The organism is Achromobacter sp. NCFB-sbj8-Ac1-l (assembly GCF_052695805.1).
This window is the reverse complement of the sequence record NZ_CP199812.1, coordinates 844483-1300229: the sequence shown is the minus strand read 5'-3', so window position 1 is coordinate 1300229 and position 455747 is coordinate 844483. Positions and strand designations below refer to the sequence as shown.

397 protein-coding genes, 10 tRNA genes, 2 pseudogenes and 1 riboswitch (1 of these 410 running past the window's edge) are annotated in these 455747 nt (G+C 66.0%); of the genes and pseudogenes, 200 read left to right on the top strand and 209 right to left on the bottom strand.

The window, feature by feature from the left end; translation table 11 throughout:
• Nucleotides 1-254: 254 nt before the first annotated feature.
• On the top strand, nucleotides 255-1391 hold the full coding sequence (locus ACUDP5_RS06045; protein ID WP_263910390.1) for a C45 family peptidase: 1137 nt from the start codon (nucleotides 255-257) through the stop codon (nucleotides 1389-1391).
• A 35-nt stretch (nucleotides 1392-1426) separates the two neighbouring features.
• Nucleotides 1427-2989 (top strand): ABC transporter substrate-binding protein, encoded by a 1563-nt coding sequence (locus tag ACUDP5_RS06040; protein WP_263910388.1) that lies wholly within the window; start codon nucleotides 1427-1429, stop codon nucleotides 2987-2989.
• 349 nt (nucleotides 2990-3338) lie between these two features.
• Here the strand turns inward: ACUDP5_RS06040 and ACUDP5_RS06035 are convergent, their stop codons facing one another.
• The 7 genes from ACUDP5_RS06035 to ACUDP5_RS06005 form a co-directional block, all read right to left on the bottom strand.
• On the bottom strand, nucleotides 3339-4898 hold the full coding sequence (locus ACUDP5_RS06035; RefSeq protein WP_445658376.1) for an ABC transporter substrate-binding protein: 1560 nt from the start codon (nucleotides 4896-4898) through the stop codon (nucleotides 3339-3341).
• Between the two features lie 206 nt (nucleotides 4899-5104).
• Nucleotides 5105-5725: a GntR family transcriptional regulator gene (locus ACUDP5_RS06030; RefSeq protein ID WP_263910386.1), complete on the bottom strand. Its 621-nt coding sequence runs from the start codon at nucleotides 5723-5725 to the stop codon at nucleotides 5105-5107.
• Between the two features lie 93 nt (nucleotides 5726-5818).
• Entirely contained in the window at nucleotides 5819-7474 is a 1656-nt protein-coding gene (locus ACUDP5_RS06025; RefSeq protein WP_445658375.1) for an ABC transporter ATP-binding protein, read from the bottom strand.
• Nucleotides 7471-8292 carry an ABC transporter permease gene (locus ACUDP5_RS06020; RefSeq protein WP_263910382.1) on the bottom strand — a complete coding sequence of 274 codons (822 nt, stop codon included), beginning with the start codon at nucleotides 8290-8292 and terminating at the stop codon, nucleotides 7471-7473. Before ACUDP5_RS06020 ends, ACUDP5_RS06025 begins: the two co-directional genes overlap by 4 nt.
• Nucleotides 8289-9233, bottom strand: a complete 945-nt coding sequence (locus ACUDP5_RS06015; protein ID WP_263910380.1) for an ABC transporter permease — start codon at nucleotides 9231-9233, stop codon at nucleotides 8289-8291. Before ACUDP5_RS06015 ends, ACUDP5_RS06020 begins: the two co-directional genes overlap by 4 nt.
• A 61-nt stretch (nucleotides 9234-9294) precedes the next feature.
• The gene (locus ACUDP5_RS06010) at nucleotides 9295-10155 is read right to left on the bottom strand and encodes an alpha/beta hydrolase (protein ID WP_263910378.1); all 861 of its coding nucleotides are present in this window, start codon (nucleotides 10153-10155) and stop codon (nucleotides 9295-9297) included.
• Nucleotides 10156-10772: 617 nt separating this feature from the next.
• The gene (locus ACUDP5_RS06005; protein ID WP_076415591.1) at nucleotides 10773-11198 is read right to left on the bottom strand and encodes an Lrp/AsnC family transcriptional regulator; all 426 of its coding nucleotides are present in this window, start codon (nucleotides 11196-11198) and stop codon (nucleotides 10773-10775) included.
• Nucleotides 11199-11484: 286 nt separating this feature from the next.
• On the opposite strand from ACUDP5_RS06005, the gene ACUDP5_RS06000 reads away from it, so the two are divergent.
• Nucleotides 11485-13698: a TonB-dependent receptor family protein gene (locus ACUDP5_RS06000; RefSeq protein WP_445658374.1), complete on the top strand. Its 2214-nt coding sequence runs from the start codon at nucleotides 11485-11487 to the stop codon at nucleotides 13696-13698.
• A 105-nt stretch (nucleotides 13699-13803) separates the two neighbouring features.
• Here ACUDP5_RS06000 and ACUDP5_RS05995 read toward each other — a convergent pair whose 3' ends face one another.
• Entirely contained in the window at nucleotides 13804-14715 is a 912-nt protein-coding gene (locus ACUDP5_RS05995; protein WP_263910375.1) for a DUF808 domain-containing protein, read from the bottom strand.
• Nucleotides 14716-14793: 78 nt separating this feature from the next.
• Nucleotides 14794-15147 carry a gamma-glutamylcyclotransferase family protein gene (locus ACUDP5_RS05990; protein WP_263910374.1) on the bottom strand — a complete coding sequence of 118 codons (354 nt, stop codon included), beginning with the start codon at nucleotides 15145-15147 and terminating at the stop codon, nucleotides 14794-14796.
• A gap of 205 nt (nucleotides 15148-15352) precedes the next feature.
• Between ACUDP5_RS05990 and ACUDP5_RS05985 the strand changes: the two genes are divergently transcribed.
• From ACUDP5_RS05985 to ACUDP5_RS05965, 5 genes are all read left to right on the top strand, one after another.
• Nucleotides 15353-15994: an STN domain-containing protein gene (locus tag ACUDP5_RS05985; RefSeq protein ID WP_263910373.1), complete on the top strand. Its 642-nt coding sequence runs from the start codon at nucleotides 15353-15355 to the stop codon at nucleotides 15992-15994.
• Complete coding sequence (locus ACUDP5_RS05980; protein ID WP_445658373.1) at nucleotides 15991-16506, top strand: RNA polymerase sigma factor; 516 nt, start codon at nucleotides 15991-15993, stop codon at nucleotides 16504-16506. The genes ACUDP5_RS05985 and ACUDP5_RS05980 overlap by 4 nt, the downstream gene beginning before the upstream one ends.
• 106 nt (nucleotides 16507-16612) lie before the next feature.
• A complete protein-coding gene (locus tag ACUDP5_RS05975; protein ID WP_263910371.1) occupies nucleotides 16613-17587 on the top strand; it encodes a DUF4880 domain-containing protein in 975 nt (324 codons plus the stop codon).
• Between the two features lie 157 nt (nucleotides 17588-17744).
• Nucleotides 17745-30122: a filamentous haemagglutinin family protein gene (locus ACUDP5_RS05970; RefSeq protein ID WP_445658372.1), complete on the top strand. Its 12378-nt coding sequence runs from the start codon at nucleotides 17745-17747 to the stop codon at nucleotides 30120-30122.
• A 143-nt stretch (nucleotides 30123-30265) separates the two neighbouring features.
• Nucleotides 30266-30436, top strand: a complete 171-nt coding sequence (locus ACUDP5_RS05965; protein WP_263910369.1) for a hypothetical protein — start codon at nucleotides 30266-30268, stop codon at nucleotides 30434-30436.
• 217 nt (nucleotides 30437-30653) lie between these two features.
• Here the strand turns inward: ACUDP5_RS05965 and ACUDP5_RS05960 are convergent, their stop codons facing one another.
• Nucleotides 30654-30911, bottom strand: coding sequence for a hypothetical protein (locus ACUDP5_RS05960; RefSeq protein ID WP_445658371.1), 258 nt, complete (start codon nucleotides 30909-30911; stop codon nucleotides 30654-30656).
• A gap of 42 nt (nucleotides 30912-30953) precedes the next feature.
• Complete coding sequence (locus ACUDP5_RS05955) at nucleotides 30954-31157, bottom strand: cold-shock protein (protein ID WP_025137012.1); 204 nt, start codon at nucleotides 31155-31157, stop codon at nucleotides 30954-30956.
• A 480-nt stretch (nucleotides 31158-31637) separates the two neighbouring features.
• Between ACUDP5_RS05955 and ACUDP5_RS05950 the strand changes: the two genes are divergently transcribed.
• Nucleotides 31638-32087 (top strand): hypothetical protein, encoded by a 450-nt coding sequence (locus tag ACUDP5_RS05950; RefSeq protein ID WP_263910366.1) that lies wholly within the window; start codon nucleotides 31638-31640, stop codon nucleotides 32085-32087.
• 61 nt (nucleotides 32088-32148) lie between these two features.
• On the opposite strand, the gene ACUDP5_RS05945 is transcribed toward ACUDP5_RS05950, so the two are convergent.
• The 3 genes from ACUDP5_RS05945 to ACUDP5_RS05935 are packed head-to-tail and all read right to left on the bottom strand — an operon-like array spanning nucleotide 32149 to nucleotide 35289.
• Entirely contained in the window at nucleotides 32149-33402 is a 1254-nt protein-coding gene (locus ACUDP5_RS05945; RefSeq protein ID WP_445658370.1) for an amidohydrolase family protein, read from the bottom strand.
• Between the two features lie 13 nt (nucleotides 33403-33415).
• Nucleotides 33416-33934, bottom strand: a complete 519-nt coding sequence (locus tag ACUDP5_RS05940) for a GAF domain-containing protein (RefSeq protein WP_445658369.1) — start codon at nucleotides 33932-33934, stop codon at nucleotides 33416-33418.
• Nucleotides 33931-35289: an MFS transporter gene (locus ACUDP5_RS05935; RefSeq protein WP_445658368.1), complete on the bottom strand. Its 1359-nt coding sequence runs from the start codon at nucleotides 35287-35289 to the stop codon at nucleotides 33931-33933. The genes ACUDP5_RS05940 and ACUDP5_RS05935 overlap by 4 nt, the downstream gene beginning before the upstream one ends.
• 123 nt (nucleotides 35290-35412) lie before the next feature.
• On the opposite strand from ACUDP5_RS05935, the gene ACUDP5_RS05930 reads away from it, so the two are divergent.
• The 3 genes from ACUDP5_RS05930 (at nucleotide 35413) to ACUDP5_RS05920 (ending at nucleotide 37197) form a co-directional block, all read left to right on the top strand.
• Nucleotides 35413-36339: a LysR family transcriptional regulator gene (locus ACUDP5_RS05930; RefSeq protein ID WP_025137004.1), complete on the top strand. Its 927-nt coding sequence runs from the start codon at nucleotides 35413-35415 to the stop codon at nucleotides 36337-36339.
• 96 nt (nucleotides 36340-36435) lie between these two features.
• Nucleotides 36436-36711, top strand: coding sequence for a helix-turn-helix domain-containing protein (locus ACUDP5_RS05925; RefSeq protein ID WP_025137003.1), 276 nt, complete (start codon nucleotides 36436-36438; stop codon nucleotides 36709-36711).
• An 87-nt stretch (nucleotides 36712-36798) separates the two neighbouring features.
• The gene (locus ACUDP5_RS05920) at nucleotides 36799-37197 is read left to right on the top strand and encodes a GCN5 family acetyltransferase (protein ID WP_263910361.1); all 399 of its coding nucleotides are present in this window, start codon (nucleotides 36799-36801) and stop codon (nucleotides 37195-37197) included.
• 41 nt (nucleotides 37198-37238) lie between these two features.
• Here the strand turns inward: ACUDP5_RS05920 and ACUDP5_RS05915 are convergent, their stop codons facing one another.
• Complete coding sequence (locus ACUDP5_RS05915) at nucleotides 37239-37979, bottom strand: SDR family oxidoreductase (protein WP_183006732.1); 741 nt, start codon at nucleotides 37977-37979, stop codon at nucleotides 37239-37241.
• A 25-nt stretch (nucleotides 37980-38004) separates the two neighbouring features.
• Entirely contained in the window at nucleotides 38005-39345 is a 1341-nt protein-coding gene (locus tag ACUDP5_RS05910; protein WP_263910359.1) for a CitMHS family transporter, read from the bottom strand.
• A gap of 277 nt (nucleotides 39346-39622) precedes the next feature.
• On the opposite strand from ACUDP5_RS05910, the gene ACUDP5_RS05905 reads away from it, so the two are divergent.
• The 3 genes from ACUDP5_RS05905 to ACUDP5_RS05895 are packed head-to-tail and all read left to right on the top strand — an operon-like array spanning nucleotide 39623 to nucleotide 42860.
• Complete coding sequence (locus ACUDP5_RS05905; RefSeq protein ID WP_445658367.1) at nucleotides 39623-40402, top strand: response regulator; 780 nt, start codon at nucleotides 39623-39625, stop codon at nucleotides 40400-40402.
• Between the two features lie 3 nt (nucleotides 40403-40405).
• Complete coding sequence (locus tag ACUDP5_RS05900; RefSeq protein ID WP_445658366.1) at nucleotides 40406-41800, top strand: sensor histidine kinase N-terminal domain-containing protein; 1395 nt, start codon at nucleotides 40406-40408, stop codon at nucleotides 41798-41800.
• Complete coding sequence (locus ACUDP5_RS05895) at nucleotides 41790-42860, top strand: ABC transporter substrate-binding protein (protein ID WP_445658365.1); 1071 nt, start codon at nucleotides 41790-41792, stop codon at nucleotides 42858-42860. Before ACUDP5_RS05900 ends, ACUDP5_RS05895 begins: the two co-directional genes overlap by 11 nt.
• Nucleotides 42861-42868: 8 nt before the next feature.
• On the opposite strand, the gene ACUDP5_RS05890 is transcribed toward ACUDP5_RS05895, so the two are convergent.
• From ACUDP5_RS05890 to ACUDP5_RS05870, 5 genes are all read right to left on the bottom strand, one after another.
• Complete coding sequence (locus ACUDP5_RS05890) at nucleotides 42869-43492, bottom strand: response regulator transcription factor (protein ID WP_263910353.1); 624 nt, start codon at nucleotides 43490-43492, stop codon at nucleotides 42869-42871.
• The gene (locus ACUDP5_RS05885) at nucleotides 43489-44568 is read right to left on the bottom strand and encodes a sensor histidine kinase (RefSeq protein WP_445658364.1); all 1080 of its coding nucleotides are present in this window, start codon (nucleotides 44566-44568) and stop codon (nucleotides 43489-43491) included. Before ACUDP5_RS05885 ends, ACUDP5_RS05890 begins: the two co-directional genes overlap by 4 nt.
• Before the next feature lie 471 nt (nucleotides 44569-45039).
• Nucleotides 45040-45231 carry a hypothetical protein gene (locus ACUDP5_RS05880; RefSeq protein ID WP_025136995.1) on the bottom strand — a complete coding sequence of 64 codons (192 nt, stop codon included), beginning with the start codon at nucleotides 45229-45231 and terminating at the stop codon, nucleotides 45040-45042.
• 18 nt (nucleotides 45232-45249) lie between these two features.
• Entirely contained in the window at nucleotides 45250-48024 is a 2775-nt protein-coding gene (gene mgtA / locus ACUDP5_RS05875; RefSeq protein ID WP_263910351.1) for a magnesium-translocating P-type ATPase, read from the bottom strand.
• A 117-nt stretch (nucleotides 48025-48141) separates the two neighbouring features.
• Entirely contained in the window at nucleotides 48142-48489 is a 348-nt protein-coding gene (locus ACUDP5_RS05870; RefSeq protein ID WP_263910350.1) for a hypothetical protein, read from the bottom strand.
• Between the two features lie 390 nt (nucleotides 48490-48879).
• Here ACUDP5_RS05870 and ACUDP5_RS05865 point away from each other — a divergent pair, with 390 nt between their 5' ends.
• A complete protein-coding gene (locus ACUDP5_RS05865; protein WP_445658363.1) occupies nucleotides 48880-50409 on the top strand; it encodes an NCS1 family nucleobase:cation symporter-1 in 1530 nt (509 codons plus the stop codon).
• Nucleotides 50360-50524: pseudogene (locus ACUDP5_RS05860) on the top strand (hypothetical protein); the annotation flags it as partial. The gene ACUDP5_RS05865 and the pseudogene ACUDP5_RS05860, both read left to right, overlap by 50 nt.
• 59 nt (nucleotides 50525-50583) lie before the next feature.
• On the opposite strand, the gene ACUDP5_RS05855 reads toward ACUDP5_RS05860, so the two are convergent.
• Nucleotides 50584-51639 (bottom strand): hypothetical protein, encoded by a 1056-nt coding sequence (locus ACUDP5_RS05855; RefSeq protein ID WP_445658362.1) that lies wholly within the window; start codon nucleotides 51637-51639, stop codon nucleotides 50584-50586.
• 183 nt (nucleotides 51640-51822) lie between these two features.
• Here ACUDP5_RS05855 and ACUDP5_RS05850 point away from each other — a divergent pair, with 183 nt between their 5' ends.
• Together ACUDP5_RS05850 and ACUDP5_RS05845 are read left to right on the top strand one after the other, a co-directional pair.
• Entirely contained in the window at nucleotides 51823-52593 is a 771-nt protein-coding gene (locus ACUDP5_RS05850; RefSeq protein WP_445658361.1) for a DUF4262 domain-containing protein, read from the top strand.
• A gap of 7 nt (nucleotides 52594-52600) precedes the next feature.
• Nucleotides 52601-53419 (top strand): hypothetical protein, encoded by an 819-nt coding sequence (locus tag ACUDP5_RS05845; protein WP_445658360.1) that lies wholly within the window; start codon nucleotides 52601-52603, stop codon nucleotides 53417-53419.
• Between the two features lie 33 nt (nucleotides 53420-53452).
• On the opposite strand, the gene ACUDP5_RS05840 is transcribed toward ACUDP5_RS05845, so the two are convergent.
• From ACUDP5_RS05840 to ACUDP5_RS05820, 5 genes are all read right to left on the bottom strand, one after another.
• Entirely contained in the window at nucleotides 53453-55900 is a 2448-nt protein-coding gene (locus tag ACUDP5_RS05840) for a TonB-dependent siderophore receptor (protein ID WP_445658359.1), read from the bottom strand.
• An 88-nt stretch (nucleotides 55901-55988) separates the two neighbouring features.
• Entirely contained in the window at nucleotides 55989-56939 is a 951-nt protein-coding gene (locus tag ACUDP5_RS05835) for a FecR domain-containing protein (protein WP_445658358.1), read from the bottom strand.
• A gap of 7 nt (nucleotides 56940-56946) precedes the next feature.
• Nucleotides 56947-57474, bottom strand: coding sequence for a sigma-70 family RNA polymerase sigma factor (locus ACUDP5_RS05830; RefSeq protein ID WP_445658357.1), 528 nt, complete (start codon nucleotides 57472-57474; stop codon nucleotides 56947-56949).
• Nucleotides 57475-57936: 462 nt separating this feature from the next.
• Nucleotides 57937-58665: a DUF4377 domain-containing protein gene (locus tag ACUDP5_RS05825; protein ID WP_445658356.1), complete on the bottom strand. Its 729-nt coding sequence runs from the start codon at nucleotides 58663-58665 to the stop codon at nucleotides 57937-57939.
• Nucleotides 58666-59051: 386 nt separating this feature from the next.
• Entirely contained in the window at nucleotides 59052-65090 is a 6039-nt protein-coding gene (locus ACUDP5_RS05820) for a DUF3320 domain-containing protein (protein ID WP_445658355.1), read from the bottom strand.
• A gap of 286 nt (nucleotides 65091-65376) precedes the next feature.
• Between ACUDP5_RS05820 and ACUDP5_RS05815 the strand changes: the two are divergent.
• Nucleotides 65377-66146 (top strand): annotated as a pseudogene (locus ACUDP5_RS05815) (substrate-binding domain-containing protein).
• A gap of 134 nt (nucleotides 66147-66280) precedes the next feature.
• Nucleotides 66281-67213, top strand: a complete 933-nt coding sequence (locus ACUDP5_RS05810; protein ID WP_445658354.1) for a hypothetical protein — start codon at nucleotides 66281-66283, stop codon at nucleotides 67211-67213.
• A gap of 34 nt (nucleotides 67214-67247) precedes the next feature.
• Here ACUDP5_RS05810 and ACUDP5_RS05805 read toward each other — a convergent pair whose 3' ends face one another.
• From ACUDP5_RS05805 to ACUDP5_RS05775, 7 genes are all read right to left on the bottom strand, one after another.
• Nucleotides 67248-68801 (bottom strand): AAA family ATPase, encoded by a 1554-nt coding sequence (locus ACUDP5_RS05805; RefSeq protein ID WP_263910331.1) that lies wholly within the window; start codon nucleotides 68799-68801, stop codon nucleotides 67248-67250.
• A 9-nt stretch (nucleotides 68802-68810) separates the two neighbouring features.
• On the bottom strand, nucleotides 68811-69404 hold the full coding sequence (locus tag ACUDP5_RS05800; protein ID WP_445658353.1) for a hypothetical protein: 594 nt from the start codon (nucleotides 69402-69404) through the stop codon (nucleotides 68811-68813).
• Nucleotides 69405-69587 (bottom strand): hypothetical protein, encoded by a 183-nt coding sequence (locus tag ACUDP5_RS05795; protein WP_263910328.1) that lies wholly within the window; start codon nucleotides 69585-69587, stop codon nucleotides 69405-69407.
• A 10-nt stretch (nucleotides 69588-69597) separates the two neighbouring features.
• Nucleotides 69598-71109, bottom strand: coding sequence for a hypothetical protein (locus tag ACUDP5_RS05790; RefSeq protein ID WP_445658352.1), 1512 nt, complete (start codon nucleotides 71107-71109; stop codon nucleotides 69598-69600).
• A 213-nt stretch (nucleotides 71110-71322) separates the two neighbouring features.
• Entirely contained in the window at nucleotides 71323-71811 is a 489-nt protein-coding gene (locus ACUDP5_RS05785) for a hypothetical protein (protein ID WP_263910325.1), read from the bottom strand.
• A 107-nt stretch (nucleotides 71812-71918) separates the two neighbouring features.
• On the bottom strand, nucleotides 71919-72533 hold the full coding sequence (locus ACUDP5_RS05780) for a hypothetical protein (protein ID WP_445658351.1): 615 nt from the start codon (nucleotides 72531-72533) through the stop codon (nucleotides 71919-71921).
• Nucleotides 72534-72719: 186 nt separating this feature from the next.
• Nucleotides 72720-73319 (bottom strand): nitroreductase family protein, encoded by a 600-nt coding sequence (locus tag ACUDP5_RS05775; RefSeq protein WP_175190910.1) that lies wholly within the window; start codon nucleotides 73317-73319, stop codon nucleotides 72720-72722.
• Nucleotides 73320-73358: 39 nt separating this feature from the next.
• Here ACUDP5_RS05775 and ACUDP5_RS05770 point away from each other — a divergent pair, with 39 nt between their 5' ends.
• The gene (locus ACUDP5_RS05770; protein ID WP_445658350.1) at nucleotides 73359-73889 is read left to right on the top strand and encodes a hypothetical protein; all 531 of its coding nucleotides are present in this window, start codon (nucleotides 73359-73361) and stop codon (nucleotides 73887-73889) included.
• 1116 nt (nucleotides 73890-75005) lie between these two features.
• Here ACUDP5_RS05770 and ACUDP5_RS05765 read toward each other — a convergent pair.
• The 22 genes from ACUDP5_RS05765 to ACUDP5_RS05660 all read right to left on the bottom strand — a co-directional run bounded on the left by ACUDP5_RS05765 (nucleotide 75006) and on the right by ACUDP5_RS05660 (nucleotide 94140).
• The gene (locus ACUDP5_RS05765; protein WP_445658349.1) at nucleotides 75006-75356 is read right to left on the bottom strand and encodes a single-stranded DNA-binding protein; all 351 of its coding nucleotides are present in this window, start codon (nucleotides 75354-75356) and stop codon (nucleotides 75006-75008) included.
• A gap of 351 nt (nucleotides 75357-75707) precedes the next feature.
• Entirely contained in the window at nucleotides 75708-77510 is a 1803-nt protein-coding gene (locus tag ACUDP5_RS05760; protein WP_445658348.1) for a DUF927 domain-containing protein, read from the bottom strand.
• On the bottom strand, nucleotides 77507-78463 hold the full coding sequence (locus ACUDP5_RS05755) for a DUF7146 domain-containing protein (RefSeq protein WP_445658347.1): 957 nt from the start codon (nucleotides 78461-78463) through the stop codon (nucleotides 77507-77509). The genes ACUDP5_RS05760 and ACUDP5_RS05755 overlap by 4 nt, the downstream gene beginning before the upstream one ends.
• Nucleotides 78460-78708: a hypothetical protein gene (locus ACUDP5_RS05750; RefSeq protein ID WP_445658346.1), complete on the bottom strand. Its 249-nt coding sequence runs from the start codon at nucleotides 78706-78708 to the stop codon at nucleotides 78460-78462. The genes ACUDP5_RS05755 and ACUDP5_RS05750 overlap by 4 nt, the downstream gene beginning before the upstream one ends.
• On the bottom strand, nucleotides 78705-79037 hold the full coding sequence (locus tag ACUDP5_RS05745; RefSeq protein WP_445658345.1) for a hypothetical protein: 333 nt from the start codon (nucleotides 79035-79037) through the stop codon (nucleotides 78705-78707). The genes ACUDP5_RS05750 and ACUDP5_RS05745 overlap by 4 nt, the downstream gene beginning before the upstream one ends.
• The gene (locus ACUDP5_RS05740) at nucleotides 79030-79293 is read right to left on the bottom strand and encodes a hypothetical protein (RefSeq protein ID WP_445658344.1); all 264 of its coding nucleotides are present in this window, start codon (nucleotides 79291-79293) and stop codon (nucleotides 79030-79032) included. The genes ACUDP5_RS05745 and ACUDP5_RS05740 overlap by 8 nt, the downstream gene beginning before the upstream one ends.
• Nucleotides 79294-79554: 261 nt before the next feature.
• Complete coding sequence (locus tag ACUDP5_RS05735; RefSeq protein WP_445658343.1) at nucleotides 79555-79794, bottom strand: helix-turn-helix domain-containing protein; 240 nt, start codon at nucleotides 79792-79794, stop codon at nucleotides 79555-79557.
• Complete coding sequence (locus tag ACUDP5_RS05730) at nucleotides 79784-80473, bottom strand: Rha family transcriptional regulator (RefSeq protein WP_445658342.1); 690 nt, start codon at nucleotides 80471-80473, stop codon at nucleotides 79784-79786. Before ACUDP5_RS05730 ends, ACUDP5_RS05735 begins: the two co-directional genes overlap by 11 nt.
• 3 nt (nucleotides 80474-80476) lie before the next feature.
• The gene (locus ACUDP5_RS05725) at nucleotides 80477-80764 is read right to left on the bottom strand and encodes a helix-turn-helix transcriptional regulator (RefSeq protein ID WP_445658341.1); all 288 of its coding nucleotides are present in this window, start codon (nucleotides 80762-80764) and stop codon (nucleotides 80477-80479) included.
• A gap of 164 nt (nucleotides 80765-80928) precedes the next feature.
• The gene (locus ACUDP5_RS05720; RefSeq protein ID WP_445658340.1) at nucleotides 80929-81816 is read right to left on the bottom strand and encodes a hypothetical protein; all 888 of its coding nucleotides are present in this window, start codon (nucleotides 81814-81816) and stop codon (nucleotides 80929-80931) included.
• Between the two features lie 471 nt (nucleotides 81817-82287).
• Entirely contained in the window at nucleotides 82288-82530 is a 243-nt protein-coding gene (locus ACUDP5_RS05715) for a helix-turn-helix domain-containing protein (RefSeq protein ID WP_445658339.1), read from the bottom strand.
• Nucleotides 82523-83212, bottom strand: coding sequence for a Rha family transcriptional regulator (locus tag ACUDP5_RS05710; protein ID WP_445658338.1), 690 nt, complete (start codon nucleotides 83210-83212; stop codon nucleotides 82523-82525). Before ACUDP5_RS05710 ends, ACUDP5_RS05715 begins: the two co-directional genes overlap by 8 nt.
• Before the next feature lie 391 nt (nucleotides 83213-83603).
• Nucleotides 83604-84641, bottom strand: coding sequence for a hypothetical protein (locus ACUDP5_RS05705; RefSeq protein WP_445658337.1), 1038 nt, complete (start codon nucleotides 84639-84641; stop codon nucleotides 83604-83606).
• Nucleotides 84642-85229: 588 nt separating this feature from the next.
• On the bottom strand, nucleotides 85230-86528 hold the full coding sequence (locus ACUDP5_RS05700) for a tyrosine-type recombinase/integrase (protein WP_445658336.1): 1299 nt from the start codon (nucleotides 86526-86528) through the stop codon (nucleotides 85230-85232).
• A 194-nt stretch (nucleotides 86529-86722) separates the two neighbouring features.
• A tRNA-Leu gene (locus tag ACUDP5_RS05695) sits at nucleotides 86723-86807 on the bottom strand.
• Nucleotides 86808-86910: 103 nt separating this feature from the next.
• Entirely contained in the window at nucleotides 86911-87900 is a 990-nt protein-coding gene (locus ACUDP5_RS05690; protein WP_445658335.1) for a Bug family tripartite tricarboxylate transporter substrate binding protein, read from the bottom strand.
• A gap of 121 nt (nucleotides 87901-88021) precedes the next feature.
• Nucleotides 88022-89203, bottom strand: coding sequence for an alpha-hydroxy acid oxidase (locus tag ACUDP5_RS05685; RefSeq protein ID WP_445658334.1), 1182 nt, complete (start codon nucleotides 89201-89203; stop codon nucleotides 88022-88024).
• Nucleotides 89200-90597: a 2-oxoadipate dioxygenase/decarboxylase HglS gene (gene hglS / locus ACUDP5_RS05680; RefSeq protein ID WP_445658333.1), complete on the bottom strand. Its 1398-nt coding sequence runs from the start codon at nucleotides 90595-90597 to the stop codon at nucleotides 89200-89202. Before hglS ends, ACUDP5_RS05685 begins: the two co-directional genes overlap by 4 nt.
• 81 nt (nucleotides 90598-90678) lie before the next feature.
• The gene (locus tag ACUDP5_RS05675; protein ID WP_263910312.1) at nucleotides 90679-91620 is read right to left on the bottom strand and encodes a LysR substrate-binding domain-containing protein; all 942 of its coding nucleotides are present in this window, start codon (nucleotides 91618-91620) and stop codon (nucleotides 90679-90681) included.
• Nucleotides 91621-91772: 152 nt separating this feature from the next.
• Entirely contained in the window at nucleotides 91773-92264 is a 492-nt protein-coding gene (secG, locus tag ACUDP5_RS05670) for a preprotein translocase subunit SecG (protein ID WP_263910311.1), read from the bottom strand.
• Nucleotides 92265-92285: 21 nt separating this feature from the next.
• A complete protein-coding gene (gene tpiA, locus ACUDP5_RS05665) occupies nucleotides 92286-93032 on the bottom strand; it encodes a triose-phosphate isomerase (protein WP_263910310.1) in 747 nt (248 codons plus the stop codon).
• A 130-nt stretch (nucleotides 93033-93162) separates the two neighbouring features.
• Nucleotides 93163-94140 carry an NAD(P)H-quinone oxidoreductase gene (locus ACUDP5_RS05660; RefSeq protein ID WP_445658332.1) on the bottom strand — a complete coding sequence of 326 codons (978 nt, stop codon included), beginning with the start codon at nucleotides 94138-94140 and terminating at the stop codon, nucleotides 93163-93165.
• Between the two features lie 121 nt (nucleotides 94141-94261).
• Here ACUDP5_RS05660 and ACUDP5_RS05655 point away from each other — a divergent pair.
• From ACUDP5_RS05655 to ACUDP5_RS05645, 3 genes are all read left to right on the top strand, one after another.
• Nucleotides 94262-94351: transfer RNA gene (locus ACUDP5_RS05655), tRNA-Ser, on the top strand.
• Nucleotides 94352-94607: 256 nt separating this feature from the next.
• A complete protein-coding gene (locus ACUDP5_RS05650) occupies nucleotides 94608-96029 on the top strand; it encodes a DUF1254 domain-containing protein (protein ID WP_445658331.1) in 1422 nt (473 codons plus the stop codon).
• 84 nt (nucleotides 96030-96113) lie between these two features.
• Nucleotides 96114-96857, top strand: a complete 744-nt coding sequence (locus ACUDP5_RS05645) for a 2'-5' RNA ligase family protein (RefSeq protein WP_445658330.1) — start codon at nucleotides 96114-96116, stop codon at nucleotides 96855-96857.
• A 2-nt stretch (nucleotides 96858-96859) separates the two neighbouring features.
• Here the strand turns inward: ACUDP5_RS05645 and ACUDP5_RS05640 are convergent, their stop codons facing one another.
• The 6 genes from ACUDP5_RS05640 to ACUDP5_RS05615 form a co-directional block, all read right to left on the bottom strand.
• Complete coding sequence (locus ACUDP5_RS05640) at nucleotides 96860-97492, bottom strand: PqiC family protein (RefSeq protein ID WP_445658329.1); 633 nt, start codon at nucleotides 97490-97492, stop codon at nucleotides 96860-96862.
• Nucleotides 97489-99150, bottom strand: a complete 1662-nt coding sequence (locus tag ACUDP5_RS05635) for an MlaD family protein (protein ID WP_263910305.1) — start codon at nucleotides 99148-99150, stop codon at nucleotides 97489-97491. The genes ACUDP5_RS05640 and ACUDP5_RS05635 overlap by 4 nt, the downstream gene beginning before the upstream one ends.
• Entirely contained in the window at nucleotides 99147-99779 is a 633-nt protein-coding gene (locus tag ACUDP5_RS05630) for a paraquat-inducible protein A (protein WP_445658328.1), read from the bottom strand. The genes ACUDP5_RS05635 and ACUDP5_RS05630 overlap by 4 nt, the downstream gene beginning before the upstream one ends.
• Nucleotides 99776-100408, bottom strand: a complete 633-nt coding sequence (locus tag ACUDP5_RS05625; RefSeq protein WP_445658327.1) for a paraquat-inducible protein A — start codon at nucleotides 100406-100408, stop codon at nucleotides 99776-99778. The genes ACUDP5_RS05630 and ACUDP5_RS05625 overlap by 4 nt, the downstream gene beginning before the upstream one ends.
• A gap of 202 nt (nucleotides 100409-100610) precedes the next feature.
• Complete coding sequence (locus ACUDP5_RS05620) at nucleotides 100611-101594, bottom strand: AraC family transcriptional regulator ligand-binding domain-containing protein (RefSeq protein WP_445658326.1); 984 nt, start codon at nucleotides 101592-101594, stop codon at nucleotides 100611-100613.
• A 290-nt stretch (nucleotides 101595-101884) separates the two neighbouring features.
• Nucleotides 101885-102475, bottom strand: a complete 591-nt coding sequence (locus ACUDP5_RS05615) for a lipid-binding SYLF domain-containing protein (protein WP_445658325.1) — start codon at nucleotides 102473-102475, stop codon at nucleotides 101885-101887.
• A 271-nt stretch (nucleotides 102476-102746) separates the two neighbouring features.
• Here ACUDP5_RS05615 and ACUDP5_RS05610 point away from each other — a divergent pair, with 271 nt between their 5' ends.
• Nucleotides 102747-103562 (top strand): EAL domain-containing protein, encoded by an 816-nt coding sequence (locus ACUDP5_RS05610; RefSeq protein ID WP_445658324.1) that lies wholly within the window; start codon nucleotides 102747-102749, stop codon nucleotides 103560-103562.
• A gap of 176 nt (nucleotides 103563-103738) precedes the next feature.
• Nucleotides 103739-104371 (top strand): class I SAM-dependent methyltransferase, encoded by a 633-nt coding sequence (locus ACUDP5_RS05605; RefSeq protein WP_445658323.1) that lies wholly within the window; start codon nucleotides 103739-103741, stop codon nucleotides 104369-104371.
• On the opposite strand, the gene ACUDP5_RS05600 is transcribed toward ACUDP5_RS05605, so the two are convergent.
• From ACUDP5_RS05600 to ACUDP5_RS05585, 4 genes are all read right to left on the bottom strand, one after another.
• Nucleotides 104338-105273, bottom strand: a complete 936-nt coding sequence (locus tag ACUDP5_RS05600; RefSeq protein ID WP_445658322.1) for a hydroxymethylglutaryl-CoA lyase — start codon at nucleotides 105271-105273, stop codon at nucleotides 104338-104340. The two genes, ACUDP5_RS05605 and ACUDP5_RS05600, sit on opposite strands and share 34 nt — an antisense overlap.
• Before the next feature lie 29 nt (nucleotides 105274-105302).
• A complete protein-coding gene (locus ACUDP5_RS05595; protein ID WP_445658321.1) occupies nucleotides 105303-106262 on the bottom strand; it encodes a Bug family tripartite tricarboxylate transporter substrate binding protein in 960 nt (319 codons plus the stop codon).
• A 72-nt stretch (nucleotides 106263-106334) separates the two neighbouring features.
• Entirely contained in the window at nucleotides 106335-107528 is a 1194-nt protein-coding gene (locus ACUDP5_RS05590) for a CaiB/BaiF CoA transferase family protein (protein ID WP_445659135.1), read from the bottom strand.
• A gap of 205 nt (nucleotides 107529-107733) precedes the next feature.
• Nucleotides 107734-108654, bottom strand: coding sequence for a LysR family transcriptional regulator (locus tag ACUDP5_RS05585; protein ID WP_263910295.1), 921 nt, complete (start codon nucleotides 108652-108654; stop codon nucleotides 107734-107736).
• Nucleotides 108655-108934: 280 nt separating this feature from the next.
• On the opposite strand from ACUDP5_RS05585, the gene ACUDP5_RS05580 reads away from it, so the two are divergent.
• From ACUDP5_RS05580 to ACUDP5_RS05570, 3 genes are all read left to right on the top strand, one after another.
• Nucleotides 108935-109909: an RDD family protein gene (locus tag ACUDP5_RS05580; RefSeq protein WP_445658320.1), complete on the top strand. Its 975-nt coding sequence runs from the start codon at nucleotides 108935-108937 to the stop codon at nucleotides 109907-109909.
• A 59-nt stretch (nucleotides 109910-109968) separates the two neighbouring features.
• Nucleotides 109969-111504, top strand: a complete 1536-nt coding sequence (locus ACUDP5_RS05575; protein WP_445658319.1) for a tetratricopeptide repeat protein — start codon at nucleotides 109969-109971, stop codon at nucleotides 111502-111504.
• Between the two features lie 157 nt (nucleotides 111505-111661).
• The gene (locus tag ACUDP5_RS05570) at nucleotides 111662-113380 is read left to right on the top strand and encodes a thiamine pyrophosphate-dependent enzyme (RefSeq protein WP_263910290.1); all 1719 of its coding nucleotides are present in this window, start codon (nucleotides 111662-111664) and stop codon (nucleotides 113378-113380) included.
• Between the two features lie 10 nt (nucleotides 113381-113390).
• On the opposite strand, the gene ACUDP5_RS05565 is transcribed toward ACUDP5_RS05570, so the two are convergent.
• Nucleotides 113391-114314, bottom strand: a complete 924-nt coding sequence (locus ACUDP5_RS05565) for a LysR family transcriptional regulator (protein ID WP_445658318.1) — start codon at nucleotides 114312-114314, stop codon at nucleotides 113391-113393.
• An 80-nt stretch (nucleotides 114315-114394) separates the two neighbouring features.
• On the opposite strand from ACUDP5_RS05565, the gene ACUDP5_RS05560 reads away from it, so the two are divergent.
• Entirely contained in the window at nucleotides 114395-115318 is a 924-nt protein-coding gene (locus ACUDP5_RS05560; protein ID WP_445658317.1) for a carbon-nitrogen hydrolase family protein, read from the top strand.
• A gap of 511 nt (nucleotides 115319-115829) precedes the next feature.
• Nucleotides 115830-116390, top strand: a complete 561-nt coding sequence (locus tag ACUDP5_RS05555; protein WP_445659134.1) for a PIN domain-containing protein — start codon at nucleotides 115830-115832, stop codon at nucleotides 116388-116390.
• 31 nt (nucleotides 116391-116421) lie between these two features.
• Here ACUDP5_RS05555 and ACUDP5_RS05550 read toward each other — a convergent pair whose 3' ends face one another.
• The 4 genes from ACUDP5_RS05550 to rpsO form a co-directional block, all read right to left on the bottom strand.
• Entirely contained in the window at nucleotides 116422-117639 is a 1218-nt protein-coding gene (locus ACUDP5_RS05550) for a threonine ammonia-lyase (protein ID WP_175190891.1), read from the bottom strand.
• 15 nt (nucleotides 117640-117654) lie between these two features.
• Nucleotides 117655-118389, bottom strand: coding sequence for a hypothetical protein (locus ACUDP5_RS05545; protein WP_445658316.1), 735 nt, complete (start codon nucleotides 118387-118389; stop codon nucleotides 117655-117657).
• Nucleotides 118390-118596: 207 nt separating this feature from the next.
• Nucleotides 118597-120759 (bottom strand): polyribonucleotide nucleotidyltransferase, encoded by a 2163-nt coding sequence (gene pnp, locus ACUDP5_RS05540; RefSeq protein ID WP_263910284.1) that lies wholly within the window; start codon nucleotides 120757-120759, stop codon nucleotides 118597-118599.
• Nucleotides 120760-120849: 90 nt separating this feature from the next.
• Entirely contained in the window at nucleotides 120850-121119 is a 270-nt protein-coding gene (gene rpsO, locus ACUDP5_RS05535) for a 30S ribosomal protein S15 (protein WP_006223612.1), read from the bottom strand.
• Between the two features lie 273 nt (nucleotides 121120-121392).
• Here rpsO and ACUDP5_RS05530 point away from each other — a divergent pair, with 273 nt between their 5' ends.
• Nucleotides 121393-121911 carry a hypothetical protein gene (locus ACUDP5_RS05530; protein WP_445658315.1) on the top strand — a complete coding sequence of 173 codons (519 nt, stop codon included), beginning with the start codon at nucleotides 121393-121395 and terminating at the stop codon, nucleotides 121909-121911.
• A gap of 69 nt (nucleotides 121912-121980) precedes the next feature.
• Here the strand turns inward: ACUDP5_RS05530 and pssA are convergent, their stop codons facing one another.
• The 4 genes from pssA to ACUDP5_RS05510 all read right to left on the bottom strand — a co-directional run bounded on the left by pssA (nucleotide 121981) and on the right by ACUDP5_RS05510 (nucleotide 126244).
• Nucleotides 121981-122754, bottom strand: a complete 774-nt coding sequence (pssA, locus tag ACUDP5_RS05525) for a CDP-diacylglycerol--serine O-phosphatidyltransferase (protein WP_025136926.1) — start codon at nucleotides 122752-122754, stop codon at nucleotides 121981-121983.
• Between the two features lie 181 nt (nucleotides 122755-122935).
• Nucleotides 122936-123952, bottom strand: coding sequence for a ketol-acid reductoisomerase (ilvC, locus tag ACUDP5_RS05520; RefSeq protein WP_263910280.1), 1017 nt, complete (start codon nucleotides 123950-123952; stop codon nucleotides 122936-122938).
• A 74-nt stretch (nucleotides 123953-124026) separates the two neighbouring features.
• A complete protein-coding gene (gene ilvN / locus ACUDP5_RS05515; protein WP_006217868.1) occupies nucleotides 124027-124518 on the bottom strand; it encodes an acetolactate synthase small subunit in 492 nt (163 codons plus the stop codon).
• 10 nt (nucleotides 124519-124528) lie between these two features.
• Complete coding sequence (locus ACUDP5_RS05510; protein WP_025136924.1) at nucleotides 124529-126244, bottom strand: acetolactate synthase 3 catalytic subunit; 1716 nt, start codon at nucleotides 126242-126244, stop codon at nucleotides 124529-124531.
• Nucleotides 126245-126853: 609 nt separating this feature from the next.
• Between ACUDP5_RS05510 and ACUDP5_RS05505 the strand changes: the two genes are divergently transcribed.
• Entirely contained in the window at nucleotides 126854-129076 is a 2223-nt protein-coding gene (locus tag ACUDP5_RS05505) for an FUSC family membrane protein (RefSeq protein WP_263910279.1), read from the top strand.
• 74 nt (nucleotides 129077-129150) lie between these two features.
• Here the strand turns inward: ACUDP5_RS05505 and yaaA are convergent, their stop codons facing one another.
• From yaaA to ACUDP5_RS05490, 3 genes are all read right to left on the bottom strand, one after another.
• Nucleotides 129151-129921: a peroxide stress protein YaaA gene (gene yaaA / locus ACUDP5_RS05500; RefSeq protein ID WP_445658314.1), complete on the bottom strand. Its 771-nt coding sequence runs from the start codon at nucleotides 129919-129921 to the stop codon at nucleotides 129151-129153.
• A gap of 13 nt (nucleotides 129922-129934) precedes the next feature.
• Nucleotides 129935-130717 carry a 3-hydroxybutyrate dehydrogenase gene (locus ACUDP5_RS05495; protein WP_445658313.1) on the bottom strand — a complete coding sequence of 261 codons (783 nt, stop codon included), beginning with the start codon at nucleotides 130715-130717 and terminating at the stop codon, nucleotides 129935-129937.
• Between the two features lie 149 nt (nucleotides 130718-130866).
• Nucleotides 130867-132153, bottom strand: coding sequence for a cation:proton antiporter domain-containing protein (locus ACUDP5_RS05490; RefSeq protein ID WP_445658312.1), 1287 nt, complete (start codon nucleotides 132151-132153; stop codon nucleotides 130867-130869).
• Between the two features lie 250 nt (nucleotides 132154-132403).
• Between ACUDP5_RS05490 and ACUDP5_RS05485 the strand changes: the two genes are divergently transcribed.
• Nucleotides 132404-132494: transfer RNA gene (locus tag ACUDP5_RS05485), tRNA-Ser, on the top strand.
• Between the two features lie 75 nt (nucleotides 132495-132569).
• Here the strand turns inward: ACUDP5_RS05485 and ACUDP5_RS05480 are convergent.
• The 4 genes from ACUDP5_RS05480 to ACUDP5_RS05465 all read right to left on the bottom strand — a co-directional run bounded on the left by ACUDP5_RS05480 (nucleotide 132570) and on the right by ACUDP5_RS05465 (nucleotide 137730).
• Nucleotides 132570-134198, bottom strand: coding sequence for a methyl-accepting chemotaxis protein (locus ACUDP5_RS05480; RefSeq protein ID WP_445658311.1), 1629 nt, complete (start codon nucleotides 134196-134198; stop codon nucleotides 132570-132572).
• A 384-nt stretch (nucleotides 134199-134582) separates the two neighbouring features.
• Nucleotides 134583-135560, bottom strand: a complete 978-nt coding sequence (locus ACUDP5_RS05475; RefSeq protein WP_263910273.1) for a Bug family tripartite tricarboxylate transporter substrate binding protein — start codon at nucleotides 135558-135560, stop codon at nucleotides 134583-134585.
• Nucleotides 135561-135679: 119 nt separating this feature from the next.
• On the bottom strand, nucleotides 135680-136588 hold the full coding sequence (locus ACUDP5_RS05470; RefSeq protein ID WP_445658310.1) for a dihydrodipicolinate synthase family protein: 909 nt from the start codon (nucleotides 136586-136588) through the stop codon (nucleotides 135680-135682).
• A gap of 14 nt (nucleotides 136589-136602) precedes the next feature.
• Nucleotides 136603-137730 carry a mandelate racemase/muconate lactonizing enzyme family protein gene (locus ACUDP5_RS05465; RefSeq protein WP_445658309.1) on the bottom strand — a complete coding sequence of 376 codons (1128 nt, stop codon included), beginning with the start codon at nucleotides 137728-137730 and terminating at the stop codon, nucleotides 136603-136605.
• 157 nt (nucleotides 137731-137887) lie between these two features.
• Between ACUDP5_RS05465 and ACUDP5_RS05460 the strand changes: the two genes are divergently transcribed.
• Nucleotides 137888-138751, top strand: a complete 864-nt coding sequence (locus ACUDP5_RS05460) for a LysR family transcriptional regulator (RefSeq protein ID WP_263910271.1) — start codon at nucleotides 137888-137890, stop codon at nucleotides 138749-138751.
• Here the strand turns inward: ACUDP5_RS05460 and ACUDP5_RS05455 are convergent.
• Together ACUDP5_RS05455 and ACUDP5_RS05450 are read right to left on the bottom strand one after the other, a co-directional pair.
• Nucleotides 138748-139947 (bottom strand): amidohydrolase family protein, encoded by a 1200-nt coding sequence (locus ACUDP5_RS05455; protein ID WP_263910270.1) that lies wholly within the window; start codon nucleotides 139945-139947, stop codon nucleotides 138748-138750. The genes ACUDP5_RS05460 and ACUDP5_RS05455 overlap by 4 nt on opposite strands.
• Before the next feature lie 55 nt (nucleotides 139948-140002).
• Nucleotides 140003-140203: a hypothetical protein gene (locus tag ACUDP5_RS05450; RefSeq protein WP_263910269.1), complete on the bottom strand. Its 201-nt coding sequence runs from the start codon at nucleotides 140201-140203 to the stop codon at nucleotides 140003-140005.
• A gap of 190 nt (nucleotides 140204-140393) precedes the next feature.
• Between ACUDP5_RS05450 and ACUDP5_RS05445 the strand changes: the two genes are divergently transcribed.
• Together ACUDP5_RS05445 and ACUDP5_RS05440 are read left to right on the top strand one after the other, a co-directional pair.
• A complete protein-coding gene (locus tag ACUDP5_RS05445) occupies nucleotides 140394-140897 on the top strand; it encodes an ASCH domain-containing protein (RefSeq protein ID WP_263910268.1) in 504 nt (167 codons plus the stop codon).
• A 305-nt stretch (nucleotides 140898-141202) separates the two neighbouring features.
• Nucleotides 141203-141544 (top strand): virulence factor, encoded by a 342-nt coding sequence (locus tag ACUDP5_RS05440; protein WP_025136912.1) that lies wholly within the window; start codon nucleotides 141203-141205, stop codon nucleotides 141542-141544.
• A 280-nt stretch (nucleotides 141545-141824) separates the two neighbouring features.
• Here ACUDP5_RS05440 and ACUDP5_RS05435 read toward each other — a convergent pair whose 3' ends face one another.
• From ACUDP5_RS05435 to ACUDP5_RS05420, 4 genes are all read right to left on the bottom strand, one after another.
• Complete coding sequence (locus ACUDP5_RS05435) at nucleotides 141825-142073, bottom strand: hypothetical protein (RefSeq protein ID WP_082380555.1); 249 nt, start codon at nucleotides 142071-142073, stop codon at nucleotides 141825-141827.
• 294 nt (nucleotides 142074-142367) lie between these two features.
• Nucleotides 142368-143714 (bottom strand): serine--tRNA ligase, encoded by a 1347-nt coding sequence (gene serS, locus ACUDP5_RS05430; RefSeq protein WP_263910267.1) that lies wholly within the window; start codon nucleotides 143712-143714, stop codon nucleotides 142368-142370.
• Between the two features lie 42 nt (nucleotides 143715-143756).
• Complete coding sequence (locus ACUDP5_RS05425; RefSeq protein WP_263910266.1) at nucleotides 143757-145097, bottom strand: replication-associated recombination protein A; 1341 nt, start codon at nucleotides 145095-145097, stop codon at nucleotides 143757-143759.
• Between the two features lie 159 nt (nucleotides 145098-145256).
• Complete coding sequence (locus ACUDP5_RS05420; RefSeq protein ID WP_445658308.1) at nucleotides 145257-146048, bottom strand: deaminated glutathione amidase; 792 nt, start codon at nucleotides 146046-146048, stop codon at nucleotides 145257-145259.
• Between the two features lie 186 nt (nucleotides 146049-146234).
• Here ACUDP5_RS05420 and ACUDP5_RS05415 point away from each other — a divergent pair, with 186 nt between their 5' ends.
• From ACUDP5_RS05415 to ACUDP5_RS05375, 9 genes are all read left to right on the top strand, one after another.
• On the top strand, nucleotides 146235-147503 hold the full coding sequence (locus tag ACUDP5_RS05415) for an amino acid deaminase (RefSeq protein WP_445658307.1): 1269 nt from the start codon (nucleotides 146235-146237) through the stop codon (nucleotides 147501-147503).
• A 117-nt stretch (nucleotides 147504-147620) separates the two neighbouring features.
• Nucleotides 147621-149180, top strand: a complete 1560-nt coding sequence (locus ACUDP5_RS05410; RefSeq protein WP_445658306.1) for an ABC transporter substrate-binding protein — start codon at nucleotides 147621-147623, stop codon at nucleotides 149178-149180.
• Nucleotides 149181-149274: 94 nt separating this feature from the next.
• Nucleotides 149275-150216 (top strand): ABC transporter permease, encoded by a 942-nt coding sequence (locus tag ACUDP5_RS05405; RefSeq protein ID WP_025136906.1) that lies wholly within the window; start codon nucleotides 149275-149277, stop codon nucleotides 150214-150216.
• Nucleotide 150217: 1 nt separating this feature from the next.
• On the top strand, nucleotides 150218-151087 hold the full coding sequence (locus ACUDP5_RS05400) for an ABC transporter permease (RefSeq protein ID WP_025136905.1): 870 nt from the start codon (nucleotides 150218-150220) through the stop codon (nucleotides 151085-151087).
• 2 nt (nucleotides 151088-151089) lie between these two features.
• Complete coding sequence (locus ACUDP5_RS05395) at nucleotides 151090-152097, top strand: ABC transporter ATP-binding protein (protein WP_263910262.1); 1008 nt, start codon at nucleotides 151090-151092, stop codon at nucleotides 152095-152097.
• Complete coding sequence (locus ACUDP5_RS05390) at nucleotides 152094-153095, top strand: ABC transporter ATP-binding protein (protein ID WP_263910261.1); 1002 nt, start codon at nucleotides 152094-152096, stop codon at nucleotides 153093-153095. Before ACUDP5_RS05395 ends, ACUDP5_RS05390 begins: the two co-directional genes overlap by 4 nt.
• A gap of 37 nt (nucleotides 153096-153132) precedes the next feature.
• Nucleotides 153133-154005 carry a MurR/RpiR family transcriptional regulator gene (locus tag ACUDP5_RS05385; protein WP_445658305.1) on the top strand — a complete coding sequence of 291 codons (873 nt, stop codon included), beginning with the start codon at nucleotides 153133-153135 and terminating at the stop codon, nucleotides 154003-154005.
• A 14-nt stretch (nucleotides 154006-154019) separates the two neighbouring features.
• The gene (locus ACUDP5_RS05380; RefSeq protein WP_263910259.1) at nucleotides 154020-155507 is read left to right on the top strand and encodes a D-aminoacylase; all 1488 of its coding nucleotides are present in this window, start codon (nucleotides 154020-154022) and stop codon (nucleotides 155505-155507) included.
• Nucleotides 155504-155917: a RidA family protein gene (locus tag ACUDP5_RS05375; RefSeq protein WP_445658304.1), complete on the top strand. Its 414-nt coding sequence runs from the start codon at nucleotides 155504-155506 to the stop codon at nucleotides 155915-155917. The genes ACUDP5_RS05380 and ACUDP5_RS05375 overlap by 4 nt, the downstream gene beginning before the upstream one ends.
• A gap of 232 nt (nucleotides 155918-156149) precedes the next feature.
• Here ACUDP5_RS05375 and ACUDP5_RS05370 read toward each other — a convergent pair whose 3' ends face one another.
• From ACUDP5_RS05370 to ACUDP5_RS05360, 3 genes are all read right to left on the bottom strand, one after another.
• Nucleotides 156150-157136 (bottom strand): IS110 family transposase, encoded by a 987-nt coding sequence (locus ACUDP5_RS05370; protein ID WP_445659133.1) that lies wholly within the window; start codon nucleotides 157134-157136, stop codon nucleotides 156150-156152.
• A 387-nt stretch (nucleotides 157137-157523) separates the two neighbouring features.
• Complete coding sequence (gene lolA / locus ACUDP5_RS05365) at nucleotides 157524-158159, bottom strand: outer membrane lipoprotein chaperone LolA (RefSeq protein WP_445659132.1); 636 nt, start codon at nucleotides 158157-158159, stop codon at nucleotides 157524-157526.
• Nucleotides 158159-160537, bottom strand: coding sequence for a DNA translocase FtsK (locus ACUDP5_RS05360; protein WP_445658303.1), 2379 nt, complete (start codon nucleotides 160535-160537; stop codon nucleotides 158159-158161). The genes lolA and ACUDP5_RS05360 overlap by 1 nt, the downstream gene beginning before the upstream one ends.
• Nucleotides 160538-160579: 42 nt before the next feature.
• Between ACUDP5_RS05360 and trxB the strand changes: the two genes are divergently transcribed.
• From trxB to ACUDP5_RS05335, 5 genes are read left to right on the top strand one after another with little or no spacing between them, the layout of a single operon-like run.
• Entirely contained in the window at nucleotides 160580-161539 is a 960-nt protein-coding gene (gene trxB / locus ACUDP5_RS05355; protein ID WP_263914642.1) for a thioredoxin-disulfide reductase, read from the top strand.
• Complete coding sequence (locus tag ACUDP5_RS05350) at nucleotides 161526-162212, top strand: Smr/MutS family protein (RefSeq protein ID WP_175190870.1); 687 nt, start codon at nucleotides 161526-161528, stop codon at nucleotides 162210-162212. Before trxB ends, ACUDP5_RS05350 begins: the two co-directional genes overlap by 14 nt.
• Nucleotides 162209-162538: an SMR family transporter gene (locus ACUDP5_RS05345; RefSeq protein ID WP_263914643.1), complete on the top strand. Its 330-nt coding sequence runs from the start codon at nucleotides 162209-162211 to the stop codon at nucleotides 162536-162538. The genes ACUDP5_RS05350 and ACUDP5_RS05345 overlap by 4 nt, the downstream gene beginning before the upstream one ends.
• Before the next feature lie 35 nt (nucleotides 162539-162573).
• The gene (locus ACUDP5_RS05340) at nucleotides 162574-163179 is read left to right on the top strand and encodes a hypothetical protein (RefSeq protein WP_445658302.1); all 606 of its coding nucleotides are present in this window, start codon (nucleotides 162574-162576) and stop codon (nucleotides 163177-163179) included.
• Nucleotides 163163-164323: a hypothetical protein gene (locus ACUDP5_RS05335; RefSeq protein ID WP_445658301.1), complete on the top strand. Its 1161-nt coding sequence runs from the start codon at nucleotides 163163-163165 to the stop codon at nucleotides 164321-164323. Before ACUDP5_RS05340 ends, ACUDP5_RS05335 begins: the two co-directional genes overlap by 17 nt.
• On the opposite strand, the gene ACUDP5_RS05330 is transcribed toward ACUDP5_RS05335, so the two are convergent.
• Together ACUDP5_RS05330 and ACUDP5_RS05325 are read right to left on the bottom strand one after the other, a co-directional pair.
• Nucleotides 164320-166407 carry a cation acetate symporter gene (locus ACUDP5_RS05330; protein ID WP_263914646.1) on the bottom strand — a complete coding sequence of 696 codons (2088 nt, stop codon included), beginning with the start codon at nucleotides 166405-166407 and terminating at the stop codon, nucleotides 164320-164322. The genes ACUDP5_RS05335 and ACUDP5_RS05330 overlap by 4 nt on opposite strands.
• Nucleotides 166407-166685, bottom strand: a complete 279-nt coding sequence (locus tag ACUDP5_RS05325) for a DUF4212 domain-containing protein (RefSeq protein ID WP_263914647.1) — start codon at nucleotides 166683-166685, stop codon at nucleotides 166407-166409. Before ACUDP5_RS05325 ends, ACUDP5_RS05330 begins: the two co-directional genes overlap by 1 nt.
• A 773-nt stretch (nucleotides 166686-167458) precedes the next feature.
• Here ACUDP5_RS05325 and kdpF point away from each other — a divergent pair.
• From kdpF to ACUDP5_RS05280, 9 genes are all read left to right on the top strand, one after another.
• Nucleotides 167459-167548, top strand: coding sequence for a K(+)-transporting ATPase subunit F (gene kdpF / locus ACUDP5_RS05320; RefSeq protein ID WP_042884659.1), 90 nt, complete (start codon nucleotides 167459-167461; stop codon nucleotides 167546-167548).
• Complete coding sequence (kdpA, locus tag ACUDP5_RS05315) at nucleotides 167548-169344, top strand: potassium-transporting ATPase subunit KdpA (protein ID WP_445658300.1); 1797 nt, start codon at nucleotides 167548-167550, stop codon at nucleotides 169342-169344. Before kdpF ends, kdpA begins: the two co-directional genes overlap by 1 nt.
• A 22-nt stretch (nucleotides 169345-169366) precedes the next feature.
• A complete protein-coding gene (gene kdpB, locus ACUDP5_RS05310; protein WP_445658299.1) occupies nucleotides 169367-171526 on the top strand; it encodes a potassium-transporting ATPase subunit KdpB in 2160 nt (719 codons plus the stop codon).
• Nucleotides 171527-171556: 30 nt separating this feature from the next.
• Nucleotides 171557-172165 carry a potassium-transporting ATPase subunit KdpC gene (gene kdpC / locus ACUDP5_RS05305; protein ID WP_263914649.1) on the top strand — a complete coding sequence of 203 codons (609 nt, stop codon included), beginning with the start codon at nucleotides 171557-171559 and terminating at the stop codon, nucleotides 172163-172165.
• A 51-nt stretch (nucleotides 172166-172216) separates the two neighbouring features.
• A complete protein-coding gene (locus tag ACUDP5_RS05300; RefSeq protein ID WP_263914650.1) occupies nucleotides 172217-175003 on the top strand; it encodes a sensor histidine kinase KdpD in 2787 nt (928 codons plus the stop codon).
• 9 nt (nucleotides 175004-175012) lie between these two features.
• Nucleotides 175013-175705 (top strand): two-component system response regulator KdpE, encoded by a 693-nt coding sequence (gene kdpE / locus ACUDP5_RS05295; protein ID WP_263914651.1) that lies wholly within the window; start codon nucleotides 175013-175015, stop codon nucleotides 175703-175705.
• Nucleotides 175706-175807: 102 nt separating this feature from the next.
• Nucleotides 175808-176569: a TorF family putative porin gene (locus ACUDP5_RS05290; protein WP_263914652.1), complete on the top strand. Its 762-nt coding sequence runs from the start codon at nucleotides 175808-175810 to the stop codon at nucleotides 176567-176569.
• Nucleotides 176570-176711: 142 nt separating this feature from the next.
• A complete protein-coding gene (locus tag ACUDP5_RS05285) occupies nucleotides 176712-177035 on the top strand; it encodes a hypothetical protein (protein WP_445658298.1) in 324 nt (107 codons plus the stop codon).
• A 3-nt stretch (nucleotides 177036-177038) separates the two neighbouring features.
• Nucleotides 177039-177941 (top strand): 4-hydroxy-tetrahydrodipicolinate synthase family protein, encoded by a 903-nt coding sequence (locus ACUDP5_RS05280; RefSeq protein WP_445658297.1) that lies wholly within the window; start codon nucleotides 177039-177041, stop codon nucleotides 177939-177941.
• On the opposite strand, the gene ACUDP5_RS05275 is transcribed toward ACUDP5_RS05280, so the two are convergent.
• The 4 genes from ACUDP5_RS05275 to icd form a co-directional block, all read right to left on the bottom strand.
• Complete coding sequence (locus tag ACUDP5_RS05275) at nucleotides 177919-179463, bottom strand: methyl-accepting chemotaxis protein (protein WP_263914655.1); 1545 nt, start codon at nucleotides 179461-179463, stop codon at nucleotides 177919-177921. The genes ACUDP5_RS05280 and ACUDP5_RS05275 overlap by 23 nt on opposite strands.
• Nucleotides 179464-179697: 234 nt before the next feature.
• Nucleotides 179698-180969 (bottom strand): O-antigen ligase family protein, encoded by a 1272-nt coding sequence (locus ACUDP5_RS05270; RefSeq protein WP_445658296.1) that lies wholly within the window; start codon nucleotides 180967-180969, stop codon nucleotides 179698-179700.
• A gap of 144 nt (nucleotides 180970-181113) precedes the next feature.
• The gene (locus ACUDP5_RS05265) at nucleotides 181114-182091 is read right to left on the bottom strand and encodes a glycosyltransferase family 9 protein (RefSeq protein WP_445658295.1); all 978 of its coding nucleotides are present in this window, start codon (nucleotides 182089-182091) and stop codon (nucleotides 181114-181116) included.
• A gap of 222 nt (nucleotides 182092-182313) precedes the next feature.
• The gene (gene icd / locus ACUDP5_RS05260) at nucleotides 182314-183570 is read right to left on the bottom strand and encodes an NADP-dependent isocitrate dehydrogenase (RefSeq protein ID WP_263914658.1); all 1257 of its coding nucleotides are present in this window, start codon (nucleotides 183568-183570) and stop codon (nucleotides 182314-182316) included.
• A 203-nt stretch (nucleotides 183571-183773) separates the two neighbouring features.
• Here icd and ACUDP5_RS05255 point away from each other — a divergent pair, with 203 nt between their 5' ends.
• Nucleotides 183774-184199: a DUF1841 family protein gene (locus ACUDP5_RS05255; RefSeq protein WP_025136878.1), complete on the top strand. Its 426-nt coding sequence runs from the start codon at nucleotides 183774-183776 to the stop codon at nucleotides 184197-184199.
• A gap of 76 nt (nucleotides 184200-184275) precedes the next feature.
• Here the strand turns inward: ACUDP5_RS05255 and ACUDP5_RS05250 are convergent, their stop codons facing one another.
• Together ACUDP5_RS05250 and ACUDP5_RS05245 are read right to left on the bottom strand one after the other, a co-directional pair.
• Entirely contained in the window at nucleotides 184276-184638 is a 363-nt protein-coding gene (locus ACUDP5_RS05250; RefSeq protein ID WP_263914659.1) for a c-type cytochrome, read from the bottom strand.
• A 12-nt stretch (nucleotides 184639-184650) separates the two neighbouring features.
• On the bottom strand, nucleotides 184651-185004 hold the full coding sequence (locus ACUDP5_RS05245; protein WP_025136876.1) for a c-type cytochrome: 354 nt from the start codon (nucleotides 185002-185004) through the stop codon (nucleotides 184651-184653).
• Between the two features lie 178 nt (nucleotides 185005-185182).
• On the opposite strand from ACUDP5_RS05245, the gene ACUDP5_RS05240 reads away from it, so the two are divergent.
• Together ACUDP5_RS05240 and ACUDP5_RS05235 are read left to right on the top strand one after the other, a co-directional pair.
• On the top strand, nucleotides 185183-186064 hold the full coding sequence (locus ACUDP5_RS05240) for an AAA family ATPase (RefSeq protein WP_263914660.1): 882 nt from the start codon (nucleotides 185183-185185) through the stop codon (nucleotides 186062-186064).
• A gap of 25 nt (nucleotides 186065-186089) precedes the next feature.
• On the top strand, nucleotides 186090-187262 hold the full coding sequence (locus tag ACUDP5_RS05235) for a hypothetical protein (RefSeq protein WP_263914661.1): 1173 nt from the start codon (nucleotides 186090-186092) through the stop codon (nucleotides 187260-187262).
• A gap of 1 nt (nucleotide 187263) precedes the next feature.
• On the opposite strand, the gene ACUDP5_RS05230 is transcribed toward ACUDP5_RS05235, so the two are convergent.
• The 3 genes from ACUDP5_RS05230 to ACUDP5_RS05220 form a co-directional block, all read right to left on the bottom strand.
• A complete protein-coding gene (locus ACUDP5_RS05230; protein ID WP_263914662.1) occupies nucleotides 187264-187821 on the bottom strand; it encodes a GNAT family N-acetyltransferase in 558 nt (185 codons plus the stop codon).
• A gap of 93 nt (nucleotides 187822-187914) precedes the next feature.
• Nucleotides 187915-188295, bottom strand: coding sequence for a hypothetical protein (locus tag ACUDP5_RS05225; protein WP_263914663.1), 381 nt, complete (start codon nucleotides 188293-188295; stop codon nucleotides 187915-187917).
• Between the two features lie 294 nt (nucleotides 188296-188589).
• On the bottom strand, nucleotides 188590-189189 hold the full coding sequence (locus ACUDP5_RS05220; protein ID WP_445659131.1) for a GNAT family N-acetyltransferase: 600 nt from the start codon (nucleotides 189187-189189) through the stop codon (nucleotides 188590-188592).
• Nucleotides 189190-189317: 128 nt separating this feature from the next.
• Between ACUDP5_RS05220 and ACUDP5_RS05215 the strand changes: the two genes are divergently transcribed.
• Both ACUDP5_RS05215 and ACUDP5_RS05210 read left to right on the top strand, forming a co-directional pair.
• On the top strand, nucleotides 189318-192071 hold the full coding sequence (locus tag ACUDP5_RS05215) for a M16 family metallopeptidase (protein ID WP_445658294.1): 2754 nt from the start codon (nucleotides 189318-189320) through the stop codon (nucleotides 192069-192071).
• Nucleotides 192072-192364: 293 nt separating this feature from the next.
• A complete protein-coding gene (locus ACUDP5_RS05210) occupies nucleotides 192365-192754 on the top strand; it encodes a DUF4148 domain-containing protein (protein ID WP_263914666.1) in 390 nt (129 codons plus the stop codon).
• A 328-nt stretch (nucleotides 192755-193082) separates the two neighbouring features.
• On the opposite strand, the gene dnaJ is transcribed toward ACUDP5_RS05210, so the two are convergent.
• The 7 genes from dnaJ to hrcA form a co-directional block, all read right to left on the bottom strand.
• Nucleotides 193083-194210 (bottom strand): molecular chaperone DnaJ, encoded by a 1128-nt coding sequence (gene dnaJ / locus ACUDP5_RS05205; protein WP_263914667.1) that lies wholly within the window; start codon nucleotides 194208-194210, stop codon nucleotides 193083-193085.
• Between the two features lie 109 nt (nucleotides 194211-194319).
• The gene (gene dnaK, locus ACUDP5_RS05200; RefSeq protein WP_263914668.1) at nucleotides 194320-196245 is read right to left on the bottom strand and encodes a molecular chaperone DnaK; all 1926 of its coding nucleotides are present in this window, start codon (nucleotides 196243-196245) and stop codon (nucleotides 194320-194322) included.
• Between the two features lie 81 nt (nucleotides 196246-196326).
• The gene (locus tag ACUDP5_RS05195; protein ID WP_263914669.1) at nucleotides 196327-196731 is read right to left on the bottom strand and encodes a thioredoxin family protein; all 405 of its coding nucleotides are present in this window, start codon (nucleotides 196729-196731) and stop codon (nucleotides 196327-196329) included.
• Between the two features lie 14 nt (nucleotides 196732-196745).
• The gene (gene grpE / locus ACUDP5_RS05190) at nucleotides 196746-197303 is read right to left on the bottom strand and encodes a nucleotide exchange factor GrpE (protein ID WP_263914670.1); all 558 of its coding nucleotides are present in this window, start codon (nucleotides 197301-197303) and stop codon (nucleotides 196746-196748) included.
• Between the two features lie 105 nt (nucleotides 197304-197408).
• Complete coding sequence (locus ACUDP5_RS05185; protein ID WP_263914671.1) at nucleotides 197409-197642, bottom strand: hypothetical protein; 234 nt, start codon at nucleotides 197640-197642, stop codon at nucleotides 197409-197411.
• A 12-nt stretch (nucleotides 197643-197654) separates the two neighbouring features.
• Complete coding sequence (gene hemH, locus ACUDP5_RS05180; protein ID WP_263914672.1) at nucleotides 197655-198746, bottom strand: ferrochelatase; 1092 nt, start codon at nucleotides 198744-198746, stop codon at nucleotides 197655-197657.
• A 45-nt stretch (nucleotides 198747-198791) separates the two neighbouring features.
• Nucleotides 198792-199796: a heat-inducible transcriptional repressor HrcA gene (hrcA, locus tag ACUDP5_RS05175; protein ID WP_445658293.1), complete on the bottom strand. Its 1005-nt coding sequence runs from the start codon at nucleotides 199794-199796 to the stop codon at nucleotides 198792-198794.
• 143 nt (nucleotides 199797-199939) lie between these two features.
• Here hrcA and ACUDP5_RS05170 point away from each other — a divergent pair, with 143 nt between their 5' ends.
• Both ACUDP5_RS05170 and recN read left to right on the top strand, forming a co-directional pair.
• Nucleotides 199940-200839: an NAD kinase gene (locus tag ACUDP5_RS05170; protein ID WP_263914674.1), complete on the top strand. Its 900-nt coding sequence runs from the start codon at nucleotides 199940-199942 to the stop codon at nucleotides 200837-200839.
• 13 nt (nucleotides 200840-200852) lie between these two features.
• A complete protein-coding gene (gene recN / locus ACUDP5_RS05165; RefSeq protein ID WP_263914675.1) occupies nucleotides 200853-202514 on the top strand; it encodes a DNA repair protein RecN in 1662 nt (553 codons plus the stop codon).
• 164 nt (nucleotides 202515-202678) lie between these two features.
• On the opposite strand, the gene fur is transcribed toward recN, so the two are convergent.
• On the bottom strand, nucleotides 202679-203098 hold the full coding sequence (gene fur, locus ACUDP5_RS05160; protein WP_263914676.1) for a ferric iron uptake transcriptional regulator: 420 nt from the start codon (nucleotides 203096-203098) through the stop codon (nucleotides 202679-202681).
• Between the two features lie 156 nt (nucleotides 203099-203254).
• On the opposite strand from fur, the gene ACUDP5_RS05155 reads away from it, so the two are divergent.
• Nucleotides 203255-203791 carry an outer membrane protein assembly factor BamE gene (locus ACUDP5_RS05155; protein ID WP_263914677.1) on the top strand — a complete coding sequence of 179 codons (537 nt, stop codon included), beginning with the start codon at nucleotides 203255-203257 and terminating at the stop codon, nucleotides 203789-203791.
• Nucleotides 203792-203809: 18 nt separating this feature from the next.
• Nucleotides 203810-204601, top strand: a complete 792-nt coding sequence (gene dapB / locus ACUDP5_RS05150; protein WP_263914678.1) for a 4-hydroxy-tetrahydrodipicolinate reductase — start codon at nucleotides 203810-203812, stop codon at nucleotides 204599-204601.
• Between the two features lie 133 nt (nucleotides 204602-204734).
• On the opposite strand, the gene murB is transcribed toward dapB, so the two are convergent.
• Nucleotides 204735-205772 carry a UDP-N-acetylmuramate dehydrogenase gene (murB, locus tag ACUDP5_RS05145; protein WP_445658292.1) on the bottom strand — a complete coding sequence of 346 codons (1038 nt, stop codon included), beginning with the start codon at nucleotides 205770-205772 and terminating at the stop codon, nucleotides 204735-204737.
• Between the two features lie 299 nt (nucleotides 205773-206071).
• On the opposite strand from murB, the gene ACUDP5_RS05140 reads away from it, so the two are divergent.
• The 9 genes from ACUDP5_RS05140 (at nucleotide 206072) to ACUDP5_RS05100 (ending at nucleotide 214002) form a co-directional block, all read left to right on the top strand.
• A tRNA-Gly gene (locus ACUDP5_RS05140) sits at nucleotides 206072-206147 on the top strand.
• A gap of 280 nt (nucleotides 206148-206427) precedes the next feature.
• On the top strand, nucleotides 206428-206859 hold the full coding sequence (locus ACUDP5_RS05135) for a hypothetical protein (protein WP_445658291.1): 432 nt from the start codon (nucleotides 206428-206430) through the stop codon (nucleotides 206857-206859).
• 25 nt (nucleotides 206860-206884) lie between these two features.
• Nucleotides 206885-207271: a hypothetical protein gene (locus ACUDP5_RS05130; protein ID WP_445658290.1), complete on the top strand. Its 387-nt coding sequence runs from the start codon at nucleotides 206885-206887 to the stop codon at nucleotides 207269-207271.
• A gap of 179 nt (nucleotides 207272-207450) precedes the next feature.
• A complete protein-coding gene (locus tag ACUDP5_RS05125) occupies nucleotides 207451-209526 on the top strand; it encodes a DUF4034 domain-containing protein (RefSeq protein ID WP_445658289.1) in 2076 nt (691 codons plus the stop codon).
• Nucleotides 209519-211468, top strand: a complete 1950-nt coding sequence (locus tag ACUDP5_RS05120) for a M48 family metalloprotease (protein ID WP_445658288.1) — start codon at nucleotides 209519-209521, stop codon at nucleotides 211466-211468. The genes ACUDP5_RS05125 and ACUDP5_RS05120 overlap by 8 nt, the downstream gene beginning before the upstream one ends.
• A 146-nt stretch (nucleotides 211469-211614) precedes the next feature.
• Nucleotides 211615-212634 carry an ankyrin repeat domain-containing protein gene (locus ACUDP5_RS05115; RefSeq protein WP_445658287.1) on the top strand — a complete coding sequence of 340 codons (1020 nt, stop codon included), beginning with the start codon at nucleotides 211615-211617 and terminating at the stop codon, nucleotides 212632-212634.
• Nucleotides 212635-212644: 10 nt separating this feature from the next.
• Nucleotides 212645-213136, top strand: a complete 492-nt coding sequence (locus ACUDP5_RS05110; protein ID WP_445658286.1) for a hypothetical protein — start codon at nucleotides 212645-212647, stop codon at nucleotides 213134-213136.
• The gene (locus ACUDP5_RS05105) at nucleotides 213133-213465 is read left to right on the top strand and encodes an immunity protein Imm33 domain-containing protein (RefSeq protein WP_445658285.1); all 333 of its coding nucleotides are present in this window, start codon (nucleotides 213133-213135) and stop codon (nucleotides 213463-213465) included. Before ACUDP5_RS05110 ends, ACUDP5_RS05105 begins: the two co-directional genes overlap by 4 nt.
• 63 nt (nucleotides 213466-213528) lie before the next feature.
• Nucleotides 213529-214002 carry a hypothetical protein gene (locus tag ACUDP5_RS05100; RefSeq protein WP_263914684.1) on the top strand — a complete coding sequence of 158 codons (474 nt, stop codon included), beginning with the start codon at nucleotides 213529-213531 and terminating at the stop codon, nucleotides 214000-214002.
• 90 nt (nucleotides 214003-214092) lie between these two features.
• Here the strand turns inward: ACUDP5_RS05100 and ACUDP5_RS05095 are convergent, their stop codons facing one another.
• Nucleotides 214093-214710 (bottom strand): FMN-dependent NADH-azoreductase, encoded by a 618-nt coding sequence (locus ACUDP5_RS05095; RefSeq protein ID WP_445658284.1) that lies wholly within the window; start codon nucleotides 214708-214710, stop codon nucleotides 214093-214095.
• Nucleotides 214707-215153, bottom strand: coding sequence for a GNAT family N-acetyltransferase (locus tag ACUDP5_RS05090; protein ID WP_445658283.1), 447 nt, complete (start codon nucleotides 215151-215153; stop codon nucleotides 214707-214709). The genes ACUDP5_RS05095 and ACUDP5_RS05090 overlap by 4 nt, the downstream gene beginning before the upstream one ends.
• A 130-nt stretch (nucleotides 215154-215283) precedes the next feature.
• On the opposite strand from ACUDP5_RS05090, the gene pdxR reads away from it, so the two are divergent.
• Nucleotides 215284-216699 carry a MocR-like pyridoxine biosynthesis transcription factor PdxR gene (gene pdxR / locus ACUDP5_RS05085; RefSeq protein WP_445658282.1) on the top strand — a complete coding sequence of 472 codons (1416 nt, stop codon included), beginning with the start codon at nucleotides 215284-215286 and terminating at the stop codon, nucleotides 216697-216699.
• 63 nt (nucleotides 216700-216762) lie between these two features.
• On the opposite strand, the gene ACUDP5_RS05080 is transcribed toward pdxR, so the two are convergent.
• Complete coding sequence (locus tag ACUDP5_RS05080; protein ID WP_263914688.1) at nucleotides 216763-217242, bottom strand: carboxymuconolactone decarboxylase family protein; 480 nt, start codon at nucleotides 217240-217242, stop codon at nucleotides 216763-216765.
• Between the two features lie 188 nt (nucleotides 217243-217430).
• Here ACUDP5_RS05080 and ACUDP5_RS05075 point away from each other — a divergent pair.
• The 5 genes from ACUDP5_RS05075 to ACUDP5_RS05055 all read left to right on the top strand — a co-directional run bounded on the left by ACUDP5_RS05075 (nucleotide 217431) and on the right by ACUDP5_RS05055 (nucleotide 218981).
• Nucleotides 217431-217506: transfer RNA gene (locus ACUDP5_RS05075), tRNA-Gly, on the top strand.
• Between the two features lie 187 nt (nucleotides 217507-217693).
• Nucleotides 217694-217769 (top strand) — tRNA-Gly (locus ACUDP5_RS05070).
• 56 nt (nucleotides 217770-217825) lie between these two features.
• Nucleotides 217826-217899: transfer RNA gene (locus ACUDP5_RS05065), tRNA-Cys, on the top strand.
• 110 nt (nucleotides 217900-218009) lie between these two features.
• Nucleotides 218010-218354: a hypothetical protein gene (locus tag ACUDP5_RS05060; RefSeq protein WP_263914689.1), complete on the top strand. Its 345-nt coding sequence runs from the start codon at nucleotides 218010-218012 to the stop codon at nucleotides 218352-218354.
• A 3-nt stretch (nucleotides 218355-218357) separates the two neighbouring features.
• On the top strand, nucleotides 218358-218981 hold the full coding sequence (locus ACUDP5_RS05055) for a DUF2946 family protein (protein ID WP_263914690.1): 624 nt from the start codon (nucleotides 218358-218360) through the stop codon (nucleotides 218979-218981).
• A gap of 35 nt (nucleotides 218982-219016) precedes the next feature.
• On the opposite strand, the gene ACUDP5_RS05050 is transcribed toward ACUDP5_RS05055, so the two are convergent.
• Together ACUDP5_RS05050 and ACUDP5_RS05045 are read right to left on the bottom strand one after the other, a co-directional pair.
• Complete coding sequence (locus ACUDP5_RS05050) at nucleotides 219017-219469, bottom strand: nuclear transport factor 2 family protein (protein WP_263914691.1); 453 nt, start codon at nucleotides 219467-219469, stop codon at nucleotides 219017-219019.
• Nucleotides 219470-219571: 102 nt separating this feature from the next.
• Nucleotides 219572-219973: a DoxX family protein gene (locus tag ACUDP5_RS05045; RefSeq protein WP_263914692.1), complete on the bottom strand. Its 402-nt coding sequence runs from the start codon at nucleotides 219971-219973 to the stop codon at nucleotides 219572-219574.
• Nucleotides 219974-220107: 134 nt separating this feature from the next.
• Between ACUDP5_RS05045 and ACUDP5_RS05040 the strand changes: the two genes are divergently transcribed.
• The 5 genes from ACUDP5_RS05040 (at nucleotide 220108) to ACUDP5_RS05020 (ending at nucleotide 224349) form a co-directional block, all read left to right on the top strand.
• Nucleotides 220108-221040, top strand: coding sequence for a LysR family transcriptional regulator (locus tag ACUDP5_RS05040; protein ID WP_263914693.1), 933 nt, complete (start codon nucleotides 220108-220110; stop codon nucleotides 221038-221040).
• A 10-nt stretch (nucleotides 221041-221050) separates the two neighbouring features.
• Complete coding sequence (locus tag ACUDP5_RS05035; protein WP_006393199.1) at nucleotides 221051-221632, top strand: NUDIX hydrolase; 582 nt, start codon at nucleotides 221051-221053, stop codon at nucleotides 221630-221632.
• The gene (gene aat / locus ACUDP5_RS05030; RefSeq protein WP_445658281.1) at nucleotides 221629-222423 is read left to right on the top strand and encodes a leucyl/phenylalanyl-tRNA--protein transferase; all 795 of its coding nucleotides are present in this window, start codon (nucleotides 221629-221631) and stop codon (nucleotides 222421-222423) included. The genes ACUDP5_RS05035 and aat overlap by 4 nt, the downstream gene beginning before the upstream one ends.
• Nucleotides 222424-222501: 78 nt before the next feature.
• Complete coding sequence (locus ACUDP5_RS05025) at nucleotides 222502-223257, top strand: arginyltransferase (protein WP_445658280.1); 756 nt, start codon at nucleotides 222502-222504, stop codon at nucleotides 223255-223257.
• A gap of 51 nt (nucleotides 223258-223308) precedes the next feature.
• On the top strand, nucleotides 223309-224349 hold the full coding sequence (locus ACUDP5_RS05020) for a quinone-dependent dihydroorotate dehydrogenase (protein ID WP_445658279.1): 1041 nt from the start codon (nucleotides 223309-223311) through the stop codon (nucleotides 224347-224349).
• A gap of 184 nt (nucleotides 224350-224533) precedes the next feature.
• Here ACUDP5_RS05020 and phaP read toward each other — a convergent pair whose 3' ends face one another.
• Nucleotides 224534-225112, bottom strand: a complete 579-nt coding sequence (gene phaP, locus ACUDP5_RS05015) for a TIGR01841 family phasin (protein WP_175190832.1) — start codon at nucleotides 225110-225112, stop codon at nucleotides 224534-224536.
• A 382-nt stretch (nucleotides 225113-225494) separates the two neighbouring features.
• On the opposite strand from phaP, the gene ACUDP5_RS05010 reads away from it, so the two are divergent.
• On the top strand, nucleotides 225495-226472 hold the full coding sequence (locus ACUDP5_RS05010) for a tripartite tricarboxylate transporter substrate binding protein BugD (protein WP_263914697.1): 978 nt from the start codon (nucleotides 225495-225497) through the stop codon (nucleotides 226470-226472).
• A 128-nt stretch (nucleotides 226473-226600) separates the two neighbouring features.
• On the opposite strand, the gene ACUDP5_RS05005 is transcribed toward ACUDP5_RS05010, so the two are convergent.
• The 3 genes from ACUDP5_RS05005 to ACUDP5_RS04995 form a co-directional block, all read right to left on the bottom strand.
• Nucleotides 226601-227464: an IclR family transcriptional regulator gene (locus ACUDP5_RS05005; RefSeq protein ID WP_263914698.1), complete on the bottom strand. Its 864-nt coding sequence runs from the start codon at nucleotides 227462-227464 to the stop codon at nucleotides 226601-226603.
• 159 nt (nucleotides 227465-227623) lie between these two features.
• Entirely contained in the window at nucleotides 227624-228436 is an 813-nt protein-coding gene (locus tag ACUDP5_RS05000; RefSeq protein ID WP_263914699.1) for a molybdopterin-binding protein, read from the bottom strand.
• A 46-nt stretch (nucleotides 228437-228482) separates the two neighbouring features.
• Complete coding sequence (locus ACUDP5_RS04995; protein WP_445658278.1) at nucleotides 228483-229286, bottom strand: EI24 domain-containing protein; 804 nt, start codon at nucleotides 229284-229286, stop codon at nucleotides 228483-228485.
• A gap of 63 nt (nucleotides 229287-229349) precedes the next feature.
• Between ACUDP5_RS04995 and ACUDP5_RS04990 the strand changes: the two genes are divergently transcribed.
• The gene (locus ACUDP5_RS04990; protein ID WP_445658277.1) at nucleotides 229350-229733 is read left to right on the top strand and encodes a thioredoxin family protein; all 384 of its coding nucleotides are present in this window, start codon (nucleotides 229350-229352) and stop codon (nucleotides 229731-229733) included.
• A gap of 92 nt (nucleotides 229734-229825) precedes the next feature.
• Here ACUDP5_RS04990 and ACUDP5_RS04985 read toward each other — a convergent pair whose 3' ends face one another.
• From ACUDP5_RS04985 to ACUDP5_RS04975, 3 genes are all read right to left on the bottom strand, one after another.
• Nucleotides 229826-231319 carry a DEAD/DEAH box helicase gene (locus tag ACUDP5_RS04985; RefSeq protein WP_445658276.1) on the bottom strand — a complete coding sequence of 498 codons (1494 nt, stop codon included), beginning with the start codon at nucleotides 231317-231319 and terminating at the stop codon, nucleotides 229826-229828.
• A gap of 372 nt (nucleotides 231320-231691) precedes the next feature.
• A complete protein-coding gene (locus ACUDP5_RS04980) occupies nucleotides 231692-232027 on the bottom strand; it encodes an AzlD domain-containing protein (RefSeq protein ID WP_263914703.1) in 336 nt (111 codons plus the stop codon).
• Nucleotides 232024-232773, bottom strand: coding sequence for an AzlC family ABC transporter permease (locus ACUDP5_RS04975; protein WP_263914704.1), 750 nt, complete (start codon nucleotides 232771-232773; stop codon nucleotides 232024-232026). Before ACUDP5_RS04975 ends, ACUDP5_RS04980 begins: the two co-directional genes overlap by 4 nt.
• A 183-nt stretch (nucleotides 232774-232956) precedes the next feature.
• On the opposite strand from ACUDP5_RS04975, the gene ACUDP5_RS04970 reads away from it, so the two are divergent.
• From ACUDP5_RS04970 to ACUDP5_RS04955, 4 genes are all read left to right on the top strand, one after another.
• Nucleotides 232957-233877: a branched-chain amino acid transaminase gene (locus tag ACUDP5_RS04970; protein ID WP_263914705.1), complete on the top strand. Its 921-nt coding sequence runs from the start codon at nucleotides 232957-232959 to the stop codon at nucleotides 233875-233877.
• 77 nt (nucleotides 233878-233954) lie between these two features.
• Entirely contained in the window at nucleotides 233955-234173 is a 219-nt protein-coding gene (locus tag ACUDP5_RS04965; protein WP_025136835.1) for a zinc-finger domain-containing protein, read from the top strand.
• Between the two features lie 35 nt (nucleotides 234174-234208).
• The gene (locus tag ACUDP5_RS04960; protein WP_006393176.1) at nucleotides 234209-234631 is read left to right on the top strand and encodes a YybH family protein; all 423 of its coding nucleotides are present in this window, start codon (nucleotides 234209-234211) and stop codon (nucleotides 234629-234631) included.
• A 14-nt stretch (nucleotides 234632-234645) separates the two neighbouring features.
• Complete coding sequence (locus ACUDP5_RS04955; RefSeq protein WP_263914706.1) at nucleotides 234646-235746, top strand: alpha/beta fold hydrolase; 1101 nt, start codon at nucleotides 234646-234648, stop codon at nucleotides 235744-235746.
• 47 nt (nucleotides 235747-235793) lie between these two features.
• Here the strand turns inward: ACUDP5_RS04955 and ACUDP5_RS04950 are convergent, their stop codons facing one another.
• A complete protein-coding gene (locus tag ACUDP5_RS04950) occupies nucleotides 235794-237302 on the bottom strand; it encodes a M48 family metalloprotease (RefSeq protein WP_445658275.1) in 1509 nt (502 codons plus the stop codon).
• A gap of 72 nt (nucleotides 237303-237374) precedes the next feature.
• Here ACUDP5_RS04950 and galU point away from each other — a divergent pair, with 72 nt between their 5' ends.
• Nucleotides 237375-238226, top strand: coding sequence for a UTP--glucose-1-phosphate uridylyltransferase GalU (gene galU / locus ACUDP5_RS04945; protein ID WP_263914708.1), 852 nt, complete (start codon nucleotides 237375-237377; stop codon nucleotides 238224-238226).
• Between the two features lie 57 nt (nucleotides 238227-238283).
• Here the strand turns inward: galU and ACUDP5_RS04940 are convergent, their stop codons facing one another.
• The 5 genes from ACUDP5_RS04940 to ACUDP5_RS04920 all read right to left on the bottom strand — a co-directional run bounded on the left by ACUDP5_RS04940 (nucleotide 238284) and on the right by ACUDP5_RS04920 (nucleotide 245414).
• Nucleotides 238284-239159: a cytochrome c oxidase assembly protein gene (locus ACUDP5_RS04940; RefSeq protein ID WP_263914709.1), complete on the bottom strand. Its 876-nt coding sequence runs from the start codon at nucleotides 239157-239159 to the stop codon at nucleotides 238284-238286.
• Between the two features lie 87 nt (nucleotides 239160-239246).
• The gene (locus ACUDP5_RS04935; protein ID WP_445658274.1) at nucleotides 239247-240353 is read right to left on the bottom strand and encodes a porin; all 1107 of its coding nucleotides are present in this window, start codon (nucleotides 240351-240353) and stop codon (nucleotides 239247-239249) included.
• A gap of 57 nt (nucleotides 240354-240410) precedes the next feature.
• The gene (gene mgtA / locus ACUDP5_RS04930) at nucleotides 240411-243212 is read right to left on the bottom strand and encodes a magnesium-translocating P-type ATPase (RefSeq protein ID WP_445658273.1); all 2802 of its coding nucleotides are present in this window, start codon (nucleotides 243210-243212) and stop codon (nucleotides 240411-240413) included.
• Between the two features lie 421 nt (nucleotides 243213-243633).
• The gene (locus tag ACUDP5_RS04925; protein ID WP_445658272.1) at nucleotides 243634-243966 is read right to left on the bottom strand and encodes a hypothetical protein; all 333 of its coding nucleotides are present in this window, start codon (nucleotides 243964-243966) and stop codon (nucleotides 243634-243636) included.
• Between the two features lie 443 nt (nucleotides 243967-244409).
• The gene (locus ACUDP5_RS04920) at nucleotides 244410-245414 is read right to left on the bottom strand and encodes a sodium:calcium antiporter (RefSeq protein WP_263914713.1); all 1005 of its coding nucleotides are present in this window, start codon (nucleotides 245412-245414) and stop codon (nucleotides 244410-244412) included.
• Between the two features lie 79 nt (nucleotides 245415-245493).
• A riboswitch (yybP-ykoY riboswitch) is annotated at nucleotides 245494-245656 on the bottom strand.
• Nucleotides 245657-245791: 135 nt separating this feature from the next.
• On the opposite strand from ACUDP5_RS04920, the gene ACUDP5_RS04915 reads away from it, so the two are divergent.
• Nucleotides 245792-247135: an aminopeptidase P N-terminal domain-containing protein gene (locus ACUDP5_RS04915; RefSeq protein WP_445658271.1), complete on the top strand. Its 1344-nt coding sequence runs from the start codon at nucleotides 245792-245794 to the stop codon at nucleotides 247133-247135.
• Between the two features lie 24 nt (nucleotides 247136-247159).
• Here the strand turns inward: ACUDP5_RS04915 and ACUDP5_RS04910 are convergent, their stop codons facing one another.
• Nucleotides 247160-247624 (bottom strand): hypothetical protein, encoded by a 465-nt coding sequence (locus ACUDP5_RS04910; protein WP_263914715.1) that lies wholly within the window; start codon nucleotides 247622-247624, stop codon nucleotides 247160-247162.
• A gap of 80 nt (nucleotides 247625-247704) precedes the next feature.
• Here ACUDP5_RS04910 and ACUDP5_RS04905 point away from each other — a divergent pair, with 80 nt between their 5' ends.
• The 6 genes from ACUDP5_RS04905 to ruvA all read left to right on the top strand — a co-directional run bounded on the left by ACUDP5_RS04905 (nucleotide 247705) and on the right by ruvA (nucleotide 253160).
• Nucleotides 247705-248874: a UbiH/UbiF/VisC/COQ6 family ubiquinone biosynthesis hydroxylase gene (locus ACUDP5_RS04905; RefSeq protein WP_445658270.1), complete on the top strand. Its 1170-nt coding sequence runs from the start codon at nucleotides 247705-247707 to the stop codon at nucleotides 248872-248874.
• A gap of 81 nt (nucleotides 248875-248955) precedes the next feature.
• Nucleotides 248956-249978 carry a tRNA dihydrouridine synthase DusB gene (gene dusB / locus ACUDP5_RS04900; RefSeq protein ID WP_445658269.1) on the top strand — a complete coding sequence of 341 codons (1023 nt, stop codon included), beginning with the start codon at nucleotides 248956-248958 and terminating at the stop codon, nucleotides 249976-249978.
• Between the two features lie 36 nt (nucleotides 249979-250014).
• Entirely contained in the window at nucleotides 250015-250254 is a 240-nt protein-coding gene (locus tag ACUDP5_RS04895; RefSeq protein WP_006217670.1) for a helix-turn-helix domain-containing protein, read from the top strand.
• Between the two features lie 99 nt (nucleotides 250255-250353).
• Nucleotides 250354-251943: a bifunctional phosphoribosylaminoimidazolecarboxamide formyltransferase/IMP cyclohydrolase gene (gene purH / locus ACUDP5_RS04890; RefSeq protein WP_263914718.1), complete on the top strand. Its 1590-nt coding sequence runs from the start codon at nucleotides 250354-250356 to the stop codon at nucleotides 251941-251943.
• Nucleotides 251943-252491: a crossover junction endodeoxyribonuclease RuvC gene (ruvC, locus tag ACUDP5_RS04885; protein WP_263914719.1), complete on the top strand. Its 549-nt coding sequence runs from the start codon at nucleotides 251943-251945 to the stop codon at nucleotides 252489-252491. The genes purH and ruvC overlap by 1 nt, the downstream gene beginning before the upstream one ends.
• A 96-nt stretch (nucleotides 252492-252587) precedes the next feature.
• A complete protein-coding gene (ruvA, locus tag ACUDP5_RS04880) occupies nucleotides 252588-253160 on the top strand; it encodes a Holliday junction branch migration protein RuvA (protein WP_025136819.1) in 573 nt (190 codons plus the stop codon).
• Nucleotides 253161-253185: 25 nt separating this feature from the next.
• Here ruvA and ACUDP5_RS04875 read toward each other — a convergent pair whose 3' ends face one another.
• The 5 genes from ACUDP5_RS04875 to ACUDP5_RS04855 form a co-directional block, all read right to left on the bottom strand.
• Nucleotides 253186-254106 (bottom strand): complex I NDUFA9 subunit family protein, encoded by a 921-nt coding sequence (locus ACUDP5_RS04875; RefSeq protein WP_445658268.1) that lies wholly within the window; start codon nucleotides 254104-254106, stop codon nucleotides 253186-253188.
• A 114-nt stretch (nucleotides 254107-254220) separates the two neighbouring features.
• Entirely contained in the window at nucleotides 254221-255186 is a 966-nt protein-coding gene (locus ACUDP5_RS04870; protein ID WP_263914721.1) for a threo-3-hydroxy-L-aspartate ammonia-lyase, read from the bottom strand.
• Between the two features lie 93 nt (nucleotides 255187-255279).
• On the bottom strand, nucleotides 255280-256353 hold the full coding sequence (gene ruvB, locus ACUDP5_RS04865) for a Holliday junction branch migration DNA helicase RuvB (RefSeq protein ID WP_263914722.1): 1074 nt from the start codon (nucleotides 256351-256353) through the stop codon (nucleotides 255280-255282).
• 85 nt (nucleotides 256354-256438) lie between these two features.
• Nucleotides 256439-257989, bottom strand: a complete 1551-nt coding sequence (locus tag ACUDP5_RS04860) for a sensor histidine kinase (RefSeq protein ID WP_445658267.1) — start codon at nucleotides 257987-257989, stop codon at nucleotides 256439-256441.
• Nucleotides 257989-258690 (bottom strand): response regulator, encoded by a 702-nt coding sequence (locus ACUDP5_RS04855; RefSeq protein WP_263914724.1) that lies wholly within the window; start codon nucleotides 258688-258690, stop codon nucleotides 257989-257991. The genes ACUDP5_RS04860 and ACUDP5_RS04855 overlap by 1 nt, the downstream gene beginning before the upstream one ends.
• Before the next feature lie 254 nt (nucleotides 258691-258944).
• On the opposite strand from ACUDP5_RS04855, the gene ACUDP5_RS04850 reads away from it, so the two are divergent.
• Nucleotides 258945-260213: a fimbrial protein gene (locus ACUDP5_RS04850; protein WP_445658266.1), complete on the top strand. Its 1269-nt coding sequence runs from the start codon at nucleotides 258945-258947 to the stop codon at nucleotides 260211-260213.
• A gap of 94 nt (nucleotides 260214-260307) precedes the next feature.
• Nucleotides 260308-262137 carry a DNA helicase RecQ gene (recQ, locus tag ACUDP5_RS04845; protein ID WP_445658265.1) on the top strand — a complete coding sequence of 610 codons (1830 nt, stop codon included), beginning with the start codon at nucleotides 260308-260310 and terminating at the stop codon, nucleotides 262135-262137.
• An 85-nt stretch (nucleotides 262138-262222) separates the two neighbouring features.
• On the opposite strand, the gene ACUDP5_RS04840 is transcribed toward recQ, so the two are convergent.
• Together ACUDP5_RS04840 and ACUDP5_RS04835 are read right to left on the bottom strand one after the other, a co-directional pair.
• Nucleotides 262223-263278, bottom strand: a complete 1056-nt coding sequence (locus tag ACUDP5_RS04840; protein WP_263914727.1) for a cytochrome d ubiquinol oxidase subunit II — start codon at nucleotides 263276-263278, stop codon at nucleotides 262223-262225.
• Complete coding sequence (locus tag ACUDP5_RS04835) at nucleotides 263275-264618, bottom strand: cytochrome ubiquinol oxidase subunit I (RefSeq protein WP_263914728.1); 1344 nt, start codon at nucleotides 264616-264618, stop codon at nucleotides 263275-263277. The genes ACUDP5_RS04840 and ACUDP5_RS04835 overlap by 4 nt, the downstream gene beginning before the upstream one ends.
• A gap of 137 nt (nucleotides 264619-264755) precedes the next feature.
• Between ACUDP5_RS04835 and ACUDP5_RS04830 the strand changes: the two genes are divergently transcribed.
• The 4 genes from ACUDP5_RS04830 (at nucleotide 264756) to minE (ending at nucleotide 268992) form a co-directional block, all read left to right on the top strand.
• Nucleotides 264756-266522 carry a glutamine--tRNA ligase/YqeY domain fusion protein gene (locus tag ACUDP5_RS04830; protein WP_445658264.1) on the top strand — a complete coding sequence of 589 codons (1767 nt, stop codon included), beginning with the start codon at nucleotides 264756-264758 and terminating at the stop codon, nucleotides 266520-266522.
• Between the two features lie 273 nt (nucleotides 266523-266795).
• On the top strand, nucleotides 266796-267683 hold the full coding sequence (minC, locus tag ACUDP5_RS04825) for a septum site-determining protein MinC (RefSeq protein WP_445658263.1): 888 nt from the start codon (nucleotides 266796-266798) through the stop codon (nucleotides 267681-267683).
• A 232-nt stretch (nucleotides 267684-267915) separates the two neighbouring features.
• Nucleotides 267916-268731, top strand: coding sequence for a septum site-determining protein MinD (gene minD, locus ACUDP5_RS04820; RefSeq protein ID WP_263914731.1), 816 nt, complete (start codon nucleotides 267916-267918; stop codon nucleotides 268729-268731).
• Nucleotides 268732-268734: 3 nt separating this feature from the next.
• Nucleotides 268735-268992, top strand: a complete 258-nt coding sequence (gene minE / locus ACUDP5_RS04815) for a cell division topological specificity factor MinE (RefSeq protein WP_025136804.1) — start codon at nucleotides 268735-268737, stop codon at nucleotides 268990-268992.
• A 180-nt stretch (nucleotides 268993-269172) separates the two neighbouring features.
• Here the strand turns inward: minE and ACUDP5_RS04810 are convergent, their stop codons facing one another.
• The 4 genes from ACUDP5_RS04810 to ACUDP5_RS04795 all read right to left on the bottom strand — a co-directional run bounded on the left by ACUDP5_RS04810 (nucleotide 269173) and on the right by ACUDP5_RS04795 (nucleotide 272941).
• Nucleotides 269173-269397: a glycine zipper 2TM domain-containing protein gene (locus tag ACUDP5_RS04810; RefSeq protein ID WP_263914732.1), complete on the bottom strand. Its 225-nt coding sequence runs from the start codon at nucleotides 269395-269397 to the stop codon at nucleotides 269173-269175.
• 189 nt (nucleotides 269398-269586) lie between these two features.
• Nucleotides 269587-270120 (bottom strand): isochorismatase family protein, encoded by a 534-nt coding sequence (locus ACUDP5_RS04805; RefSeq protein WP_263914733.1) that lies wholly within the window; start codon nucleotides 270118-270120, stop codon nucleotides 269587-269589.
• Nucleotides 270121-270253: 133 nt separating this feature from the next.
• The gene (gene ettA / locus ACUDP5_RS04800) at nucleotides 270254-271927 is read right to left on the bottom strand and encodes an energy-dependent translational throttle protein EttA (RefSeq protein ID WP_025136800.1); all 1674 of its coding nucleotides are present in this window, start codon (nucleotides 271925-271927) and stop codon (nucleotides 270254-270256) included.
• 66 nt (nucleotides 271928-271993) lie between these two features.
• The gene (locus ACUDP5_RS04795; RefSeq protein WP_445658262.1) at nucleotides 271994-272941 is read right to left on the bottom strand and encodes a DMT family transporter; all 948 of its coding nucleotides are present in this window, start codon (nucleotides 272939-272941) and stop codon (nucleotides 271994-271996) included.
• A gap of 99 nt (nucleotides 272942-273040) precedes the next feature.
• On the opposite strand from ACUDP5_RS04795, the gene ACUDP5_RS04790 reads away from it, so the two are divergent.
• From ACUDP5_RS04790 to ACUDP5_RS04780, 3 genes are all read left to right on the top strand, one after another.
• Complete coding sequence (locus ACUDP5_RS04790) at nucleotides 273041-273826, top strand: helix-turn-helix transcriptional regulator (protein ID WP_263914735.1); 786 nt, start codon at nucleotides 273041-273043, stop codon at nucleotides 273824-273826.
• A 246-nt stretch (nucleotides 273827-274072) separates the two neighbouring features.
• Entirely contained in the window at nucleotides 274073-274603 is a 531-nt protein-coding gene (locus ACUDP5_RS04785) for a hypothetical protein (RefSeq protein ID WP_445658261.1), read from the top strand.
• Nucleotides 274604-275160: 557 nt separating this feature from the next.
• Nucleotides 275161-276492 (top strand): IS110 family transposase, encoded by a 1332-nt coding sequence (locus ACUDP5_RS04780; RefSeq protein WP_445658260.1) that lies wholly within the window; start codon nucleotides 275161-275163, stop codon nucleotides 276490-276492.
• Nucleotides 276493-276675: 183 nt separating this feature from the next.
• Here ACUDP5_RS04780 and ACUDP5_RS04775 read toward each other — a convergent pair whose 3' ends face one another.
• The 6 genes from ACUDP5_RS04775 to ACUDP5_RS04750 all read right to left on the bottom strand — a co-directional run bounded on the left by ACUDP5_RS04775 (nucleotide 276676) and on the right by ACUDP5_RS04750 (nucleotide 283040).
• Nucleotides 276676-277665, bottom strand: a complete 990-nt coding sequence (locus ACUDP5_RS04775; RefSeq protein WP_445658259.1) for an ABC transporter ATP-binding protein — start codon at nucleotides 277663-277665, stop codon at nucleotides 276676-276678.
• Nucleotides 277662-278663 carry an ABC transporter ATP-binding protein gene (locus ACUDP5_RS04770; RefSeq protein WP_263915728.1) on the bottom strand — a complete coding sequence of 334 codons (1002 nt, stop codon included), beginning with the start codon at nucleotides 278661-278663 and terminating at the stop codon, nucleotides 277662-277664. The genes ACUDP5_RS04775 and ACUDP5_RS04770 overlap by 4 nt, the downstream gene beginning before the upstream one ends.
• A gap of 157 nt (nucleotides 278664-278820) precedes the next feature.
• Complete coding sequence (locus tag ACUDP5_RS04765) at nucleotides 278821-279735, bottom strand: ABC transporter permease (RefSeq protein ID WP_445658258.1); 915 nt, start codon at nucleotides 279733-279735, stop codon at nucleotides 278821-278823.
• On the bottom strand, nucleotides 279735-280724 hold the full coding sequence (locus tag ACUDP5_RS04760; RefSeq protein WP_025136793.1) for an ABC transporter permease: 990 nt from the start codon (nucleotides 280722-280724) through the stop codon (nucleotides 279735-279737). The genes ACUDP5_RS04765 and ACUDP5_RS04760 overlap by 1 nt, the downstream gene beginning before the upstream one ends.
• 63 nt (nucleotides 280725-280787) lie before the next feature.
• Entirely contained in the window at nucleotides 280788-282359 is a 1572-nt protein-coding gene (locus ACUDP5_RS04755) for an ABC transporter substrate-binding protein (RefSeq protein ID WP_263915726.1), read from the bottom strand.
• Nucleotides 282360-282548: 189 nt separating this feature from the next.
• The gene (locus ACUDP5_RS04750; protein ID WP_025136791.1) at nucleotides 282549-283040 is read right to left on the bottom strand and encodes a MarR family winged helix-turn-helix transcriptional regulator; all 492 of its coding nucleotides are present in this window, start codon (nucleotides 283038-283040) and stop codon (nucleotides 282549-282551) included.
• 370 nt (nucleotides 283041-283410) lie between these two features.
• Here ACUDP5_RS04750 and ACUDP5_RS04745 point away from each other — a divergent pair, with 370 nt between their 5' ends.
• The 14 genes from ACUDP5_RS04745 to ACUDP5_RS04680 all read left to right on the top strand — a co-directional run bounded on the left by ACUDP5_RS04745 (nucleotide 283411) and on the right by ACUDP5_RS04680 (nucleotide 300796).
• Nucleotides 283411-285639, top strand: coding sequence for a thiamine pyrophosphate-dependent enzyme (locus ACUDP5_RS04745; RefSeq protein WP_445658257.1), 2229 nt, complete (start codon nucleotides 283411-283413; stop codon nucleotides 285637-285639).
• 11 nt (nucleotides 285640-285650) lie between these two features.
• Nucleotides 285651-287207 (top strand): indolepyruvate oxidoreductase subunit beta family protein, encoded by a 1557-nt coding sequence (locus ACUDP5_RS04740; RefSeq protein ID WP_445658256.1) that lies wholly within the window; start codon nucleotides 285651-285653, stop codon nucleotides 287205-287207.
• A gap of 24 nt (nucleotides 287208-287231) precedes the next feature.
• Entirely contained in the window at nucleotides 287232-288209 is a 978-nt protein-coding gene (locus ACUDP5_RS04735) for a PDR/VanB family oxidoreductase (RefSeq protein WP_445658255.1), read from the top strand.
• A gap of 24 nt (nucleotides 288210-288233) precedes the next feature.
• Nucleotides 288234-289553, top strand: coding sequence for an aromatic ring-hydroxylating dioxygenase subunit alpha (locus ACUDP5_RS04730; RefSeq protein ID WP_263915722.1), 1320 nt, complete (start codon nucleotides 288234-288236; stop codon nucleotides 289551-289553).
• Nucleotides 289550-290041, top strand: a complete 492-nt coding sequence (locus ACUDP5_RS04725; protein ID WP_263915721.1) for an aromatic-ring-hydroxylating dioxygenase subunit beta — start codon at nucleotides 289550-289552, stop codon at nucleotides 290039-290041. The genes ACUDP5_RS04730 and ACUDP5_RS04725 overlap by 4 nt, the downstream gene beginning before the upstream one ends.
• 9 nt (nucleotides 290042-290050) lie before the next feature.
• Nucleotides 290051-291682 carry an AMP-binding protein gene (locus ACUDP5_RS04720; RefSeq protein ID WP_445658254.1) on the top strand — a complete coding sequence of 544 codons (1632 nt, stop codon included), beginning with the start codon at nucleotides 290051-290053 and terminating at the stop codon, nucleotides 291680-291682.
• The gene (locus tag ACUDP5_RS04715) at nucleotides 291679-292854 is read left to right on the top strand and encodes a thiolase family protein (RefSeq protein ID WP_263915719.1); all 1176 of its coding nucleotides are present in this window, start codon (nucleotides 291679-291681) and stop codon (nucleotides 292852-292854) included. The genes ACUDP5_RS04720 and ACUDP5_RS04715 overlap by 4 nt, the downstream gene beginning before the upstream one ends.
• Complete coding sequence (locus ACUDP5_RS04710; RefSeq protein ID WP_445658253.1) at nucleotides 292851-294092, top strand: SDR family NAD(P)-dependent oxidoreductase; 1242 nt, start codon at nucleotides 292851-292853, stop codon at nucleotides 294090-294092. Before ACUDP5_RS04715 ends, ACUDP5_RS04710 begins: the two co-directional genes overlap by 4 nt.
• Nucleotides 294093-294137: 45 nt before the next feature.
• Nucleotides 294138-294923, top strand: coding sequence for a cyclase family protein (locus ACUDP5_RS04705; RefSeq protein WP_445658252.1), 786 nt, complete (start codon nucleotides 294138-294140; stop codon nucleotides 294921-294923).
• Between the two features lie 22 nt (nucleotides 294924-294945).
• The gene (locus ACUDP5_RS04700) at nucleotides 294946-295674 is read left to right on the top strand and encodes an SDR family NAD(P)-dependent oxidoreductase (RefSeq protein WP_175190790.1); all 729 of its coding nucleotides are present in this window, start codon (nucleotides 294946-294948) and stop codon (nucleotides 295672-295674) included.
• Nucleotides 295675-295859: 185 nt separating this feature from the next.
• Entirely contained in the window at nucleotides 295860-297008 is a 1149-nt protein-coding gene (locus ACUDP5_RS04695) for an ABC transporter substrate-binding protein (RefSeq protein ID WP_263915715.1), read from the top strand.
• A 217-nt stretch (nucleotides 297009-297225) separates the two neighbouring features.
• Nucleotides 297226-298266, top strand: coding sequence for a branched-chain amino acid ABC transporter permease (locus tag ACUDP5_RS04690; protein ID WP_445658251.1), 1041 nt, complete (start codon nucleotides 297226-297228; stop codon nucleotides 298264-298266).
• Entirely contained in the window at nucleotides 298263-300059 is a 1797-nt protein-coding gene (locus tag ACUDP5_RS04685) for a branched-chain amino acid ABC transporter ATP-binding protein/permease (RefSeq protein WP_263915713.1), read from the top strand. The genes ACUDP5_RS04690 and ACUDP5_RS04685 overlap by 4 nt, the downstream gene beginning before the upstream one ends.
• The gene (locus tag ACUDP5_RS04680) at nucleotides 300056-300796 is read left to right on the top strand and encodes an ABC transporter ATP-binding protein (protein WP_445658250.1); all 741 of its coding nucleotides are present in this window, start codon (nucleotides 300056-300058) and stop codon (nucleotides 300794-300796) included. Before ACUDP5_RS04685 ends, ACUDP5_RS04680 begins: the two co-directional genes overlap by 4 nt.
• A gap of 54 nt (nucleotides 300797-300850) precedes the next feature.
• Here the strand turns inward: ACUDP5_RS04680 and ACUDP5_RS04675 are convergent, their stop codons facing one another.
• On the bottom strand, nucleotides 300851-301786 hold the full coding sequence (locus tag ACUDP5_RS04675; protein WP_263915711.1) for a glycosyltransferase family 2 protein: 936 nt from the start codon (nucleotides 301784-301786) through the stop codon (nucleotides 300851-300853).
• Between the two features lie 223 nt (nucleotides 301787-302009).
• Here ACUDP5_RS04675 and ACUDP5_RS04670 point away from each other — a divergent pair, with 223 nt between their 5' ends.
• Both ACUDP5_RS04670 and ACUDP5_RS04665 read left to right on the top strand, forming a co-directional pair.
• Nucleotides 302010-302972, top strand: coding sequence for a LysR family transcriptional regulator (locus tag ACUDP5_RS04670; RefSeq protein ID WP_263915710.1), 963 nt, complete (start codon nucleotides 302010-302012; stop codon nucleotides 302970-302972).
• Nucleotides 302973-304015: 1043 nt separating this feature from the next.
• Complete coding sequence (locus ACUDP5_RS04665) at nucleotides 304016-304144, top strand: hypothetical protein (RefSeq protein ID WP_006226408.1); 129 nt, start codon at nucleotides 304016-304018, stop codon at nucleotides 304142-304144.
• A gap of 207 nt (nucleotides 304145-304351) precedes the next feature.
• Here ACUDP5_RS04665 and ACUDP5_RS04660 read toward each other — a convergent pair whose 3' ends face one another.
• The 3 genes from ACUDP5_RS04660 to ACUDP5_RS04650 are packed head-to-tail and all read right to left on the bottom strand — an operon-like array spanning nucleotide 304352 to nucleotide 306734.
• Nucleotides 304352-305275, bottom strand: a complete 924-nt coding sequence (locus tag ACUDP5_RS04660) for a sugar kinase (RefSeq protein ID WP_445658249.1) — start codon at nucleotides 305273-305275, stop codon at nucleotides 304352-304354.
• A complete protein-coding gene (locus ACUDP5_RS04655) occupies nucleotides 305268-305912 on the bottom strand; it encodes a bifunctional 4-hydroxy-2-oxoglutarate aldolase/2-dehydro-3-deoxy-phosphogluconate aldolase (RefSeq protein WP_263913972.1) in 645 nt (214 codons plus the stop codon). The genes ACUDP5_RS04660 and ACUDP5_RS04655 overlap by 8 nt, the downstream gene beginning before the upstream one ends.
• A 24-nt stretch (nucleotides 305913-305936) precedes the next feature.
• Entirely contained in the window at nucleotides 305937-306734 is a 798-nt protein-coding gene (locus ACUDP5_RS04650) for an IclR family transcriptional regulator (protein ID WP_445658248.1), read from the bottom strand.
• Nucleotides 306735-306964: 230 nt separating this feature from the next.
• On the opposite strand from ACUDP5_RS04650, the gene uvrA reads away from it, so the two are divergent.
• The 6 genes from uvrA (at nucleotide 306965) to ACUDP5_RS04620 (ending at nucleotide 318749) form a co-directional block, all read left to right on the top strand.
• Nucleotides 306965-312730, top strand: coding sequence for an excinuclease ABC subunit UvrA (uvrA, locus tag ACUDP5_RS04645; protein WP_445658247.1), 5766 nt, complete (start codon nucleotides 306965-306967; stop codon nucleotides 312728-312730).
• Nucleotides 312731-312738: 8 nt separating this feature from the next.
• Entirely contained in the window at nucleotides 312739-313875 is a 1137-nt protein-coding gene (locus ACUDP5_RS04640) for an aminodeoxychorismate synthase component I (RefSeq protein ID WP_445658246.1), read from the top strand.
• A gap of 67 nt (nucleotides 313876-313942) precedes the next feature.
• The gene (locus ACUDP5_RS04635) at nucleotides 313943-314575 is read left to right on the top strand and encodes an aminotransferase class IV family protein (RefSeq protein WP_445658245.1); all 633 of its coding nucleotides are present in this window, start codon (nucleotides 313943-313945) and stop codon (nucleotides 314573-314575) included.
• Between the two features lie 100 nt (nucleotides 314576-314675).
• Nucleotides 314676-315197 carry a sigma-70 family RNA polymerase sigma factor gene (locus ACUDP5_RS04630; RefSeq protein ID WP_263913965.1) on the top strand — a complete coding sequence of 174 codons (522 nt, stop codon included), beginning with the start codon at nucleotides 314676-314678 and terminating at the stop codon, nucleotides 315195-315197.
• Nucleotides 315194-316174: a FecR domain-containing protein gene (locus tag ACUDP5_RS04625; protein ID WP_445658244.1), complete on the top strand. Its 981-nt coding sequence runs from the start codon at nucleotides 315194-315196 to the stop codon at nucleotides 316172-316174. The genes ACUDP5_RS04630 and ACUDP5_RS04625 overlap by 4 nt, the downstream gene beginning before the upstream one ends.
• Nucleotides 316175-316355: 181 nt before the next feature.
• The gene (locus ACUDP5_RS04620) at nucleotides 316356-318749 is read left to right on the top strand and encodes a TonB-dependent siderophore receptor (protein WP_445658243.1); all 2394 of its coding nucleotides are present in this window, start codon (nucleotides 316356-316358) and stop codon (nucleotides 318747-318749) included.
• A gap of 86 nt (nucleotides 318750-318835) precedes the next feature.
• Here the strand turns inward: ACUDP5_RS04620 and ACUDP5_RS04615 are convergent, their stop codons facing one another.
• Nucleotides 318836-319738, bottom strand: a complete 903-nt coding sequence (locus tag ACUDP5_RS04615; RefSeq protein WP_445658242.1) for a LysR family transcriptional regulator — start codon at nucleotides 319736-319738, stop codon at nucleotides 318836-318838.
• Nucleotides 319739-319895: 157 nt separating this feature from the next.
• Here ACUDP5_RS04615 and ACUDP5_RS04610 point away from each other — a divergent pair, with 157 nt between their 5' ends.
• The 3 genes from ACUDP5_RS04610 to ACUDP5_RS04600 all read left to right on the top strand — a co-directional run bounded on the left by ACUDP5_RS04610 (nucleotide 319896) and on the right by ACUDP5_RS04600 (nucleotide 322041).
• Nucleotides 319896-321131: an aromatic ring-hydroxylating dioxygenase subunit alpha gene (locus ACUDP5_RS04610; RefSeq protein ID WP_445658241.1), complete on the top strand. Its 1236-nt coding sequence runs from the start codon at nucleotides 319896-319898 to the stop codon at nucleotides 321129-321131.
• A 2-nt stretch (nucleotides 321132-321133) separates the two neighbouring features.
• Nucleotides 321134-321607: an aromatic-ring-hydroxylating dioxygenase subunit beta gene (locus ACUDP5_RS04605; RefSeq protein WP_445658240.1), complete on the top strand. Its 474-nt coding sequence runs from the start codon at nucleotides 321134-321136 to the stop codon at nucleotides 321605-321607.
• 122 nt (nucleotides 321608-321729) lie between these two features.
• Nucleotides 321730-322041 (top strand): non-heme iron oxygenase ferredoxin subunit, encoded by a 312-nt coding sequence (locus ACUDP5_RS04600; RefSeq protein WP_263913957.1) that lies wholly within the window; start codon nucleotides 321730-321732, stop codon nucleotides 322039-322041.
• A 53-nt stretch (nucleotides 322042-322094) separates the two neighbouring features.
• Here the strand turns inward: ACUDP5_RS04600 and ACUDP5_RS04595 are convergent, their stop codons facing one another.
• From ACUDP5_RS04595 to ACUDP5_RS04580, 4 genes are all read right to left on the bottom strand, one after another.
• On the bottom strand, nucleotides 322095-322925 hold the full coding sequence (locus tag ACUDP5_RS04595; RefSeq protein WP_445659130.1) for a tRNA threonylcarbamoyladenosine dehydratase: 831 nt from the start codon (nucleotides 322923-322925) through the stop codon (nucleotides 322095-322097).
• Nucleotides 322926-323560: 635 nt separating this feature from the next.
• The gene (locus ACUDP5_RS04590; RefSeq protein ID WP_263913954.1) at nucleotides 323561-324982 is read right to left on the bottom strand and encodes an efflux transporter outer membrane subunit; all 1422 of its coding nucleotides are present in this window, start codon (nucleotides 324980-324982) and stop codon (nucleotides 323561-323563) included.
• A gap of 5 nt (nucleotides 324983-324987) precedes the next feature.
• The gene (locus ACUDP5_RS04585) at nucleotides 324988-326946 is read right to left on the bottom strand and encodes a MacB family efflux pump subunit (protein WP_445658239.1); all 1959 of its coding nucleotides are present in this window, start codon (nucleotides 326944-326946) and stop codon (nucleotides 324988-324990) included.
• Between the two features lies 1 nt (nucleotide 326947).
• Nucleotides 326948-328129 carry an efflux RND transporter periplasmic adaptor subunit gene (locus tag ACUDP5_RS04580; RefSeq protein ID WP_263913950.1) on the bottom strand — a complete coding sequence of 394 codons (1182 nt, stop codon included), beginning with the start codon at nucleotides 328127-328129 and terminating at the stop codon, nucleotides 326948-326950.
• 417 nt (nucleotides 328130-328546) lie between these two features.
• On the opposite strand from ACUDP5_RS04580, the gene ACUDP5_RS04575 reads away from it, so the two are divergent.
• The 6 genes from ACUDP5_RS04575 (at nucleotide 328547) to purU (ending at nucleotide 333775) form a co-directional block, all read left to right on the top strand.
• Nucleotides 328547-329755: an MFS transporter gene (locus tag ACUDP5_RS04575; RefSeq protein WP_445658238.1), complete on the top strand. Its 1209-nt coding sequence runs from the start codon at nucleotides 328547-328549 to the stop codon at nucleotides 329753-329755.
• Nucleotides 329756-329757: 2 nt separating this feature from the next.
• Entirely contained in the window at nucleotides 329758-330420 is a 663-nt protein-coding gene (locus ACUDP5_RS04570; RefSeq protein WP_263913949.1) for a gamma-glutamylcyclotransferase, read from the top strand.
• A 127-nt stretch (nucleotides 330421-330547) separates the two neighbouring features.
• Nucleotides 330548-331177: a pyridoxamine 5'-phosphate oxidase gene (gene pdxH, locus ACUDP5_RS04565; RefSeq protein ID WP_445658237.1), complete on the top strand. Its 630-nt coding sequence runs from the start codon at nucleotides 330548-330550 to the stop codon at nucleotides 331175-331177.
• Nucleotides 331178-331222: 45 nt separating this feature from the next.
• Nucleotides 331223-331744, top strand: coding sequence for a flavin reductase family protein (locus ACUDP5_RS04560; protein ID WP_263913947.1), 522 nt, complete (start codon nucleotides 331223-331225; stop codon nucleotides 331742-331744).
• Nucleotides 331741-332844: an NAD(P)/FAD-dependent oxidoreductase gene (locus ACUDP5_RS04555; protein WP_263913946.1), complete on the top strand. Its 1104-nt coding sequence runs from the start codon at nucleotides 331741-331743 to the stop codon at nucleotides 332842-332844. The genes ACUDP5_RS04560 and ACUDP5_RS04555 overlap by 4 nt, the downstream gene beginning before the upstream one ends.
• Nucleotides 332845-332920: 76 nt before the next feature.
• Entirely contained in the window at nucleotides 332921-333775 is an 855-nt protein-coding gene (gene purU, locus ACUDP5_RS04550) for a formyltetrahydrofolate deformylase (RefSeq protein ID WP_025136752.1), read from the top strand.
• Here purU and ACUDP5_RS04545 read toward each other — a convergent pair.
• Nucleotides 333772-334665, bottom strand: coding sequence for a LysR family transcriptional regulator (locus tag ACUDP5_RS04545; protein WP_445658236.1), 894 nt, complete (start codon nucleotides 334663-334665; stop codon nucleotides 333772-333774). The two genes, purU and ACUDP5_RS04545, sit on opposite strands and share 4 nt — an antisense overlap.
• Nucleotides 334666-334810: 145 nt before the next feature.
• Between ACUDP5_RS04545 and ACUDP5_RS04540 the strand changes: the two genes are divergently transcribed.
• From ACUDP5_RS04540 to ACUDP5_RS04525, 4 genes are all read left to right on the top strand, one after another.
• Nucleotides 334811-336514: an acyl-CoA dehydrogenase family protein gene (locus ACUDP5_RS04540; protein WP_445658235.1), complete on the top strand. Its 1704-nt coding sequence runs from the start codon at nucleotides 334811-334813 to the stop codon at nucleotides 336512-336514.
• A 127-nt stretch (nucleotides 336515-336641) separates the two neighbouring features.
• Nucleotides 336642-337622, top strand: a complete 981-nt coding sequence (locus ACUDP5_RS04535; protein WP_445658234.1) for a Bug family tripartite tricarboxylate transporter substrate binding protein — start codon at nucleotides 336642-336644, stop codon at nucleotides 337620-337622.
• A gap of 12 nt (nucleotides 337623-337634) precedes the next feature.
• Complete coding sequence (locus tag ACUDP5_RS04530; RefSeq protein ID WP_445658233.1) at nucleotides 337635-338756, top strand: CaiB/BaiF CoA transferase family protein; 1122 nt, start codon at nucleotides 337635-337637, stop codon at nucleotides 338754-338756.
• Between the two features lie 269 nt (nucleotides 338757-339025).
• On the top strand, nucleotides 339026-340432 hold the full coding sequence (locus tag ACUDP5_RS04525; protein ID WP_263913940.1) for an APC family permease: 1407 nt from the start codon (nucleotides 339026-339028) through the stop codon (nucleotides 340430-340432).
• A gap of 84 nt (nucleotides 340433-340516) precedes the next feature.
• Here ACUDP5_RS04525 and ggt read toward each other — a convergent pair whose 3' ends face one another.
• Nucleotides 340517-342271: a gamma-glutamyltransferase gene (gene ggt, locus ACUDP5_RS04520; RefSeq protein WP_445658232.1), complete on the bottom strand. Its 1755-nt coding sequence runs from the start codon at nucleotides 342269-342271 to the stop codon at nucleotides 340517-340519.
• A 135-nt stretch (nucleotides 342272-342406) separates the two neighbouring features.
• Between ggt and ACUDP5_RS04515 the strand changes: the two genes are divergently transcribed.
• Nucleotides 342407-343297: a LysR substrate-binding domain-containing protein gene (locus ACUDP5_RS04515; protein WP_263913978.1), complete on the top strand. Its 891-nt coding sequence runs from the start codon at nucleotides 342407-342409 to the stop codon at nucleotides 343295-343297.
• A 97-nt stretch (nucleotides 343298-343394) separates the two neighbouring features.
• Here ACUDP5_RS04515 and ACUDP5_RS04510 read toward each other — a convergent pair whose 3' ends face one another.
• Nucleotides 343395-344387 (bottom strand): tripartite tricarboxylate transporter substrate binding protein BugE, encoded by a 993-nt coding sequence (locus ACUDP5_RS04510; RefSeq protein ID WP_263913938.1) that lies wholly within the window; start codon nucleotides 344385-344387, stop codon nucleotides 343395-343397.
• A 246-nt stretch (nucleotides 344388-344633) separates the two neighbouring features.
• Between ACUDP5_RS04510 and ACUDP5_RS04505 the strand changes: the two genes are divergently transcribed.
• Entirely contained in the window at nucleotides 344634-345533 is a 900-nt protein-coding gene (locus tag ACUDP5_RS04505) for an AEC family transporter (RefSeq protein WP_445658231.1), read from the top strand.
• Nucleotides 345534-346071: 538 nt separating this feature from the next.
• Here ACUDP5_RS04505 and fumC read toward each other — a convergent pair.
• Nucleotides 346072-347463, bottom strand: a complete 1392-nt coding sequence (fumC, locus tag ACUDP5_RS04500) for a class II fumarate hydratase (protein ID WP_445658230.1) — start codon at nucleotides 347461-347463, stop codon at nucleotides 346072-346074.
• Between the two features lie 171 nt (nucleotides 347464-347634).
• On the opposite strand from fumC, the gene tsaE reads away from it, so the two are divergent.
• The 4 genes from tsaE (at nucleotide 347635) to ACUDP5_RS04480 (ending at nucleotide 350949) form a co-directional block, all read left to right on the top strand.
• Nucleotides 347635-348174 (top strand): tRNA (adenosine(37)-N6)-threonylcarbamoyltransferase complex ATPase subunit type 1 TsaE, encoded by a 540-nt coding sequence (gene tsaE / locus ACUDP5_RS04495; protein WP_263913934.1) that lies wholly within the window; start codon nucleotides 347635-347637, stop codon nucleotides 348172-348174.
• Nucleotides 348102-349481 carry an N-acetylmuramoyl-L-alanine amidase gene (locus ACUDP5_RS04490; RefSeq protein WP_263913933.1) on the top strand — a complete coding sequence of 460 codons (1380 nt, stop codon included), beginning with the start codon at nucleotides 348102-348104 and terminating at the stop codon, nucleotides 349479-349481. Before tsaE ends, ACUDP5_RS04490 begins: the two co-directional genes overlap by 73 nt.
• A 419-nt stretch (nucleotides 349482-349900) precedes the next feature.
• Nucleotides 349901-350362 (top strand): mobile mystery protein A, encoded by a 462-nt coding sequence (locus tag ACUDP5_RS04485; RefSeq protein WP_263913932.1) that lies wholly within the window; start codon nucleotides 349901-349903, stop codon nucleotides 350360-350362.
• Complete coding sequence (locus ACUDP5_RS04480; protein ID WP_263913931.1) at nucleotides 350353-350949, top strand: mobile mystery protein B; 597 nt, start codon at nucleotides 350353-350355, stop codon at nucleotides 350947-350949. Before ACUDP5_RS04485 ends, ACUDP5_RS04480 begins: the two co-directional genes overlap by 10 nt.
• Nucleotides 350950-350996: 47 nt before the next feature.
• Here ACUDP5_RS04480 and ACUDP5_RS04475 read toward each other — a convergent pair whose 3' ends face one another.
• On the bottom strand, nucleotides 350997-351635 hold the full coding sequence (locus tag ACUDP5_RS04475) for a VTT domain-containing protein (protein WP_445658229.1): 639 nt from the start codon (nucleotides 351633-351635) through the stop codon (nucleotides 350997-350999).
• A 122-nt stretch (nucleotides 351636-351757) separates the two neighbouring features.
• On the opposite strand from ACUDP5_RS04475, the gene mutL reads away from it, so the two are divergent.
• The gene (gene mutL, locus ACUDP5_RS04470) at nucleotides 351758-353755 is read left to right on the top strand and encodes a DNA mismatch repair endonuclease MutL (protein ID WP_263913928.1); all 1998 of its coding nucleotides are present in this window, start codon (nucleotides 351758-351760) and stop codon (nucleotides 353753-353755) included.
• A gap of 3 nt (nucleotides 353756-353758) precedes the next feature.
• Nucleotides 353759-354730: a tRNA (adenosine(37)-N6)-dimethylallyltransferase MiaA gene (miaA, locus tag ACUDP5_RS04465; RefSeq protein WP_445658228.1), complete on the top strand. Its 972-nt coding sequence runs from the start codon at nucleotides 353759-353761 to the stop codon at nucleotides 354728-354730.
• A 19-nt stretch (nucleotides 354731-354749) separates the two neighbouring features.
• Here miaA and ACUDP5_RS04460 read toward each other — a convergent pair whose 3' ends face one another.
• A complete protein-coding gene (locus ACUDP5_RS04460; RefSeq protein ID WP_445658227.1) occupies nucleotides 354750-356261 on the bottom strand; it encodes an amidase in 1512 nt (503 codons plus the stop codon).
• A gap of 105 nt (nucleotides 356262-356366) precedes the next feature.
• On the opposite strand from ACUDP5_RS04460, the gene ACUDP5_RS04455 reads away from it, so the two are divergent.
• Nucleotides 356367-356939 (top strand): TetR/AcrR family transcriptional regulator, encoded by a 573-nt coding sequence (locus ACUDP5_RS04455; protein WP_445658226.1) that lies wholly within the window; start codon nucleotides 356367-356369, stop codon nucleotides 356937-356939.
• Between the two features lie 72 nt (nucleotides 356940-357011).
• Here the strand turns inward: ACUDP5_RS04455 and purM are convergent, their stop codons facing one another.
• A complete protein-coding gene (gene purM / locus ACUDP5_RS04450; protein ID WP_445658225.1) occupies nucleotides 357012-358061 on the bottom strand; it encodes a phosphoribosylformylglycinamidine cyclo-ligase in 1050 nt (349 codons plus the stop codon).
• Between the two features lie 305 nt (nucleotides 358062-358366).
• On the opposite strand from purM, the gene hda reads away from it, so the two are divergent.
• Genes hda through ACUDP5_RS04430 form a run of 4 tightly spaced genes read left to right on the top strand, consistent with a single transcriptional unit; the run spans nucleotide 358367 to nucleotide 361627 of the window.
• A complete protein-coding gene (gene hda, locus ACUDP5_RS04445; protein WP_263913922.1) occupies nucleotides 358367-359068 on the top strand; it encodes a DnaA regulatory inactivator Hda in 702 nt (233 codons plus the stop codon).
• A complete protein-coding gene (locus tag ACUDP5_RS04440) occupies nucleotides 359065-359763 on the top strand; it encodes an HAD family hydrolase (protein ID WP_025136727.1) in 699 nt (232 codons plus the stop codon). Before hda ends, ACUDP5_RS04440 begins: the two co-directional genes overlap by 4 nt.
• Entirely contained in the window at nucleotides 359764-361140 is a 1377-nt protein-coding gene (gene pcnB / locus ACUDP5_RS04435; RefSeq protein WP_263913920.1) for a polynucleotide adenylyltransferase PcnB, read from the top strand. It abuts the gene before it with no gap.
• A 4-nt stretch (nucleotides 361141-361144) separates the two neighbouring features.
• On the top strand, nucleotides 361145-361627 hold the full coding sequence (locus ACUDP5_RS04430; protein ID WP_445658224.1) for a 2-amino-4-hydroxy-6-hydroxymethyldihydropteridine diphosphokinase: 483 nt from the start codon (nucleotides 361145-361147) through the stop codon (nucleotides 361625-361627).
• A gap of 87 nt (nucleotides 361628-361714) precedes the next feature.
• On the opposite strand, the gene ACUDP5_RS04425 is transcribed toward ACUDP5_RS04430, so the two are convergent.
• Genes ACUDP5_RS04425 through ACUDP5_RS04410 form a run of 4 tightly spaced genes read right to left on the bottom strand, consistent with a single transcriptional unit; the run spans nucleotide 361715 to nucleotide 365469 of the window.
• Nucleotides 361715-362611, bottom strand: a complete 897-nt coding sequence (locus ACUDP5_RS04425) for a sugar kinase (RefSeq protein ID WP_263913918.1) — start codon at nucleotides 362609-362611, stop codon at nucleotides 361715-361717.
• Nucleotides 362612-362618: 7 nt separating this feature from the next.
• On the bottom strand, nucleotides 362619-363452 hold the full coding sequence (locus ACUDP5_RS04420; protein WP_445658223.1) for an HpcH/HpaI aldolase/citrate lyase family protein: 834 nt from the start codon (nucleotides 363450-363452) through the stop codon (nucleotides 362619-362621).
• On the bottom strand, nucleotides 363449-364642 hold the full coding sequence (locus ACUDP5_RS04415; RefSeq protein WP_445658222.1) for a CaiB/BaiF CoA transferase family protein: 1194 nt from the start codon (nucleotides 364640-364642) through the stop codon (nucleotides 363449-363451). Before ACUDP5_RS04415 ends, ACUDP5_RS04420 begins: the two co-directional genes overlap by 4 nt.
• On the bottom strand, nucleotides 364639-365469 hold the full coding sequence (locus tag ACUDP5_RS04410) for an FAS1-like dehydratase domain-containing protein (RefSeq protein ID WP_263913915.1): 831 nt from the start codon (nucleotides 365467-365469) through the stop codon (nucleotides 364639-364641). The genes ACUDP5_RS04415 and ACUDP5_RS04410 overlap by 4 nt, the downstream gene beginning before the upstream one ends.
• A gap of 134 nt (nucleotides 365470-365603) precedes the next feature.
• Between ACUDP5_RS04410 and ACUDP5_RS04405 the strand changes: the two genes are divergently transcribed.
• Nucleotides 365604-366509, top strand: a complete 906-nt coding sequence (locus tag ACUDP5_RS04405) for a LysR family transcriptional regulator (protein ID WP_445658221.1) — start codon at nucleotides 365604-365606, stop codon at nucleotides 366507-366509.
• 71 nt (nucleotides 366510-366580) lie between these two features.
• Here ACUDP5_RS04405 and paaG read toward each other — a convergent pair whose 3' ends face one another.
• From paaG to ACUDP5_RS04390, 3 genes are read right to left on the bottom strand one after another with little or no spacing between them, the layout of a single operon-like run.
• Nucleotides 366581-367438, bottom strand: a complete 858-nt coding sequence (gene paaG, locus ACUDP5_RS04400; protein WP_445658220.1) for a 2-(1,2-epoxy-1,2-dihydrophenyl)acetyl-CoA isomerase PaaG — start codon at nucleotides 367436-367438, stop codon at nucleotides 366581-366583.
• Nucleotides 367435-368547 (bottom strand): acyl-CoA dehydrogenase family protein, encoded by a 1113-nt coding sequence (locus tag ACUDP5_RS04395; protein WP_445658219.1) that lies wholly within the window; start codon nucleotides 368545-368547, stop codon nucleotides 367435-367437. Before ACUDP5_RS04395 ends, paaG begins: the two co-directional genes overlap by 4 nt.
• A 31-nt stretch (nucleotides 368548-368578) precedes the next feature.
• Entirely contained in the window at nucleotides 368579-369769 is a 1191-nt protein-coding gene (locus tag ACUDP5_RS04390; protein ID WP_445658218.1) for an acyl-CoA dehydrogenase family protein, read from the bottom strand.
• 218 nt (nucleotides 369770-369987) lie between these two features.
• Between ACUDP5_RS04390 and ACUDP5_RS04385 the strand changes: the two genes are divergently transcribed.
• The 4 genes from ACUDP5_RS04385 to ACUDP5_RS04370 all read left to right on the top strand — a co-directional run bounded on the left by ACUDP5_RS04385 (nucleotide 369988) and on the right by ACUDP5_RS04370 (nucleotide 373696).
• Nucleotides 369988-370389 (top strand): Zn-ribbon domain-containing OB-fold protein, encoded by a 402-nt coding sequence (locus tag ACUDP5_RS04385; protein ID WP_445658217.1) that lies wholly within the window; start codon nucleotides 369988-369990, stop codon nucleotides 370387-370389.
• The gene (locus ACUDP5_RS04380; RefSeq protein ID WP_263913909.1) at nucleotides 370386-371558 is read left to right on the top strand and encodes a thiolase; all 1173 of its coding nucleotides are present in this window, start codon (nucleotides 370386-370388) and stop codon (nucleotides 371556-371558) included. Before ACUDP5_RS04385 ends, ACUDP5_RS04380 begins: the two co-directional genes overlap by 4 nt.
• A gap of 160 nt (nucleotides 371559-371718) precedes the next feature.
• The gene (locus ACUDP5_RS04375) at nucleotides 371719-372696 is read left to right on the top strand and encodes a tripartite tricarboxylate transporter substrate binding protein (RefSeq protein ID WP_263913908.1); all 978 of its coding nucleotides are present in this window, start codon (nucleotides 371719-371721) and stop codon (nucleotides 372694-372696) included.
• A gap of 34 nt (nucleotides 372697-372730) precedes the next feature.
• Complete coding sequence (locus tag ACUDP5_RS04370) at nucleotides 372731-373696, top strand: nitronate monooxygenase family protein (RefSeq protein ID WP_263913907.1); 966 nt, start codon at nucleotides 372731-372733, stop codon at nucleotides 373694-373696.
• Nucleotides 373697-374658: 962 nt separating this feature from the next.
• Here ACUDP5_RS04370 and ACUDP5_RS04365 read toward each other — a convergent pair.
• Both ACUDP5_RS04365 and ACUDP5_RS04360 read right to left on the bottom strand, forming a co-directional pair.
• Nucleotides 374659-375642 (bottom strand): Bug family tripartite tricarboxylate transporter substrate binding protein, encoded by a 984-nt coding sequence (locus tag ACUDP5_RS04365; RefSeq protein ID WP_445659129.1) that lies wholly within the window; start codon nucleotides 375640-375642, stop codon nucleotides 374659-374661.
• Between the two features lie 337 nt (nucleotides 375643-375979).
• Nucleotides 375980-376879, bottom strand: coding sequence for a LysR substrate-binding domain-containing protein (locus tag ACUDP5_RS04360; protein ID WP_445658216.1), 900 nt, complete (start codon nucleotides 376877-376879; stop codon nucleotides 375980-375982).
• Between the two features lie 148 nt (nucleotides 376880-377027).
• On the opposite strand from ACUDP5_RS04360, the gene ACUDP5_RS04355 reads away from it, so the two are divergent.
• Genes ACUDP5_RS04355 through ACUDP5_RS04345 form a run of 3 tightly spaced genes read left to right on the top strand, consistent with a single transcriptional unit; the run spans nucleotide 377028 to nucleotide 380036 of the window.
• Nucleotides 377028-377942, top strand: coding sequence for an SDR family NAD(P)-dependent oxidoreductase (locus tag ACUDP5_RS04355; protein ID WP_263913903.1), 915 nt, complete (start codon nucleotides 377028-377030; stop codon nucleotides 377940-377942).
• A 7-nt stretch (nucleotides 377943-377949) separates the two neighbouring features.
• Nucleotides 377950-378810 (top strand): MaoC/PaaZ C-terminal domain-containing protein, encoded by an 861-nt coding sequence (locus ACUDP5_RS04350; RefSeq protein ID WP_263913902.1) that lies wholly within the window; start codon nucleotides 377950-377952, stop codon nucleotides 378808-378810.
• Nucleotides 378807-380036: a CoA transferase gene (locus ACUDP5_RS04345; RefSeq protein WP_263913901.1), complete on the top strand. Its 1230-nt coding sequence runs from the start codon at nucleotides 378807-378809 to the stop codon at nucleotides 380034-380036. The genes ACUDP5_RS04350 and ACUDP5_RS04345 overlap by 4 nt, the downstream gene beginning before the upstream one ends.
• 43 nt (nucleotides 380037-380079) lie before the next feature.
• On the opposite strand, the gene ACUDP5_RS04340 is transcribed toward ACUDP5_RS04345, so the two are convergent.
• The 4 genes from ACUDP5_RS04340 to ACUDP5_RS04325 all read right to left on the bottom strand — a co-directional run bounded on the left by ACUDP5_RS04340 (nucleotide 380080) and on the right by ACUDP5_RS04325 (nucleotide 385071).
• Complete coding sequence (locus tag ACUDP5_RS04340) at nucleotides 380080-382365, bottom strand: hypothetical protein (protein WP_445658215.1); 2286 nt, start codon at nucleotides 382363-382365, stop codon at nucleotides 380080-380082.
• Nucleotides 382366-382387: 22 nt separating this feature from the next.
• A tRNA-Trp gene (locus ACUDP5_RS04335) sits at nucleotides 382388-382459 on the bottom strand.
• An 80-nt stretch (nucleotides 382460-382539) separates the two neighbouring features.
• Nucleotides 382540-384063, bottom strand: a complete 1524-nt coding sequence (locus ACUDP5_RS04330) for a fumarate hydratase (RefSeq protein WP_263913899.1) — start codon at nucleotides 384061-384063, stop codon at nucleotides 382540-382542.
• A gap of 240 nt (nucleotides 384064-384303) precedes the next feature.
• The gene (locus ACUDP5_RS04325) at nucleotides 384304-385071 is read right to left on the bottom strand and encodes a crotonase/enoyl-CoA hydratase family protein (protein ID WP_263913898.1); all 768 of its coding nucleotides are present in this window, start codon (nucleotides 385069-385071) and stop codon (nucleotides 384304-384306) included.
• Between the two features lie 305 nt (nucleotides 385072-385376).
• On the opposite strand from ACUDP5_RS04325, the gene glyQ reads away from it, so the two are divergent.
• Genes glyQ through def form a run of 8 tightly spaced genes read left to right on the top strand, consistent with a single transcriptional unit; the run spans nucleotide 385377 to nucleotide 392867 of the window.
• Nucleotides 385377-386288 carry a glycine--tRNA ligase subunit alpha gene (gene glyQ, locus ACUDP5_RS04320; RefSeq protein WP_025136700.1) on the top strand — a complete coding sequence of 304 codons (912 nt, stop codon included), beginning with the start codon at nucleotides 385377-385379 and terminating at the stop codon, nucleotides 386286-386288.
• Nucleotides 386289-388427 carry a glycine--tRNA ligase subunit beta gene (glyS, locus tag ACUDP5_RS04315; protein WP_445658214.1) on the top strand — a complete coding sequence of 713 codons (2139 nt, stop codon included), beginning with the start codon at nucleotides 386289-386291 and terminating at the stop codon, nucleotides 388425-388427.
• A complete protein-coding gene (gmhB, locus tag ACUDP5_RS04310) occupies nucleotides 388424-388963 on the top strand; it encodes a D-glycero-beta-D-manno-heptose 1,7-bisphosphate 7-phosphatase (protein WP_445658213.1) in 540 nt (179 codons plus the stop codon). Before glyS ends, gmhB begins: the two co-directional genes overlap by 4 nt.
• Nucleotides 388963-389691, top strand: a complete 729-nt coding sequence (locus ACUDP5_RS04305) for a lysophospholipid acyltransferase family protein (RefSeq protein WP_263913896.1) — start codon at nucleotides 388963-388965, stop codon at nucleotides 389689-389691. Before gmhB ends, ACUDP5_RS04305 begins: the two co-directional genes overlap by 1 nt.
• A complete protein-coding gene (locus ACUDP5_RS04300; RefSeq protein ID WP_445658212.1) occupies nucleotides 389678-390721 on the top strand; it encodes a M48 family metallopeptidase in 1044 nt (347 codons plus the stop codon). Before ACUDP5_RS04305 ends, ACUDP5_RS04300 begins: the two co-directional genes overlap by 14 nt.
• A 44-nt stretch (nucleotides 390722-390765) precedes the next feature.
• On the top strand, nucleotides 390766-391908 hold the full coding sequence (locus ACUDP5_RS04295) for a 2-aminoethylphosphonate--pyruvate transaminase (protein ID WP_445658211.1): 1143 nt from the start codon (nucleotides 390766-390768) through the stop codon (nucleotides 391906-391908).
• 11 nt (nucleotides 391909-391919) lie between these two features.
• Nucleotides 391920-392315, top strand: a complete 396-nt coding sequence (gene gloA, locus ACUDP5_RS04290) for a lactoylglutathione lyase (protein WP_263913893.1) — start codon at nucleotides 391920-391922, stop codon at nucleotides 392313-392315.
• 18 nt (nucleotides 392316-392333) lie between these two features.
• Complete coding sequence (gene def / locus ACUDP5_RS04285) at nucleotides 392334-392867, top strand: peptide deformylase (RefSeq protein WP_445658210.1); 534 nt, start codon at nucleotides 392334-392336, stop codon at nucleotides 392865-392867.
• Here the strand turns inward: def and ACUDP5_RS04280 are convergent.
• On the bottom strand, nucleotides 392855-395212 hold the full coding sequence (locus ACUDP5_RS04280) for an acyl-CoA dehydrogenase (RefSeq protein WP_445658209.1): 2358 nt from the start codon (nucleotides 395210-395212) through the stop codon (nucleotides 392855-392857). The two genes, def and ACUDP5_RS04280, sit on opposite strands and share 13 nt — an antisense overlap.
• Nucleotides 395213-395361: 149 nt before the next feature.
• Between ACUDP5_RS04280 and ACUDP5_RS04275 the strand changes: the two genes are divergently transcribed.
• Nucleotides 395362-396591, top strand: a complete 1230-nt coding sequence (locus ACUDP5_RS04275; RefSeq protein WP_263913890.1) for a spore maturation protein — start codon at nucleotides 395362-395364, stop codon at nucleotides 396589-396591.
• Nucleotides 396592-396636: 45 nt separating this feature from the next.
• Here the strand turns inward: ACUDP5_RS04275 and pyk are convergent, their stop codons facing one another.
• A complete protein-coding gene (gene pyk, locus ACUDP5_RS04270; protein WP_263913889.1) occupies nucleotides 396637-398079 on the bottom strand; it encodes a pyruvate kinase in 1443 nt (480 codons plus the stop codon).
• A 103-nt stretch (nucleotides 398080-398182) separates the two neighbouring features.
• Here pyk and ACUDP5_RS04265 point away from each other — a divergent pair, with 103 nt between their 5' ends.
• Nucleotides 398183-399325, top strand: a complete 1143-nt coding sequence (locus ACUDP5_RS04265; protein ID WP_263913888.1) for a glycerate kinase — start codon at nucleotides 398183-398185, stop codon at nucleotides 399323-399325.
• A 66-nt stretch (nucleotides 399326-399391) separates the two neighbouring features.
• Here the strand turns inward: ACUDP5_RS04265 and rsmA are convergent, their stop codons facing one another.
• Genes rsmA through ACUDP5_RS04250 form a run of 3 tightly spaced genes read right to left on the bottom strand, consistent with a single transcriptional unit; the run spans nucleotide 399392 to nucleotide 404179 of the window.
• Nucleotides 399392-400183: a 16S rRNA (adenine(1518)-N(6)/adenine(1519)-N(6))-dimethyltransferase RsmA gene (gene rsmA, locus ACUDP5_RS04260; RefSeq protein ID WP_263913887.1), complete on the bottom strand. Its 792-nt coding sequence runs from the start codon at nucleotides 400181-400183 to the stop codon at nucleotides 399392-399394.
• A 19-nt stretch (nucleotides 400184-400202) separates the two neighbouring features.
• Nucleotides 400203-401777, bottom strand: a complete 1575-nt coding sequence (locus ACUDP5_RS04255; RefSeq protein ID WP_263913886.1) for a peptidylprolyl isomerase — start codon at nucleotides 401775-401777, stop codon at nucleotides 400203-400205.
• Complete coding sequence (locus ACUDP5_RS04250; RefSeq protein WP_445659128.1) at nucleotides 401774-404179, bottom strand: LPS-assembly protein LptD; 2406 nt, start codon at nucleotides 404177-404179, stop codon at nucleotides 401774-401776. The genes ACUDP5_RS04255 and ACUDP5_RS04250 overlap by 4 nt, the downstream gene beginning before the upstream one ends.
• Nucleotides 404180-404347: 168 nt before the next feature.
• Between ACUDP5_RS04250 and ACUDP5_RS04245 the strand changes: the two genes are divergently transcribed.
• From ACUDP5_RS04245 to ACUDP5_RS04235, 3 genes are all read left to right on the top strand, one after another.
• Nucleotides 404348-405388: an aminoglycoside phosphotransferase family protein gene (locus tag ACUDP5_RS04245; protein WP_445658208.1), complete on the top strand. Its 1041-nt coding sequence runs from the start codon at nucleotides 404348-404350 to the stop codon at nucleotides 405386-405388.
• Complete coding sequence (gene murU, locus ACUDP5_RS04240; protein WP_445658207.1) at nucleotides 405388-406074, top strand: N-acetylmuramate alpha-1-phosphate uridylyltransferase MurU; 687 nt, start codon at nucleotides 405388-405390, stop codon at nucleotides 406072-406074. The genes ACUDP5_RS04245 and murU overlap by 1 nt, the downstream gene beginning before the upstream one ends.
• 157 nt (nucleotides 406075-406231) lie before the next feature.
• Nucleotides 406232-406930: a DUF6776 family protein gene (locus ACUDP5_RS04235; RefSeq protein ID WP_263913883.1), complete on the top strand. Its 699-nt coding sequence runs from the start codon at nucleotides 406232-406234 to the stop codon at nucleotides 406928-406930.
• Between the two features lie 75 nt (nucleotides 406931-407005).
• On the opposite strand, the gene ACUDP5_RS04230 is transcribed toward ACUDP5_RS04235, so the two are convergent.
• From ACUDP5_RS04230 to ACUDP5_RS04220, 3 genes are all read right to left on the bottom strand, one after another.
• Nucleotides 407006-407332 (bottom strand): 4a-hydroxytetrahydrobiopterin dehydratase, encoded by a 327-nt coding sequence (locus tag ACUDP5_RS04230; RefSeq protein ID WP_263913882.1) that lies wholly within the window; start codon nucleotides 407330-407332, stop codon nucleotides 407006-407008.
• 91 nt (nucleotides 407333-407423) lie between these two features.
• Nucleotides 407424-408071, bottom strand: coding sequence for an OmpA family protein (locus ACUDP5_RS04225; RefSeq protein WP_263913881.1), 648 nt, complete (start codon nucleotides 408069-408071; stop codon nucleotides 407424-407426).
• A 156-nt stretch (nucleotides 408072-408227) separates the two neighbouring features.
• The gene (locus ACUDP5_RS04220; RefSeq protein ID WP_263913880.1) at nucleotides 408228-408896 is read right to left on the bottom strand and encodes an HAD family hydrolase; all 669 of its coding nucleotides are present in this window, start codon (nucleotides 408894-408896) and stop codon (nucleotides 408228-408230) included.
• 286 nt (nucleotides 408897-409182) lie between these two features.
• Here ACUDP5_RS04220 and ACUDP5_RS04215 point away from each other — a divergent pair, with 286 nt between their 5' ends.
• Nucleotides 409183-409806 carry an FMN-dependent NADH-azoreductase gene (locus ACUDP5_RS04215; RefSeq protein ID WP_263913879.1) on the top strand — a complete coding sequence of 208 codons (624 nt, stop codon included), beginning with the start codon at nucleotides 409183-409185 and terminating at the stop codon, nucleotides 409804-409806.
• Between the two features lie 144 nt (nucleotides 409807-409950).
• Here the strand turns inward: ACUDP5_RS04215 and ACUDP5_RS04210 are convergent.
• Nucleotides 409951-410026: transfer RNA gene (locus ACUDP5_RS04210), tRNA-Lys, on the bottom strand.
• A gap of 192 nt (nucleotides 410027-410218) precedes the next feature.
• A complete protein-coding gene (locus tag ACUDP5_RS04205) occupies nucleotides 410219-410965 on the bottom strand; it encodes a 3-oxoacyl-ACP reductase family protein (protein ID WP_445658206.1) in 747 nt (248 codons plus the stop codon).
• Between the two features lie 117 nt (nucleotides 410966-411082).
• Here ACUDP5_RS04205 and ACUDP5_RS04200 point away from each other — a divergent pair, with 117 nt between their 5' ends.
• Together ACUDP5_RS04200 and ACUDP5_RS04195 are read left to right on the top strand one after the other, a co-directional pair.
• Entirely contained in the window at nucleotides 411083-411727 is a 645-nt protein-coding gene (locus tag ACUDP5_RS04200) for a TetR/AcrR family transcriptional regulator (RefSeq protein WP_263913976.1), read from the top strand.
• 11 nt (nucleotides 411728-411738) lie between these two features.
• Nucleotides 411739-413334, top strand: a complete 1596-nt coding sequence (locus ACUDP5_RS04195) for a diguanylate cyclase (protein ID WP_445658205.1) — start codon at nucleotides 411739-411741, stop codon at nucleotides 413332-413334.
• A gap of 62 nt (nucleotides 413335-413396) precedes the next feature.
• Here the strand turns inward: ACUDP5_RS04195 and ACUDP5_RS04190 are convergent, their stop codons facing one another.
• Nucleotides 413397-415478, bottom strand: a complete 2082-nt coding sequence (locus ACUDP5_RS04190) for an AsmA family protein (RefSeq protein ID WP_445658204.1) — start codon at nucleotides 415476-415478, stop codon at nucleotides 413397-413399.
• Nucleotides 415479-415774: 296 nt separating this feature from the next.
• Here ACUDP5_RS04190 and ACUDP5_RS04185 point away from each other — a divergent pair, with 296 nt between their 5' ends.
• Complete coding sequence (locus tag ACUDP5_RS04185) at nucleotides 415775-417679, top strand: LTA synthase family protein (protein ID WP_445658203.1); 1905 nt, start codon at nucleotides 415775-415777, stop codon at nucleotides 417677-417679.
• Here ACUDP5_RS04185 and ACUDP5_RS04180 read toward each other — a convergent pair.
• Nucleotides 417663-418268, bottom strand: a complete 606-nt coding sequence (locus ACUDP5_RS04180) for a DNA-3-methyladenine glycosylase I (protein ID WP_445658202.1) — start codon at nucleotides 418266-418268, stop codon at nucleotides 417663-417665. The two genes, ACUDP5_RS04185 and ACUDP5_RS04180, sit on opposite strands and share 17 nt — an antisense overlap.
• Before the next feature lie 217 nt (nucleotides 418269-418485).
• Here ACUDP5_RS04180 and ACUDP5_RS04175 point away from each other — a divergent pair, with 217 nt between their 5' ends.
• Entirely contained in the window at nucleotides 418486-418959 is a 474-nt protein-coding gene (locus ACUDP5_RS04175) for a YkgJ family cysteine cluster protein (RefSeq protein ID WP_263913873.1), read from the top strand.
• A gap of 66 nt (nucleotides 418960-419025) precedes the next feature.
• Here ACUDP5_RS04175 and ACUDP5_RS04170 read toward each other — a convergent pair whose 3' ends face one another.
• Together ACUDP5_RS04170 and ACUDP5_RS04165 are read right to left on the bottom strand one after the other, a co-directional pair.
• On the bottom strand, nucleotides 419026-419913 hold the full coding sequence (locus ACUDP5_RS04170; RefSeq protein ID WP_263913872.1) for an alpha/beta fold hydrolase: 888 nt from the start codon (nucleotides 419911-419913) through the stop codon (nucleotides 419026-419028).
• A gap of 366 nt (nucleotides 419914-420279) precedes the next feature.
• Nucleotides 420280-421062, bottom strand: coding sequence for a helix-turn-helix domain-containing protein (locus tag ACUDP5_RS04165; RefSeq protein ID WP_263913871.1), 783 nt, complete (start codon nucleotides 421060-421062; stop codon nucleotides 420280-420282).
• 107 nt (nucleotides 421063-421169) lie between these two features.
• Here ACUDP5_RS04165 and ACUDP5_RS04160 point away from each other — a divergent pair, with 107 nt between their 5' ends.
• From ACUDP5_RS04160 to ACUDP5_RS04135, 6 genes are all read left to right on the top strand, one after another.
• Nucleotides 421170-421610 (top strand): Fur family transcriptional regulator, encoded by a 441-nt coding sequence (locus tag ACUDP5_RS04160; RefSeq protein ID WP_263913870.1) that lies wholly within the window; start codon nucleotides 421170-421172, stop codon nucleotides 421608-421610.
• Nucleotides 421607-422026: a hypothetical protein gene (locus ACUDP5_RS04155; protein WP_445658201.1), complete on the top strand. Its 420-nt coding sequence runs from the start codon at nucleotides 421607-421609 to the stop codon at nucleotides 422024-422026. Before ACUDP5_RS04160 ends, ACUDP5_RS04155 begins: the two co-directional genes overlap by 4 nt.
• A 404-nt stretch (nucleotides 422027-422430) precedes the next feature.
• On the top strand, nucleotides 422431-423342 hold the full coding sequence (locus ACUDP5_RS04150; protein WP_263913868.1) for a LysR family transcriptional regulator: 912 nt from the start codon (nucleotides 422431-422433) through the stop codon (nucleotides 423340-423342).
• Between the two features lie 151 nt (nucleotides 423343-423493).
• Nucleotides 423494-425110: a methyl-accepting chemotaxis protein gene (locus ACUDP5_RS04145; protein WP_263913867.1), complete on the top strand. Its 1617-nt coding sequence runs from the start codon at nucleotides 423494-423496 to the stop codon at nucleotides 425108-425110.
• A 150-nt stretch (nucleotides 425111-425260) separates the two neighbouring features.
• Nucleotides 425261-425548, top strand: coding sequence for an MSHA biogenesis protein MshH (locus ACUDP5_RS04140; RefSeq protein ID WP_263913866.1), 288 nt, complete (start codon nucleotides 425261-425263; stop codon nucleotides 425546-425548).
• A gap of 110 nt (nucleotides 425549-425658) precedes the next feature.
• A complete protein-coding gene (locus ACUDP5_RS04135) occupies nucleotides 425659-426090 on the top strand; it encodes a RidA family protein (protein WP_263913865.1) in 432 nt (143 codons plus the stop codon).
• 7 nt (nucleotides 426091-426097) lie between these two features.
• Here the strand turns inward: ACUDP5_RS04135 and ACUDP5_RS04130 are convergent, their stop codons facing one another.
• The 9 genes from ACUDP5_RS04130 to mnmD all read right to left on the bottom strand — a co-directional run bounded on the left by ACUDP5_RS04130 (nucleotide 426098) and on the right by mnmD (nucleotide 439012).
• Entirely contained in the window at nucleotides 426098-426946 is an 849-nt protein-coding gene (locus ACUDP5_RS04130; protein WP_263913864.1) for a pirin family protein, read from the bottom strand.
• Between the two features lie 218 nt (nucleotides 426947-427164).
• Nucleotides 427165-428460, bottom strand: coding sequence for a hypothetical protein (locus tag ACUDP5_RS04125; RefSeq protein WP_445658200.1), 1296 nt, complete (start codon nucleotides 428458-428460; stop codon nucleotides 427165-427167).
• Nucleotides 428461-428580: 120 nt separating this feature from the next.
• The gene (locus ACUDP5_RS04120) at nucleotides 428581-431436 is read right to left on the bottom strand and encodes an autotransporter outer membrane beta-barrel domain-containing protein (RefSeq protein WP_445658199.1); all 2856 of its coding nucleotides are present in this window, start codon (nucleotides 431434-431436) and stop codon (nucleotides 428581-428583) included.
• A gap of 307 nt (nucleotides 431437-431743) precedes the next feature.
• Nucleotides 431744-431819, bottom strand: a tRNA-Lys gene (locus tag ACUDP5_RS04115).
• Nucleotides 431820-431921: 102 nt separating this feature from the next.
• Entirely contained in the window at nucleotides 431922-432719 is a 798-nt protein-coding gene (locus ACUDP5_RS04110; protein WP_199164342.1) for a MetQ/NlpA family ABC transporter substrate-binding protein, read from the bottom strand.
• Between the two features lie 50 nt (nucleotides 432720-432769).
• A complete protein-coding gene (locus tag ACUDP5_RS04105; protein ID WP_025136656.1) occupies nucleotides 432770-433423 on the bottom strand; it encodes a methionine ABC transporter permease in 654 nt (217 codons plus the stop codon).
• The gene (locus ACUDP5_RS04100; protein WP_025136655.1) at nucleotides 433380-434468 is read right to left on the bottom strand and encodes a methionine ABC transporter ATP-binding protein; all 1089 of its coding nucleotides are present in this window, start codon (nucleotides 434466-434468) and stop codon (nucleotides 433380-433382) included. Before ACUDP5_RS04100 ends, ACUDP5_RS04105 begins: the two co-directional genes overlap by 44 nt.
• A 173-nt stretch (nucleotides 434469-434641) precedes the next feature.
• Nucleotides 434642-436867, bottom strand: a complete 2226-nt coding sequence (locus ACUDP5_RS04095) for a TIM-barrel domain-containing protein (RefSeq protein WP_263913861.1) — start codon at nucleotides 436865-436867, stop codon at nucleotides 434642-434644.
• Between the two features lie 270 nt (nucleotides 436868-437137).
• Entirely contained in the window at nucleotides 437138-439012 is a 1875-nt protein-coding gene (mnmD, locus tag ACUDP5_RS04090; protein WP_445658198.1) for a tRNA (5-methylaminomethyl-2-thiouridine)(34)-methyltransferase MnmD, read from the bottom strand.
• Nucleotides 439013-439153: 141 nt separating this feature from the next.
• On the opposite strand from mnmD, the gene ACUDP5_RS04085 reads away from it, so the two are divergent.
• Complete coding sequence (locus ACUDP5_RS04085; RefSeq protein ID WP_263913859.1) at nucleotides 439154-440029, top strand: inositol monophosphatase family protein; 876 nt, start codon at nucleotides 439154-439156, stop codon at nucleotides 440027-440029.
• Nucleotides 440030-440056: 27 nt separating this feature from the next.
• On the opposite strand, the gene ACUDP5_RS04080 is transcribed toward ACUDP5_RS04085, so the two are convergent.
• A complete protein-coding gene (locus ACUDP5_RS04080) occupies nucleotides 440057-441763 on the bottom strand; it encodes an AMP-binding protein (protein ID WP_445658197.1) in 1707 nt (568 codons plus the stop codon).
• Between the two features lie 76 nt (nucleotides 441764-441839).
• Here ACUDP5_RS04080 and ACUDP5_RS04075 point away from each other — a divergent pair, with 76 nt between their 5' ends.
• Nucleotides 441840-443036 (top strand): M20 aminoacylase family protein, encoded by a 1197-nt coding sequence (locus ACUDP5_RS04075; RefSeq protein WP_263913857.1) that lies wholly within the window; start codon nucleotides 441840-441842, stop codon nucleotides 443034-443036.
• A gap of 20 nt (nucleotides 443037-443056) precedes the next feature.
• Here the strand turns inward: ACUDP5_RS04075 and ACUDP5_RS04070 are convergent, their stop codons facing one another.
• A complete protein-coding gene (locus ACUDP5_RS04070; protein WP_263913856.1) occupies nucleotides 443057-443953 on the bottom strand; it encodes a LysR family transcriptional regulator in 897 nt (298 codons plus the stop codon).
• 148 nt (nucleotides 443954-444101) lie between these two features.
• On the opposite strand from ACUDP5_RS04070, the gene ACUDP5_RS04065 reads away from it, so the two are divergent.
• From ACUDP5_RS04065 to pagP, 4 genes are all read left to right on the top strand, one after another.
• Nucleotides 444102-445184, top strand: a complete 1083-nt coding sequence (locus ACUDP5_RS04065) for a YeiH family protein (protein ID WP_263913855.1) — start codon at nucleotides 444102-444104, stop codon at nucleotides 445182-445184.
• A 97-nt stretch (nucleotides 445185-445281) separates the two neighbouring features.
• Nucleotides 445282-445692 carry an acyl-CoA thioesterase gene (locus ACUDP5_RS04060; RefSeq protein ID WP_263913854.1) on the top strand — a complete coding sequence of 137 codons (411 nt, stop codon included), beginning with the start codon at nucleotides 445282-445284 and terminating at the stop codon, nucleotides 445690-445692.
• Nucleotides 445693-445702: 10 nt separating this feature from the next.
• Nucleotides 445703-447175 carry a magnesium transporter gene (mgtE, locus tag ACUDP5_RS04055; RefSeq protein WP_263913853.1) on the top strand — a complete coding sequence of 491 codons (1473 nt, stop codon included), beginning with the start codon at nucleotides 445703-445705 and terminating at the stop codon, nucleotides 447173-447175.
• 133 nt (nucleotides 447176-447308) lie between these two features.
• The gene (pagP, locus tag ACUDP5_RS04050; protein ID WP_263913852.1) at nucleotides 447309-447863 is read left to right on the top strand and encodes a lipid IV(A) palmitoyltransferase PagP; all 555 of its coding nucleotides are present in this window, start codon (nucleotides 447309-447311) and stop codon (nucleotides 447861-447863) included.
• A 71-nt stretch (nucleotides 447864-447934) separates the two neighbouring features.
• On the opposite strand, the gene ACUDP5_RS04045 is transcribed toward pagP, so the two are convergent.
• The 3 genes from ACUDP5_RS04045 to ACUDP5_RS04035 form a co-directional block, all read right to left on the bottom strand.
• Entirely contained in the window at nucleotides 447935-448546 is a 612-nt protein-coding gene (locus ACUDP5_RS04045; protein WP_175190696.1) for a gamma-glutamylcyclotransferase, read from the bottom strand.
• Between the two features lie 195 nt (nucleotides 448547-448741).
• On the bottom strand, nucleotides 448742-449200 hold the full coding sequence (locus ACUDP5_RS04040) for an Lrp/AsnC family transcriptional regulator (RefSeq protein ID WP_025136643.1): 459 nt from the start codon (nucleotides 449198-449200) through the stop codon (nucleotides 448742-448744).
• 84 nt (nucleotides 449201-449284) lie between these two features.
• Nucleotides 449285-450064 (bottom strand): SDR family oxidoreductase, encoded by a 780-nt coding sequence (locus ACUDP5_RS04035; RefSeq protein ID WP_445658196.1) that lies wholly within the window; start codon nucleotides 450062-450064, stop codon nucleotides 449285-449287.
• Between the two features lie 164 nt (nucleotides 450065-450228).
• On the opposite strand from ACUDP5_RS04035, the gene ACUDP5_RS04030 reads away from it, so the two are divergent.
• A complete protein-coding gene (locus ACUDP5_RS04030) occupies nucleotides 450229-450765 on the top strand; it encodes a cysteine dioxygenase family protein (RefSeq protein ID WP_445658195.1) in 537 nt (178 codons plus the stop codon).
• A gap of 99 nt (nucleotides 450766-450864) precedes the next feature.
• Here the strand turns inward: ACUDP5_RS04030 and ACUDP5_RS04025 are convergent, their stop codons facing one another.
• The 5 genes from ACUDP5_RS04025 to secA all read right to left on the bottom strand — a co-directional run.
• On the bottom strand, nucleotides 450865-452559 hold the full coding sequence (locus ACUDP5_RS04025) for a thiamine pyrophosphate-binding protein (protein WP_445658194.1): 1695 nt from the start codon (nucleotides 452557-452559) through the stop codon (nucleotides 450865-450867).
• A gap of 58 nt (nucleotides 452560-452617) precedes the next feature.
• Nucleotides 452618-453610, bottom strand: coding sequence for a tripartite tricarboxylate transporter substrate binding protein (locus ACUDP5_RS04020; RefSeq protein ID WP_445658193.1), 993 nt, complete (start codon nucleotides 453608-453610; stop codon nucleotides 452618-452620).
• A complete protein-coding gene (locus ACUDP5_RS04015) occupies nucleotides 453607-454350 on the bottom strand; it encodes a GntR family transcriptional regulator (protein ID WP_263913847.1) in 744 nt (247 codons plus the stop codon). Before ACUDP5_RS04015 ends, ACUDP5_RS04020 begins: the two co-directional genes overlap by 4 nt.
• A 181-nt stretch (nucleotides 454351-454531) precedes the next feature.
• On the bottom strand, nucleotides 454532-455251 hold the full coding sequence (locus ACUDP5_RS04010) for a VOC family protein (protein WP_263913846.1): 720 nt from the start codon (nucleotides 455249-455251) through the stop codon (nucleotides 454532-454534).
• Between the two features lie 13 nt (nucleotides 455252-455264).
• On the bottom strand, nucleotides 455265-455747 hold the end of the coding sequence (secA, locus tag ACUDP5_RS04005; protein ID WP_263913845.1) for a preprotein translocase subunit SecA. Its footprint extends 2253 nt past the window's final position; 483 of the gene's 2736 nt are visible here — the last part of the coding sequence; the start codon falls outside the window, past its right edge; its stop codon occupies nucleotides 455265-455267.

Sequence of the window (455747 nt, the reverse complement as noted above, 5' to 3'; positions counted from 1 at the left end):
AGCCTGGCCGCATGGAATGCCTTTCTCGCTCAGTGCCCGCGGGTCGACGTCTCCCGGCTCGGCGTCTCCCGGCTCGGCGTCTCCCGGCTCGGCGTTCCCAGCCAGGCGTCCCCAGCCAGGCGCCCCCGGCTAGGCGCCCCCGGCTAGGCGCCCCCGGGCAAACCCTGGGTATTTTTGGCGCCAAAATAAGCTAATATTTTTTCATCCTCCCCTTCCCCCCCGACTGCACGGCGCCCTCGCGCCGCTATCCGTTCATGACCCAGATCACCCAATTTCCGTTCGTATCGGTTTCCGGTACCCCCGAAGCCCGTGGCCGCGCTTACGGCCAGCAGGCTGCCGACCGCGTGCGCAAAAGCGCCGCCATGTACGGCCAGACCCTGGTCGACCTGGGCTATGACGCCATGGCGCGCACCCAGCTGATCACCAGCTTTGCCCGCGAAATCGAGAACTTCGCGCCGCACTACCTGGAAGAAATGCGCGGCATCGCCGCCGGCGCCAACGTGCCGTTCGAAGACATCGTGATGGTCAACGCCCGCACCGAAGTCATCGCCAAGGCCCGCGCCGAAAAGAAAAAGGCCGCCGAACTCGAACCCGGCGATGGCTGCACCGGCGCCCTCATCCTGCCCACGCGCTCGGCCAATGGCCGCCTGATCCACGGCCAGAACTGGGACTGGCGCGCCGAATGCGTCGACACCGCCATCGTGCTGCGGGTGCGCAACGACAACGGCCCCGACATCCTCACCTTCGTCGAAGCCGGCGGCCTGGCCCGCAGCGGCCTGAACAGCGCCGGCGTGTCCATCACCGCCAACTACCTGGAATCCGACCGCGACTTCCGCCAGCTTGGCGTGCCGCTGTCGCTGATCCGCCGCAAAGTGCTCGAACAGGAACACTTCGCCCTGGCCATCAAGGCCGTCAGCACCACGCCCAAGTCCTGCTCGAACAACATCATGATCGGCATGGCCGCCGGCTTCGGCGTCGACTACGAATGCACCACCGATGAGGCCTTCCCCATCTACCCCGGCAGCGACGACCTGATCGTGCACGCCAACCACTGGGTCAGCGAAGTCGCCCTGGGCAAGCTGCGCGACACCGGCCGCGCCAGCACCCCGGAAAGCGCCTACCGCGACTGGCGCGTGCGCCGCCTCTTGAACGAAAAAGACAAGCTCACCCGCGAAGACCTCAAGCGCGCCCTGTTCGACGACTTCGGCGCCCCGTACTCGGTCTGCCGCCCGCCGCGCCCTGGCAGCCACGACAACCTGTCCGCCACCGTGTCCATGGTCATTATGGAGCCGGCCGCCGGCCTGATGGAAGTCGCCCCGCTGCCCGCGCTGAACCGCACGTTCACCCGCTACAGCCTCACCGCCGAACCCGAACTGCTGGCCGCCGCTTGATCCCAGGCCGCGCGCGCAACCCTGGAAACCAATCAATGAAAACAAAACTCTTGAACACCGCGGTTGCGCTGGCGCTGGCTGCGTTGGCCGGATCGGCCTGGGCCCAGGCCCAGCCGCCGCTGCGCATCTCGTTCACCGCCGACATCCGCTCGACCGAGCCCGGCGTCAATCGCGACAGCAACAGCGATGCCGTCGTCCTGCACATCGTCGAAGGCCTGGTGGCCTACGGCGAAGACGCCGAAGTGCGCCCCCTCCTGGCTGAATCCATCGACATCAGCCCCGACGGCAAGACCTACACCTTCAAGCTGCGCCAGGGCGTCAAGTTCCACAACGGCGCCCCCCTCACCTCCGCCGACGTCCTCTGGACCTGGCAGCACTACACTGCCGCCAACTCCGGCTGGCGCTGTTCCAGCGAATTCGATGGCCGCGGCACCGTCAAGGTCACCGGCATCGAAGCCCCCGACGCCCAGACCGTCGTCTACCACCTGGAAAAACCCAGCAGCCTGTTCCTGGCCTCGCTCGCGCGCGCCGACTGCGGCGGCACCGGCATCCTGCAAAAGGCCTCCGTCAAGCCCGACGGCACCTGGGACAAGCCCATCGGCACCGGCCCCTTCGAACTCGCCGAATGGAAGCGCGGCGAATACATCCGCCTCACCAAATTCGCCGACTACGCCAACCGCGGCGGCAAGCTCGACGGCTACACCGGCTCCAAGCGCCCCCTGGTCGACGAAGTGCGCTTCATGATCGTGCCCGACGACTCCACCGCCAAGGCCGCCCTGCAACGCGGCAACATCGACATCATCGAAGACGTCTCCAACAACGACGTCCCCGTCCTGCAGGCCACGCCCAACGTCAAGGTCGCCTACGCGCCCGTCATGAGCATGACCGCGCTGCTGCTGCAAACCAAGGACCCGCTGCTGTCCAACCCCAAGATGCGCCAGGCCCTGGCCCACGCCATCGACTACGAACAACTGGCCGCCGCCGTCACCGAAGGCCTGGCCAAGCCCAACAACTCCATCGTCCCCCTGGTCTCGCCCTACCACGACGCCACCCAGAAAGAAGGCTGGAAATACGACGTCGCCCTGTCCCAGAAGCTGCTGAAAGAAGCCGGCTACAAGGGCCAGGAAATCGAGCTGATGACCACCAAGCGCTACCCCCAGTCCTACAACTCCGCCGTCATCATCCAGGCCATGCTCCAGGCCGCCGGCATCAACGCCAAGCTGTCCGTCGCCGAATGGGCCACCCAGCTCGACCGCTACAACGCCGGCACCTACCAGATGATGACCTTCCCCTACTCCGCCCGCCTGGACGCCGCCCTGAACTACGAAATGGTCACCGGCGACAAAACCAAACAGCCGCGCAAAGTCTGGGACAACCCCGACGCCCAGAAACTCCTGGACGCCGCCTCGGTCGACACCGACCACGCCAAACGCCAGAGCTCGTTCGACCACCTGCACAAACTGTTCCTGACCGACGTCCCCAGCATCCCTCTCTACAACGGCCTGGACATCGGCGCCTACCGCACGGACGTCAAGGGCTACACCCCCTGGGCCGTGAAGAAACCACGCGCCTGGGAAGTGGAACGCGTGGCGAAGTAAAGCCGCACAGCAAAATGCAAAGCGGCCGCGAAAGCGGCCTCTTTGCATTGCGGAACCAGGAAAACAAATACGCCAGGCAAACAACTCGCCCCAGCGCCCGCCAAGGTACAGACAGTAGAGCCTGACGCGTCGGTGGCCTGCGGTGTGCGGGGCGTGTAGATTGCGCCCGAGGGAATCGGAAGGCAGTCGCCGAAGGCGACAACGACGATGACAACGGGGCAGTCCGGAGCGAAGGCTCCGGACCGCAATCGTAGCCCCGCACACCGCAGGCCACCGACGCGCCAGGCGGCCCCAGCAGCACTCCCGCCGCCAGCAACCGCCCCCAAAACCAACCTACAAAAAAACCTACTTATTTACCCACAATCTTGGTCTCCCAAGCCCGAGGCTTCCCTTCCCAAACCGAAAACCCTTCCACGCGTTTATTAGTCGCCCAAGCATCCGCCCCGTTATAAAGCACCAACAACGGCGTCTGCTCCAACATCAACGTATGCAACTGGTCAAACAGCTTCTGCCGCTTGGCCGGATCAGATTCAAGAAAGCTCTCGTCAATCAGCTTCTGCGCCGCAGGATCATCCCAGACCTTGCGCGGCTGCTTCGACTTATCCCCCGCAAACTGCTCAAAGCTCAACGAAGGATCGATCCGCGAAGAAAAAGTGAAAGAACTGATCTGGTACTTGCCCGTGTTGTAGCGATCCAGCTGCGTCGCCCATTCAAGCACCTCGATCTGCGCATTGATCCCCACCGACTGCATCATCGCCTGCGCAATCACCGCCACCTGATAGCTCGGCACGTGCGCCCGCTTGTTCGCATAGATCACAATCGGCTCGCCCTTGTACCCCGCTTCCTTCAGCAACTGCTGCGCCCGCGCCGGATCGTACTTGTAGGTACGCTTCTCGGCCTCCTGGTAATACGCCGACCCCGCATACACCGCCGAATTGTTCAACTGACCCAACCCTTCGGAAGCCGCCGCCACCACCTGCGGAATATCCAGCGCCGCCGCAATCGCCTGGCGCAGCTTCACATTCTTGAGCACCGGATCCTGCGTCTGGAACAGCAGCGTATGCTTGGTGGCGTCGTGCGGGCTCATCACCGACACCGTCGGGCTCTTCTTCAGCTCGGCCACATCCGTGATCGTGATCTGGCTCGCATCGATCGCCCCCGACACCAGGCCCGCCTTCGCCGTGGACGGGTCCGGCACCACCAGGAACTTCACATCGTCAGCCAGCGGGCGCTTTGCCCCCACATAGCCGTCCGGCTTGTCGCCCGTCGACGGCGACACGTAATCCTTGAACGCCGACAGCAGCACGTATTCGCCGCGCTTCCATTCCTTGAACTGATACGGGCCCGTGCCCACCGGCTTGTTCCACGAACCGTCGGCGTTGACCGAATCCTTGCTGAGAATCGCCGTCATGCCGCAATCGGTGCGGGCCAGCGAATCCAGGAACACCGCCGACTTGCGGTCGATCTTCATGATCACCGTCAGCGCGTCCGGCGCCGACACTTCCGTCACCTTCAGGCCGTTGCGGCCGTCGAAATCGCTGCGGCAGCGCCAGTCGGTCTTGGCGTCCATGTAGCGTTCCCAGCTCCAGAGGACGTCGGCCGACGTCAACGTCGCGCCGTTGTGGAACTTCACGCCCTCGCGCAGCTTGAAGGTGTAGGTCAGGCCGTCTTCGGACAGGTCGACCGATTTCGCCAGCAACGGCGCCACCGTGCCGTTCTCCCGGTAGCCGACCAGGCCTTCCACCACGTTCAGCACCACGCCGTCGGTAGTGTTGTCGCGGTTGACGCCCGGATTGGTCGAGCGGATGTCGGCCGGCTGGGCAATCGTCAGGGTGGCGGCGTGGGCCGTGCCTGCAGCGGCCAGGGCCAGGCTGAGCGCAAGCGCTCGGGAAACAGAATGGTGGTGCATTGCGGAAACTCCCCCGGGGACATACGGCGCCTGATTCATAACTATATTGGCGCCAAAAATAGCTGCCTATTATGAAGGCTCAGCCCCCATCCGGCATCAGGGGTATCCCTGCACAACGCATAGATCGGACACACGGAAACGACTTGCGGCGGCCCCCCCCCAGACAGGATGGCCGCCGCAAAGCCGGACGCATTGCCCGGAATCGGTCAGGAAATGTCTTGCCCGACGTGCTGGGCGATGATCTTCTGCAGCCGCTTGACGTCGCGCGCCTCCAGCGCCTCGACCATGTCGAAGTGCTCGCGAGCCGAGATTTCGATGCGCGAACGCGTCACCCACTCCTTGGCCGGCGCCGCCGGGCCGCGGGCGCGGGTTTCCTGGATCAGGGCCGCCAGTTCGCGGTTCGAGCACATGTCGTACATCCCGGCGTGAAACGCCAGGTTGACCTCGTACTGCTCCAGCAGCGTGCCGTCTTGCAGCAGCTTGGCAAAACGCTCGGCCAGCGTGCGCAGGGCGCGCACCTTGGCCGCCGTGACGTTGGGCATCAGGTCAGCCGCCGCGCCGGTTTCCAGCAGCACGCGGATATCGCGGATCTGCACGTGCTGGTCTGGGTCCATCGCGTAGACGTGGTAGCCACGGTTCGGGATGTGCGAAATCAGCCGCTTGGCAGCCAATTGGTCAAGCGCCCGCCGAACGTCCAGACGCTTGGCGTCGTAGCGTTCCTGCAGGTCGATCTGTTTCAGCCACGCCCCGGGACCAAAGATGCCCGACTGAATATCATGGGCAATACGGTCAACCAGGCCCGGCTGTGTCGCCGCCGCTTTCGGCATGGACCACTCCCGTGAATCAAATCCAAACCGCGTATTTTATGCATAAGTCCGCGCCGCACCGGTAGCCCCGGCGGCCGGCGCGGATCCGTCCCTTCAAGCCGTGGCCCGTGATGGCTCCTGCCCGTCCAGGCGCCAGCGCAGGCGCACGCCGCCGGTATCGGTGGATTCCAGCGCCGGAATCGCCGACAGCAGGCTGCGGGTGTATTCCTCGCGCGGATGGTCAAAGACCTCGTCGCGGGTGCCCTGCTCGACGATGCCGCCGTCGCGCATGACCACCACCCGGTCGGCCACCTGCTCGACCACGCCCAGGTCGTGGCTGATGAACAGGCACGAAAAGCCGTGGCGTTCCTGCAGATCGGCAAACAGGTCCAGCACCTGGGCGCGCACCGTCACGTCCAGCGCCGACACCGGTTCGTCGGCAATCACGAAGGCCGGCCGCCGCACGATCGCCCGGGCGATGGCCACGCGCTGGCGCTGGCCGCCGGACAGCTCATGCGGATAGCGCTTGGCGTATTCCGAGCCCAGGCCCACTTCGGCCAGCACCTCGTCCACGCGGCGGCGTTTTTCGGTCGACGGCATGTCGGTCAGCATGCGCAGGCCTTCGCCCACCAGCTGGCCGATGGTCATGCGCGGGTCCAGCGACGAATACGGGTCCTGGAACACCATCTGGCAGTTCAGACGGTAGTCGCGCCAGGCGCCCGACCGGCGGCTGACCGGCTGATCGCGGAACAGGATCTGGCCGGACGTGGGCGACAGCAGGCCCGCGATGGCGCGGCCCAGCGTGGTCTTTCCCGAACCCGACCCGCCTACCACGGCCACCACTTCGCGCGGTTTGACGTGCAGGTCGATGCCGCCCAACGCGCGCTTGGCGCCGGTACGCGAGAACAGCCGCTGGTGGCCGGCGTAATCCACCACCAGGTTCCTGACCTCGACGATGGGGGCTTCCTTGGTGATCGGCCGGGCCGGCAGGCGGCGCGGCATCGCGTCCAGCAGCTTGCGGGTGTAGGGATGCTGCGGCCGTTCGAGAATGCCGGCGGTGGTGCCGGTTTCCAGCACCTTGCCGTGCTGCATCACCACCATGCGCTCGGTATAGCGCGCGACCATCGGCAGGTCGTGGCTGATCATCAGCACGGCCGTGTTGTGCTCGCGCGTCAGGTCCACCATCAGTTCCAGCACGTCGCGCTGCACCACGGCGTCCAGCGCGGTGGTGGGCTCGTCGGCGATCAAGAGCGCCGGCTCCAGCAGCATCACCGAGGCCAGCATCATGCGCTGGCGCATGCCGCCCGAAAACTCGTGCGGCCAGGCCTGCATGGCGGCCTTGGGGTCGCGGATGCCCACGCGCCGCAGCATCTCGAGGATGCGTTCGCGACGCTGTGCGGTCGACAGGTCGCGCCGGTGCAGCTTCAGGCCTTCGTCCAGCTGGCGCCCGATGGGCATGGACGGGTTGAGCGAGGTCATGGGTTCCTGGAACACCATGCCGATGCGCGCGCCGCGCAGCTTGCGCAACTGGGCCGCGCTGGCCTGGGTCACTTCCACGCCTTCGAAGCGGATCGAGCCGCCGGCCACCACCAGCGGCGGCGGGGTCAGCCCCATGATGGCGCGGGCGGCCTGGGTCTTGCCGCTGCCGGATTCGCCGACGATGCCGACCATTTCGCCCGGCGCCACCTCGAAGGACACGCCGCCGACGATTTCCCGGCCGCCGCGGCCGACGGTCAGGGACAGATTCGATACGGTTACCAGTGCGCTCATTGCACGCCCCTCATGCGGGGATCGAAACGGTCTCGCACCGCGTCGCCCAGCAGGTTGATCCCCAGCAGCGCGAGGGCGATGGCCAAGCCGGGAAGAATGGAAAGATAGGACGCCTGCGCCATGAACGGCCGGGCGGCTGCGAGCATGTTGCCCCAGGTGGGCGCGGGCGGCGGTACCCCCAGGCCCAGGAACGACAGCGCGCTTTCGGCCAGGATGACCCAGCCGAACATCGAGGTGGCCAGCACCGTCAGCGGCGCCACGCAATTGGGCAGCACGTGGCGGAACATGGTGTAGAGCTCGGAATTGCCCAGCACGCGGGACGATTCGATGAACTCTTTTTCACGCAGCGACAGCACGGTGCCGCGCACGATGCGCGTGACCGACGGCGTGTAGGCCAGCCCCAGCGCCAGGATGATGCCGTACTTGTTGGCCCCCACCACGGCCAACAGGCCCAGCGCCAGCAGCAGGCCCGGGAAGGCCAGCAAGGCGTTATTGAAGGCCATGATGATGCGGTCCGTCCAGCCGCGCACGAAGCCGGTCAGGGTGCCGATGGCGGTGCCCGCGATGATGGCGAAGCTGACGGTCAGGAAGCTGATCCAGACGCTGCTGGAGGCCCCGGCCAACAGGCGCGACAGCTCGTCGCGGCCGAATTCGTCGGTGCCCAGCAGGAAGTCGCCGCCAGGCGGCTTGAGGCGGGCCACGAAGTTGATCTTGAGCGGATCGTGGGGCGTCCAGAAGGCGCCCATGATGGCCGCGACGATCATCGCCGCCACGATCACGCCGCCTATCAGCGCGTTAGCTGCAATTCGCTTTTTCATTCGGCGGTCACTCTCGGGTCGAAGATGGGATAGCAAAGGTCGATCAGCAGGTTCACGATCACGTAGACCACGCCGACGAACAACAGGCAGCCCTGGATGACGGGGTAGTCGCGGGCAAAGATCGAATCCACCAGCAGCCGGCCCAGGCCGGGAATGGTGAATACGGTTTCGACCACGGCAATGCCGCCCAGCAGGTTGCCCAGCACCAGGCCGATCAGCGTCCAGGTCGGGCCGAAGGCGTTGCGAAACGCGTGGCGCATCAGCACGGCGGATTCGGACAGGCCCTTGGCGCGTGCGTGGGTGATGTAGTCCAGCCGCAGCACTTCCAGGGTGCTGGCGCGCGCCATGCGCATCAGCACGCCGATTTCGTGCAGGAACAGCGTCAGGATGGGCATGGCCAGGTACAGCAGGCCGGCCTTCCAGTCTTCGCCGATGGACACGTAGCCCACCACGGGCAGCCATTGCAGCTTGAGACCAAAGAAGATCAGCAGCAGCAGGCCCAGCCAGAAGGTGGGAATGGACACCAGCAGCGTGGCGGTGCCGACCAGGATCAGGTCGGGCGCCTTGTTCTGCTTCCAGGCGGCGATCATGCCGGCCGGCACGGCCACCAGGGCGGCGAACAGCACGGCCACCAGCACCACCCGGCCGCTGATCAGGAAGCGGTCCCACACCAGCGGCAGCACGGGCTGGCCGGTGTTGATGGACGAGCCCAGGTCACCATGCAGCATGTTGCCGAACCAGATGCCGAACTGGGTGGTCCAGCTTTGGTCCAGGCCCAGGCGGGCGCGCAGGTCGGCCAGGGCGGCCGGCGTGGCCAGGTCACCCAGCAGCAGTTGCGCCGGATCGCCCGGAATGAGGCGGATCATGACGAATACGGCCACGGCCACGATCAGCAGCGTGGGGATGGCCATGACGATACGGGATAGTGCGAAACGCAGCATGCCCCTCTCCTATCGCGGCTGACGGGCGCTGGTGCACCCGCCGCGCGTCTTGTTTTCGGTGTTATTCATGTCGCAGCTTGCGCAGCTCGGCGGCCAGGAAGTCCTGCACCTGGCCGACGCACTTCAGGCCGTCGTGCGGCACGTTGTCGACCACGTCCAGCACGGCCTTGACGCCGGCCGCCTCGAACGAGCGGCGCAAGGATTCGAGGCGCTCGGGACGAGTGGCGCCGGCCGAGTTGGCGCCGGGCATGAAGAACTTGCCGCCTTCGCGGTGGGTGATTTCCCAGGTTTCGAGGTCAGCCTTGCCGACGATCATGTGGACGGCGACCTGGCGCAGGGCGTCCACATCGACGGCCTTGCCGAAGCGGGCTTCGGCGTCGCGCACGCCGACCCACCAGTCCTGGCTGGGGTCGAGCAGGGTGACCGAGCCGGGCGCGCCGATGGAGACGGCCCACAGGGTTTCGGGGTGGAGCAAGGCGTAGCGGTTGACGAACTGGCCGCCGCCGGAATAACCGAACAGGGCGAAGCGCGAGAAGTCGCAGCCGAATTTTTCGCCGACTTCGGCGACCATGTCCTGCAGGACGTGGTCGTAGCGGATGTCGCCTTCGCGCAGTTGCTTGAAGCCGTCGCGGTTGCCGTCGCCCAGGGGGCTGACGGGAAAGAGCGGGCACAGGACGATGCAGTCGTTCCAGCGGGCGAATTCGGCGAAGGCGTCGCGGTATTCGACGAAGGCGCGGCCGGTGCCGTGCATGATGACGACCAGTTGCATGGGGTGCTTGGCCTGGTCGATGTGCGGGGGCACGTACATGCAGTACGAGAAGCGCGGGTCGATGCGGGCCGAGAAGACGGTGCTGTGGCCGAGGTCGTAGATGGCGCGGGCGCGGGCGGCTTCGGGGGTGAGGGTGGGTGCTGCGGTGGGCATTGCTTGATCCTTGAATCCTGGGAGGGATGGGTCCCTAGGGGTGCTGGCTTGGGGTGTTTGTTTGCATAAATTGGCGCCAATTTTAGGGGTGGGGGTGGGGAGGGACAAGCGGGGGGAATCCCTAACGGGGTGGGGGGTCGCCTGGCGGCGGGGCTTGTTCCTGGGTTTTTGCTGGTGCAGATTCGTGTTCTTCTGCCGCGTGGCGGGCAGGCGCACAGGGAGGGCGGGGCTACGATTGCGGTCCGGAGCCTTCGCTCCGGACTGCCCCTTCGTCATTCTCGTCCGCCTTCGGCTCCCTTCGAATTCCCTCGGGCGCATCTACACGCCCCGCCCTCCCTGTGCGCCTGCCCGCCACGCTGTGGTGATGCGGGTTTGAGGCGGTGTTGGGGTGGGGAGTGTGCTTGGCGTTCTGGTGGGGAACGGGGGTGGGGTGGAAGGTCTTGCGGGGTCGCCCAAAGCCGGCCGCGCGGGCGGCCTTTTTGGGCGTTGGGTGGGTGGTGCGTCGGGGGGATTTAGGCCGGTTTTTTTTGGGGGGGGCCGGGGGTGTGGTCTGCCGTCAGGGGGGCTGTGTTGGGGGCTGCTGTGTTGATTGAGGGGTGCACCCTGCCCTGTTTTTTTTAGTCCAGCTTGTAGCTCTTCAGGTGGATGCTGGTTTCCGTGGCGGAGATGGCCTTGATCAGGCGGACGCGGTCCAGGACGCGGGACATTTCTTCGATGTTGGCCACGCGTAGTTCGGCCAGCAGGTCCCAGCGGCCGTTGGTGTCGTGCAGGGCGACGACGGCGGGGTCGCCTAGCAGGATGCTGACGACGCGGCGGGTTTCGTTGCCGTCTACGGCGATGTTCATCCAGGCGCCGATCTGGTCGGGTTCGGATTCGGGGCGCAGGCGGACGGTGTAGCCGACGATGATGCCCTCGTCTTCCATGCGGGCGATGCGGTTGTTGATGGTGCCCCGTGATACGTCGAGCTTTTTGGCCAGGGTTGCCACGGTTGCGCGCGCATCGGCGCGCAACAGTCCCAGCAATTGCTGATCTAGTGTGTCCATGATGGTTCCCGCGTCAAAAAATTGGCGCCAATTTCACATCTTATACGGATTCGGCTGGGCACAGGTGCGCGGGTGCGTTTGGCCAGCCGGAGGGTCGTGGGGTGTTTTTGCCACGGCCCCAATTTACCGCGTTTGGATTGGCGCCAATTCTTGCTATATTTTCGGCCGATCTGAGGGGCGTCATCTGGGGCCTCCCTGCGCGTTGCAGTTTTTCCGTCTCCGTTCATAAAAGATTCTCAATTTAATTACCGCTCTCATTAACTGGTGAGCGATTCCTGGAAACTTCATGTCGATCCCCTTTCCTCCGCGGCGCCTGGCGCTCGCGTTGGCCTTGCTGGCCGTGGCGGCCAGTGGCCATGCACAAACCGCGCCGTCGAACTCGACCGCCACGACGGCAGGCGGCAACGCCGCGGCGCCGGCCGCCTCGTCATCCGGCGCGGGTGATGGCAGTACGCTGGGCGCGATCAGCGTGGTGGGCGATTGGCTGGAGAATCCCAGCGACGAGAAGGTGCTGGAACATGGAGGGGCGCGCACGATCATCGATCGGGCGGCGTTCCAGGATACGGGCGCGACGAATGTGCGCGATGTGCTGCGCCGGATTCCGGGCGTGCAGGTGCAGGAAAGCAATGGCACGGGCGGCAGCGATGTGTCACTGAACGTGGGGGTGCGCGGCCTGACGTCGCGCCTGTCGCCGCGGTCGACGATCCTGATGGACGGCATTCCGCTGGCGGTGGCGCCTTATGGGCAGCCACAGTTGTCGATGGCGCCGGTGGCGCTGGGCAATCTGTCGGCGGTGGACGTGGTGCGCGGCGCGGGATCGGTGCGCTACGGCCCGCAGAACGTGGGCGGGATCATCAACTTCGTGACGCGCGCGATTCCGCAGGATTTCACGGCGGATGCGTCGGTCGAGACCGACATGTACAGCCGCGGCGGCGTGAAGACGACGCCCAGCGCGTTCATCGGCGGCACCAACGACCGCGGCCTGGGCGGCGCCCTGCTCTATTCGGGCACGCACGGCAATGGCTTTCGTGACAGCAACGATCGCGTCGATATCGATGATGTGATGCTCAAGGGCATGTACCGCATCGGCGCGGACGACAGCATCTCGGCGGCGCTGCACCACTACGAGGGCCGCGCCGGCATGCCGGGCGGCCTGACGACCAGGCAGTATTCCGAAGACCCTTTCCAGTCGACGCGGCCGTACGACAGCTTCACGGGCCGGCGCACCGATGCGTCGTTCCGCTACAACCACGACGATGGCGTGAACAAGTTCGAATTGCTGACGTACTACACGGACAGTTTCCGTGGCAGCAGCATCGAGACCGAAGGCACCGGCGCCAATGCCGGCCAGCGCCGCCTGACGTTCAACCCGCGCAACTACCATACGTTTGCGATCGCGCCGCGCTATTCGCGCCTGTTCCGTGGGTCTGACGTGACGCAGGAAATCAGCGTGGGCTACCGCTACCTGAAGGAAGCCAGCGACGAACGCGCGTCGCGCACGGCGTTCTACAAGCCGGACGGCCCGTTCGATCCGCTGAGCGCGCCGAATCCGCAGTACCAGTTCCGCACCGGCGGCACGACCGCGCACGCGGTCTATATCGACGACACCATCAATGTCGGCAACTGGACCATCACGCCGGGCGTGCGCTATGAGTTCATCGATTCGTTCCTGAACGACAAGTCCAACCCGGCCGCCACCAAGTCCACCCGCATCAAGTCGGAAGAGCCGCTGCCCTCGCTGTCGATGGTCTACCACGTGAGCGAGCAATGGAGCGTATTCGCCAATGCCGGCCAGTCGTTCGGGCCGTTGCAGTACTTCCAGATCGCCTCGACCACGAATGGCCTGCATCCTGAAAAGGCCACCACGTATGAGGTGGGCACGCATTTCAACGGCGGCGGCTGGAAGGGTGAGCTGACGCTGTTCAACATCAATTTCGACGACGAATTGCAGTTGCGCGGCGGCACCAACGGCGGTTCGGACGCCTGGACCAACCTGGGCGCCACGCGCCACCGCGGCCTGGAAACGGGGCTGTCGTATGACCTGGGCGAATTGGGCGCCGCGCTGTCGGGCATGTCGCTGTACGGCACTTACACGTATACGCAGGCCACCTACAAGGCCGGCGTGTTCGAGGGCCGCGACCTGCCGTTCTATTCGCGCAACGTGGCATCGCTGGGCGCGCGCTACACGCGCAACCAGTGGACGTTCAATGTGGATACGTTCCTGCAATCCAGACAGCGCTCGCCCGGGTCACCCGATGCCGGCGCCACGTACCAGACGGCGGAAAGCGCCAACGGCGCCTATGGCGACATCCCCGGGTATGGCACGGTGCACGTGCGTGCCGCCTACGATTTCGGCAAGACGATGCACAACCTGAACCTCGCGCTGGGCGTGAAGAACCTGTTCGACAAGCGCTACTTCACCCGTTCCACCGACAACAACGCGGGCAAGTACGTGGGCATGCCGCGCACGGTGTACCTGCAAGCCTCGCTGGCGTACTGATTGAAGATCGATTGACGACGCAGGCGTCGCGCGGCCGGCAAAGCCACGGGCGTTGAGGGCGAGCGCGCGCCCGTCATGCGGTACCGCCCGCCCGGGCCCGGCGCCTTATTTCCGGAACAGGCGCTTGGCCAGGCTGACCGCGCCCAGCACCACGGCCCCGACCACGATGCCGAACAGGGCGCTGAGCAAGGTCGACACCAACAGCGGCACGACGCCGCTGCCCGTGGCGGCGGCGACATGCTCGATGGCGGCGCCCAACGGCGCGATGCCGTGGGTGATGATGCCGCCGCCCACCATGAACATCGCGGCGGTGCCCACCACGGAAAGGGTCTTCATCAGGTAGGGCGCGCCTGCCACGATGCGCTTGCCCAGCCAGGCCGCGGCCTGCGAGCGCTTGGTGCTGAGATACAGCCCCAGGTCGTCCAGCCTGACGATGCCCGCGACCAGGCCGTAGACCCCGACCGTCATGACCAGGGCGATGCCCGCCACCACGATGGTCTGGCGCACCATGTCCGCATCGGCCACGGCGCCCAGCGTGATGGCGATGATTTCCGCCGACAGGATGAAGTCGGTGCGCACCGCGCCTTTGATCTTGTCGCGCTCGAACGCGACCATATCCACTGAGGCGTCCTGCAAGGCTTCGGCGCGGGCGACGTGGTTGTCGTCGACGGTGTCGCCATGCGGCAGGAACTTATGCGCCAGCTTTTCCACGCCCTCGAAGCACAGGAAAGCCCCGCCCAGCATCAGCAGCGGGCTGACCGCCCAAGGCGCGAAGGCGCTGATGGCCAGGGCCGCGGGCACCAGGATCAATTTGTTCAGGAGCGAGCCCTTGGCCACCGCCCACACCACGGGCAATTCGCGGTTGACCGGCACGCCGGAAACCTGTTGCGCGTTCAGCGCCAGGTCGTCGCCCAGCACGCCGGCGGTTTTCTTGGCCGCCACCTTGGTCATGACGGAAACGTCGTCCAGGATGGTGGCGATGTCGTCGAACAGGGCGAAGAAGCTGCTGCCGGCCATGTAGGGCCCCTGAAGTGGAGATGTCCGAGTGTACAGGCGCCGAGCCGCGGCAAGCCGCGTCGGCGCGCCGTGCCCGGGTCAGGCCTTGATGTACACCCAGGCGTGCACGCCGGACTTCAGCAGCACCGACACGCGCTTGTAGTCGGATACCTCGTAGCGATCGGCGGCTTCGAGTTCCTGTTGGGTGATCTCGAACACCATGCCGGCCACCTCGTCCTTGGGGTCATAGCTGGCATACACGATGGGGTGCCGGGCCAGGCCGCTGGTCTTGATGACCTCGGGGTCGGTGATCTCGACCCAGCGCTGCACGTAGCCCGTCATGGCGTCCGGCTTGCCGGTGAGTTCGCGGCCGAAGTTCGCCCGTTGCACGGCCTTGTCCTGCAGGGTTCCGTACGAAAACAGCAGAACCGCGGTTTGATTCGATTCAGGCACCTTCGTGTCCTTCAGGAAATGATGTAAACGCGACTTTACACCAGCCGCCGGGTGTCATCGCAGTGCAACCAAAGGGTCACATTCGGCCCCTACCATGTCGGCTTCCCCACCGCCTCGCGGCGGCCAGCGTCCGATTTCCCGCGCGTATGCCTTCCATTGCCGTCCCCGACAACCCGCGTTGCCCGTCGCCAATGTGCGCGCTGGCTTGAAACGCCTGCAGGCGATGATGACATCGATGGCCGCCGGCGCGGCCCTGGCCGCGTCGGCCGCGGCGGCCGAGGGCGTGCGCACGTATCCTTTCGACTGGCCACGCCAGCCCCTGCACAACGCCTTGCAGCAATACAGCCAACTCACAGGCGACTCGGTGCTCTACGACAGCGCGCAAACCGCGGACCAGACCGCCCCGGCCATCGCCGGCCGCTACAGCGCGCACGACGCGCTGGCCCGGCTCCTGTCGGAAACGGACCTGCAGGCGCGCTACACGGCGCCTCGGGCGCTGCTGTTGATGCCCCGCGTGCGAACGCCGCCGGCGCCTGCCCCGCAAACGTCGCAGACGGCCCGCCAGCAGTATTACGGCCGGCTGCAGCGCCGCGTGCTGGATGCCCTGTGCGCCCGCCCTGATCTGCACATCGGCGACTATCGCGTGGCCTTGCGCGTGCCGCTGGACGGGACCCACGTCATTCGCGGGGCCCAGGCCTACGCCACCGGGCGGCCCGATATGGGGCCACGGTTGCAGGACGCCCTGGAAGGCCTGCCCATCGGCGCGCCGCCCGCCGGCTTCGGCCTGCCCGCCACCCTGCTGATCACCCCCGAGGCGGCCCGCCGCTACGGCGGCTGCCGGCGATGAGCGGCGCCGGCCTGGCCAATCTGCGCCGCCTGGTCGCCGAGCGCTATGAAGCGCTGCGGCGGCAGGTGGCGCGACGCCTGGGCGGGGCCTCCGACCTGGCCGGCGACGCGCTGCACGACGCCTACCTGCGCCTGTCGGCGCGCGACGACCTGGATGAGGTGCGGCATCCGCAGACCTATCTGGTCAATACCGCGGTGCACGTCGCCATCGACCGCATCCGCCAGGACGTACGCCTGTTGAGCGAAAGCGAAGTCAGCGAGTTCTTCGATGTGCAGGACGACGCCCCCGGGCCGGCCGGCATCGCCGAATCGCGCTCGGACATGGACCACATGTTCAAGGCGCTGGACGCCCTGACGCCGCGCCAGCGCGACATCCTGATCGCGGCGCGGGTCGCGGGCCTGTCGCGGCCCGACCTGGCCAAGCGCTGGGGCATCTCGGTGCGGCTGGTGGGCCGCGAATTGCAGACGGCACACGAACACTGTGTCAGGGCCATGGCGCGCGGGCAGGAATAAATGAAAGAAAGTGTATTTTTTTGGCGTTCCGGGTTCCGTTTGCCCAACGCCGGATCGTCTAAGTATGAAAGCGGCGGATAACGGCCGCGCGCAGCCAGCGATACCCATGAGCCCCCAACCGTCCTCCGGCCCCCTGCCCGACTCCGCCCTGGCGCGCGAGGCCCATGCCTGGGCACGCACATTGGCGACCGGCGCCCCCACCACCGAGGACGGCGCGGCGTTCCAGGCCTGGCGAGCGCAAAGCCCGGCGCACGAGCGCGCCTGGGCCGAAGCGGCCCGCGCCTGGCGCGAACTGGGCCAGGTCGCGCAGGCCTATGCGGCGGCGCACCCCGCGCCACGCCGTCCCCATCTCGCTGACCCGCGTCGGCGCTGGCTGCTGGCCGGTGGCGCAACCGCCTTCGCCAGCCTGGCGGTCGCCGGCGTGCTGCGCCCGCCCTGGGGCCTATGGCCATCATGGTCCGAATTCAATTCCGACTACCGCACCGCCACGGGCGAACAGCGCAGCGTCGCCCTGGATGGCCAGCAGGTCACCCTGGCGCTGAACACGCAGACCAGCGTCAACGTCTCGACCCGCGGCGGCCTGCCGGAAATCGAACTGGTCGCGGGCGAAGCCGCCATCCACGCGGCGCGCAGCCAGCCGTGCACGGTGCTGGCCGGCGCCGCCCGCATGACCCTTGCCAGCGGCGACATCGAAGTACGGCGCCTGGCGCAGGGCGAGGTGCAATTGCGCTGCAACGCCGGCCAAATCAACGTGCAGCACCAGGATGCCAATCTGGTGCTGCGGGCCGGCCAGCAGCTGCGCTACACGGCCGACGCCATGCAGCCCCCGACCACCATCGCCCAGGACGCCTCGGACTGGCGCGCGGGCATCGTCAGCTTCCACGACCTGCCGCTGAAGCAGGCGATCGACGAAATCAACCGCTACCGCCCGGGACGCGTGGTGTTGATGAACGACGCGCTGGCCCGCCATCGCCTGAGCGCGCGCTACGAGGTCAAGGACCTGGACCAGGCCATCACACAGATCCAGCAGTTGTATGGCGCCAGCGTGCGGCGCGTGGGCGACGTGGTGTTTCTGAGCTGACCGCAGCCGCCGCCCCTGAAAGCCGCCGAGACGCGTTTGTCATAAAAAATTCACGCGGTTTCCTGTGCCGACTGCGCGGGGGTCATTCGACTAGATGAGTAAGCGGGCACGGTGACCATGTCACTGGCGCCCTTCATCGACATTCCTGAATCACGCCATGTCCTCGTCTACGTCCGCCCAGCCTGCCGCCCGCTCCGCCTCGTCCGCCCGTTCGTCCGCTTCGTTATTGCGCCGCACGGCGCGCCGTCGTCCTGGTTGGCGCCTGCGTCCGCTGTCGCACGCGATGGCGGTGCTGGCGCTGGCTGGCGGCTGGAGCGGCACGGCCCAGGCCCAGGCACGCGCCTTCAGCCCCGGCTGGTTCGCCGACAAGAACGCGATGCAGTCGACGGCGCAGCGCACGGGCCGCATGCCCGACGGCAGCATGGCGGGCATCGGCACCGGCGCGCGTCAGCAGGCCCAAGCGCGCCAACAGTTGCAGAAGTCGCTGGACAACCTGAACCGCACCGCCGCCGCCGTCGCCGCGCAACAGGCGGCGCTAGCGGCGGCCCGTACGACCGCCGCGGCCAATGCCGCAGGCGTACCCGACGGCCTGGTCGAAGGCGGCCTGTGGGAAGCCCGCGGCGCCCTGGCCAAATGGGAAGGCGCGAGAACCGCCCGGGCCCGTGAGGAAGGCGGTCGCCAGATCATCACCATCGAACAGACCCAGTCCCGCGCCATCTTGAACTGGGATACGTTCAACGTGGGCCGCAACACCACCGTGCAGTTCCAGCAGAACGCGACCGACGCGGTACTGAACCGCGTGGTCGGCGCATCCGCCATGCCCAGCGAGATCCACGGTGCGATCAAGGCCGACGGCACCGTGCTGGTGGTGAACCAGAACGGCGTCATCTTTACGGGCACCAGCCAGGTCAATGTGCGCAATCTGGTGGCGGCCGCGGCCACCATCACGGACACGCAGTTTCGCGACAAGGGCATCTATACCGACACCGACGGCACCCTGCCCGCCTTCAAGGATGCGATCGGGCAGGTGCAGGTGCTGGCCGGCGCACGGATCGACACCGCGGCCTCCAATACCGCCACGCGCGGCGGCGGCTACGTGCTGCTGTTGGGCAGCGAAGTGCACAACGGCGGCACGATCACCACCCCGGGCGGGCAAGCGGCGCTGGCCGCGGGCGACGACTTCTACATCCGCAAAGGCTACGGCACCGACGGCAACCTCAAGTCCACCACCACCGGCAACGAAGTCAGCGCCACGCTCAAGCCCGGCAGCACCGCCGGACGGGTCGCCAACACGGGCCTCGTCAGCGCCCCCACCGGCGACATCACCCTGACCGGCAGCCAGGTGCGCCAGGACGGCGTGCTGATCGCCACCACCGACATCGGCACGCGCGGCGCCATTCACCTGTTGAACCGCGCCGGCGATGCCACCGGCAGCGTCACGCTGGGCGCGGGCAGCGTCACGGCGGTCGTCCTGGAAGCCTCCGCCGTCACCGGCCTGGACAGCCAACGCGCCGCCGCGATCAAGACGCTGGACGGCACGCCCGACAACAAGACCGGCGCGGCCTTCGACAACCTGAGCCCCATCGCCGACCGTCGCGACCTGTCCCGCATCGAAGTCGTGACGGGCAATCTCGCCACCTTCGAGAACGGTTCGACCACCTTGGCCACCGGCGGCCAGATCGCCGTGTCGGCCAGGAAGCGGACCGTGCTGGACGGCGGCGCCCAATTGGACGTGGCGGGTGCCATCGGCGTACAGGTATCGATGGAATCGAACACCCTGCAGATCAACGTGCAGGGCAACGAACAGCGCGATGCGCCGATCAATCGCGACAGCAAGCTGCTCAACAGCAACGACGTCTGGATCGACCGGCGCACGCTGGTCAAGGTGGCCAGCGGCACCAACGGCTATGCCGGCGACCGCTGGTACACCAGCGGCGGCCTGCTGGAAGTGGGCGGCTACCTGGCCACCAGCGGCCACACCGCGGCCGAATGGCTGGCGCAGGGCGGCACCGCCACTTTCGCCGGAGGCGAACTGGTGACGCGCGCCGGCTCGAACATCAACCTGTCCGGCGGCACGCTGGACGTGCAGGACGGCTATATCCGCCAAAGCTGGCTGCGCGGCAGCGACGGCCGCCTGTACGAAGTGTCGCGCGCCCCCGGCGACCTGCTGTACACCGGCCTGTACAAGGGCTTTGAGCAGGAACATGCGCGCTGGGGCGAGACGGCCACACGCGTCTTCTACAACCCGCTCCTCGCCCCGCGTGAACGCTTTGAAAACGGCTACACCGTGGGCCGTGACGCGGGCACGCTGGTGGTGGCGACCACCCGGGCCCAACTGGCCGGCGACCTGACCGGCGAGGTCTACCAGGGCGCCCGGCAGACCGATACGCCGCAGGGGGACCTGGAAGGCGATTACCCGTCGCAAAACGCCCTGGCGCGCCGCGCGCAATTGCTGGTCGGCAGCTATACGCCGTTGTACGACGCCGCGGCCGGCGCGCTGAACTGGGGCCTGACGGGCCTGGCCACGAATGTCGTGGTGGGTGCCGGCCCGACCGGCGCCGACGAGATCCGGCTGGACACCGCCTGGCTCAACGCCATTGGCCTGGGCTACCTGCGGCTGGCCGGCAAGGAACGCGTCGCGGTGGACCAGGCCGTGACGATGGCGCCCGGCGCGGGCGTGGTGCTGTATGCGCCCCAAGTCGACATCAATGCCAGCATCTCGGCCGCGGGCGGCAAGATCCAGGCGGGCAACATGCTGCGTCAGCTCAGCGGCAACGGCCGGGTGGAAGATACCCCCGTCATCGCAACGGCCGGCAAGTCCGTCGGCATCACGCTCGCCACGGGCGCGGCCCTGGACGTCGGCGGTCTGTGGAGCAACCTGAGCCTGGACCCCGCCGCCTCGCCCGGCATCGCCTACCGCAACGGCGGTTCGGTCGCCCTGCGCAGCACCGGCGACGTGTCGCTGGCGCCAGGCAGCGCGGTGGATGCCAGCGGTGGCGCCGCCATGCTGGCCACAGGCAAGACGCGCAACGGTCGCGGCGGCGACATCCTGCTGGAGGCCGGGTCGGGCGGGGCCGCGGGCGTGCTGCAGCAACAGGCGACATTGCAGGGCTACGGCGTGGACGGCGGCGGCAAGCTGACATTGCAGGCTTACCAGGTGCGCGTCGTGCGCCCGGACGCACGGAACGAGCCGGCGCCGACCGGCGTATCGGTGCTGGTGGCTGACGACTTCTCGCAAGGCTTCTCGCAATATGACGTGATCGGCACGCATGGGCTGGCGGTCACCGCCGGCACGCAGTTGCGCGTGCAGATGCCTGTACAGCGCTATGCCTGGGGCGCCCGCGCCGCGCAGCACAAGGCCCAGGCCCTGCAGACATGGACCCCGGCGCTCTATCAGGAAGACCCCGTCAAGAGCGTACTGACGCAACGCCGCGGGGCCAGTCTGCTGCTGCAGGCGGGCACGCTGCTCAGTTCGCCGAATGACGTGGCCGCCACCTCGCTGGTGGTCCAAGATCGTGCACGCATCGAGGTCGACCCGGGCCAGCGCATCAACCTGGCCGGCATCGGCCAGGTCACGTTGAACGGAACATTCAATGCCTGGAGCGGCCGCATCACGGTCTCGACGGCCGGCGGTACACAAATGGAGGACCTGGCGGCGCAAGGCTCCGGCCGGTCCATCTGGGTGGGCGAACACGCCGTGCTGGACGTGGCCGCTCGCGCGGCCACCGCGTTCAATCGCAACGGGCAGGTGTACGGCAAGGTCCAGGACGGCGGGGTCATCACGCTGGGCAGCATGGTGGACGTGGCCAAGGGCAGCGTGGCTGCGCCCGCCGTCTTTGTCGTGCTGCGACCCGGCAGCCTGCTGGACGCCTCGGGCAGCGCCGCCACCCTGCTGGCCAATGGCGAGCCCACCGCCGTGGCCAGCGCCGGCGGCGCCATCGCGATCAGCTCGGGCAACGGCCTGTACCTGGATGGCCGGATGGTGGCCCGTGCCGGCGGAGCCGGTGCGGCGGGCGGTTCATTGAGCGTGGCCCTGGACAACCCCGCCTACAAGAGCGGCGCCATCGGCAACCGCATCAAGGGCGCGCGCAGTCTCGTCCTGTCGCAGGACGCCGCCCCCGATGCGCTGGCCGCCTACGGTGACGCTGCCTTGGCGGCCGACCACCTGGTCTATGGACGCGCTGCGTTGGGCGCGTCGCAAGTGGAGCAAGGCGGCTTCGGCACGCTGAACCTGCTGGCAAACGGACAGCTCGGCTTCGCGGATGATGTCGCACTGCGCCTGGGCCAGAGCCTGCGGCTGATCGCGGGGTCGTTCGGCATGACGGCCGACTCCCGCCCGACCGCCAACGTACGGCTGGCTGCCCCCTACGTCCTGCTGGCAGGCGCGACCGACACGAACGCCAAGGAAGGCTACGAGCGTCCCTCCGGCACGCTGCCGCCCGCCACCCGGACCAGCGAATCGGTGCTGCGGGTGGAGGCCGGGCTGATCGACATCCGCGATAACGTGCGGCTCGATGCGCTGTCGACCCATCGTTCGCCGTCGGGTCAGGGGGTCAGCCATACCGGTACGGGCTTTCCCATGGCTGAACTGTACAGCCGGGGTGATATCCGCATCCTGGGTGGACTGGGAACGCTGGACAGGACCAACCAGGTCTACACCACCCAGCTCAGCACGCCCGGCAGCCTGACGCTTACCGCCGCGCAGATCTACCCGGAAACGGGCGCCATCACCCGCATCATCGCGGGTGCGGGTGGCACGCGCGACGGCAAGCCCGGCTATGAAGAAGGCAGCCGCATCATCATCGGGCGCAGCACCCCTGACCTGCCCGACATGCCCTACAGTGCCTTCGGCGCGCTGATGCTGGCCGCGGACAGCATCGAACAAGGCGGCGTGGTGCGTGCCCCGATGGGTTTGCTGGAAATCGGCCTGGCAGACGAACGTTTCGGCGTCAGCTCGCGCGTTACCCTGCTGCCCGGCAGCGTCACCTCGGTAAGCGGCCGCGGTCTGGTCATGCCCTATGGCGGCACGGTGGACGGCGTCAGCTACAAGTACGCGGGGCAGGACATCGTGCTGACCGGCGCGGGCGCCGCCACCATCGACGCCCAGCTCACCCGAGGCATCGCCCTGGGCGCCGAGAACGTGCGCATCCTGGACGGTGCGGGCGTGGACGTTTCCGGCGGCGGCCAGCTGCTGGGGGCCGGCTTCGTCTCGGGCCGCGGCGGCTCTACCGACGCCCGCTTCAGCCCGCTGGTGCAGGTCAATGCGCAGGGCGGCGGCTTCACGCTGCCGAGCCTGTCCACCAACCCCGTTTATGCGTTGGTGCCCGGCACGCAGCCCCAGGTCGCGCCCACGGCCCCGGACGCCGGCCAGAGCCAGCCGCAGATCGGCCAGCAGATGACCATCGGCGCGGGCGTACCCGGCCTGCCCGCGGGCACCTACACGCTGATGCCTGCCACCTATGCGCTGATGCCCGGCGCCTTCCGCGTGGAAATCAATGGGGCGGCCCAAGGCCAGACCGGCAGCGGTGCACAGGCCCTGCGAAACGGCTCCTGGTCTATCGCGGGTCGCCTCGGCAACAGCGCCGCCGGCACCGCCGACGCCATCGCGAAACAACTGCTGGTCACCTCCGGCCCGGTCCTGCGCCAGTACTCGCAGTACAACGAAATGGACTACGCCACCTTCGTGGCCGCCGAGTCCTCCCGGCGCGGCATGCCTCGAGCCGTCCTGCCCGCCGACGCCCGGACCCTCAAGATCGGCCTGGCAAAGGCCATCCCCGGACAGGAGTTCTATTTCGCGGGCAAGGCCGATTTCTCGGCCGCTGCCGGCGGCTACGGCGGCACCCTTGCCGTGGTCTCCAAGGACAGCACGCGAGATCGGGTCGAAGTGACTGCCCCCGGCGCCGGACGCACGCCGGGATTCGTCGGCATCTCGCTGGATGCCGGGCAGCTCAATGCCATCGGCGCGCCGCGCATGGTGCTGGGCGCGGTGCCCAGCGTGGACTATGTGTACGACAGCAATCTGGTCAACATGGGCTACGCCGGAACCCACTTCGGCGGCCTTGCCCTGCGCAGCGGCGCCACGCTGCGGGCCGCGGAAGTGTTCCTGGTCACCAGCGACCCGGATGCCGGCATCGTCATCGAACGCGGCGCCGGCATCAACACCATCGGCCAGGGCCGCGCCCCCTTCGATTCATTCACTGGATATACGTACGGTCCCGGCCCCAGCAGCATGCTGGCGGTGTCCAACGGCTGGCTCAACGTCCTGCCCCCGGCCGCCGACCAGCCGCCTGCCGGCTCAGGCCCCATCCGCATCGGCGTCTGCGGCGCATCGGGCTGCACGGGTGAAGCACTGCTCTACACGGAAGGCACGCTGGCCGCCGCCACCAACAAGGCCTTCGAGCTGGACAGTTCGGCCAGCTACGGCGCCCGCTACCTGACCCTGGCGGTCGGCGCCATCAACGCGGGCAGCGAAGCGGCATTGGCCGCCGCCGCGGCGCGCGGTGGGCTGGCCAGCGGCCTGACCCTGGACCAGGCGCTGCTGAACCGCCTGATGGCCGGCGACACCCGCTACGGCGCGCCGGCGCTGGAGATGCTGACGTTGGCGGTGGCCGATTCGTTCAACTTCTTCGACAGCGTCTCGCTGGACACGACCGACCCGGCCACGGGCAAATCGCGCCTGCAGACGTTGGCGCTGACGACCCCCGCGATCTACGGCTACGGCCAGGCGGCCGACGTCGCCACGATCCGCGCGGGCAACCTGATCTGGAACGGTTCCGTGCTGCCGCCGGTGGGCGTGATCGCCAACGGCGCCGGTACGGGCAGCGGCCGCCTGCACATCGAGGCAGAGCGCATCGAACTGGGCTACGGCCCCTACACCCAGCCGCGGCGCGAACTGGACAACGCCCGGCTGACGCTGGGCTTTGCCGACGTCACCCTGCGTGCCACCGACCGCATCACCGCCAACCACCAGGGCAGCCTGAACGTCTACCAGGCCCGCGGCGCCTACGACGCCGCCACCGGCTGGCAATACCATGGCGGCTCGATCACCCTGGAAACCCCCTTGCTGACCGGCGAGTCCGCCTCGGTCAATCGCATCAAGGCCGGCAACGCCATCACCTTGAATCCGCTTGCCGGCACGCCTGCGCCACGCGGCCTGGGCGCGGACCTGACGCTGGATGCGGGTACGGTGAACATCAATGGCCGCATCGCGCTGCCCACCGGCAAAATTGCCCTGCGCGCCGATCACGCCCTGAAGCTGAACGCGGGCGCCGACCTGGACCTGGCCGGTCGATCGGTCCTGTTCGACGACGTGGTGAAGTACAGCTGGGGCGGCGACGTCACGCTGGAAAGCCGCCACGGCGACATCACTCAGGCAGCCGGCAGCCGCATCGACCTGTCGGCCCACTACAACCGCGCCGGCCGCCTGACGGCCATCGCGCTGGATAACAACGCCGGCCGCGTGGACCTGCAAGGCAGCATCCTGGGATCCGCCTCGGGCGACTACGACGCAGGCGGCACGCGGGTGCCCTACGCCTACGGCGCCGTCGACATCCGCGCCCAGCAGGTGGACTTTTCCGCGTTGAACCAGCGGCTGAACGCAGGCCAGGTCTACGGGGCACGCAGCTTCCAGGTCAAGCGCGGCAACCTCGTCATCGGCGACGAGGTGCGTGCCCGCGAGGTCAACATCTCCGTCGACGCGGGCAGCCTCACGGTCGCCGGCCGCATCGACGCCAGCGGCGCCGGGGTCGGCAGCATCCGGCTGGCGGCGCGCGACGGCCTGCGCCTGGCCGGCAGCGCGGTGCTGGATACGCATGGGACGACGCTGCGCGTGGACACCTATGGCAAGATCATCGATGCCCCCAACCGCGCCATCGTCGAGCTCAGTTCGGGCACGGGCACGCTGCAACTGGACGGCGGCGCCCGCATCGACCTGCGCGCGGGCACCGAGTCCGCCCGCAACGACGGCCTGCCGCGCGGCACGCTGGAGCTGAACGCGCCGCGCCTGGGCGGCAGCATCGGCGGCGACATCGATATCGATGCGCGCGGGCCGCTGGACATTCGCGGCGCGCGCAGCATCGCCGTCAACGGCGTATGGGTCTACGCCGACGCGCCCGTCGGCACCGAGAACAACGCGGGCGGCAAGCCCTACCAGATCATCGACCAGGGTTACCTGAACCGCCTGAACGGTGACAGCCGCGACTTCATCGACAACGCGCTGGCCAATCGCAACCTGGTGGACAACAAGCTGGCCGGCCTGCGCCCCTACGCCGACGCCCTGCACTTGCGACCCGGCGTGGAGATCCGCAGCGCCACGCCCGACGGCGACCTGGTGGTGCAGGGCGACCTGGACCTGTCGGGCATGCGCTACGCCAGCCTCAACCCGAACACCCGGTTGAATCCGGCCGTCTACGGCTCGGGCGAAGTCGGCAACCTGGTCATCCGCGCCGGCGGCGATCTGCAGATTCACGGCAGCATCAACGACGGCTTCGCGCCGCCGCCCGACATCAAGCAGGATGCCGACGGCTGGCGACTGCTGCCCGGCTATGACTTCCTGGGCGGCGACATGGTCACGCCGCATGCCGGCGTGACGCTGGCGGCCGGCACGCTGTTTCCCGGCGGCTCGGTGCTGAACTACGACGTGCCGCTGCAGGGCGGCACCTATCCGCCGGGCACCGTCCTGCCCGTCACGGCGCCGCTCGCCCAGCCGTTGACGCTGCCCGCCGGCACCGTGCTGTCATCCGCCATCCTCAACCCGGATGGCAGCCTGGCCTATGCCGCCGGTACCGTGCTGCCGCAAGCGCTGACGCTGGCCGCGGACATGAAGCTGGCGGCGGGCTGGCGCGTGATGGCCGCTGTCTTCCTGGGGCCGGTCACCTGGCCCGCCGGCATCGCCCTGCCCAACCTGCCCGAAGCCTATTTCCACGCCAACCAGGTCCGGCTGGCAAGCGATGTGACCCTGCCGCGCGGCGGGCTGATCCCGTCCGGCACCAAGGTGCAATTGCTGGCCGGCGTGGACTATGTCGACCTGCGCCCGGCCGTCAACGGCGTGCAGGGCCAGGCCTGGGCCATCGCGCCCATGCTGCCCGAAGGCACGCAGTCGTGGTCCCTGCGGCTGGCGGGCGGCGCCGATCTGAACGGCGCCGATACGCGCACCACCCAGTACGGCAGCGCGCGCGGCAATCTGGTGCTGGCCGACAGCCACTACGGCCAATATGGCTACGACGCGCCCGGAAACTACCGCTGGAGCCAGCAGGCCGCCGATGAATTTGGCATGCCGGAGCTGTTCGATACCGTGATGGACGATCAGTTCGTCAGGGATGTGATCGGTATGGATTCCGCGTCGGAACTCTGCAAGACCGCGCCCGAATACTGCATCCCCAACGATCCCCGCAACTACATTGGCAAGCCTGCCACGGCCCGCTTCAGCGTGCTGCGCACCGGCACCGGCGACCTGGACCTCGTAGCCGGTGGCGACCTCCGCATGCATTCCCTCTATGGCGTCTACACCGCGGGCACGTCCACAACGGCACTGCGTCCCAACGACCCATACAATGCGCCGCGCCACGCCGGCCCCAGCGGCCGCGTGCTGGCCGACGACAATGGCGCCTTCGATCCCTACGTCAATGGCGGCCCGCAAAGCGTCTACCGCGCCTGGTATCCCGACGGCGGCGGCAATCTCACGATCCGCGCCGGCGCCAACCTGATCGGCGATACCTTGGCCCGTCCCCAATCCGGCTATCGACGGCCACTGGACACCGCGCTTGGCTACAACGGCTCGGACGTCGGCAACTGGCTCTGGCGCCAAGGATCCGGCACGGCTGCCATCGGCCAGGCGCAACCCACCGCATGGTGGATCAACTTCGGCACCTTTGCCTCCATCAACGGCGGCCAGCCTGGAGACGAACTGATCGGCTTCACCGGTTTCGGCACGCTGGGCGGGGGCAACCTCAGCGTCGATGTCGGCGGCAGCGCGGGTCTGCAACTCTCGCACGGCGTGAGCTACAGCGAACGCCAGATCAACGGCCGTAGCCAATCCCTGGTGCTGGCGGTCGGCAGCACGGGGCGTGTGCTGGCGGACGGCAGTCTGGCCCTGACAGGCGGCGGCGACATCGATCTGCGCGTCGGAGGCCAGCTGAATCCGGCACTGCCCAACATGTTCGAATCGGCCGGCGCGGTCACCAACCTGCGCGGCCGGACTTTGCTGCAGGCTGCCTCGTTCGGCCGCCTGGACCCGCTCTACAACATCCGGGCGACGCGCGATGTACGCGCCCTGGACCGCTTCCAGGCCGCCGATGCCACCCCTTCCGGCGCCCTGGTGCTGAATGTGGGTGACAGCGCGTTCCGCGTCGACAGCCTGGGCGATCTGGCCATCGGCGCCGCGGACGATCCTGGACGCGCCTTGGCGCCGGTGCTCATGCCCTATCTGCAGGCCGACGGCACGCCCGGCATCCACGGCTCGCAATCCTGGTTCTCGCTCTGGACCGCCAACAGCGCCGTGGACATGTTCTCGGCGGGCGGCAACGTCTCCCCGATCTACACACGGGCGGCGGGCAACGACCTGGCGGTGACCTACCCATCGCAACTCTCGGCCGTCGCGGCCAATGGCAACATCTACTACAAGACCCCCTTCCTGCTGGCCCCCGGCCCCGGCGCCCGCCTGGACTTGCTGGCCGGCCAGTCCATCTACGGCGGCGACGCCCCCCTGGGACGCAGCAGCGCCGCGGCGGACTCGGTGGCCTCGATCTTCAAGCCCGCGTTCGTCGGCATGGTGCAAAGCGCCACCAGCAGCGCCATCCTGTGGGGCCCCACGACGCTGTCGCGGGATGGCACCTATGGAGACCGGGTGCTGTTCGCCTTCGGCCCCGACTCCGCCGCGACCACCGGCCCGACGGAACCGTCGCGCTTCTACGCCGTCGAGGGCGACCTGGTCGGCGTCACCAGCGGCCGCCACATCCGCTTCGGCGACCCGGGCAGCCTGACGGGCAAGCAGTGGTATTCCGGCGGCGGCGCCGTGCGCATGCTGGCCGGACGCGATATCGTCGGCAGCGGCAGCCCCGCCGGCTCGATGGACTGGACCATGTATCCCGTCACATTCGTCTACAACAACAATCTGTTCATCCACGGCGATCCGCGCGACGTCTCCCTGGTGCGAGCCGGCCGCGACGTCATCCAAAGCAACTTCACGGTAGCGGGTCCCGGCACGCTGGAAATCAGCGCCGGCCGGCATATCCTGATGGAAGACAAGGCCGCCGCCACCAGCCTGGGCCCCCTGGCGCCGGGCGACCTGCGCCCGGGCGCCAGTATCGCCCTGCAAGCCGGCCTGGGGGCCCAGGGCGCCGACTACGCCGGCTTCCTGCGCCGCTACCTGGACGCCGGCCACGCCGCCGACCCGGCCCGTCCGCTGACCGACCAGGGCTTGCCCTTCAAGACCTACGAAAGCGAATTGCTGCTGTGGCTCACGCAGACCTACGGTTTCGCCGGCAGCACGGCTGACGCGCGCGCCTTCTTCGACGCCCTGGCGCCCGAACAGCAGCGTGTGTTCGCCCGCCAGGTCTACTTCGCCGAACTGCGTGCTGGCGGCCGCGAATACAACGACAAGGGCAGCCCGCGCCCGGGCAGCTATCTGCGTGGCCGCCAGGCGATCGCCACGCTGTTCCCGCACGCAGGCACCTATGACGGCAGCATCACCATGTACGGCGGTGCCGGCGTGCAGACCCGCAACGGCGGCGACATCCAGGTGCTCACGCCGGGTGGGGCACAGGTGTACGGCATCGAAGGGACGGCGCCGCCAGCCACCGCGGGCGTGGTCACGCAGGGCCGTGGCGGCATCGAGCTCTATGCCCGCGACAGCATCCTGCTGGGCCAGAGCCGCGTCATGACCACCTTTGGCGGCAGCATCCTGGCGTGGTCGGCGCAAGGCGACATCAACGCCGGCCGCGGTTCGAAGACCACCGTGGTCTACACCCCGCCGTTCCGGCGCTATGACGGCGTGGGCAACATCAGCCTGGCGCCGGCCGCGCCCGCCACCGGCGCCGGCATCGCCACGCTGGCGCCGCTGGCCGAAGTGCCGGCCGGCGACGTCGACCTGTACGCGCCGCTGGGCACGATCGATGCGGGCGAGGCCGGCATTCGCGTGTCGGGCAACGTCAACATCGCGGCGCAGACCGTGCTGAACGCCGCCAACATCAAGGCCAAGGGAGAAAGCACCGGCATGCCCGTCGCGTCGGCGGTCAACACCGGCGCGCTGACCTCGGCCAGCAGCGCCGCGACCTCCGCCGTCAATGCAGCACAGGACTCGGCCCAGCGCAGCCAGAACCAGGCGCGTCAGAACCAGCCGTCCATCATCAACGTGCAGATCCTCGGCTACGGTGCCGAACCGGCGGCCGGCGCGACGCCCCCGCCGCCGGCCGGTGCCTCGCAAGAGGTGTCGTCCTATCGGCCCAACAACATGGTGCAGGTGGTGGGCGACGGGGCGCTGACTCCCGCCCAGTTGGCCAGGCTGAGCCAGGAGGAACGGCAGGCGTTCGGCCTGTAGCGCCGAACCCGGCCGCGCGGATCGCAACCTCCGCGCGGCCGGGCCCCGGATTGTTTGTTGCAAATGAAGGGTAGGGAATGCCGCGGCAAGGGACTACCGTGGGTTGGTGGCATCTCGCCGCACCAACCCAAGAGGTACGCACCATGACTTTCCCTACCCGCTACCAGGCTTCGTCCAGCCAACCGGACCAGAACCAGACCCCCAACAAGCAGCAAGAGCAGCAAACCCAGCAACAGAAAGAAGACGCTGCACGCAAGCAAGCGCAGGTCGACAAGGACAAGGCCCCCGCTTCGTCCAACGCGCAAAGCACCTGAATGTCTCTGCGGCCCGCTTTACCGGTCCGCCCGTTTTGCCCTGTAGTCTGACGGGCTCATCGCCCGCAGCGCCCGATGCCTTTGCGCCGACACACTAGTCGCCCTGGCGTTGGCACCGCTGAAAAACAAGAAGGCCGCCCGGTTGCCCTGGGCGGCCATGTTGTTTGGATTGCCGCAATGCGCATACGCCGGGGTGGCGCAGCGCCGGCGCTAACGTTCATGCCGGTCTGGCATGCGCGTCGACCACGGTGCGGCCATGATTGATCGCAGCATCCACTGCCATGCCCGGGCTGGACACGAAGCCGCCCGATGCGAACAGCGGCACGACATAGGGTTCGCCGAGACGATCCTGGTCAGCAGCGAGTTCCACGGCCACGGTTGCGGTGAATGCGGGCCGGCTGGAGCCGCCCACCGAAATGCGGGATACCGCGGCGGTCAGCCGGTAGCCCTTGTAAACCATGTTGTTGTGAAGCATAAGCCTCCCGTCATTGATCAAAAGGCCCCACGGGGCCTTCATTCACAAGGTGCGGATTTGCGTGGCGTGGGGGCCTTTGGCGCCCTGAGCCGTGACGTAACTGACGCGCTGGTTTTCAAGCAGCACCTTGTGGCCGTCGCTCACGATTTCCGAGAAGTGGGCAAACAAATCCTTGCCGCCGTTCTCGGGCATGATGAAGCCAAAGCCTTTGGCATCGTTGAACCATTTGACGATTCCGGTTTCCATAATCCCTTCCTTTAAATAGCGGACAGCGCCCGCGAGAGTGAGCCTGTCAAGGAAAGGACTGCGAACAATGAAGCGCCCCGCAGGGGGGAGCAAGACCGGACGATAATCACGATGCTCGAAAAGCTTCAAGTCCACTATGGGTGCAGGGGCACCTAATGTCAATCAGCGTTTCCAATTACCACCCTTATTAAATCTGCACGCAACTATTGCCGGGTTTACATTGAAAAATGGCCTTATATCCCGCAGAAATTACGCTATTGGGGCGTTAAACCCGCTTTATGCGTAACACCCTGGGCATTTTCATACGGTCGACCGGTAAAGCGCGTATCCTGCAAAGAATGGTGCTTGAACGCGCGTCCCTCGCCGCATCGCCATGCACAGGAGCACGGCCATGAACAAGCAGCCGCAGCAGCACTCGCACGATCCGCAGTTTTCGACGCCCTTCCCTCGCCCCGTCCGCGCGCTATCGGCTGCGCTGACATGAGCGCCTTCAGGCGTTCTGTCGCGCGCTTCGCCAACGCCTGCGTCAAGCTGCTGCCCACCGCTTCGAGCCCGCCGCCTGGCGGCTCGCCACGCAGCGCGTCGCACACGGATTCCCGGCCCACTCACGCGGCCATCTCATCGCCGTGGCGCATCTACCGCATCTACGCGCGTCCCGACCATCTGCTGATCCGCAACGAACACGGACAGATCCTGGATCTGGGCGTCATGAAGGGCAGCGAGCCCAATCTGGCCTATCGCCTGAATGCCAGGAACCTGCAGGGCCAGGGCTTTGCCACGCGCACCTTGCTGCTCGACGATATCGCGCGCCGCATCGAAGCCGGCGAAATCGGCCGCGAACTGCTTACCCTGCCGGAATGCACCATGCCGCTGGGCGCCGACCTGGATCGCGGTACGCATACCGACGTCTCGATGAAACTGGCGCGCTAGTCGGGCGCGCCCCTGCGTCAACACGCCGGCAGCCCCCTCAGGGCGTCGGGCCTCTGCCGGATCAGGCGGCCAGGCGCAGGTCGTCGAACTGCACCTTGCCGCCCTGCACCACCAGCGGAATCCGCTCACCCTGGCCCAAGAGGCAGGACACGTCGCGCAGCGGATCGCCATCGACCACCAGGAGGTCAGCGATGGCCCCCGGCGCGATGCAGCCCAGCTTGCCCTGCATGCCCAGCACCTCGGCCCCCACCCGCGTAGCGCTGGCGATCACCGCCTGCGGTCCCAGCACCTCGGCGCGCAGACGGAATTCATCGCTCTGCAGGCGCTGCGACGGCCCCAGCAGATCGCTGCCGTAGCCCATCTTCACGCCCGCGTCGCGGTAGATCTCCAGCGAGCGCAGCCCCGCATCACGCACCTGCGAGATCTTGGCCACGCTTTCCGGCGGCAGGCCGAAGTCGCCGCCCTCGCTGGCCAGCGCTTCGTACGTCACCAGTGTCGGCACCACGAAAGCCTGGCTTTGCGCCATCAGCCGGGCCGTCTCGGCATCGACCAGATTGCCGTGCTCGATGGTGCGCACGCCGCAACGCACCGCGCGGGCGATGGCTTCAGCCGTGTAGGCATGGGCCAGCACATAGGTCTGGCGGCCGTGCGCCTCGGCCACGATGGCGCGGATCTCGTCTTCGGAATAGCCCCAGGCGCCCACCGGGTCGGTCGGTGAGGCCACGCCGCCCGACGCCATGATCTTGATCTGGTCCGCGCCCATCTGCAGTTCCTGGCGCACGGCCCGGCGCACTGCGTCCACGCCGTCCGCCACCCGCGCCAACGCGCCGACCCGCACGCAGCACGGACACGGCGAATCATCGTTCAGGAAATCGCTGCGGGTCCGCATGTCGCCGTGGCCGCCGGTCTGGCTCAGTGCACGGCCGGACACGAACAGCCGCGGCCCCTGCACCAGCCCCAGTTCGACCGCCTGCTTGAACGCGTGGCCGGCGCCACCGGCGTCGCGCACCGTCGTGAAGCCGCGCCGCAACATGCCTCGCAGGATGGGCGCCGACCGGAACGTCACCAGCACGTTGGGCATGTGCACCTGCTGCGCCAGGTTCAGTTCCACCGCGATCACATGCACGTGCAGGTCGATCAGGCCGGGCATCAGGGTCTTGCCCTTCAGGTCGATCACGTGCGCCGAGGCGGCCTGCAAGGGCCGGTCGGACACTTCCTTGATCAGGCCGTCTTCGACCAGCACATCGTGGTCGCCCTGCAATTGGCCATGGGCCGGGTCCAGCAGCGCGGCATTCTTGAACAATAAGGTTTGCATGATGCTCCCGCAATCAAAGGGTCAACAGGGCCGGCAGGACCGCCGGCAGCGCCAGCTGCGCGTACGGGCGGCATGCGGCGGCATCGGCCGGGCCGTACCAGTGGGCCGCGTGCAGCAGGTTCAGCGATCCGAGCGTGCGGCCACGCCAGCGGATCGGCATGTTCAGCACGCTCTGGCAGCCCAGGGAATCGATCAGCGCGTGGTCCGAAAACACCTGGCGCAAGTCGTCCAGCGTGTGTCCGATATAGGCGTCGCCGCGATCCAGCACCGCCTCGGTCCACGGCCCCGGCGCCACGGTCTTGCTGCCGCCGGCCGGGTAAGCGTCGGGCAGGTTCGAATACAGCCGGGTGGCCAGCGCCGTGTCGGGGTCGTAGGCCAGGATGGTGAACAACCGATGGCCAATCTGCACGGCCAGCGCACGGTCGACGGCGGCGAATACCGCCTGCGGCTGATCGGTGGCGGCATGGGCGCTTGCCACCGCGTCCAGTTCGGGCGCCACCGGTGCCGGCGGGCTTGTGCGGATCGTCTTCATTGCGTTTCTCCTGCGGCGATTTCCTCGAGCGAGCGGCCTCGGGTCGGCACGCCCATCAACACGACCACGGCGGCGCCCAGCAGCAGCACGACGGTCGTGACGCCGAACACCCCCATGAAGCCGAAATTCGGATACAGGTAGCCCACCAGGATCGGCGACACGATCGCCCCGACCCGCCCGATGGCCGATGCCAGGCCCGCGCCAGTCGTACGGACCGCGGTCGGGAAGACCTCGGCGGTGTAGGCGTACACGCCTGCATAGGTGCCATTCATGAAGAACGACATGCAGATGCCGGCCAGCATGATCTGCTCGTTGCTGCTGGAAAACGCCAGGCCCAGCGCGCTGGCCCCGCCCAGCAGCATGTAGGTGGCGATGGTGGCCTGGCGCCCGATCTTCTCGTTGAACCAGGCGGCGCTGAAGTAGCCCGGCACCTGCGCACAATAGATCGCCAGCGAATACGAGAAGCTCTTGGTGATGCTCATGCCCGTTTCGACGAGCAGGCCCGGGATCCAGACGAAGAATGAGTAATAGCTGAACGTGATCGACAGCCACATGATCCACGTCATGATGGTGATGCGGGCCTGGCGCCCGGCCAGGAGCAACCTGAAGTTCTCGCGCAGCGTGCCGCTCTTGCTGCTGGCCACGGCGGGTTCGGGCTGCGCAACGGCCAGCGCATGGCCCCGGCGTACGAAATCGGCCTCGATCCTGTCCAGGATGCGCGAGGCTTCGTCCGTGCGGCCCCGGCTTTCCAGCCAGCGCGGCGACTCGGGCAACGCCCGGCGCCACCACAGCAGCATCACCACCGGCAGCGCCGTGATGACCAGCACCATGCGCCAGCCTTCGTCGTGCGCGGGCACGATGAAATACCCCAGCAACGCCGCCGCCACGAACCCGAACGAGAAAAATCCCGCCAGCGAACCCGTGAAACTGCCGCGGAATCGCCGGGCCACGAATTCGGCCAGGTACGGCGCGATGATGGCGCTCTCGGCCCCGGTGCCGATCCCTGCGACGATGCGCGCGGCAAAGAACGGCGGCCAGCTGTTCACGAAGGCGCTGACCAGCGAGGCCGCGCAATACAGCGCCAGCGCCCAGATCATCACGGTGCGGCGCCCGATCAGGTCGCCCAGGGTACCGGCCAGCAAGGCGCCGAAGAAGAAGCCGATATAGGTGCTGCTGCCCAGCAGGCCGATCTGCACGCTGGACAGTTCCCAGGTCTTGCGCAGCACAGGCAGGATGAACGCCAGCACCGCGGCATCCATGGCATCGAACATGTAACCCAGCCCGCCCATCAGCAGCAGGTGTCTATGGAAATGCGCGAACGGCAGACGCTCGATGCGTCCCGAAATCATGGACATGCGGTTCCCCTTGGTCGACGGCTTGGGCCGTACTGGATGAGAGAACGCATGATAGGCACGCGGGGTTTTATCGCACCAATTTATAGTTATGATGCCCCGCATCACCAATGTGAATGACCTGCCATGACCTTCCGTACGCTCGACCTGAACCTGCTCAAGGTGTTTGAAGCCCTGATGACGGAAGGCAGCGTCACGCGCGCCGCCAATGCGTTGTTCATGACCCAGCCGGCCGTCAGCAACGCGCTGGCCCGCCTGCGCGACGGGCTGCAGGACCCGCTGTTCGTGCGGTCCGGCAATGGCGTCATGCCGACCCAGCGCGCCGCCGTGCTGTGGGCCGAGCTGGGCGAAGCCCTGGGCCGCATGCGCGGCGCCCTGGACGCGCAGGCCTTCGACCCGGCCTTGGCCTCGGTGGAATTCAGCCTGTCGATGTCCGACTACACCGCCGGCGTCGTCATGCCGCGCCTGTGCAACCATCTGGCGCAGGTCGCCCCGCTGGCGCGCGTGCGCACAATGCCCAATACCGTGCTGAACATCGCCGACCAGCTGGAAGACAACCGCGTAGACTGCGTGCTGAGCGTCTACGTGAACGAAGCCCAGCACGCCAACCACATCCGCTCACGCTCGTTGTGGCGGGTGGACTATGCCTGCTTCATGCGCGCCGGCCACCCGCTGGCCGCCATGAAACGCCTGAGCACCCGCGCCTTCCTGGCGGCGCGCCACGTCGACGTCAGCCTGGCCGGCACCGCCCTGCCGTCCTATGACATCTACCTGGCCGCGCGCGGCCTGTCACGCAACGTGGTGGCCACCGTCAACCACTATGGTGTTGCCTACGAGATGGTGCGCCATTCCGACATGCTGGCCGTGCTGCCGCGCAACCTGGGCGCACAATCGCCGCACGCGCCCTACCTGCACACCATGCCGCTGCCCCTGCACGCCCCGCCGCGGATCCTGAGCCTGTTCTGGCATCAACGCAACGACACCGTGCCGGCGCAGCGCTGGTTGAGACAGACGCTGGTGGACATGTTTGCGAGTGGGGAAAATGCGACGTAAATACACCGGACATCGTCCTGTAAGACTTGCACCGCCTTGCGCCTGCCGGTAGGTCCACGTAAATATGAAGCCAGGCTTCTACCGGAACGTCATGGCATGCGAAAGAACTCTCCGACTATTCCTGTGGGACACATTCCCGCCGACGGTACGATTCCGCACGAAGTCGTCATGCTGATGAGTGGCAACGGCTGGAGCATCGCACGTGCCTGGCGCGAATACCTGGGAGTGACCCAAACCGACATGGCGATTCGTCTGGGCATAAGACAACCCAGCTACGCCGCGATGGAAGCACCGGGTGCCAACCCCAGACGAAGCACGCGCGAGCGGATCGCTGCTGCGCTGGGTATCCAGTTCGATCAAATCGACGTGTAACACAGACAAATGCACGGCTCGGTAACGAGGCAACGCTGAAGCGCCGATTACACTCGTCATCCCGCGATCTTTACGCCCAGCCCCACCATGACGTCCCAGCCCGCCTATCCCGCTGCCATCGACCCCGACCTGGTCGGCGAATACCCCGCCCTGACCCATTCGGGCGGCGGCTATTTCTATGACGACGTGCTGGAGTACCGGGTGTGGGTGCATCCCCATGCCGGTGGCGAAGACCTGCACGAGGGCGATGATTATTACTACGCCTTCGCCACCTTCGAGGAAGCCGCCGAATGCGCGGATGAAACGCCGGGCGCCGAGCATCCGCTGGTGCTGGTACGGCAACGGGAATGCATCGGCGAACCGACGCCGGGTGTGTTCGAGCACATCACCGTCGAACGCGTCACCGAATGGCGCGTGGAATGGCTGGCGGACTGCAAGCGCACCGCCACCTCGATCCCCGACTTCCTGCGAAGCCGGGGCCAATAAGGCCCGCGGGCGCCGCAAGGCGCCAAGCGCGGTGCAAAGCCCTAGCTCATGTACACGCCGCCATTGATGGCGTAGTTGGCGCCGGTCACGAATGCCGCCTCGTCCGAGGCCAGCCAGGCGCACAGCCCGGCCAGGTCCTTGGCCGTGCCCAGCCGGCCGACCGGCACGCTTTCGATGATGCGGTCCAGCAACGCGGGCGGAAACGCCTTGACGGTGTCGTCGGCGATGAAGCCGGGCGACACCAGGTTGACCGTCACGCCGCGCGCAGCCACTTCCTGCGCCAGCGACCGGGTGAAGCCGATGACGGCGCCCTTGGCGGTGGCGTAGTTGATCTGGCCGATCTGGCCTTTCTCGGCGGCAACCGAACCGATGTTGATGATGCGGCCCCAACCCCGGTCGGCCATGCTGTCGACCACCTGCTTGGTGCTGTTGAACAGCGTATCCAGATTGCTGCGCAGCACCGCCGACCAGTCGGCGTGGCTCATCTGGCGAAAGCGCATGTCCAGCATGGCGCCGGCGTTGTTGACCAGCACGTCGATGTCGCCGACCTCGCGGCGCACCTTGGCGAAGGCGGCCTCGGTCGAGGCCCAGTCGGTGGCGTCGCCTTCGGACGCGATGAAGTCGTAGCCCAGCGACTTCTGTTCCTTCAGCCAGTGGTCCTTGCGAGACGAGCGCGGCCCGCAGCCGGCCACCACGCGGTGCCCCGCGTGGTGCAGCGCCTGGCAGATCGCGGTGCCGGTGTGGCCCATCCCGCTGGTGACGTAAGCAATGCGCAAAGCCATGAACGACCTCCTTTGACGAAACGGATCAGGCGACGGCGCCGACCAGGGGGAACAGACCGAATGCCAGGGCAGCAGCCAGCATCACCAGGCAGACCATGGTGGCCCACTTGAGCGAATAGCGCTGATGGTCGCCGAATTCCACGCCGGCCAGGCCGACCAGCAGATAAGTGGAAGGCACCAGCGGGCTGAGCAAGTGCACGGGCTGGCCTATCAGGGACGCGCGCGCCATTTCCACCGGGCTGATGCCATAGCCCTGGGCGGCTTCGCTCAGGATGGGCAGCACGCCAAAATAGAAGGCATCGTTGGACATGAAGAAGGTGAACGGCAGGCTGACCAGCGCGGTGATGCCGGCCAGGTAGGGGCCGAGCGCGTCGGGAATCACGGCCAGCAGGCTGCGTGACATGGCTTCGACCATGCCGGTGCCCGACAGAATGCCGGTGAAGATGCCCGCCGCGAAAATCAGCGACACCACCGACAGCACGTTGCCGGCATGCTGTGCCACGCGGCGGCGCTGCTCGGCCAGGTTGGGGTAGTTGATGATGAGCGCCACGGCGAAGGCGATCATGAACAGCACGGGCAGCGGCAGCACGCCCAGCACCAGGCTGACCATCAGCGCCAGGGTCAGGCCGGCGTTGACCCACAGGAGCTTGGGGCGGCGCAGGTCGTGGTCGACTTCGATCTCGGGCAAATTCTTGGGGCCGTCTTCGTCGTAGCCGGCATGCAGCGAGGCACCGTCGGGCAACGACAGCACGCCCAGGCGGCGTCGCTCGCGCAGGCCCAGGAAGAAGGCCAGGATCAGGATGGCGACGATGGCCACGCCCATGACCGGCACCAGCGGCACGAAGATGTCGCCGGCGTCCACGTGCAGGGCGCTGGCGGCGCGCGCGGTGGGGCCGCCCCACGGCGTCAGGTTCATGACGCCGCTGGCGAGCATGGCCAGGCAGGTCATGGACAGGGCGTTCATCTTCAGGCGCCGGTACAGCGGCAGCATGGAGGCGACGACGATCATGTAGGTGGTCGAACCATCGCCGTCCAGCGAGATGACGAGCGCGAGGACGGTGGTGCCGACGACGATCTTCAGGGGGTCGCCTTTGACGGCGCGCAGGATGCGGCCGACGATGGGGTCGAACAGGCCGGCATCGATCATGACACCGAAGTACAGGATGGCGAACATCAGCATGACGCCGGTGGGCGCGATCTTGCGGATGCCGTCGAGCATCATTTTGTCGATGCCGGCGCCGAAGCCGCCGAGCAGGGCAAAGATGATGGGGACGAGAATCAGGGCAACCAGGGGCGACAGGCGCTTGGTCATGATCAGCGTCATGAACGTGATCACCATGCCGAAGCCGAGCAGGGTCAGAAGCATGAGGGGGGTATCTCCGACTAGTCGTTGTTATGTGCGGCCTTGGCTTGCAGGGCGCTGGGGCGCAAGACTAGGAAGAAAAGCTGTCTGGAACCTGTCGGAAATATTGGGGTCGGGGCCGGTTGGGGGTTGTTGCTGGTGGGAGCGGTGGGTATGTAGGCCGTCCGGGGTGGTGCTCGGTGCTGGGGGTGTGAGTTTGGGGATTTTTGTGACAGATTGAACGTTGGCTGGTGACTGGTCGGGTGGGGGTCGGCGGTGGGGCGCATGCGACAATTTGGAGATGCGGATACTCGTTATTGAAGATGATGAAGATTTGGCCGACGCGCTCGTGCGACGATTGCGGCGGCTGGGGCATGCCGTGGATTTTCAGAGTGATGGCTTGAGTGCCGATGGCGTGTTGCAGTACGAGACCTTTGATCTGGTGATTCTGGATATCGGGCTGCCGCGGATGTCGGGGTTTGATGTGTTGCATCGGTTGCGGGATCGGGGCAGCAAGACGCCGGTGTTGGCGTTGACGGCGCGGATCGATATTGAAGATCGGGTGCACGCGCTGGATACGGGAGCTGATGATTACCTGGCCAAGCCGTTTGATTTTCGTGAGCTGGAAGCGCGGTGCCGGGCGTTGTTGCGGCGGCCCAGTGCGCAGGCGGCGGGGGTGTTGCGGTTTGGGGAACTGGTGATCGATAGCGCGGCGCGGCATGTCAGTCTGACGGGGCAGCGGATTGAATTGCCCAAGCGTGAATACAGCCTGCTTGAGATTTTGCTGGCGGGCATGAACCGGGCGGTGAGCAAGTCCGAGATCGCGAACAAGCTGTTTGCGTTCGATGACGAGGCGGCGCCGAATGCGATCGAGGTCTATATCGCGCGGCTGCGCAAGAAGCTGGAAGGGTCGCCATTGCGGATCGAGACGCAGCGGGGCACGGGGTATCTGCTGACGGCCGTCGGCGATGCCGGGGCTGCGGCGGACAGGACCGGCGCGGCAGACGGGGGCCGGTCCGATGCCGCGCTGCCCGGCGCGGCGAAGGTCTCTGCACCGCCCTCTGATTCTTCGCGGGACTGATCCGTGCACCCCCGGCGCATTTCCGTTCGCCGCCGTTTGCTGGCGATGCTGCTGGCGCTGTTCGTGGCGGGGCTGGGCGCGCTGTATCTGCTGGTGCGCGGCTATGCGCAGCAGACGGCTGACACGACGTATGACCAGTTGCTGCGGGCGTCGGTGCTGTCGATGGCCGACAGCCTGCAATTGGCGCAGGGCGACTGGCAGATGGATATGCCGTATGCGGCGCTGGCGCTGCTGGAACAGGCGCCGCGCGACCGGGTGTTCTATCGGGTGGCGGCGGCCAATGGCGCCTTGATTTCGGGGTATGCCGATCTGCCGGCGCCGCCGGCGCGCGGTGCGGACCCGGCTGATACGCCGCAGTTGTATGCGGCCAGCTATCAGGGCCAGCCGGTGCGCGTGGCCTGGATGGAACGCAAGGTGGCCGGCCCGCGCGCCACGGAAGCCGCGCGGATCCAGGTGGCGCAGACGCGCGAGGCCCGCGACGCATTGGCCGACAGTATCCTGTGGCAAGGCACGTTGGCGCTGATCGGCTTTACCGCCGCGGCGTTGGCGCTGGCCTATTGGGGGCTGCACCGTTCGCTGTCGCCCATCCAGCGCATCGAACGCGAGCTGGCCGGACGCAGCGCGTCGGACCTGCATCCCATCGCGGCGCCGGTGCCCGAAGAACTCGACACGCTGGTGCATTCGCTGGACGGGTTCATGGCGCGCCTGTCGGAAAACCTGGATACGCTGCGCCTGTTCATCGCCGAGGCGGCGCATCAATTGCGCACGCCGCTGGCGGCGCTGCATGCGCAGATGGAGGTGGCGCTGGACGAGGAAGACCCGGCCGAGCAGCGCCGCAGCCTGCTGGCCGTGCTGCGCAATGCCGAAAAGCTGTCGCGGCTGGTCAACCAGTTGCTCAGCGATGCCAGCGTCATTCACCGCAGCAACCTGCGCAAGTTCGAACCCGTGGACCTGGCCGACCTGCTCAGCCAGGCGGTGTACGACACGGTGCCGCAAGCGGATCCGCAGCCTGACGTCCGGCTGCACTTGCCGGATACGCCTGCGCGGGTGCCCGGTGACAGCCTGATGCTGCGCGAGGCCTTCAAGAACCTGGTCGACAACGCCCTGCGCCATGGCGCATCGACGGACGGACACATCGACATCCGGCTGGAACCTGACGACGGACACTGGCGCATCACCGTCTCCGACGGCGGGCCCGGCATCGCGCCCGCCTTGGCGCACAGCGCCTTCGAACGTTTTTCGCGTGGGCCCAATCCGCGCACGCCGGGCGCGGGCCTGGGGCTGTCGATCGTCAAGCGCGTGGTCGACATTCACCAGGGCAGGCTCAGCCTGAGCAACCGGCCCGAAGGCGGCCTGCAAGCCCGGATCATCCTACCGGTCAAACGCCATGACGCTTAGACTTTCTATCCTTGCCCGCCTGGCCACCGCCTGCACCGCGCTGCTGTGGGCAGCCGCTGGACATGCCGCGGAAACCAGTGGCGACGGCCTGGCGCTTGGCCCGGCCGCCAGCAAGCAGGTGCTGGTGGTGCATGCATCCAACAGCGTGCAGGTGTTTCGCGGGGTGCTGGAGGACTTCAGCCGGCTCAACCCGGGCGTGCGGCTGGAATACACGGAACTGTCGACCCAGGCGCTGTACAGCGACACCGTGGCACGGGCGTCCCGGACGCCCGATGCCAAGGCCGGCCCCGATCTCATCATCAGCAGCGCCATGGACCTGCAGACCAAGCTGGTCAATGACGGCTACGCCCAAGCCCACGTATCGCCCGAGACCCGCGCCCTGCCCGCCTGGGCCAACTGGCGCGACGAGGTCTTCAGCATCGGCACCGACGCCATCGTGATGGTCTACGACACCCGCACGCTGGACGCCGCCCGTGCGCCCCGCACCCGCCGCGAGCTGCTGGCGCTGCTGCAAGCCCCCGACCAGCCGCTGGCCGGCCGGATCTCGACCTACGACGTGGAAGGCAGCGGCATCGGCTACCTGGCGGCCACGCAGGATGCACGCCTGGACAGTCTGGCCGGCGCCCTGCTGGCCGCGTTCGGCCGCAACCGCGTGGCCGTGCATGCGTCCACCGAAGACGCACTGGACAAGCTGCAGCGTGGCGAGATCACGCTGGCGCACAACCTGCTGGAATCCTATACCCGCCACCGCATCGCCCAGGGCGCGCCGCTGGCCGTGGTCTATCCCCAGGACTACACCCTGATGCTGTCACGTTCGGCCATCATCCCGCGGCAGGCGCCGCGTGCGGACCTGGGCGCCCGCTTCCTGGACTACCTGCTGTCGCCGCGCGGGCAGGAGATGATCGCCCGCCAATCCGGCATGCGGCCGGTGGGCGCGTCGGTGATTCCGGCGGCCGGGGTGCGACCGGTGGGCCTGGGCGTGGGCTTGCTGGTGTATCTGGATCCGCTGAAAAAACGCCATTTCCTGGACGTCTGGCGAGCCGCCGCACAGCCACAGTAGCGGCCTGATCAACCGCCCAACTGCCCCCCCGCCCGCACCAGGTCGGCCAGCGTGCGCACCTGCATCTTGCGCATCACCCGTCCCCGCCGCACCTTCACGGTGATCTCGCTGACATTCAGCTCGGCCGCGATCTGCTTGTTCAGCATGCCGCGCACCACTCGTACCATCACGGCCTTCTCGCCCTCGGTCAGGGTGTCCCAGCGCGCCCGCACCTCTTGGGAACCCGTCAGGTTCGCCAATTGGGCGCGGTCCTGCTCGATCGCCGCGTGGATCGTGTCCAGCAGGTCCTGGTCGCGAAAAGGCTTGGTCAGGAAGTCCACGGCCCCCAGCTTCATCGCCGCCACCGACATCGGAATGTCGCCGTGGCCAGTGATCATCACCACGGGCAGGCGCCGCCGGGCCTGCTGCATGCGGCGCAGCAGGTCCATGCCGCTCTGGCCCGGCAGCCGCACATCCAGCACCAGGCAACCCGGGCCGGCATCCGCGCCGCTGTCCAGGAATTCCTGCACCGAGCCGTAGCCGCGCACCGGCAGGCCAACCGAGTGCATCAGATCCTCCAGCGAGTCGCGCAGGGAGGCGTCGTCGTCGACGATATGGACGGTGGCCGGTTCAAGCCGTGTGGATGCATTCATGGTGATTCTTCCTCGGCAGCCGCCGGCAGCGTGAAACAGAACACCGCGCCGCCGCGCGCGGCGGGCTCGGCCCACAGCCGGCCGCCATGGCCTTCGATGATGCCGCGGCTGATGGTCAGGCCCAGGCCGGTGCCGTCCGGTTTGGTGGTCCAGAACGTGTCGAACAGACGCTCGCGGGCCTGCGGGCTCAGGCCCGGCCCGCTGTCGGTCACCGAACACTGCACCAGGCCGGGTGCCTGCAGCGTCAGACGCAGGGTCAGATGGCGCGCGCCCACCGGCGTCTCCTGCATCGCCTCGACGGCGTTGAGCACCAGGTTGACCACCACCTGCCCCAGTTGCACGCGGTCGCCCAGCACGGCGGGTACGCGTTCCTGGATACGGGTCGACAGGGCCACTTCGTGGCTGGCCAGTTCGCCGCCAGCCAGCTCCAGCACATCGCCGATCACGTCGGCCAGGTCCAGCCGCTCGCGCTGCGGCGTAGCGTTGCGCGCATCGCGGCGAATGCGTGCAACCACCTCGCTGGCGCGGGACACGTCATCGGTCATGCGCTGCAAGGCTCGCAAGGCGCGTTCGATATTGGGGGGATCATGCTCCAGCCAGCGCTGGCAGGCACTGCCGCTCGTGGCGATGGCCGCCAGCGGCTGGTTGATCTCGTGGGCGATCGACGCGGTCAGTTCGCCCAGGCTGTGAATGCGGGCCATGCGTGCCAGTTGGGTGCGGGCCTCGAAGGCTGCGTCTTCTGCTGCGGCCCGCTTCAACGCCAGGTACGCGGTCACGCCAATGGCCGCGATACTGATCAATGCGTTGATCACCCCCAGTTCGCGCAGCGCCCCGCCGTTGGGCGTCAGATACAGGCTCAGCAGGGTCAACACCGCACACGCCACCGCCACCAATGTCACGCCCCGCCGGGGCAGGAAGCTGAACGCGGCCAGGATCACGGCCACGTAGAACACCGCCACGGCGATTTCCAGGCGGGTGAACGTGTCGGCCAGGAACACCAGCGCCATCAGCACGACAAGCAGCGCAACACCGGCGCCGGGGCGCTGCTTCAAATACCTGGCCGGCTTCTGGAACATGGTGCGACAACCCTGGTGGAAGGAAAGCTGCGCCAGCGGCAAGCCGCCGCGCGCCGCGACACGCCATTGTAGAGACTGCCGAGGCCCTGGCCCCCCTCTGGAAAGCGGGCGTATACCAAGGTATATGCCGGCCAAACCCATCCCGTCTCGCGTCGCGCCAGGCCAATTCCTATAATTTCCAGGCCCCCGGGGCGGCACGGCCGTGCCGCTGCGGCCCTTCCTTCAACGCTCATCGGCAGCCTCCCATGAAACTCTCCATCAAGACGCTCTGGATCGCACGTGGCGCCGTGCTCGTCGGTATCTGGATCGCGCTGGGCGTGATCCAGATGCTGCACGGCGGCGCCTGAGCAGCACGGCCCGCTCCTCGGGTTTAGCGCTGCCCGTCTTCTCCGGCGCCACCACCGTTCATCCGCTCCAACGAAAAGGGCAAGACCGACATACCGGTCTTGCCCTTTTCAACGCCTCACCGTATCAGGGCAGCAGGCACAGGATGCCGCCCACGCCCAACGTCCAGACCAGCAGCATCGGCACCAGCAGCCGCAGGGGAATCAGCGGGCCGTCCGGGATATCGGGCAGGTCGCCCCCGCGGCGCGCCATGCGTTCGGATTCGTACTCATGCATGTCGCGCGAGAACTTGCGCATTTCCTCGAATGCCTTTTCCATGAGGATTCTCCCGGCATGTCAGTACCACCGGCCGTAGCGGCGGATGTAGAACGTCTTGACCTGCTGCGTCAGCACCACGTAGCTCAGGATCGTCAGCGCCAGCCAGCCGAAGTACGCGGGCGGCAGGGCCACGAAGCCAATCGACTCGGCAATCGGTGAAAACGGCAGCCAGCACGCCAGCCCGATGGCAATCGTGGTCGACAGCAACACCGGCAACGACGCCGTGCTTTGCAGGAACGGAATCTTGCGCGTGCGCAGCATGTGCACCACGAACGTCTGCGACACCAGGCCTTCGATGAACCAGCCCGAATTCATGATGGTCTGGCCGCCGTCGCCGCCATGCAGCGCATACGCCGCCCCGGCGCCGAACACCGTCCACATCAGGAAATAGGTCGTGATATCGAACACCGACGACGTCGGGCCCAGCCACAGCATGAAGCGCTGGATATTGCCCGCTTCCCATTTGCGCGGCTTCTTCAGGAACTCTTCGTCCATGCGGTCCCACGGCAGCGTCAGCTGCGAGATGTCGTAGACGAGGTTCTGGATCAGCAATTGCAGCGACAGCATCGGTTCCCAAGGCAGCCAGGCCGACGCCACCAGCACCGAGAACACGTTGCCGAAGTTCGAGCTGGCCGTCATGTTCAGGTACTTGAGAATGTTGCCGAAGGTCTCGCGGCCCTTGATGACGCCTTGCTCCAGCACCATCAGGTCTTTTTCCAGCAGCACGATGTCGGCCGTTTCCTTGGCGATGTCGGCACCGCTGTCCACCGAAATGCCCACGTCGGCGTCGCGCAGGGCCGGCGCGTCGTTGATGCCGTCGCCCAGGAAGCCCACGGTATGGCCGTTGGCCTGCAAGGCCTTGACCACCCGCGACTTCTGCAGCGGAGTCAGCTTCGCGAACAGCACGGCTTTCTCGACCCGGCGGCACAGCGCCACGTCGTCCATCTGCTCGATATCGCTGCCCAGCATCACGCGGCCATCGCGCTCGGTGCCCAGGTCCAGGCCGACATCGCGGCACACCTTGGCGGCCACGATGGGGTTGTCGCCCGTCAGCACCTTCACCGCCACGCCGTAGTCGTTCAGCGCGCGGATCGCGGCCTGCGCCGAATCCTTGGGTGGGTCCAGGAACGTCAGGAAGCCCCGCACCACCAGCCCGCTTTCGTCGGCGGTCTGGAACTGCGTGCGGCCCGTGTCTTCCAGCCGCCGCGAAGCCACCACCAGCACCCGGAAGCCATCGCGGTTGTAGGCCTCGGCGCTGCGCAGCAGGCGCTTGCGCAGGGCCGCGTCCAGCGGCTGCTCGCGGCCATTGCAGACCACCCCGGTGCTCACCGCCAGCATTTCCTCGACCGCGCCCTTGGTGATCATCTCCAGGCTGCCGTCGGCGCCACGCACCACCACCGACAGGCGCCGCCGCACAAAGTCGAACGGAATCTCGTCGACCTTGCCGTAGGCGTCGCTGCGTTCCCAACCGCGCAGGTCCAGGGCGCGCGCCAGGATGGCGCGGTCCATCAGGTTGCGCTGGCCGCTCTGGTTCACGCTGTTCAGCCAACCCAGGCGCAGCACCTCGTCATCGATCTCGCCGTCGACATTGAAGTGATGTTCGAGAATGATGCGGTCCTGCGTCAGCGTGCCGGTCTTGTCCGTGCACAGCACGTCCATCGCGCCGAAGTTCTGCACCGAGTTCAGGCGCTTGACCACGACCTTGCGCCGCGCCATCGCCACCGCCCCCTTGGCCAGGTTGGCCGAGACGATCATCGGCAGCATCTCCGGCGTCAGGCCGACGGCCACTGCCAGCGCGAACGTCAGCGCCGTGACCCAGTCGCCCTTGGTGACGCCGTTGATGACGAACACGATCGGCACCATCACCAGCATGAACTTGATCAGCAGCCACGACACGCTGTTCACGCCGCGGTCAAAGCTGGTCTCGACCCGCTTGGTCGACACCACGTTCCTGGCCAGCGAGCCAAAGTAGGTGTTCACGCCCGTGCCCACGACCACCGCCGTGGCCGTGCCGCTGACCACGTTGGTGCCCATGAAGCAGATGTTGGCCAGGTCCAGCAGCTCGGCGTTTTCACCCGCCTTCGCATCGGCGCGCTTGGCGCTGACGCTGCCCAGCGTGTCGTACTTTTCCACCGGCAGGGCTTCGCCGGTCAGGATGGCCTGGCTGATGAACAGGTCGCGCGACTGCAGCAGGCGGATGTCCGCCGGAATCATGTCGCCCGCTTGCAGCTCGACGATGTCGCCGGGCACCAGCTCGTTCATGGGCACCTCGCGCCGCACCGGCTCGCTGGCCTGGCTGTCGCGCCGCAATACCGTGGCGGTGCTGCGCACCATGGACTTGAGCTTTTCCGCGGCACGGCCCGAGCGGTATTCCTGGATGAAGCGCAGCAGGCCGCTGATCGTCACCATCGTCAACATGATGATGATGCCGGTCCAGTCCCGGTCGGCCGGATTGGCGAACTGGATATCGGTCAGGTACGACACCGCCGCCAGGCCCAGCAGCACCAGCACGAACGGATTGCGGAATGCGCGCAGCAGTTGCAGCCAGGCAGGCGCCGGCTTGTCGTGCGCCACTTCGTTCATGCCGTCGACGGCGCGCCGCACCATGACGTCGGCGTCGGCCAGGCCGGACCGCTGCGTCTGCAGCGCCTGCAGGCTGTCCTGCACCGACAGGCCGGCATGGCGCGCCACCGGCATCGTTCGGCGCTTGTCCGCCGCCGCATCCGGCGTGCGGTTCTTTTCGCTGCGCGGCCCGCCCGGGGCCGGCAGCGTCGCTTCTTGGACTTGCTTCATGTTCGCTGCTCCTGCCCGCGATCGTCATCGGCCGGGGACGCCAACGCGCGTGCGCAAGCGTCCCCGGTCCATGACGAGCACAGGCTCGATGGATAGGGAAAATCGAAATTGGCGGGATCAGAGGTGCGTCGGTGCCACCACCGGCGCAGGCTGCGCCCGGGCCGCCGGCGACACGCCCACGCGCAGCGTCTGCACGCCCATGTCGCGGCACAGATCGCTGAGCCAGGTGATCAAGGGCCAGGGGTTGCCGGTGTCGCTACGCAGGCTGATGGCGGTGCAGGCCTGGTCGCCGTCGGCCGAATAGCGGACGTCGGCCACGCTTTCGTCGCGTTGGCGCAGTTCCTCGTACAACCGCTTGCGGATCGAGGCCAGCACGGCGGGGCTGCCGTAGAACGTCAGGGTGATGAAAGCCGGCGCGGTCGGCGTCCGGCGTACAGAGGTCGGGGATTGGGTATGAAACAGCATGCGCGTCTCCTGAAATCAGGGAGATCCGCCCGAAGGCGTTGGGGTGGCGCATGCGTGGCGCGGCGGCTCCGTTATCCGGATGCGCGCGGCGGCTGGCAAGAAGTGTCGAGCAGACCTGTCATGCCCGGCATGCGCCGTCGGTTCGGGTACTTCCGTCGTCTTCCACGGCGGGCTCCTTTAGGTTTGCGACAAGCGGCAGTGTAGGGGCGGCCTCGCGTTCCAAACAGGCCGGCGGGCATATACCTTGGTATCGATTTCTCGCGCCTGCCAGGCGCCGAGGCCCGCCGCACCCTGGGGAAGACCCTGAAACCAGTATCAGACGCGTCCTAGCCGGCGACCCACGCCACGGACGGTAGTGTCTTGCCTTGCGCATCACAAAGGCATTCCGCCATGGATTCGAACCCGCTCTCCGCCCCCCGCCCCTCTCCCCAGCGCCCCGCCGATTCCGGCGCTGCGCCCCAACCCGGCCCGCACCCACTCAGCCCGCGGCTGCATAACGCCGACCTCGCGCCCGCCAGGATCGAAGGCAGGCGCTGGGGGGCCTACAGCCTCTTCGCGCTCTGGACCAACGACGTGCACAACATGGCCAACTACACCTTCGCCATCGGTCTGTTCGCCATGGGCATGTCCGCCGGCCAGATCCTCGCCGCCATGGCCCTGGGCGCCACCCTCGTGTACCTGCTGATGAACCTGTCCGGCTACATGGGTCAGCGCACCGGCGTGCCTTTTCCGGTCATCAGCCGGGTCAGCTTCGGCATCCGCGGGGCGCAGTTGCCCGCCATCATTCGCGCCGTCATCGCCATCGCCTGGTTCGGCATCCAGACCTACCTGGCGTCGCTGGTGCTGCACGTGCTGCTGGTTGCGGTAGCGCCTGATCTGACTCGCTTCGACCATGGCGGCCTGCTGGGCTTGTCCGGCCTGGGCTGGGTGTGCTTTCTGGCCATCTGGCTGGTGCAGCTGGCCATCCTGGCCTACGGCATGGAAATGGTGCGCAAATTCGAAGGCTGCGCCGGGCCCGTGATCCTGGTCACCGTGCTGGCGCTGGCGATCTGGATGGTGTCGCGGGTGGACGGCCACATCGCGTGGTCCACCGGCGCCGCCCCGACCGGGCTCGCCGCCTGGAACAGCGTGTTCTCGGCAGCGGCCCTGTGGCTGGCCATCTACGGCACCCTGCTGCTGAACTTCTGCGACTTTGCCCGCTCGGCGCCCAGCGCCCAGAGCATCCGGCGAGGCAACTTCTGGGGCCTGCCCGTCAACATCCTGGTCTTCGCCGCGATCAGCGTCCTGCTTGCGGGCGCCCAGTTCAGCATCGATGGCCGCGTCATCACCAGCCCTGCCGACATCGTTGCCGCCATTCCCGACAAGGTGTTCCTGGTGCTGGGCTGCCTGGCCCTGTTGATCGTGACGCTGGCCGTGAACATCATGGCGAACTTCGTCGCCCCGGCCTTCGTGTTGACCAACCTGGCGCCGCGCTACCTGACCTTTCACCGTGCCGGCCTCATCAGCGCCACGCTGGCGGTGTTGATCCTGCCCTGGAAGATCTACGGCAATCCCGTCGTGATCGTGTACTTCCTGTCGGGCTTGGGCGCCCTGCTGGGTCCGCTCTACGGCATCATCATGGCCGACTACTGGTTGATTCGGAAAACGCGCGTGCACGTGTCCGACCTGTACACCGAGGCCGCCACCGGCACCTATTTCTACGTCCGGGGCGTCAACCCCCGCGCCTTGATCGCCCTGGCGCCGTCGGCCACGCTGGCCATCGTCATCGCGCTGGCGCCCGGCCTGGAACCCGTCGCGCCCTATTCCTGGTTCCTGGGGGCTGCGGTAAGCGGCGGGTTGTACTGGCTGATTTCCGATCGCCGGCGCATCCATGTGCACGACGCGGGCGAGCATCTGGCGGTGGATAGCGGCAGGCACTGAGCCCCCTTCGCGACACGCCCCCCCGGACCGGACGCGCATCCAGCATGTTGCCCGTTCCGGGAGCCTGCGGGACTTCCTGCTGCAAACCGACAATCGCGTCCTCGCCGAAGCCAGCCCCGTGGATCGCATCTGGGGAGTCGGTCTGGCACACGAAGACGAGCATGCCGGCCCCCGTCAAGCCAGATACGACGCGACTTCCTGGGGCGTCAGGTACCGTTTGAATGTCATCGACGGCTGCTGCGCGTCGTGGATCGCGCCATTGAAGCCCGACCAATTTCGCTTCATGCCTTCGTCCGTTTCCAGCGCAATCAGCACCCGCTTGCCGGCCTTGGGTGCGTTATCGCGCAGCGCGGCTTCGCCCCAGGCCAGGCGCATGATGTTCTGCAGCGTCCCGCCCGCATAGGCATCGACCTGCAACCACTGAAAGTCCGCCGTATCGCGATCGGCATCCGGCTCGCGCGGGGCGATTTCACGCTGCACGCCCAGCGCCTGGGCATGTTCGCCGATCAAGATCTGCAGCAGCGTAAAGGCATGGAAGTTGTTGTTGATGCCATGCGCCTTGGCCACGAAGCCGGTTGCAGAGGCCGGCAACACCACCACCAGTTCATCGTCGTAGCTGATCCGCGAGGCCAGCCACAGAAAATGCAACTGCTCGAACGGCAGGCTGTCGTTCAGCGTGGTCATCGCATACAGCCGCTGCATCAGCGCATCATCGTCGATCAACGCCTGATGATTGCCCCGGTCGCGCATCACCATCGCCATCATCGGCAGTACCAACGTGTCCACTGACTCCACCAGCGCATCGACCTGCCACCGCTGATCGTCCGGCACCGCCTCAAGCCGCGCCTGCGCGTCGCGCCAGGCCTGGCGGTCAGCCTCTTCGACCTCGTCGTCGTCCTCTTCCACCTCCTGCGCGCAGTACGGCTGCAGGGTGTCCAGCCATGGGCGCAGCAGGGCCAGCAACGTCGGAAACAGCAGCGTCGGATCGGCGCCATCTTCCACCAACGACCCGCACATCAACGCCAGGGCCGAGGCACGGCCGGGATGCAGGCCCGGCAGCAGGTCGGCGCAGAACCGCAAGGCGGCGTCGGCCTGCGCCGGCTCCTGGATGTCGCCGTAGAACGCGCTGACTTCCGGACGCTTGAAGAACGTCTCCAGGGAATCCAGATCGGCGGGTCCGAGAACCGGGGTACGCAGGGCGTCGGCGAGAGCGGTGTAGGAGGGGGTCATGGATGGGGATCGTTTGGTTTCAGCGGTCGGACTGCGACGAGCCACCCAGTTTACCGGCAGGCGTATTGCATGCCAGGCGCTCGAACGTCGAACAAATACCAAAAATCAGATTTATCTAATGTTCGGCCCGTTTTCCGATGACTGCGATCCGTCGCTGATTCAATCACCTACGGAACTCAAGTCATGCCCCAGCAAGACATCGCCGTACAGCCCGCCGCCGGCAGCACGCCAGGCGTCAGCGCCACCCTATCGATCCCCGCTCTACAACGCCTGTCCGTACGCTTCAACGGGACGGCGCGCGACTATTTCGGCGTCTGGATCGTCAATATGCTGCTGAACATCGTCACAGCCACGCCCCGAACGGTCCAGGCGCCGCCACTACAATGGCCCCTCGCCCGTACGCCCTTCGGAGCCCGCATGCCCATCCCCGACATCGCCACCGCCCTGGACGCCCCCGCCCACGCTCTGGACGCCGACGAGCAACGCTTCGTCGACCAGATCCGCGAACACGGCTGGTTTCGCACCGAGATCTACGCTGAAGATGACCAGCCCGGCTTCTCGTTCACGACCGGATTCTGGGTCGGTCACGGATTCCCGGAGGTCATCGTCTTTTCCCTGCCGCCGGAAGTCACCCACGACGTGCTGTGGAATCTGTACCGCATGATCGAAGCCGGCAACCCACCGCCCATCGGCGTACCCACCGACACCCTGTTTCGCGGCTTTAAGGCCCTGCTGGTTCCGGTCGACCGATCACACTACCGAGACCACCTGGGCTGGAACCGCTGGTTCCACGGCGGCGACGACTTTCCTTGCGTTCAACTGTTCTGGCCGGACAAGGCCGGTGTGTTTCCCGGGCAGGCCGGTGCGCAGCAAGCGTTCAAGGCGTTGCAGCCTGACCTGTCGGAACACGGTTGGGCCTGGTCCGCGGCCACGCCCAACCCACCTCAAGAATGACCTGACCATGGCCACGATCACTCACACCCAGGCCCTGAGCAAGCTGGCCGCCGACACCTTGGTCCAGACGCTGGACGAAGACCTGGCCCGGCTCATGACGCGCCTCATGGCCTACGCCAGGCACGATGCCGCATTGGCAGCCAACCCAGGCGCCCGCGCCCTGCCGCAGGTATTGCGCCGCTGGAACTGCGTGCTGCAGGCAAGCGACGAGACGGTATTGCCCTTGTACCGCCACAAGACCGCTGTCGCGCTGGCCATCCTGCTGCACAAATACGGGATCGCCGACGCCACCCTCAACGCGCAGGCCGACGCCGCTATCGACGCGCTGAACGATGCCGTTGCGCTCAGCGATGACTTCCACCGCAAGACGCCGGCGATCAAGCAGGCGTTCCTGCATACGCCGCCGACTCCGCTCAAGCGCGCCCCCGGGCAACCCGACAGCCTGACCTTCTACCGGGCCGGCGATGTCGTGTCGTATCAATTGGACGGCCGCTACCACGCCGCCTACGTCCATCGCTGCGCCAACACCAACAGCAGCCCGATCATCGAGTTCTACGACGCGGTCTTCGACCACGTGCCGTCAATGGATGAACTGAACGGCCTGCCCGCCAAAGGCCACCGCTACAACGATGGCGCCTTGCACATTGAACGCATGTCGGTATCGGGCATGAAATTCATGCCCGATCCGGCGGGGCAGTTCGTGCTGGTCAAGGCCTGCGTGGAAACCCCACCGGATAACAGCCAGCTGCAAGAGAGTGTGGGGCTGTATGTCGTGTCGGATGTTTTCGATATGCAGGAACGCGTTGACGGATTATTCAAAGGGTGAAGCCCGTGTCCAGTCCTTGAATGACATCGACCGTCAATACCGATAATTCACCCCCAGCATCGCACTGAACGGCGCTCCGTAGTAATTGCTGTAGACGTTGGTGCTGGCGTAGTACTTCTTGTCCAGCACATTGTTCAGATTCAGCGTCGCCGACCATTGGCGGTTGAACTGATACCGGGCCATCAGATCCAGCAGTGCATAGGCGCCTTGCGACGACTCGGCCTGGCTGCCGCCGGGCCCGCGCATGGAATAGCCGCTCTGGCTTTCCCAGCGCACACCGCCGCCCACCGTCAGGGCGCTCCAGTCGCCGGGCAGGCGGTAGGTGGTGTAGAGCTTGGCGATGTGACGCGGCAATCCGACCTGCGTGATGAAGCCCTGGGGCAACCGGCGGTCGACATAGGCGTACGACAGCTGCATTTGCCAACCCGGAGTCAGCTCACCGCTGATTTCAGCCTCGACGCCACGCATCACGGCGCCATTGGCGGCGACGAACGCGCTGTCGCCATTGGGCGCCAGGCGGTCGCCGTCCAGCATGGCGTAGTTGTCCTGCCGCGTCCGGAACAGGGCCAGCGATCCGTTCAGGCGGCCGTCCATCAGCGCCGTCTTCAGACCCACCTCATAGGTGTCGCCTTTGATGGGCGCCAGCACACTGCCCGACACCGTCTGCGCCTGCTGCGGCAAAAAGATGCTGGTGTAGCTGGCGTAGGCGGACAGGTCTCGGGTCAGGTCGTACACGACCCCGGCATACGGCGTGTAAACGCCCTGCTCGCGCATGTTGTCCGGGTGGGAAGAACCGTCGGTGTAGGTGTAGGAAGCCCGCTGGTCCCACCAGGTCACGCGCGATCCCAGCACCAGCGACAAGGCGTCGGTCGGACGCAAACGCATGGCGCCGTAGATCGACGATTGCTTCTCGGTGTAGTAGCGCTTGCCGGTCGATTGCCAATCCGGCTCGGGCATGTTGCCGCTCCATGCCCGGATGTCCGGGATCCTGGGGTCATAGCCCGGCGCCTGCCAGAGCGGATAGCTGTCGTAGTCCCCCCGGGTGCGGGATGCGTTGAAACCCACGACCAGGTCATGCTGGCGGCCCAGGGCGTTGAAGGCGCCGGACAGGCTGGCGTCGACGGCATTCTGGGTTTTGGGGATGGGCCATTTGGCGACCCAGACCGATGCGCCCTGCCCCGTCTGCGGGTTCGCCCAGCCGTTGCTGCTGAACCAGCCATAAGTGCGATCATTGTCGTCGCCGGTGCGTGACAGGGTGACCGACCCTTTCCACAGCGGTGAAAACTCATGGTCCAACGTGGCGAAGACGTTGTAGCGCGTGCGTTCCTGGCGGCTCCAGTTGGTCGCTGAATTGAACCGTTGCGCAAAGTCGGTCTTCGAGCCGTCCGCGTATACCGCCGGAAAGCCGAAGTATGAGCACGCCGTGCACTTCTTGCGCTGGTATTCCGCGCCCAGCGTCAGCAGCGTGTACTCGGCCAGGTCGGCTTCGACCACGCCGTAGAGCAGTTGCGAATCCTGCTTGACGCGGTCGATGAACGAGCCGCCTTCCTGCCAGGCGCCCACCAGCCGCCCGCGCAGTTTTCCGGCCTCATCCAGCGGGCTGCCCAGGTCGAATTCGGTGCGCTTGTAATCCCACGAGCCCACCGCGACACCCGCTCCGGCCTCGAATTCCCGCGTGGGCCGTTTACGCACCAGGTTGATGGTCGCCGCGGGATTGCCCGCGCCGCTCAGCAAGCCCGTTGAACCGCGCACGACCTCGATGCGGTCATACAGCGCTGTGTCCAGCCCCAAGGCATTGAAATCCTTGTGCGTCGGCACGCCATCCACCTGCATGTTGGTGATTTCCATGCCACGCGCATACAGGCCCTTTTCGTTGTCGTCGGCGGAGCCTTTCTTCTTGAAGGTCAGCCCGGGCGTGTTGACAATGGCGTCTTCCAGGGTGTTCAGGCCCTGATCCGTCAAGCGTTGACGTGTCATGACCGACACGGACTGCGGCGTTTCACGCAAGGTCATCGGCAACCGGGTGGCGGTGTTGGACACGCCGACGGTGTACGAGTCGGTGCCTTCGCTGGGAGTGGGCTCGCGCGAGCCCAGGACTTGCACCGGCGCCAGCGTCTGCGTGCCGGCAACGCGCAGGCCGTAGCTGTTGGCGCCTTGGCTGATTGCCTCCAGGCCGGTGCCGGCCAGCATCGCGGCCAGGCCCGAGGCGACGCTGTAACCGCCTTGCAGACCCGCGCTTTGCTTGCCCTGGGTCAGTTGCGCGTCGAATGACAACACCACCCCCGCCTGGGCGGCGAAGCGGCTCAGGGCCAGGCCCAGCGGCCCGGGCGGGATGTCATAGTGGCGGGCGACCTCGATGCCGGGCGTGGCTTGCGCCTGCGCCGAAGGTGCGGCGCTGACCGCCACGAGGGCAACAAGGACCGCCCCCGCCAGCGGCGTGAAAGCAAAGAAGCGGCGATAGGAAGCAGTGGTAGAGGGCATGAACAAAGGTTTTCCGTGACTTGAATCCGACGTGATCCCTGCTAAGTCGGACGAGCACGAAAAAAGGACAATGCCCCCGGAAAATAAATCAGCTGCGCGGCAAGACGCGGACGTAGTATCGGGTGAAACGCGAGATCCGCACGGGCAGCGCCCGTTCCACGGCGGCCAGCGCCCCGTCGGTGTCGTCGATGGGAAAAGCGCCCGATACGCGCAGCGACGCCACGGCGTCATCGCACCGCAGGCTGCCCGGGCGATAGCGGTCCAGCTCCTGGATGAAATCGCTCAGCCGCCAGTTATCCACGACCAGCACGCCGCGCGTCCAGGCATCGGGCTCGCCGATGACGGCGCCCGCGTGCTGGGCGCCCTTGCCGTCCAGCGCGCCACGCTCGCCGGCCTGCAGCACCACCTCATCCCCGCCCCCAGCCGATTGCAGTGCCACGGCGTGGCGCAGCACGACGACCTGCGTCCGTGCCTCCTGCCGCTTGACGAGGAAGCGGGTACCCAACGGGCGCACGGCGCCATGCACCGTGGTGACGCGCAGGGGCGGCAGGCCCTGCGCGGCATGTTCAGTGTCGATCAGGATCTCGCCTGCGTGGACGACGATCTGGCGGCGACTGCCGTCGATCTTGACGTCCACCGCGCTGGCGCTGTCCAGCCACAGCAAGGTGCCGTCTGCCAGACGCAGTTCGCGGCGTTCGCCCGTGCCTGTGCGGTAATCGGCCAGCATCCCTTCCACGGGCAAGGCGCGCCAGGCCAGCAGGCCGCCGGCGCCGAACAAGGCGACTGCACCCAGGCTGTTGCGCAGCACGGCGCGGCGCCGGGCAAAGTGGTGGTCGACGCGGCTCAGCGTGTCAGCCGCCAACCGTGCGGGCGCGGCCCCGAGCGTGCCACGCAGGCGTTCGACCTGGCGCCAGATGCGCGCGTGCTCGGGGTCGGCCGCCAACCAGCGGCCATGCGCGGCCACGTCAGCGGGGGTGACGTCGTCCGCACATAACCGCGCATACCATTGCGCTGCGGTCGTGATTGTCTTGTCCGCCATGGCGCGCCTACTGCCTGGCCAGCGCGTACACGAGGCAATGCTCGGTCGCGCGGGCCATGTATTTCTTGACGGAACTGACCGTGACGCCCAGGGTGGACGCGATCTCGGCGTAGCTGGCGCCTTCCAGCTGAGACATCAGGAAGGCCCTTCGCACCTTGTCGCCCAGGCCATGCAGCATGGCGTCGATCTCGCGGATGGTTTCCAGCAGGATGGCCTGCGTCTCGGGAGAAATGGCGCTGGCTTCGGGCTGCTGCGCCAGCGTTTCCAGCCAGGCGCGTTCCAGCACCTGGCGGCGGATGTGGTCCACCAGGGTGCGCTGGGCCACCGTGGCCAGGAAACTGCGCGGCTGGCGGATGCCCTGCAGCTGCGCCATGGACGCGGGCGAGGCCAGCAGCCGCATGAACGTGTCCTGCGCCAGGTCGGCGGCTTCCGCGGGGACGCTCAGGCGCCGCAGCAGCCACCCGCGCAGCCAGCCATGATGATCGCGATAGAGCCTGCCAAGCTCGCGGTGCTCCAGGGATTCCGTGGACGACATGGCCGTAGCGTGAACGCTTCAAGATTTTTGGGAATGGGAATTGTAATCATTATTGATGGTGATGGACAATCTCATTCCTCGGCACTCTGATCATTGCATTGACCATCGTAAATAGCCGATTTATCTCAAGAAACCTACTTTTTGAGGGCGCATCTGCCCACAAAGCTACGCGCCTCCGACGCCATTCCCAGCATTATCGCGAGCCGTCTGACGATGTGGGGCCGCGCCATACGTGCTCAACAGGTCGGCCAACACATCAAGGCCGCCGATCTATGCGCACGTATGAACATCTCCGAAGCGACACTGCGACGAATCGGACGCGGCGCCCGGGGGGGCAAGCGCCTCGACGTACCTGACCGCACTATGGGTATTGGGCGGTTTCGAGGCCGCGGCGCCTGCCCAGGATGCCCGCTACTGGCAGCCTGTCGACCCGCGTGCGCGAGCCACGCGGCCGGCCCCGCTTCACTTCTTCCTACCCGACGCGTCCTGCTCGACCACCATGTCCAGCACATACACCTTGGAAGGCGCATCGGCGGGCGGGTTCTTCCAGTCGTAGCGCTTGACGCGCAGCACGGTGCGCACGCCGTCGCGATGGTCATAGCCTTCGACCGACTGGTACAGCGGATGCCATTCCTCCTGCGGCGGCAATTGCACGCCCGCATCGTTGTAGCGACGTTCCCGCACCATCAGGCACTGGTAGTTGGGAATCATCGGGTGGTTGCACTGCGCACGCTTGGCGGCCACTTCCAGGAAGAGGGTTTCGCCGGCGCTGCCGTACAGGGTTTCCGGGGTGGGCTCGCCCACGAACTTGAGCACGCTGCCGTCCTGGGCCAGCAGCGTCAGGCTGGGCTCCGACGCCTCGCCAGCCAGCGTGGCGCGCAAGTCGCCCTTCAAGCGACGGCCGATTTCGGCGTCCAGCTGCATCAGGCTTTGCTCGCACGCCTTCATGGTGGATGCCAGGTTGGCCACGTGCAGCACGCCGTCTTTATAGGTGTAGCCGCCGAACTGGCCGTTGCAGCCCCCGCGGATGTTCATGGCATCGGCCGAGAACGACAGGCGCAGCGGCTGTTCGATGCCCTTTTGCAGCGCGGCGATGGGCGTGCCCGATGCGTCGGTCGCGGCCGCCAGGCGCCAGTAGTACGCCGGCAGGCTCAACGAAGTCGCGGACGAAGTAGCGGCGGAGGTGGGCATATTGGACGATCCTTGGCCAGGGTTGGAAACCGGTGCGCAAGCCTGAAGCAGCGCGGCGCAAGCAGACGCCAGGAGGATTATTTTTTTCATGGGTCGTTCCTTTCAGCCGGATGGCACTGAAGAAAAGCGGGATTCTACGTCCGCAGTATGGACGAAATGGCCGCGGCCCGCCTTGGCGAGTATCAAAACCTTGCCGCAAAACTGAATGCGCGCTGACCGAAACGGGCTGGCGAATGGCCCCTCTGCCCTGCTGAAATCCCCGACCGGCCCCGGGCTGCCGGCCGCCTGGCCACCCGGGATTCGCAATTACAGTCTGACACGCACACATCGGGATTTCGTACGAATGCGTCGCAACGATCCGCCCGATTGCGCAAAGGATTGCAGCCTCAACCCCCCCGCAGTATCCCCGCCGCATCGCCGATGCGCCCTTGCGCGGCCAGCATCGACACCGCCTGGCCGATCCGGATTTCCGCGTCCATCAAGGTCCGGGACAAGCCCAGCAGCCGGCACACGGACCTGATCACATCCGCCTTGGGCGCATTGCCGGTCATGGCCATCACCTGCAGCACGCCGTTGGCCAATTCCTGCAGGCACACCTCGTCGATCCGGCGACGCGAGGCCTCGTCGTCACCCGCGCCGCGAAAACCGGTCCAGGCGTCGGGTTGCACGCCGGTGGGCCAGTAGTAGGTCACATCGCCCTCGCGGGTTTCGGCCACATCGGCGGGCGTCAGGCTACGCAGGCGTTCCACGATGCGCACACCCGTGCGTTCCAGGCCCCAGGCGCGAGCCACCCGGCGGTGCAGCACGGTTTCGGGGATCGGGCCCTCGGTGTCGATGACCTGGCGCAGCGCATCGGTCAACCGCGCGTTGTTGGCCCGCGTGTAGAACGCGTCCGCTTCCCCCGGCGGCACATCGGCCACCTGGTAAGGCGCGATATCGCCCACCCGGTCGATCAACGGTGCCGCGCCGGTCGACGCGCCGGACAGCGACGTCGACGTTGACGCCCCCGACCATTGCGCCGCGCCTTCTTCCGTCGTGATCACGAATTCCGCACCCTCGACAGACGCGTCGTCGTCGGGCGGCGCGTCGTCGGCGGCGGCCTGATCCACGTCCCGCTCCAGTTCCGCCTCCAGGCGCGCCAGCAGTTTTTCCACTTCGCGCTCGGGATTGATCCACCAGTCCGTGGACCAGACCCGGTGCAGGCGCCACCCCAACCCTTCCAGCACCACCTGCCGCAGGCGGTCGCGGTCGCGCGCGGTGGCGCCGGAATGATAGGCGCGGCCATCGCATTCGATGCCCAGCAGGTAACGGCCCGGGGCGCGCGGATCGACCACGCCCATGTCGATGCGGTAGCCGGAGCAGCCCACCTGCGGATGCACCACCCAGCCGCGTTCGCGCAGCACCTTGATGACCTGGGTCTCGAACGGACTGTCGGGCTCGCGGCCCGTGGGCAGCGATTGCTCGACCAGCGCGCGCGGGCCCTTCAATGCAAATTCCAGGTAGTGCTTCAAATCGCGCACGCCGGCCGCACGCACCCGCGACAGGTCGATCTGCTCGGGCAACAGCGTGCTGTAGATCACCACGCCTTCGCGGGCCCGCGAAATGGCGACGTTCAGGCGGCGGTGGCCGCCTTCGCCGTTGAGCGGGCCGAAATTCATGGTCATCTTGCCGGCCGCATCGGGGCCGTACGTGATCGAGAAATAGATCACGTCACGCTCGTCGCCCTGCACGTTCTCCAGGTTCTTGATGAAGAGCGGTTCGCGCGACTGCGCCGAAATGGCCTTGTCCAATTCCGCGTTGGCGCGGCGGCGGGCATCCAGCAACGTTTCGATCAATGATTGCTGCGGCTGGTTGAAGGTGACCACACCCAGCGTCTGGCGGCGGCGCGCCTTGTCCAGGTAATGCTGTTCGATGCCCCGGACAATGGCTTCGGCCTCGGCCCGGTTGGTGCGGCTGCCGCCGCGGTCGTAGACCCCGGACACGCGTTCCAGCCGCACGGCCACGTCATCGGTGACGGGCGACGGAAAGGTGATCAGCTGCGAGTCGTAGTAGGTGACGTTGCTGAAGGTGATCAGGCTTTCGTGCTTGCTGCGATAGTGCCACTGCAGCCGCAGGCGGTTCATGTCGGCGCCCAGGCATTCGTCCAGGATGCTTTCCAGGTCTTCCACCTGGCCGTCGTCGACGGCGCCGTCTTCCTCGTTGGTGGACTTGCTGAAGAAGCTGGTGGGCGGCAACTGCCTGGTATCGCCCACCACCACCAATTGCTGGCCGCGGGCAATGGCGCCCACCGAATCCCACACGGGAATCTGCGAGGCCTCGTCGAACACCACCACGTCGAACTGCGAATGGCCGGCGTCCAGGTACTGCGCCACCGACAGCGGCGACATCAGCAGGCAGGGTTTCAGCTTGGGCAGCAGCGACGGCAGGCGCTGCATCAATTGGCGCACCGGCACGTGGCGGGTCTTTTTCTGCAGCTCGCGGCGCAGCAGGCCCAGTTCGCTGTCGGGGCTGACCAGGATGCCATTGCCCGCAGGCACCTTGCCCGCCAGCCGCGCGCCGATATAGGCCGACGTCAGCTGCTGGAAGCGGTCGTCGGCCTGGCGGAATTCCCGGATCTTGCGCTCGTGATCGGCGCTGGAGAACGACCGCAGCACCGGCGAGCCGTCAATGGTCTTCTTGACCCACCAGTTGCGATAGCTGAACTCGAAATGGGACTCGACCTGCGCCAAGGGCACGCGGCCTAGCTCCAGCGACGCCACCAGGCCCTGCAATTGCAGCGCGATGGCCTGTCCGCGGGCCTGGCGCCACACGCACCAGGGCATCAGGTATTGCTTGTTGTGGCGCCAACCGGCCAGCACGGCCTGAATGCGCTCGAGCGCGCCGTTGTCGTCGCCATGGCCTTGCAGCGGCTCGACGGGTTGAGCTTGCGACTGCACCGCGGCCAACGCGTCCTGCAGGACGCGCCAGGCATTGCGCGCGTCCAGCAAGCGCCTGCCCAATGCGGCGGCGGGCTGCAAAAAGGCGCGATTCTCGCCCACCAACGGCTGCAGCCGCGTTCGCAGGTCGGTTGCCGCAGACGGGTCGCCCGCCATGAGCGTGACCGCCTCGGCGAAACGTTCAGCCCATTGTTCATGCCGCCGGACCTGTTCCCAGTCCGTGGCCAGGCCAGCGTAGTCGTCCTGCAGCAGGCGCTGTGCGTCGGCCTGCAAGGCCGCCAGCGCCTGGTCTTCGGCATTGACCTGCGCCAGTGGGTCCAGCACGGCGTTGATGGCGCCGTCGTCCGGACGCTGGCCGTCGACGCGCAGCAACGCCAGGCGCTTGCGGATGCCGCGCTTGGCAAATGCCGACTTGGGCCACCAGGTGGCGCAGGCGGCCTGCCATTGCGCCTTCAACCCCTTCGCATCCAGGTCCGCCAACGACGCATTCCATTGCGCGCCCACCTGCGCCCACTGCGCGTTACGCGCCAGCCCATGGCGAGCCAGGGCCTGCACCCGCTGTCGGGCGGCCGGGTCGTGCGCCTGGGCGGCCAGGCCCGCCGGCACCTGTGGCGCGGCCAACAGCACGTCGATCAACGCATCCAACCGCGCATACGCGTCCAGGCTCAGGCCCGCGGCCGGCAGGCCCAGGCCATCGCCCGCGGCGCCGATGCAGGACTTGAACGCGTCCACCGCCTGGTCCAGCGCCTGGGCCGAGGCCAGCAGCGCATCCTGCCAGCTGGGGCTCCAGTCGGCCATGCCGATGTGGGCCAGCGGGTGGCCATGCAACGCGCCCAGCTCGCCGGACAAGGTCGCCATGCGCCGCGCGGCCTCGCGCAGTTGCGCCAGGTCGTCGTAGCCATGGGCCTGGGCGTCAGGCCAGTACATGGGCGACGGCTCCTGCCCGGCATGCTGGATGCTGGTGCCGATGGCGTCATACACCGTCAAGCCATTGGGATGCCGGAAGTGCAATGCGTCCACCAGGCCATTGAGGTCCTGGCGCAGCACCGCCAGCCGTTCGGCCTCGCGCTCCCAGTCTTCGCTGGTGCGTTGGCCGCCCAGTTCCAGCGCCTTGCCCAACTGCTGCAACACTTCGGATTTACGCGCCTTGGACGAATGCAGTTCCAGACAGAACGGCCCCAGGCCGATGCTGGACAGGCGGCGGTGCACCACTTCCAGCGCCGCCATCTTTTCCGAGACGAACAGCACGGTCTTGCCGCTGGCGAGCAGGTGCGCGATCAGGTTGGTGATGGTCTGGCTCTTGCCGGTGCCCGGTGGGCCTTCCAGCACCAGGTCGCGGCCGGCATCGACCGCGCAGATCGCCTTCAGCTGCGACGAATCCGACAGTAGCGGCGTCATCAGGTCCTGCGGACGATAGCTTTCGTCCAACCGGTCGAAGCGCGGGTCCCAGGGCGTCTGTGCAAAGGCCTGGCCGGGATGGTCGATCAGATGCTGCACCACGCGGTTGGCCTTGAGCTGTGCGCTGCGGTCCTGCAAATCCTTCCACATCAGGTACTTGGTGAACGAGAAGATGCCCAGGTGCACCTGTTCCAGCACTTCCCAGCCGGCAATCTCGCGCACCGCCAGGCGAAACGCCTGCAACACGCGGGCCACATCCACGCCCTTGTCATCGGCCGGCAACGCATCCAGGCCGGGTATGCGCAGTTCGTAGTTGTTGCGCAGCATCTGCAGCAACGTGGGGTTGATGATGGTCTCGTCGTCGTGACGAACCAGCCGGAAACCGCTGCGCACGGATTGACGCTGCAGCGACACCGGCACCAGGATCAGCGGCGCCAGGTGCGCGCTTTCCGCGCCCGGACCCTCGGTCCAGCGCAGCATGCCCATCGCCAGGTACAGGGTGTTGGCGCCGCCCTCTTCCAGGCCCGTGCGCGCCGCGCCGAAGATCGTCAGCAGATTGGCATCCAGCGCCTCTCGCGGCACCCGCGCGATCAATTCCTGGTTGCCCAACGCTTCCAGCGCGATGTCGTCCAGCGGCGCACGGCCGCCGCGATCCACGTGCACCTGCGCCACGCGCGGGTCGCTGCCTTCCATCAGCGCCGTCGGCAACGGCCGGATGCGAAACTCGCTGCCATCGGCAATGGCGTCTTCCAGGCGTGCCAGGTCGGGCGCCACCAGCGGCAGCGTGGACTTGGTGTTCTTGAAATTCAGCAGCCGGTTGCGCAGCGTCAGGTCCAGCAGGCGCGATTTCCACTTGGCCAGGCGGCCCTCGGGGGTGTCGTCGGCAGGCTCGAGATTGATGACGAATTCGGGGTCCAGCGGCGGCAGCTCGGGCGTGGGCTCGATGGCGGCGGGCGGTTCGGCGGCCTCGGCCTCGCCCGGCACCGCCCCGACGACCCGCGACGGCAGCGGCTTGATCTGCAGTTCGCGCGCGCGATGCACATCGATGGCGTAGCGAAAGGTGTCCTCTTCGCGCAGGTGCGCCGCGCCCTGCTCCAGCGCCCGCCGCAGCGACGGCCGAAAATTCGGATGCTGGGCGATGCCGGTGGTCTCGAAGACCAGGAATTCACCGCTGTCCACGCGCTTGCGCACCGCCTGCACATCGTCGGTCAAGGGGTCTGCAAAGCACGCCGGGTGCAGCCAGACACCGACCCAGGCGTGCCCTTCCTTCATCAGGATCACCGGACGCAGGCCTGCCTGTTCCAGGCATGACGAGAACAGCATGGCCAGGTCCAGGCACGTGGCGACCCGGGCTTCCAGAATGCGGTCTGGCGTACGGATCTTCTGGCCGTCCACGCCGAACGACGCCGGCGGCTCGGCGTAATGCAGGCTTTCGGCGGCCAGCGTGCTGTAGATGGCCGACACCTGCTTCCAGACGACGTCACGGCTCTTGGACTGATAGCCGTTCAGGGTCAGCTCGGCATGCTGGCTGCGCAGCAGCCGGGCGGCCTTGCCGATCAGCACATCCACGGCCGGATTGTTCGGCATCGAAAAGGCGGCCAGCAATTCCGGCAAGGCGCGCATGCCGGCCCATTGGTCATAGGCCAGCACGGCAACGGGCTGCGAGGCACGGCCCAACTCCTGAACACCGGCCGCTTGCCCGCCTGCCTGCACCACCACGTCGATGCTGGCGCGCTGCGATTCCTGCAGATCCGCCAGGTAGGCATGGTCCGGCGTCAGGTCGAGCGGCGAGATACGACGGATTTCGCCGGGCACCAGCACGTCAAAGCGCAGCCGCACGGGCTGCGCAAAGGCCGGATTGCAGCGGACATGCACCTCAAGATTCTCGAAGGTGTCCTGCGAACGGTTGGTCAAACGCAAGGACCGCACGATCGGCACGGCGTTCTGGATCGAGGCGTAGCCCAGGGTCGGATCGGCCTCGATATCGACGACGATCGCGTCGCGGGCAAGCGGCTCCGGACCGGGCGGCGACACGGCATGCGCCGCGCCCTCCTGGACGGTCGGGGGTTCCAGGTCTTGTCGCTTATCCATCGCTATCTCTTGGTTTGATTCTGCCCCGGAAATATAGACCGAAATGCCAGGATGGCCGGGCTTGAGTCCGATTTTTTTAGGGGCAGAACCCAGGCTTTTGCAAGAGATCATGTCGCACTTGGATTCAATCTGCGAAAGAGGCATGCATCACGCATGGAATATTCGGGCGTGCAGCAACGTCCATACCGGTGAAGGACCCCGCGCCGCACCGGCGCCCTGTCCATTCCCCCACCCGCCGGCCGCGCGCAGTCCGGGCGCAGGCCGGCATCGCCGGAGCCTTCCCGATATGAAGTCGAACAAGCTGCTGGCCAGCGCCGTCATGGCGCTGGCATCCCTGGCCGCCCACCCTGTCTGGGCCGCGCAAGACCTGAATGTCTACGGTCCTGGCGGCCCCGCCCCCGCCATGAAAGAAGCCGCCCAGGCCTTCGGCAAACAGCACGGCATCCAGGTCAACGTCACCGCCGGCCCTACCCCGCCTGGGCGGACGAGGCCAAGCAGAATGCCGACGTGCTCTTCAGCGGCGCCGAAAACATGATGAGCGGCTTCGCCAGTACCCTGCCCGGTGTGTTCGACCTGCGTGAAGCGCGCACGCTGTACCTGCGGCCGTCGGCCATCCTCGTGCGTCCGGGCAACCCCAAAGGCATCCAGGGCTTCAAAGACCTGCTCAAGCCCGGCATCAAGGTCATGGCCGTCTCGGGTGCTGGCCAGACCGGTCTGTGGGAAGACGTGGCCGGCCGCCTGGGCGACATCGATACCGTGCGCGCCTTCCGCGCCAACCTCGTCTTGCCCGAAGCCGGCAACAGCGCCCAGGCTCGCAGCCAATGGACCGACGAGCCAGGCATCGATGCCTGGCTGATCTGGAACATCTGGCAAGTCTCGAACCCCGCGCTGGCCGACGTGGTACCCGTGGAAGAGCCCTACCGCATCTACCGCGATGCCGGCGCCGTCGTCACGCACCACGGCAAGGCCAACCCGCAGGCACAGGCCTTCGTGGACTTCCTGGCATCGGCCGATGGCCGCGCCATCTTCAAGAAGTGGGGCTGGAAGACGGACTGACAATGCGTGCACGCGAAGCGGAAATCAGCCGGGTCGGCGCGGCTTTCCTGACAATTTGCTGAGCACATTTACCGCTGGCTTGCAGCCGCCGTTCAGCGATAATCAGGCAACTCAACAACCGTCTGGCTTCACCGATGCGCCTGCGTTCCGCCTTGCTGCTCTGCCCGCTGATCTACGCCCTGCACGCGCCCGCGTCGCTGGCGGACACCCGGGTGCAATCCCTGGACCAGGTGCCCGGCGCCATCAAGACCCAGGACGCGCGCAAACTGTACGACGCCCAGATGAGCGGCGCGCCCCAGCCAGACGGCCTGGGCGCGCAACTGCCGGCGGGGTTCACCGAAGCCTTTCTGTTGCAGCAGCTGGCGCCCGGCCAGAATCCAAAGCGGCTGCTGGTGGCCGGCGCCAAGGCCTGGCCGCAACGCTCCGGCTCGTTCGTCGCCCTGGTCTGCCTGGCCGCCACGGCCGAGCGCGCCGACCGACTCAAGAAATTCGGCGGCGGCGGCTGCGACAATCTTTCTCGCGATGAAGACAAGAACGAGGTCTGGCTCGGCGTGTTCGAGTCGGTCGCGGGCAGCGCGCCCAAACTGATCGCGCGCACCGAGGGCCCCGTCACCACGCAGACCGACTGGCGCGACACCGACATCGACCTGCCCATGGATCTGGATATGGCCGACGCCGGCACCCCGCGACTGGCGCCGCCCCAAAGCTGGAAACGCTTTGACCTGGCGCCCTACAAGATCGCCCCCGACACCGTGGCCTTCGGCCTGCGCGCCGGCTGGAACGAAGGCTATTCCGGCGGCGGCGCCGACTTCGAAGCCCTGTACCTGTTCCGCATCGACGGCACGACCCTGCGCACCGTGTTCGCCCAGCCCATGTCGTTCAGCAAGTCCATCGCAGGCGACTGGAACCCCGACGGCACCCGCGAACACGACGTTTCCGACGCCAGCAATTCACTGGTGATGCTGCCCGGCAAGACCGACGGCTACTTCGACATCCAGCTGCGCCAGCAAGGCGGCAAATGGAAGCGGACGTTCAAGTGGTCGACCGAGAAAGCGGCGTACGAATAAGCCACCCGCGCAACAGCACGGGTGGCCAGGAAGGTCAGCCCAGCACCTGACGCCGCGGCCGGCCTTGCGTGGCCGCCATGCCGATGGGATGCCCCGATGCGGGCACTGCCCGCTCGCGACCCCATGCACGGATGCTCTCGATCTGCTCAGGCGCGGTCTTGGACAAGGGCACGACATTGCGGAAACTCTGGCGGAACAAGTCCGGCGTCACGGCCGCGTCGCCATTCAGGTAGGCTTCCTTGACCACTTCTCGCACGGCGGCTTCCAGGTCCGAGCCAGCAAAACCATCCGAGGCCTCGACCAGTTCGTCCATCAGTTCAGACGGCTGCTCTTGTTTGAGGCCCCGCTTGACGTAGATATCGATGATTTCGCGGCGCTCGACCGGCGTCGGCAGGTCCACGAAGAAAAGCTCATCGAAACGCCCCCGGCGCAGCAGCTCGGGCGGCAGCTTGGACACGTCGTTGGCCGTGGCCACCACGAACACCCGGGCTCGCGCCTCTTGCAGCCAGTACAGGAATTGGCCCACCAGACGGGTCGATGTACCGCCGTCGCCCGCGCCACCGGTGGCGCCCGCCAGGCCTTTCTCGATCTCGTCGATCCACAGGATGCACGGAGACACGTGGTCTGCGGTGGCCAGCGCGTCTTTCAGGCGCGACTCACTCTGGCCCAGGTATTGCCCGTGTATGGTGGACAGGTCCAGGCGATACAGCGGCAGGCTCCAGCTGGCTGCGATGGCCTTGGCCGACAGCGACTTGCCGCAACCCGGTACGCCCACCAGCAGCACGCCCCGCGGCGGCCGTATGCCGCGTTCACGCAGGTCTGCGGTGAGCAACGGACGTTCTTTGTCCAACCAGGCTTTCAAGCCGCCCAGGCCGCCCACGCTAAGCTCGGTGCCACGCACCGACACCCGCTCGATGCCACTGATGTCGGCAAAAATGCGATCCTTTGCGTGCATCAACTCGACCATGTCGGCCTTGGTGATACGGCCATTGGCCAGCAGCGTCGCAATGATGTTCTCGGCTTCGATACGCGAAATCCCGGCCAGGATGGCGGCCGCGCGGCGCTCATCGTCGGCATCCCACTCGATCGGAAAATGGCCGCGATACGCATCCAGGTTTTCCCGGATGATCGCCTGCATTTCGTCTTCGCTGGGCGCCGACAGCGTCAATGCCATGCCGGCCCGCTGCAACTGACCCCAGACCGGTTTGGTGGTGATCACCACCACCACGCCGCTATGTTCGGCAGCGAGCATCACCACGTCCAGCAGATGGCGGGCCGAGGCCGTGTCGTCTTCGATATCGGACACTTCTGTCAGCACACAAGACAGGTTCTGGCGCTGCGCGAACTGCTGGCTGGCGAAATCCACGGCCCCTGTCACCGAACGATCTTCGTTGACCGAACGCCCGCCAACCAGTTCGCGCGTCCCTTGGGACAAGGTATGCACGTAGACCGGCGCATTCAACGGGGCGACCACTTCGCGCAACAGATCCAGCACACGGCTGCGCTCGGCGCTGCGGATCGAAATGAAAGGGATGCGGGCCTTGAGATAACGAGTCAGCGTGGCCTTGAATTCAGTGGTGTCGCTCATGGATATCGCTCAGGTAAGAATGTTTCGGCGCCGCAGGCCCGAGGGCGCGGCCACAGGGGCCACCGCGGACGGCGGCGGGGTTGAAGACGCCGCAACCCCGCGGCCAAAGCCCGCGGCACCGTTGCCGACGGACAACACCGGGTCGGACAACGCGTCGTAACGCAGCAGCGTGTTGTTGCGCAGCAGCACCGCCAAGCGACCGCTGCGGTCTGCCTTGGCACTGTTCTCCAGGGAGTCCTGGGCGCGCTGGGCAAACTTTTTCACCTCATCCGCCAGGTGGGTACGCAAGGTTTCCGGAAAGGACGCCAACTGCGCCAGCCGATGCAGAAAGTGCAGCGCGTAACGCGCGTTCAGAATGGCGTGCACGACCTGGTTTTCGTCCGCACCCACCCGCAAGTCACGAGTCAGATGCTCGGAACAGCGCGTCAAGCGGGCATTGAATTCGGCGACGAGGCGCTGCGAAAACAGCGTTGCCACGCCACCGCTCCAGGAAAGCTCGCCTTGGCGCATGCTGTCCAGGCAAGCCTCGTCCTGGGTCCCTTCGGCCAGGCGGTCCAGGCAGGCGCTCCACTGCGCGTAGGTACGCGGAATCTCCCCGCTCATCTATCGGACGCGGCGGATGAAGGGCGAGGCCGGCAACAAGTCCCAGGCCGGCAACGCGCCGGCCAGCGCGTCGCAATGTTCCGGCGGAGCAGGCGCGGGTTGAGGGGCCACGGCAGTTTCGGTCTTGGATTCGTTCTGGGGCGACACGGCGGCTGGCAAGGAGCCCTGGATCTGACGGGTCATCAACGCGTCCTCAAGGTTGAATCATGACGCGGCGCACCGAGTCATGCGAAGAAAGAATGTGCTGCTCGGGGCTGATGCCCTCGAGGCAGGCCGTCACGTGCGTGGCAACGCCGTCGCGTTCCGCGATTTCGCGCCGCACTTCGACCACTTCGGCCAGGCATGCCTTCAGCGCGTCGGCGGTCTGCAGGCGCAGGGTCAAAAAATTGGCCTTGGCGGCCTTGCGCGCCGTCTGAAACTGATGTCGCCCATTGAAAAACAACAACAGGAAGAACGCGCCCAGCGCCGGCATGAGCCAGCCCGACGAGATCCCCTTGACGATCAGGAAGAGTCCGCAGGCCAGGAAGATCCAGTTGATGATGGGCAGCTTCATCCCGGCCAGATGGCGGGCCTCCCGGGCAGCGATTTCTTGCTGCAGGTTTTCCAGCAATTCAGCTTCGTTGTCGCCATTCTGGCTCACTCCCTGCCAGCCCTCAATGTCCAGCGTCACATCCGCCGGCACGGCCATGCGAGCCTTGGCCGTCACATCGGCATGGGCGTCCAGGATCCAATTTCGTGAATGCGCTACCGCGAAACGCTGCGTGGCGCGGGTCACATGCGACACCTCGGGATGCATCGCCGCATTGGTCAGCAGCTGCGTGAAGTCCACGGCCTCGTCCAGCACGGTGGCTTGCAGGTCGTAGCGCTTTTGGGCGGCACGGCGATCGCCGCCCTCCTCGATGATCAACCGGCACATTTCGTCCTGTCGACGCAGCGGTAGTTCCTCGTCGTCGAAGCTGGTCACCAGCTTGCTCAGCAGGTCATCCACCGCCGCCAGCACGCTGGCCGCAGGGCTGATTTCTCCCTGGAACATGGACTGGAAATGCCCCAGCACCCACTCGTGCATCGCCACGCCATTGATCGCCTGGTTCAGGATCGGCCACGTCGGGCAAAAGCGCTGCAGGTTGGGATAGCGGGCCGCGTGATCCTTGGTGGGCGCCTTCGACAGCAGGGCCTTGCCCCATTGCACACGCTGCGCCTCGACAAAACCCGCCTGCTCGGACAGCTCTGCGATCCAGGAGGAAATCCGCTTGCCGCAATGCAAGGTGACGTCAACACCGAACACGCCGTTGGCCAGAGCATCCACCATCACCACAGTCTGGCGATTCAGTTTGTAGGGATTCTGCAAGCCGAAATAGCGATCCAGCCAAGTCCGGTTGACCTCATTGCGGCCCGCGCGACGGGCGATCAGCGCAAAGAACAGCGACGTCTTTTCATCGTCGCGGCGAATGGCCTCGGCCAAGGCCCGCTGCGCCAGATCCCGGTTATCGCCCAACCAGGCCGACAACGCCACCAATGCAGGCGCCAGCCAGTAGCGCGGGGCGGAAATCATCAGTTCCTCGGTCGCGCTACGCAGCGTTTCCTTGCGCACCAACTGGATGTCGGAGGCCTGCAGGATGCCGGTCGCCTGCCGGCGCACGATCCCGTAGTACTCGAACGTAGTGTCCAGTTCCTGGCGCACCTTTACCTGGCGCGTCTCGGCCAACGACAGTTCCTTGGCCTTCAGGTCTGATTCGACGAAATCGGCGAAGGCCTGTTCCAGGCGCGACAGCTCCGAACGCGTCTGGTTCAGTTCTGTCGTCATGAAGCCGACCTGATTCGATACCTGGGCGATGTTGTCGTTCAGGTTGCGCAGTGAATTGAAGATCCCGCTCAGGTCCGCTGTTTTTATCGTATTCGTTGACATAGGATGGAACGATCAGCCTTCGATAATGGCGGTCTGTCCCAACGCACTGACCGCGATCAGCTTGTCGGTATAAACCTCGATGAATGCATATTGGCCACCGCGCGCCAGCGAGCGCGCGCGCTCCATGCCGTTCGGCGCGGCCTGGCCTCGCTTGTAATGCTGGACGATGCTGCCGGAGCAATCCAGGGTATGGACCTCGTATGGGTCCCCCAGAAAGCACTTCGCCAGGATTCCGACCGGCAACGCGTCGATCTGGATATCCGGCAGCTCGTTGCGGATGGCTTCCATCAGCGCCTCGGTCGCCGCCCGACTGTGTACGTGGCCACCGGCATCCAATTGGGTCATGGCTTCGACGTAGGCCGTCGAACGCTTCTGGCGCAAGCGCGCCTGCAGTTCGGGACCGGCCAGCCGAGCACGAGCGGCAGCAGGACTCGTATCGACCCGCAGGTCAGTGGCCAATCCGGGTTGCGGGGGCTTTACCCCCAGGATGAAACGCGCCATGGCAATCGACAAAACCGTCGCTGGATTTGTCCCTGAAATCGTAAAGAGCTGAATCTTATACCGATCTCCATGCCATCCTGATTAATTGCTGCTTGGTCGAATGAAAATCACGCCGCATCCACATAATTGGGCTTGCCCCCCAGGAACGGCAGCAAATCCTCCGGCTTGTCCACCGAGGCCAGCGGAATGAAATACACCTCGTCCGCCACGTCCTGGCGCTGCACCGGAATGATCTGCAGATAATCCGGCGTCAGTGCGATCAGTTCGATCTTGTCGTTTTCATAATTGGACTCGAAGCGACTGCCATTCTGTTCCAGCACGAACCGCTCGGGATAAAAGCGTGCCGATCCGCGCAGGCTTTCAGCGCCCTTGAATATGGTCTTGCGAATCATGCGCTTGAGCACCCACCTGGGCGTGGGCTGCCCATTGCCCATGCCCTTGATGATGCGGCGCGTCTTGGCCGCTGCGATGAAGCTCAGCGCCATCAGCAGCATCACGCTGGCGAACACCGCCGTATGGGCACCGACCTTGCCGGTCGTCAGCTTTTCAATGCCGACGATCACGATGGAGGCCAGGAAAGACCCGTGGCGCACCCAGGTCCAGGTGCGCGTGGCGTCCTTGATGACGTCCACGGCGCGCTGGCGCTGGGCCAATAAATGGGATTCCAGCGCCTCCAGCGGCAGGTCGTAGTCGGCTTGGCTGATGGGTACGGCGTCGGTCATACGGAAGAACCTTTCTTGGCGCGGGAAAAAAGAAGGATTATGCCTTCTTGACGCCTGGCTACCGCCCCCCCCGGACAGACGATTTCGCGGCTCCAGGCCTGACAAATAAAAACCCGCATAGCCCAGGCAGGGCCACGCGGGTTTCAGCGTCGTAGCCGGGCGGCCAGCGCCCGGCAAGCAGCGGGATCAGCCAAATACGCGGAAGCGCTCGGCGTCGTCCATGAAGGCCTTTTCGCCGAAGCCGTTCTCGTTCGAACCGAACGGCATCTGCGCACGCAGCTTCCAGTAGGCCGGCACATTCCACTCACGCGCCACGGCGGCGTCGATCAGCGGGTTGTAGTGCTGCAGGCTGGCGCCGACGCCGGCGTTGGCCAGCGCGGTCCAGGCCGACAGCTGGGCCATTCCGCCCGCTTGTTCCGACCACACCGGGAAATTGTCGGCGTACAGCGCAAACTTCTCTTGCAGGCCGCGCACGACGTCCTGGTCTTCGAAGAACAGCACGGTGCCCACGCCGGCGGCAAAGCTCTTGAGCTTGGCTTCCGTCTTGTCGAAGCCTTCGGCCGGCGCCACCTTGCGCACTTCTTCAATGGCCAGGTTCCAGAGCTTTTCGCTTTCGGCGCCAAACAGGATCACCGCGCGCGAGCTTTGCGAGTTGAACGAAGACGGGCTGTGCTTGATCGCGTCCTGGATCAAGGTCGTCAGTTCCTCTTTCGAGGCAGTCAGGTTGCGGCCCAGCGAATACTGCGTGCGGCGCTTCTTCAGTGCGTCGATATATGCGTTGCTCATGAGGATATGCCTTTCGACTAGTAGATAGAGGGGTTGCGAGTGAACAAATTCTACTGGCCGCAGAAGACGCCGACCACCCGCAAAGCGCACTTTTTCCCGGAACAAACTGTTCCAGTTTTAGAGCGAATGGCCGGAAGACGCATTTTCGACGCACCAGTGCATCGGCCGGGGGACATGCCGGCAGCCCGCAAGCGACGCCGCAGGCCGGGTGGCCGGCGTGAAATGGTGGCAGACTGCACTTTTGCGCCCCCAGGGATCCGACCGATGCTCAAAGACCGCACCTTTCAGACAGGACTGGCCTTGTTTGCCGTCGTCGCCGGCACGCTGATCTATTTGCTGTGGCCCAAAAGCAGCGGCTACCCATCGATTGGCGGCGGCGGCTACGACTTGTCCGGCTTTGTCTACACGCTGGCGTTGCTGGCGTTCAGTGGCCTGTGGACGCTGGTGACCGTGATGGTGGGCATGAGCCGGCGCGACGCCCTGGCGGCCAAACGGTGGAACGGATGGGCCGCAGTCGGCGCCGCGACCTTCGTCGTGGCGGCCGTGGCATTTGGGCACAATCTGCGGTAGAAAGGCCTCACCACAACCGCGCAACATTAGAACGAGCGCCTGACCGTTAAAGCAAAAAGCCCGCCGAAACTTACGTTTCAGCGGGCTTTATTTGAGACCTGCTCGGCTACCGTCTTCAAGACGGCGACCTGCACGAGAATTCTTGGTGCGACGGCGAGACCCGAACTTCATAGCATGATTCCTAGCGCTATCACCAAAAAGTACCTAAAACGGTACCAAAAAATGAAGGCTTGGCCGATATGCACAGATACGACGCTAGACAATTGACGCGGATGGCTCACTTTTGAGCCGGTCGAGGTCAGCATGCTGGCGGCTCCGCGCAGTTCGAGGCGATGGGTGCAGCATTTGCACCCCGGCCAATGCCGCCCCAGGCGCGATACTTCCAAGCCTGCCTTCACCCTCCAGCTATGTGAAACGGTGCCCCAAATCCAGACATGCCCCAGTTCAGGACTAGCGGTCCCGTACATTCCGGCAAGTCCCTCCATTGCGGGTTAACAATTCGAGCGCAGGTTAACAATTTTTTTGTTAACCATACCTGGGGCAGTTTTCGCGCATATCGTTGTGGCGCAAGGCTTTGCGGCAAACACGACTGGCCCATGGCAGACCTCATTTGATTAACAAAAATCAAAAGGGGGAAATTTTCTGCGCGTGAGGGAACAGGTGGTTTCCAAGACCAAGCCGCCCCAGACTTTGACCGCCCCCCCGGGGGTGACCCTGGTCGTCTCGCCAATTGTGGATGCGCGTACTTTCGGGAACGGTCGGTCTAGGAGGCCATGCACACCATAAATTCAGGCCCCCCGGGTGCCATAGCTCTCCGCTGGTAGCCCGAACGTTCAATTTCATTTTTCGCGGGCATAGAAAAAAGACGGAACGGGCCGTCCCGGTGCCGTTTTGGCCCAGGGATTGATCCCCCCCCCTCCCCCTGGCTAGCCCTCCGACATGGCATCAGGGATGGGCGCGGCGGCCCGTCAGGGAACGATCAGATGCACAGCAAAGGACTAGCCGTACCTTGTCTTTGCTCGCCCTCTGTACCAGCAAGGCCGTATAGGCTGGGCATCGGAAACGACACGGGCCGCGCCGGGGGAGGCTCGGCCGTAAGGCAATACGCCGGGATGCTCAATGCCCGTCGTCGCTGGGCGGTTCGTCGCCTGCTGCCTGCCTGCGCTTCCTAACGTGGTATGCCGTCAGCACTGCATGGGCCTGCATATCCAGGCCAGGCCGGACCACACCGTCCCGGTCAGTCCAGACCTTCACCGTCAAGGGGCCGGACAGCGACACGCTCTCCCCGTCACCCAGGGCCATCAATGCCTGGCCCGCCGCATCTGAAAACGTGATGACGTTGACGAACAAAACTTCGCCATCGCCACCCGCTGCCCGGACCTTTGCAGTCACATACGGGCTGCCGTTCTTGCCCATACCCTTCTTGGGCTGGCCGTAGACCTTCCCGGCTATCAATGCATCAATCATGGTTCACCTCGGTTTGTACGCCTGGTGGCGATCCGCAATGCGCGCCCCAGGTCAGGTTTTATCAGGTTCGGCTTTGCAGGCTGTCGCGGCCGTAGTGGTGGAGGGTGGTATTGCCACCGCTCCGGCCACGCCATCAAAGCAGATTCTTGGACGCTCAGGTGGGCCTTTGGCCGGATTGTGTTTTCCCTTGCCATTTTTCCGGGGCAACATGGGCAACAGAGGCAACGCCCTTTATCCATGCGGGTTTCGCTGTTGCCCAGCCCCTGGCAACGCGGGCAACAGAGGCAACGCGAAGCCTGGAATAGTGCGGGAGATTTCGCCCCCGGCGAGTATCGAAAGGCAGGGGGCTGCTCATGAAGGCCTTCCGTCGTCCAGCTTGGCCGGATCAATGTGGTAAAGGCGCGGGGTGCCCGTAGGCGTGCGAGTGGTCTTTGACCGCCTGCCCGTATCGGCATCGGCCAGTGCCCCCACCTGATCCAATGCTGTCAGCACACGCATCAAGTCGTAGCCCTTGGTGGCGTCGCGCAAGCCCCCCGACGTGAACAGGTAGAGCCGCCGCCCCATGTCATCTTTCCACCATCCAGCCCGGTCGCGCACCAAGGGGGCGTCGTAATCGTCCAGGCCGGAGAAGCGGCTGTCGCTGTGCCGGTCAATGAAGTCTTCCACCGTGCGCAGGATCGTCACGTGCTCGGCGTTCTGGCCTGCCGTACCCCGACCTCCCCGCCACAACCTAAACGCCGCCAGTGCCGCCCGGATAGCGGTATCCGGCGTCCAGGGCAAGATGCCCGCCTTGATGGCTATTTCTCCGGCCAAGGCGCTGACCGCGAGCATCCGCGCCGCTCGGCCTTCCTGTCCGTCCAATTGCCCAACCCTGCGCTCGATCACCGCCAGCGCCTCGGCTTCGTCCAGTCCGCCACGCCTGTCCTCGATCAACGCCCCCACGAATGCACGTCCGGCGTGCCCGTAGTGCTTGGCGGCGGCGTCGCGCACGGCCTGGGACAAGCTCGCCCCCGATGTGTGTCCGTGCAGGTCGTCAAAGATACCGAACTTGCCCGCAACGGGGATATCCAGCATACGCACGGACTGCCCGGCCTTGGCCTCAAAGCCACCCGCCGCCATACGGCTGGAAATGGTCATTTCGCCCGTAGAGCATGAGTAAACTCGCCAGCGCGCCACCTTGCGGGCGTCACCGTAGACCGTGGCACGGCCTTTGCCCTGGCCGTTGCCCAGCGCATAGATGGCCTCATACAGTTCCTTGGGGCTGATTTCGCCAATCTCATCCAGCGCCAGTAGCGTACTGGTGTGCATCTTGGCTGCGCCTTCCAAGCCATTGGCCGTAGCCCGCCAGGTACGCCGGAAATCCGGCCCGCCCCACGCAGAGATGGCCGCCATCAAGGCCGTGGTCTTGCCGGTGCTGCTATCGCCGTAGAAGTGCAGGCCGCCCCCGTCGATGTTCAAGCATTCCAGCAGGGGGCCTGCCAGCGCCGCGCAAATAGCCAGGGCGATGGCAGGATTGCCCACGGCCTTGGCTGCTACCTCCCTTTGCCAGCCTTCCATGGTGCCCGCCGTGCCGTAGGGGGCGTGACGGCCCACCGCTTGGAACCATATGTCATCGGCCCCGATCACCTCATCCGGCAGAACAAACACGCCGTCATGCCAGCCCGTGACTGTGGCGGCTCGCAATCTCTCCTTGGGCTGCTGGCTGGCAATGTAGTGGATGATGCGTGCGCGCTGCTTCAAATCGAACACCAATCCGTCGGACAGCAGCACCTGGCGCGCTTCGCTGCCGTCGCCCGCCAGCATCGCCATGGGCATGGCCCATTTCTTCCAGCGCCCAGTTGCGGACAGGAAACGCAGCAGGCGGCCATGCTCGCCGTCTTCGCGGTCCGTCGTGATGGCATCCACGTGCAGCGGAGCCGATACCCAATCGTCCGTAAGCGTCGGGGGCGCTTCGTTGTTCTCCTTGATGCCGTGGTAATAGACGCCCGGGCGGTGCTTCCTGCCGTGGCGCGTGGTCCATTCGTCGTAGACGTTCCAGCAAGGCCGGTCGGACTTACCGGGAAAAGGATCGGCAGGGGCGCGCTCATCCAGCGCGACGCTGGAACCGACACGGGTATCCACCGCGTCCAAGGGTTCAAGTTGGATTTCCGTCATACCGGTTGCCTCATTCGATCCCTCAACACGTCCGCCCAGTCCTGGCCCACTCTTTCAGGGATATAGACACGGGCGGTCAGCCCCTTGCCTGCCGCGTGCATGGCGAGCCGTTGCGCCGCGTCCTGGCCGGTGTTGCTGGCGTCGTTGTCCCCCATGACATAAAGGTTCTGGACCTCGCCGGGCCACTCGAACGATTGCAGGCCGTGAGCCGACACAGCCGCCCAGCACCCAATGCCGTGCATAGCCATGACCGCCAGCGCCGTTTCGATGCCTTCGGCCACCGCCAGCCCGGGCCGCCCGTCGGGGCGTGTCTGTGGCCTGCCCAGGCGGATAGCCGCCCCCGACATCGGCCCGGATGTTCCGGTCAGTTTCTTGACCGTCGGTACATCTGCCTTGCGCCCGTCCCAGGTCAGGTATGTGCGATGGACTGCCACCACTTCCCCAGTGGGCCGCGCCACCGCCGCCAGCATGGCCGGGAACAGACCCATCAACTTGCCATCTTCCCAATATGCCAAAGCAGGCTCAAAGCGCAGCGACGGCGTATCAGGAATGGGCAGGCCGCGCCCCGCCAAGTACAGCGCCACCGGATCGCCCGCCGTGATAGGTGCCGCCCCCTCGAATAGATCGCGGTTCTTGATGGCGTGGGCCTCCCACTGCCTGGCCTGCTCGGCCTCACGCTCAATCTTGGCCAGCCTGATGCGTTCGCGGTGCGCAGCCGATTCAGCGGGTGACATACGCTCACGGGCTACCCAGGTGCCCATTGCGCCGCTCTTCCAGTTCCACCAAATGCCCGACGGGTTGTCGCTGTCACCGAAGTAGCGATACGCGCCACTGCGCTTGCCGCCTCTGTCGCCATCGACCTTGACGCGCATCAGCTTGCCCTCTGTCACAGTGTCGATGCGCAGGCCGCCCAATGCCGCCGCGTTGCTGAATTGCGAGTAGTGGAGGCTCACTCTTTCTCCCCCCGTTTGATGCCAAGGCAGTCGCGAAGCCGATACCAAGCCGCGTGGTGCTCCACAATGTCTTTAGCCACCTCAATCAGATGCAGCAACGTCACATCCTCCGCTGACGCAGCATCACGTATGGCAATCAGCATCGCTTGAAGCTTGTCTTTTTGATCCTCCATGCAGTCAAGATGCAGGCCCACCATGTACCGGTCATACGGCGGGCGGGATTGGGCTGTGGCGTGCGCGGTCATTGCGCCACCTCTGCCCCGGTCAAGCACAGCGCCTTACGCAGATTGGTCAAGGGGGTTTGATCTTCGTGCAGCTTGTAGGCGGCCCATATGAGAGATTCGAGCACTTCGTTTTGTGGAAGCATCATGCTGATAGCTCGCAGGATCCCGCCTATCCGCTTCTTCTCGCTCTCAATCCGCTCCAGGCACATTTCCGCCTGCAAAAAGTTGGGCTTGCCGAAATCGGGATGATTGGAGGTGAAGATGCCCGTAGGCGTGTAGCCCGGGATGCTCACGCTTTGGTGAGCATCGCGATCTTGGGGAGATACAAGCTTGATGCCTGGATTAGCCACGGTGCGCCCCCGCGATAAAACCGGCCAGCCCTTCCGCAAAGCCATCATCGAAGCCCTGGCACAAGGTCAGGTAATCAGGCATTTCAGGGCGGCCCAGCGCCAGCAGGAACGAGGCGCGCTGCTGGTCGCGGAATACGGCCAAGGTGTGCCCATGCTGCGAAAACCAGTCAGCGGCGCGTTTCTTGCCCATGTCATGGGCGGATTGGTAGTCGGGGGGCGTGTTTTGCGCAGACGTGCGCGGGGAATGGTTAGCCATGGCGGCCTCCTATCGAGTCGTAAGACCCACGCCCCGCTCTCAAACGGGGTGGGCGGGCACAAGACCGGGTTGAGAGACCGGCTCGATAGGACACCGGCGTGCGCAAGCGCACCCCAGCCAAGGCCCGCCCATTGAAGGCGCACAAAGGCATACGGACGTAAAAATACCGCCTGGCGGCGGTGGTCCGCCCATCGAATTTCCGGCTCTCACCCCGGGCCGTCGTTGTTGCGACGGCAAGGCCAGTATACGGCAAGGGCGCGCTCATGCTCCACCCCCATGCAGCGAATACAGGGCCACCCCGTCATGCCGGTACCCCTCATCGTCCCAGATGCTTACGCGCTCGGTGCTGATATTGTGACCCTGGCGGCGCAGTTCGATGATGCGCGTGGGGGCCTGGTAGCAACCCATCTTGCGCAGTTCGTAGGACGTGTGGGGGCGTAGGGCCAGGGCTTGCAAGATGCGGATGCGCTGGGCCGCGCCGCTGGTGGACTTATCGCGCATGGCCGCCTCCCAGCAAGGTCACGCCAAAACGGTCTAGGGCTTGCTTTGCGTGCGCATACCCTTCCCGATGGTCCGCCGCGCCCTGCATCGCCGTGCTGGCTACAAACTGCGCCGCGATGAGCATGGACCGGCGCGGCACATCCAAGCGCCCCCGTTCGCCCGGGCCGATGCCAACGGCCTTGTTAATGAGGCGGTTGACGTTCATATGAACGAACCGTTCATGCGGCGACTGCCCTGCGAGCGCATGGATTTCATCGTGGAGCGCATGGTACGTCGGCAGGTATTCCGTGTGGGTCAGGTCTTGCGCCTGGCGAGCCTCCCGGAAAGCCTTCACCAAGCGAACCTTGAGCGCCCGCACGGTAGCCGTGTTGCGGCTGTAGGTCAGCAGCAAGTACGCCTGATCCTCATTCAGCATGGCGTACTTCTCCGGCTGACCGCGCCCCCGTATTTCTCCGGCTTGAAACCGGAGTATTCCCAGCTCGCGGAAGTCGTCGGTGTAGCTGCTCAGCAGCTCGCGCACATGCTGATGTGTGTTGCCCAGGTGTTGCGCCAGCAGGCGGCTATAGATGCGCGGTTCGCCCTTGACGGGGTGCAACGTCAGCGCGGTATCATGCGTGCTGGTCGTCGGGGTCGCGCTCTTGCAGGAGTCGCGGCCCTTTTCTTTGGTCGTCGTCGCCATGGTTCAGCCCTCCACCTTGTGGGCGGCCTGCCATGCGTACGGATCCGCAAGCCAAACGCGCACGTCGTCCACCGGCCAGGCGCTGACGCGAGGCGACAACTTCACGGGTCTAGGGAAACGGCCTTGCGCGGCCCAGGCCCACAGTGTGGACACGGCAATGCCCAGCACGCCGGACACGACGGGGGCGCGGGCATAGCCCACGGCGGGCAGTGTGGCGCTATAGGTTTCGGTGGCGTGTACCGACTTGCTAGACGGTGCGGTACGAACCGGTTTGGGTTTGGCGGTGTGCATCTTTGCTGCGCTCCATGTCGTTGAACATAGGGCAGCTTGCCCGCGATGAAAATGGCTCGGTAGTTGGTTGAGCCAGCAGACTGCCCGGCTTGCTGGTGCATCGGACGGTCTGCTGGCTTAGGGATCAGTATGCTAGCTGGGGGCGCTGTCAGCTAGCAGACCGACTATGACGAAGCGGCGGCCTTGCCCCATTCACGGCACCAATCCTCAACGGTTCGCGTATTCACCAGATGGGCGCACTTCGTCAGCATATCGCGGGCAAACGCGGCTTGGGTGGGGTAGCTTTCTGGCTTTGCCTGCCAGGCCTCCCAACACTCGCGGACAAGGGCTTTGTCCAGTTGCTTGGGGTCCTTCCTCAATCGCGCCAGCGCCCCTGCTCTCGCTTGCGCTTTCAGCACTGACTCAACCGAATCATTTCGGCTTTCGTCCCACTCGTCGTCCAGCTCCCAACCTTCGAACATGCCAAAATACCGCAGCCCTTCTTGTGCCTCGTATAGGCAGTCTTGGTTGATCTCAAGATCATCATGCACCTCTTGCCAGAGGACATCGTTTAACCGGTTTAGAACAAACGCGGCCATGATGAGTGGGCGGCTAACTATGGCAGCAGCGGGGAGATGTCTTTGGTATGCAAAGCGCTGAGGGTCGTCTTGATCCATCATGCCAAGAAGGTCAAACAGGCCGCCGGCGGTTCCTGACCTGCGCTCGGTGCCTGCGAACAACTCTTCTCGCAAGAAAGCAAAGGCTTCGTCTTGGGATAGATCCGTCGGCATTTTGCCTTCGCTCTGCCGCAATTTGACGATCTCACCAAACATTACCGCTTCATCTGCCATCCACGCATCCATAGACTGCCCAATGTGCTGTCCAATTTCTTCGTCGGATGTGAGGGCGAGTTGCTCGGCCAATTCGGCGATCCGTCCTACGGTGACGCCCGCGGCACCGGTCTGGATCTTGGTGCTCAGGTGATAGACCTGGCGCACCCAAGCGTGGCCTTTAGGGATGCGAATGTGCCAAACCACGTCGCCGGAAGCGTCAAAAGAAAACGCTTTGTTCATATTGCGCCGTCCTATGCGCCGTCCAAGGAATAGGAGCCAGCGCCAAGCCGGTGGACGTTCCGGCTTTTCGGGGATCAGCCTAGGCGCTGGCGAAGATGAATCTAGATGACGAAAGATGATACTGGACAAAAACCCAGGATGGTCAGTGTATGGCTTGTCGGCCGGTGGACTTCAAGTTTTATCAAGCCGCGCTGTCCCTCGCCGGGCGGGTGCTAAGTCCTGCTAACTGGCCCGGCTGTCCAGCGGCGACGCCGCTCCTTGGCGGGCAGAAAGCAGGGCTGAGAAAACCGGCGTCTGAGAGAACCGGCAGGCCGAAGCCTCCCCGCAATCCCCCGCCCAAAATAGGGAGCGCAACAGCATACGGACGAAAAAGCACCGCCTGGCGGCGGCAGTCCGCCTTGGAGCATTCGGGTTTCTCAGATCCGGCTACCGTTGGTGCTGTAGCGCAATTTATATACGGCATGGGGGCGCTCATGCTCCACCCCCATGCAGCGAATAGAGGGCCACGCCCTCATGCCCGTACCCATCATCGTCCCAGATACTGACGCGCTCTGTTCTGATGTTGTAGCCCTTACGGCGCAGTTCAAGGATGCGCGTATTGGGTTGGTAGCAGCCCAGTTTGCGCAGTTCGTAGGACGTGTGGGGGCGCATTGCCAGGGCTTCCAGAATGCGGCGTTGCTGGGCCGCTCCAGACGTGGATTTGTCGTTACGCATGGCGGCCACCTCCAAGCAAGGTCACGCCAAATCGCTCAAGGGCGTCTCTGGCCTGAGCGTACCGTTCATGGTGGTCTGTTGCGCCGTGCATCGCCGTACTGGCCACGTACTGAGCCGCGATGAGCATTGACTGGCGCGGCATATTCAAGCGCCCCCGTTCACCTGCGCCGATGCCGATAGCCTTGTTCACCAGCTTGTTGACGTTCATGTGAACGAATCGTTCGTTCGGGGACCGTCCGGCCAGTGCGTGGATTTCGTTATGCAGCGCGTGGTAGGTGGGCAGGTATTCGACTTGCGCCAGGTCTTGCGCCTGGCGGGCCTCGCGGAATGCCAGCACCAGGCGGACCTTGAGCGCCCGCACTTTTGCTGTGTTGCGGCTGTAAGTCAGCAGCAAGTACGCTTGATCCTCGTTCAGCATGGCGTACTTCCCCGACTGGCCGCGCCCCTGTATTTCTCCGATTTGAGATCGGAGTATTCCCAGCTCGCGGAAATCGTCGGCATAGGCCGTCAGCAGCTTGGACACGCTCTCATGCCGATTGCCCAGGTGCTGCGCCAGCACGCGGCTATCAATGCGGTGCTCACCCTTGACCGGGTGCAAGGTCAGCGCAGTATCATCCGGCTTGGTCGTCGGGGTCGCGCTCTTGCAGGAGTCGCGGCCCTTTTCTTTGGTCGCCATCGCCATGGTTCAGCCCTCCACCTTGTTGGCACCCTGCCAGTCAACAGAATCGACCAGCCATGCGCGCACGTCGGCCATCCGGCACGCGCTCACACGCGACGACAGCTTGACGGGCTTGGGGAAGCGGCCTTGCGCGGTCCCGGCCCATATGGCGGGCTTAGCTACCCCGCAGACTGCCGACGCGATGGGCAGGAGCAAATAGCCCGTGGCGGGCCATGCGGCGGTATATGTTCCGGTCGTGCGTACCGGCTTGTTAGACGGGGTAGTACGGCCTGGTTTGAAATTGACGGCTTGCATCGCTGAATGGCCTCATGTGGTTGGACATGGGGACATTCCAGCGCGGCCAGGGACGCATGAGACCAAACTTGGTTTTGGCAAAGCCAAATTGGTTTCGAGTCTAGGTTTTATGCGGGTTTCCGGGGAGCAGCTCCCAAGCGTCCTTTAACTTGTCTCGGATGGTTTGATCGGAAATTGACAGTCCCGCCTTCTGAACATCCGTCAAGATGTCAGATACGGCGGATCTGGCCTTGTTCGTTGGGTCGTGCTTGTAGCCTTCTTTCGCCATGGCAGCAATCAGCGTTAGTAGGGTGTCGCGTTCGCGGGACGAGAGGGGCTTTTCTTCCTCTTTGGAAGTGCCGCCGAATGATTGCTCAAAATCTCGCAATGCAGCCGTCCTGACCACGATCACCGAATCATCAGGCAACCCCCCAGAAGGATAAAAATTGTCGCAATAGTCCTTTTGCTTCCTCTCATCCTTGTACTTCTTTCGCTTCGTCTCAAAATCAGTCCGCAACTTACTGGCTTCTTTTTTTCCAATTTCGTCTTGAGCAATGCGGCTCTCCAGCGCTATGCCACCAGCTTTCGACCCGCCCACGTACTCGTTATCATCAAAATCTGCTTGGATTTGGCATATGGACTCCGGTCCTCGCCAGATAAACGCGCCATCTAAGGTCTCAGCGGTTATTGACGGCCCTCCAGTGAGGCGTAGGTATTCATGTTCAACATCAAGCCGTTCACCACCGAACATAGGCAAATCCCATACATTCCACACCGAGACAATCTTCTCGCGATCCAAGGTAATCCATCGCGAATCATCCACCCGCAATGAGAGGATTAACGGCACTTCTTCGCCTGAGTCATCCTGGCTAGCTGCGAGCCCCTTTTGAGCGAATGCCTTCGGCACCGGAATCCAATCGAGCCCGTCAGGAACCTTATTGTCTGCAACAGCAGCAACGACGTCAGCGAGGCTGTGCGTAACAATCCTGCCCCGCGTAACTGTCGCTCCATTCGGCAGATAGACAGACAAGGTGAGGTGCCCGTCCAACGCTAGCCGTAAAATGTCCGGTTCCGTAACGGGTTCGCCTAAAGAGATGGAAAGGTATTGGGCCGCATCCGCTACCGATACCCATTCTTTGAGTTGGAATAGTCTGCTCATTCTCGCGCTGTCCTATGCGCCGCCCAAGGAGTAGAAGCCAGCACCAAACCGGTGAACGTTCCGGCCTTTTGGGAGATCAGCCTAGGCACTGGCAAAGATGACTCTAGATGACGGAAGATGATACTGGACACATAGACAGGGCCCTAATGCGGAGTGCCTCGACAGAATGACCTATGCCGCGCATGTCCTTGGCGAGGTGACCCGAAATTATTACCCCCTCACGTCCGAGGACTACGAAAAATCGCGCGCCAGAAAAGGCTAGAACCGCATAAACAAAGGCATTTGGGGAAATATTATTATTACCCCCCCTTAGAAATTCTTCTGACTAGCGAGCGTCCGGGGATCGAATCACCCTTACCGCCAGCCGTCAGCTAGGGGCCCCCGGGCGTTGGCTGTGCGGAGGGAACAGCCGTCACATCAGACGGCTTGAGCCACTGGGGGTGACATGACTACCGGATTTGTTGCCTCTGTTGCCTCTTCGCTAGAGTAGGGGCAACACAGCATACCCGCGCCAATGCTTGCTGTTGCCCCTGTTGCCTCTGTTGCCCCAAGCCGATAACTCTCTCTTGCCCATTTTTCCCCTTGCGACTACGCCGTGCGCGTCAGGGGAATCACGTTATCAGCGCCCTCAATCGCGGCCAGCTCGTCCAGATAGTCAGCCCACCGCTGCATGGCCTCACGTCGCTCATCATCGAACTGCGTCCGGTCATAGGCGGCCTGTATCTGATCCCGTTTGGCGTGCGCAAGCTGGGCCTCGAGTACGTCGAAGTCGATGCGCAGCCGTTCCCGCGCCACGGTGCGCAGCATGGCCCGAAAGCCGTGCGGGGTATGCGCCCCCGCAAAGCCCATCAGACGCAAGGCCCGCGACAGCGCATCGCGGTTCAGGTGCGGATTACGCATCTTGCCCACGGCGGGGAACACGTACTCAGCGCCCCCTGAAAACTGCTGCATGTCCTTGAGCATGTCCACCGCCTGGCGCGGCAAGCTCACGATATGTTCATGCCCGGTTTTCATGCGGCGGCGGCCATCTTCTTCCAGGGCGGCGATATGCCACTCAGCCCGGTCAAGGTCAATCTCCGACCATCGAGCGCTGGCGATCACGCCGGGCCGAAGCGCAGTCCAAGCAGCCAGCAACAAGGCCGACCGCACCACCGCACCCTCGTAGCCCCGAATAGCTCGGACCAGCGGGCCTATGCCCTGCTCCCGCGTGACCGCCGGGACGTGCCCGCCACGATGGGACGGCAGCACTCCACGCAGTCTCAATACCCGGTCGTCGTCGCGGATGCCTTCAAGGATGCAGTGGTCCACCACGCCATTTAGGTACTGGACGGCCTTTTTAGCCAGGCTGGGGGCGGTTGCAGCAATCTGGCGCAACGGCTCGGTAACGTCCTTGGAGCGAAGGTCGCGCATATCCAGGCGGCCTATCTTGGGCTGTAAGTACGTGCGCACGACATAGACCGCCTTGCGGTAGCTTTCCGCCGCCCAGCCCGCTTTGCGAACTTCTAGCCACGCTTCGGACAGCACAGCGAACGAATGGCGCTGAGCATCCTCGGCGGCGGCAATGGCGGCCTGTTCGGCATCGGACCGATTGGCGGCCTTGGCCCGGGCCTCGGCGCGCACGCCAACGATGGGCTTTCCCGTGCGTGCGGCAAGGTGTACATCCGCCGCCTTGCCATGAGCCTGCGCAACAGACAGATCGGGATAGGTGCCGATCACGACCTTGCTGCGCTTGCCATCGGCGGTCTGGTACCGGACAAGCCATTGCTTTCCGCCCCCAGGCAGCACCAGCAAGAACAAGCCCTTCCCGCTGGCCAGGGTGTAGGAATCGGCCTTGGGCCGTGCCTTGTCCGCCGCGACGGCGGTTAACTGTTTGGTGAGCTTAGGCATGGTCTATGGCGATGGTACTTTTTGGTCTCAAACCGAGACCACCTTTGGTACTTTTCAAAAAAGTACCAAAAACGGTACCAAAAGACCATAGATTCAGCGATACGACCCTAGACTCATAGGCAATAAAAAACCCGCGTCTCTCTAGGAGAATCGCGGGTCTGATGTACTTCCATGTACTACCTGATAATGCATTTTGGTGCCGACGGCGAGACTCGAACTCGCACAGCTTTCGCCACTACCCCCTCAAGATAGCGTGTCTACCAATTTCACCACGTCGGCAAATCTGACCAGAAAAGACGTGCTTTCCTGGAAAGTCGAACATTCTAACACGCAAATCGGCAATCTTGGCAACCGGGCCTGATTTGGCCCGGTACGCCGGGGATCAGTTGATCTGCAGGTTCGTTGCCTTGACCACCTCGCCCCACTTCTTCGTTTCGCTTTCCATGAAGGCCTTGAAGGCCTGCGGCGTGTTGGGTGGCGGGGGCATCAGGAAGCCGTTGGTCTGGTAGTTGGCGGCCAGGGCGGTGTCGGACGTCAGCGCCTTGTTGATGGCGGCGTTCACTTTCTGGACGATGTCGGGCGGGGTGCCAGCGGGCGCGAACAGGCCGAACCAGGCGGCCACGTCGAAGCCCGGCACGCCGGATTCGGCGATGGTGGGGATCTCGGGCGCAAACGGCACGCGGCTGGCGGTGGTGACGGCCAGGCCGGTCAGTTTGCCGGCGCGCACGTGCGGCAACAGCGGCGGCAGGTTGTCGAAGATCGAATCCACCTGTCCACCCAGCAGGTCGGCCACGGCAGGGCCGCTGCCGCGATAAGGCACATGCAGGATGTCGATGCCGGCCTTCATCTTGAACAGCTCGCAGCCCAGGTGCGCGGACGAACCGTTGCCGGGGGACGCGCAGGTCAGCTTGCCGGGGTTCTTCTTGGCGTAGGCGATGTATTCCTGCACCGACTTGACCGGCACGTTGGCGTTCACGGCCAGGATGTTGGGCACCACGTTCAAGAGCGCGACGGCGTCCAGGTCCTTGAGCGCGTCGTACGACATTTTCGAATACAGCGACTGGTTGATCGCGGTGGAAATCGAGCCGACGAACAGGGTGTAGCCATCGGCCGGCGCACGGGCGACGGCTTCGGCACCGATGTTGCTGTTGGCGCCCGGCTTGTTCTCCACCACGAAGGTCTGGCCGAATTCCTTGCCGAGTACGTCCGCGATCATGCGGGCGCTGATGTCGGTGGTGCCGCCCGGGGCGTAGCCCACGACCAGCCGGACGGGCTTGGTGGGGTAGTTGCCTGCCTGGGCGTGAACCGGCCCGGTCAAGGCGCATGCCAGCACGGCGGCAATGCCGGCCAGCTTGGAATGGATTTTCTTCATGTCTCCTCCTGTGGATGAAAAGGGATCGACGCGCACGCAGCGGCGCGCCTTTTTTTGTTTTTCGGGACCACCCTGCCCCAGCGACGAGGCAAGCGCCTTGCGTACAACGCCTCGTCTGGCGTCAAGCCTGGGTCGGGCAGGCCACGCGCATCGGCGCAATCAGGTCGGGCGTGACGTCCGCCAGCGTGCGGCAGCCAAGCAGCGCCATGTTGGTCGAGATTTCGCTGCGGAATATCTCGGCCACCTTGCGGATGCCGGCATCGCCGCCGACCGCCGCGCCGAACAGCTGCGGCCGACCGGTGAAGACCAGCGTCGCGCCCAGGGCCACTGCCTTGAGCACGTCGGTGCCGCGGCGAAAGCCGCCGTCGACCATGACCGGAAAGCCCGCGGGCACGGCTGCGACGACGTCGGGCAGCGCCTGCAAGGGCGAAATGCAGCCGTCCAGCTGGCGTCCACCGTGGTTGGACACGATCACCGCGTCGACGCCGACCTCGTGCGCCAGGCGGGCGTCATCGGCGTGCATCACGCCTTTCAGGATCAGCTTGCCCGGCCAGTTCTGGCGGATCCAGCGAATGTGGTCCCACGACAGTTTGTCGCGTTCGCCGCGAAAACCGTTGGGCGGGTCCTGGGTGATGGGCGGGCCGATGTCTTCGTACAGGTTCGAGAACCGGGGCACGCCGCTGCCCAGCAGCGTGCGCACGAAGACGTTCAGGCTCCAGCGCGGATGCAGCATGCCGTCCAGCACCACGCTCGGGCTGAGCTTGAAAGGCACCGTGAAGGCCAGCTTCTGCAGGTTCTCGCGGTTGGCGCCCACGCAGGTATCGATGGTCACCACCAGCACGGGAATCTCGGCGCGGCGCAGGCGGTCCAGCAGCTTGCCGATGCGGTCGATGTTGCCCGGTAGATAGGCCTGGTACCAGCAACGCTTGCCGGTGGCTTCCTGCAGCCGCTCCAGCGGCACGCTGGAGGCACCGCTGATGATGAAGGGAATCTGCGCGTCCTGGGCGGCGCGGGCCAGCGCCAGATCGCACTCGTGCATGACGATGGCCGAGAACCCGGTGGGCGCAAACCCCACGGGCATGGCATAGCGTTCGCCGAACAGGTCGACCTGGCTGCTGCGCTGGTCCACCACGCGCAAGCCGCGCGGGCGAAAACCGATATCGTGCGGGGCGCGTACGCTCTCGTGCAGCGACGAGCCGTCTTCGGTGCCGCCGCAGACGTAGCCTTCGACGCAGCGCGGCATGATGCGCCGCGCCTCGCGTTCGAAGTCCCGCACTGACAGGCAGCGATCCAATCGGCTCATGCGGCCACCGGCGTACCGGCGTGCGCACCCAGCGCTTGCAGGCAAGCGGCCAGCGAGCGGTCCTGGGTGTCCTGGTACAGCGCCAGTTCGTCCTGCACCGCGGCGCCCAGCGCCTGCTCGAACGCCGCCTGGCTGGCATTCTGCGCGTATTCGGCCTGGGCCTTGTCACCCAGGTTCGACTGGAAGATGCCTGCGGCGCTGACCGGCAGGAAGTCTTCGTACACCAGCGGTTCGAAGCGGATGTAACCCTGCTCGATGAGCGTGTTCAGGTCGCTGCCCGGCGTGGCGCCTTGTTTGCCGGTCAGGAAGTAGCGGAAATAGGCCAGGCCCTGGTCATGCAGTTGCGCGTAGTCGTCCGGGAACGTCGCAAAGCAGTCCTGCAGGTTCTGCATGTAGGCGTCGGCATTGCTCTCGTTGGGCGCGCCGCTGATGCGGCTGCGCGCCAGGTCCAGCAATTGGTCGTACAGGGCCCGGCCCTTGCGGGTCAGGGCCACGCCGCGCTGCTCGATCTCGCCGAAACGGGCAGTGTGGCTGCCTACGGCCGCCTTGCCGTCGGCGCCGGCAAACCAGACGGATTCCTCCAGCGCCTTGAAGCTGGTCTGGCGCAGCAGGATCGGGCACTTGCGCGGCGGCGGGCCTTCGATGACGGCCTTGGCCGACACGCCGCGGCGCGGCATTTCGGCCTGGGCTTCGTCGATGTCCAGCGTGCGTGGGGTCAGGTGATTGATGTGCGGGCCCTTGAAGGCCACCACGTCGGCGATCAGGCGGTGCAGGCCATGCAGGTCGCGGTAGTCGTCCAGGCTGACGGTGGCTTCGCTGTGCCAGCGGAAGGTGTGCAAGGCTTCGGCGACGAATTCGCGGGCGTCGGCGTCGTTCAGGCCGCCCTGCGCTTCGAACTGGCCGGCCAGTTCCAGCGCACGGGCCGTGAAGATCTGGCGCGCGGCCAGGATGCGGGCGGCCTTGTCGCGCAAGGCCGCGTCGTCGATCAGCTCCAGGCGCAGCAGAGACGTGAAGACACGGAAGGGGCTGGTCTGCAGCGCCGCTTCATGCGTGGCACGAAACGCCGTGGAATGCACCGGCACACCCGCCGGCGACAGGTCGTAGTAGCCCACCGGCTGCATGCCCATCACGGCAAACACGCGGCGCATGTTGGACAGTTCTTCGGCCGTCCCCACGCGGATGGCGCCGTGGCGCTCGATGTCCAGGCGCTCGATCTCGCCGGTGCGCGCCAGTTGCGCGGCCAGTTCGGGCTGCTCGGCCAGGGTCTTGGCGTTGACGTCCGCCACTAGGTCCAGCAGGGTGTCGTACAGGGGCACTTCCGACTTGTACATGTCGGACATGGCGCGGGAGAACCAGGCGCGGATCTGATCCGGATTGACGAAATTCTGACTCATGGCGGGCTCGGCACATCGATAAACAAGGATGGCCCGCATGAAATCATGCCCGGCGAGGGCAATCAAATGAAAAAAATCGGTTTAATCAGTCCGTTTTTTCATGGATCGTGCGCGCCGGGCGTCGGCCGCGCGCTTTTGCGCGGCCTCGTCTTCCACCCAGGCCACGAACTGCTTGATCTTCGGCACCTCGGCCGAATGCTCGGAATAGGCCACGAAGTAGGCGCCATCACTGGGCTGCACATAGCCCCAGGGAATCACCAGCTTGCCCGCCTGCAGCTCTTCTTCGGCCAACAGCCGGGGCGTCAGGGCGATGCCGCAGCCGCCTTCGGCGGCACGCACGCACATATAGAACGTGTCGAAACGCGGGCCATGATAGCTGCGGTCTGACTGGAATTGCTGGTGCGAGAAATAGTCGTGCCAGGCTTCCGGGCGCGAGGCGCATTGGATCAGCACCTGATTGCTCAGCGCGTCCAGGCTGGCCACCTTGTTGCCGGCCAGGAAGCCGGGGGCACAGACGGGCACGACTTCAGCCCCGAACAGCTCGTGGCACTCGGCCCCAGGCAAGGTGCCGTGGCCGAAAAAGAACGAAATATCGATCTTGGCCTGCATCAGGTCAAACGGCCGGGTTTCGCTGCGCACCTTCAGCTGGATGTCCGGATGCGCGGCCATGAAGCGCTGCAGCCGCGGGATCAGCCAGCGCGAACCAAAGGTCGGCTGGGTGCCGATGGTCAGTACCTGGGTTTCGCTGCCGTAGGTCAGGATGTAGCGCGAGGACATGTCGACCTGGTTCAGGATGGCCCTGACCTCGGACTGGTACAACGCCCCTGCCGGGGTCAGCTGCAAGCGCCGGCGCACCCGCAGGAACAGCGGGTTGCGCAGCAGCGCTTCGAGTTGCGCGATCTGCTTGCTGATCGCGCTCTGGGTCATGTGCAATTCTTCGGCGGCGCGCGTGACGCTCATGTGCCGCGCCACCGCCTCGAAACATTGCAGCGCCATCATCGATGGCATCAAACGCTTTTCCATGGGGCCGATCCGGATATGCCTGGCGCGGCAGGCTGGCTGGGGAAATTGCCAGCCACCGCCCCTGGCGCATTATCGCAGGCGGCGCGGCTGCCCAGGGTTGCCGCGCCCATGAAAAAAGCCGGCTTGCGCCGGCTTTTTTGCATGCGAAGGGCTTACTTCGCAGGCGTTTCGGCGGGCTTGTCGCCGGCAGCGGGGGCCGACGGCACCGACGCATCGGGCTTCGCGGCCGGCGCCGAACCCGGAACCGACGAAGCGCCCGGCACGGACGAGGCGCCCGGCACCGAAGCGCCACCCGGCACGGACGACGCACCCGGCGTGGCGGGCGCCGCGCCCGGCACTTGCGGCACCGAACGGTCGGCCGGGAAGCTTTGCATCACGCCGCTGTCGACCGCGGAAGCCCCGGTGCCCTTGTGGCTGACATAGGCCAGGCCGGCGGTGGACGCGAAGAAGACCACGGCGGCCCACTTGGTGGCACGCGACAGGAAGTTGGCCGCGCCGGTGGCGCCGAACAGGCTGCCCGACGAGCCGCTACCGAAAGCGGACCCCATGTCGGCGCCTTTGCCCTGCTGCAGCAGGACCAGCACGATGATAGCCAGCGCCGAGATCACTTGGACGGCCAGCAGAAGTTTGAGCATCAAGGGCATTACAGACTCCGGAACGGAAACTTAGATGGCGGCGATTCGCAAAAATTCTTCGGCCACGAGCGACGCGCCGCCGACCAGGGCTCCGTCGATATCAGTCATGGCGAACAAACTGGCGGCATTGGCAGCTTTGACGCTGCCGCCGTACAAAACCTGTACCTGGGCCGCGCCCAGCGCGGCCAGGGCGGCGCGGATGGCGCCGTGGACTTCCTGCGCCTGCTCGGGGCTGGCGGTGCGGCCGGTGCCGATGGCCCAGACGGGCTCGTAGGCCAGCACCATGCGCGAGACGGCCTCGGCGCCCAGGGCCAGCACCGGCTTGAGCTGGCGCTCGATGACGGCCAGCGTGTTGCCGGCTTCGCGGTCGGCCAGGGACTCGCCCACGCAGACCACCGGGGTCAGCCCGGCGGCCAGGGCGGCGCGGGCCTTGTCGGCGACGACCTGGTCGGTTTCACCGTGCAGTACGCGGCGCTCGGAGTGGCCGGCCAGCGCATAGCGGCAGCCGAATTCCTTGAGCATGGGGCCGGAGACTTCGCCGGTATAGGCGCCCTTGTCGTGCGCGCTGACGTCTTGCGCGCCCCAGGACACGGCGCTGCCGGTCAGGGCCGACGCGGCCTGGGCCAGATACGGAAACGGAACGCAGACGCCGATTTCGCAATGGCTCGCGGCATCCGCGGCGCGCAGCTCGGTCAGCAACGCAGCGTTCTCAGCCAGGTTGCCGTGCATCTTCCAGTTGCCCAGCACGAGGCGGGCGCGGTTTTCGACTGAAGTCATGGCGCAAATGTCAGAGTGGATGAACCCGGCGGAAAAAAGCACCCGCCCACGGGCTGGCCTGGAAATAATTCCAGGCGAAACCCGAGATTGTATCCTGTTGCGCGGCGCTGCGCCGGACGCCGCGCGTTTCTTACACCGTCAGGATGATTTTGCCGATATTCTCGCCGCCTTCCATCATGGCGTGGGCCTGGGCGGCCTGGGCCAGCGGGAAGGTGGCGTGGACGATGGGCTTGATGGCGCCCTGCTCCAGCAGGGGCCAGGCGTGCTGGCGCAGCGCCTGGGCGATGGCGCCCTTGAAATCCACCGATCGGGGACGCAACGTCGACCCCGTGATGGTCAGGCGGCGGCGCATCACCTGGCTGGTGTCCACGCTGGCCTGGGCCCCGCCCAGCTGGGCGATGATGACGATGCGGCCGTCGTCGGCCAGGCACTGCATGTCGCGGGCGATATAGTCGCCGGCCACCATGTCCAGGATCACGTCGACGCCCTGGCCGCCGGTGGCATCCTTCACTTCCTTGACGAAGTCCTGGGTCTTGTAATTGATGCCCAACGTGGCGCCCAGGGCCTCGACGGCGCGGGCCCGGTCGTCGCTGCCCACCGTGGCATAGACCTTGTGGCCCAGCGCGCGCGCCAGCTGGATGGCCGTGGTGCCGATGCCGCTGGCGCCGCCGTGCACCAGCAGGGCCTCGCCGGCCGACAGGCGACCACGGTCGAACACGTTGCTCCAGACGGTGAAGTAGGTTTCCGGCAGGCCGGCGGCTTCGATGTCGGACAGGCCCTTGGGAATGGGCAGGCACTGGGCGGCGGGCGCGACACAGTATTCGGCGTAGCCGCCACCGGCGACCAGGGCGCAGACCTTGTCGCCCACCGAGAAACCGCTGCCGGCGAGGTCGCCGCCGACGATTTCGCCGGCCACTTCCAGGCCCGGCAGATCGGACGCGCCAGGGGGCGGCGCGTAGTTGCCCTTGCGCTGGAACACGTCGGGGCGGTTGACGCCGGCGGCGCTGACCTTGATCAGGACTTCGCCCTGGCCGGGTTGCGGCATGGGGCGTTCTACGGGGACCAGCACCTCGGGGCCGCCCGGGCGGGAGATTTCTACAGCGTGCATCGCGTGCCTCCTTTGCGGCAAATAGATTATTATTGCGCCCTTTACGGCAGGTCGCGTTTTCAGCAGGCGGAGTGTTTGCCTGGCGGCCGGATCGCCGTTGCCGCAGTACATTGCAATACCAGGAAGCGTGGCAGAGTGGTCGATTGCACCGGTCTTGAAAACCGGCAAGGGGTTAAACCCTTCGTGGGTTCGAATCCCACCGCTTCCGCCAACCCCTATTCCCCCCCGATCAGCCACCGGCTCAGGCACTCGCTTCGAGCCAGAAGGCTTGCGCCTGCCCCCTCCCCCCTCGATGCCCGCCGATGCTCGCGCCAGGGTGGGCCAGCGTCTTTGGCGTCAGATGGCAAGCCCCGGACGGGACCCCACTCCTATGATGCAAGGCGAGGACGCGAACGACGGAGCCGCGGCGCACGCCACGATCTGCTTCGCCGCAACGCGTCGATTGTCAGCAATCAGTGGGAGAACCTATGAAGATTACCCGTCGTTCCGTCTTGTTGGCGGGATCGAGCTTGCTTGCCAGCACGGCAATGGCTCGCACAGCGCTCGCCGGTCAGCGGGCGCTTTCCAGCCCCGGCCCCGCGGCAAACGATGCGGATCTGGCGATCGACGCTTACATCTTCGGCTACCCCTTGGTGACGATGGAGATGACGCGCCGGATCATCACCAATGTCGCCGAACCTGGCGGGGTGCGGGGCCCGATGGGGCAGATCATCAAGGCGCGCAGCTATCCCGACGCCTCATTCCGGGACGTCACCGCACCGAACGCCGATACGCTGTACACCAACGCCTTCTTTGACGTGGGCAGCGAACCCTGGGTGCTCAGCATCCCTGACATGAAAGACCGTTATTCCCTGATGCCGATGCTCGACGGCTGGACGACGGTGTTCGAGGTTCCGGGCAAACGCACGACCGGCAGCGGGGCGCAGACCTACGCAATCACCGGCCCTGGCTGGAAAGGCACCCTGCCCGAGGGGGTCAAGGAATACAAATCGCCCACCAGCATCGTATGGATGCTCGGCCGCATCTATTGCACCGGCACGCCCGAAGACTATGCCGCCGTCCATGCCTTGCAGGATGCGTTCAAGCTCGTCCCCCTGAGTGCGTACGGCAAGCCATACACCCCGCCGGCAGGCAAGGTCGACCCGACCCTGGACATGGTTACCGCGGTGCGCGACCAGGTCAATCAGATGGACGCGCTGTCGTACTTCACGCTGCTGTGCGAACTGATGAAGACGAATCCGCCGTCCCAGGCCGATGCGCCGCACGTCGCCAGGTTCAAGCGCCTGGGCATCGTCCCGGGCCAGGACTTCGACCGAAGCCAACAGGCGGCGGACGTCTTCAGCGGCGTTCCGAAGGCCGGCGTCGACAGGATCATGCAGCATTACCAGACCCTCAACAACGACAACGGCTGGTCATTCACGACGCACACGGGCACCTACGGCACCGACTATCTGATGCGGGCGCTCATCACCGCTATCGGGCTTGGCGCAAACCGGCCCCAGGACGCGATCTACCCGATCTCGAAGAATGATGCAGAGGGTCGTCCCTACAACGGCTCGAACCGCTATGTCATGCGGTTCCCCAAAGGCCATTTGCCGCCTGTGGAAGGATTCTGGTCGTTGACGATGTATGACGACGGCTACTTCTTCGTGGACAACCCGCTCGACCGGTATTCGATCAGTCCGCGCCAGAACCTGCGGGTCAATGCGGATGGATCGACCGATCTCTATATACAGAAGGATTCGCCGGGCAAGGACAAGGAGTCGAATTGGCTGCCCGCCCCTGCCGGGGATTTCATCCTGATGCTCAGAACCTATTGGCCACGCGCAACCGCCCCATCCATCCTCGACGGGACCTGGGCCATTCCGGCCGTGCACAAGGTCAGTTGAGCCGCACGCGTACGCGCCACACCGACACAGCGGGCCGGCGTATCGCCGGCCCTCGGCAGACAACAACCTCTCGGGATTCACAAGATGAGACATGCGCTCCGTCGCCGCCAATGGCTCAACCAGGCCTGCGCCATCGGCCTGGCAACCTTGGTCAGCTGGAACATCGGGCTGCCGCAGGCGGCCGCCGCCCCAGGCAACGTCACGGCAATCGACATACTCCTGGAACCCGATGCGACCATGCTCGAAAAGGCCGAGACAACCAACGCACGGCTGCTCAGGGCTTATCCCCAGGGGTTCGCGCTGGACGATACCCATCGCCCGCACATCACGGTCATCCAGCGTTTCGTCCGCACGGCCGATCTGGACAAGGTCTATGCAGCAGCCAATGACGTGCTTGCGCAATCGAAAGTAAGACAGATGCGGCTCGAGGCGTTCCGGTATTTTTACCTGCCAAGCGGGGCGACCGGCCTGGCGGCCATTGTCGCCCGCCCCACCCCGGCGCTGTTGGCGTTGCAGGCCGACCTGCTTGCCTCCGTGGCGCCCTACACGGCCGAGACGGGTGACTCGACGGCGTTCGTGACAACCCCCGAAGATCCTGTCATCGATCCCGTCCTGATTGCCTACGTGTCGACCTATGATTCGATCGCGGCGGGTAGAAAATACAGCCCGCATGTCACGACAGGCGTGGCCCTGAAGGCAGATCTCGACAAGATGCTGGCCGAGCCGTTCGAGGCATTTTCGTTCGCGCCTGCCGGCGCCGCGGTCTACCAGCTAGGACAATTCGGCACGGCCTCCAAAAAGCTCAAGCAGCTTGATTTTCCCAAGTAGGCTCAAGATCGCGCCAGCGCAGGCTCGCAACGCGGCTGGCGCGACGTTGACCACGACATGGCGTCCCGGCCGATCTGGTCGGCCAACGCAGCGATCACCCGTTGCTGCGCTTGCACCAACGCGGGGTAACCGGCAGCGGCCGGTTCTTCAAAACGCCCCTGGCATACCCGCTTGTCGGCGCCAGGCTCTCGCGCATCCCCCAGGGTCCAGCCCGCCTCAAGCTGCACGCGCTTTCCCGGCCACGCATCCAATCGGCGGATCTGCAGTTTCACCCTGATCACCGGCACACTGCCTGGCCAGGACAAGCCCGCGACGTCCTGGGTGCCCAGGCGGTCGACCAATCTTGCCGACAACGCAGTGCGTACTTCCTCGTCCAATGGCCCCAGCCATCGTTCGTCGTCCAGGATGGCGAGTGCGCCGCTGTCATCCTGCCGCACCACAAGTTGCGGCTGATTCAAGTATTCCGGCAACGACACCGGCATCACGTCGATGACGAAGCGTGCCGGCGCGCGGTCGGTCTGGATGGCTTCCTGAGGATGCAGCAACGTGTAGTGGCGGACAGGCGCCGAAGTGCTGCAAGCGCCCAGGCCGAGGGTCAGGGCAAGCAGGCTGATACGCATCGATCGGTTCATCATCGGGAAGTCTCCATCTTGCTGCGGGACGGCGCTGCGGCAGCCTCGGCCGCGGCATTCTCGGGGCGGCCTCGCACCAGCGATTCCGGGTATCGGCTCAGCAGGTCGGTCAACGTGCGAACCGAGCGTGCCGCGCGCTGGACCTCTTGAAGGGCCTGGCCCAGGCTCTGTCTCAGGGACGCATCTTCGGCAAGCATTCCCTGCGCGGCGCCGATGGTCTGCTGCGCCTGGCGCAGCGTCTGCGTGGCCTGCGGCAGGACCTGACCGTTCACCTGCAGCAGCACTTTATTCAGGTTGGCAAAGGACGCGTCCAGATTGCGCGCGATGCTGTCCAACGGCATCTTGTCGATCTTGCCCACGATGCTGGCGAACCGCTCCTGCAATTGGTCGAAGCTGCCGCTGACGGTCGGCAGCATCATGGGACGCCGCTCAGGATCAAAGGCCACCTTCGGTGTATTGGGTATGAAATCCAGGGCGATATACAGTTGGCCCGTCAGCAGATTGCCGGTCCTGGCCTGGGCCCTCAGGCCGTGGGCCACCATTTCCTGCACCATGCGCACCAGCCGATCTTCCTCGCTTCCATCAACGTCCGGCATTTTTTCCAGGATTTCGCTCAGTCGCTGCGGATAGATCACGATGCCGACCTTGGACTGGAAGCGACGCCTGACGGCGTCGTAATCCGGCTTGATGGAAATGACCTTGCCAATGTCCATGCCGTCGAACTGCACCGCGGCGCCAATGGCCAGGCCGCGCAGAGATTGCTCGAAGACCAGATAGGCGGCCTGCGACGGGCCGTCGGGGGGAGCCAGGGCGGCCTGCTGATCCTTGGCCAACTCGTACGCCGTATCCTCGGCTGCCGGCTCGCCGGAGGCGCCGGGCGAGGTGCCGAAAGACACGCCGCCAGCGAGAATGGTGGCGATCGACTGCGTCTGCAGCTTGAACCCGTCCGCGCCCAGCGAGACGTCCACCCCGCTGGCATTCCAGAAGCGCGTGGCCGTAGTGACAAACCGGTCGTAGGGCGCATTGACGAAAAGCCGCAAGGCGACCGCCTTGCCATCTTCGCCCAACTGGTATGACGCAACGCGGCCCACCTGAATGCGCCGGTAATACACAGGCGACCCCACGTCCAACGAGCCGAGATCTTCGGTGTGCAAGACGAAGGACCGGCCGGGCGTATCCCCGATGACGGTGGGAGGACTTTCCAGGCCCGTGAAATCCGTGGCGGATTCGCTCGACTGGCCTCGGTCGACACCGATGTATGCCCCCGACAGCAACGTATCCACGCCGGAAACCCCATCGATACCGATGCGCGGGCGCACCACCCAAAAGCGCGAATCGACCCGCGCCAGGCTCGTCGCATCCTTATCGAGCGCCACCGTGGCCACCACGTGGGAGCCGTCTTCGCTCAGGCCGATGGCGGTCACCGTGCCGACATTGACGTCCTTGTACTTGACGAGCGTCTTGCCTTCTTCCAGGCCGGCCGCCGTCCGAAACGTGATGCTGATGACCGGACCTTGCGTCATCCAGGTCTGCACCAGCATGGAAAGCCCGATCAAGGCCGCGATGACCGGCACCAGCCAGACGAGCGAGAGCCGCCATCTTTTACGCGGAATCACCGCAGGAGCGCCAGGCACGGGAAGCTCCCTGGAAGCATCATTCATTCGTCATCACCCTTGATTTCACCGTCCCAGATATGCCTGGGGTCGAACGACATCGCTGCAAGCATGGTGAAAATCACGACCATGCCGAAGAAAAGAATGCCGATGCGGGGCGATATGTCGGTGAGGCCCTGGAACTGCACCAGGGCAGCCACCACCGCCACCACCAGCACATCCAGCATCGACCAGTACCCGACAAACTCCACCATGCGGTACAGCTTGGCGCGCTCTCGCCTCGCCCACCGACTGCGCCGTTGCGAAGTCACGAGCAGCAGCCCAAGCACCAGGAATTTCGCGCAAGGCACGGCCACGCTTGCAATGAAAATCACGAATGCAATGCCGTAGGAGCCTGATGCCCAGAACTCCACCGCCCCTTCCATGATCGTGCTCTCGCTGCCCTTGCCCAGCAGACTGGTGTGCATGACAGGCAGCACGTTGGCAGGGATATAGAAAATGATGGCAGTCATCAGCAGCGCCCAGGCGCGGGCAATGCTGTTCGGGCGCCGTTGATGCAGCGCCGAGCCACAGCGAGGGCAGCGGCTGTGCCCAGGCGGGTCGGGGTGATCACAAACCAGGCCGCAGGTATGGCAGCCCACCACCGACAGGTCACTTGCGAAGGGCTGCCTGTTCATGCCGCGCTTTCGCTTCGTAGCGCCGAATCCTGTTCGGTCTGATCCCACAGCGAAGAGAAGTCCCGGTGGGCAATCAAAGTGAGCAATATCATCAGGGCAGCGGTCGCCCACACGCCCGCGCCAAGGGTGACTTCCACCAGGCTGATCAGCTTGATGATCGCCACCAGGATGCCGAGGATGCCCACCTCGACCATGCTCCATGGCTTCAAGAGCGCCAACATGCGCAGGGCGCCAGCAAAGCCAGGGGCGCGATGGCCGGCCCGCGCAGGGATCAGCACCCATGAAAGCAGAGAGATCTGCGCCAGGGGCACCAGGATGATCACCAGCGCAGTAACCATCGCCAGGGGAGCCACGCTTCCCTGGGCCAGGGCCCAGGCGAATTCCCACAACGTCGCTTCTCGATGCATGCCATTCAGGTTGATGCGTACGACCGGGCAAATGTTGGCAATCAGAAACACCACGGCGGTGGTCAGGGTCAATGCCAGCCAGCGGTCCGCATCCAGCGGATTGGCGCGTTCAAGCACGGCCTCACAGCGGCGGCAGCGTGCGACCTCGCCTGCCGCCAGGCGGCATCGTTGGTACACGCTGTCGCAATGTTCACAGGCCACCAGGTGGGGATAGACGTTCATGTTGTTGCCGGGATAACCGTGGGGTTGCATGGCGAAGGCCGGCCTGGGCAAACCGAATGTCGCTCGTGAACTGGCCTTGGGCACAGCCCCGAGAGGCTACAGAAAGCGCCGCACCCGGGCTTGCCATTCGACGCCAAAATCGGGCGAGACCGGCGTCAAGAGGATCAAGGCAGCAACGGTTGTGCCACGCCGCCCTGTCGGATCAGGCTGGATTGAGCTCGAGGGAGCGGAAGCGAGACGGCGCAAGCCCCGTCCACCGCTTGAAAGCGCGCGTGAAATGCGCGGGATCGCTGTAGCCGACCATATAGGCAATTTCAGTCGCTGAATATTTGCCCAGCCTGATCAGCCGCAGCGCTTCGCTGCGCCGCGTCTCGTCCTTCAGGCTTTCAAAATCGACGCCGCTGCATTGGAGCCGCCGCTGCAGCGTCCGCGGCGACATACCGATTTTCTTGGCAACGGATTCGAGATTGATTTCTTCCTGCTCGGCAATCCGTTCGATCAGCAGACCCGCGGTATCGATGGTCGACTGCAGCGCCCGCGTAATCTTGCGCGAGTCGTCTTTCGTTCCTTGAAAAGGCGCATCGAGCAAATCACGGTCAAATTCGACCATATTATGTTCGGCCCCGGTTTCGATATTCGGACCCAGGCACTCTTGCAATGCATCGTCACCCCGTGCTGTCGGCGTCTGCAAGTGCACGCGTATCGCCGACGGCGCGCCGGCCAGAAGTGGCACCTTGCGCAATACGGCGAGGCTTCCAAAAATGAACTGCCGCGGATCCGCTCCCAGCGGACCGGTGAACCTGTGAATCAGTTTCGTCGTGCGGCCTTCGGTGACGATTCGAACTTCTCCCCCCTGGTGCAGCATCGCCGCGTGGGTGGCGGCCATGGCACATGCCTCGCCCACATTCCGCGTGCCCAGAACCAGATTCCCCCAGGGGCCAAGCGAGCGCAGCTCCATCAAGCGGCCCACCTGGGCGCCGCCGAACGGGTCTTGCGCGATGGCAGCCATTTCGTTGGCGATATGGAAACACTGCGCCCGTGGCAGCCAGATATCCGGCGTCTGGAAAATGTTCGGGCAGACTCCCAGTCGCTGAAAGAATTCAAGCGCGGACACCCCCCGGCTGGCCAGGTAGGGGCCGATGTGCAAGAAGCTTCTGAGTTTGATGGACGGCGTGGCGTTCGACATGGATGCAGGCTTTTACGCTCAGCCCCATTGCCGGACGCGCCGCCTTCGGAAGGTGCTTCGCCCGATTATTATCTTGAGCTGAAAATCGTGGTCGAATTTACACCGTCCCCTTCGCGAAGGAATCAATCAAATCGACAAGCGAGACAAATCAGCATGAATAATGAGACATGGGCGCACGTCGCCTTCACGCACCGACGCCAACCCCAACCACGCCTGCATGGCCCGAGTACAAGCTGGGCCGGCAATCCGTAGCGTTGGAACCGGCATCGGCGACATTCCTGCGCAGCGTATCAGGGTGTGATGCTGGTGATCTTCGAGCCCTCGAGCCCCATGCCCGCCATCAGCCCCTGGGCGCCGAACGGGACGGCAAATACGTCCTGCGACAAGGTGGTGGTCGACACGCTGGAAGCAACGGACTTGTCCCAAGCCACCAGGCTGGGGCCACTGCCCAACGCCCAGCCATCGCTCTTCTCGAGGTAGCTGAGCGATTTCTGATTCATGAAGAAAAGTGCGTAGCCAAAGGTCTGGGCGCCGGCCTGCAGGCCCAATGACATGGCCGAGATTTCGTAGTAACCGATGGGTTCTTTACCTTTGAACAAGGTGCCCTGCCCATGCTCGCCACCGACCAGCAAACCCGCTTTGTAGATCTTGGGAAAAACCAGGACTGCGACCGCTTTCTCGCCCAGTTCTTTGGTGCTTGGTTCGGCAGCGTAAAGGTGTTGCAGCGCATTTGCGGAATCATTGCGGATCGCAAGCGCGTTGTCGGCGAACGCTGCGCTTGCCGGAGCCAGTGCGCAGGCGAACGCCAGCAAGGCCGACCGCATGCAACGCCCCCACTGCAGACGGAGGACTTTCAGATATTTATTGCTTTCCTTGAACATGGAATACCCTGATTTGGTTAAGCGCCGCGTTACATCAGCACGCTGCGAGTATTTAGACCAGGGTAATCTCTGTCAAGATTGATCGATGCGTCCGCTGTATTTCGAATACAGATTCAACTGCAATTTCGAATTTGGCATCAAATGGCAAGACGCCACAGGATAATCATTCTAAGCTGGGCTGGCGCATCGCCATTTCAGCGTACCCGGCAAATAGTTGTTCCTGTCTTTTTGGATTGCAGTAGATGCTTCATTGATCGTTCAGAGAGGGCTCATGAATCAAGCAGCTTCCAATCAGGCATTCGAGTCGCTGCAAGATGCGCTGACCCATGCGCTGATGCACGACGAGATGTCTCTGCAATATCAGCCCATAGTTGACGGAGCGCGCAGAATTATCGGCATGGAAGCGTTGATGCGCTGGAACTCCGCCGAGTACGGCCAGATCCCGCCATCGCTGTTCGTGCCGCTTGCGGAACGAAGTGGCGCCATACTGAATATGGGCGCCTGGGCCCTGCAAGCCGGTTGCCAGCAACTACAGCGCTGGTCAGAAAGCCCGGCCACTGCGGGCTGGACATTGAGTATCAATGTCAGCGCTCGCCAATTCAATGATCTGCATTTCGTGGACGACGTCCTCAATCTGATAGATAAATATCAGATCGCCCGGGACAGGCTGATTCTTGAAGTCACGGAAAGCATGTTCCTGAACGCGAAGGGAAGCCGTCAACAGAACGACTTTCGGCGCCTTCGCGATGCCGGCCTGGGCATCGCCGTTGACGACTTCGGGACGGGATTTTCATCCATGCAATACCTGCGGTATTTATCCATCTCCCGAATAAAAATCGACAAGACATTCGTTGATGAAGTGGTGGCAAGCAAGAAGGATCAAGGAATCGTGGGCGCCATCCTCATGTTGGCTGACGCGCTGGAGGCAGATGTTGTCGCCGAAGGCGTCGAGACTGCCGGGCAATTGTCTTACCTGAAAAGCGTGGGGTGCTCGGCATTCCAGGGCTTTCTTTTTGGCAGGCCTGGCGACGCCGCGCTCTTCACACAAACCTGCCCCACGCCGATGCACTGCGGGAATGACGCATGACGGCCGCCATCCTTGCCGGCGCAGGGGCAAGGGTTAACGCGACCCCTCGTTAACACGCTTATCATTAACAGCTGAATTAGTCCTGAAATAGGACGAATTCGTCTACTATTTGGAGCATTCCGGGCGGCAGCGGTGGCAAGCCCGGCAAAAAAACCGGCGGCACAGCCAGGTTGACCATGCCCAAACTGAAAGACGCATTGAAGTCAGGTTTGTTTCGCCTGTCTCCCGCCCTGGCCGCGCGCTGCGGCGTGCAATTTCCCTTGCGGGCGCCCAACCGGGCATTCCTCGAACAGCAGATATTCGGCTACCTGAACCAGTTGGCCAACGGCCCGCGAGGCCCGGGACGCTGCCTGTTCCTGGGCATGGGTGAATACACCTGGCACTACCCCCGGTTGCTCAAACCCGAGTTCTATTCCCTGGACATGGACCCGGAGCAAGCCCGTTACGGCATGCCCGGCAAGCACCTGACCGGTAGCGCCACCGAGATGGCGGCGTTCTACGAGCCGGGCTTTTTCGACGTGGTGGTGGCCAACGGCCTGATCGGCTATGGCCTGAACGACCTCGCGGGCTACGAACGCATGCTGCAACAGTGCCACGCGGTGCTCAAGCCCGGCGGCCTGCTGGTGCTGGGCTACAACGACACGCCCGAGCGCGCGCCATTTCCCGTGCATGTCGACGCATTGGGGCTGTTCACGCCCTTCGTGCCACCGATCCCCGGCGTGGTCCAGCCGCGCCACCCCGTCCGCGACAAGTACCACCACGTATTCATCTTTGGTCAGCGGCGCGACACCGAGGCGATCGCCGCGTAGGTTTTCGGAATTCCCGCCGCCGCCACGCCACTGCGCAGGATTTCCTGCGGCAACGCATTCGCCAGCAACTCACGCGCGGCGAGCAGTTCAGCGAGATCCACACCGGTGCGGTAGCCCATGCTTTCCAACATGAACACCAGGTCCTCGGTGACGATGTTGCCCGACGCGCCCGGCGCGAAGGGGCAACCGCCCAGGCCACCCAGGCAGGCGTCGAACGCGCGGATGCCCTCGTCCAGTCCGGCCAGCGCGTTGGCCAGCCCCAGACCCATGGTGTCGTGCAGATGCAGCTTGACCAGCCGCACGCCGATCGCATCCTGGGCGGCCCGCACGGCATCGCGCACCTGGGCGGGATGGGCATAGCCCACCGTGTCGGCCAGCGCGATCTCGTCAGCCCCGGCACGCGCCACCGCCGCGGCCACCTGCGCCACCCGCCGCACCGGCACCGCGCCTTCCAACGAACAGCCAAAGGCCGTGGCGACGGCGGCATCCACCCGCACCGCCCTCGGCTGCGCCCGCAACCAATCGACGATGGCCGCCACCGCCTCCACCTGCGCGTCCGTGCCCTTGCCGACGTTGGCGTGGCTATGCGTATCGCTGACCGACAAGGGGATGGCGATCACGTGGGCGCCCGCCTCGTAGGCGGCGATGGCCCCCTTCAGGTTGCAAGCCAATGCGCAGACGGTCACGCCGTCCAGGTCCAGCGTCGCGGGCAGCACCTGCGCCGTGTCGGCCATCTGCGGCACCCGCCGCGGCGAGACAAAGCTGCCCACCTCGATTTCACGCAGGCCGGCCGCGGCCAGCTGCCGTATCCAGCGCAGCTTGTCGGCCGCCGGCATCATGCCGCGCGCCATCTGCAGCCCGTCGCGCGGGCCGACTTCGCACAGCCTGACTTCCTGATCCATGATGGTTTCCCTGTTCAATGCGCCGGGGGCTATTGCTGCACCACGATGCCCGCCGCGGCGATGGTCTGGCGGGCCTTGCCGATATCGGACCGGATGAGCGCGGCGAACTGCTCCGCGGAGACGGGATCGGTCTCCAGTCCTTGCGAGGCCAGCGCGTCCTGGACGTCCTTGCGCGCCAGCAGCTTGTTGAAATCGGCATTCAGCCGTGCCACCACGTTGGCGGGCGTCTTGGCCGGGGCCAGCACGCCGTAGTAGGTCACCACGCTGAAATCCTTGTAGCCCAGCTCGGCCACGGTGGGCACATCGGGCAGCGCCGGGTTGCGCTTGGGCGACGTCACGGCCAAGGCACGCACCTTGCCCGCCTTGATCAAGGCGGCGGCCGACGAGATCGACGACCCGGCAAACTGCAGATGCCCGCCCATCAGGTCGGCCAACGCGGGCGCAGAGCCCTTGTAGGGCACGTGCTGCATCTTGAAGCCGGCCTCGTGCTGCAGCATCTCCATGGCGATGTGCACGCCCCCGCCGGTGCCGGACGTGCCGTACGACATCTTGTTCGGCTCTTTCCTGGCGGCCTCGATCACCTCGGGCAGCGTCTTGTAGGGCGAACTCTCGGACACCAGCAGCACCATCGGCGTGGTCGCCACCAGCGCCACCGGCGCCAGGTCCTTGACCGGGTCGTACGCCACCTTCATCAACAGCGGAATCAGGGTGACGTTGTCGGACTGGCCGATCACCAGGTCATAGCCCTGCGCGGGCGCGCGGGCCGCTTCGGCCAGGCCCAGCGCAGTGCCGGCGCCCGGCTTGTTTTCGGGCACCACGGCCCAGCCGTTCAGCTCGTGCAGCTTGTTGCTCATCAGCCGCCCGATGTAGTCGGTGCCGCCGCCCGGCGTGGACGGGATGATGATGCGGATGGGCTTGTTGGGATAGTCCTGCGCGTGGGCGGCACAGGCGATGGCCAGGCTGGCCACCGCCAAGAGTTTGCGGATCATCGGATAGTCTCCTCTTTGATGGATGTCTTGGCGGTCTGCGCCGCCTCGACGGGGACAGGTTCTACGACCTGGTCATCGGCCTTCGCAACGGATGACTCCCGCCGTGTGCAGGGCCTCGATGCGCGCGGCATCCAGTCCCAGCCCCCGCAGGATGGCTTCGGTATGGCTGCCCTGCCCGGGCGGATCGGAACGCTTGCCGGCCTTGCGCCCGTCGAACTCGATCGGCAGGGCCGCGGCCGAAATCTCGCCGCCGTCCGGCAAGGCCGTGGCCAGCAGCGCGCCGCCGGCGTTCAGGTGTTCGTCCTGCAGCAGATCGTGGGGCTGGCGGATGGGGCCGTACGACAGGTTCGCCGCCTCCAGCGCGGCGCACAGTTCGTCGGTCTTCCAGGCCTTCAGGATTTCGCCCACCCCAGGCACCAGCCACGAACGTGCCGCTTCGCGATCCACGGCCGTTGCCAGGCGCGGATCGGCGGCCCATTCGGGCGGCAGGAATTTCTGCGCGAAATTGCGCCATTGCGCGTCGCCCACCACCGCCACGAAGACTCGGCCGTCGGCCGTCTCGAAAACGTCGTACACGCCCCATGGCGGCTTGCGCTCGGCGCCGAAAGGCTTGGGCGCCGTACCCGTCAGCTGGAACTGCGCGATGAACTGCGCCACCAGCAGCAAGTTGTTCTCGAACAAGCCCGAACGCACATGACGGCCGCGCCCGGTGGTGTGGCGGTCGTGCAGCGCGGCCAGCGCACCCACCACGCCGAAGGTGCCGCCCAGGATGTCGTTGACGGATGCCGCCACTCGCTGCGGGGTGTCGGCGCCGCCATTGATGTAGGCCAGCCCGCCCATCATCTGCACCACCTCGTCCAGGGCAGTGCGATGCTTGTAGGGCCCCGACAGGAAGCCCTTGAGCGACACGTAGATCAGTCCGGGGTTCTCGGCCGACAGGCTTTCGTAGTCCAGCCCATATTGCGCCAGGCTGCCGTCGCGGAAGTTCTCCACCAGCATGTCCGCCTGCAACGCCAGCTGGCGCGCCAGCGCCTGCCCTTCGGTGGACTTCAGGTCGATCGACAGGCTTTGCTTGTTGCGGTTGAAGACGGGAAAGTAGCCGCTGCCCGAGCCCTTCAGGCGCCGCGTGCGGTCGCCGTCGAGGGGTTCCACCTTGATCACCTCGGCGCCCAGGTCGGCCAGCGCCAGGCCGGCGGCGGGCCCCATGATCATGTGGGACAGCTCCAGCACCTTGATGCCGCGCAGGGGCAATTCGCTGGTGTCCATGAAGGGTGAAGCCGGTGCTGCTGTCATCGATGTTTCCTCTTGCCGTGGCCCCCAGCCGAATGGCATCCCCCTGGGCTAGTACGCAGCCATCATCGCGACCGGTGCACGTTCGGAAAAGCAATCTTTGAGCACCGGGGCATTCTCGTTTGGGAACGTCCGGGTTAGCCCTAGGCCGGACGCCTCGGCATCCCGCGGCGCACCACCGCTAGGGCTTGGACACGGCCCCCAAGTGCGCCAGCAACGCGCGCGCCGCGGGTGGCAAGGCAGCCAGATCGCGCACCGCAATGCACAACGGCGTGCCGGACCAGGGTCCGGACAAGGCGATGAAGCGGATGTCCTGGCTGGCATGGCGCGGCTTCAGGTACATGGGCACGACCGCCACGCCCATGCCCCGCGCCACCAGGTTGCAGATGGTCTCGTGCGAACTGACACGCGCGCTGATGCGCCGGGTGACGCCAGCCTCTCGCGCAGCGCGTTCGAATACCGCGCTGATGCCATTGTCGCGATTCAGCTCGATCAACTCGTACGGCAGCAACTGCGCATAGTCCAGGATCTCGCTGTCGGCCAGCAGGTGCCGCGTCGGCACCACGGCCGCCAATTCACAGTAGCCGCAGGGAAACACCTGCAGGCCGTCGTGGCCGAAGTCCGACCCCACCGCCACGTCGGCGCGCCCTTCCAGCACTTCCTGGAAGACCTGCTGCGTCGTGCTTTCTTCCAGCGCGATCTCGATCTGGGGATAGGCCCGGCGAAACGACTGGATCTGCGCCGGCAGATCGCCCGACAACGCGGCCACGCTGGCCGCCAGCCGGATGCGGCCGCGCACGCCGGTGGCAAAGCCCGCCATTTCGCGGTGCATGCGGTCCATCTGCTGCAGCAGCAGCCGGGCATGGCCGGCCAGCCCCTGGCCGGCGGGCGTGGCCTGCACACCCTTGACGCCGCGCTCCAGCAACGGCACGCCAAAGGCCTCTTCCATGTCGATCATGCGTTTGCTGACCGCCGACGGCACGATGTTCTCGCGCGCCGCGGCGCGCGCCAGGCTGCCTTCTTCCAGCGCAGCCAGGAACAGGCGCAGGGAAACCGGGTCGATGTCGCGGGGATGGGGCGGTGCAGGTGTGGGGCGCTTCATGCCGGGAAGTGTCCCGCGGCGCTCCCTGGACCGGGATCGGGGTTTTCCCCAGCCAACTGCCGCGCGGTCCGATACACTGCGCCTGGCCGTCACGAAGCCCTGCGGTACCGGGCGGGTCCGCGCGGCACAGGACACGCGTCATCACATCGACAACCAGAACAAGACCTGAACCATGCAGTGCCCCAAATGCAATTGGCAGAACCCGGCCTCCCATAGCCACTGCTTCAGCTGCCACGCGCCATTGCCCGCCGCAGCGCCCCCTGCCACGCCCCGCAAGGCCGTGAAAGCCAAGCCAGCCGCCCAGGCCGCCACCCCACGGAGCGTGGCGCCGTTCCCCGGCATCTGGGCACGGCTGGCGGCCAGCGCGGTGGACGCGGCCACGATGATCGCGGCGATGTTCGCGTTTTCGTCGGCGGCCTCCCTCAGCTATCAGGGGCTCCTGGAACAGCCTGCGCCCGCATTGCTGTGGCTGGCGGCAGGCCTCATCGGCCTGTTGCTGCCGGCGCTGATGGACGCCTGGGGGTCCGGCTCTCCCGGCAAGCGCCTGTTCAAGCAGCGCGTGGTGACGCGCAGCGGCCGAAGCCCCGGCCTGCTTCGCTCCGTGTGGCGGCATCTGATGAAGTTTCCGTTGAACCTGGCGCTGCCCGGTCTGTTTCACCACGTCCAGCAAGCCATCTTCGGCGATCGCGCCATGCACAACTGGGCCGCCGGCACTTATGTGGTGTCCAGCCATGCCGATCCCCGGGCGGTGCAGGCCGCGCTGGGCCAGGCACGGTCGATCACCGGCGTCGGCAAGTTCCTGCTGTTCGCTGCGGGCGCGGCGGTGCTGGTGCTGGGTGGCTTCGTGCTGGCCGCGCTGACCTTGGGCAAGCAAGAGGCCGACAGCCCCCTGGCCGCCGACGTGCGCCGGCTGGATCTGGTGTCGGACCCGATCAGGATGCTGGCGGAAAATCATTACCGCAGTGCCGGCCGCTACGCCGCGACATTGCAGGAACTGGGCGTGACGCCTGAATCGTTGGCGGCCAATGGATTTTCGAATCTGGAACTGAATCCGGTGAACGGCGTGCTGCGCTTCACCATCGCCGGCTCGGCCAGCGCGCAGGGCGAACCCACCCTGGCCGGCAAGCATCTGGTCTATCTGCCCGAATTGCGTGCCGAACGCAAAGGCGGCGGTATCCGCCGGTGGCAATGCGGCAGCGATGACATCGCCGCCACAGACCGGCCCTACAAGTGTCGCCACGCCGCTGCGCCCTGATCGCGCACGCGTCGCTCCCCACGGACGCGCCAGCCGGCGCGTCGTCCCTGGAAATCCGCATGTCCAACCTGATCGAATCCATCCTGCTCGCTGACGACGGCGACGACCATCCGCAGATGCTCGCCCTGTGCGAACAGGCGGTGCGCGAACAGCCGAACGTCGCCCTGACGTGGGCGCTGCGCGCCCGCTGCCACGACAAACGCGGCACGCCGGCGGCGCGTGACGCCGACCTGGCGCGCGCGCTGGCGCTGGACCCTCACTGCGCCGACGCCTTGCGCGTGCGCGCCACGGCAGCCTACGACGACGGCGACCACGAAGCGGCCTGGCACATCCTGCGCGACGCCCGCCAACGCGCGCCCTCGCATTTCGGCCTGCTGATGGCCGAGGCCTACGTGCTGATCAACGACGAACGGCTGCAGGACGCCATCGACTGCTGGAGCCGCGCGATCCAGCAACGGCCGCAGGCCGGCGCCCCGCACTGCTACATCGCGTCCAACCTGGCCAATGCCGGTCGCCATACCGAGGCCGTGCCGTATTTCGAGCGCGCCGTCGCGCTCGCCCCCGGCAATGGCCGCTTCATGTATGACGCCGGCAATACCTACCGCCGCCTGGGCGACCTGGACAAGGCCATCGCCATGTTCGACCGATCGCGCGCGATCCTGGGCGAACAGAACGCCATCCAGCACAACCGCGCTTCCTGCCTGCAGGCCATGGGGCGCCACGCCGATGCCGTCGAAGAATGGACCAGCCTGCTGCGCCGCGAGCCCGACTGGGATTGGCCGCTGGAAGGCAAGGCCCGCTCGCTGCACCGGCTGGGCCGAGCCGACGAGGCCAAGCCGTTGTGGCGACGTTTGGACGCGCTGTCGGACAACGGCTGGGAAGGCCGCAAGGAACAGGCCCGCGAATACGTGCGCAGCGGCGAGCCCGAACTGGCCGAACTGGCCCTGCGCGATCTGGACCCCCTGTCCAGCGGCGACGCCCAATTGCTGTTCGTGGCCGGCAACGCACAGCGCGACCAGCGCCAGTGGGAACAAGCGCTGGCCTATTACCTGCAAGGCTATGAACTGGCGCCGAAGAACGACTTCCTGCCGGGCAACGCGGCCGACATGCTCGTCCGCCTGGAACGCTACGGCGAAGCGCTGCCCTTGTCGGAAGTGGCCATCGCGCTGGATCCCGATTGGGTGAAATGGCGCCGTGTGCGCATCGACGCCTTGATCGGACTGGAACGAGGCACGGAAGCAGCAGCCGAGGCCGCGCGCGCCCAGCAACGCTGGCCCGACGACAGCATGCTGCAGGCAGACACTGTCAACGCCCTGATCGCCGCCCGCCGCCACGACGATGCACTGGCGGCCTGCGACCGCCTGGTCGCGATGGATCCGACATACCGCGACTGGGCGTTGTATTCGCGCGGCGAGATCTACGGCGCCATGTCGCGCCATGCGGAATCGGCAACCGCGTTCCGCCAGGCCGCGGCAGCCTATCAGCAGAACGGCAAGCCTCAGTACCAGCAACTGTCGCTGGACAATGCCCTGGCGGCGGAACAGGCCGCCAGCAAACCGCGTGGGTTGCTGGGGCGGCTGTTCGGACGCAAATAGGCAGAAGGGGAGATCGGGCCGTCCCCTCGCGAAGAAAATCGACGCGGCAATTGGGATACTGTTTCCCACTGCACAAACGCCTGCCTGCAGGAACTTCGGCGCAAGCTCTTGATCGGACTTACTGGTTTCTAGCGAGTCCCTGATCAAGGAGATCTGCATGCCGAGCAAAAAAGTCGCCGAAATCGTTGTCAACGCCCTGGAGGCCGCAGGCGTTCGCCATTGCTATGGCATTGTCGGAGACACCCTGAACCACGTCACCGATGCCATTCACCGCAGCAAGATCCAGTGGGTGCATGTGCGCCACGAAGAAGCCGCCGCCTTCGCGGCGGGTGCCGAGTCCTATGTCAGCGGCAACCTGACCGCCTGCGCGGGATCCTGCGGGCCGGGCAGCCTGCATTTCATCAATGGCATCTACGAAGCCCAGCGCAACCGGGCGCCCATGGTGCTGATCGCCAGCCAGATCGTCACGTCGCAATTGGGCATGGACTTCCCCCAGGAAGTCGACTTCAAGTCGATCTACACCAATTGCTCCGTGTTCTGCGAACAGGTTCAATCTCCTGATCAAGCACGGCGTGTCGTCACGCAAGCCTGCCAGGCCGCGCTCAACCGCCGCGGTGTGGCCGTCGTGATCCTGCCGGCCGATATCAGCCAGGCCCAGGTCCAGGACGACTTGCCGTACTCGGTGCATTTCCCGCAACCCGTGCTGCGCCCCAACGATGCCGAATTGCAGCAGATCGCCCACCTGCTGGCCCGCGGCAAGAAGGTAGGCATCTACGCCGGCTCTGGTTGCCAAGGTGCGCATGATCTCCTGATCGCCCTGGCGGGCCGGCTCAATGCGCCGATCGCCCATACCTCGCGCGCCAAGGATTTCGTCGAATACGACAATCCGTTCAATATGGGCATGACCGGCATGATCGGCATCAAGTCCGGCTTTCACATGATGAAGGAATGCGACACCTTGCTGCTGCTGGGAGCAGACTTCGCGTGGGCACAGTTCTATCCCGACAAGGCCACGCTCATCCAGGTTGACCGCGATGGCAGCCATCTCGGCCGGCGCCATCCCATTGACCTGGGCGTCGTGGGAGACGTGATTCCCACGCTCGAAGCGCTGCTGCCGCTGCTCGAACAACGTGACGACTGCGGCTTTCTCGAGGAATGCCTGAAGATTCACCAGCAATCGGTGCAGACACTGGAAAAAGAAGAGCAGGCCGGCTCCAGCGACCTGATCCATCCGCAGCATCTGGTCAGCCTGCTCGACAGACATGCCAGCGACGACGCGCTGTTTACCGCGGATGGTGGATCAGCCATGGTCTGGACGCTGCGGCACATCCACACCAACGGCAAACGCCGCACGCTTTCCAGCCTGGTCCACGGCACCATGGCCAACGCCATGCCACAGGCGCTCGGCCTGAAAAAGGCCTATCCGGACCGCCAGGTCATCGCCATCTCCGGCGACGGCGGTTTGACCATGCTGCTGGGCGACCTGCTGACCGCCATCCAGGAAAAACTGCCGATCAAGATCGTGGTGCTGAACAATGCCTCGCTGAACTTCGTCGAGCTCGAGCAAAAAGTGGAAGGTCTGCTGGACAACTACACCGACCTGCTCAACCCCGATTTCGCCAGGCTTGCGGAAGTGATCGGGTTCTACGGTCGCAAAGTGACCGTCGCGGACGAGCTGGATGCCGCGGTCCAGGAATTCCTTGCGCATCCCGGCCCAGCGCTTCTGGATGTGCACACCAATCCCGCCGAATTGGTCATGCCGCCCAAGGTCGAATTCGCCCAGGTCGCCGACACGGCGCTTTACGCCGCCAAGGCGGTGCTCAGCGGTCGGATCAAGGACGTCGAGGCCCTGGTCGTGAACAACTTCCTGAAATAGCCCCTTGGCTTCACCCCCAGCGGTAGCCTTGCAGCAGCCCCAACAGGCAACGCCGGGCCGCCGCTACCGCTTCATCCCGCAACGCATCGGCACGCCAGCCCATTTCAATGGCATAGCCCGGCATGGCGATGGGGCACGGCAACAGCCGCAGCCCCGTCCCTGCCGCCAGGCCGCGCGCCGCGTGGGCTGGCAAGGTCGCCAGCGCGTCGCTGCCCCGCAGCAGGAATGGCAAGGCCGCAAAATGCGTGGTCGCCGCCAGCACGCGGCGCGTCAGCCCCATGCCGTGCAGCACCTCGTCCACCACGCCGATGAAGCCCCCCGACGACACCAGCACGTGCGCACGCCGCGTGAACGCGTCGACGGACAACCCGGTCTCGTCCGGTGCCAGGCTGGCCGCGTCCACCAGACAGGCGTAGCCGCCCTGCCCCACCGTCACCCGTTGCAGGGCCGGCGCGATGAGTCCGCCGGACGCGATCACCAGGTCCACCTCGCGCGCCATCAGCATGTCGGCCGCCAGGCGGCTGTGCGTCTGCCGAAAGATCAGTCGCAACCCCGGCGCGGTTTGCGCCAGCGCCATGATCGCCTCGCGCCCCAGCGCAATCTCGAAATCATCCGACAGCCCCAGCGTCACCGAGCGTCCCGCAAGGCTCGCGGCGCCCGGCCTGGCCAGCGAGAGACTCTGGCGGCATTTGTCCAGCGCCTCACCGATGATCGGCCGCAGCTCGCGCGCCCGCAGGCTGGGCGACAGGCCCCGACCCGTGCGCACGAACAGGGGATCCGCATAAAGCGTGCGCAGGCGCGCCAACGCGGCGCTCACAGCCGATTGCGTCACGCCCAGCCGCAACGCCGCGCGGCCTGCGCCGCCCTCGTCGTAGATCGCCTCGAACACCTTGAGCAGGTTCAGGTCGGTCGACTCGATATCAATTTGGCTCATATCATTTATCTTCGAGCAGGATTGATTGATTTTAGGCCCACCCCGACACTGGCGGCATTCACCCACCCCAAGGAATCCGCATGACCGCCCAGACCGTCGCCGCATTGCAGATCGGCGCCTCGCCCGAAGGCAAAGAGAAAACCCTGGAACAGATCCTGGCCTTCGAAGCCGAGATCACCGCGTCCGGCGCAGTACTGGTCGTCATGCCGGAAGCCTTGCTGGGCGGCTACCCCAAGGGCGAGATCTTCGGCACCCGCCTGGGCTATCGGCTACCCGAGGGCCGCGAGGCCTACGCCCGCTACTACCGGAACGCCATCGACGTGCCCGGCCCCGAAACCGACGCCTTGGCCGCCCTGTCACAACGCACCGGCGCCAGCCTGGTGATCGGCGTCATCGAGCGCGCCGGCAGCACGCTGTACTGCACCGCCCTGTATTTCGATCCGGCCACCGGCCTGGCCGCCAAGCACCGCAAGCTGATGCCCACCGGCACCGAACGCCTGATCTGGGGCCAGGGCGATGGCTCCACCCTGCCCGTGCTGGACACCGCCGCGGGCCGCATCGGCGGCGCCATCTGCTGGGAAAACCACATGCCGCTGCTGCGCACCGCCATGTATGCGAAAGGCGTGCAGATCTGGTGCGCCCCCACGGTCGACGAACGCGACATCTGGCAATGTTCCATGCGCCACATCGCCCACGAAGGCCGCTGCTTCGTCATCAGCGCCTGCCAGGTGCAGCCGTCACCCGCCGTGTTGGAGCTGGACGTGCCGGGCTGGGACCCCAAGCGCCCCCTCATCAACGGCGGGTCGCTCATCGTCGGCCCGCTGGGCGACGTGCTCGCCGGCCCCTTGCACGGCCAGACGGGCCTCTTGACCGCCCAGGTCGACGTCGACGAGCTGGTACGCGCCCGCTACGACTTCGACGTGGTCGGCCACTACGCGCGGCCCGACGTGTTCAGCCTCAGCGTCGACGAACGGCCTCGCCATACCGTCCAGTTCATCGTGTGATTTCCCCCGGGCGGGTGGCTACCGGGGCGAAAGCGCCCTCCCAAGTGGTATAGTCACGCCCGCCGGATACCGCCCGCGTCCATAGGGCGCGCGATGTATCCCATTGCCACCCCGCCCAGGGGCCGCAATGCCCGAGTGGTGAAATTGGTAGACACAAGGGACTTGAACTAATTTGAGCCCTTTGGAGGAAACTCCAAAGGTGTAGCCCGTCAAACTCGGCGAATGCCCTGGACCTGTTCCGAGCCAACGCCGAGCCAAGCCCGGTTTGAAAGAACCGGGAAGGTGTAGAGAGCAGACGGCGGGCACCTAAGGCCGCAAGGCTATGGTGAAGGCGTGCTCCAGACCACGAACAGCGCTCACGCGCTGGCGGCGAAAGCCGAAGTGGTAAGAAAATCCCTCGGCCGCAAGGCCGTACCGGTTCGATTCCGGTCTCGGGCACCACCCCATTGAGGCGCCATTGCGCACATCGTCGTCCACCCCCCCCTTCATCGTCCTGGACGCCTGCGTCCTCATGTCCGGCATCCTGCGGCGCCTGCTGCTGCGCCTGGCCGATGCCGGCGTGTTCGCCCCCGTCTGGACGGACCGCATCGGCGAGGAATGGCGCCGCAACGCCTCGCGCATCTGGGACATCCCGCCGGAAGTGCTGGATGAATTCTGGGCCGAGATGAACGCGCGCTTTCCCGAGGCCAACGAGGCCGACACGCAGGTGTACGAAGCCTCGCTGCGCTACAGCGACCCCAAGGACTTCCACGTCATCGCCGCCGGATTGGCGCGGCGCGCGCGTTGCGGCCTGGCCAAGACGCCGGTCGTGCAGGTGCTGACCTGGAACCTGAAGGATTTCAATCGCTCGGAATTGCGCCGCCAGGGGCTGGACGTGTACAACCCGGATCGCATGCTGGCGCAGTGGTGGCAGGACGACGCCGGCCGCATGCGCGACGCCATCGCGCAGATCCCCGCGGACTACATCGCGCTGGGACGCGAACCGGAACCGTTGGCCACGACCTTGCACCGCGAGCGCCTGTACCGCCTGAAGAACCAGGTGGGGCGTGATCCGGAACTAAGCGCCCGCTGAGACGCCACGCGGCGCGTGCCGCCGCGCCGCATCAATGGTCGTGATTGCTGGCCGCGAAACCGGCTGCGTTGAGGATATCGATCACTTCCTGGATATGTTCCGGCCCGCGCGTCTGCAGCACGAAGTCCACTTCCACATTGCGCACCGGCAGCGACGTGAACGCGCGCTGGTGATGCACTTCGGTGATGTTGGCCTGCGCGTCGGCGATCAGTTTGGTGGCATGCGCCAGTGCGCCCGGCAGGTCGCGCAGGTCCACGCGGATGCGGGCCAGACGCCCCGCGCGCACCATGCCGCGTTCGATCAGTTCGCCTAGCATCAGGGGGTCGATGTTGCCGCCGGTCAGCACCAGGCCGATGCGCTTGCCCTTGAATTGTTCGCTGCCCGCTTCCTGCGCGCGCAGCAGGGCCGCCAGTCCGGCCGCGCCGGCGCCTTCGACCACGGTCTTTTCAATTTCCAGCAGCACCACGATGGCGTGCTCGATGTCGGCCTCGCTGACCAGCTCGATGTGGTCGACCAGCTTGGCTACGATGGGCTGCGTCAGCGCGCCGGGCGACTTCACGGCGATGCCTTCGGCGATGGTGTATTGGCCCTGCGGCATGGACACGCCCTTGACCGCGGCATACATGGCCGGGAAGCGTTCGGTCTGCACGCCGATGATCTCGATGCCCGGCTTGAGCGCCTTGGCCGCGGTGGCGATGCCCGAGATCAAGCCGCCGCCGCCAATCGCGATGACCAGCGTGTCCAGTTGCGGCTGGTCTTCCAGCATCTCCAACGCCACGGTACCCTGCCCCGAAATGACGGCTTCGTCGTCATACGGATGGATCATGATCAGCCCGCGCTGCTGGGCCAGCTCGTAGCCATGCGCCTTGGCGTCATCGAAGGTATCGCCCGCCAGCACGACTTCGGCGCCAAAGCGGCGCGTGTTGGCGACCTTGACGGTGGGCGTGAAGCGCGGCATCACGATCACGGCGGGCACGCCCATGCGCTGCGCGTGGTAGGCCACGCCTTGCGCGTGGTTGCCGGCCGACACGGCGATGACGCCCGCGCGGCGTTCGTCTTCGGACAGCGTCAGCATGCGGTTCAGCGCGCCGCGCTCCTTGAAGCTGGCAGTGAACTGCAGGTTCTCGAACTTCAGCCAGATTTCCGCGCCGAAGATGTCGGACAGCGTGCGCGACAACGTGAACGGGGTCTTGAGCACCTGGCCACGCAGGTTCTCGCGGGCGGTCTGGATGGAAGCGATATCGATCACAATGGAAAATCCCGTTTAGCGCACTGGCAGGAAATTGAACAGCAACAGGCCTTGCGCATAGTTGATGCCGATGCGCCGCGAGTTCTCGCCCAGCAGATTGGCGATCAGGTCGAGGCGGCCGATGATGGCGCCGAACTCACGTTCGAAACTGAGGTTGGTGGCCGTCTGCGACATTTCGTTGGCCAGCAGCAAAGGCTCGCCCTGATTGTTGCGGCGCGACGCCAGCAGCCAGGCCGCCGCCTCGACGTTCCGTGCGGCATTGTAGACCCGCTGTCCGTCCAGCGCGTCGGTGGCATACAGCCGCGTCTTGCCGTTATGGGCGGCGATGATGGTGTCGGCCAGGCCGTAGATGAAGGCTCCCACCCGGTCCCCGGAATAGTTCGGGTCCAGCGACACCGCCAGGATCTGGATGTCGTGCAGGCCCGCCAGATCGGCCGGCGGGATGCGCACTTCGATGGCATGTTTGACCCGCGACACCGCGGTCGCGTGGTCCGGCGCGCCCGTCTTGCGCCATTCGCGCGGATTGCGGCGGTACAGCTTGTCCAGCAGGCTGTACAGGCTGGCCAGGTTGTCGCGCACTTCCAGCGTGACGGTACGGTTGAAATCGGTCTGGACCAGCTGGTCCGCCGACATGCCTTCGCCCTTGGGCGATCCCTGGCCGGGGCCCGGGCTGGACATGCAGCCTGTCAGCAACGCGGCGCCCAGCAATGCGAGCGCTGCGCCCGCCCGGGGTCCTTGCCATCGCGTCATGCCCGATCCATCCCGATCCCCCTGTCTGGCGCCTTGCCGGCCTGTCGCCGGCGTCGGCGCTCGTCTCGTACGCGCAAGACTTTACCGTAAGGCACGCGAAGATGGGAGATGCCGGAGATACCAAGACGAAAGAAGATGAATCAGCCCCGCGCAGGCAATAAAAAACGGCGCCTTGCGGCGCCGTTCTCGACAAGCTTGCAGCAGGCCTTATTCGGCTTGCGGTTCCGCTTGCGGGGCAGCTTCGGGCGCAGCAGCGGGTTGCTGCTGCTCGATGCCACCGATGGCCTTGATGGACAGGCGCAGACGGCCCTTGTCGTCGGCCTCGATGACCTTGACGCGGACTTGCTGGCCGACCTTCAGCACATCGTTGATGTTCGCGATGCGGTAGTTGGCGATTTCCGAGATGTGCAGCAGGCCGTCGCGGCCCGGCAGCACTTGCACGATGGCGCCGAAGTCCAGCAGACGCAGGACCGAGCCTTCGTAGATCTGGCCCACTTCGACGTCGGCGGTCAGCTCGACGATGCGGCGCTGGGCTTCTTTGGCCTGCGCTTCGTCGACGCTGGCGATCACGATGGTGCCGTCGTCGGAGATGTCGATCTGCGTGCCGGTTTCTTCGGTCAGCGCGCGGATGGTGGCGCCGCCCTTGCCGATCACGTCGCGGATCTTCTCGGGGTTGATCTTGATGGTCAGCATGCGCGGGGCGAAAGCCGACAGCTCGCCACGCGAACCGTCCAGCGCTTCCTTCATCTTGCCCAGGATGTGCAGGCGGCCTTCGCGGGCTTGCGCCAGCGCCACTTGCATGATTTCCTTGGTGATGCCCTGGATCTTGATGTCCATCTGCAGTGCGGTGACGCCGTTTTCGGTGCCCGCGACCTTGAAGTCCATGTCGCCCAGGTGATCTTCGTCACCCAGGATGTCCGTCAGCACGGCGAACTTGCCGCCGTCCAGGATCAGGCCCATGGCCACGCCGGCCACGTGATCCTTGACCGGCACGCCAGCGTCCATCATGGCCAGCGAGCCGCCGCAGACCGAAGCCATCGACGACGAGCCGTTGGACTCGGTGATTTCCGACACGATGCGGATGGTGTACTGGAAGTCTTCCGGTGCCGGCAGCAGCGGAATCAGCGAGCGCTTGGCCAGACGGCCGTGGCCGATTTCGCGGCGCTTGGGCACACCGATGCGGCCGGTTTCGCCGGTGGCGAACGGAGGCATGTTGTAGTGCATCATGAAGCGGTCACGGTACTCGCCCATGAGCGCGTCGATGATCTGTTCGTCTTGCTTGGTGCCCAGCGTGGCCACGACCAGCGCCTGGGTTTCACCACGGGTGAACAGGGCGCTGCCGTGTGCGCGGGGCAGCACGCCCAGACGCACGCTGATCGGACGCACGGTGCGGGTGTCGCGACCGTCGATACGCGGCTCGCCGTTCAGGATCTGGCCGCGGACGATGGCCGATTCCAGCGAGAACAGGATGTTGTCGACCGTGACGGCATCCGGAGCGGATTCGCCCTTTTCAGCGGCGGCGGCAGCCAGCTTGGCCGACACGTCGGCGTAGACTTCGCGCAGCTTGGTGGTGCGGGCCTGCTTTTCACGGACCTGGTAGGCGGCGTTCAGGCCATCCTGGGCAGCCGCGGTGACAGCGGCGATCAGGGCTTCGTCCTTGGCGGGCGCTTGCCAGTCCCATTCCGGCTTGCCGGCGTCCTTCACGAGTTCGTGAATGGCGTTGATGACGGCTTGCATCTGCTCGTGGCCATAGACCACGCCGCCCAGCATGATTTCTTCGGACAGCTGTTGGGCTTCCGATTCCACCATCAGCACGGCGTTTTCGGTACCGGCGACCACCAGGTCCAGCTTCGAGGACTTCAGCTGCGAGGCGGTCGGGTTGATGGCGTATTGGCCATCGATGTAACCCACGCGCGCGGCGCCGATCGGGCCGTTGAAGGGGATGCCGGAAATGGCCAGGGCGGCGGACGCGCCGATCATGGCGGCGATGTCGGGATCGATTTCAGGATTGACCGACAGCGTGTGGATGACCACCTGGACTTCGTTGTAGAAGTCTTCGGGGAACAGCGGACGCAGGGGACGGTCGATCAGGCGAGAGGTCAGCGTTTCCTTTTCGGACGGCTTGCCTTCGCGCTTGAAGAAACCACCGGGAATACGGCCCGCGGCGTAGGTCTTTTCGATGTAGTCGACGGTCAGCGGGAAGAACGTCTGGCCCGGCTTGGCCTTCTTGGAAGCCACGACAGTGGCCAGGACGACGGTGTCCTCGATCGACACCACAACGGCGCCGGAGGCCTGGCGAGCGATTTCGCCAGTTTCCAGGACGACCGTATGCTGGCCGTACTGGAACGATTTTGTCACTTTATTGAACATGACGATTATTCCTTACAAATGAAAAACCGTGGCCGTCGCGACATACGTCGCACCGACCACGGTTGCGTCATGGGGAGCCAGCCCCGTCGATCACTTGCGCAGACCGAGTTTTTCGATCAGTGCGCGGTACGAATCGGGATTGCGGCCCTTGAGATAGTCGAGCAGCTTGCGGCGACGGCTGACCATACGCAGCAGACCGCGGCGCGAGTGATGGTCCTTCATGTGTTCTTTGAAGTGACCGGTCAGTTCGTTGATACGGGCGGTGAGCAGAGCCACCTGAACTTCGGGGGAGCCGGTATCGCCTTGAGCGCGTTGGAACTGCGCAACGATATCGGATTTCTTGATGTCAGCTACAGACATTGATGACCTCTTCGGACATGCGACAGGGCCGAGGCGCCCTGACGTGGTTGGAAAAAATTCGCGGCTGGCCAAGCTTTTGATTGCGTTCTCACTGCAGCTTGCCAGCGCAAAGCATCGTGCACACGCCCCTTGCAAAACTGCCACGCAAAGTCTATGCACGCGATAAAGCTCGATGATTATAGCTGATTCGCTAGAATTACCCCAGTGGCGGCGCAAGGCCTCCTGTCCAGCGACCGCCCCCCCGCCCCTGCCGGCGGCAAGAGGAGCAACATTATGTCAAAACGTTACAGCTTTGCCCGCATCACCCTGGCCGCTGCCGCCCTGGCCAGCCTGGCTGCCTGCGCCAATCTTGCCCAGGTCGCCCCCGGCACCCCCCTGGCCGACGTGCAGGCCCAGTTCGGCACCCCCAATTTCGAATGCCCGCAGGCCGGCGGCGGGCGCCGCGTCATCTGGACGCAACAGCCCATGGGCCAGTACGCCTGGGGCGCCAACGTCGGCACCGACGGCCGGGTCGACCGCGTCCTGCCGCTCCTGACCGACGCCCACTTCAAGGTGCTGGAACAGGGCCAATGGGGGCCGGACCGTGTCCGCTGCGAATTCGGCCCGCCCGCGCGCATCGAAGAAGCCGGCCTGGGCGAAAAACGCGAAGTCGTCTGGTCCTACCGCTACAAGGAAAACGGCGTCTGGAATTCGCTGATGTATGTGTACATGGGCCGCGATGGCACTTCCATGACGCACTTCCATCCGGGCCCGGACCCGATGTACGACGATGACCGCTTCATGTGGCGTTGATCCATCATTGAAGCCACCCCATGAAAAACCCGCCTCGCGGCGGGTTTTTCATTCGTGCCGGCGTCCGGATCAGGACGACTGGCTGCGGCGTTCCTGCTGCAAGCGGCGCGCGCGATTCCAGCGCCAGGCCCAGATGACCCAGCCCGAAAAACCATACAGCACGAACAGGCCGAACAGCACCACCGGGGGATCGCTGGACACGAACACGAACACCGCCACCACCAGCAAGATGCCCCAGAACGGCACGCTACGGCCCAGCGCAAAGCTCTTGCCGCTGAAGAACGGCGCGTTCGACACCATGGTGATGCCGGCGTACATGGTCAGCGTGAATGCTACCCAGGCCATGACGCTGTCATGGATGGGCAGTTTGTTGTCCACGGCCAGCCAGACGAAGCCGGCCACCAGCGCCGCCGCCGCCGGGCTGGGCAGCCCCTGGAAGTAGCGCTTGTCGACCACGGCGATATTGGTATTGAAGCGGGCCAGGCGCAGCGCGGCGCCCGCCACGTACACGAATGCGGCCAGCCAGCCCCAGCGGCCCAGATCGTTCAGGATCCACTCGTACATGACCAGCGCTGGCGCCACGCCGAACGACGTCATGTCCGACAGCGAGTCGTATTGTTCGCCGAATGCGGACTGCGTATTGGTCAGGCGAGCCACCCGGCCGTCCATGCCGTCCAGCACCATGGCCACGAAAATGGCGATGGCGGCGACCTCGAAGCGGTTGTTCATGGCCTGCACCACGGCATAGAACCCCGCGAACAAGGCCGCGGTGGTAAATGCGTTGGGCAGCAGGTAAATGCTTCGGTGACGGTTCTCGGAATCGCGCATGGAAAAATTGGGCATAGTCTCAATTACTTACGACAGACACTGAAAGGTTAACTCATCTGGCCGACAAGCGGGCCGCAGCAAGGGCCATGCCTGGCTCGACAAGCCCCCCAAACCCCGAAAATAAAAGCGGCATGCCCTCGCAGGCATGCCGCTTCGACCCGTGGGCGCGGGGCCAGGCCCCGCGCTTTTGCCAGGATCAGTTCTTGGACTTGTCCACCAGCTTGTTGGCGGCGATCCAGGGCATCATGGCGCGCAGCTTGCCGCCCACTTGCTCGATCTGCGATTCCGCGTTGATGCGGCGGCGCGAGGTCAGCGTCGGGGCGCCGGCGGCGTTTTCCAGGATGAAGCGCTTGGCGTATTCGCCGTTCTGGATGTCCGTCAGGCACTGGCGCATGGCCTTGCGGGTTTCGTCGGTGACGATCTTCGGGCCCGTTTCGTACTCGCCGAATTCGGCGTTGTTCGAAATCGAGTAGTTCATGTTGGCGATGCCGCCTTCGTAGATCAGGTCGACGATCAGCTTCAGTTCGTGCAGGCACTCGAAGTACGCCATTTCGGGCGCGTAGCCGGCGTCCACCAGCGTGTCGAAACCGGCCTTGATCAGTTCGACGGTACCGCCGCACAGCACGGCCTGTTCGCCGAACAGGTCGGTTTCGGTTTCTTCGCGGAAGTTGGTTTCGATGATGCCGGCACGGCCGCCGCCGTTGGCGCTGGCGTACGACAGGGCGACGTCACGGGCAGCGCCCGACTTGTCCTGGTACACGGCCACCAGGTGGGGCACGCCGCCACCCTGCTTGTACGTGTTGCGCACCGTGTGGCCAGGGGCCTTCGGGGCGATCATGATGACGTCGATGTCTTCGCGCGGCACGACCTGGCCGTAGTGCACGTTGAAGCCGTGGGCGAAAGCCAGCGCGGCGCCCGCCTTGATGTTGGCGTGCACTTCCTTGTTGTAGACCGAAGCGATGTTCTCGTCGGGCAGCAGCATCATGACGATGTCGGCCGTCTTGACGGCGTCAGCCACTTCCTTGACTTCCAGGCCGGCGTTGGCGGCCTTGTTCCACGAGGCGCCGCCCTTGCGCAGGCCGACGATGACCTTCACGCCCGATTCATGCAGGTTCTGCGCGTGCGCGTGACCTTGCGAACCGTAGCCGATGATGGCAACGGTCTTGCCTTTGATGAGGGAGAGATCGCAGTCTTTGTCGTAGAAAACTTTCATGTTGTGCTCCAGATTCCAGTATTTGGATATTCGATGGGTTCAGATGTAGGGTGCGGCTTGGCCTGGCAGGCCGGTCAAATCTTCAAGATCCGTTCACCGCGGCCGATGCCGGACACGCCGGTGCGTACGGTTTCGAGGATGGCACTGCGGTCCAGGGCTTCCAGGAAGGCCTGTACTTTTTCCTGCACCCCGGTCAATTCGATGGTGTAGGACTTGTCGGTCACGTCGATGATGCGGCCGCGGAAGATATCGGCCATGCGCTTCATCTCTTCGCGTTCCTTGCCGACCGCGCGCACCTTCACGAGCATCAGCTCGCGCTCGATGTGGGCGCCCTCGGTCAGGTCCACGACCTTGACCACGTCAACCAGGCGGTTCAAATGCTTGGTGATCTGCTCGATGACTTCATCCGAGCCGGTCGTGACGATGGTCATGCGCGACAGCGTGGCGTCTTCGGTCGGCGCCACGGTCAGGGTCTCGATGTTGTAGCCCCGCGCCGAGAACAGGCCCACCACGCGCGACAGCGCGCCGGGTTCGTTCTCGAGGAGGACGGAAATCACGTGCTTCATGGGGGCCTCCTTACAGGTCTTCAGAGCCAAGCAGCATTTCGGTCAGCCCGCGGCCGGCCTTGACCATCGGCCACACGTTCTCGGTGCGGTCGGTGATGAAGTCCAGGAAGACCAGGCGGTCCTTGTGCTTCTTGAAGGCTTCGCGCAGCGCCGGCTCGACATCCGCCGGGCGTTCGATGCGCAGACCCACGTGGCCATAGGCCTCGGCGACCTTGACGAAGTCAGGCAGCGAATCCATGTACGACTCGGAATAGCGCGAGCCGTAGTCGATCTGCTGCCACTGCCGGACCATGCCCAGGAAGCGGTTGTTCAGGCAGACGATCTTGGGCGTCAGGCGGTACTGGGCGCAGGTCGACAGTTCCTGGATGTTCATCTGGATCGACGCTTCGCCGGTGATGACGGCAATGTCATGCCCCGGATTGGCCATCTGCACGCCCATGGCGTACGGCAGGCCCACGCCCATCGTGCCCAGGCCGCCGGAGTTGATCCAGCGGCGCGGCTTGTCGAACTTGTAGTACTGCGCCGCCCACATCTGGTGCTGGCCCACGTCGGACGTGACGAAGGCGTCGCCGCCGGTCACTTCCCAGAGCTTTTCCACCACGTACTGCGGCTTGATGACTTCGTCCGAGTTGGCGAACTTCAGGCATTCCTTGCCGCGCCAGGTCTCGACCTGCTCCCACCACTTGGTGATGGACGCCGGCTTGTGTTCGGCGGCGGCGACCTCGTACTGGGCGCTCAGGTCGGCCAGCACATCCTTGACGTTGCCGACGATCGGGACGTCCACGCGCACGCGCTTGGAGATCGACGACGGGTCGATATCGATATGGATGATCTTGCGGGCGTTCTGCGCAAAGTGCTTGGGGTTGCCGATCACGCGGTCGTCGAAGCGCGCGCCGATGGCCAGCAGCACGTCGCAGTGCTGCATCGCCATGTTGGCCTCGTACGTGCCGTGCATGCCGGGCATGCCCACGAACTGGCCGCTGCTGGCCGGGTAGCCGCCCAGGCCCATCAGGGTGCTGGTGCAGGGCGCGCCCAGTTGCGACACGAGCTTGTTGAGCTCGGGTGCGGCGTTCGACAGGATGACCCCGCCACCGGTGTAGATCATCGGCCGCTCGGCGGCCAGCAGCATCTGCACGGCTTTCTTGATCTGCCCCTGGTGGCCCTTGTTGACGGGCGCATAGGAACGCATCGAGATCTCGCCCTTGGGCGGGGTGTACTTGCACTGCGCGACGGTGATGTCCTTGGGGATATCCACCAGCACCGGGCCGGGACGGCCCGTGCGCGCGATGTAGAACGCGCGCCGCATGGTTTCGGCCAGGTCCTTGACGTCACGCACCAGGAAGTTGTGCTTGACGCAGGGACGCGTGATGCCGACGGTGTCGCATTCCTGGAAGGCGTCCTCGCCGATGGCCGCAGTGGGCACTTGCCCGCTGATGATGACCATGGGGATGGAATCCATATAGGCGGTGGCGATGCCGGTGACGGCATTGGTCACGCCCGGGCCACTGGTCACCAGGCAGACGCCGACCTTTTGCGACGAGCGCGAATAGGCATCGGCGGCGTGCACGGCGGCTTGCTCGTGACGAACCAGGATATGCTGAAATTTGTCTTGCTTGAAGATCGCGTCGTAGATGTAAAGCACCGCGCCGCCGGGGTAGCCGAAAACGTGTTCCACGCCTTCATCGGCCAGGCAGCGCACGACGATATCGGCGCCATTCAGTTCCATGTTGTATTTCCTTTCAGTACCGGCCCTGCAACCCTGACTGCTGCCCGCCCGGATACGGCGGCAACGGAACCCATACCGGCTACGACAACATGATCCGGCGCTTAGCGGCTCACGGAGCCACGCCACCCGGACACCTTGCCGACCCGGCACACGCTCGACAGAACGCAGTGCAAACGCCCCTGGGGGACGCTGGAGGTCGAAATGGAAGCCTTGGCAACACACGCTTGTGGCGCGGCCAACGGCAGGTGTAACTGCTGCAGGATGGCTGGGAGGTGACCCTGGCCATCCGCCTCAACGCACCGGTTTCGGATAGGCAGACCGGCGCAAGTGGAGCAATTTACCGCGTTGCGGCAAAGGTAGCAAATCGAGGGTTTTCGAACCGCTGCGAGAAGGTTGCAGGGATGTCGTTTGGTCCGGATTCGTAAAGGTTGCGGGAAACTCCGTAACCATCTGACCCCAAAATGGACGACCCTCACGCCGCGCACGCTTCGCGTGGTTGCTGCCCCCCAAAGGGGGCTCTTTTCCCTTGGGGCGGCCCGGCGGGAAAAGCACTGCCGCTGATGCGGATCTATATACTTGTTTGGTCTTTCGCAATCGAACACGCGTCCCATGGATCTGCGCATTGCCAGCATTCGCCGTTTCCTCTACAGCCACTACTTCTTCGGCGGAGTGCGGCAGGGGGTGGGCATGCTGTTGCCGGTGCTGGTGCTGGGCGGGTTGTTCGGCCACTACACCACGGGCCTGGTCGCCACGTTCGGCGCGCAGTGCCTGGCCATCATCGACCAGCCCGGCGGCCCGCAGCGGCATCGCACCAACGAAATGCTGGGCGGCGCGGCGCTGGGCACGGTGACCGTCATCATCACCGGCCTGGCCTCGACCCACCCCGTGCTGATCTGGCTGGTGGTCATTGCGCAGTGTTTTATCTATTCCATGTTCACCGTGTTCGGCAAGCGCGGCGGCCTGATCGGCTTTGCCGGCCTGCTGCTGATGACGCTGACCATGCACTCGCCGCTCGAACCGCACGAGGTCCTGGCGCATGCCGCTGCCACGCTGGGCGGGGCGCTGTTCTACGTCGTCTTCAGCCTGGGGTTCTCGCGCCTGTTCTGGCTGCGCGAGGAACAGCAGGCCATGTCGGTGGCGCTGTTCGCCACGGCCGACTACGTCGCCGCGCGCGCCGCTTTCTATGACGAAACGGCCGACCTGGACGACTCCTATCGCAACCTGATCCAGCGCCAGTCGGTCATGACTGAAAAGCACCAGGCCGCGCGCGACATGGTGCTGCGCGCCCTGCCCCGCGGCAAGGGCATGGGCGACCGCCAGCGCGTGATGATCTGGAACATGTTCGTGGACATGCTGCAATTGCTGGACACGCTGGTGGCCACGCACACCGACTATGCCGCGCTGCGCCGCGCGCTGGCCGGCAACGATTGCCTGATGTTCATGCGCGACGCGCTGGTGAAGATGTCGCTGGAACTGAACCGCATTGCGCTGGACGTGTCGCGCGGACGCAAGGTGCAATACCGCAGCAGCGCCAAGGCCGAGCTGCGCGCCATCGAATACGAAATCGAACAGCTCAAGCAGCAGGGCCTGGGCGAGCGCGACCCGGAAATGCTGGCGCTGATCGTGCAGGTGTTGCGACGCCTGCGCAATTCCGCTCGCATCGTCGACCGCCTGGCCGACCACACCGCGGCCTCGCCGCACGCCAAGCCCACCGATGTGCTGCGCATCAACAAGTCGCTGACCCGCTTCATCTCGCGCCAGGAATTCCGCTTCGGGCTGCTGACCAGCAACCTGCGGCTGGACTCGCCGCACTTTCGCTATGCGCTGCGCGTCACGGCGGCTGCCGCCATCGCCATGACGCTGGCCAGCCGCTGGCTGTCGCCTGCGTTCTCGGCGCACAACTACTGGATCATGCTGACCATCGTCATCATCATGAAGCCGGGCTTTGCGCTGACCCGTCAGCGCAACGGCTGGCGCCTGATGGGCACGTTGATCGGCTGCATCTGCGCCCTGCTGCTGTTCAACGTGACCGACCGGGCCGAACTGCTGTTCGCCGTGCTGCTGGCCGCCTGCATCATGGGCAACAGCCTGGTGCAACTGAACTACATGGCCAGCGCCATCTTCAATACGCTCTTCGTGGTGCTGGTGTTTCACTTCGTCTCGCCGGGCACGGTATCCATGGCGGTGATCGGCGAACGCGCCATCGACACGCTGCTGGGCTGCACACTGGCGCTGGTGTGCAGCTACATCCTGCCCTGGTGGGAAGCGCGCTACCTCAAGCCGCTGGCCGCGGCCGCCACCCGCGCCAACCGCGAATACCTGATGGCCGGCCTGCGCTACGTCGAAGCCATGCAGGCCCACGGCGCGCCGGTCGGGGCCAGCGCCGACGAGATTCCCGCGGTGACCGACGCCGACCTGGCCTGGCGGCTGGCGCGCAAGAACGTGCATATCGCATTCAGCAATTTCGCCGAAGCCTTCTACCGCATGATGAGCGAGCCGAAATCGCACCAGGTCAGCGTGCCCGAGCTGAACAACCTGCTGATCCAGAACCACGTGCTGGCCTCGCAGATCACCGCGGCCATCCCGATCCTGGCTGCCCTGCCCGCCACGCCCGAGGCCGTGCAGCAAGCGCTGACCGGCATGGTCGACCTGCTGGACGAAAATCGCGCCCAGCCGCCGGCCAACCTGCCTACCCAGTTCGACACCGCAGGCGAACAGGCGGCGCTGGTGTATCCGGTCAAGCAGATGTTGAAGGCGGCGCACATGATCCGCCAGGAACTGCAGGCCCTGGCCGACCCGCAGCATGCGCCGCCGGTGGCGGCGCCGGCCTGAGGCCAGGAAACCCTCACCCATAAAAAACGCCGGCCCCCGCAAGAGGCCGGCGTTTCTGCTTGGGCTCGCGCCGCTCAGACCTTGCGGCGGAACACCAGCTTGTCTTCAGTGGACGCCGAGGCATCGAACTTGTAGCCTTCCAGGTCGAAGCCGTGCAGGCCTTCGGGCTTGGCAACCTTGTGCTGGATCGCGTAGCGCGCCATCAGGCCGCGTGCCCGCTTGGCATGGAAGCTGATGATCTTCCAGGCGCCGTTCTTCCAGTCCTGGAACACGCACTGCACCACCCGCGCCTTGAGCGCCTTCAGGTCGACCGACTTGAAGTATTCCTCGGACGCCAGGTTGACGATCACCGGGGTCTTCTGGCCGGCCTGGCGCTCGTTCAGGTAGTCGGCAATGCCGCTGCCCCAGTACTCGTACAGGTTCTTGCCCTTGGGCGTTTCCAGCCGCGTGCCCATTTCCAGGCGGTACGGCTGCATCAGGTCCAGCGGACGCAGCACGCCGTACAGGCCGCTCAGGATGGCCACGTGCTCTTGCGCCCAGTCCAGCTGCTTGGCCGACAAGGTCGAGGCATCCAGCCCTTCGTAGACATCGCCATTGAAGGCCAGCACGGCCTGGCGTGAATTGGCCTGCGTGAACGTGCGCTTCCAGTGCGCATAGCGCTGCACGTTCAGCTCGGACAGGGCCGGACTCAGGCTCATCAGCTCGGAAATATCTTCGGCGCTCTTGGTCTTGAGGACCTTGATCAGGCCGGCGGCCTGGTCCACGAACAACGGCTGGGTATGGGTCTCGACGTGCACGGGCGAGTCATAGTCCAGCTTCTTGGCGGGGGAAAGCAAAAACAGCATTCGGGTTCCTTTATCAGCGCGCCGTCCAGCCGCCATCGACGGAAACGGTCGTACCAGTGATTTGCGCGGCGGCGTCGGACGCCAGGAAAACGGCCGTACCGCCCAATTGCTCGGCCGTGACGAACTGCAGCGACGGCTGCTTTTCGCTGAGCAGTTCTCGGGCGGCGGTTTCCTGGTCGACGCCGTTCTTTTCGGCCAGCGCCGAAATCTGCTTTTCAACCAGGGGCGTGCGCACCCAGCCCGGGCAGATGGCGTTGGCGGTAATGCCCTGGCCGGCCGTTTCCAGGGCCGTCACCTTGGTGAAACCCACCACGCCGTGCTTGGCGGCCACGTACGCCGACTTGTTGGCCGAGGCCACCAGGCCATGCGCCGACGCGATGTTGATGATGCGGCCGAAGCCTTGCTTTTTCATGTGCGGCAGCGCGGCGGCGGTGCCGTGGAACACGGCCGACAGGTTCAGCGCCAGGATCGCGTCCCACTTGTCGGCGGGAAAATCCTCGATCAGTGCGGTGTGCTGGATGCCGGCATTGTTCACCAGGATGTCGATGCGGCCGGCCTGGCGCACGGCGTTGTCGATCAGGCCGCGCACGGCGTCGCCCTTGGACAGGTCGGCGCCGTCGTACCACACCTTGACGCCATGCCGGGTCGCCAGGTCGGCGCGCAGCTTGTCGATCTCGGCGGCGTCGCCGAAGCCGTTCAGGACGATATCGGCGCCCTGCTGGGCCAGGGCCGTGGCGATACCCAGGCCGATCCCGCTGGTGGAACCGGTGACGACTGCGACTTTTCCTTTGAGCATAGATATTCTCCTGTGGCGGGGCGCGGAATGCGGGCGTCGGCCGAAACGCGCCGGCCGGCGCCGCGGGCGAAACACGGGCTGACAAAACAGCGTCAAGTGTAGCTGCCCGGCAAGGCGCCAATCATGCCATGCCCCCACGGGCGGCGGGGTCAAGCAGAGGGCTTGCCGGACCTGGGATCAGACCGTTGCACGTCCAGCTCGGCCGGCGGCCGATCAGTCCCGGCCGACAGCCGGTCGGCGTTGGCGGATGGTGCGCCGGGTTCGGAAGCTGGCGCAGGCTCGGCCACCGGCAGGTCGGCCATGCCCCCCAGCCGTTCTGGCAGCCGTTCGAGCAGCTTGATCAGGACAGGCACCACGCCCATCGATATCGCCACCACCACGGCCAGCACGTCGCGCTGGTCCAGGTCCATCAGATGGTTGCTCCAGGCCTCGTTGAAGATCGCGAAACTGAATTCACCGCCCTGCGCCAGCACCATGGCAAACAGCAGGCGGTGGTAGCGCGGCAAGCCCAGGAAGCGAGCGAAGCCGTACAACACGCCCGCCTTGACCAGCAGCAGCGCAGTCACGCCCGCCAGGATGAAGGCCCAGTGGTCCGCCACGACATGCAGGTTCACCGACATGCCGATCGCCACGAAGAAGAGCCCCAGCAGCAGGCCCTTGAACGGATCAATGGCCCGTTCCAGTTCGTCGCGATAGCGCGACTCGGCCATCAGCACGCCAACCAGGAATCCGCCCAGGCCCGCCGACAGCCCCGCATAGTTGAACAGCTGGGCCGTGCCGATCACCATCAGCAGCGCCGCCGCCGTGAACAGTTCGTTCACCTGGGCCTTGGCGGCCCAGCCCAACAGGCGCAGCCGATAGGCCACGGCCACCACCGCCACCGCGATCAGCGCTTCCTTGAAGGAAGGCTCGGATGCGCTGCCCGCCCCCAGCAGGCCGGCCGCGACCAGCATGGGAATTGCCGCCATATCCTGGAACAACAACACGCCAAGCGCCGACCGGCCCATCGGCGTGCGCGTCAGGCCACGCTCGTCCAGCAAGCGCAGGGCCACGGCGGTCGACGACAAGGCCAGCGACAGTCCGCAGAGCACCGCGGCCTGCCACGCCATGCCCGCCAGGTGGCGCAGCGCCGCGCCGAATACCAGCCCCAGCAGCAGGCCGCACACCAGCATCTGCAGCGATCCCAGCGCGAAGACCTCGCGGCGCATGGCCCATAGCCGCTTGGGCGCCAGTTCCAGACCGATGATGAACAGCATCATCACCACGCCCCACTGCGACACATTGACCATGTCGCTCACGTCGGTCACCAGCTTCAGGCACGACGGCCCCACCAGCACCCCGGCCAGCAGATAGCCTGGGATGGCGCCCAGTCCCAGCCGCTGGGTCAAGGGAACGCACAGGACAGCGGCGAGCAACAAGATGAGGATCAGGTTCATCGGGGCCAGGCGACGGGGACGAGACAGTCCGATTCTGCGCAAAGAATACCCGCCGCGAAAGCCGATGAAACCCCCTGTAGCCGACGAAACCGAGGGGCTTTACACAAATTATTTTTTTGCTGTAGAATTGCGGGCTTCGCTGCTCCGACAACGCAGATTCTTCCGACCAGGGATCTGATTGTGAAAGGAAAAGCGCCGGTGGTCTCACCCCATCTGCGCAAGACCAGACGCCGTTACGGAATCCAGCCACGGAGAGGTGGCAGAGTGGTCGAATGTACCTGACTCGAAATCAGGCGTACGGTATCCCCGTACCGTGGGTTCGAATCCCACCCTCTCCGCCAGTATTCCAAAAAGGCCAATCCCTCGGGATTGGCCTTTTTCTTTCTCAGCCCAACGCCCACAGGCGCTGGACAGACTCAGTACGCGGCGATTCGCAGCGCGGGGCCCGACGAATGGTCGGTCGTCCCCGTGGATGCCAGGGCCTGCCGACCCGCCACCTGGCTGCCGTCCGGCAGCTTGAACGCGCTGACCGCCCGGGTGAGTTCCGCAGCCTGGTCCTGCATCGAACCCGCCGCCGCAGCAGCCTCTTCCACCAGCGCCGCGTTCTGTTGCGTCACCTCGTCCATTTGCGATACGGCGCGGTTGACCTGCTCGATGCCGTCGGCCTGCTCGGCTGACGCCGCGGCGATCTCGCCCATGATGTCGGTCACACGCTGCACCGAACTGACGATTTCCTGCATCGTCGCGCCCGCGCGCTCCGCGCTGCCCGAGCCCTGGCGGATCTTCGAAACCGTGTCCTCGATCAGGACCTTGATTTCCTTGGCTGCCTGCGCGCTGCGCTGCGCCAGGGTGCGCACCTCGGCCGCGACCACGGCGAAGCCCTTGCCTTGCTCGCCGGCCCGCGCCGCTTCCACGGCGGCGTTCAAGGCCAGGATGTTGGTCTGGAAGGCAATGCCATCGATCACGGACACGATATCGGCGATCTTGACCGAGCTGGCCGAAATCGCGCTCATCGTGCTGACCACTTCGGATACGGTGGCGCCGCCCCGGGATGCGGTGTCCGAAGCCGCCGCGGCAAGCTGGTTCGCCTGTTTGGCGCTATCGGCATTCTGCTTGACGGTGGAAGACAGCTCTTCCATGGACGCGGCGGTCTCTTCCAACGATGCGGCCTGCTGCTCGGTACGGGACGACAGATCGGTATTGCCGGCCGCGATCTCGCCCGACGCGGACGCAATGCTGTCCACGCCCGTGCGGATTCTGGCGACGGTGCCAACCAGGGTGGCGTTCATGGATTGCAGCGCCTGCATCAATTGGCCGATCTCGTCGCGGGAGGTCACGCTGATGGCGCTGGTCAGATCGTTGGCGGCCACGGTGCGCGCCACGCGCACGGCCTGCGACAGCGGCCGGGTGATGCCGCGCGTCAACAGCACGGCCAGCAGCAGGCCGCTGACGACTGCGATGGAACCGATGGCGATCATCCAGAAATTGGCCGCGCCATAGGCCTTCTCGATTTCGACGCCTTGCGCGTCGATATCGGCACGCTGCAGATTGGACAACTTCGTGATCTGGTCGATGAACTGGCGCGTGGCCGGCAGGAATTCCTGCGTGAATATCTTGTTGGCGGCCTCTACATTGCCTTCCTGCTTGGCCTTGAAGATACCATCGCGCGTACGCAGATATTCCGCTCGCGACTTGCCGATGCCTTCCCAGAGCTGCCGCTCTTCGGGGCTTTCGATCATCGGCTCGATCTTTTGCTGCAACGCCGAAGAATTTCGCGTGGACGTGGCGGCTTCTTCCGTAAAGAAGCCGGCCAGGCTGGCATCCGCACTCTTGGCGATTGCGGTGGTGCGTGTGACGCCGGTCTGGATATTGCGGGCCCAGTCGCTGATCAGGCGCTCTTTGATCAGGGACCGCTGCGTCACGGTCTCGACCGATGCATTGATATTGGCCAGGCTGACCAGTCCCACGATGCACATCGTGATGATCATGGCCAGCAAGATGGCAAATCCACCCGCCAGGCGGGTTCCAAGCTTCAAGTTGTTCATACTGCCTCCAGCTACCACCCGGGCAGGATTGAAGGCGTGTTCCGGCGGTTGTAGTGACCTCGCATGAAACTGCGCTGCCAATGTCGACCATATGCCCGCAAGCCCTGGATGGTCCGCCCCTAAATATTAGTCATCATGCATCAAGGAAAATGCCGCCGGAGAGTTCGAATTCGAGGGTTCTCGCGAGGGTCCCGATGATGCTAGCAGTCCGGAATTCGCCGACATCCGGCGAAATGCAGACCTATTTGACGGAAGTTCCCCTGTTTGACTCGCCCGCCCCGGCTGGCGAGCGTCCATCTTGCCTCCGCCGGTATCCCTGCGCGTTGACGACGCGCAAAAAAGGCGGCCTGACAGGCCGCCTCGCTGATCGACGCCGCGCTCCCCTCAACCTTCGGCGACGATCTTCGCGTCCTGGATGGTCTTGGCGTATTTACGCTGCTCGTCGCGCATGAAATCGGCAAAGCGCTGCACGCTGCCGCCGCCGTCCTCGGCCCCCACCTGCGCCAGTTTCTCTTGCACGTCGGCCATGGCCAGCACCCGGTCGATGTCCTGGTTCATCCGCTGGACCATGGAGGCGGGCATCCTGGCCGGGCCGACCATGCCGAACCAGATGCTGGCCTCGAACCCGGGATAGCCTTGCTCGGCCACCGTGGGCACGTTGGCCTGGCTCCTGGAGCGCTGCTGCAAGGTCTGCGCCAGCGCAATCACCTTGCCCGACTGGATCAGCGGCGTGGCGGTCGTCATGCCTTCGAAGCAATACTGCACATGGCCGCCCATCAGGTCGTTCATCAGCGGCGCCGACCCCTTGTAGGGCACGTGCAGCACGTCGATATTGGCCCGGGCCTTGAAGATTTCCAGCGCCAGGTGCTGGGCCGAGCCGCTGCCCGCGGATCCGAAGATGATCTTGCCCGGCTGGGCGCGGCACAGCGCCACCAGGTCCGGCAGGGTCTTGGCGGGCTGGTCCGCGCCGCCGATCAGCAGCGTGGGCGTCTTGCCGACCAATGCAATGGGCGAGAAATCCCGCTCGGCCGAATAGCCCAGCTTGGGCTGCAGGCCCGGCGCGATGCCGTGGCTGTTCACGTGGGCCATCAGCAACGTGTTGCCGTCGCCCTGCTGGCGCGCCACCTGCTCGGCCGCGATGATGCCGGCCGCGCCCGCGCGGTTTTCGACGATCACCGGAATGCCCCACATCACGCCCAGTTTCTGGCCCAGCAGCCGAGCCAGCACGTCCGTGCCGCCGCCTGCCGGAAACCCCACCACGATCTTGACCGGGCCGGGTGGCAGGTCCTGAGCCCGGGCCGACGGCAGGACGAGCGCCGCCCCCAGCGCCGCGGCGCCGGTAATGAAATGCCTGCGTTGCATGCTTGTCTCCTCGCGCGCCGGGTTCATGCCCGGCGACTGTTTAAGTAAGCCTTGCTGGCTGTCCGCCAGGCAGGCCGCGATGCGGCCTGCCTGGCGGGCGGCTTGTCCTGCCGAGTGATTCAGACCACGGGCGCCGCCAGGCGCTGCGCCAACTGCGCCGCCTGCGCCTCGGTGAGCTCCACCAGCGGCGGACGGACCGTCGCCCACACCGGGTCGTTGCACCGCTGCGCGATGGCGGCTTTCATGGCCGGAATCATCGGATACGACTGGAAGATGGCACGGGTTTCGTTCAACGCGCGCTGCCGCTCTTCGGCGCCCGCTTCTTGCCACGAACGGTACAGCGCCACGATGGGGCCGGCGTTGACGTTACCCGTGGCCGTGATGCAGCCTGCGCCGCCGGCCCGCATCGTCTCCAGCAGCACGGTTTCGGTACCCGCGAACACATCGAAGCCACGCGGCTGGAAGTCGCGCAACATGGCCTGGGTGTTGGCCCAATCGCCCGAACTGTCCTTGATGCCGGCGATGATGCCGGGAAATTCGCCCAGCAGCCGGTCGATCAGCCCCAGGCTGATAGGCACGCCCGACACCGGGGGGATGTGATACAGGTAGATGCGCAGGCGCTCGTCGGCCACCCGTTCGATCACGTGCGCAAAGGCGCGGAACAGGCCTTCGTCGCTGACCCCCTTGTAGTAGAAAGGCGGCAGCATCAGCACCCCGCCGCAACCGGCATTGACCGCATGGCGGGTCAGCTCCACCGCATCGGGCAGCGCACACGCGCCGGTGCCCGGCATCATGCGCGCAGCCGGCAGCCCCGCATCCAGCAAGGCGTCCAGCAAGTGGCGCTTTTCGGCCACGCTGAGCGAATTTGCCTCGGAATTGGTGCCGAAGATCGCCAGCCCCGCGCCCTGCTCCAGCAGCGCGCGGCAGTGCCCGACAAAGCGCGGCGCGCTGGGCGACAGGTCCGCGTTGAACGGCGTCAGGACCGGGGAATACACGCCTTGCGGCCGGTCAGCGGCTTGGGTGCTCATGGATGCTCTCCTCGTCAGCGGCCGATGCGGGTCCACTTGCCGTAACGCTCGACCATGCGTTCGTCGAAACCGAATCCCAGGCCGGGCTCCTGGTGCAGCACCACGCGGCCTTCCTTGTGGGTCAGTTGACGGTCCACCAGCTTGCGGAAATTCAGGACCTGGTCGTCCCAGAAAAACTCAACATAGCGCGCATTGGGCGTGGCGGCCACCAGCGGCGCGTGCACGTCGTGGAACCAATGCGGGCACACTACCACGCCATAGCTGGCGGCGGTGGCGGCGATGCGCTTCCATTCGGTAATGCCACCGCAGACGGCCGCGTCGGTCTGCAGGATGCCCGCCGCGCCCTTGTCCAGCAGTTCCTTGTGGTACCAGCGGCCGTAGCCGATCTCGGCCGTGGCGATGGGCAGGTGCGTCAGGCGCGCCAGCTTGGCATGGCTGTCGATATCGTCGGGGCCGAACGGCTCTTCGATGAAATAGGGCTCGTACTGCTCGAAACGGCGGATGTACTGCATGGCCTGGGTCACGTCCTGCCAGGCGTTATTGCAGTCCATCATCAATTCCACGTCCGGCCCCACGGCCTCGCGCGCCGCCTTCAGGCGCGCTTCTTCTTCGCGCGGCGACAGGCGGCCCGTCTTCATCTTGACGGCCTTGAAGCCCTTGGCAACGTAGCTGGCCATTTCCTCGCCCAGGTGCTGGGGCGTCTTGCCGTCCAGGTAGTAGCCGCCACTGGCGTAGGCCGGCACCGTTTCCAGTTCCATTGCGCCCAGGAACTTGTGCAACGGCAGGCCCGCGCTCTTGGCGTTCAGGTCCCACAGGGCGATGTCCAGCGCGCTCAGCGCGCGCATCACCGTGCCCTGGCGTCCTTGCAGCAGCGCTTCCTGGTACATGGCCTGCCACAGGCCTTCCACGGCGTGCGAGTCGCGGCCCAGCAATACCGGCGCCAACAGGCTCTGTACCGCCGCTTCGAAGATCGCACCGCCGGCACTGCCCACATAGCAAAAGCCGATGCCTTCCACGCCATCGGTGCTGCGGACCTTGACCAGGCCGTAGTGGCGAGTGGAAACAGTGCGGTTCGAAAACGAAGTGACCTTGTCCAAGGGCACCGCGGCGGCGCAAACGTCGATGGATTCAATGATGGGCACGGCTGGCTCCTGATAAGGGAATAGTGCGGGTTACGGCACCGGCGCGCTTTGCGCCGGCGCAACGCTGAACTGCATTCTTGCCCTCGACAAAGAAACAAACAATTATCTTGAACCATCTTTAGAATATGAAAAAAACATCTTCTTAGAGCGCCTGCCCATGGATTCGAGATTCCTGCAGACCTATGTACATGTGGTGGAACTGGGTTCCATCGCGCAGGCAGCCCGCCACCAGGGGCTGACGCCCGCCACCGTGCAGCAGCGGCTGCGCGCGCTGGAAGCCGACATGGGCAGTGCGCTCATCGCGCGCTCGGGCCGCACCGTCAAGCCCACCGCGGCCGGCACCCGCATCCTGGAACGGGCCCGCAACGTGCTGCGCGATCTGCGCGACCTGCGCTCGGCCGCCACCGAGTCCGACCTGCCCGCCGGCCCGCTGCGCCTGGGCGCCACCCCCACCGCGTTGACCGGCATCATGCCGCCGATGCTGCGCACCTGGGCGGCGCGCCATCCGCAAATCGAGATCTATATCGAACCGGCGCCCACCACCCTGCTCTATGGCAAGGTGCTGGCCGGTGAACTGGATGGCGCGCTGCTGGTGCATCCGATGTTCACCTTGCCGAAATCCTGCGTCTGGCGCGACTTGCGGCGCGAGCCGCTGGTGCTGGTGACACCGGTGGACATGGTGGTGGATGACCCGCTGGCCGTGATCGCGCGAGAGCCCTACATCCGCTACGACCGCAGCGTGGTGGGCGGCCGCATGGCGGACGACTACCTGCGTGCCCGCAACCTGCATCCGCAGGTACGGTTCGAGCTGGACGGCATCGATTCCATCGCCAAGCTGGTATCGGAAGGATTGGGCGTGGCGCTATTGCCCGACTGGGCCACCACGGGTGCTTCGACCGCGCCTGTCATGCGCTGGCCGCTGCCCGCCCCCTGCCCCACGCGCACGGTGGGTGCGATCTGGCCGCGCTCGGGCGTGCGGTCGGAACTGATGCGGGCGTTCGTGGAATTGGCGGAACGCTAGACCGCCCAGTCGCCCTGCAATTGGCCGTCCCGCGCCACGACCTGGCCGCCCGACACCACCAGGCGGCGCGGCGCGCGTTGCGCCACGGCCTCGGCAATACCGCTGGCCTGCACCAGCACCAGGTCGGCCCGGGCGCCCGGCATCAGGCCGTAATCGGCGAAGCCACAGGCGCGGGCCGCACTGGCGCTGACGCATTCAAACGCCCATTGGACTTCGTCGTCACGGCGCAGGTCGTTGCGCAGGCCGATCATCATGGCGCGCGTCAGCATGTCGGGGCTGCCATAGGGCGTCCAGGTATCGCGAATGCCATCGTTGCCGCCAAAAATCGTCACGCCCGCCTCGCGACAGGCGCGCAGCGCGGGCACCGGACGCGACGGCGGCGCCGTGGTCAGTACGGCCACGCCCAACGCGGCCATGCGTTTGAGCAGGCCGTCCAGGCGCTTGGCGTCGACGCCGCCCAGGCAGAAAGCGTGGCTGACGACCACCCGGCCGGCCAGCCCGAGCGCCTGCGTGCGATCCAGAATCAGGTCCAACGTGAAAGCGCCCAGATCGCCCGGCTCGTGCAGATGAATATCGACGGGTTTGCCGTGCTTGTCGGCCAGGCCGAACAATACGTCCAATGACTGCGCCGGATCGCGATCGATGGCGGACGGGTCCAGGCCGCCCAGCACGTCGGCGCCTCGCGCCAACGCCTCGTCCAGCAACGCCGCGGTGCCGGGCCGGACCAGCAGGCCCGACTGCGGAAACGCAACGGTCTGGATTTCCACCCGTCCGGCGAGCGCCTCGCGGGTCTGGTGCACCCCGTCCAGATGACGCAGCCCCGCATCGGTATCGACGTCGACGTGGCTGCGGATGCGGGTGGTGCCTTCGCGCAGGAACGCCAGTGCCAGGGCCCGCGAATGCGTGGCCGCGTCGTGACCGCTGGCGGCGCGCCAGGCGCGCTCGTTGTCGATGCGGTCCGTCAGGGCCGGCCCCACCTGGTTCACGTACCAGGGCGACTCCCAGGTGGTCTTGTCCAGATGGGTATGCCCTTCCACCAGCCCGGGCAGCAGCAGCGCGCCGCCGCCAGCTTCCCGTGGCACGCCAGCGGGCGCTTGCAGGTTGGGGCCAATGCGTTCGATACGGCCGCGGCTGACCAGCACGTCGGCCGCGGTGCCGTCAGGCAGGCGAACGTTGTTCAATAACAGGTCGGTCATGGAAGCGTCCTTGACGCGCGGTGCAGCCGACGCGCGGCGCCAGGGCCGCGCCGGCTCAGGCTTGCAGCGGCGGTTCGATCCAGAAGAAACGCTGCCCCTGGCGAATCATGTCGGCCACGCCTTCGGCGCCGAGGCGATAGTCGGTGCCCATGAGCGTGGCGCCGCCGTCTTCATGGATATGGATGACGGCCAGCGGGTCGGAGGCCATGGTGTACCAGTAGTAACCGGGCTTGAGATCGTGCAGGTCTGTGTTCATGGTTCGAGTATACAAACAACCTTCGGGCGTATTCAAAAAGACACACTATTAACCCTTTGCCTGACATGGCGTCGACGACGCGTCATACTGTTCGTGCGAGGCTTTGTAAAGTCCGCCATGTTGGCACGCGTCGACTCGGCCGCAGCATCATTAGCGCGCAAGCGTTGATCGTGAGGGGAACAGCGAGCGTATGAAAAGGCAGGCACTTCAATTCAGCGAGCCGCTAAAACAAGCCATCCTGGACGGCCACAAGGTGCAAACCCGCCGCATCGTCAAACCGCAGCCCACCAAGCCCACCACCGCCTGGTATGCGGATGCGTCCGATTCGGGTAAATGGGTCGCCATGGGACCCGCCAAAGAAGGCTCGACCGAGTTGCGCAAGACCTCTGCCTGGGTCACTTGCCCCTACGGCAAGTCGGGTGACAGCATCGTTCTCGAAGACGAAACCGGCAAGCCTTTCGCAACGGCTGTCATCGTCGGAGTGCGCATCCAGCGCCTGCAAAAGTTGTCGGACGCGGATGCCCGCGCCGAGGGCACGAAAGCACTGTATCAATCCTCCGCCCTGCTGCCGGGCGTGCCATTGCAAACAGCGTTTGCCTTGACCTGGTGCGAGCGCTACGGTGCCCACGCCTGGGCAGCCAACCCCTGGGTGTGGGTGGTCGAATTCCGTTGCCAGCAACCGAGCGACGCCTGAGGCCTGGCCTGACGCAGGCGTACCGGTGTTGTCAGCATGGGAATCGGCGCTGCCTGATGGTGACTACCTGTAACCCTGTTCCCGCCGTCACGGGCACACGACCGTATTTCAGTCGATTTCAAGCGCGGGTTTACCAGAGCGAGGCCCATCTGCGGCAACGCAGCAAAGTGCAACGCACGCGCTGCCCACCCGTAGCGGATTGTCGCTATTGACGCAGGCCGACTTACCCACGCAGAACCGAAAAGACCGAAAATGGTCTCAACGAATACTTAACTTTGCTGCGTCACGCAGTGGGCAGGTGCAACATGAAAAAATGGCTAATCGCAGGTGTGGGTGCAGCGGGTCTGCTGATCTCCAGCGTCGCATTGGCTCGCGTGGACGTCGGAATCTCCATCGGCGTACCCGGGGTGGTATACCCGGCCCCGGTGTACGTGGCTCCGGCGCCAGTCTATGTTGCACCCGCGCCGGTCTACGCGCCGCCGCCCCCGGTCTACTACCGTCCGGCGCCCGTCTACGTCGCGCCGCCGGTGGTCTACCCGGCCCCGGTGTACATCCGCGGCGGCGGCTACTGGCGCGGCCACGGCCATGGCTATTACCGCGGCCCCGGCCCGGGCTATTACCACGGTCGCGGCGACTGGCGCCGTTGATACCTCGCCGGCCATCCGCGCCGGCGTCCCCCAAAACAAAGGCCACTCTTGCGAGTGGCCTTTTTTCCTGCGGGACAATTTCCGGTGCCCCGCAAAAAGCGTATCAGACCACAAGGGCCTGAGAGAAGCGTGTCAGACCGCGGGGGCCTGAGCGGGTTTGCCTGCCGAGACGACAGGCGGATGCTGCGGCACCGGGACGGGCTTGCCATCAGCCCACCGCGGCGATTCCTGAACAAGATCGATCCAGCGACGCGGCGCACTCGACGCCCGCCACCAGCCATTATGCGGACGCATGAGCAAACTCCGGTTCACCGTTGAAACGCACACCATTGATTTCTTCAAACAATTGCCGGCTTTCCTGTTCTGCTTCGTGCAAGCTTGCGAACGGCGCCTGTCCGGGCACAGTCCAGCATTTTTCCGGTGCGGTTCCGCCTACCCGGCGAGTCCATATCTGCACGCGGAAACCCTGTTCGTCATCCTGAGCCACAGAGCATCTCACACGAAAATCTCCAATCATTCTTGAAGTCATGGACAACTCCTTGTTATATAAGTGAATGAAGCGTGTAGAACGCATGCGTATTGTGCCGTAACTATCCGGCCCTTATATTGAAAATACACAATTGCTCACATCAAAATCAAGCACTCACGCGTTCAGCATAATCTCCCAACACGACAGATTTATGTCGCCATCATAAGCAGGCTGGATTATTCGCAGCATCCGTCGTGTGGCGGATGGCGCCCGCGGGGAAGACGCGACAACGGCTGTCGAGAATAAAAAACGGAGCGCGAAGGCTCCGTTTTCTTATTTCATCCGCTGCCGATCTCAGGGCTTGAGCACCGTCAGGCCGCCCATATAGGGCTGCAAGGCTTGCGGAATCAGGACGCTGCCGTCGGCTTGCTGGTGGTTTTCGAGCACGGCCACCAGCGCGCGGCCCACGGCCAGGCCGGAACCATTCAAGGTGTGCACGTATTCCGGCTTGCCCTGGGCATTGCGGAAACGGGCCTGCATGCGCCGCGCCTGGAAGGTTTCGCAGTTGGATACCGACGAGATCTCGCGCCAGGTGTTTTGCGCCGGCAGCCAGACTTCCAGGTCGTACGTCTTGGCCGAGCCGAAACCCATGTCGCCCGTGCACAGCAGCACCACGCGGTACGGCAGGTCCAGCAGCTGCAATACGCGTTCGGCGTGGCCAACCATGTCTTCGAGCGCGGCGTAGGACTGGTCCGGTTGCGTTATCTGGACCATTTCGACCTTGTCGAACTGGTGCTGGCGGATCATGCCGCGGGTGTCGCGACCGCCGCTGCCGGCTTCGGAACGGAAGCACGGCGTGTGGGCGGTAAGCTTGAGCGGCAGGTCGGCAGCGGCCTGGATGGTGTCGCGCGCCACGCTGGTCAGCGTGATTTCCGAGGTGGAGATCAGGTACTGGTCTTCGCGCACGAAAGGCTTGCCGTGCTCGTCGACCTTGGGATCGTCGTCGCCGCCGCCCTTGGACACGGCGAACATGTCATCCTTGAACTTGGGCAATTGGCCCGTGCCGTAAAGCGTCGAGGCGTTGACGATGTACGGGGTATAGCACTCGGTATAACCGTGGGTACCGGTTTGCAGGTCCAGCATGAACTGCGACAGCGCGCGGTGCAGGCGGGCGATGGGGCCGCGCATGAACGAGAAGCGCGCACCGGACAGCTTGGCGGCCATGTCGAAATCCAGCCCCAGCGGTTCGCCGAGGGCCACGTGGTCGCGGGCTTCGAAGGGCAGCGGCTGCGGATTGCCGTCGGCGCCGGCCGCGGCAGGCAGCCAGCGGCGGACTTCGACGTTGTCGTCGGCCGATTCGCCCAGCGGCACGCTGGTGTGCGGAAGGTTGGGCACCGACATCAGCAGCTCGTTCAGCGGCTGCTGCAAGGAGGCCAGTTCTTCTTCCAGCTGCTTCAGGCGCTCGGGCACGGCTTGCGATTCCGCCATGACGGCGCTGGCGTCTTCGCCCTTGGCCTTGAGCTGACCGATCTGCTTGGCCAGCGCGTTGCGGCGGGCCTGCAGGGATTCGGTTTCGGTCTGGACAGCCTTGCGGCGAGATTCCAGCTCGTTGAACCGTTCCGTGTCGAAGGACACGCCACGGCTCTTGAGGCGGTCTACGACGGTTTGCAGGTCTTTGCGCAGCAGTATCGGGTCTAGCATAGTGGTGTCGGTGAGGTTGCGAGAAGCAACGGGCGGCGCCCGTTACCGTTTCTTGGCACGTTCTTCTGCGTCCAGCTGGCGCAGAAATGCCAACTTTTGCTGGATTTTAGCCTCCAGGCCGCGATCGGTCGGCCGATAGAAGGACGGATTGAGCCCATCGGGGAAATATTGCTCGGCCGCGGCGTAGCCATGGGGCTCGTCGTGGGCATAGCGATAGGCCTTGCCGTGGCCCAACTGCTTCATGAGCTTGGTGGGCGCATTGCGCAGGTGGATGGGCACCGGCGCGCTGCCGTGCTCGGCCGCGAACTTGCGGGCCTGGTTGTAGGCGTTGTAGACGGCGTTGGACTTGGCCGCGCACGCCATGTAGACCACCGCCTGGGCCAGCGCCAGTTCGCCTTCGGGCGAGCCGAGCCGTTCATAGATGTCGGCACCGTTCACCGCCAGGTCGGTGGCGCGCGGGTCGGCCAGGCCGATGTCCTCGACCGCCATGCGCACCAACCGGCGCGACAGGTACTTCGGGTCGGCACCGCCGTCGATCATGCGGCAGAACCAGTACAGCGCAGCATCGGGGTTGGAACCGCGCACCGACTTGTGCAACGCGCTGATCTGGTCGTAGAAGGCATCGCCGCCCTTGTCGAAGCGCCGCAGGTTCTGCGACAGCGAGATCTCCAGCCACTCGGCATCGACCGTGTCGCGGCCGGCGGATTGGGCGGATTCGGCCACCACTTCCACGGCGCTGATGAGGCGGCGCGCGTCGCCGTCGGCCCAGGCCGCGAGTTGTTCGCGCGCGTCGGGCGCGATGTGGATCCTGGCGCCGTCTTCCAGCCCGTCGTTGAGCGCTTCGGCGGCGCGATCGACCAGTTGCTGCAGTTCTTCGGCGGTAAGCGACTGCAGCACGTAGACGCGGGCACGCGACAGCAACGCCGAATTGACCTCGAACGAGGGGTTTTCCGTGGTGGCGCCGATGAAGGTGAACAGACCGCTTTCGACGTAGGGCAGGAAGGCATCCTGCTGCGCCTTGTTGAAGCGGTGCACCTCGTCGACGAACAGGATGGTGCGACGGCCCTGGCCCTGGGCCACCTGGGCCACCGTGACCGCGTCCCGGATGTCCTTGACGCCGCCCAGTACGGCGGAAATGGCGATGAATTGGGCGTCGAAGCCGTCGGCCATCAGGCGCGCCAGCGTGGTCTTGCCCACGCCGGGCGGCCCCCAGAAGATCATGGAGTGCGGACGGCCGGATTCGAAGGCCACACGCAGGGGCTTGTCGGGGCCCAGCAGGTGCGACTGGCCGACCACGTCGGCCAGCGAGCGCGGGCGCAGGCGTTCGGCCAGGGGCACATAGGGCCGATGCGCAGGATCGGCCGCGAAGAGATCGTTGCTCATTGGCAGCAGATGGGGGAAGACGGCAAGGAAATCAAGCCAGTATTACACCATGCCGGACCGGTCGCCTGCGGCGGGTCGGGGGCCGGCCCTGCTGCCGATTTCAGCGCGGCTGTGCCCCTTGCGCCACCGCGCGGCCCGGCTTGCGGGCCGCGTCAGCCGTCAGGCCAGTTGCGGCGCCGCGAAACGGCGGTTGGCCAGCACCGGCAGCACCTTGCGGGCATGTGCCAGGCGTTCCGGGTCGATGTCGGCGAACACCAGGGCCGGGGCCTCGCCGGCCCGGGCCGTGACCACGCCCAGGGGATCCACCACCATGCTGCAGCCGATATTGCGTTCGCCGCATTCGCCGGCAGCGGCGACATAGCAGGTGTTTTCCAGCGCGCGGGCCGTGACCAGCACCTCCCAGTGTTTCTCCTTGAGCGGACCGCGCACCCAGGCCGCCGGCAGCACCAGCAGGTCGGCGCCATCCAGCGCCAGGCGGCGCGCCAGTTCGGGGAAACGCACGTCGTAGCAGGTCATCAGGCCGATTTTCAGGCCGCCGATCTGGAGCAGCGGCGGGATGTCGCTGCCGGGCGTGACGTTGGTGGATTCCTTCATGGTGAAGGCGTCGTACAGGTGCAGTTTGCGGTACTGCGACACGATGCGGCCATCCTGGATCGTGACCAGGGTGTTCCAGACTCGGCCTTCGCCGGTGGGCACGTGCACGCACATCATGGTCGCCAGATCCGAACCCCGGCTGGCCTCGATCAGCCGCGTCATGAAGGGGCCGTCCAGCGGCTGCGCGGCTTTCAGGACGATCTGGGGATCGGTGATGTCGCGCGCCAGGATACCTTCGGGCAACACCAACAGACCGGCGCCGCCCTCGCGGGCGCGGCGCATGAGATCGACACAGACCTGGGCGTTTTCTTCCCAGACGCGGCTGACGGCGAACTGGCCCAAAGCGACTTTCAGCATGACTCTTCCTTGTGTGGGGCGGCGGGCGCGCTGGCCCGTGGATTCCGTGGCGGATTTCCTATTGTCGCGCCAACCGGCCAAACGCACCGCCTACGGGAAACTCCCAACTCCCGCTTGTAAATTCTTTTCACGATAATGAAAAAAAACGGATTTGCCGTAAATATTTTCCATAAGCAGGCGCCCACCATGACCCATTCCTCATCCCCCGCAGCCCCTCTGGACGTCAACGGCAAAGGCCTGGGCGCCTTCCCCGAGGCCTGTACCACCGCCGACGTGGCGGCGCTGAACTGGAACCTGCTGGCCGAAGACGTCAGCCTGCCCGTGGCAGTGCTGTACGAGGCCCGGGTGCGGCACAACCTGCAATGGATGCAGCGCTTCATGGAAGCGTATCGCGTCAAGCTGGCGCCGCACGGCAAGACCACCATGAGCCCGGCGCTGTTCAAGCGCCAGATCGACAACGGCGCCTGGGGCATCACGCTGGCGACCGCCCCGCAGGTGGTCGCCGCCTACCAGCACGGTATCCGCCGGGTGCTGATGGCCAACCAGCTGGTCGGCCGCGCCAATATGGCGCTGATCGCCAAGCTGCTGCGCGACCCCGCCTTCACCTTTTTCTGTATCGTCGATTCGGTCGCCAACGCCGCCCAGCTGGGCCGCTATTTCGGCGAACAGGGCCTGGTACTGCCCGTACTGATCGAGCTGGGCCCGACCGGCGGTCGCACCGGTGTGCGCGACGACGCGCAACTGCAGGCGGTGGTCGAGGAAATCGGCCGCTGGCCCGGCCTGGCCCTGGCCGGCATCGAAGTCTACGAAGGCGTGCTGCAGGAAGAGGCGGCCATCCGCGCGTTCCTGCGCCGCGCCACTGACGCGCTGCGCGGACTGGCCACGGCCGGCCGCTTGCGCAAGCACGGCCCGGCACTGATCTCGGGCGCCGGATCGGCCTGGTTCGACGTGGTGGCCGAGGAGTTCTCGCAGCTGGACATCGGCGCGCCGCTGGAAATCGTGCTGCGCCCGGGCTGCTACCTGTCGCACGACGTGGGCGTCTACCGCTCGGCCGCCGAACGCATCAACGCCCACAACCCCGTGGCCCACAAGATGGAGCCGGGCCTGCAGCCCGCGCTGCAAGTCTGGGCCTACGTGCAATCGCTGCCGGAACCGGGCCACGCCATCGTGGCCATGGGCAAGCGCGACGCCGCCTTCGACGCCGGCCTGCCGACGCCGTCGGTGCACTACCGCCCCGGCCAGCAGGCGCCGCAAGCCGCACCCACGCACTGGAAACTGACCGCCATGATGGACCAGCACGCCTTCATGCAGATCGGCGAGGCGGACGACATCCAGGTCGGCGACATGATCGCCTTCGACATTTCCCACCCCTGCCTGACGTTCGACAAGTGGCGCCAGGTGCTGCTGGTGGACGAGCAGTACCGCGTCACCGACGTGGCCGAGACCTTCTTCTGACGCCCCCTGCCTGACGCCTTTGCGCCAGGCCCCGAGGGGGCATGAAAGAACTCGGGGAACCCGGCGCCTTTTCCGAATTACGCGACAACCTGTTTTTGACCCTCTGGAGAGAGAATCATGAACTTCCGTACCTCCCGGCGAGGCGGTGGGCTGAAGAGCCTGCTCGCGGCCGGCGCAATTGGCTTGACCGCATTGTCGACCCCCGCCCTCTGTGCCACGCCGGTCAAGGGAGGCACGATTTCCGTCGCCACCATCGGTGAGCCGCCGACGCTGGACCCGATGACCAGCACCGCCGATCTGGTGGGGATCCTGACCCAGCACTTCTTCGAAACGCTGTACACCTTCGACGCCAAGTGGAACCTGACCCCGCTGCTGGCCGACAAGATGCCCGACGTGACGCCGGACGGCCTGGTCTACACGATTGCCTTGCGCCAGGGCATCACGTTCCATGACGGTTCCAAGATGGATTCGTCGGACGTGCTGGCCTCGCTCAAGCGCTGGACCGAGACCGCCACCCGCGGCAAGATGGCCGCCAAGGTCATCGCCAACATCGAAGCGCCCGACGCCAACACGATCCGCATCACGCTCAAGCAGCCCTATGCGCCGCTGACCGCGCTGCTGGCGATGAACAACGCCGCCGCCGTGATCATGCCCAAGGGCAAGATCGCCCCGGTGCTGACCGAGATCGTCGGCACCGGCCCCTACCAGCTCAAGGCGCGCGTGCCGGACCAGTACATCCAGCTGACGCGCTTCGAAGGCTACAAGCAGCGCGAAGGCGAGCCCGACGGCTATGGCGGCGCACGCAAGCAATACCTGGACGAAATCCGCTTCGTGCCGGTGGGCAACGCCAACACGCGTTCCGAAGCCGCCGCCGCAGGCCAGTTCGACTACGTCGACTCGCTGCCGGTCGAAGCGCTGGACAAACTCAAGGGCGGCCGTTCCGATCCGGTGATGCTCAAGCCGTTCGGCTGGCCCCGCCTGGTGCTCAACACCAAGCAAGGCATCATGTCCAACCTGGCGGTGCGCCAGGCCGTGCAGCTGGCGCTGAACGAAGAAGACATGCTGTACGCCGCCTTCGGCAACAAAGAGTTCTACAAGCTCAACGGCGACCTGTATCCGGAAGGCTACCCCTGGGCCACGTCGCTGGGCGGCAAGGTCTACAACAAGGCCGACACCGCCGCCGCCAAGAAGCTGCTGGACGGCGCCAACCTGCAAGACAAGAAGATCCGCATCCTGACCAGCCAGCAGTACGAGTTCCATTACAAGATGGCGCTGGTGGCCGCGGAATACCTGAAGGCCGCCGGCTTCACGGTGGACATGCAGGTGGTGGACTGGGCCACGCTGACCCAGCGCCGCCAGGACCCCGCCGTGTGGGACATCTTCATTACCCATAGCGTGTTCCTGCCCGAGCCGGCCTTGATCGACTTCCCGTCCAAGGACGCGCCGGGCTGGTGGGACACGCCGCGCCGTGCGCAGGTGATGGATGCCTTCAACCAGGCCCGCACCCAGGAAGAGCGCGTCAAGCGCTGGGCCGACGTGCAGCAGGCCGTGTACGACGAAGTTCCCTTCGTGAAGGTGGGCGATTTCAACGCCCAGGCCGCGCGCTCGCCGTCGCTGCAAGGCGTCAAGCCCGCCCCGTGGCCGTACTTCTGGAACGCCTGGAAGTCGGCGAAGTAACAGCCGCCCCCGCCAGCCAGGCCCCGGGATGGGCCGACACCGGCCCATCCCGCCCGGCGCCTGCCGTCCGCGCACTGATCTTTAGGATTCCACTGTGTTGCGTTATCTCTTGAACCGGCTGATCGGGCTGGTGGCCGTGATGTTCATCGTCGCGACCATCGTGTTCGTGATCATCCGCGTCACGCCCGGCAACCCCGCGGCCGTGATGCTCGGGCCCCAGGCCAGCCAGGCGGACATCGCCGCGCTGGAACATCAACTGGGGCTGGACCGCCCCCTGCCCGTGCAGTACGTCTCGTGGCTGGGCAAGCTGGTGCAGGGCGACCTGGGCCAGTCCATCTTCATGAACAAGCCGGTGCTGTCGGCGCTGGCCGATCGCGCAGAGCCGACCCTGCTGCTGACGCTGATGTCACTGCTGATCGCCACCGCGATCGCATTGCCGGTGGGCATCTTGTCGGCGGTCAAGCGCGGCACCACGCTGGATCAGTCGGTGCTGTCGTTCTCGATGTTCACGTCCAGCGTGCCCAGTTTCTGGCTGGGCCTGCTGCTGATGCAGCTGTTCTCGGTGAAGCTGGGCTGGCTGCCGGTGTCCGGCTATGGCGGCCCCGATGCCTCGCTGGCGACCCGCGTGTCGCACCTGATCCTGCCTGCCGTGGTGCTGGGCCTGGTGAATTCCGCGCTGATCACCCGCTTCATCCGCGCCAGCATGCTGGACGTGCTGCGCGACGACTACGTGCGCACCGCCCGAGCCAAGGGCCTGCCGGAAAGCAAGGTCATCCTGAAGCACGCCGTGCGCAATGCGCTGATCCCGATCCTGACAGTGCTGGGCTTGACGACCGCCCTGCTGATCAGCGGCGCCGTGGTGACGGAAACCGTGTTCGGCCTGCCTGGCGTAGGCAGCCTGGTGGTGTCGGCCGTGCTGCGCCGCGACTACCCCGTCATCCAGGGCGCGCTGCTGATCATTGCCGCGATCTACGTCCTGATCAATCTGTTCATCGACCTGCTCTACCTGCTGGTCGACCCCCGGGTGCGTTACTAATATGGCCATCGCAACTTCCCCAACTTCCGGCGTCGACCGCTGGCAGGTCTTGCGCCTGCTGGTGGCGCGCAAGACGGTGCTGATCAGCCTGATCGTCATCGTCGTGCTGGTGGCCGCCGCGCTGCTGGCCCCCTGGGTCAGTCCGTTCGATCCCTACAAGCTGTCGATCATGAACCGGCTCAAGGCGCCCAGCGCCACCCACTGGTTCGGCACCGATGACTTCGGCCGCGACGTGTTCAGCCGCGTCATCCACGGCGGCCGCCTGTCGCTGATGGTGGGCTTCTCGGTGGTGATCCTGTCCAGCGTGCTGGGCATTGCCCTGGGCCTGATCGCGGGCTTTTTCCGGTCGGCCGACAAGTTCGTGTCGCGCCTGATCGACGCCATGATGGCGTTTCCCGACATCCTGCTGGCCATCTCGCTGGTGGCCGCGCTGGGCCCGTCGCTGGTGAACGTGGTGATCGCGCTGGGCATCGTGTACACGCCGCGCCTGGCCCGCATCGTGCGTGCCTCGACGCTGGTGATCCGCGAACTGCCGTTCGTGGAGGCCGCCCGCGCGCTGGGCGTCAGCACCTGGCGCATCGTCACGGTGCACGTGCTGCGCAACCTGCTGTCGCCCATCCTGGTGCAGGGCACCTTCATCTTCGCCTACGCGATCCTGGCCGAAGCCGGCCTGTCGTTCCTGGGCGTGGGCGTTTCGCCCGACATTCCCACCTGGGGCACCATGATCAACGCCGGCCAACAGTACATGGGTTCGGCCGACTGGATCATGATCTTCCCCGGCATCGCCATTGTCCTGTCCGTGCTGTCGCTGCAATTGGTCGGCGACGGACTGCGCGACGTCCTCGATCCGCGCCTGCGCAAGGAGCTGTAATCATGACCGCAAGCACCCGAGACGTCGTGCTGTCGGTGGAAGGCCTGAAAACCTGGTTCCACAGCCGCGACGGCATCGCCAAATCGGTCGATGGCGTCACCTTCGACCTGGCCCGTGGCGAAACGCTGGCCATCGTCGGCGAATCCGGCTCCGGCAAGTCCGTGACCAGCCTGTCGATCATGGGCCTCTTGCCCAAGCCGGCGGGCCGCATCGAAGCGGGCAAGATCCGCTTTCGCGACCGCCGCGGACAAGAACATGACCTGGCCCAGGCATCGGCCTCGACCTTGCGCCGCATCCGCGGCGCCGAGATCGCGATGATCTTCCAGGAACCCATGACCAGCCTGAATCCGCTGTACACGGTGGGCGACCAGATCGCCGAGGCCGTGCTGCAGCACGAAGGCGGCTCGCACGCGGCGGCCATGAAACGCGCCCGCGAGATGCTGGACCGCGTCGAGATTCCGGCGGCCGACCGCCGCGTGAACGAGTATCCGCACCAGATGTCGGGCGGCATGCGCCAACGCGTCATGATCGCGCTGGCGCTGGCTTGCAACCCGGCCGTGCTGATCGCGGACGAACCCACCACCGCGCTGGACGTCACGGTGCAGGCGCAGATCCTGGACCTGCTGCGCCGGCTGCAGGCCGAGATGAACATGAGCATCCTGTTCATCACGCACAACCTGGGCGTGGTGGCCGAGATCGCGCATCGCGTGGCCGTCATGTACGCCGGCCGCGTGGTCGAGGACGCCGGGGTCTACGACCTGTTCGAAAAGCCTACCCATCCCTATACCCGCGGCCTGCTCTCGTGCCTGCCGACCGCGGCGCTCCTGGCCTCGGGCGAGCGCCTGCGCGCCATTCCGGGCAACGTGCCCAGCGTGCTGTCGCTGCCCGCCGGCTGTACGTTCGCGCCGCGCTGCGAGCTGGCCGACGACAATTGCCTGCGCGCCGTGCCCGACCTGGTGACGGTGCAGGACCAGCACCGCGCCCGCTGCATCAAGGTGACTCCGCTATGACCGCAAGCCCCCAGCCCATCCGCGCTGCCGACCCGCTGGTGCGCATCGAGGACCTGAAGGTTCATTTCCCTACGTCGCAAGCCCGCAACGCCCCGGTGGTGCGCGCCGTGGACGGCGTCAGCTTCGACGTGCCGCGCAACACCATCGTCGGCCTCGTGGGTGAATCCGGTTCCGGCAAGACCACCACGGGCCGTGCCCTGCTGCGCCTGTTCGCCCCCACCGCCGGCCGCCTGCTGTTCGACGGCCAGGACATCACGAACCTGACCGAAAAGCAGATGCTGCCCTGGCGCCGCCGCATGCAGATCGTGTTCCAGGACCCCTACGCCAGCCTGAACCCGCGCATGACGGTGGCCGAGATCCTGGGCGAAGCGCTGGATACCCACCGCCTGGCCCAGACGCGGCGCGATGCGCGCATCGGCGAATTGCTCGAGCGCGTCGGCCTGAACGCCGACCACAGCCGCCGTTATCCCCACGAGTTCTCGGGCGGCCAGCGCCAGCGCATCGGCATCGCCCGGGCGCTGGCGGTCGAGCCCGACTTCATCGTGGCCGACGAGCCCGTATCGGCGCTGGACGTGTCGGTGCAGGCGCAGGTGCTGAACCTGCTGCAGGACCTGCAGCGCGACCTGGGCCTGACCATGCTGTTCGTGGCGCATGACCTGGCCGTGGTCGACTACCTGTGCGACGAAGTCGTGGTGATGTACCTGGGCCGCGTGATGGAACGCGGGCCGACCAGCGAGGTCTATGCCAGGCCGCGCCACCCCTACACCCGCGCGCTGCTGTCGGCCGCCCCCGTGCCGGATCCGCGCGCACCGCGTTCGCGTATTCTGCTCAAGGGCGACATCCCCAGCCCGGTCAACCCGCCGTCGGGATGCGTATTCCGCACCCGCTGCCCGCACGCCATCGAGGCCTGCGCCACCACCGAAGCGCGCGACGTCAATGTCGGGCCAGGTCACTTCGCGGCCTGTTCGCGCCTCGGCGACCCCGAGCTGGCCGCGTAGGGGCACACGCCCGCCCGAATCGATCCAGGAATTGCACATGAACATCATCCGCGACATCGTCTTCCAGATCCGCAGCCGCCGGGACGACCTGAGCGTGACCGAGCGCAAGGTGGCCGACGCCATCCTGGACAACATCATCTGGAGCGCCAGCGCCACCGTCGACCAGCTGGCGGCCAAGGCCGGCGTCAGCATCGCCACGATCTCGCGCTTTGCCCGCACGGTCGGCTGCGACGACACCCGTGACCTGAAGATGAAACTGGCCCAGGCCAGCACCGTGGGCAGCCGCTTCCTGGACCAGAATGCCCCGGCCGAGGAAAGCACCTTTTACGCACGCATCTACGCCGACATCGAAAGCACGCTGCGCGCCCACCTGCCAACCTTCACCGAGCCGCTGTTCGAGGCCGCCGCGTCCATCGTCGACGGGGCCCGCATGATCTACGTGTTCGGCATGGGCGGCGCATCGGCCGTGCTGGCGCAGGAAGTGCAGTCGCGCCTGGTGCGCCTGGGTTACCCCATTGCCGTCTACAGCGACGCCGTGCTGCTGCGCATGGTCGCCGCCACGCTGGACGAACGCGACGCGGTGCTGGTCCTGTCGGCCTCCGGCCTGACCCCGGAAATCATCGGCGCTGCCCGCATCGTCAAGCAGTACCGTGCGCGCCTGGTCGCCATCACCGACGCCACCTCCGAGCTGGCCCAGCTTGCCGACGTGGTGCTGCCGATCCGCACGGACGAAACCGACTTCATCTACAAACCCTCGGCGTCGCGCTACGCGATGATGCTGGCCATCGACCTGTTGTCCACCGAACTGGCCATGCTGAACCAAGAAGAAAACCGCGAACGCCTGCGCCGCATCAAGCTGGCGCTGGACGAACACCGCGGCGGCCCCAACCGGCTGCCGCTGGGCGATTGAACCTGGAAACCATGATGTACGACACCCTCATAGGCAACGTCCGCGTGCTCGACGGCTCGGGCGGCGCCGACTACGTCGCCAGCGTTGCGCTGGCCGACGGCCGCATCGCCGCCATCGGCGACCTGCCCGGCGCCCAGGCGCGCCAGGTCATCGACGGCACCGGCCTGGCGCTGGCCCCCGGCTTCATCGACGTCCACACCCACGACGACACCAACGTCATCCGCACCCCCGGCATGCTGCCCAAGCTGTCGCAGGGCGTGACCACCGTGGTCGTGGGCAACTGCGGCATCAGCGCCTCGCCCGTCTCGCTGCGCGGCGATCCGCCTGACCCGATGAACCTCCTGGGCCAGCGCGACGACTTTGCCTACCCCACCTTTGCGGCCTACACCCGCGCCATCGAAGCCGCCAAGCCCGCCGTGAACGTGGCCGCGCTGGTGGGCCACACCGCCCTGCGCAACAACCACATGGACCGCCTGGACCGCGCGGCCACCCGCGACGAAGTCCTGGCCATGCGCGAACAACTGCGCGACGCCCTGGCGCACGGCGCCATCGGCCTGAGCACCGGCCTGGCCTATGGCTCGGCCATCGAAGCCGACACCGCCGAAGTCAAATTGCTGGCCGAGGCCCTGGACGAATTCGGCGCGCTCTACACCACCCACCTGCGCTCGGAATTCGCCGCCATCCTGGAAGCCATGCAAGAGGCCTTCGACATCGCCCTGCACGCCCGCGTGCCGGTCGTGGTGTCGCACCTGAAATGCGCCGGCGCCGGCAACTGGGGCCGCACCAGGGAAGTGCTGTTCAAGCTGGAAAACGCCGGCCGCCTGCAACACGTGGGCTGCGACTGCTACCCCTATTCCGCCAGCTCGTCCACGCTGGACCTGAAGCAAGTCACCGACGAATTCGACATCGACATCACCTGGTCCGTGCCGCACCCTGAACAGGCGCGCCGCAAACTCGCCGCCATCGCCGCCGACTGGGGTGTCAGCCTGCTCGAAGCCGCCCAGCGCCTGCAACCGGCCGGCGCGGTCTATCACAACATGCACGAAGACGACGTGCGCCGCGTGCTATCGCACCGCCTGACCATGGTCGGCTCAGACGGCCTGCCCAACGACCCCATGCCGCACCCGCGCCTGTGGGGCGCCTTTCCCCGCGTGCTCGGCCACTACAGCCGCGATGTCGGCCTCTTTCCCCTGGCCGAAGCCGTGCACAAGATGACCGGCCTGTCCGCCGCCCGCTTCGGCCTGGCCGAACGCGGCCTGATCCGCCAGGGCTTTCACGCCGACCTGGTGCTGTTCAACCCCGACACCATCATCGACCGCGCCACCTTCGCCGCCCCCGTCCAGACCGCTGCCGGCATCGAAGCCGTCTGGGTCAACGGCGCCCTGTCCTATCACCAGGGCCAGCCCACCGGCGACCGCGCCGGCCGCTGGCTGCCCCGCAACGGCGACCTGCGCGCAAGCTTCGCCGCCTCCACTCCCTCTTCCACCCAGGAGCCCACATGAGCAATGCCCCCACCCCCGACAACAACGGCATCACCCGCTACGGCGTCGCCGGCGGCACCGGCCAAGGCGGCTCCCACATGCCCTTCGCCCGCGCCGTCGCCGCCGACGGCTGGCTCTACGTCTCGGGCCAGGTCCCCATGGAAAACGGCGAAGTCATCGAAGGCGGCACCGTCGCCCAATGCCACAAAGCCATCCAGCAAGTCCTGGCCATCCTGCAAGAAGCCGGCTACGGCCCCGAACACGTCGTCCGCTGCGGCGTCTGGCTGGACGACGCCCGCGACTTCCCGTCGTTCAACAAGGTGTTCAAGGAATACTTCGGCAACAACCCGCCCGCACGCGCCTGCGTGCAGTCCCCCCTGATGGTGGACGCCAAGGTAGAAATAGACTGTGTAGCGTATAAGCGCCCGTGACCTGAGCCTCACGCTGCGCAAGCGCGCAGCGCCAACGCCACGACGCAGCACACTGCCGAAGCCCCAAAAGGCCGCCCGCGCGGCCGGCCTGGGGCAAGCGACGCAAACCTCTCCCCATCCCCCCGGCCTGACAACGCCCCAATTCTCCGAAGACGTAGCCCGTCACGGGTTGGGCGTAGGGGTGCGCGCCGTTAGATGCGCCCGAGGGAATTCGAAGATACCGTCTTGGCCGTCAAGTAGAAAAAGCGTAATCAGGCCTGTAAGGCTGCCGCGTCTTGAGCACGCCGAAGCACAGATGCACCACTTTTCGCATGCAGGCGCCCAGGGCCGACATCTTGCTCTTGCCCGCGGCCAGCAGTCGTTGATACAACGCCCGCACATGGGGGTTGTGCTTGGACGCAACGACGCCAGCCATGTATGCCAACGCCCGTACGTCCGCAGGACCGGCCTTGGACATGCGGCTACGGCCGCGCAGCGACGTGCCAGACTGTCTCTGCACCGGCACCAAGCCCAGATACGCCGCCAGATCCTCTGCACACTTGAAGTGGTGGGTATGCATCACCCGCAGCATGGTTCTGGTCATTTTCGGCCCCACCCCGGGTATGGTCGCCAACAACCTGGCGTCTTCCTTCAAGTCAGGATGCCGGTCGATATGGTCGTCGATGGCCTTCTCCAGGCGAGCGATCTCCTTGCCGTAAAAGCTCAGCGTGTCGCTGATCGAACGTTCCACCAGCTCCGAGGGCGAGCTGGCCTCGATCTTCTCCTGGCGGTTCATCGTGCGCAGCCGATCCTTGGACAACGCTTCCAGTTGGGTAATCAAGGCACGCAGCTCGCGCACATGGGCCGGCGGGGGCTGCCAGACGGGCGGCTTCATCGCCACGCCATAACGGGCCAACACCACGCTATCGAGTGCGTCGGTCTTGGACCGCATCGCCAACGCCCGACTGAAGTCGTGCACGTTGGCCGGGTTGGCCACCGACACCGTCAGCCCGCCATCATGCAGCGTCGTCGCGGCTTGCTCGTGATAGGGCCCTGTGGCTTCCAACACGGCGTGAACCTGGTCAGCCGCGGCGCCATGCTTGGCGCACCACCGGACTAGGTCGTGCACCCCGTCCCGGCTATTAGGGACAACCTTGCTTTTGCGCTTGTCGTTCTCTGGATCCAGCAGCAACGTGCAGTCCAGCTTCAGCTTGGAGACATCAATACCCAGATAGATCATCGTCATACCCTCCATACAAAGAAAGTATGCCAACTGCGCCCACTTACCTTGTGCATGCAGGGTCAAGCCCTAGGCTACCGTCCAGTGTCCGCGATGGCGTCAGAGGTGAGAGACAGGGGTTTAGTCTTCAGAACAGGGTCAGGCACCTAAGGGAGCCGCAGAAACTCACCTGTCTCTCGTGGAATGGTAGCTAACCATCCCAGGGCTCAAGATACAAGGGAGCCGCAGGCGGACGAGAATGACGAAGGGGAAGTCCGGAGCGAAGGCTCCGGACCGCAATCGTAGGCGCGCACCCCTGCGCCCAACCCGTGACGGGCGGCCTACAAAGAAGCCCCGCCACCAGAAATCAATCAGGCCGCGCCCAGTCGCGCGCAGCGACAAACCAGATCACATCTTGACGACATCAACGCCTTTAGGCGCCACAAACTGAAATTCCTTATCCGCCAACTTAGGATTAGGCACAATCCCGGAAAGATCCACCCGCGTCGTCTGCCCAAAGGAATCCAGCAATTCGACTCGAACGGGCAGATTGTCCTTCATCCCGATATCGACCCGCGAAAACCCCGCATCCGCAGTCCGCGGCTTCGCCCGCAACCAATCGACCCCGTCCTTGGACGGCAACGCAGACACATCGAACGACTGCTCCAGCGACCCCGACCCGAACAAGATCGCCGCCGGCGACGTGCCAATGGCCGCATCCACCTTGCGCTCGGTCACCTGCGCCAGATCCGGATCGAACTGGAACACCTGGCGTCCGTCGGAAATCACCAGTTGTTCATACGGCTTTTGCACCGCCCACTTGAACTTCCCCGGCCGCTGGAAGGAAAACACCCCCGTCTGCGCCGGTTGCGTACGTCCCTGCGTATTCACCGTGTACTGTGAAAAAGACCCCGTCGCCGCCGTCACCGTACTGACGAACGCGCGCAACTGCTCCTGCGCGCTGGCTGCCACGGCCGAAACCGGAACCAGCGCGGGAGCCACGCAAAAAGCCAGGGCAGCGGCCAGGCCGCGAAACGTCTTCATCATGCTTCCTCTCGGGCTGCGGCGGCAGGAACCAGGATCTCCCGGTTGCCATTGGACTGCATCGCCGACACCATACCTGATTGTTCCATCTGCTCGAGTAACCGCGCCGCACGGTTGTAACCAATGCGCAAATGACGCTGCACCAGCGAGATCGACGCGCGGCGATGCTTGAGCACCACCTCGCAGGCCTGGTCGTACATCGGGTCGGACTCGGCGTCGCCGCCGATGCCCGTGACGCTGCTCGCGCCTTCGCCGCCGTCGCCATCCAGCCCGCCTTCCAGCAGCCCTTCGATGTAGTTGGGTTCGCCCTGCGCCTTCAGGCTTTCGACCACCCGATGCACTTCATCATCGCTGACGAAGGCGCCGTGCACACGCACCGGCAACCCCGTGCCCGGCGGCATGTAGAGCATGTCGCCCTGCCCCAGCAGCGTTTCAGCGCCCATCTGGTCAAGAATGGTGCGCGAATCGATCTTGGACGACACCTGGAACGCGATACGGGTCGGGATGTTGGCCTTGATCAGGCCGGTGATCACATCCACGCTGGGGCGCTGCGTCGCCAGGATCAAATGGATGCCGGCCGCGCGCGCCTTCTGAGCCAGGCGGGCGATCAGCTCTTCGATCTTCTTGCCCACCACCATCATCAGGTCGGCCAGCTCGTCGATGACCACCACGATGGTGGGCAGCGGCGCCAGCGGCTCGGGCTGGTCCGGCGTCAGCGAGAACGGATTGGGGATCGGTTCTTCGCGCTTGATCGCGTCGCGGATCTTGGTGTTGTAGCCGGCCAGGTTGCGCACGCCCATCTTGCTCATCAGGCGGTAGCGTTTTTCCATTTCGCCCACGCACCAGTTCAGCGCATTGGCGGCCTGGCGCATGTCGGTGACCACCGGGGCCAGCAGGTGCGGAATGCCTTCGTAGACGCTCATTTCGAGCATCTTCGGGTCGATCAGGATCACGCGCGTGTGGGACGCATCCGCCTTGTAGAGCAGCGACAGGATCATGGCGTTGATCCCCACCGACTTGCCCGAACCGGTCGTACCCGCCACCAGCAAGTGAGGCATCTTGGCCAGGTCGGCCACCACCGGGTTGCCGGCGATGTCCTTGCCCAGCGCCATGGTCACCACCGAATGGCTGGCGTGGTAGGTCTGCGACCCCAGGATCTCGGACAGCCGGACCATCTGGCGACGCGGATTGGGCAGTTCCAGGCCCATCAGGTTCTTGCCCGGAATGGTTTCCACCACCCGGATGCTGACCAGGCTGAGCGCGCGGGCCAGATCCTTGGCCAGGTTGACGATCTGGCTACCCTTCACGCCGGTGGCCGGTTCGATCTCATAGCGGGTGATGACCGGGCCGGCCTGCGCCGCCACCACGGTGACGGACACGCCGAAGTCGGCCAGTTTCTTTTCGATCAGGCGCGACGTGAACTCGATGGTCTCGGCCGATACGGTTTCCTGGTTGGCCAGCGGCGGGTCCAGCAGGCTGATGGCCGGCAGGTCACCCTCGCCGCCCGACGGGGCAAAGAACAGCGATTGCTGCTTTTCCTTTTCGACGCGCTCGGACTTGGGCACCACGGTAATCGCGGGTTCGATCCGCACCGGTTGCTCGTGGACCAGTTTTTCCTGCTTGGCCACCACTTGCTCGGTACGCACGGCCTTGGCCACCTCACCCACCTTGCGGTCCTCGCGGGCAGCGTAGGAATTGCGCACGCGACGCACCATGCGTTCCATCCAGGAACCCACGCGCTCGGCCACGGTCAGCCACGAAAACGAGAAGAACAGGCTCAGGCCGATCGCCAGCATGACCAGAAAAGCCAAGGTGCTGCCGGTAAAGCCAATGCTGCGGCTGGTCAGCTCGGCCAGCGTGTGGCCGATGACGCCACCCGCGCCGCTGGCGTTTTCCGAGGCGCCCGGCAAGTGGGTGCCGCGGCTGGCCAGGCGCAAGGCTTCCATGCCCAGCGAACCGAACAGCAACAGGAAAAAGCCGATGCCCTCTTCCCAGTGGACGCGCGGCAACACTTCGGGCTGTTTACTATTGGTAACACGAAGATGGCTGGCCAGGCGGCGGTAGCCCGCCCGCACCCGATGCAGCAGCAGGATCACCCACCACCAGGCCGAGAAACCAAACAGATAGAGCAGGATATCCGCCAGGTAGGCACCCAGCGTTCCACCCTTGTTATGAATCGCGCCGGCGGGGACGGAATGCGACCAGCCGGGGTCGGCCGCGCTCCAGGTGGCCAGCACCAGCGTGAGCCAGGCCGCCAGGGCGGCGAAGAGAATCCAGCGGGCCTCGCGCAGCAGCGCGGAAATACGCGTCTGCAGAGGCGATGGCCCGTTACGGGTGTTGCGCGAAGCGCGCGGAGAAGCAGTCGAGATACGCGGCATGCGGCTCATTATAATTGGGCGTTAACCTAAAGATACCCGCCCATGTCCACGCCTACGCACGCTAAAGTTTTGATACTCGGTTCCGGCCCTGCCGGTTACACGGCGGCCGTCTATGCGGCACGCGCCAACCTGAGCCCTGTTCTTGTTACAGGTCTGGCCCAAGGCGGCCAGCTCATGACCACCACCGACGTCGACAATTGGCCGGCCGACGCCGATGGCGTGCAGGGCCCCGACCTGATGCAGCGCTTCCAGAAGCACGCCGAACGCTTCAACACCGAAATGCTGTTCGACCACATCGCCAAGGTCGACCTGTCCAGGCGTCCGTTCACCCTCACGGGCGATACGGGCAAGATCTACACCTGCGACGCCCTGATCATCGCCACCGGCGCCTCGGCCAAGTATCTGGGCCTGCCGTCCGAAGAAGCCTTCATGGGCCGCGGCGTGTCCGGCTGCGCCACCTGCGACGGCTTCTTCTACCGCAACCAGGACGTGGTCGTGGTCGGTGGCGGCAATACCGCCGTAGAAGAAGCCCTGTACCTGTCCAACATCTGCCGCAAGGTCACCCTGATCCACCGCCGCGACAAGTTCCGCGCCGAGCCCATCCTGGTGGACAAGCTGATGAGCAAGGTCGAAAACGGCAACATGGAACTGAAGGTGTTCCACACCCTGGAAGAAGTGCTGGGCGACGACAGCGGCGTCACCGGCGTACGAGTGCGACACGTCGATACCGGCGCCACCGAAGACCTGAAGGTCACCGGCGCCTTCATCGCTATCGGCCACCAGCCCAACACCGAAATTTTCCAGGGCCAGCTGGAAATGAAAGACGGCTACATCGTCACCAAGAGCGGCCTGTCCGGCATGGCCACCATGACCTCCGTCCCGGGCGTGTTCGCCGCCGGCGACGTGCAGGACCACGTCTATCGCCAGGCCATCACCAGCGCCGGCACGGGCTGCATGGCCGCCCTGGACGCACAACGGTGGTTGGAGAATGCGGGGCAGTAAGGTCGGCCAGGCCGACCTGAAACGCCTGAAGAAAGATCTCCAGGCCGAGCAAGAGCGCGCCGCCCTCGCCCAGCGGGTGGCGGCGCTGAAAAAGCCCGCGGCCGCCGCGTCGCCGGATGCCGATCCGGCCGACGACCTGGCCGCGTTCCGGCGCACCATGCAGTCGGTCAAGCCGATCAAGCATGCGCCCCGCGTCGAGCACAAGCCCGCGCCTGAGCCCGCCCCGGCCCTGCGCCGCGCCAATGCCCTGGGCGAAACCCCGCACCGCGCCGACGCCGGGGTCTCCGACGGTGGCGAGATCACGCATCTGCTGTCCGAAGGCGGCACCGCCTTCGTACGCAGCGATGCCGCGCCCGACACCGCACGCAACCTGCGCCGTGGCCAGTGGCGCGCCGGGGCCGAGCTCGACCTGCACGGTCTGCGCGTGGAGCAAGCGCGCCACGCCCTGCTGTCGTTCCTGGACGAATGCCAGGAACACGGCATCCGCTGCGTGCGCGTCGTGCACGGCAAGGGCTATGGTTCGGAAGGGCTTGAGCCTGTGCTCAAGGACAAGGCGCGCACCTGGCTGGTGCAAAAGAACGAGGTGCTGGCGTTTTCCGAAGCGCCTGAACGCGAAGGCGGCGCCGGCGCCCTGCTGGTGCTGCTGCGCCAATCCGAAGGACCGCGCAAATGAAGTGGCTCTACCTCGGCATCGCCATCATCGCCGAGATCTTCGCCACCAGCGCGCTGAAAAGCTCCGACGGCTTTTCGCGCCTGGTGCCGTCGGTCATCACGGTGTTCGGCTACATGATCTCGTTCTATTTCCTGTCGCTGACGCTGCGCGAGGTGCCCGTGGGCATCGCCTACGCCATCTGGTCGGGCGTGGGCATCGTGCTGATCTCCATCGTCGGCGCGCTGTTCTTCAAGCAGCACCTGGACACCCCGGCCCTGATCGGCATCGGCCTGATCATCGCTGGCGTGGTGGTCATGAACGTCTTCTCGAAATCCGTCTCGCATTGACGGCCGCCCCGCGCCGACTCGCGTGGTGGGGCGGGATGGCCCGCCTGGCCTGCCTGGGCTTATGCCTTGGCCTGCTGCTGGCGGGCAATGCCCAGGCGCGGGGTTTCGACCGCGCCGCCGAACTGCAGCGCTACCGCGCCTGGATGCAACAGTTCACGCAGGACATGGCCGCGCTGGGCGCTGCCCGCGCCCCGCTGACCGAATCGCAACTCGACGCGCTCTTTGCCCGCAGCGTCGTGCCAGGTTCGCGCGGCTCGGCCTTCGTCCGCGAGGCCTTCACCCGCCCGGCGGGCGACCATGCCTATCTGCCAGCCGACGGCCCGCAAGCCGTGACGATGGCCGTCCTGCAGAGCGCCATCCCGGCCGGCGAAGGCGGGCCCTACCCGGAAACGAATCCCGGTCTGCAAGGCCTGGACCTGACCGTCTGGTACCTGCACGTGGATGTGGGTGCCATGACCAATGACTATCTGGAATCGCCCGCGAATTTCTCGCCCTACCGCCTGCCGCCCCCCGGCAAGCTGGAGCGCAACGCGTTTCCTTTCGTGCTGATGGATACCCGTGGCAAGGCCCTGCGCCTGGGCGGTGTCAGCCGTGAACTGGCGGGCTTGATCGCCTACCTGCAACATGCCGCCGCGTACTGATTGCTGGCACCCGCCCCTGGCGCTGGCCGCGCTATTGCTGCTTGCGGCGTCGAGCCCCGCGCAGGGCGCCTCCGTTTGCCGGCCGCTGGCGCAGGGCGACCGCGAAACCCTCGTCGCCGATATCGCATTGGACGACACCAACACGCTGCTCGGCCTGGACGGCTCGCGCATCAAGACCTGGCAACCGATGCTGGGGGTGCAGACGGGCCGCCGCGCCACTGCCTTCCTGTGGGCCGAGCGTGTGGACTGGTCGGTCTATCCCGCAGCCCCCGGCGCACGCATCGGCCAGACCATGCTGCGCGTTGAGCGGGGTGCAGACGGCGCCAGACACCTGTGCGCCATCGCCACCTATTCATCGCGCGTCGTCGCACAGGCACTGGCGGCGTCCGACGCAGCGCTGCCGCCGCCCGACACCGAAACCCGGTTCCGCTACGACGACGCGGGCCGCCTGAGCGGCTACGACGTGCTGACCCGCCCCTGGGATGGCGCCCGGGTTCCCCCGGTCCGCCATTGCGTGCGCTACGATCCCCACGGCTGGCTGGCTGAAACCGCCACCGGCGCTTGCGACGCCCAGCCCCAGCCGCAAGCCCGCTACGTGCATGATGCCGCCGGACGCTTGCTGCGCGTCATCTCCTATCTTGAGGGGGGCATTGCGGGCCAGGAGCAGGCCCGCGACATCACGGTTTACGATGCGCAGGGCCAGGCGGCGGCGCGCTACAGCCGCCAAGCCATCACCCTGGCCGACGAATCCACCGTGCTGGGCCCGCCCCATCGCGCCCTCGCCACTTCCCACCCCGTGCTGGTGCTGGAAGGACCTGCATGGCGCTCCCCTTCCCTGGATTCCTACCACTACGACTGGGCGATCGTGAGGTCTGAGGACAGCGACGCCGGCGCACTGTATGAGGCCAAACGGAACCCGGCCAGGGTGCTGGCCAGCGGTAACAGCGGCAATGGCAGCGCCTTCGCCATGACGGCCACCCAGCGCCGGCGCATCTGGGACACCGCCCGCCAGCATCCGGGCCATGTGCATTGGTTATGGGCGCCCGGCCAGATCGCCACAGTGATCGCTGCGATGCCCCGAACGGCATGGAACGCCTGCGCCGATCCCTCGAACCGGCGTCCTGACGCCTGCGCTGCCCGCTAGTTGTTTTCGATCTGCGGCTTGGGCGCGCCCGGATTGCGCAGATAGTCCACCAGCGCCAGCGTGGCGCGGTCGGGGGGCGGCGTCAGCAACGACACCACGATGATGGTCAGAAACGCCACCGGCGCGCCGAACACGCCGGCCGCGATCGGCTGGATGCCCCACCACAGGTCCACCGGCTGCGTGCGCGAAATGCCCAGCACCCACTCGCGCAGCCACGGATGCGTGTGCGTCATATAGGCGAACGTCACCGCCAGCCCGGCCGCCATGCCCAGCGTTGCGCCCCATTTGTTGGCGCGGCGCCAGAACACGCCCATCACCAGCGCCGGAAAGAACGACGAGGCCGCGAACGAGAACGCCGCCGACACCATGAACAGGATGTCCGCCGGCTTGCGCGCGGCCACCCAGGCCGCCCCAAAGGCCACCACCAGCAGCAGGATCTTTGACACCATCACCCGCCGCGCGGCCGACATGCGCGGCGACACCATCCGGTACCACATGTCGTGCGACAAGGAATTGGACAGCGTCAGCAACAGGCCGTCAGCGGTGGACAGCGCAGCGGCCAGGCCACCCGCCGCCACCAGCGCCGAAATCACGTAAGGCAGCCCGCCGATCTCGGGCATGGCCAGCACCACGACATCCGCACCGATGCTGATTTCACTGAGCTGCACCACGCCGTCGCGGTTGATGTCGGTGACGTCCAGCAGGTTGCTGTCCACCGCGCTCCAGGCGTGGACCCAATTGGGCAAGCTGAGAAAATTCGAGCCCACCACCTGCGTGTAGACCTCGTACTTGACCAGCAGCGCCAGGGCCGGCGCCATGAAGTACAGCAACAGGATGAACAGCAGCGACCAGCACACCGACTTGCGCGCCTCGACCACCGACGACGTGGTGTATGACCGCATCAGGATGTGCGGCATGCCCGCCGTGCCCAGCATCAGGCACAGCACCAACGCCAGGAAGTTGATGCGCATGTTGCGCCGCTCGTCGGGGTCCTTGGACGGAAACGGCTCGGCGTGGGGCGTCAGCGGCGCGGCGCGCGCCTCGAAAGAGGCCTTGGCCTGTGACCAGGCGATCCGCGCTTCGTCGACATTGGGTGGGAACGCAGCCAGCTCCCGTTCGACCGAGCGGATCTCCACCATGGGCGCGTCGCCCGCGTTCAGTTGTGCCAGACGGCTGCGCAGCTTGTCCTTTTCCAGCATCCAGGATTCGGGCAGGTCACGCACCCGCTGCGCCATTTCGTCGGCGCGCTCCTGCCAGAGCCGACGCACTTCGATCTCGGCCGGGTCGTTCTGCAGGTAGACCTCTTTTTCCGTCACCTGCTGCAGCACCGCGCCGGCTGACAGCTGGGGGACGGGCATGTCGGTGTGCTTGATGGACAGCCACACCACCGGCACCAGGTAGGCGATGACCAGAATGATGTACTGCCCCACCTGCGTCCACGTGACGGCGCGCATGCCGCCCAGGAACGAACAGACCAGCATGCCGCCCAGCGCCACGAAGATGCCCAGTTCGAACGAAATGCCGGTCATGCGCGTGGTAATGATGCCCACGCCGTAGATCTGCGCGACCAGGTAGGTGAACGAGCAGAGAATGGCGCAGGCCACGCCCGCCAGCCGCGGCAGGTTGCCGCCATAGCGCGCGCCCATGAAATCGGGAATGGTGTATTGGCCGAAACGCCGCAGGTAGGGCGCCAGCAGCATCGCCACCAGCACGTAGCCGCCCGTCCAGCCCATGATGTAGGCCAGACCGCCATAGCCCGTCAGGTAGAGCGTGCCGGCCACGCCGATGAACGAGGCCACCGACATCCAGTCGGCCGCGGTCGCCATGCCGTTGTAGATGGCGGGCACCCGCCGCCCCGCCACGTAGTATTCGACCTGGTCCGAGGTGCGGCAGACGATGCCGATCCCCGCGTACAGGCTGACCGTGACCAACAGGAACACGTAGCCGATCCAGTTGCGGGGCAGGCCCAGTATCTCGGCCAGCGCCATCAGCAGGATCATCAGCGCGAAGCCCGCCGTGTACAGCACGTAGATTCGGCGCAGCCGGATGTTGAGTTCCTGGGGGGTATCTCCGCCGAAAGGCATCAGCGGTTCCCCTTGGCCTCTTCGGCGCGGCGATCCTCGCGGTTCATGATCCGGGCGTACACCGCGATGAGGATCAGGTAAGCCAGCGGTGCCCCGTAGGCCGCCATCCAGAACGAGAACGGCCAGCCGATGAAGTCGAACGACAGGCCACGAGCGAAATAGGACGGAATGAAGGTCAGCGCGGCCCAGACGACCAGCAACAGCACGATCAGCCAGACGTTGCGGCGCCAATAGCGGGTGGGAACGGACGTCGGGGAGGAAACGCGGGATTCGGGCATAGCTCTAGCGTAAGCAAGACCTGGCGAATATCGCGAAACGCAGCGCGAGAAAATCCGGAGCTGATGAAATGCGGGATTTTTATGCGACAACGGCCGGCACTGCCTGGTGCCAGCCGTTGTGCGTTTTGCTTTTTTTGAGTACTGCTACTTTTTTTATGTACCGGTGCCGCCGGTAATTGCCCATGCAGGGCTTTGTCTCCTCACCTGCATGGGAAGAGATTCTGCACCAGATGCGGGAATGCCACACTAGGGGAATGCCCTAATTCGGCGCATTCATTTACATATTACTTGCACCATTATGGTGCGATTTTAGTTCCACGTTCCAAATGTTGGGATTTTTACGCTGGAACCGCGGGTTTTCCGCCCCCCTCGGCTCACCCGCAAACGCCCGATATTGAGCATGCCTCAAAAAAAGCGGCGCACGCGACGCCCCGCGCCCACTTCCGGGCATCGCTCCCGGCCGCACCTTGCCATCATGGCGCCCGTTCAGCGCCCCGCCATTGTGCCGCGCCGCTTTTACGTTTCGTTTACACCCCCCCACCAAAGCTATACCCCGTTTTTACCCCCTGCTCCGTAACCTGCCGGTGTCCTGATTGGTCACACCGCCCGCGCGGTTCGCATCCCCCATGCCGCGCTGGCCCGTCGTTCGAAGGGAGCCAGGCTCCCGGGAGGAAAAACGTGGATGCCATCTATATCGCCGTCTTCGCCGCCATGGCCGGGCTGACCCTAGCCCTGGTCGCATTCTGCGAAGCCTTGTCTTCGGGAGAGCAACCATGACCTGGCTCTATTGGCTGAGCGGCGTCACGGCCGCCCTGCTGTTCGTGTACCTGCTGGTCGCCCTGTTCAAACCGGAGAAGTTCTGATGACTGCCGAATTCGTCGGACTGCTGGTCGTGTACCTGGCAGTCCTGCTCGCGATCTCGCCCTTTCTGGGGCGCTATATCCGCATCGCCATGGAAAACGGGCAATCCCGGCTGACCGCCTGGGGCCGCCCGCTGGAACGTGGCATCTACCGCCTTGCGGGTATCGACCCGCAGGCCGAAATGGGCTGGAAGCGCTATGCGCTGGCCGTTCTTGCCTTCAACGTGCTGGGCGTGGTGGTGGTGTATGCCCTGCAGCGCGTCCAGGGCATGCTGCCGCTGAACCCGGCCGGCCTGGGCGCCGTCTCGCCCGATTCTTCGCTGAACACTGCCATCAGCTTCGTGGCCAACACCAACTGGCAAGGCTACGGCGGCGAATCGACGATGAGCTACCTGACGCAGATGCTGGCGCTGACGGTGCAGAACTTCGTCTCGGCCGCCACCGGCATCGCCGTGCTGTTCGCGCTGATCCGCGGACTGGCCCGCCACTGCTCGGCCACGCTGGGCAACTTCTGGGCCGATATGGTCCGCTGCACGCTGTACGTGCTGCTGCCCCTGTCGCTGGTGCTGGCACTGGCGCTGGTCAGCCAGGGCGTCATCCAGAACCTCAGTCCCTACCAGGAAGTGCAGACGGTCGAAGCCTTGCATTACGACCAACCGCGCGTGGATGCAGAAGGCCAACCGGTGCTGGACGCCAAGGGCCAGCCGGTGACCGACCCGGCCGTGACCCAGACGCAAACGCTGGCGATGGGTCCGGTGGCTTCGCAGGAGGCGATCAAGCTGCTGGGCACCAACGGCGGCGGTTTCTTCAACGCCAACTCCGCTCATCCGTTCGAGAATTCGACGGCGCTGTCGAACTTCCTGGAGATGCTGGCGATCCTGGTGATTCCCGCGGCGCTGTGCTTCACCTTCGGTGAGATGGTCGGCAACCGGCGCCAGGGCATCGCCATCCTGGCGGCGATGACCGTGCTGTTCGCGGTGTTCGTACTGACCACGGCCTATTTCGAGCAGCAGGCCAACCCCATGGCCGCACAGGCCGGAGCCGACAGCGCCATGACCGCGTTCTCGCCCGGCGGCAACATGGAAGGCAAGGAAACCCGGTTCGGCATCGCCGCCACATCGCTGTTCGCCACCATCACCACTGCGGCTTCCTGCGGCGCGGTCAACGGCATGCATGACTCGTTGACGGCCATGGGCGGCCTGTCGCCGATGCTGCTGATGCAACTGGGCGAAGTGGTCTTTGGCGGCGTCGGCTCAGGCCTGTACGGCATGCTGGCCTTCGCCATCCTGGGGGTCTTCATCGCCGGGCTGATGATCGGTCGCACGCCGGAATACCTGGGCAAGAAGATCGAGGCCTACGACATGAAGATGGTGTCGATCGTGATCCTGGCGACGCCGCTGCTGGTGCTGGGCGGCACGGCCCTGGCCGTCTCGGTGACGGCGGGCCAGGCGGGGGTGCTGAACCCCGGCATCCATGGCTTCTCCGAAATCCTGTACGCCCTCTCATCGGCCGCCAACAACAACGGCAGCGCCTTTGCCGGCCTGTCCGCCAACACGCCCTTCTACAACGTGCTGCTCGGCATCGCGATGTGGTTCGGCCGCTTCGCCATCATCGTCGCGGTGCTGGCGATGGCCGGCTCGCTGGCGGCCAAGCGCCGCCTGCCCGCCGGACCCGGCAGCATGCCCACCACCGGCCCCCTCTTCGTGGTGCTGCTGATCGGTGCGGTGCTGCTGGTGGGCGCCCTGACATATGTGCCCGCGCTGGCCCTGGGCCCGGTCGCGGAACACCTGCAACCCTGAATGCAACAGGCTAGGAAAGAAAATGGCCAAGATTGATATGCCAACCCAAGGCGCCGGCGGCGGCGCCGTCCAAGCGCCGTCGGCTCCAGAGCAAGACCGCAAGTTCGGCATGTGGTCGAGCGCGCTCGTCGGCCCCGCCATACTGGACAGCCTGCGCAAGCTCTCGCCAGCGGCGCAGTTGAAGAACCCCGTCATGTTCGTGGTGTACGTGGGCAGCATCCTGACCACGATCCTGTGGGTCATGGCGCTGCGCGGCCAGGCCGAGGCCCCCGCGGGATTCATTCTCGCGATCTCGGTGTGGCTGTGGTTCACGGTACTGTTCGCCAACTTCGCCGAGGCGCTGGCCGAAGGTCGGGGCAAGCAACAGGCCGCCACCCTGCGCGGCCTGCGCACCACCATCAATGCGCGGCTGCTCAAGGGCTTTCGCGACGAAGATGCCAGCCGCGCCCAGCCCGACCGGTGGCGCAACCAGGCGGTCAGCCAGCCCTCGGGCCTGCTGCGCCGCAATGACGTGGTGCTGGTCGAAGCCGGCGAAACCATTCCGGGCGACGGCCAGGTAATTGCGGGCGTGGCGTCCGTGGACGAAAGCGCCATCACCGGCGAATCGGCCCCCGTCATCCGCGAATCGGGCGGCGATTTCTCGTCGGTCACCGGTGGCACCCGCGTGCTGTCCGACTGGATCTTCGTGCGCATCGCCGCCGATCCGGGTGAAAGCTTCCTGGACCGCATGATTGCCATGGTCGAAGGCGCCAAGCGCCAGAAGACCCCCAACGAGCTGGCCCTCACCATTCTGCTGGTCGGCCTGACGGTGGTGTTCCTGCTGGTGGTCGCGACCCTGATGCCGTTCTCGATCTATTCGGTGTCGGCGGCAGGCGGCGGCAGCGCCGTCACGGTGACGGTGCTGGTGGCATTGCTGGTGTGCCTGATCCCCACCACCATCGGCGGCCTGCTGTCGGCCATCGGCGTGGCGGGCATGAGCCGCATGATGGGCGCCAACGTCATCGCCACCTCGGGCCGCGCGGTGGAAGCCGCGGGCGACGTCGACGTGCTGCTGCTGGACAAGACCGGCACCATCACCTTCGGCAACCGCCAGGCTTCCACCTTCCTGCCCGCGCCCGGCGTCTCGCCGCGTGAGCTGGCCGATGCCGCCCGGCTGGCCTCGCTGGCCGACGAAACGCCCGAGGGCCGCAGCATCGTGTCGTTGGCGGACAAGTCCATCCACGCGCCGGCCCACCATGCGGCGGACGCCGAGTACGTGCCCTTCACCGCGCAATCACGTATGAGCGGCGTGAACCTGAAGGACCGCATGATCCGCAAAGGCGCCGTCGACGCCGTGCAGGCCTGGCTGGCCGCACAGGATGCCGTGGTGCCCGAACAGGTGCTGCGCCTGGCGGAAGACGTGGCGCGCCGCGGCAGCACCCCGCTGATGGTCAGCGACGGCAACCGTGCGCTGGGCGTGGTCGAGCTCAAGGACATCGTCAAGCCGGACATCCAGTCGCGCTTCGCCGAACTGCGCCGCATGGGCATCAAGACGGTGATGATCACCGGCGACAACAAGCTCACCGCCGCGTCCATCGCGGCCGAAGCCGGCGTCGATGACTTCCTGGCCGAAGCCACGCCGGAGGCCAAGCTGAAGCTGATCCGCGCCTACCAGGGCGAAGGCCGGCTGGTGGCGATGACCGGCGACGGCACCAACGACGCACCGGCGCTGGCGCAGGCCGACGTGGCGGTGGCGATGAACTCGGGCACGCAGGCCGCCAAAGAGGCCGGCAACATGGTGGACCTGGACTCCAACCCTACCAAGCTGATCGAGATCGTCGAAATCGGCAAGCAGATGCTGATGACGCGTGGCGCCCTGACCACGTTCAGCGTCGCCAACGACGTGGCCAAGTACTTCGCCATCATTCCGGCCGCGTTCGCCACCGTGTATCCGCAACTGAACGTGCTGAACATCATGGGCCTGGCCACGCCGGCCTCGGCCATCCTGTCGGCCGTGATCTTCAACGCGCTCATCATCATCGTGCTGATCCCGCTGGCCCTGAAAGGCGTGCGCTACCGGCCGCTGGGCGCATCCGTCCTGCTGCGTCGCAACCTGCTGATCTACGGGCTGGGCGGCCTGCTGGTGCCCTTCGTCGGCATCAAGCTGGTCGACATGGTGCTGGCCGCCCTGGGCTGGGTCTGACCCATGCCTGCCACTGGAAAGGAAACCGTCATGAAACAAGCACTCTCCCTGCCGCGCCAAGGCGGCATCCTGCGCCCCGCGCTGGTCGTCTTCGCCGCCCTGTCCCTGGTGACGGGCCTGGCCTACCCCTTCCTGACCACCGGCATCGCCGCCGCCGTGTTCCCGCACGAAGCGTCCGGCTCGCTGATCCGCCAGGGCGACAAGGTGGTCGGTTCGGAATGGATCGGCCAGTCGTTCAGCGCACCCCAGTATTTCTGGGGCCGGCCGTCGGCGACCTCGCCCATGCCGTACAACGGCGCCAACTCCGGCGGATCGAACCTGGGTCCGCGCAACCCGGCGTTGGCCGAGGCCATCCAGGCCCGCATTGCCGCCCTGAAGGCGGCGGACCCCGACAATCCCACGCCGGTGCCGGTGGACCTGATCACGGCTTCCGGCAGCGGCCTGGACCCGCACATCAGTCCGGCGGCCGCGGCCTACCAGGCCGCCCGCGTGGCCCGCGCCCGCAACCTGCCGCGCGACCAGGTCGACGCCCTGATCCTGGCCAATACCACCAAGCCCTGGCTGGGCGTATTGGGCGACCCGGTGGTCAACGTGCTGATGCTGAACCTGGCGCTGGACAAGCTGGCGCCGGTCAAATGAAGCGCGGGCGTATAGTATTGCCAGCCGTTCCCACCCTTCACCTGCGCGTCCATGGCTGACAATGCTGGCGAGCGTCCCGATCCGGACGCGCTCCTGAAAACCCTAGACGACGCCGCGCGCCAGGCGGTGCGCGGCAAGTTGCGGGTCTACTTCGGGTCATCGGCGGGCGTGGGCAAGACCTACGCCATGCTCGTTGCCGCCCGCGCCCATGCCGCGCAAGGGGCCCGGGTGCTGGCCGGCATCGTCGAAACGCATGGGCGGCGCGAAACCGCCGCCCTGCTCGACGGGCTGACGGTGCTGCCCCTGAAAGACGTCTCGTATCGCGGCCACTCGCTCAAGGAATTCGACCTGGACGGCGCGCTGGCAGCGCACCCCGACCTGGTGCTGGTCGACGAACTGGCGCATTCCAACGCGCCCGGCTCGCGTCACGCCAAACGCTGGCAGGACATCCAGGAACTGCTGGCTGCCGGCATCGACGTCTGGACCACGCTGAACGTACAGCACCTGGACAGCCTGAACGAGGCCGTCGGCAGCATCACCGGCGTGCGGGTCTGGGAAACCGTACCCGACGAAGTCTTCGACGCCGCCGACGAAGTCATCCTGGTGGACCTGTCGGCCGACGAACTGCTGCGCCGCCTGAAGGAAGGCAAGGTCTACCTGCCCGAGCAGGCGCGCCATGCCACCCGCAATTTCTTCCGCAAGGGCAACCTGATCGCGCTGCGCGAGCTGGCGCTGCGCCGCACGGCCGACCATGTTGACGATGACGTCCAGGCCTATCGCCGCGACCGCGCCATCGAACCGGTCTGGCGCACGCGCGAAGCCGTGGTTGCCTGCATCGGCGCCGATGGCGATGCGGAATACGTCATCCGCAGCGCGCACCGCCTGAGCCAGCAGCTGGAATGCGACCTGCACGTCGTCACCATCGACGTGCCGCGCGCGGCGCCCCCGCCGCAAGCGGAACAGGAGCGGCTGCAGCGCAGCCTGGCGCTGGCCGACTCGCTGGGCGCGCGCAGCGAGACGCTGGCAGGCGGCGACATGGTCGATGCCGTGGTGCGCTACGTGCGCCGCCACAACATCACCAAGGCCATCGTCGGGCGCACCCGCGCCAGCGGCCTGCAGCGTCTGCGGCTGTCGCTGTCCGCCCTGCTGAATGCGGCCCTCAGCCCCGGCTGGCTGTGGCGCCGTCACAGCTTCGCCGACATGCTGGCTGCCGGCTGCCCTGAAATCGACATCATCCGACTCGGCGCGCCGCCCCTGCCGGCGGCCACCGCCCCCGGACGCGATCCGCTGACGCTGGGCCGCCGTCAACGCCAGTCGGTGGACGAACGCGGCTCGCCGCCCTGGACCGGCTACGCCTGGGCACTGTGCTATTGCGCCGCCGCCACCGCGCTGTCGGCATTGGCATTTCCGGCCCTGCACCAGACCAACATCGTGATGCTGTTCCTGCTGGCGGTGGTGGCGGTGGCGCTGCGGCACGGGCGAGGGCCGGCGGCGCTGGCTTCCGTCGTCAGCGTAGGCCTGTTCGACTTCTTCTTCGTCCAGCCGCTGGCCTCCTTCGCGGTGTCGGACGTGCAATACCTGCTGACCTTCGGCGTGCTGCTGGCCGTGGGGCTGCTCATCGGCCAGCTCACGGCCGGCCTGCGCCTGCAGGCGCAAGCCTCGGTCAAGCGCGAAGCCGACGCCCGCAGCCTGTATGAATTCGCGCGCGAACTATCGTCGGCACTGCTGCCCGAGCAGATCGTCGCGTCCGCAGGCGCCTTCGTCCACGCCACCTTCGGCTCGCGCTGCGCGCTCTACATCCTGGGGTTGGACGACCGCCTGAAACTGGCCTCGCCTGCCGCCGACGACATGCCGCCCCTGGAATCGGCGCTGGCCCAATGGGTCTACGACCACGGCCAGCCCGCCGGCGCCGGTACCGCCACGCTGTCCAACAGCGACCTGCTGTACCTGCCCCTGAAGGCCCCGATGCGCACCCGCGGCGTGCTGGCCCTGGCCGCGCCACGCCGCAGCCTGTTCTCGAATCCCGATTCACGTCGCCAGATCGAGGCCTACGCCACCCTCATTGCCATCGCGCTGGAACGCCTGCACTACGTCGAAGTGGCGCAGCAGGCCCTGGTGAGCATGGAATCCGAAAAACTGCGCAATTCCCTGCTGGCGGCGGTATCGCATGACCTGCGCACGCCACTGACCAGCCTGGTCGGCATGACCGACACGCTGATGCGCCGCCAGGCCTCGCTGCCCGACGACATCCAGGACACCATCCGCGCCATGCGCGACCAGGCCCAGCGCATGCATGCCCTGGTTGCCAATCTGCTGGACATGGCCCGCCTGCAAAGCCGCGACACACCGCTGCGGCCGGAATGGCAGTCGATCGAAGAATTGGTGGGCGCATCCCTGGCGGCCATGCGCGAGGCGCTGGCCGCCCATCGCGTATCGGTCGACAGCCTGTCGGGCCTGCCGCTGGTCGAGTGCGACGGCGTGCTGATCGAACGGGTGCTGTGCAACCTGCTGGAAAACGCCGCCAAATACACCCCGGCCGGCAGCACCATCCGCGTGCACGCCATGGCGCAGGACGGTGAACTGCGCGTCGCCGTCTGCGACAACGGCCCCGGCGTCGCGCCCGGCGCCGAACGCCGCATCTTCGAGAAATTCACCCGCGGCGAGCGCGAGTCGGCCACCCCCGGCGTCGGCCTGGGCCTGGCCGTGTGCGAAGCCATCGTCACCGCCCACCACGGCCGCATCTGGGTCGAGCATGCACCTGGCCAGCCGTCCGGCGCACAGTTCGTCTTCACGCTGCCGCTGGGCACGCCGCCCCCGATCCAACCCGAAATCGCCTGAGCCCGCCGTATGTTCGACTTTCAGCCTACCGTCCTCATCATCGAAGACGACGCCAATATCCGCCGCTTCGTGCGCCAGGCCCTGGAAAGCGAGGGCTGCGCCGTCTATGAGGCCGACACGGTCAAGCGCGGCCTGATCGAGGCGGGCACGCGCCAGCCTGACGCCGTGGTGCTGGACCTGGGCCTGCCCGACGAAGACGGCATGACCTTGATCCGCGAACTGCGCGGCTGGACCGAAGTGCCCGTACTGGTGCTGTCCGCCCGCACTGCCGAAGCCGACAAGGTGGCGGCGCTGGATGCGGGCGCCGACGACTACCTGACCAAGCCGTTCGGCGTCAGCGAACTGCTGGCGCGGCTGCGCGTGCTGCTGCGGCGCCATGCCCGCGGCGGCGCCGGCAGCGCCGCCGAAATCACCTTCGGCGAGGTGCGCGTGGATTTCGCCAAGCGCGTGGTCGAGCGCGCGGGCCAGCACGTGCACCTGACCGCCATGGAATACCGCCTGCTGGCCGCCCTGCTGGCGCACCGTGGCAAGGTCATGACGCACCGCGAGCTGCTGCGCGAGGTCTGGGGCCCTTCACATGTGGAAAGCAACCATTACCTGCGGATCTACATGGGCCATCTGCGCCAGAAGCTGGAAGCGGACCCCGCACAACCCGTGTATCTGCTGACCGAGATTGGCGTGGGCTACCGCTTCGCGGGATAAGCCTCGCATTGACACGCCTTTTACGCGGGGCGCAGCAGTCTTGTCTCGCCGTTTATGCCGCTTCTCCTATTGTGGCGATCCCGTCCAACACAGGAGAAGTCCATGCCCCGCAACACCCTGGCCGCGCTCGCACTGCTGGCCCTTGCCGCCCCTGCTTGCGCTGCCGATGCCCCCGGCGCCAGCGAACCGGCCCCCGAGTATTCGCTGACCGCCAACGTCACCCTGGCCAGCCAGTATCGCTACCGCGGCCTGATGCAGACCAACAACAAGCCCGCCATCCAGGGCGGCTTCGATTTCACCCACGCCAGCGGCCTGTACCTGGGCAACTGGAACTCCAGCATCAGCTGGCTGGGCGACAGCAACCATGACGTGTCCGCCCCCGTGGAAATGGATTTCTACGGCGGCTACAAGGGCAACCTGGCGCAAGACGTGCCCTTCGACCTGGGCGTGCTGCAGTACTACTATCCCGGCGACTACCCGTCGGGTTTCACCAGCCCCGACACCACCGAGCTGTATGCCGGCCTGGGCTATGGCCCGGTCATGTTCAAATATTCCGTCGCCGTGACCAACCTGTTCGGGTTCGCCGACAGCAAGTACAGCCAGTACTTCGACCTGACGGGCAACTTCGACACCGGCATCTGGGGCTTGAGCGTCAACGCCCACGTCGGCCGCCAGACGGTGCGCAACGTCAATGACGGTTCGTACACCGATTGGAAGCTGGGGCTGACCAAGGACTTCGGCCAGGGCCTGGCGGTCTCCGTCGCCTACCTGGACACGAATGCCGACCGCGCCGTCTACACCAACAGCCACGGCCGCTATATGGGCCGTGCCACGGGGCTGCTGTCCATCACCAAGACCTTCTGAGCCGGGCCGGGCGTTGACGCGCTTTTTACGCGCCGCGCCCGTATTTATCGGCAGGTTTTATGGTCCGCTTTCTATAGTGGAACCGTCATCAACCAACCGGATACGCGGTACGCCGCCCCGACGGCGCCGCCCCGCAAACGCCATGATCCCCCAACAAGAACGCAGCAGGCCCGCCTCCTTTGATCGTCCGGCCCCTTCCCAGGCGCCGAATGCCCCCGAGATGGTCTCGTTGACCGTCCGGATCGACACGCTGGACGCCTTGAAGGTGCGGCTGGCCCTGCACCGTGAACTGGGCGAACGCATCGGCGTCTATGTGCTCTCGGTGGACCATGCGCACGGCCAGAGCGTGCTGCAATTGCACTGCACCCAGGACCAGGTCGACGCCTTGATGCACGCGGTGATGTGCGGCCTGCCCCAGGCGGAATTCGGCCCGCTGCGCCGCGCCGCTGCCATCACGGTGCAGTAAGCCATGGACGCTCCCGTGCAAACCGCCTCTTTCGAAGGCCTCTGGCTGCCGATGGTCACGCCCATGCGCGGCGGCTACGTGGATTGCGAGGCAGCCCAGGCGCTGGCGCGCTACTACCGCAACGCCGGCATCGCGGGCCTGGTGCTGTTCGGATCGACCGGCGAAGGCAATCTGTTGGCCATTCCAGAAAAAATCGACATGATCGAGGCCATCCGACAAGATCCGCACGCCCTGCCGCTGGTGTTCGGCGCGGGTGGCGTCGACACGCGCGGCGTGGCCGCTGCGATCCGCCGCCTGGACAAATATGAACCGGCCGGCTATCTCGTGCCGCCCCCCTATTATCTGGGTCCTTCGCAGCAGGGCATCCTGTGGCATTACCGGCAGATCGCGTGGGCCACCCAGCGCCCCATCATCCTGTACAACATCCCCAAGCGCGCGGGCGTCACCATGACGGTCGAAACCATGGAGGCCCTGGCCTTGCTGCCCAACTTCAGCGCGGTCAAGGAATGCAATCCGCCCGTGCTCATGGCGCTGAACGCGCGCGGTCACCTCAATGCCCTCTGCGGCGAAGACCAGGCCCTGCTGGATCATTTCCTGGCAGGCGGCCGCGGCGCGATTCCCGCGGCGGCGCACCTGTTCCCGGAGCGCTTCGTCGAAGTCATGCAACTGGCTCGCGACGGCCATGCCGAAGCCGCACGCGAACTGTTCGAGCCGCTGCGCGGCCTGATCCGGCTGTTGTTCGCCGAGCCCAACCCCGCGCCCATCAAGCGAGCGCTGGCCCTGCAGGGGCTGATTGCCGACGAACTGCGCTTGCCCATGACCAGCGCAACCCGCGAACTCACGCCCCGCCTGCAACGCGCCATGAGCGTGGTGCAGGGCTCGCCTAGTAGGCTGCAGACAGCCTGAACACCGCCACCGCGCGCGCCAGGTCATCGGCCTGATCGTGCAAGGTGGCGGCCGACGCCGCAAACTCCTCGACCAGCGCGGCATTCTGCTGCGTCACGCTATCCAGATGCGTGACCGCCTGGTTGATCTGCTCGATGCCCACGCTCTGCTCGGCCGATGCCGTGGCAATCTCGCCCATCAGCGGCGCACTGGTGGCGGCCGATTCCAGCACGCTGCTCATGGTGGCGCTGGCCTGCTCCACCCGCAGGCTGCCGCGCGATACCGAGTCGGACGACGCCTCGATCAGCGTCTTGATTTCCTTGGCGGCGGTGGCCGAGCGCTGCGCGAGCGCGCGCACCTCGCCCGCCACCACGGCAAAGCCGCGGCCCTGCTCACCGGCCCGGGCCGCCTCGACGGCGGCGTTCAGCGCCAGGATATTGGTCTGGAACGCAATTTCGTCGATCAGGCGAATGATCTCGTCGATGCGCTGCGAGCTCTGCGAGATTTCACGCATTGCGTCGATCGCATGCTGGGTTTCTTCGCTGCCCTGGCGCGCCCGTTGCGCCGACTCACCCGCCAATGCGCTGACTTCGCGCACATGGTCGGCGCTTTGCCTGGCGGTCGCCGTGATCTGTTCGACGCTGGCCGCAGTCTGCTCCAGCGCGGCGGCCTGCTTCTCGGTACGGTCGTGCAGGTCCATGCTGCCTGCCGCGATCTGGCGCGACGCCGCCGCGATCGATCCGGTCGAATGCACGATACTGCGTACCGCCACGTCCAGGCGTTCCTGCATCAACGCCATGGCGTCGAACAGCCGCCCGATCTCGCCACGGTGATGGCGCGAAATGATGCTGGACAGGTCGCCTTGCGCCACGCGTTCGCATACCGCCACGGCCTCGTCCAGCGGCCGGATGATATGCGAGCGGAAGAACCGCAAGGCCGCCGCCAGCAACAGTGCGAGCAGCACCAGCGTCACGGTGCCCTGGCGCCAAAGCGTCTTGAAGAAGGCCGCATCGACGTCGTCGACGTACAGGCCGGTGAATATCAGCCAGCCCCACTCCTTGTCGTAGGCCGCGTAGCTGATCTTGGGCAACGCATCGTCGGCACCCGGCCTCGGAAAACGATATTCCACGAAGCCGCCACCGTCTTTGCCTTGGGCGTAGAGGTTCTCGAATATCGGCGCACCGTCGCTGTCCTTGATGGCGCGGACATTGGTGCCCACCAGCTTCGCGTCGGGGTGCACCAGCAGGGCATAGCCATCGTCAAACACGCCGACATAGCCATCCGCGCCATAACGCAGCTGGGCCAGCCGCTGCGCGACGTTGCGCTTGGCCTGCGTCGCAGTCAATCCCTCGTCGACCGCGCGCTGCTTGCCGTTCTGCACGATGCTCGCAGCCAGATCCAGCACATGCCGCAGTTCCGTCTTGCGCTCGGCCAACATTTCGGCGCGCCGCTCCCACGCGTCCCAGGCGCCCAACGCCAACACGGCTGCGCCGATGGCGAATACGAACCACAGCAGCTCTCGACGCAAGCTTGAATTACTCATAGCCCCTCTTCTTCAGGTCCCTCCGCGCCTAATAACCAAAGGCAGCAGAATGTGACGGTTTATATATTGAGTGCCGTCAGAATACGGGGGAGTGGCAGGGTTTTCACCTACCAGAGGAAGGTCGCTTGATCTACATCAAGCCCGCATCGCATTTGCACGCGCCGCGCGCGGACGAAAAAAAACAAGGCTGCAAAGCCTTGTTTTTTCCTGAAGCACAGGGCCTTACGGCCCCGCCTATCGTTTCACCGCCAGGCGCTGCTGCGCCAGGCCGGTTCGTGCGGAGGTCAATGCGTACAACACCACGACGGTCACCGCATAGATCGGCACGCTGCGCATGTTGCGGAACATCATCTCGGACAGGCTGAAGGTGAAATACCCCAGGCAGAACAGCATGCCGATCTGCGAGCCGACATGTATGGCCGGGTCATTGCTGCGCGAGCGCCGCCAGAACACAACAGCGGGGAGCAGGTAAAGCGCCAGCATGCTCAACAGACCCAGCGCCCCGTAACCTGCCAATGCCGCCAGCATATCGTTGTGCGGCTCGCCAAAATCCGTTGAAACAAGCTTGGTCACCACACCTTGCTCCTCCAACTTTGCCAACTCGGCACGAAAGCTCGATCCGCCAACACCGACGATCGGACTTTCCTTGAACATCAGCCAGGATGCCTTCCAAAGCTGGATGCGAATACCCACGGAGGTATCACGCTCATCCTGTGCATAATTATTGACATCGCTGACGACCACGCGCCAGCGGCTCTCCTTCGAATACCAGGAAACCGCTGCGACGGCGGCAAGGAGCGCGACCGTGGTCACCACAAACAACAGCTTGATGCGCATCGTCCAATGACGATTGGTTGCAAGGCAGACAAATCCCAACACCACCAGCAGCGCCCAACTACTTCTCGTTTGCGAAGCCCACACCGCATAGATAGTCAGCGGCACGACGAGGATCTTCAAGCCAGCCTCGACCCTGGGCCAGGAAGAAAGCTTCCAGGGCAACGTCAGACAGGACGCCAGTCCGAAAAACATGGTCAGATCGGCGAAGGCCACGGCGTTGTACTGACCGCCGAAATCGGAAACGGAATTGCGCCCGAGGCCCGGCGTGTAAACAATCACCAGAAGCATGATTGACCCAGCGAAGGCGCCAAAAAGCAAGCTCCACTGAATCTGCTGCAGCCAGTTCCGAGGCGCACGCAACAACACCCAGCAGACAGGCACGGCCAGCACGAAGCGCAGGAGTTTTTCGATTTCGGAAGAACTCCAGATCCCCAGATAGACACTGCTGATCAGCATCGCCACCGCCGGTGCCATCAAGGCTGCGGCAATGGGAGTCAATTCGCCCAATGCGAACGGTTCGCTTCGCCTGACGGCATTGACGACCAGCACGACCAACGCGATCACCGAGGTCAGATAGATGATGGCTGGGCCACCCACTGCGCTGGTCAGTGCCAAGGCGGGCACCAACAGCGCCAATACCACTACGGTACGTAGACAGATTTGAGGCATAGGTAGAGTCAGTTAGGCTGCTCGTGACCGGAGTCAGCCACAATTTTGGAACCGCAGAGACGAGCGCCGGTGACACCGCCATATGCCGTACGGGCATCAACGCGCAGTCTGGACCCATGGCAAGCTGGTATCCATCCGCACAGCTCAAGACCGGGCGCGCTTCAATGTGGACATGGATTTTTTATAATCCCGCGTCAAGCCCTCAAAGGCTGCCATTACGCTGCCGGGCCGCAGCCAGTCGCGCCACAACCGATCACGCCAGCGGCCGCCGGGAATGTACACGGGGTACGCAATGCGCGACATCGCCCACCCGGGTCTCCAAGCCTTGGTCCGCGTAGGGCGCCCGGTCAAAGTCAACGTCGGCACACCGACACTCGATGCCAAATGCCCGATGCCCGACTCGTTGCCGATGAACCAGCCGCACTCATGGATGAATGCCGCCACGTCCGACAACGACGGAGACTGCTGGATCGCCAGGCCGGCGTCGGTGAGGCAGGTCCATTCCGCCCGCTCATGCGGCGCCAGGATGAACACCGGCTCGTATCCCTGGCGCTTGAGCCGCAGGCCCAGTTCAACGAAATGCCGAGGCGCCCAGCACCGTTGGGCTCCCGTGGAGGACGGATGCACCGCGACTCGCGTTTCGTAGTGACGATGGCGCCCCGCCACGGGCGGCCTCAATCCGATATCCGTGCCAGACAGGGGCAAGCCCAAGGCATCGCGACAGAAGTCGCTGATCTGATTGAGTTTCACGAAGCCCTTGCCGGTAATCACGACATGGGCGTCATAGTAGAAATAGGCCTTCGCATAGGCATGCAAGGCATAAGGCCAACCCACATGCATCTGGGCCGCGCAGTCGTAGTCGGCCAGCACCGCCGCGGCATCCTGCTCCGAGAGCGAGGGACGAATATCCAACCCGGGAAACCAGCTTCGCAGCCCATAAGCAAAATCGCCGAATATGGAGACCTCGCGCCCGTGCGCAACCAGATTGTGCGCCATGGTCATCATCAATAGCGTGTCACCCAGCCGGGGCGCCATCAAGAGCGCAATCCGCTTGGCGTCGCGCAGGCCGCGGACACATGCCGGGGCATCGTAAGGCGGCATATCGGAAGCAGGTTTTGCCATATCTCGGAAAATCAGCGGAACTGAAGAATCGCCGCGAAGAAGCGACGAATTATACTGCCCCTGAACTAACAATTTGAATTGATTTGATGTATATGAACTTAATCAATCGCCAAGCGGCACCAGGTTTCCAATAATCGCCACGGCTGTCCGCCCGATTCAAAAAAACCCGCAGGCCGGATTCGGCTTGCGGGTTTTTCCTGTAATGGCCGGACTTGCCTCGGATCACATGTTGTCGATCATGACCTGCCCGAAACCCGAGCAGGACACCTGCGTGGCCCCTTCCAGCAGGCGGGCGAAGTCGTACGTGACCTTCTTGGACAGGATCGATTTCTCCATGCTGGAGATGATCAGGTCCGCGGCCTCGGTCCAGCCCATGTGGCGCAACATCATTTCGGCCGACAGGATTTCAGAACCCGGGTTGACGTAGTCCTTGCCGGCGTACTTGGGCGCCGTACCGTGGGTGGCCTCGAACATGGCGACCGAATCCGACAGATTGGCGCCCGGGGCGATGCCGATGCCGCCCACCTGCGCCGCCAGCGCGTCGGAGATGTAGTCGCCGTTCAGGTTCAGCGTGGCGATGACGTCGTATTCGGCGGGGCGCAGCAGGATCTGCTGCAGGAACGCATCGGCGATGACGTCCTTGACGATGATCTCGCGACCCGTCTTGGGATTCTTGAACTTGCACCACGGGCCGCCATCGATCAGTTGCGCACCGAATTCCTTCTGCAGCAAGGCATAGCCCCAATCGCGGAAGCCACCTTCGGTGAACTTCATGATGTTGCCCTTGTGCACCAGGGTCAGCGATGTACGATCGTTGTCGATGACGTACTGGGCGGCTTTGCGCACCAGGCGCTCGGTGCCTTCGCGCGACACCGGCTTGATACCGATGGACGAGGTGTTGGGGAAACGGATCTTCTTGACGCCGAGCTTGGTCTGCAGGAACTGGATCAGCTCCTTGGCCTGCTCGCTCTCGGCCATGTATTCGATGCCGGCGTAGATGTCTTCCGAGTTCTCGCGGAAGATGACCATGTTGGTCTTTTCGGGTTCGCGTACCGGCGAGGGCACGCCCTTGAAATACGCCACCGGGCGCAGGCAGACGTACAAGTCGAGCTGCTGGCGCAGCGCCACGTTCAGCGAACGGATGCCGCCACCGACCGGCGTGGTGAGCGGGCCCTTGATCGAGACCACGTAGTCTTTGACGACTTCCAGGGTTTCATCGGGCAGCCAGACGTCGGGGCCGTAGACCTTGGTGGCCTTTTCGCCGGCATAGACTTCCATCCAGTGGATCTTGCGCTTGCCGCCGTAGGCCTTCTGCACGGCCGCATCGACGACCTTGATCATCACGGGGGTGATGTCAGCACCGGTACCATCACCCTCGATATAGGGCACGATGGGCTGTTCAGGCACATTCAGCGAGAAATCAGCGTTGACCGTGATCTTCTGGCCCCCAGCGGGCACCTTGATATGTTGATAGGACATGAATGCTCCATTTGCTCCGGGTGGTTTTTCTGCACGCGCGCGCCGCATCGGCTGGCGTGCGGTCCGCGGGCCGCGCGGCCTGGCGAAACGCGCACTGGATGGCGGATAGCAACCAATTCTATATCGCATTGGCGGCTTCGGGCGGCCGCCACGGCGGCGGGCGGTAAAATAAAGCCCTCTCTAGCCCGTATGGCGTCCCCCAGATGTTCAACCCCTCCCGCGACCAAGTCCGCGAATTCTTCATCGAAACCTGGCGCAAGCACCGTGCCAACGAGGTCCTGACCCCGCTGGAAGCCATGGCCCTGGACTGGATCATCGAGCATCCCGAATACCACGGCGACCTCGAAAGCCCCGAAGCGATGACGGCGGAATACGCCGTGGAAAAGGGGCGCACCAACCCGTTCCTGCACCTGTCGATGCACCTGGCCATTGCCGAGCAGTTGTCGATCGACCATCCGCCAGGCATCCGCGCCGCCTACCAGCGCCTGGTGGCCCGCAGCGATGCCCACCAGGCCGCGCACGAGATCATGGAATGCCTGGGCCGTGTGGTCTGGGAAGCACAGCGCCTGGGTACGCCGCTGGACAGCGACACCTACATCGACCTGATCCGCCAGCGCGCCGAGCGCTGAGCCCCCGGAATCTGTGCCCCCAAAGCAAAAACCCTCGGCAAGCCGAGGGTTTTTGCTGGATGGCCCGCCGCGCGACTTACTTGCGCACACCCAGGTCGCTGGGCAGCGAGGCCAGCCAGGCGGCAACGTTGCTGATGTCCTGGTCGGACAACTGCGTGGCAAAAGCGCCCATGATGGGATTCTTGCGCACATTGGCCGTGGCCGCGCTGCCCGACGCACCGCGGCGGTAGGCCTTGAGCGCATGCACCAGGTAGTCGGCGTGCTGGCCGGCCAGCGTGGGGTAGGCCGGGTCCACCGCGGTCTTGGCGTCGGTGCCATGGCACGAGGCACAATTGAATTTGTCGAACACGGCCTTGCCGGCGGCCAGGTCCTGGGCCTGGGCGGCAGCGCCCGAAATGGCCAGCGTTGCGCCCGCAAGGGCAAGCATGATGCGGTTCATGTGGTTGCCCCCTTATTTCAGATTCGAGTAGTACGCGGCGAGATCGGCGATGTCCTGGTCGGACAGGCTGCCGGCAATGGCATCCATCGTGGGATGGCTGCGCGCGCCTTTCTTGTACTCGTTGAGGGCGGCCTCGATGTATTTGGCGTTCTGGCCGGCGATCTTCGGAACGTGGTACAGCTCGGGGAACGTCGCCTTGTAGCCCTCGATGCCGTGGCAACCGATGCACATCGAGACCTTGTCGCGGGCGTTCTGGACATTACCGACCGGCGCTGCGTCTGCAGCAATTGCCTGGCCGGCGATCGCACAGGATGCCACTGCGGCCAACACGGAAACCGTGCACTTCAGAGAGAATCGCAACTTCATTGGGATGGCTCTTCTTGGTATGGCTTATGGACTAGGGCCTGCTCACACGAAAAGGCCCCCGGCAAACACGTTGCGGGTCGAACCCAACTGCAAAACCGCCTGATTGTACGATAATTGCTCAGGATTAATACCTTAAGATGGTCTTGATCCCCGTCAACCCCGAGAAGCCCGCCGATCCATGTCCGCCGCCCAGACCGCCCCTTCCGCACCGCCCGTCCGCTTCGACGGCACCGACAGCTACGTTGCCACCGATGACCTGAAACTCGCCGTCAACGCCGCACTCACGTTGCAGCGGCCGCTGCTGATCAAGGGTGAACCCGGCACCGGCAAGACCATGCTGGCCGAGGAAGTCGCGCGTGCGCTGGGCCGCCCGCTGCTGCAGTGGCACATCAAGTCCACCACCAAGGCGCACCAGGGCCTGTACGAGTACGACGCGGTCTCGCGCCTGCGCGACTCGCAGCTTGGCGACGAAAAGGTCCGAGACATTCGCAACTACATCGTGCAGGGCACGCTGTGGCAGGCCTTCGATGCCGAGCAGCCCGTGGTGCTGCTGATCGACGAAATCGACAAAGCCGACATCGAATTTCCCAACGACCTGCTGCGCGAACTGGACCGCATGGAGTTCCATGTGTACGAAACGCGCCAGACGATCTCGGCGCGCCACCGGCCGCTGGTCATCATCACGTCCAATAACGAGAAAGACCTGCCGGACGCCTTCCTGCGCCGCTGCTTTTTCCACTACATCCGCTTCCCCGACCGCGAAACCATGCGCGAGATCGTGGGTGTGCACTTCCCCGAGCTCAAGCAGGACGTGCTGCGCGCCGCGCTGGACACTTTCTTCAGCCTGCGCGATGCCCCCGGCCTGAAGAAAAAGCCGTCCACCTCCGAACTGCTCGACTGGCTGCGCCTGTTGCTGGCCGAAGACGTCAGCGCCGCGCAGATCGACGCGCACACGGCCACCGCGGTGCCGCTCATGGCCGGTGCCTTGCTCAAGAACGAACAAGACGTGCACCTGCTCGAACGCCTGGCCGCCATGACGCGCGGCGCACCGCGCCGCTAGCCGCGGCGCATTTCGGGCCACGTCCATGCTGATCGACTTCTTCTACCACTTGCGGGCCCACAAGTTGCCCGTCTCGGTGCAGGAATACCTGACGCTCGTGGATGCGCTGCGCCAGGACTTGATGACGCCCACGCTGGACGACTTCTATTTCCTCGCCCGCGCCACGCTGGTCAAGGACGAATCGCTCTACGACCGCTACGACAAGGCCTTCGGCGCCTACTACAAAGGCATCGAGGCCGCGTTGCCGGCCGGCAAGGACATCCCGCTGGACTGGCTCATCAAGCAGTTCGAGAAGAGCCTGTCGCCCGAGGAAAAGGCCGCCATCGAAAAGCACGGCTGGGACAAGCTGATGGAGCTCTTCAAAGAACGCATGCAAGAGCAGAAAGAGCGCCACGCGGGCGGCAGCAAATGGATCGGCACCGGCGGCACATCGCCGTTCGGCAACGGCGGCTATCACCCCGAAGGCATTCGCGTGGGCGGCCAGTCGGCCGGCAACCGCAGCGCGGTCAAGGTCTGGGACATGCGCCAGTTCAAGGACTACGACGACCAGGTCGAACTGGGCACGCGCAATTTCAAGGTTGCCCTGCGGCGGCTGCGGCGCTTCGCGCGGCAAGGCGCCGAGCTTGAACTCGACCTGGACGACACCATCGCCAGTACTGCGCGCAACGCCGGCCACCTGGACTTGCGCATGGTGCCCGAGCGCCACAACACCGTGAAAGTGCTGATGCTGCTCGACGTCGGTGGCAGCATGGACGACCACATCGGCCGCGTCGAAGAACTATTCTCGGCCGCGCGCAGCGAATTCCGCAATCTCGAGGTCTACTACTTCCACAACTGCCCCTACGAAAGCCTGTGGCAGAGCAATCGGCGGCGTCAGAACGAACGCTTCGATACCTGGGACGTACTGCGCAAGTACAACCCCGACTGGCGCCTGATCATCGTGGGCGACGCCACCATGAGCCCCTACGAGATCCTGCAGCCCGGGGGCTCGGTCGAGCACTACAACAAAGAGCCCGGCGCCCAGTGGATGCGCCGCCTGCTCGATGCCTGGCCCAAGTCCGTCTGGCTCAATCCCGAGCCCACGGCATCCTGGCAGTATCGCCAGTCCATCGCGCTGATGCGCGACATCATGCAGGACCGCATGTACCCCGTCACGGTGGCCGGCCTGGAACAGGCGATGCGGGTGCTGTCGAAATAGCTCAGCCGTCCACCGGCTGCGTCGGCGTATCCAGCGTCAGTTGGTAGAACGCCAGGTCCAGCCAGCGACCGAACTTGAAGCCCGCTTCGCGGAGGGTGCCCGCATGCGTGAAACCCAGTTTTTCATGCAACCGGATGCTGCCCTGGTTGGCCGCATCGATGCCGCCGATCATCAGGTGCACCTGATTGGCGCGGGCCCGTTCGATCAAGACGCGCATCATCGCTTCGCCCAGGCCCTGGCCGCGAAAACGCCCGTCGACGTAGACGGAATGCTCGACCGAATACTTGTAGGCCGGCCAGGCGCGAAAGGTGCCGTAGCTGGCAAAGGCCATCAGGTCGCCCGCTGCGTTCTCGAACCCCACCACCGGAAACCCGCCGTTGGCCTTGGCCTGGAACCACCCCAGCATTGCCTCGCGCGGCCGCGGCTTGTAGTCATACAACGCGGTCGACGTCGCGATGGCGTCGTTGAAGATGGCAAGGATCTGGTCCGCGTGCCGCTCGTGCGTACAGTCGACCAGGGTGGCGCCTTCCGGGGCGCCAAAGTCTGCGTGCGTAGTCATGCCGCAAATTGTAGCGAGCCGCGCCCGCGCCACCACAAAAAAAACCGGCGATTCCCGCCGGTTCAGTGAGGGTACTGCCGCTTCTGGCCACTCTCAGGCGGCGCGGCTCTCCACAGATCGGCTGGCGGCGTCGGCAATGCCGCGCACACCCGGGCACTGATGCCAGGACAACTCATCCGCGTCCATATCCAGGTCGAACAGGTCGTTGGCGGCGGGCCAGGGATGCTGGCGCGCCGCGGCACCCTCCATCTCGAGCACATGCCCCGCAAAGCCCCGGGGTGAACCGCCGCACTCGGCAAAATAGCGCTGGGTGTTCAGGTCCACCACGTAAGTGGTCATGTCATGGGTCAGTATGGCCACGAATTGGCCGTCATCACTGGCATAGGCGTACTGAAACTGTCCTTTGATGCGGTCGCCGCTCATGGGGCTACCGGTCAATTGGGACAAGGCACGCGTGACGATCTCGGTCAGCATGGGTCGTTCCTCCGAAAGATGCGCCGGCAGGATGCCGGCGGCGAAGGCGCGAACGACAAGCACCGTCGTCGCCTGCTGAACACGGACGGGAGCCGGGAAACGACCGGCCCCACCGCCCGCCGAGGCGGCGGCTGGCGTTGGACGGGAAGCCTGTAGACGGCTGTCGCGCATCCCGTCGGCAACAGCAACTACGTTCTGGAAAGCTTACACCCGCGACCGGCTGGACCTCAAATCCGCCCCGTCACGCCAGGACGTTGCACCGCAACATTGCACATTGGCGCGGCTTTGCACCGTTTATGCCGCGGCAACCGGCGCCCCTGCTGTATCCGCGTCACCATTTTGCTGGGCGCGCCAGGCATCGCGGCCAAGCCGGTACAGGACGTGAGTCTGCAGGGGATGTCCGTCCGGCAAGGCCGGATGCGCAAACTGCAGCGGATCTTGAACCATGCCCAAACGCCGCATTACCGCGCGCGAGCGTTCGTTCTCCAGCACGGTGAACGAGACGATCTCGGACAGACCGACCTGCTCGAATCCCACTCGCAGCGCGGCTTGCGCAGCCTCACTGGCGTAGCCCTTGCCCCAAAACGGGCGCGCCAGGCGCCAGCCGATTTCCACGCCGGGCGCGAACGGCAACGAAGGCGCCAACGCCTTGATGCCCACGAAACCGATGAACGGCGCCACGCCGGGCGCCTCGACCGCCCAGAAGCCCCAACCGTGTTCATCGATGCCGGCGGCCAGGCGATCAGCCAAGGCATCGCTTTCCCGGGCAGTCATGGGCAGCAGATACCGAGTGACCTGCGCGTGCGCATTCATGTCGGCGAACGGCTTGCGATCAGCGGCCAACCATTGGCGTAGCACCAGCCGGGGGGTTTCGATTTCCAGTGATAAGGACATGCGCAATTTCCAGATGGGGCCGGTGAAACAGCCCGATACCACGGTGAGCGGCGCAGCCAGGCGCGCCCTGAACCATTCCCACCGTATACACTCCAACGGATTCTGCCATGCCAAAGGAATAGTCCGCCATGCGCCTGTCCATATCGAAGCTGCCGCGCCCATTGGGCGCGCTGCTGTTCTCATCCTTCCTGGCCTTCCAGGCCGGAGCCGCCAGCCTGCCGGCCGGCGTCACGGAGGCCGCCTCGATTGAAGGCATCACCGAATACCGCCTGAGCAACGGCCTGCGCGTCTTGCTGGTTCCCGACGAATCCAAGCCCTCGACCACCGTCAACATGACATACCTGGTCGGCTCGCGCAACGAGAACTACGGGCAGACGGGCATGGCCCACCTGCTGGAACACATGCTGTTCAAGGGCACGTCCACCACCCGCAACGCCATGGGCGAGTTCTCGCGCCGCGGCCTGCAGGCCAACGGCTCGACGTCCAGTGACCGCACCAACTACTTCGCCAGCTTTGCCTCCAACCCCGATACCCTGAAGTGGTACCTGGGCTGGCAGGCCGACGCCATGGTCAATTCCCTGATCGCCAAGGAAGACCTGGATTCCGAAATGACCGTCGTGCGCAACGAGATGGAGAGCGGCGAAAACAGCCCGTTCCGCATTCTCATGCAGAAGATGCAGTCCGCTGCCTTCCAGTGGCATAGCTACGGCAAGAACACCATCGGCGCCCGTTCCGACGTCGAAAACGTCGACATCGGCCAACTGCGCGCCTTCTACCACGAGTACTACCAGCCCGATAACGCGGTGCTGATCGTGGCCGGCAAGTTCGATCCGCAGGCCACGCTGGCCGACATCGAGGAAACGCTGGGCAAGCTGCCCAAGCCCGACCGCAAGCTGCCCCCCGAGTACACCGTCGAGCCCGCGCAGGACGGCGAACGCGCCGTGACGCTGCGCCGCACCGGCGGCACGCCGCTGGTCGCCGCGATGTACCACATCCCTGCCGCCGGCAGCCCCGACTTCGTGCCGCTGGACCTGGCTGCCACCATCCTCGCCGACACCCCGTCGGGCCGCCTCTACCATGCCCTGGTGCCCACCAAGCTCGCCTCGGGCGTGTTCGGCTTCACCATGGAAAACCTGGACCCGGGCCTGGCGATGTTCGCCGCGCAGCTCACCCCCGGCAAGAGCCTGGACGCCGCCATGAAAGCCCTGACGTCCACGCTGGAAACGTTGGGCAAGAAGCCCTTCACGCAACAAGAGCTGGACCGCGCGCGCAGCAAGTGGCTGACCTCGTGGGAACAGACCTACAGCGACCCTGAACAGGTCGGCGTGGCGCTGTCCGAAGCCATCGCCGCCGGCGACTGGCGGCTGTTCTTCCTGCAACGCGACCGCGCCCGCAAGGCCACGCTGGCTGAAGTGCAGCAGGCCGCCACGACCTACCTGGTGCAGAGCAACCGCATCGAAGGCCGCTACATCCCCACCGAGAAGCCTGAACGCGCACCGCAGACGCAACGCGTCGACCTGACCGCGGTCTTCAAGGACTACAAGGGCGATCCCGATTTCAAGGCCGCCTCCGCCTTTGACCCCACGCCCCAGAACATCGACCGCCTGACCCAGCGCAAGAAACTGGACCTGCCCAACGGCCCGGTCCAATTGGCACTCTTGCCCAAGGCCACGCGCGGCAATCGCGTGCAAGCCCAGATGCTGATCCAGTTCGGCAACGAGAAAGACCTGCTCGGCCAACGCGTCAATTCCGGCGCCGTGGCCGATCTGCTGACGCGCGGCACCGCCAAGCTGTCGCGCCAGGACATCCAGGACCGCCTGGACAAGCTGCAAGCCGAACTGGGCTTCAGCGGCGCGGGCACCACGCTCAAGATCGCCATGTCGACCAAGCGCGAAAACCTGCCCGAACTGACCCGCCTGGCGCTGGACATCGTGCGCAACGCCAACTTCCCGAAGGAACAGCTCGAGGAATACCAGCGCCAGCTCGAAACCTCGATCCAGAATGCCATGACAGAGCCCCAAGCCCTGGCCGGACGCGCCCTGGCCCGCCAGGACAACCCGTGGCCTGCCAACGACCTGCGCTACGTACCGACATTCGAAGAATCGCTGGCTGGCGTGCGCGCGCTGAACCGCGATGCACTCGTCAAGTTCCACGCCAAGTTCTATGGCGCCGGCAAGATCGAGTATTCGGCCGTGGGCGATTTTGAACCCGAAGCCGTCGAAAAGGCCATCAAGGACGGCTTGGCCGGCTGGAAGCGCGCCCCCGCCTACACCCGTGTGGGCAATCCGTACCGCGAAATCCCGTCCAGGCAGTTCGACATCGACACCCCCGACAAGGCCAACGCGTTCTATGTCTCGCGCATGCCCTTGAAACTGCAGGATACCGACGCCGACTACCCGGCGCTGTATCTGGCCAACTACCTGTTCGGTGCATCGGAAACCTCGCGCCTGTGGAATCGGGTGCGCGAAACCGAGGGCCTGTCCTACAACGTGCGCAGCTCGCTGTCGGTTTCCTCCTTCGAGCCCAGCGCCAGCTGGACCATGTACGCGATCTATGCGCCGCAAAACCGTGAGCGCCTGGAAAAGGCCATCGGCGAAGAACTCGCCCGGGTGCTGAAAGACGGCTTCACGGACAAGGAAATCTCGGACGGCATTACCGCATTGCTGAACTACCGCAATCTGGCCCGCGCCCAGGACGACGTGCTGGCCAGCACCTGGCTGGACTACCTGCAACGTGGTCGCACGTTCGAATGGTCGGCCGAGATGGACAAGAAGATCTCTGCACTCACGCCCGAGACGGTCAACGCCGCCCTGCGCAAGTACCTGCGCCCGGATGGCTTCAGCACCGCGGTTGCCGGCGACTTCAAGAAAAAGGCGCCCTGACGCGTCCTGCCGCTCTCAGCGGCAGTCGAGCCCCTGCCCCGGCAGGGGCTTTTTCATGGGCGGACGCCTTGTCCCCACCGCTGCTGGGCGACCAGCGAGGCAGAGACCATGCCATTGACGGGGAGATATTTCCATAACCTGTCGATTACACGGTTATTTGGAAAGATGTTTTCAAGATATACGGGTTTATCCCAGGTGGGATGGCGCGCACAATTCAGTCATCGGGAACAAACAACGAACCACGACGGAAGGCCGCCGGATTCGGCCCCGTTTACAACGAATTGGAGGTCATTATGAAAACCCTGACAACTACCCTGCTGATTTCCCTAGCCCTGGTGGGCGCTGGCGCCCAAGCGGCCGGCGTCGAGCAAGCCAAGTCGAGCGCCCAAGTCGCCACCGAGCTGCAACAAGCCAAGGTCAGCGGCCAATACACCTTCGGTGAACTGGACTACCCGCCCGCCCTGCCCCAGGCAACCAGCCTGAGCACGCAGGAAGTGCAAGCCCAGCTGCAACAAGCCAAGACCAGCGGCGAATACACCTTCGGTGAACTGCAATACCCGCCCGTCAAGGCGACGTCTGCCAGCGCCAAGTCGCGCGCCGACGTCCAGCAGGAACTCGCGCAGGCCAAGGCCAGCGGCCAATACACGTTCGGCGAACTCGAATACCCGCCGATCACCCGGTGAGCTGCTTGCTGTAGCCCGGCCGGCCTCAGGCGGCATCATGGCCTGGGGTCGGTTTTTTCCGGCAACAGCGGCGGATCGTCAGCAGTAGCAGTAGAAGTGGCAGTACCTGTCGTTGCAGTATGAAGTCGTAGTTGCGGTATGTAGTCGCTGTAGCACCAAGTCTTAGCAGTACGCAGTAGCAGTGTTGGAAGCAGTAGCTGTACCAGCAGTACGAACCGCGGCGCAAGCCGCGGTTTTTTTATGCCTGCAAAGAAAACAGCCCAAGCCCGGATGCCATCCAGTCCTGGGCTGCGGCGCGCCGCCACGCGGCGCGATCACCTCAGGCGATTCAGCTGAAGAATTCCTTCACGCGGTCGGTCCAGGATTTGCTTTGCGGCGAGTGGCGGTCGCCCCCGTCGTTCAGCGAAGCCTCGAACTGGCGCAGGATGTTCTTCTGATCATCGCTCAGGCGCACCGGCGTCTCGACCACGACATGGCAGTACAGATCGCCCGGATAGCTGCCACGCACGCCGCGGATGCCCTTGCCACGCAGGCGGAAGGTCTTGCCGGACTGCGTGCCTTCGGGAATCGAGATCTCGGCCTTGCCGCCCAGCGTCGGCACTTGCAGCTCGCCGCCCAGGGCCGCCGTGGTGAACGGAATGGTCAGCTCGCAGTGCAGATCGTCGCCATCGCGCTGGAAGATCTTGTGCTGCTTGATGTGGATTTCCACGTACAGGTCGCCCGGCGGGCCGCCGTTGATGCCAGGCTCACCATTGCCGCTGGAGCGGATACGCATGCCGTCATCGATGCCGGCAGGGATCTTGACCTGCAGCGTCTTGTTGCGGCGGATGCGGCCCACGCCGTCGCAGGCGGGACACGGGTCGGTGATTTCCTTGCCATTGCCGTGGCAGGTCGGGCAAGTCTGCTGCACGCTGAAAAAACCCTGCTGCATACGCACCGCGCCCGAGCCGCCGCAGGTGCGGCAGGTCTTGGGCGAGGTGCCGGCCTTGGCGCCCGAGCCGTGGCAGGTATCGCAATTTTCCCAGCTGGGCACGCGGATCTCGGTATCGAAACCGGCCGCAGCCTGTTCCAGCGTGATTTCCAGCGCGTACTTCAGGTCGGCGCCGCGATACACCTGCGGGCCACCGCCGCGACGGCCACCGCCCCCGCCGCCAAAGATTTCGCCGAAGATGTCGCCGAAGGCATCGGCGAAACCACCGCCCATGCCGCCGCCCATGCCGGCGGAATTGGGGTCCACGCCCGCATGGCCGTAACGGTCGTAAGCGGCGCGCTTCTGTTCATCACCCAGGACCTCGTAGGCTTCCTTGGCTTCCTTGAACTTCTCTTCGGCTTCTTTGCTGTCCGGATTGCGGTCCGGATGGTATTTCATGGCCAGCTTTCGATAGGCCTTCTTGAGTTCGTCGTCCGAGGCGTTTTTCGCCACGCCCAGGACTTCGTAATAGTCGCGTTTTGCCATGATCCGTGGGCTCAAAAAAGAGCCTTCTTTTCAGTGCTACAGAATGAGTTCGCCCGGTAGGCGGATTTCTCCGGCTACCGGGCGGCAGAGGCTGGTCAGCGCCCGGCCATTATTGGTCGCGCTTGACTTCCTTGAAGTCGGCGTCGACGACGTTGTCGTCCACCGGCTTCGCGTTGTCGGCCGCTTGCTGCTGGCCGGCGGCTTGCTGCGCCTGCATGTCGGCGTACATCTTTTCGCCCAGCTTCTGCGAGGCGGTCGACAGGGCTTCCACCTTGGCGTCGATCGCGGCCTTGTCGCCTTCCTTCAGCGTGTCTTCCAGGGCCTTGATGGCGGCTTCGATGCTTTCCTTTTCGGACGCCTCGAGCTTGTCGCCGTATTCGGTCAGCGACTTGCGGGTGGCGTGCACCAGCGCATCAGCCTGGTTGCGCGACTGGGCCAGCTCGGCCACGCGGTGATCTTCCTCGGCATTGGCCTCGGCATCCTTGACCATGCGCTGGATCTCGTCTTCCGACAGACCCGAGTTGGCCTTGATGGTGATCTTGTTTTCCTTGCCGGTACCCTTGTCCTTGGCCGACACGTGCAGGATGCCGTTGGCGTCGATGTCGAACGTGACTTCGATCTGCGGCATGCCACGCGGCGACGGCGGGATCCCTTCGAGGTTGAACTCGCCCAGGGCCTTGTTGCCCGCGGCGATTTCGCGCTCGCCCTGGAACACCTTGATCGTCACGGCCGGCTGGTTGTCGTCAGCGGTCGAGAAGGTCTGCGAGAACCGGGTCGGGATGGTCGTGTTCTTCTGGATCATCTTGGTCATCACACCGCCCAGGGTTTCAATGCCCAGGGACAGGGGAGTGACGTCCAGCAGCAGCACGTCCTTGCGGTCGCCCGACAGCACGGAACCCTGGATGGCGGCGCCAGCGGCAACGGCTTCGTCGGGGTTCACGTCCTTGCGCGGATCCTTGCCGAAGAATTCCTTCACCTTTTCCTGGACCTTGGGCATGCGGGTCATGCCGCCGACCAGGATCACGTCATCGATGTCGGAAACCTTCACGCCAGCGTCCTTGATGGCCACGCGGCAGGGCTCGATCGTGCGTTCGATCAGTTCTTCGACCAGCGCTTCCAGCTTGGCGCGCGTGATCTTCAGGTTCAAGTGCTTCGGACCCGAGGCGTCGGCCGTGATGTACGGCAGGTTGATCTCGGTCTGCTGGCTCGAGGACAGCTCGATCTTGGCCTTTTCGGCAGCTTCCTTCAGGCGCTGCAGGGCCAGCACGTCCTTGGACAGGTCAACGCCTTGTTCCTTCTTGAACTCGGCAATGATGTAGTCGATGATGCGCTGGTCGAAGTCTTCGCCGCCCAGGAAGGTGTCGCCGTTGGTCGACAGCACTTCGAACTGCTTTTCGCCATCCACGTCGGCGATTTCGATGATGGACACGTCGAACGTGCCGCCGCCCAGGTCATACACGGCGATCTTGCGGTCGCCCTTCTCGGTCTTGTCCAGGCCGAACGCCAACGCCGCCGCGGTGGGCTCGTTGATGATGCGCTTGACTTCCAGGCCGGCGATACGGCCGGCGTCCTTTGTGGCCTGGCGCTGGCTGTCGTTGAAGTAGGCCGGCACCGTGATGACGGCTTCGGTCACTTCCTCGCCCAGGTAGTCCTCGGCGGTCTTCTTCATCTTGCGCAGCACGTCAGCCGACACTTGGGGAGGCGCCATCTTCTTGCCGCGCACTTCCACCCAGGCGTCGCCGTTGTCGGCGCGGGCGATGGTATAGGGCATCAGGTTGATGTCCTTCTGCACCGCTTTTTCTTCGAACTTGCGGCCGATCAGGCGCTTCACCGCGTACAGGGTGTTGCGCGGGTTGGTGACCGCCTGGCGCTTGGCGGGCGCGCCCACCAGCGTTTCGCCGTCGTCCATGTAGGCGACGATCGAGGGGGTGGTACGGGCGCCTTCGGCGTTTTCGATGATCTTGACCTGACCGCCGTCCATGACAGCCACGCAGCTGTTGGTCGTGCCCAGGTCGATGCCAATAATTTTGCTCATGGTCGGGTTACCTTGAATATATCTATGAAAATAGAGAGAAATTTCCTGTCCCCACATAACTGGGGCTGCCTGCAGGGTTTTTCAAGACGCCTGGCCTGAATTTTCAGCCGGCGCTTCCTGCAGGCGGCGGATCGCCGCCGTGAACTGGGGCAATCCGGGCCAGCCGGTAATGCGTCCTAGCCGTTTTCCGGCCCGATACAGCACAAAAGTGGGGACGCCATGCAGCGAAAAGCGGCGGCCCAGCGGTTCGTCGGCGTAGACATCAGCCTCGAACCAGCTCAAACCCAGGCCCAGCAGGGTGTCCTGGTGCAACAGGGCCGCCTGCTTGAAGAGATTGCAGTTATAGCAATCCTGGCCCCACAGGAATACGCAGCGCAGGTCCGATCCCGGCGCCTGGACCACGGCCCCGTCGAATCCTGCGGTGTCGACATGACGCATGCCGAATACCGCGAAGACCTGGGCCGGATCGAAACGGGGATCGTTCATGGCTCGCTTTCCGCTCAGCCCTGGCCGGCGGATACCACGACCAGGGCCGGACGCAGCGTGCGGTCGGCGATGGCATAGCCCTTCTGCAGCACTTGCACCACCGTGTTGGCGGGCTGCTGCGCGGGAATCGACGAAATAGCCTGGTGCAGGTGCGGGTCGAACTTGTCGCCCTGGGCCGGCGCGATTTCCTTGAGCAGGTTGCGCTCGAAGGCGGCGGCCAACTGCTTGAGGGTGACTTCGACGCCTTCGCGCAGGGTGTCCACGGTCTGGTCAGCCTGGGCCAGGGCGGCCTCGAGGCTGTCCTTGACCGGCACCAGGCTCTCGGCGAACGACTCGATGCCGAACTTGCGTGCCTTGGACACTTCTTCCTGGGCGCGGCGGCGGACATTCTCGGCCTCGGCGTGGACGCGCAGAAGCTGGTCGTGCTGCTCATTGACGGTAGCCTGGGCCGCGTCCAGCTGGGCGCGCAACTCGTTCAGCTCGGCCTGCGCGGCGTCCTGGGCGGCGGGGGCCGCATCGGCGTTTTCGCCAAAACCGGGCGTCTGGTCTACAGGCTCGTGGGGTGCCGTCATGGGGAATCCTCCAAAAAGAATGGCTTTCGCAGACATGAATGGGGGCCAATACCCCTATTTCAAGCCCGGGAAAGCAAATATTCCCCCTGCCGCCCGCCGATCAGGTCATTTCTTGTGCGGCTGCGTCGGGGCCGTCGCATCGCTGGCGGGAAAGCTCTCTTTCAGGGCGCGATCGACGCGGGGATCATCATCGGGTTCAGGGCTGATCGACACCGGATCGCTGGCCGGAAAGGTCTCGGCCAGGGCTTCGTCCAGATCGTGTTCGACCTGGTCTTCTTCCACCGGGGTGCTGACGCGCCCCTTCTTCTCCAGCTTGCCCGTCTTGGGATCATGGTGCATACGCCCTCTCCTTCAAGTCCGTGGATGCGTAGGCCATCCTCGCAAGTGCCGTTCCACCAGGCTGGCCAACCCTGCGATCCAGGCGGGATCGTCGTTGAGCGCCGGGATGTAACGGAACTGCTTGCCACCGGCCTCGATGAAGGCGTCGCGGCATTCCAGGCTGATCTCTTCCAGGGTTTCCAGACAGTCTGCCACAAATCCCGGACACACCACATCCACCGCGGTCACCCCGGAGGCGGCCAGCGCCTTGAGCGTAGGTTCGGTATACGGCTCGAGCCAACGGGCGGTGCCGAAGCGGCTCTGGAAGGTCACCTCGATCTGCTCGCGCGGCAGCGACAGGCGCTGAGACAGCAGCCGGGCGGTCTCCATGCAATCGCGATAGTACGGATCGCCCAGCTCTATGGAGTAGCGCGGCAGGCCATGAAAGCTCATGACCAGCTTCTGCGGCTGACCGTGCTCAGCCCAATAGGACTCGATGCGGGCGGCCAGGGAATCCAGGTAGGCGGGTTCTTCGTGAAAGCGCTTGATGAAGCGCAATTCGGGCTGGTCGCGCAGGCGTGCGGCGTGGCGCGTGACGGCATCGACCACGGTGGCCGTGGTGCTGGCGGCGTACTGCGGGTATAGGGGCACGGTCAGGATGCGCTCGCAGCCCTTTGCCCGCAGGCGGGATATCGCGTCGGGAATCGACGGATTGCCGTAGCGCATGCCCAGCGCTACCTCCGCGTCGACGCCGGCTGCCGTCAGGGCCGCCTGCACGCCCTCGGCCTGGCGGCGGCTGTACACCATCAGCGGCGAGCCTTCCTTGAGCCAGACACCGGCGTAGCGCGGCTCGAGCTTCTTGGGACGCAGCGTCAGCACCAAGCCATGGAGGATCGGCTTCCAGAGATACCGAGGTATCTCGATGACGCGCGGATCGGACAGGAACTCGCCGAGGTACTTGCGGATGTCTTTCCTGGTGGGGGTATCCGGCGTGCCCAGGTTCACCAGCAGCACGCCTACCCTGCCCGGGGCCCGCGGCGGCGGATCCTCGTTGAAGGGATCGTCCTGCTCGGTTTCGGGCAGGTAGCGTTCAGGCCAGAGATACTTGAACAGGCGAAGAAACACAAAAACTCCCCTTCCTCCGCAAGGAGGATGTCGGTTCGGATGGAACTACTGGTTGTGGCTGAGGGCGTTGGACAGCAGCCGCGCCGTGATGTCCACGATGGGAATGACGCGTTCGTAGGCCATGCGGGTGGGTCCGATCACGCCGAGCGTGCCGACCACCTTGCCGTCCACGCCGTATGGCGCGGTGATGACCGAGACTTCTTCCATCGGCACCAGTTGGGAATCGCCGCCGATGTAGATCTGCACGCCCTGCGCCCGGCTGGACACATCAAGCAGCTGCAGCAGGTCGGTTTTCTTTTCGAACAGCGAGAACATCTTGCGCAGGCGATCCATGTCGGAGGCGATGTCGGTCACGTCCAGCAGCTTGCGTTCGCCGGAAATGACGACGGCGTCGCCGTCTTCCGCAGCCTCGGCGCTGGCCTCGACCGCGGCCTGCATCAGGCGCGAGATATCTTCGCGCAATTGCGCCAGTTCGGTGGACAGGGTGCGTCGCACCGCGTCGAACGACTTGCCCGCGAAGTGGATATTGAAGAAATTGCCGGCTTCGAGCAGTTCGGCTTCGGCGTAGTCGCGCTGCACGAACAGGATGCGGTTCTGGACGTCGCCATCAGGGGTGACGATGATCAGCAGCACGCGCTTGTCGGACAGGCGGATGAATTCGATCTGGCGGAAAACCTGGGCCCGCTTGGGCGTGAGCACCACGCCGGCGAACTGGCTCAGGTTAGAGAGCAGCGCCGCCGCGGCGTTGACCGCGCGGGTGGGCTCGGCGGCGGACAGCATGTCGCCCATGTTGTGCGGCTGCAGCTGGTAGGACTGCACCGCAAGCAGGGAATCGACGAACATGCGATAGCCTCGCGGCGTGGGCACCCGGCCGGCCGACGTATGCGGACTGTGGATCAGGCCCAGCTCTTCCAGATCCGCCATGACATTGCGGATGGTGGCGGGCGACAGATCGAAAACTTTCGAAAGCGTCCGCGAACCGACTGGTTGCCCATCGGCGATGTAGCGTTCGATCAACGCCTTCAGTAAAGCGCGTGCGCGGTCATCCATAGCGTGTATTTTAGGGAATCTTTTCCAATTAAGGCGATTTTTGTCCCGCCAACCGATATGCGGCCCCATATAATCGACGAACGGGCCACTTGTCGGACCGGTTTCGCCTTCGCTGTCAGGCTTTTCAGATTCGCCTTGCCACCATGCACTTTCCTACCGTCGCGCTGATCGGCAGATACCAGGACACCGGCCTGGACGCCCCGCTAAGAGCGCTTGCGCACGCACTGACGCAGGCCGGTCGGCAGGTGCTGGTCGACACCGACACCGCCCGCAACACGGGCCTGACTGAATATCCGGTCGCCACGCTCGAGCAAATCGGCCAGAGCGCCTCGCTGGCGGTCGTGATGGGCGGCGACGGCACCGTGCTGGGCGCCGCGCGCCACCTGGCGCCCTACGGCGTGCCGCTGGTCGGCATCAACCATGGCCGCCTGGGCTTCATTACCGACATCCCGTTGCAGGACGCGCACGGCGCGCTGGCGCGGGTGCTTGAAGGCAGCTACCAGATGGAAGCGCGCATGCTGCTGGAGGGCAGCGTCTGGCGCGGCAACCAGAAAATGTACTCTGCAACGGCCCTGAACGATGTGGTGCTGAATCGCGCCGGGCGCGGCGGCATGATCGAGGTCCGCGTCGAACTCGATGGCGCCTTCATGTACACGCAGCGTGCCGACGGCCTGATCATCGCCACGCCGACCGGCTCGACCGCCTACGCGCTGTCGGCGAACGGGCCCATCCTGCACCCCGGCATGAACGCCATGGTGCTGGTGCCCGTCGCGCCGCAGACGCTGTCCAACCGCCCCATCGTCATTCCCGACAGCGGCGTCCTGAACATGACGCTCACCGCCATGGGACGCGTCGAGGTCGGCGCCAGCGTGCATTTCGACATGCAGACCTGGTCCGACCTGCAGCCTGGCGACCGCATCGTCGTGCAGCGCGCGCCCTACACCATCAGTTTCGTGCATCCGGAAGGCTACAGCTTCTTTTCCACCCTGCGCCGCAAGCTGCACTGGAACCTGATGCCGCAAGCCACCGATAACGTAGAGTAAATAGCGCCCAGACATGCTGCGCACCCTGCACATCCGCGACTTTGTCATCGTCGAGCAGACCGAAATTCATTTCGGTCCCGGCTTTACCGTCTTCTCCGGCGAAACCGGCGCAGGCAAATCCATTCTTATCGACGCCCTGGCGCTGGCCTTGGGGGAACGCGGCGACGTCAGCGTACTGCGCGAAGGCGCCACGCGCGCCGACATCACCGCCGTGTTCGACACCCCGCGTGCCCTGCATGCCTGGCTGGCCGAACGCGAAATCGACGCCGACGAGGAACTCTCGCTACGCCGGGTGATCGACGCGCAAGGCCGCAGCCGCGCCTACATCAACGGCACCCCCGCCACCGTGGCGCAACTGCGCGAACTGGGCGACAGCCTGGTCGACATCCACGGCCAGCACGCCCATCAGAGCCTGATGCGACCCGACGCCCAGCGCGACCTGCTGGACGCCCACGGCGGTCACGGCGACCTGCGCCAGGCCGTCGCCCAGGCCTGGAAACAATGGCGGGCCCTGGCGCGTCAGCTCGAAGCCGCCGAAAAAGACGCCGCCAGCCTCGCCTCCGAGCGCGAACGACTGCAGTGGCAGGTCGACGAACTCGACCGCCTGGGACTGGCGCCCGACGAATGGGAATCGCTGCAATCCGAGCACACCAAGCTGGCGCATGCGCAATCGTTGCTGGACGGCGCCACCCGGATCCTCGAAGCGCTGGATGGCGAGGGCGATTCCGCGCATCACCGCCTGACGTCCGCCAATCATCTCATCCAGCAGATGCTGCGCCACGACACCGGCCTGCAGGGCATCCATGACGAACTTGAGTCAGCCCGCATCGCCATCAGCGAAGCCGTATCCGACCTGAACAACTACGTCAGCCGCGTCGACCTGGACCCGCAACGCCTGGCCGATGTCGAAGCGCGCCTGGGCGCGGTGTTCGAAACCGCCCGCAAATTCCGCACCGAGCCCGATGGCCTGTGCGAGTTGCGCGACAGCCTGCATGCTGAACTCGCCGCGTTGCAGGCTGCGACAGACGTCGACGCCCTACGCGCACAGGCCCAGGCGGCACAGGCGCAGTACGACGCCGTCGCCGCCAAGCTGTCCACGGCGCGCCGCAAGGTCGCCAAAGACCTGGGCAAGCAGGTCACCCAGGCCATGCAGACGCTGGCCATGCAGGGCGGCAAATTCGAGCCGTCCCTGTCGGTAGCGGCCCCCTCGGCCCACGGCAATGAACAGGTGGAATTCCTGGTGGCCGGTCATGCCGGCACCACGCCGCGGCCGCTGGCCAAAGTGGCCTCGGGCGGCGAACTGTCGCGCATCTCGCTGGCGCTGTCCGTCATCGCGAGTCGCGCGGCCCGCGTGCCCACCCTGATCTTCGACGAAGTCGACAGTGGCGTGGGCGGCGCGGTCGCCGAGGCCGTCGGCAAGCTGCTGCGCGAGCTGGGCGAACGCCATCAGGTGCTGTGCGTCACCCACCTGCCCCAGGTGGCGGCCTGCGGCAACAACCAGTTCCTGGTCAGCAAGACCGAATCGCGCGGCACCACCCGGTCTCGCATCGAAGAGCTGGACGACGGCGCCCGGGTCGAAGAAATCGCCCGAATGCTGGGCGGCATCAAGCTCACCGCCACCACCCGCGAACACGCGCGCGAGATGCTGGCTGGGTTCGGGCACACGCCTGCCTGACCCTCGCACCCGGCCCGTGAGCCGGGCAACCTTCCACTTGCCGACCTGTATAGGCGGAAATAGCGATGCGGGAATAAAAAAAGCCCCTTCTTTGAGAAGGGGCTTTTGCCTTCACTGCACCACGGCGAGCGCGGCCGTGGCCAGTGGGTCCCGCGGGGAAAAGCTCAGCGGCCTTTCAGGCAGCTGCCGCAGATGCCGTACAGCACCATCGCGTGGCTTTCCAGCGCGAAGCCGTTGTCCTTGGCGATCTTTTGCTGACGCTTTTCGATTTCGGGGTCCGAGAATTCGACCACTTTGCCGCAGTTCGTGCAGATGAGGTGATCGTGGTGATCACCGTCGTTGAGCTCGAACACGGCCTTGCCGCTGTCGAACTGGCTGCGGGCCAGGATGCCGGCCTGCTCGAACTGGGTCAGCACGCGGTACACGGTGGCCAGGCCGATTTCGACGTTTTCGCCGATGAGGGCCCGGTAGACGTCTTCGGCGCTCAGGTGGCGTTGGTCGGACTTGCGGAAGATATCAAGAATCTTGAGGCGGGGAAACGTCGCCTTCAAACCCATGTTCTTCAGTTCGCTTTGGTCGCTCATGGTGTAATCGCTCTCCGTCCGCGTTGGCATGGGCAAGGATACCGGGTAACCGCGAGCCGGCCCACCAGAATTCCTGCCGCCCCGCAGAACTATCCTTATGAAACCTTTATGATAACGGTTTTGTCTGCTTCCAAATAATAGGGGCGCGTAGTGTCCATGATTGCACGAATTCCTTCCCGCTCGCTCAAGACCGGATTGGCCATCGCCGCCCTGGCCGTCGCCCTCGCGGGTTGCTCGGGAAACAAATGGGGCTTCCCCTATAAGGCGGGCGTCCAGCAAGGCAACTGGATCACCCAGGAACAGGTTGCCCTGCTGCAGCCCGGCATGACGCGCGAACAAGTGCGCTTCGCCCTGGGCAGCCCCACGCTGACCAGCGTGCTGCACGCCAACCGCTGGGACTACCCCTACTATTTCAAGCCCGGCTACGGTGAGGCCCAAGAGCGCAAGTTCACGGTCTGGTTCGAAAACGACCGCCTGACGCGCTGGGAAGGCGACAAGCAGCCTGACCTGCAACCCTACCAGCTGAACACGCCCAACGCCGTCGCCGACGAAAAGACCGAGAAGCGGCTGAGCGAAGACGAAGCCCGGCTCAAGCAGGAACAAGAGCAGAAAAAGCGTGACGCCGCCGCTCCCGTCAGCCCCATGAACCAATACCCCGGCCAGCCCGGCAACTCGCCCGAGCCGCTGCGCTAACCCCCAAGGATTCACCACATGCGTATTGCAATCGCCGGCGCCAGCGGCCGTATGGGCCAGATGCTGATCGACGCCGTCCTGAAGGCCGACGGCCTGCAACTGGCCGTCGCACTGGACCGCAAGGGCTCGGCCTCCCTGGGCCAGGACGCGGGCGCTCCGCTGGGCCAGCACACCGGCGTCGCCATCACCGACGACCTGAACGCCCTGGCCAACGCCGACTGCCTGATCGACTTCACGCGCCCCGAAGGCACGCTGGAACACCTGCAGGCCTGCGCCAAGCTGGGCGTCAAAGCCGTCATCGGCACCACCGGCTTTGACGACAACGGCCGCGCCGCCATCGAAGTGGCCGCGCAGAAAACCGCCATCGTGTTCGCCCCCAACATGAGCGTCGGCGTCAACGCCACCCTCAAGCTGCTGGACATGGCCGCGCGCATCCTGAATTCGGGCTACGACGTCGAAGTCTTCGAAGCGCACCACCGCAACAAGGTCGACGCGCCGTCCGGCACCGCCCTCAAGATGGGCGAAACCATCGCGTCCGCCTGGGACGTCGCCCTGCCCGACGTCGCCACCTGGAGCCGCCACGGCGACACCGGCGTGCGCAAGCCCGGCACCATCGGCTTCTCGGTGCTGCGCGGCGGCGACATCGTCGGCGACCACACCGTGTCGTTCTGCGGCATCGGCGAACGCATCGAAATCACCCACAAGTCGGCCAGCCGCGCCACCTACGCCGAGGGCGCGCTGCGCGCCGCCCGCTTCCTGGAAGGCAAGCACAACGGCCTGTACGACATGCAGGCCGTGCTGGGGCTTTGAACCTGGCAACGCCTGAATGGGGCCAGCCATTGCGGCCCCTATGAAAAAAGGACCCTCGGGTCCTTTTTTTCGTCTATAGGAGTGGTTGTCGCTGCAGCGCCAGATCGGGTTGCCGCGCAACATGCCGCCCCGCTTACACCACCACGGGCTCAGGTTCCAGCATCACGCCGAAACGCGCAACGACGTCTGCCTGGATGGCCTGCGCCAACGCCATGATATCGGCAGCCGTAGCCCCGCCCCGGTTCACCAGCACCAGCGCCTGGCGGTCATGCACGCCGGCCGCGCCCAGGCTGCGGCCCTTCCAGCCGCATTGGTCGATCAACCAGCCGGCCGCCAGCTTGTAGCGCCCGTCCGGCTGCGGATACGACACCAATCCTGGGTGTTCGCCTGCCAATGCGTCGCGCTGCGCGGCCGAGACGATCGGATTCTTGAAGAAGCTGCCCGCATTGCCAGTGACCGCAGGGTCAGGCAGCTTGGCGCGCCGGATTTCGCAGACAGCTTCGAAGATATCGCGCGCCGTCGGCTGGCCCTGGGCCAACCGTGGATGGCGTTGCAAGTCGGGATACCCCAGCACCGGCTGCCACGGACGCGGCAGGCGCAAGCGCACCGACACGATCACCCAGCTGCCCGGCGGCTGGTGTTTGAACACGCTGTCGCGGTAGGCATAGCGGCAATCCGCCGCGCTCATCTCGACATAGCGACCGGCACGCACATCCCAGGCGGTCAGGCTGTCGAACCGGTCGGCCAGCTCGACACCATAGGCGCCGATGTTCTGCACGGGCGCCGCCCCTACTGTGCCGGGGATCAATGCCAGGTTTTCCAGCCCGTCCCACCCCTGCCGCACACATTCGGCCACGAAGCCATGCCAGGTCTCGCCCCCCGCCGCTTCCACCAGCCAGGCATCCGGCGTGGCCTGCAGCAGGCGCACCCCGCGCAACGCCACCCGCGCCACCAGCCCCGGCACGGACTGCGGCAGCACCAGGTTGCTGCCGCCGCCCAGCACCAGCAGCGGGCCGCTTCGAGCCGCCAGCGCGGAAAGCGCCGGTAATTGGGCAGCGTCTTCCACGGACACGTAAGCCTCGGCCGTTGCGGCCAGGCCCAGCGTATTCAGGGCGGAAAGGTCCTGCTGCCGGGGTACCAGCACAGGCGCCATAGCGGGAGAATTTGACATGGATACTACTGGCTATGCTATATTTTTGGTCTTGGCTCATATTACTTGATTGAGCTTGGCAGGACGGCAAAGCCGCTATTTGCCAAGATCACTGCGATCCGCCCGCGCCAGTGGCAACCCCAACGGCCAGCACGATCCCAAAAATTCATGTAGAATGCGCGCCTTCTGATCGATAACCAAGTTGATCGGGCAACTACCCGGGAACGGTAACCGCAAGGGCACCTGCCAGGCAGTTGGCAATAAAAAATGGTTTGCACGCCGCAAGGCAACCCGCGTCAAGCGGGGCACTGCGAACCCATGCGGGAGTAGCTCAGTTGGTAGAGCGCAACCTTGCCAAGGTTGAGGTCGCGAGTTCGAGACTCGTCTCCCGCTCCAGATTTTGATGCGCAGCGCGCCAACCGCCGCTGCGTAAATTGACAAAAGGGCCTGCGGGCCCTTTTTTCATTGGTGCGCGCATCGCAACCTACGTCGTCGCCCACTCTTGCGCCCCCCGCTGCTTTCAGAACTTTCCTAGTCTTTTTTCCTCCCCGCTCATCTAGAGTCGCGGGATGAATGGAACATCCCTCAAAGTGTCTCGCTGCCGGGCGGGGGAAGGCCGCGGACGACGCACGCTCCCGATCAACCCACGCGCCCGCCCGCGTCGCAAGGCCCTCGAATGAAACGCGGCGTCTTCCTCTTCTGGGGTGGCATGGATGCGCTATATGCTATCCACTTCGTCGCATCCAACGTCCATCGCGGGCGCATCCCGATCCATGCCGACCTGGTCGAGTTTCATCAGCTGGATCACTCGCCAGCATTCCAGACGCTGGTGTTTGGCCTGTCCGTCCTGCTGACGCTATCCATCGCGGCTTCGGCCATCCTGTTCCTGCGCGGCAACCGCTACGCACCGCGCCTGGCATACGCCCAGGTGCCGCTGCGGCTGCTGCTGGCAGTGCCTTCGCTGTCATTCATCCCTTTGCTGCTGCCGCTCTCGGCCACCCCCAGCGTGGCGCTGAACCTCACCTTGTTGCTGGGCTCGGAGGCGCTGAAGGTCTTGACGCTGTACTGGGCCAGGGGTGGAGAAAAGGCGCCGGCGATCTCAACTTGATGCTCAGCGTTTTTCACGGCAACAGATGCTCAACCGCCTAGCCCGGCTTGCCCTCGCCACACTGCTTCTGGCGCTCGGCATCGCCATCGCCCTCATCGCGCTCATGCCGGCACCGCTCGACGGTGCGCGATACCTCGGCCTGACCTGGCGCGATGTTTCAGCCATGGACAGAGAACTGATCCTTGTCGAGGCAAAGGGCTACGCCTACAAAGCGCATCAAGGCCTCTGGACAGACACGCTGCAGCTGAATTTTTCCTATGTGAATGGCGAGCCGCGGGTCGTCTCGACGACGAGCAAGCGGCGGATCATCTTTTTCGATACGGCCTGGGCGGGCGACGAACGCTCAGTCACGAAGGACGCTGCCGAGCACTACCTGGAAGTTTGGCTGCTGGGACGCATCCGACTGCCCTAGACAACCGCCACGGCGCAATGAATGCGCGCTGGCCTGGCCATTGATCAAATTCAGATTCTTCTAATTCCATCGATCCATGACGGGCCGGAGAATGTCGCCTCCTCCGCCTTGCCAGGATCGATGCCGTCTGTCGGATTGACGGGCCAAGCGGCGATCAAAACGCCCCGGATACCACCGACATGCCATATCCCCCCCAGACCATCGAATCCCTGCGTGCACAACGCGACACCTTGCGCAATTACCTCGCCGCGGGAGACTTCGCACCGCTGGAAGCCTATTTCGACGCTGCCGCGACCGAGTGGCTGGACGCTCCGTGGCAGGACTACGGATACACCTGGCATGTTCACCAACTGATCAACAAATCGCCTGACCTGGCCAACGCGATGGTGCAGCTACGCGCCTGGTGCATTGTCTCCCCCAACTCGTACCATGCCCATTTGCTCTACGGCACTGCCTGGGAAGTCGCGGCCGGCAAGATCCGATCGGGGTACTGCGCCGACTACGTCGATGACGCGCAATGGGTTGGCGCGCAAATGGCCCGCGATCATGGGCAAGTGGCCTACCTGCGCGCCATCACTCTGCACCCGCGTCCGGCCTTGGCGCTTCATCGCATGATGCGCTTGACTGCCTACCTGGGAGAACCCCAGTGGCTCGCCAACGTGACTCAGAACCAGGAGCCGACGGGCCAAACCGAATTCCAGGCGCAATGGAGCCAGGAGGCCTGGGATGGCGGACTCACCCTACTCAGTCAATATGGCGACGGTTTGGCCGACATCCCGGATTCCATCCCGATCACCATGCCGCCTCGCGCTCCGGGCGAGCTCGACGACGCCAAGACCTATTGGCTGCGCCTTGCCTTGCAGGCCCGCACCGGCGATAGCTATCTGCTTGAAGACTACCTGTATTTTCTGTACCCGCGCTGGGGTGGAAGCCACGCCGAAATGGAGGCCTTCATAGAGGGCCCGATCTGCGCCGCGCTCAGCGATCAGCAACGCGACGAATTGCGCTTCACACAGGCGCTTGATTACCTGGGTTACCAGGACTACCCAGACGCGGACGATAACGAGCAGATCGCGGCATACACAAGAGAGTTCGAACGCTGCCTGGCATTGGACTTGACACCGATAAGCCGGGTACACGCACTATGTCTATTCGCGGACTTCCAGAGAAACCTCGCGCGCAGTGAGCAAGACGCCGTCGCGATCTGGGACGCTGCAAGGCTGGGCCAAGCCTATGATCTGCTGGCCCAGGCACTGGAGACAGGCCCTACCGTCACGGACCTCACAGACTCTGCGTATCCAAATACGATCTACACCTTACAGGCCTGCCTCTGGTTCAAAGGCCTGCCCGATCCGAAGAACCTCCTCAGCCGGGTGCTTGATCGCGCAGCAAAGTGGGGCGACAACCGCGAGGCGCTGCTAATCGCGGCGGTAGGCTGCCGTTTTGGGGTACTAGGCTTTGAACCGTCGGCTCACAACCCCGAGGCTTTGATCGATCAGGCGCTGAAGACAGACCTCCCCGGGTTCAATATCGTCCAAGCCGGAAGCAACCTGGCGGAAGTCGTGCCCCTCGAAGCCATCCAGTTCTTGTGGCAGGAGTGTGCAGCGCGCGGCGACGACATGGCGATGCTGGGAATGAGCGACCTGTATGCCGGCAAAATTTACCCGCACGTATCGGTTCTCGACAAGGCACTGTCTGACCGATGGTTGCGCAGGGCCGCCGAGGCCGGCTGTCACATAGCTCGCATTAACGTTGCATGGAAGCTAATGGAAGAGAGCGAAGCGCTCGACACCGATACCTACCTCGAGCTGAAGCAGTGGTTGGAGCACACCTGGGAAAATGCCCCTCGCCTCAGCCGAGTTGAAACCACATCGGCACGGCACCTGGCACGGTTGCTGACGATGTTCAGCCACAACGAGGAAGACAAGCGCCTCAGCCTCGACCATGTCCTTCCCTGGCTCTGGAGGCAAGAAGACGACATGAGTACTCACTGGGCCGCCTTCCGCTATGCCTTGGTCTTCCTTGAAGGTCGTGGATGTTCGCCCAATCGGTATCTGGCGAAAATCTGGATCGATCGGGCGCTGGGAATCTTTCCAGACAACCCTTTGACTCAGGGGCTGGCTCATCGCATCTACCGGCGCGGCCAATTCCTAGGAGGGTGGCGTGCCGCCCTGGCGTTTCATCAGGACCGCCGCAAGGTAGACGAACGCGCCCGCCAGCAAACCTTTGGCCGCGGCGAACCCGATCATGGCTGAAGGCCTCCCGGGGGCTGGCATCCCCCCCGCGGATGAAAATGCGGCTTACGGGCAAGAACGCCTCCGAATATGGCTTTGGCTGGCGCTGGGTTATGCCGGCATCGCCAGCCTGGTGCTCGGCCCAGCCGTGATCCTGCTTTGGCTTGCCATCAAGATTTTCCCGGTGCTAGAGGGAGTACCCTCGGCGATATCGGTGCTTGCAGCGGCGTTCCACGTCATCGGGACGCTCAGGGCACTGCGACGCAGCTTTGCACCACCGACCGTTCACGAAGGTCAGCAACTACGGCCAAAGGATGCACCCGCGCTCTTCCATTTGATCGACGCCGTTCGACTCCGTGTCTCAGGCCCAGCCCTGAGCTCGGTGGTGTTGTCCAACCGCCTGAATGCCAGCATCTCGCAGCACGCGCGAATTCCCTTGGCAGGCAAAACAAGCCATACGATGGAAATCGGCCTGCCCTTGCTGTGTTTTTTGCCACCCGAACAGATCGGCGCAGTGATCGCCCACGAATTCGGACACCTTGTCGGCCGCCATGGCCTGCTCACACGCCGCATCCATGCCTTACGCCATTGTCTGACCAATTTGCAGCACGAACTGTCGATCACAAGCCTCTCGTCATTTTCCTTATCGCGCTGGACGCACCTGATTTCGTGTTTTGGCCTACACCGATTTCTGTGTTGGTACGTCCCCCGACTGGATGCCAGAACGTTCGCGGTTCGACGCGCAGGCGAATACGTCGCCGATGGCATATCCGCCCGCTGGGATGGTCCTCAAACAGCAATCCAAGCTCTTTACTCGCTGGCGATTGCCGACGCCTACCTCGCTGCCGAATTCTGGCCCAGGGTCTGGCGCCAAGCCAGGCACTCGCTGACGCCAATCGGCGATCCATTCACGCAACTGGCGCTTTTCACGAACCCAAAGGGCATTGCTCCGGCAGTTGCGACGGAATGGCTCTACCACGCCCTTCGCCCCCTCTCCATTGATGACGATACCCATCCCGCACTAGCCGACCGCGCCAAACACCTGGGGGCGGATCTGAACGCCGCCACTGCATGCCAGGCCCACGCCAGCGCGCTTCATTTGGTGCTACCCGCAGGGCTTATCCATCAAGCCACGGAAAAAATGGATGCGCAATGGTTGAATGCCATCGAATCGGATTGGGGTGACCACCACCGGCACTGGCAGGAAACTCTGACACAGCGGGAAGTCTTGCACCTGCGCCATGCGACGCAGCGCTTTTCGGCACATGATTGGTTGGCCTTGGCGGAAAACAGCCGGCTACTGCTGGAGCCCAGCCGCCAGGAAGAACTGCAGCATGCCCTGGAACTCGCTCCAGATGATCCGAACGTACTCTATGCGGTAGGCTGCGCACAGCGCGATCAAGGCCAATATGAAGATGCCGCTCGCAGCCTGGAGCGGGCGATGGAATTGAACCGCCATGAGGAACTGCGCTGCTCACGAGCGTTGACGCTCCTGAGCCTGGCAAGAGGAGATGCTCCGGCAACGGCACGGCACCGTTACCGGGCCGATGAGGCATTCAAACGCCGGACGCTGGTCGCCCAGGAACTGCACGCCATTCACCCCGACGATACGCTGGAGCCGCATGGCTTGCCATTGCGGCAGTGCCGTCAACTGCTAGAAGACATCAAGCCGATTCGCCGATTTTCCTTGCGCGTATGGTTAGTCAGAAAAATTTCCCGCAGTGACAACGACCTCAGTCGTTACGCCTTTGTCGTGGTATTGCGCAGTGGCGGTTGGCGCCGGCAGGTCAGTCGCCTAACGACGGGTAATGGCGATCTCCAACGAGAATCCTATGAACGACTAGCGCAATCGCTATCCGTGGATTTGCCCACGGCACCGCTTTGGCATTTCTGCTACCCCGACGATCTGTTGCCGCGTCGCTTGTCGCGTGATGGCATGCCGGCCTTGTCGGACCAAAGCTAGCCGTCAATTTCAGAATATTCCAATGGTGCGCGGCCCCCACGCACTTGAGAATCGGCCATTCGCTCGGCCATGCCCATGCCATAGCCGACCACGCCGAGATACCTCCAACACATAAACGACCGCACACAGACATGCCGATACTTAGAATGAATGGCTCCTTTACTCAGGCCGTAACCAAGCATTCGAAACGACTGATGATTGCCAGCACGGTAGCCGCCGCGATGGCATTGCTTCCGTCGGTGTCCTTTGGACAATCGGAAGACCTGTCGCAGCAGCTCTACAACGCGATTGGCAACTATCCGTACGACAAGACGTCCAAGTCGATGGCCGACATCAAGGACTTGCTGAAGCATGGTGCCAATCCCACGGGTCGGCCCCTGTCTCTAGCCCTCAGTGAGAAGTTGCCCGATATCGTCGACCTTCTTCTCAAGCAGCCTGTTGATGTCAACGCGCCGATTCAAGCCAACGGCGAGACGGTGCTGCTCGCGACACTTAACCACATAGACAGCCCCGTCGCATCCGCCAAAGATGTACGCATGGTGAACAGCTTGATCAAGGCTGGCGCCAATGTGAATGTGATCGCACAAGGCCGCAGTGTCTCGCCGCTGATACTGGCGGCCCAAGGTGGCAACACCCAACATCCACAGCCGGCATTGGTGAAGCTCCTCTTGGCCTCCGGCGCAGATGCCAAACAATTGGTGGGAAATGGATTTTCTTCTTTGACGGGGAAGGGCGCCTCCAGCCTGGAGGTCATCCAGCTGCTGATTGCCGCTGGCGCCGATTCCTATGTCATCACCGACGTAGGTTCGACTCCCTTGCACTTTGTCTGCTCGCGAGCCTTCGACATGAAAGGCAAACCCGACCCAGAGGCCGGCAAGCGTATTGCGCTGCTCCTGAAGCCCGGCACTTCCATTGACGCCACACATGTACAGAAAACGCCGCATCCGGTGGAAACACCGTTGGGGGAGGCCGCCATGTCTGACAACCCTGATTGCGTCAAAGCCCTGATCGCCGCTGGCGCAGAAAAAACGGCCCCGGCATATTCACCCAGCTACATTGCTGTTCGTCCATCGGTACAAGGTGTAACGGTGCAGCAATCCGTCCTATCCTCCGCCAAGAAGTACCCTGACTTGTATTCACCAAGCATCGTCAAGCTATTCGAGTAAATAGGACGTCATGCTTGTCAATCCGCGACGTCGCGCGCTTATCGGCGCTCTGCTCATCAGCCTCGGCATTTGGCTCATTGGCACCACCGCGGGGGAACCCTGCGTGACAACGCCGGACCCACGGACCGCGCTCGACTACGCCTTGCTAAGCCTGCTGCTCGCATCGACCCTCTCATTGATGTGGTTTGCCATCGCCAGGCGCGTCGCAGGGTGGGTACGCTGCGGTCTTCTGTGCTTGGCACTGACAATCCTTGCGGCCATCCTGATGTGCGCCCTCCTCTTTGCCCATCTGACCGCGCTTGATCTGCTTGACGCCCGCTTCGATCTCGTCGCGCGGGCGGGATGGCTCTTCACCACACATTGCGCCTATTCCTTTCCGGCTGAATTCAAAGCCCCATTCGGGGATATCATCTACGCGCTCTACCCCTTATTTTCTTTCTACGTTTGCATGCGCATCGGGCAACGCGTCCTATGGCGTGAGCCCCGACCGATGACCGAATGAACCCTGCTACGTCTGACTCCCTGGCGCAAGCCGTCTGCGCCGCGCACGGCTTGCCGGCCATACCGCCCGAAGACCAAGTGGCGGTGGCCATCTCGACCCTGGGGCAGATGCCCGTCTATGGCACGCGTATCGTCCTGCCGGAAAACGGCACGATCAGCTGGTTCATTCACTGCGGCAACTATTCCGATGCGGATGATTTCTATCAGCCTGTCCACACGGCACACCTGGCGGACATGCTGCCCCTGATCGTCCGCTACCTGCACCTGCCGCCCGGAGCGAAATTCATCGTAGATGACCAGGGTTACGAAGACGTGTGGATGGCGCCATGACCCCATGGACGCATTGGACTGACGCCTCGCGTCGAAGCGCGTCGTACATCCCTGGAGAGCGTCATGGCGATATATTTCAATCTAGCGGTCGATTGCGGCTCGAACGAACGCGTGGCCACGGCAGTCATGGCGCACTTCCATGATCTTGTGATCGAACTGCCCGGCAACCCGCCCGCCGTCTGCTCGGCAAGCCATAGTCACCAGCGGGGTCTGTGGTTTGTCGAGGTGTGGCCACTGGGAATGGGTTACGGCATCCCTTCGACGCTGCCGTCACGGCCCGAGCTATGCGATGCCCGTCCGTTGGAAATGATCAGCCGCGCGCTCTATGCACGCCTTCAGGCGCTTTCAGGATATCGTCGCGCGGTTTTTGGCGCCGAAGTCTACGACCTTCTGGCATTTGCTACTGCCGCAGAGGACAACGACCTGGATTATGGGGGGCTGGTCTTTTCTCAAGCCGCGTTCCCTGATGTACCTGCCGGGTGCGCGATCGAGCCGTTCGCGCCCGGCTACGCCCGGATCACCGAGGTCCGCCGCTGACGGCGCCACGCATTAGCACGCCAGCCCGACCGCCGCGCATGAAAAACGCCGCCCGGCGAATGGCGGCGAGTCCTGCTTTGCAGGGCGGTATTACCGCGCCGCGAAATGCCCCGCGATCTGCTCCTGGGCGCGCTGTCTTGCTGCCTCCAGCGCCTGGCCACCCATGGCGGTGCCTTCCACCGAAAAGAAGGTCAGGCGCTTCAGGCCGATCGTAGCCAGGGCCACTTTCAGGTAGGGCGTCAGGAAGTCGGGCTGCCGCGCATCGGGCCCCGAGAACACGCCGCCCGACGAGGCCGCGACATACACCGGCCGGTCGGCCAACACGCCGATCTTGCCTTCGCGCGTGATGCTGAAGGTGCTGCGCACCCGCACCACGTGGTCGATCCATACTTTCAAGGCGGACGGCACGGTGTAGTTGTGCATGGGCGTGGCGATGACGACGTAGTCGGCTTCGGACAGCGACTGGATCAACTGGTCGGACTGGCGCAACGAACCGCGGCCGCAGACCTCGGCATCCGGATCGGCGGGCGAACCCAAGGCGCAGGCGTAGTCCACGTCCACGTGGGGCAGCAGGTTGGCATCGATTTCGACGATGTCACGCCCTCGCACGGGATCGTGCCGCGCCAGTTGATCGACGACGATCCGGGACAGGCGGTGGCTCTCTGATTCCACGCCACGCGGGCTGCAAGTCAAACGCAGGATGCTCATGCTGCCTGGCCTCCCAGCACTTTCGAGAAACGCATGGCGCCGGTCAACAGGCCCTGGCGGAAATAGAAACGCTGCGCCAGCGCGTTGGCCAGGCCGGTGTCCAGCACCAGCTTGGCGCAGCCGGCCTCGCGGGCGATGCCTTCCAGCGCCTGCAGCAGGCGGGCGCCGTGGCGGCCGCCGCGGCTGCGCTCGGTGGTCACCAGGTCGTCCACGTACAGGAAACGGCCATAGATCAGGTTTTCCTGGTAGCGGTAGCCCGCCAGCGCCACCGGCTCGCCCCCTTCCCAGACGGCCAGCAGCGCGTAGTTTTCAGCACGCATGCGGGCCACGCGGGCGGCAAAATCAGACTCGTCGGCCAGATGCGGGCGCAATTGCTGCATGACGGGAAACGCAGCGCGCAGCTCGTCGGCGGTTTCTAGGTGGCGGATGTTCGGGTCACTCATGTCTTGATCGTCCTGTCCTGGCAGTCTTGCCGTGAATCGGGCCTGCGGCCGAAACCGACCGAAGCAGACATCATGCTAGTCAGCCCATGCCATAATTTGAAGAACCATAAATTGAACTTTGGACTAGGCCATGACGCGGTCTCCCATTGATAGCCTTCCGCCCGCCGCTGCCAGTGACGAACCGCTGTACCGCCAGATCTATGACCGGTTCCGCGGGGCCATTGCCCAGGGCATGCTCAAGCCCGGCGACCGGATTCCGTCGGCGCGGGCGCTGGCCAAGGACCTGGGCGTGGCGCGCGGCACGATCGAGATGGCCTACTCGCTGTTGCACGCCGAAGGCTATGTGCAGCCGCGCGGGCAGGCCGGGACCGTGGTGACACCGGGATTGCAGGCACACACCGTGACCAAGCCGGCGCCCGCCCCGGTCAAGCCGGACCCTGACACCTGGCGCCACCCACCGTCGGTACTGCCCTTCCAGATGGGACTGCCAGCGCTGGATGCATTTCCACGCAAGATCTGGGCGCGGCTGGGCGCCCGCCACCTGCGCGCCACGCAGGCGGCCGACCTGTCATATCCACCTGCCGACGGACTGCCCGCGCTGCGTACCGCCATCGCCGCACACCTGCAGGTGGCGCGCGGCATTCATTGCACGCCCTCGCAAGTGTTCATTACCTCCGGCTATCGCGAAAGCCTGAACCTGGTGATCCAGGCCTTGCTGCAACCGGGCCAGCAGGTGTGGGTCGAAGATCCGGGCTACCCGCCCACGCGCGAACTGCTGACCCACGCCGGCCTGGAACTGGCCCCGATCGAGGTGGATGCCGAGGGCATCATGGTCGCGCGCGGCATCGAACAAGCGCCACAGGCCCGTGCCGCGGTCGTGACGCCCGCCCACCAAAGCCCGCTGAGCGTGACCTTGTCTCTGACCCGGCGCCAGGCCCTGCTGGAGTGGGCCGAACGCAACCAGCGCTGGATCGTGGAAGACGACTACGACGGCGAATACCGCTACATCAGCCGGCCGCTGCCGGCGCTGAAAAGCCTGGATCGCCATGGCCGTGTGCTATATGCGGGCACCTTCAGCAAGGTCATGTTTCCCGGCATCCGCTTGGCTTACCTGGTCGTGCCCGAAGCCCAGATCAGGCGTTTCGAGGACGTCAATCGCGTGCTTGGCAATGGCATCCCCGGCCTGACCCAGGCGCTGGTCTGCGCGTTCATGACCGAGGGGCATTTCGCACGGCATATCCAACGCATGCGGCGGCTGTATTCCGAGCGCCGCGAGGCCACGGCAGCGGGCTTGTCCAAGGTGTTCGGCCCGGACATGCCCATCAATCCGCAACCGGGCGGCATGCATCTGCTGGTCAGGATGAAGGGACATCACACCGATCGCCCGCTGGCCCGCCGCATGGTCGAGAACGGCATCTATGCGCACGCGCTGTCGCGCTGGTCGACGGCCGCGCCCTGCGGGTCCGGGCTGTTGATGAGCTTTACCAACATCGAATCGCAGGAACGGGCCGAGCAGCTTGGCCGCAGGATTCTTGCGCTGATGTGAACAAGGCCTGCCCCGACGGACAGGCCTTGGCAGACCACGATACGGGCCAACGCCCACCGCGCCTCAGTTCAATCCGGCCTTGTCCAGGCCGAATGCGGCATCTGCCGAGCCGGGCTCGGTGCGGAAGGCAACGTTCAAGCGATTCCAGCCATTGATGCCCACGACCAGGAAGGTCAGGTCCGAGATTTCTGCTTCGGACAACTGACTGCGAACCTGTTCATAGACCGCGTCGGACACGCCGTGCGGGTGCAGCACCGTCAGGGCTTCGGTCCATTCCAGCGCGGCGCGTTCGCGTGCGCTGAACAGCGTAGACTCGCGCCAGATGGCAATATGGTGCAGGCGCAGTTCGCGCTCGCCGCCGATCTTGGCCTGCTTGACGTGCATGTCCAGGCAGAAGCCGCAGCCATTGATCTGCGAGGCGCGGATGGTCACCAGGTCATTGAACTCCTTGATGACGGCCTTCTTTTTCAGGGAGGCGCTGAAGTCCAGGTAGTGCCTGGACAGTTCGGCGGACACCTCGAAGTAATTCAAACGCTGGCTCATTTCACTCGTACCTTTCTTGAATGGGTTGCGGACGACACCGCGTACCGACATAGTGCAACGCGACCGCCTGGCGAAAAAGCGCCAAGAAGCGCAATTTGGCCTGGGCCATGATGGCGACGCGCTTCGTTGACCCTTGGCGGATTTGATGTATACTCTCGCCTCTTCAAAGCAGTACCGCAGTGCCCCGCGCGGGAGTAGCTCAGTTGGTAGAGCGCAACCTTGCCAAGGTTGAGGTCGCGAGTTCGAGACTCGTCTCCCGCTCCAGCATTTACGCAGCAGGCCGTTTCATGACGGCGGCAACGTAGCTGGAAGATCCGGTTTCCGGCTCACGCATCGGCACAATTCGGAAAACTGTGTATAATCGCTGTCTTTGGTGGACACGGCCTTTTTTCAAAAGTCCCCGCCAAGAACAGATGCAGTAAGGCTTGAAAACAAGCCCAGCAGTACCCAAGCGGGAGTAGCTCAGTTGGTAGAGCGCAACCTTGCCAAGGTTGAGGTCGCGAGTTCGAGACTCGTCTCCCGCTCCAAATACAAAAAAAGGAAGCACCGGCCAACACCGAGCTTCCTTTTTTCTTGCAGTACTGGCGCAATGGCAGAGTGGTTATGCAGCGGATTGCAAATCCGTGTACGTCGGTTCGATTCCGGCTTGCGCCTCCAGTATCTCCCCCCTCCTGCAGTACCCTCCCCCTGCATCTCGTTACCCATCCCTACGCCCGGTCAATCGATTGGTTGCTAAGGTGACGCCGTTTTCATTGAACGACGAAGCCATGCCCCACAATCAGAAAAACCATACCCTGCGGCGCGCGCCCTCTACCCTGCTCGCCCTGTCTGCGGCGACGTTGATGGCGCTGGCGCCACTGGCGGCCGAAGCGGATTCCGACCGCCATCACCACCGCCACAAGCACGGCCATGGCCGCGGCGAGTACAAAGAGAAGTACTGGGATGGCGCCTGTGAGGTCGAGCGCAAGTGGAAGCGCAATGGCGACTACCGCGAAAAGCGCAAATGCCGCGACGACTACGGCTATGGCTACGGCGCGCCGCAGCCGGTCATGGTGCCGATGCCGGCACCCGCCATCGTCATCAACCCGCCCCCCATCATCATCCGCCCCTGAACCATGGACCCTTCGGTGAAAGACGCCATCGCCCGCTGGCCCGACGTGCCGGCCGTGTTCGGCTGGCTGTCGCTGGACGCACGCGGACGCTGGCGCCTGCATCCGCAAGGCCAGGCCGCGCAAGGCGGCCCGGGCGAGTCCATCACCAATGCGCAGATCCTGGGCTTCATCAACCGCAACTATGAACACGACGAGGCCGGCCGCTGGTTCTTCCAGAACGGCCCGCAGCGCGTGTACTTGCGGCTGGATGCCGCACCGTATGTGCTCCGATTGAGCGATGACAGCCGCACACTGGTGACGCACACCGATGCCGCAGTGGATACCGTCAGCGGCTGGTGGCTGGACGACAGTGGCCAGCTCTATGCCATGACCCCGCTGGGGCCAGGCATCATCCTGGACCGCGACCTGCCTGCGCTACTGGAGCGGCTGACGACGCAGGACGGCGCGCCGCTACTGGATGCGCTGGACGGCCTGGCTTGCGAGCAAGCGCTCAGCGTGAAGCTGCCGCACGCCTACCCCGCCGCGCCGTTGCGCCAGATCGATCAGCACGATCTCGCCAGCACGCTGGGATTTCAGGCGAATCCCGTCGCCCAGGCTGCGACGGGCAGACCGGCCCGCACCGAGTAAGCCACGCGCGGCGATCCCTTGCCCGACGCCCCGCGTCAGAACATGCCGTTGCTATTGGCCGATTGCTCAGGGATCGGCTGGACCGCATCCCAGTGCTCGACGATCTTGCCCTTTTCCAGGCGGAAGATGTCGATGATGGCGTTGCCGCGCGAGCCCGGCTCGCGCACGGCATGCACGTGCAGGATCACATAGTCGCCGTCGGTGAAGACGCGCTTGATCTCGCTTTTGGACTGCGGGTACTTGTCGCGCAGGAAGGCGACGAATTTGCGAAAGCCCTCGGGGCCGTCGGCCGCATTGGGATTGTGCTGCACGTAGCGGTCGCCTACATATTTCAACGCGGCATCCGCATCCTTCTGGTTCAAGCCCTTTTCGTAGAAGGCCAGCACGGCCTCTTTGTTGGCGGCTTCCTGCTCAGGCGAGGCGTAGGCCACGGGCGACAAAGCGGCGGCAATCAGGACAGCGCCAAAGGCGCGCTTCATGAACGTCATGGAATCTCCAGATGAAAAATACCGGGGCGGCCGGACCATTCTAGGGGCCGGCCGCCCCGGGGGCGACGTCCAATCGGGTAGACAGACTGATGCGCGTGGCGATCAGCCGCGGCCACTCTTGACCAACGCGAACTTGCCATCCCCCAACAGCGCCAGCACGGCGGCTGCGACCGAGAGGAAGATGGGGTATTCCCAACCACCATTGGGATTGCTGAAACCCCAGCCATTGCCGAAGTGGACGGTGGCGGCCACGAACAGCTGTACCGTGGCAATGACGGCGATCCAGCGCGGCACGACGCCCAGGATCAACAGGACGCCAGCGCCGATCTCGAAGAAGGTCACCGGATAGGCCAACCAGCCGGCAAAGCCGATCTTGGCGAAGAACTGCGCGGTGCCCGGCAGGGTGAACACCAGCAGCTTGGTCAGGCCATGGGCCAGGAACATCACGCCCAGCGCGATGCGGAGCAAAAGCGCGGCATAAGGCGCGGTACGGGTATCGATCATTGCATTCTCCGTGAGCGAATCGCCCAGGACGGGAAGATTCTTCATGGCCGCTATTCTTGCGATTCCAAAAACAAAGATAAACATGCAAAATCGCAACTTATTGTTCCCCGATTGGTAACAATGCCGAACACGATATGGACACTCATACTGCGATGCAGACCTACGCCCGGGTCGTCGAACTGGGCTCTTTCGCGGCCGCCGCAGACAAGATGGGCCAGGCCCGTTCCGTGGTCACGCGGCAGATCGCCTACCTGGAAGAAAAGTATGGCGTGCGACTGCTGAACCGCACGACCCGCAAGCTCAGCATGACCGACGCGGGCCGCGCCTTCTACGACCGGGTACGCCCGATCCTGGCGGAAGTGGCCGACCTGGAACTGTCGCTGCAAGCCGAAGGCCAGGCCCCCAGCGGCCGCCTGCGGATCAGCGCGCCGGTGTCCTTCGGCATCCTGCACCTGGGCCCGGCCATCGCCGAATACCTGCTGCGCTATCCGGACGTGGTGATCGACCTGGACCTGAATGACCGCGTGGTGGACCTGGTCGAAGATGGCTACGACGTCGCGGTGCGCATCGGACCGCTGCAGGATTCATCGCTGGTGGCGCGGCCGCTGGCGCCTCAGCAATTGCTGGTGTGCGCGGCCCCCGCCTACCTGGAGCGCCACGGCGCGCCGCAAGTGCCTGAAGACCTGAAGCAACATCGCTGCCTGCATTACGCCTATGCCAGCACGGGCAACGAATGGCATTTCGAGAAAGACGGCATCACCCACCTGGTGCGGGTCAATGCGGCGCTGCGCGCCAATAACGGCGACGTGCTGCGTACGGCCGCCCTGGCCGGACACGGGGTGATCCTGCAGCCGGAATTCCTGGTGGGCGAGGACGTGCGCGCGGGCCGTCTGGTGGCGCTGCTGCAGGATTACGGCCACACCCCGATTTCCATGTACGCCGTCTACCCACACCGGCGCTTCCTGTCACCCAAGGTGCGTTCGTTCGTCGAGCACCTCGAAGAACGCTTCGGCGGCCGGACCCCGGCGCCCCCCGCCCGGCGAGCCAGCCGACGCCACAGCCGGTAGAATCGATCCCATGACCGCCAAATCGCCCCTCGAATACTTTCCCGCGCCCCGCCGTGCGAATTTCTGCAGCCAATGCGGCTCGCCCGTGAACCGCCGGGTGCCCGAGGGCGACAACCGCGAACGCGACATCTGTGACCACTGTGGCGCCATCCATTACCAGAACCCCCGCCTGGTGGTAGGCACGGTGCCGGTGCTGGACAACCGCGTGCTGCTGTGCCGCCGCGCCATCGAGCCACGCTACAACACCTGGACGCTGCCGGCGGGCTTCATGGAACTGGGCGAAAGCACCGCCCAGGGCGCCGGCCGGGAAACGCTGGAAGAATCCGGCGCGCGCATCCGGCTGGGCGAGATCTACACCATCATCGACGTCCCGCAGATCGAGCAGGTGCACGTCTTCTACCTGGCCGAGGTGCTGGGCCCCGAGCTGGATCCCGGCCCGGAAAGCCTGGAAGCCCGCTTCTACGACGAGGCCGACATCCCCTGGGACGACCTGGCGTTCCGCACCGTGGCGACCACGCTGCAACGCTATTTCGAGGACCGCAAGCGCGGCACGTTCGGCCCTCACCACTACACCCTCGAATCGCACCGTTGAAGCTGCCCTGGCTTGCTGCAGACACGCCGTTCCCACCGGCCGAATTCGCGCTGACCGATCCGGACGGCCTGCTGGCGGCTGGCGCCGACCTGACCACCGACCGGCTCATCCAGGCCTATTCCAACGGCATCTTTCCCTGGTATTCCGAAGGCGAGCCCATCCTGTGGTGGAGTCCCGACCCCCGCATGGTGCTGGCGTGCAAGGATTTCGCCCCGTCGCATTCGCTGCGTAAATTGCTGCGGCAGGTCGCCAGCCAGGAAACCGCCGCCACCCCGCGCATCGACGTGCGGGTCGACACGGCCTTTGCCGATGTCATGGCGCAATGCGCCGCGCCACGAGACGGCCAGCCGGGCACCTGGATCACCGCCGCCATGCGCCAGGCCTATCGCGCCTGGCACGAGGCCGGCTACGTGCACAGCATCGAAACGTGGATAGACGGCGAACTGGCCGGCGGCCTCTATGGCATCAGCCTGGGCCGTATGTTCTTCGGCGAATCGATGTTCACACGCGTGCCCAATGCGTCAAAGATCGCCCTGGCCTACCTGGTGCGCTATGTGACCGCCCAGGGCGTGCAATGGATCGACTGCCAGCAGCAGACCCGCCACCTGGCCAGTCTGGGCGCCAGGCCCGTACCGCGCTCGCATTTCCTGTCGCATGTGCGCGCCGCCACCGCCGCCCCCGCCATCGCCTGGGCGCCCGGCCGCCTGGACAGCGCCGGCCGGCTGATTCCCCTGGCGCCAGCCGCCAGCCGCCCGGGCACTGCCCCGGACTATCCCCAAGCCGGGACCTGACGCCACATCGATGCCCGGGTTAGGCGTTAATATGTACCTATCCCGTCACGGACTTGGCGCCGCACGCCGGGACCCCAGATGAGCCAGCTTAAAGAATTACCCTTCTCCACGCTGCAGTTCTATGCGACCGCTCCCTACCCTTGCAGCTACCTGCCAGGACGCCAGGCACGGTCGCAGGTGGCCGCGCCCGGCCACCTGATCAACGCCGGCACGTATTCCCAATTGGTCGAGCAAGGCTTTCGCCGCAGCGGCCTGTTCACCTACCGCCCGCATTGCGACAACTGCCACGCCTGTGTGCCGGTGCGGGTGGACACCGCCGGCTTCGCCCCCAATCGAAGCCAACGACGCGCCTGGCGCGACCACCGCGACCTGCAGTCCTTCGTGGCGGAACTGGCCTGGTCGCCGGAACACTACCGGCTGTACACCCGCTACCAGCAGGGTCGCCATCCCGGCGGCGGCATGGACGAAGACAGCCGCACTCAATATGCGCAGTTCCTCCTGACCAGCCGCGTCAATACCCGCCTGGTCGAATTCCGCGACCCGGGCGGCATCCTGATGATGGTGTCCATCATCGACGTGCTGGATGACGGCCTGTCGTCGGTCTACACCTTCTACGATCCCGACGTGCCGGGCAGCCTGGGCACCTACAGCATCCTGTGGCAGATCGAACAGTGCCGCACGCTCAACCTGCCGTGGCTGTACCTGGGCTACTGGATCGAAGACAGCCGCAAGATGTCGTACAAGGCCAGTTTCCACCCGGCCCAGTACCTGATCGACGGCAACTGGCGCGAAGCGCCTACGCCAGCCGCGCCCCCGCCAGCCGATCCGGCCTGACCCCGCCCCGCTGCGGCAAGGGCGGCCAAAGACGCTTTACAATCCCGCTCCATGTCGATCCTCTTCCACGCCTACCCCCTGGCCCGCCCGGCGCTGTTCGCCATGGACGCGGAAACCGCCCACGAAGTCACCCTGTCGGGACTGCAACGGGCCTACGATTGCGGCGCCACCCGCAAGCTGCTGCACGCGCAACCCAAGGCGCCCTGCACCCTGATGGGCATGCAGCTGGCCAACCCGATCGGCCTGGCCGCGGGCCTGGACAAGAACGGCGCCTATATCGATGCGCTGGGCAATCTGGGATTCGGCTTCGTGGAAGTGGGTACGGTGACCCCGCGCGCGCAACCCGGCAACCCCAAGCCGCGCATGTTCCGGCTGCCGCGCGCCAATGCGCTGATCAACCGCCTGGGTTTCAACAACCAGGGTCTGGACGCGTTCCTGGCCAATGTGCAGCGCAGCCAGTGGCGCAAACAAGGCGGCATCCTGGGCCTGAACATCGGCAAGAACGCCGATACGCCGATCGAACGCGCGGCGGACGATTACCTGATCGGTCTGGCGGGCGTGTACCCGCATGCCGACTACGTGACGGTGAACATTTCATCGCCCAACACCAAGAACCTGCGTGCGCTGCAAGGCGGCGACGAACTGTCGGCACTGCTGGCGCTGCTGGCGGACAAGCGCCGGGCCCTGGAAGACCAGCACCAGCGCCGCGTGCCCATGGCAGTGAAGATCGCCCCCGACCTCACCACCGAGCAGATCGACGCCATCGCCGATGCCCTGCCCCGCCACGGCATCGACGGCGTGATCGCCACCAACACCACGTTGTCGCGCGAGGCCGTCACGGGCATGGCGCATGCCGACGAAGCCGGCGGCCTGTCGGGCGCACCGGTGCATGAATTGTCGTTGGCGGTGATCCGCCGACTGAAGGAACGCCTGGGCGACAGCCTGGCGATCATCGGCGTGGGCGGGGTGCTGTCGGGCCGTCAGGCCCTCGAGAAAATGCAGGCAGGCGCCGATGCGGTGCAGCTGTACACGGGCCTGATCTACCGCGGCCCCGCCCTGGTGGGCGAATGCGTGCGTGCCGTCGCACGCTGAGACCGGCTACCTGAACCCGGCACGCCGCAGGCTTGCCGCGCCGGACGTTTGCACCGCGGCGCCCGAAGACACAGAACGCAGGCAAAAAAAGAGGCCACCCGAAGGGTGGCCCTAATTCCAGCTCTGCTCTGTCACTCAACAGTACTACATAACTGCAATTTGCGCAGCACTGCGCGCCAAATACTTAGGCGCTGCGGCGGCTGCGGCTGGCAACCTTGGTGGCGGCGTCGGCGGCATCCGTCGCAGCCTTGAAGGTCGCGTTCGCGGCGGCATTCAGGTTGGACTCGGCGACTTCGGCGGCCTGCTTGGCGGCCTTGGTCAGCGAATCGTAGGCGCTGTTGGCGGTGGCCAACGACGACTTGATCAGGGCAACGGCGCTTTCCGAACCCGTGGGGGCGTTCTTGGAGAACTGCTCGACGGCGTCGGTCAGCTGCTGTTGGCCTTCGGCGATCTGTTCTTCGGTCAGCTTGACCAGGTTGCCTTGCACGCCGGCAACGATGTCATACACATGCTTGGTGTACGCCAGGGCCTTTTCGGCACCCGGTTGCAGCAGGCCGGAGGCAAACGCGGCGGCTTCTTGCGGATCCTTCACTTCGGTGGCTTGCTGCGACTTCTGGGCGACTTCGTCCAGGGTGGCGCGCACGACCTTCAGGTTCAGCTCGACCAATTTTTCGAAACCGGCAAACACAGCCGACTGGGCGGCCACGAACGTGTTGATGCTGGCTTTTTGACGGTCCAGGACTTGTTGCGGGATAGCGCTCATAGAATTGCTCCTTTAGGGGGTAGCCGGAGGCTGTCCGGCAGGTAAGGATGGTGTCTGCGACGAAATTAAAAACGTGCGCGGAAACTGGTACTACAAGCTACCGCCGGCCCGTTTGATGCACTGCACAATTCACATTCTACGGGCCAAAAAAACCTTGTCAAGCAATATTGGTGCAACGCAACAACTATTTGCACTTTAACAGTGCATACCCGTCGCCCGTTTGACGGCGCGCAAGGATTTCCCATGATTCGGGAAATACCGGACATGACGGCGTATCAATTCTTTTCTACACTGCTTGCACGCTGATGACAGATAAACACAAACGATAAGTCAGCGGTCAAAAACACATCGCAGCAAGCAAAACCCTGCAATTGGAGACTTCATGACCCTCATCCCCCGCACGCTTTCGGCCCTGCTCGCGGCCAGCGCCATGCTCGCGGCCGGCGCCGCCCACGCGGAATTCCCGGAACGCCCCATCAATATGGTGGTGCCTTTCGCCGCAGGCGGCCCGACGGACAACGTCGCGCGTTCGCTGGCTGAAGCCATGCGGCACACGCTGGGCCAGACCGTCGTGGTCGAAAACAAGGGCGGTGCGGGCGGCACCATCGGCACCACGCAAGTGGCCCGCTCGCAGCCGGACGGCTATTCGGTGCTGCTGATGCACGCCGGCTTCTCGACGGCGCCGTCGCTGTACAAGAATCCGGGGTACGACCCCTACAAGAGTTTCGAGCCCATCGGCCTGGTGGTCGATGTGCCCATGACCATCATTGCGCGTTCGGACTTCCCGCCCAACACCATCCAGGAATTGGCCGAGTACGTCAAAAAGAACAAGGACAAGGTTTCGCTCGCCAATGCCGGCATCGGCGCGGCCAGCCACCTGTGCGGCACCATGCTGGTCGAAGCCCTGGGCGTGCAGCTCCTGACCATTCCCTACAAGGGCACCGCTCCGGCCATGAACGACCTGCTGGGCAAGCAGGTGGACCTGCTCTGCGACCAGACCACCAACACCACGCAGCAGATCGACAGCGGCAAGGTCAAGGCCTACGCCGTCACCAGCCTGCAGCGCGTGCCCACCCTGCCCAAGCTGCCGACCATGGACGAGTCCGGCTTCAAGGGCTTTGAAGTCGGCATCTGGCATGGCATGTGGGTGCCGAAGGGTACGCCCAAGCCGGTGGTGGACAAGCTGATCAAGAGCCTGCAGGCCGGTCTGGCGGATCCGAAATTCCAGGAACGCATGAAGCAGCTGGGCGCCACGGTGCTGACCGCCGAAGCCAATCCCCAGGCGCTGGACGCCAAGGTGAAACAGCAGGTGCCGCAGTGGGCCGAGCTGTTCAAGAAGGCCGGCGTCGAGCAGCAATAACGCCAGCGCGCCGGTCGGGCACGTCCGCCGCGTCGGATGTACCCGACAGGCGCAGCCGCGGGCTTCTGCGGCCGGCATTGAAAAAAGCCCCTTGCGGGGCTTTTTTTCGTTCCAGGGGCAAGCGCCGGTCAGCTACGCATGGCCTCGGCGGCCAGCCCCAGTCCATTGAAGCCGGGGGATACGGATGGCTCGTAGCCCAGCGCCTCGGAGATGCTGGCAGCGGTATCCACCAGGGCCTTGATCCAGTCGTCCTGCAACCGTTCGGCCGGGGCCGAGATCGACAGGCCCGCGACCAGCTTGCCCGTGTCGTCGAAAATGCCGGCGGCAATGCAACGCACGCCCAGCTCCAGCTCTTCGTTATCGCGCGCATAGCCGTGACGCCGCACCAGCGCCAGTTCACGTTCCAGACGGTCCAGGTCGGTCAGGCTGTTGCGGGTGTGACCGGCCAGGCCCGTGCGCAAGGCATAGGCGCGCACCTGACGGGTATCACCCGTGGACAGGAACAGCTTGCCGGTGGACGTGAGATGCAAGGGCGCGCGCCCACCAATGGCGCGCACCACCTGCATGCCGGAGCGCTCGCTCCAGGCGCGGTCGATGTAGACGATTTCGTCGCCTTGCTGCACCGACAGGTTGATGGTCTGTCCCGTCAGCTTGTGCAGCGAGCGCATGGCCGAGATGGCGGCCTCGCGCACATTGAGCCGCCCCTTCACCAGCGAGCCCAGCTCCAGCAGCCGCATGCCAAGCTGATACAGGCCGTTGTCCACTCTTTCAACGTAGCGCCCCACGACCAGGTCGTTCAGGATGCGGTGCGCGGTGGACGCGTGCAGCCCGGTGGTCGCGGACAATTCCTTGAGCGTGACGGGTTCGGGCTGTGCGGCCAGCGCGTCGAGCAGGCGCATGGCGCGCTCGATGACCTGGATGGCGATGGGGTGGGACGACGCGCCATCGGCCTCGGCGTCCAGCGCATTGCGGGGGGTGGAAAGACGGGACATAGGAAGGAAATGGGGCTCACGCGGCGCCACCGAAAGAGACCGGTCTTGCGGCAACGCAGCAAACAGTTCTTTCCCGTATTGTGAAATTTGCTGGAAGATTTGGCAACCGGTTTTTTATCGACAAAACGGGGACGCGCCCCGTTTTGATTCCGTGCGGCGTCAGCCCGCAGGCGGCGCCAGCTTGCCGCCCAGACGCAGCACTTCGCCCCGCAGGAACTCCAAGGCTTCGGCCGCTGCCGCGGGTTCCCCCTTGACGCCCAGATCGATGTGCGGGGTGCCGCCGGCCTCGCCGACGCTGGGCAGACTGAACGCGCGCACACCCGGCCAGCGGGTTTCGACGGTTTGCATCGCCGGGGTGATGCGCGATTCGGGCATGCTGAACACCAGGAAGGAATGCTCGGCGTGCTGGCGCACATGCTGCAATGCACGATAGCGCGTATCGAGCGTCCATTCGAGCATCGGCCAGGCCATCACCGGAAAGCCCGGCACGAAGGTGTGGTCGCGGATGAAGAACCCGGGAATGCGGTTGTAGGGATTGGGGACGATCTCGCAGCCCTGGGGGAAGACGCCCATCTGCAGGCGCTGCTGGTTTTCCGGCGCGCTCATGTCGGCCGTGCCTTGGCCCTTGGCCGCCATTTCGGCGGTGCGCAGGGCAATCGCCTGCTCGGCCTCGGGGTGCAGCGCCAGCGGCAGGTCCAGCGCCGCAGCGGCGGCCTGGCGGGTATGGTCGTCGGGCGTGCCGCCGATGCCGCCGCACGAGAACACCACGTCGCCCGTGGCGAAGCTGCGGCGATAGGCGGCCACCAGCGTGTCACGCTCGTCGGGCAGGAATTCGGCCCAGCTCAGTTGCATGCCGCGCGCGGCGAGCAGTTCGACGACTTTGGAGAAGTGCTTGTCCTGCCGGCGGCCCGACAGGATTTCGTCGCCGACGATGATGAGGCCGATGCGGCGGGAGGCGGATTCTGCAGCCATGTCCGGTTCCAGATTGAGGCGGTTGAATGGGGGAAAGGCGTGACGGTCAGGCGACGTCGATGGTGCGTTCCTGGCGCAGGCGCTGGACGGCGTCCAGCCCGTAGTGTGCATAGACCAGCGCCGAGAACACCGGCAGGATGATCCAGGCAGGCGGCAGCAGGTTCAAGAGCGAGCAGATCAGGCCGATGACCCAGAAGCCGCCGTTGTTGCGCTTGAGGATGATCTTGCGTTCGGCGGGGCTGGCGTGTTCGACGATGGCGTCCAGCCGCATCATGCGCGAGAACGCGAAGGCCCACCAGAACACCGACAGCACCACGGCCATGGGCGGCACCAGCCACAGCGGCAAGGTGAGCAGCCAGCCGACGGCAAACGCCACCGACACCCAGACCGCGTTCCAGACGCTGACTGCGGTGGAAAACTTGCCCTGCCGCCCCAGGCCGGCGTACTCGCGCTGGCCGACGTGGCGCAACACCAGCGGCATGACGAACACGGCCGCGATGGCCAGGCCCAGGATGCCGGACACCGGCAGCAGGATGGCGGCCGCGATCACCGGTATCAGGTAGATCTTGAGCGAAAACAACCCCATCGCCACCAGCCATTCGTCAGTGCGGTTGACGAAGTCCCAGTGCGAGGCCTCGACGCGCAACCATTCGGTCAGGGGCGTCCAGAACAGCCAGAGCAGCAGGAACGCGCCGACCAGCGCGATCAGGAATGGCAGCAGCACCGCGAACAGCATCGACGGGTGGCATTGCGAGACCAGCGCGCGCTTGAAGGCTTGCGCCACGCTGCCCGCAGGTCCGGAAAAGCCCCCGGCGCCGGAGGCTTGGGTATCAGTGCGCAAGGCGGTCATGGCATGACGAATATAAGGTGGGCATCCCGGGTATGATAGTCAAACACGCTTGCCTTCGCTCGTATGACACTCCTGGTACCCGGTTCCGATCTGACCGCCCTGCGCGCCCAACTGGCGGCCTCGCCCCAGTCCTGGCTTATCGCCTGTTTCTGCGCCGCCTGGTGCGACACCTGCGGCGAATACCGGCCCAAGCTGCGCACGCTTTCCGGCACCCTGCGCCAGCATGTATTCGCCTGGATCGACATCGAAGACCATGCCGAATTGCTGGGCGAAGTCGACGTCGAGAATTTCCCCACCCTGATGGTCCAGATCAAAGGCCGAGTCGTCTTCTACGGCCCCATGCTGCCGCATATCGGCCACCTGGAACGCCTGCTCGACAGCCTGAACGAAGACAGCCCGGCAGTGACGTCGGACCTGCCCGACTTGCCCCGGCTGCTCACGGCCTGATTCGTCAGCGAACGACCTGCAAACAAAAAGCGCCCGGCCAGGGCGCTTTCTCTTTGGGGCATCGGGCGCATACCGGATGCGCCCTGTTTACTTCACTTTCGGCTACCGCCCAGCAACACGGCGATCTGGCGCTTGGGTGCGGACGAATTGCCATTTTGGCGCGGGGCCTGCTCTTGCTCCGGGGCCGGCGCGGCCGAGGGCTCGTAGGGCTTGAGGAAGAAATCGTCCACCGGCTGGCGCGACGAGCTGGAACCATAGGCGCCGCCCGAGCGGCGGTCTGACGAACGGCCACGCTCGCGGCCGCCTTCGCGGCTGTCACGGCCCTCGCGGCCTTCACGCGACGAAGAACCGCGCTCGCGGTCTTCACCGCGGCCATGGCTGCGGGCCACCAGGTCGGCCGGCACGTCGAGCGTGCCACGCGGCACTTCGCGCTTGATCAGCTTTTCGATGTCGAGCAGGAAGCGCTCTTCGTCGGGCGTGAACAGGGCAATGGCTTCGCCGGAGGCGCCCGCGCGGCCGGTACGGCCAATGCGGTGGACGTAGTCTTCGGCGTTGTAAGGCAGATCGTAGTTGATGACGCAAGGCACGCCGGCCACGTCCAGGCCGCGGGCGGCCACGTCGGTGGCGACCAGGACTTCGAGTTCGCCGGCCTTGAAGGCTTCCAGTGCCTTCATGCGGTCGGCCTGGGTCTTGTCGCCGTGGATGGATTCGGCCTTGACGCCGTCACGCTCGAGTTCGCGGGCCAGGCGGGCCGTGCCGATTTTGGTGTTCGAGAACACGATGACCTGCTTCAGGCCGCGCGACTTCACCAGGTGCACCACGGCGGCGCGCTTCTTGTCGCCCGCCATCTTGTAGGCGATCTGCGTGATGGTGGTGGCCGTGGCGTTGCGCGCCGCGACTTCGATTTCGACGGGGTGGTTCAGGTACGAACGGCCGAGCTTGCGGATTTCGTTGCTGAACGTGGCCGAGAACAAGAGGCCTTGGCGCTGCGCGGGCAGCAGGCGGATGATGCGTTCCAGGTCGGGCAGAAAGCCCATGTCGAGCATGCGGTCGGCTTCGTCCAGCACCAGGATGCCGACCTGGCTGAGATTCACGTTCTTTTGCTCGACGTGGTCGAGCAGGCGGCCCGGCGTGGCGACCAGCACTTCGCAGCCGCGGCGCAGCGCTTCTTTCTGCGGGCCGATGTCGACGCCACCGAACACCACGGCCGAACGCAGCGGCGTCTGCTTGCTGTAGCGCTTGACGCTTTCGTAGACCTGGTCTGCCAGCTCGCGCGTGGGCGTGAGGATCAGTGCGCGCACAGGGTGCCGCGCGGGCGAGGCGCTGGTGTTGGCCAAGGGCATCAGGCGATGCAGGATGGGCAACGTGAATGCGGCGGTCTTGCCGGTACCGGTCTGGGCGGCGCCCATGACGTCGCGCCCTTCGACCACGACGGGGATGGCTTGCGCCTGGATCGGGGTGGGCGTGGTGTAGCCGGTTTCGGCGATGGATTGCAACAGCAGGGGGTGCAGCCCGAAGTCGGAGAACGTGGGCGTAGGCGCGGGCGCTGCGGCGGTGGGTGCTGCGGATTGAGTGGATTCAGTCATCAGGGTTTGGCAGATACCGGGACCAGTGAAAAAGAACAAAACGAGAGTGCTGCGAGCACTGCACATGCATATGCATCGGGACAACCGGAACGCGCGCCACGCTCGCGCGGCCACGTGCAAACCACCCGCTCATTGCGGGCAATCTGCACCCTGCCTTGCAGGCCAGGTGGCGCATTCTGGTTTCGATACTTATGAGGGGCAGTACCAGGCCCGGATTGCTGTGGATAAGTTGATTTTAGCGCAGCCGGCCTACCACACGGGCAAGCGTGTGTCAGGAATGCCTCGCGGCCGGCTCTGACGCCCGGCCAGCCCGCCCCGGCACGTCCCAAGGAGTGTCCAACAGGTGGACACTCCTTGGGCAGACTGCGGTCGTCAGCCTGCCAACCAGCGCAAGCCCCACAGCACCACCATGCCGACGACGATGACCAGCACCGCGCTGCGGGTGCGCAGGAACACCAGGATGGCTACGACGCCTGCCACCAGCTTGTAGTCGAAAATCGGGCCTAGCCCGGCCTTCCAGGGCAGCAGGTCCGGCACCACGATGGCGGTCAGCGCGGCGGCCGGTGCGTAGCGCAGGGCGCGGCGCACGCCGTCGGGCAGCGGAATGTAGTCGCCGAACAGCATGAAGCCGGCGCGCGTCAGCACGCTGCACAGGGCCAGCAACAGGATGGCGGAATAGACGTAGATCTCGGATGGCCAGAGGGTCATGCGCGCGCCTTGAAGAAGCGTTCGGCCCACATGCCCGCCACGACGCCGGCGATGACCGCCGCCGCCAGGCCCAGGCGCAGCGGCAGCACCTGGCCAGTCCAGGCGACCACGCCGGCTGCCAGCATCGACACCAGCATGGGCTTGGAATTGGCCAGCGGCACTGTGATGGCCAGCAGCGCCAGCACGGCCGCGAAGTCCAGCGACCAGCCGGTCGGCACCATGGTGCCCAGGTAGATGCCCACGATCGACGAGGACTGCCAGACCAGCCAGCCGGGGGCGATGGTACCGATGAAATACCAGAGCTGTTCGCGGGTGCCGCGCTCGGCCGCGTCGCCGAAACGGGGCATGAACAGCACGAAGCCCATGTCCGTGGTGAAGTACCCCAGGCCCAGGCGCTTGGGCCAGGACAGGTGGCGGAAATAGGGTTGCAGCGCGGCGCCGAAGATCAAAAAGCGCAGGTTCACCACGCAACCCGCCGCGAAAATGAGCCACAGCGGGGCCCCCGTGGCGATCAGCGGCAGGGACGTCAGTTGGGCCGAGCCGGCGTACAGCAGCAGGGTCATGGCCAGCGCCATGGATTCGGTCAGGCCCGACTTGACCATGGCCACGCCGGTCACCAGGCCCCAGGTTGCGGTGGCGATCAGGGCCGGCACGATGGCGTGCACCCCGGCCCGGAACGCGGCGACGCGCTCCTGGCGGACCACCCGCGGATCTTCGGTTTCGGGAAACGCGGACTCAGAGGACAACGGCAGGCCCCTGGGTATTCGGACAGGACGACATGGGAACTCTATGGAAGGAAACTCACGACAACCTGCTCGCCCGCCGGGGCCGCGGCGGCCCGAAGGCACCACGCCGGTGCGCGAATAGGGGCCTATTGTAACCTCGCCGCTTGATACAATACGGCCCTCACATTGAGAGGGGAGCAGACCATGTCGATGGCTGACCGCGATGGCTTCATCTGGTATGACGGCAAACTCGTGCCCTGGCGCGACGCGACCACGCACGTCCTGACGCACTCCCTGCACTACGGCCTGTCGGTCTTCGAAGGGGTACGCGCCTACCATGCCGAGATCGGCACGGCGATCTTCCGCCTCGAAGACCACACCAACCGGCTGTTCAACTCGGCGCACATCTACCAGATCCCGATGCCCTTCGATCGCGACACGATCAACGAGGCCCAGCGGATGGTGGTGCGCGAGAACAAGCTCGAATCCGCCTACCTGCGCCCGCTGGTGTTCTACGGCCCCGAGAAAATGGGCGTGTCGCCCAAGGGCGCGAAGGTGCACGTGGCGATCGCCGCCTGGCCCTGGGGCGCGTACCTGGGCGAAGAGGCCCTGTCACAAGGCATCCGGGTGAAGGTGTCGTCGTTCGCCCGCCAGCACGTCAACGTGACGATGCCGCGCGCCAAGGTGGCCACCACCTACGCCAACTCGATCCTGGCCAACACCGAAGCCTTGCAGGACGGCTACGACGAAGCCCTGCTGCTGGATACCGAAGGCTTCGTGGCCGAGGGGTCCGGCGAGAACCTGTTCATCGTCAAGGACGGCGTGCTCTGCGAACCCGAGATCGCGTCAGCCTTGACCGGCATCACCCGCTCGACCATCCACGCACTGGCCGCCGACGCAGGCTTGCGCATTGTTACCAAGCGCCTGACGCGCGACGACGTTTATATCGCCGACGAGGCCTTCTTCACCGGCACGGCCGCCGAAGTCACGCCGATCCGCGAGGTCGACAACCGCCAGATCGGCACGGGCCAGCGTGGCCCCATCACCGAGAAACTTCAGAAAGCGTTTTTTGACATGGTGAATGGCCGCAACCCGAAGTACCATCACTGGCTGAGCAAAATCTGATTCGCGCCGCCCTGCCTGCCAGGGCGGCATTACTGCCCCAACCTACCGACCACCGGTATTTTTATTCAGGAAATTCCATGACCGCTGCTGCCCCGGCCGCCGTCCCGCACCCCCACGAAGTCATCGAAGTCGGCGCCGAAGACCTGCCCGTCTTCTGTCCGGGCCCCAAGGCCCCGCTGTGGAGCATGCACCCGCGCGTCTTCCTGGACGTCGCCCGTAGCGGCTCGGCGCGCTGTGCCTACTGCGGCGCGGAATACCGGCTCAAGCCCGGCACCGTGCTGCACGGCCACCACTAAGCCTACGCCGCAACCGCCAAACCATTGCCGCCATCATGTTCGCCACGCCCGAAGAAGCAGAACACGCGTTCTACGAAGCCCTTGAGCAGGGGGACACCGTCCGCCTGATGCAAGTGTGGGCGGACGACGAGGAAGTCGTCTGCATCCATCCGGGAGGCCTGCGCATCGTGGGCCACTCGGCGGTGCACGAATCCTGGCAGCACGTGCTGGCCAATGGCCCCCTGCACATCCGGCCGCTGCGTCCGCTGGTCATGCTGAGCATGATGTGCGCGGTGCATGTGCTGGTCGAACAGGTGGCCGTGCGCACGCGGGAAGGCACGCAGTTCGCCAACTGCTACGCCACGAACATCTACCACAAGGGTCCCACCGGCTGGCGCATGGTCATGCACCATGCCTCGTCGGCGCCCACGGAAGCCGGGGTGCTCGATTTGCACGACGTACCCGACATGCTGCACTGAAGCGGGTGGATTTGTTGGCTGCTGCTCGTTTCGATTCGACACCCTGCCCCGTACCCTCCTGGTTGCCCGGAGGCGATGCCCAGACGGTCTACGCCGCGCTGTTCGCGCAGTACCACCGTATTGCCTTCGTGCGCGACCGGGTCGAAACGCCCGATACCGATTTCGTCGATTTCGACTGGACCGGCCCCGGGCTGTTCCCGCACAAGGCCGCCGATGGCGCGCCGGTCAGCGGCCAATTGCCCGTGGCCAATGGCAAGACTGCCGCGGCCCGCTGGATGACCGACGCCGACTGGCAATCGCTGCCGCAAACGCCCGAGACCCCGGCCCTGCTGCTGTTCCACGGCCTGGAAGGCGGCAGCAACAGCCGCTATGCGCAGTCCATCGCGCACCATTTCCGCGCACGCGGCTGGATCGTCGTCATTGCCCACTTTCGCGGTTGCTCCGGCGTGCCCAACCGGCTGGCGCGCGCCTATTACTCCGGCGATTCCGCCGAAGTCGGTTTCTTGCTCAAGACGGTGCGCGACCGCATCCCGCACGCGCGCTGGCACGCCGTGGGCGTGTCGCTGGGCGGCAATGCACTGCTGAAGTACCTGGGCGAGCACCACGAAGAGACCACCTGGCTGACCGCCTGCGCGGGCGTGTCCGTACCGCTGGATCTGGTGGCCTGCGGCAAGACGCTGTCCACCGGATTCTTCAACCGCAAGGTCTACACGGGCCATTTTCTCAAGACGCTCAAGCACAAGGTGCTGGAAAAGGCCCACCGCTACCCGGGTGCCATCGACGTCATGCGCATCGCGCATGCGCGCGACCTGCGCGATTTCGATGACGCCTACACCGCGCCCATGCACGGGTTCCGCAATGCGCTGGATTACTGGACCCGCGCATCCAGCAAGCCGTGGCTGCCGCAGATCTCGGTGCCCACGCTGGTGCTCAACGCGCTGAACGATCCGTTCATTCCGGCCAGCGCCCTGCCCAAGCCGGACGAATGTTCGTCCAGCATCCTGCTGCACCAGCCCACCGACGGCGGCCATGCCGGCTTTCCGACGGGCGCATTCCCCGCACACCTGGGCTGGCTGCCGCAGCGCCTGGGCCGCTTCTTCGAGACCGGGCTATAAGTGCCGCGCGGGGGTGCCGGCAGCCTGCCGGCGCCGTCCGGCCCGCGTCAGCCCGACTTGAAGCGCTCCAGCAACTGACGCTCTTCGGCCAGCTTGTCTTTCACTTCCTTGATCTGAACGTCGATCTGCGACTGCTCGTAGAAGTCCGTCGACATGCCGCGCGCCTGCTGCAGCTGCGATTCGGCCGCGGCGAACGCGCCGGTCATCACGTAGTAGCGGGCCAGATCGCGGCGCGCCTGCACCGGCTTGCCGGTGCGCTCTTCGCTTTGCGCCAGCATCTGGTAGAGGCTCGGCTCGTCCGACCCCCACTGCTTGATCTTGGCACGCAGATACTCTTGCGCCTCGGCGTGACGGCCATTGCCTTGCAGCGCCGTGGCATAGGCCAGCCCCAACGCACGCTGCTCGGGCCAGCGCCGGATGGCGGCCTGCGCCAGGTCCTGCGCACGGCGGTAGTCCTTGCGGGCCAGGGCAATATCGATGGCCAGCTTGGCCATCTGCGGCGAATCGCGGCCATCGGCCGAGGCCTGCCCCAGATAGCGCTCGGCCTCGTCCAGGCTGTTGCGCTGGAAGGCCTGCAGCGACAGGCCATAGTAGGCCGCCGAGCGGCGCACGCCTGACAGGGCCTGCGCTTCGTCCTGCAATTGCTGGGTCGCCGAACGCAGGCTGACCGCGTCGCGTCCCTGCACCACGCGCATCTTGGCGCGCACGTACCAGAAATCGTCGCTGTCGACGTGGCGCGACGGCGGCAAGGAGCGCACGCGGTTCTGCACATCGGACATACGCTCGATGGACAGCGGGTGGGTGCTGGCCCAGGAACCGCCGCCGGCGCCCTCGTTCAGGCGCGAGGCGTTCATCAGGCGCGAGAACATCTGCGCCATGCCCTGGGCGTCGAAGCCCGCCTTGGTCAGCATGGTGAAGCCAGCCCGATCGGCCTCGCGCTCGGCATCGCGCGAAAAACCCAATTGGCGGTTGATGGCGGCGGCCTGGCCGAATGCGGCCACGCCCATCGCCAGGTTGCCCCCCCCGCCCGCCAGGGCGGCCAGCAGAGCACCCGCCAAACTGGCCAGCATGACCATGCTGTTCTGATTCTGCTGCGTCATGCCGCGGGCGATATGGCGCTGCACGACGTGGCCGATTTCGTGCGCCAGCACCGCAGCCAGTTCGGACTCGCTGCCCGAGGACACGATCAGCCCCGTATTGACGCCAATGAAGCCGCCCGGCATGGCGAAGGCATTGATCTCGGGGTCGCGCACGCCGAACATTTCAACGTCCGGGACGGCCCCCGGCGAGAACGACGCCAGCTTGCGCCCCATGGTGGTGAGGTACTGGCTGAGTTCGGGGTCGTCGATATACGTGGGATCGCGGCGGCCCTGCGACATGATGGCTTCGCCCAGGCTGCGCTCGAGCATGGGCGAAAGATCCGCGGCGGACGCGGCGCCCATGGTGGGCAAGCCCACGGGCTGGGCCCAGGCGGCCACGGGCAAAGTGGGCGCGACCAGGGCGAGGCAAATTCCGGCGATCGCGCCCCGTTGCGCAATCGAGCAAATGGATGGCATTTTCCTGCGGTTCATAAGCCTATGATAGCGATGCGCTTAAAATGTTTCATCGTTACCCCCTACGAGGTTTCAATGCGTCCCGTCCGTAAAGCCGTTTTCCCCGTCGCCGGCATGGGCACGCGCTTCCTGCCCGCCACCAAGGCGATGCCCAAGGAAATGCTGCCCGTGGTCGACAAGCCGCTGATTCAGTACGCCGTCGAAGAAGCCGTGGCTGCGGGCATTACCGACCTGATCTTCGTTACGGGTCGCAACAAGCGCGCCATCGAAGACCATTTCGACTCCGCCCCCGAGCTCGAATCCGACCTCGAAAGCAAGGGCAAGCATGAGCTTCTGGCCATGGTGCGGGGCATTCTACCTGCCCACGTCAATTGCCTCTATATCCGCCAGTCGGCCCCGCTGGGCCTGGGGCACGCCGTGCTGTCGGCCGCCCCCGCCGTGGGCGACGAACCCTTCGCCGTGCTGCTGGCCGACGACCTGATCGACGCCGATACCCCCGCGATGAAGCAATTGGTGGATATCGCCGTCGCCCAGAACGCCAGTGTCCTGGGCGTGCAGGACGTGCCGCGAGAAGACACCCGCAAGTACGGCATCGTGGCTACCCGCGCGGGCGACACGCGCGCCGACGGCCGCACCGAACGCGTGACCCATATCGTGGAAAAGCCCAACCCCGACGCCGCGCCCTCGACGCTGGCAGTGGTGGGCCGGTACGTGCTGGAAGCCGCGATCTTCGACCACCTGCGCTCGACCAAGATGGGTGCCGGCAACGAGATCCAGTTGACCGACGGCATCGCCTCGATGATGCGCGAACGCGCGGTGTATGCGCACCGCTACGAAGGCACGCGCTACGACTGTGGCAATAAGGCGGGGATGTTCCAGGCTACGGTAGCGCTGGGCAGGAAGTACCACGGCCTGCTGACGGATTGATGCGGCGGCCGCGACAGGCCGGCTCCTGAAGACGTCAGGACGGCTCGCGGCCAGGCCTCAGACAGATGCCGCGCGGGCGCGCGCCCGCGCCTTGGCCATCGCGTCCCGGTCGGCCTTGCGCAGGCGCCCCTTGGCCGACAGGCGCATCAGCGTGCCCAAGGCCACCATCAGCCCGATCACTTCCACCAGCGCGGCGGGAATCCACATGGTCAGGCCGCCGATGGTCTGGTCGGTTTGCGCAGACATGGCGATCGCGCGGCCGCACAGCTCGAACAAGGGATAGATGTCGCTTTCCGTGAAGGCGATGACCGCCCCCGCCACCATCTGGGGCAGCATGGTCAGGATCGGTGAGATGACGCGGCCGCCCGGCGTCATTGCGGCAGGCGGACTGGGGCGGCGGTCCAGAATCAGGTTCCAGTACATGAAACCGCTGATCACCACGGACCAGTTCATCACGCGATACAGGCGCCAGTCGAGCATGGAATAGAACTGCACCGACGGAATCAGCCAGACCAGCACCAGGAACACGAACAGGGTCGGCACGAAGATCTTGTGGGTCAGCAGCGTGACGGTGGCGCGGCCCGCGCCCGTGCGCAGGAAATCACGCAGGCGGATCCGCCAGGCCATCGGCAGCCCGGCCCTCATGACCTGCCCGGGAAATGCCGCCATGACCAGCAACGGCCCCAGGTGGTGCAACACCAGGTGCTGGATGCGGTGAATGAAGAACATGCGCTCGGCGTAGTAGTCCAGGCGGGTGTGCATGGACAGGTACAGCAGCACCATGCCCGCCCAGAACAGCACGCGCCGCGCGCCCGAGACGTGGTGCACGCGTTGACCGCGCACGAACAGCACGATGGCCACCAGGAAGGAGGCCACCAGCGTGGGAGAGAACTCCCAGGGTATGAGCCATTCGAGACTGTCCATGCGTGTCATCCGGAAATTGCCGGCGGGGGGAGCCGCCCGGGCCTAAAACGCGCAACCGGGGTCGATTGTAGTAGACCCGGGCGGCCCCCGTCCGGCTCAGAAGCGGTGCGAAATCCCCGTGCCAAAACGCGACGTGTGGGAATGGCCCGGATCGAACTGGTTGTCCAGGGTGTAGTTGGACGTATAGCCGGCGAACGCGTAGAGCGTGGTGCGCGGCGACAGGTCGTAGGTATAACCCAGCGTCACCAGTTGCGCGTTGCGCGCCTTGGCGCCGTCGTCCCATTTCCAGTCGGGGTTGGCCAGCGACCATTGCACCACCACGGCGCCGTGCCCTACCGGCACGCTGGCCCCCAGCAGCCAGGCGTTGACCGTGCCGCCGCGGGCAAATGCCGCCGGCCCCAGGTTCTGGCCGAGGTTGTCGGGGTCGCCGCCGTCCAGGCCGACATAGCCGTTGCGCTGCCGCGACCAGGCCACCGACACCTTCACGACCTCGAAATCGTAGGACGCCCCCAACTGCACGGCCTGGGGCCGCCCGCTGCTGCCGGCGAGCGGTTCGGCCAGGCGCATCTGGTCCCAGGTGGCGACCGCCAGGAGAGGACCGTCCTCGTACTTCAGGCCCAGGCTGATGGCACGGTTGTTGGCGGCGGTCTGGAAGCGGTCGCGGCCGTCGGCGTCGAATGAATAGCCGACGCCCGCCTGAAAACCCTGCCAGGTCGGCGTGTAGTAGTTGACCAGGTTGCTGAACTGGTAATTGTCGGACGCCTTGAAGGTGGCGCCCATGCCCATTTCCTTCCAGGAAGCGAGTTCCAGCGCATTGCCGTAGGTCTTGCCGACGGTGTACTGGCGACCCAGCCGCAGATCGCCGTAGGCCTCGTGCGCCATGCCGACCCAGGCGCCGTAGTTGAACAGTCGGTCGTCGTCGGCGCGCTTGCCGGTGGACGGGTCGAAGCCGCTTTCCAGCTGGAAACGCGTGCTCCAGCCATCGCCCAGGTCTTCGCTGCCGCGCAGGCCCCACAGGGAATCGGTCAGCCCGCCGTTGAGCAGGCCGCTGTGGCTGCCTTGTCCCGACGTGTGGGTGGTGGCGATGCCCGCATCGACCACGCCATAGAGTTGCACGCCGGGGCCATCGCCCGCCGCATGCGCCATCAAGGGAAACCCTGCCGCGCCCGCCATCAGCGTCTTGGCAACAGTCGTGATTTTCATAGCTATCTCCTGAGTGCGCGGCGGGCGCCCTGCCCGCCGCCAGGTGGTTCGGTTTGACTATTGCCAGCCGTAGCGGCGGACCCAGATGCCCTTGAGCAGTTGCGTCAGGACGCAGTAGCTCAACAGGATGCCTGCCAGCCACGGAAAGTAGGACCACGGCAGTGCCTGCAGCTGGAAGTACCCCGCCAGCGGCGAGAACGGCAGGAACAACCCCATTCCGACCACCATGACCGTCATGGCCATCAGGGGCCACGCGGCACGGCTTTGCAGGAGCGGAATCTTGCGTGTGCGGATCATATGCACGATGAGCGTCTGCGACAACAGCCCTTCGACGAACCAGCCCGACTGGAACAGCGTCTGGTGCTCCGGCGCATTGGCCTGGAACACGTACCACATGAGCGCGTAGGTGGTGATGTCGAAGATGGAGCTGATGGGGCCGAAGAACACCATGAAGCGGCCCAGGCCGGCCGGGTCCCATTGCTGCGGCTTTTTCAGGAGTTCTTCGTCGACATTGTCGAACGGAATGGCCGTCTGCGATATGTCGTACATCAAATTCTGCAGCAGCAGGTGGATCGGCAGCATCGGCAGGAACGGCAGGAAGGCGCTGGCCACCAGCACCGAGAAGACATTGCCGAAATTCGAGCTGGCGGTCATCTTCAGGTACTTGAGCATGTTGCAGAAGGTCTTGCGGCCTTCGATCACGCCGTCTTCCAGCACCATCAGGCTTTTTTCCAGCAGGATGATATCGGCGGCTTCCTTCGAAATGTCGACCGCCGAATCCACCGAGATGCCCACATCCGCCGCGCGCAGCGCCGGGGCATCGTTGATGCCATCGCCCATGAAGCCCACGGTATTGCCCTGCGCCCGCAGCGTATGGACGATGCGCTCCTTGTGCGCCGGGGTCAGCCGGGCAAAGACGTTGGCCTCGCGCACGGCCAGGGCCAACTGGGTGTCGTCCATGGCCTCGATCTGGTCGCCCAGGTAGACCTTGCGGACCTCGAAGCCCACTTCGCGGCACACCTTCTGCGTGACCAGCTCGACGTCGCCGGTCAGCACCTTCACTTCGATACCGGAATCGCGCAGGGCCGCCAGCGCCGGGCCGGTGGATTCCTTGGGGGGATCCAGGAAGGCGATGTAGCCCACCAGCACCAGGTCGGACTCGTCGGCCACGCCATAGGCCTGCTGCGTGGGTGGCAGTTCGCGCACGCCCACCGCAATGACGCGCAGCCCGTCGCGGTTCAGGTCGGCGGTGACACGACGAATGTCGGCGCGCCGCGCATCGGTCAACAGGTGCACGTCGTTGCCCACGCGCAAGCGCGTGCAGACCGCCAGCATTTCTTCCAGCGCGCCCTTGCAGATCAGTTCGTGGTGCTCGCGGCCGTTTTCGGTTTCGCTGACCACCACCGACATGCGGCGGCGCGAGAAGTCGAACGGAATCTCGTCGATCTTGCGATAGCGCGTGGCCAGGGCCAGCTTGCGCTCGACCTCGGCGTGGCGCAGAACGGCCACGTCCAGCAGGTTCTTCAGGCCGGTCTGGTAGTAGCTGTTCAGGTAGGCATAGGCCAGCACGTCGTCGCTGGTGGCGCCATAGACGTCCGTGTGGCGTTCGAGCACGATGCGGTCCTGCGTCAGCGTGCCGGTCTTGTCGGTGCACAGCACGTTCATTGCGCCCAGGTTCTGGATCGCATCCAGCCGCTTGACCACCACCTTGCGCCGCGACATCCGCACCGCGCCCTTGGCCAGCGTGGCCGTGACGATCATGGGCAGCATTTCCGGCGTCAGGCCCACCGCAATCGCCAGCGCAAACAGCAGCGCTTCCAGCCAGTCGCCCTTGGTGAAGCCGTTGATCAACAGCACGATCGGCGCCATCACCAGCATGAAGCGGATCAGCACCCAGCTCACGCGGTTGATGCCTTGCTGGAACTGGGTGGGCATACGCGAGGTCTGTGTCACGCGGCCGGCGAGTTGACCGAAGTAAGTGCCCGAGCCGGTCGCGATCACCAGGGCGCTGCCGGACCCGCTGACCACGTTGGTGCCCATGAAGGCCATATTCTCCAGTTCGAGCGCATTGGCGGTCTCGGTGCGTTGCACGGCGTACTTTTCGACCGGCAGCGATTCACCGGTCAGGGCCGCCTGGGCAATGAACAGGTCCTTGGCGCCCAGGATGCGGCAATCGGCGGGAATCATGTCGCCCGCGGACAGCAGCACCACGTCGCCCGGCACCAGCTCGGCCAGCGGCACTTCGATCTGGCGCGAGCCGGACGCGTGCAACGTGGCGCCGAAGAAGCGCCGGGCGTCGCCCTCGGCCATGCCGGCGGCATCGCTGCGCAGCACGGTGGCGGTGTTCTGCACCATCGCCTTCAGGGCTTCGGCGGCGCGGTTCGAGCGCCGTTCCTGCACAAAACGCAGCAGCGTGGAAATCACCACCATCGAGCCGATGATGATGACGCCCTTCCAGGACTGATCGTCGGGCTCGGCCATGTAGACGTCGGTGACCCAGGACAGGCTGGCCAAGCCCGTCAGGAGCAGGTTGAAGGGATTGCGGAAGGATTGCCACAGGTGGGCATACCAGGTCAGCGGCTTTTCGTGGTCGACCTCATTGGCGCCGTAGCGCGCCCGGGCCTCGTCGGCCTGCACTTCCGACAGGCCGCCGCGACCGCTGCGGAACATCGAGAACAGGGCGTCGAAATCCATGCGGGATACATCCAGCATGCGGCGATTGGCGCGACGCGACGCGTCGGAAGCCGTAGCGGCCACCGCCTGGCCGGTGCCTTCAAGCATGGGGGAACGCCGGAAATGGCGCCCCGACCGCCGCAACCCGGCGGCGGAAGAGAAAAAGGTCTTCAGGAATTTAAACATCGGAGTGCTCGGGTTCTTGGTGTTGTTCTGGGAGACACGGACGACAGGCAGCCGGGCCTGATCGCAGGCAGCACGGGGCCACGACCTGCGCCAAGCAGGCCGAATCCGCCACGTACAGGCGTGCGCAGGCACCGGGGCGATGTTGCCGGTGTCCGGATCGCGTCGATGGGCGCGCCGGAGTGCGTGAAGCGGAACGGGAAACTAGCGGAAGAACCGGGGCCGGCGGAACGGGCGCGCGCGAAGCGGGCCTGGCCGGGGGTTCAGGGCTGCGGATTCCGTACGGACCGGGAGACTATCCGGCCAGTCGGCTCGCATGGAGAGGACAGGTCAGACAGGCAACCGGGCGCCACGCACGTGGCGCAATCGAGGCTCGGGGTCTATGGCACTGGGCATGGTCTCTCCTGGGGGAATAGGGGCGGATTCAGGCCGCCAGCGGTTGGGCGCCGAAATGCACGTGGCGCACGGCGGGGTTGGCGCTCAGGCGACGGGCTTGCGACATCAGTTCGCCACGCAGTTCGGGAGGGCAATTGACGGTGATGCAGGCCGACGCCATGGCCGGGTCGGTGCCCTGGTCGATCTGCACCTGCGAGACATCGAGTCCGGCGGCGCTGAAGTCCAGGCAGATCTGCTTGCGCAGGGCGCCCAGCTCGTCACGCGGACAGATGACCGTCAGGCGCGAGGTGCCGCGGCGGCGGCCCAGGGCGGTTGCACGGTCTACGCCGGCGCGGCGCAGGAACAAGTCGAAGAAACGCATAACGACCTCCATTGCAAAATGGGGAGCGGTATCGCGGATACGCGCGCACACACGCACGGCGCTGGGCGGGCGGGCACGAAACAGACGTGCGCGAACGCGGGCGCTGCGACTAGCGGCGGTTCTGGCGGATGATGTTGGGGGAGAATCCTGGCAAGCCGTGGGCTTGCGCTGCTGCCCCGGATGCTGCCTGGGGCTTGGGATACAACCGCAACCTGTTCAACAGGCTGCGGCAGATGGAGTTCTGCGTGGACCTGTTAAACAGCGACGTCGATGCAAGATCGACTACTTTCGCCGGAATCGGTATTCACGAAGACTGCTCCTGAGATGGATAACAGCAAAATTTTACGCGGGTTTCCACTGATGGACAAGGTTTGGGGACATAAAAGGCCCCTTTTGTGCGAAAAAGGATGCAGACCGCTTGCGGCCTGCATCCCTGCCCGGCATCAGGCGTAGAAATGCCAGCCCAGGTAGGCCGCGAACAAGGCATAGAAACCGCCCACCGCGGACAGCGCCGGCACGCTCATGACCGAACGGCGGAAACGCAGCCACAACAGGCTGATCGACAGCATGGTGAACAGGCCGGCCGCCAACAGCGGGCCATCCAGCAGCCAGGGCGTCATGAAGATGCCCAGGGCGCTGGGAATGGTGGCCTGGATCATCATGGCGCCGGAAATGTTGGCCAGCGCCAAGCGTTCCTTGCCCTGGCGCACCCAGATCAGCGCGTTCATGATTTCGGGCAGCTCGGTGGCCACCGGGGCCAGCAGCAATGCCGCCACGTGCGGCGACGCGCCCATGGCCACGCCCAGGATTTCGATCTGGTTGACGAACACGTGTGACGCGCCGGCGATCACGACCAGCGCCAGCAGGGTCTGGGTGGCCGCCCAGAACATCGACGGGTTGTCGTCACGCGGGCGCAGCTTGAGCGGTTCCAGGTCCTCGCAGTCGATGCATTCTTCATCGTTGCTCAGTTCGCGCTTGATGTACAGGCCGTAGGTAGCCAGGAACAGGATGCCCAGCCAGGGCTTCCAGGCAAAAGCCAGAAGGCCCAGCCCGACCTTGAAGACGAAGATGCCCATGAACCAGGCCTGGTCGCGGGCCAGCCGGCGCTGGTCCGCGTTGATACAGTTGGCTTGCGCGGGTTGGCCGCGACGGGCGCGCCACAGGGCAAAACCGACGACGGCATAGGCCAGGGTCGCCAGCACCAGCGGGCCGCCCATGGCGGCACCGACGCCGATGTCTTTCTGTTCGGGGGTGTCGCCGAAGACCACGGCCATGAAGGTGACGGCGCTTTCGGGCAACGCGGTGCCGAAGGCCGCCAGCACGGTGCCGGTGGCGGTCGCGCCCAGCTGGAAGCGATGTCCGACCCATTCGACGCCGTTGACGAAGAATTCGCAGGCAAGATAGATCACTGCCGCGGACAGGAAAAACAGGAACAGGGTGAGCAACATATAGACGCAGCCGGACGAGCAGAAACCAATTGGCGCGACGCAACGGCTCGCCCGGCCAGGGTGAACGCTACGCGGCCAAAGGTCTCGCCTGGCTGATTCGTGCGCGGGTGGGCCGCGACACGAAGACCGTTAGCGCCATGGAGTTCTGGCAACCGCTACGCGGCACCGAACCACCAAGTCTGTTGACGCTAACTCCTTTGGGGACAAAGGATGGCTACTCCCCAATGACAGAGCCGCGATTGTAGCAGCGCGGGCATGACAGTCCAGTGAATCCGCTCGCCGCGCACGGGAATGCGGCCGCACTGTCGCATCGGCGGCACGGCGAGTAAAGTAAATGGCATTCCAGCTTCCTGACGGCGCTGCGCGCCCCTTTGCCCATGAGCCTGCCTCCCGACGACATCGCCCCCTTCGCCGCCCGGCGCCAGCGCCTGATGGAGCGGATGCGCGCGGACGGAGGCGGCATCGCCATCCTGGCGACCGCGCCCGAAGCCATCCGCAACCGCGACGCCGAATATCCGTATCGGCACGACAGCGACTTTTTCTACCTGACCGGCTTTACCGAACCGGGCGCCTGGCTGGTGCTGGTGGCGGGCGCCACCGACCGTGCCCTGCTGTTCTGCCGCCCGCGCCATATCGAACATGAAATCTGGGAAGGCCACCGGTTCGGCCCCGAGGCGGCAGCCGAGCACTTCGGTTTCGACGACGGGCAGCCGCTGGACGCGCTGGATGAACTGATGCCCAAGCTGCTGCTGGACCAGCCCACGCTGTATGCGCCGCTGGCCGGCGACAAGCGCACCGACGGCCGCCTGCACCGCTGGCTGGCGGCGGCGCGCGAGTCCAGCCGCGGCGGCCACGCGCCCCCGGATCGGCAACAGGACATCCGCCCCATCCTGGCCGAGATGCGGCTGATCAAGGACCCCTCGGAAATCGCCGCGATGCGCCGGGCGGCCAAGATCTCGGCCGGCGCCCACGCCCGCGCCATGCGCGTGGCGCGAGCCGGCATGCGCGAATACGAACTGGAAGCGGAACTGCTGTATGAATTCCGCCGCCACGGGGCGCAGGCAGTGGCCTACAACAGCATCGTGGCCGCGGGCGCCAATGCCTGCGTGCTGCACTACCCGGCCGGCGAAGCCGTGCTGCGCGATGGCGACCTGGTGCTGATCGATGCCGGCTGCGAGGTCGACAGCTACGCCAGCGACATCACCCGCACCTTTCCCGTGAACGGCCGCTACAGCGGCCCGCAGCGCGCGCTGTACGACCTGACCGTGGCCGCCCAAGCGGCGGCCGCGCAGGCCACCGCGCCCGGGCGCGGCTGGAACGACGGCCACGAGGCCGCGGTGCGCGTACTGGTGCAGGGCATGCTGGACCTGAAGCTGCTGAAGGGGTCACTGGATGGCGTCATCGAATCGGGCGACTACAGCCGCTTCTACATGCACCGCACCGGCCATTGGCTGGGCCTGGATGTGCACGACGTGGGGGACTACCGCCAGCCGGGCGCGGGCCCCGGCGCCGAGCGCCCCTGGCGCACGCTGCAAGCCGGCATGATGCTGACCATCGAGCCGGGCATCTACGTGCGCCCGGCCGACGACGTGCCCGAGGCGTACTGGAATATCGGCATCCGCACCGAAGACGACGCCCTGGTGACGGACGAAGGTTGCGAGCTGATTACCCGCGGCGTGCCGGTACAGGCCAGCGAGATCGAGGCGCTGATGCGCGAATAGGGTTGACGTGGGGGGGCGGCGCGGTCAGAGCGTCAGGCCATCCAGCCAGCCCATCGCCACCCACACATACACCACCACCATGGCGATGGCGAACATGGACACCGTGGCGCCGACCAGGCAGGCCAGGATGGCCACCAGGACCGGGCCCCAGCCCGTCTTGCTGGACGGCGGCAGGCCCGGGTTGTAGAGACGGTCGAATTTCTCGTCGGGCATCAGCGAAAACACCGCGCTTTCGATGAAGCCGTCGATCATGGGAATGAACAGCACGAAGAACGCCGGGTTGTCCCACCAGACCGGGTAGTAGCGGAACGCGCAGAACAGGCTGACCAGCGCCACCGTCGTCACCAGCCAGGCGTGGCGGCGGCCCAGGTACCACCAGTGCGCGCCCAGCCAGCCGAACAGGCAGGCCAGCAGGCCGACGGCGACCTTGCCGCGCGGACGGCGGCCGATGGCGGCGGAAAGCGAAGAAGAAGCTTCGAGCTGCGTCATGTCGATCAACCGGTATAAAGGTCCCTGGCGCCAAGCCGCGCCGGCTGCCGTGGATTGTAGTGGACGGGTAAAATCCGGGCATGACTATCTCCGCCTTCGACATTGCGATTCTTGGCGCCGGCCCGGTCGGCCGGGTGCTGGCGCTGATGCTGGCGCGCGTGGCGCCGGACCCGGCCCGCATCGCGCTGCTGGCCGGCACGGCGCCGGTGCCGGTCACGCCCGACGCCGCGATCCCCGCGGCCGATCCCCGCGTGCTGGCCATGAACCACGGCAGCCGGGTGCTGCTGGAGTCGCTGCAGGCCTGGCCCGCCAAGGCGGCGGACATCCTCAATATTCATGTGTCGCAGCGCGGCCGACTGGGTCGCAGCGTCATCCAGCACACCGATTTCGACGTGCCGCAGCTGGGTTGCGTGGTGGCCTATTCCGCGCTGCATGCCAAGCTGGAAGAGCGCGTGGCCGCCAGCGGCGTGACGCTGCTGTCCGGCCCCCCGGCCCAGATCGACGGCCAGGACGGCGACGGCGTGCGTATCAGCCAGGGCGACACCGCCCTCAGTTGCCGCGTCGCCGTGCAGTCGGACGGCGCAGGCGCCAGCGACCTGCGGCGCGACTACGGCCAGCACGCCCTGCTGACCACCGCCCATGCCACGCTGCCGCGCCGCGGCTGGGCCTGGGAGCGCTTTACCGCGGAAGGTCCGCTGGCGCTGCTGCCGCACCCGCAACTGGCCGACGCCTATTCGGTGGTCTGGTGCAGCGCGCCCGAACGCGCCGCCGAACTGGCCGCGCTGGACAACGCCGCGTTCTCGCAGGCGCTGTCCGCCGCCTTCGGCGACCGCCTGGGCCGACTGTCGTGCCAGGCCCCGCGCCATGTCTTTCCCCTGGCGCTCAGCGCCCGCCGCGCCCTGGTGCAGGGCCGCATGGCGGCCATCGGCAATGCGGCGCAGACGTTGCACCCGGTGGCCGGCCAGGGGCTGAACCTGGGGCTGCGCGACGCCGCCCGGCTGGCCCAGGCGCTGGGCGGCTGGCTGGCCCAGCCCAACGCCAGCCCCACCGCCGCGTTGGCCGATTTCGGCCGTGCGCGCCAGTTCGACCGCGTCGTGACGGCCGGCCTGACCGACCTGATGCCGCGCATCTTCGCCACCGGCCTGGCGCCAGTCGAGCACGCCTGCGGGCTGGCCCTGCTGGGCCTGGACCTGGCCGCGCCCCTGCGGGCGCCGCTGGCGCAGCATCTGCTGACGGGTTTCCGCGCCTGATCGCCCCGTTTTTCGCCTATTTGTTACCAAGCTGTTGCAGGACGAAAAAGAGGGTTCGATCGAGCCGGTTAAAATGTGAGCATGCGCATAGGCCCGTGGACCCTTCCCAACAACGTTCTTGTCGCGCCCATGGCGGGCGTGACGGACCGTCCTTTCCGTCAGCTCTGCAAGAAATTGGGGGCAGGTTATGCCGTGTCGGAAATGGCCGCCAGCAACCCCAAGCTGTGGGATAGCGTCAAGACCTCGCGCCGCCTGAACCACGACGGCGAGATCGCCCCCGTGTCGGTGCAGATCGCCGGCGCCGACCCGGCCATGATGGCCGAGGCGGCGGCGTTCAACGCCAACAAGGGCGCGCGCATCATCGACATCAACATGGGTTGCCCGGTGAAAAAGGTCTGTAACGTGGCGTCGGGCTCGGCCCTCTTGCGCCACGAAGACCTGATCGCCCGCATCCTGGATGCCGTGGTCGAAGCCTGCGCCCCGCTGGGCGTACCCGTCACGCTGAAAACCCGCACCGGCTGGGACCGCGACAGCCGCAATGCCCTGCGCGTGGCCCGAATGGCCGAAAACGCCGGCATCGCCGCCCTGACACTGCACGGACGCACGCGTGCCGACCTCTATACGGGAGAGGCGGAATATGACACTATCCGCGCCGTCCGCGCCGAGCTGAAGATTCCGTTGATCGCCAACGGCGACATCGACTCGCCGGAAAAAGCCAAGCGCGTCCTGGATTACACTGGCGCCGACGCGGTCATGATCGGCCGGGCGGCCCAGGGCCGTCCCTGGATCTTCCGCGAAGTCGACCACTACCTGCGCACGGGCGAAACACTGGCCCCTCCCAGCTATGGGGAAATGCGCGAACTGCTGCTTGAACATCTCGACGACCACTACCGCTTCTATGGCGAACACACCGGCGTACGCACGGCGCGCAAGCACATAGGGTGGTATCTGGACGGCCTGCCGGATGCGGACTCGTTCCGCGACCGCATGAACCTCATCGACAACACCCGCGACCAGTGGCGGGCGGTGTCGGACTGGTTCCTCAATATTTGTCGCGACGGCAACAACCCGGCGCCTGTCGCGAAAGCCCTGCTGGCGGCATGACCGCCTCAACACCAACATAAAAATATCTGTACTCAAATGAGCAAGAAAGATGTCCTGGAAGAATGCGTGCGCGCCAGCCTGGAGCGCTATTTCGAAGACTTGGGTGAATCCGAGCCCCACGATATGTGGGACATGGTGATGCGCTGCGTGGAGCGCCCGGTGCTTGAAGTGGCGTTGGAACGGTCGGGCGGCAACCAGTCGCGGGCATCCGAAATGCTGGGCATCACGCGCAACACCCTGCGCAAGAAACTGCTGGCTCATAACATCCAGGTATAGCGTTGCCTTGAGGCCGGGTCCGTCGGCCCGCCCCTTCCCCGTTTTTCCATCCCGACCTGAAGCGAGAAAGGCGTACGCGCCCCACTCCCGTCCCTCACCATGAAAATCGAAACCGCCCTGCTTTCGGTGTCCGACAAGACCGGCATCGTTGAATTTGCCCGCGCGCTGGCCGCGCGTGGCGTGCGCCTGCTGTCCACCGGCGGCACCGCCAAGCTGCTGGCCGAGTCCGGCCTGACCGTCACCGAAGTGGCCGCCCACACTGGCTCGCCCGAGATCCTGGACGGCCGCGTCAAGACGCTGCACCCGAAGATCCACGGTGGCCTCCTGGCCCGCCGCGACAGCGCCGAGCACCTGGACACCATCAAGGCAGCGGGCATCGATCGCATCGACATGCTGGTGGTCAACCTGTACCCGTTCCGCGAAACGGTGGCCAAGCCGGACTGCACCTTCGCCGACGCGGTCGAGAACATCGACATCGGCGGCCCGGCGATGCTGCGCGCCGCCGCCAAGAACCACGGCACCGAAGCCGGTGGCGTGACGGTCGTGATCGACCCGGTGGACTATTCGCGCGTGCTGGCCGAAATGGACAAGGGCGGTTCCACCTCGTATGGCCTGCGCCTGGCGCTGGCTGCCAAGGTGTACGCCCACACCGCGGCCTACGACGGCGCCATCGCCGCCTACCTGACCAGCCTGACCGACGCCGAGCCCGCGCAGGACGCCGTGCCCGCCCGCCAGGAATGGCCGGGCACGCTGACCCTGCAGGTCAAGCAGCAACAGGCGCTGCGCTATGGCGAAAACCCCCACCAGACCGCCGCGTTCTACGTCGACGCGCAGCGTTCCGCCGGGCTCCTGGGCAACTACCGCCAGTTGCAAGGCAAGGAACTCTCGTACAACAACATCGCCGACGCCGATGCCGCCTGGGAATGTGCGCGCAGCTTCGAGGCGCCGGCCTGCGTCATCGTCAAGCACGCCAACCCCTGCGGCGTCGCCGTGGCGGCCGACACGCTGGGCGCCTACCAGCAAGCCTTCAAGACCGACCCGACGTCGGCCTTTGGCGGCATCATCGCCTTCAACCGTCCGGTGGACGCCGCCACGGCCGAAGCCGTCAGCGCGCAGTTCCTGGAAGTGCTGCTGGCGCCGGCCTATGACGGCGCCGCGCTGGCCATCCTGGCCGCCAAGAAGAACGTGCGCGTGCTGGAAGTGCCGATGGGCACGGGCCAGAACGCCTTCGACGTCAAGCGCGTCGGCGGCGGCTGGCTGGTGCAGACCCCGGATGCCTACAACGTGCCGCGCGAGGCGCTGAAGGTGGTATCCAAGCGCCAGCCCACCGAACAGGAAATGAACGACCTGGCGTTCGCCTGGAAGGTCGCCAAGTACGTCAAGTCCAACGCCATCGTGTTCGTGGGCGGCGGCATGACGCTGGGCGTGGGTGCCGGCCAGATGAGCCGCATCGACTCGGCCCGCATTGCCTCGATCAAGGCGGAAAACGCCGGCCTGACCCTGAAGGGCTCGGCCGTGGCGTCGGACGCGTTCTTCCCGTTCCGCGACGGCCTGGACGTCGTCGTGGCGGCAGGCGCGACCTGCGTGATCCAGCCCGGCGGCAGCATGCGTGACGATGAAGTCATCGCCGCCGCCGACGAGCACGGCATCGCCATGGTGCTGACCGGCACCCGCCACTTCCGCCACTGATGCGCGTCCTCGGCATCGATCCCGGCCTGCGCCGCACCGGTTTCGGTGTGATCGATGCCGACGGCTCGCGGCTGCGCTACGTGGCCAGCGGGACCATCGTGGTTCCGCCGGCACTTACGCTGTCCGAACGCCTGAAGGTCATCCTGGACAACCTGCGCCAGGTGGCCCGCGACACGCAACCCGACGTGGCCGCGCTGGAAATCGTCTTCCTGAACACCAATCCCGCATCCACCCTGCTGCTGGGCCAGGCCCGCGGCGCGGCGCTGTGTGCGCTGGCCGACAGCTCGCTGGTGGTGCACGAGTACACCGCGCTGCAGATCAAGAAGGCGGTGGTGGGTACCGGGCGCGCGGCCAAGGAGCAGGTGCAGATGATGGTGCAGCACCTCCTGGCGCTGGACGGCACCCCCGCCCCCGACTCTGCCGACGCGCTGGCCTGCGCCATCTGCCACGCCCACGTGGGGCCGCTGCAAGACAAGCTCGAGCGCCTGGGCACCAGCCTGCGCATGAGCGGCAAGACCCGCATCCGCAACGGCCGCCTGATCGGCTGAGCGCCGCCCCGGCGCCCACGCGCCACGCGGACCCGTATAGAATCCCGGCATTCGCCGCGGCTTTCGCGGCCCCCTCTTCTGCCAGGCCATCGCCCCATGATCGGACGCATCACCGGAACCCTGATCGAAAAACTGCCGCCCACCGTCTGTGTGGACGTCAACGGTCTGGGCTATGACATCGACGTGCCCATGAGCACGCTGTACTCGCTGCCGGAAACCGGCGCGCGCGTCACGCTGTACACGCACCTGACGGTGCGCGAAGACGCCCACATCCTCTATGGCTTCGCCACCGCTGGCGAGCGCAGCGCCTTCCGCGAACTGATCAAGGTCAGCGGCATCGGCGCGCGCACGGCCCTGTCGGTGCTGTCGGGCCTGTCGGTGGCCGACCTGGCCCAGGCCATTACCTTGCAGGAATCGGGCCGCCTGACCCGCGTGCCGGGCATCGGCAAGAAAACCGCTGAACGCCTGCTGCTGGAAATGCGCGGCAAGCTGGGCGCGGACATCGGCGCTGCCTCGCACGCCACGCCGGACAACCAGTCCGACATCCTGAACGCGCTCCTGGCGCTGGGCTATTCCGAGAAAGAATCGCTGGCCGCCCTGAAGACGCTGCCCGAAGGCGTGGGCGTGTCGGACGGCATCAAGCAGGCCTTGAAGTCGCTGGTACGCTGAGCGACCGCGCCGGGCAGGCCGCCAGCTAGCGCACGGGCGCCAGGTAACCCGGTGCCACCGCTTCCAGGCCGGTGGGCACCACGTTCAGTTCAGGCGCGATCGGCCCGATACAGATATTGTCGCGGCGCAGGGAATCCAGGTTGTCGCGCGACATCAAGGGCCTGCCGGGCAGACATTCGAACAGCAGCGCCTGCAAGCGCCCGACGCCCATCGGCACGCCGATGACCGGGCGCGGATGGCCGCCCCAGGCGGCGCACAGGCGGGCGATCTCGCCCATGGTGTAGACCTGCGGGCCACCCAGTTCGTAAGCCTTGCCGCAGGTGTGCGTGTTGCCCAGCGCAGTGACCATGGCCGACACCACGTCACCGACGTACACCGGCTGCATGCGCGCCTGCGCGCCGGCCAGCGGCAGCACCGGCAGCCAGCGCGCCAGCCGCGCGAACATATTGGTGAAATTGTCGTCGGGTCCGAATACGACCGACGGGCGGAATATCGTCCAGCCGCCCTCGCGCCAGCCGGCCAGTTCTTTCTGGATGGCGGCCTCGCCGTCGCCCTTGGAGCGCTGGTACATGCTGGCGCCATCGGAATCGGCACCCAACGCGCTGACGTGCAGCAGGCGCCGCGCGCCCTGGCGGCGGCAGGCCCGTGCGATGCGCTGCGGCAGATGCACGTGGGCCTGGGCAAAATCCGAACCGTAAGGGCGGCCCGGATTGCCGTGCAGGATACCCACCAGGTTCACCACGGCGTCACAGCCGCGCACGAGACTGTCGAGCGCGGCGTCGTCGTGCACGTTGCTGTCGAGCAAAGTGACGGTGGGCAGTAGCTGGAGATCTCGCCCCAGGCCATAGCGACGGGTGGGCACCAGGATCTGGTGCTGCGCGCCGGACAGCCGGGCGATGAGGTGACGGCCGATGAAGCCGGTGCCGCCGATGACAAGGATACGCATGGAGCAGCCCCTGTTCTTCAGGATTCAAGCCCGATTCTGCCCTGCGCGGGCCGAGGCCGCAAGCACGCAAACGGCGGTCCGGGCCGCGCGACCGCCCCGGCCCCTGTAGGGCGGTCAGCCCGCCAGCAACTTGCCGTAGGCCGGAAGGTCGACGTTGCCGCCGCTGATGATGACACCGACGCGCGCCCCACGCACGGGCACCACGTTCTGCAACACGGCCGCGGCCGCCAGGCAGCCCGTGGGCTCGACCACCATTTTCATGCGTTCGGCGAAGAATTTCATGGTGGTCACCAACTGGTCATCCGTGACCGTGACGATATCGCGCACGTATTTCTGGATCAGCGGAAAAGTCAGGTGGCCCAGGTGGGTGGTGGCGGCACCGTCAGCCAGCGTCTTGGGCGCCTGAATTCGGACGATTTCACCTTTGCGCAGCGATTGCTGGCCATCGTTGCCGGCCTCGGGCTCGACGCCGTAGACCAGGCATCGCGGGCTGAGCGCGAACGCCGACAAGGCCGAACCGGACAGCAGGCCGCCTCCGCCCAGGCAGACGAAGAGGTAGTCCAGTTCGCCGACTTCCTCGAACAGCTCCTTGGCGGCCGTGCCCTGGCCGGCGATGACGTCTTCGTGGTCGTAGGGCGGGATCAGCGTGGCGCCGGTCTCGGCCTGGATACGGCGGGCGATGTCTTCGCGGTCTTCGGTGTAGCGGTCGTAGGTGACGATATGGCCGCCGTAGCCTTCGGTGGCGGCGCGCTTGGCCGCTGGAGCGTCCAGCGGCATGATGATGGTGGCCTTGACGCCCTGCAGCTTGGAGGCCAGGGCAATCGCCTGCGCATGGTTGCCCGACGAGAACGTGACCACGCCCGCTGCGCGTTGTTCAGGGGTCAGGCGCGCGATCGCGTTGAAGCCGCCCCGGAACTTGAACGCCCCCATGCGCTGGAAATTCTCGCACTTGAAGAACAGCGAGGCACCGGCGATGGCGTCGGCCGTGGTCGAAGTGAGCACGGGCGTGCGGTGCGCGTTGCCGGCCAGGCGTTCGCTGGCGCGGACGACATCGTCGAAAGAGGGCAGTTCGGGCAGCATGGAAACAGTCCTTTGATCGCGGAGAGAGTCGGAATCGAAACCCTCGGATCATAAACCCGCGGCGGCATTCGCGCCGCCGCCCTGCCCGTCCGGTTACTTGCCGAACAGCTCGCCGCTGCCGCTGGCCGCGCCAGGCGGCGGCGTCAGCCCCAGGTGGCGCCAGGTGGTCAACGTGGCCGTGCGGCCGCGCGGCGTGCGTTGCAGGTAGCCGTGCTGGATCAGGTAGGGCTCGATCACGTCTTCGATGGTGTCGCGCTCTTCGCCGATGGCCGCCGCCAGGCTGTCCACGCCCACGGGGCCGCCGTCGAACTTGTGGATGATGGCTTCGAGCAGCTTGCGGTCCATCAGGTCCAGGCCTTGCGGGTCGACTTCGAGCATGGCCAGGGCGCGACCGGCGACGTCGGCGTCGATGGTGCCGCTGGCCTTGACCTCGGCGTAGTCGCGCACGCGGCGCAGCAGGCGGTTGGCGATACGCGGCGTGCCGCGGGCGCGGCGCGCGACTTCGGCGGCGCCGTCGGGCGTGATGCCCGCGTTGAGCAGGCCGGCGCTGCGGGTCACGATGTGGCCCAGGTCGGTGGCGTTGTAGAACTCGAGCCGCGACACGATGCCGAAGCGGTCGCGCAGCGGGTTGGTCAGCATGCCGGCGCGAGTGGTGGCGCCGACCAGCGTGAAGGGCTGCAGGTCCAGCTTGACGCTGCGCGCGGCCGGGCCCTCGCCGATCAGGATGTCGATCTGGAAATCTTCCAGCGCGGGGTAGAGGATTTCCTCGACCACGGGCGACAGGCGGTGGATTTCGTCGATGAAGAGAACGTCGTTCTTTTCCAGGTTGGTCAAGAGCGCGGCCAGGTCGCCCGGGCGCTCGAGCACGGGGCCGGAAGTCTGGCGCAACTGCACGCCCATTTCATGCGCGATGATGTGGGCCAGCGTGGTCTTGCCCAGGCCCGGGGGACCAAACAGCAGTACGTGGTCCAGCGCTTCGCCGCGCTTGCGGGCGGCGGCGATGAAGATTTCAAGCTGTTCGCGGGCGCGCTGCTGGCCGACGTACTCTTGCAGCGCCTTGGGCCGCAGGGCGCGCTCGATCGATTCCTCGTTGGGCGACACCGGCTGGGGCGCCACGATGCGAGGGGCGTCGGGTCGGGAAGAGAGCGAATCGGACTGGATGGCCATGGTGCGGAAAAACGGGATGCGAAGCAGGATGCTGCATCGTACCGTAATGACCGCCCCCGAGACCGGCCTGCCTGAAAAACAGGCCCTAGCCCCCTTCGGCCACCGGCAGCTTGACCCGCACGCACAAGCCGCCGGATTCGGCCTGCAACAGCTCGAGCGAACCGCCATGGGCGCGGGCGATGGCTTCGGCCAGGGCCAGGCCCAGGCCGACGCTGCCGGTACGGGTCCGGGCATCGTCCAGCCGGCTGAAAGGCCTCAGCGCCTCCAGGCGGCGTTCGGGCACGATGCCCGGGCCATGGTCAGATACATCCAGCACCGCGTAGCCGTCTTCGCGCCGCAGGCTGACGTCCACAGGCGGCGCGCCGTGGTTCAGGGCGTTGCCGATCAGGTTGTCCAGCAGGCGGCCCAACGCCACGGCGTCGCCCTGCACCACCAGCGCGGCGTCGTCGCCGATGGTCTTGAGGTGGATGTCGGTGCCGGCGCCCTGCCAGGCGTTGACGCGTTCGGTGAGCCAGTCGGGCAGCACCATCGAGGCATAGCGATAGGCTGCCGGATCGGTGCCGCGCACGAAGCCGATGAACTGGTCGACCATGTGCTGCATGTCCTGCAGGTCGGTGCGCAGCCCTTCCTTCAGCGCGGAATCGTCGGCCAGCTCGATGCGCAGCCACATGCGCGACAGCGGGCCCTTCAGGTCATGCGGCAGGCCCGACAGCAGGGTGCGCCGTACCGAGTCGGACTCGGCCAGCGCGTCGAGCATGGCGTTGAAACGCTCGCCCAGCACCCGGGTTTCGTGGGGGCCGGAGGGTTCCACCCGTTGCGGCTGGCCGGCGGCCAGGCGGTCGGCGGCGTCGGCCAGCCGGGTGATGGGCCGGGTGATATGCCACGAGAACCCCACCGCCAGCAACAGCAGCAGCCCCAGCCCGCCGAGCCAGGCGGCGATGAAGGGCGTGGCCACCGGCGGATCCAGGCGGTCCAGCGGGATGACCAGCCATTCGCGCAGGCGCGGTGCATCTTCGCTGGCCGGATTGGGCGCCAGCGAAATGAAGATTTCCGGCGTGGGGCCGCGCGACAGCGCCACCCGGGTGCCGTCGTTCAGGCGTTCGTTGAGCTGCTGCACCAGCGCCCGCAGGTCGCGGCGCACGTCGTCAGGCTCGGGCTTGTAGCGGCGCACGTGTTCTTCGCGCTCACGTTCGCGTTCACGCTGATCGTGGCCGTTTTCGACCTCGCGCTCGTCGACCCGCATGTCGGGCGGGGGCGGCGGCCCCTGGATCTGGGCAGATGGCGCCGGCGGCGGGGGCGGCGGACGAGGGGTGGAACGCGGGGGCGGCCGACGACCATTGAAGCGCTGCAGCTTGGCTTCGGCAGGCAGCACCCGCGACCACAGGCGCCACTGATTCTGCGAGGCGGCCCGCACGAAGTCGGCGCGCTCCTCGGCCGGCACCTGCGACACGGCGGCACGCAGGGTGCGGATGGTGGTGGTGATGTAGCCGATGGCCACATCTTCCATGAACTTGTGCCGGAAGTAGGACACCGTGACCAGCGTGGCCGCCTGCGTCAGCAGCACGGACCCGAGGATCAGCAGGATCAGCCGCGCGCGCAGCGACCGCGGCACCAGGAAACCGGGGGACAGGCGCATCAGGGCGAAAACCGGTAGCCGATGCCCCAGACGGTCTGGATCCAGCGGGGTTGCTTGGGATCGTCTTCGATGACGCGGCGCAGGCGCAGGATTGCGATGTCGATGGCGCGGTCGTTGCGTTCGCCCGCGTCGTCATCCCGCGCCAGCGCCAGCAGGCGTTCGCGCGACAGCGGCTTGCCGGCGTTGCGCACCAGGGCTTCGAGCAGGTTGATTTCACCACCGGTGAGCTTGACCACGGTGCCCTCGCGCGACAGCTGGCGGGTGGAGGGATCGAACAGGAACGGGCCGAACGAGACGGGCGCGTCCTTGGTCAGGGCCGACGGGCCGCGCTTGCGCCGCAGGACGGCTTCGATGCGGGCCAGCAGCTCACGCGGGTCGAACGGCTTGCCCACGTAGTCGTCGGCGCCGGCTTCCAGGCCGATGATGCGGTCGACAGCCTCGTCGCGGGCGGTCAAGAGGATGACGGGGATGTCTTCGCCCTGCTCGCGCAGGCGGCGGCAGGCGTCGGCGCCATCGCCGCCGGGCAGCATGCGATCCAGCACCAGCAAGTCAGGGGCATAGCGGGTGATGCGCGACGGCAGGTCGCTGGCATCGGGCGCCAGCAGCGTGTCGTAGCCGTGACGGTTCAGGTAGTCGGCCAGCAACTGACGCAGGGCCGGATCGTCATCGACGACCAGCAGCTTGGTATGAGGATTGTCCATGGTTGCCATAGTGGAGCCGTCCGCGCCCCGGAGCAAGGGGCAGGAAATCATCTGAAATATACCTGTTGCACGATGTTTGCCCCCGTTGGCGACGGGTTGGCGCCGGGTTGGCCCTTGGCCTGCAACTGGCCCTAAAATGATCGGCAATGCCCGCATTTCCTGGTCCGGTTTACTAATAATCGTTTACAGATGCGGCAGCGTCCCCTTTCTACACTGTCGTTATGGTCGCCCCTGCAATCTGGCGCAGACGGCTGTTGCACGCGGCGTTGACGGCAGGCTTGGCCTGCCCGTTCATCCCGGCGTTCGGCGGCACGCCCGCAGCCCCCTCTTCCCCGGTTCCCGCCTATGTGGCGCGCGGCATTGGCGTGCTCTCGCCGGTGCAGCCGCTGCCCGTGCGGCCCGCGCCGTCGATCGAATCCCGGGCGGTGCCGCTGGACCCGACTCCCTGCGACCTGCAATCCGCCGAGCCCGCCATGGACACCAGCGTGGTGGGCGCGAGCGACACCGACCCGATACCGGGGACAGGCTCGACGCTGTCGGGCGAAGCCCCCCCCGCGACGCTGGGCTGCGGCACGGCGCAGGCCGCCGCCCCGGCCGCCGATCCCCCCGAATACACCTTTGACCTGCAAAGCGGGGACATACCAAGCGGCCCGGTGGTCGTGGTGTCCGGCGTCTCGCGCCCCAGCCGCCCGTGGTTTGCCTCCGTCAGCGGGCAGGACGGCCTGCGCTACGGTGGCGACCGCAACTGGGTCTACAAGAACACCTCCGGCCCGACGGTCGCCGTCGGCAACATCAGCGCCAATGCCCCGGCCTGGGGCAGCAGCGCGCCGGTGGGCGGGCTGCAGATCTCGAATTCGCTGGGCTCGGGCAGCACCCTGCCGGCCGGCAGCTTCGGCTACTCGTCTTCGCTGGGCAAGCTGAACCGCATGGATCCGTCCGCCACCTCCGGCGCGGTCGACTATGGCGCGTCGGTGGGCAGCGGCACGGTGCGTTACGGCTTGACGCCCGTGCTGACGCTGGAAGGCCAGATGCAAAGCGCCCCGTCCCTGACCACCCGCGGCATGGGCACGACCTACGCGGCGGGCGACTACGGCACCTTCCAGGCGGGCGCCACCCAAAGCTCGTACGACGCATCCAGCGCCTGGCGCTACCGCTTCGGCTACAACGTGGACGTGGCCGACGCCGTCAACCTGGGCTACACCAACGAGCAGATCGGCGCCGGCTATGGCGACCTGTCCAATTATTCAGGCGGCGTGGCCTCGGCGCCGCAAACCCGCAACACCCTGTCGGCGGGCGTGCCGATCACCGGCTGGGGCACGCTCAGCGGCACCTATTCGGGGCTGCACGAAGGGTCGGCGCTGGCCGAGCAGCGCGTGGGGCTGTCGCACAGCATGTTCGTCGCGCCCAAGGTCAAGCTGGCCGTCGGCGCCGACCGCGACATCATTTCCGGCAATTACGAGTGGCGCGCCAACCTCAGCATGCCGGTCGACACCTTCATGCGCGGCACCTGGCTCAGCTGGTGAGGCGGCCTGTCCAGCGGACAGAAATATCCCGGCTGGACCGGCCATCCGAATTTGCGGCTTAAAATCCCCGCCATGATGCTCACGGCCTATCCCCATGTCTGACGCGCGCGCCCTAGGTGTCCTGCAGCGCGTTTTCGGTTACGAATCCTTCCGCGGCGACCAAGAAGCCATTGTCCAGCAAGTCATCGACGGCGGTGACGCGCTGGTCCTGATGCCCACGGGCGGCGGCAAGTCGCTCTGTTATCAGATTCCGTCCCTGGTGCGCGAAGGCACCGGCATCATCGTGTCGCCGCTGATCGCGCTGATGCAGGACCAGGTCGACGCCCTGACCGAACTGGGCGTACGCGCCGCGTTCCTGAATTCCACCCAGGATTGGCGGGTGGCGCGCGACGTCGAAGAAGCCTTCGTGGCCGGCGAGCTCGATATGCTCTACGTCGCCCCCGAACGGCTGCTGACCGACCGCTGCCTGCAACTGCTCGACCGCGGCAACATCGCGCTGTTCGCCATCGACGAAGCCCACTGCGTGTCGCAATGGGGCCACGATTTCCGGCCGGAATACCTGGGCCTGTCGATGCTGCACGAACGCTGGCCCGACGTGCCGCGTATCGCGCTGACCGCGACCGCCACGGCCGAGACCCGCACCGAGATCGCCCACCGCCTGTCGCTGGACGACGCCCACCACTTCGTTTCCAGTTTCGACCGCCCCAACATCCGCTACCGCATCGTCGAAAAGAACGAAGTGCGCAAGCAGTTGCTGGACATGATCCGCACCGAGCACGAAGGCGAATCCGGCGTGGTGTACGCCCTGTCGCGCGCCCGGGTCGAGGAAACCGCCGAATTCCTTTGCAACCAGGGCATCGATGCGATGCCTTACCACGCCGGGCTCAGCGCCCAGGTGCGGGCCGCCAACCAGTCGCGCTTCCTGCGCGAGGATGGCGTGGTCATGGTGGCCACCATCGCGTTCGGCATGGGCATCGACAAGCCCGACGTGCGCTTCGTGGCCCACATCGACCTGCCCAAGTCGGTCGAAGGCTACTACCAGGAAACCGGCCGCGCCGGCCGCGACGGCCTGCCCGCCACGGCCTGGCTGGCCTATGGCCTGCAAGACGTGGTGCAGCAGCGCCGCATGATCGACGAATCCCCCGGCGACGAATCCTACCGCCGCCGGCTGGGCCAGCAGCTGGACGCCATGCTGGGCCTGTGCGAAACCGTGGAATGCCGCCGGGTACGGCTGCTGGCGTATTTCGGCCAGCAGATCACCGCCTGCGGCAATTGCGACGTCTGCCTGGACCCGCCCCAGGCCTGGGACGGCACCGTGGCCGCGCAAAAGGTGCTGTCGGCCGTGTACCGGTTATGGAAGGAACGCGGCCAGCGATACGGCGCCGGCCACATCATCGACATCCTGCGCGGCAAGGTCACCGACCGCACTCGCCAGCACGGCCACGAAACGCTGAGCGTGTTCGGCGTGGGCGAAGACCTGAGCGACACCGCCTGGCGCGGCGTGCTGCGTCAATTGCTGGCGCAGGGCCTGCTCACGGTCGACAACGAAGGTTTCGGCACCCTGGCCCTGACCGAAGGCAGCCGCGCCGTCCTCAAGGGCGAGCGCCAGCTGATGCTGCGGCGCGAATCCGAAAAGAAGGCGCGTTCCAGCAAGTCCGGCGGCACCCGCCCCAAGGCCGCGGCCGTGGACCTGCCGGCCGAACTGCAACCGGTATTCGAAGCGCTGCGCGCCTGGCGCGGCGAAGTGGCCAAGAGCCACGGTGTGCCCGCCTACGTGATCTTCCACGACGCCACGCTGCGGGAAATCGCGTTGGCCCAGCCCGAATCGATGGACGCCCTGAGCCACATCAGCGGCGTGGGCGCGCGCAAGCTGGAAGCCTACGGCGAAGAAATCCTGCAACGGGTGGCGCGGCCGGTGCTGTAGCGCTTGCCATGCCAGCGGCGGCGCCGTGCGACAGCGCCCCGCGGATGCCCCGGCGCAATCTTGCGCGACGCGCCGGGCCCGTCTGTCAGGGTGACGGCGGCGGCAGCAGCGGCACGGGCGCGCGCTCTTTGCCGAACACCGAGCGGTAGGCCAGGATGTTGAACACCAGCACCACCGGAATGCCCACCACCGCGCCCGCCATCACCAGCCGCATCGAACCGAGCGCACCGGCGCCGTCCCACAAGGTCATGTCGTCCAGGATCAGGTAGGGGAACAGGCTGTAGGCCAGGCCGCTGAGCATCAGCAGGAACAGGGCCACGCACAGCACGAATGGCAGCCAGCTGAAGCGGTCGGCACGGCCCGGCAGGCGGGCCAGCAGCATTTCGGCCGCCACGAAGCCGGCCAGCATCAGCACCCAGACCGTGGCCGCCACGCTCAGGTGGGCGATATTGCTCCATTTATAGAAGATGCCGGCATTGGCCAGGCCCAGCGTGACGGCGATGGCGACCATGCCGACCGCGGTCCAGCGGATCGCGTGGCGCGCCCAGTTGGCCGCGCGGCGCTGCAGATCGCCGTCGACCCGCATGACCAGCCACGAAGCGCCCAGCAGCACGTAGGCCGCCACCGCGCACAGGCCGACGAACAGCGCGAACCAGCCATAGCCGGCGTCGGACTGGTAGCCGGTGGCGATGCGCCCCAGCAGCATGCCCTGGCCAAAGGCGGTGATGAGCGAACCGGCCCAGAACGCGAAGATCCAGCGCGGCTTGGCCTCGGTGCGGGCGCGGATGCGGAATTCGAACGCCACGCTGCGCAGCACCACGCCCAGCACCATGAAGGTCAGCGGCCCGTAGAGCTTGCCCAGCACCGCGCCCCAGGCAAACGGGAACGCCGACGCAAACAGGCCCATGCCCAGCAGCAGCCAGAATTCATTGGCATCGCGCCAGGGGCTGAGCAGGCTCATCATGCGGCCGCGCTCTTGCTCGGGCGCCAGTTGCAGCAGGATGCCCACGCCCAGGTCGAAACCGTCGAGCACCATGCCGGCGGCAATGACGACGAACAGCAGGCCCATGAATGCCAGCGGCATCCAGAAGGACGGATCTTCGGGGCTGAGGCCCTGCGAGGCGGCCAGCATGGCGATCATGGCGTGCCTCCGGCCAGTTTGCGCACGGGCACCACGCCGTAGCGGGCCGCGTGGAACAGCATGCCGGCAAAGGCCGCCAGCAGCAGCGCGTACAGCAGGCCATAACCCACCAGGCCGTAGAGCACGGTGCTGGACGACACTGCGCCCAGCACTTCGGATTGCGTGACGGTGCCGTTCACGGCAAAGGGCTGCAGGCCGATGACCGACACCCACCAGCTGGCCACGACGGCAATGCCGCCCGAAAACATCATGCCGCACAGCACCCGTTGCCACCCTTGCGGCAGAACGGCCACGTCCAGACCACGGCGCCAGGTCCAGAGAAAGGTGATCCAGGACACCGCCAGCATCAACAGGCCCAGCCCGGCTGCCACCCGCAGCGACCAGAAGGTCAGCGCCACCGGCGGCAGCATGCCGGAATACTTGTCCAGGCCCTGGTAGGTGCCGTCTTCATTGCGGTGCAGCCACATGCCGCCCGCGTTGCGCAGGGTCCAGTCGGCCACGTTGGTGTGGGCTCGGGCGTCCGGCCAGCCGAACAGCACCAGGCGCGGCTCGGCACTGCTTTCCCAATAGCCGGCGGCGGCGGCCGCCTTGGCGGGCTGGTATTGGGCCACCATCTGCCCGGCGCCCATGGCCACCGGGACCTGCAGCACGGCGGCCAGCGCGGCGATGGCCAGCCCGGTCTTGAAAGTGCAGCGTTCGCCGTCGTCCAGCGGACGGCGCAGCGCCTGCAGCGCGGTCACGCCCATCATCAGGAAGGCCGCCGCCAGCGCCGACCCCACGACCACGACGCCCATGCGCCAGCCGACGGACGGATTGAGCACCACGGCCACCCAGTCGTAGACCTGGTAGCGGCCATCGACCAGGACGGCGCCGTCGGGCGTCTGCATCCAGGATTGCAGGGCCAGCACCCAGAACAGCGCGACCAACTGGCCCACCGCCACCATCAGCACCGCCAGGGTGTGGGCGCCATCGGACACACGGCGCTGGCCGAACAGCATCACGCCCAGAAAGCAGGACTTGAGGATGAAGACGGACAGGATGCCGTAGCCCAGCAAGGGGCCGGCGATGTTGCCGATCTTGTCCATCAGGCCTGCCCACAGGCTGCCCAGCTGGATCAGCACCGGCACGCAGGCGGCCAGGGTGAGGACGAAGGACAGGGCGAAGATGCGGACCCAGAAGCGGTAGGCGGCCGTCCAGCCGCCCTGCCCGGACACGCGGGCGCGAATCTTGAAGAACAGCAGGACCCAGGCAAGCGCCAGGGCCACGGCGAGGAACAACGCCAGGAAGCTCAGGCTGGCCACGAATTGCACGCGGGCCAAAGATAGGGTGGAAATATCCATGATGGCCCGTAGTGTAGAGCCAGTTACATGACGATGGGGGACAGTTTGAAACCGCTTGCGCCCCCCCTGGAAATGGCCCTTCTCAGGAACGTGGCAAAATTGACGCTTTGTCGCTGCTTTTTCCTATTCTTTCAAGAATGACCTCCGCCACGACGCCGACCCCCGCTGCATCCAATTTCCTGCTCAACATCGTCGAAGACGACCTGCAAGCCAACCGCTTCCAGGGTAAGCGTTGGGCCGGCAAGCCTGGCCCGGCGGCCGTGCAGCAGCAGGGCGAGCCCGATCCGGCCCGCATCCGCACGCGCTTTCCGCCGGAGCCCAACGGCTACCTGCACATCGGCCACGCCAAGAGCATCTGCGTGAATTTCGGGCTGGCCCGCGATTTCGGCGGCGTCTGTCACCTGCGTTTCGACGACACCAACCCCGAGAAAGAAGACCAGGAATACGTCGACGCCATCATCGAGGCTGTGCACTGGCTGGGTTTCGACTGGAAGGCCGATGGCCGCGACAACCTGTATTTCGCCAGCGACTACTTCGGCTATATGTATGAGTTCGCCGAAGCCCTGGTCGAGGCCGGCCACGCCTATGTGGACGAGCAAAGCCCCGACGAGATCCGCGCCAACCGCGGCACCCTGACCGAACCCGGCACCGACTCGCCCTGGCGCAACCGCCCGGCCGCCGAGTCCATCACGCTGCTGCGCGAAATGCGCGACGGCAAGCACCCGGACGGCAGCCTGGTGCTGCGCGCCAAGATCAACATGGCGTCGCCCAACATCAACCTGCGCGACCCGGTCATGTACCGCGTGCGCCACGCCACCCACCACCGCACGGGCAACCAATGGTGCATCTACCCGATGTACAGCTGGGCGCACCCGGTGGAAGATGCGCTGGAAGGCATCACGCACAGCGTCTGCACGCTGGAATTCGAAGACCAGCGCCCGTTCTACGACTGGATCCTGACGCGCCTGGCCGAGCTGGGCAAGCTGGCCCAGCCGCTGCCGCACCAATACGAATTCGCCCGCCTGAACCTGAGCTACGTGGTCACCAGCAAGCGCAAGCTGCTGCAACTGGTGCGCGAAGGCCATGTGGACGGCTGGGACGATCCCCGCATGCCGACCATCTTCGGCCTGCGCCGGCGCGGCTACACGCCGGCCTCGATCCGCCTGTTCTGCGACCGCACGGCCGTGTCGAAGTCGGATTCGCGCATCGACTACAGCCTGCTGGAGCAGGCGGTGCGTGACGATCTGGACCCCATCGCCCCGCGTTCGGTGGCCGTGCTGGACCCGATCAAGCTGGTGATCACCAATTACCCGGAAGGCCAGACCGAAGTCTGCACGGCGCCGCGCAATCCGCACGATCCCGAGGCGGGCGTGCGCGAATTCCCGCTGTCGCGCGAGCTGTGGATCGAGCGCGACGACTTCCGCGAGGAAGCGCCGAAGAAATACTTCCGCCTGTTCCCGGGCAATACGGTGCGCCTGAAGTACGGCTATGTGGTGCGCTGCACGGGCTTCACGAAGAACGAGGCGGGCGAGGTGGTCGAAGTGCAGGCCGAGTACCTGCCGGAAACCAAGAGCGGTACGCCTGGTGCGGACAGCGTGAAGGTCAAGGGCAATATCACCTGGGTGAGCGCGGCCCATGCGGTGCCGGCGCAGATCCACCTGTACGACCGGTTGTTTGCGGATGCGCGGCCGGATGGCGGCGACAAGGATTTTCTGGCTTGCCTGAATCCGAATTCCAAGCAGACCGTGACGGCCTGGCTGGAGCCGGGGACCTTGGCGGTTCCGGGGGCGACCTGGCAGTTCGAGCGGCTGGGGTACTTCACGGCGGACTTGAAAGAGTCTTCAGTGGAGAAGCCGGTGCTGAATCGGGTGGTGACCCTCAGGGATTCTTGGGGCCAAGCCTAGTCACTGGCTTGCTTTCGAGGAAGGCGCCTTTTCAGGGCGCCTTTTTCATGGGTCGGGGGGGGCCGCGGCCTGCGATGGGCGCGACCAATTGGGCATGGCATCCCCTCCCCGGCGTTTCAACAGATGGAACCCGCCGAGGCCACCCGTAAACCGGGCGGTTTTTACCCTTGGCCGATCGATTGAACGGCCCCGGGGCGGGTTATCATCCCCGACATTGCGCAGCCGGTCGCATGCGCCCCTTTCGGGCGCCCAGAACCGCCAGCCCCACTCAAGATGAACACTGAATCCCTAGCCCTGGACTTCAAGAGCGCCACCCTGTATGCCATCCGGGTGGTCCTGCACAGCGCCGACCCCGAACGCCTGAACGCCGCGCTGGCCAAGCGCATGGCCGATGCCGGCAGCTTCTTCGAGAACGAACCCGTGGTCATCGACGCCAGCCGCGTCGAGGAAAACATCGATTGGACCGCCCTGGTCGCGGCCCTGCGCGGGCACAACCTGCCCCCCATTGGCGTAGTCGCCGAAGGCGCCAACCTGGCCGCGGCCCGCGCCGCGGGCCTGACGCCCGTGGAACTGTCCACGCCCGCCGCGCGCCCCGTACCGGTGGTGGACACCGCGCCGCCCAACGACGTCGCCACGCCGGTGCCCTCGGTGCCGGCGGCCGCGGTCGAGATTGCCGCCGCCCCCACCCCGACCGATGCCTCCGCGGACAAGGCCGCCGACAAACCGGCCGATGCGGCCACCGCCAAGTCCAGCGAACCCCTGCCCGAGCGCGCCGCCAGCAGCACCACGTCGGCGCCCAGCCCGACGCCGGCCGCGCCGCAATCGTCGTCGGCCCTGGTCATCACCAAGCCGCTGCGTTCCGGCCAGCGCGTCTATGCGCGCCACACCGACCTGGTCGTGATCGGCATGGTCAGCCAAGGTGCCGAAGTCATCGCCGACGGCAACGTGCATGTGTACGGACCGCTGCGCGGCAAGGCCATGGCCGGTGCGCGCGGCGATACGTCGGCGCGCATTTTCACCACGCACCTGGATGCGGAGCTGCTCGCCGTGGCCGGCGTGTACCGGGTAGTGGAAGACAAGCTTGACCGGTCGCTGCAGAACCAGCCCGCCTTGGTGCGCCTGGATGGGGACACGCTGCGCATCGAGGCCCTGAAAGCCTGAAAGGTGAGGCCCCTACGCCGCGCCCGCTATGCGAGCCAGCTGCCCCCCCAAGGGGGCCTTCCTTGGGCGGCCCGGCGGAAGAAGGCTTTTTCAAGCCACACTACGCCCCGCGCTGCGGGCCCACGGCAACTCGGAAAGCGGTACCCGGTCTCAACACATTCTGTAAGAAGCCTTACATGGGCTTTTTGCTTTACGATAACGCGATTTATTCGAACATAAGGGTTTGATCGTCATGACACGCATTGTTGTGGTGACTTCCGGCAAAGGCGGCGTGGGTAAAACCACGACGAGCGCCAGTTTTTCCGCGGGCCTCGCGATGCGGGGCCACAAGACCGCTGTCATCGACTTCGATGTCGGCCTGCGCAATCTCGACCTCATCATGGGCTGCGAGCGTCGCGTGGTGTACGACTTCGTCAATGTGATCCAAGGCGAAGCCACGCTCAACCAGGCGCTGATCAAGGACAAGCAGCTTGAAAACCTGTTCATCCTGCCCGCCTCGCAAACGCGCGACAAGGACGCGCTGACGCAAGAAGGCGTGGAAAAGGTCATCAACGACCTGAAGGAAATGGGCTTCGACTACATCGTCTGCGATTCGCCGGCCGGCATCGAAACGGGCGCCCTAATGGCCGCCTACTTCGCCGACGACGCGCTGGTGGTGACCAACCCCGAAGTCTCGTCCGTCCGCGACTCTGACCGCATCCTGGGCATCCTGGCGGCCAAGTCCAAGCGCGCGGTCGACGGCGGCGAGCCGGTCAAGGAATTCCTGCTGCTCACGCGCTACAACCCCAAGCGCGTGGTCGACGGCGAAATGCTGTCGCTGGGCGACATCGAAGACATCCTGCGCATCAAGCTGATCGGCGTCATCCCCGAATCCGAAGCCGTGCTGCAGGCGTCCAACCAAGGCCTGCCCGCCATCCACCTGAAAGATACCGACGTTTCCGAAGCCTACAAGGACGTCGTGGCCCGTTACCTTGGCGAAGACAAGGCCCTGCGCTTTACCGACTACGAGAAGCCGGGTTTCCTGAAACGCCTGTTCGGAGGCAAGTAAGCAATGTCCTTCCTGTCGTTTCTGCTTGGTCAAAAGAAATCGTCCGCTTCCGTCGCCAAGGAGCGGTTGCAGATCATCCTGGCCCACGAGCGGGGCCGCGGCGACTCGCCCGACTACCTGCCGCAGCTGCAGCAGGAACTCATCGCGGTCATTTCCAAGTACGTGAAGATCAACCCCGAAGACATCAAGGTGCACCTGGAACGCCAGGACACCCTCGAAGTGTTGGAAGTGAAGATCGAAATGCCGCAAAGCGAAGCCTGACGCAAGACGTGCCGCGCAGACATTCTGCGCGGCGCTCGGCAAGCCCGCGCACAAACGAAAAACCCTCGGTTTCCCGAGGGTTTTTCATGGGCGGAAGAGACAGCCCTGTCGGCGGCAAGCCAATGGGACGGCCCGTTGGCGCCGGCCCATCACGGACCGACACGCGTTGCCTCGCGCAGCTTAGTGCTTGCCGACCTGGTCGCCGATGACACCCCCGATGGCCGCGCCGCCGACGGTGCCCAGGATGCCGCCGTTGGTGATGACGGCGCCCGCCACACCCCCCAGCGCCGCACCGCCCACCGTGCTCTTCTGGCGATGGCTCATGCTGTCCCAGGACGAGCAACCCGCCATTGCGGCGGCCATGGCAACAGCGACACAGATTTTGGAAACAGATGCGATTTTCATGACGAGGCTCCTATTCTTGTACCCGGGGCCGCACCTGATGAAGACGCGAGCGCACGATACCCCTTATGGGTTTAGAGCCTTCAGGATCGCAAAATATCCCTGGGGACGGTGTGAGGTTTGCCCAGGAATTGTGTCAAAGGGCGAGGGAATCTTTGCGGTTCCCCGGGGCAGTGTTGCAGGGCCTGCGTACTATTTGACCAGACGTAACACGTCGCGGAAGCGCGGATGCTCGCAGGTGTCCATCCATTCGAAAATCGCCATTTCCGAGGTGACGATCTGGGCGCCGTGGGCGCGCGCGCGGCGCAGCGCGGCGTGGTGGTCGGACGGCTTGCGCGAGCCGGACGCGTCGGACACCAGCACTGCCTGGTAACCCGCATCGATCAAACCGATGACGGTCTGCAACACGCAGATGTGGGCCTCGCAGCCCGCCACCAGCACCGTCTTGCGCGCGGCCGGCAGCCAGGCATCGAAGCCGCGTTCGCGCGTGGAAGAAAAATGCATCTTCTGGAACGTGGACTGCACCAGCTCGTTCAGCGGCGCCACGGTCACGCCGAGCATCTTGCTATGGTGCTCGGTCGCCACCACCGGCACCTCGAGCAGGCGCGCGGCCTGTGCCAGCTTGTGCGCCGTGGCCAGCACCGCATCGCCGTCGTGGATCACGGGCATCAGGCGGCCCTGCATGTCGACGATGAGCAAGGTGGAATCGGAGGCTTGCAGCAACATGGTGGAGTACTCCTGTCAGAAGCTTGCAGCATAACGCGGAAGAATTTGCGGGTAACGCCTCGGTGCCCATTTGCACAGGCAAAAAAATCCCGGCACATCGGCCGGGATTTCTCGGACTGCGTTACGGGCGGGATTACTTCAGGGCCTTGTAGCGCAGGCGCTTGGGCTTGGCGCCTTCTTCGCCCAGGCGGCGTTTCTTGTCGGCTTCGTACTCTTGGTAGTTGCCGTCGAAGAACACCACTTGCGAGTCGCCTTCGAACGCCATGATGTGCGTGGCGATGCGGTCCAGGAACCAGCGATCGTGGCTGATCACCATGACGCTGCCGGGGAACTCGAGCAGCGCATCTTCGAGGGCGCGCAGGGTTTCGACGTCGAGGTCGTTGGACGGTTCGTCCAGCAGCAGCACGTTGCCGCCGGCGATCAGCGTCTTGGCCATGTGCAGACGGCCGCGTTCGCCGCCCGACAGTTGGCCGACCACCTTGTTCTGGTCGCCGCCCTTGAAGTTGAAGCGGCCCAGATAGGCGCGCGACGACATTTCGAACTTGCCCACCGTGAGGATGTCGGCGCCGTCGGCCACCGCATCGAACACCGTCTTCTTGTCTTCCAGCGCATCGCGCGACTGGTCGACGAAGGCCAGCTTGACGGTCTGGCCCACCTTCACTTCGCCCGAATCCGGTTGCTCGCGGCCCGCGATCATGCGGAACAGCGTCGACTTACCGGCGCCGTTGGCGCCGATGATGCCGACGATGGCTCCCGGCGGCACCTTGAAGCTGAGGTTGTCGATCAGCAGGCGATCGCCATAGGCCTTGCTGACGTTGTTGAACTCGATGACCTCGTTGCCCAGGCGCTCGCCCACGGGAATGAAGATTTCCTGGGTTTCGTTGCGCTTCTGGTATTCGTAGGACGACAGTTCCTCGAAGCGGGCCAGACGCGCCTTGGCCTTGGCCTGGCGGCCCTTGGGGTTCTGGCGCACCCATTCGAGTTCTTTCTTGATGGTCTTCTGGCGAGCCGATTCCGAGGACTCTTCCTGCTTGAGGCGGTCTTCTTTCTGCTCGAGCCACGAGCTGTAGTTGCCCTTCCAGGGAATGCCGTAGCCGCGGTCCAGTTCGAGGATCCATTCGGCCGCGTTGTCCAGGAAGTAGCGATCGTGGGTCACGCCCACGACGGTGCCCGGGAACTTGTGCAGGAACTGTTCCAGCCATTCGACGCTTTCGGCATCCAGGTGGTTGGTCGGTTCGTCGAGCAGCAGCATGTCGGGCTTGGACAGCAGCAGGCGGCACAGGGCCACGCGGCGCTTTTCACCGCCGGACAGATTGCCGACGATGGCGTCCCAGGGCGGCAGGCGCAGCGCATCGGCGGCGATTTCCATCTGGTGCTCGATGTCGTCGGCGCCACTGGAAGCGGCGGCGGCGATGATGGCTTCGAGTTCAGCCTGTTCGGCGGCCAGCGCGTCGAAATCGGCATCCGGTTCGGCGTAGGCGGCGTAGACCTCGTCCAGGCGCTTCTTGGCGGTGACCACGGCGCCCAGGCCTTCTTCGACCGCCTGGCGGACCGTGTGCTCGGGGTTGAGCTGCGGTTCCTGCGGCAGGTAGCCGATGTTCAGGCCCGGCATGGGCGTGGCTTCGCCTTCGATCTCGCGGTCCACGCCAGCCATGATCTTCAGCAGCGTCGACTTGCCCGAGCCGTTCAGGCCCAGCACGCCGATCTTGGCGCCAGGAAAAAACGAAAGCGAGATGTCACGCAGGATCTGCCGCTTGGGCGGCACGATCTTGCCGACGCGGTTCATGGTGTAGACGTATTGGGCCATGGGCTCGTATAGGGTAAGAAAGCTGATGAACCGTCGATTGTAGGCCGGAACCCTGACAGGCGCGCGTCAGCCTTGCGCGGCGGGCTTGCCCCCGGCAAACGGGGCGCGCATCTGGGCCAGCATCACGCCCGCCAGCGCCATGGCGCCGCCCACGATGTGGAACAGGTGCGGCGTCTCGTCCAGGAACAGCGCCGCAATCGCCACCGTGGCCACCGGCATCACGTTCAGGAACATGCTGGCGCGGTTCGGCCCCAGGTGCCGCACCCCCTGCATCCACAGGAACGGCGCGAACAGCGACGGGAAGACCGCCGCGTACAGCACCAGCGGCAGGTTGTCGCCATTGAGCGGCGACGCCGGCGCCATCAGGAAGGCCGGCAACTGGAACAGCACGCCGAACGCCACCTGCACATACAGCGACTGCCATGGCCCCACCGGCAGACCCCAGCGGCGCAGCAGCACGCCGTACAGCGCATACGCCAGCGCCCCCAGGCCCATCAGCACGTCGCCATGATTCGCGCCCACCGACAGCAGCCGCGCCGGATCGCCCTCGCCGATCAACAGCGCCAGCCCCGCCAGCGACAGCAGGCCGCCCAGCAGCGCCATCGCCGACGGCCGCTCGCGCAGCACCAGCGCCCCGACCGCGATCGTCATCAACGGAATCATCGCCGTGATGATGCCCATGTTGGTGGCCGTGGTGCTGCCCGCCGCCACATACGCCAGCCCCTGGTACAGCGCCATGCCCAGGCCGCCGAGCACCGCGAACTTCGGCAGGTAGGGCAGCACCACGCGCCGATTGCGCCACACCCCCGGCAGCGCGAACGGCGTCAGCACCACGCCCGCCAGCGCCCAGCGATAAAAGCCGATGACCGCCGGCGATATCACGCCGGCCGCCATCTTGGTGACGATCATGTTGACCGACCAGATCAGCGCCGCCAGCAGCGGAAACAGGAAATAGCGGATCGGAATGGGAGAAGAAGCCGGGGACGATCCCGACGAAGAAACTGCGCGCGTCATGAATGCGGTACTGCCAGACAGGAATGGCTGGCCAGTGTAGGCTCATGTCCGACTTGATGTATATAATGAAAATCGGACAAACCCCTACGAACTTCGGACATGCCTGCTTCGCCCCCGGACCTCGGCCCCGGCCGTCCCTACCCCCTGGCCTGCCGCATCCTGCACTTCCTGCCGCACTCGCGCGTCCGGCGCCACACGTCACCGTGGGGTGAACTCAACTTCGCCCTGTCCGGCATCATGGAAATCGGCATCGAAGGCACCACCTACCTGTCCCCGCCCCAGTACGCCATCTGGATACCGCCCCAGATAGAGCACTGCTGCCAGAACCAGGACGACGTCCACTACGCCTGCATCGACATCCCCGCCGCCGCCTGCGCCGACCTGCCCGCCGCCCCCTGCACCCTCGAAATCAGCCCCGTCATGCGCGCCGTCCTGGCCGACTTCGAACAACGCGGCATCACCTACCCCGACACGCCCGCCGACCGGCGCCTGGCCCAGGTCGTCATCGACCAGATCCGCGTCGCCCGCGCCTACGCGAGCTACCTGCCGTCCACCAACGAACCCGTCCTGGCCCCCATCCTGGCCGCCCTGCAAAACCAGCCCGGCGACAAGCGCAGCGCCGCCCACTGGGCTGCCACCGCCGGCATCACCGAACGCACCCTGCTGCGCCACTGCCAGCAGCACCTGGGCATGACCTTCAACGAATGGCGCCAGCGCCTGCGCGTCGTCAGCGCCCTCGGCATGCTCGAGGCCGGCCTGTCCGTCCAGGCCATCGCCCGCGACCTCGGCTACAGCACTCCGTCCGCCTTCATCGCCATGTTCCAGCGCCTGACCGGCCAATCCCCCGACAGCGCCCGCAAGCGCGCCGCCCCCGCCACGGCTTGAGCCATCGCTGAGCGCGTCTTTCCGCAGACCTCGAGCCCATCCTCGAATCAGTCCCTCAGCCACATCCCCAGACGCCCCCCGCTCCGCCAGCCGCACCATCCCGGTGCACCCGCCCCGCTACCACCGCACTCCCCCCGCGTAAATCGTCATCCACCCGTGCGATGCAAGCCTTGCGCGATCGCGAGACAATAGCGCTTGTTTTTACGTAACGCCGTACCCGCGGCATCATCGCGCCCAGGAACCCTCATGTCCGCCTCCGCCACGCCCCCACCTTCCCTGACCCACTTCAGCGCGACTGAACTCGACATGCTGGCCAAGACCGCCGACGCCCTCAGCGCCTACCTCGGCAAGCCCGTCCTGGCCGAAGTCGTCCTGGGCGACGAAGGCACCGAATGGGTCACCTACGGCGTCCCCATCGACGAGAACGCCAAGACCGAAGAAGCCCAGACCCATGTCCAACTCGGCGGCCCCGGCGCCCGCCTGCTCGGCAACCGCGGCGGCCTGCCCCAGACCGACGACGACACCTACGACTGCCTCTACCTCTGGGCCATCCAGATCTCGCTCAACGAAGGCGAACGCTTCATCAAACTCGACCACGACGGCGAAGAATCCGCCTGGTCCGACAACCTGGAAGACGTCCTGCCCTTCGCCCTGACCGAAGAACCCCTGCCCGACCCCGACGAAGAAGAAGACGACGCCGAAGACGACGACGAAGAAGACGCCCCCCTGGGCCACGACCACCCGCACGACCCCAACGACCCCGGCCACCGCCACTGAGCAAAACGGCGACGCGGCAACGCAACGGGTCGAACACTCAAAGCTGGAAAGGGACCGCCCAGAACGGGCCGGTCCAGCAAAGCGGCCAAGCCGCAACGACGCCCCACAAGCCAAATGCGGCGACGGGCCGCCCGCGCGGCCTCGTTGCCGCGACCCCGCAAGACCCTCCCCCCAACTACCCGAGGCAAGAGCGCCAAGCACACCGCTCGCCCCAGCTCCCGTCATGATCGCTCAATGCAGTCTGGCGTGGCGGGGGGCGGGGTGCGCGGGGCGTGTAGATGCGCCCGAGGGAATCTGAAGCCCAATAGTCGTCATGCACGACACCCGTGACGAAGAAACTTTCTCCGTGGCATCGGCTGTGGCAAGGTGGAATGCCGCCAGGTAAAGACCGACCTTCCAGTGGTGCGTGTTAGCGCACGCCCGTTCTGAAGCATGGCCCCGGGTGACGTCACCGACATTGGTGAGCACACGCATAGCGCGTGCATCCCGTTTGAGAGAGTGAGTACAACGACGTACCCATGCCCGGCGGCATTCCGTTTGTGATCATGGAGCAAGCCATGTCCCTGCGCAAGTCTGTTGCACCCTTAACCCTGGCCCACCCCGATGCCGCAGGCATCGACATCGGCTCGGCCAGTCACTTTGTCGCCGTGCCTGCCGACCGCGATGAGCAGCCCGTTCGTGAGTTCAAGAGCTTTACTGCCGGTCTCTATCGCCTGGCGCAGTGGCTCAAGGACTGCGGCATTACCTCGGTCGCCATGGAGTCCACCGGCGTCTATTGGATCCCCTTGTACGAACTGCTCGACAGCCAAGGCTTTACTGTCTATCTGGTCAACGCCCGGCACGTCAAGAACGTCTGCGGCCGCAAGTCCGACGTCCTGGACTGCCAGTGGTTGCAACAGCTCATGAGCTACGGCCTGCTGGCCAGCGCCTTCCGGCCTTCGGACCAGATCTGCGTCTTGCGCGAGTTCTCGCGCCAACGCCAGATGCTGCTGGCCTCACAGGTGCGCCACGTGCAGCACATGCAGAAGGCGCTCACGCAGATGAACATCCAGTTGACCCAAGTGCTCTCGGACGTCGTCGGGGTCACCGGCCAGGCCATCATCCGCGCCATCGTGGCCGGCGAGCGTGATCCCCACGTCCTGGCCCGCCTTAAAAAGCGCCAGGTCAAGGCCAGCGAAGACGATATCGCCGCAGCCCTGCAAGGGACCTGGCGCCATGAGCACCTGTTTGCGCTACGCCAGGCACTTGCCCTGTACGACGCGTATCAGAGCCAGCTCGATGAGTGCGATCAGCTCATCCAGACTGAGCTGCATAAGCTACAGCGCCATGACGGCGACCCAGGCAAGTCCCAGCGTCGCTGGCCCAAGAAGGCCATGGCCTTCGACCTGCGCACGCACCTGTTCGCCATGTGCGGCGTGGACCTGACCCGCATCAATGGGGTCGATGAAATGACCGCCTTCAAAGTCCTGGCCGAGGTCGGGCCTGATATGACCCGCTTCCCCACATCCAAGCACTTCGCCTCTTGGCTCGGGTTGTGCCCGGGGACACGGATCTCCGGGGGCAAGGTCCTGAGCAGCGCCACCAAGCGCTCGCCAAACCGCGCCGCCCAAGCCCTGCGCCTGGCCGCCGCTGCGTTGCGAACAAGCCAGTCGGCCTTGGGTGCCTATTACCGACGGCTGTGCGCACGCCTGGACAAGCCTCGCGCCATCACCGCTGCGGCCCACAAGTTGGCTCGTCTGATCTACGCCATGCTCACCAAAGGCACCGAATATGTCGACCAGGGCGAGCTGTATTACGAGGAACGCTACAAGCAGCGCGTCATGCATCACTTGACCAAGCGCGCCCAGGCGATGGGCTATAGCCTCACGCCACTTCCCGAGACTCCGTGAAAAAACCCCAAACAAATCAGCAGCTTGACGGGAGTTTCTTGAGAGGCAGTCGCCGAAGGCGACAACGAAGATGACGAAGGGGCAGTCCGGAGCGAAGGCTCCGGACCGCAATCGTAGCCCCGCGCACCCCGCCCCCCGCCACGCCAGACGGTTCAAGAACCCCACCCGGCAACAGCAAAAAAACTAGATCCTCCCCTCCTGCACCGCATGACAAGCAACTACCGACACCCCCGCCAACACCGCAACAGGCGCCTCGGCCTTGCACCGCTCATCCGCATGGGGACAGCGGGGATGAAACGTACACCCTGAAGGCGGATTCAGCGGGTTCGGCACTTCGCCTGCCACCGCCGTGCGCGGCTTGCCCGCCCCGTTGATATCCGGAATCGCCTCCAGCAACATCCGCGTATACGGATGCCGCGGCCGGGCAAACAGCTCGTCCCGGGGCGCCACTTCCACCATCCGCCCCAGGTACATCACCCCCACCCGATCCGCCACATGGTGCACCACCGCCAGATTGTGCGAGATGAACAGATACGTCAGCCCCAGCTCCCGCTGCAGGTCCTTCATCAGATTCAGCACCTGCGCCTGCACCGACACGTCCAGCGCCGACGTCGGCTCATCGCACACCAGGAATTCCGGATTCACCGCCAGCGCCCGCGCGATCGAAATGCGCTGGCGCTGCCCGCCTGAAAACTGGTGCGGATAGCGACCCTGGTCCGCCGGATCCAGCCCCACCTGCTTGAGCAGATCCCCCACCCGCGCCGTGCGCTCGGCCGGCGTCATCGTCGTATGCGTCAGCATCGGCTCAGCAATGATCCGCCCCACCCGCCAACGCGGATTCAGGCTTGCGTACGGGTCCTGGAAAATCATCTGCAGCCGCTTGCGCAGCGCCCGGCCGCCCGGCTCCGACATCTTCGACAATGGCTGGCCATCGAAGCGGATATCGCCGCGCGTCAGGCCATAGAGCCCCACCAGCATCCGCGCCACCGTCGACTTGCCGCAGCCCGACTCGCCCACCAGCGCCAGCGTCTCGCCGCGTGCAATCTCGAACGACACGCCGTCCACCGCCCGCAGCATCACCCGCGGCTTGCCCGCCAGCTTGCGTTCCAACCAGGGCGGCGACACATCGAACCAGCGCGCCGCGTCCTTCACCTGCACCAACGGCGCGCTCATGCTGCTACCTCCGATTGCTTGCCACCCGAGGCCGTGGCCCCCTCATGCAGCCAACAGGCCGCACGCGACGTACCGGCCGGCATCAGCTCGGGCCGGTCCTGCCCGCAGCGCGGCAGCCGCCGCCCGCAGCGAGGATTGAACGCGCAGCCCGGCGGAATGGCATTCAGCCGCGGCATGCTGCCGTCGATCTGCACCAGCCTTTCGGCATGTCCTTCCAGCGACGGGATCGACCCCATCAGCCCCGCCGTATAGGGATGGCGCGGCTGGTGGATCACATCGGCCACCGGGCCGATCTCGGCCACCCGGCCCGCGTACATCACCGCCACCCGATCCGCCGTTTCCGCGATCACGCCCATATCGTGCGTGATCAGCATCACCGCCGTGCCGTGCTCGCGGCACAGCCGCTTGAGCAGCTCGATGATCTGCGCCTGGATCGACACGTCCAGCGCCGTCGTCGGCTCGTCCGCCACCACCAGCTTCGGCTCGGCCGCCAGGGCCAGCGCGATCACCACCCGCTGGCGCATGCCGCCCGAGAACTGGTGCGGGTAATGATCGATGCGTTCGCGCGCGGCGGGGATGCCCGTCGACGCCAGCAGCTCCACCGCCCGGTTGCGCGCCTGCGACCAGCTCAGGTCCAGGTGCGTCACGATGGTCTCGGCCAATTGCCGGCCCACCGTGTACAGCGGATTGAGCGAGGTCAGCGGGTCCTGGAACACTGCGCCGATCTCGCGGCCGCGTACGCGGCGCATCTGCTCGTCCGGCAGGTTGTCGATGCGGCGGCCGGCCAGCAATATCTCGCCGCCCGCGATGCGGCCAGGCGGTTCCAGCAGGCCGATGATGGACGCGCCCGTCAGGGACTTGCCCGCGCCCGATTCCCCCACCACGCCCAGGACTTCGCCCGCCTGGATCGAAAAGGACACGTCGTCCAGGGCGCGCAGGGTGCCGCGGCGCGTCGGAAATTCGACGCGCAGATTGCGGACTTCAAGTAAAGCGCTCATGGGTTTCTCAAATGTAAATTTCCAGATACTGCTGCCGCGCTCGCTACCCGTGGACTGTGGATGGCGCCATCGGGATGCCGCGGAGCCGGCTTTGCCGGTCCGCTGGCATGCCCCCTTGAGGGGGGAGCGCGCAGCGCTTCGGGGGTGGGCCTAACCATCAATTCAGACGCGGGTTGAGCGCGTCGCGCAGCCAGTCACCCAGCAGGTTGACCGACAGCACCAGCAGCACCAACGCGGCGCCCGGGAAGATGGTGATCCACCACTCTCCGGAAAACAGGAAATCGTTGCCGATGCGGATCAGGGTGCCCAGCGACGGCGCCGTCGGCGGCACCCCTACCCCCAGGAACGACAGCGTCGCCTCGGTGATGATCGCGGTGGCCAGGTGCACGGTCGCCAGCACCAGCACCGGCCCCAGCACATTGGGCAGCACGTGGCGGAACATGATCACCGGCGAAGCCACCCCGATCACCCGCGCGGCCTGCACGTATTCGCGGTTCTTTTCCACCAGCGTCGAGCCCCGCACCGTGCGGGCGTACTGTGGCCAGCCGGCAAGCGCGATGGCGCCGATCAACACCGGAAACGCGATGATCTCGTGCAGCTCGCGCGGCACCGCCGCGCGCGCCACGCCGTCGATCAGCAGCGCGATCAGGATCGCCGGGAACGACAGCTGCACGTCCGCGATCCGCATGATGAACGCATCGATGCGCCCGCCCGCGTAACCCGAGATCAGCCCCAGCACGATGCCGATCAGCATCGACAGCAGCACCGACGCCAGGCCGATCAAAAGCGACACGCGGGTGCCGTACAGGATCGCCGAATACAGGTCGCGGCCCTGGCTGTCGGTGCCCAGCAGATAGGTCTGCTGGCCGTTGGCCTCCCAGGCCGGCGGCAGCAGCGCGTCCAGCAGTTCCACCTTGGTCAGGTCGAACGGATTGTGCGGCGCCACCCAGCCGGCGCCGAATGAGCAGATCAACAGCAAGGCCAGCAGGAGGGTGGCCGCGATGGCCACGGGCGCCCGGCGCCAGGCCCAGGCGATGTCGCTGTCCCACCAGCGTTTCAGAACGGCGCGCATCAGTGGCCACCTCCGCCGCGGGTCAATCCCGAGCGCAAGCGCGGGTCCACGACAAAATACAGAAGATCGACGATCAGGTTGATCACCACGAACACCAGCGCGATCAGGCACAGGTACGCGGCCATCACCGGCACGTCGGCGAATTGCACCGCCTGGATGAACAACAGGCCCATGCCCGGCCACTGGAACACCGTCTCGGTCACGATGGCAAAAGCGATGATGCCGCCCAGCTGCAAGCCGGTGATGGTGATGACGGGCACCATGGTGTTCTTCAGCGCATGGCCGAAGTGGATGGCGCGGCGCTTCAGGCCGCGGGCGCGGGCGAACTTGATGTAGTCAGACCGCAGCACCTCGAGCATTTCCGAACGCACCAGCCGCAGCACCAGGGTCATCTGGAACAGCGACAGCGTGATGGACGGCAGGATCAGGTGCTTCCAGCCCGTGGCGGTGAACAGGCCCGACGTCCACCAGCCCACGCTGACGGTATCGCCGCGGCCATAGCTGGGCAGCCAGCCCAGCTGCACCGAGAACACCAGGATCAGCAGGATGCCGATCAGGAAGGTCGGCAGCGACACCCCCAGAAGCGAGCCAGCCAACAGCAGCTGCGACAGCAGGCTGTTGCGCTTGAGCGCGGTATACACACCCAGTGGCACGCCCACCACCAGCGCCAGCAACGCCGCCACCATGGACAGTTCCAGCGTCGCTGGCAGGCGCGATTTGAGCAGGGTGGACACCGGTTCGCTCTGGCGCAGGGAAATGCCGAAATTGCCCTGTGCGGCGTTGGCCACGAAGTGGCCGAATTGAACGATGGCGGGCTCGTTCAGGCCCAGGCGTTCACGCAGTTCGATGCGCTCGGCATCGGTGGCGTCCTGCCCCAGCATGATGGTGACAGGGTCGCCGACGTATTGAAAAAGCACGAAGGCCAGTAGCGCGACGGTGAGCATCACCGCTACGGCCTGCAACAGGCGACGCAGTATGAAAGCAAACATAGGCGGGAAAAACAAAGACGGCGAAGCCCCTGAGCAGGGGCTTCGCTGTCTGGTTAGCCGGGATCAGTCGACCTTGACCCAATCGGCAACGAGGCGATTGTCGGCGCGGTGGATGACCGTGACGTTCTTGCGCATGGCCCAGGGAATGACCTGGTCGTGCAAGGGGATGTGACCGAAATCCTTGGCGTGGCCTTCGAGCACGGTGATGATGTCCGCGTCGCGCTTGGCCGGATCGGTCTCGGTCTTGATGCGATCAATGATCGCGTCAAGTTCCTTGTTGCTGTAGTTGCCCAGGTTGTACATGCCGTCCGCGCCCTCGCCCTTGGTGCGGATCAGGTTCTGCAGCGTGTACATGGCGTCGAACGTCGGTACGCCCCAGCCGAACAGGTAGGCGCTGGTGTCGGAGCTCTGCACCTTGGGGAAGTAGGTCGAACGCGGCATGGCGTTCATCGTGGCCTTCACGCCCACCTTGGCCCACATGCCCACCACGGCCTGGCAGATCGCCTCGTCGTTGATGTAGCGGTTGTTGGGGCAGTCCAGCGTGAAATTCAGGGTGCCGTCGTAGCCAGCGTCCTTGAGCAGCGCGCGGGCCTTTTCGGGATCGTACGGCACGCGCTTGTGGATCGACTCGGCCCAGCCATGGACCTGCGGCGCGATCATCGTGCCGGTAGGCGCCGACAGGCCGCGCATCACGGCGCGCTTGATGGCGTCCACGTCGATGGCGCGATACAGCGCCTCGCGCACGCGGATGTCCTGGAACGGGTTCTTGCCCTTGATGTTCGAGTACTGCAGTTCCGGACGCTTCTGGTCCAGGCCCAGGTAGATGGTGCGGTATTCGTTGCCCTCGACCACCTTGGCCGATTGGCGCAGGCGGTCCAGGTCCTGCGCGGCCGGGTCCAGCACGAAGTCGATTTCTCCCGACAGCAGCGCGGCGGTGCGGGTGGCGTTCTGCTTGATTGGCGTGAACACGACTTCGGTGACGTTGCCGACCTTGCCGGCCTTGTTCCACCAGTCCTTGTTTTCTTCGAACACCGTGCGCACGTCCACTTCGCGCGACTTCAGCTTGTAGGGGCCGGTGCCGTTGGTGTTGCGCGCGCCGAAGGTGTCTTCCTTGTTGACGAAGTCCTGCGGCTTGGCGATGTTGTTCTTTTCCGACCAGGCCTTGTTCATGATGAACACATTGGTCAGCTGGCGCAACAGCACGGGGTTGGGCGCCGAGGTCTCGATCTCGACCGTCAGGTCGTCGATCTTGCGCGCTTCCTTGATGCCGGTGGTGTAGGCCTTGTAGTTCGACGTGGGCGCCATGGCGCGGTGCACCGAGAACACCACGTCGTCGGCGGTGAAGGCGGCACCATCATGGAACTTCACCCCGGGGCGCAGCTTGAAGCGGTACAGCGTGGGCGAGACCTGCTCCCACTCGGTCGCCAGGCGCGGCACCACCTTGAAGGTCTTGTCGTAGTCCACCAGCGGTTCGTAGATGTAGCTGTTGGCGGCGATCGTCATGCCTTCGTTCTGCGAATGCGGATCAAAGGTGAGGATGTCGCCCTGGGCGGCCCAACGGAAGGATTTGGCCTGCCCGATCGAGGGCACGGCCACGGCGGCGGCGATCGCGATGGCAATCAAAGTGCGGCGCATAGGTGTCAGCTCCTGACTGTAGTCTGAATACCGGCGCGATATTGCCTAGCCTCAAGACCCTCGTCAATTAAGGGTTTATGCGTACCGTAGCCGGTTTTCACAGGAGAAACGCAAATAGGGACGCATAAAGACATGACAAAAAAATCGCATGCCTTGCCAAGTAAACAGCGTTCACCTGTCGGACAAGTTCTATTCGTCCGTGTCCAGCGGCAGGTCCAGCGGCACGTGCTCCGTCATCAGCACGCGCAGCATGTCGATCAGCAGCGCCGCCTTTTCTTCGCCGAACGGCGCCAGCACCGCCTTCTGGTGCTGGGTGGCCTGCTCGCATAGCGCCGCGATCAGGTTGCGGCCCTTGGTGGTGATGCCGACCCGCGTCTGGCGGCGGTCGGCGCGTACGCCGGTGCGCGCCACCAGGCCTTCGGTTTCCATGCGCTGCACCACCTTGCTCAGGGTCGGTTGCTTGGTGATGGCCAGCACCGCCAGGTCGCCGATGGTTTCGCCCGCGCTGCCTTCCAGGCTGGCCAGCACCCGCCATTCGGTGACGGACAGCCCGGCCGACTTCACCTGCTGATGGAATTCTGCCGAGATGCGCTGGCTGGCCTGCGCCAGCAGGTAGGCCAGGTAATCGTCGACGAACCGCGTGCCGGTGGCCAGGGTCCCGCTCTGCTTGTCCGACCGCATGTTGCTTTGCTCCCACGCACCAATATGGATAGGCGGCGTCATGCCGCAGGGCGCATTGCACCACGCTGGCGCGAAGGCGCGCCATGAGGTGACGCAATGCTGTTGCGCAGCACAGGGTATACCCCGAATCGCAACCCGTTTTTGCACCATCACAGCGCCTTTTCTCAGGCTCGGCGATAGAGAACAACCAGTATATACACCCTTGTTTTAGCGTGATATTTTTTTGATTCCATGAAATTTCATCTTTTTTGTTGACAGCTAAAACGTTGACTCCTAAAGTATTTTTCAGCGTGAAATTTCGTGACGTGGCCTTGCTGCGCAGCAGCAACGCTTGAGGACCCGCAAGCCGGTCCGCGTGGAGGAGTTCGAGATGGCTGAAAGGTCTTTCAAGAAAGAAGTCCAGCAGTTGCGTATCGGGGCCGGCGAAGAATTTCGCGGCGAAGGCATCCTGGCCGTCACCAAGGCCTTGCTGCAGTCCGGCGTGGGCTACGTGGCCGGTTATCAGGGTTCGCCCATCTCGCACTTGATGGACGTGCTGGCCGACGCCAACGACATCCTGCAGGAACTGGGCGTGCACTTCGAGGCCAGCGCGTCCGAAGCCACCGCCGCCGCCACGCTGGCCGCGTCCGTCATGTACCCCATCCGCGGCGCGGTCACCTGGAAGTCCACCGTGGGCACCAACGTCGCGTCCGACGCGCTGGCCAACCTGGCCTCGGGCGGCGTCACCGGCGGCGCGCTGGTGATCGTGGGCGAAGACTACGGCGAAGGGTCGTCCATCATGCAGGAACGCTCGCACGCGTTCGCCATGAAATCGCAGATCTGGCTGCTGGACCCCCGCCCCAACCTGGAAAGCATGGTCAAGGCGGTGGAAGACGGCTTCGCGCTGTCGGAAGCCAGCAAGACGCCGGTGATGCTGCAACTGCGCATCCGCGGCTGCCACGTCCATGGCCGCTTCATCGCCAAGGAAAACAAGCGGCCCGAGTTTTCGCTGGCCCAGGCGCTGGAGAACCCGGCGCGCGACACCAGCCGCATCGTATTGCCGCCCGCGTCGTTCCTGCACGAGCAGGAAAAGATCAAGGAACGCTGGCCCGCCGCCATCCGCTATATCAAAGCGCACAAGCTCAACGAGCACTTCGACGGCGACCAGGACGACATCGGCCTGATCCTGCAGGGCGGCCTGTACAACGGCGTGATCCGCGCCTTGCAGCTGCTGGGCCTGGCCGACAACTTCGGCAACAGCCGCATTCCGCTGTACGTCATGAACGTGGCCTACCCCGTCATCGAAGACGAGGTCATCGACTTCTGCCGCGGCAAGCGTTCGGTGCTGCTGCTGGAAGAAGGCCAGCCCGACTACCTGGAACAGAACCTGCACGCCGTGCTGCGCAAGGCGGGCATCGATACCCGCCTGTCCGGCAAGGACGTGCTGCCGATGGCGGGCGAATACACCACCCAGGTCATGCGCGACGGCCTGCGCGAATTCCTCAAGCGCGAACGGCCGCAATCGTTGCAGACGCATGCCGCGGTGGCCGTGGACCGCGAAGCCAGCGCCGCGCCGCAGCTCGAGATCACCGAGATCGCCCGGCCCAAGCCGGCGCCGCGTCCGGCCGAGCAACCCATCACCTTTCACAAGCAGGTGGCCGACCTGGCCGCCGTGGTGCCGCCCCGCCCCGCCGGCTTCTGTACCGGCTGTCCGGAACGGCCGATCTTCTCGGCCCTGACCCTGGCGCAGGAAACGCTGGGCCAGCACCATATTTCGTGCGATATCGGCTGCCACCTGTTTTCGATCCTGCCGCCCTTCAACCTGGGCGCCACCACCATGGGCTACGGCCTGGGCGCGTCCAGCGCGGCCGCGTTCAACGTGCCCGCGGCCAAGCGGCCGATCTCGATCATGGGCGACGGCGGCTTCTGGCACAACGGCCTGGCGTCTGGCATCGGCAACGCGGTCTTCAACAAGTACGACGGCGTCATCGTCATCGTCGACAACTTCTACGCGTCGGCCACAGGCGGGCAGGACATCCTGTCGTCCCGCGCCGAGAACCCCGACCGGTCCACCAACAACCCCATCGACCAGGCCGTGCGCGGCGTGGGCGTGAAGTGGGTGCGCACGCTGGACCGCACCTATGACGTGGCCAAGGTGCGCGCCACGATCGAAGAAGCGCTGACCACCGACATCAAGGGCCCCAAGGTCATCATCGCCCAGTCGGAATGCATGCTGAACAAGCAGCGCCGCATCAAGCCGCTGTTCAACAAGGCGGTCAAGGAAGGCCGCCGCGTGGTCAAGGAACGCTTTGGCGTCGACCCGGACGTATGCACCGGCGACCACGCCTGTATCCGGCTGTCGGGCTGCCCGTCGCTGACCGTGAAGGACAGCGGCGACCCCCTGAAGGAAGACCCGGTGGCGCACGTGGAAAGCAGCTGCGTGGGCTGCGGCAACTGCGGCGAAGTCGCGCATGCCGCGGTGCTGTGCCCGTCTTTCTTCCGTGCCGACATCGTGCACAACCCCAGCGGCCGCGACCGTTTCCTGGCGCGCGTGCGCCAGGGCGTGATCGGCTACCTGCAGCGCCGCCGCGCCGCGCGCCTGGCCAAATTCGCCCTGTGAGGACCCGCCCCATGAACCCGGTGGCATTGCAGCAAGGCACCCCCATCAAGATCGCTATCCTGGCCATGGGCGGCCAGGGCGGCGGCGTGCTGGCCGACTGGATCGTCGACATGGCCGAACATGCCGGCTGGTGGGCCCAGACCACCTCGGTGCCCGGTGTCGCCCAGCGCACCGGCGCCACCATCTATTACCTGGAACTGCTGCCCGAAGCCGACGTGGCGCGCGCCGGCCGCCCACCCGCGCTGGCCCTGATGCCCACGCCCGGCGACGTCGACCTGGTGGTGGCCGCTGAACTCATGGAAGGCGGCCGCGCGATCCAGCGCGGCCTGGTCACGCCCGACCGCAGCGTGCTGATCGCCTCGTCGCACCGCAGCTACGCCGTCAGCGAGAAGTCGGCCCCCGGCAACGGCATCGCCGACCCCAACAAGGTGCTGGAAGCCGGCCGCGCCGCTGCGCGCCGCTTCCTGTGCTTTGATCTGCAGGAGCTGGCCGACCGGGCGGGCAGCGTCATCAGCGCCAGCCTGTTCGGCGCGGTGGCCGGCAGCGGCGCCCTGCCGTTCTCGCGCGAAGACTATGAAGCCACCGTGCGCCGCGCCGGCGTCGGTGTCGAAGCCAGCCTGCGCGCCTTCGCACTGGGCTTTACGGCCGCCGACCAGGCACCCGCACAGCCGGCCGCGATCGACCTGACCCGCCCCGTGCCCGCGCTGCCCGAACGCGCCGCCAGCCCGCGCACCCAGGCGTTGCTGGACACCATCGCCCGCGATTTCCCCTCCTGTGCCCAGCCCATGCTGGTGGCCGGCGTACGCCGCCAGATCGAATTCCAGGACCTGGCCTACGCCCAGGACTACCTGGCGCGCATGCAGGCCATCCGCGAGCTGGACGCACGCCACGGAGGCGAAGCCAGGCAATGGGCCTTGACCCTCGCCGCCGCGCGCTACCTGGCCACCGCCATGGCCTACGACGACGTGATCCGCGTGGCCGACCTGAAGACCCGCGGCTCGCGCTTCGAACGCGTGCGCAGCGAAGTGGGCGCCAAGCCGGACCAGTTGGTCTACACCACCGAATTCATGCATCCGCGGCTGGAAGAGATCTGCGGCACGCTGCCTGCAGGCCTGGGCCGCTGGCTGGAACAGTCCAAGGGCTTCGGCGGCTTTGTCGAGCGGCGCCTGGGCAAGGGCCGCCGCATGCAGAGCGGCACGCTGGGCGGCTTCATGATGCTGTACCTGCTGGCCGGCATGCGACGCTTTCGCCGCCGCACCCTGCGCCACCAGATCGAATCGGCCGCGCTGACGCAGTGGCTGGGCCTGGTGGCCAGCCTGGCCCCGCGCGACTACGACCTGGCCGTGGAAACGGTCAACTGCCGCCGCCTGGTCAAAGGCTACAGCGACACCCACATGCGTGGCGGCGGCAAGTACCGCCAGCTGATCGCGGCCGCGGCCCAACTGGCGGGCCGGCCCGATGCCGCGGCGTCGCTGCGGTCGCTGCGCGAAGCCGCGCTGGCCGACGAGAAATGCGGCCCCATGGAACGCCAGCTGGCCGACGTACTGGCCCAGAAAATGGCCGCCTGACCCCAGAACCTAGAGACGAATGCCGTGCAAACCCTGAAACTCATCGTCCGCGAGATCCGCCAGGAGTCGCCCCTGATCCGTTCGCTGCGCCTGGCGCGCGAAGATGGCGGCGCCCTGCCCGCCTTCGGCCCCGGCGCCCACCTGAAAGTGTCGGTGCCCGGCCTGCGCGAGGCGCGCTGCTATTCGCTGGTGCAACTGGCGCCCGAGGCCGGCCGCTTTGCCGAGCCCGCCGAATACCGCCTGGGCGTGCGGCTGGAAGAAGCCAGCCAGGGCGGTTCGCGCCACATGCATGGCCTGGCGGTCGGCGATACGCTGACGGTCGAAGGCCCCAAGAACGACTTTCCGCTGCACGAATCGCCCGCGGGCGACGAACCCGTGGTGCTGATCGCCGGCGGCATCGGCATCACGCCGGTGGCGTCGATGGCCGCGGCGCTGAAGTCCGCCGGCCGCGCCTTCCGCCTGCACTACAGCGGCCGCAGCCGCGACCAGCTGGCGTTCCTGCCGGAATTGCAGGCCCTGGCCGGCGACGCGCTGGCCCTGCACGCCGATGATGAGCCGTCGTGCCGCTTCGATCTGCAAGCCCTGCTGGACGGCGCGAACCCGCGCCAGCACCTGTACGTGTGCGGCCCCAAGGGCCTGATCGATGCCGTCATCCAGGCCGCCCGCGCGCGCCACTGGCCCGACGCCCACATCCATTTCGAACTGTTCGCCAGCGCCGCGCCGCAGGCCGGCGACCAGCCCTTCGAGGTGGAACTGCGCCAGTCCGGCCGCGTGCTGACCATTCCCGCCGACAAGACCATCGTCGACGTCATGGAAGAAGAAGGCTGCGATCCCATGTTTGACTGCAAGCGCGGCGAATGCGGCGTGTGCCAGGCCACCGTGCTGGAAGGCGAACCCGACCACCGCGACTACTACCTGTCGGACACCGAGAAAGCCAGCGGCAAGATCATCCAGATCTGCATCTCGCGCGCCAAGTCGGCGCGCCTGGTGCTGGATCTGTAGCCGGTCCGCAGAAAGGAGACGAGCATGGCCAAATACCGCGACAATCCCGACGCCATCCGCGCCCTGCTGCGCGAGACCGAGGTGCACAAAGACCTGTTCATCGACCAGGAGCTGTTCGACCTGGAAATGGAACGGCTGTACGCCAACACCTGGGTCTACGTCGGCCACGACAGCCAGGTGCCCAATCCCGGCGACTACATCACCACCACCGTCGGCAACCAGCCGGTGGTGATGGTGCGCCACAGCGACCGCACGGTGCGCGTGCTGCACAACCGCTGCCCGCACAAGGGCACCATGGTGGCGGGCGACGCCTGCGGCAACACCGGCAAGTTCTTTCGCTGCCCCTATCACGCCTGGACCTTCAAGACCGATGGCAGCCTGCTGTCGATTCCCCTGAAGAAAGGCTACGAAAACACCGGTCTGGAACAGTGCGAAGCCAGCCAGGGCATGGCGGCCGTGAAAGACGTGCGCAACCACCGCGGCTTCGTCTTCTGCCGCCTGAACCCCGAGGGTCAGTCGTTCGAGGACTTCTTCGGCGACGCGCTGTCGACCCTGGACAACATGGTCGACCGCTCGCCCGAAGGCCGCCTGGAAGTGGCCGGCGGCGTGCTGCGCTACATGCACCGCTGCAACTGGAAGATGCTGGTCGACAACCAGACCGATACCTGCCACCCCATGGTGGCGCACGAGTCGTCGGCCGGCACCGCGGTCAAGGTCTGGGAGCAGGCCCCCGCCGGCACGCCCAAGCCCATGGCGGTGGAATTGTTCGCGCCGTTCATCTCGCCCTATGAGTTCTTCGAGAACATGGGCATCCGCGTCTGGGAAAACGGCCATGGGCATACGGGCGTGTCGGATTCGATCCACGCCTCGTATTCCGGCATTCCGGGTTACTGGGAGTCCATGGTGTCGGCCTATGGCGAGGAACGCGCCAGGCAGATCCTGGGCGACGTACGCCACAACACGGTGTATTTCCCCAACATCATGGTCAAGGGTCCGATCCAGACGCTGCGCGTGTTCAAGCCGATCGCTGCCGACCGCACGCTGGTGGAGTCCTGGACCTTCCGCCTGGTCGGCGCGCCCGACCTGCTGCTGGAGCGCACCCTCATGTACAACCGCCTGATCAACGCGCCCACGTCGGTGGTCGGCCACGACGACCTGGAAATGTACGAACGCGCGCAGGACGGCCTGCAATCGCGGGCTCGCGACTGGGTCAACGTCGGCCGGCTGTACTCGCCCGACGAGATCGGGCGCAAGAACGTCACCACCAACGGCACCAACGAATGGCAGATGCGCAACCAGTATCGCGCCTGGGGCCGCTACATGACGCAGACGGAGGCGGCATGAGTTTTTCCGAACGCGACCTGATCGATTTCGTCTATGCCGAAGCGCGCCTGCTCGATGATCTGCGCTTCGAGGACTGGCTGGACCTGTACACCGAAGACGGCTACTACTGGATGCCGCTGGCCCACGGCCAGACGGACGCCAGGCTGCATGCCTCGCTGATGTACGAAGACAAGTTGCTGCTGCGCGTGCGGGTCGAGCGGCTGGCCGGCCAGCGCACCTTTTCGCAGCAGCCCAAGAGCCGCTGCCACCACCTGCTGCAGGCGCCCACGATCGAACGCGGCCATCCGGAATCGGCGCCCGAGGAAGGCCGCCACGTGCTGCGCACCGCCTTCCACTATGTCGAAACGCGCCAGGACGCGCAGACCCTGTACGCCGGCTGGGCCACGCATCATCTGGTGGAACAGGACGGCGCGCTGCGCATCCGGTTAAAGCGCGTTGACCTGGTCAATTGCGATGCCGCCTTCGGCAACATCCAACTGTTCATGTAGGAGCGGCTTGTGAGCACCACTGTCCATCAGGCCTTTCGAGATACCGCGGCCCGCCACGGCGCCAGGCCCTTCCTGTGCATCCTGCCCGAAACGGCCGCGGCCTATGGCATCGGCTCTGGCGAACTGGGCTATGCGCAGGCCGCCAGCGCCATCGAGACGCTGCGCGCCGCCTATGCCCGGGCCGGCTACGGCCACGGCCACCGCGCCGGCCTGCTGCTGGAAAACCGCCCCGCCTTCTTCCTGCATTGGTTCGCGTTGAACGCCCTGGGCGTGTCGGTCGTGCCCATCAACCCCGACCTGCGCGCGGCCGAACTGGAATACCTGACCGGGCACTCCGAGATCGCGTTGGCGGTGGCCTTGCCCGAGCGCCATGCCGACCTGCTGGCCGCGGCCGAACGCGCCGGCCGCCCCCTGCGGGTCATGGCGCCGGACGACGCACCGCCCGCCGCGCCGTTTGCCGCGCCGCTGGCCGGCGAACCCGGCGAGCTGACCGAATGCGCGCTGCTGTACACGTCCGGCACCACCGGCCGGCCCAAGGGCTGCATCCTGCCCAACCGCTATTTCCTGCATGCGGGCGGCTGGTACGCCCGCATCGGTGGCCTGGCCGCACTGCGGCCCGGCGAAGAACGCATGCTGACGCCGCTGCCGCTGGTGCACATGAATGCCATGGCCTATTCCGCCATGGTGATGGTGCTGACCGGCGGCTGCCTGATTCCGCTGGACCGCTTCCACCCCAAGACCTGGTGGGACAGCGTGCGCGATTCCGGCGCCACGGTGCTGCACTACCTGGGCGTGATGCCGGCCATCCTGATGAAGGCCGAACCGTCCGCGCAGGACCGCCAGCCCGCCATCCGCTTCGGCTTCGGCGCGGGGGTGGACCGCAAGCTGCAGCAACCGTTCGAAGCGCGCTTCGGCTTTCCGCTGCTGGAGGCCTGGGCCATGACCGAGACCGGCGCCGGCGCCGTCATCATCGCCAATAAAGAACCGCGCCATATCGGTGAAAGCTGCTTCGGCGCCGAAGAAGACGACGTGCAGGTGCGCATCGTGGCCGATCACGGCGGCGAGGCGGCGGCCGGCGAACCGGGCGAACTGCTGGTGCGCCATGCCGGCAGCGACCCGCGCTACGGTTTTTTCGCCGGCTACCTGAAAGACCGGGACGCCACCGACCAGGCCTGGGAAGGCGGCTGGTTCCATACGGGCGATATCGTGCGCCGCGAGGCCGACGGCGCGTTGCGCTTTGTCGACCGCAAGAAGAACGTGATCCGCCGCAGCGGCGAGAACATCTCGGCCGTGGAAGTGGAAAGCGTGCTGCTGCAGCACCCGCTGGTCAAGGCCGTGGCGGTGGCCGCCGTGCCGGACCCGGTGCGCGGCGACGAGGTGCTGGCCTGCGTGGTGGCGGAAACGGCGCCGGCCGACGCCGCCGCCCGGGCCGACGCCGCGCGCGGCATCGTGCAATGGAGCCTGCAGCAACTGGCCTACTACAAGGCGCCCGGCTACGTCGCGTTTGTCGACAGCCTGCCGCTCACCACCACCAACAAGATCCAGCGCGGCGAAATGAAGGCGCTGGCGCCGACGCTGCCGGGCACGGCCTGCTGCGTCGACACCACCGCCATGAAAAAGCGCCAGGAGCCCGCCCGATGACCGCGCCGCGCGCCCGCTACGACGGCGTGGTGGCGGCCCTGCCCGTCAGCATTCCCTACGAACGCTACTCCACCCTGGCCGCGCACGGCTGGCTGGGCCGGGCGCTGGCCGCGCTGATCCGCCAGGCCGGCATCGCCAAGACCGACGTCGACGGCCTGTGCGTGTCCAGCTTCACGCTGGCGCCGGACACCGCCGTGGGCCTGGTGCAGCACCTGGGCATGAGCCCGCGCTGGCTCGACCACATCCCGATGGGCGGGGCCAGCGGTGTGGCCGCGTTGCGCCGCGCCGCCCGGGCGGTGCAGGCCGGCGACGCCAGCATCATCGCCTGCATCGCGGGCGACACCAACCAGGTGGACTCGTTCCGCAATACCGTCAGCCAGTTCTCGCGCTTTGCCCAGGACGCCGTCTACCCGTACGGCGCGGGCGGCCCCAACGCCAGCTTCGCGCTGCTGACGGCGCACTACATGCGTACCACCGGCGCCACCCGCGAAGACTTTGGCAAGGTCTGCGTGGCCCAGCGCGCCAACGCCCTGCGCTACCCCCACGCCTTGATGAAAAAGCCGCTGACGCTGGCCCAGTACCTGGATGCCCGCGTCATTGCCGACCCGATCCACCTGTTCGACTGCGTCATGCCCTGCGCCGGCGCCGACGGCTTCCTGGTCATGACCGAGGCCCGTGCCCAGGCGTTGGGCCTGCCCTACGCCCGCATCCTGTCCACCATCGAACGCCACAACGCCTGGATCGAAGACCCGATCCAGACCCGCGGCGGCTGGACGGTGGACATCGACGAGCTCTACGGCATGGCCAACGCCAGCCCGGCCGACATGGATTTCCTGCAGGCCTACGACGACTATCCCGTCATCAACCTGATGCAGATGGAAGACCTGGGCTTCTGCGCCAAGGGCGCGGCGCCCGAGTTCGTGCGCGCCAACACCTTCACGGTGGACGGCAGCCTGCCCTTCAACACCAACGGCGGCCAATTATCGGTGGGCCAGGCCGGCGCGGCCGGCGGCTACCTGGGCATGGTCGAGGCCTTGCGCCAACTGACCGGCACGGCCGGCGGCACGCAAGTGCCCGACGCGCGGCTGGGCCTGGTAAGCGGCTTCGGCATGATCAACTACGACCGCGGGCTGTGCACCGCCGCGGCCATCCTGGCCAGGAGCGACGCATGACCGAGCCGCTAGCCAAGCCGCCCCGCAAGAACCCGGTGGCGCGCACGCGCCAGCCGACCCTGCCGCCCGGCGCCCGCAGCCGCGCCGCGCTGGGCCTGACGGCCGCCGCCGCCGAAGGCCGCTTCGACCTGCAGACCTGCGCCGACTGCGGCGCGGTGCAGTATCCGCCGCGCGATGCCTGCGGCCACTGCCTGTCCGACCACCTGCCGTGGCGCCCGGCGGACCCGCACGGCGTGCTGCTGGTCAGCACCACCCTGCACCACAGCAACGACCTCTACTTCCGCGAGCGCCTGCCCTGGCGCGTGGGCACCGTGCGCATGGACGCCGGCCCCTCGGTCGTGGCCCACATCCACCAGGATTGCGCCGACGGCGCCCGCGTGCGGCTGGCGCTGAAGCTGGATCGCGCCGGCCAGGCCGTGATGATCGCCCTGCCCGAAAGGAATACGCCGAACATGGAAGACGACAAGACCCTGCGCGAAACCTCGTGCGACCCGAAGTTCCGCCGCGCGCTGGTCACCGACGGCAAGTCGGCGGTGGGCCAGGCGGTGGCACGCGCGCTGCTGGAGGCCGGCAGCCCGACCGTGTTCCTGGGCGATCCGCAGGCCTGGCGCCAGGACCCCGGCTTCAATGCCCTGGCGGCCGACCCGCGGGTGCAGGTGCTGGCGCTGGACGTGACCGACTCCGATTCCGTCGAACGCGCCGCGGCGTCCATCGGCGGCAAGGTCGAGATCCTGGTCAACACGGCCGACCTGGAACGCGAAGGCGGCCTGCTGGACCGGCGCGACGTGAACACCGCGCGCGATGCCATGGACGTGAACGTGCTGGGCCTGATGCGGCTGGCGCAGGGTTTCGGCCCGGCGCTGTGCGGCCGCGCAGCCGATGGCGTCAACAACGCCGCCGCCTGGGTCAACGTGCTGTCCATCTACGCCCACATGAACCTGCCCTCGCGCGGCATGTGGTCGGCGTCCAAGGCGGCCGCGCTGTCGTTGGCGCAGTGCCTGCGCGCCGAGATGCGGCCGGCGGGCGTGCGGGTGGTGAATGTGTTTCCGGGCCCGGTCGACCATGAATGGGAACAGCGCACGCCGCCCCCGCGCGTGGCGCCCAAGGCCATCGCGAGCGCCATCGTGCGCGCGCTGCAGGACGGCGTCGAAGACGTGTATGTCGGCGACGTGGCGCAGGAATTCCGCGCGCGGCTGGCGGAGAACCCCAAGGGACTGGAGCGGGAACTGGGCGCCTGACGGCCGGCCCTCGCCCGACGACACGAAAACCAATAGGAGCAACAGATGAGCCAACCCATTCTTGCCCAATTCATGACCGAACTGGTTTCGGGCCGCATCCGCCTGGTGGACCTGACCGAGACGCTGACGCCGGAATTCCCCACCATCGTGCTGCCGCCGGAATTCGGCCAGGCCTGGCCGTTCCGCATCGAAGAGATTTCGCGCTACGACGAACGCGGCCCGGCCTGGTACTGGAACAACTTTTCGTGTTCGGAACACACCGGCACGCACTTCGACGCGCCGGTGCACTGGGTCACGGGCAAGGACCAGCCGGACAACACCGTGGACACCATTCCGGTGGACGCCTTCATTGCCGGCGCCTGCGTCATCGACTGTTCCGCGGAGGCTCGCGACAACCCCGACTTCCTGCTGACCATCGATTTCGTCAAGGCATGGGAAGAAAAGCACGGCCGCATCCCGGCCCGGTCGTGGGTGCTGATGCGTACCGACTGGTCCAAGCGCGCCAAGCCCGCCGAATACCTGAACATGAAAGAAGACGGCGCCCATTCGCCCGGCCCCGACGCCGAGGTGGTGCCCTGGCTCATCAAGGAACGTGACGTGCACGGCTTCGGCACCGAATCGGTGGGCACCGACGCCGGCCAGGCGCATCACCTGAATCCGCCCTACCCCTGCCACTACTACATGCACGGCAACAACCGCTATGGCCTGCAGTGCCTGACCAACCTGGACCAGCTGCCGCCGACGGGTGCCGTGATCTTCTCGGCGCCGCTGAAGATCCGCAGCGGCTCGGGCAGCCCGTTGCGGGTCCTGGCCTTGGCGCCCCGCGCCTGACCCGCACGCAAAGGAAATCCGCATGACTCAATCCAACGTTGCGATCGTCACCGGCGGCAGCGCCGGCATCGGCGCCGAAATCTGCCGCAGCATGCTCGATGCCGGCTACGAAGTGATCTCGATGGCGCGCCGTGCCGCCGATTTCAGCCACCCACGCCTGCACAACGTGCAGGTGGACCTGCTGGACGCCGACGCCACCGCCCAGGCCGGCGCCGAGGTGGTGGCCCGCTTTCCCGTCAGCCACGTTATCCACAACGCCGGCGTGATCTGGCCCAAGCTGCTGCCCGACGTCACCCAGGAAGAACTGCACGGCCTGACGCAGATCCACCTGGGCGCGGCCATCAGCCTGGTGCAGGCGGCCTTGCCCGGCATGCAGGAACGCAAGTTCGGCCGCATCGTCATGATGTCGTCGCGCGGCGCGCTGGGCCTGCCCACCCGCACCGCCTATTCCGCCACCAAGGCCGGCATGGTCGGCATGGCCCGCACCTGGTCGCTGGAACTGGCGCCGTACGGCATCACCGTCAACGTGGTGGCGCCAGGCCCGATCCAGACCGACATGTTCTACGAGGTGATCGAGCCCGGCAGCGAGCGCGAAAAGCAGCTGGCCAACGGCATTCCGGTCAAGCGCCTGGGGCGTTCGGACGACGTGGCACGCGCCGTCATGTTCTTCGCCGACCCCGCCAACAGTTTCGTCACCGGCCAGACGCTGTTCGTCTGCGGCGGCGCCAGCGTCAGTTCCATCACCATCTGAACGGCCCTTTTCACGCCCGCTTCGGGTTTTGACGGATAGGTAAGCACGGGGACCGGGTCTACAGTGCTGAGCCTTGCCTCTCAGAAAGTTTAAGCCGCAAGTAATTCCAGCCGTACCCCCGCAGTTCCCGTTTTCTCCGTTTTCCAGCCGCACTCCTTTTACGCTCCCTATCCGGAGGTTTTGCCATGCTGTCGAAGAAACTCCCCCTGGCCGCCGCCGTGCTGGCCGCGCTGTGTTCCCTGCCCGCCCTGGCCCAGGTCAAGGTCGGCGTGGTGTCCTCGTCCACCGGCCCCACCGCGCTGGTGGGCATTCCGCAGAAGAACACCGTGCCGCTGCTGCCCAGGAAGATCGGCGACCTGACGGTGGAATACATTTCGCTGGACGATGCCAGCGATTCCACCAACTCGGTCACCGCCTTCAAGAAGCTGATCTCGGAACAGAACGTGGACGCGCTGATCGGGCCGTCGGGTTCGCCCAACGCCATGGGCGTGATCCAGTTCGCCTTTGAGGCCGGCGTGCCGATGCTGGCGCCGGTGGGCACCGCGGCCGTGGTGCTGCCGATGAACGAGCAGAAGAAGTGGGTGTTCAAAACCACGCAGAACGACGACATCATCGCCCGCGCGCTGGTCGACCACATGGCCAAGACCGGCATCAAGACCGTCGGCTTCATCGGCCTGAACGATCCGTATGGCGAGAATTGGTACAAGGTCTTCTCGGGCCTGGCCGCCGAAAAAGGCATCAAGATCGCCGCCAACGAGCGCTATCTGCGCTTTGACAGCTCGGTCACCGGCCAGGCGCTCAAGATCCTGGCCGCCAAGCCCGACGCCGTGCTGATCGCCGCCCCTGGCGCGGCCAGCGTGCTGCCGCAGACCACGCTGTTCGACCAGGGCTACAAGGGCAAGTTCTACCAGACCCACGGCGCCGCGTTGCCCGACTTCCTGAAGCTGGGCGGCAAGAAGGTCGAAGGCACGGTGCTGGCTGCCAGCCTGATGCTGGTGTTGCCGGAAATGCCCGACAGCAACCCGTCCAAGAAGGTCGCCAGCGACTACATCGCCGCGTACGAAAAACTCAACGGCTCCAAGCCCGCCACCTTCGGCGCCAACGTCTACGACGCCGGCCTGCTGCTGGAAAAGGCCATTCCGCTGGCCGAGAAGGCCGGCAAGCCGGGCACCAAGGAATTCCGCAGCGCGCTGCGCGATGCGCTGGAACAGACCCGCGAGCTGGTCGGCACCCAGGGCGTCTACAACATGAGCGCCGCCGACCACAGCGGCTTTGACGACCGCGGCCGCGAGCTGATCACCGTGAAGGACGGCAACTGGACGCTGGTGAAGTAAAGGTAAAGGCGGGGGAAGCCCCCCCCGAAGCGCCGCGCGCTTCCCCCCAGGGGGCATGCCTATGGACCGGTGGAGGAGCCCCCCCGAAGCGCCACGCGCTCCCCCCAGGGGGCATGCCTGCGGACCGGCAAAGCCGGCTCCGCGGCATCCCGCTGGGGATGCGTTCAAGTGAAGATGAGGTCGCCGTCATGTTTGTCTGTTTTATCCGGAAGTACTGATGAATGCTCAGATCGCCCTGATACTCGGTCAGGACGGCATCACCAACGGCGCCATCTACGCGCTGCTGGCCTTGTCCATCCTGCTGGTCTTTACCGTTACCCGCGTGCTGTTCATCCCCCAGGGCGAGTTCGTCGCCTTCGGCGCGCTGACCATGGCCGCCCTGCAAGCCGGCAAACCGGTGCTGCTGGTGTGGCTGCTGCTGGCCTTTGCGCTGGCCGAGGCCGTGGCCGATCTGCTGGCGCGCGCCAAGCGGCCGGGCCGCCAGCGCGGCGCCTGGCGCATCGGCGTCAAGGTGGCGTATCCGCTGATCCTGGCGGCGCTGTTCTATCGCTTGCCGTTGGCGCAGCTGCCGATGGCTGTGCAGGCGCTGTTGACGCTGTTGCTGGTGGTGCCGATGGGGCCGCAGCTGTACCGGCTGTTCTACCAGCCCATCGCCTCGGCCTCGACGCTGGTGCTGCTGATCGTGTCGATTGCGGTGCACCTGGCGCTGGTGGGGCTGGGCCTCTTGGCCTTCGGCGCCGAGGGCGCGCGCACTGCCCCCTTCAGCGATGCCAGCCTGGCGCTGGGCCCGATCAACGTCAACAGCCAGGCGCTGTGGGTGGTGGCGGTATCGGCGCTGCTGATCATCGTGCTCTACCAGTTCTTTGAACGTTCCATGTATGGCAAAGCCTTGCGCGCCGCCGCCTTCAACCGGCTGGGCGCGCGCCTGATGGGGATTTCGCCGGTGTTCGCGGGCAAGGCCACGTTTTTCCTGGCGGCGCTGATCGGCACTGTCTCGGGCATCCTGATCGCGCCCATCACCACCATGTATTTCGATTCCGGCTTCATGGTCAGCCTGAAGGGCTTCGTCGGCGCCATCATCGGCGGCCTCGTGAGCTACCCGCTGGCCGCCGCCGGCGCGGTGCTGGTCGGCCTGATCGAGGCGTTCTCGTCGTTCTGGGCCAGCGCCTACAAGGAAATCATCGTATTCACCCTGATCATCCCCGTGCTGCTCTGGCGCTCGCTGAAAAGCCACCACGTCGAGGAAGAAGAAGAATGACCCCGCGCCACCTCGTCCTCGCGTTCCTCGCGCTGCTGGCGGCCGCGCCGCTGGTGCTGCCGCCGTTCTACGTCACCCTGCTGAATTACATCGGCCTGTACGCCATGGTGGCGCTGGGCCTGGTGCTGCTGACCGGCGTCGGCGGCCTGACCAGCTTTGGCCAGGCCGCGTTCGTCGGCGTGGGCGCCTACACCACCGCCCTGCTCACGACACGGGCCGACGCCTTGCCCGCCTGGCTGGCCTGGCTGGGCGCCTCGCCCTGGCTGACGCTGCTGGCCGGGCTGGCCCTGACATTGGTGATCGCCTACCTGCTGGGCGCCATCACGCTCAAGCTGTCCGGCCACTTCCTGCCGCTGGGCACCATCGCCTGGGGCCTGTCGCTGTACTTCGCCTTCGGCTCGGTCGAAGGGCTGGGCGGACACACCGGCATCCCCGACGTGCCCGCCATCAACCTGTTCGGCTGGGCGCTGACCCAGGGCGGCGAGATCTACTACCTGATCTGGGCCTTCCTGCTGGTGGCCATGTGGTCCACCAGCAACCTGCTGGATTCGCGCGAAGGCCGCGCGATCCGCGCCCTGAAGGGCGGCCGCGTGATGGCCGAGTCCATGGGCGTGGACACCGCCCGCTCGCGCATGGTGATCTTCATTATCGCGGCGCTGCAGGCCTGCGCGTCGGGCTGGCTGTACGCGCACATGCAGCGCTTCGTCAACCCGAACCCGTTCGGGCTGCAGATGGGCATCGAATACCTGTTCATGACCGTCATCGGCGGCGCCGGGCAGGTCTGGGGCGCGCTGGTCGGCGCGGGCGTCTTCACCGTGCTCAAGCAGTGGCTGCAGGACTGGCTGCCCAAGCTGCTGGGCCAGACCGGCAACTTTGAAGTCATCATCTTCGGCTTCGGCATGGTGCTGCTGCTGCACCGCGCCCGCGGCGGCCTGTGGCCGGTGCTGGCGCGGCGCTTTCCGGTGAGGAAAAGCGTGCGCAAGATCGACGCGCAGGCCGAACCGCTGCCGCGCAAGCCCATGCCGCCGCGCGGCGAGGTCGTGCTCAAGGCGGTGGACGTGACCCGCAAGTTCGGGGGCCTGGTGGCCAACAACGCCATGAACCTGGAGATCCGTGCGGGCGAGATCCTGGCGCTGATCGGTCCGAACGGCGCCGGCAAAAGCACCATGTTCAACCAGATCTCGGGCGTGGACACGCCGACCTCGGGCCAGGTCACGCTGCTGGGCCAGCCGGTGGCCGGCGCCGGGGCGCGCAAGATCGCGCGCCTGGGCCTGTCGCGCACCTTCCAGCACGTGCGCCTCCTGGGCCGCATGAGCGTACTGGAAAACGTGGCCATCGGCGCCCACCTGCGCGGCCATCGCGGCGTGCTGCCGGCGGCCTGGCGGCTGGACCGCGCCGAAGAGGCCCGCCTGCTGGCCGAGGCCGCCCGCCAGGTCGAGCGCGTGGGCCTGGGCAAGCACCTGCACGACGAAGCCGGCTCGCTGGCGCTGGGCCAGCAACGCATCCTGGAAATCGCCCGGGCGCTGGCGTCGGACCCCTGCATCCTGCTGCTGGACGAGCCGGCCGCGGGCCTGCGCTACCAGGAAAAGTGCGAACTGGCCGAGCTGCTGAAGAAACTGCGCGCCGAAGGCATGGCCATCCTGCTGGTCGAGCACGACATGGATTTCGTGATGGGACTGGTGGACCGGGTGGTGGTGATGGACTTCGGCGAAAAGATCGCCGAGGGGCTGCCGGCCGAGATCCAGCAGAACCCCGCGGTGCTGGAAGCGTATCTGGGCGGAGTGGAAGAATGAGCGCAACATTGCTGGAAGTACGCGACCTGCGCGTGGCCTACGACAAGGTCGAGGCCGTCTCGGGCGTGAGCCTGTCGGTGGCCGATGGCAAGATCGTGACCGTCATCGGCCCCAACGGCGCCGGCAAGACCACGCTGCTGTCGGCCATCATGGGCGTGCTGCCCTCGCGCGGCGAGATCGTCTTCGGCGGCAAGCGCCAGGAACACGCCGAGATCGAGGAAATGGTGGCGGCCGGCATGAACCTGGTGCCCGAAAAGCGCGAGCTGTTCGCCGAAATGACGGTGGAAGACAACCTGGCGCTGGGCGCCTTCGACCGCTTTCGCCGCGGCCTGCGCGACCAGGACAAGACGCTGGCCGAGGTCTACGACCTGTTTCCGCGCCTGCAGGAACGCCGCGCCCAGCTGGCCGGCACGCTATCGGGCGGCGAACGCCAGATGCTGGCCGTGGGCCGCGCCCTGATGGCCAAGCCGCGCCTGCTGATGCTGGACGAACCCAGCCTGGGTCTGGCCCCGCGCATCGTGCGCGAGGTCTTTCGCATCGTCGCGCGGTTGCGCGACATGGGCGTGTCCATCCTGCTGATCGAACAGAACGCCCGCGCCGCACTGCAAGTGGCCGACTATGCCTACGTGCTGGAAACCGGCGCGGTCACGCTGGAAGGCCCCGCCGCCGAGGTCGCGGTGGACCCGCGCGTGGTCGAGGTGTACCTGGGGCTGGGCCACGCGGCCGCAGCAACCTGAGGGGTCGGACGGGGGCCGATGCCCCCGCCGCAGCAGGATTCGTGTGCCCGCGCCCTACGCCACGCCGCGCCGCCGGTCGCGCCGATACAGCGCATAGCCCAGCGGCCACATAATGCCGACCATCACGCGCGCCCACGGCTGCGTCAGGCGGTAGGCCTGCACGGCCGTCGGCACGCCGGAATGCTTCAGGTGCAGCCTGAACCGCGTGTAGCGTGCGGCGGCCATGATGAATTCGCGCGGCCGGAAGCGGAAGAATTCCAGGTGGTGCTGCAGCATGTCCCAGGCCAGCAGGTACAGCCCCTGCGCGTTGTTGCGCACCGACACGGCACCCTGGCTCAAGCCGCCCGGGGTGTCGTGATAGGTGCGCACGACCTGGTTGATGAAGCGGCTGAGATAGCCGGCCCGCGCAATCGCCCACCACACCAGGCTTTCCGGAACGAAGCCGGCAACGTCCTCGGGAAACGGGAATTTGCGCAGGATGTCGGTGCGCATGCAGCCGAATTTCTCGCCTTTGATGCGGTAGCGGAAGTACACGTCGACGGCGGTGCTGTCGAACACGTCCTGGGGATAGCGGTCGCCGACGATGCTGCCGTCGGGCCGCGCACAGAGGCCGGTGATGGCCACGTAGGAATCGCGCCGCGCCGGCGGAATGGCGTCCCAGGCAGCCTTGAACGTGGCCAGGGCGTCCGGCGGCATTTCGTCGTCGCTGTCGAGCCCGACGATCAACTTGCCGCGCGCCTCGCGCACGCCACGATTGAAGGCGGTCTTCTTGTGCTGGTTGTTCTGCCAGATGTAGCGGATCGGAAAGTCAGCCCGCTGCTGCCAATCAAGCACGGCTTCGTGCGTATTGTCAGTGGAGCCGTCGTCCACGACGACCCATTCGAAATCCCGAAAAGTCTGGCGGGATAGCGATTCATACACCCGGTGCAGGGTGCCCGCCCGGTTGTAGGTCGGCGTCAGAACGGTAAAGAACGTCGGCGTATCAGTCATGCCTGCTGTGCCCTTTTGCGATTTCCGGATAACCGCTGCGGTCTTGGTATGCGTGTTTTCGCCTGAAGTGTAGGGGATATGCCAGCGCCAACCGATGGCACGGCATGCAAATTTGCAATCAAATCTGACAAGGTGTGGATTCCAGCCCCCCGGCCGTGGCCTGGCGCCCGTTGGGGCGGACCCCGGAGTGGCGTAAACTCGGGCGGCCCCAACCGGAATGCCTATGGAAGCTTCGACCGTCCAGCTCAATGACATCGCCTTGTTCGTAGAGGTTGCCAAGCGCAAGAGCTTCAGCCTGGCCGCCCGCGCGCTCAATATGCCGACGTCGACGCTGTCGCGCCGGATCAATGAACTGGAACGGGCGATCGGGCTGCGCCTGATCAACCGCAATACGCGCCGCCTGGACCTGACGGAGGCGGGCGCGGCCTACATGAGCCGCTGCCAGGGCCTGATCGACGAGGCACGCCTGGCGCACGAACAACTGCAGACGCTGTCGGGCGGCCCTTCCGGCAACCTGCGGGTATCGATGCCCTACAGCCTGGCAATCTGGCTGCTGCCGGAAACGATCAACGATTTCACGGACCGCTACCCGGAGGTGGAGTGCGAGTTCGACCTGAGCATGATGACGGCATCGGACGCGCAAGGCACGCCCTTCGACATCGTGCTGCGTTTCGGCCGCAACAGCGATTACCCGACCGCGAATATCGACAACGGCAACGGTAACGCCGCACTGACGCCGCGCAGCGACGGCGCCGTGGTGCAAGAGCTGGTGTCGCTGGACAATTACCTGTACGCCTCTGACCGCTATCTGGAACGCTTCGGCGAGCCCAAGACACCGAGCGACCTGACCCAGCACCAATGCCTGCGCACGACGATCGACGACGCGCATTCCCACTGGACGCTGCACAACGGCAAGGTGAGCGAGCTGGTTCCGGTCAGCGGGCATCTTGCTGCAAACAATATGAGTATCGCGGGGACGCTGGCCGGTCTGGACCTGGCCATTACCCGGATGCCCCATTGCCAGGCGTTGGATCCGATCATCAAGCGGAATTCTCTGCGGCGGGTGCTGCCGGGATGGTCGGTGGATCCTATTTCTATCTATGTGGTCTATCCGTCTAGTATTCAGCCGGCTAAGACTCGGGCTTTTATGGATTTCATTCGGCCTAAGTTGGGGCCGGCTGAGTAGTTTTTGTTTGCGGCGGTTTGAGTTCTTGAGCCGCGCGTGACGGGGTGGGTGTGGGGTGGGCGGGGCTACGATTGCGGTCCGGAGCCTTCGCTCCGGACTTGGCTAGGCACCCCCCCGTCCTCATCGTCGTCCAGGCCTTCGGCCTTCCCTTCCGATTCCGTCGGGCGCATCTAACGCCCCACCCACCCCACACCGCCCCCGCCAATCGCTCTTGATGAGGATTAGCCACGGCCCCTGGGGCGAGTTGTGTGCTTGGCATGTTGGTGAAGATCAGTGGGGGTGGAGCGGGGTACGGGGCCCGTCTCGTGCCGGCCGCGCGGGCGGCCTTACGAGACATACGCGCCGTCTTGCGTACACCGATGCCGCTATCGCGTCTAGGTAAGGCTGCTGGTTTTCTATCGGCGCGGATGACGTGGCATTCCAACAAACTCTTCAGCGCCGGATGGGCGGCGCGCGAGAAAGTCGTCATGCGCAAACCCGTCTGCGCCGCGCCGCCCATCACCGCCCCCCCCAAAACAATTGCGTAACCTTAAGAACCCCTACCTCCACCAGCGCGAAGCGCCACCGCTACACAGTCAGCAACACGAATGCCAAACGTGGCCGCCCGCGCGGCCGCGGCTTGGCGACCCTGCAGATTCCATTCCCTGCACACGGGTCTAGCAGCGCCATGGACGTCGACACACGTAGCCCCTGGCGGCGGTGGCTTGCGGAGTGGGCAACCTCGATGCGCCCGAGGGAATCCGTAGGGAGCCGAAGGCGGACGAGGATGACGAAGGGGAAGTCCGGCGCCCGCGCGCCGGACCGCAATCGTGGGCGCCCACTCCGCAAGCCACCGCCGCCAGGGGCGACCTACGAAGATCAACGCCCCCCCCGAAGCAACCCCGAAAAGCCCAAATTAGCGCTCTCTCAAATTTCAAGCTAGAATACCGAGTTACCCAATTCCCCCGCCAGCCCAGTATCCGGTTGTGCGGTCGGTTGGAAGACCGCAAGTTGGAACTTCCAACCGCAAATCCGATTTCCGCAAATTCAACAGGAGAATCAACATGGCTGAACGCAAACGCGTGCGTCGTAACACCCTGGAACGCCGTTGCCTGGGCAAGGCCTTCAAGCGCTTGTTCGTCAAGTCGCCCAAGGGTGTTTTCAAGATGCTGGAAAAGATCAAGCGCGTCTAAATGGCCGCTGGTTGCCCGGGTTTTGCCTGGGTAGCTTGATCGAAAAGTCCCCGCCTGGCGCAAGCCAAGCGGGGATTTTCCATTTCGGGCCCGGATTTGCGGGGTTGGTCTCTTCGGCCTGACGCGGGCTCCAGTGTCGCGCGTGCCTCGCCGGTGCGGCATATCGCCAGGCGAAGCGCGAGCCAGTCCAGCCCCCCCCGCGTCGCCCTAGCCCTTCAGCTTTGCCAGCACCTGCTCCGCCCGCGGCAGCGGATTCACCGCACCGTATCCCAGCGTGGACAGTGCTGCCGCCACGTTCGCGTAGCGGACCGCGTCTGCCCAGTTGTCGCCCTGGCAGCGGCGGGCCAGCAGGCTGCCTGCGAAGCAGTCGCCGGCGCCGGTGGCGTCCACGGCGTCCACGCGCAGCGCGGCGACCGGGGTGCGGGTCTTGCCGTCGTCGATGATCGAGCCGTCCTTGCCCAGTTTCAGGACCACCACGCCGGTGGCGCCCGCGTCGCGGATCCAGTCGAGCGTGCGTTCGGGGTCGTCGTTGCCGGTCAGGTGCTGCATGTCGTCCATGCTCGGCAAAAACAGGGTCGCATGGCGAAGGGCTTCGCGCAGCGTTGCGCGGGCGCGGTCCAGCGGCCACAGGCGCAGGCGCAGGTTGGAATCCAGGCTGACCTCGACGCCGGCCGCGCGGGCCCGGGCCATCGCGGCGAAGACGGTGTCGCAGGCGCTGGTGCTGATCGCCAGGCTGATGCCCGAGACGTGCAGGAAGCGGGCGCGTTCGATCTGGCCACCGGCCAGGCTGGCGGGCGTCATCAGGCTGGCGGCCGAGCCGCGGCGCAGGTAGCTGAAGGCGTGGCCGTCCGGGCCATGCTGCACGAAATACAGGCCGGTGTGGGCCGAGGCGTCGACCTCGACGCCCGACGTGTCCACCCCTTCGGCCTGCCACAGCGCCAGGAACTGGGCGCCGAACGTGTCGTCGCCCACGCGCGTCAGGTAGGCGCAGCGCGCGCCCTGGCGCGCCGCCGCGATCACCGCGTTGGACGTGTCGCCGCCGAACCCTTGCAGGTATTGCAGCTGGTCCTTGTGGGTCTGGTTCAGCTCGACCAGCGGTTCGCCCAGCGCGACGATATCGAAATCAGCCATGGGCGGCCTCGCGCGTGCGGGTGATCTGCGCCACCAGTGCCGCCGTGTCGCGGGCGGCGAAGGCGGCCTTGTCGTACAGGTTGCTGCCGATGCCGACCAGGCCCGCGCCGGCCGCGAAATAGGTGTTCATGTTTTCGGCCGTGATGCCGCCCGTGGGGCAGAACACCGTGTCCGGGTACACCGATTTCAACGCGGCCAGGTGCTTGGGGCCGCCCGTGTCGGCCGGGAACACCTTGACCACGTCCACGCCGGCGCGACGCGCGGCCAGCACTTCGGTGGGCGTGAAGGCGCCGAGCAGGCACAGGGCATCGGCGGCGTGGGCCAGGTCCACGATGTCCGTGGCCAGGGCCGGCGACACCAGGAAGTCGGCGCCGGCCACCAGGGCCTCGCGCGCCTGCTCTTCATTCAGCACCGTGCCCACGCCCAGCAGCAGGCTGGCGCCGTGCTTGTCGCGCAGTGCACGCACCAGGTCGGTCACGCCGGGGATGGTCCAGGTCAGTTCCAGCGTGGTGCAGCCGGCAGCCACGGCAACTTCGGCCGCATAGGCGGCGGTGGCGGCGTCGGTGTAGCGCAGCACGGGCACGACGCGGGCGGCCAGCAGGGCGGCCAGCTTTGAAGCAAGGGGAGCAGCGGTCATGGATTTCCTCGGGGACGGGATCGTTCAGGCGCCGCCGGACGGCACGGGCAGCACGGCGAGCTTGGCTGAGGCGGCATCGCGCAACCGCAGCAGGGGTTCTATATAAGCGGATTGCGGATCGGCGCGGCGGCGGAACAACAGCGTGCTGACGCTGACGCAGGCCACCGGCTGGCCGGCGGCGTCGCGCAGCGCCACGCCATAGCAGGCGATGCCGGACTCGTTTTCCTCGTTGTCCAGGGCGTAGCCGCGCGCGGCCGTGTCGGCCAGCGCCGCGCGCAGGGCCGGCAGCGTCGACAGCGTGCCAGGCATGCGCGATTCCAGCGGCAGGTCGCGCAACAGGCGCTCGCGCGCCGGTTCGGGCAGCGCCGCCAGGTAAGCCTTGCCCACCGCGCTGGAATGCAGCGCCACGGCCGCGCCCACGCGCGAGGCCATGCGCACCGGGCCGGGGCTTTCGAGTTTGTCGATGTAGATCATTTCGGCGCCGGCCGGCACCGCCAGGTGCACGGTTTCACCGGTTTCGTCGCGCAGGGCCTGCAAGTCGGCCGACAGCGCGGCGCGCAGGTCGAACTGCGACCAGGCGCGGCTGGCCAGGGCCAGCAGGCGCGGCCCCAGGCGGTAGGCGCCGTCGGTTTCGGCCACCATGCCCTGCTCGGCCAGCGCCGCCACGATGCGGTAGGCGGTGGGCCGGGGATAGCCGCAACTGCGCGCCAGCGCGGCCGCCGTGGGCGGATGCGGGGCATCGGCCACGGCCTGCAGCACCGTCATGAACTTGGCGAACGCCGCAGCGCCCGCCACCTTGGTTTCCGACACGACCACCCCCATGTTGGGAAGAGCCCAGCGTTAACAATGCTTATGCAGAATGCGCAAGGCAAACCGCGCGAATTTCAGACGAATCTGCGATACTGTTTATTTGTACAGCAGCTGAGCGCGTGACTGACCACATTGTGGACTCATGCCTCACTATATAGGCAATTATTCCACATCGCCGCGTCCGGAACCAGCGACAGGTCGTCGTCCCGGCGGGCACCCTCCCTCAGGCTACGATACCGTCCATGAGCTCCCAAATTCGCATCGTTGGCGCCCGCCAGAACAATCTCAAGAACCTGGACCTGACCATCGCCACCGGCGAATTGGTTGTCGTGACCGGCGTATCGGGGTCCGGCAAAAGTTCGCTGGCCTTCGACACCCTGTACGCCGAGGGACAGCGCCGCTACGTGGAAACCTTCTCGCCCTATGCGCGCCAGTTCCTGGATCGCATGGACAAGCCGCAGGTGGACCGCATCGAAGGCATCTTGCCGGCCATCGCCATCGACCAGACCAACCCGGTGCGCAGCTCGCGCAGCACGGTCGGCACGATGACCGAGCTGAACGACCACGTGAAGCTGCTGTTCGCGCGCGGCGCCCGGCTGCACTGCCGCGGCTGCGGCAAGGTGGTGCGGCGCGACACGCCCGATTCCATCTACCACTCGCTGGCCGAACGCTCGGCGGTGGCTGGCGACCCGCGGCTGGTGGTGACCTTCCCCATCGCCGTGCCCGCCAACTTCACCGAAGACGAAGTGCGCGGCTTCCTGGAGCAGCAGGGCTACACCCGCGTGCACGCCGAGGAAACCGCCGTGCCGCGCGCCACGGCCGCGGCCAAGGGCGCCAAGAAGGAAAAAGGCAAAGGCAAGGCCAAGTCCGACACCGACGAACGCCGCATCCTGCATGTCATCCAGGACCGCTTCCGCTTTGCCGGCACCGAACGCGAACGCGTGATGGAAGCGCTGGACACCGCGCTGCGCATGGGCGCGGGCCACCTGGCCGTCTATGTGATGGACGCCGAGGGCGCCGACGCCGACATCTGGAAATACAGCGACCGCCTGCACTGCGCCGACTGCAACATCGAATACACCGACCCGCTGCCCAGCAGCTTCTCGTTCAATTCGCCGCTGGGCGCCTGCGAGGCCTGCCGCGGCTTCGGCCGCGTGATCGGCATCGACTTCGGCCTAGTCATCCCCGACGAAAACAAGACCCTGCTCGAAGGGGCCATCAAGCCCTGGACCACGCCGTCGTACAAGGAATGCCAGGACGAGCTGCAGAAGTACGCGCCGCGCGCCGGCATCCCGCTGGGGGTGCCCTGGAAGAGCATGAGCGAAGAGCACAAGCGCTGGGTGCTCTACGGCACGCCCGACTGGAAGGGCGGCAACGATGCCTGGAAGCACCAGTGGTACGGCGTGCAGCGCTTTTTCGATTGGCTCGAAACCAAGTCGTACAAGATGCACGTGCGCGTGCTGCTGTCGAAATACCGCAGCTACACGCCCTGCCCCACCTGCAATGGCGCGCGCCTCAAGCCCGACGCGCTGCTGTGGCGCCTGGGCACCAAGGAAGAAGCCGACACCGTGCTGCCGCCCGACGACGGCCGCTACAAGCGTTTCATGCCGGTGGGCGCCAACTGGACCCGCCCGCAGCTGGACGCCATGGACGGCCTGTCGGTGCATGACGTCATGCTGCTGCCCATCGAGCGCGTGCGCACGTTCTTCGACACGCTGTCGTTCTCGGGCGCGCTGGACGCGGCCACCGATCTGCTCATGACCGAAGTGCGCGCCCGCCTGAAGTTCCTGTGCGATGTCGGCCTGGGCTACCTGACGCTGGACCGCCAAAGCCGCACGCTGTCCGGCGGCGAGGTGCAGCGCATCAACCTGACCACCGCGCTGGGCACGTCGCTGGTGAACACGCTGTTCGTGCTGGACGAGCCGTCCATCGGCCTGCACCCGCGCGACATGCACCGCGTGGTCGAAGTGATGCACCGGCTGCGCAACGCCGGCAACACGCTGGTGGTGGTCGAACACGACCCGCAGGTCATGGTGGCGGCCGACCGTATCATCGACATCGGCCCCGGCCCGGGCGAACGCGGCGGCAACATCGTGTTCGACGGCACGCCGGCGCAATTGCGCGCGGCCAACACGCTGACGGGCAACTACCTGGGCGGCCGCCAGCGCGTCGAAGCGCCGCGCCCCATGCCGGTCGCGGCCAATACGCCGCGCCTGCTGCTCGAAGGCGTCAGCGCGCACAACCTGAAGAACGTCTCGGTCGAACTGCCGCTGGGCCGGCTGGTCTGCGTGACCGGCGTGTCCGGCTCGGGCAAGTCCACGCTGGTGCAGGACGTGCTGTACCCGGCCCTGCTCAAGCAGAAGGGCAAGCCGTCCGAAGCGCCGGGCGCGTTCGAACGCCTGCTGGGCGCCGAACAGATCGCCGACGTCGTGATGGTGGACCAGACCCCCATCGGCAAGACCGCGCGGTCCAACCCGGCCAGCTACGTGGGCGCGTTCGACGCGATCCGCAAGCTGTTCGCCCAGGCCCCGCTGGCGCGTGAACGCGCCTACACCGCGGGCACCTTCAGCTTCAACGGCGGCGACGGCCGCTGCCCCACGTGCGGCGGCACCGGCTTCGAACACGTCGAAATGCAATTCCTGTCCGACGTGTACCTGCGTTGCCCCGACTGCGACGGCAAGCGCTTCCGCCCCGAAGTGCTGGAAGTGCGCGTGGAACACCTGGGCAAGAGCGCCTCGATCGACGAGGTGCTGGAAATGACCGTCAGCGAGGCGCTGGAATTCTTCAAGGGCCTGCGCGACGTGCAGACGGGCCTGGCGCCGCTGGCCGACGTGGGGCTGGAATACGTGCGGCTGGGCCAGCCCGTGCCGACCCTGTCCGGCGGCGAGGCGCAGCGGCTCAAGCTGGCCGGCCACCTGGCCGAGGCCGCGCGCAGCGGCATCTCGACGGCCAAGGTCGCCAAGAAGGGCAGCCTGTTCCTGTTCGACGAACCCACCACCGGCCTGCACTTCGACGACGTGGCGCGCCTGATGCGCGCCTTCCGCAAGCTGCTGGCCGCCGGCCACACGCTGCTGGTCATCGAGCACAACCTGGACGTGATCCGCGCGGCCGACTGGCTGATCGACCTGGGCCCCGAAGGCGGCGACGCCGGCGGCCTGGTGCTGGGCGTGGGCACGCCGCAGGACCTGATGGCCAACCCGGCCTCGCACACCGGCGCCGCGCTGCGCGACTACGAAGTCAGCATCCTGCCGGCCGACGTGGTGGTGACCAGCGATGCCGACGCCCAGGAAGTCGAACAGGCCGGCCTGACCGCCCGCATCGCCGAACCGGCCGCCGCCTATGGCGCCGGCGAAGGCACGCCGCTGCAGTCGGTGATGCGCAAGCGCCGCCAGGACAATATGTCCATCGAGATCCGCAATGCGCGCGAGCACAACCTGAAGAACATCAGCGTCGAGATTCCGCGCGACAAGTTCACGGTGATCACCGGCGTGTCGGGGTCGGGCAAGTCGACCCTGGCCTTCGACATCCTGTTCAACGAGGGCCAGCGCCGCTACCTGGAATCGCTCAACGCCTACGCCCGCGCCATCGTGCAGCCGGCCGGCAAGCCCGACGTGGACGCCATCTTCGGCATTCCGCCCACGGTGGCGATCGAACAGCGCACCAGCCGCGGCGGCCGCAAGTCGACCGTGGCCACGATGACCGAGATCCACCACTTCCTGCGCCTGCTGTATGTGAAGCTGGGCACGCAGTACTGCCCCGACTGCAACGTGGCGGTGGAACCGCAGAACACCGACCAGATCGTGGCGCGCCTGCTGCGCGACCACAAGGGCGAGCACATCGGCCTCCTGGCGCCGCTGGTCACCGCGCGCAAGGGCTACTACACCGACCTGGCCAAGTGGGCCGGGTCCAAGGGCCATACGCACCTGCGGGTCGACGGCGAGTTCATTCCCGTCGCGCCGTGGCCGCGCCTGGACCGCTACAAGGAACACACCATCGAACTGCCGGTGGCCGACGTGGTGGTCGATCCCGCCAACGAGGCCGACCTGCGCGCCGCGGTCAAGAGCGCGCTGGAAAACGGCCAGGGCGTGATGTCGGTGGTCTGGCCGGTGAACAAGCTGCACGAAGCGCTGAACAGCGAATTGCAGCAGCAGCACTTCTCGGTCAAGCGCGCCTGCCCGTCTTGCGGCACCAGCTTCCCTGAGCCCGATCCGCGCCTGTTCTCGTACAACTCCAAGCACGGCTGGTGCACCGGCTGCTACGGCACCGGCCTGCAACTGCAAGGCTTCGACGAAGAACAGACCGGCGAGGAAACCGCCTGGAACGCCTGGTACGAAGGCGAGGCCAAGGTCTGCACCCAGTGCGACGGCCAGCGCCTGAACCGCGTGGCGCGCGCGGTGCGCTGGCGCGACAAGTCCATCGCGGAACTGGCCTCGCTGCCGGTGTCGGACGCGCACACCTTCTTTACCGGACTGGTGGCGCGCGGCCGCGAAGGCGAGATCGCCCGCGACATCCTCACCGAAATCCGCGGCCGCCTGAATTTCATGCAGGAAGTGGGCCTGAACTACCTGGCGCTGGACCGCGCCGCGCCGACGCTCTCGGGCGGTGAAGCACAGCGCATCCGCCTGGCGGCGCAACTGGGGTCCAACCTGCAGGGCGTCTGCTACGTGCTGGACGAACCCACCATCGGCCTGCACCCGCGCGACAACCGCATCCTGCTCGACGCGCTGGCGCGCCTGGAAGACAACGGCAACACGCTGGTGGTGGTCGAGCATGACGACGACACCATCCGCCGCGCCTCGCACATTATCGATATCGGTCCGGGCGCGGGTGTGCGCGGCGGCCGCGTGGTGGCGCAAGGCACGGCCCAGGACCTGATGGACGCCCCCGAGTCCGTCACCGGCCGCTACCTGGCCAAGCCGCTGCAGCACCCGCTGCAAGGCCGCCGCCCGGTCGAGGCCGACACGCCCATGATCGAGATCAGGGGCGCACGCCTGCACAACCTGCGCAGCGTCGACGCCAAGATTCCGGTGGGCCGCCTGAGCGTCGTCACCGGCGTGTCCGGCTCGGGCAAATCGACCCTGGCGCGCGAAGTGCTGCTGGACAACCTGATGCAGGCCGTCTCGCAGGGCAAGGCGCCCGGCTGGGCCGGCTGCGAAAGCATCAAGGGCTGGGAAGCGATCGACCGCGTGCTGGAAGTGGACCAGACCCCCATCGGCAAGACGCCGCGCTCGTGCCCGGCCACCTACGTCGGGTTCTGGGACGACGTGCGCAAGCAGTTCGCCGATACCCGCGAGGCCCGCATGCGCGGCTGGACGGCGGCGCGCTTCTCGTTCAATACCGGCGACGGCCGCTGCCCGATCTGCGAAGGCCAGGGCATGCGCACCATCGAAATGAACTTCCTGCCCGACGTGAAGGTGCCGTGCGATGCCTGCAACGGCGCACGCTTCAACAACGACACGCTCAGCGTGCAGATGCGCGGCAAGAACGCGGGCGAACTGCTGGCCATGGAAGTGGACGACGCCATCGGCTATTTCGCGGCGCACCCGAAGATCCACCGCCCCCTGCAACTGATGCAGGACGTCGGCCTGGGTTACCTGACGCTGGGGCAGCCGTCGCCCACGCTGTCCGGCGGCGAGGCCCAGCGCATCAAGCTGGTGACCGAGCTGTCCAAGGCGCGCCTGACCGACGGCCTGATCAAGACTGGCCGCGCCTCGCGCATTCCGCACACGCTGTACGTGCTGGACGAACCGACGGTGGGCCTGTCGATGGCCGACGTGGAAAAGCTGATCCACGTGCTGCATCGCCTGGTCGAAGCCGGCAACACCGTGGTGGTCATCGAGCATAATCTCGACGTCATCGCCGAAGCCGACTGGCTGCTGGACCTGGGCCCCGAAGGCGGCACGGGCGGCGGCAAGCTGGTGGGCCAGGGGTCGCCGGAACACGTCATGGCCCAAAGCGCCCAATCGCACACCGGACGGGTCCTGACGGAGTTCCTCGCACAACAATAAAGAGCGTCATGCATTGTCGTTTTGAAGACCGGCTGGCCGGCCGCGCCCTGCGGCTGGACGGCCTGCGGGCCCGCATCGAGGCGCGCGCGGCGGCCGAGGTCGGCCCCGCGCTGGCCGCCGTCGACGCGGCCCGCCACCAGGGCCATTGGGTGGCCCTGCTGCTGGATTACGAACTGGGGGAATGGCTGCTGCCCGAGGCCACCCGGCCCGCGCCCGCCGGCCCCTGGACGCCGCCGCGCGACGACGGCGCAGCGCGCCTGACCGCGCTGGTGTTCGAACGCAAGATCGACGAAGCGCCCTGGGACGCCCCCGCGGCCGACAGCGCCCCCGGCGCCCTCAGCATTCCGGCGCCGCGCCTGCGGGAAGCCGATTACGTGCGCCAGATCGACGCCATCCGCGGCCTGATCGCCGACGGCGAGCTCTACCAGGTCAACTACACCCAGCCGCTGGACCTGCAATACCAGGGCGACGCGGCCACGCTGTACCGCCGCATCGCCGCGCGCAATCCCGTCGCGCACGCCGCCTTCATCCAGGACGGCGCGCGCACGGTGCTGTCGTTTTCGCCCGAATTGTTCGTGGCCCGCCGCGGCCCGCAGCTGACCACCCGGCCCATGAAAGGCACGGCACCGCGCCACGCCGACCCGGCCGAAGATGCCCGGCTGGGCCAGGCGCTGCTGGCGAGCGACAAGAACCGCGCCGAAAACCTGATGATCGTCGACCTGCTGCGCAACGACCTGGGCCGCCTGGCCGAGCCGGGTTCGGTCAAGGTCGATGCCCTGTTCTCGCTGGAACGCTACCCCACCGTCTGGACCATGACGTCGACCGTGTCGGCCCAGGCGCCCGGCGCCACGCTGGAAGACGTGCTGCGCGCGCTGTTCCCCTGTGGTTCCATCACCGGCGCCCCCAAGGTGGCCGCCATGCGCCGCATCCGCCAGATGGAAGCCGCGCCGCGTGGCCTGTATTGCGGCAGCATCGGCTGGCTGGCGCCCGATGGCGATTTCTCGCTGAACGTGGCGATCCGCACCCTGGTGCTGGATGCCGCGGGCCACGGGGTCTACAGCGTGGGCGGCGGCATCGTCCACGATTCGGATCCGGCCGAGGAATGGCAGGAATGCCACTGGAAGGCCCGCATCCTGCGCGCGTAAAGCCGCAACCCGCGCCAGCAGTAGTAGGATAGAGCGCGGCCCCGTCCGCCATTACCCAGGAGCCCCCATGCAACCCGAACTGATCGAGACCATCCTGGTCGATGCCGAACGCCGCGTGCCGCTCTTGACGCGCCACCTGCACCGGCTGGAACAGTCCTGCAAGGCGCTGGGCTACACCTGGGGCGGGCGCACGGTCGAAAGCGACATCATGATCGCGGCACTCAGCCTGGTGACCCCGGGTGCCCACCGCCTGCGTCTGCTGGTCGCGCGCGACGGCAGCCGTCATATCCAGACCGCCGTGCTGCCGCCCCTGCCCGCCGTGCAGGAAATCATGCTGGCGCCCGAGGCCCTGCGCTCGTCCGAACCGCTGCTGCGCTACAAGACCACTTACCGCCCCTGGTACACCAAGACCATCGAATGGCTGCCCGCGCATCCGCATATTTTCGACCTGGTCTACCTGAACGAACGCGGCGAACTGTGCGAAGGCAGCCGCAGCAACGTCTACCTGCGGCTGGACGGCGATTGGTACACCCCGCCCGAAGACAGCGGCTGCCTGCCGGGCGTGCAACGGGCCGAACTGTTGGATAACGGCAACGTGACCGAACGCGTCCTGACCCTGGCCGATCTGCACGCCGCCGACGAGATCCGCCTGTCCAACGCCCTGCGCGGTTGGTTCGACGTGACGCTGCGCGAAGCCTGACGCCGCCGGGCGCGGGACAGCGCCGATTGCCAAACCGGCAAGGCTGACGAATAATTGATACTCATTCTTATCTATTGTTCGGCGTCGGCAGCGTCCCATCGTGTTTCCTCCCTCTTGCACGGCCTCCCCCAACGTAGCAACCCTCTATAGCGACCACCACGGCTGGCTGCAGGAATGGCTGCGCCGGCGGCTGGGCAATGCCTTCGATGCCGCCGACCTGGCGCAGGACACCTTCCTGCGGGTGCTGCGCACGCTGGAACCCATCCGCGAACCGCGCGCCTACCTGACCACCATCGCCCACGGCCTGGTGGTGAACCACTGGCGCCGCCAGGACCTGGAACGCGCCTACCGCGAAACGCTGGCCACGGTGTCCGACACCCTGGCCCCGTCGCCCGAGGAAGGCGCGCTGCTGCTCGAAGCCCTGTGCGAGCTGGACGCGCTGCTGAACCAGCTGAACCCCAAGGCCCGCGCGGCCTTCCTGCTGGCGCACCTGGACGGCTACACCTACCTGGAGATCGCGGCGCGGCTCGACGTGTCCGAACGCATGGTCAAGAAGTACATGGCGCAGGCGATGCTGCACTGCCTGACCGCTGACCAGGCCATGGGACTGGCCACGCCATGAGCGCCACGGGCGCGCCGCCCAGTTTCCAGGTGCTGCAGCAGGCAGCCGAATGGTTCGCCGTGCTGGGCGCGCCGGCCGTCGATGCCCAGGCGCACCAACGCTGGCGGCAGTGGCATGACGCCGATCCGGCCCATCAACTGGCCTGGCGCCAGGTCGAGGCGATCAGCGGCAAGTTCCTGAACCTTCCCGGCGGCAACAAGCCCATGGCCCATCGGCTGCTGGACGCCGCCGCGGCCGGCCAGGCGCGCCGCCGCCAGGCACTGAAGATGCTGACGCTGCTGTGTGGCGTCGGCCTGGGCAGCTGGGGCGCGTCGCAAGCCGTGCCCTGGCGGCGCTGGACGGCCACGCACCATACCGCCCTGGCCGAACGCCGCGAGGTCCGGCTGGCCGATGGCGGCCGCGTCTGGCTCAATACCGACAGCGCGATCGACGTGGACTACGGCCCCGACCTGCGCCGCATCCGCCTGGTGGCCGGCGAAATCCTGGTCACCACCGCGCCCGACACCCAGACACCCGTGCGGCCCTTCGTGGTCGATACCGCCCAGGCCCGGCTGCGGGCGCTGGGCACCCGCTACAGCGTCTACCAGGAAGACGACGCCAGCGTCGTCGCGGTGTTTGACGGCGCGGTGCAGGTCGAACCGGTGACGCTGGGCGTGGCGGGCGGCATCCTGCATGCCGGCCAGCAGGCCCGCATCACGCGGGCCGGCAACGTCGTTGCCGAACCCGCGGCCCTGGCCCGCCGTTCGTGGGTCGACGGGCTGATCGTTGCCGAAAACATGCGGTTGGGCGACTTCGCGGCGGAACTGTCGCGCTACCGGCGCGGACACCTGGGCTGCGACCCCGCGATTGCGGACCTGCGCATCGTGGGCACCTATGCCACCGCGGACACCGACCAGGTGCTGGCGACCCTGGAAAACACGCTGCCCGTGCGCGTGCGCCGGACGCTGCCGTGGTGGGTGGTGCTGGAAGGCCGCTAAGGGGCCGAAAAAAGGGCCGAAAAAAGCCGACAAGAAACGGCGACAAAGGGGCCGACAGATTCGAGGCCGGCCGATTCTTTTTGCGCAAAGGCGTCGCCGAGGTTCCCTTTTTCGCGTCGTGGATTGGCATACGGGGTGCAACCACCCATTTCTCCCTTCCAGACCGGGCCGTACCATGCACATGCCTTCCCCTTCCCGCCGACGCGCCGCCGTCCGCCTGCCCGCCGCCACGGCCGCCGCCGCACTAATCGGCCTGGCCCTGCCCGGCGCGGCCCCCGCCCAGACGCCAAACGCTGCCCAGGCCGCCGCCGAGCGCGACTACGACATTCCGCCCGGCGACCTGAGCCGGGTGTTGACCGAATTCGCCATGCAAGCGGGTATCCAGGTGTCGATCGAAGCGTCGCTGACCGCCGGGCGGCAGAGCCCGGGCGTGCGCGGGCGGCAATCGGCGTGGTCGGGACTGAACGCGATCCTGGCTGGTACCGGCCTGCAGCCGATGCGCAGCGGCAACGCCTACACCGCGCGCCCCGTGCCGAATGCCGACGCGGTCACGCTGCCCAACATCACAGTACGCGGCAACGCCACCGCCGCCTTGCAACAGGAAGGTCTGGCCAGCGACGGCTACCGGGCGTCCAGCGTATCGGCCGCCGGTGCGCTGGGCGGCATGGAGCTGCGCAACGCGCCCTATTCGTTCAGCGTCGTCACCCGCGAGCTGCTGCAGAACGTGCAGGCGCAGACGCCCGACGACGTCTACAAGATCAACCCGGCAACGCTGACACAGACACCGCAGTTGAGCGGCTGGGCGCCGATGGTCAAGATTCGCGGCTTCAACAGCTATGACCGCGCGGAAGACGGCCTGCGCCACGCCTACGGCTTTGCCGCCTCGCTGGAAGACAAGGAACGCGTCGAAGTGCTGAGCGGGCTGTCCGGCTTTCTGTACGGCGCGGCCTCGCCCGGCGGCATGATCAATTACGTCAACAAACGCCCCACCCCGGACCGGTACAACAGCATCACCGTGGGCACCTATGGCGCCAGCCAAGCCTACGTTCATGGCGACTTCGGCGGCCCGTTCGACGACAACGGCAAGGTCGGCTACCGCGTCAACCTTGTCCGCCAGAATGGCGATACCGCCGTGGACGACCAGAAGATCGATCGCACCCTGGCAAGCCTGGCCCTGGATTTCAACGTGACCGATCGCTTCAAGATCGAGTTGGGCGCCTCATACAGCGACTACAAGATGACGTCGCCCACGGCTTACTGGTTTGTCCGCGACGGGATATCCCGCCCCAAGGCCCCGGATTCCAGCAAGGACTGGAGCCAACCGTGGATCCGCGACGAGACCGAAAGCCGTAAATGGATGGCTCGCATGACCTATGAGGCCAGCGATCACCTAACGGTACGCGTCGCCCATCTGCGCGAATACCAGGACCGGCCCGTCCAGTACCACACGATGAACACGCTGCGTTCGTCCAGCGAATACGCGCAATTGCGGCAGAAAGTCGGTGCGACCAGCACCGAGTCCGAAGCCTGGCAGGCGCTGGCAGACATTTCTTTCGACACCGGACCGATCGGCCACAAGGTCACCATGGGCTATTACGGCTACATGGACAAGCAATGGCAAACCACGTATTTTCCCAACACCGGCTACGTCGGCCCGTACGGCCTGGTCTCGCCCACGCACGTGCCGGAACCGCAATGGCCGTCCGATGCGTCGGAAAGAACGTACTACGCCAGCCGCATCCGCAACGACAATTTCATGATCGGTGACCTGATCCGGTTGAACGAACAATGGTCTGCGCTGGTGGGCGTGAACCGCAGCACCATCAAGGCCATGGAGCGTGACCAGGACGGCAACGCGGGCCAACCGGATTACGATCGCGGCCGCAATTCGCCCAACGCGTCGTTGATCTTCACGCCAACCCCTTGGCTGACGACCTACGCAACCTACATCGAAGGCCTGGAACAAGGCGGCGTTGCACCGGACGAAGCCGTCAACCGCGGGCAGGTGCTGTCGCCCATGCGCAGCAAGCAACGCGAACTGGGCGTGAAGGCCGAGTTGGGCGGTGTGCTGGTCAGCGGCGCGCTGTTCGACATCGAAAAAGCCTACGAGTACTCCAACAACGCCAATGTCTACGTACAGGACGGCGTCCAGCGCCATCGCGGCGCCGAAGTCTCGGCGGTGGGCAAGGTGACCGATGCCTGGACCGTGATGGGCGGCGTGACGATGCTCACGGCCCGTGTAGAAGGCAGCGCCAACGACGGCAACGCTCCGATCAACGTGCCCAAGCTGACGGCCAAACTGTATTCGGAGTACGCGCTGCCCTTCGCACCGGGCCTGAGCCTGACTGGCGGGGTCTACTACGTCGGCAAGCAGTGGGCCACTAACACCAACACCAGCCGGCTGCCGTCGTACACCACCTTCGACCTGGGTCTGCGCTACGCGACCAAGGTCACCGGTCGACCGGTGACGCTGCGCCTGAATGTCAACAACGTAGCCGACCGCAGTTATTGGCTCAACAGCTACTACCTGGGCAGCCCGCGCAGCGTTGCGCTGTCGGCGCAGATGCAGTTCTGAGCGCCTGGCGGAACGCGCGCGGCGCGCGCGTTCCGGACTGAGACCTGTCCCTCGGTCAGGCCCTGGACTTATCAGACCTGCACAGCCTAATCCGCGAACTGCTCCACCACCACCTGCCGCAGCCATTGATTGGCCGGCTCGCGGTGGTTGCGCGCATGCCAGAAGACGTTGATGACGGACTCCGGGATCTTCACCGGACAGGGCGCGGTGGCCAGGCCGAACGGCTTGCAGGCGCAATCGGCAAAGCGCTGCGGCACCACCGCGATCATGTCGGTGGCCTGCAACACCGGCCCCACCGCCATGAAGTGCGGCACCGTCAGCCGCAGGCGGCGGCGGATGCCGGCGCGCTCGATGACCTGGTCCACCACGCCGTGCCCGGTGCCTTCGGACACGATGGCAACGTGCTCGGCCGCGCGGAACTGCTTGGCCGACACCCCGCCGCGCGCCAGCGGATGGTCCTGCCGGAAGATGCACACATAGGGCTGGCGAAACAACCGCCGCTGAAAGAAGCCTTGCTTTAAACCCGGCAGAAAGCCCATCGCCAGGTCGATCCGCCCGCGCTCCATTTCGTCCTTCACGTCGATCGACGTCGTGCGCACGGTGCGGATGGTGACGCCCGGCGCCGCCGCATCCAGCGCCCGCATCAGCCGCGGCAGAAAGTAGGTTTCGCCCACGTCGTTGACGCCGATGACAAAGGCCCGCTCGCTCTGCGCCGGGTCGAACAAGGCCCGTGCGTTCAATGTGCCGTGCAACGCGGCCAGCGCATCGGCAATGGGCTGCGCCAGCGCTTCGGCGTAGGGCGTGGGCACCATGCCGCGCGAGGTCCGCAGGAACAATTCGTCGCCCAACAGCTTGCGCAGCCGGCCCAGCGCGTTGCTGACTCCGGGCTGCGAGATACCCAGGTTGCGCGCCACCGCCGACACCCGGCCGTGCTTGCACAACTCGTTGAAGACGACCAGCAGGTTCAGGTCCATGTCTTGCAGGTTCATGCGCTTGTCTCCACCAATATTGATTCTGGTGATTGTTGTCATCAGCCAGATTCTATTTATTTATTTCATGCCCTGGCCGAAGATGCAACAAACGCCGCGCCCATGTCGCGCGGCCCCCGCCCGGCCGCACGACGGCCACGGATGAAGGAGACAAACCATGCAACCCTGGCCCACCGACGGCACCCACCGCATTCCCTTCGGCGTCTACACCGACGCCGCGCTGCACCAGAAAGAACTGGACCGCTTTTTCTACCGCGGCCACTGGAACTACGTCGGCCTGGAAGCGGAAATCCCCAACCCAGGCGACTTCAAGCGCACCGCGGTTGGCGAGCGCTCCGTCATCCTATTGCGCGACAACGACGGCCAGGTGCGAGTGGTGGAAAACGTCTGCGCCCACCGCGGCGTGCAGTTCTGCCGCGAACGCTCGGGCAACCGCAGCGAATTCGTCTGTCCCTATCACCAGTGGAACTACGACCTGCAAGGCAACCTGATCGGCGTGCCCTTTCGCCGCGGCGTCAAGCAGGAGGGCCGCATCAACGGCGGCATGCCGCCCGATTTCAAGCCCGAGGAACACGGCCTGACCAAACTGGCTGTGGCCTGTCGCAACGGCGTCGTCTTCGCCTCGTTCGACCCCGACGTCGAGCCGCTGGAAGACTACCTGGGCCCCGACATCCTGCACTACTTCGACCGCGTCTTCGACGGCCGCCAGTTGGTGATCCACGGCTACAGCCGCCAGCGTATTCCCGGCAACTGGAAGCTGATGCAGGAGAACATCAAGGACCCCTACCACCCCGGCCTGCTCCACACCTGGTTCGTCACCTTCGGCCTGTGGCGGGCCGACAACCGTTCCGAACTGAAAATGGACCGCCACTTGCGCCACGCCGCCATGATCTCGACGCGCGGCCAGGGCGGCAAGGGCAGCGTCACCAGCGGCGTCTCCAGCTTCAAGGAACAGATGTCGCTGAACGACGACCGCTTTCTGGACATCGTCCCCGAACCCTGGTGGAACGGCCCCACGGCGGTGCTGATGACGCTGTTTCCCTGCGTCATCATCCAGCAGCAGGTCAACTCGCTGTCGACCCGCCACATCCAGCCCGTCGGCCACGACGCCTTCGATTTCGTCTGGACGCACTTCGGCTTCGCCGACGACACGCCCGAGATGACCCAACGTCGCCTGCGCCAGGCCAACCTGTTCGGCCCCGCCGGTTTCGTGTCGGCGGACGACGGCGAGGTGATCGAGTTCTCGCAATCCGGCTTCCAGCAAAAGCCCTGGCACCGCAGCGTGGCCGAACTGGGCGGCAAGACCGCCGAGAACACCGACCATATGGTGACCGAAACGCTGATCCGCGGCATGTACGCCTACTGGCGCCGCGTGATGGAAGAGGAGGCCTGACGATGCTGGAATTTCCGCTGTACTACGCGCTGACCCGGCTGTACACCGACTACGCCGCCGCGCTGGACGCCGAACAATGGGACCGGTGGCCGGACTTCTTCCTGGAAGACTGCACCTACAAAGTGCTGCCCCGCGAAAACCACGAACGCGGCTACCCCCTGGCCACCATGGCCTTCGAAAGCCGCGGCATGCTGCGCGACCGCATCTACGGCGCCACCGACACCATCTTCCACGACCCCTACTACCAACGCCACGTGGTCGGCACGCCCCGCGTCCTGTCGGTCGCGGGCGACCGGATCGAATCCGAAGCCAACTACGCCGTCTTCCGCACCAAGCCCAACCAGCTGACGACGGTCTTCAACGTCGGCCGCTACCTGGACGTCATCCGCCAGACGCCCGACGGCCTGAAATTCGAATCCAGGCTATGCATCTTCGACAGCGAGCTGATTCCGAATTCGTTGATCTATCCCATCTGACCAAAAAGGTGGCGCATCGCTCGCCGGCCCCTGTCGGCGGGCGCCCCAAATCCCACTCCCCAGGCAGGCAACATCGCGCGCCCGCCTGCGGCTTGCCCCAATCCTGACGAGGACACCGCAACATGACAACGCAATGGATAAAGGCCATCCCGCTGGCCGACATACCCGATGAAGACGTGATCGCCGTCCAGGCCGGCGACCACGAAATCGCGCTCTACGGCGTCGAAGGCGCCGTCTACGCCACCGCCAACCTCTGTACCCACGGCAACGCCCGCCTGTGCGACGGCTTCCTGACCGGCCACGAAATCGAATGCCCGCTGCACCAGGGCCGGTTCGACGTCAGAGACGGCCGCGCCCTCTGTTCGCCGCTACGCGACAACATCGCGACCTACCCCGTCAGAATCGAAGACGGCATGGTGTTCGTGGCGCTGTAGCAAGACAGCCGAACCATCCCATGCCCAAGGCGGCGCCCCACTGGCGCCGCCAATCAGCCCAACGCCAAACGCAAGGCTTCATTGGCCGCCGCCATCCCCATGGCGGCCGTCACGGTCACGACAGACCCATACCCCGCACAAGACAACCCCTGCGGCGCAGCCGCTTGCGCGGACACCCCCATGTCGTCTTCCATCTCGCCCGCCCGCGTCCATTCATCCGGCAAGATCGCCGGCTGATCGAACCACAGCGCATGCACCCCCATCTTGGGCACCCGCTTCAAGGCCTTGCCGTTCTTGTCCGACGCCCGAGCAAATCCATGCTCGCGCCGCAGCTTGTTGCGCAACTTGGACAACAACGCATCATTGACCGCCGCCGACAGATCCCCCGCCCGCAGCGCCAACGGGTCCGTCTTGCCCCCCGCCCCGCCACACAGCAGCATGGGCACACCCAACGCCCGCGCATGCAAGATCATCGCAATCTTGGCCGCCGCCTGATCAGTACAGTCAATGATGACGGTATAAGGCCCAGGCAAGACCTCGCCGACATTCTCAGGCGACACAAAGTCATCCACCCGCGTCAACCGACACGCCGGATTGATCCCCAACACCCGCTCGGCCATGGCATCCACCTTGGACTGCCCCACGGTCTCGGTCAGCGCATGAATCTGCCGATTGACGTTGGACTCCGCAATATGGTCCAGATCAATCAGGGTCAACGCCCCGATCCCACAACGCGCAAGCGCCTCAACCGTCCACGAGCCAACCCCACCCAGGCCGGCAACGGCAATGTGCGCGTCTTGAAAACGTCTGGGAGCATCAGGCCCGTACAGGCGTGACAGGCTGGAGAAGCGGCGGTCGAGGTCGACGGAATCGAGGGTGTTCATGAGAGATATTTTATATGGCCGCCAAACCCGCCCCATGCCGGCCAGGCGGACGGCCTTGCGAGGAATACCCACCATCACGCGCAATCCCATGCCGTGCCCCCCCGCTCGTGCCCTTCTATCGGCGCGGATGCCGTGGCGTTCAACATGAATGTGCAGCGCCCGATGGGCGGCGCGCGAGACGGTCAACACGAGCAGCCCGATCTCTGCCGCGCCGCCCATCACCGCCCCACCCCCAACCGTGCGGAACCACTAGAAACGCAATCACCACCAGCGCGAAGCGCCACCGCCACACAGTCAGCAACACGAATGCCAAACGTGGCCGCCCGCGCGGCCGCGGCTTGGCGGCCCTGCAAATTTCATTCCCTGCACACGGGTCTAGCAGCGCGACGAACGTCGACACACGTAGCCCCTGGCGGCGGTGGCTTGCGGAGTGGGCAACCTCGATGCGCCCGAGGGAATCCGTAGGGAGCCGAAGGCGGACGAGGATGACGAAGGGGAAGTCCGGCGCCCGCGCGCCGGACCGCAATCGTGGGCGCCCACTCCGCAAGCCACCGCCGCCAGGGGCGACCTACGAAGAACCACCCTCACGCAAGCACCAACGCTCCAGCAAACCAAACACCACAAAAGTAGAAAAACTACTCCACATTCGTAGCAGAAACAGAATCATCCCCACCGAGCGCCTGATAAACCTTCACCTGATTAACCAACCGATTCAACACATTCTCATCCCGAGCCATCTCCGCCCCCCGCCGCTTCTCCTGCGCATCCAACCAGAACCGCAACGACACAGACCCCGCCCGATAACGAACTTCATACAGCCGCTCAGCCTCCCGAGCCGCCTTCAACGATGCCTCAAGCTGCTCCCCCTGCACCCGCAGCTGCGTCCGATTCGACAACGCATTTTCCACATCCGCCATCGCCTGATACAGCGCTTGCCTGAACGTCACCACCCGCTCATCGAACTCCGTCCGCGAAATCTTCAGGTTCAACCCCAGCCGATTCCACTGCAAGAACGGCAACGTCACCGCCGTCGTCAACGCCCCCACCGGATTTTGCAGAATGTTCGACAGCGTCGGGCTGCTCGTTCCCAACGAGCCTGTCAGCGTCAGCGTCGGATAGAAACTTGCCCGCGCCGCGTCCACATTCGACAACGCCTCGCGCAGCCGCAGTTCAGCCGCCCGCAGATCCGGCCGGCGTCCCAGCAGCTCTGCCGGCACCCCTGCCCGCGCCTGCGGCAGCGGATATTGCGGCAGCCGCGGCGGATCTGCCATCGTGCGGTCCGGCGGGCCGTCGAACAGGATCGCCAGCGCATTCACGTATTCCACACGTTGCTGCACCAACAGCGCATGCGCCGCCTGCTGGCTGGCCACCGTCTGCTCCGCTTCCGCCACTTCCAGCGCCGACGCCCCACCCGCCGCATATTGCGCCCGCACCAGGTCCTGCGTCCTGCGTGCATACGCAATGCTTTCCAGGCTGCTCGCGATGCGTTGATTGATGAACGCCGTCTGCCAATACAGCGTCGCCGTCGTGCCCACCAGCGACAGCGCCGAACTCTGGCGGTCCTGCTCGGTAGCCAGCGCTTCCCAGTCCGCCGCATCGCGCTGGCGCGACAGCTTGCCCCACAGGTCCACCTCGTAGCCGATCGACAGTTCCGTGCCGTTCGCGCGGGTGATTGCGCGGTCGCCGTAGAAATTGCGTGAGCGGGTCACGCTGGCGTTGCCCGTCAGTTGCGGAATCAGCTGGTCTTCGGCCAGGCCCGCCTGGTATTGCGCCCGGCGCACCCGGATCGCCGCCGCGGCCAGGTCGTTGTTGCGCGCCAGCGCGCCTTCCACCAGCCCGTTCAACACCGGGTCATTGAAATTGCGCCACCACGCCCCGCCAACCGCCAGCGCCGCGGCCGGCGCCATCGGGGCTGCCGCATCGGACGCATAGGTCCAGGCCGCCGGGGCGCGCGTCTCGGGCGCCTGGTACTCGGTCTTGAGCAGGCCGCCGCAGCCCGACAGGGCCAGCGCCAAGGCCAGCGCGGCGGGTTTGCAGATCAGGGAAACAGCTTTCATCGTCCTCATTCCCGGGCCAAGGCCTCGACGGGATCCAGGCGCGCCGCATTGCGCGCCGGTAAATAGCCGAATAGCACGCCGATCAGCGTCGAACACGTGAACGCCGCCACCATCGACGCCGTCGAATAGATCATGCGGAACGAGCCGCCCGTGGCTTTCGCCACCAGCACGCCCAGGCCCAGCGACAGCGCAATGCCCACTGCCCCGCCGATCAGGCACACCAGCACCGCCTCGATCAGGAACTGCTGCATGATGTCGCTGCGGCGCGCGCCCACCGCCATGCGCACCCCGATTTCCCGGGTGCGCTCGGTGACCGACACCAGCATGATGTTCATCACCCCGATGCCGCCCACCATCAGCGAAATCAGCGCAATCAGCGACACCAGCAGCGTCATCGTCGCCGTCGTGCGTTCGATCGTCTTGCGGATCGCGTCCGTGTTGAACACGAAGAAATCCTTCACCACATGGCGGCGCATCAGCACCCGCGTGATCGCCTGCTCGGCCGCGGCCGGCGGCGACGCGTCGTTCACGCGCACCGTGATGCTCTTCAGGTGTTGCTGGCCCAGCACGCGCGACAGCGCCGTGGTGTAGGGAATCCAGACGTTCAGCGTTTCGTTGTTGCCGAAGACCGTGTCGTTCTTCTTGGTCACGCCGATCACGCGGGCCGGCATCGCCCCCAGGAACACGATCTGGCCGATGGCATCGGTGTGCGAGCCGAACAGCGCCTTGCGGGTGCTTTCGTCGATCACCACTTCCTGCGCGCGGCGCGCCACGCTGGTGGCATCGAAGTACTTGCCCTGCGCCAGCTTGACATTGCGGACCCGGAAGTACTGTTCGCCCACGCCCTGGATCGAACCGTTCACCGCCACGTTGCGATAGCGCAGCGTGCTGCTGGTGGAGACTTCCGGCGTCACGCTGTCCACGTACGACTCGCGGGCCAGCGCATCGGCGTCGGCCGGCACCAGCGTGCGGATGTTGACGGCCTTTTCGTCGCCGAAGTCCTTGCCCGGAAACACCTCGACCGTATTGGTGCCGATCTCGCTGATGTCTTCCAGGATCTTCTGGCGCGAGCCCTCGCCCAGCGCCACCACCGACACCACTGCGGCGATGCCGATGATGATGCCCAGCATGGTCAACGACGTACGCAGGCGGTGCGCGTTCATGGCCAGCAGCGCCATGCGCAGGGCCTCGCCACAGCGGTCCAGGTAGGCCTGCCAGCTCGGTCGCGGCGGCAGCACGGCGGGTGCTTCGCGCTCGGCCTGGAGATGCGGCGCATCGGGGTTGCGCTTGTCCGACACGATCTCGCCGTCACTGATCTCGATGATGCGCTGCGCATGGCGCGCCACGTTCATGTCGTGCGTGACCAGGATGATGGTATGGCCGGCCGCGTTCAGTTCTTCCAGGATGCGCAGCACTTCCTGGCCTGTGTGCGTGTCCAGCGCGCCGGTCGGTTCGTCCGCCAGGATGATGTCGCCGCCGTTCATCAGCGCGCGGGCAATGCTCACGCGCTGCTGCTGGCCGCCCGACAGCTGCCCGGGGCGGTGGCCCGTGCGGTCGCCCAGGCCCAGGCGCCGCAACAGTTCTTCGGCGCGTTCCAGCCGCGCTTCGCGGCGCTTGCCGGCATAGACGGCCGGCACCTCGACGTTGCCCTGCGCCGTCAGGTCGGACAGCAGGTGGTAGCGCTGGAAAATGAAGCCGAAGTGTTCGCGGCGCAGTTCGGCCAGTTCGTCCGGGTCCAGCTCGCCGGTGCTGCGGCCGTCCACGCGATAGTCGCCACTGGTGGGCCGGTCCAGGCAGCCAAGGATGTTCATCAGGGTCGACTTGCCCGAGCCCGACGCGCCGACGATGGCCACCATTTCCCCGGCCTCGATGGTCAGGTTGATGTCCTTGAGCACGGCGATGGTCTGCTCGCCCGCGGGAAACTCGCGGCGAACCCCGGCCAGCGAAATGAGCGGTCCGGCCATCTCAGCGTCCTGCGGCGGCCACCGGCGCGGCGTCGGCCGACACCACGCGTTCGCCCACTTCCAGGCCTTCCAGCACCTGCGCCTGCACGTTGTTGTTCATGCCGATCTTGACCTGGCGGGTCTCGGTCTGGTTGTTCTTGTCCACCACCCGCACCGCGTAGCGGCCGTCTTCGCCGCGCTTGCCCAGGGCCGAGGCCGGCACCACCACCGCGTCGCGGGCCTCGCCCAGCACGATGGACACCTGCGCCGTCATGGAGATGCGCAGCTTTTCGTCAGGGTTGGGCACGTCGAACAGGCCGTTGTAATAGACGGCGGCGCTGGTGGAATTGGACCCGGACGACGTCAGCGACGCGGTGGCGTCGTCTTTCTGGATCGATTCGGGCGCCGGTTCCACCGCGCGCAGGGTGGCCTGGTAACGCTGATCGGGCTCGCCCAGGATGGTGAAGTACACCGGCAGGCCGGGCTTGACCCGGGTCACGTCGGCTTCGGAGATCTGCGCCTTGATGGTCATCGTGGCCACCTGGGCGACCTTGATGATGGTCGGCGCGCTCTGGAACGAGTTGACCGTCTGGCCTTCCTTGGTGACCACGGCGACCACGATGCCGTCGATGGGCGAGACGATGCGGGTGTAGCCCAGGTTGACCTTGGCGGTGTCCACCTGGATTTCGGCCTGCACGATCTGCGCGTCCAGCGACGAGATGTCGGCGCGGGTCACGCCCAGCGTGGCCTCGGCGGTTTCATAGGCCTCGCGCGAGCTGGCGTCGGCCGCCAGCATCTGGCGTTGCCGGCGGAAGGCCAGTTCGGCCTGCTTCAGGGTGGCGACCTTGGCGGCGCGCTCGGCCCGGCGGGTCTGCAAGGCGGCCTGGGCATTGCGCAGCTCGTTCTGCTGGGTCAGGTCGTCGATCTCGGCCACCAGCTGGCCCTTCTTGACGCGGTCGCCCAGCGCCACCTTCAGCGACTTGAGCTGGCCGGTGGCCTGCGCGCCGACGCTCACGCGTTCGATGGCGTCCATCGTGCCGCTGGCCAAAACGCTGTCTTCAAGGTTGCCGCGGGTGACTTCGGCCACGGCGAAGGTGGGCGGCGGCGGCGCCGAGAAAAAGGCGGCGCGCACGCCGTAGGCAATGATCAGGAGAACAACGGCGATGAGGACGTAGCGCCGGACTTTGCTGCGAGGCTTTTTCATTGAACCAGTTCAAATGGGGCGGCGGGGACATGGCCCGCCACTCGAATAACTAAAAACGGATCGGGCCGACGGCGCTTGCCCAGACTGCCTGCACATCCTAAACGGTGGATTGCGCCAAAAGGATGCCCAATCTGTGGCGAAAGGGTGAAAAACGGTAAAGCGGGCCAGACTTGGGCCGCTGCACCGAATGATTGTTCCGTTGCGTGAACGATACATCTGTTGCAGCGCACTCATGCAACCCGTGTAACCGAGCTTGCGGCGATCATGCCGCCATCTTTCCCCAACCCTGTCCGACTTGGCCGATAGATGGCGCCTATCCTGTCACCACTTCCCGAACATGAATACCGCAGTGCAAAAAAACCGCACCTCGACATAGCGCGACGTTCGGCACAGAATGAATGCAGTTAAGTCGTATCCGTGCCTACATCGCCCCCATCCCCCTCTTCACATCACGCCGCCCCGGAGTTTTCCGGGGCGGCGCTGTTGTGCGTGCTGGCCATGCTGAACCACGTGGCGCTCACCGGGGGACGGATCACCGTGTCCCTGACGGCGCTGCAGATGGGCCTGTCCACCTTCAAGGTGGGTACGCTGATCGCCGTGTTCGCCGTGCTGCCGATGCTGTTTTCGGTGCGCGCCGGCCGCTGGGTCGACCGGGTCGGCATCGTGCGCCCGCTGGTCACCGGTACCACGCTGGTGGTGATCGGAACCGCGCTGCCTTTCGTGTCGCAGACCCAGTTCGCATTGCTGATCGCGTCCTGTTCCATCGGCATCGGCTTCATGCTGCACCAAGTGGCCACGCAGGATCTGCTGGGCCACGCCGAACCCGCGCAGCGCCTGCGCAATTTCTCGTACATGTCGCTGGCCCTGGCGGGGTCGGGGTTTTCCGGGCCGCTGATCGCCGGCCTGGCGATCGACCACCTGGGCACTCGGCTGGCCTTCGGCCTGCTGACGCTGGGTCCGCTGCTCTCGGCCGCCGGGCTGTACACCTTGCGTCACCAATTGAAGGCGGTCGATTCGCTGCTGGCCGGCGCCAAGGAAGCCCAGCGCCGCCGCGTCACCGAACTGCTGGCCGTGCCGGCGCTGCGGCGCATCCTGATGGTCAATACCATTTTGTCCGGCGCCTGGGACACCCACTTGTTCGTGGTGCCCATCTTCGGCATCGCGATCGGCCTGTCGGCCACCACCATCGGTGTCATTCTTGCATCCTTCGCGGCGGCAACGTTCATCATCCGCCTGGTATTGCCGCTGATCCAGCGCCGCGTACGGTCGTGGACGCTGGTGCGGGTGGCCATGGCCACTGCCGCCATCGACTTCATGCTTTACCCGCTGTTCACCGACGTTAGCGTCCTGATCGTGCTGTCGTTCATCCTCGGGCTTGCGCTGGGGTGCTGCCAACCGAGTATGCTTTCACTGCTGCACCAGCACTCGCCACCGGGCCGCGCCGCCGAAGCCGTGGGGCTACGCATGGCCCTGATCAACGGTTCGCAGGTTTCGCTGCCGCTGACCTTCGGCGCGCTGGGTGCGGTCATCGGCGTGGCCCCGCTGTTCTGGGCCTATTCCGTGGCCCTGATGGCCGGCGGCTGGGCCAATCGCAACCCCCCGCTCGAATCTGACCGGAAACCGTAGTCGTGAACACGCAGTCCCCTTCCTCCGCTGCCGGCATTGCCGGCGCCAGCCTGCCCTTTCGCTTGTGGACGCCCGAAGAACGCCAGGCGTCGCTTGCCGCCGCGCTGCAACATTGGCAGGCCGGCGAGGACGTCTGGGTATATGGGTACGGATCCCTGGTCTGGCGCCCCGATTTCGCCTTCGAGGAACGCCGGCTGGCCACCCTGCATGGCCACCACCGGGCGCTGTGCCTGTGGTCTCGGGTCAATCGCGGCACGCCCGAATGCCCCGGACTGGTCTTCGGCCTGGACCGCGGCGGCTCGTGCCGCGGCGTGGTCTACCGCCTGGCGGGCAGCCAGGTGCCCACGTACTTCCCCGCCCTCTGGGACCGCGAGATGTCCACCGGCGCCTACCTGCCCCGCTGGCTCAACTGCACGACCGAGGCCGGCAGCGTCAAAGCGCTGGTATTTGTCATGAACCGCGCCAATCCCGCGTACATCCGCGCCCTGCCCGAGCCCGAGCTGCTGGCCATCGTGCGCCGCGCCGCCGGCCGCTACGGCCCCTGCACCGAATACGTGGTGCAGACGGCCCAGGCCCTGCGTGCGGCCGGCATCCACGACGCCCGCCTGGACGCCATCGCCCGCCGCCTCGAACAGGACGGCCGGCCCCTGCCAGAAGGCGCGTAGGCCGGCTGCCGGCCCGATTCGGCCCGCCCCGGGCCGGAAACTTGCCCAGACCCTGCGCGGGGTCAATAAGGGGGGCATCCCAGCGGCGGTATAAACTGCTTGTTATCAACGCTGAATCACACGCCCCATGTCTGTCTCAGATCTGCGTCAAAGCTACGACAAGAACGTGCTGCTGGAAAGCCAGGCCGCCGCCTCGCCGTTCGAGCAATTCACCCGCTGGTTCGACGAGGCCCTGGCCGCCAAGGTCCCCGAACCCAACGCCATGACCCTGGCCACGGTCGATGCCGCCGGCCAGCCCAGCGCCCGCATCGTCCTCATCAAGGGGTTCGACGAGCGCGGTTTCACGTTCTTCACCAATTACGAATCCCGCAAGGGCACCGACCTTGCGGCCGAGCCGCGCGCCTGCCTGCTGTTCTTCTGGCAGCCGCTGGAACGCCAGGTGCGCATCGAGGGCGTGGTGGAAAAGGTCGCGGCCGAGGAATCGGACGCCTACTACCACAGCCGCCCGGCCGGTTCGCGCATCGGCGCCTGGGCCTCGCGCCAGAGCCAGCCGATCACCCGCGCCGAGCTCGAAGCCCGCGAACTGGAATTCCGCGAACGCTACGGCGACCAGCCGCCGCGTCCGCCGCACTGGGGCGGTTACCGCCTCAAGCCCACTTCCCTGGAATTCTGGCAAGGCCGGCCCTCGCGCCTGCACGACCGCCTGCGCTATATCGCCGACGGCGCAGGCTGGAAGATCGAACGCCTGTCGCCTTGACGCCGCCGGGCGCCGTGCGCGGCGCCCGCTCCCTCCCTTATCTGCATGCCCGCCTCCTCCCCTGATTTCGACGCTGCATTCTTTCGCACCGCGCTGGGCCGCTACGCCACCGGCGTCACGGTCGTGACCACGTCCGACCTCGATGGCGCGCCCATCGGGCTCACGGTCAGCTCGTTCAACTCGGTTTCGCTGAACCCGCCGCTGGTGCTCTGGAGCCTGTCGCGCAATTCCTCGTCGCTGGCTGCCTTCGAACAATGCCAGCGCTACGTGGTCAACGTGCTGGGGGCCGAGCAGATCGCCCTGGCTCGGCGCTTTGCCACCGGCAAGACGCCCGACCGCTACAAGGGCCTGACGGTGCATCACGCGCCGGGCGGCACGCCGATGCTGGACGGCCACTGCGCCGCCTGGTTCGAATGCCACAACCGCAGCCGCTACGTCGAAGGAGATCACGTCATCATGGTCGGAGAAGTCGAACGTTGCGGCCACAGCGGCGAGCCGCCCCTGGTCTTCCATGCGGGCGGTTTCGACCTGACCCCGGCCGGCGCCCGCGCCGGCAAGACGCCATGAGCGCCGATATCGATTGCGTGGTGATCGGCGCCGGCGTGGTCGGCCTGGCCATCGCCCGCGCGCTGGCCCAGTCCGGCCGTGAAGTACTGGTTGCCGAGGCCACCGAGGCCATCGGCACCGGCACCAGTTCGCGCAATTCCGAAGTCATCCATGCCGGCATCTATTACCCCGCGGGCAGCCTGAAGGCCCGCCTGTGCGTGCGCGGCAAGCACCTGCTGTACGCCTATTGCGCCGAACGCGGCATTCCCCACCGGCGCCTGGGCAAGCTGATCGTCGCCACCACCGCCGACCAGGCCACCCAGCTCGAAGGGATTGCCCAGCGCGCCCGCGCCAACGGCGTGGACGACCTGCAGTTCATTTCCGGCGAAGACGCCATGCGGCTGGAGCCGGCGCTGCAATGCACCGCCGCGCTGGTGTCGCCGTCCACCGGCATCGTCGACAGCCACGCGCTGATGCTGGCCTTCCAGGGCGATGCCGAAAACGCCGGCGCCCAGTGCGTGTTCCACACACCGCTGGTGTCTGGCCGCGTCCGACCCGAAGGCGGATTCGAATTGCAGTTCGGCGGCGATGACGCCATGAACCTGACCTGCAACGTGCTGATCAATTCGGCCGGCCTGCAGGCGCCGGCCCTGGCCCGCCGCATCGACGGCGTGCCATCGGCCACCATCCCCACCGATTACCTGTGCAAGGGCAGCTATTTCACGCTGGCCGGCCGCGCCCCGTTCTCGCGCCTGATCTACCCGGTGCCGCAGCACGCCGGCCTGGGCGTGCACCTGACGCTGGACATGGGCGGCCAGGCCAAGTTCGGGCCCGACACCGAATGGGTCGGCACCGAGGACTACACCATCGACCCGGCCCGCGCCGACGTGTTCTATGCCGCCGTGCGCAGCTACTGGCCGGCGCTGCCCGACAATGCCCTGACGCCGGGCTATACCGGCATCCGGCCCAAGATTTCCGGCCCGCACGAACCGGCCGCCGATTTCGTCATCGCCGGCCCTGCCGTGCATGGCGTGCCCGGCCTGGTGAACCTGTTCGGCATAGAATCGCCAGGTCTGACGTCCAGCCTGGCCCTGGCCGAAGAGACCCTGGCCAGATTGTGAATCTCTGCGTCGCGCGCTGACGGCCGACAGGCCGGCGCCGACGCCCTCCCTCGTTTCTTTCCTTTTCCTCTTAGCCATGCAGCACAACGACTACATCCTGACCCTGTCCTGCCCCGACCGCACCGGCATCGTCTTCCGCGTCAGCGGCCTGTTGTTCGAATTGGGTTGCAACATCCTGGATTCGCAGCAGTTCGGCGACGAGGAAACCGGCCGCTTCTTCCTGCGGGTGCACTTCGACCTGCCCGTCGGCGTGGCCCCCGAGGCCCTGCGCGCCCGCCTGGACGAGGTGTCGGCCGAGTACGGCATGGACCTGCAACTGCATGACGCCCGCCGCAAGGAACGCCTGCTGATCATGGTCAGCAAGCAGGGCCACTGCCTGAACGACCTGCTGTTCCGCGTGCACAGCGGCCAGCTGCATGCCGAAGTGGCCGCCATCGTGTCCAACCACAACGACTACGCCAGCCTGGCCGCCTCGTATGGCATTCCGTTCCACCATCTGCCCGTCACGCCCGAGACCAAGGCACAGCAAGAGCAGGACGTGCTGGCGCTGGTCGACCAGTACAGCATCGACCTGGTGGTGCTGGCCCGCTACATGCAGATCCTGTCGGCCGACATGTGCCGCGCGCTCAATGGCCGCGCCATCAACATCCACCACAGCTTCCTGCCCAGCTTCAAGGGCGCACGCCCGTACCACCAGGCGCATGCGCGCGGCGTGAAGATCATCGGCGCCACCGCCCACTTCGTGACGTCGGACCTGGACGAAGGCCCGATCATCGACCAGGACATCGAACGCGTGGACCACACGATGACCGCCCAGGACCTGACCCAGGTCGGCAGCGACATCGAATCGCTGGTGCTGTCGCGTGCCGTGCGCAGCCACGTCGAGCACCGCATCCTGCTGAACCGCAACAAGACCGTCGTGTTCCGCTAAGCCTGCGCCGGAAACTGGCGTTGCACCAACGCCAGCGCCTTTTCCTGCAACGGCGAACGATCCGCGTCCGGCCAGATCACCTGGCTGACCGAGCGCGCCGGATGTTCGAAGGCAATGAAGCGCGTGCCCGCCAGGCCGCTGCGCGACAGGCAGGCCGGCACGATCGACACGCCCAGCCCCTGCGACACCAGCGAAGCCACGCTGAGCCAGTGGCGCACTTCGTGGCGAATCACCGGCATGAAGCCCGCCCCCACGCATAGCGACAGCACCGTTTCGTAATAGCTGGGCGAGGCGGCGCGGGCGAAAAAGACGAAATCGTCCGTGGCCAGTTCCGCCAGCCGCAGCGACCGCCGCCGGGCCAGCGGGTGGCTGTCGGGCAGGCACACCACGAAGGGCTCGGCCAGCAGGTCGCGCGCGGCCACCCCCGGTGGCACCGGATTGGCATGGATGAACCCCAGGTCCTGTTCGCCGCGCCGCACGGCCTCGATCTGGTCGTGCGAATTCTGCTCGATCAGCACGTGCTCCACGTCCGGCAGTTCGGCGCGCATGGCCGCCAGCAGCGCCGGCAGGCCGCGATACAGCATCGACCCCACGAAGCCGATGCGCAGCCGTCCGCGCAGTCCGGCGTCCACCCGCTGCACCAGCGTGCGCACGTCCTCGGCCTGGCGCAGGAGCGTGAGGGCCTCGCGATACAGCACCTGGCCGGCGGCGGTCAGTTCCACCTGACGGCTGGTGCGCGCCAGCAGGCGCGCGCCGACGTTGTCTTCCAGCTGGCGGATGGCGTAGCTGAGCGGCGGCTGCGAAATATGCAGGCGCGCGGCCGCCCGGCTGAAATGCCGTTCTTCGGCCACGGCGATGAAATAGCGCAACAGGCGCGGGTCCAGGTCCATCGGTCTCCTCCCTGGGCGGGGTGGTCTGCCCCTTGCCCGAGATCCATATTTTTTTTGGATAGGTCTACACCAAAACGGTATTTGTATAGATTAATCCATCGTCGCACCATGCCAGGCAATCCCATTCCCTCAGCAGGATGCCGCCATGGATACCCCCGCCCAGCCCGCCGCCCCGGTTTCGGCCACGCCCGTTCCGGATTCCCGCGGCCTGAACCTGTTTCGCGCCGACCCCTACGCCGCGCCGCTGGCCCGGCGCTATCTGCCCGCCGCGCTGCACGCGCACCTGCTGCCGCACCTGGACCGCCTGGGCGCACTGGCCGGCGGCCGCATGGACGAGCTGGCAGCCACCGCCGACAAGCATCCGCCCACCCTGTCGGTGCGCAGCCGCGCCGGGGCCGACGAATCACGGGTGGACAAGCACCCGGCCTACGTCGAACTGGAGCGCCTGGCCTACAGCGAATTCGGCCTGGCGGCCCTGTCGCACCGGGGCGGCGTGCTGGGCTGGCCGGAACCCATGCCGGCCACCGCCAAGTACGCGCTCAGCCACCTGTTCGTGCAGGCCGAGTTCGGCCTGTGCTGCCCGGTCAGCATGACCGATTCCCTGGCCCGCACGCTGCGCAAGTTTGGCGACCCGGCGCTGGTGGAACGGGTGCTGCCGCAGGTCACCAGCCAGGACTTCGACACCCTGCGCCAAGGCGCCATGTTCATGACCGAGCAAGGCGCCGGGTCGGACGTCAGCGCCACCGAGGTCACCGCCGAGCGCCAGGACGACGGCACGTGGCGCGTATCCGGCGACAAGTGGTTCTGCTCCAACCCCGACGCGGGCTTTGCCATGGTGCTGGCGCGCAGCGAAACCGAGCCCGGCCTGAAGGGCGTGTCGCTGTTCCTGCTGCCGCGCGACCTGGAAGACGGCACCCGCAACCGCTACCGCATCCTGCGCCTGAAGGACAAGCTGGGCACGCGCTCGATGGCCAGCGGCGAGATCCGGCTGGAAGGCGCCACCGCCTGGCTGGTGGGCGAACGCGGCAAGGGCTTCAAGCACATGGCCGACATGATCAACAACTCGCGCCTGTCCAACGGCATGCGCGCCGCCGGCCTGATGCGCCGCGCGGTCACCGAGGCCGTCTACGTCTCGCAGCACCGCCGCGCCTTCGGCAAGCGCCTGATCGACATGCCGCTGATGCAGCGCCAACTGGTCAAGATGACGGTGTGGGCCGAGCAGGCGCGCAGCGTCATGTTCCAGACGGCGCGCGCACTGGCCGAGGCCGACCAGGGCGGCGGCGACCCCGCGCTGGCCCGCATCCTGACGCCGCTGATCAAGTTCCGCGCCTGCCGCGACGCACGCAAGGTCACCGGCGACGCCATGGAAGTGCGCGGCGGCTGCGGCTACATCGAAGAATGGACCGAGCCGCGGCTGGTGCGCGACGCCCACCTGGGTTCGATCTGGGAAGGCACCAGCAACATCGTTGCGCTGGACGTGCTGCGGGCCATCAAGAAAGAAGGCTCGCTGCCCGCGCTGCGTCGCCACATCGACCAGTTGTTGGCCGACGGCCTGCCCTGCCCGCCCGAATGGGCCGACACCCAGGCCCGCGCGCTGGAACAGACCTATGCGCTGGCCGAGCATGCCGCCCAAGGCGACCACGCCGAACTGGCGCGCCAGGCAGCCTCGCTGCTTTACCACGCGGTATCGATGGCGGCGCTGCGCTGGGAGGCCGCCGGCGACGGCCTGGCCGCCCGCGCGCTGCTGGCCGACCAGGTGCTGCAGCACCGCCTGGCGCCGCGCGATCCCTACGCCATTGCCGCCGACGAAGGCGCCGCCTGCCGCGGCATCCTGCAGTACGCGCTGTAGACGGGCCCCCCTGGCGGCCCCGCAGCAGGGCGGCACGCTTTACCTGGCGATGCGGCATGGCCCGCACGCCTGTTCGACCCACGACGCCGGCGGCACAGTCGGCGCGCCCCTACCCCTGGAGACATCCATGAAACGCTTGTTCACCCCCCTGCTGCTGGCCGCCGCCGCGCTCACGGCCGGCGCCGCGCCCGCGCTGGCCGCCGACGCCTACCCGTCCCGCCCCGTCACGCTGGTGGTGCCCTTCCCGCCCGGCGGCCCCACCGATGCCCTGGCCCGCCGCCTGGCCGAAAAGCTGAAGACGCCGCTGGGCCAGACCGTCATCGTCGAGAACCGCGCCGGTGCGGGCGGCAATATCGGGTCCGAATACGTGGCCGCCGCCAAGCCGGACGGCTACACCATCCTGTTCGGCACGTCCGGGCCGCTGGCCATCAACGTCAGCCTGTACAAAAACCAGGGCTACAACCCCGAGACCAGCTTCGCGCCCATCATCCGCATCGGCCACCTGCCCAACATCCTGGTGGTGAACCCGTCGGTGCCCGCCAACAATGCGCAGGAACTGATCGCCTACGCCAGGAAGAACCCGGACAAGCTCAGCTACGCCTCGTCCGGCAACGGCGCCTCGTCGCACCTGGCGGGCATCCTGTTCAACCAGATGGCCGGCACCCAGGTCATGCACATCCCCTACAAGGGCACGGGGCCGGCGCTGAACGACCTGCTGGGCGGACAGGTGTCGATGTCGTTCACCGACATCCTGACGGCGCTGCCATACATCAAGGCCGGCAAACTGCGTGCCATCGGCCTGGCCAGCGCGCAACGCTCCGACGCCCTGCCCGACCTGCCGACGCTGTCCGAGCAAGGCCTGAAGGGCTACGACGTCAGCGTGTTCTTCGGCATCGTCGCACCCAGGGACACGCCCGCCGCGGTGACCGCCAGGCTGAACCAGGCATTCCAGACCGCGCTGGCCGACCCCGCCATCGAACAGACCCTGCGCAGCCAGGGCATCGTGCGGGCCGACGACCAAAGCCCGCAAGGCCTGTCGGCCTTCATCGCCACCGAAGTGCCCAAGTGGCGCACGCTCATCCAGAGCGCCCACGTTTCCATCGACTGACCCCGAGGCTCCATGGCTCCACAGCTACCCAATGCCGGCGCCCTGGCCGGCTGCAAAGTGATCGACCTGTCCCGCGTGCTGGGCGGTCCGTACTGCACCCAGATCCTGGCCGACCACGGCGCCGACGTGCTCAAGATCGAACCGCCCGGCGGCGACGAAACCCGGGGCTGGGGCCCGCCTTTCCTGGGCGACACGGCGTCGTACTTCGTGGGCGTCAACCGCAACAAGCGCGGCATGACGCTGGACCTGTCGCAGCCCGCCGGCCAGGAACGGCTGCGCCACCTGCTGAGCGACGCAGACGTGCTGGTCGAGAACTTCAAGCCCGGCACGCTGGAAAAGTGGGGCCTGGGCTACGACACGCTGAGCCAGCGGTTTCCCCGGCTGGTGCACTGCCGCGTCAGCGGCTTCGGCGCCGACGGCCCGCTGGGCGGCCTGCCCGGCTATGACGCCTGCGCCCAGGCCATGTGCGGCCTGATGAGCGTGAACGGCGAAGCCGACGGCGAGGCCACCCGCGTGGGCCTGCCGGTGGTGGACATGGTGACGGGCCTGAACGCCGCGGTGGGGATCCTGCTGGCATTGAACGAGCGCGTGCGCAGCCACCTTGGCCAGTTCCTGGACATCACGCTGTACGACTGCGCGCTGTCGCTGCTGCACCCGCACGCGCCCAACTACTTCTACAGCGGCAAGACGCCGGGCCGCAGCGGCAACGCGCATCCCAACATCGCGCCCTATGAAACCCTGCCCACCGCCAGCGGGCCGATCTTCCTGGCGGTGGGCAACAACCGCCAGTTCGCCCAGCTGGCCCAGGTGCTGGAAGCCCCCGCCCTGGCCGCCGACCCGCGCTATGCCGCCAACGCCGACCGCCTGGCAAACCGCCAGGCGCTGCGCGACGACCTGGCGGCGCTGCTGGCCCGGCACGAGGCCGCCGCGCTGGCCGACCGCCTGCTGCGCGCCGGCGTGCCGGCCGCCGCCGTGCAGACGGTGGACCAGGCGCTGGCGCACCCGCACACCCGGCACCGCGGCATGGTGCTCGAACAAGGGGACTATCGCGGCGTGGGCTCGCCCATCAAGCTGTCGCGCACGCCCGCCACGTTGCGGCGCTTGCCGCCGGACCTGGCGCCCCCGACCGACTGAGGGTCTTCGCGGCCCGCCTGGCAGGCCCGCTTGGCGCCGCCCATCGGGCCCGTCACGATCTCTTCATCGCCCACCCTTGCGTGGGCATTTTCATGCCCTCGCAGGCGCTTTTGCATGTTTTTCATGCACAGACAATTCGTTGCATCACTGTTGCATTGCCCGGCACCAGGCCGATTTAGACTTTTTCCGTACTTCAGGGCCATCGCAATGGCGGCCCGTGACGTTGCCCTGGCGCGACTCCCCATCGAAATAAAACAAGGAGAATGACTATGGCTGCGAATGCCTCCAGCGGCAATGCGCCGCAAGAGAACGCCCCGCTCAAGCGGGTGATGGGACCCAAGCTGCTGTTGCTGTTCATCGTCGGCGACATTCTCGGCACCGGCGTGTATGCGCTGACCGGGCAGGTGGCCAAGGAGGTAGGCGGGGCCGCCTGGCTGCCGTTCCTGGTGGCGTTCGGCGTAGCGCTGCTGACCGCGCTGTCCTACCTGGAACTGGTGACCAAGTACCCGAAAGCGGCCGGCGCGGCGCTGTATGTGCACAAGGCGTTCGGCGTGCACTTCCTGACCTTCATCGTCTGCTTCACCGTCATGTGTTCGGGCCTGACATCGGCCGCGACCGCCTCGCAAGCCTTTGCCGCCAATATGTTCGCGGCCTTCGGCATGCAGGCCGACAAGACCTGGATCACGGTCGGCGCGCTGGGCTTCATGGCGCTGGTGATGCTGGTGAACCTGCGCGGCGCCTCGGAAAGCGTGCGCGCCAACGTGGTGCTGACGCTGATCGAACTGTCGGGCCTGCTGATGGTGATCCTGCTGGGCTTTTACGCCATGTCCGAAGGCCAGGCCGATTTCTCGCGCGTCATCGCCTTCGACACGCCGGAAGACAAGAGCGTGTTCCTGGCCGTCACCTCGGCCACGGCGCTGGCCTTCTTTGCCATGGTCGGTTTCGAGGACTCGGTCAACATGGCCGAGGAAACCCACAACCCCAGCCGCATCTTTCCGAAGGTGATGCTGACCGGGCTGGGCCTGACCGCGGTGATCTACGTGCTGGTGTCGATCTGCGCCGTGGCGCTGGTGCCGGTGGGCGAGCTGGCCAGCAGCAGCACGCCGCTGGTGCTGGTGGTCAAGCGCGCCGCGCCCGGGCTGCCGGTCGAGTACATCATGCCGGTGATCTCGATGTTTGCCGTGGCCAACTCGGCGCTGATCAACATGATGATGGCCAGCCGCCTCTTGTACGGGATGTCGCGCCAGGGCGTGCTGCCCTCGTTCCTGGCCCACGTGCATCGCCGCAACCAGACGCCCTGGACGGCCATCCTGTTCACCACCGTGCTGGCCTTCGGCCTGATCATCCTGGTGGCGCTGGGCGATTCCGAAGCCATCCGCGCGCTGGGCGGCACCACGGCCTTGCTGCTGCTGGGCGTGTTCGCCTTCGTCAACGTGGCGGTGCTGGTGCTGCGCCGCCACCCGGTCAAGCACGAGCACTTCCGCATCAACCGCGTCGTGCCCTGGCTGGGCGCCGCGGCCTGCCTGTTCCTGGTCACGCCGTTGACCGGCCGCGACGTGATCCAGTACCAGGTCGCCGGCTGGCTGCTGTTGCTGGGCGTGGTGATGTGGGGCGTGACCTACCTGGCGCGCCGCAAGGAAGACAAGATGCAGCTGGACCCGGCGGCGCTGGAGTGAACCGGCGGGAGGTTCGGACGGTGGCTGGCCGGACCGCTCGCCCGCTCCGGCTTCGTCACCGCGGAACTGGCTCCCCGGTCCGCCCTAGCCGCCCTTCGCCAGGCCTTCGCGCCGCGGGTCCACCCCGCCCTGCAGGCCGTCCGGCGTAATCACGATGCCATGGATGCCGCTGGGAAACTCGGTGATCTTCACCGGGTGCCCCATGCGTTCCAATGCCGGCGCCAAGGCCTCCAGCGCAGTGCCCTTTTCCAGTTCGGTTTCCTTGTTGCGGCTGCCCATGTTGGGCAGCGCCGCCGCGGCCTGGATGTCCAGGCCCCAGTCCAGCACCGCCACCACTGTCTTGGCAACATAGTTGATGATGGCGCTGCCGCCGGGCGAACCCACCAGCAGGTAGGGCTTGCCGTCGCGCAGCACGATCAGCGGCGACATCGCGCTGCGCGGACGCTTGCCGGCTTCGACGCGATTGGCCACCAACCGGCCTTCGGGGTCCTTGAACGATGACGAGAAATCCGTCATCTCGTTGTTCAGCAGAAAGCCGCGCACGAAGATCTTGCTGCCGAATTCGTTCTCGATGGTGGTGGTCATGGACAGCGCATTGCCGTCCGCGTCCGCCGCCACCAGGTGGCTGGTCGATGGCTGTTCCAGCGCGTTGTCCTGGCCCCGCGACAGCAGCTTGCCTTCGGGGTCGCCGGGTAGCGCGACCTTCATGCTTCGATCCGGCTGGATCAACGCGCCGCGGGCGCGCAGGTAGGCCGGGTCCAGCAGGGCGCGCACCGGCACCTTGACGAAGTCGGGGTCGGCCACGTAGAAGTCGCGGTCGGCAAACGCCAGCCGGCCGGCTTCCGAAAAATAGTGCACGGCCTCGACGCTGCCGGGCGCATAGCGCGACAGCGGGTACTGTTCCAGCTCGCCCAGCATCTGCAGCACGGCGATCGGGCCGCTGCTGGGCGGACCCATGCCGCACAGTTGGTAGCCGCGATAGGCACCGCAGACCGGCTCGCGCTCGCGCGCCTGGTAGCCCGCCAGGTCGGCCAGCGCCAGGTCGCCCGGCTTGGCGTGGGCATGCACCGCCGCCACGATGTCGCGCGCGATGTCACCTTGGTAGAAGGCGTCGGCACCGCCCTGGGCCACGGCGCGCAGCGTGGCGGCAAAAGCCGGGTTCTTCAGCACATGGCCGACGGGCCACGCCGCGCCATCGGGCGCATAGAAATAGGCGGCGGCGGCCGCCTGGCGCGGCAGTTCCTTGTTGCCCGCCAGCAGCTTGTGCAGGCGCGGCGACACCGCAAAACCCTGTTCGGCCAGGCGAATGGCGGGCTGGAACAGATCGGCCCACGGCAGCTTGCCCTGGCGCCGGTGCGCCATTTCCAGCCCGCGCAGCAGGCCTGGCACGCCCACCGCCATGCCGTTGTTGACCGACTGCACGAACGGCAGCGGCTTGCCCTCGGCATCCAGGAAGCGGTCGGGGCGCGCGGCGGCCGGCGCGGTCTCACGGCTGTCGTAGGTGACGATGCGGCCTTGCCTGGCCGAGTACACCACCATGAAGGCGCCCCCGCCGATGCCGGACGATTGCGGTTCGACCAGGTTCAGCACCAGTTGCGCCGCGATGGCGGCGTCGACCACGCTGCCGCCCCGGCGCAGCATCTCGTCGCCGGCCTCGGTGGCCAGCGGGTTGGCCGCCACCATCATGAAATGCGGCGCGCTCACCCGTTCGCGCGCGCGGGTGCCGGTGGCGGCCTCGGGGTTGAGGTCGTCGGTGGCAACGGGCGAACGGGCCCAGGCGGACGGCATCGCGGCCAGCGCGGCGGCGAGCAGGACGGCGGCGCAGGGACGCATGCGCATGACAGACTCCAGGGATGGCGCCGGCAGGCCGGCATGAGCTTGCATGATAGACAAATCGGCGCGTTCCTTGGCGCCGCCACCTGCCGTCTCGCCGCACCGTAGAATGCCGCTTTGCGCCGACACTTTCCCATTCCCATGCGCCTGCGCCACATCGAGATCTTCGAAGCGATCCGCCGCACCGGCTCCCTGACGCAGGCCGCGGCGGCGCTGCACATCACGCAACCGGCCGCCAGCAAGCTGCTGGCCAGCGCCGAGTCGCAGCTGGGCTTCAAGCTGTTCGAGCGCGTCAAGGGCCGCCTGGTCGCCACCCGCGAGGCCGACATCCTGACGCCCGAAGTCGCCCGCCTGAACCAGGACCTGGACAGCGTGCGCCGCCTGGCCGCCAGCCTGCGCGGCCGTCCCCATGCCCACCTGCGCCTGGGCTGCGCGCCGGCGCTGGGCCTGGGCCTGTTGCCGGCCGTGGTGCGCGACAGCCGCCAGGCCCAGCCCGGCCTGACGTTCGACATCCACACGCACCACAGCGCCGAGCTGGTCAACGGCATGCTGACGCGCGAGCTGGACCTGGCGGTGACCTTCGACACGCGCGACACGCCGGGCCTGACCCGCACCGAGGTGGGCCATACCGAACTGGTCCACCTGAGCGCACGCCCTGGCCGCGGCCCCCTGGCGCTGGCCGACATTGCGGGCGACGCACTGATCCTGCTGGACGCCAGCGATGCGTCCGGGGCGTTGCTGCAGATGGCGCTGGACGCGCAAGGCCTGACCCCGCGCGCCGCGGTGCGGGTGCAGACGCATTACGTGGCGTGCGCGCTGGCCCAGGCAGGTGCAGGCGATGCCATCGTGGACGCGGTCACGGCGCAGGCGATGCTGCGCCCCGACATGTACCTGCGGCGGCTGGCGCCGACCTTGCAAGTGCCGATCAGCGTGCTGGCGCGCGAGCAGGATCCCTTGCCAGCGTTGCATCGCGACCTGATCGACCGGCTGCGCGCCGCATGCGAGGCAAGCCGGGCCGCGCTGCACGCGTAGGTACGACGCACGCACGGCCGACCCATGAAAAAGAGCGCCCTGGGGCGCTCTTTGCTTGACGGTTCAGGCAGCGGGCCAGGCCCGCGCCATCACGTCATCAGTCCAGCTTGATGTTCTGCTTTTTCACGACGTCCTTGGCCCAGTCGTACTGCTCCTGGATTTCCTTGGCGAATTCTTCCGGCGTGTTGCCCGACGGCGCCGAGCCCTGGTCGTCCAGCGCCTTGATGACCTTCGGGTCCTTCAGGGCCACGACGGCAGCGTCACGCAGCTTGTTCACGACTTCCATCGGGGTGCCCTTGGGCGCCAGCAGGCCATACCAGACGGGCTGGTTCAGCACGGGGAAGCCGGCTTCCTTGAAGTTCGGCACGCCCTTGAGCGCGGCGATGTTCTCCGGCCACGCGATGGCCATGGCGCGCAGCTTGCCCGCCTGGATCTGCGGCATGGAGGACGGCAGGTTGTCGAACAGGATTTCGATCTGGCCGCCGACGGCGTCGGCTACGGCCGGGCCCGAACCCTTGTAGGGCACGTGCACGATGTCGGTGCCCGTGGCCATCTTGAACGATTCACCCATCAGGTGCAGCACGCCGCAAGTGCCCGAGCTGCCATACGAGTACTTGCCGGGGTTCTTCTTGAGTTCTTCGACGAAGCCCTTGAAGTCCTTGGCCGGGAACTTCGGGTTCACGGCCACGACGTTGGCGGTGTTGGCGAAGTTGGTGACGGCCTGGAAGTCCTTGATGGGATCGTACGGCAGGTCGTTGGGGCGGCAAGCCGGGTTCACGGCCATGGTCGACACAGTGGCGATCGACAGCGTGTAGCCGTCCTTGTCGGCGCGAGCGGCTTCGGCCGCGCCGATGGCGCCGCCTGCGCCGCCCTTGTTCTCGACGACCATGGGCTGGCCCAGTTCCTGGCTCATGCGCTGCGTCACGAGACGGGCGATGATGTCGGTGGAACCGCCCGGCGCGAACGGCACGATGACGCGGATCGGCTTGCTGGGATACTTGTCGGCCGCGTGGGCGACGGACGCGCCGAGCGTGCCTGCGGCACCGGTTGCCACTGCGATGGCCAGAGCCAGGGAGCGAACTTTATTCATGGGTGTGTTTCCTCCAAGTGTGCGAGCCCGTATGTGAACGGACCGTTTTGTGGTGCACCCGCCTGTGGGCAGGTCAGCAGTTAACGGTGGGGGCGCATTGCTTAGTGTGCAGGGCTGAAGGCCGTGCTGTTTATGAGTTGCTTGTGGCACACGCGCCCGCCAGAATGACGGAGAATAGCAGCAAATGCTTACAGTCGCATAGCGAGCCGGTCATCGGCGCAGACCTCGAAAAAAACACATCCCATTATGTCGGTCGCACTGCTGGTTTTCCCTGATTTCTTGCTGGTCGCGCTAGGTTGGGCGCTGCGTCACAAACTGAATTTCTCACGCGAGTTTTTTGCCGGCACCGAGCGGCTGGTGTACTTCGTGCTGTTCCCCGCGCTGCTGTTCCAATCGATCCTGCGTACGCCGATCAGCGCGGGCAACGCCGCAATACTGTTGCAGGCGACGGCGGCGGTGATCGTGTCGGGCGTGGCGCTGTCGTGGCTGGCGGGGCTGGTGCTCAAGCCTTCGTCGCTGGGGCTGGCGTCGTCGGCGCAATGCGGCTTCCGGTTCAACACGTACATCGGGCTGGCGCTGTCGGCGAGCCTGGGCGGCGCACAGGGCCAAACGGTGATGGCGCTGATCATCGGGTTCGCGGTGCCGATGGCGAATGTGGCGGCGGTGTACGGCTTGGCGCGGCACAACGGCGGCAATCTGCTGCGCGAGCTGGCGCGCAATCCGCTGGTGGTGTCGACGCTGGCGGGGCTGGCATGCAATCTGGCGGGGCTGCATCTGCCAGGGCCGTTGGACACGGTGCTGGCGCGGCTGGGCGCGGCGGCGATCGCGTTGGGAATTCTGTGCGTGGGGGCCAGCCTGGCTTGGGAAGGCGGCAAGGGGTACGGGGGGTTGATTGCCTGGATGCTGGTGGTGAAGCTGGTGGGGTTGCCGCTTGTGGCGTTGGGGGTGGCTGGGTTGCTGGGGTTGCCTGCTTTGGAGGCGCGGATGCTGTTGTTGTTTGGGGCGTTGCCTACGGCTTCTGCGGCTTATGTGTTGGCGATGCGGATGGGGGGGGATGGGCGCATGGTTGCTGTGTTGATTTCCCTTGGGACGTTGTTTTCTGCGTTGACGATTCCTTTGTGGATGATGGTGGCGGGGCGTGGGTGATTTCTCGTTGAGGTTGCTGTTGTTTCTGGCGTGGGGTTTTTCTTCGTAGGTCGCCTCTCGCGGCGGCGGCTTGCGGAGCGGGCGCCCACGATTGCGGTCCGGCGCGCGGGCGCCGGACTGCCCCTTCGTCATTCTCGTCCGCCTTCGGCTCCCTTCGAATTCCCTCGGGCGCATCGAGGTTGCCCGCTCCGCAAGCCGCCGCCGCGAGAGGCTACGTGCGTCTGCGATTGGCGCGCTGCTAGGTCTGGGCTTGCGTGAGAGATTTGCGGGGCCCGCAAAAACCGGCTGCGCGGGCAGCCGTTTTTTGCATACGCGGTGTCTTGCGTCGGGGCGGTGATCGCTGCGCGCTGATGAGGGATCGATTTCTTTTGAGATAGGCGCTGCATGCCGTGTGGGGTGGGCGGTGGTCGCTGCGCGCTTGCGGGGGGCTTGGTGCAAGGGCGGGCCGCGCATGCGGGGGCTGGCGAAAAAAAACCGCCCCATGGGGCGGTTTTTTTGTGGCGCTTTGCCTGGGTGGTGGTGGCGCCGGTCGTTTGGCTTATTTGCCGGCGTTCGTCATGCTGGCGGGGACGACCCACTCGGCGAATTGGGCTTCGGTGACGTAGCCCAGGGCCAGGGCGGACTCTTTGAGCGAGAGGCCTTCCTTGTGGGCTTTCTTGGCGATCTGGGCTGCCTTGTCGTAGCCGATGTGCGGGTTCAGGGCGGTGACGAGCATCAGCGAGCGGTCGACGAGTTCGGCGATGCGTTCGCGGTTCGGTTCGATGCCGGCGGCGCAGTGTTGGTCGAAGCTGGCCATGCCGTCGGTCAGGAGGCGCACCGATTGCAGGAAGTTGTGGATGACCAGGGGCTTGTAGACGTTCAGTTCGAAGTTGCCGCTGGCGCCGCCGATGTTGATGGCGACGTCGTTACCCAGGACCTGGGCGGCCAGCATAGTGATGGCTTCGCACTGGGTCGGGTTGACCTTGCCCGGCATGATCGAGCTGCCGGGTTCGTTTTCGGGGATGCTGATTTCGCCCAGGCCGGAACGGGGGCCGCTGGAGAGCCAGCGCACGTCGTTGGCGATCTTCATCAGGCCGGCGGCCAGGGACTTGAGGGCGCCGTGGGCGAACAGCAGGGCTTCGTGGGAGGCCAGGGCCTGGAATTTGTTGGGGGCCGAGACGAAGGCGGTTTCGGTGGCGTGGGCCAGTTCGGCCGAGACCTTGGCGCTGAATTGCGGATGGGCGTTCAGGCCGGTGCCGACGGCGGTGCCGCCGATGGCCAGCTGGTGCAAGCCGGGCAAGGTGGCGCGGATCTGCTGTTCGGCCAGGTCCAGCTGGGCGACGTAGCCGGACAGTTCCTGGCCGAGCGTCAGCGGGGTGGCGTCCTGCAGGTGGGTGCGGCCGATCTTGACGATGTCGTAGAACTCGGCGCTCTTGGCGGCGAAGGTGGCGCGCAGGGTCTTCAGGGCCGGCAGCAGATGGTGTTCGACCTGGACGGCGGCGGCCACGTGCATGGCAGTGGGGAAGGTGTCGTTGGAAGACTGGCCGCGGTTGACGTGGTCGTTGGGGTGGACCTTGCGTTCTTCGCCGCGCACGCCGCCCAGGATTTCCGAGGCGCGGTTGGCCAGCACCTCGTTCATGTTCATGTTGCTTTGGGTGCCCGAGCCGGTCTGCCAGACGGACAGCGGGAATTCGTTGGGCCACTTGCCGGCGATGACTTCATCGGCGGCGCGGATGATGCCGTCGGCGATCTTGGGATCGAGCTCGCCCAGGTCGGCGTTGACCTTGGCGGCCGCACGCTTCAGGCGCGCCATCGCATTGACCAGGGGCTCGGGCATCTTCTCGGTGGAAATCGCGAAGAAATGCAGCGATCGCTGGGTCTGTGCGCCCCAGAGGTGGTCCTCGGGGACTTCGATGGGGCCAAAGGTGTCTTTTTCGATGCGGGTCTTCATGGCGCTTACAGCTCCGTAGCAGCGTCCGTCGCGGTCGGCGGAGGAGCCGCCAGGCACGACTTATTTGAGAATAGCAATCACTTATAGATTAGCAGAAACCCGAATTCCTATAATTGCGTTCAATCCGCGTATCCATCCCGATCTTTTACCACTCGCTTACCCCCACGCGCCATGTCCGCTCCCCTCAGCAGCCTGACCCTGCACCTACCCGACGAAGCCGCCACCGACGCCCTGGCGCGGCAGCTGGCGCCGCTTGTTTCTGGCAAGCAAACCGGGCTGGCAGGCGCATGTATCCACCTTCAGGGGGACCTGGGGGCAGGAAAGACGGCCTTCACCAGGGCATTGTTGCGCGAATGCGGCATCACAGGCCGAATCAAGAGTCCAAGCTACGCGCTGCTTGAATCCTATAAAGTTTCTAACTTATACTTCTATCATCTTGATTTTTATAGATTTAGTGATTCGCGCGAATGGTTAGACGCAGGATTCCGGGATTTACTGCGTGAAGATGCGGTCGTTTTGATCGAATGGCCGGAGCGGGCCGAGGGCCTTTTGCCCCCGCCCGACCTGCAGATTTCCCTGGCTTACGCTGGCCTGGGACGCGACGCCACCCTGACCGCGTACACCGCTCGAGGACAAACATGGTTGAACGCGATTGTCCCCCCGCCCGACACGGCGCCCTCCCCGCAGCAGGCGCCACCCGACGTCGCCTGATCAGCGTCGCCGCCACCCTGCTCGTCCTGCCGGTCGTGCCGCGGCTGGCCCAGGCGGCCACGATCCTGGCGGTGCGTACCTGGCCGGCCGACGAATACACCCGGGTCACGCTGGAACTCGACAGCGAACTCAAGGCCGAACAGTTCACGCTGGAAAATCCCCACCGCCTGGTGGTCGATATCGAGGGTCTGACCCTGAGCGCGGCGCTGAACGACCTGGTGTCCAAGGTCCGCCCCGACGATCCCTACATCCAGAGCCTGCGCGTGGCGCAGAACCGCCCGAACGTGGTGCGGCTGGTGTTCGACCTGAAGCAGGCCGTGGCGCCGCAGGTGTTCACGCTGAAACCCGTGGCGGACTACCAATACCGCCTGGTGCTGGACCTGTACCCCAAGATCGCGCAGGACCCGCTGGTCGCCATCCTGAACAAGAACGGCCCCGACGCCGACGACCCGCTGGCGCGCATCCTCGAAGACATCCAGCGCAATCCGGCCACCCGCGCCGACCCGCCCGAACCGCCGCGCGTGCGCGGCCAGCAGCCGGCCCCGCCCTTGGCGGTGCCCAAGGCGCCGCCGGCCACGGCCGGCCGCGGCAAGCAGCGCATGCTGACCATCGCGCTGGACCCCGGCCACGGCGGCGAAGACCCCGGCGCCATCGGCAGCAGCGGCCTGCGCGAGAAAGACGTGGTGCTGCGCATCGCGCGGCGCCTGAAGGCGATGATCGACAGCCAGCCGTACATGCGCGCCTATCTCACGCGTGACGACGATTTCTTCGTGCCGCTGCACGTGCGCGTGCAGAAGGCGCGACGCGTGCATGCCGACCTGTTCATCTCGATCCACGCCGATGCCTGGATCAAACCGTCGGCCAATGGCTCGTCGGTGTTCGCGCTGTCCCAGCGCGGCGCTTCCAGCACCCAGGCGCGCTGGATGGCCGACAAGGAAAACGCGGCCGACCTGATCGGCGGCGTCAACCTGGGCAGCCACGACCGCCAGGTGGCCAAGGTGCTGCTGGACTTGTCCACCACCGCGCAGATCAACGATTCGCTCAAGGTCGGCAACGCCTTCCTGGACGAGATCAAGAAGATCAACCGGCTGCACAAGAACAGCGTGGAACAGGCCGGCTTCGCCGTGCTGAAGGCGCCGGACATTCCGTCGGTGCTGGTCGAGACCGCCTTCATCAGCAATCCGCAGGAAGAGGCGCTGCTCAAGACCACCGCGCACCAGGAAAAGCTGGCGCAGGCCATGATGACGGGCATCCAGCGCTACTTCACGGCCAACCCGCCGCTGGCGCGGCTGGGCGACGTCAGTTGACACAAGACGGACTATCAAGCTAATGAACGCCGAGGCCCGCATCCCGTAGGGGATTGCGGGCCTTCTTCTTGCCGGGAGACATCTCCGGCAGGAGGTTGTCCATGCAAAATTTCTCGACGTTGAGTCCGAGCATGGCCGGTAGAAGCGCGGGAAAAGCGATTCAAGACCCGTTCCAGGGGCTCGCCTCTGCATTACCAGGACGACCGCCGCTCGGCGCAAACCACCGCTTACCTGCTCGCTTTCAGTGCGGTAATTCATGGAAATTTGCTTCTATGGGATGAAGCAAATAATTCCATACTGCTTCATTATATTGACGCAAATTAATATTTATTGCTTCCTATTAGTGAAGCAAAATATTGATGGAAACTTCACTATAAGCTATCATTTTCTGCATCTTTGATAGCCTATAGGCCAGCAAAATGGATTCCAAATTAAGACAGCTCCGGCTGGAGCAGGTCCAGGCGTCGGCCGCCGCGTACTCGGAATTGATCAACCGTCGTCCCCCACCGCGTGGATGGCTGAAGGCCATCCGAGAGTCGCTAGGGCGCACCGAGCGACAGCAAGCCGAGAGGTTGAACATTACCGGTTCGACCCTGCACAAGTCGGAGCTAGCAGAAGCCGAGGAGCGAATCACACTCGGACAACTGCGCAAGTTGGCTGACGGACTGGACTGCGAGCTGGTCTATGCCCTGGTGCCCAGAAAGCCACTGACTCAGGTGGTCGAAGACCGGGCGCGCTCAATCGCCCTGCAGGAAGTAAGCGCAGTTGCGCACACCATGAGTCTGGAAGACCAACGTCCGGCAACCGACCGACTCCGCAAACAGGTTGAGCAGAGAACGGCTGAGCTACTCCGGGGCCGCTGGTCCGACCTATGGCGATAGCTTTTGACGAACAGGAAGGACAGACACCGCTCGACCCAGACGAGCTTGCAGGGCTGATACCGATCCACCTGACCACCCAGGGCGAACTGAATGACTGGGAACAGCTGAACATCCTGCAGGCCGTGCAATGGGTTCGCCGCCAACGCAAGGTCGATGTCCTCAGTGAAGAGTTCTGTCGCAACCTTCACAAGAAAATGTTCGACCAGACCTGGTTGTGGGCAGGCACGTTCCGCAAGTCCGACAAGAACATCGGATGTGACTGGACGCAGATCAGCGTCAAGCTGAGAAACCTGTTCGATAACACGCGGTGGTGGGTCGACAACGGCATATTCCTGCCTGACGAGATCGCCGCGCGATTCCACCGCGAGCTGGTGTGGGTTCATCCTTTTCCAAACGGCAATGGTCGACACTCACGAATGATGGCTGATGCGCTCTTGCGCAGCATGAAACAGCAGCCGTTTTCGTGGGGTGGCGGCGGGACATTGGTTAAAGCAGATAACGCCCGGTCTGATTACTTGACCGCGTTGCGTGCTGCGGACAAAGGTGACTACAGTTTGCTCTTCGTCTTCGTACGAAGTACGGCTTAGCCGTCGCACGGACAAGCAGGACGTCAAGCCCTCTGCGCCAGGCCGCCTTACTGCTGCCGGCGCGCACGCAGCAGCTTGAACAGCGCCGCCCCCACCACCGGCACGATGGCCGCGGCCAGGCCGAGCAGGACGATGGTGTTCAGGTGTTCCTTGACCAGCGGGATGTTGCCGAAGAAGTAGCCCGCGGCCACCAGGCTGATGACCCACAGCAGCGCGCCCAGGATATTGAACAGCTGGAAGCGCGACAGCGCCATGTCGGCCACGCCTGCCACGAACGGCGCGAACGTGCGCACCACCGGAATGAAGCGCGACATGACGATAGTCTTGCCGCCATGCTTTTCGTAGAAGGCGTGGGTGCGCATCAGCGCGCCGCGGTCCAGGAAGCGCAGGTTCATCGAAAACACGCGCGGGCCGATGTAGCGGCCGATGGCGTAGTTCAGCGTATTGCCGGTGACGGCGGCGACGATCAGCAGCGCCGACAGCAGGATCGGGTCGAGGCTGCCCGTGGCGCCGAAGGCGCCGGCAATGAACAGCAACGAATCGCCCGGCAGGAACGGCAGCACCACCAGCCCGGTCTCGGCGAACACGATGAGAAACAGCACCAGATAGACCCACACGCCGTATTGCTGGACCCAGACGCCCAGCGTCTGGTCGATGTGGAGCACCATTTGGAAAAAATCTAGCATCGATACGGCCCTGAAAGCGGTTGGGGATCAGCCAGGAAATATAGCCCACCGGATCAACCTGCAAGATCAACGGGCAAAATCAAGAGGCTAAAATCATCCCTGTAGCTACACCGGGACACCCCATGACAGAACGCCGCTCCATTCTTGCACTGCCCGACCTGCTGATCAGCCAGATCGCCGCGGGCGAGGTGATCGAGAGACCCGCTTCGGTACTCAAGGAAATCCTTGAGAACGCCATCGACGCGGGCGGACGCGCGATCGAGGTGCGCCTGGAAGGCGGCGGCATCCGCCGGATTGCCGTCACCGACGACGGCGGCGGCATTCCGCCCGAAGAATTGCCGCTAGCCCTGGCGCGCCACGCCACCAGCAAGATCCGCAACCTGAACGAGCTGGAATCGGTGGCGTCCATGGGGTTTCGTGGTGAAGCGCTGGCGTCGATCGCGTCGGTGGCCCAGGTGTCCATCATTTCGCGCACCCGCGACGGCGAACATGCCTGGCAGATCGATGCCGGCAGCATGCAGGTCAGCCCCGCCTCGGGCCCGCCGGGCACGACCGTGGACGTGCGCCAGCTGTTCGACGCGGTGCCGGCGCGGCGCAAGTTCCTGCGCTCGGAAGCCACGGAATTCGGCCATTGCGTCGATGCCATGGAGCGCATCGCCATGGCGCATCCGCAGATCGCCTTCCGCCTGTTCCACCACGACCGCGCGCAACGCCAGTGGCTGCCGGCCGAGCCGCCGCAACGCATTCGCGACGTGCTGGGCGCGGAATTCGCCGAACACGGCCTGCTGCTGTCGCACAGCGTGGGCACGGTCAGCCTGGCCGGCATGATCACCCGCCCCACAGCCGCCCGCGCCCGCGCCGACCGCCAATACCTGTACGTCAACGGCCGCTACGTGCGCGACCGCACGGTCAGCCATGCGCTGCGCGCCGCCTACGCGGACGTGCTGCACGGCGACCGCCAGCCGGCCTACGTGCTGTTCCTGGACATTGACCCCGCGGCGGTGGACGTGAACGTGCACCCGGCCAAGCACGAGGTGCGCTTTCGCGACAGCGGCGCGGTGCACCGGTTCGTGACGCACGCGGTCAGCCAGACGCTCGCGCAGACGGGTGGCTCGTCCGCCGTCGCCCCGGCCGGCGCCGCGCGCGATGAGGAATTCGAGACCGTGGCGCCGTCGGGCACACCGCCCGGCGCCGCGGCGCCTGTGGGCGGCCCGCCAGGTGCGTCGCCGTCCACCCAGGCTGGCAGCACGCCGCTGTCCACACAGACCGGCAGCGCGCCCGGTGATGCCTCGCCCCGCCCCGGCTACACCGGCGCCGGCAGTGCCGCCCCGTACGGCCTGCGGCCCTCGCCCACCGCCCCGCGGCCGCACACCCAGGTGCCCTTCCGCCTGCATGCGGAACCCGCCGGCATCCCGGTGGCCGACTGGCAGTCGCTGTACCGCCCCCTGAACGACGACACCGCCCCACGTACCGAACCACTGCGCGACGCGGCCACGGCGGCGCCCGCCCCCGGGGCCGCCCTGCCTGCCGGCGAGGAACACCCGCTTGGCATGGCGCTGGGCCAACTGCACGGCATCTACATCCTGGCGCAGAACCGCCGCGGCATGGTGCTGGTGGACATGCACGCCGCCCATGAGCGGGTGGTCTACGAACAGCTCAAGCAGGCGCTGGACGCCCGCAGCCTGCCGCGCCAGGACCTGCTGGTGCCGGTGGTGTTCCACGCCCAGGAAAAGGACGTGGCGGTGGTCGAAGAATTCGAGGAACAGCTGGAAGACCTGGGCTTTCAGATGCGGCCGTCGGGCCCCACATCGATCGCGGTGCGGTCGGTACCCGCCATCCTGGCGCGGGGCGATATCGAAACGCTGGCCCGCGCCGTGCTGCGCGACCTGGCCGGCGTGGGCGTGTCGCGCCTGTTGACCGAACAGCGCAACGAGCTGCTGTCGACCATGGCCTGCCATGGCTCGGTGCGCGCCAACCGCAAGCTGACCCTGGAAGAAATGAACGGCCTGTTGCGCCAGATGGAAGCCACAGAGCGCGCCGACCAGTGCAACCACGGCCGCCCGACCTGGGTGCAGTGGTCCGTGTCGGACCTGGACAAGCTCTTCCTGCGCGGGCAATAGATCTTGCCCGTGCCGTCCCCCGCCCCCGTCGTCATCTGCCTGGCCGGCCCCACCGCGGCTGGCAAGAGCGCCTCCACCCTGGCGCTGGCCGACCGCTGGCCGCTGGAAATCATCAACGTCGATTCGGCCACCATCTACCGCGGCATGGACATCGGCACCGCCAAGCCGTCGCCGGCCGAACAGGCGCAAGTGCCGCAGCACCTGCTGGATATCCGCGACCCGGCGCAGTCGTACTCGGCCGCCGAGTTCCGCGCCGATGCGCGCCGCCTGATCGGCGAGATCCGCGCCCGCGGCCGCATTCCGCTGCTGGCCGGCGGCACCATGATGTACTACAAGGCGCTGCGCGACGGCCTGGACGACCTGCCCCAGGCGGACCCCGCGCTGCGCGCCGAACTGGAAGCCCGCGCCGCCCGCCTGGGCTGGCCGGCGCTGCATGCCGAGCTGGCGGTGCTGGATCCCGTCACGGCGGCGCGCCTGGCGCCCAACGACAGCCAGCGCATCCAGCGCGCGCTGGAAATCTGCCAGTTGTCCGGCCAGCCCATGTCCGCGCTGCTCAGCCGCGGCCAGCGCCCGCCCGATGACGACGCCGACCGCTACCTGACCATCAGCCTGGAGCCCTCGGACCGCGCCGCGCTGCACGCGCGCATCGAACAGCGCTTTGACGCGATGTTGGCCAACGGCCTGCTGGACGAGGTGCGCGGTCTGCATGCGCGCCCCGACCTGCACCCGGGCCTGCCGTCGGTGCGCTGCGTGGGCTATCGCCAGATGTGGGCCCACCTGGACGGCGAGATCCGCCTGGACGAAGCCCGCGAACAAGGCATCGCCGCCACCCGCCAGCTGGCCAAGCGCCAGATCACCTGGCTGCGGGCCCAGCCCGACCGCGTGATCGTCGACTGCCTGGCGGCCGACGCGGTGGCGCAGACCATCGACGCGGTGGCCGTGGCATTGGCGACCGCCCCTCAGGGCGGCGGCTGAACCGTCGAGGGACAGTAGGTCAGCGCGTTGAAGGACCGTGTTTCAGGTCGGCGGCTGGGTTGACTGAAGGCCGCTCAAGACCTTTACCTGCCCAGACCGATGGTTGCCGTCCTATCCAGGGCAAGGCATCTTCCAACTGGCCTGCGAGACCGAAAAGCAGGGCCTCTTGACCGAATCCTGCGACAAAGTGTGATCCCACTGGCATGCCAGTGGACGGATCGACAGACAAGGGCATCGACATCGCAGGGATGCCGGCGACGTTCGCCACCGCAGTGAAGGGGGAGTAACCGAATACCCGCTCGACCCACGCCAGGCCATCCAGATGCTCCTGTCCGGTGTTGTACTCGCCAATCAGTGGGGGCAGGTGGGGCAGGGTTGGCGTCAGGAGCACGTCGTAATGCTCGAAATAGGCGCCAAGGGCGCGTGTCACGGTGTTGCGTATATCGAGCGCCCCAAGCAGGTCGAGGCCTGTTATCTTCTGTCCGAGCGCATAAACGGCTGCGGTTGCCGGTTCGAGCACATCGCGATCAGGTTTGCGCCCCGTCAGTCGTGCCACCAGATTGATCCAGGCAGCGGTATTCACCCCGAAGAACTGCGCGTTGGCATGAACAAACGCTTCCCACGAAACGCCAGGGTCGAGTTGAACGTCCACGACGTCATGACCAAGGCTTTCGCAGAGCTTTGCAATCTGGCAAATCTGATCCGCCACTGCCGGCGACGTCCGTGTGCCGTTCAGCGGATGAAGCATCAATCCGATTCTGAGCGGTTGCGGGTCGGCGTCCAGCGCCGACAGGAAGGTGTTCGTGGGAGATGGAATGTAATAGGGCTCGCCCGTACCGCCGCCATGCACCGCGTCCAACAGCGCGGCGCTGTCTCTGACGGTGCGGCTGAGACCGAACTGCACCGCCAGCCCGCTCCAGATCTCATCAACGAACGGGCCATTGGACACCCTGCCTCGGGTCGGCTTCATACCGAATAGTCCATTGGCCGCCGCTGGCACGCGGATACTGCCACCGCCGTCGGTTGCGTGGGCGAAAGGAACGATGCCCGCCGCGACCGCCGCCGCGGAGCCGCCACTTGATCCCCCGACGCTACGGCGGACGTCCCAGGGATTTCGCGTCGGGCCGGTGGCGATGCTCTCAGTGGTCGTGCTGATGGCAAATTCTGGCGTTGTCGTTCGTCCCATCGGTATCAATCCACTTTGGCGAAACCGTGTCATCAGCGTTGAATCCGCCGGGGCAACCAGACCGGCGGCAATGCGGCTGCCAAGCTCACTCGCGCGTCCGGCGCGTGTTGCGCCCAGATCCTTGATCAAAAACGGCACCCCTGAAAAGGCAGCGTTTTCCGCCTGCGCATGGCGCGGCATCACGACCTCGTCCGGCCAGGGCTCCACCACGGCATTGATGTGCGGATTGACCTGCTGGCAGGCCGCCAACGCCGCAGCCGTCACTTCATGTGCTGCGACATCCCCCTTTGCGATGAGCGCCGCAAGCCCCAAGGCGTCGTGTGAGGTGTACTCGTTCAGATTCATGCTGGCTTCCTCGTTTCCGGACCCGATATTGATAAAATGATACTAATCGGTATCAACGATACCATGAAGTATCATTGTCGCGATCGATTGTTCGGAAGAGATGAGATGCCTACGCTCAGAGAGCGCATTACCGCAGCCGCCTACAAACTATTTGACGAGTGCGGCATCCAGCACGTGACGATGGACGCGATCGCCGTTGAAGCGAAGACGACCAAAATGGGCGTCTACAGACATTTCGATTCGCGCGATGCCCTCATCGGGGATTGGCTGACGGCGACCATCGATCGTTATCGGCATGCGCTCGATGAGATCGAGCGGGTGCATCGCGATGACCCGCGTGCGCAGCTATTGGCGCTGGCCGAGTTTGTTTCGCAGGGGTTGGAGGCCATATCGCACCGGGGCTGCCCCTTCGTGAACACAATCGCCGAGATAGCAGACAGAGAGAATCCGCTACGCCAACAGATTGAAGCCCACAAAGCGACGCAGGCAGAGCGCGTTTATCAGATGTGTCGAAAGGCCAAGATTCCGGATCCGAAACTGGCCGCCGCGCAGATCAATTTTCTTCTCGAAGGCGCACAAGTCTGTGCGCAGAACGGGAGTGTCCAACCTGGGCAAGACAATCTCGTGAAGATCATGCGCACGATCGTGGATGTATCTGCCCGAGGCGCAGCCCAGTGACGTGCGGTGCAAGCGTCAGCCTGAAATAAAAAACCCGCCACCAGGGCGGGTTTTTTACGAGAGCCAGCCGGCTCAGACCACCACGGTCTGGGGCATGCCGTCGGTCTGCTCGACGATTTCGCCCAGCGTGCTGACCGTTTCGCCCTGCTCGCGCAGCGTGGCGGCGATGGCGTCGCCCTGGGCCGGGTCCACCACCAGCACCATGCCGATGCCGCAGTTGAAGACGCGGTACATCTCGGTGTCTTCGACGCCGCCCTGGGCTTGCAGCCACTGGAACAGCTTGGGCATTTCCCAGCTGTCGCGCTGCAGCCTGGCCGCCAGGCCGGGCTGCAGGATGCGCGGCACGTTGTCCAGCAGGCCGCCGCCGGTGATGTGGGCCAGGCCCTTGATGGCGGTACCGTGCTTGGCCAGCGCGGCCAGCACCTGCTTGACGTAGATGCGGGTCGGGGCCATGACCACGTCGACCAGCTTCTGGCCGTGGAAGTCGTCGTCGGGCTTGGCGCCGGCGCGTTCCAGGATCTTGCGCAGGAGCGAGTAGCCGTTGGAGTGTGCGCCGCTGGACGCCAGGCCCAGCACCACGTCGCCGGTCTTGATCGACTTGCCGTCGATGATGGCCGACTTTTCGACCGCGCCCACGGCGAAGCCGGCCAGATCGTATTCGCCGTCCGGGTACATGCCCGGCATTTCAGCGGTTTCGCCGCCGATCAGGGCGCAACCCGACAGCTCGCAGCCCTTGGCGATGCCGCCCACCACCGACGCCGCCGTGTCCACCGAAAGCTTGCCGCAACCGAAGTAGTCCAGGAAGAACAGAGGCTCTGCGCCCTGCACCAGGATGTCGTTGACGCTCATGGCCACCAGGTCGATGCCGACCGTGTCGTGGCGGTTCCAGTCGAACGCCAGGCGCAGCTTGGTGCCCACGCCGTCGGTGCCCGACACCAGCACCGGCTCCTTAAAATGCTTGGGCACTTCGAACAGGCCGCCAAAGCCGCCGATACCGGCCAGCACCCCGGGGCGCATGGTGCGCGCCGCGAGCGGTTTGATACGGTCGACCAGGGCGTCGCCCGCGTCGATGTCGACACCGGCATCGCGGTAGGTCAAGGGAGCTTTGGGTTGATTCGTCATGAGAAATGCCGTGGGGTATGTAACAATTGCTGGGAATTTGGGTGGAACGCCCTGCATTTTACGATGTTGCGGCCCGGTCCAGGCTGACGGGCGCCGAAAGCCGCCCGGGGCGGGCGGGCCTGCGGGTCGGCATTTTCGCGCAAACCCAAGCCAGGCAAAGGGCTTGGACGCGACACCGCCCCCCCGGGTGGTTTAAAGTGTAGGGTTGGCCGATAGCGATTTTGCCAGTTTCTGGCGGGCAATGCCGCCTTCGGCCTTGGGCAAGAGCCAACGCCCCGCGTCACCCGCCTGATCGATAACCTCTCATGAACCGCCAGCTGCTGCTTGACGTTCTTCCCGCGCCAGCGCCATCGCTGAACAATTTCATCGCCGGTCCCAACGGAGAGGCGCTGGCGGCCGTGCGCACGCTCGCCCCGGGCCGCGCGCTGTATATCTGGGGTTCCGCCGGCTGCGGCCGCAGCCACCTGCTGCGCGCCCTGACCGCGCGCCCGGACGCCGTCTACATCGAAGCCGCCAACAGCGCCAACATCCTGCGGGTGCTGGCCGAAGCCGACTCCAAGTCGCCCATGCCCAAGTTCGTGGCCGTGGACGACGTGCACCGCATGGACGAGCACCGCCAGGCGGGGCTGTTTGCCCTGTACAACCGCTGGCGCGAATCCGCCGCCACCGGCCGCGCCTTTGCGCTGGCCGTGGCGGGCGACCGCGCGCCGCTGTCGATGCCGCTGCGAGAAGACCTGCGCACCCGGCTGGGCTGGGACCTGGTGTTCCGGCTGGATCCCCTTTCCGATGCCGACAAGCTGGCCGCGCTGGCCGCCCAGGCGGCCGAACGCGGCCTGCACCTGGCGCCTGAAATCATCAATTGGATGCTCACGCACCACGAGCGCGACATCCGCAAGCTGGCCGCCTTGCTGGACGCGCTGGATCGCTATTCCCTGGCCACCGGCCGTCCCATCACCCTGCCCCTGTTGCGCGCCATGCTCGCAGACCCTGATTCACAACGCCCATGACCTCCCGACGTCTCGCCCTGTTCGACCTGGATCACACCCTGTTGCCGCTGGACAGCGACTACCAATGGGCCGACTATCTGGCGCGCACCGGCCGCGCGGGCGACCCCGACCAGGCCCGCCGCCGCAATGACGACCTGATGGACCGCTACAACCGCGGCGAACTCACCGCCGAGCAGGCCGCCGAATTCATGCTCGGCCTCCTGGCCGCGCACGCGCCGTTCGAGCTGGCCGCCTGGCACGAGGAATTCATGGCCGAGGTCATCCGGCCGTCGATCACGCCCGCCGCGCGCGAGCTGGTCGAATCGCACCTGGAAGCCGGCGACCTGTGCGCGGTGGTCACGGCCACCAACAGCTTTGTCACCGCCCCCATCGCCCGCGCCTTCGGCGTGCCCCACCTGGTCGCCACCGACGCCGAAGTCCAGCGCGGCCGCTACACCGGCCGCATCCTGGGCACGCCCAGCTTCAAGGAAGGCAAGGTGGTGCGCGTGAACGATTGGCTGGGCGCCATGGGATTAGGACTTGCAGATTTTTCCGAATCGTTTTTCTATAGCGATTCGGTCAATGATGTCCCGCTGCTCGAAAAGGTGACCCGTCCGATCGCCGCCAACCCCAGCCCGACCCTGCGCAAGATCGCCCAGGAACGCGGCTGGCAAGTGATCGACCTGTTCGACCACGTCATAGATGCCAAGTCCTAAATGATCACCGAAACCATAAAAAAATTCGTCGGCCGACTGTTCGCGCCGGCAGCCCGGGGGCCTTTGCGCATCGGACGCGACAAGCACGGCATCGACCGGCGCAACGTGTCGCGCCACGCCATCAAGGTGTGCGAGGTATTGCGCCAGCATGGCTATGAAGCCTATATCGTCGGTGGCGCCGTGCGCGACCTGATCGTCGGCCTGGAACCCAAGGACTTCGACGTGGCCACCAACGCCACGCCCGAGCAGATCCGCCCGCTGTTTCGCCGCGCCCGCATCATCGGCCGCCGCTTCCAGCTGGTGCACGTGGTGTTCGGCCAGGAAATCATCGAAACTTCGACCTTCCGCGCCCCGGCCTCCGAAGACCAGGAAACCGACGAACACGGCCGCATCCTGCGCGACAACGTGTTCGGTTCGCACGAAGAAGACGCGGCCCGCCGCGACTTCACCATGAACGCGCTCTACTACGACCCGCACAACGAGGAAGTCATCGACTTCCACAATGGCGTGGCCGACCTGAAGAAGCGCCAGGTCCGCATCATCGGCGACCCCGCCAAGCGCTACCGCGAAGACCCGGTGCGCATGCTGCGCGCGGTACGTTTCGCGGCCAAGCTCAACGGCACCATCGATCCGGCCACGCGCCAGCCCATCCGCACGATGGCCAACCTGATCGAAAACGTGCCGGCCTCGCGCCTGTTCGACGAAATGCTCAAGCTGCTGACCTGCGGCCATGCCATGGACTGCCTGCGCCAGCTGCGCGCCGACGGCCTGCACAACGGCCTGTTGCCGCTGCTGGACGTGGTGCTGGAACAGCCGGGCGGCGAGAACTTCGTCGAACTGGCCCTGGAACGCACCGACGCCCGCGTGCGTGCCGGCAAGACCATCAGCCCCAGCTTCCTGTTCGCCGCGCTGCTCTGGCAGCAGGTGGACGTGCGCTGGAAGCAACTGCGCGCCCAGGGCGAGCACACCATTCCCGCGCTGTCGCAGGCGGCCGATTCGGTGCTCGACGAGCAGACCGAAAAGCTGGCCATCCAGCGCCGCTTCTCGTCCGACATGCGGGAAATCTGGTTCATGCAGCCGCGCTTCGAGCGCCGCATGGGCAAGACGATCTTCCGCATGATCGAACAGCCGCGCTTCCGCGCCGCCTGCGACTTCCTGCAGCTGCGCGCCGCGGCCGGCGAGTTCGACAGCGTGCTGGCGCAGTGGTGGATGGACCTGGCCAACGCCGACGACGCCACCCGCGCCGACATGATCGAAGACCTGGGCCGCCAGCCGCGCGACCCCGCCGAGGCGCCCGCGCCGTCGGCGCGCAAGCGCCGCCCGCGCCGCCGTCCCAGCTCGCGCTCCGCCAGCGGTGGCGCCGGCCCCGCCGAGTAAGATCATGGCCGCCCCCGTGCGCGCCTACATCGGCCTGGGCGCCAACCTGGGCGACAGCGCAGCGACGTTGCGCACCGTGCTGGCCGAACTGGCCGGCGCGGATGGCATCGACGCTGTCACGGCGTCGCCGTTCTACCGCAGCGCGCCGGTGGATGCCGCCGGGCCGGATTTCGTCAACGCCGTCGCGGCGCTGGACACCACCCTGGCGCCGCTGGCCCTGCTGGACCTGCTGCAAGCGCTGGAACTGCGCCACGGCCGCGAACGCCCCTACAAGAACGCCCCTCGCACGCTGGACCTGGATCTGCTGCTGCATGGCGACGCGGCGATGGCGCACGCGCGCCTGGTGCTGCCCCACCCCCGCATGCCACAGCGCGCCTTCGTGCTGCGGCCGCTGCGCGACCTGGCACCCACGCTGACGCTGGCCGGCCGCAGCCTGGATGCCTGGCTGGACGAGATCACCGACCAGCCGATCGAACGCATCGGCTGAATGTGGCGCGGCCGGTTCCGGCCGCGCTTTTTTCCCTGATTGGTGCCCCCCGCCCTGCCCGGTGTTGCATGAACCGGATGCAGACCGCTATGCCTTGGGCGTGAAGGCCAGCATGGCGCGTTCGACGTCGCTCACCGTGGGCAGGCCCGCCTCGTTGCCCAGGTGCTGGATCTTGTGCGCCGACGCAGCGCGCGCGAAGGTGAAGTGTTCTTTCCAGGGCAACTCGGGGCGGTTCAGGTACGACCACACATAGGCGCCGTGGAACACGTCGCCCGCGCCCGAGGTATCGACGATGCGCGCGGCGGGCACGTCCAGCGAGGGCAGCGTGTCGACCGCCCCGGTTTCGTCGTACCAGAGCATGCCGCGCTCGCCCATCGTGACCGCGCCGATGCGGCAGCCGCGCTGGCGCAGCAGGTCCAACAGGCCTTGCGGCGACAGGCCCAGTTGTTCGCACATGCGCTCGGCGCACACGGCCACGTCGATATGGCGCAGCAATTCATCGGTGTTCTCGCGCACCCCGCCGCCGTCCAGCGACGTCAGGATGCCGGCCTGGCGGCAGGCCCGCGCGTAATGCAGCGCGGCGTCGGGCTGGTGGCCATCCAGGTGCAGCGCGCGGTAGCCGGACACGTCCAGGCGCGGAAAGTCATTCAGGTAGTCGGTATCGCGCGCCCGCACGATGGCGCGCTTGCCGTGGTTGGGCATGATGAACGACAGCGACGAGCGGCGCACCTGGCGGCCATGCAGCGTGACGCCATGCGCGGCGGCCATGTCGGTGTACATGTGGCCCAGCCAGTCGGGCGCCAGCGAGCACACCAGGTCGGGGGACGTGCCCAGCTTGCCGCAGGCGAACGCCGCGGTGACAGCATTACCGCCGAACGACACGGCGTAATCGCGTGCCACGCTTTTTTCGTCGCCAGTAGGCCATTCGTCGGCCAGCACGGTGACGTCGATATAGGTATGCCCGATGAAAAGCGCTTCGCTCATGCGTTCCTCAACTGCCGACCGTTTCCCCGGCCTGCGCCAGCACGCGGCGCGCGCGGGCGATGACGGGCGCATCCACCATCGCGCCGTCCAGCATGAAGGTGCCGACCGACTTGTCGCGGTGGGCATCGACGACGCGGCGGGCCCAGGCCAGTTCGGCCGGGTCGGGCGCAAAGGCCGCATGGATGACGGCGACCTGCGCCGGATGGATGCACAGCATGCCGCCAAAGCCCATCTGCTGCGCACGCGCCGCGGCGCGCGACAGCCCGGCCTGGTCTTCGACCCCGGCGAACACGCCGTCCAGCGCCGGCGCCAGCCCGGCCGCGCGCGTATGCAGCAGCACCTGCACGCGGGCATGGTCCAGCATCGCCTGCGCGCCGTCGGTATCGGGCGCCACGCCCAGGTCCAGGGCGTAGTCGAGGCTGCCAAAGGCCAGGCGGGCCACGCCCGGGGTGCCGGCCACCTCGGCCGCGTTGAGCACGCCGCGCGCGGTTTCAAGAATGGGGATGACGGGCAGCCCGGTCTGCGCCACGTGGCGCACCTGGGCCAGGCTTTCGGCCTTGGGCAGCAGCAGGCCCGCCACGGCCGGCCGGCCACGGCAGGCCTTGAGGTCGTCGTCGTGCCACGAAGTGGACGCGTCGTTGATGCGTACCCACACCCGGGCCTGCGGGTGGGTGCCCAGGAAGTCGCACAGCGCTTCGCGGGCCGAGGCCTTGGCCAGGTGCTCGACCGCATCTTCGAGATCGACGATCACGGCGTCGGCGCCCGCGGCCAGGGCCTTGGGAATACGCTCGGGGCGCGAGGCCGGCACGAACAGCGCGGTACGAACGACGGGATGCATCACACGACCTCCGAGGCATGGAATTGCGCCACCTGATCCGGCGCGTATCCCAGAGATGCTAGCACCGCATCCGTGTTTTGGCCCACGGCAGGCACCGCGGCCATGCGCGGCGCAAAGGCATTGCTGCTGGCCGGCGGCAGCAGCGCCGGCAGCACGCCGGCCGGGCTGTCGACCTGGCGCCAGCGCGCCCGCGCCTGCAACTGCGGGTGTGCCCACACGCCGGCCATGTCGTTGACGCGCGCATTGGCGATCTGGGCGTCTTCGAGGCGGTCGGTGACCTGCTGCACCGACAGGCCTGCAAAGGCCGCCACGATCAGCGCCCGCAGGGCATCACGGTTGGCGGTGCGCAGCGAATTGGAGGCAAAGCGCGGGTCTTCGGCCAGCTCGGCCTGGCGCAGCACCTGGACGCAGAACACGCGCCATTCGCGTTCGTTCTGCAGGCCCAGCATGATGGTGTTGCCGTCGCCGGTAGGGAACGGGCCGTAGGGGTAGATGGACGCATGAGCCGCACCGGCGCGCACGGGCGGCGCCGCGCCTTCGAACGCGTAGTACATCGGAAAGCCCATCCACTCGACCATGCTTTCGAGCATGGAAACATCGAGCCGGCTGCCCAGGCCCGTTTTCTGGCGCAGCAGCAACGCGTTCAGGATGGCCGAATAGGCGTACATGCCCGCGGAAATATCGGCGATGGAACAGCCCGCCTTGACCGGATCGTCGGCCGTGCCCGTCACCGACAGAAAGCCGCTTTCGCTCTGGATCAGCAGGTCGTAGGCCTTTTTGTCCTGGTAGGGGCCGCCTTCGCCGTAGCCGGAAATATCGCAGACGATCAGGCGCGGATGCTTCGCGTGCAGCGCCTCGAACGACAGGCCCAGGCGGGCCGCGGCCCCGGGCGCCAGGTTCTGCACCAGCACGTCGGCCTGTTGCAGCAGGCGGTCCATGATGTCGCCGGCCTCGTCGCGCTTGAGGTCGAGCGTCAGGCTTTCCTTGGACCGGTTGGTCCAGACGAAGTGCGACGACAGGCCGCGCACGCGCTCGTCGTAGCCGCGGGCGAAGTCGCCGGCGCCGGGACGTTCGATCTTGATGACGCGCGCGCCCATGTCGGCCAGCTGGCGGGTGCAGAACGGCGCGGCAATGGCGTGTTCGAGGCTGACGACGGTAATGCCGTCCAGCGGACGGGGGCCCGGGTTGCTCATTCGGTGAACCTCAGTTCGGCTTGGTGGGCCAGCGTGCCGTCCTGCTCGGCCCACAACTGGGCCACGCCGGCTTGCTCGATGCGGCCGGCCACGTGAAACGGCGCAGGCGAGATCAGCGGCCGCAGGCCGCGGTAGGTCAGGTGCGTGGGCCGCGCCTTGGGGTGGGCGCGCTGGAACGCGGCGACCATCTCGGTGGCGATCAGCGGCCCGTGCACCACCAGGCCGGGGTAGCCCTCGGTGCCCGTGACGTAGGGGTGGTCGTAATGGATGCGGTGGCCGTTGAACGTGACGGCGGAATAGCGAAACAGCAGCACCGCCGACGGCTCGACCGGGTCGCGCCATTGCGCCTGGGGCGCGGGCTCGGTGCCGGCCAGCTTGGGCGGCGTGGGCTGGCGGTAGACGATGTCCTGTTCTTCCAGGATGGCCAGTTCGCCTGCCTGGCGGTATTCGTGGCGCACGGTGACGAACAGCAGCGCGCCGCTGCGGCCGGCCTTTTCCTTGACCTCCGCCACTGTCGAGATGCGCTCGGCCGGCACGCCGACCCGCAGCGGTTGCAGGAACTGCACCCGGCCGCCGGCCCACATGCGATTGCGGTCGTGCGCCGGGGGCAGGAAGCCGCCGCGCGCGGGATGGCCATCCGTCCCCAAGCCATCCAGGCCGACCGTGCTGATGAAGAACGCCCACTGCCACAGGGGCGGCAAGGGGTCGCCTTGCGCGGGCGCCGGGCCGCCCAGCGTGGCGGCGATGCGGGCGGCGTGGCCGGGGTCCAGCGCGTCCGCCTGGCGCTCGCCGCTGCCGATCCAGGCGGCCGGGTCTGTCGATGTCATGCCGATATCCTTGTCATAGGGGTTGACGGGTAGCATCCCGCAAGCCGCGCAGGCTGTGAATTCGTTTTTCCTCAAGGCGGGGTTTGCGGCGCATGAATCGTGCGCCACGTGCCCGCCGCCGTAATATAGGCGCCATGCACTTCGATCTTGCCGACCTACGCCTGTTCATCCATATCGCCGAATCGCCCAGCCTGACGCAGGCCGCCAAGCGGGCGCACCTGTCGCTGGCCGCGGTCAGCGTGCGCATCAAGGCGCTGGAGAACCAGCTCAATACCCGCCTGTTGTACCGCGACAGCCGCGGCGTGGAAATCACCCCCGCCGGGCAGCGGCTGCTGCAGCACGCCCGGGTCATCATGCGCCAGGTCGACCACCTGAAGCACGACTTCCAGGAACAGGCCGACGGCGACGCGGGCCACATCCGCATCTTCGCCAACACCACCGCCGTCACGGAGTTCATGCCCGACATCCTGGCGCATTTCCTGTCGGGCCACCCGGGCGTGACGGTGGACCTGCAGGAACGCCTGACGCGCGACATCGTGCGCGGCGTGCTGGACGGCACCACCGACCTGGGCATCGTGGCCGGCCCGGTCGACGCCCCCGAACTGCAGACGATTCATTTCAGCACCGATCGCCTGGTGCTGGTGGTGCCCAATGGCCATCCGCTGCAGGACCAGGACAAGGTCAAGCTGGCCGACGCGGTGCGCTACCCGTTCATCACGATGCACGAGGGATCGACGCTGGTGGCGTTTCTGCGCGACCAGCTTGAACGCATCGGCCAGCGCCTGCCCCAGCGCATCCAGCTGTACAGCTTCGATTCCATCTGCCGCATGGTGCAGGCGGGCGTCGGGGTGGGCGTCATTCCCGACTCGGCGGCACGCCGCTACGGCGCGGAAATGAAGCTGCGGGTGGTGGAGCTGGACGAGCCCTGGGTGGTGCGTGAACGCAAGCTGCTGGTGCGCGACATCGACGCCCTGCCTGGCTGTGCGCGCGAGTTGATCGAGCAGATCCGGCAGCCGGGCGAGGCCGCCTCCGCGACCTGATCCAGGGCTGGGGCTGGGACTGGCTCTGATCCCGCCCCCCCCTCACGTCGCCCCATCCTGCGATATCCGCCTCAACGCCCCTTGAAAGCCGGCGCGCGTTTCTGCGCGAACGCCTGCATGCCTTCCAGGTAGTCGTCGGTGTAGCCCAGCTCGCGCTGCAGCCGACATTCCAGGTCGAACTGCTCGGCCAGGGTATGGCCGCTGGAGGCATGCAGCGCCGCCTTGGTGGCGCCGTAGGCCCGCGTCGGCCCCGCCGCCAGCGTGGCGGTCACCTCGGCCAGCGTCTCGGCCAGCGCCTCGTCCGGCACCACCCGCCAGATCAGGCCCCACGCTTCGGCCTGCCGCGCGCTGACCGCTTCGCCGAACAAGGCCGCGCCCATCGCCCGCGCCGAGCCCACCAGGCGCGGCAGGAACCACGTGCCGCCGGCGTCGGGCAATAGCCCGATCTTGCTGAATGCCTGGATGAAGCGAGCCGATTCCACCGCGAACACCACGTCGCAGGCCAGCACCAGGCTGGCGCCCGCGCCGGCGGCCACGCCGTTCATCACGCACACGACCGGCACCGGCAACGCGCGCAAGCGCATGATCAGCGGGCGATACGACTTGGCCAGGATCTCGCTCAGGTCGCGCCGGCTGCCGTCTGCGGGCGGCTGGCGCTCGCCCAGGTCCTGCCCGGCGCAAAAGCCGCGGCCGGCCCCGGTGATGACCACGCCGCGCAGGCCCGCATGCGCTTCCAGCTCGTCCAGCGCCCGCGCCAGTTCGGCATGCATGACCGCGGTGAAGCTGTTCAGCCGTTCGGGGCGGTCCAGCGTAATGCCCCCCACGCCCTGGCTCAGCGTGAAGCGGATCTGGGTGTAGCCGGGGCGAGGCGCGTTGGCATCGATGTTGGCGGGGCTGATGTTCACGGCTTCCGATGGCGTGGGGCTCATGCCAATTCCTCCAGCACAGCCAGTTGCTCGGCGCTGTCGCCCAGCAGCAGGTCCACCACGGTCAGGCGTTTGAAGTAATCGCCTACCTCCAGCTCGTCCGTCATGCCCATGCCGCCATGCAGCTGCACCGCCATCTGCGCCACCTGCCGGCCGGCGCGCGCGACCTCCAGCTTGGCCGATGCCAGCATGCGGCGGCGCTGGGTGGCGTCCGGCTCGGTCAGCGCCGCCACGGCCACATAGGCCATGGACAACGCCAATTCCTTGGCCACCAGCATTTCGGCCAGGCGATGCTGCAGGGCCTGGAACGACGCCAGCGGCTGGCCGAACTGCTGCCGCGTCTTCAGGTAGTCCACAGTGATTTCCAATAGACGCTCCATAGCGCCGGCCGCGTGCGCGCACAGCGCGGCCGTGCCCCAGTGCAGCGCCTCGGCCAACGCCGCGTCGGCCGCTGCGCCTTGCGCCAGCAGCGCGTCTGGCGGCAAGGTGACTGCCGTGAAATCCAGTCGCGCGCAGCGTGCGCCGTCCAGCGTTGGCGTGTCGGTGACGCGCACGCCCGCAGCGTCCGCCGGCGCCGCCAGCAATACGGTGGCGCCGTTCTCGTCGCGCGCACTGACCCACCAGGCCTGTGCCGCCGCGCCGTGCCACACCAGATGTTTGGCGCCTTCCAGCCGCCAGCCCGCTTCGCCGCGTACCGCGCGGCAGGCATCGGGCGTTGCGTCGTAGCGCCGCCCCGGTTCCTGCCAGGCCACGCTGACCACGCGTTCGCCCGACGCAATGCCGGGCAGCCAACGCTGGCGCGCCGGGCCGCCGCAGGCCTCGATCAGGGCGGCGCCCATCACCGCGCTGGGAATCACCGGCTCGGCCACCAGGCCGCGGCCCAGTGCCACGTGCACGGGCAGCAGGCTGGCGGGCACCTCGCCAAACCCGCCCGCGTCCTGCGCGATGGTCAGGCCCAGCACCCCCACGTCGGCCAGCGCGGCCCAGGCGCGGGCATCGAGCCGGCCCGCCGTTTCGCGGGCACGGCGTTGCGGCCGGGTCCATGCCTGGTCCACCAGGCGGCGCAGGCTGTCGGCCAGCATGCGCTGTTCTTCGGTATAGAGGAAATCCATGCGTCGTGCTCCTTGGACGAAGGGCGGCGGCCTACAGGCCCAGCACCAGGCGGGCGATGATGCCCTTCTGCACTTCCGTGGTGCCGCCGTAGATCGAGGTCTTGCGCATATCGGCATAGCCGGCCCCCGCGGCGGCGGCCATCTCGGGGCCAGGTCCGTGCCAGTCGGCGTCCGCCCGCATCCAGGCGGGGTCATAGGGCCAGGCGTCGGGGCCGGCCACTTCCATCTGCAGCATCGCCAGGTCCTGCTGGATCTCGGAGCCGCGTATCTTCAGCACCGACGCCTCCGGCCCCGGCGTGCCGTCGTTACTGGCCGCCACGCGCAGCAGCAGCATCTCCAGCGCCATGATGTCGACCTCGATGCGCGAAATGCGGTCGCGCATGCGGCTGTCGGCCAGCAGCGGGCGGCCTCGCGACGAGGCCTTGGCGGCCATGCCTTTCAGGATGTCGAGTTCGCGATGGCAATGGCCCAGGCCGGCGATGCCGGTGCGTTCGTGCCCCAGCAGGTACTTGGCATAGGTCCAGCCGTGGCTTTCTTCGCCCACCCGGTTTTCCACCGGCACCCGCACGTTTTCCAGCCACACCTCGTTGACGTCGTGGCCGCCATCGAGCGTGCGGATCGGCCGCACCGTGACGCCGGGTGCGCGCATGTCCAGCAGCAGCATCGAAATGCCGCGCTGGGCCCGCGCGTCCGGATCGGTGCGCACCAGGCAGAACATCCAGTCGGCATACTGCGCCAGCGTGGTCCAGGTCTTCTGGCCGTTGACGACGTATTCGTCGCCATCGCGCACCGCGCGGGTCTTGAGCGACGCCAGGTCCGACCCGGAGCCGGGTTCGGAATAGCCCTGGCACCACCAATCCTGCACCCGCGCCATGCGCGGCAGGAAGCGCGCCTGCTGAGCGGCGCTGCCGTACTTCATCAAGACAGGGCCGATCATCGACAGGCCGAACGGCAGCAGCCGCGGCGCACCGGCCTTGAAGCATTCCACTTCGAAGATCAGGCGCTGCAGTGCATTCCAGCCGGTACCGCCGTGCTCGACGGGCCAGTTGGGCGCGCCCCAGCCCTGGTCGGCCAGGATGTTGTGCCAGCGCACGTAATCGTCACGTTCCAGCCGCTGGTGGCGGCACACCTTGTCGCGAATGTCCGCCGGCAGTCGGTCCGCGGCGAACGCACGTACCGTCTCACGAAACTGGCGCTCTTCGGGCGTCCAAGTCAGATTCATGGCCTGTCTCCTTTGACCGGTATCTAGCCATGGCCCAGCCCGCGCGGACAATCTGCGGTTGCCGAAGGGCGGCTTTTGAGGCGATGTAGGGCCCCGGCTCCCGTGTCGCCCCTGCCCGGCACTACGGGCCCGCAAAAGGCCTGCTTCAGCAATGAAGAATGGCATGCCCCGGCACCAGCCCCGACACTGGCGGCTCGTCAACCCGGAAACCCCACGCAATGACCGCTACCGCCCCGAACGACGCCGCCACCGGCGTCGAGGCGCAGTACCGCCAGGCGCTGGACCAGGGCCGCTTCCTGATCCAGCACTGCGCCGCCTGCGACCGCGCCGTGTTCTATCCCCGCATGCTCTGCCCGCATTGCGGCGCCGACCGACTGTCCTGGAAAACGCCCGACGGGCGCGGCACCGTCTATTCGACCACCGTGGTACGGCGCAAGCCGGAAGCAGGCGGCGACTACAACGTGGCGCTGATCGATCTGGCCGAAGGCGTGCGCCTGATGAGCCGGGTAGACGGCATCGCGCCCGACGCCGTGCACATCGGCATGGCGGTGCAGGCACAGGTGGCGGTCAACGACGGCCGCGGCCAGGTGGTGTTCGTTCAGAGCAAGGAGGCGCCATGACGCTGAACGATTTGCGCGGCGCCGTCGCGGTGGCCGGCGTGGGCCATGCCGGCCTGGGCCAGGCCAACGGCTATACCGAAATGGAAATCCTGGTGCAGGCGGCGCAACGCGCCGTGGCCGACGCCGGCCTGACGATGCAGGACATCGACGGCCTGTGCACGGCCAGCGTGGCCGCGCCGATGTGGGCGATGCCGGTGATCGAACACCTGGGCATCCGCCCGACCTTCATCGACAGCACCATGCTGGGCGGCTCCAGCTTCGTGGCACACCTGCTGCCCGCGCTGCACGCGCTGGCCTCGGGCCAATGCAAGGCGGTGCTGGTCTGCTACGGCAGCACCCAGCGCACGTCCACCCTGAGCCGCGCCGAGATCGGCCGCGTGCGCAAGCAGTTCGATCCGCAGCCCTACGAAACCCCTTACGACCCGCTCAGCCCGCTGTCGTCGTATGCGCTGGCCGCCGCGCGTCACATGCACCAGTACGGCACCCGCCGCGAAGACCTGGCCCAGGTGGCGCTGGCCGCCAACCAATGGGCCCAGCTCAACCCCGAAGCGCAACTGCGCGAGCCGGCCACGCTGGAACAGATACTGTCGGCGCGCATGGTGTCTGACCCCTTGAGCGTGCGCGACTGCTGCCTGGTGACGGACGGCGCCGGCGCCTATGTGCTGGTGCGCGCCGAACGCGCCCGCGACCTGCCGCGCCCGCCGGTGTACGTGCTGGGCAACGCCACGGCCGTCTGGAACCGGCAGATCTCGTCCATGGAAGACCTGACGGTGACGGCGGCCGTTGAGTCCGGCCGCCGCGCCTACGCCATGGCCGGCGTGGCGCCGCGCGACATCGACGTGGTGGAGCTGTACGACGCCTTCACGATCAACACGCTGCTGTTCCTGGAAGACCTGGGCTTTTGCGCCAAGGGCGAGGCGCGCGACTTCATAGCCGGCGGCGCGATCGCCCCGGGCGGGCGGCTGCCGGTGAACACCAACGGCGGCGGCCTGTGCTGCGTGCATCCCGGCATGTACGGCGTCTTCATCATGATCGAGGCGGTACGGCAACTACGCGGCGACGCCGGCGCGCGCCAGGTGTCCGGCGCCGACCTGGCGCTGGTGCATGGCAACGGCGGCACGCTGTCCAGCCAGTCCACGGCCATCCTCGGCACCGCCGCCACGCTGTAGCCCCACCACGATGTTCCCGGCAGAACCCGATACCCGCAGCGACACGATTTCCCCCCACACCAGCGGCGCAACCCATCCCCAACCGCTGAAACAAAGGCCGGCGTAGGCGCGCACGCTTCGTTCCGCTCTGCGACCGGCCTGTCCCCAAGGAGACATGAGCGTGAACATCAAGCACCTGCTTGCCGCGGCGGCCTTCGCCGCCGCCACCGCGATCGGCACCCCAGCCGCCGCCGACAGCGCCTACCCCGACCGCCCCATCCGCCTGCTGGTGGGCTACGCCCCGGGCGGCCCGGTGGACACCACCGCACGCGTGTTCGCCAAGTACCTGGGCGACAAGCTGGGCCAGGCGGTGGTGGTGGAAAACCGCGCGGGCGCCAGCGGCATGATCGCATCCGATGCGACGGCCAAGGCGCCGCCCGATGGCTACCTGCTGGGCTTTGCCGCCAGCCCCACGCTGACGATGTCGCCGCTGGTCCAACGCAGCACGCTATTCGACCCACGCAAGGACTTCTCGCTGATCGGCCTGATCGTGGACTACGCCAACGTGCTGCTGATCGGCCCGCAGGCGCCGGCCAGGAACGTGACCGAATTGGTGGACTATGCCCGCGCCCACCCCGACGCGGTGTCGTTCGGTTCAGCCGGCATCGGCGCATCGAACCACCTGTCGGCAGAACTGCTGAAAAAGCAGGCGGGTGTGCCGATGCTGCACGTGCCCTACCGCGGCAATTCGCCGGCGATGATGGATGTGGTGAGCGGCAAGATCACGTTCATGTTCGACATCACGAGCACGGCGATCCCGTTCATCAAGAGCGGCAAGGCACGCGCGCTGGCGGTCACGTCGCGCACGCGCAACCCCGAGCTGCCGGACGTGCCGACGATGGTCGAGGCGGGCATGAAGGACTACGAGGTCGTGGGCTGGTACGCGCTGGTGGCGCCGAAGAAGCTGCCGGACAACATCCGCGCCCGCCTGACGCGCGCGCTGGCGGACGTGTCGCAAGACCCGGCGTTTCGCCGCGCGATGACGGAAGGCGGCTACACGATCAACACGGGCAACGCCGCCGCGCTGCAAGACCGTATCGACCGCGAGTACGCGCTGTGGGCAGACGTGATCCAGAGCGCGAACATCCAGGCGAACTGACCCTTTTCTGTTGAACCGCACCCGGAACCTGCCTATGAGCCGAACGCCCGCCTTGCGCACGCAAACCCGATTGCCGATCATCGGCGCCCCCATGTTCCTGGTCTCGGGCCCGGACCTGGTGGCCGCGCAATGCGGCGCCGGCATCATCGGCACGTTCCCATCGCTGAACGCCCGCCCGCAGGAACAGCTGCACGAGTGGATCACCCGCATCGAAACCCGCCTGGCCGCGACCCGCCGCGCGGCGCCGGGCACGCAAGTCGCCCCGTACGGGGTGAACCTGATCGTGCACCCCAGCAACGCCCGCTGGCAAGGCGACCTGGCAATCTGCGCGGAACGCCAGGTGCCGCTGCTGATCACATCGCTGCACCCCCCGGAAGCCGTGGTGCGCGCCGCCCACGCCTACGGCGGCCAGGTCTACCACGACGTAACAACAGTCCGCCATGCCAAGCGCGCGCTGGACGCGGGGGTGGACGGCCTGATCCTGGTGGCCGCCGGCGCAGGCGGCCACGCGGGCCAACTGAACCCGATCGCCCTGGTCAACGAAATCCGCGCGTTCTACGACGGCCCGCTAGCCCTGTCGGGCTGCATCAGCCACGGCAAGGACATCCTGGCGGCCGAGGCCCTGGGCTGCGATTTCGCCTACATGGGCACCCGCTTCATCGCGACCCAAGAATCCCTGGCAAACGAAACCTATAGGCAAATGGTGTTAGGCGCGCAAGCCGCAGACGTACTCAACACCCCCTATTTTTCCGGCGTCCCCGCCAACTACCTGACCCCCAGCATCCAGGCCGCAGGCCTGGACCCCCACCACATAAAAAGGCAAACAACACCCCCACCCCCCAACCTGGACAAATCCACCCGCCCCACCCCCTGGAAAGACATCTGGAGCGCGGGCCAGGGCGTGGGTTCAAGCCAAGAGATCTTGGCGGTGGCAGATCTGGTGGCATTGCTGGAGGCAGAGTATCGAGAGGCAAGGAAAACATTGCTTCGTATTTCTTGAGATTGCTTGATTAATTCTTTTGTGGTTTTTGTTTTTACTTATGTGATTCTATTTGGGTTGTACGGTCGGTTGATCTTCGTAGGTCGCCCCTGGCGGGGGTGGCTTGTGGAGTGGGCGCCCACGATTGCGGTCCGGAGCCTTCGCTCCGGACTTCCCCGTCGTCATCGTCGTACGCCTTCGGCTCCCTTCCGATTCCCTCGGGCGCATCGAGGTTGCCCACTCCACAAGCCACCCCCGCCAGGGGCTACGTGCATCTGGGTTTGATGCGCTGTTAGACCTGTGGTCAGGGAATGGAATCTGCAGGGTCGCCAAGCCGCGGCCGCGCGGGCGGCCACGTTTGGCATTGCGTTTCTAGAAAGTGTTGCGGGGGCGCTTCGCGTTTATGGAGATTGGTTTTCTAATGGTTTCCCGTCAGGGGGGAGGGGCGGTGATGGGCGGCGCGGCAGGTACTGGTTTGCGCGGGGTGACTGTCTCGCGCGCCGCCCATCAGGCGCTGCGCACTGACGTCGAACGCCACGGCATCCGCGCCGATAGATACTGCCGCATGTCCATCAGCACTAGGCGCTCACAAAACAGGCCGCTCTAACACCACCAGCATCGCCACCCACACGCGAGAGCGCCATCGGTGCCCGCAAGACGCCGCGTAAGTCTCGTAAGGCCGCCCGCGCGGCCGGCACGAGACGGGCACCGTCCCACCCCGCCCACCCCACTCTGACCGTGGCTACCATGCCAAGCACACCGCTCTACCCAGCTACCGTGGCTAAACCGCATCCTGAGCGCTTGGCGGTGTCGGTGTGCGGTGGGCGGGGCGTTAGATGCGCCCGAGGGAATCGGAAGGGAGCCGAAGGCGGACGACGATGACGACGGGGAAGTCCGGAGCGAAGGCTCCGGACCGCAATCGTAGCCCCGCCCACCGCACACCGACACCGCCAAGCGCGACTCAAGAACGACAACCCACCAACCTACTCAAGCTTAATATCCGCCTTCCTGATCAACTCCCGCCACTTAACAACCTCGCCCTTCACAAACTCCCCAAATTCCCCAGCACTCCCAGGCTTAGGCTCAGCCCCAGCCGCCAACATGGCCTTCGCCGTCCCCGCGTCAGACAAGACTTTCACCAAATCGGCATTCAATTTAGAAACGATCTCCCCCGGCGTCCCCTTAGGCGCCATCAGCCCGCTCCAGGAATACGCCTCGTACCCTGGCAACCCCGCTTCCGCAATCGTCGGCACCTCCGGCAGCATGCTCGACCGCGTCGGATTGCCGACCCCCAGCGCGCGCACCTTGCCCGTCTTCAGATGCGGCACGGCGGAAGGCCCGTCGGCGAACATCACTTGTACCTGGCCGCCCAGCAGGTCTTGCATCGCCGGTGCGCTGCCTCGGTACGGGATGTGTTGGATCTTGACGCCTGCCATCGCGTTGAAGAGCTCGCCCGCCAGGTGCGTGCCGCCACCGGTGCCCGACGAACTGAACGACAGTTTTCCCGGGTTCGCCTTCGCATAGTCGATCAGTTCACTCACCGAATTCACCGGTAGCGATGGGTTCACCACCAGTACGATCGGGAAGACAGCCGCCATGCCGACCGGCACGAAATCGCGCGTGATGTCGTACGTCAGGTTGTCGCGCAGGCTCGGCAGCACCGCGTGGTGGATCGAGGCGAAGAAGAAGCTGTAACCGTCGGGCTCGGCCTTGGCCGCGAACTGTGCGCCCACGATGCCGCCTGCACCCGAGCGGTTGTCCACCACGGTCGGCACCGACCACAGGTGGCCCAGGGGTTGCGTCGTGAAGCGGGCCGTCGTGTCCACCGGGCCACCGGCGGGAAACGGCACGATGAACGTTACGGCGTGGCCCGGCCAGGTGGCAGCGTGGGCGAACTTGGGCAGCAAAGCGGTGGCGCACGCGGCGCCCAGCCCCGCGATGACGCGGCGGCGTTGAGGATCTTGCAAGGCGGTCTCCTGAGGGTCGTTCTTGTCGGTGGCCTGGCCGCAAACCGCACCTGAACCACGCGGTGCCCTGCCGCCTGCCCGCCCCGTCTTCTGCGTTGCCATGCATCCTGCCTGGCCGGGGCTTTTTTTATTATTTGCCGCCGCGCCGCGTTTACCGCTACACATTTTCAAAAGCCCCTCTTTCGCCGGCCTGCCGCGTTCGCTCAGCGGACACAATCTGCGGCGGTGCCACGCGAAAAAAGGGGTCGTGTCGAAGCTTGCTTTCGTTTACGTCGAGGGGCCTGAGCGAGCGGCACCCACGCAGCAGATCCAACTGGAATCCGCCCCTGCCCCGCGGCTACTGCCCGCGCGCCGCGCGTTGCACGTGTTCGATGAAGCACTCGGCAAAGCTGGGCAGGTCGCGGCCGCGTTGGCGGCACAGCAGGCGGTCGCGCAGGGCCCAGGGGTCTTCCAGTTTCAGCACGTGCAGCGCGTCGGGGCGGCTGTAGCGCGCGGCGCAGGCACGCGGCACCACGGCGATGCCGGCGCCGGCCTCCACCATGCGGCACACGGCTTCGAAACTGCCCACGTGCACGCGTTGGCAGATGCGCTTGCCCAGGCCGCTGGCGATGTCTTCCAGGAAGGTCTGGATGGCGCTGTCAGGGTGGATGCCGACGAACTGGTAGGCATCCACCAGGTCGACGAAATGCGCCGACGTCGAGGCCGCCAGAGGGTGGTTCAGCGACGTCACCACCGTCAGTTCGTCACGGAACAGCGGGGTGACGTCCAGGCCCTCCACGTCGATATTGCCGGCCACCAGGCCGAGGTCACCGGCGCCGGCACGGATCGCGATGACGATGTCGCCCGAGATCTTTTCTTCGAGCTCCACGTCCACGTCGGGGTTTTCCGCCAGGAAGGTCGACAGCGCGTCGGCCAGGAAGGAATTGGTGGCGGTCGTGTTGGCCAGCAGGCGCAGCCGGCCTTTCAGGCCATTGGCGTAGGGCTGCAAGTCGGCGTTCAGGCATTCGAGCTGGCGGAACACGGCGTTGGCGTGCTTGAGCAGCACCTCGCCCGCGGGCGTCAGGGCCACCCCGGTGGCCATGCGCACCAACAGGCGCGCCTTGAAGGCCTCTTCCATGTGCTTGACCCGCGCGCTGGCGGCGGGAAGCGACAGGAACGTGCGTTCGGCCGCACGCGTCAGATTCAGCGTCTCTCCCACGTTCAGGAAGAGCCGCAGGTCAGTCAGATCATGTCTCATGTTCCACCACACAGAAGGGGGGCATTTCTAATTTTGAATTCTTCGAATGCCGTCACGAACATACCATGGGGCAACCCCGTAAACCATCGGGTTTGACGCGGAACTGTCTTCCATGCGGCGCGCGCGCCGCGGCACAGGAGTAGGCCCAATGAGCGGTATTGTTTCCGGCAAGGTAGTGGTCGTGACGGGCGCGGGCGGCGGCATCGGCCGTGGCGTTGCGCTGGCCATGGCGCAGGCGGGCGCCAAGGTGGTGGTCAACGATATCGGCGTCTCGCTCGCCGGCGAAGGCGGCGGCGACGGCCCGGCGCACGCCGTGGTGCGCGAGATCAATGCGGCGGGCGGACAGGCGGTGGCCAACACCGACAGTGTGGCGGCCTACGACAGCGCCAGCCGGATCGTGCAGACGGCCATCGACGCCTTCGGCCGCATCGATGCGGTGGTGAACAACGCCGGCAACCTGCGCGACCGCGTGTTCCACAAGATGAGCGAAGAAGAGTGGCGCCAGGTCATCGACGTGCACCTGAATGGTTCGTTTTTCATGAGCCGCGCGGCGGCGCCGTATTTCCGCGAACAGGAATCGGGCGCCTTCGTGCACATGACGTCGACCTCGGGCCTGATCGGCAACTTCGGCCAGGCCAATTACGCGGCCGCCAAGCTGGGCATCGTGGCATTGTCCAAGTCCATCGCGCTGGACATGGCGCGCTACCACGTGCGTTCGAACTGCATCGCGCCGTTCGCCTGGAGCCGCATGACCAGCTCCATTCCCGCCGAGACCGACGAGGAAAAGGCGCGCGTCGAGAAACTCAAAAAGATGGAAGCCGGCAAGGTTGCGCCCCTGGCCGTGTACCTGGCCAGCGACGCGGCCAGCGAAGTCACCGCGCAGATCTTTGCGGTACGCGCCAACGAAATCATGCTGATGAGCCAGCCGCGCCCCGTGCGCAGCGTGCACCACAGCGATGGCTGGACGCCTGAAAGCATCGGCGAGATCGCCGTACCCGCCATGCGCAAGCACTTTCATGCGTTGGAGCGTTCGCCCGACGTGATCGACTGGGACCCCATCTGAGACCACCATGCCGCTGGACTACGCAACCGTGAAGCACTGGCGTTTCGATGACGTGCGCCAGCACTACGAAGACAAGGACACCATGCTGTATGCGCTGGGCATCGGCCTGGGGCAAGACCCCGAAGACAGCCGCCAGCTGCGCTACGTGTATGAAAAAGGCCTGCAGTCCTTTCCGACCATGAGCGTGGTGCTGGGCTACCCCGGCTTCTGGATGAGCGACCCGCGCGCCGGCATCGACTGGGTACGCCTGGTGCACGGCGAACAGCGCATGACGCTGCATGCGCCCTTGCCCACGTCCGGCACGGTCATCGGCAGGAGCCGCATCACGCATGTGATCGACAAGGGCGCGGACAAAGGCGCCATCGTCATCACCGAGCGCACGTTGCACGACGAAGCCGGCACCCACCTGGCGACGCTGCAACAGAGCACGTTCTGCCGCGGCGACGGCGGCTTTGGCACGGGTGATGCCAGCCCCGAGCCGTTGCCCGCCGCACCGGACGGCGAACCCGACCGGCGTTGCGAATTGCGCATTCCGCCGCAAGCCGCCTTGCTGTACCGGCTGAATGCGGATCGCAATCCGCTGCATGCCGATCCCGAGGTCGCGCACCAGGCGGGCTATGCGCGTCCGATCCTGCATGGGTTATGCACCTACGGCGTGGCGGCGCACGCCATCGTCAAGACCTGGTGCGACTACGACGCCGCGCGCCTGACCCGGCTGGACGCGCGCTTTTCGGCGCCCGTGTACCCCGGCGAAACGCTGCAATGCGACATGTGGCGCCTGGCCGGCGGCCAGATCCGCTTCATCGCCCGTGCGCGGGAACGTGGCACTGTCGTCCTCACTCATGGCGCCGCCGAGGTGCAGGCATGAGCCGCGCGCCCGCCCTGGACGGCATCCGCGTGCTGGACCTGTCGCGCATCCTGGCCGGCCCCTGGTGCACCCAGAACCTGGCCGACCTGGGCGCCGACGTCATCAAGATCGAGCGGCCGCGCGTCGGCGACGACACCCGTGCCTGGGGCCCGCCGTTTCTCAAGGATGGCCAGGGCGTCGACACCAACGAGTCCGCCTACTACCTGAGCGCCAACCGCAACAAGCGCTCGGTCGAGGCCGACATGGCCACGCCCGAAGGCGCCGCGCTGATCCGCGAGCTGGCGGCCGTCAGCGACATCCTGGTCGAGAACTTCAAGGTCGGCGGCCTGGCCAGGTATGGGCTGGATTACGCCAGCCTGCAGGCCATCAATCCGCGCCTGATCTACTGTTCGGTCACCGGCTTCGGCCAGGACGGCCCGTTTGCCCGCCGCCCCGGCTACGACTTCATGATCCAGGGCATGGGCGGGCTGATGAGCATCACCGGCGAGCGCGACGACCTGCCCGGCGGCGGTCCGCAAAAAGCAGGCGTGGCCGTCACCGACATCGTGACCGGCATGTACGCGACGGTGGCGATCCTGGCCGCGCTGCAAGAGCGCCACCGCAGCGGCCTGGGCCAGCATCTGGACATTGCGCTGCTCGACAGCCATGTGGCGCTGCTGGCCAACCAGAATTCGAACTACTTCAATTCGGGCGTGGCCCCCACCCGCGCCGGCAACGCGCACCAGAACGTGGTGCCCTACCAGGTATTTGCCGCCTGCGACGGCCACCTGATCGTCGCCACCGGGAACGAATCGCAGTACCGCGCGTACTGCACGGCCATCGGTGCCGCCGAGCTGGGCGACGATCCGCGCTTTGCCACCAACCGGCTGCGCGTCACGAACCGGGACACGCTGGTGGCGCTGCTGACCGAGATCATGGGGCAAGGCAAGCGCGATGACTGGATTGCCAAGCTTGAAGCGGTGGGCGTGCCTTGCGGACCGATCAACGATATTGCCCAGGCCTTTGCGCACCCGCAGGTCGCGGCGCGGCAATTGCGGCGCGACCTGCCGCATCCCTCTGGCGGCGTGGCGCCGGTGACCGCCAGCCCGCTGCGGTTGTCGGCGTCGCCCGTGGTCTACCGGCGCGCGCCGCCGTTGCTGGGCCAGCACACCGAGGAAGTGCTGCGCGACGTGCTGGGTAAATCGCCCGAGGCCATTGCCGCGTTCACCCGCCGCAACGCACGCTAGGCGCGGGCCGGCTTCGCGCCCGCCTGGCGCGCCCCGGCCCGCGTCAGGCCGCCGCGTCCAGCATCCAATGGCGCGAGGCGAACCACCCGAGAAACACGCGCGCGCCCTGCTCGCCCGCCTCATGCTGCGGCAACGTCGCGCCGCGCGCCGCCTGCTGCAAGCCGCGCATGACCGGACGGAACAGCGCCTGGAACGCCGCCCCCTGCGCCGCCAGGTGCGCCTGCATGGCAGCGATGGTCTCATCCCGCTCGGCCGGCGCCGCCAGCGACAGGAAGAACACCGCCTGCCGCCAGGCGATGGCGGTGTTGCGCAGCATGCGGATACGGGCATGCCAGACATCGATCTTCATCTGCTGGCGTGCGCAGAGCCACTCGAACGCGGCAAAGGCCAACTGGCCGTAGCGCTCGCTCAAGGCGGGTCCCAAGCCGGCACCGGCCACCAGCAGCGCCAGGTTGTGGGTGGTCAGGATCTGCTGCTGTTCGATCACCATGCCATTGGCGCCCACCTGCCCGAACCCCGGCGCCACGCCCGCGCGCGCGGCGCACAGCCTGACAAACGCCGCTTCGCCGCGTGCGGGCGACAACGCCAGGATGGCGGGCACCTCCAGCGCGTAGTAACGGGCGTACAGGCTGCCATCCAGCAAGGACGCCGCGCACCGCGCCGCCTCGACGAACTTGGGGCCGAACGCGCCCATGAAGATATCGGCGGCCAACTCCTCGCCCCAGGGCAGGTCGCGGCCGGCCCGTTCGCTCAAGGCGCGCAGCTCTTGCAGCAGCTTGTTGGGCAACGCGGCATGCGGAAAGGCGGTCACGGCCAGGCCCGCGATCTCGGTCAATGCGGTGCCGGCCGCGTCGGCATCCTGCTGCGCCGGCTGGCGCTGGGCTTGGACAGCGGCAATCCAGGGCAGATCACCAAAAGCCGCCTGACGCGCCAGATTCAGCAGCAACAGGGACCGCCGGCGCCGGAATGCGCGATAGGCCGCCTCGACCAGCGTCCGCAGCGCGGGATCGGCAAAGCCCGCCCCTTGTTGCGAGGCGGTGACCTGCGGCGTCAAGGTGGCCAGGAATTCGCCCGAGCGTATCAAGCCCCGTTCGACCAATTGCGGCAGCGTACCGCTCTGGCAGCGCCGCACCCGCCGCGCCACGGGCGCCGGCACGGCCAGCCCTGCCGGCAGACCCGCGTCGCGCGCCTCGGCCGCCGCCAGCGGCGCCAGCACGGGCGTCAGGTCCGGCACGCCGGCCTGTTCGGGATAGTCCCGCAAGCGGGTGGCGACCACCCGTGCCGCCGCGTCAAAGCCCGGCGCGGCGACATCGCCGCGCTGCCGGGTCCGCAGGTCCTGCACCGCCTGCCCGTCCGGCGCGCCGTGCGCCGCCACGTAGTCCTGCACCAGGCGGCGCACCCGCCCCACCTGCCTGCCCGTCAACGTTTCGGCGGCCCGAACGCATTGCGCCAGCAGATCGAACAACTCGCGTTTGTGTCGGTGCCGCCGCGACACGCCGCCCAGCGGCTGCCCGGCCGCCGCCTGCGCCGCCTCGACCTCGCGCACCAGCGCCGCCGCGCGTTCCGCCCAGCCCTCGGGGTACTGCCTGCACGGCCAATCGTCTTGCACCGTTTCCAGGAACAGGGCGACCGCGCGGTCATGGCGCGGCAGCAGCTCATTCACGGTTGCCCGCTGCGCCTGCAGACGCGACGGCGGCGCCAGCGCCGCCAGCAGGCTGGCGACCTCGCCCGCGGTCCTGACATGCAGGTCCGAAGCGGCCGGTTCGTCGCCGGCCCAAGGCGCGGGATAGAAGCGCAGGCGATCGAAGAACGGTGCCAGCACCGCGACCAGGTCGCGCGCGGCCTGCGCCTGCCCTTGCCGCAGCAGCCAGGCCACCGTCAACAGCGCCGCTTCTTCGGGCAGATCGACGTGATAGTCGCCATCGGCCAGGCGCGCCTGCAATTGGGCAATGCCTGTCTCGCCAAGAAAATATGCATTCAGATCGCGCCGCTCGTGGCCCGCGCGGATGCCCGGCGTGCGGGCGGCCAGCTCGCGCTCGAACTCCGTCAGCGGCCCGCCCGCCAGCAGCGCGCCGGTGGCGAACCCGCCCGTGACGACTTCCAGCGTGACCCAGTCGGGAATGCCAGCCAGCGGCGTACGCGAGCCATAGTCGACCGTGCCAGCCAACGCCTGTTCCAGCACCTGTCGCCAGCGCAGCACGCGCTCGGCGGCGCGCTCGCGCACGTCGGGATCGGCGTGGGTCTCGTGGGTCAGGAAGGCCTTGGCGAGCATGGCGGCCGCGTAACCGCTGCCGACCGCACCCGCCTCTGGCGCGTCGTCGTGATGCATCGAGCACCTGGGAGAAAGAGGGATCCGGGAGCTGGAGTCGAACCAGCGCCTATCCAGACTGGAGCCGGATGTTCTACCGCTGAACTATCCCGGAATTGGGGCCAGTATAAACACAGCCCTGCCGCGAAAAAAATCGGCCGCTACAAGAGCGGCCGACTTCGATGCGGACGAGGCTTACGCCACCGCGACCGGAATCTTGCCGATCTTGGCCTGCCATTCCTTCGGGCCGGTCGTGTGGACCGAGGTGCCCTGGGCGTCCACCGCCACGGTCACCGGCATGTCCTTCACGTCGAATTCGTAGATGGCTTCCATGCCCAGGTCGGCAAAGCCCAGCACCTTGGCGCCGCGGATGGCCTTGGACACCAGGTACGCCGCGCCGCCCACGGCCATCAGGTAGGCCGAGCCGTGCTTCTTGATCGCCTCGATGGCGACGGGGCCGCGTTCGGACTTGCCGATCATCGAGATCAGGCCGGTCTTCTCCAGCATCATGTCGGTGAACTTGTCCATGCGCGTCGCGGTGGTCGGGCCGGCGGGGCCCACCACTTCGTCGCCCACCGGATCCACCGGACCCACGTAATAGATGACGCGGTTGGTGAAGTCCACCGGCAGCGGCTCGCCCTTGGCCAGCATGTCCTGGATGCGCTTGTGCGCGGCATCGCGGCCCGTCAGCATCTTGCCCGACAGCAGCAGGGTCTGGCCCGGCTTCCAGCTGGCGACTTCTTCGCGCGTCAGCGTGTTCAGGTCGACCTGCCTGGACTTGTTGTAGTCGGGCGCCCAGTGCACTTCGGGCCACTCGGACAGCGACGGCGGATCCAGGCGCGCAGGGCCCGAGCCGTCCAGCTCGAAGTGCGCATGGCGGGTGGCGGCGCAGTTCGGGATCATGGCGACGGGCTTGGAGGCCGCGTGCGTCGGGAAGGTGCTGATCTTGACGTCGAGCACGGTGGTCAGGCCGCCCAGGCCCTGCGCGCCAATGCCCAGCGCGTTGACCTTCTCGTACAGCTCGATGCGCAGCTCTTCCAGCTTGTTCTGCGGGCCGCGGGCCAGCAGTTCGTACATGTCGATATCTTCCATCAGCGACTGCTTGGCCATCAGCATGGCCTTTTCGGCGGTGCCGCCGACGCCGATGCCCAGCATGCCCGGCGGGCACCAGCCGGCGCCCATGGTCGGGACCGTCTTGAGCACCCAGTCCACCAGCGAGTCGCTGGGGTTGAGCATGGCGAACTTGGACTTGTTTTCCGAACCGCCGCCCTTCGAAGCCAGCTGCACGTCGACCTTGTCACCCGGGACAAGCTCGACGTGCAGGATACAGGGCGTGTTGTCGCGGGTGTTCTTGCGGGCGAACAGCGGATCGTCCAGCACCGAAGCGCGCAGCGGATTGTCCGGGTTCAGGTAGCCACGGCGCACGCCTTCGTCGCACAGTTCCTGCAGCGTGCGCCTGGTGTCGAAGCGCACTTCCATGCCGACCTTCAGGAACACGTTGACGATGCCGGTGTCCTGGCACAGCGGACGCTTGCCTTCGGCGCACATGCGCGAGTTGGTCAGGATCTGGGCCATCGCGTCGCGCGCGGCCGGGCTTTCCTCGCGCTCGTAGGCGCGGGCCAGGTGGCGGATGTAGTCGACGGGGTGGTAGTAGCTGATGAACTGGATGCCATCAGCGATAGACTGGATGAAGTCTTCTTCTTTGATGAGGACGGACATGGCGATATGCGAGTTACGAAGGGAACGTGAAAACGCGGCCGGCTAGCCGGCCGCGGCATGAAAGAAGAATTTTTTTGCCGCCGGGCCGCCCCAAGGCAAAAAGCCCCCCCCGGGGGGCAGCTAGCTCGCATAGCGAGCGCGGCGTGGGGGCACAAATTTTGCCGCCGGGCCGCCCCAAGGCAAAAAGGCCCCCTCGGGGGGCAGCTAGCTCGCGCAGCGAGTGCGGCGTGGGGGCAAGATTCATTTACCCTGCCAGACGGGCTTGCGCTTCTCGGCAAAGGCGGTGGCGCCTTCTTTCGCATCGGCCGACGCGAAAATATGGGCGATCAGCGGCCGCTGGCGGTCGAACATCTCGTCCTGGTTCCAGTCGCCCGACTGCGCCACGATGCTCTTGGCGGTCTGCACCGACAGCGGGCCGTTCTCGACGATGGCGCGCGCCAGTTCCAGCGCGCCGGCCAGGGCGCCGCCCGGTTCGGTCAGGCGGTTGACCAGGCCGAAGCCATAGGCACGTTCGGCGCTCAGCATGTCGCCGGTCAGGATCACTTCCATGGCGATATGGTAGGGCAGGCGACGCGGCAGGCGCAGCATGCCGCCGGCGCCGGCCACCAGGCCGCGCTTGACCTCGGGCAGGCCGAACTTGGCGTTGCTGGCGGCCACGATCAGGTCGGACGCCAGGGCCATCTCGCAACCGCCGGCCAGGGCATAGCCTTCGACCGCGGCGATCAGGGGCTTCTTGGGCGGCGCTTCGTTCAGGCCGGCGAAACCGCGGCCTTCCACATACGGACGCTGGCCCGACTTGGCAAAGGCCTTCAGGTCCATGCCCGACGAGAACGTGCCGCCCGCGCCCGTCAGGATGCCGATGCGCACGTCGTCGCGGCTGTCCAGCTGGTCCAGCGCGGCGGCCATGGCCTGCGCGGTTTCCAGGTTGATGGCGTTCTTGGCTTCGGGACGGTTGATCGTGATGATCTGGATGCCGTCGGCGACTTCCACCGTGATCAGGTCAGACATGCGGATGCTCCTTCCAGGGGTGTTGGTTTTATATAAGACTGGGCGTCAACCCGGAATGATACGACCAATGGTTGGCCGCCGCAGGCGCGCGGCCGGCCGGTGTCCGCCAGGAGCACGCCAGCTGCCGCAACCCGCCATCCGTCCCCGGCAGGCCGTTCCATGGCGAGGCGACGCCGGAAAATGTAACGGCGGGGATGTCGCCCCATTTCCTGGGGCCGGCCCCCGCCCTGCCCCGGGCCAGTTAAAATGCCCGGTTTCCCACGCCCACGGCAGACGTCGCCCGGCGACCGAATTCCAAGAATCCTATGCTCACCTTTCAGCAAATCATCCTTACGCTCCAGGAATACTGGGACAAGCAGGGTTGCGCCCTGCTGCAGCCCTACGACATGGAAGTCGGCGCCGGCACCTCGCACACGGCCACGTTCCTGCGGGCCATCGGGCCGGAACCCTGGCGCGCCGCCTACGTGCAGCCCTCGCGCCGCCCCAAGGATGGCCGCTACGGCGAAAACCCCAACCGCCTGCAACACTATTACCAGTACCAGGTGGTGCTGAAACCCGCGCCCCCGGAAATCCTGGACCTGTACATCGGTTCGCTCAAGGCGCTGGGCATCGACCCCACGCAGCACGACATCCGCTTCGTCGAAGACGACTGGGAAAACCCCACCCTGGGCGCCTGGGGCCTGGGCTGGGAAGTCTGGCTCAACGGCATGGAAGTCACCCAGTTCACCTACTTCCAGCAAGTGGGCGGCCTGGACTGCACCCCGACCACCGGTGAAATCACCTACGGCCTGGAACGCCTGGCCATGTACCTGCAGGACGTGCAAAGCGTGTACGACCTGGTCTGGACCGAAGGCGCCAACGGCAACCGCGTGCTGTACCGCGACGTCTTCCACCAGAACGAGGTCGAGCAATCCACCTATAACTTCGAGCACTCGTCGGCCGAAATGCTGTTCTCGCATTTCAACGACTACGAAGCCGAAGCCAAGCGCCTGATGGACGTGCCCCTGGCGCTGCCCGCCTACGAGGCCGCCCTGAAGGCCGCGCACACCTTCAACATGCTGGACGCGCGCGGTGCGATCAGCGTGACCGAACGCGCCGCCTACATCGGCCGCATCCGCAACCTGTCGCGCGCCGTCGCGCAGGCCTACTACGATTCCCGCGAACGACTGGGCTTTCCCATGCTGGGCCGCGACAAGGCCGCCGGGGAGGCTGCATAAATGACGACGAACATCCGCCCGCTGCTGGTCGAACTGCTGACCGAAGAACTTCCGCCCAAGGCCCTGCAGAAGCTGGGCCAGGCCTTTGCCGAAGGCGTGCGCGCCACGCTGCAGCGCCACGGCCTGTTGGCCGACGGCTGCGCCGTGCAGGCATTTTCCACGCCGCGCCGCCTGGCCGTGCACCTGTCGGCCGTGCTGGCCCAGGCGCCCGACCAGGCCTACGCCGAAAAGCTGATGCCCGTGAAGATCGGCCTGACCGAAGACGGCAAGGCGACCCCGGCGCTGCAGAAGAAGCTGGCCGCCAAGGGCCTTGAGAACATCGACCTGGCCACCCTGGAACGCGAATCCGACGGCAAGCAGGACTACCTGGTCGCCCGCGGCACCGCCCCCGGTGCGCAGCTGGCTGTCGGCCTGCAGGAAGGCATCGACGCGGCCATCGACGGCCTGCCGATCCCCAAGGTCATGCGCTACCAATTGGCCGACGGTGTCACCACCGTGAAGTTCGTGCGCCCGGCGCACGGCCTGGTCGCGCTGTTCGGCGCCGACGTGGTGCCGGTCACCGCGCTGGGCCTGACCGCCGGCCGCGAGACGCTGGGCCACCGCTTCATGAGCAGCGGCGCCGTCTCGTTCGCCAACGCCGACGTCTACGCTGCCACCCTGGCCGAAAAGGGCCATGTGGTGGCCTCGTTCGAAGGCCGTCGCGACGAGATCCAGCGCCAGTTGCTGGACCACGCCGGCCGCCTGTCCGCCACCCTGGGCGACGACCCGGAAGTAGCCGCGCTGCTGGACGAAGTGACCGCCCTGGTCGAACACCCGACCGTCTACGTGGGCCAGTTCGAGGAACAGTTCCTGCAAGTGCCGCAGGAATGCCTGATCCTGACCATGCGGTTGAACCAGAAGTACTTCCCGCTGTTCGACCCGGCCACCGGCCGCCTGACGCACCGCTTCCTGATCGTGAGCAACATGCACACGGACAACCCGGTGAACATCGTCGAAGGCAACCAGCGCGTGGTGCGCCCGCGCCTGGCCGACGCCCAGTTCTTCTTCGAAACCGACCGCAAGACGCCGCTGGCCGCGCGCGTCGAGCAACTGGGCTCGATCGTCTACCACAACAAGCTGGGCACCCAGCTTGAACGCGTCGAACGCGTGCGTGCCATCGCCCGCGACGTGGCCGGCAAGCTGGGCAGCGACGTCACCGCCGCCGATCGCGCCGCGCTGCTGGCCAAGGCCGACCTGGGTTCGAACATGGTGGGCGAATTCCCCGAACTGCAAGGCATCATGGGCGCCTACTACGCCGCCGGCGACGGCGAGCCGGACAGCGTCGTGCAAGCCCTGCGCAGCCAGTACCGCAACCGCTACGACGCCCCCGTCACGCAAGACGGCCTGACCGCCGCCACCCTGTTCATCGCCGAGCGCGCCGAAACCCTGGTCGGCATCTGGGCCATCGGCCTGGCGCCCACCGGCGAACGCGACCCCTTCGGCCTGCGCCGCGCCGCGCTGGGCTTGATCAGCGCGTTCGAGCAACTGGCCGCGGGCGGCTGGCTCAAGCTCAACCAGGACGGCCCGCTGTCGCTGGACGGCCTGCTGGCCGCCACGGCCGCCACCTTCCCGGCCGGCAAGATCCCCGCCGAGACGCTGGCGGAAGTGCGCACCTTCATCTACGAGCGCTACCGCAACCAGCTCATCAACGACCACGACCGCAATGCGGTCGAGGCCGTCATCGCCCTCGCGCCGCCGCTGCACCAGGTGGCCGAGCGCGTGCGCGCCGCCGCCGCCTTCGCGCAGTTGCCCGAAGCCGCCAGCCTGGCCGCCGCCAACAAGCGCATCGGCAACCTGCTCAAGAAAGCCGAAGGCGAGATCGGCGCGGTCAACGACGCCGCCCTGGTCGAGCCCGCCGAAAAGGCGCTGGCCGCCTCGATTGCCACGCTGCGCCCGCAAGCCGAGGCGCAACTGGCGGCCGGCGACTTCGCCGCCAACCTGCGCACCCTGGCCCAGGCCCGCGAACCCGTCGACGCCTTCTTCGCCGACATCATGGTCATGGCCGACGACCCCGCCGTGCGCGCCAACCGGCTGGCGCTGCTGGGCCAGTTGCACGCCCTGATGAACCAGGTGGCTGACATCTCCAGGCTGGCACAGTGAAACTCATCATCCTCGACCGCGACGGCGTCATCAACCAGGACAGCGACGCATTCGTCAAGAATCCCGACGAATGGATCGCCCTGCCCGGCAGCCTGCAGGCCATCGCCCGCCTGACCCAGGCGGACTGGACCGTGGTTGTCGCCACCAACCAGTCGGGCCTGGCCCGCGGCCTGTTCGACATGGACACGCTCACCGCCATCCACACCAAGATGCGGCGCGAGCTGGCCGCGGCCGGCGGCAGCGTCGATGCCGTCTTCATGTGCCCGCACGGCCCGGACGACAACTGCACCTGCCGCAAGCCGCGACCCGGCATGTTCGAGCAGATCGGCCACCGCTACGACGTCGACCTGGCCGGCGTGCCGGCCGTGGGCGATTCGCTGCGTGACCTGCAGGCCTCCAGCGCAGCGGGCTGCTCGCCGTGGCTGGTGCTGACCGGCAACGGCAAGAAGACGCTGGCCAAAGGCGGCCTGCCCGACAACACGCGGGTCTGCAACGACCTGTCGGCCGTGGCCGACGCCCTGCTCCAGGACAACTGATGGCCCGGCTGCGCTCGTTCCTGTATTTCCTGTTCCTGGCCATCACGGTCATCCCCTACGCCTTCGCCTGCATCCTGTGGGCGCCGCTGCCGCTGCACCTGCGCTACAAGCTCACGGTCGGCTGGCCGCGCCTGGCCATCTGGGGCGCCAAGGTGTTCTGCGGCATCCGCTGGCAGGTCAAGGGCTGGGAAAACCTGCCCGACGGCCCCGCCGTGCTGCTGTCCAAGCACCAGTCGGCCTGGGAAACCCTGTTCTTTCCGGCCTACATGCCGCGCGAAGTCTGCTTCGTCTACAAGAAAGAACTGCACATGGTGCCGTTCTTTGGCTGGGGCCTGGCGCTGCTGCGCATGATCGCCATCGACCGCGCCAAGGGCCGCGACGCCTTCGAACAGGTGGTCAAACAGGGCCAGACCCGGCTGGACGAAGGCCGCTGGCCGCTGCTGTTCCCGGAAGGCACCCGCGTGCCGCCGGGCAAGACCGCACGCTTCAAGATGGGCGGCGCCCTGCTGGCCTCGCGCACAGGCGCGGTCGTCATTCCGGTCGCGCACAATGCCGGCGAATGCTGGCGGCGAAACGCCTTCGTCAAATATCCGGGCCTGGTTACGCTATCCATCGGTCCCGCGATAGAATCCAAGGGAATCTCCCCCGAAGAACTGAACCAGAAAGTGCAAGACTGGATCGAAGGGGAAATGCGGCGTCTCAACCCTGAAAGGTATGGCCAGCACTGATCAGCTCGAACTTCTGTTCGACGTGCACGACCACGACGCGCCCTCGGGCGCGTCGCCGCTGAACGCGCGCCCCCCAGCTCGGCCCTCAGTCCCACGCGCTGCCCCGCCTGACGTCCACCCGCAGTCTGCGCTGTTGTTTCCCGCCGCATCGCCTGTCGCGCCCCCTGCTGTTACGCCCCCTGCGGCCGCGCCATCCGCCCCCAAGCCTGCCGGCGAGCCGTTGCTGACGCTGTCACCCAACGCCGCCTCGCGCGTGCCCACGCCCTGCCCCGATCCCATGCCGCCCGGCGCCCGCTGGCGCGAGGTCGACACCGACCCGCAACCCATCGGCTTCGTGCTGCTGCGCTCGCGTCGCCGCAGCATCGGCTTTGTCATCACCGACGACGGCCTGCGCGTCACGGCGCCCAACTGGGTCACGCTGGCGCAGATCGACGACGCCGTGCGCGAAAAAGCCCGCTGGATCGTCGCCAAGCTGCGCGAATGGCACACCCGCAAGCAACAGCTGGCCATGGCGCATACGCGCTGGCAGGCCGGCGGCGAACTGCCCTACCTGGGCAAGCGCATCGTGCTGGGCGTGGGGGGTGACAGCCGCCAGACCTACCTCTCGGGTGAAGCCGACGCCCCCGCCGATGGCGACACGCTGTGGCTGGCACTGCCCGCCACGGCCGACCAGGGCCGCATCCGCGATGCCGCGCAGGCCTGGCTGCAACAGCGTGCCGGCGCCTGGTTCGGCGCGCGGCTGGCGCACTTCCTGCAGATCAGCGGCCTGAAGATCCGCCGCTGGCGCCTGTCGTCGGCGGCCACGCGTTGGGGCTCGTGCACCAGCGACGGCAACATCATGCTGAACTGGCGCCTGATCCACTTCGCGCCGGCCATCATCGATTACGTGATCGCGCACGAACTTGCTCACTTGCGCGAAATGAACCACAGCCAGGATTTCTGGCGCGAAGTGGGCCAGATCCTGCCCGACTTCGAAGAAGCCAAGAACGTGCTGCGGCGCCACGATCCCGCCTCGCTCCCCCAATTCTAGGAATGGCGCGAGGCGACTTTGCGACCCCCTCGGAGACACCAAAAATGCTGCTGCTGATTCCCGGCCCGGTCACGACCGATGCCCGGGTGAAGGCCGCCATGGCGCAGGATTACGCGCCCTGGGACAACGAATTCCGCGCGCTCTACCGCCAGGTCTGCGCCGGCGTGCTGCGCGTGGCCCAGGCCGACGCCGCCCACCACGAAGCGCTGGCGCTGCCGGGCTGCGGCCATTTCGCGGTGGAAGCCGCGATCCGCACCTTCGTCCCCGCGGGCGGACGCCTGCTGGCGCCGTCCACCGGCGCCTACGCCAGCCGACTGCAGAAGCTGGCGGCCGACGCGGGCCGCATCGCCGTGCCGCTGGCCGTCGGCGCACGCGAACGCGTCGATCCGCAAGCCGTGGCGCGAGCGCTGGAACAAGACCCCACGCTGACCCATGTGGCGCTGGTCTACAGCGAAACCGGCAGCGGCATCTGCCACGACGTGCCCGAACTGGCCCGGGTGGCCCACGCCCTGGGCCGCCGCGTCATCGTCGACGCCGTGTCGGCCTTCGGCGCGCTGCCGCTGGACCTGGCTGCCCTGCCGGCCATCGATGCCGTCGTGCTCACCGCCAACAAATGCCTGGAAGGCCTGCCCGGCGCCGCCTTCGTCGTGGCCCGCCGTGACCGCCTGCAAGCCGCCCAGGGCAACGCCGGCAGCTGGTCGCTGGACCTGGCCGACATCTACCAGCACACGCTGGCGCCCAACGCCGGCCCGCGCTTCACCCCGCCCGCCCCGACGCTGGCGGCGCTGGCCGTGGCGCTCGATCTGTATCACCAGGAAGGTCGCGAAGCCCGCCTGGCGCGCTACACCGCCAACATGCGCACGCTGTACGAGGGCGTGGCCGGCCTGGGCCTGACGCCCTACCTGCCGCCCGACCTGCAAGGCCCTATCGTCGTCAACGTGCATGCGCCCGACGCCCCGACCTGGAACCTGCAGCTGTTCGTCGATGCGCTCAAGCAGCGCGGCTTCATGCTCAGCAATTTCACCAACACCGAACAACCCACCTTCCGGGTCGGCTGCATCGGCGCCTTCGGGCCCGACCAGATGCGGCTTGCGGTCGACGCCATGGGCGGCGCGCTGCAAGACCTGGGCATTTCCAGGGACCATGCCGGGCATGCCCGGTTCGTCCCCCATCCCCTCACCGCCTAAGGATTTTCCCCATGCGTATGCTCCACACCATGCTGCGAGTCGGCAACCTCGACAAGTCCATCGATTTCTACACCAACGTGCTCGGCATGCGCGTCCTGCGCCGCAACGACTACCCCGACGGCAAGTTCACCCTGGCCTTCGTGGGCTACCAGGACGAATCCGAAGGCGCCGTCATCGAGCTGACCCACAACTGGGACACCGACAAGTACGACCTGGGCACCGGCTACGGCCACATCGCCCTGGAAGTCGACAACGCCTACGACGCCTGTGACAAGGTCAAGGCGCGCGGCGGCAAGGTCACCCGCGAAGCCGGCCCGATGAAGCACGGCACCACCGTGATCGCATTCGTGGAAGATCCGGACGGCTACAAGATCGAGTTCATCCAGAAGAAAGGACGCGTGGACTGAAGCCCCCACGCCATCGCCATGATCCACACCATCCTGAAAATGGGCGATCCCCGGCTGCTGCGCATCGCGCCGCCGGTCGAGCGCTTCGATACCCCCGAGCTGCACGCCCTGATCGCAGACATGTTCGAGACCATGGCGGCGGCGCAAGGCGTTGGCCTGGCCGCGCCGCAGATCGGCGTGGACCTGCAACTGGTCATCTTCGGCTTTGACCGCAACGAGCGCTATCCCGATGCGCCCGCGGTGCCGCAGACCATCCTGTGCAATCCCGTCATCACGCCGCTGTCGGACGAGATGGAAGACGGTTGGGAAGGCTGCCTGTCGGTGCCGGGCCTGCGCGGCATGGTGCCGCGCTACCGCCACATCCGCTACCGCGGCAAGGATCCCTACGGCCGCGACATCGAGCGCGAAGCCGAAGGCTTCCATGCCCGGGTGGTGCAGCACGAATGCGACCACCTGATCGGCCGGCTGTATCCGTCCCGGATCCAGGATTTCACGAAGTTCGGCTTCACGGAAATCCTGTTCCCGGGCATGGACCCGAATCAGGACGACTGATCGGCAGGCGGTGTCGGCGCGGGCTTGACGTCCGTGCCGGCATCGGCTGCGGGCTCATGTGCCGGCGAGGCTTCGGTCTTGGCCGCGGGCTCGCGGCCCGGCGTGGCTTCGGCCTCTGCCGCCTGCGGCGACAGGTCGCGCGGCGCGAAATCATCCACTTGCAGCACCCGCGACACGATCGCCTCGGCCTCTTCCAGCTGCGCCGCCTGCGATGCCGAGATCGCACCATGGCGATGCGCCTCGCGCCAGTCGCGCACGCCCGACTGCTTGAGCCGGTCGCGGATCGGCTGCACCGCATCCACCACCGCAAAGGCGCGCGTCAGCAGCGCCAGCGGATCATCGTCTTGCGCACTGTCGGCCGCCGCCCGTTGCAGGTCGGCCGCCAACCGCACGTGGGTGGGCGACGGTTTGAGCAGCAGTTCGGCGCATTCGCGGGTCAGCGCGTCGTCCGGCCCCTTGGCCAGCCGCAGCGGCAGGATAGCCGCCCGCAAGCCCCAGGCCATCACCCGGCCGGGCAGGTTCGACAGCACCTGGTCCATGCGTTTTTCGATTTCCGCGTAGCCCTGTTGCAGGCACCAATGCACCAGCGGCAGGTCGTCGTGCTTGCGGCCTTCGTCTTCCCAGCGCTTGAGCACCGCCGACAGCAGGTACAGCTCGGACAGGATGTCGCCCAGCCGCGCCGAGATCATCTCGCGGCGCTTCAGCCCGCCGCCCAGCTGGGCCAGCGTGGCATCCGCCAGCAGCGCGAAGCCGGACGCATAGCGCCCCAGCCGGCGATAGTGCCGGGCGGTGGGCCCGGACACCGGCGTCGGCGCCAGGACGCCGCCCGTCCAGGCGCGGCCGATGGCACGCAGCGCATTCATGCCGGTGTGCCGCAAGTGACGCCAGAACACGTCATGGAAGACCTCCATGCCGCGCTCTTCGTCGGGGTTGCCCAGCGCCAGCATTTCCGGCATCAGGTACGGATGGGCACGGATGGCACCCTGGCCGAAGATGATCAGGTTGCGGGTCAGGATGTTGGCGCCTTCCACCGTAATGGCGATGGGCACCGCGCGGTACAGCGCACCCAGGTAATTGCTGGGCCCGTCGATGACCGCCCGGCCGGCATGCACGTCCATGGCGTCGTTGACCGACACCCGCATGCGTTCGGTGGCGTGGTACTTCATGATGCCCGACACCACCGCGGGCTTCACATCCTGGTTCAGCGCCGCGCAGGTCAACCGGCGAGCGGCTTCCACCAGGTAGGCATTGCCCGCCAGGCTGGCCAGCCTTTCCTGCACGCCCTCGAACTTGCCTACCGGGATGCCGAACTGTTCACGCACCCGGGCATACATGCCGGTGGCGTGGGCGCTCATGACGCAGGCGGCGGCCGACAGCGATGGCAGCGAAATGCCGCGCCCCGCAGCCAGCGCGCTCATCAGCATCTGCCAGCCGTGGCCGGCGCGCTCGGCCCCGCCGATCAGGGCGTCCAGCGGCACGAACACGTCGTGGCCGCGGTTGGGGCCGTTCTGGAACACCTGCATGGCCGGCAGGTGGCGGCGGCCGATCTCGACACCGGGCGCGTCGGTGGGCACCAGCGCCACCGAAATGCCGATGTCGCGCGCGCCGCCCAGGATGCCATCGGGGTCCGACATCTTGAATGCCAGCCCCAGCACCGTGGCCACCGGCCCCAGCGTGATGTAGCGCTTGTGCCAGTTCAGCCGCACGCCGATCAGCTCGCGCCCATCGACCACCTGACGGCAGACGATGCCGGTATCGACCATGGACGCGGCGTCGGAACCGGCCTCGGGGCTGGTCAGCCCGAAGCACGGCACCTCGCGGCCATCGGCCAGGCGGGGCAGCCAGTAGTCGCGCTGGGCGGGCGTGCCGAACTGCAGCAGCAGCTCGCCCGGTCCCAGCGAATTGGGCACCATCACAGTGACCCCGGCGGTGATGGAATAGGCGGAAATGCGCCGCACCACTTCGGAATGCGCGTAAGGCGAAAAACCCAGCCCGCCGTAGCGCTTGGGAATGATCATGCCGAAAAAGCGCTGTGCCTTCAGAAACGCCCAGACCTCGGCCGGCAGGTCGCGCCGGTTCCAGGTGATGTCCCATTCGTCCAGCATGGCGCACAGCTGCGCCACGGGGCCGTCGATGAAGCGTTGTTCGTCGGGCGTCAGGGTGGCGGCGGGCACATCGAGCAGCTTGCGCCAATCGGGGTTGCCGGTGAACAGGTCGGCATCCCACCAGGTGTCGCCAGCCTCGATGGCTTCGCGTTCGGTGGGCGACAGCGGCGGCATGGCCTTGCGGGCCCAACGATAAGCGGGTTCGGAGATGCGGCGCCGGCGCCATGCGTTCAAATCCATGTGCTCCCCTTCTTGTTCGATGCCACTGGGCGTATCGGGTCAAAGTACCAGAATTGGGGGGCCGGGGCCAAGCTGGAGCGGGCTGACTCTGCGACAATGGGCCTCCCCTTTGCGGGAACGCAATCAACCGCTATCCAGGCACACGCCGCATGCTGAACAAACTCTGGCTGGGCTTTTTCCTGACGGCCACCGCTGCCGCCCTGTACCGCTGGCTGGCCATCGGCGAGCCCGACGTCTTTCGCGCCATGGTCGCCAGCCTGTTCGACATGGCGCGCATCTCGGTCGAAGTCATGGTGCTGCTGTTCGGCACCCTGACGCTATGGCTGGGGTTTCTGCGCATCGCCGAGCGCGCGGGCCTGGTCGAGAAGCTGGCGTGGCTGCTCGGCCCGCTGTTCGCCCGGCTGATGCCGGAGGTGCCGCGCAACCATCCGGCCATCGGCCTCATCACGCTGAATTTCGCCGCCAACGGACTGGGACTGGACAATGCCGCCACGCCCATCGGCCTGCGTGCCATGCGCGAGCTGCAATCGCTCAATCCCAAGCCGGACACCGCCACCAACGCGCAGATCCTGTTCCTGGTGCTGAACGCGTCATCATTGACGCTGCTGCCGGTGACCCTGTTCATGTTCCGCGCCCAGCAAGGCGCGGCCGATCCCACCTTGGTGTTCCTGCCGATCCTGCTGGCCACCAGCGCATCCACGCTGGCCGGCTTCCTGGCGGTGGCGGCCTGCCAGCGCCTGCGGCTGGCCGATCCCGTCATCCTGCTGTGGCTGGGCGGCGTGGCGCTGGTGCTGGGCGGCTTCATGGCGCTCCTGGCCAGCATGTCGGCCAACGCCATCGCCGCGCTGTCGTCGCTGATGGGCAACCTGGCCCTGTTCGGCATCCTGCTCGCCTTCCTGGTGGTGGGCGCCTGGAAAAAAGTGCCGGTCTACGAGGCCTTCATCGAAGGCGCCAAGGAAGGCTTCGACATCGCCAAGAGCCTGTTGCCGTACCTGGTGGCGATGCTGTGCGCGGTGGGCGTGTTGCGGGCCTCCGGCGCGCTGGACTTCCTGCTCGATGGCATTCGTTGGGTCGCCGCCCACGCCGGCTGGGACACGCGCTTCGTGGATGCCCTGCCCACCGCCCTGGTCAAGCCGTTCTCGGGCAGCGCAGCCCGCGCCCTGATGCTCGAGACCATGACGCACTTCGGGGTGGACAGTTTTCCGGCGCTGCTGGCGGCAGTGGTGCAAGGCAGCACCGAAACCACCTTCTACGTGCTGGCCGTGTACTTCGGTTCGGTCGGCATTTTGCGTGCGCGCCATGCGGTCGGCTGCGCGCTGGTCGCCGACCTGGCCGGCGTGCTCGCGGCCATCGGGGTGTGCTACTGGTTCTTCGGCTGAACGCCCGCGGCGCCGGTCCTGATCCGGACCGACGCCGCAGCCCGATCAATCGACCAGCAGGATCTTCATGCCATTGGTGCCGCCGCTGTCGCGGTAGAAGTCGCCCTTGGTCAGGATGACCCAGTCGCCCTCTTTCACCAGGTTGCGCTTCTTCAGTTCATCGATGGCGGCGTTGCTCAGGTCGGCCGGCTCGTAGTCGGACGGTGCGAACGGAATGGTGTAGACGCCGCGGAACATGGTGACGCGATTCTGCGTGACGCTGTGCGGGCTGTAGCAGTAGATCGGCACGCCGGAGCGGATGCGCGACATGATCAGCGGCGTGTGGCCGCTTTCGGTCAGCGCGATGATCGCTTTCACGCCCGGAAAATGGTTGGCCGCATACATGGCCGCCAGCGCGATGGTCTCGTCGCAGCGGGTGAAGGTTTCGCCCAGGCGATGGTGCGACTTGGTGCTGGTGGGGTGCTTTTCGGCGCCCAGGCACACGCGCGCCATGGCCTGCACGGTCTCGACCGGGTATTGGCCCGAGGCGCTTTCGGCCGAGAGCATCACGGCATCGGTGTAGTCCAGCACCGCGTTGGCCACGTCGGACACTTCGGCCCGCGTGGGCATCGGGCTGGAAATCATGGACTCCATCATCTGGGTCGCGGTGATCACCACCTTGTTCAGCGTGCGCGCGTGCTGGATGATGCGCTTCTGGATGCCGACCAGTTCGGCGTCGCCCACTTCCACGCCCAGGTCGCCGCGTGCCACCATCACGCCATCGCTGGCGCGGATCAGCGCGTCCAGCGCCTCGTCGTCGGCCACCGCTTCGGCGCGTTCGATCTTGGCGATGATCCAGGCCTCGCTGCCCGCCGCGCGCAGCAGCTCGCGCGCTTCGTCGATGTCGCTGCCGTAGCGCGGGAACGACACGGCAACAAAGTCCAGTTGCATTTCGGCGGCCAGCTTGATGTCGACCCGGTCCTTGTCGGTCAGGCTGGGCGCGGACAAACCGCCGCCGCGCCGGTTGATGCCCTTGTTGTTGGACAGCGGGCCGCCCACCGTGACGGTGGTGTGGACCTCGTCGCCTTCGACCCGGTCCACCACCAGCACCACGCGACCATCGTCGAGCAGCAGCTCGTCGCCCACGCGGCAGTCCTGCACCAGTTCGGGGTAATCAATGCCTACGATGCTGGCCGTGCCGGCGTCTTTCGGATACACGCGCGACAGTGTGAACGGCTGGCCCACTTGCAGGTGCACCAGCTTGTCGGTGAAGCGCGCGATGCGGATCTTGGGGCCTTGCAGATCGCCCATGATGGCCACGAAGCGGCCTTGCCGCGCCGCGGTCTCGCGCACCAGGCGGGCGCGTTCGCGGTGATCGTCGGCGCTGCCGTGCGAGAAGTTCAGCCGTGCGACGTCCAGGCCCGCCTTGATCATGGCGTCGATGCGTTCTGGCGTCGACGTCGACGGGCCCAGGGTGGCGACAATTTTGGTGCGGCGCAATACAGGCATGGCGATCCACTCTCACATGAACAACGAAAGCGTTATGGTACGCCGCCCGCGAACGCGCGGGTATCATGGTCAACACCCTGACACCCTCTCTGCCGCCGCCATCGTGAAAATCGTCATCGCTCCTGACTCGTTCAAAGAAAGCGTTTCCGCACCCGTTGCCGCCGCGGCCATCGCGCGCGGCGTCAAGGCCGCCTTTCCCGGCGCGCAGACCGTCTGCATCCCCATGGCCGACGGCGGCGAAGGCACGGTGCAGGCCGTGCTGGCCGCGGCGGGCGGCCAGGCGCGGCAACGCACGGTCAACGACGCGCTGGGCCACAAGGTCGATGCCATCTGGGGCCTGCTCGATGACGGCACGGCCATCATCGAAATGGCCGCGGCGGCCGGCCTGGAACTGATCGCGCCGTCCAAGCGCGACCCCCTGCGCGCCAGCAGCCACGGCGTGGGTGAATTGATCGTGGCCGCGCTGGACGCCGGCGCCAAGCACATCATCCTGGGCCTGGGCGGATCGGCCACCAACGACGGCGGCGCCGGCATGCTCACCGCGCTGGGCCTGCGCCTGCTCGACAAGGACGGCCGCAGCTTGCCGCCCGGCGGCGGCGCACTGGGCCAACTCGCCAGCATCGACGCGCGCGGGCTGGATGCGCGCCTTGCCAACGTCCGCTTCGACATTGCCTCCGACGTCGACAATCCCCTGTGCGGGCCGCAAGGCGCATCCCATGTGTTCGGTCCGCAAAAAGGCGCTACGCCCGAGCAGGTGCAGACGCTGGATGGCATGCTGTCGCACTTCGCCGATGTCTGTGCGCGCCAGTTGGGCGCCGACCACCGCGACGAGGCCGGCGCGGGCGCCGCGGGTGGACTGGGCTTTGCCGCCAAGACCTTCCTCAATGCGCACTTCCGCCCCGGCGTCGACATCGTCGCCGAACTCGGCGGCCTGGCCGCGGCCATGGAAGGAGCCACGCTGGTGTTTACCGGCGAAGGCCGCATGGACGCCCAGACCCTGCGCGGCAAGACACCGGCCGGCGTCGCCCGCATCGCGCGCCAGGCCGGTGTGCCGGTGGTCGCCCTGGCCGGTTCGCTGGGCGAGGGTTACGAGGCCCTGCACGCCGGCGGCATCAGCGCCGCCTTCAGCCTGGCGCCCGGCCCCATCACGCTGCAGCAGGCGCTGGCCGATGCCGAACGCCTGCTGCACGATCGCGCGCGCGATGTCATGCAGCTATGGATGGCAGCGCAAAAGCGCATGCTGTAGTCCTTCGCGCTTTCACGACACGAAAAAAAGCCCGCGCGACGCGGGCTTTCTTGGGGGGATGCCGCGTCAGCCGCGCTGCAGGATGCCGGCCTCGACCAGCGCATCGGACAAGCGGATGTATCGGTCCACCGAAATGTCTTCGGCACGCGCCGTCGGCGCGATATCCAGCGCTTCCCAGGGCACCTGCGGTGCCCAGTCGGCCAGCACCCGGCGCAGCATCTTGCGACGCTGCGAGAACGCACGGGCCACCACCGTTTCGAAGGCGCGTTCGCTGACCGGCCGCAGGCGGTCGGCCGGCAACGGCACCATGCGCACGATGGCAGACACCACCTTGGGTGGCGGATCGAAGGCCTCGGGCGGCACGTCGAACAGCTTATGCATGCGGTAGCGCGATTGCAGCATCACCGACAGGCGGCTGAAATCGCCGCTGCCAGCCTGCGCCACCATGCGATCGATCACTTCGCGCTGCAGCATGAAGTGCTGGTCGCGGATGTGGTCGGCCCAGGTCATCAGGTGAAACAGCAGCGGACTGGAGATGTTGTACGGCAGGTTGCCCACCACGCGCAGGCCCTTGCCGAACTGCGAGAAATCCACGGTCAAGGCATCTGCCTCGACCACCGTCAGGCGATCGGGTTCGAATTGCTTGCGCAGGCGGGCCGCCAGATCGCGGTCGATTTCAACCGCGGTCAGGTGGTCCAGCCGTTCGAGCAGTGGCCGGGTCAGGGCAGACAAGCCGGGGCCGATCTCGACCACGGTATCGTCGCGGGCGGGCCCGACCGCCCGGACGATGGACTCGACCACGCTCTCGTCGGTCAGGAAGTTCTGGCCAAAGCGCTTGCGCGCCTGGTGTGAAGACATGAAAAGCCCGGGCTGGTGATCAGCGGTTGTTCTGGTTGATACGGTCCTGCTTTTCAAGGCGGTTGTCCACGTACGCCTGGGCGCGCAGTTGATCAAGCCAATCTTCAAAAGCGGGTTGGGCGCGGCGCTCGAACAGGATCTGGCGAGCCTTCATGCGCGCCAGGTCGTCGGTGGCGTCATGCTGACGGCGTTCTTCGACCTGGATCAGGTGCCAGCCGAACGGCGTCTGGATCGGTTGGCTGATGTCACCCGGCTTGAGCGCGTTCATCGCGGCCTCGAACGGCGGCACGGTCTCGCCCGGATTCAGCCAGCCGAGATCGCCGCCCTGCGGCGCCGTCGCGTCCTGCGAGTACTGGCGTGCCATGTCTTCGAACTTGGCATCGCCGGCCACCAGGCGCTGACGCACCTGTTCGAGCCGCTGGCGAGCCAGCTCGTCGCTCATGACGGTGGAGGTCTTGATCAGGATGTGACGCGCGTGCGTCTGCATCACTTCCACCGGGCCTTGCGGCGCTTGCGCCTGGGGCTGCGGACGCGGTTGCGGGGCCGGCGTGGGCACCGGCGCACGTGCCGTACGGCTGGGTGCGGGCTGCGCGGTGCCGCGGTCCATGACCTTCAGGATATGAAAGCCGTTGCCGCTTTGCAGCAGCGTGCTGACCTGGCCTTTTTGCAGGTTGGCGATGGCCTTGGCGAACAGGTCGGGCCAGCCGTCCAGCGGACGCACGCCCATGACCCCGCCCTGAAGGGCTTCGGGGCCATCGGAACTGGCGGCGGCCAGGCTGGCGAAGTCGTCGCCGCGCTTGGCGCGCGCCAGCAGTTCTTCAGCCTTCTTGCGCAAGGCTGCCACCTGGTCCGGTGACGAGCCTTCCGGCACGCGCACCAGGATCTGCGCCACGGCGTACAGCATGGGGCCCGCGGGGGCCGCAGCCTGCTCGGGCGCCGCTTGCGGCTGGGCCGGTTGCTGCGCCTGCTGGGCCGGCTGCGCGGCGGCGGCGAATGCCGGATTGCGGCGCTGGTCTTTCAGGAAGGCGTCCACTTCGGCATCGGAGATGACGATGTTGGAATCCACCGCGCGCTGGCGCAGACGATCCGAACGGATCTCGTCACGCAGGGACTTGCGGTAGCTGTCCCAGGTAGTGCCGGACTTCTCGATTTCCTGGCGCAGTTGCGCCGCGCTGATCTTGTTGCGCTCGGCAATGGTTTTGATGGCCTGGTCGACCTGGGCGTCGTCCACCCGGATCCCCATGCGGTCGGCTTCGTGGCGCTGCACCCGCTCCATGATGAGGCGTTGCAGCACCTGGTGCTGCAGCGTCTTGTCGTCAGGCACCTGGATGCCACGCGCCTTGAGTTCGCCGGCAATGCGCAGCGAGGCATCGCGCAGTTCGCGCAGGGTGATCACGTCCTTGTCGACCACGGCGGCAATGCCGTCGACGAACTGCTCGCCAGCAGGCTGCGACGCGGCTTTCTGCGCGGTGGGCGCGTTCTTGCCGCCCTTGCCGGTCGGCTCCGCCGCATGCGCGGCGGAGAAGGCGGCGCAAACGGCCAGCAACAGCGCGTTGCCGGAGAAGCGACGCAAAGAGTGCAACCTACGCATCATTCATACCTTTCAAATGTGGTCCCGGTAGGAACAGGCGGGGTGATGTTCGAATAACCGGGGATACTTCTATTCAGCAGGTTCATCGGATCGGTTCCCAGGGAACCCAGTCCGGTCAACTCAAGCTGGAAAAACAGCGCCGTGTTGGCATCGGTGGCAGACACGGCATAACGCTGGAACACCATCCGGCCGACCCAGCAGCAATTGCCCTTGTACTCGAGGCCGGCGATGGCCTGCGTGATACGCGGGGAATCGGTCGTGCCGCTCACGGTGCTGGAAGGCCCGTTGCGCAGCGAGTAGTCAACCCGGCCCACGCCATACCAGCGCTTGGTGAACGGCCACTGCACCGCCAGGCTGACCTGGTTCTGGCCCTGGGGCTGGTAGGCCACGCCCGTCTGTGGGTCACGCTGGTAACGGTACGCCAATGCGATCGTCGTCAGGCGCTGCGGCGACCAGCGGCCGCTCAGCAAGGTGCGCGACCAACGGTTGTCGTAGGGGTTGTACTGCGCCGCCACTTCCGTGCTGAAGGTGTCGGTCAGGGCGGCGCTGGCACCTACCAGGAAGTCGGACCGCACGTTTTCGCGCGGCGTCTCGCCCGGCAGGGTCACTTGCTGATCCGCGAAGTACAAGCGCTGCGCCACGGCCAGCGAGGCGCGCTCGAAACCGGTCGAGGCGTCGAGCCAGCGGGTCGTCAGCGCGGCGGTCAACTGGTTGGCATTGGAAATGCGGTCCCAGCCACCGGTATAGATGTTCTCTTCGAACGCCTGCGAAAAACTGAAGTCGGACAACGACGTGTCGTAGACCGGAATCTTGGATTGGTCGCGATACGGCACGCGCAGGTAGTACAGGCGGGGTTCCAGCGTTTGTGTCGACGCCTTGCCGAACAGCGTGGTGTCGCGTTCGAAGATCAGGCCGGTATCCAGCGACATTATCGGCACGGTGCGCGATTGCGAACGTGGATAGCCGACAGACGTGCCGGCATTGGCCGTGCCAGAATTCAGACCGAGCCAGTCGCTGCCGTACCAACTGGTCTGATATTGGGTGTAATTGACGCCCACCTTGGGCACGACGAACCAACCCGGGCGGACGATGGGGTAAGACACCGTAGGATAGGTCTGCAGGCGATCGCCGTTGGGACCATTTCGCTTGCCCAGAAAGAGCGGCTGGCTGAAGCGAACCGCCGTCGAAGTCCAGTCCAAGTCGAAGCCGCCCCAGTCATAACGCGCGCCACGCAGGAATAGTTCGGGTTCCTTGTCGTACGGCGGCGTCAGCAGCGCATTGGGATCCTGCAAGGTCTGGTATTTATAGACCTGAGCATAGGCGCTCCAGTAGTTCGATGCCCAACCCACGCGCGCGCGCTGCGGCAGGTAGGTGGTCGACGCCTGATTCAGGCCCAACTGCGAAATATCCCGGAAATAGTCGTTATCGGATACTTTGGCCACGTCCCAATCGGCGTAAAAGCCATTGGAGAATAGTTGCTGGTGACGCCACCAGTACATCCAGCGGTCATCGCCCGTAACATTGTCGTTAGGTAGATATGCACCATAAATGGCGCCCCCATAGCTGGACCCCAGTGCCGATCCCAGATAACGGAACTCACCCCCCATCTGCAAACCACGCTTGGAGAAGTAACGCGGCTGAATCGTGGCGTCGTAGTTCGGCGCAATATTCAGATAGTAAGGCAACGAAAAGTCGAAGCCACCCTTGCTGGTGGTGCCATACGTGGGCATCAAGAAGCCCGACTTGCGCTCTTTCTTGACCGGGAAGGTCATGTAGGGCGACGCCAGGATCGGCACATCCTTGAAATACAGCACGCCGTTACGGGCCACGCCTTCGTTTTCGTCGAAGTCGATGTCGACCGTGTTGGCCTTGATGTACCAGGACGGCGTCTCGCAAGCGCAGCCGCTGTAGGTCACCGTGTGCAGCCGCATCTGCGACTTGCTGAAGATGTCGGCCTTGTCCGCCACGGCGAAGCCGCCGGTGGCGCCGAGCCAGAAGTTCGGCTTTTCGACTTCGCCGGAATACTTGTCGACGTTGAACTTGGCGTTCGGACCGGTCACCAGGGTGCCGTCGCGCATCATGCGCGCATTGCCCTGGACGTCGACGTCGCCCGTGTCCTTGCGGTAATTGATACGGTCGCCCTTGATCACGCCGTCGATGCGGCGCACTTGCGCCGCGCCGGTCAGGGTCAGGTCGGAATCCGGATCACCTTCGATCGTGTCCGCCTCCATGTAGGCCGGGATGTTCCCGTCCGGCAGGCGGTGCATCCGCAGCCCGGGGGAGGTGCGCAGCTCGGGAGCCGCGGTGATCGACGTCGACGAGGGAGCCGAACCCTGGCTGCCCTGGGCCTGAGCGGCCCCGGCGACGCTGATAGCAGATAGGATCAACCACCGAACCTTGCGCACGAGTGAAAACAGCCCTTTTTTACGATGGGGGAACCAGGCACTGGCGCCCAAGAAGGGCCAATGCTAACGGAAACGAGCCGGTATTATAGAGAAGCCGCGCCAGACGCCCAGCCTTATGTGCGCGGAACCCAAATTTCAGCAATATTGCCCTTCTGACACGGATCTTCCTTGAAAAACGATCACGACTCCCGCCTGGCGCAGATCCGCGCCTGGCTGGCAGGCCTGCCCGCCGAGCTGGGCCTGACGCTGGACTCGCTGCGCCCCGCCTCTGCCGACGCCAGCTTCCGCCGCTATTTCCGCCTGGACGCCGCCGGCCGCACCCTGATTGTCATGGACGCCCCGCCCCAGCACGAAGACTGCCGCCCGTTCCTGCACGTGGGGCAACTGCTGCGCGATGCCGGCCTGAACGTGCCCGCCGTGCTGGCGCAAGACCTGGACCAGGGCCTGCTGCTGCTGTCCGACCTGGGCGAGCAGACCTATTACCAACGCATCCAGGAGGGCCTGGACGACGCCCGCCTGCAATCGCTGTACCGCGATGCCCTGGCCGCGCTGGTGCGGCTGCAACAGTCGGCCACCACCGGCCTGGCCCCCTACGACACCGCCCGGCTGGCCGATGAACTCAAGCTGTTCCCCGAGTGGTACGTGCAGAAGCACCATGGCGTCACGATCGACGACAAGACCGCCCTGGCCCTGGAAAAGATCTTCGCCCTGCTGTCCGCCAGCAACGGCAACCAGCCCACCGTGCTGGTGCACCGCGACTTCCATTCGCCCAACCTGATGGTCTGCGACCAGCCGCAATATGGCCCCAACCCGGGCGTCATCGATTTCCAGGACGCGCTGGCCGGCCCCATCACCTATGACCTGGCGTCGCTGGTCACCGACGCCCGCACCACCTGGGAAGAGCCGCAGCAACTGGACTGGGCCATCCGCTACTGGGAAATGGCGCGCGCCGCCGGCCTGCCCGTGGACGCCGATTTCGCCGAGTTCCACCGCGCCTACGAATGGATGGGCCTGCAGCGCAACCTGCGCATCCTGGGCGTGTTCGCGCGCCTGAACCACCGCGACGGCAAGGCCCATTACCTGGCCCACATGCCCCGCGTGAACGGCTACGTGCGCCAGGTGGCCCAGCGCTATGGGGTCTTCACCCCCCTCCTGCGCCTCTTGGACAAGCTGGACGACCGCCAGGTCAGCGTCGGGTACACCTTCTGATGCGGGCCATGATCCTGGCCGCGGGCCGCGGCGAGCGCATGCGCCCGCTGACCGACCGCCTGCCCAAGCCCATGCTGCCGGTCGGCGGCAAGCCACTGATCGTCTGGCACCTGGAACGCCTGGCCGCAGCCGGCATCCGCGACGTGGTGATCAACCATGCCTGGCTGGGGCACGAGATCGAACGCGCGCTTGGCGACGGCGCGGCCTACGGGGTGCGCATCCGCTATTCGCCGGAAGGCACCGCCCTGGAAACGGCGGGCGGCATCGCCCAGGCCCTGCCGCTGCTGGGTCCGGCCCCGTTTCTGGTGATCAGCGGCGATATCTGGTGTGACTGGGACGTGGCCACCGCCCCCGCCCTGGCCGCCCGCCTGCCGGCGGACAGCGCCTGGCTGCTCATGGTCGACAACCCGGCGCACCACCCCACGGGCGATTTCGTGCTGGAACCCGATGGCCGGATGCATGACCACGGCGAACCCCGTTTGACCTATTCCGGCTTCGGCGTCTACCATCCCAGCCTGTTCGCGGGCATTGCCCCCGGCACCACCGCCAAACTGGCCCCCCTGCTCCGGCATGCCATGGAACAGGACAAGGTCCGCGGCGCACGTCATACAGGCCGATGGACAGACGTCGGCACCCCCCAACGGTTGGCCGACCTTGACGCGCAGCTCGCTGCCCGCCCGGTTTGAATTCCGACCAATGTCCACATATTTCACAATATCAAGGTGCGCAACGAGGCTTGTCCGCGCGCCCAACGCCCCGGGTTAACCGGGTATTCTCTGACGCTTTGGCTCGCGCGCGCAGCGCGCAGCCCGGCACCACACAGGAAGTTTTCTAGGAATGGGGATGTTCGGAAGATCGCAACGGGCCGTATTCAAGCCCTCCGTATACCAACCCGGCCAACGCACGCGCCGCATGCCGCGCTGGCTGGTCCTGCTGCTGGTGGGCATCGCCCTGGGCGCGGGCGGCGTGCTCTTCCTGCAGACCAACTACGGCCCGCAACGCCTGACCGTCGAGCAATCCGAGCAGCTGCACAGCGAACTCAGCGCCTCCAAGCTTGAGAACCAGCGTCTGCAAAGCCAGCTCGAAGAAGCCACGCAACAGCGCGACGCCAACAAGTCCGGTCACGAAAAGCTCACCGCCGACCTGGCCGAGGCCCGCGCCAAGCTGGAAACCCAGAACAAGGAATTGGTCCTGTTCCAGGACGCCATGCCGCCCGATCCCCGCGGCGGCAACCTGGGCATCCGCTCGGCCACCTTCAAGCGCCAACCCGGCCAGCTCGACTACCAGGTGCTGGTGATGCGCGAAGAACGCACCGGCGCGCCCTTCAAGGGCACGCTCACCTTCTCCATCGACGGCAGCTACCCCAACGGCCGCGCCGCCACCATCACGCCGGAAGGCCCGTCACTCAATGTCGACCGCTACGACTACGCCCTGGGCCAACTGAAGCTGCCCGACGGCTTCACCCCCAAGGTCGTGGTGCTGCGCGTCATGGACGGCGCCCAGAAGCAGCAAGCCATGCGCATCTACTACGTGCGCAACTGAGGCCCCGGGCTTCAAGCAAAACCCGCCTGTCGGCGGGTTTTCTTTTTGGCGCCGCGCATTTTCCGAATGCCGCGGCTACGACGCCGCTTTCGGCGCGGTCGCGCCCATCTGTGCAGCGACTTCATCCATGAACTGCGCCATGCGCACGTCCAGTTCCGTCACGCCGCCCGCGTCGTGCGTGGTCAACATCACGTCCACCCGGTTGTAGACGTTGGTCCATTCAGGATGATGGTTCAGCTTTTCAGCAAACATGGCCACCCGAGACATGAAGCCGAAGGCCGCGTTGAAACTGGCGAAGCGAAACCGCTTCTCGATGGCATCGCGCATGGCCACGGCCTGCCAGCCGGACAGTGCGGCAACCGCGATGTCGGTGCCGATACGCGCAGGGGGAAACATGCTCATGGTGAACTCCAGAAAAATAGGCGGGGCCAGGTGCCAGGACCGGCTGCCCGCACAGGGCTCGCCCCAGGCTCCCTGGCCCCGCCAAGCGGCCTTACTGCTTGACCGCGTACAGGTAGATCTCGACCCGGCGGTTCAGCGCGCGGCCGTCTGCGGTGGCATTGTCGCCGATCGGATCGTTGGGGCCACGGCCTTCGATCGACAAGCGTGTCGCTGCCACGCCCTGGCGCGAGAGGTAGTCCGTCACGCTGCGCGCGCGATTCACCGACAGCGTCTGGTTGTGCGCCAGTGCGCCCGTGCTGTCCGTATGGCCCACCACCTTGGCCCGCAGTTCGGGATGCTGGTTGAGCGAACGCGCCACGCTGTCCAGCACCGGCAGCAGCGCCGGCTTGAGGTCGGTCTTGTCCGTATCGAACGACACGTTGCTGGGGATGTTGACCTTCAGGCTGCCATCCGGCATCTCGACCACATCGATGCCCAGCGAGGACGCGCCCGAACGCTGGACGTCATCCTTGACCACCTTCCAGTTGTAGCCGACCAATCCGCCGGCCACCGCACCGATGCCGGCGCCAACCGCAGCGCCCGTCCCGTGGCCGATCAGGGCGCCGATGCCTGCGCCGATAGCGGCCCCCGCGCCCGTGCCCACCGCGGTATTGGTCTGCTGCTGGGTGGCGCAACCCGCCATCAACGCCCCTGATGCGGCAACTACAGCGATACGCTTGAGTATTGTTCTTGAGTACATGACAACCTCCACGATCCTGTCGGTGCGCCGGCGGATGCCGGCAGCAAGAATCATGTTACGTCCAGTCATGCCGCGCGTGTCAGCGGACAGCGCGCAACATTTTGTACCGCGGCTGAGGCAATGGCAGCCGTCGCCAGCCTGTTTTCCTGGCCGGGTTCAACGCACCGGCGCGTCTGTCTGAAAGCGGGCCAGCCAGGGCACGGCGGCTTCCAATCGCGGCGACTGCACCTCCGGCGCCGGGGCGCCTTCCGGCAACGCCAGGCCGACCCGGTTATGCCAGTAGGTGCGCAGCCCCACCTTGCTGGTGCCGAACAGGTCGTAGCCCGACCCCGCGACGAACGCCGCCTGGGAGGCAGGCGTGTCCAGCCGAGCCAATGCCAACGCATACGGCCGCGGGTCTGGCTTGTAGAAACCCGCCTCTTCCGAGGTCACCACCACATCCCAATCCACCCCCAGCAACGCCGCCGCCCGCTGGCCCAGGCGCTGCGAGCAGTTGGTCACCACGCCCAGCCGGCAATGCGGCCGCAACGCCTGCAGCAGTTCACGCGCGCCGTCCCAGGCTGGCAGGCCATCCCAGCCGGCTTCCAGCGCCGCCGGCGCATCGGCCGGCAGGCCAACGGCCCGGGCCGCCATCTCGACCAGGTGTTCGTACGGCTGGTAGGCGCCGCAACCATAGGTCAGGCGCAGGTACTCGGCCCGCCAGGCCCGGCCCCGGGCCTCGGAACCTGCCGCGGCATTCCAGACCGACCAGGAGTCCAGCAAAGCAGTCAGCAGATCGAACAACACCGCGCGGGGATAGGCGGCGGGCGAGGCAACAACGGACATGACGGCACTCCAGGAAATCGATGCCGTCACTATAGAGAGGCCTGTGCGCGACGTGGTTTAGCTGGGGTGCAACCATCCTTAAGGCTTGGGTTAATGCGCCGCTTGCCTGTCCGTGGCACTCAATAATTGCATTTGCAATTACATCGGAAGGCGATAGAATTGCCGCACCAATGATTGCAACTGCAATTGAAATCGTAAAAATCTGAGATGCCAGTTGCGTAGGACGTCTGACAGCGCACGTGTCAGACCACGGCATCTCTCACACTGGTCGTTTGGATCACCTCGCATGCGTCTCCTGAACATCGTGTCTTCCCCCCGCGGCGAACAATCCGCGTCCATTGCCATCGCCAACGCGTTCATCGACGCCTGCGGCCAGGCCTGCCCGTCGCTTGAAGTCGATACGCTGAACGTCTGGGAAGAGGACTTGCCCGACTTCGACAGTCGGACGATCGGCGCCAAATACAAGCGTGTGTCCCACGCGCCTATGGATGATGTCGAATCCTCGGCCTGGGCGCGCATCGAAGCACTCGCCAGGCGTTTCCAGGAAGCCGACCGGATCGTCGTGGGCGTGCCGATGTGGAATTTCGGTTACCCCTACAAGCTCAAACACCTGATCGACCTCGTCAGCCAGCGCAACATGCTGTTCACCTTCAACGGCCAGGCCTATGGCCCCATGCTGCAGATCGAGCGCGCGCTGGTGATCCATGTGCGCGGACAAAGCCACGATCAGGGCGCAGGCGCGAGCAGCCCCGGGTTCACGCACCAGGCTGACTACATCGACTTCTGGTTGAAGTTCATCGGCGTGCAAGAGGTCCGCAGCCTGACGGTGGAACACACCTGGGATGCCCTGGCGCCGGACACCATCGAACAGGCCAAGGCCCGGGCGATTACGATGGCGGGAGATTTCTAAGGAATCAGAATGAGCCCCGTGGTTCAGTCCTGTGGTTCAGTCCTGCGGTTCAGCCCCGTGATTCGATGGGGGCCGCCCGGCACCCAAGCGACCAAAAATGAAAAAAGCCGCTGACGATTGCATCGTCAACGGCTTTTTGAATTCTGGTGGGCTGTGAGTGGCTCGAACACTCGACCTACGGATTAAGAGTCCGCTGCTCTACCAACTGAGCTAACAGCCCTGCACATTCATTCACTTCAATTTGCCCGGGCTTGGCTTGCGCTGTTGCCGTCGCGTCTTGATGTGTGTGAACTGCGAAGAAGCAAGATTATAGGGAGCTTTTTTTATTTGTGCAAGTCAGTCGCTGATCAACCACAAATATCGCGGTCGACGAAGGCGTTGCGACCTCGCCGCAACGCCCATGCCTTGCCCATCATGCCGCGTAGCCGCCATCTACCGCCAGGCTCGCCCCCGTCACGTAGCGCCCATCCGGCCCGGCCAGGAAAGCGACCATGCCGGCGATGTCGCGCACTTCGCCGTAATGCGGCAACGACAGCACCGCCACCAGGTCGGCGGCGTGGTCACCGTCGGCGGGGTTCATGTCGGTGTCGATGGGGCCGGGGTGCACCACGTTGACGGTGATGCCGCGGGCGCCCAGGTCGCGCGCCAGCCCGCGGGTCATGCCCAGCAACGCCGACTTGCTGGCCGAATACAGCGTGACGCCGGCCCGCCCCGAGCGCTCGGCCAGGCAACTGCCGATGTTGATGATGCGACCGCCGTCCGGCATCGACGCCTGCGCGGCCTGGATCGCGACGAAAGGCGCACGCACGTTGATGTTCATCGTGCGGTCGTAGTCCTCCAGCGTGACCTCGTCCAGCGGACCGGCCAGGAAGATGCCGGCGTTGTTCACCAGCACGTCCACCGGTCCCAGCTGTTCAATGGCCTGCTCCACCGCCTGGCGGACCTGGGCCGGATCGGCCGAGTCCGCCTGGATGGCGCGGGCACGACGGCCGCCGGCTTCCAGTTCGCGCACCAGCACCGTGGCTGCTTCCTTGGACGCGGCGCTGACGTAGGTGAATGCGATATTCGCGCCATCCGCGGCCAGGCTCCGCACGATCGCCGCGCCGATGCCTCGGCTGCCGCCGGTCACGAAAGCCACCTTTCCGTTCAGATTCTGCATGGGGTCATCCTTTAATTTGTATTGATCAATACAAATATCATCCATCGGCTCGACTCGGCCGTCAACGATTTTTTTATCGATCAACACAAAATATCGCTCGCGAGTAAAATGCGCCCCATGGCAGAACGTGGGCGCCCCCGGAACTTCGACCGAGCCCAGGCCTTGCGCAAGGCCATGGAAGTGTTCTGGTCGAAGGGATATGAAGGTGCATCGCTAGCCGATCTGACGGCTGCGATGGGCATTAACTCGCCCAGCCTTTACGGCGCATTCGGCTCAAAAGAAGGACTATTTCGTGAAGCGGTGCAGCTTTATCGCGACACCGACGGCGCCGCCTCGCGCCGCGCGCTGACCGATGCCGACACTGCCCGCGACGCCGTGCAAGGCATGCTGATGGCCGCCGCCGACCGCTTCACGGCGCCGGGCGCTCCGCCCGGCTGCCTGATCGTGCTGGGTGCGCCATCGGGTGCCTGCAACGCTGCTGGGGTCGGCGCCTTCCTGGGCGACAGCCGCCGCGAGATGCAAGGCCGCATCCTGGCCCGCTTGACCGCCGGCGCGGCCGCTGGCGAACTGCCCGCAGGGGCCGACCTGAAAAGTCTGGCCGCTTTCTACACCACGATCCTTCACGGAATGTCCATCCAGGCGCGCGACGGCGCCAGCCGCAAGACCCTGCAAGCCGTGGCGCGACAGGCGATGTGCGCCTGGGATGCGCTCACAGGCGGCATGCCCCCTTCCGGCCTGCCCCCAGGCCGCGCAGCTTCCTGACGGGATCTCCCATGTTCCGCATCGACCTCCGGCGCCTCATCCTGTGGGTCAGCCTGCTGTCGATTTTCCTGGTCCTCGCGGCAGGCCTGCATGCCAGTTATCTCGTCCAGCGCGACCTGCTGCTGCACAACGCGCTGGAAAGCAATCGGGTCTATGCGGCCAAGCTGGCCGCCACCACCGAATACTTCCTGGGCGACCTGCGCCGTCACCTGGCCTTCAGCGCCGACGTGCTGGCCGACATGGAGGCCCACCCCGAGCTCGCAGTATCGGAAACGCGCCGCCAGGAAGAACAGCTGGGGCATTTCAATTCCAGCTTCGTGGTGTCGCCGGACGGCATGGTGCAAGCCGTGTCGCCCTCGTACCCGCAGTTGAAGGGCCAGCGGATGACCAGCGACGCGGCCAGGACCGCGCTGACCACCCGGCGGCCCTTCATCAGCGAACCCTTTCGCGCCAGCACCGGCCGCTGGCTGATCCTGTACACCCATCCGATCTTTTCACGCGACTATCGCTACCTGGGCTATATCGCCGGCACGCTCTATCTGCACGAAGACAATGTGCTGGACCGTCTGCTGGGCCAGCATTTCAACCGCGATGATTCACTGCTGTACGTGCTGGCGCGCGACGGCACGCTGATCTACCACCCCGACCGCAGCCGCCTGGGCCACATGTCCGCCGACAAGGCCAAGCTCGGCGCGGCGCTGCGCGGCGAAACCGGCGAGCTGCGCTTCACCGACACGGACGGGGCCGAGATACTGGCCGGCTACGCGCCGGTGCCCAGCACGGGCTGGACCATCATCGCGCAGCGGCCGGTGGCCAGCACGTTGCTGCCGCTGAACGACCTGCTGATGGCCACCGCCCGCAACACCCTGCCCCTGCTGCTGCTGTCCATCGTGCTGCTGTGGCTGCTGTCGCGCTGGATCGCCCGCCCCTTGGGGGAACTGGCCAGCATCGCCAAGCGCATGCAGGACCCCGACTCGACCGAACGCATCCGCAAGGTGCGGTCGTGGTATTTCGAGGCCTCGCAGCTCAAGCGCGCGCTGCTGATGGGGTTGGCGTCGATCCAGCACAAGATTCGCGACCTGCGCCGCGCGTCCACCACCGACACGCTCACCGGGCTGCTGAACCGCCGCGGCCTGGACGAGGCGATGGCGCTGCTGCAGGCCGCGGACACGCCGCTGTCGATCGTGGCCATGGACATCGATCACTTCAAGCACATCAACGACCGCTATGGCCACGCAGCCGGCGACCGCGCCTTGCAGGCCCTGGCCACCTTGTTGACCGAAGGCTCGCGCAGCGGCGATACCGTTGCCCGCAGCGGCGGCGAGGAATTCGTGATGCTGATGCCGGGCGCCCCGCTGGCGGCGGCCGTGGCCACCGCCGAGCGGCTGCGGCTGAAGCTGGCCCAGCTGGACGCGGCGGCCGGCCTGCCCGCGCCGATCACCCTGTCGGCCGGCGTGGCCCAGTATCCGCTGCACGGAGCAACGCTCGATGAAGTGATCCAGCAGGCCGACCGCGCGCTCTACTACGCAAAGAACCATGGCCGCAACGCGGTCTGTATTGCCGACCAGCAGGCGCCGGACGGCGCAAGGATGGCGCTGCCGCGCTGAACCGGCCTGACGGCTTGCGCGCGCAAAACGGCCGGCACGCCGGCCGCTTTGCGCGGCCCGCCCTACTTGCCCTTGGCGGGCGCCGGCGCTGGCGCCTTGGGCGGCACACGCATCTGCTTGAGCAGCGTGGCGCAGGAATTGTCGTCGGTCGTGCTCGGCGCAATCAGCGCCAGGAGGCCCGCCGCCGGCGTCAGGATCACGCCCAGCGCCACCATGCCCGCGCCGCGCGCGGCCAGCGGCAACACGTGCACGCCCACGTCAGGCGAGCCGAACGTGCCGCGCACGTACAAGGGCGAGCGCAGCGAGAAGATCCGGAAGCCCTTGCTGTCAGGCGTGATGTCCAGGTCCAGCTTCTCGTTCTTGAAGTCGGTGGGGCCCGTGATGTTGATCAGGGCGTTCTCGGTATCGAACACAAAGACGCGCGGCGTCATCACGCCGTTCTTCATTTCGAGGTCGGCGGCGCCGCAATTGATCTTGACCTCGTCGTCGCCGAACAGCTTGGACACGACGTAGTTACCCACGTTCAAGCCCGCGATTTCCATCAGGCTGCGGCTGATCACGCCATCGTTGACCAGCATCTTCACGTCACCGGACGCCGTACCCAGCAGCGCAGCCACGGAATTGCCAGTGCCCGACAGGGCGAGGTCGCCGTTCATTTCCCCCAGCGTCTTCTGCATGGACTCCGTGGCGGGAAACAGCTGCTTCAGGCGCAGGCGCCTCGCATGCATGTCCACGCGACCGGTCATGGGCGCCTTGGAGCCGTCCAGACGCAGTGTCGCGGCCATGGTGCCGCCCGCCATGCCGAAGCGCAGCGGGTCCAGTGTCAATTGCCCGTCCTGCAGCACCACGTGCACCGACAGATCCGACAGGGGCAGCTTGGCGTCATGCACGATGCGGCCGGCCTCCAGCGAGACGTCGGCGTCCATGTCGCGCCAGCGATCGGTGCGAAAGGCCTGGTCCGGCAGCACCTTGCCGCCGGCACGCTTGGCTGGCGCGTCCTTGGGCTTGTCCTGGGCTGGCGCCGCCTTGCCGGAAGGCACCCCCACCAGTGGTCCCAGGTCCGCCATGCGCAGTTGCCTGGACGAGAGCTTGCCGGTGAGCTTGGGGCGCGGCGCGGCCAGCGAAAACGACACGTCGCCGTGCAGGTCGCTATTGCCCACCTGGCCATTGAAATCGCGGTAGTCGAACACCGCGCCCCCGGCGTTGTGCAGCTTGGCCACCAGATGGCCGTCGGTGGAATACGGCGGCGTGTCCGGCAAGGTCACACCGGTCAGCGGATACAGCTGCGCCATGGACCCGCCCGATAGTTTCAGCCGCAGGTCCAGCGCCCCCAGGTTGGCCGGATCGGTCAGGGTGCCGGTCACCGACGCCTTGGTGCCGCCAATGGCCACGTCGGCCTGCACCGGGAACGGCTGCCTGGGGTCTTGCAAGGCCAGCATGCCCCCCACCTTGCCCTCGCCCTTGGTGGCCAGCCCCTTGTACTTGCCGTCCACTTTCCAGCCGAAGACATAGTCGCGCGGCGCTGGGGCCGCCCCATCTTGCGCGGCGAAGGACGCCCCGGCCACGTCGGCGAACGGCACCGGTTTTCCCAGGGGATCGACCAGCACGGTCAGGTCGGCCTGCAGCATCGCGTCGGCATAGCCCACCCGCCCCTTGTCGAAGCCGATCTCGTTGATGTCCAGCACCCAGGGCGATGGCTCGCCCGATTCGGGCAGGGTGAAAATCCAGTTGGCGCGGCCGTCGGCCAACCGTTCCAGATCAGCGGCGGGCTCGGTCAGCTGGATGCGCCGGATCACGACGCGTTGGCTCAGCAACGGCAGCGGCGACAGGCTGAATTCGCCGCGCTTCAAGGTGGCGAACTGCGGCGCCTTGGCCCATTCGGTGTTGCCGACGCTGATGTCGTTGGCGACGATGTGCGGCCATGGCACCCACGCGCGCCAGCCCCCTTCGTCGGGCTCTCGCGTCCATTGCACGCTCAGATCGCCATTGATGGCAAAGGGGCGGCCGATGGCCGCGGTGACCCGCTCGTTGATCATGGGCTTGGCGCGGTTCCAGTCAAAATTGGCGATCACCACCCCCAGCACCACGACCAGGAGGGCCAGCCCCCCGGCAATCCCGACCGCTATTTTTGTTCTGCGCGTCATCGTTATCACCTTGCCTTTGTCGCCGGGGCGCCAATGCCCCGGCCCTAATTAACTCAAGGGTAGCGCGCGCGGCCGGGCAGGTTAAGCTTGCCGGCCTCATAATGTGTGCGGATTTTTCAGTGTCATAGAGCGCGCGGTCGGCAAAAGTTACAAAGCAGCCGGTCCGCATCCGGTTTTTCGCGCCGCCGAACGGAATAATCCCTACCGAAATTTCGACGCCCTCCCTGTTCCAATGCGCGATCAGCCCGATCCCGCGATCCCGGCCGGGGCGGACGGCAGTACTACCTGGAGGCCCGATGCGGCATTCGAGCTTGATTTTCGTGGTGGCGGCCTTTGCGCTGCTGACACTCAGCCGCCTGGCGCTGGCTGGCTGGCAATGGCAGCGCGTGCGCAACGCGGGCGGCCTGGCCCCCCTGCTGCTTGGCGGCCTGCGCATCGACGCCCATCAGATCTGCGTGCTGGCTGCCTTGCCGGCGGTACTGTCGCCCTGGCTGGGCCATCTGCCGTTTGCCGCCACGGCCGCCGGCATCTGGTACCTGGTTGCCTTCATCCTGCTGGCGTTCCTGGAAGTGGCCACGCCGCCCTTCATCCTGGAATACGACACCCGGCCCAACCGGCTGTTCGTCGAATACCTGAAACACCCGCGCGAAGTGTCGGGCATGCTGTGGCGCGGCTACAAGGCCGCGCTGCTGGGCGGCTTCGGCGCGCTGGCGCTGATCGGCTGGGGCGCCTATGCCCTCTTCGGCCACGCCACGCCCGACCCCCAACTGGCCTGGTGGCAAATGCCGCTGGCCAGCCTGGCCATCCTGGCCGCCGTCATCCTGGCCATCCGCGGCACGCTGGGCCACCGGCCCATCAACCCGTCATCGGTGGCCTACAGCTCGGACGGCATGCTCAATACCCTGGCGCTGAACTCGCTCTACAACGTGTTCTATGCCGTCTACAGCATGAAGAATGAAAAGTCGGCCTCTGCCGTGTACGGCGGCATGGACGAAGACGACATGCACCGCCGCGTGCTGACCCAGGCCGGCCTGCCCTATCCGCCCGCCCATGCCGACCACCCCAGCCTGCATCGCCAGCCCGCCACCCGCAAGACGGCGCGGCCACTGAACCTGGTGATCATCCTGGAAGAAAGCCTGGGCGCACAGTACAGCGCCGGCCTGGGCGGCATGAACCTCACGCCGGAGCTTGACGCCCTGGCGCGCGACGCCTGGACCTTCACCCGGGCCTATGCCACCGGCACGCGCTCGGTACGCGGCCTGGAAGCCGTGGTGACCGGCTTTCTGCCCACCCCGGCCCAGGCCGTGCTGAAGCTGCCGCGCTCGCAACGCGGTTTTTTCTCGCTGGCCGACCTGCTGGGCCGGCATGGCTACCACTCGCGCTTCATCTATGGCGGCGAGTCGCACTTCGACAACATGAAGGGCTTCTTCCTGGGCAACGGCTTCAAGCAGATCGTCGACCGCGAAGACTTCGTGGATCCGGCCTTCGTGGGCACCTGGGGCGCCTCGGACGAAGACATGTTCAATCAGCTTGACCGCCTGCTGCGCGAAGACGGCGACCAGCCGACATTCACCCTGGCGTTCAGCGTGTCGAACCATTCGCCGTGGGAATACCCGGCGGGCCGCATCCAGACCGAAGGCAACCCCGCCACCGTGGAAAACACCGTGCGCTATGCCGACTGGGCGCTGGGCCGCTTCTTCGAGCGGGCCAAGGATGCGCCCTACTGGGAAAACACGGTCTTCCTGATTGCCGCCGACCACGATTCGCGCGTGTTCGGGGCCAGCCTGGTGCCGGTGCGCCACTTCCATATTCCCGCCGTGATCCTGGGAGCCGGCATCGAAGCCCGCCGCGACGACCGGCTGATCAGCCAGATCGACCTGGCCCCCACCCTGCTGTCGCTGATGGGCGTGGACACCGAACACCCCATGATCGGCCACGACCTGACCCGCAGCACGCCGGGCCGCGCCATCATGCAGTACGACAACACCTACGGTTACCTGAAGGAAAACGACCTGCTGGTGATGGCCCCCAACAAGACGCCGGTGCAGTACCGCTACACCGCGCCGGAAGACTACGCGCCGGTGCCGCTGGACCCGGACCTGGCTGCCGAAGCGCTGGCCCACGCCCTGTGGCCCAGCTGGGCCTATCGCGAAGGGCGTTACTGCATACCCGGCGCGGCGACCGTCACGCCGGCCGTTTGAACGCCTTGCGCGCCCGTTCGCTGAGGCTGTGGCAATAGCAGTCGGGATGGTGGTCGTTGACCATGCCGACCGACTGCATGAACGCGTAGACCGTGGTGGGGCCGACGAACTTCCAGCCCAGTTTCTTGAGCGCCTTGGACAGGGCTTCGGATTGTTCTGACGTAGACGCGCCCAGCGTGGACGGCGCCCCCGACGGCGCCTCGTAGCGCCACAGGAATGCGCCCAGCGAGCCTTCGCGTTCGATCATTTCCAGCGCGCGCTGGGCGTTGTTGATGACGGCTTCAATCTTGCCGCGATGGCGCACGATGCCGGCATCGGCCAGCAAGGCCTGCACCTGCTTTTCACCAAACCGCGCGACCTTGGCCGGATCGAAATTGGCGAAGCCGCGGCGGAAAGCCTCGCGTTTGTTCAGGATGGTGCGCCAGCTGAGGCCGGACTGGAAGCCTTCGAGGCAGAGCTGTTCGAACAGGGCACGGTCGTCGCCTTCCGGGCGGCCCCATTCGGTGTCGTGATAGGCCATGTAGTCGACGGAAGTGTCGACCCAGCCGCAACGGGCGCGGCCGTCGGGGAAGGCGGAATTGGCATGCATGGGTAGCGTCCTGGCGGCAATCGGTTCCCGATGCTACTCCAGCCACGTCCCCGAAAAAAGTCGTAGCAGCCGCAAGCCGAATCCAGCTACTATTTCCGACCCTGATCCCGCGCCGGCCCTGACCGCGCGCCCTTGCCGGATCTGTTTGGCGCGCGGGCCGCATGGCTTGGCCGCGCCCAGCCGTAGCCGGGGCCGGACAGGCTTTCGGACCCGCCCCATGTCCCTGCTCGAGACATCCGTCATCACGTTCGTGTCGCCCGCCACCCTGGCCGGCGACGCCAATCCGGCCGCCAATCCCTGTCTGGACTGCGGCGCCTGTTGCTCACATTTCCGGGTGTCGTTCTATTGCGGCGAGCTGGCCGGCGAAAACGGCGGCCACGTGCCCGTCGAACTGGTCACGCAGATGAGCCCGTTGCGGGCCTGCATGAAGGGCACGGAAATGGGCGGCGGTCGTTGCATCTCGCTGCGCGGTGAACTGGGCAAGCCCGGCATCCATTGCGCCATCTACGAAAACCGCCCCACGCCCTGTCGCGAATTCGACATCTGGCAGCCCGATGGCTCGCCCAACCCGGATTGCCAGCGCCTGCGGCTGAGTCTCGGCCTGCCCGCCGTGCCACCGCGTCCCGACGCCGAAAACGATCCGCAAGGGCCGTCGCACCCCAACCAACCGGATCAGCCGGCTGCGGCCTGAAAGCCACCCAATCGGCCTGCGCCCGGCAGGCAGGCCGCGCCAGGCCCGACCCGGCGAAGCGCCCCGCTAGCGGGCCCCCGCCAGCAGGCGGTCCGCCCCTTGCGGCGCCGCCTGTGCGCGGCAACGCCGCGACTCCGTGGCGCGCCGGCGCGTTCGCACGATCTCCGGGTCCTTGCCCAGGAATTCCAGCACGTTCTGCATGACCCGCTCGCGCTCATGGTCCACGCAGATCATGTGATAGCTGTCCCGCAGCAGCACCACCGATGCCCCCGGGATGCGTTCGCCCAACAGCTGCGCCGAGCGCGGGCTGGTCAATTCGTCCTCGACCGCGTGCATCACCAGCGTCGGGCAGCGCATCTGTTCCAGCCCGCGCTTGACCATGCCGCGCAGGCGATCCACCTGGCGCACGCAAGCCAGCGGCACCCACTGGTAATGAAAGCCATCGCCACGCGCGAAACCCGCCTTGATGAAGGCCCGCACCAATTCGCTCTTGACGCCGTAAGGGTCCTCTTCCTCGACCCGGATGCGGCGCGGCACGCCCGGCACGTGATACAGCAGGTAGCGCAGCCCGCGATACCAGGGCGTGCTCCAGCCATCCAGGAATACCGGTGCCGACAGCGACACGAGCGCGCCTCGGGTATGCGATTCGCGCTTGCACAGCTCGACCGCCAGCAAGGCCCCCAGGCACATGCCGATGACGTGCACCACGTCGTACTGGGCGCACAGCTCGCGGTAGCGGCGGGTCACCACTTCCATCCAGTCCTCGACCCGCACATCGAGCAGGTCCTCCGGCCGACCGGCATGGCCCGGCAGCGTCACGCCATGGGTGTCCACGCCGGCGCGCGCCAGCACCTTGTGCAGCGAGCCCATGTCGAATTCGGTACCACCCAGGCCGTGGATCAGCAGCGCGCCGGTACGTTGCCCGGCCGGCGGCGTGAGGGGTTGCGGGGTCACGTCGGGCTCCCCGCTGCGACGTCCAGTTGCCAGGCATGGCGAGTGGCCGCCAGCAGCCGCGCCAGGATCTGGGCGAAAGCGTTTGCCGGAGCCGGCGCCACGGCGGCGCCGGCGCTCCCGGCCGGCGAGAGAACGAGGAAAGGTTGGCAAGTCATGGAACACCCTTGATGCATGGAGGGCAGGACGAGAAGACCTGTCCTACCCTGGCGCCATGGTAGGCAAGGGGCGTGCGGGAAGATCCGCAAATCTGTCGGGAAAAAGTGAAGATGCGTAAACGCGGAATGACGGGCCGGGCCCCTGCGCCAGGGCGCGCAAGTGCTCTGCGGTGCCGCCAGCCGGACAGGGCCTGCGGCCCGTCCCGGCCGCCTACTCCCGGCCGGCCAGGTAGCGCGTCGGCGTCGTGCCGAACGCGGCGCGGAAACTGCCGATGAACGCGCTGGTGCTTTCGTAGCCCACCGACAGCGCCGCTTCGGTCACCGAGCCGCCCCCGCACAGCAATTCCAGGGCCCGCAGCAGGCGCGCCTGCTGGCGCCACTGACCCAGCGTCACCCCGGTTTCCTGGCGGAAGCGCCGCATCAACGTCCGCGACGACATATTCAGCCGCTGGGCCCATTCATCGATGCCGGAAGGGTCGTCGGGCGTGGCCAGCAGCGAATTGGCCAGGTCCTGCAAGCGCGGATCGTCCGGCATGGGCAATAGCAGCGGCGCATGGGCGCGCTGCTCGATCTCGGCCAGCAGCACATCGAACAGCTGCTCGAGATAGGCGTCGGACAAGCTGCCCGCGGGACTGGTGGTGAAACGTTCGATCAGCGCGTCGATGAGCTTGGACGAAGGCCAGGAATGGCAGTGCGTCGGCAAGCGCGCGCAAGCGTCCTCGCGCACATACAGAAAGGACCCTCGCGCCTCGCCGAACCAGCGCGCCGCGTGCGTCACCCCGGGTGGAATCCAGCCCAGGCTGCCCGGCAGCACCGTCCACACCTGCGCGCCCGCCTGCACCATCACCAACCCTTCGTGGACAAGGACCAGCATGCCCTCGTTGTGGGCATGGTCGGGGACGAAGATTCCTTTGGACTCACGGGGGTGGCGCATGCTGAACGGCGTCAGCAGGACATCGGGAAGTGCGTGGTGGACCACGGTCACTTGGAACATGGTTGGCAGATTCGAGCTACAGGTTGACGGAATCCCGTTAGCGGGATCAGTTGAAAATGTACATCATTCTCATCATTCGGGCATTGGCCCCGGAATGGAGAATACACATGGACCACACCCGGTTGCGCGTGGCGGGCATCAAAGCCACCTTCCCGCGCCTGAAGATCCTGGACGTCTTCCACCAGCATGCGGACCAGCACATGAGCGCGGCGGACATCTACCGCAATCTCATATCGGAACATAGCAGCATCGGCCTGGCGACGGTTTATCGCGTGATCACGCAACTTGAAGACGCCGGCGTGCTCAAACGTACTCAGCTCGACTCGCACTCGACCGTGTATGAGCTGAATGACAAGGGACACCACGACCACCTGGTCTGCCGGCATTGCGGCCGGATCCAGGAATCCAACGACCCGGCGATGGCGAAATTGGTCCGCAAGATCGCCAAGGAATGCGGATTCGCCCTGGATTCCTACAGCCTGGTGCTGTACGGCGGCTGCGGCTGCCAAAAAGATGCGCCCGCCCCTTATATCGGAGAATTCGAATGAACCGCGACCAGTTTTTCTTTCACGACCTGTCCCAATTTCCCATCGTCACCGCCAGGCACGACAGCGCCCCGGCGGGCTACTCCGCCAGCTGGATCCGCGAGATGGAAATGCTGGTCAGCAACCCCCAGACTTTCGTCATGGTGGTGCCGGACATGGGCCAGGAAGCCAGCCACGATGACCGCAAGGCGATGATCGAATGGCAGACCCACAACATGCCGCGCCTGAAAGCCCGCTGCCGGGCGTTCATCGCGATAGAACGCGACGCCGGCGCGCTGGACAAGATCCGCAAGCGCGGCGAGAAAATGGCGCGAGCCTTCGGCATGCCTTTCCTGGCCGTGGCCACGCCGCACGAGGCGGTGCAATGCGCCCGCGAATTGCTGGGGCAGACCGGCCCCGGGGGCTTCGTGGTGGACTGACCCCCTGGCCTTCCCCCGCCCGATTCCAAGCGCGCCCGCAGGCGCGCTTTTTTTCGTCCCTGGCCGCCAGGCCCCTGCACGACACCTTGTTGCCGAAATTAGAATGCAATATTGATAAATTTGCGATTGTGGCAAAAGGTATTGCTGGAATAAATTCCAGCTCTGGCCCGATCGCCTGTCCCGCAGGCCAGGGCCGGCATCGCAGCGCGCCGGCCCCCCCGGAGGGCGCTCACCGCCTGTCCGCGGCAACACCCGCCCCCGCTTCCATGGTCCGACGCCATTGGCCGGCGCGTTCACGAGACGCCGCGGCGCAACCGCCCCGGGGGCCGCCGCCTCCCGCGCACCCACTGATAGCGGCTGCCGGCCGCCCAGGCTCGACACTGAGATTTACGGCACGCATATCAATGAAGCGATTCCAATTCGACAGCACCGCGCTTCGTTACTTTCTCACCGTCGTCGACACAGGATCCGTCAATCGCGCCGCCGCGCGGCTCAATGTCGTCAGTTCGGCGGTCAGCCGGCAGATCGCGGGGCTGGAGCAACGCCTGCACAATCAATTGTTCGAGCGCCATCCCAAGGGCATGCGCGTCACGGAAGTCGGCCGGATCCTGGCCGACCACGCGCGCCGGGTCGAGGCCGACGCCGCCCGCACCTACGCCGAGATCGACGGCCAGAACGGCCGCTACACCCAGACCGTGAAAATCGCCGGCGCGCCGGGCTTTGCCGCCTGCGCCCTGCCGCGCAAGTTCGCCGCCTTCCAGGCCGAACACCCCTCGATCCGCTTCAGCCTGCACATCCTGGACGCCGGACTGGTGTCCGAGCGGGTGCGCTCCGCCCAGGCCGACATCGGCGTCACCTATAGCCACACCGCCGAAAAGGACATCGCCGTCATCTATTCGCACCCCGCCGAGATCGTCGCCGTGATGCGCCCCGGCCATCCCCTGGCGGCCTGCGAATCGCTGCACATCACCCAGTTGCCGGCCTATCCGCTGGCGCTGCCCGAAGGCGGCAGCGCCCTGCGCCAGGTGCTGGACATGGCCAGCAGCCTGTACAACATCACCCTGTCGCCGGCTTTCACGTCGAACCTGCCGGACGCGGCCTACCAATATGTCCTGACCGGCGACGCGGTAACGCTGTGCGCCCGGCTGACCGCCGCCGACCATCTGGAAACCGGGCGGCTGATCTGCCGTCCCATCAACGACGCCTTGCTCAACGCCGGCCAGCTCCAGTTCCAGACGCACGCCTCGCGCCCGCTGTCGGACGCCGCCCACCGCTTCCTGCGCTTCATCCGCAGCGACGCGCCGCAACTTTTCTGACAGGCCCCGGGACAGCATTGCCAAAACCAGAATGCCCCCCTGAAAAATGATCAATTGTTAATTATGTAATTTAAATTTACATTCAGCCCGGATTTTCCGAGACCGCGCTTTGACGGGTCAGCCCCAAGACACCTACAGGAGCCCCCCCACCATGCTCAAGAACCTGAAGATACGCACCGGCCTCGCGGCCGTCCTGGCCCTCTTCGTATTGGCGCTGGCGGTCGCCACAGGCATGGGCTGGCTCTACGCCAAGGCCGCCGACGTGGCGGTGGACGATCTGAGTTCGGTGTCCGCCGAGCAGACCCGCCCCCTGTACGAAGCCCAGACGCTGCTGCTGCGCAGCCGCTTGACGCTGGTGGCCGCCTACCTGGACATCACCGCCGGCAAGGGTTCGCAAGCCCAGGCCAGCGTCGACCAGGCCACCCAATACCTGCAAGAGGCGCGCAAACGCTTCGCCGTCTATCAGCGCGTGCCCAAGAGCACCGAGGCCGGCATGAAACTGGCCAGCGACCTGGAAGGCGTCTTCGCTGCCTATGTACGCAGCATCGAAGCGCTGGAACAGGCCCTGCAGAAGCAGTCCGCCGAGGGCTATGCCGCCGCCGTGGTGGACACCCGCAGCGCCGACGCCCGCTTCGTCGAACGCGTCAACAGTTTCCTGGAACATACCGAGCGCCGCACCGACCAGATCAATACCGCGTCCGACCAGCGTTACGACCGCGCCGAACTGTCGACCCTCATCATGCTGGCCCTGGCCGCCGCCCTGGCCATCGGTTGCTGGCGCTTCATCAGCCGCCAGGTGCTGCAGCCCCTGAAGGAAGCGGCCCTGCACTTCGACCGCATCGCCTCCGGCGACCTGACCCAACGCGTCACGGTGAACTCGGACAACGAGATCGGCGTGCTGTTCACGGCGCTCAAACGCATGCAGGAAAGCCTGACCCGCACGGTCAGCGAAGTACGCCGCAGCGTCAACGAGATCAACACCGGCGCGGCGGAAATCTCGTCGGGCAACACCAACCTGTCCTCGCGCACCGAAGAGCAGGCGGCGTCGCTGGAAGAAACCGCCGCCTCCATGGAAGAACTGGCCACCGCGGTCAAGCAGAACACCGAACACGCCCACCAGGCCAACGGCCTGGCGGCCGAAAGCCGCGGCGTCGCCCTGCGCGGCGGCGAGGCCGTGGGCCAGGTGGTGGAAACCATGGCGCGTATCTCGGAAAGCTCGCGGCGCATTGCCGAAATCGTGTCGGTCATCGACGGCATCGCCTTCCAGACCAACATCCTGGCCCTGAACGCGGCGGTGGAAGCTGCCCGCGCTGGCGAACAAGGCAAGGGCTTTGCGGTGGTCGCCGGCGAAGTCCGCACGCTGGCCCAGCGCAGCGCCCAGGCCGCTCGCGAGGTGAAAGACCTGATCGAGCAATCGACCAGCAATGTCGACAGCGGCGCCGAGCAGGTGCGGGCGGCCGGTGACACCATGCAGGAAATCGTCGCCTCGGTGCAGCGCGTCACCCAGATCATGGCGGAAATCACCGAAGCCTCGACCGAGCAGTCCATCGGCATCGACCAGATCAACCGCGCAGTGACCCAGATGGATGACGTCACCCAGCAGAACGCCGCCCTGGTCGAGGAAGCGGCCGCCGCGGCCTCGTCACTGGAAGAGCAGGCCAAGCGCCTGGCGGCCACCGCCGCCTTCTTCAAGTTGCCCGCCGAGACCGTCATCGACGTCACGCCCCAGGCCATCGCGGCCCCGCTGCGCCCGGCCTACGCGGGTTGACGCGCGGCCAACACGGTCGCCCAGCGCCCACCGACGGGAGCCGGGCGAGCCCCTCTCATTTAAGAGTCGGCCCGCCCGGCCGTTGTCCATAAGGTAAGGCCCCGCAAGACCGCTTGCGCCGGGCCTCCCTTCGACCACGAGCCCCGACGCATGAGCCGCGCCCTCGCCTGTCATTTTTGCCTCTCGACGCTGGCGCAAGGCGCCCCTCTGCTGGAAAGCAACGGCTCGGCCATCTGCAAGCCCTGTGTCGACGCCTTCTCGGCGCAGTTCACCGAACGGGCCTGGGTCATGGCCGCAACGCTGGACGAGCAGTTGGACGTGCTGCTGGCCGAAAGCAAGCGCGCGCTGGAGCACAGCGCCACCCTGGCCGAACGCGCCCGCAGCTGCGGCCTGAGCCTGACCGAACTGTCGGCCATGCCGCCGCGCGCCCTGTCCTGATCCGTCGACATGGGCGACAGGTGTTGACCGGGCGTATACCTTGACCTCAACCACGGTTGAGGTTTGATACTGGCGCTCCTGCCAAGATGAATACGCTTACGGAGTCCGACATGTCGTCCCGCATCACCCCCGCCCTGCCCTCGCTCGCCTTCATCAACCCACCCGGCCTGTACGACCCGCGCCCCAACGGCTATTCGCACGTGGCCGTGGCCGACACGCCGGCCAGGCTGGTGTTCGCTGCCGGCCAGGGCGGCGAAAACGCCCAGGGCGAACTGCAGCCCGACTTTCTGAAACAAGTGCGCCAGGCGCTGGACAATGTCCAGATCGCCCTGCAAGGAGCCGGTGCCACGCTATTCGACGTGGCCAAGCTGACGGTGCTGGTGGTGGACCACAACCAGGAACGCCTGGCGCTGTTTTCCAACGAAATCAAGGCGCGCTGGGGCATCCACCTGGCGCCCGCCTGCACCTTGATTCCCGTGCCCCGGCTGGCGCTGGACGGCATGCTGGTGGAAATCGAAGCGACCGCGCTGCTGCCGCTTTGATGGCGTATCAGGCGCCAAAAGCCCCGCTGCGAAAATCGTGATAGGCCTGGGCAACCTGCTCAGCCGTGTTCATCACGAAAGGTCCGCGAGCCACCACCGGCTCGCGCAACGGCAATCCCCCGGCGAAAAATACGCGCATGCCGCCAGGGCCGCTGCGCATCAGGATGCCAGAGGAGCCGCCGGCTTCGGGGCGCGCCATCCAGACCACCTGCCCGGCTTTCACGGGATGCCTGTCCGGCCCGACGGTGCCGTCCCCCTCGAGGACATACAGAAAAACGTTGTAGTCAGCGGGAACCTGCTCTTCATGCTGGCGATCGGCCTGCATGCGGATGTCCAGCACGGTGACCTTGGCGTAGTTGAGCGTGGGCGCCACGGTGCTGCCCGACGCACCGGAGAAAACCCGGATCTCCACGCCATCGAGCCGCCGCGACGGCATGTCGTTGCCGATCAGATCCTGGTAGCGCGGCGGAACCATTTTGTCGGCGGCGGGCAGGTTCACCCACAGCTGCAGCAGATGCACGGTCTCTTTTGCGACGGGCACCTCGTTGTGGAGAATGCCCCGGCCGGCGGTCATCCACTGCGCATCGCCGGGCTGGATCACGCCGCCGTTGCCGTGATTGTCGACGTGCTCAAGATGGCCTTCGAGCACGAAGGTCACGGTTTCCATGCCGCGATGCGGATGCGTATCGAAAACGCCCTTCGGAAACCAGTCTTCGGCCATCAAGAGAAACGGATCGTTGAACGCCCAATCACCGGGCGCGATCAGTCGGCGCGCGCAGTGCAGCTCGTTGATCCCCTGATGAATCGAAGGGTCATCGACACGATGAACCGCGCGTAAGTGTGTTTCGGTATGCATGAAAGGCTCCGTTGGGGAAAGGCCGCCGACGACCACAGGCCGCCTGCTGACAACCACGGTACCGATGCACACCGGCCAGCAGAAGTGGATGTTTCTTAAAATGCACGGAACACACTGTTCCACCCGCCTGAGGCCGGTCGACCTCGCCGCAGGCCCATTTCGTCCGGCCGCCTGCCGCAGCCCTGCGCGGCCATTTTTTCCATACGGATCGCCCGGCGCTATTCGGTCACCAGGTAAGCCTGGCCGCCAGGCTTCAAGTAGGGCTTCAGATCCTTGAATGGCAAGCTGGCATGGGGCCCCAGGCATGCGCCCATGGCATGTCCGATGCCGGACACCGACAGGACCAGTTCGCCCGGCGCCCCAACGCTCAAGGCCAGGTAGTCAGGCCAGATGTCCGAGCAGCCCTCCAGCGATTCGCCGTCGGCCGGGTCCTGAGCCAAATCTTGAGTCTTGCCCGAGGTCTTGTCCTGGCGCTTGTCCGCCGCCAGCGGCGCACGCGCCTTCTCCATCAATGCCAGCAACGTCGGACTTGCCTTGCGCCAGCCGTCTTCGCCCGGCCTATAGGCGTCGAAAAGGCGATTCCAGTCCAGGTATTCACCACGCAGCAAGTCGAACGTGTATGGCTCGAAATGATTGTCGGGATGCGCACCGCCGCAGTACAGACTGCCGGATTCGGTCACCGTCATCAACGCCGGAGACAGCCAGTCGACCGAGATGCTTTCGTCGTCATAGCTGCCCAGCGTGCCCGCCGCCGGATTGCCGTCGGTATAGATCGTCGCCATGCAGCCCAGCGCCGCCAGGCTCATCTGCCAATGGCGCTGTTCGAGCAGATCGTTGATGCGTTGGAAGACCTGCGGATCCGGATGCCGGCTCAGCCGCGGGTAGCTGAACTTGGTGCGGGGGTCTCGCCACAGACGGTAGGCCACCCCGGCGCCACCGACGTCGTGGCCGACCGGCACGGCGTGGCCGGCGAGCTTCAGCGTTTCGTAGGGGGCGTGCCGGGTATCGATACGGGCATTGACGCTGATGCCACTGCCCACGCCGCCGCTGATCGCATCGGTGACGGCCTGAACCGCATCCGGCGCCAACGCGTCGGGATCATATTCGGCGACGCGGCGCAGGCTGAAGCTGCGCGACTTGCCCGTGCGCGCGTCGACCCATTTCCCTTGGTAGCCGGCAGCGTCGCGTTTGCCCGACCAGGTGGCGGCAGGCGGCGCGGCGTCCGACTCCGGGTCTGCGCCGCTGTCCTTGATCTCGTAGTAGGTCCTGGGTTCGCGCAGGGCCTGCGGCGTGCCCCTGAGCGGGATGTCCACGCCATGCTTCGGACAGAAGTAGCGGCCGGCCACGGAACCGTCGGCCGCCGGCTGGCTGTCCAGTTCCATCACGACGTCGCCGGCGCCCTGCAGGGTGCCGGTGTACACGGTCCGCGGGGCGGCACTGACGTGGCCGCCAACAACGACAGCGACACACAGCGCCCACGCCGAAGGCGACTGGCGGCGCAAATACAGCGACATCCGACTCATTTCGAGGGCCCTGTTTCGGGAGGACACAACACGTGGTGGCACATGACTTCGCGAACTCCCATTCTGTTGGCACGGCAATGACCAGATCGGACCCGCGCGGTGCCTGGCCCTCTACCAAACGTAACGATAACCTGCGTTGATCCCCCAGGGCGATTCGAAGCGTGAGCCCTTCCTGTACTCGTAGTCCGCATACAGCCTGTGCCTGCCTCCCAAAGCGGCAATGACGCCCGCCCCCAGCTCGGCGCGCCCGCCCGAGAGATCGGTACGCGTGTCGATGCCATTGGTTGTCACCACACTCTTGCCATCCAGCTCATGGGACCAGCCGAATTTCACGTAGGGCTGCACCTGCTTTGCGTTGGTCAGTTCGATGCGACGGCCAACGAGAGCGTTCGCCCGCAATAATGTTGAATTCCCTGATCCCGAAACCACCCGCATGTCATTGCTCATGCGATAGCTCGCCCCGCTGGCATGAAATACCGAGACTTCCACTTGCGGCTCGACGAACCACCCATTGCCGAATCCCATCTGACGCCCGGCTTCCAGTGAGGCCCCAGCGCCACGATTGCGGTACCCCCCCTCAACATTCGCCCCATCGGTCGCCTGCACCTTGAAGTCGTGCTTCATGCGATTGACCTTGGCCACCGCGTCCAGGTACCAACCGCTGTCCGCGATATACGTGGCATAGCCGCCTACGTGGTAGCTGTCGGTCCCGCCGCGTCCTTCGTCCTCGAATTTGCGCTGAGCGTGGCTGTAGCCCATCAGCCCGCCCAGATACCAACGCCCCTGGGACGCATGTTTCAGCTTGTCCGCCCCAAATTCCATCCCGCCGACATTTTGCGAATAGCCGCGGCCCCCCCTATTGTTGATCAGTTGTTTTTGGCCGAAAGCGCGCGCCCATGCTCCGCCTTGGTCGTTACCGAGCCGGAGTTCCCCCAATCGCTTGACCAGCGCATTCATCTCTGCATACCAAATGCCCTGGGCCACGCCCGCGTCAGTATTGACCGCCGCATTGGCGCCTGTCGACAACTGCTGGCCGGGTTGGAGCGGGACAACCGGCGGCACGACCTGGCCGGGTTGGAGCGGGACAACCGGCGGCACTGAGCCGACGTGGACCAGACTCCAATCACTGGCGCGCCCGCCGACAGCATCGCTGCGTTGCAGCGTGTAGCGGTAGGTGCCCGCATCCACGACCTGGCGACGGTTAGCCAAGGTAAACGATGCGCCGCCCCCCTCGGTGCGAACGATTTCTTGATGCAACCCGGCTGCGGCAGGTTCGCCGCCTGAATTTCGAACCAGAATGCGGTGGTCTCCGTTCGCCATACCCCCGACCCGCAGCAAGTCTGCGTGGTTGGCGGCAAGGTCCGTGTTCATCTCGAACAGACCCGCACCGGTCAGGTCGCCCTCCACTGTCAACGTACTGAAAGCCCCCGGCATAAAGATCACCGTACCCTCGTTATGCAAGGAACGCGTGTCAGAAGCGCCCGTCATGCGCCATTGGCTGGTCGGATCGATGGACAAGTGATTCACCCCCTCGCCGCGCCCCAGCCAACGCGAACCCTCTGCGAGCGCAAAATCGGCCGAGAAGCCTGGGGGCACGCCGATATCGCCCTGCAGGGACGAGCCGCTGGCCACGAAGCTGCTGGAGCCGTTGCCATCCGCCGCAAAGAGATTGCCTGCCGCACTCGTGACCTCGGAGTCCCGCAGGTCGAACGATGCATGGCCAGCGCCGACTGCCATGACCGCGTTGTCCGCCGCGGTCAGGCGGCTGTCTTGCACACGGAAGGTATTGGTGTACCCCTGCCCCGCCGTCGAAAACATCACCCGTCCCGCGGACTGAAGCGTGCTTGCCGCAATGGATATGACGCCGCCATTGCGTGCATAGACGGTCCCCTCGGAACCCGCGCTGGCGGTCGTGAGTGCCGCATTTTTCAGCCGGGCAATGCCGCCCCGCTCGGCCAGTACCCCGATGTTGTCAGCTTGAATGCGCGTGCCGTCCATCGACAGGACACCACCGTAGGTAACTGTCGCGCCCAAGCCTCGGGCGCCCTCGGCACGAATACTTCCTCGCTGAAAGGTGAGAAGCGACGTGTCGAACAGCACGTAGACCCCCCGCGAGTCGCGTTCGTTCGCGATGACATTCACATCTGTCGCACGCACGACGCCATTTGCGAGCTGGAGTCCTCCGCCCGCTATAGGCCATGAAGCCTCTATCGTTGAATCGCTGATGTCGACGCTTGCGCCATCGCGGACCCAGAGAACCCGGTCTCCCGCTTTGACGTGGATCCTCGTCGCAGTCAACGAAGAAACCGTACCATCCGGTGCCGGAGCGACGACGTGTATACCTGCCAGACGACCGTCGATACGCGTATCGCTCACGTCGGCGTGGCCGCCATAGGCGACTTCCAAGCCTTGGGCGTCCCCCTTGAGGCGGCTAAGCGAAATATCCACGCGGCTCTTGCCGTCCACGGACACCCCTGAGCCGCCGCCGGTAATGTCACTGTTGATAATGGTCGCGGTGGCCTCGGCTGGCGGTCTGCGCCCCCCCAGATAGAGTCCATGGGAGGCTGGATGTTGGGATACGACCGAGGAATCCCGGATGATCGCCGTCGCGCCGTAAAGCAACAGTGCGCTGCCGTAGCCATTACTCATCGCACGGGCGCCACCATCCAGGCTGATGGTCCCGCCCAAACGGGCAACAGAACCTTGAATGATCCCACCGTCCCTCACCCGCAAGTGGGCGCCATTGGTGACGAGCCACCCATCCGAAGCGCTATTGCGATCGACCGTGACCGATTGGCCCACGCCATCTATCGTTCGCGCCAATGATGCGGGCCCAAAAGCGCACAGGACGGCACTCACCGCTACTGACAGCGCCGCACGGTGATGCGGGGCCGTGGTGGGCATCGCCGGCAATGCAGCACGCTGCGCGTCGTTCGTTTGACTCGGGAAGATACTTGCATTGGGCATTGGCTTTCCTCGTGCGCAACCAGGCAATAAGGAAAGGCCTTCGCGTGGCCATGCCACGCTGCGTGAAGCCCACTCCACACTGATTCGTCGCGCGAATAAAAGCGGCGCCATCGGCGCCAGATTCGAAAGAGAAGCCAGGATGAAGCAAACCCACCATGAATAGACGCACCATGGTGAAAACTAGAAACTTCTGGGATTCCGCGAAAGGGGTCGCCCAATGCGTAAGCGACCGCATCGGTGACGCGATGCGCGCGCCCGAAAAAAAAGCGCCGCTAAAAAATTAGCGGCGCTTTACACAAAATCAGGGTGGTGGGCTGAGCGAGACTCGAACTCGCGACCAACGGATTAAAAGTCCGCTGCTCTACCGACTGAGCTATCAGCCCGACCGAAGCCCGAAATTATGGCTTATTTCGATGGCGCTGTCAAAAATCCATGAAAAACGGCCGCTCGCGCGGCCGTCCTGGTATCGGGCGACCAATCCTGGCTTACCAGGCGGCCACCACGGCGCCCTTGAACTTGGTCTCGATGAATTGCTTCACGGCCGGGCTGTGATAGATGCTGACCAGCTTGGCGAACTCGGGACGGTCCTTGTCCTTTTCACGCACCACCAGCACGTTGGCGTACGGCGAATTGGGCGATTCCTGGGCGATCGCGTCCTTGGCGGGGTTCAGGCCCGCTTCCAGCGCGAAATTGGTGTTCACGGCCGACGCGTCGGTGTCGTCCAGCGAACGCGGCAGCTGGGCGGCGTCCAGCTCGATGAAGCGCAGCTTCTTGGGGTTCTCGATCACGTCGATCGGGGTCGCCTTCAGGCCGGCTTCCGGACGCAGCTTGATCAGGCCGTTGGCCTGCAGCAGCAACAGGGCGCGACCACCGTTGGTCGGGTCGTTGGGCAGCGCGATGCGGGCGCCATCCTTCAGTTCGGCCAGCGACTTGATCTTCTTGCTGTAGATGCCGATCGGGAAAATCACGGTCTTGGCGATGCTGACCAGCTTGTATCCGCGGTCGGCGTTGGCGTTGTCCAGGTAGGGCTGGTGCTGGTAGCTGTTCACGTCCAGGTCGCCCGAAGCCAGCGCGACGTTGGGCTGCACGTAGTCGGTGAACTCGATCACCTGGATGTTCAGGCCCTGCTTGGCGGCCTCCTGCTTGACCACGTCGAAGATCTGGGCGTGCGGGCCGGCGGTGACGCCCACCTTCAGCGGCTTGTCTTGGGCCAGGGCGGGCTGGGCGAATACGGCGGCGCCGAGGGCGAACGCGGCCAGCGACTTCAAAACCTTGATGCTCATGTTGCGAATATCCCGAATGTCGGAAGTAGAGGAAGAATGGCCCTGGATGCTCAACGGTGCGAAATGCGGCGCACGTAGCGGTCGCCCAGGCTTTGGATCAACTGCACCAGCACGATCAGCACGATGACCACGGCGGCCATGACGTCGGACTGGAAACGCTGGTAGCCGTAGCGGATGGCCAGGTCGCCCAGGCCGCCGCCGCCGATGGCGCCGGCCATGGCCGAATAGCCGATCAGGCTGACCACGGTGACGATGGTGGCGGCGATCAGGCCGGGCAGCGCCTCGGGCAAGAGCACCTTCATGATGATCTGCATCGGCGATGCGCCCATGGCGCGCGCGGCGGTGATCAGGCCCGGGTCGACTTCGCGCATCGCGTTCTCGGCAATGCGCGCCATGAACGGAATCGCAGCCACCGACAACGGCACGATGGCGGCGGTGGTGCCGATGGAAGTCTGGGCCACCAGGCGCGTGAACGGAATGATGGCGACCATCAGGATCACGAACGGCACCGAACGCGTGGCGTTGATGACTGCGCCCAGGGCGTGGTTCACCGGCTGGTTCTCCAGCATGCTGCCACGCGCGGTGACGGTCAGGATCACGCCCAGCGGAATGCCGACCAGCACCGCAATGGCGCTGGCCACACCCACCATCAGCAGGGTGTCAAGCAGCGACGTAATAAGCAGGTCGATCAGTTGCGGGCTCATGAGCAATTTCTTCAACGGTAATGTCACGGGCGGTCAACGCGGCAATCGCGTCCTTGACCGCGGCGGGGGTGCCTTGCGCCAGCACGAACATCGTGCCCACGGCAACGCCCTGGATGTCTTCGACGCGGGCCTGCACCAGGCCCACGTCCAGCGAATACTGCGTCGACAGGTCGGACAGGAACGAGCCCGACGCGTCGGTGCCGGTCAACGACAGGCGCAACAGGCGCACAGCCTGGCCGGGCTTGGCGGCGGCCAGCGTCTCGATGCGCTGCTTGACGGCGGCCAGCGTGGCATCGGTCAGGTCCGATGCGGTGGCGGCCGACACCATGGCGCGGGTCACTTCGTGGCGCGGCTGCGCGAACACTTCGCGCGTGCTGCCCATTTCCACGACTTCACCTTGCGACAGCACGGCCACACGGTCGCAGACCTCGCGCACCACTTCCATCTGGTGCGTGATCATCACGACGGTCACGCCGGTCTTGCGGTTGATGTCGCGCAGCAACGCCAGGATGTTGTGGGTGGTTTCGGGGTCCAGCGCGGACGTGGCTTCATCGCTCAGCAGCACGTCCGGATTGTTGGCCAGCGCGCGGGCGATACCCACCCGCTGCTTCTGCCCGCCGCTGATCTGGCTGGGATAGCGGTCGCGCAGGTGCTCCAGGCCCACCAGGGCCAGCAGGCGCTCGACGCGCGCGGGGATTTCGTTCCTGGCCACGCCGGCGATTTCCAGCGGCAGCGCCACGTTGCCGTACACGGTGCGGCGCGACAGCAGGTTGAAGCCCTGGAACACCATGCCGATGCGGCGGCGCTGGGCACGCAGTTGCGCTTCGTTCAGGCCGGTCAGTTGCTGGCCGCCGATGGCGATGGTGCCTTCGTTGGGGCGCTCGAGCAGGTTGATGCACTGGACCAGCGTGCTTTTACCGGCCCCGCTGGGGCCGATGATGCCGAAGACCTCGCCCTGCTGGATATGCAGGTTGATGCCCCGCAGCGCCTGGAACTGGCCATGCGGCGTGGCGTAGGTCTTGGATAGGTTCTCGATCTGGATCATGGCAAGCGATTTTGTATCTTTTCTCTTCTAAAGAGAACGACCGTTTTTTCCATTTTTAATAACTAACAGTAATATAGAATGCGTCCGCGCAAAGACGCAAAGGGCAGCCAGGAAGGAAAGCCTTCCTGACTGCCCTTTTATTCACTGGTGGCCGGTTGACCGGCCACCCGGGTTCAGCGAGCGCGCGAGATGCGCACTTCGGCGCCGCGGCGCTTGACCTCCAGCCCCTCGGACGGCGAGATGCGCAAGCCTTCCAGGCCCTTGATGTAGCTGGAGCCCTGCATCTGCATGACGCGGATCTTGTTGCGCATGACCACCGGGTTGTGCACCGGCATGCCGAACATCCAGACTTCGTCGAGGATACGCGCCGAATTGAACTCGCCCGTATGCTGCGCGGCGGGTCCCAGACAGAGCATGTGCCCTTCGCGACCGAACACCGGGAACTGGCCCAGCTCGCAGTCGATAGTCCAGGTGGTGCCGCCTTCGTAGCGGTGGCCGGTGTTCAAGTCCCACCAGGCCTCGCCCTTGGGCAGGTACACCCTAACCTGCTTGCCCGGTTCGGTGATCGGCGCCACCAGCAGGGCCGGGCCCAGCAGGTATTGCAGGTCCCATTCGTGGGCATGCGGATCGTTCGGGAACGACAGCGCCATGGACCGCTGCACCGGCAGGCCGGTGCGCGCGGCGTCTTCGATGGCGCCCAGCACATAGGGCACCAGGCGATAGCGCCATTGCATCCAGGTCTTGACCTGGGCCAGGGTCTCGTCGCCGAAGTCCCAAGGCATCAGGCCGGCCACGCCCTGGAAGGAGAAGTTCGCCGAGAACACGCCTGCGGTCAGCCAGCGCAGGTAGAGCTCCGGCGTCATGCCGGCCGCGCTGCGCGAGGCCGTGCCGATGCCGTGCACCTGCACGGGCAGGCCCGAGGCGCCGATGGACAGGGCCGTGCGCAACGTGTGGCGCAGGCCGTCCCAGGAATTGTCGACCTGCGGCCCCACCTGCCACGGCAGGCGCTGCGCCGCCGGAAACAGGTCGGTGCTGGGCACCACGCCTTCGGGCGGCACCTTCAGGCCGGCAACCGCGTCGAACAGCGCGCGGCGCACCAGCAGCGGATACATGCTGCGCAGCGCCGGGCCGGTTTCGCCGTTGCGGGCGTTGACGCCATCGGGAATGGCGATCTGGGCATCGCACGCGGGCGCGTCCAGGCCATCTTCGATCAGTTGGCGATGGCGCTCGACCCACAGGTTGTAGATGTCGCGGTAAGTCAGGTCCAACAGGCCATAAGGCTGGCCCGAAGTGGCGGCGTTGCCGTCGAATACCTGTGCCGAGCCGTCGTCCTTGGCCAGCAGCCAGCCGCGGTCTTCGAGTTCCTCGAACAGCGGGCTGGTCTTGATCACGCCCGGAAAGCCCGAGGCGGCGACGTGCACGTTGTGCTTGTGGAACAGGGCCAGCATCTGCTTGGCGTCCGGGAAGCGCTGGGCATCCCATTCGAACACGGCCTTGTCGGACTGAAAGCCCCAGGCCGCCGGCTGCGCCAGCGTGACGGCGTCGACCGGAATCTGGTTTTCGCGCATGCGGGCCAGCAACGCCACGGTCTGCGTCGGCATTTCGCCGCTCGCCTGCTGCAGCCACGCGCCCATCGCCCACAGCACCGGCTGGCCGGCGCGGCCGGTCAGCGCAGTGTATTGGTTCAGGATTTCAGCGGGCTCGCCGGCAAACAGGAAGACGTCGAGCACGGCATCGTCGACACTGACGATGTAGGCCGAATCGGCCGGCGCGGCGCCCACCGAATGCTGCACCCGGCGCATCGTGTTGACGTAGACGCCCCAGCCTCGCGGGCTCCATGCCAGCGGCAAGGCGCGATGCTCGGGATCGTCTGACACGACGGATTCGTCGCGGCGGTTCAGGTCGCCCGGGGTTTCGCCCAGGCCGTAGACGCGCTCGTCCGGCAGCAGGGTGAACCCCGCCGTCCAGGCTGCGTCGTCGGCCTGGTCCAGCGCGTTGTGCCCGAATGCGGGCGTATGCGCGGAAACCTCGGACTCGAATACCCGCGCGTCATTGCGGTACAACGCAATCCGCACGGGGTTGGATTGGATCTCCAGGGCAACGTCGCCCTGGGTGATGCGCCAACCGTCCCCGCCTTCGCGTGGCGCGATGGCGGCCTCGCCCACGGCCTCTTGGCGCGCGAGCAGCATTTCAGCCACGGCACGCGCACGCGCGCCGGGCTTGTCATCGGTAAGGTGGTTCGCCTCGCCGCAGCGCAGGCGAAAAACACCAGGCGCATGCGCCTCGACTACCAGGTGCAACCCATCGCCCGCGTCGAAATCGATGCGACTGGGGCGGGACGTCAGCAGCTCGATGGTGTCGAGCTGGGTAGTATGGGCAAAGTCGAACTTGGGCGGCACAGAGCATCCCCCGGCTTAAGCCAAAAACCATCAAAAGACGCTATTTTGACGGATTTGAGCTTTGAAATAAACTCGGTCCCTCTTTTGGATGGCGATATCATCCAAAAAAGGGGTCACAAAGCCCCCCGCCAACGCGTGTCCGGCCAACCACCGGTGCGCCGCCGGAACGCCAACTTTGAGCCCAAAGCGGGCTATTTGGCGCCAAATCCTGGCATTTCCCGCAATTCTACGCCACCTCGCCCGACTCCCCCCGGGGCGCTGAAGTTTTTTTCAGCGCGGCGAAATAAGTTGGGCCAGATCGGTTTCAAGGGGTGACGGTTCGCCGCAAAGGCGCGCGGCAATCAGATCCCCCATCAATGCCGACCACGACAGCCCCCGCGACGCATAACCGGCGGCCAGCCACACGCCCGGCGCATGCGCCAGCGGCCCCACGGCGGGCAGGCGCCCCGGCAACACCGCGCGCCACCCCGCCCAACCCGGCAAGGTGCCTGGCACCAACGCGTCGAACGCCGGAAATGCGCCGCCCAACAGCCCCGCCGCCTTGTCCAGCGTGACCCGCTGGCCCTCGGCGCCGATGCCCGCCTGCGTCGCGCCATGCACATAGGTGCTGCCCACGACGCAACCGGCTCCGGTGTCCGGCAGCAGATAACCTTCGCCCCCCACCACGCAGCGGGGGCCGCCCGCCAAGGCCACGGCCGGCACCAGGGTCACTTCGCCGGCCAGCGCATGCATCTGCGCCACCCGCGGCAGGGGCGCCAGCCAGCCGCTGGCCTCCAATACCGCCTGCGCCCCGAAGGCGTTGGCCAGGATGACGGTGTCGGCCCGCGCCAATTCGTGGCCCGCCGCATCCAGGACACGCCAGCCGCCTGCCTCGGCCAGCACCCGCGCCACCGCGCCGGGCACGACCTGCACCCCGGGCGTCGCCAGCAACGCGGGAACCAGCCGGTCGGGCTGCACCAACATGCCCTGGCCAAAAAACACGCCGCCGCGTGCCAGTGGCAGTCCGGCCAACGCGCTGGCTTCATCGCGACTGACTTCGCGCACCCAATCGCGGGGGAAGGCCAGGGTTTCCAGCGTGCCGGCCAGCGCGGCCGCGCGGCCCGCGTCGCGTTCGAGCTGCACCGTACCGCAGACCGTCGGCGCCGCGCCAACAGGCAAGCCCGCCCAACGCGCCAACGCGCGGGCGCTGCCCGCGCGCGACAAGCGCGCCCGCGCGTTATCGTCCCGCGCCAGCACAGGCGTCAACGCCGCGGCGGCGTGGCCCGCATGGGCGGCAATGCCTTGCGCCAGCGCGGCATCCAGCACCGTCACGCGCCATCCGCGCAGCGCCAGCGACTGCGCGATCCCCGACCCGGCCAGCCCCGCCCCGACCACCACGGCATGGCGGTCCGCGTCGGCCACGGCAGGCGCCCCTGCCGCGGCGCCGGGCGCCGCCACCGAGCCCACGGTCATGTGCCATTTGCCGCCATAACCCGGCGCCCGACGCGCCTCGAAACCCGCCTCTTGCAAGGCTCGGCGCAAGTCGCCCGTGCATGCCCAGGTCGCCACGGTGGCGCCGGGCGCCGCCAGCCGCGCCAGCGCCTTGAGCAGCGGCGCCTGCCACATGTGCGGATTGCGCTCGGGCGCAAAGCCGTCGAGAAAGTAAGCGTCCACCCTGGCAGACAGGCGCGGGGCCAGCGTCTGCGCATCGCCCAGACCCAGGGTCAGCGTCACCGCACCGCCCTCGAATTCCAGGCGGTGCAGGCCTGGCAGCAGCGGCGGCCATTGCGCCGCCAGTTGCGCGCCCAGCGCCGCCAGCGGCTCCGGGGCATGCCGCGCCAGCAACGCTGCGAGATCCGCGCGCGCAAACGGATGCGCTTCCAGCGACACCACGTGCAGGGTCCGCGACCGCTGCGGATCGTCGCGCCACGCGCGCCAGAGCGCCAGGAAGTTCAGCCCCAGGCCAAATCCGGTCTCGCATACCGTGAAGGCGCCTCGCCCACGCCAGCGTTCGGGCAGGCCATTGCCACGCAGGAACACATGTTCCGCCTGCCCCAACGCCCCCGACGGCGAGTGATACACGTCGCCATAGACCGGGCTGTAAAGGCGGCCCTGCGCATCGAATTCAGCGGCGGCGGGGGTCAGGGGAACGTAGGACGAGGACATGGAAACGGCGTATGGAACGAATGTCTGACACTAAGGATTATCGGACGACGCGGGGGGCGGCGTTGGATGGACGCCACGCACCATGCGGGTTTTGCGGGCGTGGCCACGAATTTGACGCATACCTGGGCTTACACTCGATTCATGGAAACCTATGATCAGCCCCGCTCGCTGGCTTCATCCATTGACCTGTGCGCCGCCATCGACGCGGCCGTCACAGCGGCGCATGCCGGTGCCGCCATCCTGCAATCCTACGCGCATCACCGCGCCGATCTCGTGATCGACCGCAAGGCGCGCAATGATCTCGTATCGCAGGCTGACCGCGAAGCCGAGGCTGTCATTATCCAGGAGCTGCAGGCCCGCACGCCCAAGTTCGGCATCGTCGCCGAAGAAACCGGCGGCCAGGCCCAGGGCATTGCCACCTGGTACATCGATCCGCTCGACGGCACCACCAATTTCCTGCACGACATCCCCCACTATGCGGTGTCGATCGCCCTGATCGCGCATGCCGGCACGGCCATTTCGGCCAACGAACGCCTGGCCGTCGACACCCCCGTCGTCGGCGTGGTCTACGACCCCTGCCGCGAAGAACTCTTCACCGCCGTGTACGGCCTGGGCGCGTGGCTCAACGGTCGCCGCATCTCGTGTTCACGCACCCGCACGCTCGAAGACTCGGTGCTGGCCACGGGTTTTCCGTTCCGCGATTTTTCTTTCGCCAGCCAATACATGCCAATGCTGCACGAGGCCATCAACCGCGCGCGCGGCGTGCGGCGCATGGGCGCCGCGGCGCTGGATCTGGCCTGGACGGCCTGCGGCCGCTATGACGGCTATTGGGAAATGGGGCTGGCCCCCTGGGACGTGGCGGCGGGCACCCTGATCGTGCGCGAAGCGGGCGGCGCCTGCAGCGACATGCATCGCACGGATTCCTGGCCCATCGGCGGGCGCGTGGTAGCCGGCAACCGCGACATCGAACGCGCCCTGCACGACATGATTGCCCCGCACCTGGCCCCGCCGGGCTGACGCCCGGCCGCCGCGCATCAGCGCAGATCAGGCTGCGTGGCCCTGCGGCGCAGCGGCCTTGGCATCGGCATCGGGGCGCAGCTCACGCCGCAGGATCTTGCCGACGTTGCTCTTGGGCAGCTCGTCGCGGAACTCCACGAAACGCGGCCGCTTGTAGCCGGTCAGCTTGTCCTTGCACCACGCCTGCACCTGGGCTTCGGTCAGCGACGGGTCTTTCTTCACGACGAACACCTTCACGGCCTCGCCCGAATGTTCGTCCGGCACGCCGATGGCTGCGCATTCCAGCACGCCGGGCATCTGCGCCACCGCCGCTTCGACCTCGTTCGGATAGACCTTGAAGCCGGACACCGTGATCATGTCTTTCTTGCGGTCGACGATGCGGGTGTAGCCCTTGTCGTCCATGATGCCGATGTCGCCGGTGCGGAAATAGCCGTCGGCGGTCATGGCGTGGCGGGTTTCCTCCGGCTTTTGCCAGTAGCCCAGCATGACCTGCGGCCCGCGGATGGCGACTTCGCCGCGCTCGCCCAACGGCACATCGTTGCCCGCGTCGTCAAGAATCGCCACCTCGGTGGACGGCAGCGGCAGGCCGATGGACCCGGAATACGCGGTGGCGTTGGTCGGGTTCACCGTGGCCACCGGCGACGTCTCGGACAAGCCGTAGCCCTCGACCAACGGCCGCCCGGTGATCTTCAACCAGCGCTCGGCCACCGCCTGCTGCACCGCCATGCCACCGCCCAAGGTCAGCCGCAAGCCGGAGAAATCGAGCTTGGCGAAATCCTCGTTGTGGGCCAGCGCGTTGAACAGCGTATTGACGCCCGGAAACACGTTGATGGGCGTCTTGCGCCACGCCCCGATCAGCGAAGGCTGGTCGCGCGGATTGATGACAAGCACATTGCGCATGCCCGCGTGCAGGCCATACAGGCCGCAGACCGTCATGGCGAACACGTGGTAGAGCGGCAAGGCGCTGAGAATGGTGATCTGCTGCCCCGCCATGTCGTGCAGCGCGGGGCTGGCCACCGCTTCCATCTGCATCACGTTGGCGGTCAGGTTGCGGTGCGACAGCATCGCCCCCTTGGGCACGCCGGTGGTGCCGCCGGTGTATTGCAGCACCGCCAGATCGTCCATTGATATGGCGGGCGCGGCGAACGGCAGCCGCGCGCCCTGGGCCAGCACCTGCGGCAGCATGAGCGCGCCGTCGATGCGCCAGGCGGGCACCAGCTTCTTGATATAGCGGGCCGCCAGATTGACCAGCGGCGCCTTCAGGCCGCCAAGCAGGTCGCCCGGGCCCGTCACCACGATGTGCTTGAGCGAACCGCGGTCGGTGACGCTTTGCAGCGTGTGCGCGAAATTCTCGAGAATGACAATGACGGACGCCCCGCTATCGAGCAACTGGCGTTGCAGCTCGTCGGCGGTATAGAGCGGATTGACGTTGACCACCGCGTGGCCGGCTCGCAGCGTGCCCAGCATGGCGACCAGGTAGGCCGGCACGTTGGGCATCATCAGCGCGACGCGCGAGCCCTTGGGCAGCCCCAGGCTTTGCAGCCACCCTGCGAACGCCCGGGCATGCGCGTCCAGTTGCGCATAGGTGATGTCGCTACCCATGGCCGTCAGCGCAATGCGGGACGAATACTGCTTGCAGGCGCGGTCCAGCAGATCGGTCAGCGAGGTGTAGCCGTCGGTGGAGATATCGGCGGGAACCCCTTGCGGGTAATGGGCAAGCCACGGGCGGGTCATGGTGTTTGTCTCCATTAAATTGGCTTTTGATTGATGATAACCTTGTTGCGTTCCCAAATTCCGCTTGATCCCTCCCATGAAACTGCTCGAACCCATCGTCGCCTGGCACCACGACATCTCCCAGATCCGACGCGACATCCACGCCCATCCCGAACTCGCGTTCGAGGAATTCCGCACGGCGGACGTGGTGGCGGCCAAGCTTGAAGAATGGGGCATCGAGATCCACCGGGGCCTGGGCGGCACGGGCGTGGTCGGCATCATCCGCGGCAACCAGCCGGGCGAACGCGCCGTCGGCCTGCGCGCCGACATGGACGCCCTGCCCATGCAGGAAGCCAACACCTTCGACCATGCCAGCAAGCACGAAGGCAAGATGCACGCCTGCGGCCACGACGGCCACACGGCCATGCTGCTGGCGGCCGCGCGCTACCTGTCGCAGCACCGCGATTTCGCCGGCACGGTCTACGTCATCTTCCAGCCCGCCGAAGAAGGCGGTGGCGGCGCCAAGCGCATGATCGACGACGGCCTGTTCACCCGCTTCCCCATGGAGGCCGTGTTCGGCATGCACAACTGGCCCGGCATGAAAGCCGGCCAGTTCGGCGTGACCGCCGGCCCCATCATGGCGTCCAGCAACGAATTCTCGATCGTGATCAAGGGCAAGGGCACCCATGCCGGCATGCCCAACCTGGGCATCGATCCCGTGATGGCTGCCGTGCAGTTGGCGCAGTCGTTGCAGACCATCATCACGCGCAACCGCAATCCGCTGGATGCCGCCGTGCTGAGCATCACGCAGATCCACGCGGGCAGCGCCGACAACGTCGTACCCAACCACGCCGAACTGCGCGGCACCGTGCGCACCTTCACGCTGGACGTGCTTGACCTGATCGAACGCCGTATGGAAGAAATCGCGCGCCACACCTGCGCGGCCATGGACTGCGAAGTTCAGTTCACCTTCCAGCGCAACTACCCGCCCACCATCAACCACCCCGACGAAGCCGCCTTCTGTGCCGACGTCATGCGCGGCATCGTCGGCGACGACATGGTCAACGATCACGTCCAGCCCACCATGGGCGCCGAAGACTTCGCCTTCATGCTGCAGGAATTGCCTGGCGCCTATGTCTGGATCGGCAACGGCACGGGCGACCACCGCGCCGCCGGCCACGGCCTGGGCCCCTGCATGCTGCACAACGGCAGCTACGACTTCAACGACGACCTGCTGCCGCTGGGCGGCACTTACTGGGTGCAACTGGCGCTCAAGCGCCTGGCCAAGGCCTGAGTCCCCGGGGCCGGCCGCGGCTAATTCGCGGCCTGGCCTGCCCCCACCGCCAGGCACATCGCCAGGAAACGCCGGGCCGCGCGGGCCGCTGCATCGGCATGCGGCACCAGGATGCTCAACGTGCGCGTCAGCGGCCGCGGCAGCAGCCGCAAGGCCGCCAGCGCGCCGTCTTCGTGCCGCATCGACATCGCCGACACGAATCCCACGCCCAGGCCGGCGCGCACCGCCTGCTTCACCCCTTCCACCCCCGCCAGTTCCAGGCCGATCGACGGCGCCAGCCCCGCATCCGCGAAAGCGCGTTCGACCAGTCGGCGCACGCCTGAACCCGGCTCGCGCATCACCAGCGCCGACGCCGCCAGGTCACGCAGCGTGACGGCCCCCTTGCCCGCCAGGGCGTGATCGGCCCGCACGATCGCCACCACTTCGTCCTGCCGCCAGGCGTGCACCGCCGTGTCGGCAGGCAGACCGGCCGGCACATCGCCTTCGATGAAAGCCAGGTCCAGCGCCGGCAGGCGTTCAACGATTTCGCGGGTATTGCCATCGGACAGGTGCAGGCTGACCGCCGGAAAGGCATGCCGGAAATCGGCTACCAGCGCCGGCAGCAGGTAACTGGCCGGCGTCGTGCTGGCCCCCAGTCGCAGCGCACCGGTTTCCAGCCCGCGCCAGGATTCGCGCACCGCCTGCGCCTGTCGGTACACCTGACGCAGTTGGCGCGCCTGTTCGGCCAGGCGCTCGCCCGCGTCCGTCAGCGCAATGCCGTGGCCGCTGCGGCGGTACAGCGGCTCGCCGAACCATTCCTGCAGGGCCCGCAACTGGCCGGACACCGCCGGCTGCGACAGATGCAGCGCCTGCGCGGCACGGCTGATGTTGCCGGCATCGGCAACGGCGGCAAAGGTAAGCAGTTGGTCTGGAGTCATGAAGAAGCACCCGATCCCAGGGCAGGCGGCCCGGGTCCGATTAAATATCAGGATTTCCGATATTACATATTCAAAATAAAGATTTTTCAAATAACAGGCCGGAAATTAATATTTCGTCTAGTTATGTAGATATGCCCAAAGGCCCGCCATGAGCTCCGCCACCAGCGCCACCGCCCCTCTCCCCGCCTCCCCGGCCGCCGCCCCTGCGGCAACCGCCACGCCCTGGCGCGACAAGCTCAACGGCGTGCTGTTCGTCGGCCTCATGGCCGCCGCCGTCATGCAGCTGGCGGACCTGCCCGCCATCCGGCAACTGGGTTTCTCGCCGTTGGTCGTCGGCATCGTCTGCGGCATGCTGTACGGCAACTTCCTGCGCGGCACCATGCCGGTCGACTGGGGTGTGGGGGTCAACTTCACCGCGCGCCGCCTCCTGCGCATCGCCGTCGCCTTTTATGGCCTGAACATCAGCATCCAGCAGATCGCCGCCGTCGGCCTGCCCGGCCTGGCCGTATCGGTGGCGGTGGTGGTGGGCACGCTGGTGATCGGCACCCTGGTGGGACAGCGCCTGTTGGGCCTGGACCGCGACACCGCCATGCTGACGGCCGCCGGCAGCGCCATCTGCGGCGCGGCCGCCGTGCTGGCCTTCGAACCCACATTGCGCGCAGCGCCGCACAAAAGCGCCGTGGCCGTCGCCACCGTGGTGCTGTTCGGCACCCTGTCCATGTTCCTGTACCCGGTGCTGTACCACGCCGGCTGGCTTCAGTTCGACACCCAGGCCCTGGGCATCTACATCGGCGGCACCATCCATGAAGTGGCCCAGGTCGTCGGCGCCGCCAGCAACATCGACCCGGCCACCACCGAAGTCGCCACCATCGTCAAGATGACCCGCGTCGCGCTGCTGGTACCCGTGCTGCTGGTGCTGGGCCTGTACCTGCGCAGCGCCGCCAGCCACGCCGGCGGCCAGGCCAAGGGCGCCAAGCTGCCCATCCCCTGGTTCGCGGTCGGCTTCCTGGTCCTGGCCATCATCAATTCGCTCAACATCATCCCGGCCGACGTTGTCGCCGCCATCCGCCGCCTGGACGTCTTCGCCCTGACCATGGCCATGACGGCGCTGGGCATCGAAACCCGCTTCGCCCAGATCCGCAAGGCCGGTCCCCGCGTGATGGCGCTGGGCCTGATCCTGTACGCCTGGCTGCTGGTGGGCGGCTACGGCATCGTCAAGCTGGCTTCGTGATCCGGCGATAAACCGCTGCGGCAGGCCCCCGGCACGCGCCCGGGGGCCACGTTTTTCCTGCATAATCGGCTGGTTGCCTTGCATTGGAGCCGGCCGCATGACCTCCAGCACCAAAACCCCCTTCACGACTTTGCCCGCCGATCGCGACGCGGTATTGCGCGTCATGCCGATGCCGGCGGACGCCAATATCCACGGGGATGTTTTCGGCGGCTGGATCATGTCCCAGGTCGACATCGCGGGGTCCATCCCCGCGGCCCGCCGCGCGGCCGGCCGTGTAGCCACCGTCGCCGTCAACGCCTTCCAGTTCAAGCAGCCCGTCTTCGTGGGCGACCTGCTCAGTTTCTACGCCGCGGTCATCAAGACCGGCAAGACGTCCGTCACGGTATCGGTCGAGGTCTACGCCGAACGCCAACGGCTGGATGCCGAAGTCGTCAAGGTCACCGAAGCCACACTGACCTACGTGGCCACCGACGAAGCGCGGCGCAGCCGCCCCCTCCCCATTCTTTGAGCCGTAACGCATGACGCAGTCCGCCGCCGCGCAGAAACCGCCTGCGACGCCCCGTCGCCTCGACCCGGAAGACGCGCAACACGCCCTGGCGGAAGTCCAGGAACGTCTGCGCCGCCAGCAATTGGTTGCCGACCTGGTCCATCGCCAGGAAGAAGGCGATGCCAAGGCCACCCTGGTCGAAGACCTGGTGCATCGCCAGCACGAAGCCGAACTCAAGACCCTGCTCGACGGCCTGCATCCGGCGGATATCGCCTTCATCCTGGAATCGCTGCCCAAGGATGAACGCCAGGCCATCTGGAAGCTGGTCAGCCCCGAGCACGATGCAGACGTGCTGCTCGAAGTCGAAGACTGGGTGCGCGAATCGCTGATCGAAGCGATGGACCGCCAGGACCTGGTGGCCGCCACCGGCAACATGGACGCCGACGAGCTGGCCGACCTGGCGCCCGACCTGCCGCCCGACGTCGTCGCCGAAGTCCAGAAAGGCCTGACCGAAGAAGAGCGTGCGCAACTGCTGGAAGCCATGGGCTATCCGGAAGACAGCGTCGGCGCCATCATGGACTTCGAAATGGTCCGCGTGCGCGAAGACGTCACGCTTGAAGTCGTGCTGCGCTACCTGCGCCGCCTGCACGAACTGCCCGACCACACCGACCAGATCTTCGTGGTCGACCGGCAAGACAAGCTGCAAGGCATCCTGCCCCTGTCGCGCCTCTTGGTCAGCGAGCCCGAAACCGAAGTGCGCGCGGTCATGAATTCGGACTTCCTGGCGCTCAACCCGCTCGATTCCGACGCCGATGCCGCCGGCGCCTTCGAACGTTACGACCTGGTGTCCGCCCCCGTCATGGACGACCAGGGTCGCCTGATCGGCCGCGTCACCATCGCCGACGTCGTCGACGTGATGCGCGAAGACTCGCAAGAACAGGCCCTGTCACGTGCCGGTCTGCAAGAAGAAGACATCTTCGCGCCGGTCAGCACCGCGCTGCGCAACCGCGCGCCCTGGCTGCTGTTCAACCTCTGTACCGCGGCCACGGCGTCGTTCGTGGCATCGCAATTCGAAGGCACGGTCAGCCAGATCGTCATCCTGGCGTTCCTGATGTCCATCGTTGCCGGCATCGGCGGCAACTCGGGCAACCAGACCATGACGCTGATCATCCGCGCGCTGGCCATGGGCCGCATCACCGGGCGCAACCTGTGGCAACTGGTCAAGCGCGAGCTCTTCGTGACCCTGATGGTGGGGCTGTGCGGCAGCCTGGTGGCCGCCTTGTTCGCCTGGGCCATCTCGCATTCGCTGTCGATTGCCCTGGTCATGATGGCCGCCATGATCTGCAACATGCTGGTCGGCGCGTCCGTCGGCGTGCTGGTGCCCATGCTGCGGGCCCGCTTCGGCAAGGACCCCGCCATGGGCTCGTCGGTGCTGCTCACCTTCGCGACGGACTCGCTCGGCTTTTTCATCTTCCTGGGGCTGGCGACCATTTTCCTGCTGTAGCGCGTCCGCAACGGACGCGTGCATCAGTGTTTCATCGGATGTCATCAGCGGCCAGGTGACAGCTAAGTGACAGTCAATGTGAAAGGCGCTCCGTTACAGTAACGGAATTGTCATTCCATTCATTGCTCCACCCATGACCGCCAGACTCCGGGCAGCGCTGTTTTGCCTGCTGCTCTCGACTTTCAGCGCCGCCGCGCACGCCTGTGACAACCTGCCTTCCTGGGCGCAGTCCGCCTGCAACCGGATCGACCAGATCTGGACGGAAGGCGGCAACGACCTCTATTTCAGTGGCTATGCGTGGCACAACCGCGCGATGTACAGCCGCGACAAGATCAACAGCTTCAACGAATTGGCCTGGGGCGGCGGCTACGGCCGCAGCATCTACGACGAAGACGGCGACTGGCAGGGCCTGTACGCCATGGCGTTCCTGGATTCGCACAGCAAGGTGGAACCCATCGCCGGCTACGGGTTCCTGAAGATCGGCCGCGTGAGCGAGAACTTCCGCCTGGGCGCCGGCTACACGGTGTTCCTGACGGCACGCCACGACATCATGAGCTACGTGCCATTTCCCGGCGTGCTGCCGCTGGTCTCGGCCGGCTACAAGGACACCATGCTGTACGCCACGTACATTCCCGGTTCGCGCGGCGCGGGTAACGTGCTGTTCATGTTCGGCCGCTGGGCGTTCTGACGCGGCCACGCCACAGGATAGCGTCTGATATTTACGGGGCCGAAAGGCCCCGTTCGTCTGTCGGCGCCGCCTCAGCAGGGCTGAAGGCCCAGCCTGCGCACCAGCTCACCCAGGCGCCAGTCATCGATCCCGTGGGCCCGCAAGGCCCTCTCGGTTTCCACCACGTAGTCCAGGCAAGGCCCGGAATGCCCCACCGCATTGCGCACCGAGGCCAGCAGGCGATCATCGGACAGGTCGGCGGCGTATTCCTGGCAGGCGCGGTTCAGCAGGAACACCAGGCCCCGCACCGGCGCTTGCTCGGTATGGCAGGCCAGCCAACGCGGGGTATAGGCGCCGGTGACCATCTCGCGGCGCCACAGCGCCTGGAACACGGCCGGCACATCGCTCGCGGCAATCAGGAAGGCCACGCCGCGGCAACAGCCGCCGCGGTCCAGGCCGAACACCAATCCGGGATTGTCAGGGGAACCACGATGGTCATGCGACCACAGGCACAGAGACCGGTGGTAGCCACGCACCGTCGCCAGACGACGCTCGCGCCAGGCAAAACCGGGATGCCATATCAGGGAACCGTAGGCGAACACCCACAGGTCGTCGGTGCCGTTCCATCCAGCCAAAAGCTCGTCTACCGACGCGGGTTGCGTCTTCGCCAATCCGGCGCAGCCGGTGGGTACTGCCAACGACATAGGGTCCTCTGATATCCCGGTTCATTCCATAGCAGGAATGACGGATATGCTACGCCGCCTGCCGCGCAAAAGAATTGCGAGATTGCCGTCTCGCAACACCCCGAAAGAAATTTGTATTCCCGGGAAGGGGCGGCAAGAGAAAAAAATTGCGCGCCCAAGATCCCGACCGGGCGCCAGGGGGGCCCGCCCCGGGCGCTAGACGGCGTCCAGCGGCAGTTCGGTGGTGCTTTTGATGACTTCCATCGAAAAGCTGGCGCTGACGTCCAGCAGATCCACCGCCGCGATCAGGCGACGGTAGAACCGGTCATAGGCCGCCATGTCTTCGACCACCACCTTGAGCAGGTAATCGATGTCGCCCGCCATGCGGTGAAATTCCACCACATTGGGCAGCGCCATGACCGCGTTGATCAGGCTCTGCGTCCATTTCTCGTTGTGCTGGCTGGTCTTGATGGACACGAAAACCGTCAGGTTCAAGCCCAGCGCGCGCGGGTCCAGCAGGATGGCGTTGCGCGCGATGACACCGTCGTCCTTGAGCTTCTGGATGCGGCGCCAGCATGGCGTGACGGACAGATTGACCTGCTCGGCGATTTCGGCAACCGAGCAGGTGGCGTCCTTCTGCAGCAACGCCAAGATCTTGATGTCCGTCTGGTCCATGGGGTTTCCTCAAGCAATGTCGGCCCAATCTTGCCCTGTCGACCTGCGCCCGTCCAGCCGTGGAACACCCTTGCCCGCAAGCGGTCAGTAGGTCCCGGGGTAGCCGCCGCCGTCCAGCAGGATGTTCTGCGCCGTCATGTAGCTGGCCTGCGCCGAGCAGACGTAGGCGCACAACGCCCCCAGTTCTTCGGGCTGGCCATAGCGGCCGGCGGGGCTGGCGCGGCCGCGCTCGTCCCACAGTTGCTCGAACGTCTTGCCCGTCTGTTCCAGCATGCCTCGAATGTGGCGGGCCTGCGCATCGGTGGCAAAGGCGCCGGGCAGCAGGTTGTTGATGGTCACGTTGTGGCGCACGGTCTGGCGCGCCAGGCCGCTGACAAAGCCGATCAGGCCGGCCCGGGCGCCGTTGGACAGTCCCAGCTCGGCGTGCGGCGCCTTGACGCTGCGAGACACGATATTGACGATCCGCCCGAAACGCCGCTCGATCATGCCGTCCACCACCCGGCGGATCATGTCGATGGGGCCCAGCATCATCGAATCCAGCGCCGCGATCCAGTCCTCGTGGCTCCAGTCACGGAAGTCGCCGGGCATCGGGCCATCGGCATTATTGATGAGAATGTCCGGATGCGGACACGCGGCCAGCGCGGCCTCGCGCCCCGCCTCCAGCGTCAGGTCGGCGGACACCCAGCCCACCCCGACGCCCGTCTCGCGGGAAATTTCGGCTGCGGCTGCCTCCAGCGTCTTGGGATTGCGGGCCGCGATCGTGACCGCCACGCCCTCACGCGCCAATTGCAGGGCGCACGCGCGGCCCATGCCGCGGCTGCCGCCGAACACCAATGCGGTCTTGCCGCTGATACCCAGATCCATGCCTGACTCCCCAGAGTTGTGCCAAGAAGCGGATCAGTATAGGAGCGCCGGCCGGCCGCCGGGATGGAATTTTTTTCTAATCTTGCATGGCCGGCAGCCGAATTTGGCAAAGGCATTCCCGCCCGAATCCCTATGATGAAGGCTTGTCATTCAGGCGCATCCCCATGCCATCCGTCCACCTTGCCACCGCTGACCTGCGTGCGCTGTGCGAATCGGTGCAGGCCGCCCAGATGAACGCGGCCCGCTCCCTGCTGCGCGACCTGGCCGCCAGCGTCGCCAATGCCGGCGACATGCTGCAGGCCCTGCCCGCCGACCTGCGCGCCGGCCGCCCCGACACCTACACCCGCCACATCGCCTACGCCGACCCGCTGGGCGCCTTCACGGTGGCCTACCTGATCTGGCGCCCGGGCCAATTCAGCCCGGTGCATGGCCACAAGACCTGGTGCACCTACCAGGTCCTGCAGGGCGAATTGACTGAAACCCACTACCGCTGGGATGCCCAGGCCGATGCCGCCATCGCCTGCGGCGAAGTCCGCCGCCGACCCGGCGACATCGTCACCGCCAGCCAGGGGCTGCAGCAGATTCACCGGCTGGGCAATGCCGGCCCGGACGTCGCGGTGTCGCTGCACATCTATGGCGTGGCCCAGGCCGACCTGTGCACCGGCGTCAACCACCTGGTCGCCACGCCCGCCCCGCACTGAGCAAGTGCGGCAAGGACAGGCCGCCAATCCCGGGGCAGAATACGCTGGCCGGGGGCCAAAAAAACGGGGCCCGCGGGCCCCGTTGCTGCAGCGAGGGCCTCAACCCATCCACTGGCTGACTGGCGCCGCCGCATCCTGCAGCGGCTGCGCCACCACGTCGATCAGCGCCGGGCCATCGTGTTCCATCGCCGCCTTGATCGCTGCGTCCAGCTTGGCCGGATCTTCCACCCGCCAGGCCTTCACGCCGTAGGCCTCGGCGATGCGGGCGTGGTCGGTGCGATCGAAGTCCACGCTGTAATAGCGCTGGTCGTAACCGGCCTTCTGGCTGGCCTTGATCCAGCCATAGACCGAATTCGAAAACACGATCATCAGCAGCGGCGCCTTGTGGCGCACGATGGTTTCCAACTCGCCGACCGTGAAGCCGAAGCTGCCGTCGCCCATCACGGACACGCACTTGGACTGCGGCCGGCCCACCCAGGCGCCCAAGGCCGCCGACATCGAGAAGCCCAGCGCGCCATGCGCACGGTTGGTGATGAAATGGCGGCCGGGGCGCGAGACGTCGTAATAGGCCGAAAAATACGGGCAGGGGGTGCCCGGGTCTGCGCATACCACCGCGTCATCGGGCAACAGACGATTCAGCGACTGCACTACGCGCTCCGGACGAATCGGCGTATCCAGGCTGGCAGCCAGCGGCTCCAGTTGTGCCCGGCGCGCGGCCTTGGCGCGACCGGCCAGCACGGCGCCATCCACGGCATCGGACGGTCGATGCGCGCGGCGCGCCTGCACCTCGGCGCCCAGCGCCTCCAGCGCCAGCTTGGCATCGCCCACCAGGCCGACCTCGGTCAGGTAGTTGGCGCCGATCACCATCGGATCGATATCGATGTGCAGGATCGGCACGTCGCGGTTCGGGAAGCGCCAGTGTTCGGTCGACGTCGAGCCCGCGCGGCAGCCGACGAACAGCACCACGTCGGCCGCAGCCACCACGTCGCGCGTCGCCATCACGCCGCCGTTGGAACCCACCACGCCCGCGTTCAGCGGATGCGTGTCGGCCAGGCTGCCCTGACCGCTGACGGTCACGCAGACCGCGGCTTTCAGGGTTTCGGCCAGTTCCTGCAAGGCACCGCTGGCGCCGGCGATCACCACGCCGCCACCGCAGATGATCACGGGCGAGCGCGCCCCCACCAGCCGCTGCGCGGCGCGCGCCACATCGGCGGGGTCCGGCGCAAAGCGCAGCGACGGAAAGCGCGCGTGCTCGGGCTGTGCCCACACGTCGGCCGCGTCCACTTGCTGCTTCATGACGTCATACGGAAAGCACAGGTGCGCCGAGCCGGGCTTGCCGGTCGTCATGGCGCGGAACGCGGCGCGCACCATGCCGGGAATCTGGTCCGCGCGGTCGATCGTGCGGTTCCATTTCGTCAGTGGCCGGTACAGGGCTTCCTGGTCCAGTTCGGTCAACGGGTACTTGCCGCGCGAGCCCACCGCCACATCGGACGTGATGCCCAGCACCGGAATGGACGACTCGTTGGCCTCCACCAAGCCCGGCAACAAATAGGTCGCGCCGCCGCCGCTCGGGCCTTCGCAGACGCCGACCTTGCCGGTCACGCGCGCATAGGCGTCGGCCATGTAGCCGGCACTGCGCTCGTCGCGGGTCAGCACGTGCTGCATGCCATGGTCCAGGCGATAGAGCGCGTCGTAGAACGGCAGACTGGTGTCGCCGCACAGGCCGAAAATATGTTTGACGCCGTTGTGTTGCAGCATCCGCACCATTGCTTCGGCGCCGGTCAAGGTATCCATGTCTTCTCCACGCGATGCGCGGGACGGGCGGAACGCCGGGCGTCCCGCCGCGCTCCGCTCAGTTATCCAGGTTGATGTTGCTGCTCTTGATGAATTTGCTCCAGCGGTCGTATTCCGCCTTCACATAGGCATCCAGGGCCGGGCCGTTGGACGCCACGATCTCGAAGCCCGCTTCCTGCAGCTTCTTTTTCACGTCGGGGTCGGCCAGCACCGTGTTGAATGCCTGGGTCAGCTTCTTGATGGTGGCGTCGGGCGTGCCCTTGGGCGCGAACATGCCGCTCCAGGAATACGCGACGAAGCCGGGAAATCCGGACTCGGCCACGGTCGGCACATTGGGCAGGTCGGGCAGGCGCTTCTCGCCGGCCACGGCCAAGGGTTTGATCTTGCCCGCCTGGATCTGGCCACGCAGCGCCGCGAAACTCAGCCAGGTCATGTTGGCCTGTCCGCCCACCACCGCCTGGATGGCCGGTCCGCCGCCGCCGTACGGCACGTGCAGCAGGTCGACCTTGGACAGGCGCTTGAGTTCTTCGGGCGCCAGGTGGTTCAACGAACCGACGCCGGTGGACGCGTAGTTGAATTTGTTGGGCGGCTGCTTGGCGGCCGCCGCCAGGAATTCCTTCAGGTTGTCGCCCGGCACGCCCGGGTTGGCGCCCAGCACCAGCGGAAAGCGCACGGTCTGGGTGATGGCGACGAAGTCCTTGAAGGTGTCATACGGCAGCTTGGGCTTCACGGCGGGGTTGATGCCGTGGTTGTCGAAGCTGACCAGCAGCGTACTGCCGTCGGGTTCCGCCCGCGCCACGAATGCGGTCGCGATCTGGCTGGCCGCCCCGGGGCGGTTTTCCACCACCACCGCGCGGCCGCCCAGCTCCTGCGACAGACGCGGCTGCAGGATGCGGGCCAGGATGTCGGTGCTGCCCCCCGGCGGATACGGCACCACCAGGATCAGCGGTTTTTCGTCCGCTGCCCGCGCGGGCGCGGCCGCCAGGCCGCCTCCCAGCGCGGCCAGCGCGCAGACGGCCGCCAAGGCGCGCCGGATCGTTGTGTAGGTCATGTTCTTTCCCCTGATGTTGTGGTGTTGGCCGGCGCTGCCGCGGCGGGTTCGGCCTGGTCCCGCATGTAAATCGTGGAAAAACCGGTGCGGATGACATCCGTGATCTGGTCCAGGCGGCGCCCGATGTGGCTGCGCATCATGTCCGGCAACGCGTCCACGTCGCGCCGCTCCAGCGCCTGGACGATGCGCATGTGCTCGCCCTGGGTATGGCTGCGGCGCCCCTGCTGCATGTCGATCCAGCGCACGAAATGGATACGCGCATTGACGCTTTCCAGCGCCCGCACGAATTCCTCGTTGCGCGTCAGGCGCGCCAGCGTCAGGTGAAAGGCTTCGTCCAGCGCCAGCAGCCGGGTGGCCTCGCTGTCTTCAGGCTCGTCGCGCGACCGCTCCACGAACGCCCTGAGTTCGGCCAGTTCTACATCGGTCGCGCGCTCGCAAGCTGCGCGCACGATCCCTGCCTCGAGCACCGCGCGATACTCGTAAAGGCTGTGGATCTGCTTGGCGTCCAGCAAGCGGGCGATGAAGCCGCGATTCACCGACCGTGTCAGAAACCCCTCGACCATCAGCTGGTTCAGCACTTCGCGCAGCGGCGTGCGGCTCACGTTCAGGCGCCGGGCCAGCTCCACTTCATTGATGCGCTCGCCCGGCTTGAACTCGAAGCTCACTGCCATCGCCTTGACGGCGTTGTACAGCTCGGTCTGTCCGGCCGAGGTGCGGGCTGCGGGTCGGGATTGCGTCATCGGAAGGGTCGGCCGCCAGGGCGCTCCAAGCAGGGATGAAGTGCATACTAAAGTGCATACACTTTGCCCCGCAACCCGGGTTTGCCCGGAAAGCGAGCACGAGCAATCCGCCCCCCTTTTACAGGGCAATGCGCAGGAAATGGGAAAAACAGAAGCGCGGCCGAGTGGCCGCGCCTGGGGCTCAAAGACCGGTATCGAGCGTGTAGTGCGCGCCGTCGCGGTTTTCCAGCGTCAGCGTGGACAAGGTCGGCACGGTTGCCGACGGGTCTTCCTGCACGTGGATGCGCAGGTTGGCCAGCGGCACATCCCAGCCCCCTGCGGCGGCTTCGGCTTTCACGCCGGCCACCAGGGCCAGGCGCTCAGCCACCTGGCGCGCCTGGGCAGCCCGTGCATCGATGCGCGTCAGGCTGCGGGCGCCATTGGGGTGCGCCATGAGTTCAGGCGACCACACGCACTCTGGTGTCAGATGGCGGCAGAAATACATGCGGATGCCGGGCAGCGGCTGCTCGGCGAAGCGCACGGTATGGAAACGAGCCTGCACTTCCTGGCCATCCAGCATGGCCGGCCGGCTCAATTCCTGCATGGGATTGACCGCGAAGCCGGCGGCGAGCAGGCGCTCGCGCGTGGCTTGGGCGTCATAGGTGCGAAACACCAGCGCTTCCAGCCCGAACGGAGAATCGGCGATTTCCTTGCGGGCTGGCGGCGCGCCGGGCGGCCAGCCCAGCAATTCGACGTAGGTGCCTTCCAGCACGATCAGGCGATTGCACGACCCCAGGTTGTGCACCGCCTTCTCGCTCAGGTGAAAGCCCTGCCGCTCGAAGTGCGGCGCCAGCGCATCCAGCCGGTCGCGCACCATGACCACGGCATGGTCGAATTCGGTGTGGCCGACGGAATGCAGCATGGCGTCTATCCGGTCAGACCAGCTTGCCGTGGCACTGCTTGTACTTCTTGCCACTGCCGCAAGGGCACGGATCGTTGCGGCCCACCTTGGGCAGCACGTTGCGTTGCGGCTGCGCGCCCTCTTCCGTGGCCGACTGGGCCAGGGCCTCGTCGTAGTCGGAGTGGTGATACTGCACGTTCTGCACGTGCGGCTGGGCCGCTTCGGCTTCAGCCTGCTCGACCTGCTCGGAAGACTGCACGCGCACCGTCATCAGCACGCGCACCACGTCGTCACGAATGCGATCCAGCATGCCCGAGAACAGTTCGAAGGCTTCGCGCTTGTATTCCTGCTTGGGGTTCTTCTGGGCGTAGCCGCGCAGGTGGATACCCTGGCGCAGGTAGTCCAGCGCCGACAGATGCTCGCGCCAGTGCGTGTCGATCGCTTGCAGCATGATCGAACGTTCGAACTGCGACCACGATTCCGCGCCCACCTGCTCGACCTTGGCCCGGTAGATGTC

Excerpts from the sequence above, each read along its gene's own strand:
- ACUDP5_RS06045 (WP_263910390.1), top strand. The coding sequence starts at position 255 with ATGACCCAGATCACCCAATTTCCGTTCGTATCGGTTTCCGGTACCCCC.
- ACUDP5_RS06040 (WP_263910388.1), top strand. The coding sequence starts at position 1,427 with ATGAAAACAAAACTCTTGAACACCGCGGTTGCGCTGGCGCTGGCTGCG.
- ACUDP5_RS06035 (WP_445658376.1), bottom strand. The coding sequence starts at position 4,898 with ATGCACCACCATTCTGTTTCCCGAGCGCTTGCGCTCAGCCTGGCCCTG.
- ACUDP5_RS06030 (WP_263910386.1), bottom strand. The coding sequence starts at position 5,725 with ATGCCGAAAGCGGCGGCGACACAGCCGGGCCTGGTTGACCGTATTGCC.
- ACUDP5_RS06025 (WP_445658375.1), bottom strand. The coding sequence starts at position 7,474 with ATGAGCGCACTGGTAACCGTATCGAATCTGTCCCTGACCGTCGGCCGC.
- ACUDP5_RS06020 (WP_263910382.1), bottom strand. The coding sequence starts at position 8,292 with ATGAAAAAGCGAATTGCAGCTAACGCGCTGATAGGCGGCGTGATCGTG.
- ACUDP5_RS06015 (WP_263910380.1), bottom strand. The coding sequence starts at position 9,233 with ATGCTGCGTTTCGCACTATCCCGTATCGTCATGGCCATCCCCACGCTG.
- ACUDP5_RS06010 (WP_263910378.1), bottom strand. The coding sequence starts at position 10,155 with ATGCCCACCGCAGCACCCACCCTCACCCCCGAAGCCGCCCGCGCCCGC.
- ACUDP5_RS06005 (WP_076415591.1), bottom strand. The coding sequence starts at position 11,198 with ATGGACACACTAGATCAGCAATTGCTGGGACTGTTGCGCGCCGATGCG.
- ACUDP5_RS06000 (WP_445658374.1), top strand. The coding sequence starts at position 11,485 with ATGTCGATCCCCTTTCCTCCGCGGCGCCTGGCGCTCGCGTTGGCCTTG.
- ACUDP5_RS05995 (WP_263910375.1), bottom strand. The coding sequence starts at position 14,715 with ATGGCCGGCAGCAGCTTCTTCGCCCTGTTCGACGACATCGCCACCATC.
- ACUDP5_RS05980 (WP_445658373.1), top strand. The coding sequence starts at position 15,991 with ATGAGCGGCGCCGGCCTGGCCAATCTGCGCCGCCTGGTCGCCGAGCGC.
- ACUDP5_RS05975 (WP_263910371.1), top strand. The coding sequence starts at position 16,613 with ATGAGCCCCCAACCGTCCTCCGGCCCCCTGCCCGACTCCGCCCTGGCG.
- ACUDP5_RS05970 (WP_445658372.1), top strand. The coding sequence starts at position 17,745 with ATGTCCTCGTCTACGTCCGCCCAGCCTGCCGCCCGCTCCGCCTCGTCC.
- ACUDP5_RS05965 (WP_263910369.1), top strand. The coding sequence starts at position 30,266 with ATGACTTTCCCTACCCGCTACCAGGCTTCGTCCAGCCAACCGGACCAG.
- ACUDP5_RS05960 (WP_445658371.1), bottom strand. The coding sequence starts at position 30,911 with ATGCTTCACAACAACATGGTTTACAAGGGCTACCGGCTGACCGCCGCG.
- ACUDP5_RS05955 (WP_025137012.1), bottom strand. The coding sequence starts at position 31,157 with ATGGAAACCGGAATCGTCAAATGGTTCAACGATGCCAAAGGCTTTGGC.
- ACUDP5_RS05950 (WP_263910366.1), top strand. The coding sequence starts at position 31,638 with ATGAGCGCCTTCAGGCGTTCTGTCGCGCGCTTCGCCAACGCCTGCGTC.
- ACUDP5_RS05945 (WP_445658370.1), bottom strand. The coding sequence starts at position 33,402 with ATGCAAACCTTATTGTTCAAGAATGCCGCGCTGCTGGACCCGGCCCAT.
- ACUDP5_RS05940 (WP_445658369.1), bottom strand. The coding sequence starts at position 33,934 with ATGAAGACGATCCGCACAAGCCCGCCGGCACCGGTGGCGCCCGAACTG.
- ACUDP5_RS05935 (WP_445658368.1), bottom strand. The coding sequence starts at position 35,289 with ATGTCCATGATTTCGGGACGCATCGAGCGTCTGCCGTTCGCGCATTTC.
- ACUDP5_RS05930 (WP_025137004.1), top strand. The coding sequence starts at position 35,413 with ATGACCTTCCGTACGCTCGACCTGAACCTGCTCAAGGTGTTTGAAGCC.
- ACUDP5_RS05925 (WP_025137003.1), top strand. The coding sequence starts at position 36,436 with ATGCGAAAGAACTCTCCGACTATTCCTGTGGGACACATTCCCGCCGAC.
- ACUDP5_RS05920 (WP_263910361.1), top strand. The coding sequence starts at position 36,799 with ATGACGTCCCAGCCCGCCTATCCCGCTGCCATCGACCCCGACCTGGTC.
- ACUDP5_RS05915 (WP_183006732.1), bottom strand. The coding sequence starts at position 37,979 with ATGGCTTTGCGCATTGCTTACGTCACCAGCGGGATGGGCCACACCGGC.
- ACUDP5_RS05910 (WP_263910359.1), bottom strand. The coding sequence starts at position 39,345 with ATGCTTCTGACCCTGCTCGGCTTCGGCATGGTGATCACGTTCATGACG.
- ACUDP5_RS05905 (WP_445658367.1), top strand. The coding sequence starts at position 39,623 with ATGCGGATACTCGTTATTGAAGATGATGAAGATTTGGCCGACGCGCTC.
- ACUDP5_RS05895 (WP_445658365.1), top strand. The coding sequence starts at position 41,790 with ATGACGCTTAGACTTTCTATCCTTGCCCGCCTGGCCACCGCCTGCACC.
- ACUDP5_RS05890 (WP_263910353.1), bottom strand. The coding sequence starts at position 43,492 with ATGAATGCATCCACACGGCTTGAACCGGCCACCGTCCATATCGTCGAC.
- ACUDP5_RS05885 (WP_445658364.1), bottom strand. The coding sequence starts at position 44,568 with ATGTTCCAGAAGCCGGCCAGGTATTTGAAGCAGCGCCCCGGCGCCGGT.
- ACUDP5_RS05880 (WP_025136995.1), bottom strand. The coding sequence starts at position 45,231 with ATGGAAAAGGCATTCGAGGAAATGCGCAAGTTCTCGCGCGACATGCAT.
- mgtA (WP_263910351.1), bottom strand. The coding sequence starts at position 48,024 with ATGAAGCAAGTCCAAGAAGCGACGCTGCCGGCCCCGGGCGGGCCGCGC.
- ACUDP5_RS05870 (WP_263910350.1), bottom strand. The coding sequence starts at position 48,489 with ATGCTGTTTCATACCCAATCCCCGACCTCTGTACGCCGGACGCCGACC.
- ACUDP5_RS05865 (WP_445658363.1), top strand. The coding sequence starts at position 48,880 with ATGGATTCGAACCCGCTCTCCGCCCCCCGCCCCTCTCCCCAGCGCCCC.
- ACUDP5_RS05855 (WP_445658362.1), bottom strand. The coding sequence starts at position 51,639 with ATGACCCCCTCCTACACCGCTCTCGCCGACGCCCTGCGTACCCCGGTT.
- ACUDP5_RS05850 (WP_445658361.1), top strand. The coding sequence starts at position 51,823 with ATGCCCCAGCAAGACATCGCCGTACAGCCCGCCGCCGGCAGCACGCCA.
- ACUDP5_RS05845 (WP_445658360.1), top strand. The coding sequence starts at position 52,601 with ATGGCCACGATCACTCACACCCAGGCCCTGAGCAAGCTGGCCGCCGAC.
- ACUDP5_RS05840 (WP_445658359.1), bottom strand. The coding sequence starts at position 55,900 with ATGCCCTCTACCACTGCTTCCTATCGCCGCTTCTTTGCTTTCACGCCG.
- ACUDP5_RS05835 (WP_445658358.1), bottom strand. The coding sequence starts at position 56,939 with ATGGCGGACAAGACAATCACGACCGCAGCGCAATGGTATGCGCGGTTA.
- ACUDP5_RS05830 (WP_445658357.1), bottom strand. The coding sequence starts at position 57,474 with ATGTCGTCCACGGAATCCCTGGAGCACCGCGAGCTTGGCAGGCTCTAT.
- ACUDP5_RS05825 (WP_445658356.1), bottom strand. The coding sequence starts at position 58,665 with ATGCCCACCTCCGCCGCTACTTCGTCCGCGACTTCGTTGAGCCTGCCG.
- ACUDP5_RS05820 (WP_445658355.1), bottom strand. The coding sequence starts at position 65,090 with ATGGATAAGCGACAAGACCTGGAACCCCCGACCGTCCAGGAGGGCGCG.
- ACUDP5_RS05810 (WP_445658354.1), top strand. The coding sequence starts at position 66,281 with ATGCGCCTGCGTTCCGCCTTGCTGCTCTGCCCGCTGATCTACGCCCTG.
- ACUDP5_RS05805 (WP_263910331.1), bottom strand. The coding sequence starts at position 68,801 with ATGAGCGACACCACTGAATTCAAGGCCACGCTGACTCGTTATCTCAAG.
- ACUDP5_RS05800 (WP_445658353.1), bottom strand. The coding sequence starts at position 69,404 with ATGAGCGGGGAGATTCCGCGTACCTACGCGCAGTGGAGCGCCTGCCTG.
- ACUDP5_RS05795 (WP_263910328.1), bottom strand. The coding sequence starts at position 69,587 with ATGACCCGTCAGATCCAGGGCTCCTTGCCAGCCGCCGTGTCGCCCCAG.
- ACUDP5_RS05785 (WP_263910325.1), bottom strand. The coding sequence starts at position 71,811 with ATGGCGCGTTTCATCCTGGGGGTAAAGCCCCCGCAACCCGGATTGGCC.
- ACUDP5_RS05780 (WP_445658351.1), bottom strand. The coding sequence starts at position 72,533 with ATGACCGACGCCGTACCCATCAGCCAAGCCGACTACGACCTGCCGCTG.
- ACUDP5_RS05775 (WP_175190910.1), bottom strand. The coding sequence starts at position 73,319 with ATGAGCAACGCATATATCGACGCACTGAAGAAGCGCCGCACGCAGTAT.
- ACUDP5_RS05765 (WP_445658349.1), bottom strand. The coding sequence starts at position 75,356 with ATGATTGATGCATTGATAGCCGGGAAGGTCTACGGCCAGCCCAAGAAG.
- ACUDP5_RS05760 (WP_445658348.1), bottom strand. The coding sequence starts at position 77,510 with ATGACGGAAATCCAACTTGAACCCTTGGACGCGGTGGATACCCGTGTC.
- ACUDP5_RS05750 (WP_445658346.1), bottom strand. The coding sequence starts at position 78,708 with ATGACCGCGCACGCCACAGCCCAATCCCGCCCGCCGTATGACCGGTAC.
- ACUDP5_RS05740 (WP_445658344.1), bottom strand. The coding sequence starts at position 79,293 with ATGGCTAACCATTCCCCGCGCACGTCTGCGCAAAACACGCCCCCCGAC.
- ACUDP5_RS05735 (WP_445658343.1), bottom strand. The coding sequence starts at position 79,794 with ATGCGCGATAAGTCCACCAGCGGCGCGGCCCAGCGCATCCGCATCTTG.
- ACUDP5_RS05730 (WP_445658342.1), bottom strand. The coding sequence starts at position 80,473 with ATGGCGACGACGACCAAAGAAAAGGGCCGCGACTCCTGCAAGAGCGCG.
- ACUDP5_RS05725 (WP_445658341.1), bottom strand. The coding sequence starts at position 80,764 with ATGCACACCGCCAAACCCAAACCGGTTCGTACCGCACCGTCTAGCAAG.
- ACUDP5_RS05720 (WP_445658340.1), bottom strand. The coding sequence starts at position 81,816 with ATGAACAAAGCGTTTTCTTTTGACGCTTCCGGCGACGTGGTTTGGCAC.
- ACUDP5_RS05715 (WP_445658339.1), bottom strand. The coding sequence starts at position 82,530 with ATGCGTAACGACAAATCCACGTCTGGAGCGGCCCAGCAACGCCGCATT.
- ACUDP5_RS05710 (WP_445658338.1), bottom strand. The coding sequence starts at position 83,212 with ATGGCGATGGCGACCAAAGAAAAGGGCCGCGACTCCTGCAAGAGCGCG.
- ACUDP5_RS05705 (WP_445658337.1), bottom strand. The coding sequence starts at position 84,641 with ATGAGCAGACTATTCCAACTCAAAGAATGGGTATCGGTAGCGGATGCG.
- ACUDP5_RS05700 (WP_445658336.1), bottom strand. The coding sequence starts at position 86,528 with ATGCCTAAGCTCACCAAACAGTTAACCGCCGTCGCGGCGGACAAGGCA.
- ACUDP5_RS05690 (WP_445658335.1), bottom strand. The coding sequence starts at position 87,900 with ATGAAGAAAATCCATTCCAAGCTGGCCGGCATTGCCGCCGTGCTGGCA.
- ACUDP5_RS05685 (WP_445658334.1), bottom strand. The coding sequence starts at position 89,203 with ATGAGCCGATTGGATCGCTGCCTGTCAGTGCGGGACTTCGAACGCGAG.
- hglS (WP_445658333.1), bottom strand. The coding sequence starts at position 90,597 with ATGAGTCAGAATTTCGTCAATCCGGATCAGATCCGCGCCTGGTTCTCC.
- ACUDP5_RS05675 (WP_263910312.1), bottom strand. The coding sequence starts at position 91,620 with ATGGAAAAGCGTTTGATGCCATCGATGATGGCGCTGCAATGTTTCGAG.
- secG (WP_263910311.1), bottom strand. The coding sequence starts at position 92,264 with ATGCCCTTGATGCTCAAACTTCTGCTGGCCGTCCAAGTGATCTCGGCG.
- tpiA (WP_263910310.1), bottom strand. The coding sequence starts at position 93,032 with ATGACTTCAGTCGAAAACCGCGCCCGCCTCGTGCTGGGCAACTGGAAG.
- ACUDP5_RS05660 (WP_445658332.1), bottom strand. The coding sequence starts at position 94,140 with ATGCACGCTGTAGAAATCTCCCGCCCGGGCGGCCCCGAGGTGCTGGTC.
- ACUDP5_RS05650 (WP_445658331.1), top strand. The coding sequence starts at position 94,608 with ATGAAGATTACCCGTCGTTCCGTCTTGTTGGCGGGATCGAGCTTGCTT.
- ACUDP5_RS05645 (WP_445658330.1), top strand. The coding sequence starts at position 96,114 with ATGAGACATGCGCTCCGTCGCCGCCAATGGCTCAACCAGGCCTGCGCC.
- ACUDP5_RS05640 (WP_445658329.1), bottom strand. The coding sequence starts at position 97,492 with ATGATGAACCGATCGATGCGTATCAGCCTGCTTGCCCTGACCCTCGGC.
- ACUDP5_RS05635 (WP_263910305.1), bottom strand. The coding sequence starts at position 99,150 with ATGAATGATGCTTCCAGGGAGCTTCCCGTGCCTGGCGCTCCTGCGGTG.
- ACUDP5_RS05630 (WP_445658328.1), bottom strand. The coding sequence starts at position 99,779 with ATGAACAGGCAGCCCTTCGCAAGTGACCTGTCGGTGGTGGGCTGCCAT.
- ACUDP5_RS05625 (WP_445658327.1), bottom strand. The coding sequence starts at position 100,408 with ATGAACGTCTATCCCCACCTGGTGGCCTGTGAACATTGCGACAGCGTG.
- ACUDP5_RS05620 (WP_445658326.1), bottom strand. The coding sequence starts at position 101,594 with ATGTCGAACGCCACGCCGTCCATCAAACTCAGAAGCTTCTTGCACATC.
- ACUDP5_RS05615 (WP_445658325.1), bottom strand. The coding sequence starts at position 102,475 with ATGTTCAAGGAAAGCAATAAATATCTGAAAGTCCTCCGTCTGCAGTGG.
- ACUDP5_RS05610 (WP_445658324.1), top strand. The coding sequence starts at position 102,747 with ATGAATCAAGCAGCTTCCAATCAGGCATTCGAGTCGCTGCAAGATGCG.
- ACUDP5_RS05605 (WP_445658323.1), top strand. The coding sequence starts at position 103,739 with ATGCCCAAACTGAAAGACGCATTGAAGTCAGGTTTGTTTCGCCTGTCT.
- ACUDP5_RS05600 (WP_445658322.1), bottom strand. The coding sequence starts at position 105,273 with ATGGATCAGGAAGTCAGGCTGTGCGAAGTCGGCCCGCGCGACGGGCTG.
- ACUDP5_RS05595 (WP_445658321.1), bottom strand. The coding sequence starts at position 106,262 with ATGATCCGCAAACTCTTGGCGGTGGCCAGCCTGGCCATCGCCTGTGCC.
- ACUDP5_RS05590 (WP_445659135.1), bottom strand. The coding sequence starts at position 107,528 with ATGGACACCAGCGAATTGCCCCTGCGCGGCATCAAGGTGCTGGAGCTG.
- ACUDP5_RS05585 (WP_263910295.1), bottom strand. The coding sequence starts at position 108,654 with ATGAAGCGCCCCACACCTGCACCGCCCCATCCCCGCGACATCGACCCG.
- ACUDP5_RS05575 (WP_445658319.1), top strand. The coding sequence starts at position 109,969 with ATGTCCAACCTGATCGAATCCATCCTGCTCGCTGACGACGGCGACGAC.
- ACUDP5_RS05570 (WP_263910290.1), top strand. The coding sequence starts at position 111,662 with ATGCCGAGCAAAAAAGTCGCCGAAATCGTTGTCAACGCCCTGGAGGCC.
- ACUDP5_RS05565 (WP_445658318.1), bottom strand. The coding sequence starts at position 114,314 with ATGAGCCAAATTGATATCGAGTCGACCGACCTGAACCTGCTCAAGGTG.
- ACUDP5_RS05560 (WP_445658317.1), top strand. The coding sequence starts at position 114,395 with ATGACCGCCCAGACCGTCGCCGCATTGCAGATCGGCGCCTCGCCCGAA.
- ACUDP5_RS05555 (WP_445659134.1), top strand. The coding sequence starts at position 115,830 with ATGTCCGGCATCCTGCGGCGCCTGCTGCTGCGCCTGGCCGATGCCGGC.
- ACUDP5_RS05545 (WP_445658316.1), bottom strand. The coding sequence starts at position 118,389 with ATGACGCGATGGCAAGGACCCCGGGCGGGCGCAGCGCTCGCATTGCTG.
- pnp (WP_263910284.1), bottom strand. The coding sequence starts at position 120,759 with ATGTTCAATAAAGTGACAAAATCGTTCCAGTACGGCCAGCATACGGTC.
- rpsO (WP_006223612.1), bottom strand. The coding sequence starts at position 121,119 with ATGTCTGTAGCTGACATCAAGAAATCCGATATCGTTGCGCAGTTCCAA.
- ACUDP5_RS05530 (WP_445658315.1), top strand. The coding sequence starts at position 121,393 with ATGTCAAAACGTTACAGCTTTGCCCGCATCACCCTGGCCGCTGCCGCC.
- pssA (WP_025136926.1), bottom strand. The coding sequence starts at position 122,754 with ATGCCCAATTTTTCCATGCGCGATTCCGAGAACCGTCACCGAAGCATT.
- ilvC (WP_263910280.1), bottom strand. The coding sequence starts at position 123,952 with ATGAAAGTTTTCTACGACAAAGACTGCGATCTCTCCCTCATCAAAGGC.
- ilvN (WP_006217868.1), bottom strand. The coding sequence starts at position 124,518 with ATGAAGCACGTGATTTCCGTCCTCCTCGAGAACGAACCCGGCGCGCTG.
- ACUDP5_RS05510 (WP_025136924.1), bottom strand. The coding sequence starts at position 126,244 with ATGGAACTGAATGGCGCCGATATCGTCGTGCGCTGCCTGGCCGATGAA.
- ACUDP5_RS05505 (WP_263910279.1), top strand. The coding sequence starts at position 126,854 with ATGGATCTGCGCATTGCCAGCATTCGCCGTTTCCTCTACAGCCACTAC.
- yaaA (WP_445658314.1), bottom strand. The coding sequence starts at position 129,921 with ATGCTGTTTTTGCTTTCCCCCGCCAAGAAGCTGGACTATGACTCGCCC.
- ACUDP5_RS05495 (WP_445658313.1), bottom strand. The coding sequence starts at position 130,717 with ATGCTCAAAGGAAAAGTCGCAGTCGTCACCGGTTCCACCAGCGGGATC.
- ACUDP5_RS05490 (WP_445658312.1), bottom strand. The coding sequence starts at position 132,153 with ATGAACCTGATCCTCATCTTGTTGCTCGCCGCTGTCCTGTGCGTTCCC.
- ACUDP5_RS05480 (WP_445658311.1), bottom strand. The coding sequence starts at position 134,198 with ATGAACAACTTGAAGCTTGGAACCCGCCTGGCGGGTGGATTTGCCATC.
- ACUDP5_RS05475 (WP_263910273.1), bottom strand. The coding sequence starts at position 135,560 with ATGCAACGCAGGCATTTCATTACCGGCGCCGCGGCGCTGGGGGCGGCG.
- ACUDP5_RS05470 (WP_445658310.1), bottom strand. The coding sequence starts at position 136,588 with ATGAGCACCCAAGCCGCTGACCGGCCGCAAGGCGTGTATTCCCCGGTC.
- ACUDP5_RS05460 (WP_263910271.1), top strand. The coding sequence starts at position 137,888 with ATGGATTCGAGATTCCTGCAGACCTATGTACATGTGGTGGAACTGGGT.
- ACUDP5_RS05455 (WP_263910270.1), bottom strand. The coding sequence starts at position 139,947 with ATGACCGACCTGTTATTGAACAACGTTCGCCTGCCTGACGGCACCGCG.
- ACUDP5_RS05450 (WP_263910269.1), bottom strand. The coding sequence starts at position 140,203 with ATGAACACAGACCTGCACGATCTCAAGCCCGGTTACTACTGGTACACC.
- ACUDP5_RS05445 (WP_263910268.1), top strand. The coding sequence starts at position 140,394 with ATGAAAAGGCAGGCACTTCAATTCAGCGAGCCGCTAAAACAAGCCATC.
- ACUDP5_RS05440 (WP_025136912.1), top strand. The coding sequence starts at position 141,203 with ATGAAAAAATGGCTAATCGCAGGTGTGGGTGCAGCGGGTCTGCTGATC.
- ACUDP5_RS05435 (WP_082380555.1), bottom strand. The coding sequence starts at position 142,073 with ATGACTTCAAGAATGATTGGAGATTTTCGTGTGAGATGCTCTGTGGCT.
- serS (WP_263910267.1), bottom strand. The coding sequence starts at position 143,714 with ATGCTAGACCCGATACTGCTGCGCAAAGACCTGCAAACCGTCGTAGAC.
- ACUDP5_RS05425 (WP_263910266.1), bottom strand. The coding sequence starts at position 145,097 with ATGAGCAACGATCTCTTCGCGGCCGATCCTGCGCATCGGCCCTATGTG.
- ACUDP5_RS05420 (WP_445658308.1), bottom strand. The coding sequence starts at position 146,048 with ATGCTGAAAGTCGCTTTGGGCCAGTTCGCCGTCAGCCGCGTCTGGGAA.
- ACUDP5_RS05415 (WP_445658307.1), top strand. The coding sequence starts at position 146,235 with ATGACCCATTCCTCATCCCCCGCAGCCCCTCTGGACGTCAACGGCAAA.
- ACUDP5_RS05410 (WP_445658306.1), top strand. The coding sequence starts at position 147,621 with ATGAACTTCCGTACCTCCCGGCGAGGCGGTGGGCTGAAGAGCCTGCTC.
- ACUDP5_RS05400 (WP_025136905.1), top strand. The coding sequence starts at position 150,218 with ATGGCCATCGCAACTTCCCCAACTTCCGGCGTCGACCGCTGGCAGGTC.
- ACUDP5_RS05395 (WP_263910262.1), top strand. The coding sequence starts at position 151,090 with ATGACCGCAAGCACCCGAGACGTCGTGCTGTCGGTGGAAGGCCTGAAA.
- ACUDP5_RS05390 (WP_263910261.1), top strand. The coding sequence starts at position 152,094 with ATGACCGCAAGCCCCCAGCCCATCCGCGCTGCCGACCCGCTGGTGCGC.
- ACUDP5_RS05385 (WP_445658305.1), top strand. The coding sequence starts at position 153,133 with ATGAACATCATCCGCGACATCGTCTTCCAGATCCGCAGCCGCCGGGAC.
- ACUDP5_RS05380 (WP_263910259.1), top strand. The coding sequence starts at position 154,020 with ATGTACGACACCCTCATAGGCAACGTCCGCGTGCTCGACGGCTCGGGC.
- ACUDP5_RS05375 (WP_445658304.1), top strand. The coding sequence starts at position 155,504 with ATGAGCAATGCCCCCACCCCCGACAACAACGGCATCACCCGCTACGGC.
- ACUDP5_RS05370 (WP_445659133.1), bottom strand. The coding sequence starts at position 157,136 with ATGATCTATCTGGGTATTGATGTCTCCAAGCTGAAGCTGGACTGCACG.
- lolA (WP_445659132.1), bottom strand. The coding sequence starts at position 158,159 with ATGAAGACGTTTCGCGGCCTGGCCGCTGCCCTGGCTTTTTGCGTGGCT.
- ACUDP5_RS05360 (WP_445658303.1), bottom strand. The coding sequence starts at position 160,537 with ATGCCGCGTATCTCGACTGCTTCTCCGCGCGCTTCGCGCAACACCCGT.
- trxB (WP_263914642.1), top strand. The coding sequence starts at position 160,580 with ATGTCCACGCCTACGCACGCTAAAGTTTTGATACTCGGTTCCGGCCCT.
- ACUDP5_RS05350 (WP_175190870.1), top strand. The coding sequence starts at position 161,526 with ATGCGGGGCAGTAAGGTCGGCCAGGCCGACCTGAAACGCCTGAAGAAA.
- ACUDP5_RS05345 (WP_263914643.1), top strand. The coding sequence starts at position 162,209 with ATGAAGTGGCTCTACCTCGGCATCGCCATCATCGCCGAGATCTTCGCC.
- ACUDP5_RS05340 (WP_445658302.1), top strand. The coding sequence starts at position 162,574 with ATGGCCCGCCTGGCCTGCCTGGGCTTATGCCTTGGCCTGCTGCTGGCG.
- ACUDP5_RS05335 (WP_445658301.1), top strand. The coding sequence starts at position 163,163 with ATGCCGCCGCGTACTGATTGCTGGCACCCGCCCCTGGCGCTGGCCGCG.
- ACUDP5_RS05330 (WP_263914646.1), bottom strand. The coding sequence starts at position 166,407 with ATGCCTTTCGGCGGAGATACCCCCCAGGAACTCAACATCCGGCTGCGC.
- ACUDP5_RS05325 (WP_263914647.1), bottom strand. The coding sequence starts at position 166,685 with ATGCCCGAATCCCGCGTTTCCTCCCCGACGTCCGTTCCCACCCGCTAT.
- kdpF (WP_042884659.1), top strand. The coding sequence starts at position 167,459 with ATGACCTGGCTCTATTGGCTGAGCGGCGTCACGGCCGCCCTGCTGTTC.
- kdpA (WP_445658300.1), top strand. The coding sequence starts at position 167,548 with ATGACTGCCGAATTCGTCGGACTGCTGGTCGTGTACCTGGCAGTCCTG.
- kdpB (WP_445658299.1), top strand. The coding sequence starts at position 169,367 with ATGGCCAAGATTGATATGCCAACCCAAGGCGCCGGCGGCGGCGCCGTC.
- kdpC (WP_263914649.1), top strand. The coding sequence starts at position 171,557 with ATGAAACAAGCACTCTCCCTGCCGCGCCAAGGCGGCATCCTGCGCCCC.
- ACUDP5_RS05300 (WP_263914650.1), top strand. The coding sequence starts at position 172,217 with ATGGCTGACAATGCTGGCGAGCGTCCCGATCCGGACGCGCTCCTGAAA.
- kdpE (WP_263914651.1), top strand. The coding sequence starts at position 175,013 with ATGTTCGACTTTCAGCCTACCGTCCTCATCATCGAAGACGACGCCAAT.
- ACUDP5_RS05290 (WP_263914652.1), top strand. The coding sequence starts at position 175,808 with ATGCCCCGCAACACCCTGGCCGCGCTCGCACTGCTGGCCCTTGCCGCC.
- ACUDP5_RS05285 (WP_445658298.1), top strand. The coding sequence starts at position 176,712 with ATGATCCCCCAACAAGAACGCAGCAGGCCCGCCTCCTTTGATCGTCCG.
- ACUDP5_RS05280 (WP_445658297.1), top strand. The coding sequence starts at position 177,039 with ATGGACGCTCCCGTGCAAACCGCCTCTTTCGAAGGCCTCTGGCTGCCG.
- ACUDP5_RS05275 (WP_263914655.1), bottom strand. The coding sequence starts at position 179,463 with ATGAGTAATTCAAGCTTGCGTCGAGAGCTGCTGTGGTTCGTATTCGCC.
- ACUDP5_RS05270 (WP_445658296.1), bottom strand. The coding sequence starts at position 180,969 with ATGCCTCAAATCTGTCTACGTACCGTAGTGGTATTGGCGCTGTTGGTG.
- ACUDP5_RS05265 (WP_445658295.1), bottom strand. The coding sequence starts at position 182,091 with ATGGCAAAACCTGCTTCCGATATGCCGCCTTACGATGCCCCGGCATGT.
- icd (WP_263914658.1), bottom strand. The coding sequence starts at position 183,570 with ATGTCCTATCAACATATCAAGGTGCCCGCTGGGGGCCAGAAGATCACG.
- ACUDP5_RS05255 (WP_025136878.1), top strand. The coding sequence starts at position 183,774 with ATGTTCAACCCCTCCCGCGACCAAGTCCGCGAATTCTTCATCGAAACC.
- ACUDP5_RS05250 (WP_263914659.1), bottom strand. The coding sequence starts at position 184,638 with ATGAACCGCATCATGCTTGCCCTTGCGGGCGCAACGCTGGCCATTTCG.
- ACUDP5_RS05245 (WP_025136876.1), bottom strand. The coding sequence starts at position 185,004 with ATGAAGTTGCGATTCTCTCTGAAGTGCACGGTTTCCGTGTTGGCCGCA.
- ACUDP5_RS05240 (WP_263914660.1), top strand. The coding sequence starts at position 185,183 with ATGTCCGCCGCCCAGACCGCCCCTTCCGCACCGCCCGTCCGCTTCGAC.
- ACUDP5_RS05235 (WP_263914661.1), top strand. The coding sequence starts at position 186,090 with ATGCTGATCGACTTCTTCTACCACTTGCGGGCCCACAAGTTGCCCGTC.
- ACUDP5_RS05230 (WP_263914662.1), bottom strand. The coding sequence starts at position 187,821 with ATGACTACGCACGCAGACTTTGGCGCCCCGGAAGGCGCCACCCTGGTC.
- ACUDP5_RS05225 (WP_263914663.1), bottom strand. The coding sequence starts at position 188,295 with ATGCTGACCGAGATCGTCACGCGTGCCTTGTCCCAATTGACCGGTAGC.
- ACUDP5_RS05220 (WP_445659131.1), bottom strand. The coding sequence starts at position 189,189 with ATGTCCTTATCACTGGAAATCGAAACCCCCCGGCTGGTGCTACGCCAA.
- ACUDP5_RS05215 (WP_445658294.1), top strand. The coding sequence starts at position 189,318 with ATGCGCCTGTCCATATCGAAGCTGCCGCGCCCATTGGGCGCGCTGCTG.
- ACUDP5_RS05210 (WP_263914666.1), top strand. The coding sequence starts at position 192,365 with ATGAAAACCCTGACAACTACCCTGCTGATTTCCCTAGCCCTGGTGGGC.
- dnaJ (WP_263914667.1), bottom strand. The coding sequence starts at position 194,210 with ATGGCAAAACGCGACTATTACGAAGTCCTGGGCGTGGCGAAAAACGCC.
- dnaK (WP_263914668.1), bottom strand. The coding sequence starts at position 196,245 with ATGAGCAAAATTATTGGCATCGACCTGGGCACGACCAACAGCTGCGTG.
- ACUDP5_RS05195 (WP_263914669.1), bottom strand. The coding sequence starts at position 196,731 with ATGAACGATCCCCGTTTCGATCCGGCCCAGGTCTTCGCGGTATTCGGC.
- grpE (WP_263914670.1), bottom strand. The coding sequence starts at position 197,303 with ATGACGGCACCCCACGAGCCTGTAGACCAGACGCCCGGTTTTGGCGAA.
- ACUDP5_RS05185 (WP_263914671.1), bottom strand. The coding sequence starts at position 197,642 with ATGCACCATGATCCCAAGACGGGCAAGCTGGAGAAGAAGGGGCGCGTC.
- hrcA (WP_445658293.1), bottom strand. The coding sequence starts at position 199,796 with ATGGATGACCGCGCACGCGCTTTACTGAAGGCGTTGATCGAACGCTAC.
- ACUDP5_RS05170 (WP_263914674.1), top strand. The coding sequence starts at position 199,940 with ATGCACTTTCCTACCGTCGCGCTGATCGGCAGATACCAGGACACCGGC.
- recN (WP_263914675.1), top strand. The coding sequence starts at position 200,853 with ATGCTGCGCACCCTGCACATCCGCGACTTTGTCATCGTCGAGCAGACC.
- fur (WP_263914676.1), bottom strand. The coding sequence starts at position 203,098 with ATGAGCGACCAAAGCGAACTGAAGAACATGGGTTTGAAGGCGACGTTT.
- ACUDP5_RS05155 (WP_263914677.1), top strand. The coding sequence starts at position 203,255 with ATGATTGCACGAATTCCTTCCCGCTCGCTCAAGACCGGATTGGCCATC.
- dapB (WP_263914678.1), top strand. The coding sequence starts at position 203,810 with ATGCGTATTGCAATCGCCGGCGCCAGCGGCCGTATGGGCCAGATGCTG.
- murB (WP_445658292.1), bottom strand. The coding sequence starts at position 205,772 with ATGTCAAATTCTCCCGCTATGGCGCCTGTGCTGGTACCCCGGCAGCAG.
- ACUDP5_RS05135 (WP_445658291.1), top strand. The coding sequence starts at position 206,428 with ATGAAACGCGGCGTCTTCCTCTTCTGGGGTGGCATGGATGCGCTATAT.
- ACUDP5_RS05130 (WP_445658290.1), top strand. The coding sequence starts at position 206,885 with ATGCTCAACCGCCTAGCCCGGCTTGCCCTCGCCACACTGCTTCTGGCG.
- ACUDP5_RS05125 (WP_445658289.1), top strand. The coding sequence starts at position 207,451 with ATGCCATATCCCCCCCAGACCATCGAATCCCTGCGTGCACAACGCGAC.
- ACUDP5_RS05120 (WP_445658288.1), top strand. The coding sequence starts at position 209,519 with ATGGCTGAAGGCCTCCCGGGGGCTGGCATCCCCCCCGCGGATGAAAAT.
- ACUDP5_RS05115 (WP_445658287.1), top strand. The coding sequence starts at position 211,615 with ATGAATGGCTCCTTTACTCAGGCCGTAACCAAGCATTCGAAACGACTG.
- ACUDP5_RS05110 (WP_445658286.1), top strand. The coding sequence starts at position 212,645 with ATGCTTGTCAATCCGCGACGTCGCGCGCTTATCGGCGCTCTGCTCATC.
- ACUDP5_RS05105 (WP_445658285.1), top strand. The coding sequence starts at position 213,133 with ATGAACCCTGCTACGTCTGACTCCCTGGCGCAAGCCGTCTGCGCCGCG.
- ACUDP5_RS05100 (WP_263914684.1), top strand. The coding sequence starts at position 213,529 with ATGGCGATATATTTCAATCTAGCGGTCGATTGCGGCTCGAACGAACGC.
- ACUDP5_RS05095 (WP_445658284.1), bottom strand. The coding sequence starts at position 214,710 with ATGAGCATCCTGCGTTTGACTTGCAGCCCGCGTGGCGTGGAATCAGAG.
- ACUDP5_RS05090 (WP_445658283.1), bottom strand. The coding sequence starts at position 215,153 with ATGAGTGACCCGAACATCCGCCACCTAGAAACCGCCGACGAGCTGCGC.
- pdxR (WP_445658282.1), top strand. The coding sequence starts at position 215,284 with ATGACGCGGTCTCCCATTGATAGCCTTCCGCCCGCCGCTGCCAGTGAC.
- ACUDP5_RS05080 (WP_263914688.1), bottom strand. The coding sequence starts at position 217,242 with ATGAGCCAGCGTTTGAATTACTTCGAGGTGTCCGCCGAACTGTCCAGG.
- ACUDP5_RS05060 (WP_263914689.1), top strand. The coding sequence starts at position 218,010 with ATGCCCCACAATCAGAAAAACCATACCCTGCGGCGCGCGCCCTCTACC.
- ACUDP5_RS05055 (WP_263914690.1), top strand. The coding sequence starts at position 218,358 with ATGGACCCTTCGGTGAAAGACGCCATCGCCCGCTGGCCCGACGTGCCG.
- ACUDP5_RS05050 (WP_263914691.1), bottom strand. The coding sequence starts at position 219,469 with ATGACGTTCATGAAGCGCGCCTTTGGCGCTGTCCTGATTGCCGCCGCT.
- ACUDP5_RS05045 (WP_263914692.1), bottom strand. The coding sequence starts at position 219,973 with ATGATCGATACCCGTACCGCGCCTTATGCCGCGCTTTTGCTCCGCATC.
- ACUDP5_RS05040 (WP_263914693.1), top strand. The coding sequence starts at position 220,108 with ATGGACACTCATACTGCGATGCAGACCTACGCCCGGGTCGTCGAACTG.
- ACUDP5_RS05035 (WP_006393199.1), top strand. The coding sequence starts at position 221,051 with ATGACCGCCAAATCGCCCCTCGAATACTTTCCCGCGCCCCGCCGTGCG.
- ACUDP5_RS05025 (WP_445658280.1), top strand. The coding sequence starts at position 222,502 with ATGAGCCAGCTTAAAGAATTACCCTTCTCCACGCTGCAGTTCTATGCG.
- ACUDP5_RS05020 (WP_445658279.1), top strand. The coding sequence starts at position 223,309 with ATGTCGATCCTCTTCCACGCCTACCCCCTGGCCCGCCCGGCGCTGTTC.
- phaP (WP_175190832.1), bottom strand. The coding sequence starts at position 225,112 with ATGAGCGCTATCCCGCAACAAGTCCTGGACCGTCAAAAAGCCAGCATC.
- ACUDP5_RS05010 (WP_263914697.1), top strand. The coding sequence starts at position 225,495 with ATGACCCTCATCCCCCGCACGCTTTCGGCCCTGCTCGCGGCCAGCGCC.
- ACUDP5_RS05005 (WP_263914698.1), bottom strand. The coding sequence starts at position 227,464 with ATGTCCCGTCTTTCCACCCCCCGCAATGCGCTGGACGCCGAGGCCGAT.
- ACUDP5_RS05000 (WP_263914699.1), bottom strand. The coding sequence starts at position 228,436 with ATGGCTGCAGAATCCGCCTCCCGCCGCATCGGCCTCATCATCGTCGGC.
- ACUDP5_RS04995 (WP_445658278.1), bottom strand. The coding sequence starts at position 229,286 with ATGACCGCCTTGCGCACTGATACCCAAGCCTCCGGCGCCGGGGGCTTT.
- ACUDP5_RS04990 (WP_445658277.1), top strand. The coding sequence starts at position 229,350 with ATGACACTCCTGGTACCCGGTTCCGATCTGACCGCCCTGCGCGCCCAA.
- ACUDP5_RS04985 (WP_445658276.1), bottom strand. The coding sequence starts at position 231,319 with ATGACTGAATCCACTCAATCCGCAGCACCCACCGCCGCAGCGCCCGCG.
- ACUDP5_RS04980 (WP_263914703.1), bottom strand. The coding sequence starts at position 232,027 with ATGACCCTCTGGCCATCCGAGATCTACGTCTATTCCGCCATCCTGTTG.
- ACUDP5_RS04970 (WP_263914705.1), top strand. The coding sequence starts at position 232,957 with ATGTCGATGGCTGACCGCGATGGCTTCATCTGGTATGACGGCAAACTC.
- ACUDP5_RS04965 (WP_025136835.1), top strand. The coding sequence starts at position 233,955 with ATGACCGCTGCTGCCCCGGCCGCCGTCCCGCACCCCCACGAAGTCATC.
- ACUDP5_RS04960 (WP_006393176.1), top strand. The coding sequence starts at position 234,209 with ATGTTCGCCACGCCCGAAGAAGCAGAACACGCGTTCTACGAAGCCCTT.
- ACUDP5_RS04950 (WP_445658275.1), bottom strand. The coding sequence starts at position 237,302 with ATGCCATCCATTTGCTCGATTGCGCAACGGGGCGCGATCGCCGGAATT.
- galU (WP_263914708.1), top strand. The coding sequence starts at position 237,375 with ATGCGTCCCGTCCGTAAAGCCGTTTTCCCCGTCGCCGGCATGGGCACG.
- ACUDP5_RS04940 (WP_263914709.1), bottom strand. The coding sequence starts at position 239,159 with ATGACACGCATGGACAGTCTCGAATGGCTCATACCCTGGGAGTTCTCT.
- ACUDP5_RS04935 (WP_445658274.1), bottom strand. The coding sequence starts at position 240,353 with ATGAAAATCACGACTGTTGCCAAGACGCTGATGGCGGGCGCGGCAGGG.
- mgtA (WP_445658273.1), bottom strand. The coding sequence starts at position 243,212 with ATGTTTAAATTCCTGAAGACCTTTTTCTCTTCCGCCGCCGGGTTGCGG.
- ACUDP5_RS04925 (WP_445658272.1), bottom strand. The coding sequence starts at position 243,966 with ATGCGTTTCTTCGACTTGTTCCTGCGCCGCGCCGGCGTAGACCGTGCA.
- ACUDP5_RS04920 (WP_263914713.1), bottom strand. The coding sequence starts at position 245,414 with ATGTTGCTCACCCTGTTCCTGTTTTTCCTGTCCGCGGCAGTGATCTAT.
- ACUDP5_RS04915 (WP_445658271.1), top strand. The coding sequence starts at position 245,792 with ATGAGCCTGCCTCCCGACGACATCGCCCCCTTCGCCGCCCGGCGCCAG.
- ACUDP5_RS04910 (WP_263914715.1), bottom strand. The coding sequence starts at position 247,624 with ATGACGCAGCTCGAAGCTTCTTCTTCGCTTTCCGCCGCCATCGGCCGC.
- ACUDP5_RS04905 (WP_445658270.1), top strand. The coding sequence starts at position 247,705 with ATGACTATCTCCGCCTTCGACATTGCGATTCTTGGCGCCGGCCCGGTC.
- dusB (WP_445658269.1), top strand. The coding sequence starts at position 248,956 with ATGCGCATAGGCCCGTGGACCCTTCCCAACAACGTTCTTGTCGCGCCC.
- ACUDP5_RS04895 (WP_006217670.1), top strand. The coding sequence starts at position 250,015 with ATGAGCAAGAAAGATGTCCTGGAAGAATGCGTGCGCGCCAGCCTGGAG.
- purH (WP_263914718.1), top strand. The coding sequence starts at position 250,354 with ATGAAAATCGAAACCGCCCTGCTTTCGGTGTCCGACAAGACCGGCATC.
- ruvC (WP_263914719.1), top strand. The coding sequence starts at position 251,943 with ATGCGCGTCCTCGGCATCGATCCCGGCCTGCGCCGCACCGGTTTCGGT.
- ruvA (WP_025136819.1), top strand. The coding sequence starts at position 252,588 with ATGATCGGACGCATCACCGGAACCCTGATCGAAAAACTGCCGCCCACC.
- ACUDP5_RS04875 (WP_445658268.1), bottom strand. The coding sequence starts at position 254,106 with ATGCGTATCCTTGTCATCGGCGGCACCGGCTTCATCGGCCGTCACCTC.
- ACUDP5_RS04870 (WP_263914721.1), bottom strand. The coding sequence starts at position 255,186 with ATGCTGCCCGAACTGCCCTCTTTCGACGATGTCGTCCGCGCCAGCGAA.
- ruvB (WP_263914722.1), bottom strand. The coding sequence starts at position 256,353 with ATGGCCATCCAGTCCGATTCGCTCTCTTCCCGACCCGACGCCCCTCGC.
- ACUDP5_RS04860 (WP_445658267.1), bottom strand. The coding sequence starts at position 257,989 with ATGCGCCTGTCCCCCGGTTTCCTGGTGCCGCGGTCGCTGCGCGCGCGG.
- ACUDP5_RS04855 (WP_263914724.1), bottom strand. The coding sequence starts at position 258,690 with ATGGACAATCCTCATACCAAGCTGCTGGTCGTCGATGACGATCCGGCC.
- recQ (WP_445658265.1), top strand. The coding sequence starts at position 260,308 with ATGTCTGACGCGCGCGCCCTAGGTGTCCTGCAGCGCGTTTTCGGTTAC.
- ACUDP5_RS04840 (WP_263914727.1), bottom strand. The coding sequence starts at position 263,278 with ATGATCGCCATGCTGGCCGCCTCGCAGGGCCTCAGCCCCGAAGATCCG.
- ACUDP5_RS04835 (WP_263914728.1), bottom strand. The coding sequence starts at position 264,618 with ATGGATATTTCCACCCTATCTTTGGCCCGCGTGCAATTCGTGGCCAGC.
- ACUDP5_RS04830 (WP_445658264.1), top strand. The coding sequence starts at position 264,756 with ATGACCTCCGCCACGACGCCGACCCCCGCTGCATCCAATTTCCTGCTC.
- minC (WP_445658263.1), top strand. The coding sequence starts at position 266,796 with ATGAACACTGAATCCCTAGCCCTGGACTTCAAGAGCGCCACCCTGTAT.
- minD (WP_263914731.1), top strand. The coding sequence starts at position 267,916 with ATGACACGCATTGTTGTGGTGACTTCCGGCAAAGGCGGCGTGGGTAAA.
- minE (WP_025136804.1), top strand. The coding sequence starts at position 268,735 with ATGTCCTTCCTGTCGTTTCTGCTTGGTCAAAAGAAATCGTCCGCTTCC.
- ACUDP5_RS04810 (WP_263914732.1), bottom strand. The coding sequence starts at position 269,397 with ATGAAAATCGCATCTGTTTCCAAAATCTGTGTCGCTGTTGCCATGGCC.
- ACUDP5_RS04805 (WP_263914733.1), bottom strand. The coding sequence starts at position 270,120 with ATGTTGCTGCAAGCCTCCGATTCCACCTTGCTCATCGTCGACATGCAG.
- ettA (WP_025136800.1), bottom strand. The coding sequence starts at position 271,927 with ATGGCCCAATACGTCTACACCATGAACCGCGTCGGCAAGATCGTGCCG.
- ACUDP5_RS04795 (WP_445658262.1), bottom strand. The coding sequence starts at position 272,941 with ATGACGCGCGCAGTTTCTTCGTCGGGATCGTCCCCGGCTTCTTCTCCC.
- ACUDP5_RS04790 (WP_263914735.1), top strand. The coding sequence starts at position 273,041 with ATGCCTGCTTCGCCCCCGGACCTCGGCCCCGGCCGTCCCTACCCCCTG.
- ACUDP5_RS04785 (WP_445658261.1), top strand. The coding sequence starts at position 274,073 with ATGTCCGCCTCCGCCACGCCCCCACCTTCCCTGACCCACTTCAGCGCG.
- ACUDP5_RS04780 (WP_445658260.1), top strand. The coding sequence starts at position 275,161 with ATGTCCCTGCGCAAGTCTGTTGCACCCTTAACCCTGGCCCACCCCGAT.
- ACUDP5_RS04775 (WP_445658259.1), bottom strand. The coding sequence starts at position 277,665 with ATGAGCGCGCCGTTGGTGCAGGTGAAGGACGCGGCGCGCTGGTTCGAT.
- ACUDP5_RS04770 (WP_263915728.1), bottom strand. The coding sequence starts at position 278,663 with ATGAGCGCTTTACTTGAAGTCCGCAATCTGCGCGTCGAATTTCCGACG.
- ACUDP5_RS04765 (WP_445658258.1), bottom strand. The coding sequence starts at position 279,735 with ATGCGCGCCGTTCTGAAACGCTGGTGGGACAGCGACATCGCCTGGGCC.
- ACUDP5_RS04760 (WP_025136793.1), bottom strand. The coding sequence starts at position 280,724 with ATGTTTGCTTTCATACTGCGTCGCCTGTTGCAGGCCGTAGCGGTGATG.
- ACUDP5_RS04755 (WP_263915726.1), bottom strand. The coding sequence starts at position 282,359 with ATGCGCCGCACTTTGATTGCCATCGCGATCGCCGCCGCCGTGGCCGTG.
- ACUDP5_RS04750 (WP_025136791.1), bottom strand. The coding sequence starts at position 283,040 with ATGCGGTCGGACAAGCAGAGCGGGACCCTGGCCACCGGCACGCGGTTC.
- ACUDP5_RS04745 (WP_445658257.1), top strand. The coding sequence starts at position 283,411 with ATGGCTGAAAGGTCTTTCAAGAAAGAAGTCCAGCAGTTGCGTATCGGG.
- ACUDP5_RS04740 (WP_445658256.1), top strand. The coding sequence starts at position 285,651 with ATGAACCCGGTGGCATTGCAGCAAGGCACCCCCATCAAGATCGCTATC.
- ACUDP5_RS04730 (WP_263915722.1), top strand. The coding sequence starts at position 288,234 with ATGGCCAAATACCGCGACAATCCCGACGCCATCCGCGCCCTGCTGCGC.
- ACUDP5_RS04725 (WP_263915721.1), top strand. The coding sequence starts at position 289,550 with ATGAGTTTTTCCGAACGCGACCTGATCGATTTCGTCTATGCCGAAGCG.
- ACUDP5_RS04715 (WP_263915719.1), top strand. The coding sequence starts at position 291,679 with ATGACCGCGCCGCGCGCCCGCTACGACGGCGTGGTGGCGGCCCTGCCC.
- ACUDP5_RS04710 (WP_445658253.1), top strand. The coding sequence starts at position 292,851 with ATGACCGAGCCGCTAGCCAAGCCGCCCCGCAAGAACCCGGTGGCGCGC.
- ACUDP5_RS04705 (WP_445658252.1), top strand. The coding sequence starts at position 294,138 with ATGAGCCAACCCATTCTTGCCCAATTCATGACCGAACTGGTTTCGGGC.
- ACUDP5_RS04700 (WP_175190790.1), top strand. The coding sequence starts at position 294,946 with ATGACTCAATCCAACGTTGCGATCGTCACCGGCGGCAGCGCCGGCATC.
- ACUDP5_RS04695 (WP_263915715.1), top strand. The coding sequence starts at position 295,860 with ATGCTGTCGAAGAAACTCCCCCTGGCCGCCGCCGTGCTGGCCGCGCTG.
- ACUDP5_RS04690 (WP_445658251.1), top strand. The coding sequence starts at position 297,226 with ATGAATGCTCAGATCGCCCTGATACTCGGTCAGGACGGCATCACCAAC.
- ACUDP5_RS04685 (WP_263915713.1), top strand. The coding sequence starts at position 298,263 with ATGACCCCGCGCCACCTCGTCCTCGCGTTCCTCGCGCTGCTGGCGGCC.
- ACUDP5_RS04680 (WP_445658250.1), top strand. The coding sequence starts at position 300,056 with ATGAGCGCAACATTGCTGGAAGTACGCGACCTGCGCGTGGCCTACGAC.
- ACUDP5_RS04675 (WP_263915711.1), bottom strand. The coding sequence starts at position 301,786 with ATGACTGATACGCCGACGTTCTTTACCGTTCTGACGCCGACCTACAAC.
- ACUDP5_RS04670 (WP_263915710.1), top strand. The coding sequence starts at position 302,010 with ATGGAAGCTTCGACCGTCCAGCTCAATGACATCGCCTTGTTCGTAGAG.
- ACUDP5_RS04665 (WP_006226408.1), top strand. The coding sequence starts at position 304,016 with ATGGCTGAACGCAAACGCGTGCGTCGTAACACCCTGGAACGCCGTTGC.
- ACUDP5_RS04660 (WP_445658249.1), bottom strand. The coding sequence starts at position 305,275 with ATGGCTGATTTCGATATCGTCGCGCTGGGCGAACCGCTGGTCGAGCTG.
- ACUDP5_RS04655 (WP_263913972.1), bottom strand. The coding sequence starts at position 305,912 with ATGACCGCTGCTCCCCTTGCTTCAAAGCTGGCCGCCCTGCTGGCCGCC.
- ACUDP5_RS04650 (WP_445658248.1), bottom strand. The coding sequence starts at position 306,734 with ATGGGGGTGGTCGTGTCGGAAACCAAGGTGGCGGGCGCTGCGGCGTTC.
- uvrA (WP_445658247.1), top strand. The coding sequence starts at position 306,965 with ATGAGCTCCCAAATTCGCATCGTTGGCGCCCGCCAGAACAATCTCAAG.
- ACUDP5_RS04640 (WP_445658246.1), top strand. The coding sequence starts at position 312,739 with ATGCATTGTCGTTTTGAAGACCGGCTGGCCGGCCGCGCCCTGCGGCTG.
- ACUDP5_RS04635 (WP_445658245.1), top strand. The coding sequence starts at position 313,943 with ATGCAACCCGAACTGATCGAGACCATCCTGGTCGATGCCGAACGCCGC.
- ACUDP5_RS04625 (WP_445658244.1), top strand. The coding sequence starts at position 315,194 with ATGAGCGCCACGGGCGCGCCGCCCAGTTTCCAGGTGCTGCAGCAGGCA.
- ACUDP5_RS04620 (WP_445658243.1), top strand. The coding sequence starts at position 316,356 with ATGCCTTCCCCTTCCCGCCGACGCGCCGCCGTCCGCCTGCCCGCCGCC.
- ACUDP5_RS04615 (WP_445658242.1), bottom strand. The coding sequence starts at position 319,738 with ATGAACCTGCAAGACATGGACCTGAACCTGCTGGTCGTCTTCAACGAG.
- ACUDP5_RS04610 (WP_445658241.1), top strand. The coding sequence starts at position 319,896 with ATGCAACCCTGGCCCACCGACGGCACCCACCGCATTCCCTTCGGCGTC.
- ACUDP5_RS04605 (WP_445658240.1), top strand. The coding sequence starts at position 321,134 with ATGCTGGAATTTCCGCTGTACTACGCGCTGACCCGGCTGTACACCGAC.
- ACUDP5_RS04600 (WP_263913957.1), top strand. The coding sequence starts at position 321,730 with ATGACAACGCAATGGATAAAGGCCATCCCGCTGGCCGACATACCCGAT.
- ACUDP5_RS04595 (WP_445659130.1), bottom strand. The coding sequence starts at position 322,925 with ATGAACACCCTCGATTCCGTCGACCTCGACCGCCGCTTCTCCAGCCTG.
- ACUDP5_RS04590 (WP_263913954.1), bottom strand. The coding sequence starts at position 324,982 with ATGAAAGCTGTTTCCCTGATCTGCAAACCCGCCGCGCTGGCCTTGGCG.
- ACUDP5_RS04585 (WP_445658239.1), bottom strand. The coding sequence starts at position 326,946 with ATGGCCGGACCGCTCATTTCGCTGGCCGGGGTTCGCCGCGAGTTTCCC.
- ACUDP5_RS04580 (WP_263913950.1), bottom strand. The coding sequence starts at position 328,129 with ATGAAAAAGCCTCGCAGCAAAGTCCGGCGCTACGTCCTCATCGCCGTT.
- pdxH (WP_445658237.1), top strand. The coding sequence starts at position 330,548 with ATGTCTGTCTCAGATCTGCGTCAAAGCTACGACAAGAACGTGCTGCTG.
- ACUDP5_RS04560 (WP_263913947.1), top strand. The coding sequence starts at position 331,223 with ATGCCCGCCTCCTCCCCTGATTTCGACGCTGCATTCTTTCGCACCGCG.
- ACUDP5_RS04555 (WP_263913946.1), top strand. The coding sequence starts at position 331,741 with ATGAGCGCCGATATCGATTGCGTGGTGATCGGCGCCGGCGTGGTCGGC.
- purU (WP_025136752.1), top strand. The coding sequence starts at position 332,921 with ATGCAGCACAACGACTACATCCTGACCCTGTCCTGCCCCGACCGCACC.
- ACUDP5_RS04545 (WP_445658236.1), bottom strand. The coding sequence starts at position 334,665 with ATGGACCTGGACCCGCGCCTGTTGCGCTATTTCATCGCCGTGGCCGAA.
- ACUDP5_RS04540 (WP_445658235.1), top strand. The coding sequence starts at position 334,811 with ATGGATACCCCCGCCCAGCCCGCCGCCCCGGTTTCGGCCACGCCCGTT.
- ACUDP5_RS04535 (WP_445658234.1), top strand. The coding sequence starts at position 336,642 with ATGAAACGCTTGTTCACCCCCCTGCTGCTGGCCGCCGCCGCGCTCACG.
- ACUDP5_RS04530 (WP_445658233.1), top strand. The coding sequence starts at position 337,635 with ATGGCTCCACAGCTACCCAATGCCGGCGCCCTGGCCGGCTGCAAAGTG.
- ACUDP5_RS04525 (WP_263913940.1), top strand. The coding sequence starts at position 339,026 with ATGGCTGCGAATGCCTCCAGCGGCAATGCGCCGCAAGAGAACGCCCCG.
- ggt (WP_445658232.1), bottom strand. The coding sequence starts at position 342,271 with ATGCGCATGCGTCCCTGCGCCGCCGTCCTGCTCGCCGCCGCGCTGGCC.
- ACUDP5_RS04515 (WP_263913978.1), top strand. The coding sequence starts at position 342,407 with ATGCGCCTGCGCCACATCGAGATCTTCGAAGCGATCCGCCGCACCGGC.
- ACUDP5_RS04510 (WP_263913938.1), bottom strand. The coding sequence starts at position 344,387 with ATGAATAAAGTTCGCTCCCTGGCTCTGGCCATCGCAGTGGCAACCGGT.
- ACUDP5_RS04505 (WP_445658231.1), top strand. The coding sequence starts at position 344,634 with ATGTCGGTCGCACTGCTGGTTTTCCCTGATTTCTTGCTGGTCGCGCTA.
- fumC (WP_445658230.1), bottom strand. The coding sequence starts at position 347,463 with ATGAAGACCCGCATCGAAAAAGACACCTTTGGCCCCATCGAAGTCCCC.
- tsaE (WP_263913934.1), top strand. The coding sequence starts at position 347,635 with ATGTCCGCTCCCCTCAGCAGCCTGACCCTGCACCTACCCGACGAAGCC.
- ACUDP5_RS04490 (WP_263913933.1), top strand. The coding sequence starts at position 348,102 with ATGGTTGAACGCGATTGTCCCCCCGCCCGACACGGCGCCCTCCCCGCA.
- ACUDP5_RS04485 (WP_263913932.1), top strand. The coding sequence starts at position 349,901 with ATGGATTCCAAATTAAGACAGCTCCGGCTGGAGCAGGTCCAGGCGTCG.
- ACUDP5_RS04480 (WP_263913931.1), top strand. The coding sequence starts at position 350,353 with ATGGCGATAGCTTTTGACGAACAGGAAGGACAGACACCGCTCGACCCA.
- ACUDP5_RS04475 (WP_445658229.1), bottom strand. The coding sequence starts at position 351,635 with ATGCTAGATTTTTTCCAAATGGTGCTCCACATCGACCAGACGCTGGGC.
- mutL (WP_263913928.1), top strand. The coding sequence starts at position 351,758 with ATGACAGAACGCCGCTCCATTCTTGCACTGCCCGACCTGCTGATCAGC.
- ACUDP5_RS04460 (WP_445658227.1), bottom strand. The coding sequence starts at position 356,261 with ATGAATCTGAACGAGTACACCTCACACGACGCCTTGGGGCTTGCGGCG.
- ACUDP5_RS04455 (WP_445658226.1), top strand. The coding sequence starts at position 356,367 with ATGCCTACGCTCAGAGAGCGCATTACCGCAGCCGCCTACAAACTATTT.
- purM (WP_445658225.1), bottom strand. The coding sequence starts at position 358,061 with ATGACGAATCAACCCAAAGCTCCCTTGACCTACCGCGATGCCGGTGTC.
- hda (WP_263913922.1), top strand. The coding sequence starts at position 358,367 with ATGAACCGCCAGCTGCTGCTTGACGTTCTTCCCGCGCCAGCGCCATCG.
- ACUDP5_RS04440 (WP_025136727.1), top strand. The coding sequence starts at position 359,065 with ATGACCTCCCGACGTCTCGCCCTGTTCGACCTGGATCACACCCTGTTG.
- pcnB (WP_263913920.1), top strand. The coding sequence starts at position 359,764 with ATGATCACCGAAACCATAAAAAAATTCGTCGGCCGACTGTTCGCGCCG.
- ACUDP5_RS04430 (WP_445658224.1), top strand. The coding sequence starts at position 361,145 with ATGGCCGCCCCCGTGCGCGCCTACATCGGCCTGGGCGCCAACCTGGGC.
- ACUDP5_RS04425 (WP_263913918.1), bottom strand. The coding sequence starts at position 362,611 with ATGAGCGAAGCGCTTTTCATCGGGCATACCTATATCGACGTCACCGTG.
- ACUDP5_RS04415 (WP_445658222.1), bottom strand. The coding sequence starts at position 364,642 with ATGAGCAACCCGGGCCCCCGTCCGCTGGACGGCATTACCGTCGTCAGC.
- ACUDP5_RS04410 (WP_263913915.1), bottom strand. The coding sequence starts at position 365,469 with ATGACATCGACAGACCCGGCCGCCTGGATCGGCAGCGGCGAGCGCCAG.
- ACUDP5_RS04405 (WP_445658221.1), top strand. The coding sequence starts at position 365,604 with ATGCACTTCGATCTTGCCGACCTACGCCTGTTCATCCATATCGCCGAA.
- paaG (WP_445658220.1), bottom strand. The coding sequence starts at position 367,438 with ATGAGCCCCACGCCATCGGAAGCCGTGAACATCAGCCCCGCCAACATC.
- ACUDP5_RS04395 (WP_445658219.1), bottom strand. The coding sequence starts at position 368,547 with ATGGATTTCCTCTATACCGAAGAACAGCGCATGCTGGCCGACAGCCTG.
- ACUDP5_RS04390 (WP_445658218.1), bottom strand. The coding sequence starts at position 369,769 with ATGAATCTGACTTGGACGCCCGAAGAGCGCCAGTTTCGTGAGACGGTA.
- ACUDP5_RS04385 (WP_445658217.1), top strand. The coding sequence starts at position 369,988 with ATGACCGCTACCGCCCCGAACGACGCCGCCACCGGCGTCGAGGCGCAG.
- ACUDP5_RS04380 (WP_263913909.1), top strand. The coding sequence starts at position 370,386 with ATGACGCTGAACGATTTGCGCGGCGCCGTCGCGGTGGCCGGCGTGGGC.
- ACUDP5_RS04370 (WP_263913907.1), top strand. The coding sequence starts at position 372,731 with ATGAGCCGAACGCCCGCCTTGCGCACGCAAACCCGATTGCCGATCATC.
- ACUDP5_RS04360 (WP_445658216.1), bottom strand. The coding sequence starts at position 376,879 with ATGAGACATGATCTGACTGACCTGCGGCTCTTCCTGAACGTGGGAGAG.
- ACUDP5_RS04355 (WP_263913903.1), top strand. The coding sequence starts at position 377,028 with ATGAGCGGTATTGTTTCCGGCAAGGTAGTGGTCGTGACGGGCGCGGGC.
- ACUDP5_RS04350 (WP_263913902.1), top strand. The coding sequence starts at position 377,950 with ATGCCGCTGGACTACGCAACCGTGAAGCACTGGCGTTTCGATGACGTG.
- ACUDP5_RS04345 (WP_263913901.1), top strand. The coding sequence starts at position 378,807 with ATGAGCCGCGCGCCCGCCCTGGACGGCATCCGCGTGCTGGACCTGTCG.
- ACUDP5_RS04340 (WP_445658215.1), bottom strand. The coding sequence starts at position 382,365 with ATGCATCACGACGACGCGCCAGAGGCGGGTGCGGTCGGCAGCGGTTAC.
- ACUDP5_RS04330 (WP_263913899.1), bottom strand. The coding sequence starts at position 384,063 with ATGTCCGTCCTCATCAAAGAAGAAGACTTCATCCAGTCTATCGCTGAT.
- ACUDP5_RS04325 (WP_263913898.1), bottom strand. The coding sequence starts at position 385,071 with ATGTCTGACCTGATCACGGTGGAAGTCGCCGACGGCATCCAGATCATC.
- glyQ (WP_025136700.1), top strand. The coding sequence starts at position 385,377 with ATGCTCACCTTTCAGCAAATCATCCTTACGCTCCAGGAATACTGGGAC.
- glyS (WP_445658214.1), top strand. The coding sequence starts at position 386,289 with ATGACGACGAACATCCGCCCGCTGCTGGTCGAACTGCTGACCGAAGAA.
- ACUDP5_RS04305 (WP_263913896.1), top strand. The coding sequence starts at position 388,963 with ATGGCCCGGCTGCGCTCGTTCCTGTATTTCCTGTTCCTGGCCATCACG.
- ACUDP5_RS04300 (WP_445658212.1), top strand. The coding sequence starts at position 389,678 with ATGGCCAGCACTGATCAGCTCGAACTTCTGTTCGACGTGCACGACCAC.
- ACUDP5_RS04295 (WP_445658211.1), top strand. The coding sequence starts at position 390,766 with ATGCTGCTGCTGATTCCCGGCCCGGTCACGACCGATGCCCGGGTGAAG.
- gloA (WP_263913893.1), top strand. The coding sequence starts at position 391,920 with ATGCGTATGCTCCACACCATGCTGCGAGTCGGCAACCTCGACAAGTCC.
- def (WP_445658210.1), top strand. The coding sequence starts at position 392,334 with ATGATCCACACCATCCTGAAAATGGGCGATCCCCGGCTGCTGCGCATC.
- ACUDP5_RS04280 (WP_445658209.1), bottom strand. The coding sequence starts at position 395,212 with ATGGATTTGAACGCATGGCGCCGGCGCCGCATCTCCGAACCCGCTTAT.
- ACUDP5_RS04275 (WP_263913890.1), top strand. The coding sequence starts at position 395,362 with ATGCTGAACAAACTCTGGCTGGGCTTTTTCCTGACGGCCACCGCTGCC.
- pyk (WP_263913889.1), bottom strand. The coding sequence starts at position 398,079 with ATGCCTGTATTGCGCCGCACCAAAATTGTCGCCACCCTGGGCCCGTCG.
- rsmA (WP_263913887.1), bottom strand. The coding sequence starts at position 400,183 with ATGTCTTCACACCAGGCGCGCAAGCGCTTTGGCCAGAACTTCCTGACC.
- ACUDP5_RS04255 (WP_263913886.1), bottom strand. The coding sequence starts at position 401,777 with ATGATGCGTAGGTTGCACTCTTTGCGTCGCTTCTCCGGCAACGCGCTG.
- murU (WP_445658207.1), top strand. The coding sequence starts at position 405,388 with ATGCGGGCCATGATCCTGGCCGCGGGCCGCGGCGAGCGCATGCGCCCG.
- ACUDP5_RS04235 (WP_263913883.1), top strand. The coding sequence starts at position 406,232 with ATGTTCGGAAGATCGCAACGGGCCGTATTCAAGCCCTCCGTATACCAA.
- ACUDP5_RS04230 (WP_263913882.1), bottom strand. The coding sequence starts at position 407,332 with ATGAGCATGTTTCCCCCTGCGCGTATCGGCACCGACATCGCGGTTGCC.
- ACUDP5_RS04225 (WP_263913881.1), bottom strand. The coding sequence starts at position 408,071 with ATGTACTCAAGAACAATACTCAAGCGTATCGCTGTAGTTGCCGCATCA.
- ACUDP5_RS04220 (WP_263913880.1), bottom strand. The coding sequence starts at position 408,896 with ATGTCCGTTGTTGCCTCGCCCGCCGCCTATCCCCGCGCGGTGTTGTTC.
- ACUDP5_RS04215 (WP_263913879.1), top strand. The coding sequence starts at position 409,183 with ATGCGTCTCCTGAACATCGTGTCTTCCCCCCGCGGCGAACAATCCGCG.
- ACUDP5_RS04205 (WP_445658206.1), bottom strand. The coding sequence starts at position 410,965 with ATGCAGAATCTGAACGGAAAGGTGGCTTTCGTGACCGGCGGCAGCCGA.
- ACUDP5_RS04200 (WP_263913976.1), top strand. The coding sequence starts at position 411,083 with ATGGCAGAACGTGGGCGCCCCCGGAACTTCGACCGAGCCCAGGCCTTG.
- ACUDP5_RS04195 (WP_445658205.1), top strand. The coding sequence starts at position 411,739 with ATGTTCCGCATCGACCTCCGGCGCCTCATCCTGTGGGTCAGCCTGCTG.
- ACUDP5_RS04190 (WP_445658204.1), bottom strand. The coding sequence starts at position 415,478 with ATGACGCGCAGAACAAAAATAGCGGTCGGGATTGCCGGGGGGCTGGCC.
- ACUDP5_RS04185 (WP_445658203.1), top strand. The coding sequence starts at position 415,775 with ATGCGGCATTCGAGCTTGATTTTCGTGGTGGCGGCCTTTGCGCTGCTG.
- ACUDP5_RS04180 (WP_445658202.1), bottom strand. The coding sequence starts at position 418,268 with ATGCATGCCAATTCCGCCTTCCCCGACGGCCGCGCCCGTTGCGGCTGG.
- ACUDP5_RS04175 (WP_263913873.1), top strand. The coding sequence starts at position 418,486 with ATGTCCCTGCTCGAGACATCCGTCATCACGTTCGTGTCGCCCGCCACC.
- ACUDP5_RS04165 (WP_263913871.1), bottom strand. The coding sequence starts at position 421,062 with ATGTTCCAAGTGACCGTGGTCCACCACGCACTTCCCGATGTCCTGCTG.
- ACUDP5_RS04160 (WP_263913870.1), top strand. The coding sequence starts at position 421,170 with ATGGACCACACCCGGTTGCGCGTGGCGGGCATCAAAGCCACCTTCCCG.
- ACUDP5_RS04155 (WP_445658201.1), top strand. The coding sequence starts at position 421,607 with ATGAACCGCGACCAGTTTTTCTTTCACGACCTGTCCCAATTTCCCATC.
- ACUDP5_RS04150 (WP_263913868.1), top strand. The coding sequence starts at position 422,431 with ATGAAGCGATTCCAATTCGACAGCACCGCGCTTCGTTACTTTCTCACC.
- ACUDP5_RS04145 (WP_263913867.1), top strand. The coding sequence starts at position 423,494 with ATGCTCAAGAACCTGAAGATACGCACCGGCCTCGCGGCCGTCCTGGCC.
- ACUDP5_RS04140 (WP_263913866.1), top strand. The coding sequence starts at position 425,261 with ATGAGCCGCGCCCTCGCCTGTCATTTTTGCCTCTCGACGCTGGCGCAA.
- ACUDP5_RS04135 (WP_263913865.1), top strand. The coding sequence starts at position 425,659 with ATGTCGTCCCGCATCACCCCCGCCCTGCCCTCGCTCGCCTTCATCAAC.
- ACUDP5_RS04130 (WP_263913864.1), bottom strand. The coding sequence starts at position 426,946 with ATGCATACCGAAACACACTTACGCGCGGTTCATCGTGTCGATGACCCT.
- ACUDP5_RS04125 (WP_445658200.1), bottom strand. The coding sequence starts at position 428,460 with ATGTCGCTGTATTTGCGCCGCCAGTCGCCTTCGGCGTGGGCGCTGTGT.
- ACUDP5_RS04120 (WP_445658199.1), bottom strand. The coding sequence starts at position 431,436 with ATGCCCAATGCAAGTATCTTCCCGAGTCAAACGAACGACGCGCAGCGT.
- ACUDP5_RS04110 (WP_199164342.1), bottom strand. The coding sequence starts at position 432,719 with ATGAGCATCAAGGTTTTGAAGTCGCTGGCCGCGTTCGCCCTCGGCGCC.
- ACUDP5_RS04105 (WP_025136656.1), bottom strand. The coding sequence starts at position 433,423 with ATGAGCCCGCAACTGATCGACCTGCTTATTACGTCGCTGCTTGACACC.
- ACUDP5_RS04100 (WP_025136655.1), bottom strand. The coding sequence starts at position 434,468 with ATGATCCAGATCGAGAACCTATCCAAGACCTACGCCACGCCGCATGGC.
- mnmD (WP_445658198.1), bottom strand. The coding sequence starts at position 439,012 with ATGTCCTCGTCCTACGTTCCCCTGACCCCCGCCGCCGCTGAATTCGAT.
- ACUDP5_RS04085 (WP_263913859.1), top strand. The coding sequence starts at position 439,154 with ATGGAAACCTATGATCAGCCCCGCTCGCTGGCTTCATCCATTGACCTG.
- ACUDP5_RS04080 (WP_445658197.1), bottom strand. The coding sequence starts at position 441,763 with ATGACCCGCCCGTGGCTTGCCCATTACCCGCAAGGGGTTCCCGCCGAT.
- ACUDP5_RS04075 (WP_263913857.1), top strand. The coding sequence starts at position 441,840 with ATGAAACTGCTCGAACCCATCGTCGCCTGGCACCACGACATCTCCCAG.
- ACUDP5_RS04070 (WP_263913856.1), bottom strand. The coding sequence starts at position 443,953 with ATGACTCCAGACCAACTGCTTACCTTTGCCGCCGTTGCCGATGCCGGC.
- ACUDP5_RS04065 (WP_263913855.1), top strand. The coding sequence starts at position 444,102 with ATGAGCTCCGCCACCAGCGCCACCGCCCCTCTCCCCGCCTCCCCGGCC.
- ACUDP5_RS04060 (WP_263913854.1), top strand. The coding sequence starts at position 445,282 with ATGACCTCCAGCACCAAAACCCCCTTCACGACTTTGCCCGCCGATCGC.
- mgtE (WP_263913853.1), top strand. The coding sequence starts at position 445,703 with ATGACGCAGTCCGCCGCCGCGCAGAAACCGCCTGCGACGCCCCGTCGC.
- pagP (WP_263913852.1), top strand. The coding sequence starts at position 447,309 with ATGACCGCCAGACTCCGGGCAGCGCTGTTTTGCCTGCTGCTCTCGACT.
- ACUDP5_RS04045 (WP_175190696.1), bottom strand. The coding sequence starts at position 448,546 with ATGTCGTTGGCAGTACCCACCGGCTGCGCCGGATTGGCGAAGACGCAA.
- ACUDP5_RS04040 (WP_025136643.1), bottom strand. The coding sequence starts at position 449,200 with ATGGACCAGACGGACATCAAGATCTTGGCGTTGCTGCAGAAGGACGCC.
- ACUDP5_RS04035 (WP_445658196.1), bottom strand. The coding sequence starts at position 450,064 with ATGGATCTGGGTATCAGCGGCAAGACCGCATTGGTGTTCGGCGGCAGC.
- ACUDP5_RS04030 (WP_445658195.1), top strand. The coding sequence starts at position 450,229 with ATGCCATCCGTCCACCTTGCCACCGCTGACCTGCGTGCGCTGTGCGAA.
- ACUDP5_RS04025 (WP_445658194.1), bottom strand. The coding sequence starts at position 452,559 with ATGGATACCTTGACCGGCGCCGAAGCAATGGTGCGGATGCTGCAACAC.
- ACUDP5_RS04020 (WP_445658193.1), bottom strand. The coding sequence starts at position 453,610 with ATGACCTACACAACGATCCGGCGCGCCTTGGCGGCCGTCTGCGCGCTG.
- ACUDP5_RS04015 (WP_263913847.1), bottom strand. The coding sequence starts at position 454,350 with ATGACGCAATCCCGACCCGCAGCCCGCACCTCGGCCGGACAGACCGAG.
- ACUDP5_RS04010 (WP_263913846.1), bottom strand. The coding sequence starts at position 455,251 with ATGCTGCATTCCGTCGGCCACACCGAATTCGACCATGCCGTGGTCATG.